Annotated in this window: 427 protein-coding genes, 5 tRNA genes, 2 pseudogenes and 1 riboswitch (1 of these 435 cut by a window edge); of the genes and pseudogenes, 297 read left to right on the forward strand and 137 right to left on the reverse strand. The window is 65.4% G+C overall.

Annotated features, from left to right (window positions below; translation table 11 throughout):
* From ACX3O0_RS00005 to pth, 3 genes are all read left to right on the forward strand, one after another.
* Positions 1–740: enolase C-terminal domain-like protein (locus ACX3O0_RS00005; RefSeq protein WP_459106324.1), on the forward strand; the 740-nt coding region annotated here is incomplete at its 5' end.
* Positions 741–945: 205 nt separating this feature from the next.
* Complete coding sequence (locus ACX3O0_RS00010; RefSeq protein ID WP_459106325.1) at positions 946–1,626, forward strand: 50S ribosomal protein L25/general stress protein Ctc; 681 nt, start codon at positions 946–948, stop codon at positions 1,624–1,626.
* 36 nt (positions 1,627–1,662) lie between these two features.
* Entirely contained in the window at positions 1,663–2,247 is a 585-nt protein-coding gene (pth, locus tag ACX3O0_RS00015) for an aminoacyl-tRNA hydrolase (RefSeq protein WP_459108419.1), read from the forward strand.
* Positions 2,248–2,442: 195 nt separating this feature from the next.
* On the opposite strand, the gene ACX3O0_RS00020 is transcribed toward pth, so the two are convergent.
* The 3 genes from ACX3O0_RS00020 to ACX3O0_RS00030 form a co-directional block, all read right to left on the reverse strand.
* A tRNA-Pro gene (locus tag ACX3O0_RS00020) sits at positions 2,443–2,516 on the reverse strand.
* Between the two features lie 34 nt (positions 2,517–2,550).
* Positions 2,551–3,510 carry a metallophosphoesterase gene (locus tag ACX3O0_RS00025; RefSeq protein ID WP_459106326.1) on the reverse strand — a complete coding sequence of 320 codons (960 nt, stop codon included), beginning with the start codon at positions 3,508–3,510 and terminating at the stop codon, positions 2,551–2,553.
* A complete protein-coding gene (locus tag ACX3O0_RS00030) occupies positions 3,507–6,050 on the reverse strand; it encodes a transglycosylase domain-containing protein (protein WP_459106327.1) in 2,544 nt (847 codons plus the stop codon). The genes ACX3O0_RS00025 and ACX3O0_RS00030 overlap by 4 nt, the downstream gene beginning before the upstream one ends.
* A 51-nt stretch (positions 6,051–6,101) precedes the next feature.
* Here ACX3O0_RS00030 and ACX3O0_RS00035 point away from each other — a divergent pair, with 51 nt between their 5' ends.
* Positions 6,102–6,263, forward strand: coding sequence for a DUF4177 domain-containing protein (locus ACX3O0_RS00035; RefSeq protein WP_459093680.1), 162 nt, complete (start codon positions 6,102–6,104; stop codon positions 6,261–6,263).
* The gene (locus tag ACX3O0_RS00040) at positions 6,263–6,733 is read left to right on the forward strand and encodes a RidA family protein (RefSeq protein WP_459106328.1); all 471 of its coding nucleotides are present in this window, start codon (positions 6,263–6,265) and stop codon (positions 6,731–6,733) included. Before ACX3O0_RS00035 ends, ACX3O0_RS00040 begins: the two co-directional genes overlap by 1 nt.
* A gap of 9 nt (positions 6,734–6,742) precedes the next feature.
* Here ACX3O0_RS00040 and acs read toward each other — a convergent pair whose 3' ends face one another.
* Positions 6,743–8,731, reverse strand: a complete 1,989-nt coding sequence (acs, locus tag ACX3O0_RS00045; protein WP_459106329.1) for an acetate--CoA ligase — start codon at positions 8,729–8,731, stop codon at positions 6,743–6,745.
* 353 nt (positions 8,732–9,084) lie between these two features.
* Here acs and ACX3O0_RS00050 point away from each other — a divergent pair, with 353 nt between their 5' ends.
* The 18 genes from ACX3O0_RS00050 (at position 9,085) to ACX3O0_RS00135 (ending at position 26,548) form a co-directional block, all read left to right on the forward strand.
* A complete protein-coding gene (locus ACX3O0_RS00050; protein ID WP_459106330.1) occupies positions 9,085–10,206 on the forward strand; it encodes a TadA family conjugal transfer-associated ATPase in 1,122 nt (373 codons plus the stop codon).
* Positions 10,203–11,138 carry a type II secretion system F family protein gene (locus tag ACX3O0_RS00055; protein ID WP_459106331.1) on the forward strand — a complete coding sequence of 312 codons (936 nt, stop codon included), beginning with the start codon at positions 10,203–10,205 and terminating at the stop codon, positions 11,136–11,138. The genes ACX3O0_RS00050 and ACX3O0_RS00055 overlap by 4 nt, the downstream gene beginning before the upstream one ends.
* A 152-nt stretch (positions 11,139–11,290) precedes the next feature.
* A complete protein-coding gene (locus ACX3O0_RS00060; protein WP_459093681.1) occupies positions 11,291–11,452 on the forward strand; it encodes a DUF4244 domain-containing protein in 162 nt (53 codons plus the stop codon).
* A complete protein-coding gene (locus ACX3O0_RS00065) occupies positions 11,430–11,798 on the forward strand; it encodes a TadE family type IV pilus minor pilin (RefSeq protein WP_459106332.1) in 369 nt (122 codons plus the stop codon). The genes ACX3O0_RS00060 and ACX3O0_RS00065 overlap by 23 nt, the downstream gene beginning before the upstream one ends.
* A complete protein-coding gene (locus ACX3O0_RS00070; RefSeq protein ID WP_459106333.1) occupies positions 11,798–12,148 on the forward strand; it encodes an Rv3654c family TadE-like protein in 351 nt (116 codons plus the stop codon). Before ACX3O0_RS00065 ends, ACX3O0_RS00070 begins: the two co-directional genes overlap by 1 nt.
* Before the next feature lie 99 nt (positions 12,149–12,247).
* Positions 12,248–15,076, forward strand: coding sequence for a type I DNA topoisomerase (gene topA, locus ACX3O0_RS00075; RefSeq protein ID WP_459106334.1), 2,829 nt, complete (start codon positions 12,248–12,250; stop codon positions 15,074–15,076).
* 2 nt (positions 15,077–15,078) lie between these two features.
* Positions 15,079–15,696, forward strand: a complete 618-nt coding sequence (gene tmk / locus ACX3O0_RS00080; protein WP_459106335.1) for a dTMP kinase — start codon at positions 15,079–15,081, stop codon at positions 15,694–15,696.
* 142 nt (positions 15,697–15,838) lie between these two features.
* Complete coding sequence (locus ACX3O0_RS00085; protein ID WP_459106336.1) at positions 15,839–17,005, forward strand: DNA polymerase III subunit delta'; 1,167 nt, start codon at positions 15,839–15,841, stop codon at positions 17,003–17,005.
* A complete protein-coding gene (locus ACX3O0_RS00090) occupies positions 17,005–18,531 on the forward strand; it encodes an alpha/beta hydrolase (protein ID WP_459106337.1) in 1,527 nt (508 codons plus the stop codon). Before ACX3O0_RS00085 ends, ACX3O0_RS00090 begins: the two co-directional genes overlap by 1 nt.
* A 54-nt stretch (positions 18,532–18,585) precedes the next feature.
* A tRNA-Thr gene (locus ACX3O0_RS00095) sits at positions 18,586–18,661 on the forward strand.
* Between the two features lie 309 nt (positions 18,662–18,970).
* Positions 18,971–19,297 carry a PadR family transcriptional regulator gene (locus ACX3O0_RS00100; RefSeq protein WP_459093669.1) on the forward strand — a complete coding sequence of 109 codons (327 nt, stop codon included), beginning with the start codon at positions 18,971–18,973 and terminating at the stop codon, positions 19,295–19,297.
* 5 nt (positions 19,298–19,302) lie between these two features.
* Positions 19,303–20,439, forward strand: a complete 1,137-nt coding sequence (locus ACX3O0_RS00105) for a hypothetical protein (protein ID WP_459106338.1) — start codon at positions 19,303–19,305, stop codon at positions 20,437–20,439.
* Between the two features lie 367 nt (positions 20,440–20,806).
* Complete coding sequence (locus ACX3O0_RS00110) at positions 20,807–22,429, forward strand: sodium-dependent transporter (protein ID WP_459106339.1); 1,623 nt, start codon at positions 20,807–20,809, stop codon at positions 22,427–22,429.
* Positions 22,426–22,560, forward strand: coding sequence for a methionine/alanine import family NSS transporter small subunit (locus ACX3O0_RS00115; protein ID WP_459106340.1), 135 nt, complete (start codon positions 22,426–22,428; stop codon positions 22,558–22,560). The genes ACX3O0_RS00110 and ACX3O0_RS00115 overlap by 4 nt, the downstream gene beginning before the upstream one ends.
* 238 nt (positions 22,561–22,798) lie before the next feature.
* Complete coding sequence (locus ACX3O0_RS00120) at positions 22,799–23,656, forward strand: hypothetical protein (RefSeq protein ID WP_459093673.1); 858 nt, start codon at positions 22,799–22,801, stop codon at positions 23,654–23,656.
* Between the two features lie 66 nt (positions 23,657–23,722).
* Entirely contained in the window at positions 23,723–24,709 is a 987-nt protein-coding gene (locus ACX3O0_RS00125) for a Gfo/Idh/MocA family protein (protein ID WP_459106341.1), read from the forward strand.
* A 32-nt stretch (positions 24,710–24,741) separates the two neighbouring features.
* Positions 24,742–25,329: an isochorismatase family protein gene (locus ACX3O0_RS00130; protein ID WP_459093675.1), complete on the forward strand. Its 588-nt coding sequence runs from the start codon at positions 24,742–24,744 to the stop codon at positions 25,327–25,329.
* Between the two features lie 4 nt (positions 25,330–25,333).
* Positions 25,334–26,548: an MFS transporter gene (locus ACX3O0_RS00135; RefSeq protein WP_459093676.1), complete on the forward strand. Its 1,215-nt coding sequence runs from the start codon at positions 25,334–25,336 to the stop codon at positions 26,546–26,548.
* Positions 26,549–26,651: 103 nt separating this feature from the next.
* Here the strand turns inward: ACX3O0_RS00135 and hpaD are convergent, their stop codons facing one another.
* The 6 genes from hpaD to focA all read right to left on the reverse strand — a co-directional run bounded on the left by hpaD (position 26,652) and on the right by focA (position 33,305).
* Entirely contained in the window at positions 26,652–27,701 is a 1,050-nt protein-coding gene (gene hpaD / locus ACX3O0_RS00140) for a 3,4-dihydroxyphenylacetate 2,3-dioxygenase (RefSeq protein WP_459106342.1), read from the reverse strand.
* Positions 27,702–27,800: 99 nt separating this feature from the next.
* Positions 27,801–29,297 carry a 5-carboxymethyl-2-hydroxymuconate semialdehyde dehydrogenase gene (gene hpaE, locus ACX3O0_RS00145; protein WP_459106343.1) on the reverse strand — a complete coding sequence of 499 codons (1,497 nt, stop codon included), beginning with the start codon at positions 29,295–29,297 and terminating at the stop codon, positions 27,801–27,803.
* Positions 29,297–30,241 carry a 4-hydroxy-tetrahydrodipicolinate synthase gene (gene dapA / locus ACX3O0_RS00150; protein ID WP_459106344.1) on the reverse strand — a complete coding sequence of 315 codons (945 nt, stop codon included), beginning with the start codon at positions 30,239–30,241 and terminating at the stop codon, positions 29,297–29,299. Before dapA ends, hpaE begins: the two co-directional genes overlap by 1 nt.
* Positions 30,238–30,909 carry a GntR family transcriptional regulator gene (locus ACX3O0_RS00155; protein ID WP_459106345.1) on the reverse strand — a complete coding sequence of 224 codons (672 nt, stop codon included), beginning with the start codon at positions 30,907–30,909 and terminating at the stop codon, positions 30,238–30,240. Before ACX3O0_RS00155 ends, dapA begins: the two co-directional genes overlap by 4 nt.
* On the reverse strand, positions 30,897–32,366 hold the full coding sequence (locus ACX3O0_RS00160) for a fumarylacetoacetate hydrolase family protein (protein WP_459106346.1): 1,470 nt from the start codon (positions 32,364–32,366) through the stop codon (positions 30,897–30,899). Before ACX3O0_RS00160 ends, ACX3O0_RS00155 begins: the two co-directional genes overlap by 13 nt.
* A gap of 69 nt (positions 32,367–32,435) precedes the next feature.
* Positions 32,436–33,305 carry a formate transporter FocA gene (gene focA, locus ACX3O0_RS00165; protein ID WP_459089867.1) on the reverse strand — a complete coding sequence of 290 codons (870 nt, stop codon included), beginning with the start codon at positions 33,303–33,305 and terminating at the stop codon, positions 32,436–32,438.
* 179 nt (positions 33,306–33,484) lie between these two features.
* On the opposite strand from focA, the gene ACX3O0_RS00170 reads away from it, so the two are divergent.
* Together ACX3O0_RS00170 and ACX3O0_RS00175 are read left to right on the forward strand one after the other, a co-directional pair.
* Positions 33,485–35,008 carry a molybdopterin-dependent oxidoreductase gene (locus tag ACX3O0_RS00170; protein WP_459106347.1) on the forward strand — a complete coding sequence of 508 codons (1,524 nt, stop codon included), beginning with the start codon at positions 33,485–33,487 and terminating at the stop codon, positions 35,006–35,008.
* 2 nt (positions 35,009–35,010) lie between these two features.
* The gene (locus ACX3O0_RS00175) at positions 35,011–35,256 is read left to right on the forward strand and encodes a hypothetical protein (RefSeq protein WP_459106348.1); all 246 of its coding nucleotides are present in this window, start codon (positions 35,011–35,013) and stop codon (positions 35,254–35,256) included.
* Positions 35,257–35,277: 21 nt separating this feature from the next.
* On the opposite strand, the gene ACX3O0_RS00180 is transcribed toward ACX3O0_RS00175, so the two are convergent.
* Positions 35,278–35,976 (reverse strand): IclR family transcriptional regulator, encoded by a 699-nt coding sequence (locus ACX3O0_RS00180; protein ID WP_459106349.1) that lies wholly within the window; start codon positions 35,974–35,976, stop codon positions 35,278–35,280.
* Positions 35,977–36,094: 118 nt separating this feature from the next.
* Here ACX3O0_RS00180 and ACX3O0_RS00185 point away from each other — a divergent pair, with 118 nt between their 5' ends.
* Both ACX3O0_RS00185 and hpaB read left to right on the forward strand, forming a co-directional pair.
* Complete coding sequence (locus tag ACX3O0_RS00185; RefSeq protein ID WP_459089875.1) at positions 36,095–36,652, forward strand: flavin reductase family protein; 558 nt, start codon at positions 36,095–36,097, stop codon at positions 36,650–36,652.
* An 81-nt stretch (positions 36,653–36,733) separates the two neighbouring features.
* A complete protein-coding gene (gene hpaB / locus ACX3O0_RS00190; RefSeq protein ID WP_459106350.1) occupies positions 36,734–38,191 on the forward strand; it encodes a 4-hydroxyphenylacetate 3-monooxygenase, oxygenase component in 1,458 nt (485 codons plus the stop codon).
* 104 nt (positions 38,192–38,295) lie between these two features.
* On the opposite strand, the gene ACX3O0_RS00195 is transcribed toward hpaB, so the two are convergent.
* The gene (locus ACX3O0_RS00195; RefSeq protein ID WP_459106351.1) at positions 38,296–39,828 is read right to left on the reverse strand and encodes a PucR family transcriptional regulator; all 1,533 of its coding nucleotides are present in this window, start codon (positions 39,826–39,828) and stop codon (positions 38,296–38,298) included.
* 107 nt (positions 39,829–39,935) lie between these two features.
* Here ACX3O0_RS00195 and gabT point away from each other — a divergent pair, with 107 nt between their 5' ends.
* The 5 genes from gabT (at position 39,936) to ACX3O0_RS00220 (ending at position 45,767) form a co-directional block, all read left to right on the forward strand.
* Positions 39,936–41,282: a 4-aminobutyrate--2-oxoglutarate transaminase gene (gabT, locus tag ACX3O0_RS00200; RefSeq protein WP_459106352.1), complete on the forward strand. Its 1,347-nt coding sequence runs from the start codon at positions 39,936–39,938 to the stop codon at positions 41,280–41,282.
* 22 nt (positions 41,283–41,304) lie between these two features.
* Positions 41,305–42,768 carry an NAD-dependent succinate-semialdehyde dehydrogenase gene (locus ACX3O0_RS00205; RefSeq protein WP_459106353.1) on the forward strand — a complete coding sequence of 488 codons (1,464 nt, stop codon included), beginning with the start codon at positions 41,305–41,307 and terminating at the stop codon, positions 42,766–42,768.
* Between the two features lie 117 nt (positions 42,769–42,885).
* A complete protein-coding gene (locus tag ACX3O0_RS00210) occupies positions 42,886–43,785 on the forward strand; it encodes an ATP-grasp domain-containing protein (RefSeq protein WP_459106354.1) in 900 nt (299 codons plus the stop codon).
* Entirely contained in the window at positions 43,782–44,942 is a 1,161-nt protein-coding gene (locus ACX3O0_RS00215; protein WP_459106355.1) for an acyl-CoA dehydrogenase family protein, read from the forward strand. The genes ACX3O0_RS00210 and ACX3O0_RS00215 overlap by 4 nt, the downstream gene beginning before the upstream one ends.
* A 30-nt stretch (positions 44,943–44,972) precedes the next feature.
* The gene (locus ACX3O0_RS00220) at positions 44,973–45,767 is read left to right on the forward strand and encodes a TrmH family RNA methyltransferase (RefSeq protein WP_459106356.1); all 795 of its coding nucleotides are present in this window, start codon (positions 44,973–44,975) and stop codon (positions 45,765–45,767) included.
* Between the two features lie 282 nt (positions 45,768–46,049).
* Here ACX3O0_RS00220 and ACX3O0_RS00225 read toward each other — a convergent pair whose 3' ends face one another.
* Positions 46,050–48,008 carry an ABC transporter ATP-binding protein gene (locus ACX3O0_RS00225; RefSeq protein ID WP_459106357.1) on the reverse strand — a complete coding sequence of 653 codons (1,959 nt, stop codon included), beginning with the start codon at positions 48,006–48,008 and terminating at the stop codon, positions 46,050–46,052.
* Positions 48,009–48,043: 35 nt separating this feature from the next.
* Positions 48,044–48,259 (reverse strand): hypothetical protein, encoded by a 216-nt coding sequence (locus tag ACX3O0_RS00230; protein WP_459089902.1) that lies wholly within the window; start codon positions 48,257–48,259, stop codon positions 48,044–48,046.
* A gap of 222 nt (positions 48,260–48,481) precedes the next feature.
* Between ACX3O0_RS00230 and ACX3O0_RS00235 the strand changes: the two genes are divergently transcribed.
* The 3 genes from ACX3O0_RS00235 to ACX3O0_RS00245 are packed head-to-tail and all read left to right on the forward strand — an operon-like array spanning position 48,482 to position 51,110.
* The gene (locus ACX3O0_RS00235) at positions 48,482–49,408 is read left to right on the forward strand and encodes an ABC transporter ATP-binding protein (protein WP_459089904.1); all 927 of its coding nucleotides are present in this window, start codon (positions 48,482–48,484) and stop codon (positions 49,406–49,408) included.
* The gene (locus ACX3O0_RS00240; protein ID WP_459106358.1) at positions 49,405–50,286 is read left to right on the forward strand and encodes an ABC transporter permease; all 882 of its coding nucleotides are present in this window, start codon (positions 49,405–49,407) and stop codon (positions 50,284–50,286) included. Before ACX3O0_RS00235 ends, ACX3O0_RS00240 begins: the two co-directional genes overlap by 4 nt.
* A 35-nt stretch (positions 50,287–50,321) precedes the next feature.
* Positions 50,322–51,110 (forward strand): ABC transporter permease, encoded by a 789-nt coding sequence (locus ACX3O0_RS00245; RefSeq protein ID WP_459108420.1) that lies wholly within the window; start codon positions 50,322–50,324, stop codon positions 51,108–51,110.
* A 3-nt stretch (positions 51,111–51,113) separates the two neighbouring features.
* Here ACX3O0_RS00245 and ACX3O0_RS00250 read toward each other — a convergent pair whose 3' ends face one another.
* On the reverse strand, positions 51,114–51,878 hold the full coding sequence (locus ACX3O0_RS00250; RefSeq protein ID WP_459106359.1) for a hypothetical protein: 765 nt from the start codon (positions 51,876–51,878) through the stop codon (positions 51,114–51,116).
* Positions 51,879–52,094: 216 nt separating this feature from the next.
* Here ACX3O0_RS00250 and ACX3O0_RS00255 point away from each other — a divergent pair, with 216 nt between their 5' ends.
* Positions 52,095–52,445, forward strand: coding sequence for a hypothetical protein (locus ACX3O0_RS00255; protein WP_459106360.1), 351 nt, complete (start codon positions 52,095–52,097; stop codon positions 52,443–52,445).
* A gap of 152 nt (positions 52,446–52,597) precedes the next feature.
* On the opposite strand, the gene ribH is transcribed toward ACX3O0_RS00255, so the two are convergent.
* The 11 genes from ribH to ACX3O0_RS00310 form a co-directional block, all read right to left on the reverse strand.
* Entirely contained in the window at positions 52,598–53,068 is a 471-nt protein-coding gene (ribH, locus tag ACX3O0_RS00260; RefSeq protein ID WP_459106361.1) for a 6,7-dimethyl-8-ribityllumazine synthase, read from the reverse strand.
* Complete coding sequence (ribA, locus tag ACX3O0_RS00265) at positions 53,065–54,351, reverse strand: GTP cyclohydrolase II (RefSeq protein WP_459089914.1); 1,287 nt, start codon at positions 54,349–54,351, stop codon at positions 53,065–53,067. The genes ribH and ribA overlap by 4 nt, the downstream gene beginning before the upstream one ends.
* Positions 54,348–54,971, reverse strand: coding sequence for a riboflavin synthase (locus ACX3O0_RS00270; RefSeq protein WP_459106362.1), 624 nt, complete (start codon positions 54,969–54,971; stop codon positions 54,348–54,350). Before ACX3O0_RS00270 ends, ribA begins: the two co-directional genes overlap by 4 nt.
* Entirely contained in the window at positions 54,971–56,089 is a 1,119-nt protein-coding gene (gene ribD, locus ACX3O0_RS00275) for a bifunctional diaminohydroxyphosphoribosylaminopyrimidine deaminase/5-amino-6-(5-phosphoribosylamino)uracil reductase RibD (RefSeq protein WP_459106363.1), read from the reverse strand. The genes ACX3O0_RS00270 and ribD overlap by 1 nt, the downstream gene beginning before the upstream one ends.
* Positions 56,090–56,179: 90 nt before the next feature.
* Positions 56,180–56,346: riboswitch (FMN riboswitch) on the reverse strand.
* Between the two features lie 116 nt (positions 56,347–56,462).
* Positions 56,463–57,239 (reverse strand): HAD family hydrolase, encoded by a 777-nt coding sequence (locus ACX3O0_RS00280; protein ID WP_459106364.1) that lies wholly within the window; start codon positions 57,237–57,239, stop codon positions 56,463–56,465.
* Positions 57,236–57,832: a GNAT family N-acetyltransferase gene (locus ACX3O0_RS00285; protein ID WP_459106365.1), complete on the reverse strand. Its 597-nt coding sequence runs from the start codon at positions 57,830–57,832 to the stop codon at positions 57,236–57,238. The genes ACX3O0_RS00280 and ACX3O0_RS00285 overlap by 4 nt, the downstream gene beginning before the upstream one ends.
* A 2-nt stretch (positions 57,833–57,834) precedes the next feature.
* Positions 57,835–58,842, reverse strand: coding sequence for a tryptophan--tRNA ligase (gene trpS, locus ACX3O0_RS00290; RefSeq protein WP_459106366.1), 1,008 nt, complete (start codon positions 58,840–58,842; stop codon positions 57,835–57,837).
* Positions 58,843–58,858: 16 nt separating this feature from the next.
* Positions 58,859–59,719, reverse strand: coding sequence for an exodeoxyribonuclease III (locus ACX3O0_RS00295; protein ID WP_459106367.1), 861 nt, complete (start codon positions 59,717–59,719; stop codon positions 58,859–58,861).
* 9 nt (positions 59,720–59,728) lie between these two features.
* A complete protein-coding gene (locus ACX3O0_RS00300) occupies positions 59,729–60,766 on the reverse strand; it encodes a YihY/virulence factor BrkB family protein (protein ID WP_459106368.1) in 1,038 nt (345 codons plus the stop codon).
* Between the two features lie 197 nt (positions 60,767–60,963).
* Positions 60,964–61,239, reverse strand: a complete 276-nt coding sequence (locus ACX3O0_RS00305) for an HPr family phosphocarrier protein (protein ID WP_459106369.1) — start codon at positions 61,237–61,239, stop codon at positions 60,964–60,966.
* 30 nt (positions 61,240–61,269) lie between these two features.
* A complete protein-coding gene (locus tag ACX3O0_RS00310; RefSeq protein WP_459106370.1) occupies positions 61,270–62,061 on the reverse strand; it encodes a DeoR/GlpR family DNA-binding transcription regulator in 792 nt (263 codons plus the stop codon).
* A 189-nt stretch (positions 62,062–62,250) separates the two neighbouring features.
* Between ACX3O0_RS00310 and ptsP the strand changes: the two genes are divergently transcribed.
* From ptsP to ACX3O0_RS00330, 4 genes are read left to right on the forward strand one after another with little or no spacing between them, the layout of a single operon-like run.
* Positions 62,251–63,900: a phosphoenolpyruvate--protein phosphotransferase gene (gene ptsP, locus ACX3O0_RS00315; RefSeq protein WP_459106371.1), complete on the forward strand. Its 1,650-nt coding sequence runs from the start codon at positions 62,251–62,253 to the stop codon at positions 63,898–63,900.
* 44 nt (positions 63,901–63,944) lie between these two features.
* Positions 63,945–65,387, forward strand: a complete 1,443-nt coding sequence (locus ACX3O0_RS00320; RefSeq protein ID WP_459089936.1) for a PTS mannitol transporter subunit IICB — start codon at positions 63,945–63,947, stop codon at positions 65,385–65,387.
* Between the two features lie 18 nt (positions 65,388–65,405).
* Positions 65,406–65,840 carry a PTS sugar transporter subunit IIA gene (locus ACX3O0_RS00325; protein ID WP_459089938.1) on the forward strand — a complete coding sequence of 145 codons (435 nt, stop codon included), beginning with the start codon at positions 65,406–65,408 and terminating at the stop codon, positions 65,838–65,840.
* Positions 65,840–66,970 (forward strand): mannitol-1-phosphate 5-dehydrogenase, encoded by a 1,131-nt coding sequence (locus tag ACX3O0_RS00330; protein WP_459106372.1) that lies wholly within the window; start codon positions 65,840–65,842, stop codon positions 66,968–66,970. The genes ACX3O0_RS00325 and ACX3O0_RS00330 overlap by 1 nt, the downstream gene beginning before the upstream one ends.
* Before the next feature lie 109 nt (positions 66,971–67,079).
* Here ACX3O0_RS00330 and ACX3O0_RS00335 read toward each other — a convergent pair whose 3' ends face one another.
* The 4 genes from ACX3O0_RS00335 to sdhC are packed head-to-tail and all read right to left on the reverse strand — an operon-like array spanning position 67,080 to position 70,527.
* The gene (locus tag ACX3O0_RS00335; protein WP_459106373.1) at positions 67,080–67,841 is read right to left on the reverse strand and encodes a succinate dehydrogenase iron-sulfur subunit; all 762 of its coding nucleotides are present in this window, start codon (positions 67,839–67,841) and stop codon (positions 67,080–67,082) included.
* On the reverse strand, positions 67,842–69,668 hold the full coding sequence (gene sdhA / locus ACX3O0_RS00340) for a succinate dehydrogenase flavoprotein subunit (protein WP_459089944.1): 1,827 nt from the start codon (positions 69,666–69,668) through the stop codon (positions 67,842–67,844).
* Positions 69,665–70,108 (reverse strand): succinate dehydrogenase hydrophobic membrane anchor subunit, encoded by a 444-nt coding sequence (locus tag ACX3O0_RS00345; protein ID WP_459089946.1) that lies wholly within the window; start codon positions 70,106–70,108, stop codon positions 69,665–69,667. The genes sdhA and ACX3O0_RS00345 overlap by 4 nt, the downstream gene beginning before the upstream one ends.
* 2 nt (positions 70,109–70,110) lie before the next feature.
* Positions 70,111–70,527 carry a succinate dehydrogenase, cytochrome b556 subunit gene (sdhC, locus tag ACX3O0_RS00350; protein ID WP_459091422.1) on the reverse strand — a complete coding sequence of 139 codons (417 nt, stop codon included), beginning with the start codon at positions 70,525–70,527 and terminating at the stop codon, positions 70,111–70,113.
* Positions 70,528–70,800: 273 nt separating this feature from the next.
* On the opposite strand from sdhC, the gene ACX3O0_RS00355 reads away from it, so the two are divergent.
* From ACX3O0_RS00355 to ACX3O0_RS00405, 11 genes are all read left to right on the forward strand, one after another.
* Positions 70,801–71,910: a mannose-1-phosphate guanylyltransferase gene (locus tag ACX3O0_RS00355; protein WP_459089948.1), complete on the forward strand. Its 1,110-nt coding sequence runs from the start codon at positions 70,801–70,803 to the stop codon at positions 71,908–71,910.
* A 5-nt stretch (positions 71,911–71,915) separates the two neighbouring features.
* Complete coding sequence (locus tag ACX3O0_RS00360; protein WP_459106374.1) at positions 71,916–72,881, forward strand: nucleoside hydrolase; 966 nt, start codon at positions 71,916–71,918, stop codon at positions 72,879–72,881.
* A 142-nt stretch (positions 72,882–73,023) separates the two neighbouring features.
* The gene (locus ACX3O0_RS00365; RefSeq protein WP_459106375.1) at positions 73,024–74,094 is read left to right on the forward strand and encodes a BMP family lipoprotein; all 1,071 of its coding nucleotides are present in this window, start codon (positions 73,024–73,026) and stop codon (positions 74,092–74,094) included.
* A gap of 95 nt (positions 74,095–74,189) precedes the next feature.
* Complete coding sequence (locus ACX3O0_RS00370) at positions 74,190–75,689, forward strand: ABC transporter ATP-binding protein (protein ID WP_459089954.1); 1,500 nt, start codon at positions 74,190–74,192, stop codon at positions 75,687–75,689.
* Positions 75,686–76,981, forward strand: a complete 1,296-nt coding sequence (locus ACX3O0_RS00375; RefSeq protein ID WP_459106376.1) for an ABC transporter permease — start codon at positions 75,686–75,688, stop codon at positions 76,979–76,981. Before ACX3O0_RS00370 ends, ACX3O0_RS00375 begins: the two co-directional genes overlap by 4 nt.
* Entirely contained in the window at positions 76,978–78,264 is a 1,287-nt protein-coding gene (locus tag ACX3O0_RS00380; protein ID WP_459106377.1) for an ABC transporter permease, read from the forward strand. The genes ACX3O0_RS00375 and ACX3O0_RS00380 overlap by 4 nt, the downstream gene beginning before the upstream one ends.
* Complete coding sequence (locus ACX3O0_RS00385) at positions 78,261–78,662, forward strand: cytidine deaminase (protein ID WP_459106378.1); 402 nt, start codon at positions 78,261–78,263, stop codon at positions 78,660–78,662. The genes ACX3O0_RS00380 and ACX3O0_RS00385 overlap by 4 nt, the downstream gene beginning before the upstream one ends.
* A 126-nt stretch (positions 78,663–78,788) precedes the next feature.
* Positions 78,789–80,087, forward strand: coding sequence for a thymidine phosphorylase (locus ACX3O0_RS00390; protein WP_459106379.1), 1,299 nt, complete (start codon positions 78,789–78,791; stop codon positions 80,085–80,087).
* A 186-nt stretch (positions 80,088–80,273) separates the two neighbouring features.
* Positions 80,274–81,386, forward strand: coding sequence for an adenosine deaminase (locus ACX3O0_RS00395; RefSeq protein ID WP_459089964.1), 1,113 nt, complete (start codon positions 80,274–80,276; stop codon positions 81,384–81,386).
* Between the two features lie 2 nt (positions 81,387–81,388).
* Complete coding sequence (locus tag ACX3O0_RS00400; RefSeq protein ID WP_459106380.1) at positions 81,389–81,835, forward strand: PTS sugar transporter subunit IIA; 447 nt, start codon at positions 81,389–81,391, stop codon at positions 81,833–81,835.
* Positions 81,832–82,104, forward strand: a complete 273-nt coding sequence (locus ACX3O0_RS00405) for a PTS sugar transporter subunit IIB (RefSeq protein WP_459089968.1) — start codon at positions 81,832–81,834, stop codon at positions 82,102–82,104. The genes ACX3O0_RS00400 and ACX3O0_RS00405 overlap by 4 nt, the downstream gene beginning before the upstream one ends.
* A gap of 165 nt (positions 82,105–82,269) precedes the next feature.
* Here ACX3O0_RS00405 and ACX3O0_RS00410 read toward each other — a convergent pair whose 3' ends face one another.
* Genes ACX3O0_RS00410 through ACX3O0_RS00420 form a run of 3 tightly spaced genes read right to left on the reverse strand, consistent with a single transcriptional unit; the run spans position 82,270 to position 85,872 of the window.
* Positions 82,270–83,340 (reverse strand): hypothetical protein, encoded by a 1,071-nt coding sequence (locus tag ACX3O0_RS00410; protein ID WP_459106381.1) that lies wholly within the window; start codon positions 83,338–83,340, stop codon positions 82,270–82,272.
* Positions 83,341–83,359: 19 nt separating this feature from the next.
* Positions 83,360–85,045: a phospho-sugar mutase gene (locus tag ACX3O0_RS00415; protein WP_459106382.1), complete on the reverse strand. Its 1,686-nt coding sequence runs from the start codon at positions 85,043–85,045 to the stop codon at positions 83,360–83,362.
* Positions 85,042–85,872, reverse strand: a complete 831-nt coding sequence (locus ACX3O0_RS00420) for a purine-nucleoside phosphorylase (RefSeq protein ID WP_459106383.1) — start codon at positions 85,870–85,872, stop codon at positions 85,042–85,044. The genes ACX3O0_RS00415 and ACX3O0_RS00420 overlap by 4 nt, the downstream gene beginning before the upstream one ends.
* Before the next feature lie 170 nt (positions 85,873–86,042).
* On the opposite strand from ACX3O0_RS00420, the gene ACX3O0_RS00425 reads away from it, so the two are divergent.
* Both ACX3O0_RS00425 and ACX3O0_RS00430 read left to right on the forward strand, forming a co-directional pair.
* Positions 86,043–87,479 (forward strand): NAD(P)H-quinone dehydrogenase, encoded by a 1,437-nt coding sequence (locus ACX3O0_RS00425; RefSeq protein ID WP_459089976.1) that lies wholly within the window; start codon positions 86,043–86,045, stop codon positions 87,477–87,479.
* Positions 87,480–87,703: 224 nt separating this feature from the next.
* Positions 87,704–88,660 (forward strand): hypothetical protein, encoded by a 957-nt coding sequence (locus tag ACX3O0_RS00430; protein ID WP_459106384.1) that lies wholly within the window; start codon positions 87,704–87,706, stop codon positions 88,658–88,660.
* 109 nt (positions 88,661–88,769) lie between these two features.
* Here ACX3O0_RS00430 and ACX3O0_RS00435 read toward each other — a convergent pair whose 3' ends face one another.
* Positions 88,770–90,524 carry an acetyl/propionyl/methylcrotonyl-CoA carboxylase subunit alpha gene (locus tag ACX3O0_RS00435; RefSeq protein ID WP_459106385.1) on the reverse strand — a complete coding sequence of 585 codons (1,755 nt, stop codon included), beginning with the start codon at positions 90,522–90,524 and terminating at the stop codon, positions 88,770–88,772.
* Positions 90,525–90,611: 87 nt separating this feature from the next.
* Positions 90,612–91,274, reverse strand: a complete 663-nt coding sequence (locus ACX3O0_RS00440; protein WP_459106386.1) for a Maf family protein — start codon at positions 91,272–91,274, stop codon at positions 90,612–90,614.
* Between the two features lie 21 nt (positions 91,275–91,295).
* Between ACX3O0_RS00440 and ACX3O0_RS00445 the strand changes: the two genes are divergently transcribed.
* The 4 genes from ACX3O0_RS00445 (at position 91,296) to ACX3O0_RS00460 (ending at position 95,703) form a co-directional block, all read left to right on the forward strand.
* The gene (locus tag ACX3O0_RS00445; RefSeq protein ID WP_459106387.1) at positions 91,296–92,531 is read left to right on the forward strand and encodes a class I SAM-dependent RNA methyltransferase; all 1,236 of its coding nucleotides are present in this window, start codon (positions 91,296–91,298) and stop codon (positions 92,529–92,531) included.
* Between the two features lie 142 nt (positions 92,532–92,673).
* The gene (locus ACX3O0_RS00450; RefSeq protein ID WP_459108421.1) at positions 92,674–93,378 is read left to right on the forward strand and encodes a response regulator transcription factor; all 705 of its coding nucleotides are present in this window, start codon (positions 92,674–92,676) and stop codon (positions 93,376–93,378) included.
* Positions 93,368–94,636 (forward strand): sensor histidine kinase, encoded by a 1,269-nt coding sequence (locus tag ACX3O0_RS00455; protein WP_459106388.1) that lies wholly within the window; start codon positions 93,368–93,370, stop codon positions 94,634–94,636. The genes ACX3O0_RS00450 and ACX3O0_RS00455 overlap by 11 nt, the downstream gene beginning before the upstream one ends.
* A complete protein-coding gene (locus ACX3O0_RS00460) occupies positions 94,633–95,703 on the forward strand; it encodes a hypothetical protein (RefSeq protein ID WP_459106389.1) in 1,071 nt (356 codons plus the stop codon). Before ACX3O0_RS00455 ends, ACX3O0_RS00460 begins: the two co-directional genes overlap by 4 nt.
* A 444-nt stretch (positions 95,704–96,147) precedes the next feature.
* Here ACX3O0_RS00460 and ACX3O0_RS00465 read toward each other — a convergent pair whose 3' ends face one another.
* Positions 96,148–96,405 (reverse strand): acyl-CoA carboxylase subunit epsilon, encoded by a 258-nt coding sequence (locus tag ACX3O0_RS00465; RefSeq protein WP_459106390.1) that lies wholly within the window; start codon positions 96,403–96,405, stop codon positions 96,148–96,150.
* Positions 96,402–98,030: an acyl-CoA carboxylase subunit beta gene (locus ACX3O0_RS00470; protein WP_459106391.1), complete on the reverse strand. Its 1,629-nt coding sequence runs from the start codon at positions 98,028–98,030 to the stop codon at positions 96,402–96,404. Before ACX3O0_RS00470 ends, ACX3O0_RS00465 begins: the two co-directional genes overlap by 4 nt.
* 171 nt (positions 98,031–98,201) lie before the next feature.
* On the opposite strand from ACX3O0_RS00470, the gene ACX3O0_RS00475 reads away from it, so the two are divergent.
* From ACX3O0_RS00475 to ACX3O0_RS00485, 3 genes are read left to right on the forward strand one after another with little or no spacing between them, the layout of a single operon-like run.
* Positions 98,202–99,098 carry a biotin--[acetyl-CoA-carboxylase] ligase gene (locus ACX3O0_RS00475; protein WP_459106392.1) on the forward strand — a complete coding sequence of 299 codons (897 nt, stop codon included), beginning with the start codon at positions 98,202–98,204 and terminating at the stop codon, positions 99,096–99,098.
* Positions 99,099–99,101: 3 nt separating this feature from the next.
* The gene (locus ACX3O0_RS00480; protein WP_459106393.1) at positions 99,102–99,650 is read left to right on the forward strand and encodes a PH domain-containing protein; all 549 of its coding nucleotides are present in this window, start codon (positions 99,102–99,104) and stop codon (positions 99,648–99,650) included.
* On the forward strand, positions 99,647–100,948 hold the full coding sequence (locus ACX3O0_RS00485) for a UDP-glucose dehydrogenase family protein (protein ID WP_459106394.1): 1,302 nt from the start codon (positions 99,647–99,649) through the stop codon (positions 100,946–100,948). Before ACX3O0_RS00480 ends, ACX3O0_RS00485 begins: the two co-directional genes overlap by 4 nt.
* Here the strand turns inward: ACX3O0_RS00485 and ACX3O0_RS00490 are convergent.
* Positions 100,847–101,524: a GtrA family protein gene (locus ACX3O0_RS00490; RefSeq protein WP_459106395.1), complete on the reverse strand. Its 678-nt coding sequence runs from the start codon at positions 101,522–101,524 to the stop codon at positions 100,847–100,849. The genes ACX3O0_RS00485 and ACX3O0_RS00490 overlap by 102 nt on opposite strands.
* A gap of 106 nt (positions 101,525–101,630) precedes the next feature.
* Between ACX3O0_RS00490 and ACX3O0_RS00495 the strand changes: the two genes are divergently transcribed.
* From ACX3O0_RS00495 to ACX3O0_RS00515, 5 genes are all read left to right on the forward strand, one after another.
* The gene (locus tag ACX3O0_RS00495; protein WP_459106396.1) at positions 101,631–102,743 is read left to right on the forward strand and encodes a 5-(carboxyamino)imidazole ribonucleotide synthase; all 1,113 of its coding nucleotides are present in this window, start codon (positions 101,631–101,633) and stop codon (positions 102,741–102,743) included.
* Positions 102,744–102,833: 90 nt separating this feature from the next.
* Complete coding sequence (locus ACX3O0_RS00500; protein ID WP_459106397.1) at positions 102,834–103,058, forward strand: AbrB/MazE/SpoVT family DNA-binding domain-containing protein; 225 nt, start codon at positions 102,834–102,836, stop codon at positions 103,056–103,058.
* Positions 103,058–103,444 (forward strand): PIN domain-containing protein, encoded by a 387-nt coding sequence (locus tag ACX3O0_RS00505; RefSeq protein ID WP_459106398.1) that lies wholly within the window; start codon positions 103,058–103,060, stop codon positions 103,442–103,444. Before ACX3O0_RS00500 ends, ACX3O0_RS00505 begins: the two co-directional genes overlap by 1 nt.
* A 59-nt stretch (positions 103,445–103,503) precedes the next feature.
* On the forward strand, positions 103,504–103,998 hold the full coding sequence (gene purE, locus ACX3O0_RS00510) for a 5-(carboxyamino)imidazole ribonucleotide mutase (protein ID WP_459090007.1): 495 nt from the start codon (positions 103,504–103,506) through the stop codon (positions 103,996–103,998).
* Positions 103,995–105,329: an LCP family protein gene (locus tag ACX3O0_RS00515; RefSeq protein ID WP_459106399.1), complete on the forward strand. Its 1,335-nt coding sequence runs from the start codon at positions 103,995–103,997 to the stop codon at positions 105,327–105,329. Before purE ends, ACX3O0_RS00515 begins: the two co-directional genes overlap by 4 nt.
* Before the next feature lie 32 nt (positions 105,330–105,361).
* Here ACX3O0_RS00515 and ACX3O0_RS00520 read toward each other — a convergent pair whose 3' ends face one another.
* From ACX3O0_RS00520 to ACX3O0_RS00535, 4 genes are read right to left on the reverse strand one after another with little or no spacing between them, the layout of a single operon-like run.
* Positions 105,362–106,519, reverse strand: a complete 1,158-nt coding sequence (locus ACX3O0_RS00520) for a glycosyltransferase family 4 protein (protein WP_459106400.1) — start codon at positions 106,517–106,519, stop codon at positions 105,362–105,364.
* Entirely contained in the window at positions 106,516–107,367 is an 852-nt protein-coding gene (rfbD, locus tag ACX3O0_RS00525; protein WP_459106401.1) for a dTDP-4-dehydrorhamnose reductase, read from the reverse strand. Before rfbD ends, ACX3O0_RS00520 begins: the two co-directional genes overlap by 4 nt.
* 2 nt (positions 107,368–107,369) lie before the next feature.
* On the reverse strand, positions 107,370–108,365 hold the full coding sequence (gene rfbB / locus ACX3O0_RS00530; RefSeq protein ID WP_459106402.1) for a dTDP-glucose 4,6-dehydratase: 996 nt from the start codon (positions 108,363–108,365) through the stop codon (positions 107,370–107,372).
* Positions 108,366–108,400: 35 nt separating this feature from the next.
* Positions 108,401–109,276, reverse strand: a complete 876-nt coding sequence (locus ACX3O0_RS00535; protein WP_459106403.1) for a glycosyltransferase family 2 protein — start codon at positions 109,274–109,276, stop codon at positions 108,401–108,403.
* A gap of 68 nt (positions 109,277–109,344) precedes the next feature.
* On the opposite strand from ACX3O0_RS00535, the gene ACX3O0_RS00540 reads away from it, so the two are divergent.
* The 5 genes from ACX3O0_RS00540 to ACX3O0_RS00560 all read left to right on the forward strand — a co-directional run bounded on the left by ACX3O0_RS00540 (position 109,345) and on the right by ACX3O0_RS00560 (position 114,776).
* Entirely contained in the window at positions 109,345–110,181 is an 837-nt protein-coding gene (locus ACX3O0_RS00540; RefSeq protein ID WP_459106404.1) for an ABC transporter permease, read from the forward strand.
* A 44-nt stretch (positions 110,182–110,225) separates the two neighbouring features.
* On the forward strand, positions 110,226–110,921 hold the full coding sequence (locus ACX3O0_RS00545; protein ID WP_459106405.1) for an ABC transporter ATP-binding protein: 696 nt from the start codon (positions 110,226–110,228) through the stop codon (positions 110,919–110,921).
* Between the two features lie 22 nt (positions 110,922–110,943).
* Positions 110,944–111,555 carry a dTDP-4-dehydrorhamnose 3,5-epimerase family protein gene (locus ACX3O0_RS00550; RefSeq protein ID WP_459106406.1) on the forward strand — a complete coding sequence of 204 codons (612 nt, stop codon included), beginning with the start codon at positions 110,944–110,946 and terminating at the stop codon, positions 111,553–111,555.
* Positions 111,555–112,415: a glucose-1-phosphate thymidylyltransferase RfbA gene (gene rfbA, locus ACX3O0_RS00555; protein WP_459106407.1), complete on the forward strand. Its 861-nt coding sequence runs from the start codon at positions 111,555–111,557 to the stop codon at positions 112,413–112,415. The genes ACX3O0_RS00550 and rfbA overlap by 1 nt, the downstream gene beginning before the upstream one ends.
* Before the next feature lie 216 nt (positions 112,416–112,631).
* Positions 112,632–114,776 (forward strand): LGFP repeat-containing protein, encoded by a 2,145-nt coding sequence (locus ACX3O0_RS00560; RefSeq protein ID WP_459106408.1) that lies wholly within the window; start codon positions 112,632–112,634, stop codon positions 114,774–114,776.
* Here ACX3O0_RS00560 and ACX3O0_RS00565 read toward each other — a convergent pair.
* Entirely contained in the window at positions 114,773–116,020 is a 1,248-nt protein-coding gene (locus ACX3O0_RS00565; RefSeq protein WP_459106409.1) for a glycosyltransferase family protein, read from the reverse strand. The genes ACX3O0_RS00560 and ACX3O0_RS00565 overlap by 4 nt on opposite strands.
* 140 nt (positions 116,021–116,160) lie before the next feature.
* On the opposite strand from ACX3O0_RS00565, the gene ACX3O0_RS00570 reads away from it, so the two are divergent.
* From ACX3O0_RS00570 to ACX3O0_RS00580, 3 genes are all read left to right on the forward strand, one after another.
* On the forward strand, positions 116,161–118,644 hold the full coding sequence (locus ACX3O0_RS00570; protein WP_459106410.1) for a glycosyltransferase: 2,484 nt from the start codon (positions 116,161–116,163) through the stop codon (positions 118,642–118,644).
* Positions 118,645–118,754: 110 nt separating this feature from the next.
* Positions 118,755–119,156 (forward strand): hypothetical protein, encoded by a 402-nt coding sequence (locus ACX3O0_RS00575; RefSeq protein WP_459106411.1) that lies wholly within the window; start codon positions 118,755–118,757, stop codon positions 119,154–119,156.
* Positions 119,153–120,706: a glycosyltransferase family 2 protein gene (locus ACX3O0_RS00580; RefSeq protein WP_459106412.1), complete on the forward strand. Its 1,554-nt coding sequence runs from the start codon at positions 119,153–119,155 to the stop codon at positions 120,704–120,706. The genes ACX3O0_RS00575 and ACX3O0_RS00580 overlap by 4 nt, the downstream gene beginning before the upstream one ends.
* A gap of 10 nt (positions 120,707–120,716) precedes the next feature.
* Here ACX3O0_RS00580 and ACX3O0_RS00585 read toward each other — a convergent pair whose 3' ends face one another.
* Complete coding sequence (locus tag ACX3O0_RS00585) at positions 120,717–121,292, reverse strand: acyltransferase (protein ID WP_459106413.1); 576 nt, start codon at positions 121,290–121,292, stop codon at positions 120,717–120,719.
* A gap of 73 nt (positions 121,293–121,365) precedes the next feature.
* Between ACX3O0_RS00585 and ACX3O0_RS00590 the strand changes: the two genes are divergently transcribed.
* The 3 genes from ACX3O0_RS00590 to ACX3O0_RS00600 all read left to right on the forward strand — a co-directional run bounded on the left by ACX3O0_RS00590 (position 121,366) and on the right by ACX3O0_RS00600 (position 123,772).
* Positions 121,366–122,340, forward strand: a complete 975-nt coding sequence (locus ACX3O0_RS00590) for a glycosyltransferase family 2 protein (RefSeq protein WP_459106414.1) — start codon at positions 121,366–121,368, stop codon at positions 122,338–122,340.
* Between the two features lie 335 nt (positions 122,341–122,675).
* Positions 122,676–123,410 (forward strand): glycosyltransferase family 2 protein, encoded by a 735-nt coding sequence (locus tag ACX3O0_RS00595; RefSeq protein WP_459106415.1) that lies wholly within the window; start codon positions 122,676–122,678, stop codon positions 123,408–123,410.
* Positions 123,407–123,772 (forward strand): DUF2304 family protein, encoded by a 366-nt coding sequence (locus tag ACX3O0_RS00600; protein WP_459106416.1) that lies wholly within the window; start codon positions 123,407–123,409, stop codon positions 123,770–123,772. The genes ACX3O0_RS00595 and ACX3O0_RS00600 overlap by 4 nt, the downstream gene beginning before the upstream one ends.
* A 10-nt stretch (positions 123,773–123,782) precedes the next feature.
* Here the strand turns inward: ACX3O0_RS00600 and ACX3O0_RS00605 are convergent, their stop codons facing one another.
* Genes ACX3O0_RS00605 through ACX3O0_RS00615 form a run of 3 tightly spaced genes read right to left on the reverse strand, consistent with a single transcriptional unit; the run spans position 123,783 to position 127,241 of the window.
* On the reverse strand, positions 123,783–125,057 hold the full coding sequence (locus ACX3O0_RS00605) for an oligosaccharide flippase family protein (RefSeq protein ID WP_459106417.1): 1,275 nt from the start codon (positions 125,055–125,057) through the stop codon (positions 123,783–123,785).
* Positions 125,058–125,094: 37 nt separating this feature from the next.
* Entirely contained in the window at positions 125,095–126,159 is a 1,065-nt protein-coding gene (locus ACX3O0_RS00610; protein ID WP_459108422.1) for a UDP-N-acetylglucosamine 2-epimerase, read from the reverse strand.
* Between the two features lie 2 nt (positions 126,160–126,161).
* Positions 126,162–127,241, reverse strand: coding sequence for a glycosyltransferase family 2 protein (locus tag ACX3O0_RS00615; protein ID WP_459106418.1), 1,080 nt, complete (start codon positions 127,239–127,241; stop codon positions 126,162–126,164).
* A 74-nt stretch (positions 127,242–127,315) separates the two neighbouring features.
* On the opposite strand from ACX3O0_RS00615, the gene ACX3O0_RS00620 reads away from it, so the two are divergent.
* On the forward strand, positions 127,316–128,824 hold the full coding sequence (locus ACX3O0_RS00620; RefSeq protein WP_459106419.1) for a DUF2142 domain-containing protein: 1,509 nt from the start codon (positions 127,316–127,318) through the stop codon (positions 128,822–128,824).
* A gap of 368 nt (positions 128,825–129,192) precedes the next feature.
* On the forward strand, positions 129,193–130,644 hold the full coding sequence (locus ACX3O0_RS00625; protein WP_459106420.1) for a DUF2142 domain-containing protein: 1,452 nt from the start codon (positions 129,193–129,195) through the stop codon (positions 130,642–130,644).
* A 35-nt stretch (positions 130,645–130,679) separates the two neighbouring features.
* On the opposite strand, the gene ACX3O0_RS00630 is transcribed toward ACX3O0_RS00625, so the two are convergent.
* Positions 130,680–131,132 (reverse strand): GtrA family protein, encoded by a 453-nt coding sequence (locus tag ACX3O0_RS00630; protein ID WP_459106421.1) that lies wholly within the window; start codon positions 131,130–131,132, stop codon positions 130,680–130,682.
* A 98-nt stretch (positions 131,133–131,230) separates the two neighbouring features.
* Between ACX3O0_RS00630 and ACX3O0_RS00635 the strand changes: the two genes are divergently transcribed.
* Both ACX3O0_RS00635 and ACX3O0_RS00640 read left to right on the forward strand, forming a co-directional pair.
* Positions 131,231–132,232 (forward strand): glycosyltransferase, encoded by a 1,002-nt coding sequence (locus ACX3O0_RS00635; protein WP_459106422.1) that lies wholly within the window; start codon positions 131,231–131,233, stop codon positions 132,230–132,232.
* On the forward strand, positions 132,232–133,200 hold the full coding sequence (locus tag ACX3O0_RS00640; protein WP_459106423.1) for an NAD-dependent epimerase/dehydratase family protein: 969 nt from the start codon (positions 132,232–132,234) through the stop codon (positions 133,198–133,200). Before ACX3O0_RS00635 ends, ACX3O0_RS00640 begins: the two co-directional genes overlap by 1 nt.
* Positions 133,201–133,213: 13 nt before the next feature.
* On the opposite strand, the gene ACX3O0_RS00645 is transcribed toward ACX3O0_RS00640, so the two are convergent.
* The 3 genes from ACX3O0_RS00645 to ACX3O0_RS00655 all read right to left on the reverse strand — a co-directional run bounded on the left by ACX3O0_RS00645 (position 133,214) and on the right by ACX3O0_RS00655 (position 137,565).
* Positions 133,214–135,085: a glycosyltransferase gene (locus ACX3O0_RS00645; protein ID WP_459106424.1), complete on the reverse strand. Its 1,872-nt coding sequence runs from the start codon at positions 135,083–135,085 to the stop codon at positions 133,214–133,216.
* A 411-nt stretch (positions 135,086–135,496) separates the two neighbouring features.
* Entirely contained in the window at positions 135,497–136,462 is a 966-nt protein-coding gene (locus ACX3O0_RS00650) for a Gfo/Idh/MocA family protein (protein ID WP_459106425.1), read from the reverse strand.
* 2 nt (positions 136,463–136,464) lie between these two features.
* Entirely contained in the window at positions 136,465–137,565 is a 1,101-nt protein-coding gene (locus tag ACX3O0_RS00655; RefSeq protein WP_459106426.1) for a DegT/DnrJ/EryC1/StrS family aminotransferase, read from the reverse strand.
* A gap of 111 nt (positions 137,566–137,676) precedes the next feature.
* Here ACX3O0_RS00655 and ACX3O0_RS00660 point away from each other — a divergent pair, with 111 nt between their 5' ends.
* Positions 137,677–138,357: an acyl-ACP--UDP-N- acetylglucosamine O-acyltransferase gene (locus ACX3O0_RS00660; RefSeq protein WP_459106427.1), complete on the forward strand. Its 681-nt coding sequence runs from the start codon at positions 137,677–137,679 to the stop codon at positions 138,355–138,357.
* 2 nt (positions 138,358–138,359) lie between these two features.
* Here ACX3O0_RS00660 and ACX3O0_RS00665 read toward each other — a convergent pair whose 3' ends face one another.
* A complete protein-coding gene (locus tag ACX3O0_RS00665; RefSeq protein WP_459106428.1) occupies positions 138,360–139,652 on the reverse strand; it encodes an O-antigen ligase family protein in 1,293 nt (430 codons plus the stop codon).
* 88 nt (positions 139,653–139,740) lie between these two features.
* On the opposite strand from ACX3O0_RS00665, the gene ACX3O0_RS00670 reads away from it, so the two are divergent.
* Genes ACX3O0_RS00670 through ACX3O0_RS00685 form a run of 4 tightly spaced genes read left to right on the forward strand, consistent with a single transcriptional unit; the run spans position 139,741 to position 142,783 of the window.
* Positions 139,741–140,721 carry a GDP-mannose 4,6-dehydratase gene (locus tag ACX3O0_RS00670; protein WP_459106429.1) on the forward strand — a complete coding sequence of 327 codons (981 nt, stop codon included), beginning with the start codon at positions 139,741–139,743 and terminating at the stop codon, positions 140,719–140,721.
* Positions 140,722–140,725: 4 nt separating this feature from the next.
* Entirely contained in the window at positions 140,726–141,685 is a 960-nt protein-coding gene (locus ACX3O0_RS00675; RefSeq protein ID WP_459106430.1) for a GDP-mannose 4,6-dehydratase, read from the forward strand.
* Between the two features lie 40 nt (positions 141,686–141,725).
* The gene (locus ACX3O0_RS00680) at positions 141,726–142,316 is read left to right on the forward strand and encodes a hypothetical protein (protein WP_459106431.1); all 591 of its coding nucleotides are present in this window, start codon (positions 141,726–141,728) and stop codon (positions 142,314–142,316) included.
* A complete protein-coding gene (locus ACX3O0_RS00685; protein WP_459106432.1) occupies positions 142,313–142,783 on the forward strand; it encodes a HEPN domain-containing protein in 471 nt (156 codons plus the stop codon). The genes ACX3O0_RS00680 and ACX3O0_RS00685 overlap by 4 nt, the downstream gene beginning before the upstream one ends.
* A 43-nt stretch (positions 142,784–142,826) precedes the next feature.
* Here ACX3O0_RS00685 and ACX3O0_RS00690 read toward each other — a convergent pair whose 3' ends face one another.
* The 4 genes from ACX3O0_RS00690 to ACX3O0_RS00705 all read right to left on the reverse strand — a co-directional run bounded on the left by ACX3O0_RS00690 (position 142,827) and on the right by ACX3O0_RS00705 (position 145,833).
* The gene (locus tag ACX3O0_RS00690; RefSeq protein WP_459090095.1) at positions 142,827–143,168 is read right to left on the reverse strand and encodes a ribbon-helix-helix protein, CopG family; all 342 of its coding nucleotides are present in this window, start codon (positions 143,166–143,168) and stop codon (positions 142,827–142,829) included.
* Positions 143,161–143,439, reverse strand: coding sequence for a hypothetical protein (locus tag ACX3O0_RS00695; RefSeq protein ID WP_459090097.1), 279 nt, complete (start codon positions 143,437–143,439; stop codon positions 143,161–143,163). The genes ACX3O0_RS00690 and ACX3O0_RS00695 overlap by 8 nt, the downstream gene beginning before the upstream one ends.
* A gap of 144 nt (positions 143,440–143,583) precedes the next feature.
* Positions 143,584–144,387, reverse strand: coding sequence for a hypothetical protein (locus tag ACX3O0_RS00700; protein ID WP_459106433.1), 804 nt, complete (start codon positions 144,385–144,387; stop codon positions 143,584–143,586).
* A 105-nt stretch (positions 144,388–144,492) separates the two neighbouring features.
* Positions 144,493–145,833, reverse strand: a complete 1,341-nt coding sequence (locus ACX3O0_RS00705) for an O-antigen ligase family protein (protein WP_459106434.1) — start codon at positions 145,831–145,833, stop codon at positions 144,493–144,495.
* 227 nt (positions 145,834–146,060) lie between these two features.
* Here ACX3O0_RS00705 and manA point away from each other — a divergent pair, with 227 nt between their 5' ends.
* Positions 146,061–147,305, forward strand: coding sequence for a mannose-6-phosphate isomerase, class I (manA, locus tag ACX3O0_RS00710; protein WP_459106435.1), 1,245 nt, complete (start codon positions 146,061–146,063; stop codon positions 147,303–147,305).
* Between the two features lie 10 nt (positions 147,306–147,315).
* Here the strand turns inward: manA and ACX3O0_RS00715 are convergent, their stop codons facing one another.
* Positions 147,316–147,798, reverse strand: coding sequence for a MarR family winged helix-turn-helix transcriptional regulator (locus ACX3O0_RS00715; RefSeq protein ID WP_459106436.1), 483 nt, complete (start codon positions 147,796–147,798; stop codon positions 147,316–147,318).
* Positions 147,799–147,919: 121 nt separating this feature from the next.
* Here ACX3O0_RS00715 and ACX3O0_RS00720 point away from each other — a divergent pair, with 121 nt between their 5' ends.
* Both ACX3O0_RS00720 and ACX3O0_RS00725 read left to right on the forward strand, forming a co-directional pair.
* Complete coding sequence (locus ACX3O0_RS00720) at positions 147,920–148,507, forward strand: NADPH-dependent FMN reductase (RefSeq protein ID WP_459090107.1); 588 nt, start codon at positions 147,920–147,922, stop codon at positions 148,505–148,507.
* A gap of 262 nt (positions 148,508–148,769) precedes the next feature.
* Positions 148,770–149,735, forward strand: a complete 966-nt coding sequence (locus ACX3O0_RS00725) for a hypothetical protein (protein WP_459106437.1) — start codon at positions 148,770–148,772, stop codon at positions 149,733–149,735.
* Between the two features lie 66 nt (positions 149,736–149,801).
* On the opposite strand, the gene ACX3O0_RS00730 is transcribed toward ACX3O0_RS00725, so the two are convergent.
* On the reverse strand, positions 149,802–150,755 hold the full coding sequence (locus ACX3O0_RS00730; protein WP_459090112.1) for a GlxA family transcriptional regulator: 954 nt from the start codon (positions 150,753–150,755) through the stop codon (positions 149,802–149,804).
* 83 nt (positions 150,756–150,838) lie between these two features.
* On the opposite strand from ACX3O0_RS00730, the gene ACX3O0_RS00735 reads away from it, so the two are divergent.
* The 4 genes from ACX3O0_RS00735 to ACX3O0_RS00750 all read left to right on the forward strand — a co-directional run bounded on the left by ACX3O0_RS00735 (position 150,839) and on the right by ACX3O0_RS00750 (position 156,119).
* A complete protein-coding gene (locus ACX3O0_RS00735) occupies positions 150,839–150,967 on the forward strand; it encodes a hypothetical protein (protein ID WP_459106438.1) in 129 nt (42 codons plus the stop codon).
* A gap of 244 nt (positions 150,968–151,211) precedes the next feature.
* Entirely contained in the window at positions 151,212–151,541 is a 330-nt protein-coding gene (locus ACX3O0_RS00740; RefSeq protein WP_459090116.1) for a WhiB family transcriptional regulator, read from the forward strand.
* A gap of 203 nt (positions 151,542–151,744) precedes the next feature.
* Positions 151,745–154,597 carry a glycosyltransferase family 2 protein gene (locus ACX3O0_RS00745; protein WP_459106439.1) on the forward strand — a complete coding sequence of 951 codons (2,853 nt, stop codon included), beginning with the start codon at positions 151,745–151,747 and terminating at the stop codon, positions 154,595–154,597.
* Positions 154,590–156,119 carry a DUF5719 family protein gene (locus ACX3O0_RS00750; RefSeq protein ID WP_459106440.1) on the forward strand — a complete coding sequence of 510 codons (1,530 nt, stop codon included), beginning with the start codon at positions 154,590–154,592 and terminating at the stop codon, positions 156,117–156,119. The genes ACX3O0_RS00745 and ACX3O0_RS00750 overlap by 8 nt, the downstream gene beginning before the upstream one ends.
* 150 nt (positions 156,120–156,269) lie before the next feature.
* On the opposite strand, the gene ACX3O0_RS00755 is transcribed toward ACX3O0_RS00750, so the two are convergent.
* Positions 156,270–156,701 carry a metallopeptidase family protein gene (locus ACX3O0_RS00755; RefSeq protein ID WP_459090122.1) on the reverse strand — a complete coding sequence of 144 codons (432 nt, stop codon included), beginning with the start codon at positions 156,699–156,701 and terminating at the stop codon, positions 156,270–156,272.
* A gap of 102 nt (positions 156,702–156,803) precedes the next feature.
* On the opposite strand from ACX3O0_RS00755, the gene ACX3O0_RS00760 reads away from it, so the two are divergent.
* The 3 genes from ACX3O0_RS00760 to ahcY all read left to right on the forward strand — a co-directional run bounded on the left by ACX3O0_RS00760 (position 156,804) and on the right by ahcY (position 160,077).
* Positions 156,804–157,025: a DUF3499 family protein gene (locus ACX3O0_RS00760; protein WP_459090124.1), complete on the forward strand. Its 222-nt coding sequence runs from the start codon at positions 156,804–156,806 to the stop codon at positions 157,023–157,025.
* 21 nt (positions 157,026–157,046) lie between these two features.
* Entirely contained in the window at positions 157,047–158,474 is a 1,428-nt protein-coding gene (locus tag ACX3O0_RS00765; RefSeq protein ID WP_459090126.1) for a phosphomannomutase/phosphoglucomutase, read from the forward strand.
* 151 nt (positions 158,475–158,625) lie between these two features.
* Positions 158,626–160,077 (forward strand): adenosylhomocysteinase, encoded by a 1,452-nt coding sequence (gene ahcY / locus ACX3O0_RS00770; RefSeq protein ID WP_459106441.1) that lies wholly within the window; start codon positions 158,626–158,628, stop codon positions 160,075–160,077.
* Positions 160,078–160,196: 119 nt separating this feature from the next.
* Here ahcY and ACX3O0_RS00775 read toward each other — a convergent pair whose 3' ends face one another.
* The 4 genes from ACX3O0_RS00775 to ACX3O0_RS00790 form a co-directional block, all read right to left on the reverse strand.
* Positions 160,197–161,120, reverse strand: coding sequence for a cytochrome b/b6 domain-containing protein (locus ACX3O0_RS00775; protein ID WP_459106442.1), 924 nt, complete (start codon positions 161,118–161,120; stop codon positions 160,197–160,199).
* A gap of 4 nt (positions 161,121–161,124) precedes the next feature.
* Complete coding sequence (locus ACX3O0_RS00780; protein ID WP_459106443.1) at positions 161,125–162,087, reverse strand: electron transfer flavoprotein subunit alpha/FixB family protein; 963 nt, start codon at positions 162,085–162,087, stop codon at positions 161,125–161,127.
* A 38-nt stretch (positions 162,088–162,125) separates the two neighbouring features.
* A complete protein-coding gene (locus tag ACX3O0_RS00785) occupies positions 162,126–162,890 on the reverse strand; it encodes an electron transfer flavoprotein subunit beta/FixA family protein (RefSeq protein ID WP_459090134.1) in 765 nt (254 codons plus the stop codon).
* 66 nt (positions 162,891–162,956) lie between these two features.
* On the reverse strand, positions 162,957–163,604 hold the full coding sequence (locus ACX3O0_RS00790) for a TetR/AcrR family transcriptional regulator (protein ID WP_459106444.1): 648 nt from the start codon (positions 163,602–163,604) through the stop codon (positions 162,957–162,959).
* 82 nt (positions 163,605–163,686) lie between these two features.
* Here ACX3O0_RS00790 and ACX3O0_RS00795 point away from each other — a divergent pair, with 82 nt between their 5' ends.
* Positions 163,687–164,832: an acyl-CoA dehydrogenase family protein gene (locus tag ACX3O0_RS00795; RefSeq protein WP_459106445.1), complete on the forward strand. Its 1,146-nt coding sequence runs from the start codon at positions 163,687–163,689 to the stop codon at positions 164,830–164,832.
* 173 nt (positions 164,833–165,005) lie between these two features.
* Here the strand turns inward: ACX3O0_RS00795 and ACX3O0_RS00800 are convergent, their stop codons facing one another.
* Positions 165,006–165,866: an RDD family protein gene (locus ACX3O0_RS00800; protein WP_459106446.1), complete on the reverse strand. Its 861-nt coding sequence runs from the start codon at positions 165,864–165,866 to the stop codon at positions 165,006–165,008.
* A 16-nt stretch (positions 165,867–165,882) separates the two neighbouring features.
* Here ACX3O0_RS00800 and ACX3O0_RS00805 point away from each other — a divergent pair, with 16 nt between their 5' ends.
* On the forward strand, positions 165,883–166,878 hold the full coding sequence (locus ACX3O0_RS00805) for a stage II sporulation protein M (RefSeq protein WP_459108423.1): 996 nt from the start codon (positions 165,883–165,885) through the stop codon (positions 166,876–166,878).
* Between the two features lie 248 nt (positions 166,879–167,126).
* On the opposite strand, the gene ACX3O0_RS00810 is transcribed toward ACX3O0_RS00805, so the two are convergent.
* From ACX3O0_RS00810 to ACX3O0_RS00830, 5 genes are read right to left on the reverse strand one after another with little or no spacing between them, the layout of a single operon-like run.
* A complete protein-coding gene (locus tag ACX3O0_RS00810) occupies positions 167,127–168,419 on the reverse strand; it encodes a DUF58 domain-containing protein (protein ID WP_459106447.1) in 1,293 nt (430 codons plus the stop codon).
* Positions 168,420–168,435: 16 nt separating this feature from the next.
* On the reverse strand, positions 168,436–169,392 hold the full coding sequence (locus tag ACX3O0_RS00815) for an AAA family ATPase (protein WP_459108424.1): 957 nt from the start codon (positions 169,390–169,392) through the stop codon (positions 168,436–168,438).
* A 34-nt stretch (positions 169,393–169,426) separates the two neighbouring features.
* The gene (locus ACX3O0_RS00820) at positions 169,427–170,635 is read right to left on the reverse strand and encodes a DUF4350 domain-containing protein (RefSeq protein WP_459106448.1); all 1,209 of its coding nucleotides are present in this window, start codon (positions 170,633–170,635) and stop codon (positions 169,427–169,429) included.
* A complete protein-coding gene (locus ACX3O0_RS00825; RefSeq protein ID WP_459106449.1) occupies positions 170,632–171,294 on the reverse strand; it encodes a DUF4129 domain-containing protein in 663 nt (220 codons plus the stop codon). Before ACX3O0_RS00825 ends, ACX3O0_RS00820 begins: the two co-directional genes overlap by 4 nt.
* On the reverse strand, positions 171,291–172,559 hold the full coding sequence (locus ACX3O0_RS00830; protein ID WP_459106450.1) for a hypothetical protein: 1,269 nt from the start codon (positions 172,557–172,559) through the stop codon (positions 171,291–171,293). Before ACX3O0_RS00830 ends, ACX3O0_RS00825 begins: the two co-directional genes overlap by 4 nt.
* A gap of 122 nt (positions 172,560–172,681) precedes the next feature.
* On the opposite strand from ACX3O0_RS00830, the gene mtrA reads away from it, so the two are divergent.
* The 7 genes from mtrA (at position 172,682) to secA (ending at position 182,087) form a co-directional block, all read left to right on the forward strand.
* Entirely contained in the window at positions 172,682–173,362 is a 681-nt protein-coding gene (gene mtrA / locus ACX3O0_RS00835; protein WP_459090150.1) for an MtrAB system response regulator MtrA, read from the forward strand.
* Positions 173,343–174,977 (forward strand): MtrAB system histidine kinase MtrB, encoded by a 1,635-nt coding sequence (gene mtrB / locus ACX3O0_RS00840; protein WP_459106451.1) that lies wholly within the window; start codon positions 173,343–173,345, stop codon positions 174,975–174,977. The genes mtrA and mtrB overlap by 20 nt, the downstream gene beginning before the upstream one ends.
* Positions 174,970–176,670 (forward strand): GerMN domain-containing protein, encoded by a 1,701-nt coding sequence (locus tag ACX3O0_RS00845; protein WP_459106452.1) that lies wholly within the window; start codon positions 174,970–174,972, stop codon positions 176,668–176,670. The genes mtrB and ACX3O0_RS00845 overlap by 8 nt, the downstream gene beginning before the upstream one ends.
* 177 nt (positions 176,671–176,847) lie before the next feature.
* A complete protein-coding gene (locus ACX3O0_RS00850; protein ID WP_459106453.1) occupies positions 176,848–177,516 on the forward strand; it encodes a ComF family protein in 669 nt (222 codons plus the stop codon).
* Between the two features lie 105 nt (positions 177,517–177,621).
* Positions 177,622–178,302 carry a ribosome hibernation-promoting factor, HPF/YfiA family gene (gene hpf, locus ACX3O0_RS00855; RefSeq protein WP_459106454.1) on the forward strand — a complete coding sequence of 227 codons (681 nt, stop codon included), beginning with the start codon at positions 177,622–177,624 and terminating at the stop codon, positions 178,300–178,302.
* Between the two features lie 52 nt (positions 178,303–178,354).
* The gene (locus ACX3O0_RS00860) at positions 178,355–179,191 is read left to right on the forward strand and encodes an HAD-IIA family hydrolase (RefSeq protein ID WP_459090160.1); all 837 of its coding nucleotides are present in this window, start codon (positions 178,355–178,357) and stop codon (positions 179,189–179,191) included.
* A gap of 64 nt (positions 179,192–179,255) precedes the next feature.
* A complete protein-coding gene (secA, locus tag ACX3O0_RS00865; protein ID WP_459106455.1) occupies positions 179,256–182,087 on the forward strand; it encodes a preprotein translocase subunit SecA in 2,832 nt (943 codons plus the stop codon).
* Between the two features lie 41 nt (positions 182,088–182,128).
* Here secA and ACX3O0_RS00870 read toward each other — a convergent pair whose 3' ends face one another.
* On the reverse strand, positions 182,129–182,599 hold the full coding sequence (locus ACX3O0_RS00870) for an Rv3235 family protein (protein WP_459090164.1): 471 nt from the start codon (positions 182,597–182,599) through the stop codon (positions 182,129–182,131).
* A gap of 176 nt (positions 182,600–182,775) precedes the next feature.
* On the opposite strand from ACX3O0_RS00870, the gene ACX3O0_RS00875 reads away from it, so the two are divergent.
* Positions 182,776–183,378, forward strand: coding sequence for a hypothetical protein (locus ACX3O0_RS00875; RefSeq protein ID WP_459106456.1), 603 nt, complete (start codon positions 182,776–182,778; stop codon positions 183,376–183,378).
* Positions 183,379–183,434: 56 nt separating this feature from the next.
* Here the strand turns inward: ACX3O0_RS00875 and ACX3O0_RS00880 are convergent, their stop codons facing one another.
* Positions 183,435–183,722, reverse strand: a complete 288-nt coding sequence (locus ACX3O0_RS00880) for a helix-turn-helix domain-containing protein (protein ID WP_459090168.1) — start codon at positions 183,720–183,722, stop codon at positions 183,435–183,437.
* A 117-nt stretch (positions 183,723–183,839) separates the two neighbouring features.
* Here ACX3O0_RS00880 and ACX3O0_RS00885 point away from each other — a divergent pair, with 117 nt between their 5' ends.
* Positions 183,840–184,493: an SAF domain-containing protein gene (locus ACX3O0_RS00885; protein WP_459106457.1), complete on the forward strand. Its 654-nt coding sequence runs from the start codon at positions 183,840–183,842 to the stop codon at positions 184,491–184,493.
* A 2-nt stretch (positions 184,494–184,495) separates the two neighbouring features.
* Entirely contained in the window at positions 184,496–185,719 is a 1,224-nt protein-coding gene (locus tag ACX3O0_RS00890; protein ID WP_459106458.1) for an AAA family ATPase, read from the forward strand.
* Positions 185,720–185,731: 12 nt separating this feature from the next.
* On the opposite strand, the gene ACX3O0_RS00895 is transcribed toward ACX3O0_RS00890, so the two are convergent.
* Both ACX3O0_RS00895 and ACX3O0_RS00900 read right to left on the reverse strand, forming a co-directional pair.
* Complete coding sequence (locus tag ACX3O0_RS00895) at positions 185,732–187,339, reverse strand: DUF5671 domain-containing protein (RefSeq protein WP_459106459.1); 1,608 nt, start codon at positions 187,337–187,339, stop codon at positions 185,732–185,734.
* Positions 187,336–187,794, reverse strand: a complete 459-nt coding sequence (locus ACX3O0_RS00900; protein WP_459090176.1) for a nuclear transport factor 2 family protein — start codon at positions 187,792–187,794, stop codon at positions 187,336–187,338. The genes ACX3O0_RS00895 and ACX3O0_RS00900 overlap by 4 nt, the downstream gene beginning before the upstream one ends.
* A gap of 78 nt (positions 187,795–187,872) precedes the next feature.
* On the opposite strand from ACX3O0_RS00900, the gene ACX3O0_RS00905 reads away from it, so the two are divergent.
* Positions 187,873–189,369 carry a sensor histidine kinase gene (locus tag ACX3O0_RS00905; RefSeq protein WP_459090178.1) on the forward strand — a complete coding sequence of 499 codons (1,497 nt, stop codon included), beginning with the start codon at positions 187,873–187,875 and terminating at the stop codon, positions 189,367–189,369.
* Between the two features lie 24 nt (positions 189,370–189,393).
* Here ACX3O0_RS00905 and ACX3O0_RS00910 read toward each other — a convergent pair whose 3' ends face one another.
* The gene (locus ACX3O0_RS00910; RefSeq protein ID WP_459090180.1) at positions 189,394–189,642 is read right to left on the reverse strand and encodes a WhiB family transcriptional regulator; all 249 of its coding nucleotides are present in this window, start codon (positions 189,640–189,642) and stop codon (positions 189,394–189,396) included.
* Between the two features lie 185 nt (positions 189,643–189,827).
* On the opposite strand from ACX3O0_RS00910, the gene ACX3O0_RS00915 reads away from it, so the two are divergent.
* Complete coding sequence (locus ACX3O0_RS00915) at positions 189,828–190,286, forward strand: hypothetical protein (RefSeq protein ID WP_459106460.1); 459 nt, start codon at positions 189,828–189,830, stop codon at positions 190,284–190,286.
* On the opposite strand, the gene bcp is transcribed toward ACX3O0_RS00915, so the two are convergent.
* Positions 190,283–190,765, reverse strand: coding sequence for a thioredoxin-dependent thiol peroxidase (bcp, locus tag ACX3O0_RS00920; protein ID WP_459090184.1), 483 nt, complete (start codon positions 190,763–190,765; stop codon positions 190,283–190,285). The genes ACX3O0_RS00915 and bcp overlap by 4 nt on opposite strands.
* An 81-nt stretch (positions 190,766–190,846) precedes the next feature.
* On the opposite strand from bcp, the gene ACX3O0_RS00925 reads away from it, so the two are divergent.
* The 8 genes from ACX3O0_RS00925 (at position 190,847) to ACX3O0_RS00960 (ending at position 199,439) form a co-directional block, all read left to right on the forward strand.
* Positions 190,847–190,922: transfer RNA gene (locus ACX3O0_RS00925), tRNA-Lys, on the forward strand.
* Positions 190,923–191,427: 505 nt separating this feature from the next.
* Positions 191,428–193,554 carry an acetate--CoA ligase family protein gene (locus ACX3O0_RS00930; protein ID WP_459106461.1) on the forward strand — a complete coding sequence of 709 codons (2,127 nt, stop codon included), beginning with the start codon at positions 191,428–191,430 and terminating at the stop codon, positions 193,552–193,554.
* Complete coding sequence (locus tag ACX3O0_RS00935; protein ID WP_459106462.1) at positions 193,544–194,356, forward strand: enoyl-CoA hydratase/isomerase family protein; 813 nt, start codon at positions 193,544–193,546, stop codon at positions 194,354–194,356. The genes ACX3O0_RS00930 and ACX3O0_RS00935 overlap by 11 nt, the downstream gene beginning before the upstream one ends.
* 4 nt (positions 194,357–194,360) lie before the next feature.
* Positions 194,361–195,281 carry an ABC transporter permease gene (locus ACX3O0_RS00940; protein ID WP_459106463.1) on the forward strand — a complete coding sequence of 307 codons (921 nt, stop codon included), beginning with the start codon at positions 194,361–194,363 and terminating at the stop codon, positions 195,279–195,281.
* The gene (locus tag ACX3O0_RS00945; RefSeq protein ID WP_459106464.1) at positions 195,278–196,174 is read left to right on the forward strand and encodes an ABC transporter permease; all 897 of its coding nucleotides are present in this window, start codon (positions 195,278–195,280) and stop codon (positions 196,172–196,174) included. The genes ACX3O0_RS00940 and ACX3O0_RS00945 overlap by 4 nt, the downstream gene beginning before the upstream one ends.
* A gap of 44 nt (positions 196,175–196,218) precedes the next feature.
* Positions 196,219–197,739: an ABC transporter substrate-binding protein gene (locus ACX3O0_RS00950; protein ID WP_459106465.1), complete on the forward strand. Its 1,521-nt coding sequence runs from the start codon at positions 196,219–196,221 to the stop codon at positions 197,737–197,739.
* Positions 197,740–198,597 (forward strand): ABC transporter ATP-binding protein, encoded by an 858-nt coding sequence (locus ACX3O0_RS00955; protein WP_459106466.1) that lies wholly within the window; start codon positions 197,740–197,742, stop codon positions 198,595–198,597. It abuts the gene before it with no gap.
* On the forward strand, positions 198,585–199,439 hold the full coding sequence (locus ACX3O0_RS00960; protein WP_459106467.1) for an ABC transporter ATP-binding protein: 855 nt from the start codon (positions 198,585–198,587) through the stop codon (positions 199,437–199,439). The genes ACX3O0_RS00955 and ACX3O0_RS00960 overlap by 13 nt, the downstream gene beginning before the upstream one ends.
* Here the strand turns inward: ACX3O0_RS00960 and ACX3O0_RS00965 are convergent, their stop codons facing one another.
* On the reverse strand, positions 199,440–200,321 hold the full coding sequence (locus tag ACX3O0_RS00965) for a LysR family transcriptional regulator (protein WP_459106468.1): 882 nt from the start codon (positions 200,319–200,321) through the stop codon (positions 199,440–199,442).
* Between ACX3O0_RS00965 and ACX3O0_RS00970 the strand changes: the two genes are divergently transcribed.
* Positions 200,311–200,634, forward strand: a complete 324-nt coding sequence (locus ACX3O0_RS00970; protein WP_459106469.1) for an enoyl-CoA hydratase-related protein — start codon at positions 200,311–200,313, stop codon at positions 200,632–200,634. The genes ACX3O0_RS00965 and ACX3O0_RS00970 overlap by 11 nt on opposite strands.
* A 194-nt stretch (positions 200,635–200,828) precedes the next feature.
* Here ACX3O0_RS00970 and ACX3O0_RS00975 read toward each other — a convergent pair.
* From ACX3O0_RS00975 to ACX3O0_RS00985, 3 genes and pseudogenes are all read right to left on the reverse strand, one after another.
* A pseudogene (locus ACX3O0_RS00975) lies at positions 200,829–201,328 on the reverse strand (acyl-CoA synthetase family protein); the annotation flags it as partial.
* A 101-nt stretch (positions 201,329–201,429) separates the two neighbouring features.
* The gene (locus tag ACX3O0_RS00980; RefSeq protein ID WP_459106470.1) at positions 201,430–202,092 is read right to left on the reverse strand and encodes an SAM-dependent methyltransferase; all 663 of its coding nucleotides are present in this window, start codon (positions 202,090–202,092) and stop codon (positions 201,430–201,432) included.
* A 5-nt stretch (positions 202,093–202,097) separates the two neighbouring features.
* Positions 202,098–203,123, reverse strand: coding sequence for an NAD(P)/FAD-dependent oxidoreductase (locus tag ACX3O0_RS00985; RefSeq protein ID WP_459106471.1), 1,026 nt, complete (start codon positions 203,121–203,123; stop codon positions 202,098–202,100).
* Between the two features lie 68 nt (positions 203,124–203,191).
* Here ACX3O0_RS00985 and ACX3O0_RS00990 point away from each other — a divergent pair, with 68 nt between their 5' ends.
* Complete coding sequence (locus ACX3O0_RS00990; protein ID WP_459106472.1) at positions 203,192–203,788, forward strand: helix-turn-helix domain-containing protein; 597 nt, start codon at positions 203,192–203,194, stop codon at positions 203,786–203,788.
* Positions 203,789–203,862: 74 nt separating this feature from the next.
* Positions 203,863–204,453, forward strand: coding sequence for a cysteine hydrolase family protein (locus tag ACX3O0_RS00995; RefSeq protein WP_459106473.1), 591 nt, complete (start codon positions 203,863–203,865; stop codon positions 204,451–204,453).
* 3 nt (positions 204,454–204,456) lie between these two features.
* Here ACX3O0_RS00995 and ACX3O0_RS01000 read toward each other — a convergent pair whose 3' ends face one another.
* A complete protein-coding gene (locus tag ACX3O0_RS01000; RefSeq protein ID WP_459106474.1) occupies positions 204,457–205,137 on the reverse strand; it encodes a hypothetical protein in 681 nt (226 codons plus the stop codon).
* Between the two features lie 153 nt (positions 205,138–205,290).
* Between ACX3O0_RS01000 and ACX3O0_RS01005 the strand changes: the two genes are divergently transcribed.
* Together ACX3O0_RS01005 and ACX3O0_RS01010 are read left to right on the forward strand one after the other, a co-directional pair.
* Positions 205,291–206,631 carry a sensor histidine kinase gene (locus ACX3O0_RS01005; protein WP_459106475.1) on the forward strand — a complete coding sequence of 447 codons (1,341 nt, stop codon included), beginning with the start codon at positions 205,291–205,293 and terminating at the stop codon, positions 206,629–206,631.
* Complete coding sequence (locus ACX3O0_RS01010) at positions 206,631–207,290, forward strand: response regulator (RefSeq protein WP_459106476.1); 660 nt, start codon at positions 206,631–206,633, stop codon at positions 207,288–207,290. The genes ACX3O0_RS01005 and ACX3O0_RS01010 overlap by 1 nt, the downstream gene beginning before the upstream one ends.
* Here the strand turns inward: ACX3O0_RS01010 and ACX3O0_RS01015 are convergent.
* Entirely contained in the window at positions 207,287–207,991 is a 705-nt protein-coding gene (locus tag ACX3O0_RS01015) for an SOS response-associated peptidase (protein WP_459106477.1), read from the reverse strand. The genes ACX3O0_RS01010 and ACX3O0_RS01015 overlap by 4 nt on opposite strands.
* Before the next feature lie 406 nt (positions 207,992–208,397).
* On the opposite strand from ACX3O0_RS01015, the gene ACX3O0_RS01020 reads away from it, so the two are divergent.
* The 4 genes from ACX3O0_RS01020 (at position 208,398) to ACX3O0_RS01035 (ending at position 213,529) form a co-directional block, all read left to right on the forward strand.
* The gene (locus ACX3O0_RS01020) at positions 208,398–209,714 is read left to right on the forward strand and encodes a quaternary amine ABC transporter ATP-binding protein (protein WP_459106478.1); all 1,317 of its coding nucleotides are present in this window, start codon (positions 208,398–208,400) and stop codon (positions 209,712–209,714) included.
* Positions 209,711–210,703, forward strand: a complete 993-nt coding sequence (locus ACX3O0_RS01025; RefSeq protein WP_459090198.1) for an ABC transporter permease — start codon at positions 209,711–209,713, stop codon at positions 210,701–210,703. Before ACX3O0_RS01020 ends, ACX3O0_RS01025 begins: the two co-directional genes overlap by 4 nt.
* Positions 210,700–211,602 (forward strand): glycine betaine ABC transporter substrate-binding protein, encoded by a 903-nt coding sequence (locus ACX3O0_RS01030; RefSeq protein ID WP_459106479.1) that lies wholly within the window; start codon positions 210,700–210,702, stop codon positions 211,600–211,602. The genes ACX3O0_RS01025 and ACX3O0_RS01030 overlap by 4 nt, the downstream gene beginning before the upstream one ends.
* Positions 211,603–211,867: 265 nt before the next feature.
* The gene (locus ACX3O0_RS01035) at positions 211,868–213,529 is read left to right on the forward strand and encodes an HNH endonuclease signature motif containing protein (RefSeq protein ID WP_459106480.1); all 1,662 of its coding nucleotides are present in this window, start codon (positions 211,868–211,870) and stop codon (positions 213,527–213,529) included.
* Positions 213,530–213,641: 112 nt separating this feature from the next.
* Here ACX3O0_RS01035 and ACX3O0_RS01040 read toward each other — a convergent pair whose 3' ends face one another.
* Positions 213,642–214,142 carry a hypothetical protein gene (locus ACX3O0_RS01040; RefSeq protein ID WP_459090206.1) on the reverse strand — a complete coding sequence of 167 codons (501 nt, stop codon included), beginning with the start codon at positions 214,140–214,142 and terminating at the stop codon, positions 213,642–213,644.
* A 394-nt stretch (positions 214,143–214,536) separates the two neighbouring features.
* Between ACX3O0_RS01040 and ACX3O0_RS01045 the strand changes: the two genes are divergently transcribed.
* Positions 214,537–215,697 carry a mechanosensitive ion channel family protein gene (locus ACX3O0_RS01045; protein ID WP_459090208.1) on the forward strand — a complete coding sequence of 387 codons (1,161 nt, stop codon included), beginning with the start codon at positions 214,537–214,539 and terminating at the stop codon, positions 215,695–215,697.
* Positions 215,698–215,712: 15 nt separating this feature from the next.
* Here ACX3O0_RS01045 and ACX3O0_RS01050 read toward each other — a convergent pair whose 3' ends face one another.
* Both ACX3O0_RS01050 and ACX3O0_RS01055 read right to left on the reverse strand, forming a co-directional pair.
* On the reverse strand, positions 215,713–216,273 hold the full coding sequence (locus tag ACX3O0_RS01050) for a hypothetical protein (RefSeq protein ID WP_459090210.1): 561 nt from the start codon (positions 216,271–216,273) through the stop codon (positions 215,713–215,715).
* Between the two features lie 2 nt (positions 216,274–216,275).
* A complete protein-coding gene (locus ACX3O0_RS01055; RefSeq protein ID WP_459090212.1) occupies positions 216,276–216,467 on the reverse strand; it encodes a hypothetical protein in 192 nt (63 codons plus the stop codon).
* Between the two features lie 147 nt (positions 216,468–216,614).
* On the opposite strand from ACX3O0_RS01055, the gene ACX3O0_RS01060 reads away from it, so the two are divergent.
* From ACX3O0_RS01060 to ilvC, 15 genes are all read left to right on the forward strand, one after another.
* On the forward strand, positions 216,615–217,184 hold the full coding sequence (locus ACX3O0_RS01060) for a TetR/AcrR family transcriptional regulator (protein ID WP_459090214.1): 570 nt from the start codon (positions 216,615–216,617) through the stop codon (positions 217,182–217,184).
* Between the two features lie 2 nt (positions 217,185–217,186).
* The gene (locus tag ACX3O0_RS01065) at positions 217,187–220,150 is read left to right on the forward strand and encodes an MMPL family transporter (protein WP_459090216.1); all 2,964 of its coding nucleotides are present in this window, start codon (positions 217,187–217,189) and stop codon (positions 220,148–220,150) included.
* A complete protein-coding gene (locus tag ACX3O0_RS01070) occupies positions 220,147–222,021 on the forward strand; it encodes a YhgE/Pip family protein (RefSeq protein ID WP_459106481.1) in 1,875 nt (624 codons plus the stop codon). Before ACX3O0_RS01065 ends, ACX3O0_RS01070 begins: the two co-directional genes overlap by 4 nt.
* 86 nt (positions 222,022–222,107) lie before the next feature.
* Entirely contained in the window at positions 222,108–223,595 is a 1,488-nt protein-coding gene (locus ACX3O0_RS01075) for an alpha,alpha-trehalose-phosphate synthase (UDP-forming) (RefSeq protein WP_459090220.1), read from the forward strand.
* The gene (gene otsB, locus ACX3O0_RS01080) at positions 223,588–224,346 is read left to right on the forward strand and encodes a trehalose-phosphatase (protein WP_459106482.1); all 759 of its coding nucleotides are present in this window, start codon (positions 223,588–223,590) and stop codon (positions 224,344–224,346) included. The genes ACX3O0_RS01075 and otsB overlap by 8 nt, the downstream gene beginning before the upstream one ends.
* A 99-nt stretch (positions 224,347–224,445) precedes the next feature.
* Positions 224,446–227,391, forward strand: coding sequence for a Na+/H+ antiporter subunit A (locus ACX3O0_RS01085; RefSeq protein WP_459090224.1), 2,946 nt, complete (start codon positions 224,446–224,448; stop codon positions 227,389–227,391).
* Positions 227,388–227,855: a Na(+)/H(+) antiporter subunit C gene (locus ACX3O0_RS01090; protein WP_459106483.1), complete on the forward strand. Its 468-nt coding sequence runs from the start codon at positions 227,388–227,390 to the stop codon at positions 227,853–227,855. The genes ACX3O0_RS01085 and ACX3O0_RS01090 overlap by 4 nt, the downstream gene beginning before the upstream one ends.
* Positions 227,852–229,411, forward strand: a complete 1,560-nt coding sequence (locus ACX3O0_RS01095; protein ID WP_459090228.1) for a Na+/H+ antiporter subunit D — start codon at positions 227,852–227,854, stop codon at positions 229,409–229,411. Before ACX3O0_RS01090 ends, ACX3O0_RS01095 begins: the two co-directional genes overlap by 4 nt.
* A complete protein-coding gene (locus tag ACX3O0_RS01100) occupies positions 229,411–229,974 on the forward strand; it encodes a Na+/H+ antiporter subunit E (protein ID WP_459106484.1) in 564 nt (187 codons plus the stop codon). The genes ACX3O0_RS01095 and ACX3O0_RS01100 overlap by 1 nt, the downstream gene beginning before the upstream one ends.
* Entirely contained in the window at positions 229,971–230,285 is a 315-nt protein-coding gene (locus ACX3O0_RS01105) for a monovalent cation/H+ antiporter complex subunit F (protein ID WP_459090232.1), read from the forward strand. Before ACX3O0_RS01100 ends, ACX3O0_RS01105 begins: the two co-directional genes overlap by 4 nt.
* Complete coding sequence (gene mnhG, locus ACX3O0_RS01110; RefSeq protein WP_459090234.1) at positions 230,282–230,650, forward strand: monovalent cation/H(+) antiporter subunit G; 369 nt, start codon at positions 230,282–230,284, stop codon at positions 230,648–230,650. The genes ACX3O0_RS01105 and mnhG overlap by 4 nt, the downstream gene beginning before the upstream one ends.
* A 186-nt stretch (positions 230,651–230,836) precedes the next feature.
* A complete protein-coding gene (ilvD, locus tag ACX3O0_RS01115; RefSeq protein WP_459108425.1) occupies positions 230,837–232,516 on the forward strand; it encodes a dihydroxy-acid dehydratase in 1,680 nt (559 codons plus the stop codon).
* A gap of 60 nt (positions 232,517–232,576) precedes the next feature.
* Positions 232,577–234,379: an acetolactate synthase large subunit gene (locus ACX3O0_RS01120; RefSeq protein WP_459106485.1), complete on the forward strand. Its 1,803-nt coding sequence runs from the start codon at positions 232,577–232,579 to the stop codon at positions 234,377–234,379.
* Positions 234,380–234,383: 4 nt separating this feature from the next.
* Positions 234,384–234,890 (forward strand): acetolactate synthase small subunit, encoded by a 507-nt coding sequence (ilvN, locus tag ACX3O0_RS01125; protein ID WP_459090238.1) that lies wholly within the window; start codon positions 234,384–234,386, stop codon positions 234,888–234,890.
* A gap of 66 nt (positions 234,891–234,956) precedes the next feature.
* Positions 234,957–235,982, forward strand: coding sequence for a ketol-acid reductoisomerase (gene ilvC / locus ACX3O0_RS01130; protein WP_459106486.1), 1,026 nt, complete (start codon positions 234,957–234,959; stop codon positions 235,980–235,982).
* 215 nt (positions 235,983–236,197) lie between these two features.
* On the opposite strand, the gene ACX3O0_RS01135 is transcribed toward ilvC, so the two are convergent.
* Positions 236,198–236,467: a DUF1905 domain-containing protein gene (locus ACX3O0_RS01135; protein ID WP_459106487.1), complete on the reverse strand. Its 270-nt coding sequence runs from the start codon at positions 236,465–236,467 to the stop codon at positions 236,198–236,200.
* Between the two features lie 157 nt (positions 236,468–236,624).
* On the opposite strand from ACX3O0_RS01135, the gene ACX3O0_RS01140 reads away from it, so the two are divergent.
* Positions 236,625–237,029, forward strand: coding sequence for a hypothetical protein (locus tag ACX3O0_RS01140; RefSeq protein ID WP_459090244.1), 405 nt, complete (start codon positions 236,625–236,627; stop codon positions 237,027–237,029).
* Positions 237,026–237,373, forward strand: coding sequence for a hypothetical protein (locus ACX3O0_RS01145; protein ID WP_459106488.1), 348 nt, complete (start codon positions 237,026–237,028; stop codon positions 237,371–237,373). Before ACX3O0_RS01140 ends, ACX3O0_RS01145 begins: the two co-directional genes overlap by 4 nt.
* A gap of 11 nt (positions 237,374–237,384) precedes the next feature.
* Here the strand turns inward: ACX3O0_RS01145 and ACX3O0_RS01150 are convergent, their stop codons facing one another.
* From ACX3O0_RS01150 to ACX3O0_RS01165, 4 genes are all read right to left on the reverse strand, one after another.
* Complete coding sequence (locus ACX3O0_RS01150; RefSeq protein WP_459106489.1) at positions 237,385–238,365, reverse strand: hypothetical protein; 981 nt, start codon at positions 238,363–238,365, stop codon at positions 237,385–237,387.
* Between the two features lie 129 nt (positions 238,366–238,494).
* Entirely contained in the window at positions 238,495–239,382 is an 888-nt protein-coding gene (locus ACX3O0_RS01155) for a DUF72 domain-containing protein (RefSeq protein WP_459106490.1), read from the reverse strand.
* Between the two features lie 39 nt (positions 239,383–239,421).
* Positions 239,422–240,318: an LLM class flavin-dependent oxidoreductase gene (locus ACX3O0_RS01160; RefSeq protein ID WP_459106491.1), complete on the reverse strand. Its 897-nt coding sequence runs from the start codon at positions 240,316–240,318 to the stop codon at positions 239,422–239,424.
* 18 nt (positions 240,319–240,336) lie between these two features.
* The gene (locus tag ACX3O0_RS01165; RefSeq protein ID WP_459106492.1) at positions 240,337–242,532 is read right to left on the reverse strand and encodes an LLM class flavin-dependent oxidoreductase; all 2,196 of its coding nucleotides are present in this window, start codon (positions 242,530–242,532) and stop codon (positions 240,337–240,339) included.
* A gap of 166 nt (positions 242,533–242,698) precedes the next feature.
* Between ACX3O0_RS01165 and serA the strand changes: the two genes are divergently transcribed.
* Entirely contained in the window at positions 242,699–244,288 is a 1,590-nt protein-coding gene (gene serA, locus ACX3O0_RS01170) for a phosphoglycerate dehydrogenase (RefSeq protein ID WP_459106493.1), read from the forward strand.
* A 57-nt stretch (positions 244,289–244,345) separates the two neighbouring features.
* On the opposite strand, the gene ACX3O0_RS01175 is transcribed toward serA, so the two are convergent.
* A complete protein-coding gene (locus ACX3O0_RS01175; RefSeq protein ID WP_459090258.1) occupies positions 244,346–244,615 on the reverse strand; it encodes a DUF6458 family protein in 270 nt (89 codons plus the stop codon).
* A gap of 180 nt (positions 244,616–244,795) precedes the next feature.
* Here ACX3O0_RS01175 and ACX3O0_RS01180 point away from each other — a divergent pair, with 180 nt between their 5' ends.
* The 8 genes from ACX3O0_RS01180 (at position 244,796) to ACX3O0_RS01215 (ending at position 251,959) form a co-directional block, all read left to right on the forward strand.
* A complete protein-coding gene (locus ACX3O0_RS01180; RefSeq protein ID WP_459090260.1) occupies positions 244,796–245,848 on the forward strand; it encodes a 3-isopropylmalate dehydrogenase in 1,053 nt (350 codons plus the stop codon).
* 29 nt (positions 245,849–245,877) lie between these two features.
* Positions 245,878–246,984 carry a branched-chain amino acid aminotransferase gene (locus ACX3O0_RS01185; RefSeq protein WP_459106494.1) on the forward strand — a complete coding sequence of 369 codons (1,107 nt, stop codon included), beginning with the start codon at positions 245,878–245,880 and terminating at the stop codon, positions 246,982–246,984.
* Between the two features lie 64 nt (positions 246,985–247,048).
* Positions 247,049–247,819 (forward strand): fumarylacetoacetate hydrolase family protein, encoded by a 771-nt coding sequence (locus tag ACX3O0_RS01190; protein WP_459106495.1) that lies wholly within the window; start codon positions 247,049–247,051, stop codon positions 247,817–247,819.
* A gap of 158 nt (positions 247,820–247,977) precedes the next feature.
* Positions 247,978–248,316, forward strand: coding sequence for a PadR family transcriptional regulator (locus ACX3O0_RS01195; protein WP_459106496.1), 339 nt, complete (start codon positions 247,978–247,980; stop codon positions 248,314–248,316).
* Complete coding sequence (locus ACX3O0_RS01200; RefSeq protein ID WP_459106497.1) at positions 248,309–249,304, forward strand: HAAS signaling domain-containing protein; 996 nt, start codon at positions 248,309–248,311, stop codon at positions 249,302–249,304. Before ACX3O0_RS01195 ends, ACX3O0_RS01200 begins: the two co-directional genes overlap by 8 nt.
* A 30-nt stretch (positions 249,305–249,334) precedes the next feature.
* On the forward strand, positions 249,335–250,810 hold the full coding sequence (gltX, locus tag ACX3O0_RS01205) for a glutamate--tRNA ligase (protein WP_459106498.1): 1,476 nt from the start codon (positions 249,335–249,337) through the stop codon (positions 250,808–250,810).
* A gap of 9 nt (positions 250,811–250,819) precedes the next feature.
* Positions 250,820–251,821: an NAD(P)/FAD-dependent oxidoreductase gene (locus ACX3O0_RS01210; protein WP_459106499.1), complete on the forward strand. Its 1,002-nt coding sequence runs from the start codon at positions 250,820–250,822 to the stop codon at positions 251,819–251,821.
* Between the two features lie 66 nt (positions 251,822–251,887).
* A tRNA-Gln gene (locus ACX3O0_RS01215) sits at positions 251,888–251,959 on the forward strand.
* A gap of 122 nt (positions 251,960–252,081) precedes the next feature.
* On the opposite strand, the gene ACX3O0_RS01220 is transcribed toward ACX3O0_RS01215, so the two are convergent.
* The gene (locus ACX3O0_RS01220; protein WP_459106500.1) at positions 252,082–253,161 is read right to left on the reverse strand and encodes a tyrosine-type recombinase/integrase; all 1,080 of its coding nucleotides are present in this window, start codon (positions 253,159–253,161) and stop codon (positions 252,082–252,084) included.
* A gap of 613 nt (positions 253,162–253,774) precedes the next feature.
* On the opposite strand from ACX3O0_RS01220, the pseudogene ACX3O0_RS01225 reads away from it, so the two are divergent.
* From ACX3O0_RS01225 to ACX3O0_RS01265, 9 genes and pseudogenes are all read left to right on the forward strand, one after another.
* A pseudogene (locus tag ACX3O0_RS01225) lies at positions 253,775–253,930 on the forward strand (DUF933 domain-containing protein); the annotation flags it as partial.
* Positions 253,931–254,143: 213 nt separating this feature from the next.
* On the forward strand, positions 254,144–255,055 hold the full coding sequence (locus ACX3O0_RS01230; protein ID WP_459106501.1) for a hypothetical protein: 912 nt from the start codon (positions 254,144–254,146) through the stop codon (positions 255,053–255,055).
* Between the two features lie 365 nt (positions 255,056–255,420).
* Positions 255,421–255,882 (forward strand): DUF1643 domain-containing protein, encoded by a 462-nt coding sequence (locus ACX3O0_RS01235; RefSeq protein ID WP_459106502.1) that lies wholly within the window; start codon positions 255,421–255,423, stop codon positions 255,880–255,882.
* 269 nt (positions 255,883–256,151) lie between these two features.
* Positions 256,152–257,603 carry a DUF2971 domain-containing protein gene (locus ACX3O0_RS01240; RefSeq protein WP_459106503.1) on the forward strand — a complete coding sequence of 484 codons (1,452 nt, stop codon included), beginning with the start codon at positions 256,152–256,154 and terminating at the stop codon, positions 257,601–257,603.
* A gap of 72 nt (positions 257,604–257,675) precedes the next feature.
* A complete protein-coding gene (locus ACX3O0_RS01245; RefSeq protein WP_459106504.1) occupies positions 257,676–258,035 on the forward strand; it encodes a zinc ribbon domain-containing protein YjdM in 360 nt (119 codons plus the stop codon).
* A 48-nt stretch (positions 258,036–258,083) separates the two neighbouring features.
* Positions 258,084–258,863: an NYN domain-containing protein gene (locus ACX3O0_RS01250; RefSeq protein ID WP_459106505.1), complete on the forward strand. Its 780-nt coding sequence runs from the start codon at positions 258,084–258,086 to the stop codon at positions 258,861–258,863.
* Between the two features lie 337 nt (positions 258,864–259,200).
* Positions 259,201–259,431: a hypothetical protein gene (locus ACX3O0_RS01255; protein ID WP_459106506.1), complete on the forward strand. Its 231-nt coding sequence runs from the start codon at positions 259,201–259,203 to the stop codon at positions 259,429–259,431.
* A 241-nt stretch (positions 259,432–259,672) separates the two neighbouring features.
* Positions 259,673–259,948 (forward strand): type II toxin-antitoxin system prevent-host-death family antitoxin, encoded by a 276-nt coding sequence (locus ACX3O0_RS01260; RefSeq protein WP_459106507.1) that lies wholly within the window; start codon positions 259,673–259,675, stop codon positions 259,946–259,948.
* Positions 259,949–259,976: 28 nt separating this feature from the next.
* Entirely contained in the window at positions 259,977–260,669 is a 693-nt protein-coding gene (locus tag ACX3O0_RS01265) for a hypothetical protein (protein ID WP_459106508.1), read from the forward strand.
* A 490-nt stretch (positions 260,670–261,159) separates the two neighbouring features.
* Here the strand turns inward: ACX3O0_RS01265 and ACX3O0_RS01270 are convergent, their stop codons facing one another.
* Entirely contained in the window at positions 261,160–261,366 is a 207-nt protein-coding gene (locus ACX3O0_RS01270; RefSeq protein ID WP_459106509.1) for a hypothetical protein, read from the reverse strand.
* Positions 261,367–261,764: 398 nt separating this feature from the next.
* Here ACX3O0_RS01270 and ACX3O0_RS01275 point away from each other — a divergent pair, with 398 nt between their 5' ends.
* Entirely contained in the window at positions 261,765–261,935 is a 171-nt protein-coding gene (locus ACX3O0_RS01275) for a hypothetical protein (protein WP_459106510.1), read from the forward strand.
* A gap of 355 nt (positions 261,936–262,290) precedes the next feature.
* Here ACX3O0_RS01275 and ACX3O0_RS01280 read toward each other — a convergent pair whose 3' ends face one another.
* Positions 262,291–262,839: an HAD domain-containing protein gene (locus ACX3O0_RS01280; protein ID WP_459106511.1), complete on the reverse strand. Its 549-nt coding sequence runs from the start codon at positions 262,837–262,839 to the stop codon at positions 262,291–262,293.
* A 25-nt stretch (positions 262,840–262,864) separates the two neighbouring features.
* Entirely contained in the window at positions 262,865–263,335 is a 471-nt protein-coding gene (locus ACX3O0_RS01285) for a hypothetical protein (RefSeq protein ID WP_459106512.1), read from the reverse strand.
* A gap of 1,225 nt (positions 263,336–264,560) precedes the next feature.
* On the opposite strand from ACX3O0_RS01285, the gene ACX3O0_RS01290 reads away from it, so the two are divergent.
* On the forward strand, positions 264,561–264,758 hold the full coding sequence (locus tag ACX3O0_RS01290; RefSeq protein ID WP_459108426.1) for a helix-turn-helix domain-containing protein: 198 nt from the start codon (positions 264,561–264,563) through the stop codon (positions 264,756–264,758).
* 43 nt (positions 264,759–264,801) lie between these two features.
* On the opposite strand, the gene ACX3O0_RS01295 is transcribed toward ACX3O0_RS01290, so the two are convergent.
* Complete coding sequence (locus ACX3O0_RS01295; protein WP_459106513.1) at positions 264,802–265,140, reverse strand: helix-turn-helix transcriptional regulator; 339 nt, start codon at positions 265,138–265,140, stop codon at positions 264,802–264,804.
* A gap of 265 nt (positions 265,141–265,405) precedes the next feature.
* Here ACX3O0_RS01295 and ACX3O0_RS01300 point away from each other — a divergent pair, with 265 nt between their 5' ends.
* The 3 genes from ACX3O0_RS01300 to ACX3O0_RS01310 all read left to right on the forward strand — a co-directional run bounded on the left by ACX3O0_RS01300 (position 265,406) and on the right by ACX3O0_RS01310 (position 269,610).
* A complete protein-coding gene (locus tag ACX3O0_RS01300; RefSeq protein WP_459106514.1) occupies positions 265,406–265,738 on the forward strand; it encodes a hypothetical protein in 333 nt (110 codons plus the stop codon).
* 318 nt (positions 265,739–266,056) lie between these two features.
* Complete coding sequence (locus tag ACX3O0_RS01305) at positions 266,057–267,979, forward strand: DUF4365 domain-containing protein (RefSeq protein ID WP_459106515.1); 1,923 nt, start codon at positions 266,057–266,059, stop codon at positions 267,977–267,979.
* 191 nt (positions 267,980–268,170) lie between these two features.
* Entirely contained in the window at positions 268,171–269,610 is a 1,440-nt protein-coding gene (locus ACX3O0_RS01310; protein ID WP_459106516.1) for a competence protein CoiA family protein, read from the forward strand.
* 69 nt (positions 269,611–269,679) lie between these two features.
* On the opposite strand, the gene ACX3O0_RS01315 is transcribed toward ACX3O0_RS01310, so the two are convergent.
* On the reverse strand, positions 269,680–271,044 hold the full coding sequence (locus ACX3O0_RS01315) for a hypothetical protein (protein ID WP_459106517.1): 1,365 nt from the start codon (positions 271,042–271,044) through the stop codon (positions 269,680–269,682).
* A gap of 1,214 nt (positions 271,045–272,258) precedes the next feature.
* Between ACX3O0_RS01315 and ACX3O0_RS01320 the strand changes: the two genes are divergently transcribed.
* On the forward strand, positions 272,259–275,336 hold the full coding sequence (locus tag ACX3O0_RS01320) for a hypothetical protein (RefSeq protein ID WP_459106518.1): 3,078 nt from the start codon (positions 272,259–272,261) through the stop codon (positions 275,334–275,336).
* A gap of 574 nt (positions 275,337–275,910) precedes the next feature.
* Complete coding sequence (locus ACX3O0_RS01325) at positions 275,911–276,564, forward strand: hypothetical protein (protein WP_459106519.1); 654 nt, start codon at positions 275,911–275,913, stop codon at positions 276,562–276,564.
* A 767-nt stretch (positions 276,565–277,331) separates the two neighbouring features.
* On the opposite strand, the gene ACX3O0_RS01330 is transcribed toward ACX3O0_RS01325, so the two are convergent.
* Positions 277,332–278,765 (reverse strand): ApeA N-terminal domain 1-containing protein, encoded by a 1,434-nt coding sequence (locus ACX3O0_RS01330; protein ID WP_459106520.1) that lies wholly within the window; start codon positions 278,763–278,765, stop codon positions 277,332–277,334.
* Between the two features lie 292 nt (positions 278,766–279,057).
* Complete coding sequence (locus tag ACX3O0_RS01335; protein ID WP_459106521.1) at positions 279,058–279,321, reverse strand: hypothetical protein; 264 nt, start codon at positions 279,319–279,321, stop codon at positions 279,058–279,060.
* Positions 279,322–279,475: 154 nt separating this feature from the next.
* Here ACX3O0_RS01335 and ACX3O0_RS01340 point away from each other — a divergent pair, with 154 nt between their 5' ends.
* The 4 genes from ACX3O0_RS01340 (at position 279,476) to ACX3O0_RS01355 (ending at position 286,576) form a co-directional block, all read left to right on the forward strand.
* Positions 279,476–284,242: a DEAD/DEAH box helicase gene (locus tag ACX3O0_RS01340; RefSeq protein WP_459106522.1), complete on the forward strand. Its 4,767-nt coding sequence runs from the start codon at positions 279,476–279,478 to the stop codon at positions 284,240–284,242.
* Between the two features lie 172 nt (positions 284,243–284,414).
* Complete coding sequence (locus ACX3O0_RS01345; protein WP_459106523.1) at positions 284,415–284,996, forward strand: hypothetical protein; 582 nt, start codon at positions 284,415–284,417, stop codon at positions 284,994–284,996.
* 67 nt (positions 284,997–285,063) lie between these two features.
* Positions 285,064–285,681, forward strand: a complete 618-nt coding sequence (locus ACX3O0_RS01350; RefSeq protein WP_459108427.1) for an AbiV family abortive infection protein — start codon at positions 285,064–285,066, stop codon at positions 285,679–285,681.
* 106 nt (positions 285,682–285,787) lie between these two features.
* Complete coding sequence (locus ACX3O0_RS01355) at positions 285,788–286,576, forward strand: hypothetical protein (protein ID WP_459106524.1); 789 nt, start codon at positions 285,788–285,790, stop codon at positions 286,574–286,576.
* 255 nt (positions 286,577–286,831) lie between these two features.
* On the opposite strand, the gene ACX3O0_RS01360 is transcribed toward ACX3O0_RS01355, so the two are convergent.
* Entirely contained in the window at positions 286,832–287,134 is a 303-nt protein-coding gene (locus ACX3O0_RS01360) for a putative immunity protein (RefSeq protein WP_459106525.1), read from the reverse strand.
* Between the two features lie 195 nt (positions 287,135–287,329).
* Positions 287,330–287,875, reverse strand: coding sequence for a hypothetical protein (locus tag ACX3O0_RS01365; RefSeq protein WP_459106526.1), 546 nt, complete (start codon positions 287,873–287,875; stop codon positions 287,330–287,332).
* A 381-nt stretch (positions 287,876–288,256) separates the two neighbouring features.
* On the opposite strand from ACX3O0_RS01365, the gene ACX3O0_RS01370 reads away from it, so the two are divergent.
* The 3 genes from ACX3O0_RS01370 to ACX3O0_RS01380 all read left to right on the forward strand — a co-directional run bounded on the left by ACX3O0_RS01370 (position 288,257) and on the right by ACX3O0_RS01380 (position 292,298).
* Positions 288,257–290,830, forward strand: a complete 2,574-nt coding sequence (locus tag ACX3O0_RS01370; protein ID WP_459106527.1) for a DEAD/DEAH box helicase — start codon at positions 288,257–288,259, stop codon at positions 290,828–290,830.
* 368 nt (positions 290,831–291,198) lie between these two features.
* Entirely contained in the window at positions 291,199–291,657 is a 459-nt protein-coding gene (locus ACX3O0_RS01375) for a MarR family winged helix-turn-helix transcriptional regulator (RefSeq protein ID WP_459106528.1), read from the forward strand.
* Positions 291,654–292,298: a hypothetical protein gene (locus ACX3O0_RS01380; protein WP_459106529.1), complete on the forward strand. Its 645-nt coding sequence runs from the start codon at positions 291,654–291,656 to the stop codon at positions 292,296–292,298. Before ACX3O0_RS01375 ends, ACX3O0_RS01380 begins: the two co-directional genes overlap by 4 nt.
* 13 nt (positions 292,299–292,311) lie before the next feature.
* Here ACX3O0_RS01380 and ACX3O0_RS01385 read toward each other — a convergent pair whose 3' ends face one another.
* Positions 292,312–293,310 carry an ABC transporter substrate-binding protein gene (locus tag ACX3O0_RS01385; RefSeq protein ID WP_459106530.1) on the reverse strand — a complete coding sequence of 333 codons (999 nt, stop codon included), beginning with the start codon at positions 293,308–293,310 and terminating at the stop codon, positions 292,312–292,314.
* A gap of 115 nt (positions 293,311–293,425) precedes the next feature.
* Here ACX3O0_RS01385 and ACX3O0_RS01390 point away from each other — a divergent pair, with 115 nt between their 5' ends.
* Genes ACX3O0_RS01390 through ACX3O0_RS01400 form a run of 3 tightly spaced genes read left to right on the forward strand, consistent with a single transcriptional unit; the run spans position 293,426 to position 296,342 of the window.
* The gene (locus ACX3O0_RS01390; protein WP_459106531.1) at positions 293,426–294,448 is read left to right on the forward strand and encodes a FecCD family ABC transporter permease; all 1,023 of its coding nucleotides are present in this window, start codon (positions 293,426–293,428) and stop codon (positions 294,446–294,448) included.
* A complete protein-coding gene (locus ACX3O0_RS01395; RefSeq protein ID WP_459106532.1) occupies positions 294,445–295,527 on the forward strand; it encodes a FecCD family ABC transporter permease in 1,083 nt (360 codons plus the stop codon). Before ACX3O0_RS01390 ends, ACX3O0_RS01395 begins: the two co-directional genes overlap by 4 nt.
* A complete protein-coding gene (locus ACX3O0_RS01400; protein ID WP_459106533.1) occupies positions 295,524–296,342 on the forward strand; it encodes an ABC transporter ATP-binding protein in 819 nt (272 codons plus the stop codon). The genes ACX3O0_RS01395 and ACX3O0_RS01400 overlap by 4 nt, the downstream gene beginning before the upstream one ends.
* A gap of 6 nt (positions 296,343–296,348) precedes the next feature.
* On the opposite strand, the gene ACX3O0_RS01405 is transcribed toward ACX3O0_RS01400, so the two are convergent.
* A complete protein-coding gene (locus ACX3O0_RS01405) occupies positions 296,349–296,984 on the reverse strand; it encodes an MBL fold metallo-hydrolase (RefSeq protein WP_459106534.1) in 636 nt (211 codons plus the stop codon).
* 59 nt (positions 296,985–297,043) lie between these two features.
* Here ACX3O0_RS01405 and ACX3O0_RS01410 point away from each other — a divergent pair, with 59 nt between their 5' ends.
* Entirely contained in the window at positions 297,044–299,167 is a 2,124-nt protein-coding gene (locus tag ACX3O0_RS01410; RefSeq protein ID WP_459106535.1) for a copper-translocating P-type ATPase, read from the forward strand.
* A 128-nt stretch (positions 299,168–299,295) separates the two neighbouring features.
* Here the strand turns inward: ACX3O0_RS01410 and ACX3O0_RS01415 are convergent, their stop codons facing one another.
* A complete protein-coding gene (locus ACX3O0_RS01415) occupies positions 299,296–299,934 on the reverse strand; it encodes a TetR/AcrR family transcriptional regulator (protein WP_459106536.1) in 639 nt (212 codons plus the stop codon).
* A gap of 102 nt (positions 299,935–300,036) precedes the next feature.
* Here ACX3O0_RS01415 and ACX3O0_RS01420 point away from each other — a divergent pair, with 102 nt between their 5' ends.
* From ACX3O0_RS01420 to ACX3O0_RS01435, 4 genes are all read left to right on the forward strand, one after another.
* Positions 300,037–300,600, forward strand: coding sequence for a dihydrofolate reductase family protein (locus ACX3O0_RS01420; RefSeq protein WP_459106537.1), 564 nt, complete (start codon positions 300,037–300,039; stop codon positions 300,598–300,600).
* A gap of 55 nt (positions 300,601–300,655) precedes the next feature.
* A complete protein-coding gene (locus ACX3O0_RS01425) occupies positions 300,656–301,573 on the forward strand; it encodes a YegS/Rv2252/BmrU family lipid kinase (RefSeq protein ID WP_459106538.1) in 918 nt (305 codons plus the stop codon).
* A gap of 56 nt (positions 301,574–301,629) precedes the next feature.
* Positions 301,630–301,702 (forward strand) — tRNA-Glu (locus ACX3O0_RS01430).
* Between the two features lie 85 nt (positions 301,703–301,787).
* Positions 301,788–302,741 (forward strand): hypothetical protein, encoded by a 954-nt coding sequence (locus tag ACX3O0_RS01435; protein ID WP_459106539.1) that lies wholly within the window; start codon positions 301,788–301,790, stop codon positions 302,739–302,741.
* Here ACX3O0_RS01435 and ACX3O0_RS01440 read toward each other — a convergent pair.
* Positions 302,738–303,793 (reverse strand): FUSC family protein, encoded by a 1,056-nt coding sequence (locus tag ACX3O0_RS01440; RefSeq protein WP_459106540.1) that lies wholly within the window; start codon positions 303,791–303,793, stop codon positions 302,738–302,740. The two genes, ACX3O0_RS01435 and ACX3O0_RS01440, sit on opposite strands and share 4 nt — an antisense overlap.
* 206 nt (positions 303,794–303,999) lie before the next feature.
* Between ACX3O0_RS01440 and ACX3O0_RS01445 the strand changes: the two genes are divergently transcribed.
* A complete protein-coding gene (locus ACX3O0_RS01445) occupies positions 304,000–304,992 on the forward strand; it encodes a TerC family protein (RefSeq protein WP_459090304.1) in 993 nt (330 codons plus the stop codon).
* 5 nt (positions 304,993–304,997) lie between these two features.
* Here the strand turns inward: ACX3O0_RS01445 and ACX3O0_RS01450 are convergent, their stop codons facing one another.
* A complete protein-coding gene (locus tag ACX3O0_RS01450; RefSeq protein WP_459106541.1) occupies positions 304,998–306,086 on the reverse strand; it encodes a Glu/Leu/Phe/Val dehydrogenase family protein in 1,089 nt (362 codons plus the stop codon).
* 172 nt (positions 306,087–306,258) lie between these two features.
* Here ACX3O0_RS01450 and ACX3O0_RS01455 point away from each other — a divergent pair, with 172 nt between their 5' ends.
* The 29 genes from ACX3O0_RS01455 (at position 306,259) to ACX3O0_RS01595 (ending at position 342,789) form a co-directional block, all read left to right on the forward strand.
* Complete coding sequence (locus ACX3O0_RS01455; RefSeq protein ID WP_459106542.1) at positions 306,259–307,113, forward strand: PP2C family protein-serine/threonine phosphatase; 855 nt, start codon at positions 306,259–306,261, stop codon at positions 307,111–307,113.
* Positions 307,114–308,328, forward strand: coding sequence for an FHA domain-containing protein (locus tag ACX3O0_RS01460; RefSeq protein ID WP_459106543.1), 1,215 nt, complete (start codon positions 307,114–307,116; stop codon positions 308,326–308,328). It abuts the gene before it with no gap.
* Complete coding sequence (locus ACX3O0_RS01465; protein WP_459106544.1) at positions 308,328–309,923, forward strand: serine/threonine-protein kinase; 1,596 nt, start codon at positions 308,328–308,330, stop codon at positions 309,921–309,923. Before ACX3O0_RS01460 ends, ACX3O0_RS01465 begins: the two co-directional genes overlap by 1 nt.
* Positions 309,920–310,627, forward strand: coding sequence for a hypothetical protein (locus ACX3O0_RS01470; protein WP_459106545.1), 708 nt, complete (start codon positions 309,920–309,922; stop codon positions 310,625–310,627). The genes ACX3O0_RS01465 and ACX3O0_RS01470 overlap by 4 nt, the downstream gene beginning before the upstream one ends.
* Before the next feature lie 141 nt (positions 310,628–310,768).
* Positions 310,769–316,330, forward strand: coding sequence for an Ig-like domain-containing protein (locus ACX3O0_RS01475; protein WP_459106546.1), 5,562 nt, complete (start codon positions 310,769–310,771; stop codon positions 316,328–316,330).
* 12 nt (positions 316,331–316,342) lie between these two features.
* Positions 316,343–317,311 (forward strand): AAA family ATPase, encoded by a 969-nt coding sequence (locus ACX3O0_RS01480; protein WP_459090319.1) that lies wholly within the window; start codon positions 316,343–316,345, stop codon positions 317,309–317,311.
* A gap of 6 nt (positions 317,312–317,317) precedes the next feature.
* The gene (locus ACX3O0_RS01485; RefSeq protein WP_459090321.1) at positions 317,318–318,604 is read left to right on the forward strand and encodes a DUF58 domain-containing protein; all 1,287 of its coding nucleotides are present in this window, start codon (positions 317,318–317,320) and stop codon (positions 318,602–318,604) included.
* On the forward strand, positions 318,601–320,970 hold the full coding sequence (locus ACX3O0_RS01490; RefSeq protein WP_459106547.1) for a transglutaminase family protein: 2,370 nt from the start codon (positions 318,601–318,603) through the stop codon (positions 320,968–320,970). The genes ACX3O0_RS01485 and ACX3O0_RS01490 overlap by 4 nt, the downstream gene beginning before the upstream one ends.
* Positions 320,942–325,426, forward strand: coding sequence for an FtsK/SpoIIIE domain-containing protein (locus ACX3O0_RS01495; protein WP_459106548.1), 4,485 nt, complete (start codon positions 320,942–320,944; stop codon positions 325,424–325,426). Before ACX3O0_RS01490 ends, ACX3O0_RS01495 begins: the two co-directional genes overlap by 29 nt.
* Before the next feature lie 87 nt (positions 325,427–325,513).
* Complete coding sequence (locus ACX3O0_RS01500) at positions 325,514–325,804, forward strand: type VII secretion target (RefSeq protein ID WP_459090327.1); 291 nt, start codon at positions 325,514–325,516, stop codon at positions 325,802–325,804.
* Positions 325,804–327,054 (forward strand): hypothetical protein, encoded by a 1,251-nt coding sequence (locus tag ACX3O0_RS01505; RefSeq protein ID WP_459106549.1) that lies wholly within the window; start codon positions 325,804–325,806, stop codon positions 327,052–327,054. The genes ACX3O0_RS01500 and ACX3O0_RS01505 overlap by 1 nt, the downstream gene beginning before the upstream one ends.
* A gap of 101 nt (positions 327,055–327,155) precedes the next feature.
* Complete coding sequence (locus ACX3O0_RS01510; protein WP_459106550.1) at positions 327,156–328,037, forward strand: hypothetical protein; 882 nt, start codon at positions 327,156–327,158, stop codon at positions 328,035–328,037.
* Between the two features lie 19 nt (positions 328,038–328,056).
* Entirely contained in the window at positions 328,057–328,656 is a 600-nt protein-coding gene (locus tag ACX3O0_RS01515; protein ID WP_459106551.1) for a hypothetical protein, read from the forward strand.
* The gene (locus tag ACX3O0_RS01520; protein WP_459090335.1) at positions 328,653–329,225 is read left to right on the forward strand and encodes a hypothetical protein; all 573 of its coding nucleotides are present in this window, start codon (positions 328,653–328,655) and stop codon (positions 329,223–329,225) included. Before ACX3O0_RS01515 ends, ACX3O0_RS01520 begins: the two co-directional genes overlap by 4 nt.
* Positions 329,226–329,334: 109 nt before the next feature.
* Positions 329,335–329,631: a WXG100 family type VII secretion target gene (locus ACX3O0_RS01525; RefSeq protein WP_459090337.1), complete on the forward strand. Its 297-nt coding sequence runs from the start codon at positions 329,335–329,337 to the stop codon at positions 329,629–329,631.
* Between the two features lie 72 nt (positions 329,632–329,703).
* Positions 329,704–330,006, forward strand: a complete 303-nt coding sequence (locus ACX3O0_RS01530; RefSeq protein WP_459090339.1) for a hypothetical protein — start codon at positions 329,704–329,706, stop codon at positions 330,004–330,006.
* Positions 329,996–331,582 (forward strand): hypothetical protein, encoded by a 1,587-nt coding sequence (locus ACX3O0_RS01535; RefSeq protein WP_459106552.1) that lies wholly within the window; start codon positions 329,996–329,998, stop codon positions 331,580–331,582. The genes ACX3O0_RS01530 and ACX3O0_RS01535 overlap by 11 nt, the downstream gene beginning before the upstream one ends.
* Positions 331,583–331,584: 2 nt before the next feature.
* Positions 331,585–332,079, forward strand: coding sequence for a hypothetical protein (locus ACX3O0_RS01540; protein WP_459106553.1), 495 nt, complete (start codon positions 331,585–331,587; stop codon positions 332,077–332,079).
* The gene (locus ACX3O0_RS01545; protein ID WP_459106554.1) at positions 332,069–332,740 is read left to right on the forward strand and encodes a hypothetical protein; all 672 of its coding nucleotides are present in this window, start codon (positions 332,069–332,071) and stop codon (positions 332,738–332,740) included. The genes ACX3O0_RS01540 and ACX3O0_RS01545 overlap by 11 nt, the downstream gene beginning before the upstream one ends.
* On the forward strand, positions 332,727–333,386 hold the full coding sequence (locus ACX3O0_RS01550; protein ID WP_459106555.1) for an FHA domain-containing protein: 660 nt from the start codon (positions 332,727–332,729) through the stop codon (positions 333,384–333,386). The genes ACX3O0_RS01545 and ACX3O0_RS01550 overlap by 14 nt, the downstream gene beginning before the upstream one ends.
* 164 nt (positions 333,387–333,550) lie before the next feature.
* Complete coding sequence (locus ACX3O0_RS01555) at positions 333,551–333,811, forward strand: hypothetical protein (RefSeq protein ID WP_459090347.1); 261 nt, start codon at positions 333,551–333,553, stop codon at positions 333,809–333,811.
* Between the two features lie 47 nt (positions 333,812–333,858).
* Entirely contained in the window at positions 333,859–335,364 is a 1,506-nt protein-coding gene (gene leuC, locus ACX3O0_RS01560; protein ID WP_459106556.1) for a 3-isopropylmalate dehydratase large subunit, read from the forward strand.
* Positions 335,364–335,960 (forward strand): 3-isopropylmalate dehydratase small subunit, encoded by a 597-nt coding sequence (gene leuD, locus ACX3O0_RS01565; RefSeq protein WP_459090351.1) that lies wholly within the window; start codon positions 335,364–335,366, stop codon positions 335,958–335,960. The genes leuC and leuD overlap by 1 nt, the downstream gene beginning before the upstream one ends.
* 12 nt (positions 335,961–335,972) lie before the next feature.
* Positions 335,973–337,343: a UDP-N-acetylglucosamine 1-carboxyvinyltransferase gene (gene murA, locus ACX3O0_RS01570; RefSeq protein ID WP_459106557.1), complete on the forward strand. Its 1,371-nt coding sequence runs from the start codon at positions 335,973–335,975 to the stop codon at positions 337,341–337,343.
* Between the two features lie 5 nt (positions 337,344–337,348).
* On the forward strand, positions 337,349–338,128 hold the full coding sequence (locus tag ACX3O0_RS01575) for a lysophospholipid acyltransferase family protein (RefSeq protein ID WP_459106558.1): 780 nt from the start codon (positions 337,349–337,351) through the stop codon (positions 338,126–338,128).
* Complete coding sequence (locus ACX3O0_RS01580) at positions 338,128–339,165, forward strand: NAD(P)H-dependent glycerol-3-phosphate dehydrogenase (protein ID WP_459108428.1); 1,038 nt, start codon at positions 338,128–338,130, stop codon at positions 339,163–339,165. The genes ACX3O0_RS01575 and ACX3O0_RS01580 overlap by 1 nt, the downstream gene beginning before the upstream one ends.
* A gap of 97 nt (positions 339,166–339,262) precedes the next feature.
* Positions 339,263–340,000, forward strand: coding sequence for an alpha/beta fold hydrolase (locus ACX3O0_RS01585; protein WP_459106559.1), 738 nt, complete (start codon positions 339,263–339,265; stop codon positions 339,998–340,000).
* On the forward strand, positions 339,997–341,565 hold the full coding sequence (locus ACX3O0_RS01590) for a Mur ligase family protein (RefSeq protein ID WP_459106560.1): 1,569 nt from the start codon (positions 339,997–339,999) through the stop codon (positions 341,563–341,565). Before ACX3O0_RS01585 ends, ACX3O0_RS01590 begins: the two co-directional genes overlap by 4 nt.
* Before the next feature lie 81 nt (positions 341,566–341,646).
* Positions 341,647–342,789, forward strand: coding sequence for a D-alanine--D-alanine ligase family protein (locus tag ACX3O0_RS01595; RefSeq protein ID WP_459106561.1), 1,143 nt, complete (start codon positions 341,647–341,649; stop codon positions 342,787–342,789).
* Between the two features lie 154 nt (positions 342,790–342,943).
* On the opposite strand, the gene ACX3O0_RS01600 is transcribed toward ACX3O0_RS01595, so the two are convergent.
* The gene (locus ACX3O0_RS01600) at positions 342,944–343,429 is read right to left on the reverse strand and encodes a DUF3515 domain-containing protein (protein ID WP_459106562.1); all 486 of its coding nucleotides are present in this window, start codon (positions 343,427–343,429) and stop codon (positions 342,944–342,946) included.
* Between the two features lie 23 nt (positions 343,430–343,452).
* Between ACX3O0_RS01600 and thiL the strand changes: the two genes are divergently transcribed.
* Positions 343,453–344,421 carry a thiamine-phosphate kinase gene (thiL, locus tag ACX3O0_RS01605; protein ID WP_459106563.1) on the forward strand — a complete coding sequence of 323 codons (969 nt, stop codon included), beginning with the start codon at positions 343,453–343,455 and terminating at the stop codon, positions 344,419–344,421.
* A gap of 142 nt (positions 344,422–344,563) precedes the next feature.
* On the opposite strand, the gene rsmD is transcribed toward thiL, so the two are convergent.
* The gene (gene rsmD, locus ACX3O0_RS01610) at positions 344,564–345,136 is read right to left on the reverse strand and encodes a 16S rRNA (guanine(966)-N(2))-methyltransferase RsmD (protein WP_459106564.1); all 573 of its coding nucleotides are present in this window, start codon (positions 345,134–345,136) and stop codon (positions 344,564–344,566) included.
* Positions 345,137–345,308: 172 nt separating this feature from the next.
* Between rsmD and ACX3O0_RS01615 the strand changes: the two genes are divergently transcribed.
* Positions 345,309–347,489, forward strand: a complete 2,181-nt coding sequence (locus tag ACX3O0_RS01615) for an ATP-dependent DNA helicase RecG (protein WP_459106565.1) — start codon at positions 345,309–345,311, stop codon at positions 347,487–347,489.
* Between the two features lie 128 nt (positions 347,490–347,617).
* A complete protein-coding gene (gene coaD, locus ACX3O0_RS01620; RefSeq protein WP_459090371.1) occupies positions 347,618–348,100 on the forward strand; it encodes a pantetheine-phosphate adenylyltransferase in 483 nt (160 codons plus the stop codon).
* Between the two features lie 11 nt (positions 348,101–348,111).
* Here the strand turns inward: coaD and ACX3O0_RS01625 are convergent, their stop codons facing one another.
* Together ACX3O0_RS01625 and ACX3O0_RS01630 are read right to left on the reverse strand one after the other, a co-directional pair.
* The gene (locus ACX3O0_RS01625; RefSeq protein WP_459106566.1) at positions 348,112–348,696 is read right to left on the reverse strand and encodes a TetR/AcrR family transcriptional regulator; all 585 of its coding nucleotides are present in this window, start codon (positions 348,694–348,696) and stop codon (positions 348,112–348,114) included.
* The gene (locus tag ACX3O0_RS01630) at positions 348,689–349,555 is read right to left on the reverse strand and encodes an alpha/beta fold hydrolase (RefSeq protein ID WP_459106567.1); all 867 of its coding nucleotides are present in this window, start codon (positions 349,553–349,555) and stop codon (positions 348,689–348,691) included. The genes ACX3O0_RS01625 and ACX3O0_RS01630 overlap by 8 nt, the downstream gene beginning before the upstream one ends.
* A 141-nt stretch (positions 349,556–349,696) precedes the next feature.
* Between ACX3O0_RS01630 and ACX3O0_RS01635 the strand changes: the two genes are divergently transcribed.
* The 13 genes from ACX3O0_RS01635 (at position 349,697) to ACX3O0_RS01695 (ending at position 362,539) form a co-directional block, all read left to right on the forward strand.
* Positions 349,697–350,488 carry a coenzyme F420-0:L-glutamate ligase gene (locus ACX3O0_RS01635; protein ID WP_459106568.1) on the forward strand — a complete coding sequence of 264 codons (792 nt, stop codon included), beginning with the start codon at positions 349,697–349,699 and terminating at the stop codon, positions 350,486–350,488.
* A gap of 26 nt (positions 350,489–350,514) precedes the next feature.
* Complete coding sequence (locus ACX3O0_RS01640; RefSeq protein WP_459090379.1) at positions 350,515–351,501, forward strand: AAA family ATPase; 987 nt, start codon at positions 350,515–350,517, stop codon at positions 351,499–351,501.
* Between the two features lie 7 nt (positions 351,502–351,508).
* Positions 351,509–352,795, forward strand: coding sequence for a DUF58 domain-containing protein (locus tag ACX3O0_RS01645; RefSeq protein ID WP_459106569.1), 1,287 nt, complete (start codon positions 351,509–351,511; stop codon positions 352,793–352,795).
* On the forward strand, positions 352,785–355,046 hold the full coding sequence (locus tag ACX3O0_RS01650) for a transglutaminase family protein (protein WP_459106570.1): 2,262 nt from the start codon (positions 352,785–352,787) through the stop codon (positions 355,044–355,046). Before ACX3O0_RS01645 ends, ACX3O0_RS01650 begins: the two co-directional genes overlap by 11 nt.
* Positions 355,047–355,602: 556 nt before the next feature.
* Positions 355,603–355,989: a hypothetical protein gene (locus ACX3O0_RS01655; protein ID WP_459106571.1), complete on the forward strand. Its 387-nt coding sequence runs from the start codon at positions 355,603–355,605 to the stop codon at positions 355,987–355,989.
* Between the two features lie 276 nt (positions 355,990–356,265).
* Entirely contained in the window at positions 356,266–356,562 is a 297-nt protein-coding gene (locus tag ACX3O0_RS01660; protein ID WP_459106572.1) for a hypothetical protein, read from the forward strand.
* A gap of 161 nt (positions 356,563–356,723) precedes the next feature.
* Complete coding sequence (locus tag ACX3O0_RS01665) at positions 356,724–357,062, forward strand: hypothetical protein (protein ID WP_459106573.1); 339 nt, start codon at positions 356,724–356,726, stop codon at positions 357,060–357,062.
* 63 nt (positions 357,063–357,125) lie between these two features.
* Positions 357,126–357,422 carry a hypothetical protein gene (locus tag ACX3O0_RS01670; RefSeq protein WP_459106574.1) on the forward strand — a complete coding sequence of 99 codons (297 nt, stop codon included), beginning with the start codon at positions 357,126–357,128 and terminating at the stop codon, positions 357,420–357,422.
* A 73-nt stretch (positions 357,423–357,495) separates the two neighbouring features.
* The gene (locus ACX3O0_RS01675) at positions 357,496–358,449 is read left to right on the forward strand and encodes a siderophore-interacting protein (protein WP_459106575.1); all 954 of its coding nucleotides are present in this window, start codon (positions 357,496–357,498) and stop codon (positions 358,447–358,449) included.
* Positions 358,450–358,474: 25 nt separating this feature from the next.
* Positions 358,475–359,515 (forward strand): FecCD family ABC transporter permease, encoded by a 1,041-nt coding sequence (locus ACX3O0_RS01680; protein WP_459106576.1) that lies wholly within the window; start codon positions 358,475–358,477, stop codon positions 359,513–359,515.
* Complete coding sequence (locus tag ACX3O0_RS01685) at positions 359,512–360,549, forward strand: FecCD family ABC transporter permease (protein ID WP_459106577.1); 1,038 nt, start codon at positions 359,512–359,514, stop codon at positions 360,547–360,549. Before ACX3O0_RS01680 ends, ACX3O0_RS01685 begins: the two co-directional genes overlap by 4 nt.
* The gene (locus ACX3O0_RS01690; RefSeq protein WP_459106578.1) at positions 360,546–361,364 is read left to right on the forward strand and encodes an ABC transporter ATP-binding protein; all 819 of its coding nucleotides are present in this window, start codon (positions 360,546–360,548) and stop codon (positions 361,362–361,364) included. Before ACX3O0_RS01685 ends, ACX3O0_RS01690 begins: the two co-directional genes overlap by 4 nt.
* Positions 361,365–361,525: 161 nt before the next feature.
* Positions 361,526–362,539, forward strand: coding sequence for an iron-siderophore ABC transporter substrate-binding protein (locus ACX3O0_RS01695; protein WP_459106579.1), 1,014 nt, complete (start codon positions 361,526–361,528; stop codon positions 362,537–362,539).
* Between the two features lie 29 nt (positions 362,540–362,568).
* On the opposite strand, the gene ACX3O0_RS01700 is transcribed toward ACX3O0_RS01695, so the two are convergent.
* From ACX3O0_RS01700 to ACX3O0_RS01710, 3 genes are read right to left on the reverse strand one after another with little or no spacing between them, the layout of a single operon-like run.
* The gene (locus tag ACX3O0_RS01700) at positions 362,569–363,351 is read right to left on the reverse strand and encodes an ABC transporter ATP-binding protein (protein ID WP_459106580.1); all 783 of its coding nucleotides are present in this window, start codon (positions 363,349–363,351) and stop codon (positions 362,569–362,571) included.
* Positions 363,348–364,337, reverse strand: coding sequence for a putative F420-0 ABC transporter permease subunit (locus tag ACX3O0_RS01705; protein WP_459108429.1), 990 nt, complete (start codon positions 364,335–364,337; stop codon positions 363,348–363,350). Before ACX3O0_RS01705 ends, ACX3O0_RS01700 begins: the two co-directional genes overlap by 4 nt.
* A gap of 19 nt (positions 364,338–364,356) precedes the next feature.
* Positions 364,357–365,316, reverse strand: coding sequence for a putative F420-0 ABC transporter substrate-binding protein (locus ACX3O0_RS01710; protein ID WP_459106581.1), 960 nt, complete (start codon positions 365,314–365,316; stop codon positions 364,357–364,359).
* 193 nt (positions 365,317–365,509) lie between these two features.
* Here ACX3O0_RS01710 and ACX3O0_RS01715 point away from each other — a divergent pair, with 193 nt between their 5' ends.
* The 4 genes from ACX3O0_RS01715 (at position 365,510) to mutM (ending at position 368,042) form a co-directional block, all read left to right on the forward strand.
* Positions 365,510–366,115 (forward strand): YceD family protein, encoded by a 606-nt coding sequence (locus ACX3O0_RS01715; RefSeq protein WP_459106582.1) that lies wholly within the window; start codon positions 365,510–365,512, stop codon positions 366,113–366,115.
* Positions 366,116–366,117: 2 nt separating this feature from the next.
* On the forward strand, positions 366,118–366,321 hold the full coding sequence (gene rpmF, locus ACX3O0_RS01720; RefSeq protein ID WP_459106583.1) for a 50S ribosomal protein L32: 204 nt from the start codon (positions 366,118–366,120) through the stop codon (positions 366,319–366,321).
* A 116-nt stretch (positions 366,322–366,437) separates the two neighbouring features.
* A complete protein-coding gene (gene rnc, locus ACX3O0_RS01725) occupies positions 366,438–367,088 on the forward strand; it encodes a ribonuclease III (protein WP_459108430.1) in 651 nt (216 codons plus the stop codon).
* Positions 367,089–368,042, forward strand: a complete 954-nt coding sequence (gene mutM / locus ACX3O0_RS01730) for a bifunctional DNA-formamidopyrimidine glycosylase/DNA-(apurinic or apyrimidinic site) lyase (protein WP_459106584.1) — start codon at positions 367,089–367,091, stop codon at positions 368,040–368,042.
* A gap of 100 nt (positions 368,043–368,142) precedes the next feature.
* On the opposite strand, the gene ACX3O0_RS01735 is transcribed toward mutM, so the two are convergent.
* Positions 368,143–369,186: a GNAT family N-acetyltransferase gene (locus tag ACX3O0_RS01735; protein WP_459090404.1), complete on the reverse strand. Its 1,044-nt coding sequence runs from the start codon at positions 369,184–369,186 to the stop codon at positions 368,143–368,145.
* Positions 369,187–369,364: 178 nt separating this feature from the next.
* Between ACX3O0_RS01735 and ACX3O0_RS01740 the strand changes: the two genes are divergently transcribed.
* Together ACX3O0_RS01740 and ACX3O0_RS01745 are read left to right on the forward strand one after the other, a co-directional pair.
* Positions 369,365–373,072 (forward strand): AAA family ATPase, encoded by a 3,708-nt coding sequence (locus ACX3O0_RS01740; RefSeq protein WP_459108431.1) that lies wholly within the window; start codon positions 369,365–369,367, stop codon positions 373,070–373,072.
* A 46-nt stretch (positions 373,073–373,118) separates the two neighbouring features.
* A complete protein-coding gene (locus ACX3O0_RS01745) occupies positions 373,119–374,351 on the forward strand; it encodes an MFS transporter (RefSeq protein WP_459090406.1) in 1,233 nt (410 codons plus the stop codon).
* On the opposite strand, the gene ACX3O0_RS01750 is transcribed toward ACX3O0_RS01745, so the two are convergent.
* The 3 genes from ACX3O0_RS01750 to ACX3O0_RS01760 are packed head-to-tail and all read right to left on the reverse strand — an operon-like array spanning position 374,348 to position 377,569.
* Positions 374,348–374,911 carry a histidine phosphatase family protein gene (locus tag ACX3O0_RS01750; protein ID WP_459106585.1) on the reverse strand — a complete coding sequence of 188 codons (564 nt, stop codon included), beginning with the start codon at positions 374,909–374,911 and terminating at the stop codon, positions 374,348–374,350. The two genes, ACX3O0_RS01745 and ACX3O0_RS01750, sit on opposite strands and share 4 nt — an antisense overlap.
* 19 nt (positions 374,912–374,930) lie before the next feature.
* Positions 374,931–376,595, reverse strand: coding sequence for an alpha-amylase family protein (locus ACX3O0_RS01755; protein WP_459106586.1), 1,665 nt, complete (start codon positions 376,593–376,595; stop codon positions 374,931–374,933).
* Complete coding sequence (locus ACX3O0_RS01760; protein ID WP_459106587.1) at positions 376,592–377,569, reverse strand: TIGR03885 family FMN-dependent LLM class oxidoreductase; 978 nt, start codon at positions 377,567–377,569, stop codon at positions 376,592–376,594. The genes ACX3O0_RS01755 and ACX3O0_RS01760 overlap by 4 nt, the downstream gene beginning before the upstream one ends.
* 128 nt (positions 377,570–377,697) lie before the next feature.
* On the opposite strand from ACX3O0_RS01760, the gene ftsY reads away from it, so the two are divergent.
* The gene (gene ftsY / locus ACX3O0_RS01765) at positions 377,698–378,576 is read left to right on the forward strand and encodes a signal recognition particle-docking protein FtsY (protein WP_459106588.1); all 879 of its coding nucleotides are present in this window, start codon (positions 377,698–377,700) and stop codon (positions 378,574–378,576) included.
* Between the two features lie 100 nt (positions 378,577–378,676).
* Here ftsY and ACX3O0_RS01770 read toward each other — a convergent pair whose 3' ends face one another.
* Both ACX3O0_RS01770 and ACX3O0_RS01775 read right to left on the reverse strand, forming a co-directional pair.
* A complete protein-coding gene (locus ACX3O0_RS01770; RefSeq protein WP_459106589.1) occupies positions 378,677–379,198 on the reverse strand; it encodes a gamma carbonic anhydrase family protein in 522 nt (173 codons plus the stop codon).
* Positions 379,199–379,226: 28 nt separating this feature from the next.
* On the reverse strand, positions 379,227–380,108 hold the full coding sequence (locus ACX3O0_RS01775) for an LLM class flavin-dependent oxidoreductase (protein ID WP_459106590.1): 882 nt from the start codon (positions 380,106–380,108) through the stop codon (positions 379,227–379,229).
* A 78-nt stretch (positions 380,109–380,186) separates the two neighbouring features.
* Here ACX3O0_RS01775 and ffh point away from each other — a divergent pair, with 78 nt between their 5' ends.
* The 20 genes from ffh (at position 380,187) to ACX3O0_RS01875 (ending at position 396,079) form a co-directional block, all read left to right on the forward strand.
* Positions 380,187–381,746, forward strand: coding sequence for a signal recognition particle protein (gene ffh, locus ACX3O0_RS01780; protein WP_459106591.1), 1,560 nt, complete (start codon positions 380,187–380,189; stop codon positions 381,744–381,746).
* Between the two features lie 195 nt (positions 381,747–381,941).
* A complete protein-coding gene (locus ACX3O0_RS01785; protein ID WP_459106592.1) occupies positions 381,942–382,793 on the forward strand; it encodes a hypothetical protein in 852 nt (283 codons plus the stop codon).
* Positions 382,794–382,845: 52 nt separating this feature from the next.
* Entirely contained in the window at positions 382,846–383,691 is an 846-nt protein-coding gene (locus ACX3O0_RS01790; RefSeq protein WP_459106593.1) for an LLM class F420-dependent oxidoreductase, read from the forward strand.
* Positions 383,692–383,773: 82 nt separating this feature from the next.
* Positions 383,774–384,703 carry a DMT family transporter gene (locus ACX3O0_RS01795; RefSeq protein ID WP_459106594.1) on the forward strand — a complete coding sequence of 310 codons (930 nt, stop codon included), beginning with the start codon at positions 383,774–383,776 and terminating at the stop codon, positions 384,701–384,703.
* A 169-nt stretch (positions 384,704–384,872) separates the two neighbouring features.
* Complete coding sequence (gene rpsP / locus ACX3O0_RS01800) at positions 384,873–385,373, forward strand: 30S ribosomal protein S16 (RefSeq protein WP_459106595.1); 501 nt, start codon at positions 384,873–384,875, stop codon at positions 385,371–385,373.
* Between the two features lie 3 nt (positions 385,374–385,376).
* Entirely contained in the window at positions 385,377–385,613 is a 237-nt protein-coding gene (locus tag ACX3O0_RS01805; protein WP_459090430.1) for an RNA-binding protein, read from the forward strand.
* Between the two features lie 7 nt (positions 385,614–385,620).
* Positions 385,621–386,214, forward strand: a complete 594-nt coding sequence (gene rimM, locus ACX3O0_RS01810; RefSeq protein WP_459106596.1) for a ribosome maturation factor RimM — start codon at positions 385,621–385,623, stop codon at positions 386,212–386,214.
* 104 nt (positions 386,215–386,318) lie between these two features.
* Positions 386,319–387,020 (forward strand): tRNA (guanosine(37)-N1)-methyltransferase TrmD, encoded by a 702-nt coding sequence (trmD, locus tag ACX3O0_RS01815; protein ID WP_459106597.1) that lies wholly within the window; start codon positions 386,319–386,321, stop codon positions 387,018–387,020.
* Between the two features lie 358 nt (positions 387,021–387,378).
* Entirely contained in the window at positions 387,379–387,540 is a 162-nt protein-coding gene (locus ACX3O0_RS01820; RefSeq protein ID WP_459106598.1) for a hypothetical protein, read from the forward strand.
* On the forward strand, positions 387,537–387,842 hold the full coding sequence (locus tag ACX3O0_RS01825) for a hypothetical protein (RefSeq protein WP_459090438.1): 306 nt from the start codon (positions 387,537–387,539) through the stop codon (positions 387,840–387,842). Before ACX3O0_RS01820 ends, ACX3O0_RS01825 begins: the two co-directional genes overlap by 4 nt.
* A gap of 40 nt (positions 387,843–387,882) precedes the next feature.
* On the forward strand, positions 387,883–388,368 hold the full coding sequence (locus tag ACX3O0_RS01830) for an MFS transporter (RefSeq protein ID WP_459106599.1): 486 nt from the start codon (positions 387,883–387,885) through the stop codon (positions 388,366–388,368).
* 180 nt (positions 388,369–388,548) lie between these two features.
* Positions 388,549–388,890 carry a 50S ribosomal protein L19 gene (rplS, locus tag ACX3O0_RS01835; RefSeq protein ID WP_459106600.1) on the forward strand — a complete coding sequence of 114 codons (342 nt, stop codon included), beginning with the start codon at positions 388,549–388,551 and terminating at the stop codon, positions 388,888–388,890.
* A gap of 88 nt (positions 388,891–388,978) precedes the next feature.
* Positions 388,979–389,722: a signal peptidase I gene (gene lepB, locus ACX3O0_RS01840; RefSeq protein ID WP_459090444.1), complete on the forward strand. Its 744-nt coding sequence runs from the start codon at positions 388,979–388,981 to the stop codon at positions 389,720–389,722.
* Positions 389,723–390,397 (forward strand): ribonuclease HII, encoded by a 675-nt coding sequence (locus ACX3O0_RS01845; protein WP_459106601.1) that lies wholly within the window; start codon positions 389,723–389,725, stop codon positions 390,395–390,397.
* Positions 390,398–390,449: 52 nt separating this feature from the next.
* Positions 390,450–390,773 (forward strand): DUF2469 family protein, encoded by a 324-nt coding sequence (locus tag ACX3O0_RS01850; RefSeq protein WP_459090448.1) that lies wholly within the window; start codon positions 390,450–390,452, stop codon positions 390,771–390,773.
* A 118-nt stretch (positions 390,774–390,891) separates the two neighbouring features.
* Positions 390,892–391,248, forward strand: coding sequence for a YraN family protein (locus tag ACX3O0_RS01855; protein ID WP_459090450.1), 357 nt, complete (start codon positions 390,892–390,894; stop codon positions 391,246–391,248).
* Positions 391,248–392,780 carry a YifB family Mg chelatase-like AAA ATPase gene (locus tag ACX3O0_RS01860; RefSeq protein WP_459106602.1) on the forward strand — a complete coding sequence of 511 codons (1,533 nt, stop codon included), beginning with the start codon at positions 391,248–391,250 and terminating at the stop codon, positions 392,778–392,780. The genes ACX3O0_RS01855 and ACX3O0_RS01860 overlap by 1 nt, the downstream gene beginning before the upstream one ends.
* Before the next feature lie 71 nt (positions 392,781–392,851).
* A complete protein-coding gene (dprA, locus tag ACX3O0_RS01865) occupies positions 392,852–394,075 on the forward strand; it encodes a DNA-processing protein DprA (RefSeq protein ID WP_459106603.1) in 1,224 nt (407 codons plus the stop codon).
* Between the two features lie 36 nt (positions 394,076–394,111).
* Positions 394,112–395,041, forward strand: coding sequence for a phosphodiesterase (locus tag ACX3O0_RS01870; protein ID WP_459106604.1), 930 nt, complete (start codon positions 394,112–394,114; stop codon positions 395,039–395,041).
* A gap of 138 nt (positions 395,042–395,179) precedes the next feature.
* Positions 395,180–396,079: a tyrosine recombinase XerC gene (locus tag ACX3O0_RS01875; protein ID WP_459106605.1), complete on the forward strand. Its 900-nt coding sequence runs from the start codon at positions 395,180–395,182 to the stop codon at positions 396,077–396,079.
* 45 nt (positions 396,080–396,124) lie between these two features.
* Here ACX3O0_RS01875 and ACX3O0_RS01880 read toward each other — a convergent pair whose 3' ends face one another.
* Both ACX3O0_RS01880 and ACX3O0_RS01885 read right to left on the reverse strand, forming a co-directional pair.
* The gene (locus ACX3O0_RS01880) at positions 396,125–396,748 is read right to left on the reverse strand and encodes a response regulator (protein ID WP_459106606.1); all 624 of its coding nucleotides are present in this window, start codon (positions 396,746–396,748) and stop codon (positions 396,125–396,127) included.
* Complete coding sequence (locus ACX3O0_RS01885; protein ID WP_459090462.1) at positions 396,745–397,953, reverse strand: sensor histidine kinase; 1,209 nt, start codon at positions 397,951–397,953, stop codon at positions 396,745–396,747. The genes ACX3O0_RS01880 and ACX3O0_RS01885 overlap by 4 nt, the downstream gene beginning before the upstream one ends.
* Positions 397,954–398,161: 208 nt before the next feature.
* On the opposite strand from ACX3O0_RS01885, the gene ACX3O0_RS01890 reads away from it, so the two are divergent.
* Positions 398,162–400,261 carry an MMPL family transporter gene (locus ACX3O0_RS01890; protein WP_459108432.1) on the forward strand — a complete coding sequence of 700 codons (2,100 nt, stop codon included), beginning with the start codon at positions 398,162–398,164 and terminating at the stop codon, positions 400,259–400,261.
* Between the two features lie 27 nt (positions 400,262–400,288).
* Here ACX3O0_RS01890 and ACX3O0_RS01895 read toward each other — a convergent pair whose 3' ends face one another.
* A complete protein-coding gene (locus ACX3O0_RS01895) occupies positions 400,289–400,837 on the reverse strand; it encodes a M23 family metallopeptidase (RefSeq protein ID WP_459106607.1) in 549 nt (182 codons plus the stop codon).
* Between the two features lie 321 nt (positions 400,838–401,158).
* Between ACX3O0_RS01895 and rpsB the strand changes: the two genes are divergently transcribed.
* The 10 genes from rpsB to ACX3O0_RS01945 all read left to right on the forward strand — a co-directional run bounded on the left by rpsB (position 401,159) and on the right by ACX3O0_RS01945 (position 408,727).
* Entirely contained in the window at positions 401,159–402,259 is a 1,101-nt protein-coding gene (rpsB, locus tag ACX3O0_RS01900; protein WP_459106608.1) for a 30S ribosomal protein S2, read from the forward strand.
* Positions 402,260–402,268: 9 nt separating this feature from the next.
* Positions 402,269–403,096: a translation elongation factor Ts gene (gene tsf / locus ACX3O0_RS01905; RefSeq protein WP_459106609.1), complete on the forward strand. Its 828-nt coding sequence runs from the start codon at positions 402,269–402,271 to the stop codon at positions 403,094–403,096.
* Between the two features lie 97 nt (positions 403,097–403,193).
* A complete protein-coding gene (gene pyrH, locus ACX3O0_RS01910) occupies positions 403,194–403,910 on the forward strand; it encodes a UMP kinase (protein WP_459090470.1) in 717 nt (238 codons plus the stop codon).
* Between the two features lie 24 nt (positions 403,911–403,934).
* Positions 403,935–404,795, forward strand: coding sequence for an EamA family transporter (locus ACX3O0_RS01915; RefSeq protein ID WP_459106610.1), 861 nt, complete (start codon positions 403,935–403,937; stop codon positions 404,793–404,795).
* Positions 404,796–404,830: 35 nt separating this feature from the next.
* Complete coding sequence (gene frr, locus ACX3O0_RS01920; protein WP_459106611.1) at positions 404,831–405,385, forward strand: ribosome recycling factor; 555 nt, start codon at positions 404,831–404,833, stop codon at positions 405,383–405,385.
* Positions 405,386–406,372, forward strand: coding sequence for a phosphatidate cytidylyltransferase (locus ACX3O0_RS01925; protein ID WP_459090476.1), 987 nt, complete (start codon positions 405,386–405,388; stop codon positions 406,370–406,372).
* A gap of 14 nt (positions 406,373–406,386) precedes the next feature.
* Entirely contained in the window at positions 406,387–406,932 is a 546-nt protein-coding gene (locus tag ACX3O0_RS01930) for a DivIVA domain-containing protein (protein WP_459090478.1), read from the forward strand.
* Positions 406,933–407,031: 99 nt separating this feature from the next.
* The gene (locus tag ACX3O0_RS01935; protein WP_459090480.1) at positions 407,032–407,634 is read left to right on the forward strand and encodes an aggregation-promoting factor C-terminal-like domain-containing protein; all 603 of its coding nucleotides are present in this window, start codon (positions 407,032–407,034) and stop codon (positions 407,632–407,634) included.
* Between the two features lie 36 nt (positions 407,635–407,670).
* Positions 407,671–407,979 (forward strand): hypothetical protein, encoded by a 309-nt coding sequence (locus ACX3O0_RS01940; protein ID WP_459090482.1) that lies wholly within the window; start codon positions 407,671–407,673, stop codon positions 407,977–407,979.
* A gap of 7 nt (positions 407,980–407,986) precedes the next feature.
* A complete protein-coding gene (locus tag ACX3O0_RS01945) occupies positions 407,987–408,727 on the forward strand; it encodes an alpha/beta hydrolase (protein ID WP_459106612.1) in 741 nt (246 codons plus the stop codon).
* Here ACX3O0_RS01945 and ACX3O0_RS01950 read toward each other — a convergent pair.
* Positions 408,724–409,764 carry an AI-2E family transporter gene (locus ACX3O0_RS01950; RefSeq protein ID WP_459090486.1) on the reverse strand — a complete coding sequence of 347 codons (1,041 nt, stop codon included), beginning with the start codon at positions 409,762–409,764 and terminating at the stop codon, positions 408,724–408,726. The two genes, ACX3O0_RS01945 and ACX3O0_RS01950, sit on opposite strands and share 4 nt — an antisense overlap.
* A gap of 80 nt (positions 409,765–409,844) precedes the next feature.
* Positions 409,845–411,905: a hypothetical protein gene (locus ACX3O0_RS01955; protein ID WP_459106613.1), complete on the reverse strand. Its 2,061-nt coding sequence runs from the start codon at positions 411,903–411,905 to the stop codon at positions 409,845–409,847.
* A gap of 321 nt (positions 411,906–412,226) precedes the next feature.
* Here ACX3O0_RS01955 and ACX3O0_RS01960 point away from each other — a divergent pair, with 321 nt between their 5' ends.
* Positions 412,227–414,095 (forward strand): hypothetical protein, encoded by a 1,869-nt coding sequence (locus ACX3O0_RS01960; RefSeq protein WP_459106614.1) that lies wholly within the window; start codon positions 412,227–412,229, stop codon positions 414,093–414,095.
* Entirely contained in the window at positions 414,095–415,039 is a 945-nt protein-coding gene (locus ACX3O0_RS01965; RefSeq protein ID WP_459106615.1) for a tetratricopeptide repeat protein, read from the forward strand. Before ACX3O0_RS01960 ends, ACX3O0_RS01965 begins: the two co-directional genes overlap by 1 nt.
* Positions 415,040–415,057: 18 nt before the next feature.
* On the opposite strand, the gene glgB is transcribed toward ACX3O0_RS01965, so the two are convergent.
* Together glgB and ACX3O0_RS01975 are read right to left on the reverse strand one after the other, a co-directional pair.
* Positions 415,058–417,232, reverse strand: coding sequence for a 1,4-alpha-glucan branching protein GlgB (glgB, locus tag ACX3O0_RS01970; RefSeq protein ID WP_459090492.1), 2,175 nt, complete (start codon positions 417,230–417,232; stop codon positions 415,058–415,060).
* A complete protein-coding gene (locus ACX3O0_RS01975) occupies positions 417,232–419,238 on the reverse strand; it encodes an alpha-1,4-glucan--maltose-1-phosphate maltosyltransferase (protein WP_459106616.1) in 2,007 nt (668 codons plus the stop codon). The genes glgB and ACX3O0_RS01975 overlap by 1 nt, the downstream gene beginning before the upstream one ends.
* Positions 419,239–419,654: 416 nt before the next feature.
* On the opposite strand from ACX3O0_RS01975, the gene ACX3O0_RS01980 reads away from it, so the two are divergent.
* The 5 genes from ACX3O0_RS01980 to ACX3O0_RS02000 all read left to right on the forward strand — a co-directional run bounded on the left by ACX3O0_RS01980 (position 419,655) and on the right by ACX3O0_RS02000 (position 423,400).
* Entirely contained in the window at positions 419,655–420,206 is a 552-nt protein-coding gene (locus ACX3O0_RS01980) for an alternate-type signal peptide domain-containing protein (protein ID WP_459090496.1), read from the forward strand.
* Positions 420,207–420,307: 101 nt separating this feature from the next.
* A complete protein-coding gene (locus ACX3O0_RS01985; protein WP_459106617.1) occupies positions 420,308–420,868 on the forward strand; it encodes a TasA family protein in 561 nt (186 codons plus the stop codon).
* A gap of 5 nt (positions 420,869–420,873) precedes the next feature.
* Complete coding sequence (locus tag ACX3O0_RS01990; protein WP_459106618.1) at positions 420,874–421,824, forward strand: hypothetical protein; 951 nt, start codon at positions 420,874–420,876, stop codon at positions 421,822–421,824.
* Positions 421,821–422,651, forward strand: coding sequence for a hypothetical protein (locus ACX3O0_RS01995; RefSeq protein WP_459090502.1), 831 nt, complete (start codon positions 421,821–421,823; stop codon positions 422,649–422,651). The genes ACX3O0_RS01990 and ACX3O0_RS01995 overlap by 4 nt, the downstream gene beginning before the upstream one ends.
* A complete protein-coding gene (locus tag ACX3O0_RS02000; RefSeq protein ID WP_459108433.1) occupies positions 422,648–423,400 on the forward strand; it encodes a signal peptidase I in 753 nt (250 codons plus the stop codon). The genes ACX3O0_RS01995 and ACX3O0_RS02000 overlap by 4 nt, the downstream gene beginning before the upstream one ends.
* Here the strand turns inward: ACX3O0_RS02000 and ybaK are convergent.
* A complete protein-coding gene (gene ybaK, locus ACX3O0_RS02005; RefSeq protein WP_459106619.1) occupies positions 423,368–423,844 on the reverse strand; it encodes a Cys-tRNA(Pro) deacylase in 477 nt (158 codons plus the stop codon). The genes ACX3O0_RS02000 and ybaK overlap by 33 nt on opposite strands.
* A gap of 2 nt (positions 423,845–423,846) precedes the next feature.
* Complete coding sequence (gene glgX / locus ACX3O0_RS02010; protein ID WP_459106620.1) at positions 423,847–425,886, reverse strand: glycogen debranching protein GlgX; 2,040 nt, start codon at positions 425,884–425,886, stop codon at positions 423,847–423,849.
* A gap of 66 nt (positions 425,887–425,952) precedes the next feature.
* On the opposite strand from glgX, the gene ACX3O0_RS02015 reads away from it, so the two are divergent.
* Positions 425,953–427,161 carry a cysteine desulfurase family protein gene (locus tag ACX3O0_RS02015; RefSeq protein WP_459106621.1) on the forward strand — a complete coding sequence of 403 codons (1,209 nt, stop codon included), beginning with the start codon at positions 425,953–425,955 and terminating at the stop codon, positions 427,159–427,161.
* On the opposite strand, the gene ACX3O0_RS02020 is transcribed toward ACX3O0_RS02015, so the two are convergent.
* The 4 genes from ACX3O0_RS02020 to ACX3O0_RS02035 form a co-directional block, all read right to left on the reverse strand.
* A complete protein-coding gene (locus tag ACX3O0_RS02020; protein WP_459106622.1) occupies positions 427,134–427,664 on the reverse strand; it encodes a methyltransferase family protein in 531 nt (176 codons plus the stop codon). The two genes, ACX3O0_RS02015 and ACX3O0_RS02020, sit on opposite strands and share 28 nt — an antisense overlap.
* Positions 427,661–428,794, reverse strand: a complete 1,134-nt coding sequence (locus tag ACX3O0_RS02025; protein ID WP_459106623.1) for a flavin-containing monooxygenase — start codon at positions 428,792–428,794, stop codon at positions 427,661–427,663. The genes ACX3O0_RS02020 and ACX3O0_RS02025 overlap by 4 nt, the downstream gene beginning before the upstream one ends.
* The gene (locus ACX3O0_RS02030; protein WP_459106624.1) at positions 428,791–429,105 is read right to left on the reverse strand and encodes a hypothetical protein; all 315 of its coding nucleotides are present in this window, start codon (positions 429,103–429,105) and stop codon (positions 428,791–428,793) included. The genes ACX3O0_RS02025 and ACX3O0_RS02030 overlap by 4 nt, the downstream gene beginning before the upstream one ends.
* Positions 429,106–429,201: 96 nt before the next feature.
* The gene (locus tag ACX3O0_RS02035) at positions 429,202–430,824 is read right to left on the reverse strand and encodes a helix-turn-helix transcriptional regulator (RefSeq protein ID WP_459106625.1); all 1,623 of its coding nucleotides are present in this window, start codon (positions 430,822–430,824) and stop codon (positions 429,202–429,204) included.
* A gap of 222 nt (positions 430,825–431,046) precedes the next feature.
* Between ACX3O0_RS02035 and ACX3O0_RS02040 the strand changes: the two genes are divergently transcribed.
* The 14 genes from ACX3O0_RS02040 to ACX3O0_RS02105 all read left to right on the forward strand — a co-directional run bounded on the left by ACX3O0_RS02040 (position 431,047) and on the right by ACX3O0_RS02105 (position 445,447).
* On the forward strand, positions 431,047–431,391 hold the full coding sequence (locus ACX3O0_RS02040; RefSeq protein WP_459106626.1) for an ArsR/SmtB family transcription factor: 345 nt from the start codon (positions 431,047–431,049) through the stop codon (positions 431,389–431,391).
* The gene (locus ACX3O0_RS02045; protein ID WP_459090521.1) at positions 431,391–431,621 is read left to right on the forward strand and encodes a hypothetical protein; all 231 of its coding nucleotides are present in this window, start codon (positions 431,391–431,393) and stop codon (positions 431,619–431,621) included. Before ACX3O0_RS02040 ends, ACX3O0_RS02045 begins: the two co-directional genes overlap by 1 nt.
* Positions 431,622–431,672: 51 nt before the next feature.
* Complete coding sequence (gene mnmA / locus ACX3O0_RS02050) at positions 431,673–432,782, forward strand: tRNA 2-thiouridine(34) synthase MnmA (RefSeq protein ID WP_459106627.1); 1,110 nt, start codon at positions 431,673–431,675, stop codon at positions 432,780–432,782.
* A complete protein-coding gene (locus tag ACX3O0_RS02055; RefSeq protein WP_459106628.1) occupies positions 432,779–433,195 on the forward strand; it encodes an ankyrin repeat domain-containing protein in 417 nt (138 codons plus the stop codon). Before mnmA ends, ACX3O0_RS02055 begins: the two co-directional genes overlap by 4 nt.
* Positions 433,196–433,245: 50 nt before the next feature.
* Complete coding sequence (gene ligA / locus ACX3O0_RS02060; RefSeq protein ID WP_459106629.1) at positions 433,246–435,471, forward strand: NAD-dependent DNA ligase LigA; 2,226 nt, start codon at positions 433,246–433,248, stop codon at positions 435,469–435,471.
* A gap of 133 nt (positions 435,472–435,604) precedes the next feature.
* Entirely contained in the window at positions 435,605–437,008 is a 1,404-nt protein-coding gene (locus ACX3O0_RS02065) for an alpha/beta hydrolase (protein WP_459090529.1), read from the forward strand.
* Positions 437,009–437,083: 75 nt separating this feature from the next.
* Positions 437,084–437,383 (forward strand): Asp-tRNA(Asn)/Glu-tRNA(Gln) amidotransferase subunit GatC, encoded by a 300-nt coding sequence (gene gatC, locus ACX3O0_RS02070; protein ID WP_459090531.1) that lies wholly within the window; start codon positions 437,084–437,086, stop codon positions 437,381–437,383.
* A complete protein-coding gene (gene gatA, locus ACX3O0_RS02075; protein ID WP_459106630.1) occupies positions 437,383–438,924 on the forward strand; it encodes an Asp-tRNA(Asn)/Glu-tRNA(Gln) amidotransferase subunit GatA in 1,542 nt (513 codons plus the stop codon). The genes gatC and gatA overlap by 1 nt, the downstream gene beginning before the upstream one ends.
* Positions 438,924–440,444 carry an Asp-tRNA(Asn)/Glu-tRNA(Gln) amidotransferase subunit GatB gene (gene gatB / locus ACX3O0_RS02080; RefSeq protein ID WP_459106631.1) on the forward strand — a complete coding sequence of 507 codons (1,521 nt, stop codon included), beginning with the start codon at positions 438,924–438,926 and terminating at the stop codon, positions 440,442–440,444. Before gatA ends, gatB begins: the two co-directional genes overlap by 1 nt.
* A 287-nt stretch (positions 440,445–440,731) precedes the next feature.
* Positions 440,732–441,520, forward strand: coding sequence for an ABC transporter ATP-binding protein (locus ACX3O0_RS02085; RefSeq protein ID WP_459090537.1), 789 nt, complete (start codon positions 440,732–440,734; stop codon positions 441,518–441,520).
* Positions 441,513–442,205 (forward strand): ABC transporter ATP-binding protein, encoded by a 693-nt coding sequence (locus ACX3O0_RS02090; RefSeq protein WP_459090539.1) that lies wholly within the window; start codon positions 441,513–441,515, stop codon positions 442,203–442,205. Before ACX3O0_RS02085 ends, ACX3O0_RS02090 begins: the two co-directional genes overlap by 8 nt.
* Before the next feature lie 39 nt (positions 442,206–442,244).
* Positions 442,245–443,483 carry an ABC transporter substrate-binding protein gene (locus ACX3O0_RS02095; RefSeq protein ID WP_459106632.1) on the forward strand — a complete coding sequence of 413 codons (1,239 nt, stop codon included), beginning with the start codon at positions 442,245–442,247 and terminating at the stop codon, positions 443,481–443,483.
* Between the two features lie 69 nt (positions 443,484–443,552).
* Positions 443,553–444,422 (forward strand): branched-chain amino acid ABC transporter permease, encoded by an 870-nt coding sequence (locus ACX3O0_RS02100; RefSeq protein WP_459090543.1) that lies wholly within the window; start codon positions 443,553–443,555, stop codon positions 444,420–444,422.
* Complete coding sequence (locus ACX3O0_RS02105; RefSeq protein WP_459106633.1) at positions 444,419–445,447, forward strand: branched-chain amino acid ABC transporter permease; 1,029 nt, start codon at positions 444,419–444,421, stop codon at positions 445,445–445,447. Before ACX3O0_RS02100 ends, ACX3O0_RS02105 begins: the two co-directional genes overlap by 4 nt.
* A gap of 74 nt (positions 445,448–445,521) precedes the next feature.
* On the opposite strand, the gene ACX3O0_RS02110 is transcribed toward ACX3O0_RS02105, so the two are convergent.
* Positions 445,522–446,301, reverse strand: a complete 780-nt coding sequence (locus ACX3O0_RS02110) for an alpha/beta fold hydrolase (protein ID WP_459106634.1) — start codon at positions 446,299–446,301, stop codon at positions 445,522–445,524.
* Complete coding sequence (locus ACX3O0_RS02115; protein ID WP_459106635.1) at positions 446,298–447,668, reverse strand: MFS transporter; 1,371 nt, start codon at positions 447,666–447,668, stop codon at positions 446,298–446,300. Before ACX3O0_RS02115 ends, ACX3O0_RS02110 begins: the two co-directional genes overlap by 4 nt.
* Before the next feature lie 63 nt (positions 447,669–447,731).
* Between ACX3O0_RS02115 and ACX3O0_RS02120 the strand changes: the two genes are divergently transcribed.
* A complete protein-coding gene (locus tag ACX3O0_RS02120; RefSeq protein WP_459106636.1) occupies positions 447,732–448,343 on the forward strand; it encodes a flavodoxin family protein in 612 nt (203 codons plus the stop codon).
* Positions 448,344–448,347: 4 nt separating this feature from the next.
* Here ACX3O0_RS02120 and ACX3O0_RS02125 read toward each other — a convergent pair whose 3' ends face one another.
* Complete coding sequence (locus ACX3O0_RS02125) at positions 448,348–448,899, reverse strand: dihydrofolate reductase family protein (RefSeq protein WP_459090553.1); 552 nt, start codon at positions 448,897–448,899, stop codon at positions 448,348–448,350.
* Between the two features lie 433 nt (positions 448,900–449,332).
* Between ACX3O0_RS02125 and ACX3O0_RS02130 the strand changes: the two genes are divergently transcribed.
* On the forward strand, positions 449,333–449,545 hold the full coding sequence (locus ACX3O0_RS02130; RefSeq protein WP_459106637.1) for a hypothetical protein: 213 nt from the start codon (positions 449,333–449,335) through the stop codon (positions 449,543–449,545).
* Positions 449,545–450,327, forward strand: a complete 783-nt coding sequence (locus ACX3O0_RS02135; RefSeq protein WP_459106638.1) for a putative protein N(5)-glutamine methyltransferase — start codon at positions 449,545–449,547, stop codon at positions 450,325–450,327. The genes ACX3O0_RS02130 and ACX3O0_RS02135 overlap by 1 nt, the downstream gene beginning before the upstream one ends.
* Here ACX3O0_RS02135 and ACX3O0_RS02140 read toward each other — a convergent pair.
* A complete protein-coding gene (locus ACX3O0_RS02140; RefSeq protein WP_459090559.1) occupies positions 450,270–451,598 on the reverse strand; it encodes a YibE/F family protein in 1,329 nt (442 codons plus the stop codon). The genes ACX3O0_RS02135 and ACX3O0_RS02140 overlap by 58 nt on opposite strands.
* 126 nt (positions 451,599–451,724) lie before the next feature.
* The gene (locus tag ACX3O0_RS02145; protein WP_459090561.1) at positions 451,725–452,702 is read right to left on the reverse strand and encodes an NYN domain-containing protein; all 978 of its coding nucleotides are present in this window, start codon (positions 452,700–452,702) and stop codon (positions 451,725–451,727) included.
* Between the two features lie 154 nt (positions 452,703–452,856).
* On the opposite strand from ACX3O0_RS02145, the gene ACX3O0_RS02150 reads away from it, so the two are divergent.
* The gene (locus ACX3O0_RS02150; protein WP_459090563.1) at positions 452,857–453,141 is read left to right on the forward strand and encodes a Fe-S cluster assembly protein HesB; all 285 of its coding nucleotides are present in this window, start codon (positions 452,857–452,859) and stop codon (positions 453,139–453,141) included.
* A gap of 101 nt (positions 453,142–453,242) precedes the next feature.
* Here ACX3O0_RS02150 and ACX3O0_RS02155 read toward each other — a convergent pair whose 3' ends face one another.
* Positions 453,243–453,524, reverse strand: coding sequence for a hypothetical protein (locus ACX3O0_RS02155; protein ID WP_459106639.1), 282 nt, complete (start codon positions 453,522–453,524; stop codon positions 453,243–453,245).
* A gap of 97 nt (positions 453,525–453,621) precedes the next feature.
* Here ACX3O0_RS02155 and ACX3O0_RS02160 point away from each other — a divergent pair, with 97 nt between their 5' ends.
* The 3 genes in view from ACX3O0_RS02160 to ACX3O0_RS02170 are tightly spaced (at most 9 nt apart) and all read left to right on the forward strand, a layout consistent with a single transcriptional unit that may run on beyond the window.
* Positions 453,622–453,876 (forward strand): hypothetical protein, encoded by a 255-nt coding sequence (locus tag ACX3O0_RS02160; RefSeq protein WP_459106640.1) that lies wholly within the window; start codon positions 453,622–453,624, stop codon positions 453,874–453,876.
* A gap of 2 nt (positions 453,877–453,878) precedes the next feature.
* A complete protein-coding gene (locus ACX3O0_RS02165) occupies positions 453,879–454,364 on the forward strand; it encodes a 2'-5' RNA ligase family protein (protein WP_459106641.1) in 486 nt (161 codons plus the stop codon).
* 9 nt (positions 454,365–454,373) lie between these two features.
* Positions 454,374–454,981, forward strand: the 5' portion of a protein-coding gene (locus tag ACX3O0_RS02170) for an alanine racemase (RefSeq protein WP_459106642.1). It continues 466 nt past the right edge of the window; the window shows 608 of its 1,074 coding nt (coding positions 1–608); it begins with the start codon at positions 454,374–454,376; its stop codon lies beyond the right edge, outside the window.

Here is a 454,981-nt window from a genome sequence, read left to right on the forward strand (position 1 = left end):
TCGAGGCCAATGAGGGTGTCCGGTATGACCATGAGCCGGCGCAGCGGGGTGCGTTCCCGGCCGAGGAGGACTGGGACACCCGGTCCTACCTGCGGCATGTGCCGACGGTGTTCGAGGCGGTCCGGGGCGAGTTCGGTCCGGAGCTGCCGTTGCTGCACGACGGGCATCACCGGATGACGCCGATCCAGGCGGCCCAGTTGGGCAAGTCGTTGGAACCGTATGACTTGTTCTGGTTGGAGGATTGCACCCCGGCGGAGAACCCGGAAGCGCTGCGGCTGGTGCGTCAGCACACCACGACCCCGTTGGCGATCGGGGAGATCTTCAACACGGTGTGGGATTATCAGCAGATCATCCGGGAACAGCTCATCGACTACGTGAGAAGTGCGGTGACCCACACGGGTGGGATCAGTCACCTGAAGAAGGTGCTGGAGTATGCGGCCCAGTACCAGATCAAGTCCGGCATGCACGGGCCGACCGATATCTCCCCGGTCGGCATGGCAGCCGCCATGCACCTGGGCCTGGCAATCCACAACTTCGGCATCCAGGAATACATGAAGCACGGGGCCAAAACGGATGCCGTGTTCGAGCAGTCCTACACCTGGAATGACGGCATGCTCCACCCCGGCAACCAGCCCGGCATCGGTGTCGAACTGAACCAGGACGAGGCCGGCAAGTACCCGTACGAGACCGCGTACCTGCCCTACAACAGGCTTGCGGACGGCACCGTCCACGACTGGTGACGGGGCGCAGGCCGGGTATCCCAGACTCCTGTAGACTGACTCACTGAACTTCGGCGAGGGATGGCTGTGCTGCAAAGCGCGGGCATCCGTAATCGACGCGGTGAGTTGGGCTTCGGTCTTTCCTCACGCTGCAGATCAGTTGACCTGCCGGGCGTTCGAGTTGAAAACACGTAACCGGGCCGAGCGCCCGACAAGGAGAAATATCATGTCCGCACAGACAGACAAAGAGCGCTTCGACGCTTCCATCCGCGCCGCCCAGAAGGTAGACCCGGGCAACCACATCACCGCCGAGGTACGCGACGCCTTCGGCAAGGGCGCGGCCCGCAAGCTGCGCGCCCTCGGCAAGATCCCGGCCGTGCTCTACGGCCACGGCACCGAGCCCCAGCACCTGACCCTCCCGGGCCACGCCATCATGCTCCTGCTGCGCAAGGCGAACGCCATGATCGACCTCGACATCGCAGGCAAGTCGCAGCTCGCCCTGGTCAAGGACGTGCAGAAGGACCCCGTGCGCCAGATCATCGAGCACATCGACCTGGTCGTCATCCGCAAGGGTGAAAAGGTGCAGGTCGAGGTCCCCATTCACATCGTCGGAGAAGCCGCGCCGGGCACCATGCTCGAGCAGGAAGCCCACACCCTCCTGGTCGAGGCCCCGGCCATCGCCATCCCCGAGCGCATCGACGCCAGCGTCGAGGGCCTCGAGGCCATCTCGCACGTCTACGCCAACCAGCTCGAGCTGCCGGAGAACGTCACGCTGATCGCTGACGGCGAGACGCTGATCGTCTCCGTTGTGGTTCCGATCGTTGTTGAAGAGCCGACCGAGACCACCGAGGTTGCCGAGGGCGCGCCGGCCGGCGAAGAGGCTGCAGCAGAAGAGTCAGCAGAGTAGTTCAGAGCCATCGGCCTATTCAGGAAGTCAGCTCCGCTGGACACCAATCAGTGGCTGGTAGTCGGGCTCGGTAACCCCGGGCCCGACTACGCGAGCAATCGGCACAACGTCGGCCATATGGTGCTGGCGGAGCTGGCTGACCGGGCCGGCTCCACGTTTCGAAGCCAGAAGACCAACGCGATGGTCGCCGAGGGCCGCACCGGCCTCACCGGTCCGCGCCTGGTGCTGGCCAAGCCGAACAGCTACATGAACCTGTCCGGTGGGCCCGTTGCCGCGCTGGTGCGGTTCTACAAGGTCGACCCCAGCCGCCTGATCGTGGTGCACGACGAACTGGACATCCCGTTCGACAGCGTCAAGCTGAAGCAGGGTGGCGGGCACGGCGGCCACAACGGGGTGCGAGACATCGCATCAGCTCTGGGAACCGGCGACTTCATCAGGGTGCGCGTCGGCATCGGCCGCCCGCCCGGACGCCAGCCTGCCGCGGACTACGTGCTGCGCGACTTCAGTTCGGCCGAGCGCAGTGCGTTGCCGAACCTGCTGACGGATGCCGCGGATGCCGTCGAGCTGGTCGCGAGCGAAGGCCTGACTGCTGCGCAGTTGCGGTTTCACACCTCGGCGTAGTCGGACAACTTGAAGAAGTAACGCGATTGCTTCGCAACCGCTGCCGTTGGGGGATTTGTCCCCACGCCACGGCCGTCACACCGCTTCGCGGCGCGCCGGAACCGGGCGCGTGGGCCCACCTGCTCGCAGGTACACCTCTTTTACACCCCGACAAATGAGAGAGGGCCGCCCTGGGGGGCGGCCCTCTCTCATTTGTCGGGGTAACAGGATTTGAACCTGCGACCTCTTCGTCCCGAACGAAGCGCGCTACCAAGCTGCGCCATACCCCGGTTGGTTACGCCGACATCCGTCAGCGAAGCCTCATCAAGAATAGCCGATATCGTCGCCCGTTAATGTCAGCAGCACAGCCTCCGGCTTGCAGGCGAAACGGACCGGAGCGTAGATGGATGTCCCGAGCCCCGCAGACACATTCAGGTAGGCCGCACGCATGGCATGCTTCCACAGGCTCAGGCCGCTCGCCTGGCTGCGTGGAAGATCGCAATTGGTGACCAGCGCGCCATACCCGGGAACGCAGACCTGACCGCCGTGCGTGTGACCGGCGACGATGAGCTCCGCACCATGGGTGACGAAAGAATTGAGCACGCGTCGATAGGGGGCGTGGGTCACGCCGATGCTGGTGACTTCCCGCCCAGGCCCCGAAACCTCGTTCTCCGAGTTCTCGCGCAACTCATCCAGGAGGCCGGGGAGACTGTCCAGCCGGTCACGGCCGATGTGCGGGTCGTCGACACCGAAGAACTCGAGCGGGGACCCCGCGACCTCCATCGTGACGGCCGCGTTGTTCAGGCTGTGCCAGCCGAGCGAGTCGAAGAAAGCCTCCAGTCGAGGCGTGTCGAGGCGACTCGGGTCTGCACGGCGACCGGACGGACCGGAGAAGTAGGCGAGCGGGTTCTTCGGCGATGGACCGTGGTAGTCGTTCGATCCGTTGACGTAGACACCGGGGATGCCGCGGAACGGTTCCAGCGCGTACTCGACGCCGTCGACCCCCTCGACATGCCCGAGGTTGTCTCCCGTGTTCACGATCAGGTCCGGTTCGAGCGCCCGAAGGCTCCTCACCCAGTCCTGCTTACGCAGCTGCCACGGGGCCATGTGCAGGTCGGTCACGTGCAGCACCCTGATCGGGCGTGCACCCGGCTCCAGGATGGGAACAACCTCCCGGCGCACCGTGAACCGGTTCCGCTCCACGAGCGTTCCCCACGCGAGCGTGCCCAGTCCAACGGCCGCGACGGCAGCTGTCGCTACGCTCGCGGCCGATGGCCTGGTCAAGTGCAGAGCCCGGGTGCCGGCTCGTCACCCTCTTTGTCGCTGTACACGGTCAGGGTGACCGGCTGGGTCCCAGTCATCGCGGTTCCAGCCGCTGGGTTGCTGGAAGCAACCCGGCACAGCTGAAGCGGATCCTCCGTCTTGACGTAGGCGAAGCTGATGGCGCCGGACGTCTGGGAGGCAACCGTCGCCTCCGCATCCGCCTGCTTCTGGCCGACGACATCCGGCATTGTCTGGGTCAGCGAACCGTCGCTGAGGTAATAGGTGACGACGGAGCCCTGGGAAATCCGGGCGCCGGCCCCGGGGCTGCTGCTCGCCACCTTCCCGGCAGCGATCGAAGACGGCCCGGTGCCACCGTTCTGCGGCGTGAAGCCGAGACCCTCAAGGAGGGCGATGACCTGCGCCTCGCTCTGCCCGGTGACATCCGGCACGGTCGACAGCTGCCCGCTGAGGAGCTCCGACGGAGGCGCTGGGAAGTCGCCGCCGCCGTAGACGCCGTTGAGGCCGCCCATGATCGCCCTGAACAGCGAGTAGCGGAGGTCGTTGGCTCTCGAGCTACCGACCTGGATGCGGGCGAGATCCTGCTTTCCAACCACATTGCCGACCCACACAGCGAGGGCTATGTTGGTGGACGCGCCGGCCATCCAGGTGTGGACGGCATCGTTGGTCGTTCCGGTCTTGCCGATGACCTTGACGTTGTCGCTCGGGTTGGCCCGCGCGCCGGTGCCGCCACCGGTCATCACACCGCGCAGGGCGTAGGCGACACCGCTGGCGACCTCAGGCGTGAGCGCTTGGGTGCAATCGGAGGTCTGGCCCGGCAGCTCTTCCCCATCGGCTGAGACGATGCGGTCAACGGCGATCGGCTTGCAGTACACGCCGCCACCGGCCACTGTTGCAAACGCCGCAGCCAGCGAGAGAGGAGCGATCTCGTTGGTGCCCAGGATGGCCGCGGGGTTGGCCGCGAGCTCGTTGCCGTCCGCGCGGTGGACACCCATCGACAGTGCGGTGTCCCGGATGGCGCAGAGGTCGAGCTTGTGCGCCATGGCGACGAACGCGCTGTTGATGGATGCGCGGGTGGCCGCCATCACGGACGTGGAGGCGCCGCCGCCCTGGCCACCGAAGTTGCCTGGCTTCCAGTTGCCGACGGATGGCGCGCACGGGGCGGTGAACGTCGCCTGGTTGTAGGTCTTGACGCGAGCGTCGACGGTCTCGTTCAGGCCGTGGTTCTGCTTCAGCCACTCGGCGAGGGTGAAGATCTTGTACGTCGACCCCACCTGGAATCCGGACGATCCGCCGTAGGGCTTGTCCGTGTTGTAGTTGACCGTCGTGGTCGCCGGGTTCTCGTCCGGGGTCGGGTCGAAGACCTTGTTCTGGGCCATCGCCAGGATGCGACCGGTACCCGGCTGCACAGCGGATGCTGCAGCACCCAGGTTGAATCGCGTTTCACCGGCCGGGGCCTGGGCCAGCAGCTGGGCTTCGGCATTCGCCTGCTGGTCGACGTTCAGGGTGGTGTAGATCTGGTACCCACCGGTCTTGTAGTTCGCCTTGCGTTCTTCTGCGGTAGAGCCCAGCGACGTCAGCTCGGGCACCAGGTGCTCCACATAGTCGCAGAAGTAGGTGCCGATGGTGGCGTACAGGCATCCGCCGCGTGGCGGGCTGGGAACAACCTCGAGTGGTGTCGCGATCGCCTCATCGAAGGTGGCCTGATCGATGAAGTCCCAGTTGAGCATCCGCGTCAGGATGTCATCGCGACGGTCCTGGTTGGCCTCATAGTTCTCGGGGTTGTTCAGGCTGTGGTAGGTCGGCGTCTGCACGATGGCGATCAGGCTGGCAGCCTGCGGAAGAGTCAGGTCCTTGGCGTCAACCGAGAAGAATTCGTTGGCAGCGGCCTGGATGCCGTAGGTGTTGCTGCCAAACCCGGCGATGTTGAGGTAGCCGAGCATGATGTCGTTCTTGGAGTAGCGCTTCTCCAGGCCGATGGCCATCTTCATCTCCCGCAACTTACGGTCGATGGTCTGCTCTTCGGCCTTATCCCGTGCCTCGGCACGCGCGGCCTCGGTCGGCTCCTCCAGGGACCTCATGATGAGGATGTTCTTGACCAGCTGCATGGTGAGGGTGGACGCACCACTCTCGATGTCGCTCGCCACAACGTTGCTCAGCGCGGCGCGGATGGTCGACGAAAGGTTCACCCCGCCGTGCTCGTAGAACTTGCGGTCCTCCGCGGCCAGGACGGCCATCTTGACGTTCTCGTTGATGTCCTCCCAGCCGATCACCTCACGGTTCTGGTGGTAGGCCTCAGCGATCTGGACCGGTTCACCGGCGTTGTTGACGCCGTAGATGGTGTTCTTCTGGGCCTGTTCGTCCAGGGTGAGGTAGTCGGGGAGGCTATTGAAGATGCCGACGGAGCTCTGGGCGGTGAGACCGGTGACGGCGATCGCGGGAGTGACCATCGCGGTGACCAGGACTCCGGCGAGAACACTCAAACCGAGGAGGCCGGCCAGGGCGCCGAGGGCGCCGGAAGGCGACGTTTTTTGGGCAGACATAGACTCTAGGGTAATGGGTCGAAACCCTGATCAAGCTGAATGGATGCCGTGATGCCACACTGGGAATATCTGACCACACCGCTCATCGTTCACAACACTTCTGCAATCCTCAACAACTGGGGTGCCGAGGGGTGGGAGCTGGTGCAGGTCGTCACCGGTCCGGAAGGCGGGCTGGTGGCTTACTTGAAACGCCAAATTACGGAGGATTCCTGATGTCCACGATCGAAGAACGCCTTATCGAACTCGGGATGCCTCTTCCGCAGGTGACGAAGCCGGTTGCCGCCTACGTACCCGCCGTGATCACGGGGAACCTGGTGTACACCTCCGGTCAGCTGCCCATGGTGGACGGCGCTATGGCCGTAACCGGCAAGGTCGGTGACGGTGATGGATTGGTCTCTGCGGAGACCGCGAAGGGGCTCGCCCGCACGTGCGCGCTCAACGCGCTCGCCGCCGCAGCGTCGGCCATCGGCTCCCTCGACCGGGTCACCCGCGTGGTGAAGGTTGTCGGTTTCGTCGCATCCGACCCGTCATTCACCGGCCAGCCGGCCGTGGTCAACGGGGCGTCAGAGTTCCTCGGCGAGGTGTTCGGCGACATTGGCGCCCACGCCCGAAGTGCTGTCGGCGTCGCCTCCCTGCCGCTGGACACCGCGGTCGAGGTGGAGCTGATCCTCGAGTTCGCGTAACGCCCTTCGCTACTCCCTGCGCACCCCACCGGTCAGCTTGTCGGTGATGAGCTGCATCACCGAGGTGTCGGCCAGCGTGGTGGTGTCTCCGACCGTTCGCCCCTCGGCGACATCGCGCAACAGCCGGCGCATGATCTTGCCCGAGCGGGTCTTCGGCAACTCCGTCACCACATAGACGTGCCGCGGGCGGGCGATGGCGCCGATCTGCTCGGCCACGTGGGCCCGCAGGATGCCGTTCGCCTCGTCGGGCGTCTGCGCATCCTCCTGGTCTGACCGCAGGATCACGAACGCCACAACGGCCTGCCCGGTGGTCTCATCCGCTGCCCCCACCACTGCCGCCTCGGCGACGATCGGATGCGAGACCAGCGCAGACTCGATCTCTGCGGTCGACAGCCGGTGGCCGGACACGTTCATCACATCGTCGACCCGCCCGAGCAGCCAGATGTCGCCGTCTTCGTCGAGCCGCGCACCGTCGCCGGCGAAGTACATCCGCCGGTTCGTGGTTCCCGGAACGTCGAACTTCTCCCAATAGGTTTCGATGAAGCGCTCCGGATCGCCCCAGATGCCGCGCAGCATCGACGGCCACGGCTCGGTGACAACCAGCAGGCCGCCGTTGCCGTTGCCGACATGTTCGCCGCTCTCGCTGAGCACGTCGATCGAAATGCCGGGGATCGGTTCCTGGGCAGACCCCGGCTTCAGGGTCGTGACACCGGGCAGAGCGGACACCATGATCGCGCCAGTCTCGGTCTGCCACCAGGTGTCGACGATCGGGGCCTTGCCGGCGCCGATCACGTCGCGGTACCAGACCCAGGCCTCCGGGTTGATGGGCTCACCGACCGAACCCAGCACCCTGATGCTGCTGAGGTCGAAGCCGTCCGGAACCTGGCGCCCCACCTTCATGAACGAGCGGATGGCGGTGGGCGCCGTGTAGAAGATGCTCACCTTGTACTTCTCGATCAGTTCCCACCAGCGACCTGGGTGCGGCGCATCCGGTGTTCCCTCGTAAAGCACCTGGGTCGCACCGTTCGCCAGCGGTCCGTACACGACGTAGCTGTGGCCGGTCACCCAGCCGACGTCGGCCGTGCACCAGAACACGTCGTTCTCGGCGTCGAGGTCGAACACCTGCTTGTGCGTGAACGCGCACTGGGTGAGGTATCCGCCACTGGTGTGCAGGATTCCCTTCGGACGCCCGGTGGTGCCGGAGGTGTAGAGGATGTAGAGCGGATGCTCGGCGGGGAACGCCTCAGCCTCGTGCTCGGCATCCGCCGCCTCCATTTGCTCGTGCCACCACAGGTCGCGGCCCTCCACCCAATCGATGTCGTTGCCCCCGCGCTTGACCACCAGCACGTTCTCGACGGAGTCGGTGCCCTCCTTCTCGAGTGCGGCATCGACGGTCGGCTTGAGGGCTGAGATCCTGCCCTTCCTCCAGCCGCCGTCAGCGGTGATGATCAGCTTGGCGCTGGCGTCGTGCACTCGGGAGCTGATGCTGTCCGCACTGAATCCGCCGAAGATGACCGAGTGCACTGCGCCGATACGCGCGACCGCGAGCATGGCGACGACGGCTTCGGGAATCATCGGCAGGTAGATGGCGACACGATCGCCCGAGCGGATGCCGAGGGCCAGCAACACGTTCGCGGCGCGTTTCACCTCCGCGGTCAGGTCGGCGTAGGTGAGGGTGCGCGTGTCGCCGTTCTCGCCCTCCCAGTGGAAGGCCACCCGGTCGCCGTGTCCGGCGATGACATGCCGGTCGAGGCAGTTGTACGCCACATTCAGCTCGCCATCGGCGAACCATCTGGCGAACGGTGCCTGGGTCCAGTCGAGGGCCTGGGTGAAGTCCTTGTGCCAGTGGAGCAGTTCGCGGGCTTGCTCTGCCCAGAACTCCTGGGGGTTGGCGGTCGCCTTCGCGTACAGCTGCTCCGTGGCTTCCGCAGTGGCGGCGAACTCGGGGCTCGGCGGGAACCTCCTGCTCTCGTGCTGAAGACTGTCAATGGTGTTCATCGTTCGTGAAGCTCCTTTGCAACAGGGTGTCGTACATGACTGCCGCCAGCCGTTTTCGAGACTATCGGATTGTGCTTTCTTTCCTATTGCGTCCGCGGCCTGCTGGGGTACACTTAGCGAACCGAATGAGAATTCGGTTGGTGGCGCCACGTGATTCCCCCCAATCCGGCGCTACTGTGGCGGCGCCGGTTCCCCCCAACAGGCGCCGCCCCTCTTTCTTTAACGCGCGCTTCCTCGCTCGATGCCGGACCGCTTCGTGACTCTCACCCTCCCCAGCCTGTTGAACGCAGGGTTCCTGACGTCACCGCGACGACCACGGCGTTGTCGAGCGGGGCGCCCATAGCCTCCGTTGGGTGTCCGATTATTCCCCCAACCCACCTCATCCGTCAGTCCAGTCACACTGGCAACAGCAGCCACCATCTGCCACGGACCAGCCTCGGTTCGTTGCCCGTCCACCTGGCTCCGAGGCATCAGAATGGGGTACAAGCAGCGATTCCGGGGTACGGCTGGGACGCTCGGGGGAAACTCTCAGCGAGTTCGGGCCGCTAGGTCGGCTGGTGGCCGACCCGCTGGTGACGGATGTCTTCGTGAACGGCCACGACGAGGTCTGGTTCGACCGTGGTGGCGGGCTGGAATCCGAGCACTTTCCCGAGCTTGACGAGCGCCACCTCCGGGAGCTCGCGGTGCGGCTGATCGCCCAGGGCGGCCGTCACATCGACGAAACCAGTCCCTGCGTCGACGTGCGGCTGCACGACGGCATCCGGGTGCATGCGGTGCTGCCGCCGATCTCCCCGCGGGGCACCCTTCTCTCCATCCGACTGCCCAGGGTCGGGCACCTCTCCCTCGGCGACCTCGATGCCGCACAGTTCTTCGCAGTGGTCCCGCCTGCCACCGTCTCCCGGCTGGTCGAGCGCCGGGCCAACGTGCTGATCAGTGGTGCGGGCGGCAGCGGCAAGACCACCCTGCTCTCCGCCATCCTGTCGAGCGCACCCAGCACGGACCGGATCGTGGCCATCGAAGACGTGGCCGAACTGCGCGTCGCGCATCCGCAGTTTGTCTCCCTCGAAGCGCGCCAGGCAAACCTCGAAGGAGCCGGCGAGGTCGGCTTGCAGCGTTTGGTTCGCGAGGCGTTGCGGATGCGCCCGGACCGCCTGGTGCTGGGGGAGTGCCGGGGCGCCGAGATCAGGGAGCTGCTGGCGGCGTTGAACACCGGCCACGATGGTGGCGCGGGAACGCTGCACGCCAACTCGCTGGCGGATGTTCCTGCGCGCCTCGAAGCGCTGGGCGCGCTCGCCGAGATGAGCCCGACCGCGGTGGCCCGCCAGACCGTCAGCGCGATCGACGCCGTGCTGCACCTGCGACGCGACCACGGCGTTCGGCGCCTGGTGGAGGTCGGCTCGTTCGTGCTCGACGCGAACGGCCGCCTCCAGGTGCGCCCAGCCGAGCCGGGGCATCCGCTCGATGACCAGCCATGAACCGGAGGAGGGCCGACGCGTCGGTGGAGCAGGAGAATGTTGCCTCGCTGGTGCAGCGCCTGGCCGTGCTGCTCGCCGCCGGTGTTCCGCCGCCCTCCGCCTGGGGTTACCTGCTGCCGGAGAACGGTGAGTCCGACTGGTTGCGACTGAACGAGGTGGTTCGCCGGATCCGGTCCCACGGGGCGGCGGATGAGGCGATCCTGGCGGCGGTGGGCGACCTGCCGGAGTCGGCCGGCTGGCGAGGCCTGGCTGCCGCCTGGCGGGTGGCATCCGAAGCCGGTGCACCGCTGGCGCCGACCCTGGCGGAACTGGCCGGCTCATTGAGGGACCTCGCGGAAACCGACCGGGAGGTGCAGGTGGCCCTCGCCGCGCCGGTCGCGACCGCCCGGATGGTGATGGCCCTCCCCGTGGTCGGGGTGTTGTTCGGGCTCGCCCTCGGATTCGACACGCTCGGCACGCTGTTCGGCACTCCAGCCGGGCTGGTGTGCCTGATGCTCGGCGCCGGCCTCATGCTCATCGCCCGGTTCTGGAATCGGCGGTTGGTGCGCTCCGCCGCACCGACCGTTCAGAGCCCCGGGCTCGCCCTCGACCTGGTCGCGATCGCCGTCAGCGGCGGGGCGTCAACCGATCGGGCGATCCAGGCGGCCACGAGCGCATGCCGAGGTAGTTCGATCCCCATCGGGCACGACCAGGCTGCCATCGACAGCGTGCTGCAGCTCTCCCGTCGGGCAGGAGTGCCGGCGGCGGCGCTGCTGAGATCGGAGGCAGAGGAAGCCCGCCGCCGTGCCCGCAGCGACGGTGCGCGTCGAGCGGCAACGCTGTCGGTGACCCTGATGCTGCCGCTCGGCCTGTGCATCCTCCCGGCCTTCATGCTGCTGGGCGTGGCACCGCTGCTGATCGCCGTCATCTCGTCCACAGTCGCAGGTTTCTGACCGACTCCACCGATGAGCGCCAGGCAGGCCAGGCAGTAGTCGGCGCCGCAAAGACTCAGTGGGACGGGCGCGATCGCGACCGGTACACCACAACGGGAAGACACATCGTGCGACGACTATTAAGAGGACTCCGAACCGTCATCACCGAGCGGATGCGCGCAGCAGGCGAGAGGGGCGCGGCCACGGCGGAGTACGCCATCGTGATCATGGCTGCTGTCGGCTTCGCCGGGCTGCTCGTCGTCATCATGCGCAGCGACGAGGTGCGGGCCGTGCTCACCGACCTGATCCAGCGTGCGCTCACGTTCGCCGGGTAGGCGCTGCCGACTGCGTGGTGAGCGGGGAGCGGTCACCGCCGAGTTCGCGACGGCGATGCCGGCGGTGATCCTGGTGCTCGCGTTCTGCCTGGCCGGTGGGCAGCTCGCGAACCAGCAGCTCCGCCTGCAGGACGCCGCATCGACCGCCGCGCGCGTGGCCTCCCGTGGTGAACCGGCGAGCACGGTCGACGCGAGGGCGCGGCAATTGGTGCCGCGGGCATCCGTCAACCGCAGCGACCGGAACGGCCTGGTCTGCGTGACTGTTGCGCTGCCTGCAGCGCTTCCCGGTCTCGCCTCGGCGGTGACGCTGACGGCATCCGCCTGCGCCCTGGCGGAGGCCGGCTGATGCGGTCGCTTCGGGATGAGTCCGGCGCCGGTTCGATTCTCGTCGTCGCGATTCTCGCCGCCGTGCTCGGACTGAGCGCGCTGTCGGTACCCCTCTATTCAGTGCTGGCGGTCAAAGGGGTCGCCAGTGGGGCAGCGGATGCCGCGGCGCTCGCCGCAGCGGACGTCGCCATCGGCCTCGCGCCCGGCGTTCCCTGCGTCGCCGCCGCGCGAATCGCCGAGGCGAACGGCACGGTTCTCTCGGCCTGCCAGCCGGACGGATTGGTGGTGACCGTGCGCGTGGAAGCGGTCGTGCTCGGCTTCACCGTGGGGGCAACTGCGACGGCCGGCCCGGCAGCCGAAGGGCCCTGACTCTGGGAGCTTGCGCAAACTCGATTAACAGTGCATGCGGTTTGAGTGTGTATGGTTTCGAAGGGCAACCCCCAATCAACGTAATTCTCAAGGAGTCCGGTGTCAGGCACGAAGAAGCTGGTCATTGTCGAGTCGCCGGCCAAGGCGAAGACAATCGCCCAGTACCTGGGTGACGGGTACGAGGTACTCGCCTCGGTCGGCCACATCCGTGACCTCATCGAGCCGAAGAACCTGCCGCCCGAGCTGAAGAAGGGGTCGCTGGGAAAGTTCTCCATCGACGTCGAGAACGATTTCCAGCCCTACTACGTGGTGTCCGACCAGAAGAAGAAAACCGTCGCCGACCTGAAGCGCGCGCTCAAGGATGCCGACGAGCTCTACCTCGCAACTGATGAGGACCGCGAGGGGGAGGCCATCGCCTGGCACCTGCTCGAGGTGCTGAAGCCGAAGGTCCCGGTCAAGCGGATGGTGTTCCACGAGATCACGCAGGAGGCGATCCAGCGGGCGCAGGAAAGCCCGCGCGACCTCGACACCGCGCTGGTCGACGCGCAGGAGACCCGGCGCATCCTGGACCGCCTCTACGGTTTCGAGGTTTCGCCGGTGCTGTGGCGCAAGGTCGGACCAGGGCTGTCAGCCGGTCGGGTGCAATCGGCGGCGACCCGCCTCATCGTGGACCGCGAACGCGAGCGGCTCGCCTTCGTCACCGCCAGCTACTGGGACCTGACGGCGACCCTCGCCCCAGGCGACAGCACCACGACCTTCGACGCGCGCCTCAGCAAGATCGACGGCAAGCGCATCGCCTCCGGACGGGACTTCGACGATAAGGGCGCGCTGAAGTCGGATGCCCGTGCCCTCGACGAGCAGTCGGCCCAGACGCTCGCAACGGCGCTGCGCGAGCAGAGCACCACCATCGTGGTCTCCTCGGTGGAATCGAAGCCGTACACCCGGCGTCCGGCCGCACCGTTCAGCACCTCCACCCTGCAGCAGGAGGCGGCGCGCAAACTGCGCTTCTCCGCTCGCCAGACCATGAGCGTCGCCCAGGGATTGTACGAAAACGGCTACATCACCTACATGCGAACCGACTCGCTGAACCTGTCGCAGCAGGCGATCAACGCGGCTCGCGCGCAGGCTGCCGCCCTCTACGGCCCTGAGAACGTGCCGGACAAGCCCCGCGTCTACGCCAGCAAGAGCAAGAACGCGCAGGAGGCGCACGAGGCGATCCGCCCATCCGGTGACACCTTCCGCACCCCGTCCGAGCTGCAGAGCGTGCTCCGCGGCAACGACTTCAAGCTGTACGAGCTGATCTGGAAGCGCACCGTCGCCTCCCAGATGGCCGACGCCAAGGGCTCAACAGCATCCGTCGGCATCACCGCAACGGTGGCGTCCGGCACGATCGCCGATTTCGTGGCGACCGGCACCGTCATCACCTTCCGCGGCTTCCTGCAGGCGTACGAGGAGGGCACGGACGAAGAGCGCAACAAGGATGACGCGAAGGAGGCCAAGCTTCCGCCGCTGACCGAGGGCCAGTCGCTCACGGCCGTCGAGGTGGAGGCGAAGGGGCACGAGACCAGCCCGCCGCCGCGCTACACCGAGGCGAGCCTGGTCAAGACGCTGGAAGAGCTCGGCATCGGGCGCCCGTCGACGTATGCGGCGATCATCTCCACCATCATCGACCGCGGGTATGTGACGCCGCGCGGTCAGGCGCTGGTACCCAACTGGATCGCGTTCTCGGTCATCCGCCTGCTTGAGCAGTACTTCGGCGACCTGGTCGAATACGCCTTCACGGCGGCGATGGAGGACGACCTCGACCACATCGCCGGCGGCAGGCAGAACCGGGTGGAGTGGCTGAACGGCTTCTACTTCGGCAACGACACCCACCGGGGTCTGCGCACCGTGATCGACAACCTGGGCGAGATCGACGCGAAGCAGATCAACTCCATTGTGATCACCGACGACATCACCCTGCGCATCGGCAAGTATGGGCCATACCTTGAGGTGGCGGACGCGGACGCGGCGGCGGATGCGACGCCACGGCGCGTCAACCTGCCGCAAGACCTGGCACCGGACGAGCTGACCGCCCAGAAGGCGCAGGAACTGATCGACGCACCCGTGGTCGACGACCGCATCGTCGGCGTCAACCCGGCCAACGGCAAGAGCATTGTCGCCAAGGACGGTCGCTTCGGCCCCTACGTGACCGAGCTCGATCCTGAGCCCGTGGCCGAAGCAGCTCCGGTCCCTGAGCTCGTCGACGGGTCCGAAGTCGACCCGGCCACCGGCGAACTCATCGAGAAGCCGAAGAAGAAGGCGGCCGCCAAGAAGTCGACGGCGCCCAAGCCGCGCACGGCATCCATCTTCAAGTCGATGGACCTGGCCACCATCGACCTCGACACGGCGCTCAGGTTGCTCGACCTCCCGCGCGTGGTCGGAGCCGACCCGGAGACCGGCGAGGAGATCACCGCGCAGAACGGCCGCTACGGTCCGTACCTCAAGAAGGGCACCGACACCCGGTCTCTGACCGAGGAAGACCAGATCTTCGACATCGACCTGGCCGGTGCGGTGGAGCTGTTCGCACAGCCGAAGTATGGCGCCCGAAAGGCCTCCAGCGCCCTTAAGGAATTCGATGCCGACCCGGAGAGCGGCAAGCCGATCAGGATCAAGGACGGCCGCTTCGGCGCCTATGTGACGGATGGCGTGACCAACGCCACCATCCCGCGCGGGGAAACCATCGAAGAGATCGACTTCGAGCGGGCCGTGCAACTGCTGGCGGACAAGCGAGCGAAGGGTCCGGCTAAGAAGCCCGCGGCCAAGAAGAAGGCACCAGCGAAGAAGAAGGCACCAGCCAAGAAGCCGGCGGCGAAGAAGGCACCTGCAAAGAAAGCGCCGGCAAAGAAGACGGGCATCCCGAAATCCATCGAAGGGGACTCGGAGTAGCCGTGACCGGCCTCTTCATCACCTTCGAGGGCGGCGACGGGTCAGGTAAGACCACTCAGGCGCGTTTCCTCGCCGACTGGCTTCAGGCATCCGGTCACACCGTCATGCACACCCGGGAGCCGGGCGGCACCGAGCTCGGGGTCGAGCTGCGGGAGATCGTGCTGCACCGCCGCGGCGACATCACCCCGCGGGCCGAAGCCCTCATCTATGCGGCAGACCGCGCGCACCACATCGCGACCAAGGTGAGGCCGGCGATCGAGCGGGGTGAGGTGGTGATCCAGGATCGCTATCTCGACTCATCCGTCGCCTACCAGGGTGGCGGGCGGGTGCTCGACGGTACCGAAATCCGTGACCTGTCGCTGTGGGCCACCGAAGGATTCATGCCGGCGCTGACCATCCTGCTCGACCTGGACGAGTCGGCAGGCCGCGACCGGATGCAACGCCGCACCAAATACGACCGCCTCGAGGCTGAGGAGGCAGACTTCCACGCCCGCGTGCGCGCCGGCTACCTCGAACTGGCTGCCGCCGAGCCGGAACGGTTCCTCGTGCTGAACGCCACCGACAGCATGGAGTCGATCGCGGCGGCAATCCGCGCTCGAGTGGAGCCCCTTCTCTCCTGATGTCCCTGCAGCGACTCGTCGCCTGAAGTGCCCGTTCCGGAGAATAGTGTCCGTTCCGCCGGGCACTATTCTCCGGAACGGGCACTTTCGCGACTGGGGAGAGCGGTGCGGACGGGTCGCAGGTGACCTTTAGGCTTACAGCATGTCTGTGTGGGATGAACTGACCGGCCAGGCCGAGGCGATCTCGGTCTTCCGTGCCGCGGCCGAGTCGACGGCCATCGGTGCACCGGTCGGGGAATCGGCGATGACCCACTCCTGGCTGATCACCGGCCCTCCCGGCTCCGGCCGCTCCAACCTCGCCTATGTGTTCGCGACAGCGCTACTCAGTCCGGGAACACCGGACGGCGACGAGGCGACCCGGCGTCAGGTGGCCGCTCGCACGCATCCGGATCTCGCGGTGCTCAGTACAGAAGGCGTCATCATCAAGATGGAAGACGTCAAGCGAATCGTCGCCAGCTCGCAGTTCTCGCCGTCCGTCAGCCGCTACCGCGTGATGATCGTCGAAGACGCCGACCGCATGGTGGAGCGCACCTCGAATGTGCTGCTGAAGGCGTTGGAGGAGCCGCCTCCGCGCACAGTGTGGATCCTGTGCGCGCCGAGCGAGGCCGACCTGCTGCCGACCATCCGCTCCCGGGTGCGCACCGTTCGCCTGCGTGTTCCGTCGATCGCTGATGTCGCGGAGTTGATCGTGGCGCGCGACGGCGTCGATCTTGAGACGGCGACCAGGGCGGCACGTGAGGCGCAGAGCCACATCGGCATGGCGCGCAGACTGGCCACCAACGATGACGCCCGCCGCAGGAGGCACCAGACGCTGGAAACCGCGCTGGGCATCCGCACGGTATCGGATGCCGTGATGGCGGCGGCGACGCTGCTCGAGCTGGCGGGGGAGGACGGCAAGGCGATCACCGCCGAACTGGACGCCCAGGAACGCGAGAGCGCCCTGCGATCGCTCGGCGTCGAGCCGGGTGGAACGATTCCGCCCAGGCTGCGCGGGCAGCTGAAAGACCTCGAAGAGGACCAGAAGCGCCGGGCCACCCGCAGCCTGCGGGACGGCATCGACCGGATCATGGTCGACCTGCTGTCCCTCTACCGCGACATCCTGCTCATCCAGCTGGGTGCTGACATCGAGCCGGTCAACCTGGCCATCCTCCCCAAGCTCCGTGACGCTGCCGCACATTCTTCGGCCACGCAGACGCTGGCCACCATGGACGCCATCGTCACGGCCCGCCGGCGGATCGAGGGCAATGTGTCCCCAGTGCTGTCGCTGGAGGCAACCCTCATTTCGGCTACCAGACGGGGCGCCGCTTAGTGGCGCTGCGTCGTTCCGGGGTCGTCGCCGCAGTTCTCGCCGTCGCCGTCGTGCTGAGCGGATGCGTGCCCTGGCTCGGCCAGTCGAAGCCGATGACGTCGACCCCGACCGGGGAGAAAGTGTCGGCAGAGCTGCAGCCGTTCTACGACCAGGTGCTGAAGTGGTCAGCCTGCGAGGACGGCTTCCAATGTGCGACGGCGGATGCCCCGCTCGACTGGAGCGATCCTTCCCGCGAGAGCATCGAGCTCGCCCTGATCCGCAGTGTGGCCACCGGGGACCGGCTCGGCTCGCTGCTGATCAACCCGGGTGGGCCGGGAGCATCCGGTTTCGAATTCGTGCGGGACAGCCTGGACTTCGCCGTGTCGGCGAGGCTGCAGTCCCGTTACGACATTGTCGGCTTCGACCCTCGCGGGGTGAACAGGTCATCCCCGGTTGACTGCTACGACGAACCGGATGAGCTGACCGCGTTCCTCTACGAGTTGTCGCCGGAGGAGGTGGGTTCCGAGGCCTGGATCGACGACATCGAGCAGTCCTCCGCCGAGTTCGGTGAAGCGTGCCTGGAGCACACCGGCGAGCTTCTCGGTTTCGTTGACACGGTGAGCGCTGCCCACGACCTCGACCTCTTGCGGGCGATCCTCGGTGACACCGACCTCAACTACCTCGGCTACTCGTATGGGACGCTGCTCGGTGCGACCTACGCCGACCTCTACCCGGAGAACACCGGCAGGCTGGTGCTGGACGGCGCTGTGGACCCGGCGACGACGGACTTCGAGGTCACGGCGACTCAGGCCCAAGGTTTCGAGAGCGCGCTGCGTGCCTACCTGGCCGACTGCATGACCGGTACTGCGTGCCCATTCCGTGGGTCGGTCGATCAGGCGATGCTGGACATCCGCGCCCTGTTCGAGAGCCTGGATGCCAGTCCGTTGCGGGCTGCGGACGGCCGCCAGCTGGGTAGCGGCGCCATGTTCAACGCGCTGATCCTGCCGCTCTACAGTTCGACGACCTGGTCGTACCTCACCGACCTGTTCAACGAGGTGATGGCGGGCCGGGCCGATTTCGCGTTCCAGCTGGCCGACTCGTACTACGGCCGGAACGACGACGGCACGTTCGCCGACAATTCGACGGAGGCGTTCATCGCCGTCAACTGTCTGGACTACGTCTCGACCAGCACGCGGGAAACCCTGCACGCGGAGGCGGCCGAGCTTGCCAGGCTTGCCCCGGTGCTCGGGCCGCAGATGTCGTACGGTGGAACGTCGTGCAGCGAGTGGCCGTTCGAGGCGACGCGCCTGCGGGTGCCGATTGCGGCATCCGGTTCTGCGCCGATCGTCGTGGTCGGTACCACCAATGACCCGGCGACGCCGTACAAGTGGGCGCAGGCTCTCGCCGGCCAGCTGGAGAACGGCTACCTCGTGACCTACAACGGGGAAGGGCATACCGCTTACAACAAGTCGAACGCCTGCGTGAATGATGCCGTCGACGGCTACTTCATCGACGGGCGGGTTCCCGAGACCGACCCGCTCTGCTGAAGCCAGATCATCCGGTAAGCTTTCTTGCTGTGCCATCGGCGAAAGCCGCCAGCCGCCGCCTTAGCTCAGTTGGTAGAGCATCTCACTCGTAATGAGAAGGTCGTCAGTTCGATTCTGACAGGCGGCTCCAGGAGAAACCCCACCATTACTAGGATCGAGGCTTGCCTCCACTCCCCACCTTCGTCGCCAAAGCGGGGTTCGCCAGATTCGTATTCCGAGCACCGGGGCCGGTCCTTGGGGTTGCTCACTGAGCGAGCAAGCCGAGAACGCGCCTGAGGAGGTGCTCACCACAATCGGCCGACGTTCCGCAAGCCGATTCTCGTGAGGGACGTCGCGGTCAAGCAGGTGGGGGACCCGCTCTGTCACCCCTTAGCCTGCCGCCATTCAGCCCCTCCTAGTGGGGGCAGACCAGCTATCTCGATATAGCTAGATTTGACCCATGGAACCATTGTCGCGAGTCACGCCAGCCACCATTGATGTTCTGAAGGTTCTCAGCGAGTCGGACGTCGCGTGCTGGGGCCTGCAAGTGATCAAGCTGAGCGGCAGGCCGGCTGGCAGCGTCTATCCGATCCTCGAACGGCTGGAGTCCTCCGGCTGGGTGACTTCGAGTTGGGAGACGGATGATGCCCGCTCGGGGCCACGCCGGCGGTACTACGAGCTAACTGAGGGCGGCGTTACGGCGGCCGCCCAGGCCATTGAGGGCTTCGCCCGCAAATCGATGAACGCCAGCCTGCGGCCTTCGTCCGCGTCGGTGGCGACAGCATGAAAAGCATGAGCCAGCTGGTCGTGGGGCTTGCGGCTTCGCTGCTCCCGCGTGCCGCCCGCGATCGCTACCGGGAGCAGTGGCTCGGGGAGCTTCGGGACGCGTCCGAGGCCGGAGTTCGGGCATCCGATGTCGCGATCGGTTCACTGGCCTTCGCCGTGACTCTGGAGCGGCCGCTGCCGTCGCTGAGCCGGATGCCTGATGCGAAGGTTCGCAGTCGGGCCCGACTTGCTGCTGGAGTGGCCCTCGGCGCGGCGCTCCTCGCGCTCACGCGATACGCCGACATCGTGACTGCCGCGATCTGGAACCCAAATCCGGGCGTCAACTTCGTCATATTCACGATGTCGTCGCTGCTCGACGCCTTCGCGGTGCTCGGCCCCATCTTCGCCGTGGCGTTGGTCACGGTCACCCTCGGAGTCTCAGCGCGAATCCGAGGCGCGGTCTGGCTCCTTGCTCTCGCGGGATACTCGCACGTCGCGCAGACTCAGATCGACAATTACTTCTACATCGACGGCGACATGCTCCTGAGTCGTGGCACGGTGAGCTACTTAGTGGCGATCGCTGTGATCTCGATGGCCGTCGTGCTGTTGCGCACCGAATTTCGTTCACTCAAACGGCCGTCGGCGCTGCTCCCTCGTCATCGCCGCATTATCTTCTCAGCCCTCGCCGGTGGGGCCCTGCTCCTCATCGCGACTGTGTGCGTGGTGGATTCGATCGTCGCCTGGGCCGGGCGCACCCCGTTGGTCTTCGGCGGAAACGCGAACGGCGCCGTCTACCAGGAGTGGTTGGCGCACAAAGCTCTCGGAGAAGCCACCGTCTCTGCTGTCTTCGCCGTCTGGGCCGTCCTCTGCGGAGTGGTGGCCGTCGTTGTGATTGCCGCAGGACTGTCCCGTCGATCCACCGTCAGTGGTCATGTCGTGGGGTTCGTCGTCGCAGTCGCCCTCATCGGGATGAGCTATGCCTCAGTCGTGGATTTTCTTCGACTGATGACCTGGACAGTGGAGATGACCGTCCCAACTGAACTAGTGATGCTCCTGGGGCGCTGGGTCTTGGTGCTAGTAGTACTAGTCAGCGTGGGCAACCTTCGCTTCCCAAGGCACATCGCTGTGGCCACGACCGGGGACATCGTGGATGGACATCGATAACGAGATCGACCGCGTGCTCTTCGTTTTCCGGCAAGGGCAGAGATCCGCATTCCGATCTCGATCAAATTAGCAAACAGCAGCCGCTCGACGGCACCTGCCTTGGTTGCATCCGAGGTCAGTTTGCCGTCGTCCCCGTGCCGTCCCCGCAGAACCGAAACGCGTGCACTTAGTGCCGCAATCGGCAGTGGGTGCAACGCATGCAATCAGTGAAATGCACCCCTTGTCCGGGTCAGACGCACTCGTAATGAGAAGGTCGTCAGTTCGATTCTGACAGGCGGCTCCACCGTTATTCTCAAACCCTAGTGTGCTGTCACGGCGGGACCTCCGTTCCCTCCCGGCTTCTGTCATGTGGGGGTAGTGTCGCGGCATGGCGACCGCAACGACACAGACTCGCAAGCGTGAGGCTTTCGGCTCTCGGAACGTGTTCATCCTCTCGGCCATCGGCTCCGCAGTCGGCCTCGGCAACATCTGGCGCTTTCCATACGTGGCGTATGAGGGCGGCGGCGGCGCCTTCCTCATTCCGTACCTGTGTGCCCTGTTGACTGCCGGCATCCCGTTGCTCTTCTTCGACTATGCGATCGGGCACCGTTTTCGCGGGTCGGCACCGCTCGCGTTCCGACGGATGCACCGGGCGGCCGAGCCGCTCGGGTGGTGGCAGGTGCTCATCTGCGTCGCCATCGCGGCGTACTACGCCGTCATCATCGCGTGGGCCGCAATGTACACATGGTTCTCGGCACAGCTCACCTGGGGCAAGGGCAACGAGGAGGACTTCTTCTTCACCGACTTCCTGCAGATGGGGGATGTCGCAGACGGGGGTTTATCGACGACGTTCGTCCCACAGGTGGGCATCCCACTGCTGGTCGTTTGGCTCGTGGTCATCGTGATCATGGCTCTCGGAGTCAGGCGCGGGATCGGCCGCGCGAACTTGGTGCTGATGCCGCTGCTGACGGTGATGTTCGCCATCCTCGTGGTGCAGTCGCTGTTCCTGCCCGGGGCGATGGAGGGGTTGGGCGCCTTCTTCACCCCCGACTGGGAGGCCCTCGCCAACCCCGGCGTGTGGGCATCCGCCTACGGGCACATCTTCTTCTCGCTGTCGGTCGCGTTCGGCATCATGGTGACCTACGCCTCGTACCTCAAACGCAAGACCGACCTCACCGGCTCCGGCCTGGTCGTCGCCTTCGCGAACTCCGGGTTCGAGATCCTCGCAGGTATCGGCGTCTTCGCGGCGCTCGGTTTCATGGCGCAGGCGCAGGGAACGGATGTGGCGGGAGTCGCGACATCCGGTATCGGCCTTGCGTTCATCGCCTTCCCGACCATCGTCTCGCAGGCGACGGGTGGCACGATCATCGGGGTTCTGTTCTTCGGCGCGCTGGTCTTCGCCGGCGTCACATCGCTCATTTCGATCCTCGAGGTGATCGTTGCCGCGCTGCAAGACAAGCTCGGCTGGACACGTATCCGCACGACCCTCACCGTGTCCATCCCGCTGGCCATCGTGTCGATGGCGTTGTTCTCGACTACCACGGCACTGGCGGTGCTCGACACGACGGACGCCTTCGTCAACGCGTTCGGCATCATGGCAGTGGCGTTTGTCGCGGTCATCGTGGTCGCTTGGCTGCTGGGTAAACTGCCGACGCTGCAGGCGCACCTGAACGAACGCTCGAGCTTCCGCATCAGCCTGGTGTGGAAGGTGCTCATCGCGGGGCTGGCGCCGGTCGTGCTCGGCTACCTGTTCGTCAGCGAACTCATCGCGAAGATTTCCGACCCGTACGGCGGTTACCCGACGTGGTTCCTCGCCGTTTTCGGCTGGGGCATGGTGGTCGCCCTCGTCGTCCTTGCGCTCCTTCTCTCGCTCCTGCCGTGGAGCGGGCGTTCGCGCGCCAGGGATGACCCAGAGTACGACGAGTTCCTCACTGAGGAGCACTACGATCCGGATCCGGAGACCGACACCGTGCGCGTGGTCGCTCCGACGAAGAGTGGAGAACGCTCATGACACCGACAGCCCTCGTCATGATGATCATCGCCATGGCTACTGTGTGGGGCGGATTGGTCGCCGCCGTCGTCAATCTCGCGCGCCATCCTGAGGTAGCAGAGACGGAGCCGGCCCCGCCTATCGAGCTCTAGGCGACTTCGTCGCGCCCGCGCGCGCACTGTCAGGTAAAGGGTACAAACGCGATTTTGGGGGACAAAACGATCGTTCTGTCCCCCCGAGATTTCTGGGAATTGCCTGCGAAACACCCCCAATACAGGTGGCAATCGGGGTCCAGTGCCCCGAGATTGCTTGATGTGCCCGGTCGGGGTACCTATTCTTGACCTAACATCGTTTTCGGGGTACATAACGAGTTTCTTTACGGGGGATCAGATGAAGCGTTCAGCGCTACTCGTCGCGCTTTTCACAGCGGTGATCACCCTCGTCCTCCCCTTTGTCGGCGGCAGCGGTCCGTCCCTGGTCGAGGAAACCCCGGCCTATGCGGCACAGGTTGCCGGCCCGATGTTCGCCACGGATGCCAGCGCAGCGGCACAGATTGCGACCACAACACTCGAGACCGGTGCCAGCGAGACACCACAGACCGCTGCGGAGCGCGAGGCCATGCTGGCCACCGACTCCGAGCACCTGGCCCAGAAGCCGGTTCCCAAGCCCATCCCGAAGCCGGTCCTCAACAAGAGCGACCGGGCGAGCGGTACCGCCGCACGACGCGCTGCTGCTGAGGCTGCCGGGTTCACCTGTCCCGGCAACATCGGCGGCTCGACCGCTGGAGCGCCCGGTGTCTCTGCCGGTGGCGGGATGATCACCGGAACCACCTCAGGCGACCTGGCCTCGTTCGCCAGCCAGTACAACGCCATCCGCGTGGCCAACTGCCTGCAGCCGGTGCCGATGTCGAACATCCGCTACGACTCCTGCCTTGAGGCCCGCCTTATCTGGATGGCCGAAGATCCGAGCACCGACCCGTCCAGCGCGTGGGGCCACATCGGCTCTTCCCGCAGCGACGGAGTGCCCAGCGTCGGCTGCGACGGCAACCTGGCCGGCGGCTCGGGCGACAGTGGCGCGAGTGCGGCCAGCAAGTGGTGGAACTCGACGTCACACCGCAACTCCCTGTACAAGCCGTCCTACGCCGGTGCCACCTCCGGGGTCTGCATCTATTTCGCGATGACCCACGGTGGCGTGCCGAACGAGGCATACAGCTTCAGCCGCGCCGCGGCCCGCTGGGGTGGCTGCTAGCTCCTCATCGGCTAGATACCATTCCTAGAGGAAGCCTCCCGTGCGGGACGCTTCAGAGGGGAACGGATGTCGTCGGCACTTCGCTGGGGGATTCTCGGCACTGGTGGCATCGCCCACCTGCAGACTCGGGACCTGGTTGACAACGGGTTCACGGTGACGGCCGTCGGATCGCGCTCGAAGGCGTCCGCTGACGCGTTCGCTGCAGAATTCGGAATCCCGACCGCTCACGCGAGCTACGAGGCGCTGGTCGCCGATCCCGAGGTTGACGTCGTCTACGTGTCGACGCCGCACCCCTTCCACGCGCCGGGCGCGAAGCTCGCGCTGGAAGCAGAAAAGCACGTGCTGCTGGAGAAGCCGTTCACGGTGAACGCCGCAGAAGCCAGGGAGGTGGTCGCCCTCGCTGCCGACCGCGGCCTGGTGGTGCTCGAAGCCATGTGGACGCGGTTCCTCCCGCGGTCGGAACGGGTGCGTCAGCTGCTCGCGGATGGGGCGATCGGCGAGCCGCGTGCCCTCATCGCCGACCACAATCAGTTGCTGTCCACCGACCCGGAGAACCGGATCAACAGCCTCACCCTCGCCGGGGGAGCGTTGCTCGACCTGGGGATCTACCCGGTCTCCTTCGCCCACGAACTCTTCGGGGTGCCCACCCAGGTTGCTGCGATCGCCGAGCTGTCTGCCACCGGTGTCGACCGGCAGACGTCGATCATCCTCGGCTTCGAGGGTGGCCGGCAGGCGGTGCTGCACACGGCGCTCGACACCCCGGGTCCCAACACGGCGATGATCATCGGCACGGCCGGTCGCATCCAGTTCGACGCGGTCTGGTACACGCCGACCGCGATCACCGTGTTCGATCGCAGCGGCACTGTCGTGGAGCGGATCGAACCGAGCGAAGCCAGCCGCGGCATGCAGTACCAGGCCTGGGAGCTGGAACGCCTGGTTGCCGCCGGGGAGATCAGCGGGAGCATCCTGCCACCGGCTGAATCCATCAGCATTATGGAGACGCTCGACGAGGTGCGGCGCCAGATTGGGCTGGTCTACGCGGCCGATGCCTGACACGTCTTGGCGCAAGAAAGTAGAATTAGGCCATGACTCGCGCCCTGTTCATCATTGACGTGCAGAACGACTTCACCGAGGGCGGGGCCCTTGGGGTAACCGGTGGTGCTGCGGTGGCCGCCGGCATCAGTGAGCTCCTGCACACGTTCCCCGACCGCTACGACCACGTTTTCGCCTCCCGCGACTGGCACAACGCCAATGGCGACAACGGTGGACACTTCGCGACGGATGCTCCGCCAGACTTCGTGACGACCTGGCCGGTTCACTGCGTGGCTGAGACACCGGGTGCCGAGTACCACCCGGCACTCGACACCCAGCCGGTCGGTGTGCACGTGAAGAAGGGCCAGGGGGTTCCGGCGTACTCCATCTTCGAGGGCACTACGGAGGATGGTGCGACGGTGGCCGACAAGCTGGATGAGCTCGGCGTGCTCGACATCGATGTCGTCGGTATTGCCACCGACTACTGCGTGCGGGCATCCGCGCTGAACGCCGTCGAGCATGGCCGGCGCGTTCGCGTGCTCACCGACCTGGTGGCCGGGGTAGCCCCGGAGTCGAGCGATGCCGCGCTGATCGAGCTCGGTCACGCCGGCGTCGAACTCGTGAGCTCTGCTGCGAAGTGACTCTATGAGTGCACGGCGGGTGAACCGCCGCGGTGTCGCCCTGCTGGCATCCGCCCACGTCTTCGACGACTTCTATCAGGGGGTCGTTCCTGCCCTGCTCCCGTTCCTGGTGGCCGAGCGGCACTACAGTTATGCGGCGGTCGCTGGCCTGGTGCTCGCTGCGAACGTGCTGTCGTCGGTGGTGCAGCCTGCGTTCGGCTGGTGGGGCGACCGGCGGCCGCGCCGCTGGCTGATCCCCGCCGGGATGCTCACCGCGGCGATCGGCGTCGGCCTGGTCGCCTTCACTGTCGAGTACTGGATGACATGGCTGGTGATCGCATTGTCCGGGGTGGGAATCGCCGCGTTCCACCCGGAGGCGGCCAGGGCTGCCAGGCAGGCCTCAGGCAACAGCAACCGGGCGATGAGCGTGTTCGCGCTGGGAGGCAACGTCGGGTTCGCCCTCGGGTCGCTGGTGGCCACCCCGCTCCTGCTGATCACCGGACTCAGCGGCAGCGTGCTGCTCGTCATCCCGGCCGCCCTCATGGCGACGCTGCTGGTCATCCGGCTGCGCACCGTTCTCGATGGCAAGAAGGGCTCGCAAAAGCGCCCCGCGCATCCGCCAGGGACGGATGACTGGCCGGCCTTCCTGAAGCTGACGGCGGTCGTCGTGGTCCGCTCGATCGTATTCTTCGGCACGATCTCGTTCGTCGCCCTGTACTTCATCAACGACTTCGGCACCTCCGAGGTGGTTGGTGGCGTGGCGCTGACGGTGTTCCTGTTCGCCGGCGCGGTGGGAACCGTTATCGGCGGCTGGACGGCCGACCGGCTGGGGCGACTGGTCAGCATCCGCCTGGGATTCGCACTCGCCATTCCGGCGATGGTCGGCCTCGCCCTCGCGCAGGATTGGGTGGTCGCGCTGATCTTCGTCGCCATCTGCGGCGTCACGATCTTCATGCCGTTTGCCGTGTTCGTCATCCTCGGGCAGGACTACCTGCCGAACCGCATCGGCATCGCGAGCGGCGTGACAGTGGGCATGGCGGTGACGGTCGGCGGACTATTCAGCCCGCTTCTCGGCTGGATCGCGGATGCCACGGACCTGCGCCTCACGTACGCGATCCTCGCCGGACTCACGGTCGTGGCGTTCGCACTGGCGTTCCTGCTGCGCGAGCCGGCGGTGCCGCGGCACCCGCGGCCGGCCGGCGACGCCACGGCGGAGGCCGGCGACGAGGGCGCGCTGTAGCCTCCGCACCAACCGCGAGCCGGTTTGTTGACCCCGAGGCGGGTTAATGCGCCCGGCGGTCAACAAACCGGCTCGCGGTTGGGATGGAGTCGACCTGCAGGGGTTACAGCTGGTTGCCGAGCTTGTACTCGGGCATCGCTTCGCCGGCACGTGTGTAGGAAAAGCCGTCGGCGCCGATGGTGACGTCCGCCTCCTTCTCCTCCTCGCGGTGCACCAGTGCTTTCGGCTGACCGTCCAGCCCGAGAACGGTGGAGGCCTCCGAGTACCAGCTGGGCACGACCGGGTTTCCCCACCAGTCGCGGCGCTGGTTGTCATGGACATCCCAAGTGAGGGTCGGGTTGTCGGGGTCGCCGGTGTAGTAATCATGCGTGTAGATCTCGATGCGGTGGCCGTCGGGGTCGCGCAGGTAGAGGTAGAACGCGTTGGACACCCCGTGGCGACCCGGTCCGCGCTCGATGCGGTCAGACATCCGCAGTGCGCCCAGGTGGTCGCAGATGTGCAGGATCTGGTGGCGCTCGTGGGTGGCGAAGGCGATGTGGTGCATTCGCGGTCCGTCGCCGCCGGTCAAGGCGACGTCGTGCACGGTGGCCTTGCGGTACATCCAGGACGCGAAGACGGTGCCGTCCTCGTCCTGGATGTCTTCAGACACCTTGAAGCCGAGTGCTTCGTAGTAGTCGCTGGCGACGCGGATGTCCGGGGTCACCACGTTGAAGTGGTCCAGTCGCGAGATGGCGCCGGCACCGTGCACGTCATAGCGCCGGGTGAAGCGTTCGACGTGGTCGGAGTCGTAGAAGAACTCGATCGGGAAGCCGAGTGGGTCCTCGACGCGCACCGCTTCACCGACCCCGCGGGTTGCCCCGGCCGCCCGGTGCTCGACCGGGCATCCGAGGTTCTCGAAGTAGGCGGCTGCCACCTTGACTTCGTCCTGCGAACGCACCCGGTAGGCGAGCGCCGCCAGCGCGGGCACCGGGCCCGTGCGCAGGATCAGCGAGTGGTGCAGGTACTCCTCGAAGGCGCGCAGGTAGATCGCGTTCTCGTCCTCGTGCGTGACCACCAGGCCGAGCACGTCGACGTAGAAGTGGCGCGATGCGGCCAGGTCGCTGACGATCAGCTCGGCGTAGGCGGAGCGGATGATGTCGGGGGCGTTACTCATGTGCGAATCCTTGCTCTGAAAGTGCCCGTTCCGGAGAGATGTGCCTGTTCTGCCGGGTGCATCTCTCCGGAACGGGCACTATTGCGCAGGGCGGCTGGGTCATGCGGGTGCTCCGAATCGAGGGGTGTGCACTTCGCCGAGCGTGATGTGCACGGCCTGCTGTTCTGTGTAGAAGTCGATCGAACGGTAGCCGCCCTCGTGGCCGAGCCCGCTGGCCTTGACGCCGCCGAACGGGGTACGGAGGTCCCGCACGTTGTGCGAGTTCAGCCACACCATGCCGGCCTCCACCGAGTGGGCGAAGTTGTGCGCCCGGGTGAGGTCGCTGGTCCACAGGTAGGCCGCCAGCCCGTACTTGACCCCGTTCGCAAGCTCAAGCGCTTCCTCGTCGGTGTCGAACGGGGTGATGGCGACGACTGGCCCGAAGATCTCCTCCTGGAAGATGCGCGCATCCGGCTTCACGTCGGCGAACACGGTGGGGGAGACGTAGTTGCCGTCCGGAAGGTGCTCCGGCCGCCCGCCGCCGGCGAGCAGCCGTCCCTCGCCCTTGCCGATTTCGACGTAGCTCATCACCTTGTCGTAGTGCTCCGGGTGCACGAGCGCGCCTACCTCGGTTTTCGGGTCGTGCGGGTCGCCGACGACGATGTTCTTCGCGCGCGCGGCGTAACGCTCGCAGAACTCGTCGTAGATCTCTCGTTCAACCAGGATCCTGCTTCCTGCCGTGCAACGCTCGCCGTTGAGCGAGAAGACGCCGAACAGGGTCGAGTCGATGGCGGCGTCCAGGTCGGCATCTGCCCAGACGACAGCCGGGGACTTGCCGCCCAACTCCATCGACAGGCCCTTCAGCATCGGCGCAGCATTGGCGAAGATCAGCTGGCCGGTTGTCGTCTCGCCGGTGAACGAAATCAGGCGGACATCCGGATGCTTCACCAGCGCGTCGCCTGCCTCCTCACCCAGTCCGTTGACCAGGTTGAATACCCCGTCGGGTACGCCGGCCGCGCGGAAGATCTCCGCCCACAGGCTTGCCGAGAGTGGGGTGAACTCGGCCGGCTTCAGCACCACGGTGCAGCCGGAGGCGAGGGCCGGGGCGAGCTTCCAGCTCTCCAGCATGAACGGGGTGTTCCACGGGGTGATCAGCCCGGCGACGCCGACCGGCTTGCGGTTGACGTAGTTCACCTGGCGGCCGGGAACCTGGTAGGTGTCGTCGGCCTGGGCGACGATGAGGTCGGCGAAGAAGCGGAAGTTCTCCGCCGCCCGCTGCGCCTGCCCGCGCGCCTGGGTGATCGGCAGACCGGTGTCGAAGCTCTCCAGTTCGGCGAGCTTCGCGTCTTCGGCCTCGACGGCATCCGCGATCTTGTTGAGAACGCGTGCGCGGGCCCGGGGGAGCATCCGCGGCCACGGGCCGTTGTCGAACGCGTCTTTCGCTGCTGCGACGGCGCGGTCGATATCCTCAGCCTGGCCCGCAGCCGCCTTCACATAGACCTGGTTCGACACCGGGTCGAGCACGTCGAAGGTGCTGCCCGACACGCTGTCGACGAACTCGCCGCCGATGAAGTGCAGGATCTTCTTCGGCAGGTTCGCCGGGATGTGATGAGTCATTACTTGCCTCCAACCATGAAGCCGTCGACGGGGGAGAGGTACTGCTGGCCCGCCGTCATGAGGGTCTTGATCTTGTCGATGCCGGCATCCGTCGGCGTGATCAGGGGTGGGCGCACAAAACCGGACTCGATGAGCCCGAGCTGTTCGAGCACCCACTTGCCGGGCGCCGGATTGGTCTCCACGAAGAGCAGGTCGACCAGCGGGTGCAGGCCGTAATGGATTTCGCGGGCCTTCGGGACATCGCCGGCGACCCACGCCTCGTACATCTGGGCGTGTGCGACCGGGGCGATGTTGGAGGTGGCGCTGATGTAGCCGACGCCGCCGAGGGCGAGCAGCGGCAGGCAGAGCAGTTCGATGCCGCTCCAGACCAGCAGGTCCGGGCCGCACAGGTGCATGACCCGGGAGAAGTGCTCGAAGTCCTTCGTGGTCTCCTTGATGCCGACCACGTTGTCGACGTCGTGGAACAGGCGGGCGACCGTCTCAGGCGCGATGTCGACGGCGGTGCGGGACGGCACGTTGTAGATGATGATCGGCAGGTCGGGGAACTCGTCGGCGACCGTCTTGTACCAGACGTACAGCGCCTCCTGGGTGGGACGGGCGTAGTACGGGGTGATGATGAGCGCGGCATCCGCCCCAGCGTCGCGGGCGATGCTGGTCAGCTCGAGGGTCTCGGCAAGCTTTGAGGTGCCGGTCCCCGGCACGAACGGCACTCGGTCGTCGATGACGCGGGCGGCCAGCTTGATGGCGGATGCCCGCTCCTCGATCGACTGCGCGCTCGGCTCCCCGGTTGAGCCGCCGATCGAGATGCCGTGGGCGCCGGATGCGATCTGCCAGTTGATGAGATTTTCCAGGCTTTTCAGGTCCGGTTCCCCGTTCGCGTGGAACGGCGACATGACCGGGGCGATCGAGCCGGTGATCTGCCTGGGGTCGCTGCGGAACTTCATGCGGTTTCCTTCCGGTCGTGCTGGTGGTCGAGGAACGCGTCGAGCGTTGCCAAGCGGTGGTTTCGGGCGGCGAGCTCGATGTCGAGCGGCTCTGCTCCACGCTCGATCAGGTCGAGCAGGTGCGTGTGCTCATCGACCGAGCCCTGCGCCCGGCCGGGGACGAAGCTGAACGTCGACTCGCGCAGTGCGCGAAGCCGCGCCCAGCCGCGATGGACAAGCTCGAGCACGTGCGCATTCGGGCAGTGCTCGAACAGCACGCCGTGGAAGTCCAGGTTGAGCCGGGTGAACGTGACCGGATCGAAGTGTCCCAGGCTGTCCAGCATCCGCTTGTTGATGGCGCGGGCACGGGCGATGTCGTCCGCGGTCATGAACGGTGCTGACGTCGCGGTGGCATAACCCTCGACCAGGCTGAGCGTCTGCATGGTGGTGCGATACTCGTCCGGGTCGAGCATGGCGACCTGGGCACCCACGTTGCGCTCGAAGGTGACGAGGCCCTCGGCCTCGAGCATCCGCACCGCCTCGCGCACCGGGACGACGCTCACGCCGAGCTCGTCGGCCAGCCGGTTCAGCACCAGCCGGTAGCCCGGACTGAACGTTCCGTCGCTGATGCGTTGCTTGATCGACTGATAAGCCAGCTGCGATTTGCCAGGTGCTGTCACTGCAGCCATTGCTGGTACCGCGCTTTCCAGTCGGCGTTCATCGGGTACAGGCCGTCCACCCCTTCGCCCGCGGCGACCATCTCGGCGATGAAGGTTTCCTGGCGTTCCTGCTCGATGGCATCCGTCACCAGCTCCTCGATGATGGCCGGGGGGATGACCAGCACCCCGTCGGCGTCGCCGACAATCACGTCGCCGGGCTGCACCGCTGCGCCGCCACAGGCGATCGTCAGGCCGGTGTCCCACGGAACGTGCTTGCGGCCGAGCACCGCGGGGTGCGGGCCGGCGTGATAGGTGGGGATGTCGAGTTCGCTCACAGCAACCAGGTCGCGCACGCCCCCGTCGGTGACGATGCCGGCTGCTCCGTTCACCTGCGCGCGGAGGGCGAGGATGTCGCCGACGGTTCCCGTGCCGCGCTCGCCGCGGGCCTCGACCACCAGCACGTCGTCGGGTCCCAGGGCGTCGAACGCGCGCTTCTGGGCGTTGTAGCCGCCGCCGTGCTCGGTGAACAGGTCTTCGCGATTCGGGATGAAGCGGAGGGTCTGGGCGATGCCGACCAGCCGTTTCTCGGGTTTCGTTGAGGTGAGGCCATCGATGCTGACGTTGTTGAGTCCGCGCTTGCGGAGCTGCGAGCTGAGCGTTGCGGTGCCGACCGAGTTGATGCGCGCCTTGAGTTCGGGGGTGAGGAGGGCCTCGCTCAACCCGCGGAGGGTGGCACCCCACGCTTCGGCCCGCTGCGTGTCATCGGCTTTCGGCTGCGCGCTGAACGCGCCGAGGGATTCCGTGCCCTGGGTGGCGGTGGTGACGAGGCGCCCGGTGGTGTGACCGCTGCCGTCCACCTCGACCTCGACGACGTCGCCCGGCTGCATCACGGATGCCCCCGTCGGGGTTCCGGTCAGGATGACGTCTCCCTGCTCCAGCGTGATCAGTTGCGAGAGGTCGGCGACGAGCAGGCCGAAGGGGAAGAGCAGCGTCGACGAGCTGTCCTCCTGCACCAGCTCACCGTTCAGCCAGGTGCGGATGCGTAGTGCGGCTGGGTCGACATCCGCCGCCTTGATCAGAGCCGGCCCGATCGGGGTGAACCCGTCGCCGCCCTTCGATCGCAGGTTGGAGCCTTTGTCGGCGTAGCGCAGGTCGTAGACGCCACAGTCGTTGGAGGCGGTGACGTGGGAGACGGATGCCCACCCTTCCTCCGGCGTGACGCGACGGGTCGTCCGGCCGATGACCAGGGCGATCTCGCCTTCGAAGGCCAGCAACTCGCATCCGGCCGGTCGCTCGATAGTGCCGCCGGAGGCGCTGAGGGAGGTGGCGGGCTTCAGGAAGTAGCCCGGCTGTTCCGGCGTGCGCCCGCGTTCGGCCGCGCGGCTCGGGTAGTTGAGGTGAACGGCGATCACCTTGCCCGGGCGGGTCGCCAGCAGGCTGCCAGCCGTTCCAAGGGGGTGCGTCGAACCGTCGTCGCTCTGCGTCATCGTCATAGTGTACGAAATCGTATATCATCCTGGGGGCAGTGTCGAGCGTTCTACCCAGCCCCGTTCTCGCTAGTCGGTCAGCTGGTGCTTCTCGCCGAGCCGGAAGATGAGCCAGTAGTAGGCGCCGATCATGATGCCGCCGCCGATGATGTTGCCGAGAGTCACCGGCAGCAGGTTTCCGGCGAAGAACTGGCCCCAGGTGAGAAGCGCATAATCGGCCTGGGCTGCGCCGACCTCTGCCCAGTACTCGGGGCCGGCCAGGTCCTTGATGAGGATGCCGAACGGGACCATGAACATATTGGCGACCGAGTGCTCGAACCCGGCGGCGACGAAGAGCGCGATCGGGCCGGTGACGGCCAGCACCTTGTCGGTGATGGTGCGACCGGCGAAGGCCACCCAGACGGCGAGGCAGACCAGGAGGTTACACGCGATTCCGAGAAAGAAAGCCTCCATGAACGGATGCTCCAGCTTGGTCAATGAGGTGTCGAGAATCACCTTCCCCCATCGTCCACCCGCCTGATGCCAGGTGCCGCCGAACCAGCACAGCGCCAGGATCGTTGCGGCACCGAAGAAGTTGCCGATGTACACGATGCCCCAGTGCATGAATAGCCGAGGCCAGGTGATGAGGCCCGAAGCGCGCGCCACCAGCGTCATCGATGTGGAGGTGAACAGTTCCGCACCGGTGAGGACGACGAGGGCCAGGCCCACCGAGAAGGCAAGGCCACCGATCACCCGCCCCATGCCGTAACCGAGCGCGTCAGAGGTGCCGATTTGGCTCGTGGTGAAGAACACGAAACCAAGGGCGATGTAACCTCCGCCCGACAGGGACAGCATGAATGCCCGGTACGGATGATTGAGGGCCTTGTGTGCCAGGGCGTTCTCGGCAACAGCGGCCATTTCGGCCGGCGAGAACATCACCGGGCTATCAGGTCCAGGCATCTGCTACCCCCTCTGACGACGCGTCATGGACGCCAGTCGATGGGAAGTCTATGCGGCGGGCACCGCGGAGCAAAGGGTGTGCTTCGAAAGGTGCCTGCCGCCTGCCAAACGACTCGGCTGATTGGTAGCCTGACCGTACGAGCACCGCAAGGCAGGGCAGTCGAAGGAGCGAGTAGAACATGAATAGCAATCCCGATTTCCCGTTCTGGCTGCAGGCCACGCACCTGATCAACTTCGTGCTCATCGGCATGCTGCTGCGCTCCGGTTGGGAGATCCTGTCGTCGCTGCCCCGACTGTGGTGGAGCAATGACAGCGCCCCCGGCAAGGAGTGGCTGCGTTTCACCAGGCGGAAGCTGCCGAAGGAGGAGGGTGTCTACACCTCCCTGATGGACGAGAAGTCGCTCTCGCCACTCATCTCGCTCCCCGGCCGCGAGAACGTCGGGCTCGGGCGACACTGGCACGGTCTGTCAGTGATGCTGTGGGTGCTCAACGGCCTCGTCTACGTGATTCTGCTCTTCGCCACCGGACTCTGGCAGCGAATCATCCCGACCTCGTGGGAAGTGATCCCCGAGGCCTGGGAGTCCTTCGTCATCTATGCCGGCTTCGGCGTCCCGTCGATTGAGCACTTCCAGCCCTACGACGCACTGCAGATGCTCGGCTACACCTTTGTCATCTTCATCCTCGCGCCGTTCATGATGCTCACCGGCGTCGCCATGTCGCCGGCCATTCGCTCCCGCTACCCGTGGTACGTGAAGTTCTGGGGTGGGCACCAGGGTGCGCGGTCGCTGCACTTCATCGCGATGGTGATGATGGCCGGGTTCATCGTCATGCACGTGTGCCTGGTGTTCCTCGTGCACCGCGAGAACAACGTCGTCCACATGGTCTTCGGCGACGTCGACACCGCCCGCTACGCCCAGGCTCTCGTTATCATGATCGCCACCATCGTCGCGGTGATCGTGTTCTGGATCGCCCTGAGCTACTGGACTCTGGCCGACCGGCCGCGTGCGCACAACTTCCTGGTGAGGCTCACCGAGATCGGTCGGAAGGTCTTCCTCAACTGGATGCGTCCGCGAAGCGCAGAGCAGGGCGCGTATACGGAGAAAGACATCTCCGAGTTCCACTGGACCAACGGGCTGCCTCCGACCGTGGACGAGTCTCCCGAGTGGATCGCCTCTCGCGACAGCAACTGGGAGGGCTACACCATCACGATCGGCGACGACCTCAGCGGGAAGTCCATGGTGCTCACGCTCGATGACATCCGCAAGCTGCCGCAACGTTCGTACATCGCGACCCACACCTGCATGCAGGGTTGGTCGGCGACCTCGCGCTGGTCAGGGGTGCGGTTGACCGACCTGCTCGAATTGCTCGGCCCCAGGCCGGAGGGCGCCAACTATGTGCTCGTCGAGTCGTACGGCCTGGCGCAGAAGATGATCGACAACCGTCCGCGCGAACCGTTCTATTCCGTGTACGACCTGGAGACTGCCGCTGAAGATGACACGATTCTGGCAATCGAGCGCAACGGTGAGCCGCTCGACCTGCACCTCGGTGCTCCGGCGCGGATGAGGGTCGAGTCGAACCACGGGTACAAGATGGTCAAGTGGGTGCAGTCGATCCGCTGGGTCGCCGACTATGCCGAGTATGGCGATGGGCGAGGCGGAACCCGCGAGGACTCCGCACTGCAGGCCCTGAATGGAAGGATTTGACCATGAACGACCACATTGCTTCCACCAGCCTGCGTGTCTCGGGAGTGCGCACCCAGGAGGACGTCAACCTGGCGCTCCAGTCCCTTTACGACGTGTTCGCCGACCTGGGCCTCGGCGCGGCGGCATTCGAGGTAACCGAATCCGAGACTGCCGACCTCTTCGTCAAGCACCTGGACAGTGTGACGGTCGACGTGGATGCGATCGACGCTGCCCTGGCGAGCGCTGGAGACTTCCGCGTCGTCCGCTGAGCCCAGTCACAGATCCCGGGATCACAGTTCCCGGGCGATAGCGGCGGCCGCGGTGGTGAGCCGTGCGGAAATCTGCTCCACCGAGAGCTCAGTCGCGACGTAGACCACTGCCACCGACGCCGGCGGATGCCCGGCAAGCGTGAGCGGGACCGCGACCGACTGCAACCCGGCGATGACCTCATCGTGACTGGTGGCGTAACCGTGCGTCGCAGCATCCGCCGCCTCCCGGCGCTTGGGCTCACCGGGTGAGACCGCCCGCCACTGTGCTTCGCTGAGTGCGGACTGGATCGCGATGCCTGGGGCTCCGACGGCGAGCGGATGCCGCGTCCCGGGCCTCTGCGCGACCGCGGCGTGCGCGTGGCGCGGCTCGACGCTGACCAGGGTGACCACCTCGTGCCGGTCGAGCAGCGACATGAAGGTCGTCATCCCGAGTTCGTTCGCGGCCGCGGTCAGTTCTGGCAGGGCGGCGGCCTGCAGGTCGCGGGAGACTCCACGGGCGAGCGCCGCCATCCGTGGGCCCAGCGAAAGAGCGCCGGATGCGTCGCGCACGACGACTCCGTGATCCTCGAGCGTGCGCAGGATCCGGTAGGCGATCGAGCGGTGGACTCCGAGCGCCCCGGCCACTTCGGCGATGGTCATCGGCGCGGTGGACTCGGCGAGAATCTCCAGCACGCGGATGCCGCGGGACAGCGTCTGGGAGTGCGGGGTTTCCTGGGTCATCGCCGTCGGCACCTTGTCATCATCGGTCTGAATGAGTTATCGTTCTTATAGAGAACGTTGTGTTCGATTATAGAACACAGTCGGCTAGTGCCGCACAAAGACCCACGAGGGATCGACGATGATTGCCACCGCACCACAGACCGGCGGGTTCAAGCCGGAGTCCAAGCTGTACCGCTCTCAGCAACACCTGTTCCGCGGAAGCCTCGGACGGTTCGCCACCGGCGTCGCGGTCGTCACCTTCGACACTTCGACGAGCTCAGCACAAGTGGGGCGCGGCAGGCACGGCATCACGGTCAACTCCTTCACGTCCGTCTCCATGGATCCGCCGCTCGTATTGGTGAGCATCGCGCACACAACGAACGCCCACGACCAACTGGAGGGGCGACCGTTCACGGTGAACGTCCTCGGCGCCGAGCAGGAGGCAATCGCCAGCCACTTCGCCGGCAAGCCGGGGGCCGAGCCACTGTGGGTCGAGGGCGACACGGCGCCTCGGTTGAGCGGAGTGCTCTCCTACTTCCAGTGCACGCCCTGGGCGACCTACCCCGGCGGCGACCACACGCTGTTCCTCGGCGAAGTGCAGGACTTCGACTACCGCGCAGGCGACGCCCTCGGCTTCGTCAACGGACGCTTCACCACCATCCCCGAATACCTGCTGGGCCACGAGGCCCTGCTGTAACAGTGCCGGCCGTTGCCTCGCCGGGGCTCGGCTGGTTTCGACAAGCTCAACCCGCCTAACCAAGACGAAGGAGTCACCCACATGGGAGCACGTACCGGACAGCAGTACCTCGACAAGCTGAACTCGATGCGACCGCATCTGACCATCGATGGTGAGGTGGTCAGCGAGAATGTCGCCGAGCATCCGGCATTCAAGAATGTCGCGCGCACCTACGCGAAGCTGTTCGACCTGCAGCACGACCCGCAGTACGCGGATGCCCTCACCTACGATTCGCCCTCGACCGGCGACAAGGTCGGCGTCTCGTTCCTCATCCCGAAGACCATTGAAGACCTCGAACACCGCCGCGCCGGCATCAAGGTGTGGGCGGAGTACACCAACGGTTTCCTCGGACGCACCGGCGACTACATGAACAGCTCGCTGACCGCGCTCGCCGCCGCCGAGAAGTGGTTCTCGCAGGCCGGACCTGAGTACGGCGAACGCATCCGCAACTACTACGAGTTCGCCCGCGAGAACGACCTGCTGGCCACCCACACGCTGATCCCGCCGCAGGTGAACCGCTCGGTTTCGGGCAGTGAGCAGCTGGGCGGCCAGCTCTCCGCCCGCATCGTGGAGGAGCGCGAAGACGGGATCGTCATCAGCGGTGCGCGGATGCTCGCCACGGTCGCGCCGATCGCCGACGAGTTGCTGGTGTTCCCGTCGACGGTGCTGCGCGGCACCCCGGAGGACGCCCCATACTCCTACGCCTTCGCCATCCAGAACGACGCCCCCGGCCTGCGCTACCTGTGCCGCACCTCGCTGCACAACGGCGGCAGCCACTTCGACGAGCCGCTGGCGAGCCGCTTCGAGGAGATGGACGCTGTCGTCGTCTTCGACAACGTCTTCATCCCCAACGAGCGGATCTTCCTGCTCGGGCATCCGGAACTCTGCAACGCGTTCTACACCGAGACGGGCGCCGGCGCGCTGATGACCCAGCAGGTGGTCACCCGCACCATCGCCAAGAGCGAGTTCTTCCTGGGCCTCGCCACCGAGATCGCCGACTCGATCGGCATCGACGGTTTCCAGCACATCCAGGAGGACGTGGCCGAGCTCATTGTCGACGTCGAGATCGGGCGCGCGCTCATGCGGGCGGCCGAAGCGGATGCCGAACTCAACCAGTGGGGGATGATGACCCCGAAGTGGTCTACCCTGAACGCGGCGCGCAACTGGTATCCGAAGGTGGCCCAGCGCTTCCCGCAGATCATCCGCAAGTTCTGTGCCAGCGGGCTGATGGCGCTGCCCGGCGAGGCGGACATCGCCAGCGAGGCGATCGGCGACATCGAGCTGTACCTGCAGGGCAAGTCGCTGACCGGGCCGGAGCGGATCAAGCTGTTCAAGCTCGCCTACGACGCCTCGATTTCCGGGTTCTCAAGCAGGCAGGCGCTGTACGAGTACTTCTTCTTCGGCGACCCGGTGCGCATGGCCGGCGCGATGGTGAAGGGCTATGACACGGAGCCGTTCCAGCAGCGCATCCGCGACTTCCTGGCGCGCGAAGGGGCGTAATCGCGGCGACTCCTCGACGATGACGGAGTTTGTCGTCGATGACCCTGTTTCAAACACCGTCATCGAAGACGAACTCCGTCATCGTTCGGGAAGAGCCGCCCGGTTCAGCGAGCGGTACCGCCCAGGCTCCAGGAGCCCGCCGAAGGGCCGCCCACCTGCTTCAGCGCCACCCACAGGTCTGAACGCAACTGTGGGTCGTGCAGCGACCGGCTGAGCAGGTCTTCGGCTGTCGCCAGCCGGTTGCGGAGGGTGTTCCGGTGGATGCCGAGGCTGTCCGCGGCCGGACCGACGTGGCCGTTGTGGCTGAGGAAGGCGCGGAGGCCGTCGAGCAGCTCCGTGGCATCCGCCCGCGTCAGCACCGTGTCGAGCAGGCTTTCGGCGAACGCAGACAGGGTGCCCGGGTCGACCAGGCTGTCGATGCCGGCCCGGGCGAGCTCGGTCCACACCACCACCGGGCGAACAGCGGATGCCGCGGCCAGCGCGTTGCGGGAACCGTCGTCGCTCTGGGCGAGCGCCGCCAGAGGGCGCGCCGGGCCGACGCCGACCTCCAGCCCGTTCAGCAGCCGCAGCGCGGCCTCCACGTACTCGTCCCCGGCCTGGATGATCGCGATCAGCTGGTCGGTGTCCGACCCCGGTTCCGTGCGGGCGGCGAGCGGATGCCCGAGCTCGGCTGAGTCGCGTTCGAGCAGGGTGAGGGCGCGATCCAGCGCACTGCTCGACCCGCGCGCACGCAGCACTCGCGCACGGGACCTGGGCAGCGTTGCGCTCTGCGCCGTACCGGCCAGAAGTGATCGGGCAGCTTCCGTGTCGGACTGCAGTGCCAGCGACAGCGCGCCCGCCCGGATGCGACGGTCGGCGTCGAGCTCGGCACGCGCTCTCGCCCGGTCCAGGCTGAGCAGGGCGACGGCGGTGGTGACGGCCGCGCGCTGCGCGCCTGCCGCCGTCGAGTCGGTTTCGACCGCCAGGTACGCCTCTGCCTGGCTCCCGACCCCCACGGGCAGCACCACAACCCGGGAGTCGCGCCCGATGTCGACGGCGGCGCCACGGACGCCGACTGCGTTCATCCTGGCGATGTGCGGGAGTGCGCGCTCCAGCAGGCCGGCTGCCGGCCATCCGGCGATCGTGGTTCCGTCTGGTGTACACAGCACCGCGTCGCCGCCGACGATCCTGGCGAGCGTCGCCACCAGTTCGGCCGGCCCTCCGATGGCGGCCCCGGTGAGCTCCTGCTGGTGCTGCAGCGCCTGGCGGTCAGTTTCCCGTTCGGAGGCCCACAGCAGGTCGGCGACCGCGCGACTCACGGCGATGAAGGGCACCGGCCGTGGCACGCTGAAGAGGTTGAGCGATAGCTCGGTGGCTGCTTTGCGAAGCCCGCCCGGAACATCCGGGTGGCTGAGTCCCACCCCGAATCCGAGCGCCACGACGCCGGCATCGAGCAGTTGCCCGACGAATCGTCGCCACTGGGCGGCGTCACGCGCGACCAGGCCGGTGGTGAGAAGGATCTCGCCCCCCTCGAGGAACGGGGATGGGTCGTCCAGCTCGCTGGTGGCGACCCAGCGCGCCTGCGCATCCGGTCGCGGGAGGGCGACGGCATCGAGCGACAACGCGGGGATGGCGATGATCTCGGCGACAGACGGCATATGGCATCGTTGCACAAATTCGGGACTACTGCAGGGCAAAGATGATAGCGACCGGGGCGGATGCGCGGACTAGCCTGAGATCAGGACTTACCGATTAGGAGTGCAACATGCAGGCTGCGACCATCACTGGTGGACCGAAACTCGACCAGGTCAGGACGGCGGGCGCCATCGTGCCCGGCCCGAACTCGCAGGAGTGGGCCGCCCGCAAGAGCCAGGCCGTCTCATCCGCTGTCGGCACCACCATGCCCGTCTACACCGCTGCGGCCGGTGGCGGCGTGTTGGTCGACGTCGACGGCAACTCGTTCATCGACCTGGGCTCCGGCATCGCCGTCACCACCATCGGCAACGCGGCGCCCGCCGTTGTCGAGGCGGTCAAGGCGCAGGTCGAGGCGTTCACCCACACCTGCTTCATGGTCACCCCGTACAGCTCGTATGTGGAGGTTGCCGAACTGCTCAACCGCATCACGCCGGGTGACTTCGAGAAGCGCTCCGCCCTGTTCAACAGCGGAGCGGAGGGCGTCGAGAATGCGGTCAAGATCGCCCGCGCGTACACCGGCAGGCAGGCGGTCGTCGCGTTCGACCACGCCTACCACGGCCGGACCAACCTGACCATGGCTCTCACCGCGAAGAACGTGCCGTACAAGAGTGGATTCGGCCCGTTCGCTTCCGAGGTGTACCGGGCGCCGATGTCGTACCCGTTCCGGGACGGCCTGACCGGTGCCGAGGCTGCCGCCCGCGCCATCGACCAGATGGAGAAGCAGGTCGGCGTCGAGAACCTGGCCGCGATCATCATCGAGCCGATCCAGGGCGAGGGCGGGTTCATCGTTCCGGCCGAGGGATTCCTGCCCACGTTGGTCGACTGGGCTCGCGCCAACGGCGTGGTGTTCATCGCCGATGAGGTGCAGTCCGGATTCGCCCGCACCGGCGCGCTGTTCGCCTCCGAGCACGAGGGCATCGTCCCCGACCTGATTGTGACAGCGAAAGGCATCGCCGGCGGACTCCCGCTGGCCGCCGTCACCGGCCGCGCCGAGATCATGGACGCCCCGATGCCCGGCGGCCTCGGCGGAACCTACGGCGGCAACCCGATTGCCTGCGTCGCCGCCCTCGCCAGCTACCAGACCATCGAGGATGAGGGCCTCGTCGCCCGCGCCGCCCAGCTCGGTGACGTGCTGCTCGACCGGCTGCGTGGCATCCAGTCGACGGATGCCCGCATCGGCGACGTGCGCGGACGCGGCGCCATGGTCGCCATCGAGCTGGTCAAGCCGGGCACCACCGAGCCGGATGCCGCCCTCGCCAAGGAGGTCGCCGCCTATGCCCACCGCAACGGCGTCATCCTGCTGACCTGCGGAACGTACGGCAACGTCATCCGCCTGCTTCCGCCGCTCGCCATCGGCGACGCGCTGCTCGACGAGGGCCTGCAGGTGCTCGCCGACGGCCTCGCCAGCGTCTCTTAACCCTCAAGGAATGAGTATCACCATGACTGAATCAGAACTGCTCGCATCCGTTCCCGACCAGCTGTTCATCGGCGGGCAGTGGCGTGCGTCGACCTCGGGCAAGACGCTCGATGTGAAGGACCCGTCCACCGGCAAGACGATCAAGCAGATCGCGGATGCCACGCCGGACGACGCGCGCGCGGCCATGGACGCCGCAGCGAACGCCCAGGACGCCTGGGCCGCTACCCCGGCGCGCGAGCGAGGCGAACTGCTGCGCCGGGCTTTCGACCTCATGCGGGAGCGCAAGGACGAGTTCGCGCTGCTGATGACACTGGAGATGGGCAAGCCGCTGGCGGAGTCGCAGGGCGAGGTCACCTACGGCAGCGAGTTCCTGCGCTGGTTCAGTGAGGAGGCGCCGCGTATCGCCGGACGCTACGGCTCCAACCCGGAGGGCACCGGGCGGATGATCGTGTCGCAGCGCCCGGTCGGACCCTGCTACCTCATCACCCCGTGGAACTTCCCGCTGGCGATGGCCACCCGCAAGATCGCGCCGGCGCTCGCGGCCGGGTGCACCGTGATCGTCAAGCCGGCGGCGCTGACCCCGCTGACCACCCTTCACTTCGTCAAGCTGCTGGAAGAGGTCGGGCTGCCCGCCGGTGTCGTCAACGTGCTGACAACATCGTCCTCTGGTGCGGTCTCCGAGCCGGTGCTCACCGACCCGCGCCTGCGCAAGCTGAGCTTCACCGGCTCGACCCCGGTCGGGGTGGCACTGCTCAAGCAGGCGGCCGACGGCGTGCTGCGCACCTCGATGGAGTTGGGCGGCAACGCCCCGTTCATCGTGTTCGACGATGCCGACCTCGACAAGGCGGTGGACGGCGCGATGATGGCCAAGTTCCGCAACATCGGGCAGGCCTGCACGGCCGCCAACCGGTTCATCGTTCACGAGTCCGTCGCCGAGGAGTTCGCCGCCAGGGTCACCGAGCGGGTGAACGGTTTCACGGTCGGGCGCGGGACCGAGGACGGCGTCACCATCGGGCCGCTGATCGACGACCGCGCGGTGGCCAAAGCATCCGCTCTCGTGCAGGATGCCGTGTCTCGCGGAGCATCCGTTCTCACCGGTGGCAACGCGATCGACCGCGACGGCACCTTCTTCGAGCCGACCGTGGTGACCGGTGTTGTTGCTGGCAGCGACATCCTGCGCGAGGAGATCTTCGGGCCGGTGCTGTCGATCACGACGTTCAGTGACGAGGCGGAGGCGGTGCGGATGGCCAACGACACCGAGTACGGCCTGGTCGGCTACGTCTTCACTGAGGACCTGGCTCGTGGCCAGCGCCTGATCGATTCGCTCGACACGGGCATGATGGGGTTGAACGTCGGGGTGCTCTCCAACGCCGCCGCACCGTTCGGCGGGGTCAAGCAGTCCGGCCTCGGCCGTGAGGGCGGGCTCGAGGGCATCCACGAGTACCTCTCCACCAAGTACACGCTGACGCCCGACCCGTTCAAGTAGCCCTGCGTGCATCCGCCCCGCGCTACGCCGGTCGACCTGCTGGGCAAGTTCTCTCACCTCGGCACCGGCAGTCACACCACCTCCTGAATAATGAGCGCAAGAGTGGAGGTGACGCCGATGCGCGTGGCGGTGTTGACCTGTCAGGGGCTTCCGCGGTTCGTCACGTGGGAGGTCCCGGATGTAGACGCCCTCTTCACCGACGACCGGATGCTCGTGGCCGCGCTCCAGGAGCACGGCGTGGTGGCAGAGCAGGTGGTCTGGAGCGCGCCGGGCGTTGACTGGGACTCGTACGATGTCGCGCTGATCCGCAGCACCTGGGACTACATCGACGAGCGAGGGTCGTTCTTGTCGGTGCTGGCGGCCATTGAGTCGTCGTCGTGCCTGCTCTTCAACGCAGTGGATGCTGTCCGCTGGAACAGCGACAAGTCGTACCTCTTCGACCTGGAGGCGTGGGGCATTCCCATCGTTCCCACCGTTAGGGCGTCGACGTTCCTGGATGATCCGGCCGGCTGGAGCAGCGTGGTCATCAAACCGACCGTGGGCACCGGCGCATCCGACGTATTCCGACTGGTGGCGGATGAGGTCGGCGCGGCGCTCGAGCGGCTGTCCGGGAACCGCGATGACTACCTGGTGCAGCCGATGGTGGAGTCCGTGGTGACCGAAGGGGAGTGGTCCTTCATCTTCATTGCCGGTGAGTTCAGTCACGCGCTACTCAAGAAACCTGCAGCGGATGATTATCGCACGCAGGGAATCTACGGTGGCAGCATCCGCCTGGAGACTCCCGCGACCGGCGACCTTGCCGAGGCCGAAGCCATCCTCGGCGCCCTGCCGTACGACCTGCTGTACGCCCGGCTGGACCTGGTGCGCGTCGACGGCCGGCTCGCCGTGATGGAACTGGAACTGATCGAACCGATCCTCTACTTCGACCACGCCCCAGGTCGGGTTGACCGCCTGGCCGCCGCCACCGTCAAGGCGTGGAAGGATGCACGTGACTCACCCACCAAGGAGAACAGATGAACACCGTCGACCGCGTTTTCGACCTGGAAGGACTGCTGTCCGCTGAGGAGAGGGAGTGGCAGCAGCGCGCCCGCGATTTCGCGATGCGTCGCATCCAGCCGACCATCGATGAGGACTTCGAGAACAAGCACTTCCGTCGCGAACTGGTAGCTGAGCTGGGCGAGCTGGGCCTCCTGGGGATGCACATCAATGGCTACGGATGCGCCGGCGCCGGTGCCGTGAGCTACGGTCTGGTGTGTGCAGAGCTCGAGGCTGTCGACAGCGGCTGGAGAACGTTCGTCTCGGTGCAGGGTTCGCTGGCAATGTCGGCGATCTCGAAGTTCGGGTCAGAGGAGCAGAAGCAGCAGTGGCTGCCGCGGATGGCAGCGGGGGAGCTGATCGGATGCTTCGCCCTCACCGAACCGCAGGGTGGCAGCGACCCGGCATCCATGACCACCCAGGCGGTTCGTGACGGCGACGGGTGGGTGATCAACGGCACCAAGCGCTGGATCGGATTGGCCAGCATCGCGGATGTCGCGGTGGTCTGGGCGAGGACGGAAGACGGCATCCGCGGTTTCCTGGTCCCCACTGATCGTGCCGGCTGCACCGCGACCGAGATCACCAACAAGCTGTCGATGCGTGCCTCGATCCAGTGCGACGTGACGTTCGACGACGTGCGGGTGTCGGAGTCGGAGCGGCTGCCCGACGCCATCGGCCTGTCCGCCCCACTCGGGTGTCTCACCGAGGCCCGCTATGGCATCATCTGGGGCGTGATGGGGGCGGCGCGATCGTGTCTGGACGCGGCCCTGGAGCGGTCGACGAGCCGCAACGTCTTCGGCAAGCCCATCGGCTCGAAGCAACTCATTCAGGGCAAGCTAGCCGACATGTTCGTCGAATACGAGAAGGGCATCCTGCTGGCGCTCCACATCGGGCGGTTGAAGGAGCGGGGAGCGCTCACCCCCGAGCAGGTGAGCGTGGGCAAGCTGAACAATGTGCGCGAGGCGATAGCCATTGCCAGCGCCGCCCGCGGCATCCTGGGCGGCGACGGAGTGACCTCCGAGTTCCCGGTGATGCGGCACCTGGCCAACCTCGAGTCGGTGCGAACCTACGAGGGGACGGATGAGGTGCACGCCCTGGTGCTGGGCCGTGCCCTGACCGGAATCGCAGCCTTCGCCTGACGACATCGGCTGACGGTGCAGAATTGACGGATGCCCGTCACCCTGATCAGCGACCTGAGCGATCCGCGGCTGACCGATTTCGCGCACGCGACCGACGTGCTCCTCAAGAATGGTCGCGGCGTGCACGGTGTGTACATCGCCGAGTCCGCGCTGGTGCTGGAGCGGGCGCTCCGGGCGGGCCACCGGCCGCGGGCGGTGCTCGCCCTGGGCGGCACGGTCGCTGAGGCTGTCGCGCTGGTCGGCGATGACGTGCCCGTGTTCTCCGGGCCGGGAGAACTGCTCGCCGAGCTGACCGGCTACATCCTGCACCGGGGACTGATCGCCGCCATGGATCGCCCGCCGCTGGCGAGCCCCGAGCAACTGCTGGCGAATGCCCGGCGCGTCGTCATCCTGGAGAATGTGGTCGACCCGACCAATGTCGGCGCCATCTTCCGTTCGGTTGCTGCCATCGGCGCGGATGCGGTTCTCGTCACGCCGCGCTGCTCGGACCCGTTCTATCGGCGGGCGATCCGGGTCAGCATGGGCACGGTGCTGCAGGTGCCGTGGACGCGGGTCGGGGACTGGGCATCCGCTCGGGAGCTGCTGACAGCATCCGGGTTCCACATTGCCGCGCTCGCACTGACGGACGACGCGGTGAACCTGCGCACGTTCGCGGCGGATGCCCCCGAGCGGGTTGCCCTGGTGCTCGGCACCGAGGGCGAAGGCTTGACTTCCGACGCAATCGCCAGCGCGGACACCATCGTGCAGATCCCGATGCGACACGGTATCGACAGCCTCAACGTCGCCGCCGCGGCCGCCGTGGCGATGTTCGCCCTCGCCCGATAGCCCAACCACGAGCCGGTTTGTTGACCGGCGCGTCCTTCGGGGCGCGGCGTGGTCAACAAACCAACTCACGGTTGCGGTATTACAGGCAGAGCACCACGGCGGGTGTTAGACGAGCAGCGTCATCGTCGTGACTATGGCGGCGGGCCCTGCCTCCTTCCGACGATGACGGCCCTTGTCAACAATGACGCTGTTTCGAACAGGCTCATCGTCGACAAGGCCCGTCATCGTTGAGGCTGGCGAGCGGCGAGGGTGCGAGTTCTGGCCCGGGCCCGCCCTGCAGCTTTAGACGAGCAGCTGGTGCTTCGCGAGCTTCTTGTAGAGCGGGGTGGATACGACCAGCTCCGAGTGCGTGCCCACGCCGACGACGCGTCCGTGCTCGAGCACGATGATCTGGTCGGAGTCGACCACGGTCGACAGCCGGTGCGCGATCACGATCAGCGTGCGGTCCTGCGCGACGGCGTCGATCGCCTCGCGCAACAGTTGCTCATTCAGCCCGTCGAGCGACGAGGTCGACTCGTCCAGCAGCAGGATGGGCGGGGCGGTGAGCAGCGTGCGGGCGATGGCCAGCCGCTGGCGCTCGCCGCCGGACAGCATGACACCGTCTTCACCGACCTCGGCGAGCAGGCCGCGCTCGTCACGCTCCAGCACCGATATGAGGTTGACCGAGCGCAGCACGTCGACGCACTGCTCGTCGGTGGCGTCCGGGCTGCCGAGCGTGAGGTTGTCGCGGATGGTGCCGGCCAGCACCGGCGCATCCTGCTCCACGTAGCCGATTTGGGAGCGCAGTTCGGTGCGATCGAGACCGCGGATGTCCACACCGGCCAGGCGCACAACGCCCGCCGTCGGGTCGTAGAACCGTTCGATCAGGGCCAGGATGGTCGACTTGCCGGCGCCGGATGGCCCGACCAGGGCCACCCGCTGGCCGCGAGGGACGGAGAACGAGACACCGCGGAGGACAGTGCGGTCGCGCACGTCGTCCAGCGCAGCGACCGGATCAGGGACCGAGTCGACAACGGCGACCGATCCTGGGCCCACGCTGCCGGTTACGGACGATTCGCCAGAATCGGACGTCCGTGCAGTGGGGATCGGCGTCAGCTCGCCGGATTCTTCGAGCTCCGCCAGCACCTTCTCGGCCTCGGTCTTGTGGGCGCTCTCCGGGTACCGGAACTCCACGTTCTCGAAGGTGATCGCGTCGGTTGTCTCAACGGACGGCGAAGGGGTGACCGCAGCATCCGCTTCGTCCTCGCTCGGGATGTCGATGATCTCCTGGATGCGGCCGAGCGCCCCGAGCGCCTGATTCACCGAGGTGATGGCGCCGAAGGCCTGGCCGAGCGGCATGATCATCATGAACAGGAACAGGATGAACGCGACCAGGGAGGCGATGTCGATCGCCCCGCTGGCGACGCGGAAGCCGCCCACGCCGAGCACGGTGAGGAACGACACCTGCATGGAGATCCCGGCGACCGGCACGACGAGCGCCGAGATTTTCGCGACCCGGATGCCCATGCTCCAGGCGCCGCGCGCCTCCTCGTCGATCGTGGCCGTCTCCCGCTCGGTCGCCCCGGCGGCGCGCACCGTGCGGATGGCGCTCACCGCCCGCTCCACCGCCGCAGCCAGGTCGCCGACCTTCTTCTGCTGGCGTTGGCTGGCCACCCGGATCTTGCCGGATAGACTCACCACGACGACCACCGATAGCGCGATCACGAGCAGGGTGAGTCCGAGCAGCACCGGGTCGATGATGAGCATGGCGATGAGTGAGCCGACGAAGAGCAGCACACCGCCGACGGCGTCGACGAGGCCCTGGGTCATGACGGCGTAGAGCAGGGTGGTGTCCGACCCGACCCGGGAGACCAGGTCGCCGGTGCGCCGGGTGTCGAATTCGGAGATCGGCAGGCGGAGCATCCGCGCCACCAGGCGGCGGCGGGCCGAGAGCACGACGCTGGTGCCGGTGCGCTGCAGCAGGTAATGCTGGAAGCCGCTGAGCAGGCCGGCCGCGACGACCAGTCCGATGAGCACCCACAACAGGTCGCCGAGCAACTGCCCCTTTTCCACCCGCGCGATGACCTGGCTGACCAGCAGCGGCTGGGCGAGGGACGCTGCGGCGCCGAGAACGCTGAGCACGATCACCCAGAACAGCACCTTCTTGTGCTCCAGCAAGTAGGGGAGGAGTTGGCTGAACCTCGCGCGCGGGCCTTCGTCTGCCTTAGTGCCGCGGCGGGGTTTGCGGGTTTCGGTGCTCATCTTGTCCTTCGTGGGCCTTGTGGTTTCGGGCACTGTCAGTGCCGGCCGTACTTCTTGTGCACTGCCTGCTTGCTGACGTCGAGCGCCATGGCGATGAATTTCCAGGATGCGTTCGCGTTGCGTGCCCTGCGAACCGCGAGCGTTTCCAGCTGGTCGAGTTCTCGACGCAGTTTCCGGATGGCGGTCAGCGCCTTGATCGGGTCGTCCGACCCGGCCTCGCCAGCGAGGGTGCGGATGATCGTGGAGTCCATGCTGTCAACGCTAGTTGACGCATCCGACGCCGTCAACTTTGGTTGACGCTACTTGAAGAAGACCGTGTAGATGAAGCCGACGAACAGTGCGACCGAGGCGGCGACCATGACCCATCCGACAAATGTGACCGCTCCGCGAGCTCCGTTGTGCTTGACCATGCCCAAAGTCTAGCCAGCGCCGCGGATGCGCAGTGTCAGTAGCCGGGTCTACGCTTGTCACTTGTGCCAGAACCAGTGATCACCGCCAGCAACCTCGTCAAGAAGTACAAAGACTTCGCCGCCGTCGACGGGATCTCGTTCGAGGTTGCACCCGGTGAATCCTTCGGCCTTCTCGGCCCGAACGGCGCCGGAAAATCGACAACAATGCGGATGGTCGGGGCGGTGTCCACCCGCACGGCCGGGGAGCTCAGCATTCTCGGGCTGGACCCGAACGAGTTCGGGCCGGAGATCCGCTCCCAGCTCGGGGTTGTACCGCAGCAGGACAATCTGGACACCGAGTTGCGAGTGCGGGAGAACCTCATCGTCTACGGCCGCTACTTCGGCCTGCCGCACAGCTTCCTCCGCGCGAAGGCGGACGAGCTGCTCGAATTCGCCCAGCTCAGCGACAAGGCGAAAGCCCGGGTCGAAGACCTCTCCGGCGGTATGAAGCGCCGGCTGACGATCGCCCGCGCGCTCATCAACGAACCACGCATCCTGCTGCTGGACGAGCCGACGACCGGGCTCGATCCACAGGCCAGGCACATCCTCTGGGACCGCCTGTTCCGGCTGAAGGAGCAGGGCACCACCCTCGTGCTGACCACCCACTACATGGATGAGGCCGAGCAACTCTGCGACCGCCTGATCGTGGTCGACAAGGGCCGAATCATGGCCGAGGGAACACCGGCATCACTCATTAGGGAGCACTCCTCGCGCGAGGTTCTCGAGGTGCGCTTCGGGTCCGACCGCAACGCCGGGGCAGCCGAGCAATTGGCAGGCATCGGCGACCGCCTCGAGGTGCTGCCCGATCGCATCCTGATCTACAGCGCGAACGGCGAGGCGGAGTTGGCACGCATCACCGAACTGGGGCTGCACCCGATCACCTCGCTGGTGCGTCGGTCCAGCCTGGAAGACGTCTTCCTGCGCCTCACCGGACGGACCCTGATCGAATGAGCGCCGCAAGCGGATCGAGCAAGCCAACCGGATCGAGCAGCTTAAGCGGGTCGAGCTCGTCGAGACCAGCCGAGCTCGTCGAGGCGGCGCCCGGCACCAAACCCCGCCGCTTCGGCGCCTGGTACGTCGCCGAGCACCGCTTCCGCAACATGCGTGCGTACACGCAGACGATCGTCGCCACGAGTATCGGCAACCCGCTGCTCTACCTCTACGCGCTCGGCGTTGGCCTCGCCACCCTGGTCGACCCGGGGCTCGGCACGGGCGAGGTCAGCTACCTCACGTTTGTCGCCCCCGCCCTGCTGGCGAGCGCCGCCGTGACGGTCGCCACCGAGGAGTTCACCTACCCGGTGATGCTCGGCTTCAAGTGGAACCCGGTGTTCTTCGGCATGAATGCCGCCCCGATCGCACCCCGCCAGATCATCGACGGCATCGTCATCTCGGTGACGGTGCGCATGGTGGTGACGATGGTCATCTTCTACGCGTTCATGCTGCTGTTCGGCGCGGTGCCGAGCACGCTGGGCGTTGTCACCATCCTGACGGCGACGCTCACCGGTCTCGGTGCCGGCGCGCTGATCATGGCCTACGCCACCACGATCGTGGAGGACAAGGGCCAGTTCGCCATGCTCATGCGCTTCGTCGTGCTGCCGATGACCCTGTTCTCCGGCACCTTCTTCCCGCTCGAGGCGCTGCCCGTCTACCTGCACTGGATCGGCTGGATCTCTCCGCTGTGGCACGGCGCTGAGCTGTCCCGTTTCTTCGCCTACGGCATGGCGGAGCCGATTTGGCTGACCGTGATCCACATCGGTTACCTGACCGCACTGTTCGTCTGGGGCTGGGTTGCCGCCCGCCGCATCACCGCGAGGAGGCTGAACAAGTGACCGTCACCGAACAGCCCAGAATCCTGCCGAAGCGGATGCTGCTGCTCCCGTCGCTCTACGCCGGCAACGCCCGCTCGGTCATGCACCGCGGCTGGACGGCCACCGCGCAGAGCAACTGGCTGGTGATGCTGTCCGGGTTCTTCGAGCCGATCTTCTACCTGCTGGCCATGGGTATCGGGCTGGGTTCGCTGGTCGGCGCCGTACAGTCGCCGTCCGGGCAAGACATCCCTTATGCGGCATATATCGCTCCCGCTCTTCTGGCGGTAGCGGCGATGAACGGGGCCATCTACGACTCCACCTGGAATGTCTTCTTCAAGATGAACTTCGCGAAACTGTATGAGGGCATGCTGGCGACCTCGCTCGGTCCGTTCGATGTGGCCCTGGGGGAGATCATGCTGGCGCTCGCCCGCGGAGTGCTCTACGCATCCGGATTCCTGGTCGTCATGCAACTTCTCGGACTGAACCTGGCGTGGACGGCCATCCTGGCGCTTCCGGCCGTGCTGCTGATCGCATTCGGGTTCGCCAGTTTCGGCATGGGGATCACCAGCTACATGAAGACGTTCCAGCAGATGGACTGGATCACCTTCGTCATGCTGCCGATGTTCCTGTTCTCGGCAACGTTCTACCCGCTCAGCGTCTACCCGGAGTGGCTGCAGTGGGTGGTGCAGGCGATGCCCCTCTGGCACGGTGTCGAGCTGATTCGCGGGCTGACCACCGGTGTGCTCGCCTGGGGGATGCTCTGGCATGTGCTCTACTACGCTGTGATGGTGCTGGTCGGGCTGACGTTGACCACTCGTCGGCTGAAGGCGCTGTTCCTCGACTGAGTTTTACTGTGCTGGCGGGATTCCGGCTGAGCACTCCGTCGCATCCGACTGCTCGTCGTAGCCGATCTCGGGTGCGGCCATTTCCTCGCCGAGCGGGGTCTTCTGGATGACGCAGTTACTGAACGTCACGTCGGTCGTCTCCCCGAAGATCATGCTCGAGACGCCATAGCGGTACCCGTTCCAGAACAGTCCCTGTGCATCCTCCGATTCGAAGTCGTAGCGGATGCCGAGCACCAGGAAACCGTCGCCCTCGCCGACCAGATGCTGGTCCACCAGGCACGGCCCCAGTTCTCCGGCCGGGTCTTCTGGCGTCACGAACGGACCAGCGGATGCCGCAATCGCGGCCGCGCCCAGCTCACCCCTCGGCGCGGTGACCAGCGAGGTGGGCAACTCGGCGGGCCAAGCCGTGTTGCCGGTTGCCTCGGCAGTCACGTCGATGCGAACGAGACCCCACGAGTCTGCGTCCAGCTTGTCGTCGGTCACGAAGTCCGGGCCGCAGGCATCCGTCAACGCGGTTCGCAGCTCGGCCGCGGTCGGACTGGAGGCCTCGAGTGATCGGTGCACGTCCAGCGTGATGGCGAGTTCGGCGCCGTTGGGGGCGGTGGCGACGGCGTCGATCGACAGTACGATGTCGTCGGCTGGCGGCGCGGTGGGGGAGGGCGCCTCGGTGACGCTGACCCCTGGCGACGGGTCGGTCGGTAATGTCGATGAGCATCCGGCCGTCAGCGCGGCCACGGCGGCGATCATCAGGACGGCTGCTCGTTTCATCAGTCTTCCCCTCAGACGTGTCGTTGGCAGGATCCTCACGTCCCACGCTACGCCCTCATCGGGGTGATGCAACCGCGGGGCGGCAGCCAACGCTGACGCTGTTTGTCGACGATGCGCCCGTTCCTAACCGGGTCATCGTCGACAAACAGCGTCACCGTTGCCCTCGTGGTGTGGAAGGCTCGGTGTGCTCTAAGCTCGCGCGCCTAGGGTCGAGTCATGGCAAACATCATCGAGAACATCGCAGATCGCGTCACGTCGTCGTTGGGCGCGAAGGTCAACTTCGGAGAGAAGGTCAGGCTGGAGCAGGGTGAAACACTGCCCGTATCCGTGGTCTGGTTCGGCTTTGGCGGAGGCAGTTCGGAAGCCGGGGAGGGCGAGAACGCTTCCGCCCCGGCGGGCAGCGGCGGCGGGGGAGGGGGCGCCAGCATTCCGCTCGGCGTCTACGTCGGGTCGACGCTTGGACCGCGCTTCGTGCCGAACCTGATCCCGTTGCTGGCCGTGTCGATCCCGCTCGTGGCGGCCACCGGCAAGGCGCTGTCAATCGTCATCCGCGCCCTGAAGAAGTAACTCCCAAGCTAGGGTCGTCCCCGACCGACCACGAGCCCGTTTGTTGACCACCTTGCGCCCTGAGGCGGGTCGTGATCAACAAACGGGCTCGCGGTTGGAGCACAGTGTCGTGGAGCACAGTGCCGTTGGAGCACAGTGTGACGCCGGACGCGTCAGGCGCGCAGCGACTTCAGCAGCACCGCGGTCGCCAGGGCAGCGGATGCCGCCTCGGCACCCTTGTCCTCCTTCGACCCGGGCAGCCCGGCACGGTCGATGCCCTGCTGCTCGTCGTCGAGGGTGAGCACACCGAACCCGACCGGCTTGCCGGTGTCCAGTGCGACCCGGGTGAGGCCATCCGTCGCGGCATTCGACACGAAGTCGAAGTGTGGGGTGCCGCCGCGGATGATGACGCCGAGGGCGACCACGGCATCCGCCCCGTTCTCCAGCGCCGCCTTGCAGACCAGCGGCAACTCGAAACTGCCAGGCACCCGCACCTCGGTGATCGAGGCACCGGATGCCTCCAGCACTCGCCGAGCCCCCGCGATGAGGCCGTCGGTGATGGCCTCGTGCCAGTGGCCGGCGACGATGGTCACGTTCAACCCCGTGCCGTCAACCTGGAACTCGGGCGAACCTTCACCGCTCACAGTGCCTGCTCCTTCTGGGTCTGGCGCTCCGCCTGCATCAGGAGTTCGGCATCCGGGAGCATGTGCCCCATCCGGTCGCGCTTGGTCTCAAGGTAGGCCTCGTTGAACGAGCCGACGCCGACCAGAATCGGCACCTGCTCGAGTACGGTGACGCCGCGGTCGGTGAGCTGCTGCACCTTGTCGGGGTTGTTGGTGATCACGCGAACGGATGCCAGGCCGAGGTCTTCGAGGATGGCCACCGCGGCACCGTACTCGCGACCGTCAGCCGGGAAACCGAGCGCGATGTTGGCGTCCAGGGTGTCGAAGCCGTCCTCCTGAAGCCGGTACGCGCGCAGCTTGTTGACCAGGCCGATGCCGCGGCCCTCGTGCCCGCGCATGTAGATGACGACGCCGCCCTCTTCCTGGATCATCTCCAGTGCCGCATCCAGCTGGGGCCCGCACTCGCATTTCAGCGAGCCGAACACCTCCCCGGTGAGGCACTCGGAGTGGACCCGCACCAGCGCCCCTGCACCCGGCGTGCCGGAGATGATGGCGACGTGGTCGGCGCCGGTCAGCCGGTCGCGGTAGGCACGCATCCGCAGTTTGCCGTGCGTGGTGGGAACCGTGGTCTCCACCTCGAAGATCACCCGGGAGGTTTCCGGGATGGCGACCACCTGCGGCACGTCGGTGTCGCAGTGCACGGTCTGCAGGTACTCGATGAGTGACGCGATGGTGATCACGGCGACGCCGTCGCGCTCGCCGAGCTTGATCAGTTCGGGCAGGCGCATCATCTCACCGGCGTCCTCGACGATCTCCGAGATGGCGCCAACCGGCACCAGGCCGGCCAGCTTCAGCAGGTCGACCGTCGCCTCGGTGTGGCCGTCGCGCGCCCGCACTCCACCGTCGACCGCGCGCAGCGGCATGATGTGCCCGGGGCGGTTTAGCGAGGACGGCGTCGAGTCGACGTCGGCCAGCACCCGCAGCGTGTGGGCGCGATCGGCGGCACTGATGCCGGTGCTGATGCGGTCGGCGGCGTCCACCGAGATCGTGTAGTTGGTGCCGCGCGGGTCTTCGTTGTTCAGGACCATGACCGGCAGTTCGAGCCGGTCGGCGATGGCGTTGGTCATCGGCGCGCAGATGAAGCCGGATGAGTTGCGCACCATCCAGGCCAGCCACTCCTGGCTGGCCAACTGGGCTGAGATGACGACGTCGCCCTCATTCTCGCGGCCCTCATCGTCGACGACGATGATGGGCTTGCCTGCGCGCAGTTCCTCGAGCGCGGTGGGGATGTCAGCGAGGCTCATTGCTCGCTCCTTTCAGTGGTGGTGCGTGTGTTTGGGAAGTGCAGCATCCGCTCGACGTGGCGGGCGACGATGTCGGTCTCGATGTTGACCAGTTCGCCTACCTGGCGGGCGCCGAGGGTGGTGGCGGTGAGGGTTTCGGGGATCAGCGAGACCTCGAACCAGTCGTCGCCGACCGCGCTGACCGTGAGGGAGATACCGTCGATCGCGATCGATCCCTTGCTGGCGACCAGCGGTGCCAGCTCGGCGGCGAGCGAGAACCGCAGCACGCGCCAGGCGTCGCCATCCGTCACGCTGAGAAGCTCGCTGGTTCCGTCGATGTGGCCCTGCACGATGTGTCCCCCGAGGCGGTCGCCGACCTGCGCGGCGCGCTCCAGGTTGACGCGGGTGCCTGCAGTGGGCGCCTTCAGCGTGCTCATGGCGATCGTCTGGGCCATGACATCCGCCGTGAACCAGTCGTCGCCCTGCTCGACCACCGTGAGGCAGACGCCGCTGACCGAGATGGAGTCGCCGTGCTTCGCGTCGGACACCGCGAGCGGGCCGCGAACGGTGATGCGGGCGGCGTCCTCGGTGGGCTGCCAGGCGAGCACCTCGCCGACCTCTTCGATGATTCCGGTGAACACTAGTTGGCTCCTTCTATTCCTGCGGGTTGAGTAGTCCGCGAAGCGGGCGTAGATCCCCTGAGTAGGTCGCTTTGCGACCGTATCGAAGGGTCGAAACCTGGCCGGGCAACGATCAGCACGTCGTCGCCGACCCGCTCGATGTCGCGGATGCTGAGACGGCGGGTGTCCGCGATGGTGCCGACACCGATGTCGCCGACTGCGAGGCGGTTGCCGCCGATCAGCGCGGGCGCCAGGTACACCAGGTACTCGTCGACGAGTCCCGCCGTGATGAACGCGCTGGCCAGCGTCGGACCGCCCTCCACGAAGGCGTGACGGATGCCGCGGTCGAACAGCGAGCACAGAACCTCGTCGAGGTCACGGCTGTGCGCCTGGATGAGGGGCTGCGGGTGGAGGTGCAGCTTTGCTCCGCTGGGCACCGGCGTCAGGCCGATCACGACGGGGATCGGCTGGTGCTCGAGAAGCTCTCCGGCATCCCCGCGGGCGGTCAGCGACGGGTCGTCGGCCAGAACGGTGCCGCTGCCGACGATGATCGCATCCGCTGCCGCGCGTTGTTCGTGAACGCGCTGGCGGGCGGCGGTGCCGGTGATCCACTGGCTGGAACCGTCGGATGCTGCTGCGCGCCCATCGAGGCTGGCCGCCCACTTGAGGGTGACGAATGGGCGCCGGAGCCGGGTTGCGGTCAGCCAGCGGTGGAGGAACTCTTCGACCTCCTCGAGCAGCACTCCGCCGGTGACCTCGGCGCCGGCCTGGCGCAGGCGGTCGGCGCCCCCGCCGGAAAGTGGACCTGGATCCGTTGCGCCATAGAAGACGCGGGCAATGCCGGCGTCGATGAGCGCCTGGCTGCACGGGCCGGTGTGCCCGGTGTGGTTGCAGGGTTCCAGCGTGACGACTGCTGTCGCGCCGCGGGCCTGCGCCGGGGTGAGCTTGCTGAGGGCGTCGACTTCGGCGTGGACGGTGCCGACTCCGCGGTGCCAGCCCTCGGCGAGCATCCGCCCGTCAGGGCTCAGGATGACGCAGCCGACCCGGGGGTTCAGGCCGAACGCTGGGCCGTGCCCGGCGAGGGATAACGCATGACGCATCGCGGTGGCGATGGTGGTGTCGTCGCCTGGGGCTGTCATCCGGTTCCCTTCTCTCGATCTCGAGATGGGCTCCGGGAGTGCGCCACAATGCCGTGGCCAGGTTCGCCGCCGTGAAACGCCGCCGAACCTGTGTGCTTCCTTCCATCCGGACTGAGAGACCCGCGCCTGTTCGACACTGCAATCTCATAACCGTCGGTGCCGGAATTCCACCGGCTCAACCGGGGCACTGATCGCTCAGCACCACGGGTCGCGGACTATAACCGCCGGTTCGGATTTTCACCGACCCCGGAGCACATTCTTCTTTCAGTGTATGACAACGCGGTGCCCAGCGGTTTATTCCCGACCTTCGGGCTGATTGAGCTTGTCGAAATCGGCCTAGAGTAACTCGAGGTCTCTCGACGAGCTCGACCAGCTAAAGAGCCAGCAACTGCGGCAGCTCGGCGAGCGAGCGGATGACCAGCACGCCGGCCGCCTGCGCCTCGGCGACCTCGCCCGGGTCGGGCACCACGACACCGCGGTCGAGCCAGACACCGGTGAGGCCCGCGTCAACCGCGCCACGGGCATCCGTCTGCAGCCGGTCGCCGATGTAGGCCGCGTTCTGTGGTTCGACGCCGAACAGTTCGCAGGCGTGCTGGAAGATGCGCGCATCCGGCTTCGGAACCCCGACGACACCGGATGCGACCACGTGACGCATTCGGTGGCTGAGCGCCAGCCGGTCCAGTTTCGGTGTCTGGTAGTTCAGTTCGGCGTTGGTGATTATGCCGAACTGCACTCCGGTGATGATCGACTCCAACTCATCGAGGCAGGGGAGGGCGTCGTCGTGCAGCACCCACGACTGGTCGTAGTGACCGAGGTAGTCGGCGTACCAGGCATCCGCCGCACCGTCGTCCAGTTCGATCCCGTGGTGGCGAAGGAACTCCTGCACCCGCACCCGGCGTTGCTGCTGCAGGTCGAGTTCGCCGTGCAGGTAGCGGCTGTAGTGCACCTCCTCCAGGTGATGCCAGCGACGCACCTCGTCCGCGTCATCCGCCGCCGCCAGCACACCGCCCCACGCGTGCCGCTTCGTGGTCACGCCCAGCGCGACCGCCCGCTGGTGGTCGAACAGGGTGTCGTCGAGGTCGAACAGCACCACAGACACTGAAGGAGAAGCGGATGCTTGCGCGGCGTTCTGCTGGGAAACAGTCGTCACGGGTTCGATTCTCCTTCGTTTTCGCTGCGCGGCGAGGGGAGTGGCCAGCCCGGCTTGACGCTGCGGTCGTCGGAGGCGCGCAGCAGCCCGTGCCAGGACTCCGGATGCGACCCGTCGCGTGCCGGCAGCACCGCAGGCCGGACACCGGCGAACGTGAACCCGAGCTTTCGGGCGACGATGGCGGATGCCGCGTTCCCGGCCACGCACTCCCAGCTGACCTCAGGGGCGAACCCGGTATCGAACGCCCAGTCGAGCACCGCGCGAACTGCTTCCGGCATGAACCCGTGGCCGCGGTGGGACGAGCCCAGCCAGAAGCCGATGTCGAACCGGCCGAGCTTCGTGCGCAGCCCGATGACGCCGAGCAGGTCACCGCTGCCGGAGCGCACCGCCCACGTCAGTTCCTCGCCGGAGGACCAGCCGCGCGGTACATGCTCGATGATGAAGTAGCGGGCGTCAGCCAGCTTGTACGGCCACGGGATGGTCAGGTACTTCTCGAACTCCGGGTCCTGGCAGTACTCGAAGATCGCCTGGGCGTCACCGACGTGTAACTCATCAAGACGGAGCCGACCGGTGGTGAGCGTGAACGGTTCCACGATCAGGCCTTCGGCAGGAAACCGACGCGGTCGTAGACCCGCGCCAGGGTCGTCTCCGCGATCTCGTTCGCACGTTCGGCGTTGACGGCAAGCATCCGGTCGAGTTCGGCCGGGTCGTCAAGCAGTTCTCGGGTGCGTTCCCGGATCGGTCCGAACGTGCCGACGACGGCATCCGCCACCGCACCCTTCAGGTCGCCGTAGCCGCGACCGGCGAACTCGTCCTCCAACGCCGGCACTTCGCGCTCAGTGAAAGCGGAGAGGATGGTGAGCAGGTTGGACACGCCCGGCTTCTGGTCGCGGTCGAAACGCACCTCGCGGTCGTCATCGGTTACAGCGGACTTGATCTTTTTCGCCGTCTTCGCCGGATCGTCCATCAGCCAGACCACGCCGGAATCGGAGGACGCCGACTTGCTCATCTTCGCCGTCGGGCTCTGCAGGTCGTAGATGCGCGCGGTCTCCGCCATGATCACCGGCTTCGGCACGACCAGCGTCTCGCCGAAACGCGAGTTGAACCGGTTCGCCAGGTCGCGGGTCAGCTCGACGTGCTGCTTCTGGTCGTCGCCGACCGGCACAACGTCGGTGTCATACAGCAGGATGTCGGCTGCCATCAGCGTCGGGTAGGCGAACAGGCCGACCGTGGTGGCGTCCGCCCCGTGGCGGCTCGACTTGTCCTTGAACTGGGTCATGCGGCTGGCCTCGCCGAAGCCGGTCAGCGTGTTCAGCACCCACGCCAGTTGGGCGTGAGCCGGCACATGCGACTGCACGAACAGGGTGGATGCCGACGGGTCGATCCCGGCAGCGATGTACTGGGCGGCGGTACCCCGGGTCTGCCGGCGCAGCTCAGCGGGATCCTGCGCGACCGTGATCGCGTGCAGGTCGACCACGCAGAACACCGCGTCACTGGTGGCCTGCATCCTCTTCCACTGGAGGAGAGCCCCGATGTAGTTGCCGATCTGGAGCGAATCGGCGGACGGCTGCATGCCGGAGAACAAGCGGGGTTTGGAGGTCATACGGCAATTCTTTCAGTTACAACAGGTAATCGACGACAACGGGAGTGTGGTCCGACCAGCGCTGGTCGTGGGCGGCGGCCCGGTCGACGGCGTAGCCCGTGACGGTGGCCGCGAGTGCCGGTGTCGCCATCTGGTAGTCGATCCGCCATCCGGTGTCGTTGTCGAAGGCCTGCCCGCGCCAGCTCCACCAGGTGTACGGCCCGTCGACCTCTCCGGCCTGGGCGCGCCCGATGTCGATCCAGCCGAGGCCCTTGCCGACGGAACCGTCGGCACCTTCGACGTCTTCGCCCAGGGGGCCGAAGAACCGGTCGAAGTACGCGCGCTCCTCGGGGAGGAAGCCGGCCCGCTTGACGTTGCCCTTCCAGTTGCGAATGTCGAGCTTGGTGTGTCCGACGTTGAGGTCGCCGAGCACGACAGCATGGTCGCTGTGTGCCGCGAGCTCCGGCAGTCGCGCGGTCATCGCATCCAGGAACTTGTACTTCTCGACCTGCTTCGGGGTGTCGGCGACGCCGGAGTGCACGTAGGTGCTCACGACCGTGATCACCTTGTCGCCCACCTCGTAGTCGGCCTCCAGCCAGCGCCCGGCGCTGTCGAAGTCCGGGTCTCCCAGGTCGACGCGGTGGATGGAGGCCCCGCCCCCGTGGGCCCCAGCCCTGCTGGCCAGTGCCACGCCGGCACGCCCCTTGGCGGTTGCCGGGTCGTGCAGGATGTCCCACTCCGGTCCGAGCAGGTTTTCCAGGTCTTCGGTCGACGCCCGCACCTCCTGGATCGCCAGGATGTCGACGTCGCGGCCGTCGAGCCAGGCGCCCATTCCCTTGCGGTAGGCGGCTCTGATTCCGTTCGTGTTGATGGTGGCGATGCGCAGGGGGGTGGTCATTCAGCCAGCCTACCGACGACCTCCGTCATGCTTCCGCCGCATCATCACGCGACGCCACCAGGGCAGCGACCGCCTCAGTTTCTCTTCGGCTTCCACCTTCCTGGCCTCTCGTTCCTGAGCGCGTTCCTGTGCTTCCTTGCGCCGTTCTTCGGCGACTTTCGGGTCGGGGATGATCCCGGCATCCGTCATCCCGACCGCGATCCAGGATGCCGCCAGCAGGATCACCTGGCAGATCAGGTTGAACCAGATCAGCAGGCCGATGATGAGGGCGAAGGATGCCAGCAGCGGGTTGCGGGACGCGCCACCCAGCAGCGCCGACCCGAGCACTTTGAGCACGCCGAGCCCGGCAGCCCCCAATAGCGCCCCGGCAGCGAGGCGGCGCCACGGGATGGACAGGCCGGAGAGCAGGCGGTACAGGGCGGCAAGCGCCACCGTGTCGAGCAGGAACATCAGAATGAGGCCGACGGCCCGGCCGGCGACAACTGCGAACAACGACTTCTCACCGATGCCGAGAAGGTCGAGCATTCCGGTCACCGCCTGCGTGCTGAACACCAGCAATGCCGATGAGATCAACAAAGCCGCACCGAAACCGATGCCGAGTCCCACGTCTTTCAGCTTCAGCAGGAGGAAGTTCAGCATCTCGCCTGGCAGCCCGAACAGGGTGCGGATGGCGTCACGGGCGGATGCCAGCCAGCCCAGCGCAGTGAACAGCAGGCCTCCGAGCGCGATCGCCCCGGTCCAGCTCAGCACGATCCCGGTCTGCAGGTCGTCCGGGTCGACGATGCCCTCGCCGCTGCCGGTGTCGATCAGCCCAGGGACGGACTCGTTCAGCACCCGAAAGAACGCCTGACGGATGTCGGGGTTCGCGTCGACCAGCAGTCCGGCGACAGAGAACCCCACCCAGAGTGCGGCGAACACGGCGAAGATCGCCTGGAAGGAGAGCCCGCCGGCGAGCAGCGGCCCGCGGCTCTCGGTGTAGTGCAGGAAGACCCGCACCGGCCGGAACCCTTGCGCCCAGGCGATGAGCTTCTGCAGCTTCTGCTTCATCCTTCGAGACTAATCAGGCTGCGCCGGGCCGTGTCTGACCTGGCGCTTCACGCATCCGCCGCCATCCGTCAACAGGATGGATTCGGGAACGCGCCCTCCAGACATCCGTTTCCATGGGATGTCGGCCATTTCATCCTGTTGACGGAGGTAGGAACGGGTTTCTCAGTGCGGTGGGAGCGAGCGGCCTGAGAGCGAGTTCAGTCGGCGTCGAGTTCGGATGCGATCAGTTCGGCCAGTTCGTCGGCCTGCGCTTCCGCGTCATCGCCGGACACCGTGAGGGTGAGCTCATCGCCGGCGTTCACGCCCATCGCGAGCAGCATGAGCACGCTCGCGGCGTTCGCCCTCTTGCCGGTCGCCGCCTCCAGGGTGACGGCATGGCCGCTGTCGGCTGCCGCTTTGGCGATCGTGGCGGCCGGCCGGGCGTGCAGCCCGACGGCCGAGCCGAAGGTGACGCTGCGCTGAACTTCGGTCATTTGTGTTGCCTCCCTGGAGTTGTGACCATGCTACGGGGCGACCTTCGCTGCCGACGGTTGCCCGGCCAGTACGACGTCCGGCCCCGCCGCCTCGACCTCGGTGATGAGGTCTCGGTTGACCGCAGCATCCGTGATGATCGTGTCGATGGCGGCCAGCGGGGCGATGCGTCCGAACTCTTCGCGCCCGAACTTGCTGTGGTCGGCCAGCACGATGCTGCGCCTGGCCGCCTTGATCATGGCCGACTTGACTGCGGCTTCGGCGATGTTGTGCGTGGTCAGCCCGCGCTCCGGTGTGATGCCGTTGACGCTGAGGAACGCCACGTCGACGCTGACCATGCTCACCATCTGGTGCGTCCAGGTGCCGACGGCCGCCCGAGACGACGACCGCACGGTGCCGCCGAGCACGTGCAGTTCGATGTTCTCCCGGTCGGCGAGTGCGATGGCGACGGCGATGGAGTGGGTGACGACGGTGAGCTGGCGGTCGAGGGGGAGGAGCTCGGCGAGCTTGATGGTGGTGGTTCCGGCGTCGATGATGATGGAGCCGCCGTCCGGCAGCTCTTCCAGTGCGGCAGTGGCGATGGCCATCTTCTCGTCGGCCAGGATCTCGTTGCGGTCGCTCACCGCCCGCGTGATGGTGATGCGCTCCACCGGGATGGCGCCGCCGTGTGCACGACGAACCAGCCCGCGGCGTTCGAGTGAGGTCAGGTCGCGGCGGATGGTCTCTGGAGTGACTTCGAGCAGTTCAGCCAGCTCGCGAACATCCACTCTCCCGTTGCTTCGTGCCTGTTCGAGGATGGCCTGGTGCCGCTCGGGTGCGTACATTCTGACTCCGCTGTCGGGGTGGTTGCTAGCTCTGATTGTGGCGGACCACGGTCAAACCATCATAAACAAATGTCTGCTTGATTAGTTTTATCTCCGAATTTGTTTGTTTGTCAACGAGTTTCAGGTTATTGTCATGGGCAAAGCTCCATGGTCGGATCATCGCTCATGGGCCGGATAAGGGAGTCACCCATGCGGGAACTGCACGGAATCGGAGTGGGACGCTCGGTCGCGTTCGGCCCCGTCTTGCGGATGCCCGACCCGCTGACCGAACCGGCCGAAACACCGCGAACGGCGGATGCCGACACCGAGCGTTCCGCGGTCACCGCCGCCCTCGCATCCGTCGCCGCCGAATTGAACGAACGCGGCCGGCAAGCCGGGGAAGAAGCGCAGGGAGTGCTCGAAGCGCAGGCGATGATGGCGCAGGACCCGGGCCTCATCGACGATGTGAACGCCCGTATCGAGGCGGGAAGCACTGGAGAGCGAGCAGTCTTCGACGCGTTCGCCGGCTTCCAGGAGATGCTCACCGCCATGGGCGGCTACATGGCCGAGCGGGCAGCCGACCTCGGCGACGTCTCCCAGCGGATCATCGCCACCCTGCGCGGGGTTCCCGCACCCGGCGTCCCCACCTCCGACCAGCCGTTCGTGCTGGTGGCGCACGACCTCGCCCCAGCCGACACTGCCCTTCTCGACCTTGCCAAAGTTGTCGCGCTCGTCACCCGCGACGGCGGACCGACCTCCCACACGGCGATCCTGGCCAGGGCGAAGGCGATCACCGCCGTGGTCGGGGTGGTGGATGCGGACGACCTCACCGATGGAACGCTGGTACTGGTCGATGCGGCCTCCGGAATCGTGACGGTATCGCCCGACGCAAGCCAGATCGCTGCGGCCGAAACCCGCACCGCCGAACTGCAGGCGATCAAGGCCGCACCGATCACCGATGGTGCGCTGGCCGACGGCGAGAAGATTCCGTTGCTGGCCAACCTCGGCTCGCCCAAGGACGCTGCGACCGCCGTCGAACTGGGAGCGGAGGGCGTCGGCCTGTTCCGCACCGAGTTCCTCTTCCTCGACGCGAAGACCGCGCCCACTGTCGAGCAGCAACTGGCCGACTACACCGCAGTGCTGGATGCCTTCCCCGGCAAGAAGGTCGTGGTGCGCTGCCTCGATGCGGGCGCAGACAAGCCGCTCAGCTTCCTGAACGACGCCGACGAGGAGAACCCGGCGCTCGGCCTCCGTGGGCTCAGGGCACTACGGGCGAACGAGCAGATCCTGCGTGACCAGCTCACCGCCCTGGCCCAGGCGCAGGAGGCGACCCAGGCGGAACTCTGGGTGATGGCCCCGATGGTCGCCGACGTGGAGGAGACCGAGTACTTCGTCGCGCTGGCGAAAGAGCTGGGCATCCGCGTCGCCGGGGTGATGGCCGAGATCCCGTCGCTCGCCCTGATGGCCGACCAGGTGGCATCCGCCTCAGACTTCGTCAGCATCGGCACCAACGACCTCACCCAGTACACGATGGCGGCCGACCGGATGCTCGGCACGGTGGCCTCGTACCAGGACCCGTGGCATCCGGCCGTCCTTCGACTGGTCAAGATGCTGGGGGACGCCGGCAAGGCATCCGGAACCCCCGTCGGCGTCTGCGGTGAAGCGGCCGCGGACCCGCTGCTGGCCGTCGTGCTGGTCGGGCTCGGCGCGACCTCCCTCTCGATGACCCCGGCCGCGCTCGCCGACGTCCGGGCCGAACTCTCCCGGCACACCCGGGTCGAGGCTGAGGCGCTCGCCGCAGCAGTACTCACCGCACCGACCGCGGCGGCAGCACGGGCCACCGCGGCGACGTCCCCCTGATCGCACCACCCATCCATCAAAATCCCGAAGAAAAGGAAACCGTCATGACAACGGAGTCACAGCCCCGCACCCGCGGTGGCGCACGTGTTGGTGTGCAGAGATTCGGCACCTTCCTCAGCGGCATGATCATGCCGAACATCGCCGCGTTCATCGCCTGGGGCCTCATCACCGCGCTGTTCATCCCGACCGGGTGGACGCCGAACGAGACCCTGGCGAGCCTCGTCGGCCCGATGATCACCTACCTGCTGCCGCTGCTCATCGCGAACACGGCGGGGCGGATGATCTACGACACCAGAGGAGGCGTCGTCGCCACCATCGCCACCATGGGCGTCATCGTGGGAACCGAGATTCCGATGTTCCTCGGGGCCATGATCATGGGACCGCTCGCGGCGTGGCTGATGAAGCAGACCGACAAGCTGTGGACGGGCAAGATCAAGCCCGGCTTCGAGATGCTGGTCGACAACTTCTCCGCCGGCATCCTGGGCGCGATCCTCGCCGTACTCGGCTTCTTCGGCTTCGGGCCGGTCATCCAGGGGCTGAGCAACGCCCTGGAGGCGGCAGTCGACTGGCTGGTGTCGCTGTCGCTCCTGCCGCTGCTGTCGATCTTCGTCGAGCCGGGCAAGATCCTGTTCCTCAACAACGCGATCAACCACGGCGTCTTCACCCCGATCGGAACACAGCAGGCCACCGAGACCGGCAAGTCGATCCTGTTCCTGGTCGAGGCGAACCCCGGTCCGGGTCTTGGTCTGCTGCTCGCGTTCGCTTTCTTCGGAATCGGGATGGCCAGGGCAAGCGCGCCAGGTGCGATCATCATCCAGTTCCTGGGTGGTATCCACGAGATCTACTTCCCTTACGTGCTGATGAAGCCGATCCTGGTGCTGTCCGTCATCGCCGGTGGCATGACCGGTGTCGCGACCAACGCCCTGTTCCAGAGCGGCCTGCGAGCGCCCGCCTCGCCGGGGAGCATCTTCGCGGTGCTGATCCAGACGGCCAACGACAGTTTCCTGGGAGTCATCCTCTCGGTGATCCTGTCGGCTGCGGTGTCCTTCATCATCGCCGCGATCATCCTCCGCGCCAGCCGCAAGAAGGACCTGGCCGCCGGTGGCGGCGACCTGTCCGCGGCGGTCGCGCAGACCGAGGCGAACAAGGGCAAGAGCTCCGCGGTGCTCGGCAACCTTGCCGGGACCGCAACGGAGGCGAGGATCCAGAAAGTGGTCTTCGCCTGCGACGCCGGCATGGGTTCCAGCGCAATGGGAGCATCCGTCTTGCGTAACAAGTTGAAGAAGGCTGGAATTGAGGGAGTGGCGGTCATTAACCAATCGATCGCCAACCTGGACGAGAGCGCGGACCTGGTCATCACCCACCAGGACCTCACCGACCGGGCGAAGGGCCAGGCCGGCGGAGCAGTGCATGTGTCGGTCGACAACTTCATGAACAGTCCGAAGTACGACGAAGTGGTCGAACTGCTCAGGCAGCAAGGCAACTAGCGAACGAGGGAGTTCCCCATGGGACAAGTACTGCAGCTGAGCCAGATCCGCACCGAGGGCGAGGCCACGACCAAGCTGGAGGCCATGCGCGAAGCGCACGACATCCTGGTCGGGGCCGGGGCGGTCACCGCCGCCTACCTGCCCGCGATGCTGGAGCGCGAGGCATCGGTATCGACGTACATGGGGAACTTCCTCGCCATCCCGCACGGCACCAACGAGTCGAAGGAGGCCATCCTCAAATCGGCGCTCTCGTTCGTGCGGTACGGCCAGCCGATCGACTGGGACGGCAACCCGGTGCACTTCGTGGTCGGCATCGCCGGCGTCGAGAACCAGCACCTGGACATCCTGTCGAAGATCGCCATTGTGTTCTCCGATGAGGACGAGGTGGATGCCCTGTTGAAGGCGTCCAGCGGCGAGGAGATCCTCGACATCCTGGGCGAGGTCAACGCCTGATGAAGGCCGTCCACTTCGGCGCAGGCAACATCGGTCGCGGCTTCGTCGGCCTGCTGCTGCATGAGGCCGGCTACGAGGTGGTGTTCGCTGATGTGAACGCCGAGTTGATCGACGCGCTCGACTCCGCCGATTCTTATGTCGTACACGAGGTGGGGGAGGGGGCTCGCGACCACACCGTCACCGGCTTCCGCGCGATCAACTCTGCGACAAAAACGAAGGAGATCGTCGCCGAAATCGCGACGGCGGATGTCGTCACCACCGCTGTCGGGCCGAACATCCTTCGTTTTGTCGCGCCGCTGATTGCTGAGGCGCTGGCGAAAAGGGCGGATGCTGCGCCGCCGCTGGCCGTGATGGCCTGCGAGAACGCGATCAACGCCACCGACCTGTTGCGCGACGAGGTCTCGAAGGTCGACCCTTTAGTGTTGGGCCGGGCCGTCTTCGCCAACACCGCCGTCGATCGCATCGTTCCGGCGCAAACCGGGGCTGGGCTCGACGTCACCGTCGAGACGTATTACGAGTGGGCGATCGACCGCGCGCCGTTCCGCGGCAACGAGCCGGCCATCCCCGGAGCGACCTACGTCGACGACCTCGAGCCGTACATCGAACGGAAGCTGTTCACGGTGAACACCGGGCACGCCACGATCGCCTATTTCGGGTTCCTGGCCGGCGCATCCGCCATCTCCGATGCCCTCGCGAACTCGTCGGTCGCGGATGCCGTCCGCTCGGTTCTCGACGAGACGAAGACCCTGCTGGTGGCCAAGCACGGCTTGGACGCGGATGCCCAGCAGCAGTACATCGAGAAGATCCTGGTGCGGTTCGCCAACCCGCACCTGCCGGACACGGTCGATCGGGTCGGGCGGCAGCCGCTGCGAAAGCTGGGGCGCAACGAGCGGTTCGTCGGGCCGGCGGCCGAACTGGCCGAGCGTGGCGTGACACCGACCGCGTTGCTGGCCGCGATCGGCGCTGCCCTGCAATTCGACGTGCCGGAAGACGAACAAAGCATCGAGCTGAAGCAGCTGCTCGCCGGCACGACCTCGGAGGAGTTCGTCATGCAGGTGTGCGGCATCGAGTCCGGGCATCCGCTCTTCGACCCCCTGCTGGCGACGGTAGCTGCCGCCCGCGCCGCCTGACCCGACCGCTCTGACCCGGCACGATGACGGTGTTTGTCGACGATGACGGTGGTTCGAGCATCCGCATCGTCGACAAACACCGTCATCGTTGACGCCGCAGTGAGAGCGGCTACGCCTTCCCGCGGATGATCGCCTGCTTCACTTCGGCGATCGCCTGGGTGATCTGGATGCCACGGGGGCACGCCTCGGTGCAGTTGAAGGTGGTGCGGCAGCGCCACACGCCTTCCTTGTCGTTGAGGATGTCGAGGCGGGTCTCCGCCCCCTCATCGCGCGAGTCGAAGATGAAGCGGTGCGCGTTGACGATGGCGGCCGGGCCGAAGTACTGGCCGTCCGTCCAGAACACCGGGCAGCTGGAGGTGCACGCTGCGCACAGGATGCACTTGGTGGTGTCGTCGAAGCGGGCGCGCTCAGCCACCGACTGGGTGCGCTCCTTGCCCTTCTCCACCTTCGAGTTCGTGATCAGGAAGGGCTGAACCTCTTTGAAGGAGTCGAAGAACGGCTCCATGTCGACGATGAGATCCTTCTCCAGCGGCAGGCCTTTGAGCGCCTCGATGTAGATCGGCTTGGAGATGTCGAGGTCCTTGATCAGCGTCTTGCAGGCCAGCCGGTTGCGGCCGTTGATGCGCATCGCATCCGACCCGCAGATCCCGTGGGCGCACGACCGACGGAACGTGAGCGAGCCATCCTGTTCCCACTTGATCTTGTGCAGCGCGTCGAGCACGCGATCGCTCGCGTACATCTGCACGTCGAAGTCCTGCCAGCGCGGTTCCGCATCCACTTCAGGGTCGAACCGGCGGATGATCAGGGTCACCGTGAACGACTGGATCGGCGCCTCGGGTGCCGGGGCTGCTTCGAGGGTTGCCGTGGACATCTAGTACTTCCTTTCCATAGGCTGGTAGCGGGTGATGGTCACCGGTTTCCAGTCCAGCCGAATGTGGTCTGCCGCGGTGGACGAGTGCGGGTCGCCTGCCAGGTAGGCCATGGTGTGCTTCATGTACGTCTCGTCGTCGCGGTCCGGGTAGTCGTCGCGCTGGTGCCCGCCGCGGCTCTCCTTGCGGTTCAGTGCGGAGTAGACGACGACTTCGGCCAGGTCGAGCAGGAAGCCGAGCTCGATCGCCTCGAGCAGGTCGGTGTTGAACCGCTTGCCCTTGTCCTGCACGGCGATCTGCGTGTACCGGGTGCGAAGGTCGCGGATGACTTCGGTCACCTCGGTGAGGGTCTCCTCCGTGCGGAACACCTGGGCGTTGCGGTCCATGTAGTCCTGCAGTTCCTTGCGGATGGCTGCAATGCTCTCGGTTCCGGTGGAGTCGCGCAGCATGGAGATGAGGCTGCGGATCTCGGCGGTGGGGTCCTCAGGAAGCGGCGCGAAGTCGGCATCCTTCACGTATGCGACCGCGTTGTTGCCCGCGCGCTTGCCGAACACGTTGATGTCGAGCAGCGAGTTGGTTCCGAGACGGTTGGACCCGTGCACCGAGACGCAGGCGCACTCGCCGGCGGCGTAGAGGCCGGGGACAACGGTGGTGTTGTCGCTCAGCACTTCGGCGTTCACGGTGGTCGGAATGCCGCCCATCGCGTAGTGCGCGGTCGGCATGACCGGCACCGGTTCGACGACCGGGTCGACACCGAGATAGGTGCGGGCGAACTCGGTGATGTCGGGCAGCTTGGTCTCGAGCACTTCGGCTCCGAGGTGGGTGCAGTCCAGGAACACGTAGTCCTTGTGCGGTCCGCCCCCGCGACCCTCGGCGACCTCTTTCACCATGCAGCGCGAGACGATGTCACGCGGGGCGAGGTCCTTGATGGTTGGCGCGTAGCGCTCCATGAAGCGCTCACCGTTGGCGTTGCGCAGGATGGCTCCTTCACCGCGGGCGCCCTCGGTGAGCAGGATGCCGAGCCCGGCCAGGCCGGTCGGGTGGAACTGGAAGAACTCCATGTCTTCCAGCGGCAGGCCCTTGCGCCAGATGATGCCGACGCCGTCACCGGTGAGGGTGTGGGCGTTGGATGTCGTCTTGAAGATCTTGCCGAAACCACCGGTCGCGAAGATGACAGCCTTACCGCGGAAGACGTGCAGGTCGCCGGTGGCGAGTTCGTAGGCGACCACTCCGGCGGGCTTCCGCACGCCATCGACCTCGGACATGATCAGGTCGAGCACGTAGAACTCGTTGAAGAAGTTGATGCCGTGCTTGACGCAGTTCTGGTACAGGGTCTGCAGGATCATGTGACCGGTGCGGTCGGCCGCGTAGCAGGAGCGACGAACGGCACTCTTGCCGTGGTCGCGGGTGTGACCGCCGAAGCGGCGCTGGTCGATCTTGCCTTCCGGCGTGCGGTTGAACGGCAGGCCCATGTTCTCGAGGTCGATGACCGCGTCGATGGCTTCCCTCGCCAGGATCTCGGCGGCATCCTGGTCGACCAGGTAGTCGCCGCCCTTGACGGTGTCGAAGGTGTGCCACTCCCAGTTGTCTTCCTCGACGTTGGCCAGGGCCGCAGCCATGCCGCCCTGCGCCGCGCCGGTGTGCGAGCGGGTCGGGTACAGCTTGGAGATGACCGCGGTGCTGACGTGCGGGCCGGCTTCGATGGCCGCACGCATGCCGGCGCCTCCGGCTCCGACGATCACCACATCGTGCTGGTGATAGTGGACTCCGTCAACGATCGTCGCCTCGGTTTCGGCCGGAACAGCATCCGCGAACAGGGAGCCGCTCAATTGATGTCCCCACAGAAGCTCGGCAGCAAGTGTGTCGCTTCGGTGACAGGGCAGGCTTCAAAGGTGTAGATCACGAGGGTTCCCAAAACGAGTAGTACGACGGTGGATGCGATGAGCGCACCCTTGAGCACGCGGTGCAGTAACGGGCCACGCGCGTAGTCGTTGATGAGTGTGCGCATGCCGTTGGCACCGTGGATGAGGGCGAGCCAAAGCAGCAGGGTGTCCCAGACGATCCAGAACGGGTCGGCCCACTTGCCGGCGACGAACGCGAAGTCGATCGCGCTGACGCCTTCACCGGCGACCAGGTTGACGAACAGGTGGCCGAAGATCAGCACGACCAGCACGACGCCGCTGGCGCGCATGTAGATCCAGCCCCACTTCTCCCAGTTGACGCCGCGACCGCGACCGCCACGATCCCGCGGAAATTCGATTGCACTCATGACTAACCCCCGAACACGTGCATGAGGTGGCGCGGCACGAACGCGGCCAGCAGGACGATCCAGAGCACGATGACGCTCCAGAACAACGGCTTGTGCAGCTTGGTGCCGAGGCTCCAGAAGTCGATCAGGATGATGCGCAGGCCATTGAGCGCGTGGAATCCGATGGCGGCGACCAGCGCGATCTCACCGAGGCCCATGATCGGGGTCTGGTAGGTGCCGATGACCGCGTTGTAGGCATCCGGGCTCACCCGGAGCAGCGCGGTGTCGAGGATGTGCACCAGGAGGAAGAAGAAGATGGCCACACCGGTGATGCGGTGAAGCACCCAGGACCACATTCCTTCGCGACCCCGGTACAGGGTCCCTGCCGGTGCTTTCAGTCTTGCACGCGGTCTTTTGCCATCTGGTCGGGCTTCGGCCAGGGCTCCCGCCGTAGTATCTGGCACGAGCAACCCTCCTTGCGGATGAATCAGCCCCTGCACGCGGGGCGAGCGAATGTACTTGTCTGGAACCCTCCCAGTCTATTCCCGGTTTCGCCGCTGTTTCCCCACCGCCCCTCGCCTGCGGGTTTCTCCAGCCACGCCCATAGTTCCCGTTCCGGAGGATAGTGCCTGTTCCGCGGGGCACATTCCTCCGGAACGGGAACTATCCTGACGGTCGCTGGCGAATCGCTCGGGCAAGCTACCGTTGGGGGCATGGATGCACTCGATCGGTTCTACTCCGTCATTCCCGCGGGCGGCATCGGCTCCCGGCTCTGGCCGCTGTCCCGGGCGGATGCGCCCAAGTTCCTCCACGACCTGACCGGCACCGGCAAGACCCTCCTGCGCGGAACGTGGGAGCGGCTCGAACCGATCAGCGGTGCCGAGCGCATCATGGTCGTCACCGGTCGCGCCCACCGTGCGGCGGTGGAGGAGCAACTGCCCGGCCTGCTCGACCACAATGTCGTGCTCGAGAGCGAGCCGAAGGATTCGTCCGCGGCGATCGGACTGGCCGCGGCCATCCTGAACCATCGTGAACCGGGCGTGATCATCGGCTCCTTCGCTGCCGACCATGTGATCACGGATGTTCGTGGTTTCCGCCGCGCGATCGTGGAGGCGGTTGCTGCCGCCGATGCCGGCTACATCGCGACGATCGGTATCACCCCGACGGAGCCTGCGATCGGTTTCGGGTACATCCACTGCGGCGATCGGCTGACCATCGATGGCGCGCCATCCGCTTTCGCTGTCGACACTTTCGTTGAGAAGCCGGACTTCGAGGTGGCCGAGCGGTACCTGGCCGAGGGCGACTACCTGTGGAACGGCGGCATGTTCATTTCCCGGGCGGATGTTCTGCTCACCCAGTTGGGGGAGTCGCGCCCCGAACTGCTGGAGGGCCTGGACGAGCTGGCCCGCGACTGGGACACTCCGCGCCGCGGGGCGACCGTCGACCGGGTGTGGCCGAAGCTGGAGAAGATCGCCATCGACTACACGGTCGCCGAGCCCGCCGCGAAAGCCGGCCGCCTCGCGGTCATCCCCGGGGACTTCGACTGGGACGATGTCGGGGATTTCGCCTCCATCGGCAAGCTGCATTCGGGCGGTCGGTCGTCGAACCTGGCGATCCTGGGCGACAACGCCCGCGTGCTGGCGGATGCGTCGAGCGGCGTGGTGGTGAGCCAGAGCGGGCGGTTGATCTCGCTGATCGGCGTCACCGACATCGTCGTGGTGGATACACCAGATGCCCTGCTGGTGACGACGACAGCCAACGCCCAGCGGGTGAAGGCCGTCGTCGACGCGCTCAAGTTCTCCGGCCGCGGCGACGTTCTATAGTGGCGATGACCTCCCGCATCCCGCTCATCATCGACACCGACACCGCCCAGGACGACTGTGTCGCCCTGCTGGTCGGCCTCCTCGACCCGCTCGCCGACCTGCGGGCGATCACCATGGTCGCCGGCAATGTCGGCTTCGACCGGCAGTTGAAGAACGCCTACCTCACCCTGAACGCGGCGGGCCGCCTCGGCGATGTGCCGATCCACCTGGGCTGCCGACGCCCGCTGGTGCGTGAGTGGGTGTCCGCCGAGAACGTGCACGGCGATGGTGCCGGCGGCCTGGAGATGGACTTCGATGGTCTGCTCCCCGAACAGCAGCACGGGGTGGATGCCCTCATCGAGCTGGCAGCGGAGTCGCCGGGCGAGCTGACCATCGTCTGCATCGGTCCGCTCACCAACATCGCGATGGCGACCGTCAAGGACCCGGAGTTCGTCAGCAACGTGAAGGCCCTCTACATCATGGGCGGGTCGAACAACGGGCGGGGCAATATCACCGCCGCCGCCGAGTACAACTTCTATGTGGATCCGGAAGCTGCCGAGACGGTGTTCAAGGCGGGGTTCGACGTGACGGTGGTCCCGTGGGACCGCCTGACCCTGCGCGACGCCGTCTTCTCCCGGGAGCAGCTGGACGAGGTTGGGCGGATCGGCACCGGGCTCTCCGACTTCTTCGTGCGGGTCGTCGGATCGACGCTCGCGTTCGACGAGAGCGTGGGGATCGCCGGGTCCACGCATCCGGACTCCCTGACGGCCGCCGTGCTGCTGCATCCGGAACTGGTCACCGGTGACGCCCAGTACGCGGTGGCGATCGAAACCGCATCTGAGCTGACCCGCGGCTACTCCGCGATGTCGTGGGGTGTTCACGGGCTGCCGGGGAATGCCAGGGTGATCGAGTCCATCGACTCGGATGCCTTTTTCCGGTATGTGATTTCGCTGCTGGAGCGGCACGTCGTTCCGCAGCGTCGATTCCACTGAACCGGCATGCTCAAATGAGCGCATCCCAGCTTGGTAACGTCTCGGTTACCGTCACCGGATTCGCTCAGCCCGTCGGTAACAATAGGTAATCTGATTCACATCCGCCCTGGTATGGCCGGGGCTTGCATCTGGAGGAAATCTAGTGAACGTAATCACTCGCAAGCGCGGGCTTGCCGGGATGGCCGTCATCGGCGCCGCCGGTATGCTCCTGGCTGGTTGTGCAGCCGCCCCTGACGACACCGAAGCCCCGGTCGACGAAGTCGACTACCTGGCTTGCGCCGTTTCCGACGAGGGCAGCTGGAACGACAAGAGCTTCAACGAGGCAGCCTATGAAGGCCTGCTCAAGGCGGAGTCCGAGCTGGGCGTGCAGGTCAGCGACGCTGAGTCCCACTCGATCGAAGACTTCGAGCCGAACCTCGCCGCCATGGTCGCTGAAGGCTGTGACGTCACCTTCGCGGTCGGCTTCAACCTGGTCGGCCCGGTCAACGCAGCAGCCGCAACCAACCCCGAAATGAACTTCGTCACCATTGACGGATGGTCGGAAGGCAACGCCAACCTCAAGCCGATCGAGTACGCGACGCAGGAGTCCAGCTACCTCGCCGGCTACCTCGCAGCCGCCTACAGCACCTCGAAGGTCGTCGGCACCTACGGCGGAATGAACATCCCCGGTGTCACCCCGTTCATGGACGGCTTCTACTACGGCGCCAAGGCGTACGAGGCTGAGACCGGCACTCCGGTGACCGTGCTCGGCTGGGACCCGGCCACTCCGGACGTCGGTGACTTCGTCGGCAACTTCGAAGACACCGGTGTCGCGAAGAGCATCAGCGCAGGCCAGATCGAGAAGGGTGCAGACGTGATCTTCCCGGTCGCCGGCAGCCTCTTCAGCGCCACCTCCGAGGCGATCAACGAGTCCGGCAAGGACATCGTCTTCATCGGTGTCGACAAGGACATCGCGCTGACCAGCCCGGAGTACGCAGACCAGGTCCTGACCTCGGTTGAGAAGAAGATGACGGATGCCGTCTTCGACGTCATCAACGAAGCGATCGAGACCGGCGAGTTCAACGGTGAGGCCTACCTCGGCACGCTGGAGAACAACGGAACCGGCCTGTCCGAGTTCTACGACTTCGACAGCAAGATCGGCGCTGAGGTCAAGACCAAGCTCGATGAGCTGAAGGCCGGCATCATCGATGGCAGCATCGACCCGATGGCGTAACCAGAAGCACTAGCTGGACCTGAGTCGCCGGGGCGGAATCCCGCCCCGGCGGCTTGTTTCATTCAATGACGAACTGCTGGCAGAATCGGGGCACCATGAAACTCGAATTGCGTGGCATCACCAAGCGCTTCGGCGCCTTGGTGGCCAACGATCAAATAGACCTCACCATCGAACCCGGAGAAATCCACTGTCTCCTCGGTGAAAACGGAGCCGGCAAGTCAACGCTGATGAACGTGCTCTACGGCCTCTACCACGCAGAAGAGGGCGAAATCCTGGTGGACGACGAGCCCGTCGTCTTCCACGGTCCTGGCGACGCCATGGCCGCCGGTATCGGCATGGTGCACCAGCACTTCATGCTGATCCCCGTCTTCACGGTTGCCGAGAATGTCATGCTCGGGCACGAGCCCACCAAGGGCGCCGGTGTGCTCGACCTGGCAGCGGCGCGTGACCTGGTCGGCAAGATCTCGGCACGCTTCGGATTCGACATCGACCCGGATGCCCTGATTGAAGACCTGCCCGTCGGTGCCCAGCAGCGGGTTGAGATCATCAAGTCGCTGGCCCGTGACGCGAAGGTGCTCGTGCTGGATGAGCCGACCGCCGTGCTGACGCCGCAGGAGACCGACGAGCTCATGGTCATCATGCGCCAGCTCGCCGACGCCGGCACGTCCATCGTCTTCATCACCCACAAGCTGCGCGAGGTGCGCGAGGTTGCGGACCGCATCACGGTCATCCGCCTCGGCAAGGTGGTCGGCACGGCTGACCCGAGCGCATCGACCACCGAACTCGCATCCCTCATGGTCGGTCGCGAGGTCGACCTGACGGTCGACAAGGACGCACCGAAGCTCGGCGCTGAGTCGTTCGTCGTCAAGAACCTGACCATCGTCGACAAGAAGGGCACACCCCTTCTCGATGACATCTCCTTCTCGATCCGGGCGGGAGAAGTGCTGGCCATCGCCGGTGTGCAGGGCAACGGCCAGACGGAATTGACCGAGGCCATCCTGGGACTGCGCCACGGCGTCAAAGGCTCGGTGATGCTCGACGGAGAAGAGCTGCTCGGTGACTCGGTGCGCAGCATCCTCGACGCCGGTGTCGGCTTCGTTCCGGAAGACCGCCAGAAAGACGGCCTCGTCGGAGAATTCACGGTCTCCGAGAACCTCATGCTCGACCGCAGCCACGGGGAGCCGTTCGCCAGGTACGCGAACCTGCGTCTCGGGTTCCGCGAAGATTTCGCAGGCAAGGCGATTGACGAATTCGACATCCGCACTCAAGGTTCTGACACCCTGGCCGGCCGCCTGTCAGGCGGAAACCAGCAGAAGGTCGTGCTGGCGCGGGAGCTCTCCCGGGAGCTGCGGTTGCTCGTCGCCTCGCAACCGACCCGTGGTTTGGATGTCGGGTCGATCGAGTTCGTCCACGAACGGATTATCAAGACTCGAGACTCCGGACTCCCGGTGCTCATCGTCTCCACCGAGCTCGACGAAGTCGTCGGCCTCGCTGACCGGATCGCTGTCATGTACCGCGGTCGCATAATCGGCATCGTCGGGGCTGACACGCCTCGGGCGAAGCTCGGCGAAATGATGGCGGGGATCGCAGCATGACCGAACAACTCATTCCCCCGGTCGCCGAAGAGGAACCGGCCAAGATCGCCCAGAAGTCGACCATGAACCAGGTGCTCCGCGAGATCATGGGCGGCGGAATCGTTCGCACCCTGCTCGCGATCCTGTGCGGCTTCATCGTCGGCGCGATCCTGATCGCCGCCACCAGCGAGGATGTCTCGCGGGTATCCGGATACTTTTTCTCGCGCCCGATGGACACCTTCTCCGCCGCCTGGGGTGCGATCACCGACGGCTACGGCGCGCTGTTCCGCGGTTCGATCTACAACGCCAACGCGAACAACTTCGCCACCGCGATCCGGCCGCTCACCGAGACGCTCCGCCTCGGGGCGCCGTTGATCGCATCCGGACTGGGCATCGCGCTGAGCTTCCGCGTCGGACTGTTCAACATCGGTGGCCAGGGACAACTCCTGATGGGTGTCGTGTTCGCGGGCTTCGTGAGCTTCGCCTGGCCGATGCCGCCCGTGCTGCACCTCGTGGTGGCGATCGTCTTCGGAATCCTCGGCGCAGCACTCTGGGGCAGTATCGTCGGCCTCCTGAAGGCGACCTCCGGCGCGCACGAGGTCATCGTGACCATCATGCTCAACTACGTCGCGGTCAACCTGGTGACCTGGCTCATGCGGTCCGGCATTCTCCATGACCCGGCCGCCGCGGGCAACCCGCAGTCGATCGCACCACTGGAGACGGCGCAACTGCCCCGCCTGCTCGGCGACGGCTTCGCCCTGCACGCCGGATTCCTGCTCGTCGTCGCCGCAACCATCCTTTATTGGTGGCTCATGGAGCGATCGACGATCGGCTTCCGGTTCCGCGCGGTCGGCATGAACCCGAATGCCGCGAAGACCGCCGGCATGAACGTGCCGAAGATCTACATCATCGCCATGGCATCCAGCGCCGCATTCGTCGGTGTCGCCGGAGTCAACCAGGTACTGGGACGGGCGAGCGGGGTCACCCCCAGCATCGACGCCGGTATCGGGTTCGATGGCATCACGGTCGCGCTCCTGGGAGCCGGCGGCGCTGTCGGCATCTTCTTCGCCGGGCTGCTGTTCGGCGCCATGAAAGCGGGCAGCCCGTCGATGCAGATCGCGGATGTCTCCCCAGAGGTTCTCCTCGTCGTGCAGGGTGTCATCGTGCTCTTCATCGCGGCGCCGCCACTGGTGAAGGCGATCTTCCGATTGCCGAAACCGGTGCACGACGGCCCCCTCAGTCAAGGCTGGCGGCGTCTCACGAGCAAGGACCGCATCACTGCCTACGCAAGCAAAGAAGAGGCAAGCAAATGACGACAGCGACTGCACCCGCCCCGGCCGCCGCCTCCACCGAGACAATGCTGCTGGCGCCCCGCAGCTGGAAGGCCCCGATCTCACTCGCGGTCTTCGCCGTACTCGCTCTCGTCGCATTCGGATTCGCTGGCGAGTCACAACAGGTGACGTTCACCTGGACGGCCAGTGGTGACGACGTCGTCATCCCCAACTGGGTCGAGGATGCCAAGCGCATCGGCATCGTGCTCGGTCTCGTCATGCTGGTCATGAGCGGCCTCTCCGCCTGGTGGACCTGGAATCGCCGGGCGACGCCGATCTGGTTCATCATCGTGTTCGGTGTCTTCTTCATCACGACTCTGCTCGCGTCAGTGGGTGCTGGTGGGCGAGTCCCGGTCATCTACCTGGCGACCGGAGCGCTCGCGCTGGCCGTGCCCGTCGTGCTTGGAGCCCTCGCCGGGGTCATGGGCGAACGGGTCGGGGTCGTCAATATCGCGATCGAAGGCCAACTGCTCATGGGAGCCTTCGCGGCGGCCGTCATCGGAACGGTGACCGGCAGCCTGCTGCTCGGTATCGCATCCGCCATGATCGCCGGAGCGCTGGTCGCCATGGTCCTGGCCTCGTTCTCCATCAAGTACCTGGTCGACCAGATCATCGTCGGTGTCGTGCTGAACGTGCTGGTCGCCGGCATCACCAGCTTTTTCTACTCGGCGGTGCTTGCCGGCAACGCGCGGGAGACGAACTTCCCGGGCACGCTTCCGTTCATCCCGATCCCCGGACTGTCGGACATCCCGCTGATCGGGCCGATCTTCCTCGACCACCGCATCACCACGTACCTGATGTTCATCCTGGTGCCGGTGATCGGGTTCCTGATGTACAAGACGCGGTGGGGCCTTCGCCTGCGGGCCGTCGGCGAGCATCCGCTGGCCGCGGACACCGTGGGCATCAACGTGAACCGCACCCGGTTCTGGGTGATGACGCTCGGTGGCCTGGTCGCCGGGCTCGGCGGCGCCGCGCTCAGCATCGGGTCGGTCGGACCGTTCATCCGCGACATGAGCGCCGGGCAGGGGTACATCGCCCTCGCCTGCGTCATCCTCGGCCGGTGGAACCCCTGGTACGCCTCCGCTGCAGCGCTGCTGTTCGGGTTCTCCCGGATCTTCCAGATCTGGGCCGGGCAGTCCGGCTCCGGCATCCCGTCGGACTTCATCGCCATGATCCCGTACGTGGTCACCCTGATCGCCGTCGCCGGCTTCGTCGGCAAGTCGATCGGCCCGGCCGCCGTCGGCAAGCCTTACGTGAAGTCATGACCATCGACTGGGATGGCCTCCGGGAGGTCGCGAACGCCGCGATGCGGAAGGCGTACGTGCCGTACTCGAACTTCCCGGTGGGGGCAGCGGCCATTGTGGACGACGGTCGCATCGTGAGCGGATGCAACGTGGAGAACGCCTCATACGGTGTCGGCCTGTGCGCGGAGTGCTCGCTCACTTCCGATCTGTTCATGAGCGGAGGCGGCAAGCTGGTCGCGTTCACCTGCGTCGACGGCAACGGGAACGTGCTCATGCCGTGCGGCCGATGCCGGCAGCTGCTCTACGAGCACTCCGCCGACGGAATGCTGCTCGAGACGGTGTCCGGCATCCGCACCATCGACCAGGTGCTGCCGGATGCGTTCGGTCCCCGCCAGCTGGACGACTACGCCACCAGCTGACCCTCCCCGGCACCCACCGCAATTGAGGGCTCTTATGTGCCATCCGCAGTGAATGAGGGAGTTTTTCACGCGGATGAGCGTGTTTCTCCTCCCTGAACGCTGCACCGAATCTGACAGGCTGGAATCATGAGCACTATCGAACCGTTCGACGTCGTCGACCTCATCCACGTCAAGCGCGATCGCGGCGCCCTCTCCACGGAGCAGGTGAACTGGCTGGTGGATGCCTACACCCGCGGCTATGTCGGCGACGAGCAGATGGCCGCGATGGCGATGGCGATCTTCATCAACGGGATGGAGCGCCGGGAGATCCGCGACCTCACGCTGGCGATGATCGCCAGTGGCGAGACGATGAACTTCGATTCGCTGTCGAAGCCAACCACCGACAAGCACTCGACCGGCGGTGTCGGCGACAAGATCACGCTCCCGCTCGCGCCACTCGTCGCATCCTTCGGCGTCGCTGTTCCGCAACTGTCCGGACGCGGCCTCGGCCACACCGGCGGCACGCTCGACAAACTGGAGAGCATCCCCGGCTGGCGCGCCGACCTCAGCAATGAGGAGTTCTTCGCCCAGCTGGAGAGTGTCGGCTCGGTCATCTGCGCCGCCGGCGCCGGCCTCGCCCCGGCCGACAAGAAGCTGTACGCCCTCCGCGACATCACCGGAACGGTCAACTCGATTCCGCTGATCGCCTCGTCGATCATGAGCAAGAAGATCGCTGAGGGCACCGCCTCCCTGGTGCTCGACGTGAAGTTCGGCTCCGGCGCGTTCCTGCAGGACCCGGCGCTGAGCCGCGAGCTGGCCGAGACCATGGTGGCGCTGGGCAAGGATGCCGGGGTCGCCACGATCGCGCTGCTCACCAACATGCACGTGCCGCTGGGTAACGCGATCGGCAACGCCAACGAGGTGCGGGAGTCGGTCGAGGTGCTGGCCGGTGGCGGACCGGCGGATGTCGTGGAACTCACCGTCGCCCTCGCGCGCGAGATGCTCGCCCTGGCGGGCCAGCCCGAAGCCGACGTCGAGGCCGCGCTGAAGGATGGCCGGGCGATGGACACCTGGAACGCGATGATCCGCGCGCAGGGCGGCGACCCGACGGCCGAGCTGCCGATTGCCCGCGAGACGCATGTGGTCACGGCCTCCCGCTCAGGTGTGCTCGTCGCCCAGGAGGCCCTGCCGTTCGGGATCGCCGCCTGGCGCCTGGGTGCCGGCCGCGCCCGCAAGCAGGACCCGGTGCAGCACGCCGCCGGCATCGACCTGCACGCCAAGCCGGGCGACACCGTGACCGAGGGGCATCCACTGTTCACCCTGTCGGCGGATGAGCCGGCCCGCTTCGAGCGTGCCTTGGAGGCACTCGAGGGTGCGTACCGCATCGGGGACGCCGGTGACCAGGTGGAGGACGGCGGCCCGCTGATCGCCGGCCGCGTCGACTAGCCGCACTCGTCCTGAGGGGCTCACCGCAGCATCCGCCCCCTGCTGCCGCAACCACGAGCCTGTTTGTTGACCACGAGCCGTCTCGAGGGCTGTCGCCGTCAACGAACGGGCTCGTGGTCGGCTGCGACGCGGAGCTGGAGCGTTATCACAGGGGCGCCGGAGCATCCGAACCGGTAGATTTGAGGCATGAACACTGCCCCCGAGGTCTTCCTGCTCCAGGGCGGTGGCGTGAACATCAGCGCCCTGCCTAAAGTGTCCCTGCACGATCACCTCGACGGCGGGCTGCGTCCGCAGACCATCATCGAGCTGGCGGATGAGGTCGGTCTCGACCTCCCGGCGGCCGACCCGACCTCCCTGGCCGAGTGGTTCTCCACCAGCGCCGACTCCGGCTCGCTGGTCGAGTACCTGAAGACATTCGACGTCACCACCGGCGTCATGCAGACCACGGACGGGTTGGCGCGCGTCGCCCGGGAGTTCGTCGAAGACCTGCACGCGGACGGCGTGATCTACGGCGAGATCCGCTGGGCGCCCGAGCAGCACCTGACCCGCGGCCTGACCCTCGACCAGGCTGTCGAAGCGGTGCAGGAGGGCCTCGAAGCCGGCGTCGAAGAGGTGCAGCACGCCGGCGGTCGCATCCGCGTCGGCCAGTTGGTGAGCGCCATGCGCCACGCCGACCGCGGGCTGGAGATCGCCGAGCTTGCGGTGCGCCATCGCAACAACGGCGTCGTCGGGTTCGACATCGCAGGAGCGGAGGCCGGCTTCCCGGCCGGGCGGATGCGTGACGCTTTCGACTACCTGGCGACGCACTTCCTGCCGGTGACCGTGCATGCCGGCGAGGCGGACGGGATCGACAGCATCCGCGGCGCCCTTTTCGACGGCCGCGCCCTCAGGCTCGGCCATGGCGTTCGCATTGCCGAAGACGTCGAAATGGACGACGAGGACGGCGAGAACACCTACGTCACGCTCGGACCGGTCGCTGAGTGGGTGAAGGATCGCGGGATCGCTCTCGAGCTGAGCCCGTCGTCTAACCTGCAGACCAACGCCTGGGGCACCGAGCTTGCCGATCATCCGTTCGACCTGCTGTACCAGCTCGGGTTCCGCGTGACCGTGAATACGGACAACCGGCTGATGAGCAACACCTCGCTCAGCCGCGAACTGTCGCTGCTCAGCGACACGTTCGGCTACGACGTCAGCGACCTCGAGGTGTTCCAGTTGAACGCGGCCGAGGCGGCGTTCCTCCCCCTGGAGGACCGCGAGGAGCTGGCCGAAGCGATCAGCGCCGGATTCGAGCAGGCCTGAGGATGGTGCTGCCACCGCTCACCGAAGCCGGAGTCGTGCTGAACGCCGAAGCCGAGGACTGGCGCGCCGCCGTGCGCGTGGCCGGTCACGCCCTGGCCGCGATGGGCTCGGCGCGCGACGGCTACGCCGAGGAGATGATCCGGATGATCGACGAGCACGGTCCGTACGTGGTTATCGCCCCCGGGCTCGCCTTCGCACACGCGCGCCCCGGCCCGGACGTGCTCGCCGACGGGCTGGCCGTCGTGACGCTGAAGGATCCGGTGCCGTTCGGGCATCCGCACAATGACCCGGTTCGCGTGGTGCTGGGGCTCGCCATCCTGCGGGTCGAGACCCACCTGGCATCCGTCGCCGCCATCGCCAACATTTTCAACGATTCGGATGCTGTCAATGCCATCGCCGCGGCGACCACCGCCGACGAGGTGCTGGAGATCATGGGTACCGGCCGGTGAAGATCGTCGCGATCTGCGGGGCCGGGATCGGCAGTTCGGCGATCCTGAAGGTCAACGCGGAGCGCGTGCTGCGACGGCTCGGGATCGACGCGGAGGTGGTTGCGGCAGACGTGGGCACGGTGGTCTCCGTTGCGGACGACGCCCAGGTCATCCTCACGTCGGCCGAGTTCGTGGAGGCGATCGGCAAGACCTATGCGGAAGTGATCGTCGTCGACAACTTCTTCGACACCGACGAGCTCCAGCGGAAACTGCACCGGGCGCTCGGCTGAACCTGCCTCCGCGTAATTCGCGGTCGCTGGCGAGTCTGTTGCCAGCCACGAGTCGGTTCATTCTGCGGGTACTCCGCTCCGGCAACCCACAACTCGGCCCGACTCGGCGACCCGAACTGGTGCCCGAAACTGAAGGAGATCCCGGTTCCAGGGCTGCTTTCCGCGTCAACCGGTCAGCGGCGCGCCGATCTCCCTCGTTTTCGGTGCACGCCACCCGCCGAACACGAGCGCGCCGCTGACCACGGCGAGTGCAGCCCCGGCCGTGCTGAACGCGAACATGAAATACGCGACCGCCACGCCGATCGCCACGACGACGCTGATGCCGACCAGCGCGGGTCCGCGGTACGGCAGCAGCACGCCGGCCATCGTTCCCGCCCAGACGGCGACGAACGCGGGAATGGCGAGGAACAGCCCGCCACTCAGGTCGACACCGGTGGCCCAGGCGAAGCTGGTGACGGCAACACCGAGCCCGCTGATGACCAGCCCGATCTTCGGTCCTGCCCGGCCGGGAGCCCACTTCTGGCCCAGCGCCGCCATCAGCGGCACGGCGGCCAGGTTGCCGCCGGCGGCCATGATCCCCATCGCCTGGGTGGCGGCATCCGTTCCCGCGAGCATGATGCCGGCCACCAGACCGTACCCCAGGGACAACACAGTCATCGCGAAGGCGACCATTGCGAGCGGACGAACACCCCGGCCGGCGGATGCTCGGGTCCGGGTCGCCGGCGCCAGCGTGCGCCCTCGCAGCCCGATCACGAGCATCAGCGCAACACCGACGACGACCGCCGCCGGTGCCGACAGCAGCAGCGGGATCACGAACGGCACGCTGAGCAGACCAATCGCCACACCCATCAACACGCGCGGAATCGGGCGCATCCGCAGCCTGGATGCGACGGCAACGCCGACGGATGCTCCGAGCAGCACGATCGCGCAGGCCGCGGCCGGGATGAACAGCTCGCCGAGCGGGGAGCGGGGTGCACCGGCATCCGCTTCACCGAAGCCGACCGACCAGGAGACCAAGGTGAGCGTGGCGGATGCCATGCCGAGCACGAACGGCGGGATCACCACCAGGCGCGTGCGTGCGCTGAGGAAGAGGAACGCCAGGCTGAGACCCAACGCCGTCGGGGCGATGCCCAGGATGGCTGCGGACCCGAACCCGAAGAGTGGAGCGAGGAAGGCGTAGGCGCCGGCGATGACCGTGATTCCTGCCAAGGCAAGCGAAACTCGGGTGTTCTTCACCCCCGCACTCTAGCGGCGACTAGGCGATCAGGGCCCGCATCCCTGCCTCGAGGTCGGCGACCAGCGCCGTCGCAGCGGCCACCCGCTCGGGTGCCGTGCCATCCGTCGACGATGCGTCGATGTAGATCTTCAGCTTCGGCTCTGTGCCACTCGGGCGCACGATGATGCGCGATCCGCCGGCGAGCCAGATGCGCAGGATGTCGGCGGCAGGGAATGGTCCGAAGCCTCCGGAGAAGTCGTCCATCCGGCTGACTATCGCGCTGCCGATGGTGGCCGGTGGTACCGCCCGCAGAGCGCTCATCACCCGGGTGATCTCGCCCAGGTCGGTCACGCGGATCGAGATCTGCGACGACGCATACGCGCCGAAGGTTGCGGCGAAGTCGAGCAGGTGCTCGTCGAGGGTGCGACCGGATGCCTTCAGCTCGGCCATGAGGCCCAGGAAGTCGAGCGCGGCGGAGATGCCGTCCTTGTCGCGCACCTTGTCCGGGTCGACGAGGTACCCGAGCGCCTCCTCATAGCCGTAGGCGAGGCCGCCGGCGCGGGATATCCACTTGAAGCCAGTGAGGGTGTCGACGTAGTCCAGGTTGAACTTGCGGGCGATCTCCCGGAGTGCCGGCGAGCTGACCACGGATGCGGCGAGCGTGCCTTCTGTGCCGGCCGCCCGCATCCGCATGGCAGCTCGCCAGCCGAGCAGTGAGCCGACCTCGTTGCCGCTGAGTCGTCGCCAGGCCCCGTTGTCGGTGCCGTCCGCGCTCGGGCCGTTCGTTGTGGGCACCGCGACGGCCAGCCGGTCGGCATCCGGGTCGTTGGCGATGATCAGCTCTGCGCCGACGCTGGTCGCGGTGGCGAAGGCCAGGTCGAGGGCGCCGGGCTCCTCCGGGTTGGGGAACGCGACGGTGGGGAAGGTGGCATCCGGCTGGTCCTGCTCGGCCACAACAGTCGGCTCGCCGAAGCCGGCGTCCGCGAACACGCGCCTGGCGGTCTCAGAACCGACGCCGTGCATGGCCGTGTAGACGAAGTTCAGGGGAACGGTCGGGGGAGTGCCGAGTAATACGGTGCGGCGCACATACTCGTCGACCACCTCGTCATCCGCTGCTTCATAGTCGGTGGAGCGCGGCAGGTCGAGCACGATGGATGTGCCGGCGACGGCGCGAATCTGCTCCTCGATGTGGGCGTCGGCGGGGGAGACGATCTGCGCGCCCTGGTCGGCGCCGCCGAGGTAGACCTTGTAGCCGTTGTCGTTCGGCGGGTTGTGCGACGCCGTCACCATGACGCCGGCACTCACGTCGAAATGGCGCACCGCGAAGGCGAGAACCGGTGTCGGCAGCAGACGGGGGAGCAGGATGGCGCGCACCCCGGCGCCGGCCATGAGCTCCGCCGTGTCGGTCGCGAAGATGCGGGAGTTCTTGCGCCCGTCGTAGCCGATGACGACGGATGGGGTCTTTTCGCGGGCGAGCAGGTAGGCGGCGAACCCGGCGGCCGCCTGCGCGACCAGCACGCGGTTCATCCCGTTCGGCCCGGCCTGGATCGGGCCGCGGAGCCCGGCCGTGCCGAACGTGAGCCGGGACCCGAAGCGGCGGCGCAGTTCGGTGATGGCGCCTTCGCTGCCGGTTTCGGCATCCGCTATCAGGGCGCCCAACTCGGTGCGGGTCTCATCGTCTGGATCCTGCGCGAGCCACGCCTTCGCGGCGTCGACGGGGGTCACAGCGCAGCCACGATTCGGGCGAGCAGCGCGCTGATCACCGGCTCGGCCGACCGGCCGGCCTCGATGACCTCGTCGTGGCTGAGCGGGGTGCTCTGGATGCCGGCGGCCAGGTTGGTGACCAGCGACAGCCCGAGGATTTCCATGCCGGACTGCCGGGCGGCGATCGCCTCGAGCGCCGTCGACATTCCCAGGAGGTGGCCGCCCATCGCCTGGGCCATCCTGACCTCGGCCGGGGTCTCGTAGTGCGGGCCCCGGTTTTGCACGTAGACGCCCTCGTCGAGGTCGGGGTCGACGCTGTGGGCGATGGCGCGGAGGCGCTGCGAGTACAGGTCGGTGAGGTCGATGAAGGTGGCGCCCTCCAGCGGGGAGTCAGCCGTCAGGTTGATGTGGTCGCCGATCAGCACGGGAGTGCCGGGGGTCCAGTGCTCCTTGATGCCGCCTGCGCCGTTCGTAAGGATCATCGTCGTCGCGCCGGTCGCCGCCGCGGTGCGCACGCTGTGCACGACCCGGCGCACGCCGTGGCCCTCGTAGTAGTGGGTGCGGGCGCCGATGACGAGGGCACGCTTGCCGCTCGGGAGCAGAATGGACCGCAGCGAGCCGACGTGCCCCTCCAGCGCCGGCCTGCTGAAGCCGGTGATCTCGGTCGCCGGGATGGTCGCGGTGGTCTCGCCGATCAGGTCGGCCGCTTTCGCCCATCCGCTGCCGAGGGTGAGCGCGATGTCGTGCCGGGCGACGCCGGTCTTCTCGGCAATCTCGGCTGCGGCGGTGGCGGCGACCTCGAACGGGTCGGTCGCGAGCTCGTCCAAGATGTGTGGCTGGGTAGGCATCCGTCCACTCTAATTGCCACGGGGTGGTGCCGAAAATGAAGGACATCCGCGCATTGGAGCGCTAATCCGCTCCACAACGGCCGTCTGCGGGGCAGATCTCCTTCATTTTGTGCACGGCGGATGCCTGCGGCGGGTTCGGCAGGCATCCGCGGCTGGGAGAGAATAGGGCAATGGCCAACGAATTCGAGCGCAAGCAGAGCATCGCGATCCTCGGAGGAGGACCCGGCGGGTATGAGGCGGCACTCGCCGGCGCCCAACTCGGCGCCGAGGTCACCCTGGTCGAGCGGGTCGGGGTCGGCGGCTCGGCCGTGCTGACCGATGTCGTACCGTCCAAGACGCTGATCGCCACCGCTGAGGCGGCGAACGCGATCGGCGAGGCGAGCGACCTGGGCGTGCAGATTTTCGCGCGCGGCGGTGATGGCCAGCCGGTTCGCCCGGGCATCGCCGTCAACCTGCACGCCGTCAACCAGCGACTGCTGCGGCTGGCGCGGCAGCAATCCGAAGACATGAAGTCGCAGTTGACCCGTGCCGGCGTGCGCATCGTGCAGGGCGAGGGGCGCCTGGACGGCCCCAACTGCGTCATCGTCGCCAACGGCAAGGGCAAGAACGCGACCGACTTCGACCGCATCGAGGCGGACACACTGGTCATCTCGGTCGGGTCGAGCCCGCGCATCCTGGACTCCGCCATCCCCGACGGCGAGCGCATCCTCACCTGGACCCAGCTCTACACCCTCGAGTCGATTCCGGAGCACCTGATCGTGGTCGGTTCCGGCGTGACCGGGGCGGAGTTCGCATCCGCCTACAACGCGCTCGGCTCCAAGGTGACGCTCATCTCCAGCCGCGACCAGGTGCTGCCGGGCGAGGACGAGGATGCTGCCCGCGTCATCGAGGACGTCTTCACCCGCAACGGCATGAACGTGATGAACAAGTCGCGTGCCAGCAGCATCGTGCGCGACGGCGACACAGTCGTCGCGACGCTGACGGATGGCCGAGTTGTCGAGGGCAGCCACTGCCTGATGGCCGTCGGCTCCGTGCCCAACACCGCAGGCATCGGGCTGGAGGATGCCGGGGTGCAGTTGACGGATTCCGGCCACATCCGGGTCAACCGGGTGGCGCGCACCAGCCTGCCCTCCGTGTACGCGGCCGGCGACTGCTCCGACTTCCTGCCGCTGGCATCCGTCGCCTCCATGCAGGGGCGCACCGCGGTGTACCACGCGATGGGCGACGCGGTGAACCCGACCGAGCTGCGCAACGTGACGTCGAACATTTTCACCCAGCCGGAGATCGCGACCGTCGGCTGGACCCAGAAGCAGATCGAGTTGGGCGAGGTGCGCGGCGACGTGTACAAGTTGCCGCTGGCACAGAACCCGCGCGCCAAAATGATGGGGATCAAGGACGGTTTCGTGAAACTGTTCGCGAGCTCAGGGTCCGGGGCGGTGATCGGCGGCGTGATCGTGGCGCCGAAGGCATCCGAGCTGATCCTGCCGATCTCGATCGCGATCGAGCACCGGCTGACCGTCGACGATGTCGCGCAGGCGTTCGCCGTGTACCCGTCCCTCTCCGGCAGCATCACGGACGCCGCCCGCGCCCTGCACCAGGCCCCGTAGCCCGTCCCGCCGGCCGGGGTCGCCCGCCCGCGCGCCACCCTCCTAACGATGACGGTGTTTGTCGATGATGCGCCCGTTCGATGGAGGGTCATCGTCGACAACTAGTGTCATCGTTTGCTGTGTTGGTACGGCCTCCGCTCCTCCACACCGCCCAGCAGCGCGGGAGTGTCCTCCAAGGTCGACTGCGATCGATTGGTGACTGAATCATCACTAACCATGTCAGGATGCTCAACTACATCAGCGAGGAATGGCGCGACGGACTTGTACTGGCAAGAGAACAGGTGAAGCTGGGCGCGCGAAGTGACTTCTATTCGCGAGTGCAGAAGGGTGATCTCGTTGCGGTGGCGCGGGGTGCGTACGTAACCCAGGAGGCGTGGGCGCAACTCGGTTCAGATTCCCGCTATCGCGCCCGAGTGAAGGCGACTGCTGCGCTATCGCGCCGTCGGCTGGTGTTCTCGCATCACTCCGCCGCAGCATTGTGGCGTCTGCCCATTGTTGGTCACTGGCCCAACCAAGTCCACGTCATTGTGGGGCGGTCCGGAGGAGGGCGGTCGAGCGCGATGGTCGCACGTCACACAGTCGGGATTCCTGCCGACCTTGAAACGATTGACGGGTTGACGGTTACGACGCTTGCGAGAACGGTGGTGGACTGCGCGAAGGTGTTGACATTCGGTCCCGCCGTGGCAATGGCGGATGCTGCGCTTCGCAGAACGGGGCATCCAATCGATGGCCCGCCGCCGACCAAGCTTGTATCAAGCGACCTCGTTCGCGAGGCATCCGTGCTGGCCCTCCGCCAGTCCTCGGCGAAAATCGCGAGAGTGATCGAGTTCGCAAATGGCGCAGCCGATCGACCGGGCGAGTCGTTGAGTCGGGTGAGCATGTTCCGGGCGGGCATCACGATGCCTCGTCTCCAGGTCGAGCTCTTCGGGGCGAGCGGGCGTCGCTATGTTGTCGACTTCTGGTGGCCCCAGTTCGGTGTCATTGGTGAGTTCGACGGCAAGGACAAATACCGCAATCCGGTGTTTCTTCGGGGGCGCACCCCGGAGCAGGCACTTCTTGACGAAAAGGATCGCGAGGACGACTTGCGCGCCGCGGGCCACGCGATGGTCAGGTGGGGGTGGACTGTCGCACGGTCACCTCAACTGCTGGTGAGCAAGCTCACCCGAGCAGGGGTGCACTGAGATGGGTCGTCAACGATGACGGGCTTTGTCGACGATGACGTGCAATCTAACAGGGTCATCATCGACGAAGGACGTCATCGTCGGGTGTCGAGGGGCGCGAGCCGCCGGACTAGACGATGTTGAGCAGCAGGTGCCCGGATGACACGGTCGCGCCGACGGTGGCGTTCACTCCCGAGATGGTCCCGTCTTTGTGCGCGGTCAGGGGTTGCTCCATCTTCATGGCCTCCAACACCAGCACGAGGTCTCCCTTGACGACCTTGTCACCCTCGGCGACCGCGAACTTGACGACGGTCGCCTGCATGGGCGCCTTCACCGAGTCGCCGGTCGCGGTGACGATGGCCCCGCCGCCGGCGCGACGGCGCGGGGGAGCGGTCAGCGCCCCGCCGCCGCTCGGCGCGGAGCCCAGCGACTCCGGCAGGCCGACTTCGATGCGCTTGCCGTCCACCTCGATGACGACGGTGCGCCGCGCCTGTGCCGGCGCCGCGTCTTCCAGCGACCCGCTCCACGGTTCGATCTGGTTGTCGAATTCGGTTTCGATCCAGCGCGTGTAGATGCTGAATGGCGATGAGGTGAAGGCGGGGTCGCGCACGATGGCGCGGTGGAACGGCAGCACTGTCGGGAGTCCCGCCACCTCGAATTCGTCGAGCGCGCGCCGGGAGCGTTCGAGCGCATCCTCGCGGTTGTGCCCGGTGACGATCAGCTTGGCCAGCAGTGAGTCGAACGCGCCGCTGATGACGTCGCCGGTGGTGACGCCGCTGTCGACGCGTACGCCGGGGCCGCCGGGCTTGCGCAGCACGTGCACGGGGCCCGGCGACGGCATGAAGTTTCGGCCCGGGTCTTCCCCGTTGATGCGGAACTCGAACGAGTGCCCACGCGGCGCCGGGTCGTCGTAGTCGAGCGCGCCGCCCTCGGCGATGCGGAACTGTTCCCGCACCAGGTCGATGCCGGTGATCTCTTCGGAGACCGGATGTTCCACCTGCAGTCGCGTGTTCACCTCGAGGAACGAGACGGTTCCGTCGGCGGCGACGAGGAACTCGCAGGTGCCTGCACCCACATAGCCGACCTCGCGGAGGATGGCCTTCGATGAGCTGTACAGCAGGGCGTTCTGCTCGTCGCTGAGGAATGGTGCCGGCGCTTCTTCGACCAGTTTCTGGTGGCGGCGCTGCAGCGAGCAGTCGCGGGTGGAGATGACGACGACGTTGCCGTACTGGTCGGCGAGGCACTGCGTTTCGACGTGCCGGGGCTTGTCCAGGTACTTCTCGACGAAGCACTCGCCGCGTCCGAACGCGGTGATCGCCTCACGGGTGGCCGACTCGAACAGTTCGGGGACCTCTTCGCGGGTGCGGGCGACTTTGAGCCCGCGTCCGCCGCCGCCGAAGGCTGCTTTGATGGCGACCGGCAGGCCGTGGGTGTCGACGAAGTCGAGTACTTCTGCGGCATCCGCCACCGGGTTGAGGGTGCCCGGCGCGAGTGGGGCGCCGACTTTCTCGGCGATGTGCCGGGCGGAGACCTTGTCGCCGAGTTGCTCGATGGCGCTGGGGGAGGGGCCGACCCAGATCAGTCCGGCGTCGATGACGGCCTGGGCGAACTGGGCGTTCTCGGCGAGGAATCCGTAGCCGGGGTGCACCGCATCCGCTCCCGACCGCCTGGCGATGGAGAGGATCTTGTCGATGACCAGGTACGTTTCGGCGCTGGTGGTGCCTTCGAGTGCGTACGCCTCGTCGGCGAGTTTGACGTGCCGGGCGTCCCGGTCCTGGTCGGCGTAGACGGCGACGGTGGCGATGCCGCTGTCTTTCGCTGCCCGGTTGATTCGGACCGCAATCTCTCCACGGTTGGCGATCAGAAGTTTCGAGATACGGGGCATAGTTGTTTAGCCTATTCCGGTTCTGACCCCGCTATTTGGCGAAAGCCCACAAATTTGACGGATGCCTTCGTGGGGATGTCGACAACTTCAGCGGTTCCAGAGTTCGTGCCAGCCCACCCCGAACCCGTCCCGCAGCAGGCTGCGCAGTGTCGGTATGGAGAGTCCGATGACGGTGCTCGGGTTGCCGTCGATGCGGCGGATGAACGCCTGCCCGCGGCTGTCGACGGTGAATGCGCCCGCCACCGACAGCGGCTCCCCGGTGCCGATGTAGGCGTCGATTTCGGCGGCCGTGACGTCGGCCGCGAACTCGACGCTGGCATCCTCGACCGCGCCGATCCCGGCGCAGGCTATGCCGGAGTGCACGCTGCCGGCCCGGTGGTCGATGACCCAGTGCCCGGAGTGCAGCACCCCGGTTCGCCCGACCATCCGCTGCCAGCGCTCCCGCGCGACGGCTGCCGTGTGAGGCTTCCCGTACACGGTTCCGTCGAGCTCGAACGCCGAGTCGCCGCCCAGGATGAACCCGTCGATAGCTGAACCGTCGACCAGTTGCCCGACGACGGCTTCGGCTTTCAGCCGGGCAAGTTCGTACACGGTTTCGGATGCTGTCAGCGGCCTCCCAAGGCCAGCGGCCAGCGAGGCGACTGCCGCCTCTTCGTCCACCCCGGGGCTGATCAGCCCGGCCGGTTCGACGCCCGCCGCGCGCAGTGTCGCCAGCCGTGCCGGTGAGGTGGAGGCCAGGTAGAGGCGCACGCGGGCTCCTATGCTCTAGGGATGGGCGAATGGCAGGGCAGGCAGCTGGAAATCGACGTTACCAACGTAGCTCACGGCGGTATCGCGGTCGGGCGGCACGAGGGCCGGGTGGTGTTCGTCAGCGACGCTATCCCCGGCGAGCGGGTGGTGGCCCGCGTGAGCGACGACTCGAAGGCGAAGTTCTGGCGGGCTGAGACGGTGAGCGTGGTGACCCCGTCTGAGCACCGCCAGGAGCACGTCTGGTCGGCGGCATCCGTCGACCGTGACCCGGATGAGCGTGCGGGCGGCGCCGAGTTCGGGCACATCCGCCTGGATCACCAGCGGGAGTTGAAGCGTCAGGTGCTGGCGGATGCCCTGCAGCGCATGGCCGGAATCGAGAGTCAGGTCGTGGTCGAGCCGATCCCCGGGAACGAGGACGGCACCGGCTGGCGCACCCGCCTGCGCCTGCACGTCGCGGAGGACGGCACCCTCGGCCCGTACGCGGTCCGCTCGCACCGGGTCATCCAGGTGGCGGATGTCCCGCTGGCCACGCCCGAGGTGGCCGCGATCACTCCGCTCGACGAGAAGTTCCCCGGTTCGACCCACGTCGACGTGATTGCCCCGTCGGTGGGCAACGCCTTCGTGCTCGCCGGCGGTGAGAAGACGAAGCAGAAGCGCCACGCCATCACCGAGCAGGTCGGCGACAGGATGTTCCGGCTCGACGTGCACGGTTTCTGGCAGGTGCACCGGTCGGCGGCCCAGACCCTGACCACGGCGGTGCAGGATGCGATCGACCCCGACCTCTTCGACGCCCGGGCGGCGAACCAGGACCTTTACGGCGGGGTCGGCCTGCTGGCCGCCGCCGTCGGCGACCGCTTCGGCAGGCAGACGAGGATCACCACGGTGGAGAGCGACTCTCTGGCCACCGATCACGCCGCCGAGAACCTGGCCGAGTGGCTGGGCGCATCCGGTGTGACGTCCCGCGTCGACCGCTACCTGAACCAGTTGGCGAAGGCGCGCACCAGCCTGGCCGGTGCCACGGTGGTGCTCGACCCGCCGCGTTCGGGAGCGGGCAGGGCGGTCGTCGATTCTCTGGCGTCGCTCTCGCCGTCACAGCTGGTCTACGTCGCCTGCGACCCGGTCGCGCTGGCCCGCGACCTGGGCCTGCTGCAGGAGCGCGGCTACGAACTGACCCGGCTGCGGGCGTTCGACTTGTTCCCGCACACTCACCACGTCGAGGCGGTTGCGACACTGGTGAAGACGGATGCCACGAGGTGAGCGATCGGGTCGCATGGCCTCCCGAAATGGCGAGACTGCGCAGGTCGGCTCGGCGTCTCTTCCCCGTATCGCTGAGCCCACCCGATAGCATGTGTTCAGTAGTTGCTGGTCTTCCAGCTAGCTGGGGGAGACGGGAATGACGATGAGCCAAAGCGAGAGTCCGTCTATGAACCTCGGCCGGTCGACTCGACAGGTACGGGTTTCTGTGGTGGACGACCATGAATCGGTGAGACTGGGCCTGAAGGCCGCCTGCGATGAGGCCGGTTTCGACTTCATCCTGGCTGCAGCATCCGTTGACGACTTCGTCGCCGGCCTGAACGGCCGCGAGAACGATGTGGTCGTACTCGATCTGTCCCTCGGCGACGGTTCCACCGTCACGGAGAACGTGAAGCGTGTGCAGGCCACAGGCTCAGCCGTGCTGGTGCACAGCATCGCAGACCGGGTCGCGCTGGTGCGTGAGGCCCTGGCTGCCGGTGCCGCCGGTGTGATCCCGAAGTCGTCGGCGACGCAGATCGTGATGAGCGCCGTCGAGTCCGTTGCCCGCGGCGACGTGCTGAACAACCTCGAGTGGGCTACCGCGATCGATGCCGACCGTGACTTCGCGAAGGCGCAATTGGGCCGTCGTGAGCGTGAGATCCTGCACCTCTACGCCTCAGGCCTCCCGCTCAAGCTTGCTGCGGAGCAACTGGGCATCGGCTACTCGACCGCGCGGGAGTATCTCGACCGGATCCGCGCCAAGTACATCGAGGTCGGCCGCCCGGCACCCACCAAGGTCGACCTGCTCAGGCGCGCAGTCGAGGACGGGATTCTTCCGGGGCTCGACTCCGACGGCGTTGATGTCCGTTAGGGCTGCCGCGAAACCCGTCGCGCGCCAGCCCCGCCCTGCCCGCAGGCCGATCAGCCGTGCGCTGATCGAGATTGTCGCCTCCCGCTCGGTCGCCTTCTTCGGCCTCGCGTTCGGTGCGCAGACGATTCCGGTGGCGCTCGACCAGTGGAAGTACGCGAACGACATCTGGTTCCTGACAATAGGGGTTGCCCTGTTCGGCGGCCTGGTGCTGGCGGTGATCGCGTCGATTGTCAAGCGCTGGGTGCGTGCCGCGAACGCGTTCGTGCTGGTGGTGTTCCTCATTGCCCTGATCACCTGGCCGATCGGGCTGGAGGGGGAACAGTGGACGAGCCCCGACCGGCCGTGGTTGTGGTTCCTCGTCACGGTGGCCACCGCCGCCGCAGCGATCGCCCTGCCGGTGTGGGTGGCCACCTTCTACCTGTTGCTCGCCCCGTTGCTGTACGGCATCATCCGCTCTAGTTCGTCCGGCGGCAGCGTGCACCCGGCGCTGGTCAGCCTTGACGTCATCTATGCCGTCATCCTGGGCGGTGCCGTGCTGATCATCGTGACGATGCTGCGCGGTGCGGCGGCGGCGGTGGATGCCGCCCAGGCGACGGCGCTGAGCCGCTACGTTGACGCCGTGCGGGAGCACGCGACCGAGGTCGAGCGCGTTCAGGTGGACGCGATCGTGCACGACAGCGTGCTGACGACCCTGTTGTCTGCCGGCAAGGCGGATAGCGTCGAGTCGAGGGCGATGGCTGGGCGAATGGCGACGGATGCGATCGGTCACCTGCAGAGGGAGACGTCGACTTCGACGGTCGACGCGGTCGATGTGGGCGTGCAGGCATTGGCAGACCGCATCGGCCTGGCCGCGTCGACGCTGAGCGCGATCATCGACGTGCGCACCTCCACCATCGGGGAGAGCGCCATCCCGGCGTCGGCTGCCGAAGCGCTCTACTCGGCAAGCCTGCAGGCGATGGTGAACAGCCTGCAGCATGCCGGCGATGCGCCCGGCGTCACCCATTGGGTGCTGGTGACCAGCCAGGCGGATGGTGGCGTTCTCATCGAGGTGGGCGACACCGGGCGCGGATTCTCTTTGGAGGAGATTCCGGTGGAGCGGCTTGGACTGCGAGTGTCCATCATCGACCGGGTGTCGAACGCCGGGGGTTCGGTCGAAGTCGACTCCGTCCCGGGTGAGGGCACCGCGATCCGGCTCTTGTGGCCGGCGCCGGTGCCCCGCCGCATCCGCCCCTCCACGCTCGTGGGTGATGCCTCATGATCACCGTCCCGCGGTACATGATCGTGGCGTTGGCCGCGGTGTTCTCGGTCTACCACCTGCTGCTCGGTACCCTCTCCATCAACGCAGGCTCGTCGCCGGCCCTGTACCTGGTGGCCATGGTGCTCTACGCCGGGGCGACCGTGCTCAGCCTGCTGCCAACCAGGCGCCGTCGGATGCAGCTGTGGCTTGCGGCGTTCAACCTTGCGATCGCGGTGGCTGCGCCCATCCTGGTGACCAGTCAGCTGTTGGTGGCCGGCGCCGACTATGTTCCGGGTTCCGACCGGTCGACCTGGTACGTGGCCGCGGTGGGCACCCTGATGGTGATCACCTCGGCGAGGCGGCGTCACTGGTTCGCCTGGGCCGGGGTCGCGGCTCTCGTGGTGCAGACGGCGCTGTGGGCCGGACCGGGCGCCCTGGCGTCGCTCGGGGTCGTGGGCAGCGTGCTCTGGGTCGGGGTGTCGCATGCGCTGTCGCGGTCCCTCGACAAGGCTGGGCGCGACGCCCGCACCTACGCCCTCGCGGAGCGCGAGGCCGCCGAGTGGCGGGCAGCACAGGAGGCGCACCTCTTCGAGCGCCAGTTCCGCCTGGAGCAGACGAGCCGCATGGCGCTCCCGATGCTGAGGCACATCGTGGACGTTGGCGGCGAATTGACGTCCGGCCAACGTCAGGAGTGCCTGTACCTGGAGGGTGGGATTCGCGACGAGATCCGCGGTCGCAAGCTGCTCAACGACCGCGTGCGCGAGCAGGTGATGGTCGCCCGCCGACGCGGCAAGGTGGTGAACCTTCTCGATGAGGGCGGTGTCGACGACCTGCGGGAGGACGAGCTCGAGCGCGTTCACAATGAGCTGGCCAAGGCGATCCGCGATACGACGGCCAACCTGATCATCGCCCGCACGGTTCCGGAGGGGTCGGATGTCGCGGTCACGGTGGTCGGGCTGAGCGCCACTGGCGAGGGTGAGGCCCGCGCCCTCGGTTCTGAGGCCGCTGAGGACGACGAGGATCGCGTCGACCTATGGCTGGAGATTCCCCGCGAAGTGCGGAAGGCCGCGTCGCCGGTGGAGCACTAGCTTCTCTGTGGGTTGAGTGGGCCCGCCAGGGCCGTAGTTCCCCTGAGTAGGTCGCGCAGCGACCGAATCGAAGGGTCGAAACCTGGTGCCGGTTAAATGCGAGAGGGCCGGATACCCCTACCCGGCCCAATCGCTAAACCCCGAGTCAGGGCGATAACCCGAATACCGCCCTGACTCGCCCCCAATTCGTTAGCTCGCTTACCCTAGTCAGCTAACGATTGGCGGGTGTACCTCTATGAGAAACACCTAGCAACATCAATACTGCATGGTTGGACCGTATCGCAAAAGTCGTCACTTCGGGGGACGGTCGGGGGACAAATCTACTGAACACTCCCGGAAAACAGGAGGAAAACGGCGGAGTCGCCGCGTAGATGGGGACAATTCGGGGTACATCCTGCGTGGAAGCGGTCGTTTTCGCAGGAGTTTTGCGAAAATCCCTTGTTTTTAGAGATCCTGGCGGTTCCAGGCGCCCGGTCCGGGCACAATCTCGCGTCTGAGCTGGCGTTGCGACAGGGACCAGGCGCTGCGCGCAGCCGGCTCTGCGGACATCCGCTGCCCTTCGCCTTCTTCGGCCAGCGCGCTCAGCACTGCCGTGACTGCCGCGATTTCGGTTGGCGTCGGGTTGCCGGCCAGCACCCGGAATTGCGGGGCCGGCTCAACGCCGTCAGCGGGAGAGGCGTCGGTCACAGCGTTGTCGGTCACAGTGGGATGTTCCCGTGCTTCTTGGGCGGCATCGCCTCGCGCTTCGTCTTCAGCGCCCGCAGCGCCTTCACCACGGCGACGCGGGTGGCGGCCGGCTCGATGACGCCGTCCAGCTCGCCGCGCTCGGCTGCGAGGAATGGGCTGGCAACGTTGTAGGTGTACTCGTTGGCCAGGCGGGTGCGCACGGCCGCGACATCCTCACCGTTCGCCTCAGCGGCCTTGATCTCACCGCGGTACAGGATGTTGACGGCGCCCTGGCCGCCCATGACGGCGATCTCCGCGGTCGGCCAGGCGTAGTTGAGGTCGGCACCCAGCTGCTTGGATCCCATCACGATGTACGCGCCGCCGTAGGCCTTGCGGGTGATGACGGTGACCAGCGGGACGGTGGCCTCCGAGTAGGCATACAGCAGTTTCGCCCCGCGGCGGATGACGCCGGTCCACTCCTGGTCGGTGCCGGGAAGGTAACCGGGAACGTCCACCAGCGTCAGGATGGGGATGCTGAAGGCGTCGCAGAAGCGCACGAACCGGGAGGCCTTCTCGCCGGCCTCGATGTTCAGCGTGCCGGCCATGGCGTTCGGCTGGTTGGCGACGATGCCCACCGAGCGGCCCTCGACCCGGCCGAAGCCGACGACGATGTTGGGGGCGAACAGCGGCTGCGTCTCCAGGAAGTCACCCGCATCGACGATGTGCTCGATGATCGTCTTCACGTCGTACGGCTGGTTCGGGCTGTCCGGGATGACCGTGTTCAGCTTGCGGTCCTCGTCGGTGATCTCCAGCTCGACGTCGCTCTCATAGACGGGAAGCTCGGCGAGGTTGTTGTCCGGGAGGAACGACAGCAGGGCGCGGGCGTAGTCGAGCGCGTCGTCCTCATCGCTGGCAAGGTAGTGGGCGACACCGGACTTCTGGTTGTGGGTGAGCGCGCCGCCCAGTTCTTCCATGCCGACGTCTTCCCCGGTGACCGTCTTGATGACATCCGGTCCGGTGACGAACATCTGGCTGGTCTTGTCGACCATGATGACGAAGTCGGTGAGGGCGGGGGAGTAGACCGCGCCGCCGGCGGCCGGACCCATGATGATGGAGATCTGCGGGATGACACCGGATGCCATGGTGTTGCGACGGAAGATCTCGCCGTACTTGCCGAGCGCGACAACGCCCTCCTGGATGCGCGCGCCGCCGGAGTCGAGCATGCCGATGATGGGAACGCCGGTCTTGAGCGCGAGGTCCATCACCTTGATGATCTTCTCGCCGGCGACCTCGCCGAGGGAGCCGCCGAAGATGGTGAAGTCCTGCGCGTAGACGCAGACCTGGCGGCCGTGGATGGTGCCGGTGCCGGTGACGACGGCGTCGCCGTACGGCCGGGACTTCTCCATGCCGAACGCGTGCGTGCGGTGTCGCACATACTCGTCGAGTTCGACGAAGGAGCCGTGGTCGAGCAGCAGTTCGATGCGCTCGCGGGCGGTCTTCTTGCCCTTGGAGTGCTGCTTGTCGATCGCCTTCTCGCCGCTGGCCGTCACCGCCTCGTGGTAGCGGACCTTCAGGTCGGCGAGCTTCCCCGCGGTCGTGTACAGGTCGGGCGTGCCTTCGTTGGCATTCTGGGGTGTCGTCTCGGCAGTCACGTCGTTCACTTTACCGTCCGTCCCCGCGCAGCCTTTGGTGCTTCCCTACAAATCGCGGTCCCGCGCTTGTCTTTCACTTCTCACGATGACGCCGTTTGTCGGCGATGACGCAACTTGTATCGGCGTCATCGACGACAAATGGCGTCATCGTTCGGCTGAAGCACTCCGTAGTCTGGTGGGATGCAGCTTCCCCTCAGTCAGGCCTTCGCCGCCCGCCTCGAGTTCCTTGACGAGTGCGGCTCGACCAACACCGAGTTGATGAGCAGGGCAGCGGATGCCTGGCCAGACTTCTCGGTGGTCGCGACCGGTAGCCAGACGGCTGGGCGGGGCAGGCTCGACCGGGTCTGGGTTGCCCCTCCCGGGCAGACGCTGGCGGTGTCGGTGTTGCTGCGTCCGTCGTTCTCGTTGGAGAGTTACGGCTGGCTCCCGCTGATCGCCGGCCTCGCGATGGCCCGTGCGGTGACTGCCGCGCTCCCTGAGGTAACACCGCTTCCCGAGCTCGTTGAAGGGGGCGCCACCGCGTTGAGATCCGGAACTTCGGGGTCCGGTGGCGGTGGGAAGCCTGAAGTTCCGGATCTCAGCGAGGTGAGCAGGCCGGGGGGAGGAGCAGGGGTCACCATCAAGTGGCCCAACGACGTGCAGATCGACGGGCTGAAGGTGAGCGGGCTGCTCGCCGAGCTGCTCCCCGCCGCTGGCGGGGTCGTAATCGGCGCCGGCCTCAACCTGACGATCCCCGCGGAGAGCCTGCCGACGCCGAACTCCACCTCTCTCGCCCTGCACGGCGGCGACACCGACGTCGACCGGGTGCTCGCGGCCTACCTGCGTGAGCTGAAGCACCTGTACCGAGACTTCGCCGAGCACGGGGGCGATGCCGAGGCCAGCGGCATCCGCCACCTGGTGCAGCAGCAATGCAGCACCGTCGGGCAGCAGGTGCGCGTCGAGCTTCCCGGCGGCGAGACCCGATACGGCACGGCCACCGGCATCGACGAGCTGGGCCGCTTGATCTACACCGACCGGGCGGATGCCTCGGTTCAGACTGTCGCCGCCGGCGACGTAACCCATCTGAGGTATGAATGACTCATGCCATCCGAGTTCGCTGAGCCTGGGGCGGACGCCGAGCGGGTTGTCGCCCGGCTCCGACCCCATGCTCGCGCACTGTTCTGGCCCTCGCTCCTGCTGATCCTCGGCATCGGGGCACTCGCCTATTTCACCGGCTCCTTCCCGGAAGACTGGCAGAACCAGGCCCTCGTGGCCGGCGGCAGCGCCCTGCTGCTGCTCATCTGGATCGTGCCGCTGTTCCGCTGGCTCGGCCGGCGCTACGTGATCACCACTCGCCGGCTGATCATGCGCTCTGGCACGTTCACCCGCACCAGGCAGGAACTGCTGCACAGCCGCGGCTACGACATCACGGTGCGGAAGGGCGCGCTGCAGTCGATGTTCGGCAGCGGTGACGTGCTCATCAACACCGGTCTCGACCACCCGGTCGAGCTGCGCGACGTGCCCACCGCCGACCTGGTGCAGAGCACCCTTCACGACCTCATGGAGCGAAGCATGAACCCGATCGCGGCCAGGCGCCAGGCCGAACTGTCGAACCCGGTCGATGAGACGACCAGGTGGGGTACCCGATGAAGATTTCGGTAATCGGATGCGGCTACCTTGGCGCGGTGCACGCGGCTGCCCTGGCCGACCTCGGCCACGAGGTGGTCGGCGTCGATGTGGACGAGTCGAAGGTGGCATTGCTGGCGTCCGGGCATCCGCCGTTCTATGAGCCGGGGCTTGCCGACCTGTTGACGAAGACGGTTGCTTCCGGGCGGCTGTCGTTCACCACCGATGTGTCGCGCGTTCGTGGTGCGACGGTGCATTTCATCGCAGTGGGGACACCGCAGCTGGAGGACAGCAACGCGGCCGACCTGAGGTTCGTGGACGCGGCGGTCGCCGAGATCATCCCGTTCCTGGCGCCCGGCGACGTGGTGGCGGGCAAGTCGACCGTTCCGGTGGGGACCGCTGAGCGGCTGGTCGGATCCGTCGAGGCGACCGGCGCGCGCCTGGCCTGGAACCCGGAGTTCCTGCGCGAGGGCTTCGCCGTGCAGGACACGATCGCCCCCGACCGGCTGGTCTACGGCGTGCAACCAGGCGACGAGGCATCCGTCGCCGCCCTCGATGAGGTGTACGCGGTCGCGCTGGCGAACGGCACGCCGCGAATCGTCACCAATTTCGCGACCGCCGAGCTGGTGAAGGTGTCGGCGAACGCGTTCCTGGCGACGAAGATCTCGTTCATCAACGCGATGGCGGAGGTGGCGGAGGCGACGGGTGCGGATGTCACGCAGCTGGCGGATGCGATCGGTCACGACCCGAGGATCGGCCGGCGCTTCCTGAACGCCGGGCTGGGCTTCGGCGGGGGGTGCCTTCCGAAGGACATTCGCGGGTTCATGGCCCGTGCGGAGGAGCTCGGCGTCGACCAGGCGCTCAGTTTCCTCCGCGAGGTCGACGGCATCAACCTGCGCCGCCGCGGCCGCACCGTCGATCTGACCACTGAGGAGCTGGGCGGGGAGGTCTCCGGCAAGCGCATCGCTGTGCTGGGGCTGGCGTTCAAGCCGGACTCCGACGACGTGCGCGACTCGCCAGCGCTGGATGTCGCGGTGCGGCTATCCGAGCTGGGGGCGGATGTTGTCGCAACCGACCCGCAGGCGGTCGAGACGGCACGCGCGCGGTTCCCCGAGTTGACCTACGCCGCCAGTGCCGAGGAGGCGGCCGCGGGGGCGGATGCCGTGCTGCTGCTCACCGAGTGGAAGCAGTACCGCGAGCTGGACCCGGAGACGTTCGGCTCAGTGGTGGGGTCGCGCGTCATCGTCGACGGGCGCAACTGCCTGGATCCGGTGCGCTGGCGCGCCGCCGGCTGGCGCTACCGAGCCCTCGGAAGGCCTTAGCCCCGCATTAAGCGGGTTGAGCTTGTCGAAACCAGCCGAGCTCGTCGAGGCACTTCCGCGCGCCGAGCCCCTTAAGCCAGACGGGCGAGCGAAGCGAGGCCTGGCCTGAGCCTGTCGGAGAGTCGAGACCAGCCGAGCTTGCCGAGGCGCATCCGCCGGTTCCCGAAACACCCAAACCCGGTACCCCCAGAACCGGAAAGCCGTCCCCAGCGCCAGCCCGACCACGTTGCTCGACACGTTGTCGGCCAGCAGCGATTCGTACCCGAGTACGTAGTGCGACATCCACAGGCAGAACAGCCCGATGAGCATCCCGCCGAAGCTGACCAGGAAGAACTCCGCGCCCTCCCGTGCCAGGTGCCCGCGGCGTTCGCGGGCGAAGGTCCAGTGCCGGTTGCCCATCCAGTTGGCGACGATGGCGAGCGAGGTGGAGATGACTTTGGCCACGACCGGGCCTTCGTGCAGGGCTTCCGGGGAAAGCACGGTGACCCGCAGCAGGTTGAACACGCTCACGTCGATGACCAGCCCGATGAGTCCCACGAGCCCGAACCGGGTCAGCTGGGTGAGCAGTGTGCGCAATACGGCTCCTGAGGGATGAGCGAAGATAGGGGGAGCGGTTTGCAGTCTAACCGCACACCGCCTGCGGTCCCTGAGATCGCACCGAGAGCGAATTCCGGAGCAAACCATGTCACTGACTGTTGGTGTTATCGGTGGTGGACAGCTGGCCCGCATGATGATCCCGGCCGCCGTGAACCTGGGCGTGGACATCCGCGTGCTCGCCGAAAATGAAGGAAGTCCCGCCGATCTGGCCGCTTCTGCGGTCGGTGACTACCAGAATCTGGAGAATGTCCTTCGTTTTGCGCGCACCGTGGATGTGGTGACGTTCGACCACGAGCACGTTCCGCAGGAAGTTCTGCGCGAGCTGGTGGCTGACGGCATCGCCGTTCACCCCGGTCCGGATGCGCTGATGTTCGCGCAGGACAAGTTGTTGATGCGGCAGCGGCTCACCGAGTTGGGGCTTCCGGTTCCGGTGTGGGCGAAGGTCGAGAACGTCGAACAACTGGATGCCTTCCTCGCCGAGAATGGCGGCCGCGCCGTGGTGAAGACACCGCGTGGTGGCTATGACGGTAAGGGCGTGCGCGTCATCCGTTCTGGCGCTGAGGTCGCCGACTGGTTCGGCGACGGCGCGCTGCTGGCCGAGGAGCTGGTCGATTTCCGCCGCGAGCTTGCCCAGTCGATCGCCCGCAGCCCGTCAGGCGAGCTGGTGGCCTGGCCAGTGGTGGAGAGCATCCAGCGCGATGGGGTCTGCGCCGAGGTGATCGCGCCTGCGCCGAAGTCGGCCGGCAAGCTGGCTGACGTGGCCGAGCAGATCGCGCGCACCATCGCCGAGGGCCTTGGCGTCACCGGCGTGCTCGCCGTCGAGCTGTTCGAGACGACGGATGACCGGCTGCTCGTGAACGAGCTGGCGATGCGTCCGCACAACACCGGTCACTGGAGCATCGACGGCTCGACGACCAGCCAGTTCGAACAGCATCTGCGGGCGGTGCTCGACCTGCCGCTGGGGGCGACCGGATGCCGTGACCGCTGGTCGGTGATGGTGAACATCCTGGGTGGGCCGACAGGCAAGTCGCTGCACGAGCGCTACGCGGCGGCGCTCGCCGACCGCCCGACGGCGAAGATCCACAACTATCAGAAGGAGTCGCGGCCGGGCCGCAAGGTCGGCCACGTGACGGTCGGCGGCGACGACCTGGACGCGGTCGCCTACGACGCGCGAGCGGCGGCAGCCCACTTCGAGTAGCGCGCGACGAAGCTGTGGAGGCCGTCGAAGGGCCTTTCCACCGCGGCCGCGCAAGTCATACTCCTCGGTATGACTGCTATTCTTGACCGTATGAACCACCTTGTCGGAGCAAAAGGGCAAGTCGTCATCCCTAAGGAAATCCGCGACGCCCTCGGGATCAAACCCGGCCAGGAGGTCGTATTCGAGCGGCGCGGTGACGAGGTAGTGCTACGTTCGGCGCCTCGCGCGCCGCTGTTCGCGCGCTTCGCAAACAACGCCTTAGCGGACGCCCTCCTTCGCGAGCGCAGCGCCGACCAGTCGTTCGAGAACCACTGATGGTCGTGCTCGACTCCTGGGCGGTTATGCGGCTGCTCGAGGGCACCGAACCGGCTGCGAGTAGGGTGCAACAGCAAGTCGAGGCAGGCACAGCAGTCATGAGTTGGATCAACCTCGGTGAGGTGTTCTCCGTGCTTCGACGTGCGGTCGGTGAGAACGAAGCTCTGGATGCTGTGCGAGACATCGAATCGGCTGTCGCAGTGCTGCTTCCTGATCGGGCGACTGTGCTGGAGGCCGGACGCATCAAGTCAGAACACCGAATGGCATACGCGGAATCGTTTGCCGCAGCGACGGCGGTGCGGCAGAAGGCACCGTTGTGGACAGGGGACCCGGAATTGCTGGTGCCCGACGCCCCATGGAACCCGTACGATCCTTCGCACGAGTAGAGAGCCCGGACGCGTGTTGCACAGCCTGCCCTTAACCGCAGGCCGCTACTATCGTTCCCATGCCCGAACCGATCGTCGCCATCGTCATGGGGTCTGACTCCGACTGGTCTGTCATGAAGGATGCCGCCGACGTGCTGACCGAGTTCGGGGTGGCCCATGAGGTCGAGGTCGTCTCCGCGCACCGCACCCCTGAGCGGATGATCGAGTTCGGCAAGCAGGCGGCAGGTCGCGGTTTGAAAACGATCATCGCTGGAGCCGGGGGCGCCGCCCACCTGCCCGGCATGCTGGCATCCGTCACCACGCTTCCAGTGATCGGGGTTCCGGTTCCGCTGTCGAGGCTGGACGGCCTCGACTCGCTGCTGTCGATCGTGCAGATGCCGGCCGGTGTGCCGGTCGCCACCGTGTCGATCGGTGGCGCCAAGAATGCGGGACTGTTGGCGATCCGGATGCTCGGAGCATCCGACCCCGCACTGGCCGAGCGGCTCGGGGCTTACGCCGACGAGTTGAAGTCGATGGTCGCGGACAAGAACGCGGCCCTCCAGCGCAGCCGGTGAGCGCGTCCAGCCCCATCCGCTACCCCGACCTGCGGTCGAGGCAGTCGATGACGACCCGTGCCTGGTGGTTGGTCGTGCTGAACTTCGTGCTGCCGGGTTCGGCGCAGCTGCTGGCGGGTAGCCGCAGGCTGGGCCGGTTCGGTGTGGTGATGACGTTCATCATGTGGGTGCTGGTCGCGGCGGCGGCCGCGGTGTACTTCCTGAATAAGTCGTTCATCATGTCGCTGGCGACGAACGTGTGGGCCCTGCTGGCCGCGGAGATCGTGCTGGTCGTCTACGCCGCGCTCTGGCTGGTGCTCACCCTGGACACCCTGCGGCTGGTGCGGCTGGTGAAGACCGGGCCGGCGGCGAGGCCGTTCATCGCGGTGCTGGCGATCGTCGGGCTGGTGGCGTCCGCGGGGACGGCGGCCTATGGGGCGAATGTGGCGGAGATCGCCCGCTCCACCATCAAGTCGGTGTTCGACAGTGGCGAGTACGAGGAGCCGGTCGACGGCCGCTACAACATCCTGCTGCTGGGTGGCGATGCCGGGCCCGACCGCATGGGTCTGCGCCCCGACAGCATTTCGGTCGCCAGTGTGCATGCCGAGACCGGCGCGACGACGATCATCGGCCTGCCCCGCAACTTCGAGCACGCCGTCTTCTCGGAGGGTTCGCCGCTGTACCAGGAGTTCCCGAACGGCTACGACTGTGGCGATGAGTGCCTGATCAGCTACCTGTACACCGAGGGCATGAACCACCCCGACCTGTATCCGGATGCCGAGGCCAACGGCAGCAACCCGGGCATCGAGGCCATGCGCGACGCGGTCGAGGGTGTCACCGGGTTGCAGTTGCAGTATTACGTCCTGATCGACATGCAGGGCTTCTCCGACCTCATCGACGCCTTGGGCGGTGTCTCTATCGACGTGCCGGAGCGCACCCCGATCGGCCCGGTCACCGCCCCGACGCCGTACGGCTATGTCGAGGCGGGCCCGCAGCACCTGGATGGCCCGACGGCGCTCTGGTATGCGCGTTCCCGTTTCGAGAGCAGTGACTACGAGCGGATGCTGCGACAGCGGCAGGTGCAGGCGGCCATCCTGGAGCAGTTCGAGCCGGCGAACGTGCTGACGCGCTTCCAGGCGGTGGCGGATGCCGGTGCCCAGGTCGTGAAGACGGACATACCTCAGGTGATGCTGGGTTTGTTCACCGACCTGGCCACCAAGTCGCGCGCACTGCCGCTGGCCACACTGGAGATCATCCCGCCCGACTTCGACACCCTGAACCCCGACTACGAGTTCATCCACGCCCGAATCCAGGAGTCCCTGGTCGTTCCGGAGGCGACTCCCGCGGGTTGAGTAGGCCCGCCAGGGCCGTATCGAAACCGGGCCTACAAATCCGCGTGCAGCTGCCACACTTTCTGCGCCGAGTCCTGCCAGCTGAACGCTCCCGCACGGTCGAGCCCCTGGAAGCGCAGCCGTTCGGCGAGTTTCGCATCGCCGACGACGGATGCGATGGCCGCGGCCAACCGGCCCGGATAGCCTTCTGCGTCTTCGCGCTCAACGCGTAGTCCTGCGCCGGCCGCGACTTCCACGACTGCCGGCGCGTCCGAGTGGACCACCGGTGTGCCGAAGCTGAACGCTTCGATGACGGGCAGCCCGAATCCTTCCGCCAGGCTGGGGAACGCGAACACGGTTGCCCGGTCGATGGCGACGGCCAGGTCGGCGTCGGCCAGGAACCCGAGGGTGCGCACGCGGTCCTCGGCGAGCCCGGCTTCTGCAGCGAGGCTTACGACGTCGAGCTCGCCCCACCCTTCGGGTCCGACGATGATCAGCGGCAGGTCGACGGAGTCGGCGTGGGCGAGGGAGCGGATGAGCGGCTCGAGCCCTTTGCGCGGTTCCAGGGTGCCGACGCTCAGAATGTAGCGCTCGGGCAGCCCGAGCCGTGCGGCCCGCACGTCGGGGTCCACCGGCAACGTGAGTTTGGAACTCACGGCGCCGCCGATCACGCGGATGCGATCACCGAAGTCCATGATTTCGTTGAGCTTGCCGGCGACAGCATGCGTGGGCACGACGACAGCGTCCGCGAACCGGTGGGCACGCTTGGCCATCGACTTCTGCCACCAGACGTCGGAGCGATTGAGGGTTTCCGGGTGCGTCCACGGGACCACGTCGTGGATGGTCACCACCGTCTGCGTTCCGACCTCGTTGAGCCGGTCATGCCGGCGCATGGGCGCGAGCAGGCTGGGTGCGTGAACCATGCCCTTGCCCGACATGCTGGTTCCAGGGATGCCAACGATGCCGAGCTGCCACAGGAGCGACAATTCGCTGCGACGCACCGGAAGTACCGCAAGGTCGGCAATGCCGGGGAGCAGCGTCCGCAGTCTGTCCTGATCTTCAGCGGTGGATGCCGCGACGAGGCCGACGACGTCGCATCCGTCTGGTGCTGTGTCAATGAGAGCCCGGGTGAGTTCTTCGGTGTAGCGCCCGATCCCGCCGGGTACCGGGGCGACGATCTGGTCGACGACGACGCGCAGGGTGGTTGTCATGGCTGTCCCAGTACTCCCTGCTGTGCGGCTGCGACGAGTGCTTCCCGCCAGTCTCGCATCGGAGCGAGGCCGACCGCTTCCCAGGCGTCGTGCCCGAGCACGGAGTATGACGGTCGTGGTGCCGGGCGAACGAACCCGGAGCTGTCGGTTGGCTTGACGCGGTCGGCGTCGAGCCCGACGGCAGTGAAGATCGCTTGCGCGAAGTCGTACCAACTGCCCTGGCCGGAGTTCGTGCCGTGGTAGATGCCGGCGGGCGCTTCGCCGTCGAGTAGCGCCACGACCTGATGGGCGAGGTCGAGCGTCCAGGTGGGCTGCCCGACCTGGTCGGAGACGACGGTCAGTTCGTCGCGTTCGGAGGCCAACCGGAGCATGGTCTTGGCGAAGTTCGGCCCGTGCTGGCCGTAGAGCCAGGCGGTGCGGATGACGTGGGTGCGTCCCGGGTTCAGCTGCTGGGCGAGCCGCTCGCCTTCCGCCTTGGTGCGGCCGTAGGCGGATACTGGGCCTAGCGGCGAGTTCTCCGCATAGGGCGTGGTCGCCATCCCGTCGAAGACGTAGTCGGTCGAGAGCTGAACGAGCGTCGCACCGTTCTCTGCAGCCGCTGTCGCGAGGTTGCCCGCACCGGTGGCGTTCACCGCATAGGCGAGGTCTTCGAGCTCTTCAGCGTCGTCGACCTTGGTGTAGGCGGCCGCGTTGATGATCACGTTGTGGCCGGCGGATGCTGTGCGCACCGCCTGGAGGTCGGTCACGTCGAGTTCGGCCCGGCTGAGCGCGGTGACATCACGCCCGGCGAGCACGGACTGCAGGTCGTGGCCGAGCATCCCGTTGGCGCCGGTGATGAGGTAACGCATTCCTATTGGCCTTGCGCCTGGTAGCGCGCCTCCGTGGCATCCTTCTGCGGTGCCCACCAGTTCTCGTTGTCGCGGTACCAGTCGATGGTGGCGGCGAGGCCGGCGTTGAAGTCGGCGAATTGGGGAGCCCAGCCGAGTTCGGTGCGCAGCTTGGTGGAGTCGATGGCGTAGCGCAGGTCGTGGCCGGGGCGGTCGACGACGTGGTCGTAGGCGTCGGCGGGCTGTCCGAGCTGGGTCAGGATGAGCTCGACGACGTCTCTGTTGTTCTCCTCGCCGTCGGCGCCGATCAGGTAGGTCTCGCCGATGCGGCCCTTCTGAAGGATGGTGAGTACCGCGGAGGAGTGGTCGTCGGCGTGGATCCAGTCGCGCACGTTCAGGCCGGCGCCGTACAGTTTGGGGCGCTCGCCGCGGAGCACGTTGGTGATTTGCCGGGGGATGAACTTCTCGACGTGCTGGTATGGGCCGTAGTTGTTGGAGCAGTTCGAGATGGTGGCCTGCACGCCGAACGAACGAACCCACGCGCGCACCAGCAGGTCGCTGCCTGCCTTGGTGGAGGAATACGGGCTGGACGGGTTGTAGGCGGTGTCCTCCGTGAACCGCTCCGGGTCGTCCAATTCGAGGTCGCCGTAGACCTCGTCGGTGGAGATGTGGTGAAAGCGGATGCCGTGCTTGCGCGCCGCTTCAAGGAGGGTGAACGTTCCCACGATGTTCGAGTCGAGGAACGGGCGCGGGTCGTCGAGCGAGTTGTCGTTGTGGCTTTCGGCTGCGTAGTGCACGACAGCGTCGTGCCGTGCGAACAGGTCATCGACCAGGGGAGCGTCGCAGATGTCGCCCTTGATGAACTCGAACCGGTCATCCGGCAGCCCCTGAAGTGACTCCAGGTTGCCGGCGTAGCTCAACTTGTCGAGCACGGTGACCGTGTGGTCGGTCTCGGCCAGGACGTAGTGAACGAAGTTCGAACCGATGAATCCGGCTCCGCCGGTAACAAGGATTTTCATGGGGGAGGTGCCTCCTTGGCAAAGTCCTCTTGATTCTAGCCGCGCCGAACTCGGCGCCTGATGAGGGCGGATCGCAGCCGTAGGCCGACAGTGAGCGCGGTGCGCACGGGCCACAGCCACCACCCGGAGTACTTCTTGTTAAGGAACTTCCGCGCACTCTCGTGATGGGCGGTGATCATGGCGCTGGAGTCGGACGCCGTGGAGTGCGCGCCAGTGTGGGTGACAATGGCCGACGGTTCGTACACGTTGCGGTACCCCAGCTTGCCGAGCCGGTAGCCGAGGTCGACGTCTTCGAAGTACATGAAGAACTCCGTGTCGAATCCGCCAACCCCTTCGAATGCCTTGCGGCGCACGAGCACGCATGCACCGGAGAGCCAGCCGGCATCGCGTCGAACCGGCGCGGCTGTCGTGTCGTTGCGGTAGGCACGGCTCCATGGGTTGCCGATCCAGAGGTTGGCAAAGAGTGCGTGCCCCACTCCGTTTCGCAGCGACGGGACGGCACGAGCAGATGGGTAGACGTCGCCTTCTGCGGTAAGCGTCGCAGGACCGACGGCTCCGATGTGGTCGTCTTCCTCACCTACCGCGATGAGCTTGTCGAGAGCGCCGGGGCTGAGAACGAGGTCGGGGTTGGCGATCAGCACCCATTCGACGCTTCGGGGGAGCGACTCTACGGCGGCATTCATTGCTGCGCCGTAACCCACGTTGCTGGTCATCGCCAAATGGTTCGCGCCGTGCGCCTGGACGAGCGCCGAGACATCCGCCCCCTTGTTGTCGGCAACAACCACGGCAATCGGCTGCCTGCTGGCCGTGTTCAGGGAGTCGAGGAACGGCGGCAGAACATCCGAGGAACCGTAGCTGACCGTCACTACTGCGGCGCGAGGCTGCGATGAGTGAGGAGCGGAGGTGGCCATATCCTGCCCAAGTTTAGTTCTACGCTAGATTGTTCCGTGGCCCAAGCGTGCCCTACAAGCGAGGTTTGATGAACTATCTGAAGGAAGTACTGGCTTCCCGTGAGCTTCTCATCAACCTCACAATGCGTGAGATTAAGGGCAAGTACAAGCGAACCATTTTTGGGCAGTTGTGGTCGTTGGCAAACCCGCTGGCGCTCATGCTCATCTATACATTCGTTTTTTCGCTGATTTTCCGCATCCAGCCCGAGCCAGGCGACCCGAGCGGCCTTGACGTGTTTGCCCTGTGGTTGCTGTGCGGCCTGCTGCCCTACACCTTCTTGGCAAATGTGATCAATCAGGGGCTTGGCTCGCTCGTTGCCAATGCTGGGCTGATTCAAAAGGTCGCGTTCAGTCGCGTCGTTCTTCCGCTGTCTCAGGTGGCGTCGGCCGCATATAACTGGGTTTTCGAAATGGCAGTGCTCGTCGTTGCCCTGAGCATTGTCGGCGCATTCGTGCTCCCGTGGCTGCCACTCATGATCGTAGCTATGGTTCTGCTGGCACTCTTCGGTGCGGGCCTTGCCCTCATGCTGGCGATCGCCAACGTGTACTTCCGCGATACTCAGTATTTCTTGTCGATTATTCTGCAGCTGTGGATGTATCTCACTCCCATCATCTACCCAATGAGCCTGGTGAAAGATGCTTCGAGCGATGTTGGTGGCATCCTCGGCAGCCCGATCACGATCGCCGGCATTTACGACACGAACCCGATGGTCCATTTCGTCACGCTGTTCCGCAACCTGTTGTACGACAATCGTTGGCCGGAAGCCTCCGAGTGGCTGATCTGCGCCGCCTGGGCCTTGGTGTCGTTGGCGATAGGCGTCCTCGTGTTCAGACGCAATGAGAAGAAACTGGCTGAGGCACTATGAGTGAGGTCGCAGTACAGATCGATCATGTCAGCAAGAGTTTTCGCATGTATCACGAGCGCAACCAGACGATCAAGTCAGCCATCATGCGGGGTCGCACCTCCGTGCATGAGGACTTCTGGGCGCTTCGGGATGTCACCTTCGATGTGCCGGTCGGGTCCACATTCGGCCTGATTGGGAGCAACGGCTCAGGAAAGTCGACGCTTCTGAAGTGCCTCGCGAACATCTACTACCCGAACAAGGGTTCCATCAACCACTTCGGCAAAATCGCGGCGATGCTCGAAGTAGGCTCTGGCTTCCACCACGAGCTTTCCGGTCGAGAGAACATCTTTCTCAATGGATCGATCCTCGGGATGTCGAAGAAGGAAATCACCCATAAGTTCGATGAGATCGTCGACTTTTCCGGCGTCGAGCAGTTTATCGACCAGCCGGTCAAGAACTATTCCTCCGGCATGTATGTGCGCCTCGGCTTCGCCATCGCAATCAACGTCGACCCCGACATCCTCGTTGTCGATGAAGTGTTAGCGGTCGGTGACGCAGAATTCCAGCAGAAGTGCTTCCAGAAGTTCGCAGACTTCAAGAAGGAAGGCAAGACAGTTATCCTCGTGAGTCACTCGATGCCGTCCGTCCGATCGATGTGCGACCACGCTGCATGGCTGAACAAGGGGGAATTGAAGGCGGTCGGAGAGGCGGAACCGACGATCAAGGCGTACCTCGATTCCTTGGCTGGCCCGACCGGCTAACACCCCGGGTAGGATCGTCGTCGTGCAGATTCGCGAACTTTCAGTCCCGGACGCCTATGAGATCAACCCGCTTCAGCGTGCTGATGATCGTGGTGTCTTCCTTGAGTGGTACCGCCATGACCTCATGGAAAAGGCCGTCGGCCATTCCCTGACCCTGCGACAGGGGAACACTTCAGTCTCGAAGCGCGGTGTGGTGCGCGGCATCCACTTTGCCGATCTTCCGCCCAGCCAGGCCAAGTACGTCACCGCCATCCATGGTGCTGTCCTCGATTTCGTGATCGACATCAGGGTGGGATCGCCCACGTTCGGGCAATGGGATTCCGTGCTGCTGGATGATGTGGATCGTCGCGCAATCTATCTGGGGGAGGGCCTCGGCCACGCGTTCGTCGCCTTGACGGACGACGCAACGGTCAGCTACCTCGTCAGTGATACTTACAGCCCGACTCGCGAGCACGGTATCAATCCGCTCGACCCCGACGTGGCATTGGCATTTCCTGCTGAAGTTGGCGAGCTTCTACTGTCGCCCAAGGACACTGAGGCTCCGACGTTGGCGGACGCTGCAGCACGAGGCTTGCTGCCGACGTGGGATGACGCGCGAGTCTTCTACGACTCCCTGAATGCGGGGCAGATGTAATGCGCGGCATCATTCTGGCTGGTGGTTCGGGAACGAGGCTGTGGCCGATAACGCGTGGCATTTCCAAGCAGCTCATGCCCATCTACGACAAGCCGATGATCTACTACCCACTGTCGACGCTCATGATGGCGGGCATAAGGGAGATCCTGATCATCACGACCCCCGAGTACAACGGGCAATTCCAGGCACTGTTAGGTGATGGAAGCGATTTGGGCATCCGACTTGAGTATGCGATCCAACCATCCCCCGATGGCTTGGCCCAGGCGTTCATTATCGGTGAGCAGTTCATCGGCGACGAGAGCGTCGCGCTGGTGCTCGGAGACAATATCTTCCACGGCGCGGGCCTCGGCCGGTCTCTTCGTGAGAACGAGGAAGTCGAAGGCGGTTTGATTTTCGCGTACCACGTGTCGAATCCGACCGCGTATGGCGTCGTGGAGTTCGATGAGCACATGATCGCGAAGTCGATCGAAGAGAAGCCTGCCAACCCGAAGAGCAATTACGCCGTGCCCGGACTGTACTTCTATGACAACAACGTGATCGAGATCGCCAAGACCATCGAGCCAAGCGCCCGGGGGGAGCTGGAAATCTCCACGGTGAACGAGAGGTATCTGGATGCAGGCAAGCTGCAGGTGCAGGTTCTGGATCGCGGAGTCGCCTGGCTGGACACCGGCACGTTCGAGTCAATGATGCAGGCGTCTGAGTATGTGCGTGTCATCGAGGACCGCCAGGGATTCAAGGTGGGTTGCATTGAGGAGATTGCCTGGCGCGCAGGCTGGATCGACGACTCCCGCCTCGCGCGGTTGGCTGAGCCACTTGCCAAGAGTGGCTACGGTCGTTATTTACAAGCTTTGCTCGGCTAGCTCCCGAACCGCGGCGCACCGCTTCGGTCTGTTCGAATGTAAGTACCCTCCGTTACAGTTAAGCGGCGCGCGGTGCGTGGGATTCATGGGGTGGATGGAATGGCGATTTTCGGGATCGATAGGATCATGCGTCGAGCGCGACGAGGCGTGGTCTGGGTCGCTGCTCTCGCGATCGTTGTGTCGGGGCTAGTTGTCGTGGGCCCGCAACCGTCGGCAGTGGCAGCAAACGGCGCCGACTTCAATCCCAACCACATCATTAGCGACGCGGACTTTTACAACGGCAACGCTATGACTGAAGCTGAGATCCAGGCTTTCCTCGCGGCAAAGGGAAGCGGCCTCGCAACTTACCGTAGCGACGTGACGAGCCGGCCGGCGAGGCCCTCCGTCGATATTCCTGGGCTTGTCTACTGCGAAGCATTCCAAGGCGGCACATCGCTTCTAGCTTCCACGATCGTCTTCCGCGCGCAGAAGGCTTGCAACGTTTCGGCGAAGGTTCTTCTTGTCACGATGCAGAAGGAGCAGGGGCTGATTCTTAAGTCGAGCTTCGGTAACGAGGTTTTGGCGGCGATGGGGTATGGCTGCCCAGACACTGCAGCGTGCAATGAGACCCACTACGGTCTCGGAAATCAGCTCTACATGGCGTCGCTTCAGTTCCGGTTCTACCAGCAGCGCTTTAACAACTTCCGTTATCAGGTCGGCAGCGAGTATGTGGCGTATTCGACCGACCCTGCGTGCGGTGGGTCAACATTGAACATTCAGAGCTGGGCCACGGCCGCTCTGTATAACTACACGCCGTACCAGCCCAACGCGGCGGCTATTGCGGCGTATCCCGGCACCGCTCCATGTGGATCGTACGGCAACCGAAACTTCTGGTTCTTCTACACCGACTGGTTCGGCCCGATCGGATTCTCTGGAACCATCAAGATCGACGAAGCGTACGCGCGGTGGGGCGGAGCTGCAGGCGCGCTTGGTGCCGCTGTAGGCGAGCCAGCCAGTATCGCGGCAAACGGCGGGGGGTTGGTTCAGGCTTACGAGAACGGAGCGATCGCCTGGTCGCAATCGCGTGGGGCCTTCCCCGTAATGGGAGAGATTAGGGCGTATTTCGGGAGTGAGGGTGGAATAGGCGGCAGGTTCGGCTGGCCAGCAACGGACCCTAACTCGGTGGCAGTACACGGCGGCGGTGTTGTCCAGGGCTTTGCAGGCGGCGCGATCACTTCCACAGCGGAGAATGGGACTCATTCGTTGACCGGTGCAATGCGCACCTACTTCAGCACCACGGGTGGTCTGGCCGGAGTTCTCGGCTGGCCAAGCGGGGAGCAGACTTGCGGGGCGGGATACTGCACGCAGAGCTTCACTGGCGGAACGACGTATCTTCGGGGTTCGGTGGGGAGGTATCTCACACCGGCAGTCCATGACAGCTACAGCGCAAACGGTGGTCCCACGGGACACTTGGGCTTTCCTCTTACTGACCCAATTCAGTTTTCTTCCAATGGTGGCGGAATAGTTCAAGCGTTCGAAGCTGGTGCAATCGCCGGGCCGAGCGATGGTGCCGCATGGCCGCTTACGGGAAATCTTCGCGCCTCCTACAACGCAGCAGGTGGCACCACAGGCGCTCTCGGCTGGCCAGTAGGCGAGGGAAGTTGTGCTGCTGACGGTGAATGCAGCCAACCGTTCCAGGCGGGTATGGCGTACTGGTCGCAGACTCGAGGTAGCGCCTACACCGCAGGTACGATCGCAAAGGCATATGAATCTCTAGGGGGACCAAGCGGCTCCCTCGGCTGGCCGACGACTGGGATAATCGGCTTTGCGGCCAATGGCGGCGGACAAGTCCAAGGATTCACGAATGGCGCGTTGGCTTCGAGTTTGGCTGGGGCACATGTGGTGACCGGGGATATTCGGGCCTACTACAACGCGATCGGTGGCACAGCGGGAGTGCTCGGATGGCCGAAGGCTTCTCAAGCATGCGGAGATGGGCTGTGCTCACAAGTGTTCCAAAATGGCCAGGTGTTCTGGTCCGCGACCAAGGGTGGCGCATACAGTGTCGGCGAAATCGCTTCGGCCTATGTATCGCAAGGCGGACCTGGCAGCTCAATCGGGTGGCCGGTTACAGGCATTATTGCGTTCTCGGCGAATGGCGGGGGAACCGTCCAGGGGTTCGAGAACGCCGCTTTCGCCTCTAGCGCGGCCGGTACCTTCGCGTTGAGCGGCGGCGTACGCGAATTCTACAACTCAGTGGGAGGTACGATCGGCGCTCTTGGGTGGCCAACCGGCATAATGAGCTGTGTCGCAGACCTGTGCACCCAGACCTTTCAAAACGGCACTATCGAGCACTCGGCAGCGAGCGGCGGCCGTATTCTCTAACGTCGCCGTACTCCACGTGCAAGGCGCTCCTGAGCGAGTCGAACCTTGTGCGAAATCCGTGAGATCTTCTGGGCGAGTTTGAAACTTGGTGAAGCTTCGATCCTTCGCAGCCTGTCCTTTATTTTCCGAGACTCCCCTTCGATGCCCTCGACTTTCTGCTCGTTCCACGCAGCTATCCTCACGAAACTTCCGATACTGGACTGTGCGTGTAAGTGACCTTGTATTTGACTTTCAGAAAGCGCGTAGGTTGGTGAGCCGATCTCACTGGCTCTTCGCAATAGGCTTGGCATGACCGTAGACATAGTGAGCGACGAGGCAAAAAGCTCGTGCAGTGCATCGGCTTCGAAGCAAGCTCGCTCGTACCCGTGGACGATCTCATCAACGATCAGATCAACCGGTTTGCTGCTGAAGCTTCTCCCCGAAAAATTGAACTTACGCGCTTGTGAGAAGTTGGCTTGGTCGAGCCATCCTGGGCCACCAAACTTGTCGTAGCAATACACGGGGATTCTGGCCGCAATTGCGTACTGCACTGTTTTCCCGATCGTAACGACTGCGTCAGCTTGCGAAAGCATCTCGGGGGAGATGCGTTCGGGACGTGCCAACTTTGAGGCTTCCAGACCAATCATGTGAAGTTCGACACCGTAGTTATCGCGAAGTTGTCCTGCAGCCGCAACGATCTCTTCGGGGATGTGGTTGGACACGAACATGAGGCGCCTGAACCCGCGCACCTTCGGGCCGGACGCTAAAAAGTCGTCGGGTGCAGGATTACCGAAAACTGCAAGACGTCGGTGGTCAATCTCGTCCAAAATCCCAGAAGCCTGTTGGATCTCTAGGATCTCTTCGGCGTTGAAGGTGAGGAGGGTGCCGATGGATCTGACGACTGCCGTCGAAAATGGAAATTCGAGGGAGTGCGCGCCCGACATTTGGTTGAAGAAAACTAGCTCTGGTGGATTCCTCAGCACACTTTCAGGTATCAATTGGTGCTGGAGCCAAGAAAGCGTAGGTGGCGTGGCATCCAAATGTGCTTTCAACTGGGGATCATCAGCCTGAAAGAGTTTGGTACGCGGAAGCGCAGCGAATTCTCTGGCCCACATTTCGTTAAATCCGTTTGTTGCCACAGTGACGGCGTAACCTTCGCGCGAGAAGTATTGGGCGACTTCGTATGCCACGGTCTCTGAGCCGGCAATGTTGTATAGGAAGCCTTGCGTGATCAGCGCGTGCTTCCGGCGTCCGAGGTCGGTCATGGGCCCCTAGTTGGTCGTAGCGGTTCCAGCAATCCTACTGATCAGTAGATCACCGCCCGTATCCCCATTCTCGGGGACATGCGCTCAACTCTCGATTGGTAGACTTGGTCAGTTGTTTATAGCAAAAGGTTAGGGGCCAGATGAGACGTCGCAACGGTGTTGTATCGGTCGTTCTGGTCAATTTCCGTGGCGCCACTGACACAATCGAGTGTGTGAGGGAGCTACAGAAGCTCGATTGGCCCGCTGACCTGATCGAAATCATTGTCGTTGAAAACGGATCCGGCGATGACAGCATTGAGCGGCTGAGTTCACTTGGAAATGCGATTACCCTTGTGCCTTCGAAGTCGAACCTGGGTTTTGCAGGGGGCTGCAACCTCGGTGTGAGCAAATCGAGCGGCGAATTTGTTGCATTCCTAAACAACGATGCACGTCCCGACCCAGCGTGGATTTCCACCGCGATGGATACGTTTGCCACTAGTCGATCCATCGGTGCGGTAGCAAGCAAGGTCTTGGACTGGGAGGGCGTGCGCGCCGATTTCGTCGACGCGTCGCTGACTTGGTACGGGATGGGGTACAAGGCCCACACCGGAGAGGTCGACCGAGGGCAATGGGATGTCGAACGGGATGTACTTTTCGGCACCGGCGCAGCCATGTTTGTTCGTGCAGAACTATTCGACGAACTTTCGGGTTTTGACGAGAAGTACTTCATGTTCTACGAGGATGTCGACTTCGGGTGGCGGTTGAACCTTCTCGGACATCGATTCAGGTTTCAGCCCGCGTCGGTGGCGTACCACAAGCACCATGCCTCGATGGAAAAGTTCGACGACCACCACGAGTTGTTCCTCCTGGAGCGAAACGCACTCTACACATTGTTCAAGAACCTGGATGACAGGTCTCTTAGCGAACAATTCGCACCGGCGTTACTCTTGGCGGCTCGCCGAGCCGTCGCGAGAGGTGGCCTCGATTCCAGTGACCTCGACATACGCAAGGCAAATGATGCAAAATCAGCGGATGTTTCGTTCGGGGCTCTCGCTGGACTGTTTGCCATCGATGAAGTCGTCGAAAACCTTCCCAAGTTGGCGATTGACCGTGAAAGAATCCAGTCGTCTCGGCAGCGCACGGACCGGGAACTTCGGAAGCTGTTCGGAAATACAGATGAACCCGCGTTTCCAATCGAGTCTTATCTCTCCGGCTATGAGAAAATTGTCTCTCATACCCGTGCGCTCAGTGAGAGTGGACAAAATCGCGTTGTCGTGATCACCGGTGACCCGTTGGGTGAAAAGATGGCTGGCCCTGCCATTCGTGCTTGGAACATGGCAATTGAGCTGTCCAAGGAAAACGAGGTGCGCCTGATCAGCACCGCTAAGAGTGTGCCAACAGACAATAACTTCACTGTTCACACAGTCTCGCCATACAACCCACGCGCCATGCGAGCACATGAACAATGGGCCGACGTCATAATCCTTCAGGGATATGCCCTAACGCAATTCCCTGTTCTTGAAAACACGAAGAAGATTCTCGTCATCGACCTGTACGACCCGATGCATCTCGAGCAGTTGGAGCAGGCTCGAAGTCGCAACATGGCCGACTGGGAGAAGCGGGTTTCCGATGCGAATGACACATTGAACCACCAGTTGGCCCTGGGTGACTTTTTCGTCTGCGCAAGCGAGAGGCAGAAGCATTTTTGGCATGGCCAGTTGGCTTCCGTCGGCCGAGTTAACCCGCACACGTATTCGGCGGACAGCAACTTGTCGAACCTTTTGGCGATTGCGCCATTTGGGATCCCATCGGAGCCACCAATCAAAACCCGAGCCGCTCTGCGAGGAGTTATCCCGGGGATATCGGAAAAAGACAAGATCATCATCTGGGCCGGTGGTCTTTACGATTGGTTTGACCCAGAAACGCTTATTCGCGCTGTCGCCAAGGTAAGTGCAACTCGGCATGACCTTCGGTTGTTCTTCATGGGAACAAAGCATCCAAATCCTGCTGTTCCGGAAATGGCTGCCGTCGGAAACGCGCGTCGGCTCGCGGACGAACTGGGCATTACCAACGTGTCGGTGTTCTTCAACGACTCATGGGTTGAATACGCGGATCGCCAAAATTATTTGTTGGAAGCCGACGCAGGAGTTTCAACGCACTTTGATCACGTAGAAACTACATATTCGTTTCGCACCAGGATACTGGACTACCTATGGGCTGGATTGCCAATCATCACAACCGAGGGTGACTCGTTCGCTGACCTCGTTGAGAAGCGTGACCTAGGCGCGGTGGTACATGAGCGTGATGTCGACGCTCTTGCCAAGGCGATAGAGTCCGTTCTCTATAGTGTGGCGGGCGCAAGCGAGTTCCGAGAGCGGGTCGGTGAGGCTAGTCGTGATTTCTATTGGGCGAAAGCTCTGGATCCCCTTGTCGAGTTCTGCCGCGCTCCTGCACATGCTGCGGATCGAATCCCGATGGAAGCCAGCCGACGCGACGTCTTTGCTCAGAGCAAGCCTCGTAAGCGAGCACAAAGCGGGCTGCTGCGTGACCTTCAGAGAGCGGCTTACTATCTTCGCCACGGCGGGCTCGGTGCGGTATTAGAACGCTACGCTGCCCGCCGCCGTCGTCACCAGGGCGTGCGTTAGGCACTGCCCTACGGGCGGCAGCCTCAAAAAGTGGCAGCTCACAATCTTCTCCCTGCGGAGATGCCTACAATGGCGTCGATCAACACACGAACAATTAGGAGTGCTAAATCTTGTCGCAAGGAGATGTCGCCGACGAGGTTGATGAGTCATGGGCGGTAATTGCCTGGGTCCCAACCGACAATTCTGACCGAGATGAACTGGTTGCGAAGGTGAAGCAACTCCAGACTCTTGCGTTGCTAGAGCGGGAAAGAATATTTGGGTTGTCTGCGCAACTGGCCACTGCGGAAACTGAGTTGAATGCCATGAAGACAACGCCAATAGGTGAGGCGTTTCGTCGCATCGACAAGCTTGAGGACCAACGAGAGCAACTTCTGCATAAGCTCCGGCTCGGAAAATTTGGCGAAGAAACCGATGACGAAGTGGCTGCGTTAAAGGCGTCCGCTACCTGGCGAGCAGGTCGATTAATTCTTGCGCCGGCGATATTCCTCAAGTCAAAGACCCGTCAAAGGTGAGCCAGCCGCTGTTCTCGGTGGTGACGCCGGTCTACCGTACGCCTATTCGCTATCTCAAAAAGATGATCCGCTCTGTGGTTCGCCAAGGGTGGCCGTTTTGGGAACTCATTCTTGTTGATGACTGTTCCGAGGACGAGATCTTGTCGCGTTTTCTTGCTAATGCTTCGCAAAAGGAGCCAAGGATCCGGGTAATCACCCGGACAACTAACGGCGGAATCTCGTCGGCATCGAACGATGGGATCGCGGCGGCAACAGGCAACTTTATCGCCCTCTTGGATCATGACGACCTCCTCCTCCCCGGAGCTCTCAGAACAGTGGCAGAGGCCATTGAGGCTGATCCTGAGATTGACTATCTGTATACAGATGAGGAAAAGGTTGACGAATTCGGTTATCGGTTTGAAACCTTCCGCAAGCCAATGTGGTCTCCTGAAAGATTTCGCGGCCAAATGTACACCGGTCATCTTTCGGTGCTTCGCACAGAACTCGTTCGGCAGGTAGGGGGATTCCGTTCTGAATACGACGGATCACAGGACCACGATTTAGTCCTGCGGGTGTCGGAGAAGGCGCGGGTGATCCACCATGTACCAGAAGTGCTATACCTCTGGAGGGCCCATGGAGGTTCCACCGCTTCGACGGCGGGTGCCAAGCCTTATGCATGGGATGCTGGCGTGCGTGCTGTGAACGCGCACTTGGCACGAATCGGCAGTTCGGCGTCTGCGGACAAGGGCCCTGTACCAGGGACGTACGCCATTTCTCGTCCGTTGGATAAAGACGCCACCATTAGCGTGGTTATACCAACCAAGGGTTCCTCTGGTGTGGTGTTCGGTACGGCCAGGGCGTTTGTTGTGGAAGCGATTCGGTCTGTGCTCGCGATGAGCAGCCATGAACGGATTGAGTTCGTTGTAGTTCACGACACGGACACGCCCGCTAACGTGCTTGACGAACTAAGCGCAGTGGCAGGCGACAAATTAGTCCTCGTGCCCTATGACCGTCCGTTCAATTTCAGCGAGAAGTGTAACGCTGGCTTCATCGCCAGCCAGGGCGAGTACGTGGTGATGATGAATGATGACGTCCAGGCGATCTCCGAGCGACCGATTGAAAACCTGGTAGCGCCATTGTCGGACCACTCGGTAGGGATGACCGGCGCCTACCTTTTCTTTGAAGATGGCACTCTCCAACATGCAGGTCACCGTTATGCGGATCGCGGATACTTGCACGCCTATATGCTTAGCGCGCGCCGAGGAGACCCCGGGCCGTTTTCGGTTCTCCACGTCGATAGGGAGGTGTCAGGGCTTACCGCCGCGTTCATCGGAATGCGACGCCAGGTCTTCGCGGAAGTCGGTGGCTTCAACGAGGGCCTACCGGGAAATTTCAACGATGTCGACCTGAGCATGAAGGTCAAATCTTGCGGCTACCGGCTCGTATGGTTAAACGGCGTGCAGTTGTATCACTTCGAGTCGAAGACCAGGGAGGGGAAGGTTCGCACCTGGGAAGTCGAGGCCGTGCGAGCCCGATGGGGAGTCCCTGAGCGGGACCCTTACATAAGCTGACTACTCTTCGCTACTGGGCTCGCTCCGGAGCTGGATCCTGAGTGAGCTGCCGCAACAAGCGGGCCGGTATCCCTCCATGCAGCGAATGGGCCGGCACATCGCGGGTGACGACCGAGCCAGCCGCAACGATACTACCGCGCCCTATATTTACACCCGGCAGCAGTATCGCACCAGCCCCGATCCAGGCGCCATCTTCGACAGTAATCGGACCGGTGCGCAATATACCTGCCCTAAAGTCTGCCGGTCCTATTTCATGCGTGCTCGTGATAAATCGGGTTCCCGGCCCTATGGCAGCCCGCCCGATCTTCACCAGGTCGTTGCCATCGAAGATGACCCCTTCGTTAACGAAAGCGCCGAACGATATTTCAATAAGTCTCGAGCCAAAAACACACCCTCGCAGGATGCGAGCACCTCGCACGTCCAACCCGGCTCGCCACAGCAGATGAGCTCGTCGCTCCTTCGGTACGATTGCGGACGCGAGGATTCCATTCACCAAAATGTCGTGCCATGTGCGACGCATGTAGCGCATGTTTCTGGTGGCAACACGGCGTATCCGGCCATTGTTTGAGGTGACAACGCTGCTCATGATGAAAGAGCCTATTACGCCAGTAGGCTTGTGACGTGCCGAAAATGGGTTGTGTAGAAAACTTTGGTTCAGAGTGAAGTTCTCCGTCGCACTCTGCACCCACAATGGCGCCAAATATCTAGGTCACCAACTTCGCAGCATCCTTTCTCAGACGAAATTGCCATCCGAAGTGATCGTCTCAGATGACGCGTCAAGTGACGAGACGATTGAGATCGTGAATCGCATTTGGGAGGAGTTTCGCGATTCGGCACCCAGACTAGTGCTCTTACAAAACTCGACCCCGCTCGGTGTGACGAAGAACTTTGAGCAAGCGGTCACCGCATGCAGCAGTGAGATCATCGCATTATGCGACCAAGACGATATCTGGGGTCCGTCAAGAATGGAGAGCGTTATAGCTAAGTTCGCGGCAAACCCTCACCTGAAACTAGTGTTCTCAGATGCTCGTCTCGTGGATGAGACGGGGGAGCCGCTCGGGTTGTCATTGTTCGACGCACTCGAAATAAATGTCAAGGATCTCCGGGCGATTCGCTCGGGGAAGGCATTCTCGACTCTGCTCCGCAGGAACCTCGTGACAGGTGCAACAACAGCATTTAGGCAGGAGTTGCTATCGGACGCAGTGCCGTTCGACCCGCTCTGGTTGCACGACGAATGGCTGGCAATGATCGCCTCCGCAACAGGGGAGATCGATTGGATGCCCGAACAGCAGATCGACTATCGCCAGCATGATTCGAACCAGATCGGCGCGTCAGCTCCCACTTTCTGGTACAAGGTGGGCCGCATCCTCGAACCTCGAGAAGACCGCAATAGAGTCCTTGCTGAGCGCGCTACCGCACTTCTGGACAGGATGGTGGATTTGAACCTTGGGGATCGGATTGTCAGCCTGGTTGCGCAGAAATACGCGCACGAGTCATTGCGGGCTAACCTCCCTGAGAATCGATTGATGCGTATCGGCAGAGTACTGAGGGAAGCAACGACCGGGAACTACGAGCGATTTTCGAGCAGGGCACGGCTGGACATACTTCGCGACCTTCTCCAGCCTGCCCGCTAGATGCTAGTTCCAGCTATTTACTGCGCGCACTCATTGGTCCCTGGCGCTGGTTTCCGCCCACTACGCCACTGGCAATTGAGCCAGGGGAAGGCGGTTCTGAGTCTGGCGGCGGGCCGTCTCTTTTCTATGGGGCCGTTGAAAAACACTCACATCGCTTGGCGCGAAGAGTGGCTGCCCGGTAGCGCGCTCCGCAAGAACCCGCGGAGCAACATGCGGCACTAGTGCGCTGACCCTGTAGACACGAGCAGCATGGTTGCACCCGGGCCGCCCTACAGCTGCTCGCCCGCGCGGCTTGCGTCCGCAATTCCCAAAGCTCTGATTGATACGATTGCGGAATGCCCCCTGCCTCCCTTCGCACCCTCGTGGTGATGCCGGCGTTCAACGAAGAGGCGTCGGTTGGGGACATCGTGCGCGAAGTGCAGGAGAAGGCTCCGGGAGTCACCGTTCTCGTTGTCGACGACGGATCGCTGGATGGGACTACAAGAATCGCGAGGAGCGCCGGCGCCAAAGTCGCGACGCTCCCTTTCAACCTCGGAGTCGGGGGAGCGATGCGCGTGGGATTCCGCTATGCCCTGGAGAACGGATTCGACAACGTCATCCAGATCGATGCCGATGGCCAACATGACCCGGAGGGAGTAGCCCGCCTGCTGGAGGGCCTCGAGTCCGCCGATTTGGTGCTGGGCGCACGCTTCGCAGGAGAAGGCGACTACACGGTGCGGGGCCCGCGCCAATGGGCGATGAGCGTCCTGGCGGCCGTATTGAGTCGCACGTCCCGAACCAAGCTGACCGATACCACTTCAGGGTTCCGTGCATCCGGCCCTCGCGCAGTGTCGCTGTTCGCCGAGCACTACCCGGCCGAGTACCTCGGTGACACCATTGAAGCGCTGGTCATCGCCTCCCGATCTGGCTTGGTGATTCGCCAGATCCCAGTTGCCATGCGCACGCGGACGGGGGGAGTGCCGTCTCACAACCCCCTCAAAGCGGCAATATATTTGGGTCGCGTTGTCCTCGCACTCGTTTTCGCATTCATCCGGCCACCTTCGAGCTACCGGGCAAGGGAAACATCGTGAGCCTGACGAGCTACATATTCGGAATTGCAGCAGCCGTACTGGTTCTGATCGTTGTCATCGAGCTGCTCAGACGCGGTCGTCTTCGGGAGCGTCACGCCATCTGGTGGCTTGTCGCCGGTGTGTTCGCCTTGGTGGCTGGTGTATTCCCGGAGACCCTGACCTGGGCGGCGTCGCTTGTCGGCATCGTGGTGCCCATCAATCTCGTGTTCTTTGTAAGCGTCGCCCTCCTCTTTCTGGTGTGCCTGCAGCACAGTGCAGAACTGACGAGACTAGAGAGTAAGACGCGCATCCTGGCCGAGCGGGTGGCGATCATCGAGCTTGAGCTGCGCGATTACAAGATACGCCAACCCGAAAAGCCGTAGCCGTCGAGGGTCAACCGATCTGGGGTGGCATGCGCTCTGCCACCCGTTGGTCATGTCGAACTGCATACAGGTGGATTCCGTACAGCGAAAACAGGGCGACTATTCCGAGGGATCCGTTGAGGATGATCATCGCCGTGACATCGGGCAGCAACGCGACGGAGCCCACCCACTGGACAACTGCGGCCAGAAGCATGAGGGTCAGGCCCGCCTTGGACGCGAAGGAGGTAATGCGCACCAGTACCGCCTGAGTCATCGCCCACGGCAACCACATCAGCGCCAGAGCAGGCAAGAACCCGACTGTCAGCTCATAGCCCGGTCCGAACAGGATTGCCACGATCAGCTCGCCGGCGAGGAGCAGCGTCAGGAAGATCACCAGCCCGCCAGCGAAGGTCACTGCGAGGGTCAGATTGACTCCTAGCTTCGTCAAGGCGTGGTTTCCGCGACTGCTCACGAACCGCGGAAGCAAGTAGAGCGACAGGGTGGCAGGCAGAATTAGGGTTGTCTTGACCAGAACTGCAGCCGCGGCGAACGAACCGGCGACCAGTTCCGACGCACCTGTGCGGACCAAAATTACGTCGACATTCGTGAGCCAGGCGAAAGCGATCGTCAGCAGCAGAACCACCGTGCTGCTCACCGAGAACGGTCTTCGTTGCGGCGTGATCGTTAATCTTCGTGCGTGATACGTCGACCCGATGGTGCCGAGGATGACGGTGATCAAGAACACGACGAGGATACCGATCGCGTCATAGCCGAGCGCGAGGGCGACGAGAGCGAGTGCAAGTTGAGCTAACTGAGCGCCCGTAGACCACCAGACAACGGAGCGCGAGTCGCCGGTGCCTTGCAAAAGGCCGAGGGACCGAGAGAACAGGAAATACGGTGTGACCGTGGCCGCAGTGAGGATTAGCGCGACCACATTCGACTCGATTGATGATGCCAGCCATGGCGAAGCCAGCAAGACGCCGACCGTGCATGCTCCGCCGAGCACGAGCGCCTCAACCATGGAGCTATCGAGCCATCGCCGCCGTGAAGGGGGGTCGAACGGTTTGGTAAGAGACTCGGCCATGGCGACGGCGACCGAGTTCCGCAACGCGGAGCTACCAATCGACGCGATATTGATGAGCGCGAGAAACGCGGCGAGCAGTCCAAACGACTCCGGGCCGAGCCCGCGCGTCGCCACTACCTGGAAACCGGCGGACGCGATGATGCCCAGACCGCTGGCAAGGCCGATCTCGAAGAGCGCCTTGCCATGCTGGGAGAACAAGCCGGTCCGAATCGGTGCGGTCATGACGTCTACCTGTCCGCGTCGACCCGCGAGGTCGACGTCATTTCGCGAATCCGCGGCTGACCAAGTCTTCTACGATGATGTCGGCCGGCGAATGCTCTGGTCTGGCAGGCGACCGACGGTACTGCCCGTAGTTTGCCAGGAAGTCCGAGAGGCGGTCGCTGCGCCACTCGGATAACAAGATATTCTCACCAAGGCCCTCGCGCTGCTCTGTTGCTTTGCGATGAATCAGGGTGGGTGTTCCAAGAAGGGCCGACTCTGCCTGGATTCCTCCGGAGTCGGTGACAATGAACTCCGCTCCCCGGAGGGTGGAAATGAATTGCTCATGGTTCTGCTTGTTTTGAATTTGGATCTTGTTCTTGTCCGCCTTTGGTAGCACATCCGCCAGGACCTCCTTGGCGAAAGCGTCGACGAAGAACTTGACCGGATGCGGGCTCTGGACTGCAATCGTGGCGAGGGTCTCTTCAACCAGCGCGCGGTTGGAAAGGAACTCGAACCGGTGCAGCAGGGAGACGCCATAGGGGCTCTCAGAGTCCGAGGAGTCGTCGACCTGGTCGAGCACCGCATCGATTGCCGTATTGCCGTGGGTGAAGACGACGTTCTTCCTGGAGGTGAGGTTGGCGGTCGCCTCCTCAGATGGTGTGTAGTGCACGTCGGCGAGCTTTCCGACGATCCGACGATCGAGTTCTTCCGGGAAGGGGTGGCGCCAATTACCCGAGCGGAGCCCCGCCTCCACATGGGCGCATTCGACTTTCAGGCGACGGGCGATCCATGCGCCGACGACGCTTGTCATCGTGTCGCCGTGCACAACGATTACCGTATTACTCGGCAATGTCTTTCGAAGCGTGGACCTGTTCTTCCGCAACCAGGACGCGATTCGCAACAGCCAGCGAATGGCGTCGCTCGAGCTGCGCAGCGGTTCACCGTCCACCCCGTCTACGATGACGCGCGATGGCTTGTTTAGCCCAAGCTCGGGGATGATCTTCATAAGGGCATGCGTGTGCTGGTTCGTCGTCCAGCTCTCGTACGCGATGCCCCGCGCCTCCAGCCGACGCGCGACCGGCGCGAGCTTGATGGCCTCTGCCGTGGTGCCGTAGATGAACACGATCAATTCGCGAGTTCCTCCTTCTGCCCATCTCGCCGGGCAAATGATTTCCGATGAACTACCAGCCCGCGTACCAATCCGGTCCAAAACGCGACGCCGAATGGGACCACAAAGCAGAGATATGACAAGCATGCCCGCGGGGGACACCGCCGGGCGGCCGCGACGATAGCCGGTGCAACGAGGGCTGCAACCCCCACCGCAGCCACAACCCAAAACCCTGCCCATTGACCGGCGGCAGCCAGCGCTATAAGTGCGATTAGGAAGATGGGAGGAAGAATGCCCAGTAGCAACAGCACGACGTTTCTGGCCGCACTGGTGCCCGCGTAGCTATCGACGAACATGGTGCCGCGTCCACGCGCATGCGCGAGGAACTTCCGGAACGTTGTGCGCGGACGGTAGGTGGCGAAAAAGCTCGGCTCCAGCCGGATCGGCGAGTGGGCGGCAACAAATCGAAGGAGCTTCGTGTCATCCGACGTGAAGCGGGCATTCGTGTCCGGCCACGACACCTCGTAGGCGCGTCTGAAGAGGTCCTTCTGCACGAGGAAACAGCCAGTCCCCTTGGGAACCATGTCGAAGTTTTCGCTGGTGATCAGCGTCGTGCGGGGGTTGGCCAGATAGCTTCCCCAGAAGAGGTGCGTGGGAACCTCCCAGAAGCGGCCAACCAAAGGTGCGCTCGGGTCAGTGGCGACATGACCGTTCCAAGCCTCCCGGGTCGGATCCGTCGCCTGAGCCGCCTCGACGAACTCCAGAGCATCCTCCCGAAGGATCAGTCGCGAGTTCAAGATCAGCAGTTGCTCGAAATTTGCCTTTTTGAGCCCCTCCCAGACGGCAAGGAAGACTCCCTGGTTTCGTTGTTCGACGATGCGAATCGGGTATGGGAAGGATTTCTGAAGCGACGAGAGGACAGCGACGGTGTCATCTGTGGAGCCATCGTCTACGACCACAACCTCAGCGGTCCAGGAGGTGCGCTGGAGTGCCTTAGCGAGCGAGTCGAGAGTGGTGGGCAGCCACTCGGCCGAATTGTAGGCAGGGATCACCACGGATAGCGAGAAAGTGTCGCCATTTTTCTCGAGAGAACTCAAATCACTCCTACATCGCGGCCCCGTAGGTGGTGCCTTGTCAATGGTAGACGCTTAGTGATGGAAGAATGGGCCGGATGAGACGAGCAAGAAGCTGGTGGGCGAGTGGTAACACCAGATTCCGCCGCATAATTGTCGCGGCGCTGGTACCTGCCATGTTCCTGACCGCATTTGTCGCCTGGGCATTCTCTTCGCCGGTGGGCTCCAGCCCCGACGACGAATATCATATGGCCAGCATTTGGTGTGCTGGCGGACTTGACGACCTGTGCCTAGCTGGCGACACGGAGTCCGAACGGAGGGTCCCCGCCGTCCTGCTGAGGTCTTCGGGCTGTTATGCGTTCGATTCGACCGCGAGCGCATCGTGCCATCGGCAGCCCATCGAAGAAATGATCAATAGTGATCGAGGCAACTTCGTAGGTAGCTACCCTCCTGTTTTCTATTCAACGATGAACATATTTGCCAGTTCCGACGTGGAGCTTTCCGTGCTGCTCATGCGAACGTTTAATGCACTGGTCTTTGTTGGCTTAGTGAGTGCACTTTTCTTCATGCTTCCGGGGAGCCGAAGGGGCCCGCTGTTGTGGGGATCAGTTGCGACGCTTGTGCCCCTGGGTATGTTCATTATTCCGAGTGTCAACCCAAGCAGCTGGGCCGTGCTTTCGGGCACCACACTGTGGGTTTCCCTCGTCGCGTATTTCTTGGCCCCGACACTGCAAAGCCGTGTAATTTTTGGTGCCATTGCACTGCTCGTTACGGTGATGGGCGCAGGTGCACGAAGTGATTCGGCGGTGTACTCAGGGATCGCCATCGTAGTCTCGGTCGTTCTCACATTCGAGCGGACAAAGCGTTACCTGAAGCTAGCCATCATGCCGGCCCTACTCACGCTTGTCGCTCTGGCGTTCTTTTTCGTTTCAGGACAGAGTTCTGTGATCGACCCCGGCACTTCCGGAACTAAATCGACGCCCGCTGCCACATTGGGGCTCGCTTGGGCGAACCTAACGCAACTCCCTGCCTTGTGGACAGGTGCAATGGGCACGACCGGCCTAGGCTGGCTTGACACCGCTATGCCGGCAACTGTCTGGGCATCAACGGTCGCCGTCTTCTTCGGACTAGCTTTCTGGGGAGTTCAGAAAATGGACGCGCGTAAGGCAATTGTGACGGGCATCGTCTTCGCCAGCCTCGTCATTATTCCGCTTTACATACTCGTCAAAGACGGCGTCATGGTCGGAAATGGCGTTCAGCCAAGGTACATCTACCCGTTGCTCATCATGATCGCTGGGCTAGCCTTGCTTGGTTTGAGGCGCAACGACCTTCAGCTGTCTCGTGTGCAACTCTCCGCTGTAACGATCATGCTGACCGTTGCCAATTCTCTTGCGCTGCATACGAACATTCGTAGATATGTGACCGGGACCGACGTTCCGGGACCCAACCTCGATGCTGATGTCGAGTGGTGGTGGGGGATGCCGGTGTCACCAATGGCAGTGTGGTTCATCGGGTCGGTAGCGTTCGGGCTTGCCATGTTTGGTGTTTATCGCTATGTGCGTCACTCCTCGCAACCTGTTCCGTTGAGTTCCGCAACGCTCTCCTGAGAGCTGGATCAACCGCGCCTTGCCTGCTCGCCCGCGGCGGAGCGAGAACTTCTTATCGCGCGGAGCATCCCGATCTTGGCACATGGCCGTCTGGTTCGGTGGCTTGTTGGGTTCGCAGGCGCGATTTTCGGAGGGCACCTCTACGCCGTCTCTCTAGCGTGACGCGCGGAGGTCGCCATCGAAAGGTGCACGAAGTAATAGGCGCCGCCAGATTTTGGCCCCCATTGTGGGACTCCGGGAATTGAGTATGGTGAGTCTAATTTAGTTCTGGTCGTCAACTCGGGCGGTCTCTTATTCGCTGGATCAAGTTCATGAGAACTCATCGCGCTCGGGTCGCCGGCGTCCTCACTCTGGTCACCGTGCCGAGCATGCTCCTCGTTGCCCTATTGGGCTGGGCGAGCGCGTCCCCGATTGGCGCAAGTCCCGATGACGATTACCACATGGCCAGCATCTGGTGCGGTGGTGGAACGGACGACCTGTGCATTGACGGGTTGGCCGCGGGCGAGATGCTAGTTCCGAAGGTCCTCATCACCAGCTCTTCGTGCTTCGCATTCGATCCGGAAAAGAGCGGACTCTGTCTCGAGCCGTCCTCAAGCGAGCTGGTGAACACAGCACGAGGCAACTTCCTGGGAGCATACCCACCGGTGTATTACGCAGCGATGAGTGTTTTTTCGGGTAATGACGTCGTCTCGTCAATATTGCTGATGCGTTCGTTCAACGCCTTGCTCTTCGTTGCTGTGGTTACCCTCCTTTTCTACCTGATGCCGGTGCACCACCGCGGTGTACTCTCCTGGGGACTCGCAATCACGATGGTTCCACTCGGAATGTTCCTCATCCCAAGCGTCAATCCGAGTAGCTGGGCGGTGCTTTCCGCCGCGACCTTGTGGCTCTCACTCGTGTCTTATTTCAACGCAACGGAGCGAAGGAAACGGTTGGCGTTCGCAGGTATCGCCGTTATAGCGACCGTCGCGGGTGCCGGGGCAAGGGCCGATTCAGCGGTGTATGCCGGGATCGCCATAGTAGTGGCGGTCGTTCTGACGATTGACCGCAGTCGACGGTATGCAATGTTGGCGATCCTGCCAATTACGCTGGCAGTGATTGCAGGGGCCTTCTTCCTAACCTCCGGTCAGAGTTCCATCCTTGCCTCAGAAGGCGCGGCCGATGAGGCGGCAGATTCTACGCGGGTTCTTTTGGCGAACCTCATACTCCTGCCCCAGCTGTGGGCTGGGGCTTTGGGGACCGTCGGTCTGGGATGGCTTGATACGGCGATGCCCGGGATCGTGTGGGTCTCCACGCTGGCGGTTTTCTTCTCGCTGGTCTTCTGGGGACTACAGCACGCGTTCGCGAAAAAAACAGTGGCACTCAGTGTGGTGTTCGCCAGTCTCGTGATCGTTCCCCTTTACATACTTGTGAAGGACCAGGTCGTGGTGGGGACAGGCGTGCAGCCTCGGTACGTGTACCCACTTCTGATCATGCTCGCAGGCGTTGCGCTGTGGACACGCCGAGGCGCCGTATTCGCCCTCTCGAAAGTGCAGAGTGTATCCATGGCAGCCCTGCTCACAGTGGCGAACTCAGTAGCGCTGCACACAAACCTGCGTCGGTACGTGACCGGCGTTGACGCACCCGGACTGAACCTCAACGCCGGTATCGAATGGTGGTGGGAGAACTCGTTGCCCCCTATGACAGTGTGGATTATTAGCTCAATAGCATTCGGGTTCGCGATGGTGGCCCTTTCCTTGCACTTGGCGCGGGAATCAACGTTGGGCTCCGCAGCCTTGGTGCAGAGACAGGACGCCGATTTGGTGACCTTGGCGAGCTAGAGCGCTATTTCAGCTCCTCGGCTTTCCGGTCGCAATTACAAGCGGTCTTCGGTGGGATCGGCCGAAGTGGCAGCCTCTGGACGCCTGCGAAACGAATAATTCTTGTGGCCCAGGAAGCTGAGCAGGGTGGTGACGACCAGGATGATTGCCTGTGCCAGCAGCGGCGAAAGTCCAGCAATCTCTACCAGCAATGGCAACGCCAGCGCGTTTGCAGCTATGGCAGCCAGGTAAACGCTGATGAATCGAATGAGATCGCCGAACACCCGCCCCTTGACCACGAAAACGAAGCGCCGGTAGAGGATGAACGCGAACGTGATCGCGAAAGCGTAAGACAGTGCCAGGCTGATCAGGTAGCCCAAGAATATCTCGGCGAATACCCACCGGGTCAACGCCGCAAATACCAGATATCCGACCACGGTGTTGGTGGCACCGACGATAAGGAAACGGATCCGCTGGTCGCCAAGAAACCTCGACACCATGCGTCCCATCAACACTCCAAAGGGGTAGTACGGCGATAGTTTCGCTGACCTCAACTCGATAGTCTAGTCACGCGAGAACTGCTCGTTGCCCGACGAAGAAAGCCCAGATGCACACAGACGCCGCACAACAGCCGCATCACGTTTCCGTCGTGATTCCGGTCTATAAGGGGGAACTAACGCTCCGCAATCTTGCCTCGGAGCTCTCGCAACTCACTGACACGGTTACGTCCGTCGGCGGCGCCAAGTGGCGTGTGGCAGAAGTCCTGTTGGTATTCGACAACGGCCCAGACGGTTCTGCGGAAGTGATTCGTGAGTTGGCGCGCCAGTACGATTTCGTTCGTCCAGTGTGGTTAAGTCGAAACTTCGGGCAGCATTCGGCCACCCTGGCGGGGATGGCCTCGAGCGGGTCGGAGTGGATCGCGACCCTGGATGAGGATGGACAGCACGACCCAGTCGATATCGGATTGCTCATAGACTCGGCGCTCCGAAACTATTCGCCAGTTGTCTATGCCAAGCCGACCAACCCGCCCCCCCATGGTCCACTCAGAAATGGTGCGTCGCGAGCAGCGAAGGCGCTCACGTCGCGTCTGGCTTCTGGCCAGGCCACAAGAGATTTTCAGAGTTTCCGGCTGATCCTCGGCGAAGTGGGGAGGAGCGTCGCCGCCTATGCCGGATCCGGAGTGTATCTGGATGTTGCGCTGAGTTGGGTGGCCTCGCGCACAGCAACCGCTGACGTCACGTTTCGCGACGAGGGCCAACGTGTTTCTGGCTACTCCGCGAGAACGCTGCTCAGTCATTTTTGGAGGCTGGTTCTGTCTAGCGGCACCCGCGCTTTGCGGGTCGTGACAGTTATGGGTGTGGTTTTTGCTGGCGTTGGTGTCATCCTCGCAATCGTCTTTGTCGTGCAACGCCTGGTGGGCGTCGACTTGCCCGCTGGTTGGACCTCGACAATGACCGTGCTGCTTCTCGCGTCCGGCGCGGTGCTGTTCTCCCTGGGGATGGTCGCCGAATATCTGGGGATGGCGGTCAATATGGCAATGGGTAAACCGCCGTACCTGATCGCAAGCGATCCGGGTGACGGCCCCCTAGGGCGCAGCAGACGGCGCTGATGACGGCAGTCAGCTGGGTGATCGGGTCGGGCGGATTGCTGGGCTCGGGAATCACCCGCAGTCTCCGTGCGGCAGGCGCGCCAATTTTCGACGGCCCCCGCACAAACTGGGGCTCCCAATCAACAACGGCGCAACTCAGTCAGGGACTGACGGAGTTCGTCGGCGCCGCGGCGGGAAACCAGTGGCAGATCTTCTGGTGCGCTGGGGTCGGCGTGACCGGTTCCAGTGCGGACGAGTTCCGTGAAGAGGTGGCAACGTTCGATTCGTTTCTAACGTCCGTCAGGGCACTTCCAGCCGAAGTGCTGCAGCGGGGCGTCCTATTCGTGGCTTCGTCGGCAGGCGGGGTATACGGGGGGTCGCGTGGTGCTCCATTCCACGAGTTCTCTCAGGCACGTCCGCTCGGACATTACGGGACCGCAAAGCTGGCGATTGAGGAGGCGGCACGGGTCTCCTCAGAGTCGATCGGTCTTCGCTGTCTGGTCGGTCGGATCTCGAACCTTTATGGACCGGGTCAGAGCCTGGCCAAACCGCAGGGCTTGATCTCTCACCTTTGCCTGGCAAGCTTGACCCGGAGGCCGCTCTCGGTGTTTGTCCCGCTGGATACGCTGCGCGATTACCATTTCGTGGATGACTGCGCTGATTTGATTATCGCGAGTTGCGAGCACCTACGACAAACGACAGTCGCGACTTTTCATGTCAAGGTCATGGCTTCTGGCCGTTCAATCAACATTGGCGGACTAATCAGCCAGTTCAGGCAAGTGGTTGGGAAGAGGCCCGAAATCATAATGGGCTCGTCGCCTCAATCGTCTCTGCAGAGCACGGACCTCCGTTTGCAGTCGCGTTACTGGCCAGATCTCGACCACCGTCCGATCACCACCCTGGCCGACGGGATTGCCCGGACGCTGCAGGATGTTCGCAGTTCCTTCTTAAGCCCGCCCGGTGGTCGGCAGGTCGGCGACCGCAAATAGGTGCCCGCTAGGCCTAGCTCGCCTGTTCCGAGGACCACGCCTCGCCGCGATGCTCGTCCCGGTGCAGGGCAAGTCTCAGGATGCCTGCGCAAGTCTGTAGCGTGCCCCTGCTGAGGAAAAGGCTTGTGGGCGAGGTATGCACGCCTTCGGGCGCCGGGGTCCGGGCGAGTTGCAGCCCTTGCTGCTCAGCGACCAGCACAAGCTCATCCAGCCACAAGGGACCGTTCTCTCGCGAGACCGAAGCAAACCTTCGACCCCAGGTGCCGTCCACCACGAAGGTTGTGTGGCCCGAGGCGCCGTGGGATCGCAGCAATGCTTCGCGGAGGAATTGCGTGAAGCGAGTGTGACTGGCGCTCCTCCACTCCTGTGCGGCCGACGTTTCGGCGTCTTGGGCCGATCCGATCGCCACGACCACGTCGGGCTGATCCACCTGTGCAAGATCGGGTATGTCGTCAGGTGCGCCCGCAGCGACCACAAGCTTCCGACCAGTGCTCGCAAGCACACCGGTCCGAAGCGCTTCCCCAAGGCCGGGTTGTGACGGCAGGACAACGAACCTGCAGTCGCCCGACCATCCTGCAGCCAGTTCTTCCAACACTCCGGGGGCGGTGTCCGTTGCACCGGTTGGGACCACGATGATAGCGTCATCCGCGGTCAGCCGGTGCGCCCAACGAGTGCCCGACGCCTCAATCGCAGTTTTTTCGCCGTGGGACGCGATGATGACGCTGAGCCCGGAGGGGCTGACGGCCGACAGCGTTGCGGGGAGTGGTCGATCGCGCAGGCGGCGTCGTTCTTTGGCTCGCACCTCACAAGGCAGCGTCGTGAGTGACCAGGTCAGGGCGCCCAAGGCGACGGCGGCTAGCAGGCCAAGGGCAGCGGACAGCTCGGAGTAGTAGTACAGCATGGGCATGACTAGGACTGGAGGAACAACGCCCAGAACGAGGGTGGGAAGGCTGATGGCAACAACGATGCCCAGCGGCCGTCGCAGGTGTGGATGCCGAATGAAGGTGAGGGCGAAGCCTGCCACAATCAGAGCGGTCATGGCGCCGAAGTGTTTGATCAGGAAGATGCCCTTGAGCACATACAGCTTCAGAGCACCGATTGGGTCCGCAAAGACTTCCTCGAGATAGAGGTCCTGGAGAATCGCGTCGTACTCTTCACTCGCTACCAAAACATCAGGGTCGACCTCGCGGGCCTTCTCCCAGCCGAATTCATCCGACCAAGTGACGTCGAATCTCGATTCCACCCCGGTGAGCGGTTGGGGGTACGACAGGCCCAAGTAAAGCGAGTGCCAAACGGTGTGGCCGTCCGGCACCTGCTCCACTGACTGCCCTGTCGCCTCGACCCGGGCCGCGTTCACCAGTCCCATCACACCGCTCTGAACAGCCAGCGCAACGACGATGGTCAGGATGCTGGCGGCGGCGGCCGCGGCCCACCGCCACCGTCCGTTGACGTGGATCCACCACAGGACGCCGACCGCTAGCGCTACGCCCATCCCAGACAGGGAGCGGGTGAGGTTCCCGACACCTGCGATCACGCCGATCAAGAGAGTCGCGGCTATCAGCACTCGGGTTCTCAGGCGATAAGTGCTCAGTAAGACGATCAGAGAAAGGGAAAGAAAGGCGAGCGAAGCGGCAATCCCGTAAAGGGCATATACGCGGAGAGTGCTGACGGAATCGGCCAGGCCGTACTCCGTTCCCAACAGCACGGTCCCGTGGTTTAGCAACCACACGATTGGCGGAACCAACAAGAGGGCTATTCCTGCTCGCGCCCGCTTGAAAAGTCGGGCCACGGCGGTCGGAAGCCATAGCAATGGCAGGGCCACTAAGAGAGCCTGGGCCAGCTCGAGCCCTGGGTAGGGCGAAGCCGACTTGGTGACGTGGCCCATGACGCTAGCAATTAGATAGGCGCCAGGGTCATCGTCCCAGGTTGCCGACGTCAGTGGTCCAGGGGCTGGCCGCTGCACCCCGTAAGAGCCTGAACCCGTCGGCTTGATCAGGAGAGTCCCGGTGTCCTGGTAGGTCTCATACGTCGCCCTCAGCTCGGCGTCACGCGCAGGATGCCAAGAAAGCTCCGGCATACTGACAACCGCTGCGAATGATGTCGCGCTGAGGAGAAAGCCCACGATGAGAAGCAGGAGGCTGGTCGACCGCGGCCAAAGTCTGTTCACTGACTGCGCTGCTGACTCTGGTTTCATCAGGTGTCCATCCGATTCGGATCACTCACAATCCCGGACAGGACAATTGAGCTAGAGCTTGCATGAACCAACATCATGCCTCAGATTCGTGCATATCCGGAATTACACTCCAGGAGGTCGTTTGGCGACCACCACATCGATCACGCGGTGCGAAGGCAAGATGCTCGCTCTCTCTGCCGCCGCATCCACCGTGCCGTCGATGACGTCGAGGAAGTGGTCGAACTGTGTAGTCAGCGGTTCCTGGCTGGTCACCATCTCGGGAATCTCGATAACGGTCTGCTGCTTGTATCCGCGACCCTCCCCATCCGCCGAGTTCTCTGAAATGTGGTGGTAAACGGTGACATCGCGACGCAGTAGGTCGAGCTCAATCAAACGGTCATCTTGATAGATCGACAACTGCCTGATCTTTCGCTGGCCGACTCGGCTGGCGGAAACCTGGGCTATTGCGCCACCAGAAAACTCGAGCACGGTCTCAGCGACATCCTCGGCATCCGGTTCTGAATCGGGATGAAAGAAACCAAGACGAGCGTCTATGTGCTGAGGCTCGGCGTTCATCAACGTGATGGCGAGGTCGATGTCATGCACCAACAGGTCCCAAGCGACACCGGTGCGAATGCGGGAGGCATAAGGGGAGTGCCTCGAAGCGGTGATATGGAAGGGCGAATCGAGCATGGTGCGAGCCGTCAAGATTGCCGGGTTGTAGCGCTCGAGTAAACCGCACATGAATGGCAGGTCCAGAGCGTCCGCTGCCGCAAGAATCTCTTCGGTTCGCAGCAGGCTGTCCGCCACCGGCTTTTCAACGAGCAACGGCGTCTGCTCACCAATAACCTGCATCGCCAAGGGATAGTGAGCCTCGGTCGCTGCGGCAATAACGACGCCGTCAATGTCACCGAGTGGAGGAATTTCTGGAGCCCAGGTCGCACCGAACCTCTCGGCGATCGGCCGCCCCACAGATTCGCGAGGATCGACCAGCACAGCCAGTGACGCGCGGGTCGACTGGCTGATTACGCGTGCATGATGGCTTCCCATGGTGCCCGCGCCCACGAGGGCAATGTGCTTGAGCGCCATGGCTACTTGGTCACCAGCGAGGCAACCGTGTCGATGATGACCGCAATGTCGTCATCCGACAGCCAGTGGTGAACTGGGAGCGACACTGCCTGTTGCGCCACCCTGGCGGCGACCGGTGTTTCACTGAGTATCACTCGCGGGTTGTCGCGGTAGGCGTCATAGTCGCCGATGAGTTTCGGGTAGTAAATTCCTGCCCCGACTCCAGCCTCGTGCAGCTTCGCAACGAACTCGTCTCGCCCGAGCGCGGCGTCTTCCGTGACCCGGATGGTGTATTGGTGCCAAACGTGGCTGCGACCCTCGAACTCGCGCGGCGCAACGATCCCGGGAACACCCGCAAGCCCTGCTGACAGCCGGGATGCATTCGCCTTGCGCGAGGCGACAATCGCGTCGTACCTCTCCAGCTGGGGGATGCCAACGGCGGCCTGAAGGTCGGTCAGTCGGTAGTTGTGTCCGGCAACCTCGTACACATAGCGTTCGCGCATCCCCTGGTTGCGAAGCACGCGCAAACGATCGGCGATAACGTCGTCGTTTGTGGTAATCATCCCGCCCTCACCTGTTGTCAGATTTTTGGTGGCGTAGAACGAGAAGGTGCCGACTCCGAAAGTCCCGGCTGCTTCACCGTTGTAGGTGGCCAGGTGCGATTGTGCAGCATCTTCAAGAATTCGCAGCCCGCGCTCGTCTGCCAGCTTCACCAAGGGGGCCATGTCAGCCATCTGCCCGTAGAGATGCACGGGAGCCAGTACTTTGGTTCGGTCGGTGACCCGCTGCTCCACCGAGACGGGATCGATATTGAAGTCGTCTTCGCGGATATCGGCGAAGGTCACCGTTGCGCCGGCTTCCAATATCGCGTTGACCGTGGCGACAAAGGTGAATGGGGTCGTGAGCACCTCGTCACCGGGATCCAAATCCATGACTTCGAGCGCCGCGACCAGGGCAGTCGTGCCGTTATTGACCGCGACAGCGTGCTTCACGCCCGTCATCTCGGCGAAGCGGTCTTCGAAACGCTTCACCATCGGCCCTTGCGCGATGGAGCCGGATCGAAGAACCTGAAGAACCAGCTCCTCCTCCTCGGCGCCGAAACGAACGGAAGTGATAGGAATCATGAGACCTCACGAGGGAGAATGGTTGGGGCAGAAAAACGTGCACCTATAACCTACCGTGGGAGAGCCGCGGCACGCGTGGGTGCCGGAATCGCAGCGAACGAGGGGCAATCCGTGTCGAACACCATCCACCCGACAGCCATCATCTCGGGTGATGTGACGCTCGGTGCAGGCAACACCGTGGGTCCACTCGTTGTCATCACTGGTCCGGTCACTATCGGCGATGACAATTGGATTGGAGCCGGAGTGGTGATAGGGGCGCCTCCGGAGGTGCGGTCGGTCGAGCATCCGCGCGACACCGCCCAGCCAGCAGGGAATGGGGTGGTTATCGGAGACCGGAATGTCATCCGCGAATACGCCCAGATTCACCAGGGATGGAAGGGACAGACCCAGCTTGGCGACGACTTGTTCGTCATGAACCAGGTGTATATAGCTCATGACTGTCACCTCGCGAACGGGGTGACTCTCGCGTCCAGCGTGCTCTTGGCAGGGCATGTGAACTTAGGGGAGGGCGCCAACCTGGGACTTGGTACTGCGGTGCACCAACGGGTACGAATTGGTGCTGGAACCATGATCGGGATGGGCGCGGTGGTGACCCGAGACATTTTGCCCTTCGCCAAGGCATACGGAAACCCGGCTCGTGTTCACGGCATCAACCGCATCGGCATGGAGCGCGGCGGAATCCCAACCGACGCCATCGATCAGGTGGATGCCGCTTTCGCCGAGGGAAACGCCGATCTCGCACTGCTCGCGGCGAACCCTGCACTTGCCGCGCATTTCACGGGTTGGCTGTAACTCTAGAGAGGGTCCGGCTCCAGCGGGGGGCGGAATGCCGTTCGCCAACTCAGGTTCTGTGATGCCTTCACGCAGCAGATCACGAAGGTGAGCCAGCCGAACTCGATCAGGATGCTGCTCTCGGCCAGCGACACCGTGACCAGGGCAGCAAGAACAATAGCTGGCCAGGTGAAAATCACACTGCGCTGCCGCACCGCGAGAAGCCAGGAGCGCACGAAGGCCAGCCCGATCAACAGTACGAACGCGGCGACTCCGATGATGCCCAGCTGCAACCAGACATCCAGGAACGCGTTCACCGCGGATGTGCTCGGCCGAGCGGGACTTGGACCCAACAGCGAGAACGGCGGAATGTCGGTGTTCCACTGGCCGACCCATCCCCATCCCTCCACAGAGTGGAGAGGCACCAGCGACCAGATCTGCTGCCATAGGCGCAAACGGAAATTCAGTTCGCCCCCCGCGTTGAGGGCGTCAACGATGGGGCTACGCAGAACCCATACAGCCAGTACGCTCACCGCGGCGGCTCCCAGCGCCACAAACTGCCACACCCGCCGACGAGCCTGGGGCAGTCGGCGAATTCCGTACAGCACCAGCATGGCGGCCGCAGCCACCGCGGCGGTGCCCCAGGCGATCGGCGATTTTGTGAGAGCCAGAGTGATCATGGCCAGCGAGATCGAGCCGATCGCCAGCGGAGCAGTTACCGACCGGGTGCGCCACTCGATCGCGAAGCTGATCCCTGCCACGACGGTGAGGAGCCCCAACTCATTGCGGTTGCCGAGCAGGCCCGAAATGGGGCCGCCCTCGTCCAGGTTGCCGGCGATTCCCAGAAAACGAATGGGGGTGTCCACGAGGAGTCCGGAGAAGACCTCGAGCACGATGGAGGCAACCAGGAGGAAGCGCAACACGTCGCCGAAACTCCGGATGATCTGGATCGTGTCCCGCACCAGCGCGACGTACAACCCCAGCCCGGTGAAGCCGACCAAATACGCGACGCCACCGACAGTCGCCCACTGGTATTGGCTCCAGAAGACGGATGCCCCGGCCCAGCCGACGAAGAGCAGCAGCGAAATCGGCACCAGGCCGGTCCAATCGATGGAACTGCGCCTCGCGAAGAGAGAACCCGAGCACAGCGCGATCAGGGCTCCCAGCATTCCGATCAGCCCGGCCCAGCCGATCGTGTTGTGCAGCGCCCAGGCGAACACTCCGAGACCGATCGCGGCAGTCGACAACGCAGAGGCCAGACGTGCCGAACCGAAGAACGCCAGCAGTGCGGCTTGAACGGGAGTGGGGCTCGACATGGTGCGATCAAAGCTACCGTCTGGGCGGTGCGTTTGTCGGCAATAGAGTGGGAGCGCATCCGCCGCACCCGACGTCAGGAACTCGACAATGAAACGCGCCCTCATCACCGGCATCACCGGTCAGGACGGCCTGTACCTGGGCGAACTGCTCACAGCCAAGGGCTACCAGGTGTTCGGCCTGGTGCGGGGGCAGAACAACCCCAAACTGGAGTTGGTTCGCAAAGCGCTTCCCCACGCCACCCTCCTGTTCGGTGACCTCACGGACCTTTCCAGCCTCATCCGCGCCGTCAGCATCGCCCGGCCGGACGAGGTCTACAACCTGGGCGCCGTCTCCTTCGTCGCCTACTCGTGGGAGAACGCCGCACTCACCACGGACGTGACGGCCAAGGGCGCGCTCAACATGCTTGAAGCCATCCGTCTGTATGAAGGCCCCAATAGCGGCACAGTGCGGTTCTACCAGGCGTCCAGCTCCGAGATGTTCGGCAAGGCGCAAGAGACGCCGCAACGAGAAACCACCCTGCTCTGGCCAAGGTCACCGTACGGAGTCGCCAAGGCGTTCGCCCACCACATGACCATCAACTATCGCGAGTCGTACGGGATGCACGCATCATCCGGGATGCTCTTCAACCATGAGTCCCCCCGGCGGGGCCCTGAGTTCGTCACCCGCAAGGTGTCACAGGCGGTCGCCCGCATCGCCCACGGAAAACAGGCAACCATCACGCTGGGCAACCTCGACGCCAGCCGCGACTGGGGATACGCCGGCGACTACGTCGAGGCGATGTGGCTGATGCTGCAGCAGGACGAAGCCGACGACTACGTCATCGCCACCGGAATCACCCACACGTTGCGAACCCTGCTCGACCTTGCCTTCGCCCGGATCGGGATCGACGACTGGAGCGGTCACGTCGACCAGGACGAACGCTACATGCGGCCGGCCGAAGTCGACGTGCTGATTGGCGACGCGGGCAAAGCCAAACGGCAGCTGGGCTGGGAACCGACGGTCCACTTCGCAGAACTGGTTCACATGATGGTGGATGCCGACCTCGCCACCGAAGCCAAGGCGACCTGAGCGGATGCCCACCGCGCTGATCACCGGCACTGCGCTCATCACTGGCATCACGGGCCAGGACGGCCGGTATCTGAGCCGCGACCTGGTCGAGCGCGGCTACCAGGTGCACGGCATTGTGCGGCCCGGCAGCGAAGCCACCATCGACGGCGTCGAGTTGCACGCCTGCGACGTGCGCGACTCCGTTCGCCTCCGCGGACTGGTACTCGACCTGCGCCCGGGTGAGGTGTACAGCCTGGCCGGGCAGACATCCGTCGCCGCCTCCTGGACCGACCCGGTGGAAACCCTGGCCAGCACCGGAACCCCCGTCGCGGTGCTGCTGGATGCCGCCTGGCAGTTGCAGGATTCCGGCTTGAGCCCACGGGTTGTTCAGGCGTCCAGCGCCGAGATCTTCGGCAACGCCGCCGACAGCCCGCAGAACGAGTCGACGCCGATCGCACCGGTGTCGCCTTATGGGGCGGCGAAGGCGCTCGGCCACTTCCTCGTTGGCAGCTACCGGGCGCGCGGGTTGCACGCGTCGTCCGTCATCCTCTACAACCACGAATCGCCCCTGCGACCGGCCAGTTTCGTGACGCGGAAAATCACCCAAGGCGTCGCCCGCATCGCCCGGGGGCTCGATGAAACGCTCACCCTCGGCACCCTCGACGTTCGCCGGGACTGGGGATGGGCCCCCGACTACGTGGAAGCGATTCGGCTCGCCGCAGCGCACGACTTCGCTGACGACTACGTCATCGGCACCGGGGTATCGCACACCGTGCGCGAGTTCGTGCAGGAGGCATTCGCCGCCGCCGGAATTGCCGACTGGGAGCGACACATGCGGCTCGACCCCGCCTTCGCCCGGCCAGCCGACCCGACACTCCAGGTGGCCGACAGCAGCAAGGCCCGCCGCGTACTCGGATGGGAACCCACCGTCGGCTTCAGCGACGTGGTGCAGCGGATGGTCGAGGCCGACCTGGCGCTGTTGTAAGCATTTCAATTCACATAAGATGATGATATCGTCACGTTATATGAAGACCCCGGCCCCGACACTATCTCCGTTACTACGCTCCAACGCCCAGGGCGACCTGCTCGCGGTGTTGTTCCTCAACCCGGAAGATGAGTTCAGCCTGTCCGACCTTGTGCGTCGGGTTGGAGCGCTGCCGGCAACCGTGCACCGTGAGGTCCAGCGGCTTGTCGATTCCGGCATCCTGACTGATCGCATGGTTGGGCGGTCCCGAATGGTGCGGGTGAACGCAGCGCATCTCCTCCACGAGCCACTGCGTGAGCTGCTTTTGCTCACGTACGGCCCAAAGGTCTACCTGGAGGCAGCGGTCGCCGCCCTTTCGGACGTTGAGCAGGCATACGTCTACGGGTCGTGGGCCGCGCGGTACCGCGGTGAAAGCGGTCCAGCCCCTCGCGACGTCGATGTGTTGATCGTCGGTACGACACCCAGGGACGCCTTGAACTCAATGGCACGCGAGGCCGAACTCGCCCTCCACAGGGAAGTCAACGTGACTCGTATCTCGCCTGAAGAATGGCAGCAAGCAGAAACGCCATTGGTCGCTACCCTCAAGTCCAGACCCCTTGTGACCATCGAGCAGAGGACCAATGACGCGTGATCGCACGTTGGGAGCAAGGCCGTGCAGACATCGATGAACTGCTGGCGCGCCAGAGCCTGGACCGGGTGACCGCGAGCCGAGAGCTGGCAGACGCAATGCTGGGGCAAGCGGAACTCCACCTCGACTCAGCGAGGCTGCTCAGTACCACGGATGCGCCCGGCTCGTTCCAGCTCGCTTACGACGCGGCGAGAAAATCGCTCGCGGCGATCCTGGCAAACCAGGGGCTTCGTGCAAAAGGTGCCGGCGCTCACGCAACGTTGTATCAGGCGGCTCGTGCTCAGCTTCATCCTCCGCTCGGCCCGGCTATCGACTCCTTCGACTGGATGCGGCGGTTGCGAAACACCACTGAGTACCCCGACCTGGACAAACCGATTGCCAATGCCGCTGACGTTGAAGAGGCCATTCCGGCAGCACAGAAAATTGTCGAGACCGCCCGCAGGGTGCTCGATCAAATGCCGGTCTACTAGCGAACGCCGAGGCCGCCGTCGTGTCAGCCCGACGTATACGCCGCTATGCGCCGATCTTGTTCTTTTGGAGAAGGAGATGGATGCCCTCGCGGACAAGATCACTGCGACTGCGACCGGTTTGCTTCCGAAGTTCCTCGAGCGCATCGAACTCTGCGGGCATGATGCGCCCTCGCACTTCCGGAGAGGCGCCCGTGGCCTGCCCGACGCGAGGCCTACCGCGGCGCATTGCACGCTTGACGGCAGCTTCGCTTCCGTAAGCCTCCACAAGGAAAGATCGCCCCGCTGCGGCGGCAGCTTCCCCGCGTAGCGGCGATCCCGACCCGACGAGAGGGGTCTCTTGGTCGGTCAATCGGGCAGCGTACTGCTCGTAGCTCTCGTTAGTCATCTGAATGCTCCTCTCGGTAGCGCTTGAGCTTCGGTCCCAGGGCCATCACATGGAAGACCACAGCCTCTCGGCCGTCGTCGAATTGTTCCACTAGGACCTCCAGCTCCCGGGAAGTCTGACCGTGCTCCGGTCCGATATAGAGCACTACTCGGCCGCCGCGAAAACCCGAATCTTCAATAGTGTCGACGAAGGTGGCGTTGGCAATCGCGTAGACCACGTCCGACTTGGGAATGCCCCGCTTTAGTGCTGAGTCTTCCCACTTGGGTGGCATGGATTCATCATAGCAAGGCCCGCTGCAATAATGTAGTTACAAATTGTAGCTGAATAAGATTGTCTGGTTCATTAGGCTGTCGCGAAGGCAGAGCATCCGCCCGTCAAAGCCAGCCGCGTATCGAAGCCAGACTGGGTTAACCGGTCAATGACATTCGCCCATAAATCCCAGGTAACACACCGCGACGTGGGTGCGGGCAGGCTCCTTCACCACTTGGATGCGGCGAGTTTCATCCGTCACTTGAAGCTTCTCGTGCCCCGGGGTCGCGACAACGAAGCCGGCACCTCCTTGCTTTTGCATGTTTTGAATATCGCGAAGTGTTGCCTCACACACATTGAGCAGTTGGTAGTCACGCTGCAAATGAATTGGTAAATCCGTCGACAGATCAGAACGTACACACGCGAACTGGTATTCAGAGACCACCGCGTCGATGCATTCATGCCATGGCTGATCGATGTAACAGGCTTTGATGCCGGAGTAGTCGACGTCAACCTTGCCCGTGGGCTCCCACACGAACTCGAATGTGGCCTCTGAGTCAACTTTCGTCCAGTGACTTGCGAATCCGAACGACGGCGAACTCGGCAAATCCCGATCTGCGGCAACGGAGTGGGACTGTACAAACATGAACCCAGCGGCCATGAACCCGACCACGATTAGCCATGGCCAAATGCGGTGGCGCCAGGTCGCCCAACTCGTCCCTTTGGACCACATGAATATTGCGGCGGCAACAGAAACTAACCCACCAGTGGACCAACGCCAGTCGAAATACTGTGCTGTCCCGAGCGCCAACGCGGTTATCACCTGAACGATCGTTGAGGTCGCACCCACTGCTACGAACGCGGCGGCAGCGGAGGTCCAGCCCGCGAGAGAGCGTTCGCTACTCTGCGTCACCACCTCTGTGTCAGAAGCCGGCTTAGGCGACTCTTGGGCCTCATCGATCTCGCCCATACCACTCCACCCTCCGACGTTTTGGTCGCGATTGTAGTGCTGAGGATAGCTCGATGGAAACAAAAGGACCGAGACGGCTTTTCGGCCGCCTCGGTCCTTCTTCACTCAATATCCGGCAGTCTTGCGATCCTTTCCGGAATGAGCCTGCCGCGTCTTCACCGCGACGATCACCAGCAGGAACATCCCGTACTCCACCAGCAGCCGGGACTCCGCGACGCTCTGCACGAGCAACGCAACCATGAGCAGCAGGGGGAGGAGCGACAACGCCGTGAACCCAGGACGTGCCGGCACCCCGCGAACGCCGGGAGCGGCATCCGCCGGCACCATGCCAGGCAGCTCGTGTGGCCGTTCCGTCGCCAGGATCCAGGAGCGCACCAGCGCCGTCAGCACCAGCGCACCGAAAACGACCAGGCCCAGGGTGCCCAACTGCAGCCAGACATCCAGCCACGCGTTGTGGGCGTGCAACTGCACGACGCCGGCGCGGGTCACCAGGTCGTCGAACGGTTCAGCCCACGGGGTCCAGAAACTGACCCAGCCCCACCCGGCCACCGGGCGCTGAACGGCCAGCCCGATCACCTTCTCCCAGATCTCGGTGCGACCGGTCAGGTCAGAGTCCTTACCGACCAGCGCCAGCATCCGGTCGGAGAACAAGGCGACGGATGTCACGACACCGGCCACCACGACCAGCATCCCCGTGTAGACCAGCGCCCTCCTGCCGGTTCGGCGGATCAGCCAGACCGCCGCCAGCACGAACGCCAGAACAGCCAGCGCGACGTAGATGGTGGGGGAGCGGGTGAGGGCGATGGTGGCGACCGCCACCAACAACCAGAACCAGCCGGCGAGCCTGCGCCTGGTGGTGGCCAGCTGGATCCCGAACACGATCACGCCGAGCAGCGCCACGAAGGCGAGCAGGCTCGAGTTGCCGACAATGCCCTGGATCTTGCCGCCCTCCAGCAGCACGTCGCGCGACCAGTAGAGCAGCAGGGGGAGCTTGCCGTCCGGGTAGTTCGTCCAGAACGGCAGCAGCGGCTCGCGCACGAACAGCGACACGACCAGCTCGAAAACGATCGACAGCCCCAGGATGATGCGGAGGGCGTTGCCGAGCGCGCGCAGCAACTCTGCCCAGCTGAACAGCACGGCGGCGGCAACAGCGGTGACCACGGTCATCCAGGTGGTGAGCACGCCGAGCGCCGACGAGCCCGGGTAGAACGACCAGGCCAGCGACACCGTTGCCAGGGCGAGGAAGGCCAGCAGTGGGATCGGCAGCGAGCCGACCGACCAACTGCCCCGATGGCGCACCAGCAGCGCGATCGACGTGCCGGTCAGCGCGAAGGCGATCACGCCGAACCCGTACCAGCTGATCGAGTAACGCCAGGCGTCCCCAGCCAGCAGCGTGAAGGCCGCCAGCGTCACGAAACCGGTGCGGAACGCGGGCCTGTCGAGCATGGGACGAGCTTAGCGGCGGGGTGCTTGCCGAAAATGAAGGAGATCTTCCTCCGGGAAAGCGTTTCGGCGCGCAAACGGACGTTCGCGGGTGGATCTCCTTCGTTTTCGCGGGCACCGGATGCGCCCGGCCCGTCTACTCCCCACGGGCCGCGGTGCTTGATACCGTGTTCAGACCCCCGTCACCCCCACTGCCCGCCTCGTCGGAGCTGCGACCTGAGGAGCTCCGGATGTTCGTTGGCATCGAGAACACCCCCCGCGACTACGCGTGGGGTTCCGCGACCGCCATCTCCGGGCTGCTCGGCACCACCCCCTCCGGCGGGCCGGAAGCGGAGCTGTGGCTCGGATCACACGCCGGCTCCCCGGCGCGCATCATCGACCCGGCGCAGGTCGGCGGAGCCCGCGACCTGGTCGAGTGGATAGCCGCCGCGCCGTCGGACGCCCTCGGATCGCATCCGCGGCTGCCGTTCCTGCTGAAAGTGCTGGCGGCGGCGTCCCCGCTGTCGTTGCAGGCGCATCCGACCGCCGAGCAGGCCCAGGACGGCTTCGCCCGCGAGAACGCCCTCGGCGTGCGGCTGGACGCCCCCGAGCGCAACTACAAGGACCCGTACCCGAAACCCGAGATCATCTGCGCGGTCAGCGAGCGGTTCGAAGCGCTGTGCGGGTTCCGGCCGCTCCAGCAGACGGTACAGCTGCTGCACGCGCTCGGGTTGTCCGACCTGGCCGCTCGGATCGAGGCGGAACCGCTCGCCGACGTTTTCGAGTGGCTGGTCACCCGTGGCGACGGTGTCGCCGCGCTCGTCGACCGGGTCTCGGCGCTCGCCGACTCTGGTGCTGCTGGCGTTCCGGCTGTGACGAAAACGAAGGAGTTTGTCGCTGAAACGACCGCCGCTGGCGCGGAAACGGCCGAATCGGCACGAAACTCCTTCATTTTGGAAGCGGCAGTCGAGGCGGCGCTGGGCACGGTGCGGATGCTCGCGGCCGAGTACCCGGGCGACCCGGGCATCGTCGTGTCGCTGCTGCTCAACCGGGTCACCCTGCGCCGGGGGGAGGCGCTGTACCTGCCGGCCGGTAACATCCACGCCTACCTGAGCGGGCTGGGCATCGAGCTGATGACCGCGTCCGACAACGTGCTGCGCGGCGGGCTCACCACCAAGCATGTCGACATCGACGAGCTGCTCAACGTGCTCGACTTCACTCCGACCGAGGTGCCATACCTGCGGCCGCTGGTGTCGGACGGCGCGGCGCTGTACCGTCCGGCGGGGCCGGGATTCAAGCTGCTCCATGTGACCGGTGCGACCAGGCAGGCCATCGCCGGCCCGACCATCGTGCTGTGCACGGCCGGGGCGCTCACGGTCACCGGGAAATCGTCGTCGATCTCGTTGGCCCGCGGGGACGCGGTCTACGTCACCCCGGACGAGGCGGAACTGGCTTTCGCGGGGGATGGCGAGGCGTTCCTTGCGACGACCGCGTAGCATCCGCCGCCTAATCGCCTGCGAGGGTCTCGCAGATCGGCGGGTCGATCGCCTTCAGCACCTTCTCGGATGCGCGCGCCAGCACGGCCAACTCGTCGGGGCCGAGTACGTCGAAGAACAGCGACCGGATCGTCTCGTTGTGGTTGCGCATGGCGCCCAGCGCTGCGCGGCGCCCGTCGGGGGTGATGCCAATCCAGGTGCCGCGGAGGTCGTCCTCGCACTCGCGGCGCTCGAGCAGGCCGCGCGACTCCATGCGGGTCACCTGGTGCGAGATGCGGCTCTTCTCCCAGCCGATGACCTCGGCAAGGTCACGGCTGCGCAGCTGGTTCTGGGGTGACGTGAAGATGGCGAGCAGGATCTCGTAGTCGGGACCGGAGATTCCGGCATCCGCCTGCAATTGGTTCTCGAGGGCGCGGTCGAGCTGGCGGCGCATCGTGTAGAACGTGCGCCAGACCTGCCATTCTTCGGCAGTCACTTCTGAAACTGCGGACATGCTGACCATCATAGCAAGTAGTTGACATGTCACCAAGGAGTGATTTATGGTGATGTGTCACCAAAAAACGGTGACGTGTCACCGAAACCGGTGACTTCAGGAACTTCACGAAAGGTACGTCTTGTCAGACCTCAAGATTGGCATCATCGTCGGCAGCACCCGCCCGGGCCGTAACGGCATCCAGGTCGGCAACTGGGTCAAGGACAATGCGACCGCGGAAGGCGTCGAGTTCGAACTCGTCGACCTGCAGGACTTCAAGCTCCCCATGCTCGAAGAGCCGTTCCCCGCCGGCGCCGGCAACTACCTCGGCGACGAAGCGAACGCCTGGGCCACCAAGGTCGCCGAATTCGACGGATTCATCTTCGTCACCGCCGAGTACAACCACTCGGTTCCGGCCGCGCTGAAGAACGCGCTCGACTACGTCAACGCCGAGTGGAACAACAAGGCTGCCGCAATCGTCAGCTACGGATCGATGGGCGGCGTCCGCGCGGGCGAGCACCTGCGCCAGATCTTCGGCGAACTGCAGCTTGCCGACGTGCGCACCCACGTCATGTTCTCGCTGTTCACCGACTTCACCTACGGCGAGAATGGTGAAGCCACCTTCACCCCCGCAGGCATGAAGGTCGGAGAGCTCGAAGGCCAGATCTCGCAGCTCACCGCCTGGGCTCGGGCCCTGCAGCCCCTGCGTGCCGAGGCTCTCGCCGCGTAATACCGCTTTCTCATTCGTCGTGCCCCGTCTCGTGCGGGGCACGACTGCGTTAACGCCGGCTGCGTTGGTGTGCCGGCGGGTAGCCGAAAACGAAGGAGATTCGTCCGCTCCGGGGCCGTTCCAGCGTGAAAGCGGCGCGTTCGGCGAGGAACTCCTTCATTTTCGGGAGCGGATGCTCGTCCACAGGCGACCCGTTCCGGGCGTATCCCACAGATTCGCCGAACGTCGGCTGGGGTCGCCCGGCGTAGCCGAGCGTGGGGGCATGGACAGCATCGCCTACGCCATCCGCCGCCACGGTCTCTTCCTGCGCCGCCGGGACCTGCTGCGCCTCGGGTACGTCGACCGTCACATCCGCCACGAACTGGGGCAGCGTCGCATTTTCCGCGTGCGGCATGGCTGGTATTCGGTGCCGGATGCACCAGCGCCTGCCGTGCTGGCGGTCAGGGTCGGCGGGCGTTTGACCGGGGTGTCCGCGCTGGAGAGTTACGGATTGCGGGTGCCGAGGCGGCCGGCGCTGCATGTCGCGGTGCCGGTCGGCGCGTGCCGTCTACGCAAACCCGTCGACCGCTACCGGCGGCTCGACCGCCGTGACCCGGTGCGCGTGCACTGGGTCGACCGACGCGTATCCAGGGAATCGAGCTGGCGGGTGAGCGTCGCCGACGCACTGTTGGTGATACTTGCCGAGGAGAGCCGGGAGATCGCGGTTGCCTGCGCGAGCGCCGTCATGCACCGCGGGTTGCTCACACCCGTGCAGCTCGCCGCCGTGTTCGAGCGCGCCCCAGCACGGGTGGCGGGCTGGCAATGCCAGGTGAGCGACCGCGACGAGTCTCACGGCGAGACCTTTGCACGCCTGTGGATGACGGATGCCGGCATCCGCTTCCTGCAACAGGTCGAGGCGGATGGCGCCCGGCACGACTTCCGGGTGGGTGAGCACACCTACATCGAGATCGACGGTGGGCAGCACGACCCGGAGTGGACCGGCGACGGCGCGAGTTCCTGGGACAGTGACTTCGACCGCGACACGACGGTGACGATCGCCGGCGGCGCGACGCACCGGTTCAACTACCGGCAGCTCTACACCGACTGGCCGCGCGTTCTGGAGGCAATCAAGCGTGCCGAAGCGGATGATGCGGTGCTCTCGGCGTATCGTCGGCGGCATCCGTACCGCCCGCGCGTGCACCGAAAACGAAGGAGATCCCCGGCGATAACCGCTGATCCGGCGCCGTAGCGGCACGAAGACGCCGAATCTCCTTCGTTTTCGGTCAGGCGGGCGGATGCTCGGGCGACGGATGCGTCAGCTGGCGACTCGCGCGCCGAACGCACGCCGGTACGCGGTCGGCGTCGTCTGCAGCACCTTGAGGAAGTGGTGCCGCATCACCGCCGCCGTGCCGAACCCGGCCTCGGAGGCGATCTCCTCGAGGCTGCGACTGGTCTTCTCCAGCGCCTGCTGCGCCCGGAGGATCCGCTGCCGGTTCAGCCACGCCGCCGGGGTCGTCCCGGTGTCGGCCCGGAACCGGCGCGCGAACGTGCGCGGCGACATGAGAGCGCGCCGGGCGAGCTGGTCGACGGTGAGGTCCTGGTCGAGGTTCTCGACCATCCAGTCGGTGACGCGAGCCAGGGAGTCGATCGAGCACTCGGTGATCGGGTTCTCGATGTACTGCGACTGGCCGCCGTCCCGCTGTGGCGGCACGACCATCCGCCTGGCGATGACGTTGGCGGCGGATGCGCCCAGCTCTTTGCGCACCACGTGCAGTGCGGCGTCGATCCCGGCCGCGGTGCCGGCACCCGTGACCACGTGGCGATCTTCGACGAAGAGCACGTCCGGGTCCACGGTCGTCTCGGGGAACTTGGTCGCGAGCTCATCGGTGTGCATCCAGTGAGTGGTGCTGCGGCGACCGGCGAGCACGCCGGCGTAGCCGAGGGCGAACGCGCCGGTGCAGACGCTGAGGATCCACGCCCCGCGGCGTTCGGCGTCGCGGATGACCTGCAGGTAGGCCTCGTCGATGGGGCCGGTGCCGTGGGCGGGAACCGCGATCAGGTCGGCATCCGCTGCGGCCGTCAGGTCGTTGTCGACGTTGATGCTGAAGCCGAGGGAGGTGGGGATGGCGCCGGGCACGGCCGCGCTGATGGTGAAGTCGAATGCGGGGCCGCCGCTGGCGGTGCGGTCGATTCCGAACACCTCGCAGATCACCCCGAATTCGAAGGGGGTGAGTCCGGGGATGGCGAGTAGGGCGATCTTCTTGAGCATTGTGGCGTCCTTGGCAGTAATGAACCGAATTGTGACAATCCTGCCACTAGTGGCTCTTTCTCGCAATACATAGATTAACTGCCATGGAACTGATCATTGTGTTAGTGGTCGCGGCCGCTGTGCCGACGATCGTGGAACTACGACGGGACGGCCTGCACCGTCTCACGCGCCAAGACGACTGGCGCGGCCTCGGCAGCCGCCACTTCGGATAACCCAAAAATGAAGGAGATCGAGGCGCTTGGGCGGCGTGTCGGGCACGATGGGCCGCTCAGCCGCCCGATCTCCTTCATTTTGGTGAACCTTGGCCGGAGAGCGACACGCCGGTGGGCGAGTCGTAACCTTCTATGCGGAGTTGAGGCTTTACGATTTACGACTTGACTCGGAGGAACTACAACGATGTAATTATCCCTAAGCGATACGGGCAAGTCGTTCGCAAGCGTGAGGGGAGATTGTGCTATGGCGCTCAATGAGCACCGGAGTGGAGTCCCAGACGACTGGTTCGTCGACCCCGTCAGGCTAGGCGTACCGGGGGTACGCCGCGTAGTCAACGTCGACGACGATGACGCCGCACTCGCCTGGCAGTCCGACTCGCTGTGCGCACAAACCGACCCGGAAGCATTCTTCCCCGAAAAGGGCGGGTCGACGCGCGATGCCAAGAAGATCTGCGCATCGTGCGAGGTGCGGGTGCAGTGCCTCGAGTACGCACTCGCCAACGACGAGCGCTTCGGCATCTGGGGCGGGCTCTCCGAGCGCGAACGCCGCAAACTCCGCAAGAAGGCCGTCTAATCCGAACGGATGCCGGAGCATCCGCCCTCGTTTCGCCGCGTCGAAAACGAATGCGTCGAAAACGAAGGAGATCCGTCGCCGATCGCGCTGTTCTGGCGTGATCATGCAGACACGGGCGTAATCTCCTTCATTTTCGGTGACCCGGGCTGAGCTCGCCGCGTGTCTGAGAAGCGGGCGGGCCGCAGCCCCGTAGGCTCGAACAAATGCGTCAGGTTGTCACGGTGGTACTCGTCGCCCGAAACGGGGCCGAATACCTCGACCGCACAATCGCCGCACTGAAGGCGCAGACCAGGCAACCGGATGTCTTCATCGCCGTCAGCGCGCGGTCATCCGATAACGGCGCAGACCAGCTTGCGGCCGCCCAGCCCGCCCAGCTGGTGAGTGCGCCGGCGAAGTCGAGCTTCGGCGACGCGATCGCCCTCGGGATGCACGGCGTTCCGCACCCGGACTCCGACAACGAGTGGCTGTGGTTCCTGGCGCACGACAACGCACCGGAACCGCGCGCCCTGCAGCAGCTGCTGGCCGCCGTCGAGATCGCGCCATCCGTCGGCATCGCCGGGCCCAAGCTGATGCGCTGGGACAAACCGGACACCATCGCCGAGTTCGGCGAGTCGATGACCAGGCTCGGCGCGTCCATGCCAATGGTGGAGAACGAACTCGACCAGGCCCAGCACGACGTCTCGGACGACGTGCTCGGGGTGGCCGCGCAGGGCATGCTGGTGCGCCGGTCGCTGTGGTCGAAACTCGGCGGCTTCGACCCCGGGCTGCCCACCGTTGATTCCGGCCTCGACTTTTCGATCCGCGCCAGGCTGGCCGGGTTCCGCGTCGTGCTGGTTCCCGGTGCGCGCGTCGCATCCGCAGGCGGGCCGGAACTGTTCGGCCGCAAAAGCGTGTCGGCGGCGAAACGCACCGCAGCCATCCGTTCGGCCCAGCTGCACCGCCGACTGGTCTACGCGCCGGGGGCCGCCATGGCTGTGCATTGGCTCTCGCTGGTTCCGCTGGCCGTGCTGCGGTCGCTTGGCGCCCTGCTCGCGAAGCGCCCCGGCGCCATCGCCGGGGAGTTCTCCGCCGCATTCCGGGCCGCCTTCGACGGGGCCGTCGCGGGCGCCCGCCGCAACCTGCACCGCACCCGAACCCTCGGCTGGGGCGCCATCGCGCCGCTCCGCCTGCCGTGGTCGGACGTGCGTGAACGTCGCGCCCAGGCGCGCGAAGAGCAGACCGTCAGCACCGGCCACACCACCGAGCCGAAGATCAGCTTCATCAGCGGGGGCGGCCTCGCAGTCGTCGCGGTCGCTGCGGTTGCCGGCCTCATCGCCTTCGGCCCGCTGCTCGGAGCCAGTGCAGTCAGCGGCGGCGGCCTGCTGCCACTGGACGCGGACATCCGCTCGCTCTGGTCGAAGGTGGGGGTCGGATGGCGCGAGATCGGCACGGGCTTCCTGGGTGCCGCAGACCCGCTCACGACCGTACTGGCTGTTCTCGGCAGCCTCACCTTCTGGGCGCCGTCGCTGAGCATCGTCATCCTCTACTTCGCGGCCCTGCCGCTGGCTGCCACGGGCGCCTGGTTCGCCGCCAGGCGGCTGAGCGTGCGCGGCTGGATCCCGGCAATTGCCGCCGTGCTCTGGGCAGTCGCGCCACCGTTCCTCTCGTCGTTGTCGTCGGGCCAGCTGGGGTCGGCGATCGCCCACATCCTGTTGCCGTGGCTCGCACTGGCGCTGATCAACGCGTCGCGGTCCTGGCCGGCCGCGGCGGCTGCGGCGCTCCTGATGGCCGCGGTGACGGCATCCGCCCCGGTTCTCGCACCGGTGATCGTGCTCGCCTGGCTGGCGTGGATGGTGGTGCAGCCACGCGGGCTGCACCGACTCATCCTGATCCCGTTGCCGGCCGCAGCCCTGTTCGCGCCGCTGGTGATCGAGCAGTTCCGCCGCGGCAACCTGCTCGCCCTGCTGGCCGACCCCGGCGTCCCCGCAGACGGCGGAGGGGCATCCGCCTGGCAGCTCGCGTTGGCCAGCACCGACGGCGGGCTCAGCGGCTGGGTGCACCTGCTCGACCAGCTCTCCCTGCCGGTCGTCGCCGCGCCATACGTTGTCGCCGCGCTCCTGGCCGTCCCCGTTGTGCTCGCCCTGATGGCGCTGTTCCTGCCCGGAACCCGGCGCGCGGTGCCCGGGCTGGTGCTCGCGCTGCTCGGATTCCTGGTGGCCGTCGCATCCTCGCGCCTCGAGCTCAGCTCCGTCGGCGCGGACACCACGGCGGTGTGGACCGGCTCCGGCCTCAGCCTGTTCTGGCTCGGACTGCTCTGCTGCGTGATCGCGGCGCTGGACGCGCTCGGCCCGGCGTCCCTCACTCTCGGCACCGTCGCGGTCGCGACCACCGTGCTCCTGGCCGCGCCCCTGCTGATCGCCGGGTATGTCGGTGCGGCGGCGATCGCGCCGAGCTCGAATCGCATCGTGCCTGCTGTCGTCGCGGCCGAGTCGGTGACCAACCCGCAGATCGGCACGCTCATGCTGAAACCGGCGAGCTCGGACACGGGGGAGGACGACCGGATCTCGGCGACCCTGCACCGCGGCCTCGGCACCACCCTCGATGACCAGTCCACGATCGCCGCCACCGACCAGCAATTGGGTGAAGTGGATGACCGGCTCGCCACCCTCGCCGGAAACCTCGCCTCGCGCAGCGGGTACGACCCCACTGCGGACCTGGAAGACCTGTACATCGGGTTCGTCGTGCTCGAGGACGACGACCGCGGCGACAAGTCCCAGGCCGCCGTGCACAAACGCATCACCGTCGCCCTCGACGGCAACGACCGGGTCAGCAGCGTCGGCGAGACCGCCAGCGGACTGCTCTGGCGGGTCGCGACTCCACCGGAAACCGTCCCGGAAGCGCAGCCGGGCAACACCGACACCCCGTTCGGCGTGATCGTGCTCACCGTGCAGGGCGTCATCGTGTTCCTCACCCTCCTCCTCGCCGTGCCGACCGCCCGCCGCAAGCGCCGGGTGCGGGCCAGCGCCAACAGCCTGGAAGGCCCGGCCACGACCTTCGATGAGGAAGACAATGCCTGACCTCCACGACGACGAGCCGGTGCTGGAGGAGACCCAGCCCCAGATCCCAACAGCGCAGGTGCCACCAGCGGATGCTGCTCCCCGGGGAGCCCGCGCACGCGTCATCCTCGTCGTCGGAGCACGCGCCGTCACTGGGCTCATCGGCATCGCAGCCACCGCCGCGACCGTCCTGGCGGCGACCCTGCTGCCACTGCCGGCTCACCAGGCGACCCCGCCAGCGGCATCCGTCATCCCTGTCGCAGCCCCACAGCAGCGGGTCTGCGCCGGACCGATGCTGCGCCTGGGCGACGACCAGGGCGGAAGCGCCACCGTCGCATCCGCCGTCGGCACGCCCAGCGTTCGGCACCTCGCCACCAACGGCACCGTCGAGACGAGCAGCATTGGGCAGACGAGCGAGCCGTCCGGGCGCTCTGCCACGGTGCTCACGCTCGCGCCGGCGCAGGACAACCCCGATCTCCAGCCGCTGCTCGCCGGCAGCCAGTTGCAGACTGTGGACTCGGCCGGCCTGGCCGGGCTGGTCGCCGCGGAGTGCGTCGAAGCGCGGGCCGAGACCTGGTTGGTCGGCGGCTCCAGCGACACCGGACGCACCTCTCTGCTCACCCTCGCCAACCCGGGCGCGGTCGCCGCCACCGTGAGCATCAGCATCTACTCGGAAGACGGCCTGGTCGAAGCGCCGGGAACCGAAGGCATCGTCGTGCAGCCGAACAGCGAGACCAGCTTCTCGCTCGCCGGGTTCGCGCCGGGACTCGTGTCACCGGTCGTGCGGGTCACCAGCGTCGGCGGAACCGTCGTCGCCCACCTGCAGCAGTCGACCGTGCGCATCCTCGAGCCGGGCGGCGTGGACATGGTCGGGCCAGCGGCCGCGCCATCCACTGACGTGGTCATTCCGGGGATGGTCATCGTCGGCCATGAGGCGCTCGACGCGAAGGTCGGCGCCCCCGACTATCACGACATCACGCCGGTGCTGAGGCTGTTCGTGCCAGGCGACGAGGCGGCATCCGCCACCATCGCTGTAACGCCGGAAGGCGGCGGCGACACCATCAGCGTCGACTTCGACCTGCTGCCCGGCAAGGTCAGCGAGTTCCCGTTCGAGCACTTCGAAGACGGCGGATACACGGTGAGCGTCACCTCCGACGTGCCGCTGGTTGCCGGCGCCCGCGCGTCGACGGTGGGCGAATCCGGGCTGAGCGACTTCGTCTGGCTCGAATCGGCCGAACTCATGCGCGAGCAGGCGCTGGTGAACATCGGGTCTGGAGCTGACGCGGCGCTGCACCTCGCCAACCCTTCGACGACGGATGCCGAAGTCGCCATCGCGGTGGACGGCGCCGCCGGGGAAACCACCACCGTGACGGTGCCGGCCGAAGGTGCGATCGCGGTGCCAGTGGACCCGGGCACGGCCTACCGGCTGAGTGGCTTCACGCAGCTCCGGGTCGCCGTCAGCTACACCGGAGACGGGCTGCTCGCAGGCTTCACGGTCTCGCCGACCGGACCGGCTGCCGAGCGGATCACCGTCTACCCGTAGCGACGGACGCACCAGCACCCGCACCGCTGTTCGGTCGCGCCGAAAACGAAGGAGATACGTCCTTCAGCTGCCAAATCGTCGCCGAATCGGCCGCTACCGGCAGAATCTCCTTCGTTTTGTACTCATGCGGAGCGGTCGCGGCCCGGGCGACTAGAAGTGGCGGAAGCGCTCCGGGGCAAGCTCCCACGGGTCTTTGCCGAGCAGCTCGGCGACCGCACGGAACACGCAACTCTCGATCATCATCCGGCGGTGCAGTTCGTCGCGGCGGTGCAGGCGCGCCATCCGCTCGATCGGCAGGCGGAACAGGATGATCCGGCGCTGCGGCGGGATCACCAGCCAGCGATCCACCACACCCGTGGTGGTCGGGTCCGGCGGCAGCGCGGCAACCTCGAAGCGAACCCCGGCCAGCTCGTTCGGCCAGAGGTCCTTCAGGTAGCCGGCTGTCGATGCGACCGTCTGGTCGAAGACATCCGTTCGCGTGCGGAGCATCGGCAGGTGCGGGCCGGTGACGGCAGCACGGATGCCGCGGCCGTGGCGGTCACGCCAACCGGGCCGCGTCGACGCGCGTGCAGTTCGAGCCATGCACCCAGTCTACGAGTCCCGGGGCAACGCTCCACGAGTCTCGGGAGGCACGCCCGCCGCCCTACCCCGCCCCGAGCCCGCCGACCCCTAAGCTGAACCCATATGGACGGTCGACCCTGTAGCAAAGTCGCCTGCGTCGCCGACGCGGTGACCACGCTCACCTACGTGTACGCGGATTCGATGGCCGTTCTCGGCCCGCTCAGCCAGAAGGCGGAGCCGCACAGCTACGACCTGTGCGTTCGCCACTCCGAGCGACTGTCGGCGCCGCAAGGGTGGCAGGTCATCCGCCATGTCATGCTCGGCGGCGTGCCCGCCGAAGCCTAGCCACGGCATAGGCTCGATGGCATGAGCGCCACAAGTAATCCGCACGATCTGTCCGCCTTCGTCAAGACGTACGACGTGCGCGGCCTGGTGGGAAGCCAACTGACGGATGAGGTGGTCACCGCCCTGGGCGCCGCTTTCGTTGACGAAGTGCAGGCATCCGGAACCGACGTGGTGATCGGCCACGACATGCGCGACTCGTCGCCCGGATTCGCGTCGGCGTTCGCCGGGGGAGTGCGGGCCAGGGGCGGCAACGTCGTCTCGATCGGGCTGTGCTCCACCGATGAGAACTACTTCGCCTCCGGGCACCTGGACGCGCCGGCCGCCATGTTCACCGCCAGCCACAACCCGGCCACCTACAACGGCATCAAGTTCAGCCGCGCCGGCGCCCGCGGGATCAGCGCGGACACCGGGCTGACCGCCATCCGGGAGCGGGCCGAGAAGTACCTCGCCGAGGGGATCACGCCGGCGGCGACACCCGGCTCGGCGCGTGAGCTTGACGTGCTCGCCGACTACGCCGCGTACCTGCGCGAGTTGGTCGACCTGTCCGGCATCCGCCCGCTTCGCGTGGTCGTGGACGCCGGCAACGGGATGGGCGGTCTCACCGTGCCCGCCGTCCTGGGCACCGCGGCCGGGCTGCCGGCGCTGCCGATCGAGGTGATTCCGCTGTACTTCGAGCTCGACGGAACCTTCCCCAACCACGAGGCGAACCCGCTCGAGCCGGCCAACCTGGTCGACCTGCAGGCGGCCGTGCTCGCCGAGGGTGCCGACCTCGGACTTGCCTTCGACGGCGACGCCGACCGCTGCTTCGTGATCGACGAACTCGGCCAGCCGGTCACCCCGTCCGCTGTCGCCGCGGTGGTGGCGGTGCGGGAGATCGCCCGGGCGCGCGCCCGGGGCGAGGAGGGCGAGCTCTGCGTCATCCACAACCTGATCACGTCCCGTTTCGTCGCCGAGGCGATCGAGGAGGCAGGGGCGATCCCGGTGCGCACCAAGGTCGGGCACTCGCTGATCAAGGACGAGATGGCCGCAACCGGCGCGGTGTTCGGCGGGGAGCACTCGGCGCACTACTACTTCCGCGACTTCTGGGGTGCAGACAACGGCATGCTCGCCGCGATGCACCTGCTGGCCGAGCTGGGTGGGCAGCAGCATCCGCTGTCACAGTTCGCGGAGCGCTTCAACCCGTACTTCCAGAGCGGCGAGATCAACTCGACGGTGACGGATGTCGCGGCCGCCTACGCGAGGATCGTCACCGAGTTCGCGTCGAAGGGCGAGTTCGACGAGCTGGACGGGCTGACCGTGAGCAGCACGAACACCTCCCCGGAAGACTTCTGGTGGTTCAACGTGCGTCCGTCCAACACCGAGCCGCTGCTGCGCCTCAACGTGGAGGCCGGCAACCAGGCGCAGCTGGAGAGCATCCGCGACTCGGTGCTGGAGCTCATCCGCCAGTAGCCCGGCGCGCATCCGCCCGGCGCGGAGTCTGGCTCGACGCGTCGAAAACGAAGGAGATGCGGCCGCGGATGGGCCGTTCTGCGCCGAAACGTGCGCTCAGGAGCGGATCTCCTTCATTTTCGGTGGCCCGGTCGGGTGCCAGAATGGGGAGATGCTCTCCACGAAACTTCCGTACAAAGTCGCCGACCTGACGCTCGCCGAAGCGGGCCGCCACCAGCTGCGCCTCGCCGAGAACGAGATGCCCGGGCTGATGGCGCTCCGCGACGAGTTCGGCGCCAGCAAGCCGCTCGCCGGCGCGCGCATCGCCGGCAGCCTGCACATGACCGTGCAGACGGCGGTGCTGATCGAGACGCTCACCGCCCTCGGCGCACAGGTGCGCTGGGCGAGCTGCAACATCTTCTCCACCCAGGACGAAGCCGCAGCCGCCGTCGCGGTGGGGCCGAACGGCACGCCGGAGAACCCGCAAGGCGTGCCGGTCTTCGCCTGGAAGGGCGAGACCCTCGAGGAGTACTGGTGGTGCACCAGCCAGATCTTCGACTGGAGCGCCGAAGGCCACACCGGCCCGAACATGATCCTCGATGACGGCGGCGACGCGACGATCCTGGTGCACAAGGGTCGCGAGTTCGAGTTGGCCGGCACGGTTCCGGATGCCACGGCCACCGACAGCCACGAATGGACCGTCATCCTGAACACCATCCGCGCGTCGCTGGCCGAGTCGCCCGATCGCTGGACGCGCATCGCCGAGGGCGTGATGGGTGTCACCGAAGAGACCACGACCGGCGTGCACCGCCTCTACGAGCTGTCGAAGGCCGGGGAACTGCAGTTCGCCGCCATCAATGTGAACGACTCGGTGACCAAGTCGAAATTCGACAACAAGTACGGCATCCGCCACTCACTGCCCGATGGTCTCAACCGGGCCACCGATGTTCTGATCGGCGGCAAGGTCGCGTTCGTCTGCGGCTACGGTGACGTCGGCAAGGGTGCCGCCGAGGCGTTGAAGGGCCAGGGCGCCCGCGTCATCGTCAGCGAGGTCGACCCGATCTGCGCGCTGCAGGCCGCGATGGACGGTTTCCAGGTGACCACCCTCGAATCCGTCATCGATCAGGTCGACATCCTGGTCACCGGAACCGGCAACGAGAACGTCGTCACCGTCGACAACCTGCTGGGGATGAAGCACCTCGCCATTGTGGCCAACGTCGGCCACTTCGACAACGAGATCGACATGGCAGGGCTCGCCCGCGTCGAGGGCGCCGAGCGGGTGGAGATCAAGCCGCAGGTGCACGAGTGGCGGCTGCCGCACGGCCGCAGCATCCTGGTGCTCAGCGAGGGACGCCTGATGAACCTCGGCAACGCCACCGGGCATCCGTCCTTCGTGATGAGCAACTCGTTCACCAACCAGGTGCTCGCCCAGATCGAGTTGTTCGCCCACGCCGAGAACTACCCCATCGATGTGCACGTGCTGCCGAAGCATCTCGACGAGAAGGTCGCGCGGCTGCACCTGGACGCCCTCGGCGTGAAGCTGACGACGCTGACGGATGCGCAGGCCGCCTACCTGGGGCTGAGCCCGGCCGGCCCGTACAAGCCCGACCACTATCGCTACTGAGGCCGGCCGCCGTGTCGATGGGGCCGCGCCTTCACCGCGCGGCCCTTTTCAGTGCCGCGCGGTAGTTTTTTCGGGCGCGTTTCACTGAAAAGACCGCGCGACGGCGGAAGCGACAGCTACTAGCGCGTCACCGAACCCATGAGCGAAGCGACCGGGCGGAGGAACAGCGGACGCGCCGCGAACCAGGCGACGACGATCACGACGAGCGACGCCGCGAAGATCCAGAATCCGGCCCAGCTGCCCTCGTCGCTGCTCATCGCGTACATGTGGTTGAGGTTGCGCAGCGCCCCGGTGGCGAGCACCAGCGTGACGTGCACGATGATGAACAGCACGAAGTAGAGCATCACCGGGAAGTGGATCGCCCTGGCCACCTCGATCGGGTACGCCTTGTTCAGGCGCGTTGCCTTCGCCGGCCATGCCCCAGACATCCGGATGCCCGTAATGATCGCCAGCGGAGCCGCAATGAAGACCGTGGCGAAGTAGGTGAGCAACTGAAGGCTGTTGTAGTTGACCCAGCCATCTTCGACCGGCCAGCTCAGCGACACGTATTGCAGGGTCGCCGACAGGGCGTTCGGGAAGACGTCCCAACTGACGGGGACCAGTCGCATCCACTGGCCGGTGGCGAACAGCAGGATGTAGAAGATGAGTCCGTTGAGCACCCACAGCACGTCCAGCGACTGGTGGAACCACAGGTCGAGGCTGATCTTCTTCGGCGCACCCTTGGTGCGGATCAGGCCCGTGTTGTTGCGGGTCCAGTACGCGGGCGGGCGCTGCGTGGTGCGCACCTGCCAGCCCGACTTGATGATCAGCACGATCAGCAGCACGTTCAGGAAGTGCTGCCAGCCCAGCCAGGCCGGGAAGCCGACCGGTGCGCCATCGGGCAGTTCGCTCTCGCCCGGGTAGTCGGTCAGGAACGACTGCACGTCGGGGAGGCCGCGCAGCCACTGCGCGAGCAGCACGGCGACGACCAGCAGCACCAGGGCTGTCGGGATGATCCAGACCAGCGGGAACCAGCGTTTGGACGTGAGGGAAGTGGATGCCATGGCGCTAGTTGGAGCGGGCCTTGATCGCGTCGATCAGCTGCGGCACGACGGTGAACACGTCGCCCACGATGCCGAAGTCGGCGATGTCGAAGATGGGGGCATCCGCGTCCTTGTTGATGGCGACGATGGTCTTCGCCGTCTGCATCCCGGCCCGGTGCTGGATGGCGCCGGAGATCCCGAGGGCGATGTACAGCTGCGGCGACACCGTGATGCCGGTCTGCCCGACCTGGTAGGTCTGCGGCACGTAGCCTGCGTCGACCGCAGCGCGGGAAGCGCCGATCGCCGCCCCGAGCACGTCAGCCAGCTGCTCGACCAACTCGAACGCTTCACCGGATCCGAGCCCGCGACCGCCGGAGACGACCCTGGTCGCCCCACGCAGTTCAGGACGGCTCGACACCTCGGTGGCAGGGTTCACCTCGTCGATGACGGCGGATGCGCTGCCGTCAACCACGAGCGGCACGTTGGTGACGGTTCCGGATGCCGGCTCCGCCTTGCCTTCGATCGCGCCCTGGCGGATGGTGACGATCGCGAGCCCGCCCTCGACGGCCGCGTCGACCGAGTATGCGCCGCCGAAGACCGAGTGGGTGGCGACGACGCGCTCGCCGTCCAGGCGAACGTCGACGGCGTCGACCAGCAGGGCGCCGCCGGTGCGCACGGCGAGCCTGGCTGCGGCGTCGCGCCCGTCAGGAGAGTTGTTCAGCAGCACAGCGGATGGCTGCAGCGCCTCCACAGCGGACGCCAGCGCGTCCACCTCCGGCGTCACCAGCAGTTCGCCGGCCTGGTCGGACTCGGCGAGGTAAACCTCGGCGGCGCCGAGCGCGCCGAGCTGGGCACCGAGGCCGGAGCCCGGCTTCGCGGTCAGCACGGCGACCGGCTCGCCCAGGCGGGAAGCGGCGGCCAGCAGGCCGGCCGCGGTGTTCGCGATCTGGCCATCAGAGACCTCGATCATTACCAAAACTTTCGACATTGTCGTCTTCCTTTACGTACGTGTCAGTCGCTGCTGGATCAGATGAGGCGCTCGGCAGCGAGGAACTCTGCCAGCTCGGTTGCGGCGTTGCCGTCGTCGACGACCTTCTTGCCTGCCGCGCGGGCCGGACGCTCGGTCGCCGACACGATGACGGAGCGGGCCTCCGGCGTCTCAACGCCGAGGTCGGCGAGGCTGAGCACGGTGACGGGCTTTTTCTTGGCGGTCATGATGCCCTTGAAATTGGGAAAGCGCGGCTCGGCCGCGATCTCCGTGATCGAGATAACGGCCGGCAGCCCGGCGTGCGCGGTGAGGGTTCCGGAGTCGGTCGACCGCACGCCGCTGACCGAGGTTTCGGTCAGCTCCACCGAGTTCAGGTGCGTCAGCTGGGCGACGCCGAGCCGTTCGGCCAGCATCGCCGGAACGACCCCGCCCCGACCATCCGTCGACTCATTGCCGGCGACCACCAGGTCGAACCCGGTGTCCTTCAGGGCCGCAGCCAGCACCTGCGAGGTGCGGACGGCGTCGGAGCCCGCAAGAGAGTCGTCAACGATGTGGATCGCGGAGTCCGCGCCCATCGACAAGCCCTTGCGCAGGGTGCTGGTGGCATCCGCCGGCCCCATCGCCATCAGCACGACCTCGGTGCCCTTGTTCGAGTCCTTGTAGCTGAGCGCGATCTCGAGCGAACGCTCGTTGATCTCGTCGATGATGCGCTCGCTCGCGTCGCGGTCGAGCAGCCCGGACGCGTCGAGCTTGCGCTCACCTCCGGTGTCTGGGACCTGCTTCACCAATGCGATGATCTTCATGCGTCTCGACTCCTTGATCGTTTCTGTGGATGGTCGGCGGGAAATTGGTCACTCATAGCTTGCCCTCTATTGCCTGTCTTGGCGGGCGGATGCCGAGACGCCCGCCTCGATGAGATTGCCGAGAGCGCGATACGCGGCCGGATGCTCGAGGCCGGTCGACTGCTCGATGTCGCCACGGTGCACGGCCTCCATGATCTGCGCGGCCACCGTGCCGAGGAAAGTCGCGTCGGCGTGGCTCGTCTGCGGCACCGCCTCGAGAACGAGGTCCTGCACGCGCTGCGACGCGGCATCCATGTTGGCCCGGTAGATGTCGCGGGTGGGGGCGAAGGCGTCGAGGTCGGCGAAGTATTGCGGGGAGGCCGACGCGAACTCGTCGGAGATGGCCTTGAGGTAGGAGCCGATCCGACCACCGTGCTGATCGGTACGCTGCTGGTCGGCATCCGTCAGCCGCTCTTCGATGCGGGCGGTGGCGCGGCGAAAGAATGCGCGCGCGACGGCGACGAAGATCTGCTCCTTGCTGTCGGCCACCGAGTACAGCGTCGACTTGGAGCGCTTCAGCTCGCGGGCGACATCCTCGATGCTGAAGCCGAGGAAGCCCTCCCGGATGAAGAGGTCGATCAGTTCCTCGATGAGCTCGTCACGGCGAACGGATGCCCGGTCGCGGCGCTGCTGGGTCGGTACGTTCCGCAACGGGGTGCCCAGCGCCTGTGCCATACTCAGCACAGTACCAGAATCCCGCCGTGAGTACCGCTTGAAGTACTCAGTCTCTTGGGAATACAGCCGCAAAGGAGCGCCGATGCCCGCCTCACGCCTCATGCCCTCGCAGGAAGCCCAAGACCTGGTCGACCTGGCCCGCGAGATCGCGACCAAGGAACTTGCGCCCCGCGCACCGGAGGCGGAGCGCGATGAGATGTTCCCGCGGGACGTCATGCGGATGCTCGGCCAGGCCGGGTTGATGAGCCTGCCGTACCCGGAAGAGTTCGGCGGGGGAGACCAACCCGCGGAGGTCTACCTGCAAGTCTTCGAAGAGCTGGCCACGGAGTGGGCCAGCGTCGGCGTCGGTGTCTCCGTGCACGCCCTCTCCTGCTTCCCGCTGGTCAACTTCGGCACTGATGAGCAGAAGGCGCGGTGGCTGCCAGGCATGCTGGGCGGCGACAGCCTCGGGGCGTACTGCCTGTCCGAGCCGCACGCCGGCTCGGACCCGGCTGCCATGCGCACCCGCGCTGTGCGCTCCGGCGACGGCTACGTGATCACCGGCGCCAAGGCCTGGACGACCCACGGGGGAAATGCCGACTACTACACGCTGCTGGCTCGCACCTCCGACGATGGCGGCCGTGGCATCAGCTGCTTCCTGGTGCCCGGCGATGCTGAGGGGCTGACCGCCGCCATTCCGGAGCACAAGATGGGCCTGACCGGATCGCCCACCGCGACGATGAACTTCGACGGCGTGTACATCGACGCCGACCGGCGCATCGGCGAGGAGGGCCAGGGCCTTCCGATGGCGCTCGCCGCCCTCGACACCGGGCGGCTCGGCATTGCGGCGGTCGCCACCGGGCTGGCGCAGGGGGCACTCGACCTCGCCGTCGGATACGCGAACGAGCGCGAGGCGTTCGGCAAGCCGATCATCCAGCATGAGGGCCTCGGCTTCCTGCTGGCGGACATGGCGGCGGATGTCGCCTCAGCCCGCGCCACCTACCTGGCTGCGGCCAGGCTCAAGGATGCCGGGCGACCGTTCGGGCAGGCATCCGCCATCGCGAAACTGGTAGCCACGGACAACGCCATGAGCGTGACGACCAACGCGGTGCAGGTGCTCGGGGGAGCCGGCTACACGCGGGACTTCCCGGCCGAGCGGTACATGCGGGAGGCGAAGGTCATGCAGATCTTCGAGGGGACCAACCAGATCCAGCGGCTGGTCATCGCGCGGCACCTCACCCGGCGGTAGGCGCGTGGAGCGCGGTAGGTGGCGCGTGGTATCCACTCACAGACGCCGCGCGCACGGATCAGAGGGTCGCTTGGCGATCTGCATAGGCGTGCCTCCGATTGGTGCGCGCCGCGACGTAAAGCGGGCCGAGCGCTTAGGCGGGCCGAGCGCTTAGTCGAGCCTGCCGAGACACGCTACCGGTCGGGGAACCCGTGCGGCAGCCCGTCGAGCGCCGGGCCCAGCCGGTCGAGGTGCTGGCGCTCCAGGTGCAGCGCGGTGTACTCGCGCTCGCGGCGCAGCGCGGCAACCGCCGCCAGGAACAACTCCGGGTCAACCGTCGGCACCGGGAACACGTAGCGCGCCGTCTCGTTCGCGAGGTCGCGGCTGATCCGAGACCGGGAGGTCGGGGAGTGCCCGCTCGCCTGCCTCAGGAACTGGGCGATCCTCCGTGCCAGGCCCGATGGCATCCGCGCGACGTCCGCCGTCTTCGACCACTCAATCAGCTCCAGCGGCACCCCGAAAACCGGCGGCACCACCTGGGGGACACGCTCGTTCTGGCTGTAGGTACCGGCCAGGAAGTCGCCGAGCCGTTTCGCCCGCGTGTTGAGCAGGCCGACCAGCGCGGCGATCCCGCCCAGCGACATGAACACCTCGATGATGCCGGTCAGGGCGCGGATGAAGGCATGCCGGAACCCGATCGCCCCGCCGTCGTCGCGCACCACCCGTGCGCCGACCGCCAGCTTGCCGAGTGAGCGCCCCTGCGTCAGCAGCTCGACGGTCATCGGAACGATCACGATGCAGAAGACCAGGGCGCCGATGGTGACGGCCGACTGGGTCGCCTCGTCCAGGAATGCGCCGCCCAGCGGAGACAGCACCAGCAACACGATTGCGAAGTAGGCGACCAGGTAGGTGAGCAGGTCGATAGCGGCGCCCGCGGCCCGCAGCACGAAGCCGACCGGTCGCAGGTCGAGGGCGACCGCCTCACCGGTGATCAGCTCATCGGAGGCATCGAATTGCACCCGGGCAACAGGGGCAAGCGGGGATGCGGCGGCCATGCCAGTATCTAAGCAGATGGATCTCGACGCCTATTCCGCCGCCCACCGCGATGAGTGGGACGAGCTTGCCCGCCTGGGAGCGAAACGTCGCTTCACCGGGCAGGAAGCGGATGCCCTGATCGAGCATTACCAGGCCGGCGCCACCCAGCTGTCCGCCATCAAGACCACGGCGGGGCAGTCGGTACAGGGGGAGCGCCTCTCCGTCTGGCTGTCACGGGCGAGGCTGCGCTTCACCGGCGCCAGCATCAACGTGCTGAGCCAGCTGCCGCGCTTCTTCGGTGCGCAGTTGCCGGCAGCCCTGTACCGCATCCGCTGGATGTCGCTGGCGGTCGCCCTGTCCTGTGCCCTGGTCGCGGTGCTCTATGCGGTGTGGGCGCTGCAGACACCGGGGGTGCTGGCCAACTTCGGTACCGAGGAGTTCCAGCGCCAATTCGCGGAGGACGACTTCGTCGACTACTACTCCGAACATCCGCCCGCCTCGTTCACCGGCCTGGTGTGGACCAACAACGCGTTCCTGGCCGCCCAATGCGTCGCGTTCGGCATCGTCGGCGTGTACGCGCCGTACCTGCTGTTCATGAACGCGCAGCAGCTGGGGCTGACCGCGGCTCTCATGGCGGCCAACGACCGCCTCGACATTTTCTTTCTCTACATCGCCCCGCACGGCCAGCTGGAGCTGTACTCGATCTTCGTCGCCGGCGCGGCCGGGCTGCGCATCTTCTGGGCGTGGGTGGCGCCCGGTGTGCGCACGCGTGGGCAGGCATTGGCCGAGGACGCCCGTGCGCTGATGACCGTCGCGGTGGGGCTCGCGCTTGCGCTGCTCGTGTCCGGGCTGATCGAGGGCTACGTGACCCGGCTCGACTGGCCGTGGCCGGTCAAGATCGGCATCGGCACGGTGGCGCTCGCCGCGTTCCTCGCGTACCAGTGGATCCTCGGGCGCCGGGCGACCCTCGCCGGCGAGACCGGCGACCTGGCTGCGTTCGAGGCCGGCGCGCACCGTCTCGTCGCCGGCTGACCCGCCCGCCCGGCATCCGCCCTCAGCTCGCGCCGTCGCGCCGAAAATGAAGGAGAAACGTCCCTTGTGGCGCGTTTCGTCGCCGAAACGGCATTTCTCGCGCGCATCTCCTTCGTTTTCGATGTGCCCGGTGAGGGCGCGACGATGACGCTGTTTCTCTTCGATGCGCCTGTTTGAAAGGGGCGCATCGACGAGAAAGGGCGTCATCGTCGCGGTGGGTGGGCGAGGCGGCAGCGCGGCGTCGCGGGCTACAGGCGCCCGGCGGCCTTCAGCGCGATGTAGCGGTCGGCGACCGCGGGCGGGAGGTCCAGGGGCGCGCCGGTCACGACATCCGCACCCAGCTGGCGGATGGCGGCAGACACCCGGGCGGTGTCGAGCATGGCCCGCTCGGCCGCGGCGGCGCGGTAGACGGCGTTGCGGTCCGAGCGGTCGCCGGTCGCGGCGATCACGGTCGGGTCGGTGACGGATGCGACGAGCACGGTGTGCTTGCGCGTCAGCTGGGGGAGGGCGGCCAGCAAACCGCGGGATGCGCCTGGCGTGCTGATCGAGGTGAGCAGCACCACCAGCGAGTGCTGGTTGGTGACCGATCGCACCAGCGACGGGACGACGCTCCAGTCCATCTCGATCAACTCGGGGTCGATCGGCGCCATCACGTTGACCATGCGGGAGAGCAGGTCGGCACCGGTCGCCCCCTGCACGCGCCCGCGCACCCGGCGGTCGTAGACGACGAGGTCGACCCGGTCGCCGGCGCGGGAGGCGAGGGCGGCCAGCAGCAGGGACGACTCGAACGCGGTGTCGAGCCTGGTCTCGTTCTCGATGCGGGCGGCCGCGGTGCGTCCGCTGTCGATCACGATGACGACGCGGCGATCGCGCTCCGGGCGCCAGGTGCGCACCACGACATCCTGACGCCGCGCGGTCGCCCGCCAGTCGATCGAGCGAACGTCGTCGCCGCGCACGTACTCGCGCAGCGAGTCGAACTCTGTGCCCTGCCCGCGAATCATCACGCTGGTGCGCCCGTCCAGTTCCCGCAGCCTGGCCAGCCGCGACGGCAGGTGCTTGCGGGAGTTGAAGGCAGGCAGCACGCGGATGGCTCCCGGCAGGTCGATGGTCGCCTGACGCGCGAGCAGGCGCAGCGGCCCGAATGAGCGGATGGTGACCTGCGCAGCCCGGCGCTCCCCGCGTCGAAACGGCGTCAGCTGCGTGACCACGGCACGGCGCTCGCCCACCGGAACGGCGATGCGTGCCCGGGTGGGTGACGCGCCCGCCGAGGGCTCCCAGCCGTCCCGCACCATCCCGCGAACAGTCCGGCGGCCCGTGTTTGTCAGGTAGAGCGTCGCGGCGGTCGTCTCGCCCAGGCGGACCCGATCGCCCACCTCCCGCGCCAGCAGCACCTGCCGCGGCGAGCCGGCGAGGGCCAGGTCGATGACGCTGACCACGAGCACGACGCCCAGCCAGCCGAGCAGGGCGAGCGGGTCGTCGAAGTAGGCGATCGGCACGATGCCGAGCGCCAGGAGGGCGACGAACCAGCCGGACAGTGCCATCAGAGAAGGGTCACGGTTAGATCGGCACCTGCACCTGCTGCAGCACCGAGCGCAGGATGCTGTCGGGGGAGACCCCCTCCAGTTCCGCCTCGGGCCGCAGCTGGATGCGGTGGCGCCAGACCGGCAGCGCCATCGCCTGCACGTGGTCAGGGGTGATCGCGTCCAGGCCGCTGAGCCACGCCCAGGCCTTCGCCGCGGCGAGCAGTGCGGTGGTTCCGCGGGGGCTGACGCCGAGTTTCACCGACGGGGACTGCCTGGTTCCGCGGGCCAAGTCGACGATGTAGGCGAGAACATCCGGGCTGGACCGAACGGATGCGACGGCGGCCTGCGCAGCGGCGAGCCGCCCCGCGTCGAGCACCGCGGTGACCCCGGCGGCGGCCAGGTCACGCGGGTTGAAGCCGGCGGCACTGCGAGCGAGCACCTCGACTTCGTTGTCGCGGTCCGGCACCTCCAGCACGAGCTTCATCAGGAACCGGTCGAGCTGCGCCTCCGGCAGCGTGTAGGTGCCCTCATACTCGATCGGGTTCATGGTGGCCGCGACCATGAACGGCGCCGGCAGCGGCCGGGTGAGCCCGTCGACGCTGACCTGCCGCTCCTCCATCGCCTCCAGCAGTGCGGACTGGGTCTTCGGTGGGGTGCGGTTGATCTCATCCGCCAGAAGGATGTTGGTGAACACCGGCCCGGCACGGAAGTCGAACTCGCCGGTCTTCGACTCGTAGACCAGCGACCCGGTCACGTCGCCCGGCATGAGGTCGGGCGTGAACTGGATGCGCTTCGTGTCGAGCTGCAGCGTGCGGCTGAGCGTGCGCACCAGCAGCGTCTTGGCGACGCCTGGTACGCCCTCCAGCAGCACGTGGCCGCCGGCCAGCAGCGAGATGATCAGGCCGGTGACGGCGCCGTCCTGCCCGACGACCGCCTTGCCGACTTCGCTGCGCACCCGCGAGAACATGGCGCGCAGCTCTGCCGCGTCCATGGCGACGGGTGAGGGTTGCTCTAGTGTCATGCGTTCATTCTCCCGGGTTGGTCGGTGCGGGTGCGGCACCACCGCTGGCGTGGTGGGTGGCGGTCTTCTCGAGCATCAGCAGGTCGTCGGACAGCTGGATCAGGTCGCGGTCGGTCGCCGGATCGGCCTCCAGCAGAAGCCAGCGCACCTCGTGCAGGTTCCGCCCGGTGACGGATGCCGTGACGGCAGCCACCTCGGCGACGCTCGCCGTGCGCGGCAGCCCGCACGTGGTGGCGAGGCGCGACACCGTCCCGACGCGGAGGGCGTCCAGCGCGCGCAGGCGGGCGGATGCCTTCTGGTACAGCCGGGCGCGGCCGTCCATGGTCTCGTTGGATGGCACGGTCACCGGCAGGTGCTCGACGACCAGCGGCCCCATCCGCCTGCCCTTCCAGACGCCGGCCGCGATGACGACCAGGAACAGCAGGGCCAGCACGGCGCTCAGCCAGGCCGGCGTCAGGTCGGCGATGGTCGCTGTACTCCCGGCGACGTCGGCGAGCGTTGGTTGGTACCAGACGAGTGTCGGATTCTCGCCCAACAGGTTGATGGCAAGCGCGGCGTTGCCGAGTTCGGCCACGTGCTCATTACTGAGGGCAGCGGATGCTCCGAGCACCGTCACCGTGCGCCCGTCGCCTTCGAATTGCAGCAGGGAGTAGACGTCGTCCCCGCTGCCCAGGCACGACTCGGCGTGCTCGAACTCTGGCGTGTCGACGGAACCGATCACGCGGTAGCCGCTTCCGTCGCCCAACACGCTGCCGGCGCGCTCGACCGCGGGCACGTCGCAGTCCGCGGCCAAGGTGCCCTCGACGGCTCCGGCTGCGCCGATCTCGGGGGTGACCTCGCGCAATTGCTGGAAGGCCGGCTCCACCAGCACCGTGTGGCCGGCCTGCGTGCTGAGGTCGTGCAGTTGCTCCGGTTCGAGATAGCCGCCGGCGTCGTGAAGCAGCAGGGTGGCACCCGCCCCCGCGAGCGCGTCGCTGGCCTCGCGCTCCGTTGCGACGATCTCGACGCTCACTCCCTGGTCGCGGAGCACCTCGACGACGGCCATCGCGCCGCCGGGCGCGGGGTTGGTCGCCGACAGGAACACTCCGTCCGGCACCGTTGCGCCGCGAACGGTCAGGACCACGGCGGCAACCAGAACGGCGAGCACGGCGGCGATGGACCAGAATGCCGTGCGCTTCAGCGACGACCGCACGGTGGGGGTGACGATGGTCATCCGGTCGCCGCCGGAAGGGGAACGCGCGCGGACCGCAGCTGGCGTTCGAGAGCGGCGACTGCGCGGTACTCCGCCTCAGAGCCGGGCTTCCCCAGGTAGCGGACCCGGTCGAACGTGTCAGCCGCAGCGGCCAGGTCGGCGGCGAGAGAGGGGAAGGCGGCACCCGCCCTGGTGGCGAAACCGTGGGCGGTGGTGCCCGGCGTGGTCGCCAGGATGGTGCGTTCGGCGAGCCCGCGCGCGATCGCCCGGTACGCCTCCTCGATGGCCAGCGCCCAGTCGCCGGCGGATGCCGCGGCATCCGCTGCCCGTCGCATCGCCTCGGCACTGCGGTCGTCATCGGTGCCGAACAGGGAGCCGCTGACCGCGCTGCGCCGGTTCAGCGCCGGCATGCCGAAAATGAGGAACGCCGCGACCAGCGCGGCGACGATGATCACGACGACGATCGCCAGCAGCAGCCCCGCTGGCGCTCCGCTGGCGCCGTCCAGCAGTGACCCCAGCCAGTCAAGGAAGGCGGATGACAGCTGGTCGAACCAGGTCGGCTTCGCAGCCTCGTAGCGGGGCTCGCTCAGCTCGTCGAGAATCCAATTACGCGCCTCATCGGCGTTCGGGTCGACCGGAACATCAGCCGGCGCCTTCCCAGACAGGGTCCCGGGGATCATGTCCAGGGGGAGTCGCTCTGCGGCGGGATCGGCTGCGAAGACGGACTTGCCGCCGGGTGGCCCATCAGGTAAGGGTCGGCGGGGTTCTGCCCGGCGCTGCGCTCTTCCACGAAGCGGGCCAGGTCGAGGTCGAGACCCTCCTTACGCATCCGCAGGTCGATGTAGATCAGCCCGGTCGCTGCCGACTGCACCACCAGCACGATCGACGACAACACCAGGATGACCAGGATCGACAGCAGGTAGAGCGCACCCAGGATGATGACCGTGACCGGGCCCATGGTGCCGTTCGGGTCGATGAGGAAGACCGCCATCGGCGCGAGCAACTGGATCGGCACCGTGACCACCTGCATGGCAACGCTGAGGATGGTGGCCACCAGCAACTGGATGCCGAAGGTGCGCCAGAAGTAGCCACCGACCAGCGACCAGGACCGCGCGATGGCGTCCCTCAGGCCGGGCCGCTCGCCCATCAGCACGCTGGGCACCAGGGAGACCTTGGTGCCAATCCATACCGCGGCGGCCAGAAGCGCACCGCCACCGAAGATGCCGACCACGACCGCGAGGGCGACGCCGACGGTGCCGAGCGCCGCCAGCAGCACGATGAGCAGCACCAGCACGGCGATCGCGACCAGTAGTGCGGCGGTGAGAAGGAACATCCACCCCACCAATGCGCCCAGACGGCCACGGGCGCGTGCCCAGAGCTGCTTCAGCTTCAGCTTCTCGCCGAGGGTGGCTCGCTGGATCTCCAGCATCAGGATGCCCTGCACGAGGGCAGCCGCGACGAGCGACAGCACACCGGGGATGAGGGTGGACAACCCGATGATCGCGAGCGCGCCGGCGCCCACCTCATCCACATCCGTCGTCGAGGCGGTGACCACGCGGGACAGCGCCGCGAAGGTCACCAGGCCGGTGATCACCAGGGTGAGCAGCATGATCGCCGACTGGATGGCCAGCGCGAAGCCGAACGTCGGGCGAGGGTTGCGCCGCAAGACCTGGAAGGAGGCGCCCAGGATGACACCGAGGGTGAGCGGTCGCAGTGGGATGAGCCCTGGCTTCGGCGGGGCAGTCCAGCCGGCGGCCGGTGCCTGACCGTAGACCGGCTGTGCGGGCTGTGGCTGTGCGTATGTCGGAGCGGCAGGCTGGGCGGCGGGAGGCCCGTACGGGCTGCTGGAAGCGGGTGTCGGCGCGACCGGTGGGACGAACGCCCCCTCCGGTGAACCGGGTGTTTCGGTGAATACCGGTGGTTTCCAGTCCTGCTCGTCGCTCACGCGCACCCCTTCGCCGCGTTCGTGCGGGCAACGAACGTCAGTCGTATGCTTTCACACTCGGCTACTCTTGTGCCAAAGCACCTCCGGGCCCGAATCGGGGGTGCAGGACCGAAGACGGGACGATGAACGCGCGCATTCTGGTTGTTGACGACGACACCGCCCTTGCCGAGATGATCGGCATCGTGCTTCGCACGGAGGGGTTCGAACCGTCCTTCTGCGCTGACGGCAGCGAAGCCCTGGCTGCATTCCAGCAATCGAAGCCCGACCTGGTACTGCTCGACCTGATGCTGCCGGGCAAGAACGGCATCGAGGTGTGCGCCGAGATCCGCGCCGAATCCGGTGTCCCCATCATCATGCTGACCGCCAAATCCGATACAGCGGATGTCGTGCGCGGCCTGGAGAGCGGAGCAGACGATTACGTCGTCAAGCCGTTCAATCCCAAGGAACTGGTGGCACGCATCCGCACCCGCCTGCGTCCCACCCCCGAAGTCTCGACCGACGTGCTCACCATCGGCGACCTCATCCTCGACGTGCCGGGGCACGAGGTACGGCGAGGTGAGCAGAAGATCAACCTGACACCGCTCGAATTCGAGCTGCTGCTGGCGCTCGCCCTCAAGCCGCAGCAGGTGTTCACGCGCGAGATGCTGCTCGAGCAGGTGTGGGGCTACCACTACAAGGCCGACACCCGGCTGGTGAACGTGCACGTGCAGCGGCTTCGGGCGAAAGTGGAGGAAGACCCCGACAACCCCACCATCGTGATGACCGTGCGCGGGGTCGGTTATCGTGCAGGCGCAGGCAGTTAGGTTCTCGCCCACCCTGCTCGGTGTGCGCTGGAGCCGGTTCCTTCGTGGAGCCAGTCGCATCTGGCGCACTTCGCTGCAGTTTCGCACCGTCGCGATCGCCGTGGTGCTCTCCGGCCTCGCCGTCACCGTGATCGGCGGCTACATGTCGGTGGTCATCGGCGACAACCTGTTCAGCTCCCGTCGCGAGACGGTGGAGACCGAGCACGTGCGTGCGACGCTCGTCGCCCAGGAGCTTTTCACCACGGCGCTCACGGTGGAGGACCCGGGCCAGGTCGACCTGGAGCAGCTCGCGTTCGCTGTGCAGGGAAGCATTCTGTCGACCACGGCGAGCCCGGGCACCACCGGGTACACGATCCTCCGCACGCCGGGACAGACCACCACGAGGTCGATGACCACCACCCAGACCCAGGATTTCCCGCGCCAGGTGCTGACACCCGAACTGCGCGATGCCGTCGCCGAAGGAGGCGACCGCGTCCACCTGCAATCGGTGACGCTGCCGTCTGGCGCGCCGGGGCTGGTCGCCGGTTCGGTGGTCGAGGTGCCGACGGCCGGGCAGTACGAGCTCTACCTCGTCTACGACCTGAGCGAGTCGAACGCCACCCTCGGGTTCGTGCAGCAGACGCTCGCCATCGGGTTGCTGTCGCTGGTGCTGCTGATCGGTGCCGTCACCTACTACGTGGTGCGCCTGGTGGTCGCACCCGTTCGGCTGGCGGCAGAAACCAGTGAGCGCCTCGCGGCCGGCCAGCTGGAGCAACGCATCCCGGTTCGCGGCGAAGACGTCCTGGCGATCCTCGCGCGGTCGTTCAACGGGATGGCCGACAGCCTGCAGCAGAAGATCACCCGGCTGGCGGAGCTTTCGAGGGTGCAGCAACGATTCGTTTCGGATGTCTCGCACGAGCTGAGAACACCCCTCACCACCATCCGGCTGGCCGGTGATGTGCTCTACGACCAACGCGCAGACTTCAGCCCCACCACGGCGCGCACCGCCGAACTCCTGCACACCCAGGTGCAGCGTTTCGAGGTGCTGCTGGCCGACCTGCTCGAGATCAGCCGCTACGACGCCGGCGCTGTCGAGCTCGAGCTGGAGCCGACCAGCGTCGTCGGGCTGGTCGAAGACGCCGTCGAGGGCATGCGCTTGCTGGCGAGCGAGCGCGGCTCCGACCTGAGACTGGTGGCCCCCGGTGGGTACTTCGAGGCGGACGTCGACCCACGTCGCATCCGTCGCATCCTGCGCAACCTGCTCGGCAACGCCATCGAGCATGGTGAGGGCAATCCGATCGTGGTGACCGTCGACAGCAACCAGACGGCTGTCGCGATCACCGTGCGCGACTACGGGATCGGGATGAGCGAGGCGCAGGTCAGCCGGGTGTTCGACCGCTTCTGGCGTGCCGACCCGTCGCGCCAGCGAACCATCGGCGGCACCGGGCTGGGGCTGGCGATCGCCCTGGAGGACGCCGCGCTGCACGACGGCACCCTCGAGGTGTGGTCCGAGCCTGCGAACGGAACCTGCTTCCGGCTGACCCTGCCCAGGCAGCCTGGGGTGCTCATCCTCTCCTCGCCGCTCGACCTGCCGCCGAGTGACGGCGCACCACTCCCGGAGGCCGGCGATGACTAGCGCGAAACTGAACAGGCGGATGCGACGGCTCGGCCTGATGGCCGGCCTCACCTTGGCAGCCATGGCACTCTCATCCTGCGTGACCATCCCGACCGATGGGCCTGTGCTGACCGGGCGGGAGGTCACCGAGCAGGAGCTCGCAGCCTCGGAGGTGGTCCCGGAGGGGCCTGTCGCCGGGGCCGACCAGGAGATGATCCTCGGCGGCTTCATCGACGCGCACAGCGGCTCGGGCAATTACGACATCGCCCGCCAGTTCCTCAGCTCTGAGCTCGCCGAGGAGTGGGAGCCGCGGGAAAGCGTGCTCATCCGCACCGGCAACACCGACATCGAGCGGCTGGCCGAGAACACGATGGAGTACAACATCGTGGTCTCCGCGGTGGTCGATCGCGACGGCATGTACACCGCCTACGCGTCGGCCCCCCAGGCGCTGGTGTTCGAGTTCGTGCAGGAAGACGGGGAGTGGCGCATCAGCGCCGCGCCGAACGGCATCGTCCTCCGCTCCGCAACCTTCACTGAGCTGTTCAAGAAGCACACCCTCTACTTCCTCGACCCGACCAGGCAGACCCTGGTGCCCGACCTCCGCTGGTTCCCGGCCGGTACCGCGGCCACCCGCATCGTCACCGCCCTGCTGAACGGACCGCCGCCCTGGCTGCAGGGCGCGGTGGGGACCGCGTTCCCCGACGGCACCCAGTTGAGTTCACCCAGGCGCGTCGCCGTCGAGGCGGAGGTGGCGTCCATCGACCTCACCGAGGAGGCGCTCGCGGCGAACGAGGCGCAGCGCCAGCTCATGCGGGTGCAGCTGGAGGCGAGCCTCGGCCAGGTGGCCAGCATCACCAGCCTGGAGCTCAGCGTCGGCGGAACCCCGCTGACCATCCCGCCGCTCGGCCCATCAGCCCCGCAACTGCGCCCCCAGGTGGACAGCCGGATGCTGGTGCTCCGGGAGGACGAATTCGGTTACCTGGCCAACAACCGGGTCACCGAGATCGACGGGCTGAGCCAGAAGGTCGTCGCCACGAACCCGACCGAGGTCACGCTCGATGCCAGCGGAACGGTGGCGGCGACGCTGGGGGCCGGCGGTGTCTACATGGTGCGCACCACCGCGGAGGACCCGCTGCTGGTCGACCCCCGTCCCGGGCTGATCGCGCCCACGCTCGACGGCTACGGCTACATCTGGACCGTGCAGCGGTCGGCGCCGGGCAGCATCCGCGTCACCGACCTGGACGGCAACCAATTCGAGGTGAAGACGACCCTGCCCGCGGATGGCGAGATCGTCTCGCTCGAGGTGGCGCGGGACGGCACGCGCATTGCGGCGCTGCTGGCGACGAACGCCGGAACGCGTCTCGTGGTGGCGTCCATCATCCGTGACCAGAACCAGGACTTCGTGCCGGTCTCGCTGGGCAGCGAACCGCGGGTCGACCTGATCGTCGACAGCGGGACCGCGATCGACGCCACCTGGATGGACGAGCTGACGGTCGCGACCCTCTCCAGCGTGGGCGGGGTGATGGAGGTCACCGGGCTGCAGGTGGGCGGCAAGCACACCGACCTCGGCAACCCGGGGGCGGCCGTCGCGATTGTCGGTGGCAACAGCGAGGCGAGCCTGCGGGTGCTCAGCGCCGCCGGCGTCGTCTCGGTGCGGCGGGGCAGCGGCTGGCAGAGCAGCGCGGAGGTCGCCCTCATCGCCACCCAGCGCTGACCCGTACCGAAAACGAAGGAGAATCGCGCCCCGCGTGCGCGTTTATCGCCGAACGAGGCGCTTTTCGGGCCGAACTCCTTCATTTTCGACAGCCCTCCCCAGCGGGACGGAACGCGAGCTGTGCTCCGAGCTGACGCGCGGCTGCCGTGGGCGTGCGGTTGCGGCGAGCATGGTCGGATGCTTGCATCCGCAGTGCGCGACGCCCTCCTGGACGCGTGGGCAGTCCTCATGCCCATCGATTGCGCCGGGTGCGCGGGCCCTGACCGTGCGCTCTGTGCCGGCTGCCGCATCCGCCTCGCTCCCGACCCGGCGTGGCACCGGCTGCCAGACGGCACGCCGGTGGTCAGCGCACTCGACTATTCCGGTACCGTGCGGCAGGTCATCCTGGCCCTGAAAGAACAGGGCAGAACGGATGTCGCCGGCGCACTGGCCGCACCGTTGAGGTCTGCGCTCCATGCCGCAGCGGCGCTCGCCGAGGTGCCGTCGCCAGAACTCGCGCTGGTTCCACCCTCGCGCTCGTCGTTCCGTCGCCGAGGCTACGACCCGGTGGCGTTGCTCGTGCGGAAGGCCGGCTTTGCGTCCTCCGCCGTCCTCCGCCCCTCTCGCAGCACGCTGCAGCAGAAGTCCCTGAATCTCGAATCACGGTCTGTCAACCTGGCGGGGTCGCTGTATGCCGTGTCCGCGCTGGGTGGCCGCACCTTCATCCTGGTCGACGATGTCATGACCACCGGTGCAACCCTCAGCGAGGCGTCGCGGGCGATCCGCGAGGCCGGCGGACAGGTCGTTTGTGCGGCAACACTGGCTCACACCGCACGCCTCTTTCCCCGTCATCCCTCATCTTCGTGACCAACTAGTGACTTCCACAGGGTGGCGGTCTACGGTAGGCAAAAGAGGCGCGCACAACGCCCAAGTTCCGCGGGCGGCGCGTCGCAAGGGAACTGGGAGGACGCCATGGAAATTTCCATCAACGGACGCAATGTAGGTATCACTGATCGATTCCGTGATTATGCGACGGAGAAGTCCGAGAAGATCGCCCATCTGGCAGAGAAGGCCCAGGCTTTCCAGATCCGGGTCAGCCGCCACAACGAGAAGAACGGCACCGCGGGGGACGACCGGGTGGAGTTGACCCTGGTTGGGCCCGGACCGCTCGTTCGGGCGGAGTCCACCGGCTCAGACAAGTACGTCGCCTTCGACCTGGCACTCGACAAACTCATCCAGCGGGTTCGTCGGATGAAGGACCGCCAGAAAGTCCATCGCGGGCAGCATCGGCCGACGTCGCTGCACGAGGCGAGCTCCGGTGGGTTCGGTGTCGTCGATATCACCCCTGCTGCACCCGAGTTGATGGAGAAGGTGCGCACAGGGTCGATTCCGATCCAGAACGCCGAACCGGAGGAAGAGCCGTGGAGCCCGGTCGTCATCCGCAAGAAGGTCTTCGCGGCCCAGCCGATGACGGTCGACGACGCCCTGTACCGGATGGAGTTGGTCGGCCACGACTTCTACCTGTTCATTGACGCCGAAACCGACCGCCCGAGCGTGGTCTACCGGCGCAAGGGCTGGGACTACGGTGTCATCGGCCTCGACACCGACACCGAGCTGGCGAATGTCGCCTCCGGAGGAGGCAAGCGGCGTTAGTTCACCGAACGGAGAGGTCGGCGGGGAGACCGAAGGGTCTCCCCGCCGTGTCATGACCATGCATCAGGTACAGAAAGCACAGAGCACACTTCCAGTCATCCTTTGTGATATCGAAGGCACCCTGTACGGCGGCGACGGCACCGTGCCTGGAGCGGTCGAGGCAATCGCAGAGCTGCGAGCTATCGGATGCCCGCTTCGCTTCCTGTCGAACATCGACTCGCGGACAGAGGGCGATGTGCTCGGCCGATTGCGGGCTCGCGGATTCGACATTCGGGACGGTGAACTCTTCCTGCCAACGACGGCAGCCAGGGAGTACTTCGCCAGGCGACCGGGAGCCGCCGTGCTGACTGTGGCCACTGAGGCAGTGCGGGGCGAGTTCCTGCCCATTCAGGATGGGCAGGAGGTGACACACGTGCTGGTGGGCGATTGCCGGGACGTGCTGAATTACCCGATGCTTGACGAGGCTTTCCGCGCCCTGGAGGCCGGCGCAGTCCTGCTGGCATTGCAAAAAGGCCGATACCTGATCGCTGAGGATGGCCCGCACCTCGACACCGGCGCGATCGTGGCCGCACTCGAGTACGCGAGCGGGCAGTCTGCCCTCGTGCTGGGCAAGCCGTCCCCTGAGTTCGGGGAACTGGCCGTGGCCTCTTTCGGGCACTCTTCTGGAGAGCTGCCGGTCGACGCCATCTGGGTAGTCGGGGACGACGCGACCTCGGATATTGCGCTGGGACAGAGGATGGGGGCAACAACCGTGCAGGTGCGAACCGGTAAGTTCGCCGGTCAGGCCACCGAGCGCGTCTTCCACCCGGCGAGCCACCAGCTCGACTCAATTACTGACCTGCCTGCGCTCGTCCGGACCCATCGCGCAGCTAGGATTGCTACGGTTTAGCTGGTGCCTTAACGGCCCGTACGCCATCTCGAGGCGTGGACCCGAAACAAATTGGAGTTAATCGGTGGCCAATGTTCTAGAGCGAGTCCTTCGTGTCGGCGAGGGTCGCACCCTCCGCAGGCTGCAGCGCTATGCCGCAGCCGTGAACCAACTCGAAGACGACTTCACCGAACTGACCGACGACGAGCTCCGCAACGAGACCGTGGAGCTGCGCGAACGCTACTCGAACGGCGAGTCGCTCGACGACTTGCTGCCCGAAGCGTTTGCCGCCGTGCGCGAGGCCGCCAAGCGCACCCTCGGCATGCGCCACTTCGACGTGCAGCTGATGGGTGGGGCAGCCCTCCACCTCGGCAACATCGCCGAGATGAAGACCGGTGAAGGTAAGACCCTGGTCGCAACCCTTGCCGCCTACCTGAACGCGATCACTTCCCGCGGTGTTCACGTCATCACCGTCAACGACTACCTGGCCAGCTACCAGTCAGAACTGATGGGCCGCATCTTCCGCGCCCTCGGCATGACCACCGGATGCATCGTCTCCGGCCAGACCCCCGCCGACCGCCGCGAGCAGTACGCCGCCGACATCACCTACGGCACCAACAATGAGTTCGGCTTCGACTACCTGCGCGACAACATGGCCTGGCAGGCCAGCGACATGGTGCAGCGCGGCCACCACTTCGCCATCGTCGACGAGGTCGACTCCATCCTCATCGACGAGGCCCGCACGCCGCTCATCATCTCCGGCCCATCCTCAGGGGAGGCCAACCGTTGGTTCGCCGAGTTCGCGAACCTGGCGAAGCGACTGGTTCCGGATGTCGACTACGAAGTTGACGAGAAGAAGCGCACCGTCGGCGTGCTGGAGCCCGGCATCGAGAAGGTTGAAGACTACCTCGGCATCGACAACCTGTACGAGTCGGCCAACACGCCACTGATCTCGTTCCTCAACAACTCGATCAAGGCATCCGCCCTGTTCAAGAAGGACAAGGACTACGTCGTCATGAACGGCGAAGTGCTGATCGTCGACGAGCACACCGGCCGCATCCTGATGGGCCGCCGCTACAACGAGGGCATCCACCAGGCGATCGAGGCCAAGGAGGGTGTCGCGGTCAAGGCAGAGAACCAGACCCTCGCCACCGTGACCCTGCAGAACTACTTCCGCCTCTACAAGAAGCTCTCCGGCATGACCGGTACGGCCGAGACCGAGGCTGCCGAGTTCATGAGCACCTACAAGATCGGGGTCGTGCAGATCCCGACCAACAAGCCGATGGTTCGCATGGACAAGTCGGACCTCGTGTACAAGAACGAGGAGGCCAAGTTCGGCCAGGTCGTCGAAGACATCGTGAAGCGCCACGAGAAGGGCCAGCCGGTTCTCGTCGGAACCACATCGGTGGAGAAGAGCGAGTACCTGTCTCGCCTGCTCGCCAAGCGCGGAGTGCGCCACGAAGTGCTGAACGCGAAGAACCACGCCCGTGAGGCCGCGATCGTCGCCCAGGCCGGGCGTCTCGGCTCCGTCACCGTCGCCACCAACATGGCCGGCCGTGGAACCGACATCATGCTCGGTGGAAACGCCGAGTTCCTCGCCGTCTCCGAGCTCAACCGGCAGGGCCTCAGCCCGGCCGAAACGCCGGAGGAGTACGAGAAGGAGTGGGACCCGGTATTCGAGCGCGTCTCGGCCGAGGTCAAGAAGGAGGCAGACAAGGTCATTGAGGTCGGTGGCCTCTACGTGCTCGGCACCGAGCGCCACGAGTCCCGCCGCATCGACAACCAGCTGCGTGGCCGGTCCGGACGTCAGGGCGACCCCGGCGAGAGCCGCTTCTACCTGTCGCTGACGGATGACCTGATGCGCCTGTTCAACTCCGGCGCAGCCGAAGCACTGATGGGTCGTAGCAACGTTCCGGACGACCTGGCCATCGAGTCGAAGGTGGTGAGCCGTGCCATCCGCAGCGCCCAGTCGCAGGTGGAGTCTCGCAACGCGGAGATCCGCAAGAACGTGCTCAAGTACGACGACGTCCTGAACCGCCAGCGCGAGGCGATCTACGGTGACCGCCGTCACATCCTCGAGGGTGATGACCTGCAGGACCGCGTGCAGAAGTTCCTCGACGACGTGCTGAACGAGCTCATGGACGAGCACACCGCCGAGGGCCACGCCGACGACTGGGACCTGGACGCCCTCTGGACCGAGCTGCGCACCCTGTACCCGGTGTCCATCTCCATCGACGAGGTGCTTAGCGAGGCCGGATCGCGCGGTCGGGTGACCCGCGACTTCCTGGGCAACGAGATCCTCTCCGACGCGAAGGTCGCCTACCAGAAGCGCACCGACACGCTAGGCGAGCCGGCCATGCGCGAACTGGAACGCCGCGTCGTCCTCTCGGTGATCGACCGCCGCTGGCGCGACCACCTCTACGAGATGGACTACCTGAAGGACGGCATCGGCCTTCGTGCGATGGCACAGCGCGACCCGCTGGTCGAGTACCAGCGCGAGGGTTTCGTGATGTACCAGACCATGATGGGCCAGATCCGCGAGGAGACCATCGGGTTCATGTTCAACCTGGAGGTCGAGGTCACGCAGGGCGGAACCACCGCCGCGGCCCCGATCGTCGCCGCGAAGGGGCTGACCGGTAACACCACGCCGGCAACCAAGCTCAGCTACTCGGCTCCGGCAGAAGCCGGTGGTGTCGAGGTGCGCAACCAGCGCGGACAACTCGACCAGGCGTCAACCGCGAAGGCGCAGAAGGCAGCGGATGCCGTCAGCCCGGCCTTCAGCACCCAGCAGGGCAAGACGGCGCAGGCCGAGCAGCCGGCAGCGCGTGGCGCGTTCGGGCAGAACACCGGTGGTGGGGCAGCCGCCCCGATCAACCGGGCCGAGCGTCGTGCGCAGGAGAAGCGCGCCAAGAAGTAGGTGTTCGGTGGAGCCGGCCGACTGCAGGGTATCGAGGGAAGTTACAGCACGTTGATGGCGGTCGCGCGCCAGCGGCTGTCGAGGCCCTCGAGGCGAATCGCCACCGCGCGGGTCCTCGCTCGCCCGCGGACAATGACCACGGCTTCGACGATCCCGTCCTTCGGCTCGCTGAAGACAGTCGAGCCGATAGCGAAATTCGGTCGGGCCACCGGCTGATTGCGTGCCCGCCTGGCCCGCGCCGACAGGACGACACGCTTGAGAAGGTGCCGATACACCTCATCACTCACCCAGCGCGAGATTTGCTCCAGTTCGCGGGCGCCCGCGAGGATCTCAATGACGCACCGGGTGAGGTTCTCCAGCAGCGGGGTCGGGTCGGGAAGCGTCGAGGTCGTGGTCGGCTGCCGCCCGAAGAACTCGTCCGACTGAAACGGGGCGTGGATGACCTTGCTGGGGAGGCTGGTTGCCCGGCTGCTGAGCGTAACGGTGGCAGTGGCGGTCGACGCAGCGCTCATCAGGTCACTTTCCAGTAGAGAGGAAGCGGGCCGGGCGCGGATGGCGTCTACCCCCGAATGGGGGCGGTCCGACTCGGATGTGACTCAACCAGTGTTTCGAGGAATAGTCCACGCCCCCATTTCGGGGCTGTGGATAACCTCGCCCCGGTGTCGCACCCGCTCGATACGTTCACTGCATGCGATGGGACAACCTGTTTGACGACCTGGAGAGCCAACTCGAGCATGAGTTGACTGCGGAAGACATCGACCTGCGGGCAGAGGAAGAGCGGCTGCGGCTGGGGAGGATGTCCATCCGCGACCGGCTGGCGGCGCTGCACGGTGCCGAATCTGCGGGGGAGGACTGCACCATCCGCCTGCTGCTTGCCGACGGACAGCCGATCGTGGTGCATCCGGTCGCTCTCGGCAAGGACTGGCTCTCCGCCGACCTGCTCGACGATTCCTCGAGCCGTCGGCAATGCATCATTCCGCTCGCCGGGGTCAGCGGGATTGTGCTGCGACCGGAGCAGGTGGCCGGCAGCCTCACCTCGACGGACGGCGGATCTGGTCCTCGCGAACTCTCGGCGCGCTTGAGCCTCGCGTTCGTGTTGCGCGACCTGTGCCGGCGGCGCCAGGCCCTCGACCTCGAACTGCTCACCGGCACCATTCACGGAACCATCGACCGGGTCGGCAGGGACCACGTCGACCTGGCGCTGCACGAGAGGGGCGCGCCGAGGCGGGAGTCCGAGGTGAAGCAGCACCGCATCGTGCCGCTCGCGCAACTGCGGCTGGTCCGGCTCTGAGCTCGCCAGCGGCTGTCCCTTCGGCGAGCTCAGGGAGCGGGGTTCGCTCAGGATGGTCAGCCGCGGGAGAACTCGGTCACATTGCCGAAGTCGGACTGGTTCCACAGGCTCATGCGCCGCGACTCCTCGTACATCGCCTGGATGTACGTCTCGAGCACCATCCGCTCGACACGCCAATGTCCGCCGGCACCGATCTTGATCGCCGGGAGCTCACCAGAACGCACCAGGGCATACGCCTGGCCGGCCGAGATGTTGAGGATCTCCGCGGTGTCCGCCAGCGTCAGGAAACGCCCCAGCGCCCCAACACCCGCGAGGTCTGCGCCCTCGGTGCCGTTCTCATCCATGCCTCTATTGTGCGCGAGCGCGCCCATCCAGTGCCGGGCTGTGGATAACTTTCCCGCGCAGCGCGAACGACCGTAACCATTAACCGACACGGCAGACACGACCGATGGAGACGACGGATGACACCCAAAGCCGAACAACGCGAACGAACGCCGCGCTCGTTCTGGTTCGATCCCCGCTTCGCGATCGGCATCGTGTTGGTCGTGGCTTCCGTTGCCGGCGTACTCGTGGTCGTCGCATCCGCGGACCAGACGACCACCGTCTACGCCGCCCGCGCCGTGCTCAGTGTCGGCGACCGCATCGGCGCGGATGACCTGGTCGAGCAGAGCGTCCGGCTGGGCACGGTCACCGGCAAGTACCTGGACGCGGATGCGATCCCGTCCGACGGGCTGATCGTCACCCGCACCATCGCCGAGGGCGAACTGGTGCCGTCGTCGGCGGTGGGCAGCACGGCCGGGCAGCGGCTGGCATCCGTCGTCATCGCCGTGACCACCCAGTTGCCGCGATCCGTCGATGCGGGTTCCGTGGTCGACGTCTGGGCGGCTCGGGAAGGCGACTCCGGGCTGTTCGGCCCGCCATCCGTTCTCGTCCCGTCGGCCACCGTGGTGCAGGTGATCGAGTCGGACAGCATCATCGCCGGCTCCGCCGCCGTCAGCGTCGAACTGCTGGTGCCTCGCAATCGCACCGCACGGATGCTCGAGGCATTGGCCAATGCAGATGCGCTCTCGCTGGTGCCGGTGAACCTCCCGATGACCGCGTCGGCGAAGGGCTGACGATGAGCGCGCTCGCGATTGCCGTCCCCGTTGCGGTCGAAGATCGGGTCAACGCCGAGCTGGTCAGGCACGGACATGAGGTGGTTGCCCGCTGCGACAGTGCCGACGAGCTGGCATCCGTTCTCGCGCTGTCCGGTGCGGAGCGCGCACTGGTCGCGGCCGAGCCCCGCTACCTCACCGATCGGCTGATGGTGGAGGCGGATGCGCAGGGCATCCGCCTGGTCGCGCTCGCCGAGGGCGACGAGGGGTCGCGGTTCGCGGCGGCACTGGGGCTGCAGGAGGTGGTGCTGGCCGAGGCGGGATGGGACGCCGTGGAGGAGGCCCTGCGCGGCGACGGGTTGCACTCCGCGCCGCCTCTGCTCGACATGGTGGGCCAGGTCATCGTCGTCTGGGGCCCGGCCGGGTCGCCCGGGCGGACCACCATTGCTGTCAACCTGGCGGCTGAACTCGCTGCTGCCGGGCACACCGTTGCGCTCGCCGATGTCGACACCCACAGCGGGTCGGTCGCCCCGACCCTCGGGCTTCTCGATGAGGCGCCCGGGTTCGCCGCTGCCTGTCGCCTGGCCGGGGCCGGCGGCCTCGACCTGCAGCAATTGGAGCGGATCGGGCAGCGCTACCTGTCCGCCCACGGCAGTTTCTGGGTGCTCACCGGGATCGGGCGTCCGAGCCGGTGGCCGGAACTGTCGGCCGGGCGGGTGGGAGCGACCTTGCGCGAGTGCCGCAACTGGGTGGACTACACGGTGGTCGACACCGGCTTCAGCCTGGAGAACGACGAGGAGATCTCCAGCGACCTGCACGCCCCGCGCCGCAACGCGGCAACCATCGCGGCACTGCGAGAAGCAGATCACGTCGTCGCGGTGGGAGCGGCCGACCCAGTCGGGCTCTCCCGATTCCTCCGCGCGCACGTCGACCTGGTGGAGGCGGTCGTCACCGACCGGGTCACCGTCGTGATGAACAAGGTGCGCACCGGAGCGATCGGCCCGAGCCCGGCAGCCCAGGTGAGCAGCTCGCTGGAACGCTTCGGCGGTATCACCTCGCCGGTGATGGTTCCCCACGACCAGGTTGCGCTCGACGCTGCCATCCTGAGCGGCAAGACCCTACTCGACACCGCCGCGAAGAGCCCGGCTCGGGTGGCGATCGGAGAGCTGGTCACCGCACGGATCCTCCCACCGCCGGTGGCGGCACCACGACGCAACTGGCTGGGTCGTCTGGTCAAGGCCGGCTGAGCATCCCCAGGTTCAACCCTCCAGGGGCACAACCTCCAGTTTGTCGCCAGCACCGATCACGACGAGCACCCGGCGTGCACTGACGCCCTCCAGTGCAGCCGCCAGCTGATCCGTGCCCACGGTGCTGACCGCAGCATCCGCCCGCACCCACAAGGTGACGGAGGCGCCGATGGTGTCGTCGATCCAGCGCCGAAGCGGCTCAGGGTCCGACCCGGTCACCAGGATCACCTGGCGGATGGCGGAAGCTGCAGGGCCGATCGGTTCAGCGTTCCGTTGCGCGCGCCTCCAGACGGCGAAGTGGTACCCCGCTACCAGCAGCGTCGCGGCGAGCAACCCGACGGGCGCGCGCACCCGGTCGAGAACGCTCTCGCCACTGACGTCGGCGAGGCCGAGCTCGAACAGCCGGAACGCGATCAGGATCAGGGTGATGAGGGCGACCAGCGCGCTGACGCCGAAAACGGCCACCAGGTACACCCGCCGACCGGTCGTCGTGCGCTGGTCGTCCTGGGAGAGCGGCTTCCAGAACAGCCACCAGGCCGGACCGCCGACAACCAGCGCGCTCACGCCGCCGAGCAGGAGTGCGCGCAGCCCTTCCTCGGCGAGGGGCGTGCCGATCGCCGCCAGGAGCGAGTTCACGATCACGCCGACACCGGATGCTGCGGCAGCCAGCGAAACACCGGAGGCTACCAGCGTGGTCGCCTGGCGTACCGGTGCGACGTGGCGCGCGACAATGCCGCGGTGGTAGTGCCACACCAGTGCGCCGATCAGCGCGGCGGAGACAGCGAACCCGAGCGGGTCAATGCGTTCGAGAACCGGATCGGAAGGGTCGAACGCGAGGCGCAGCGCGACGTATAGCGTGACCGCGACGCCGGTCAGGAACAAGGCCGTCGCCCCGAAACCGGTGACCACGACCAGAACCACCTGCGCGAACCCGGTGCTCAGCCCCCGCACACCGCCGCGGAACCAATGCCACCACCAGATGAGGCCGCCGCCGAGCGCCCAGACCAGTGACTGCAGTACCGGTTGCCACCAGGGGCCGCCGATGACCACGGAGTCTCCCAGCGCATCCGTCGCCGCCGTCAGCAGGTCAGCGAACGCGGTGACCGCCGCGCCGACCCCGACGGCCAGCCCGTAGAACGAGCCGACGACCAGTGTCACCCCGTCGAGGCGCGTGGGTCCCTTGCCCGGATGCCGCAGCATCCAGCGATGCCAGAACCAGACGCCCGCCCAGACCAGACCCGTGGCGAACTCGCTCGCGAGCCACCGGCCGCCTGCCACCGCAGCGCCAGCGGAGAGCAGGGCGCTCGCCGACACGATCAACGCGACGGTCGAGGCGAACGCCAGGTACAACGCCCAGGCGACGGATGCGCGGTCCCGCTCGTCGGCAAGTCCGCGCCACACCAGCCACCACAGTCCCGCTGCCAGCGGCCCGGCGATGAGCGTGAAGGCGAGGGACTGGGCGAGCCCGGAGGAGTCGTCAATCAGTTCATTTTCGAGGTCAAGCAGCCGTCCGATGAGCCCGCTCAGGCCGATCGCCGCGGTAACCACCATGACGAACAGGAGGGTGTACGTGATCACCCGGCGCACGGTCTGCACGCCGCCGCCCGCAGCCGTGCTCACGAGGCATCCGCTTTCGGGCAGACCGTGAACTCCCACGGGGCGCTCGAAATCAGCCAGTCGTCGCCGGAGTGCTCCAGCTGGAACGCTTCCTCATATTCGTAGCCGGATCCGCCGAACGGGCCACCGCTGTAGCCGGACGCGACCAGCACCGTGACGGTGGCCGTCTCGCCGCGCTCGCGGGTCTCGACCAGGGTCAGGCGGAGGTCGGTCGCCTTGGGCCCGAAATCAACGCAGTCTTCAGCTGGCGCCGGCGCCAACAACTCGCGGGCGGCTTCGAAGTCACCGTCGATCACCGCGGCGGCATACTCCTGCACGGCGCGTTCCGGTGTACCCGGGTCGTGCAGTTCCGGCGTTCCGCGGGTGAACACCACCACCACGGCGACCACTACGAGCACGGCGATGACGGCCAGGACTCCGAGCAGCGTTCGGTCGGGTTTCGGTGCAGATGCGTCCATGGCTACAGCCTGTCGTAGTGGCCCCGGCGACGCCATCCTCAATGTGCGCGCGCCCAGCCGCCCCCGTAGGCTGTTCGGGTGTCCACCCTCTCCGAACTCGTCACCGCCCAGGGCCGCTCCAGTGACGCGGACATCGAGTGGCTCCACCTGCTGATCGGCGACTGGCAGTTGCTCGCCGACCTGGCCTTCGCCGACATCGTGCTGTGGGTGCCCACCGTCGATGGCAGCTTCGTCGCGGTCGCCCACGCCCGGCCATCCAGCTCCGCCACCCTCTTCTACCGGGACTTCGTCGGCCAGCCGATCAAGCCGGAATGGAAGAAGCAGGTGACGGATGCGTACGAGTCCTCCCAGATCGTCGACTCCGCGGCCCCGGACTGGTACGAGGAGACCCCGACCCGGGTGCGCGCGGTGCCGGTGCTGCGCAGACTGTCCGCCAGCGGAGCCCAGACCACGAAGCATCCGATCGCGGTCATCACCCGGCACACCAACCTCAGTGAAGCGCGCATGCCCAGCCGGCAGGAACTCACGTTCAACGAGTGCGCCAACGAACTGTTCCGGATGATCGCGGACGGCGACTTCCCGGACCTCGGGGCACCCACCGGTCCGCGTCGGGGCGCGCCACGGGCATCCGATGGCCTGATTCGCCTGGACGTCGACGGGTATGTCACCTTCGCGAGCCCGAACGGGCTGTCGGCGTTCAACCGCATGGGGTTCTCGGGGGAGCTGGAGAGCGAATCGCTGGCCGAAGTGACGACGTCGCTGCTCACCGGCAAGCTCGTGGTCGACGAATCACTGCCGCTGGTGGTGACCGGGCGGGCGCCGTGGCGCACCGACATCGAGTCGAAGGGCGTTACCGTCTCACTGCGGGCGATCCCGATCCGGGACCAGGGGGAGCGCGTCGGCGCGATCGTGCTCTGCCGCGACGTCACCGAGCTGCGGCACCAGGAGCAGGAGCTGATCACCAAGGATGCAACTATCCGGGAGATCCACCACCGGGTGAAGAACAACCTGCAGACGGTCGCGTCGCTGCTGCGGATCCAGGCGCGCAGGTCGCACTCGGATGAGGCGCGCGAGTCACTCAACCAGGCGATGCGACGGGTCGCCGCCATCGCGGTGGTGCACGACACGCTCAGCGAGGGGCTCAGCCAGAACGTCGATTTCGATGCCGTGTTCGAGCGAGTGCTGCTGCTGATCGCCGAGGTGGCGTCCACGCACAACACGAAGGCGCATCCGACCTTCACCGGCAGTTTCGGCAAGCTGCCGAGCGCCTATGCGACCCCGCTGTCCCTGGCGCTCACCGAGCTGGTGACCAACGCCGTCGAGCACGGGCTGGCCGGACGCGAGGGGAACGTTGAGATCGCCGCGGCGCGAACGGATGAGACCCTCACGGTTCAGGTGCGGGACAACGGCAGCGGCTTGCCGGAGGGCAAAGTGGGTTCAGGGCTCGGAACCCAGATCGTGCGCACGCTCATCCAGGGGGAGCTCGGGGGAACCATCGACTGGCACACGCTGGTCGGCAGTGGCACCGAGGTGACGATCTCGATTCCGCTGAACTGGCTCACCAAGAAGGACTAGCGCGCCAAGCGGATGCTGGAATGCTTAGGAGGCGCGGCGTGCGCGAGCTGCGCGACGCTTCAGGGCGCGGCGCTCGTCTTCGCTGAGGCCACCCCAGACACCGGAGTCCTGGTTGGTGTCGAGTGCGTACTGCAGGCACATCTCACTGACGGTGCAGCGACCGCAGACAGTCTTGGCCTTCTCGATCTGGTCCACTGCCGGACCAGTGTTCCCGACCGGGAAGAAGAGTTCGGGGTCGGCTGTAAGGCAAGCTGCTTGGTCGCGCCAATCCATGCTGTGGATGCTCCTTTGGTAAACGTGCGGGAAACGATTCTCCACGCACAGGGGTACAGAAAATTCCGGGAAGGAAAAGAAGAGGTTTTCTGGGATTTGCCCACAGCCTTGTAGGCGCTAAATCAACCTCCAATAGACTCTCATATCGGTTGTAGCAAATCAACGGTTTTGTATGGGATCTCACTGTGAATGACAAAACGCCCCCCACTGGGGTGCCGCTCAACGGAGCATCCGCGCCCCGGAAACGTCCCCCTCAGCTCGTCATTCTGCTGATCCTGTTGTTCATCGAGTTGTTGCTCGTTGGGGCTGCTGTCGTTTACCTCGTGGTCGAGTTGCTGATCGATACGCCGCAGTCGCTGCCGTCGGCGATCGCCATTCTTGTGCTCGCGGTGCTGGCCGCGATCTGGCTCGCAACGATCATCCGCCACACCATGCTTGGCCGGTCCTGGACGCGCGGGGCGACCGTGGTGTGGCAGGTGCTTCAGGCTTCGATCGGCGTGGGCAGCATGCAGGGGCTCTTCCCCCGGCCGGACCTCGGCTGGCCGCTGATCATCCTGTCGCTAGTCGTGCTGGTGCTGCTGTTCACCAAGCCGGTGCTGGCCGCCACCGCCTCCGACGATACCGACGCTGAAGACCAGCGCTAGGCGTCGAGGCCGAGCTTCTTGCGCAGCATGGCGACGTGACCCGTCGCCTTCACGTTGTAGAGAGCGAGCTCGAGCGTGCCATCCTCGCTGACCACGAAGGTCGACCGGCGGGTGCCGTCGATGAGCCTGCCGTACATCGACTTGGGGCCGTAGGTGCCGTACGCGTGATGAACGTCGAGGCTCGGGTCGCTGAGCAGCGGGAAGTTGAGGTTCTCGTTCTGCTGGAATTTCTTAAGAGCTGGCAGTTCATCCTTGGACAGTCCGAGCACCTGGTAGCCGGCGGATGCCAGTGAGTTCAGGTTGTCGCGGAAGTCGCAGGCCTCGGTGGTGCAGCCGGGAGTGCTTGCGGCGGGGTAGAAGTAGACGATGACTTTCTTGCCGGCGTAGTCGGAGAGCGATACCTGATTGCCGTCCTGGTCGCTGAGCGTGAAGGTGGGCGCAGGCTGGCCCTTCTCGAGTACGGTTTCGGCGTTGGCCATGTAGGGCTCCCTTGTGATTCGGACGGGTCTCCCTTCATGCTAATCTTGTTCACCGGTCCGCGATTTCGTGCGATCGGCCAAGCACCTCTAGCTCAATTGGCAGAGCAACTGACTCTTAATCAGTGGGTTCCGGGTTCAAGTCCCGGGGGGTGTACCAGTTACAGGGCCTGAGCCCCGTAGTTACATACTGCTACGGGGCGCAGGTGTTTTCACACATACGTTCTACGACGGTCAAGTCGTCAGAAATTCATCAGAAACCCCGCAGGCCCCGGTTGCTTCGGAGTGCTTCCCCATTCGCTTCCGGGTGGTGCCGGGAAATCCGTCCCTACATACGAGGTATGAACGAGCCCCGCCGCTACCGCGGGACTGACGGCGACTACCTCCTGCACCCATCACGCGGAGGAGCTCATCGAGCGTGAACGGTAGGCAGCGACCTCTCAACTGAGGACGTGGTGAAGTTCGCGCTCAAGCCCGGCACCTGAGGTGATCGCGCCTCGACGTTTCGCCCCGTTCCGCCGCTGGCCTCCTAGGCGCCAAACATGCACCGAATCGCATTTATATGTCGAAATAATCCGCTTTATTGAGAGGTTGAGCCAGCTTATGCTTGCCGTCAACGAGCAAGGCACCGTCGCCCTCGCACAGAACCGTTGGGAGACAACGACTTGGATCGCCATTTACTTGAGCCACTCTTCAACGCGCGGCATGTAGTCATCCTGGGGTTCTCCCGGGATCGCGCAAAGCTCAGTTTCGAGTTCCTGAGCACGCTGAGAGACTCCGGCTATGCTGGCGAAATTTCCCTGTTGGGTCGCGAGAATGGTGAGTTCGAAGGACTGCGCATCTACGCCTCGCCCGAGGAGCTCCCCGATGGCATCGACGTGGCCCTCAACCTGCTCAGCCCCGCCCAAACCGTTTTGACGCTTCCGCGCGTCGCACGCCGGGGTGTGCCGTTCGCGGTCGTCTTCACGTCTGGGTTCGCGGAGCAGGGTGCCGAGCAGGCCGATGCCCAGCAGCTCCTCGTTGAGGAGTGCAATCAGCACGGCATGCGCATCGTCGGGCCGAACTGCATGGGGATCTACAACCTCCACACCGGTCTCAACCTCACCTCGGTCGTCGAAATCCCCCGAGGTGTTGTCGGGATGGTGTCGCAGAGCGGCAACATCGCCTTCTCGCTGTGGGATCAGGCTCCGACTCTCGACATCGGATTCTCGAAGTTCGTGGGACTGGGCAACCAGGCCGACATCCCAATGCACGAGTACATCGACTATCTCGGCACGGACGACGAAACAGAAGTCATCATCCTGTACATCGAAGGGTTGAAGGAGGGTCACGGCCAGAAGTTCCTCGAAACCTGCGCTCGGGTGAGTCGGGTCAAACCGATAGTGGCGATCAAGGGCGGTCGAGGCGAAGCCGGAGGTCGGGCTGCTGAATCGCACACGGCCTCACTCTCCTCGCCTGACAGGGTATTCTCGACCCTCCTGCTTGAGGCCGGGGTGATCCAGGTGGATCACATCGAGCACGCCCTGCCAGTCGCGCAGACTCTCGTGCTCTCCCCGCCCATGAACGGCGACGACGTCGCGATCGTGGGTTCGGGAGGAGGGCACTCGACGGCGATTACAGACGAGGTGGAAGCGGTCGGGCTGGAGGTCCCAGAGTTCTCCGAAGCGGTGCAGAGCAAGCTGAGAGACCAGCTTCCCGCCTGGGCGCCCGTGCGCAACCCCGTCGACATGACCGGCGCCTTCACAAGCAACCCTGACCTCTTCGCGGAACTGACGCAGATGGTTGTGTCCCTCGATCCGCACTTCTCTGGTGCGATCAACTACGGACTTTTTGGAAGACCATCCAGCGAAAGTCATCCGGGAAGCAAGAAAAAAGACGTCGAAGGAGCTCGCCTGCTTGGTGCACTACAGAGAGAAATCGGCCGGCCCATGGTCTTCTACACGCCATACGCCAACCGCAAGAGCGACGTCCTCACGGAACTCCGCAAGTCAGGAATCCCCTGCTTCTCAACGGTCGAGCTGGCCGCGGTCGCGCTGAAGGCCCTGCGTGGGCGAGCGGTATGGCTCGCGTCTGACGGCGAGCCGCGCGAAGACTTCCGGGCAAGGCCCCCGGCGGTGTCGGCGATGGACCTCCACCTCGGAACGGAAAGTGGCGCATCTGAGCTGCTGTCTGGGTTCGGTGTGGCGTTCCCGAAGTCCGCGGTGGTGAAAATCCCCGGGGAAGTGGGAGAAGCCGCTGCGCTGCTCGGATTCCCTGTTGTGGTGAAGGGCATCGCCCCCGAAATCGCACACAAGAGCGAGTTGGGTTTGGTTCACCTCGGCATCGGCGATGTCGCCACCGCTGAGAATGCTGCAACCCGGATGTCGCACTCCGGGGTAGCGCTCGACGGGTTCCTTATCGCGAAAGACTACGGGCGAACTCGTGAAATGCTTGTGGGCGTCAGGCGTGACGCCATGCTTGGCGCTGTGGCGCTCCTCGGGTTCGGTGGCGTCTTCGCCGAAGCGGTGGATGACGTCGCGGTCTGCCTGCTTCCCGCGACCGAGGCAAGGGTGCGGACTGCTCTCGGCAGACTGTCATCGCGGGCAATGTGGTCTGCTTTCCGCCACTACGATCCAGTGGACCTGCAGGATCTCGTCAAGACGATCAACGCCCTCCACGGCGCGTTGGAATCTCGAGATGACATCGAGTCGATCGAGTGCAATCCCGTGCTCATTGTCGACGGCAAGACGATCGCAGTGGACGCGGCGATCGAACTCATGGACATCTCGGAGGAGACCGACAATGCTGCCTGACTGCGAGCTCAAGGATGAGATCCTATACATCACATTCAACCGGCCTGAAAAGCTGAACGCGTTCACGCATGAGACGTATGACTTCATTCGCGATCGTGTCACGGAGGCCAGTGACGATCCGGCTGTGCGTGCCATCGTGCTCAGAGGTCAGGGCCGGGCTTTCTCGGCGGGATTCGATCTCAGCGTCGAGGCCGGTGACAAGAGCCTGCAGGCGCAGCGGAACTCGCTGCGATCCACCAACTCCGCTCGCTGGGCGATCTGGAACTGCCGAAAGCCTGTCATCGCCGCCATTCACGGCTACTGCCTGGGCGGAGTCTTCGAGATGGTGCTGCCAGCCGACTTCACAATCGCGACCGAGGACTGCCTGCTCGGCGAGCCTGAGATCACCTTCAACGCAGGACCAGCCTTCATGATGGTGCCGTGGATGATGAATCACAAGCAGGCGAAGGATGTGCTCCTGACCGGCCGAAAAATTGCAGCCGCCGAAGCCCTGCGCATCGGCCTGGTGACCACGGTGGTGCCGAACGGGGAGCTGGATGCGGAAGTTGAACGACTGACCACCGTCATCCGAAAGCTGCCGGATGCAGCGATTACGATGAACAAGCTCGGCATCAACCGTGCCTACGAGGCGCAGGGCATGGCAGCGCACATGGAGGCCTGGGTCGACTCGGTCGTGCTCCTGCAGTCTTTCGAGGATCCGGAAACGCACGAGTTCCTTGAAACAATTCGCACCAGCGGAGCTTCCGCGGGGATTCGTCAGCGCGAGGTCCGCCTCGGCGGCGCGGCAAACGGAGAGAACTGACCCGATGCTACGTCTGATCGGCAAACATCTACTCTTAGGGGTGTTTGTAGTGTGGGCCGCCCTTTCAGCCACATTCGCTCTTGTGCGACTCAGCGGCGACCCCGTCGCGCAGATCCTGTCGAACGATGCGACCCAGGCGCAACGGGATGCGCTGCGCGAGCAGCTGGGGTTGAACAAGCCGGTCATGGCGCAGTACTTCGATTACCTGCTCGGGGTCGTCCAGGGCGACTTCGGTCGATCGTACTTCGAGACAGATTCGGTGCTCCAGATCATCTGGAGGCACTTCGAAAACACCGCAGTGCTGGCAACTGCGGCGCTCGTTATCGTTATCGTCACCGCGATTCCTCTTGGCGTCATCGCAGCCGTTAGGCGCGGAGGCGTTGTCGACCGCGGCCTCCAAATTCTTGCGGTAATGACGGCGTCGATGCCAACGTTCTGGGTTGGGCTGCTGCTCATCCAGCTCTTCGCTGTCCAATTGGGACTGTTCCCCACGTACGGAACCAAGGGTGACCTGAGTCTCGTTTTGCCCGCGACTACGTTGGCCACAGCCGCGTTTCCGAGTCTGGCGCGGCTGACCCGCTCGTCAATGCTCGACGTCCTGCAATCTCCATATGTTCGAACGGCACGCGCGAAGGGCATGCCAGAGCATCGTGTCGTGACCCGCACAATCGTGCGGAACGGGATCACACCCGTCATCTCGCTACTCGGTCTCGAGATCGGAACACTGTTCGGCGGTGCCGTGCTCACTGAGGCGGTGTTCTCATGGCCGGGTCTTGGATGGCTGGCGCTTCGATCGATCGAGCGGCGCGACTTTCCCATTGTGCAGGGCATCGTGGTCTACGTCGCGCTTATCTTCGTGGTGGTCACGATCCTCGTCGAAATCGCCGTGCGCGTGACCAATCCAAAACTGAGGACGCTGTCGTGAGTCTTGCACCCCGTACAGAGACGTTCGAGGCTGTCCTCCTTCCCAGGAAGGGCGCCGTCGGGCAGGTTGGACAGAGGCTCGCGCTGATTGTCGGGCTCGTGGTCCTCGCGCTGATCGTGATTGCGGCAGTGTTCGGACCCAGCCTCGTTCCGTCGGAAGCTTCGGAACTTGGATTGCGCGATCGGCTCCTGGAACCCGGCACCATGGGGAGCCAGATGTTCCACATCTTCGGAACGGACAGTCTCGGTCGCGACGTGCTCGGGTTGCTCATCCTTGGCGCGCGGCCAGCGCTTCTCATCTCTCTGGCTGCCGTGGGCATCGCCGCCGTTGTTGGCCTGCTCCTCGGGGTAGTCACCGGTTACGTGGGAGGCCGGGTGGGCGATTTGCTGATCTTCATCACCAACACGCAGCTCGCATTTCCGTTCTTCCTGATGGCAATAACAATCGTGGGAATCTTTCGGCCCAGCGTGCCGCTCGTCGTCGCCGTGATCGCTCTCGGCACCTGGGTTCCGTTTGCCCGCGTCACGTACACAGAGACTCTCCAGGTGCGTGAGATGGAGTTTATTGAGGCCGTCAAAGTCATGAGAGGTGGGGTGTTCCGCATCGTCGCTCGGCACATCTTCCCGAACGTGATGCCGAGCGTCATCGTGTTGGCAACACTCGCTTTCGGGACGGCCATCATCACCGAAAGCTCCCTCAGTTTCGTGGGCCTTGGTGCCCCCACTGAATTCCCCACCTGGGGTCGGATCCTCAGCGAGGGACGGGACTACGTCGCTACCGCCTGGTGGTTGACGACACTGCCTGGGGTGGCGATCTTCGTGCTCGTGCTCTCAGTCAATGTGGTCGGAGAGTCCCTTCGCGAACGGCTTGATCCGAAGCTTCGGCGAGGATGACCACTTGTCCGCCACCCCAAGAACCAAACAATGAAAGGTACTTCATGCATCTCCGCAAAGTCGCAGCAGTGACAGCCGTACTCGCGCTGACCCTGACTGCATGCTCTTCGAGCGACACCCCATCAGAACCAGCAAGCGGCGAGATCACGATTGGTGTCAGTTCCGGCATCAGCATTCTCGATCCTTCCACCAGCGCGAACAGCACAGACCTTACGATCTTCGAGCAGGTTTACGACACCCTGCTTACTGCAGACCCGGAGACCGGTGAGCTGCTTCCCAGCCTCGCGCTCGGTTACGAGCTGGTCGAGCCGACGGTCTGGGAATTCGCGTTGCGGGAAGGTGTCGTGTTCCAGGATGGGTCGCCATTCACGGCACATGACGTCAAGTACTCGATCGAACGCATCCAAGACCCAGAGCTGAACTCCACCCATGCCAGCTCAGTCGCGCTCATCACCGAGGTCATCATCGTAGACGACTTCACCGTGCAGATTCGTACCGCCGAGCCGGACCCCGTGCTGCCCCGCCACATGCAGTCTTCCGGAGGCTCGGGCCGCGTCTTCATCGTTCCTCAGGAGTATTTCGAGACCCGTACGCAGGATGAAATCTCGGACCAACCCATTGGCTCCGGCGCCTACAAGGTCGAGGAGTGGAAGAAGGGCGAGTCGATCACGCTAGTCCGGAACGAGGACTACTGGGGAGAAGCGGCAGAGGTCGAAAAGGCCACCTTCCAGTTCATCCCCGAGAACTCGACCCGTGTGAACGCGCTGCTCAACGGCGATGTCGATGTCATCGATAACGTCCCAGTTGCCGACATGGATCGGGTCGGCTCGAATGACGGCACCCAGGCGGTACGCGCGGATGGTGGCCTCGTGCACATGATCGCGCTCGATTCGCGAACCGCACCGTTCAACGACATCGAGGCGCGCAAGGCGTTCGCACACTCATTCGATCTCGATGAGATTCTCGACTCGCTTCTGGGCGACGCCGCGACGCGACTCGCGTTGCCCATCGCACCGACTGTCGAGCAGTACAACGACTCGCTGGACCCATATACCTACGACCGGGATGAGGCCGAAAAGATGCTTGCAGGGCAGACGATCAGTCTGGACACCCTGACGTCGAACGGGCGATACCTCGCGGATGCCGACATTTATGCCGCCATCAACGCCCAGATCAGCGAGGTCGGCTTCAATGTCACTCCGCAGAGCATGGAGTGGGGTTCGCTGATCGGCAAGATGGTCAGCGGTGAGGGCGGACCGTTCTTCATCATCGCGATGGACTACGGAGAGGGCGACGCATCGAAGTTCGACAGCGGCGTGCGCCCGCTTCAGTCCATCGTGCTTGACGATACCTATGAGGCTATGTTCCAGGAGTCACGCTCCGAGACGGACCCGGCGGCACGCACGGCACTGTGGAATGAAATCCAGCAGTACGTGTACGACCAGTACCTCATTGCTGGCGCCTGGCAGACGGATGCACTCTTCGGGGCATCGAGTTCGATCGATTGGGTACCCACCAACGGGTCGACCATCGACCTTTCGGACATCAAGTTGGCGACCGACTAAATGAACGCATCCAGCCCCGCTGCGGGGCCGGCACTCCGTGTCCGGGACTTGAACGTCGTGTTCAAGTCCCGGCACGGGGCGGTCCACGCGGTTGACCAGGTCACGTTCGACGTCGGAGTGAATGAAATTTTCGCCGTCGTCGGGGAGTCTGGTTCAGGCAAGTCGACCATTGTGAATGCCATAACCGGGCTGTTGCCCCAGAAGGCTGAAGTATCGGGGACTGTTTCGCTTGGAAGCACAGAAATTCTTTCTCTGAAGCCCGGGCAGCGCCGCCTGCTTTCAGGAGAGCGCATCGCACTCGTAAGCCAGGACGCACTCGCTGCACTCAACCCAAGCACCACCGTCGGATTCCAGATTGCCGAGACCTTGATGGTGCGCCGCCGCCAATCCCGTCGCGCCGCATTCGCGAGGGCCGAGGAATTGCTCGACCTGGTCGGGGTTTCCAGACCAAAGGAGGGGTTGCGGGCATACCCGCACCAGTTCTCCGGAGGGATGCGGCAGCGTGCGCTCATCGCCGTCGCCTTGTCCCTCGAGCCGGAGCTTCTCGTCGCAGATGAGCCGACGACTGCTCTTGACGTCACCGTTAAGACCCAGATCCTCGATCTCTTGCTCTCTCTCCGCGCCCAGCTGGGAATGTCGGTGCTCCTGGTGACCCATGACATGGGAGTGGTAGCCCGCGTTGCGGATCGAATGCTGTTGATGGGTGACGGCAACATGTTGGAAATGGGTGACGTCGACTCGGTGTTCCACAACCCGACACATCGGAAGACCGTCGAACTGCTGTCCGCTGTCCCGGTGATGCCGCAGGGCTCGTACGGCACGCACACAGAAGGAAATGAGCGATCGTGGCCGAACTGATCCCGCAGGATGACGGAGTGGTGCTTGAGGCGGAGTACCTGACGAGAGATTTCCGAGTTTCCCAACCGTGGCCCAAACGGCCGAAAACCTTCACCGCGGTTGATGGTGTCAGTCTTCTTCTCCGCCGCGGAAAAACGCTTGGAATCGTTGGCGAATCCGGGTGCGGCAAGTCGACTTTGTCGAGGATGCTCGCCGGAACGCTGGCGCACACATCGGGTCGCATCCTCATCGACGGGCAAGACATCGGGGTCGCGCCGCGGCGCTCCCGTGCCGCCGCCCTTCGCAGAGTGCAGATGATCTTTCAATCGCCGTACACGTCGCTCAACCCGAGAATTTCGATCGCGCGAGCTGTCGCGGAACCCCTTACCGTTCGGGGTTTTCGGGTTCCGGCTTCGGTATTGAAAACACGCCTTGCCGAGGTGCTCGACCACGTGGGGCTGACAGCGAAACAGGCTAGCCGATTTCCCCATGAGCTGTCGGGCGGACAGCTGCAGCGTGCTGGCATCGCACGCGCACTGATTGCCAAGCCCGCGATCGTCATTTGTGACGAGCCGACCTCGGCATTGGACGTGTCAATCCAGTCACAGATTCTCGACCTCCTCACAGAACTGCAGCGAGAGACCCAGGTGTCGTACGTCTTCGTGTCGCACGACCTGGCAGTCGTCGCCTCGCTCGCCCACGACATCGCGGTGATGAGGGGCGGGTCCGTTGTCGAGTATGGAGCGACGGAGGCGATCGTTCGCACGCCGCAGGAGGAGTACACAAAACTGCTGTTGTCGAACGTGCTCCAACCAGACCCGACTGTCTATCGCGGACTGAAGTCCCAGGTTGTCGCGCACTGACTAGGTGGTGAGGTCCTCACGGACGATCTGCTGCAACTTGCGGATGCTTGTCACTGTTCCTTCGTCGGACGAGCGCCGATACGCCCAGAAGAGGGTGCGGTCAGGTGGGGGCTCGGCGAGCAGGAATGCGGGGAAGCCTTCCGCAGCCAGTCCACGCGCCACGGACTCAGGGACGACACTCCATCGCTGCGGCGTACTCAGGAACGTCGACAGCATGTGTGCCGAGTCGACGTCTGCGATATAGACGCCGGCGGGCCAGTGACGTGCATGCCAGGACTGCCATTGGCCGAACCATCCGATGTACACCTGATCCATCGGGTCCAGATCCGTGACCGAGATCGGGGTCGACTTGTCGGGTTGCAGCAACGTGTCATTCGTCTTGCCGCGAACAACCCGGAACCCCTCCGAAAGGAGTGGCTCCGACACGATGTCTCGAGCCAGGGTCGGGAAGCCCACCACAGTGAGATCGATTTGGCGCTCGCGGAGGTGCTCGATGTCTAATCGCCCAATCCGAAGCTTGAGGCGAAACAGCGAATGGTCAGCAACCCGCTGCAGCGACCCGCGAAGATTATAGGCGGCAACGCTCGGCGGTACTCCTACCTTGAGCGTTTCTACCTCCGTTGAAACCCCGGACATTCGCTCATCAAGCTCTACCCACTCATGCGCCAGTGATTCAAAACGCCTGCCGGCGACTGTGAGTTCAACTCGGCGGACGCCCCGCGAACGTTCGACGAGTCGGACCCCTAGCTCCTCTTCGAGGGCATCGAGTCTGTGACTCACGGCCGAAGGAGACACATACAGCGCCAGCGCGGCCCCCGCCAGGCTCGACGTGTCGACTATGGCCAAGAACGTCTCAATAACTGTCTTGTCCATGCCGCCCATTATCCATGTCGATCCCTTCAGGGTGATGATCGTGAGTGATTTCGGGTCGCTGCCCGTGGCATCCGTCCAGCGGGTACCTATGCTCCAGCAACTTACCGACGAGAATCGGCAGTGCGATCAAATGCGCGACTTCGCGGCGCTCCCCGTTGTGAAGATCGCGATGATTGAGGGGTACTGCTTCGGTGCAGGTGCCAGCCTCGCCAGCACGTGCGACGTGCGGTGTGCCGTCGAGAATGCTACCTTCCGGATGCCCGGGCTGGATGTGAGGCTTGCGATTGGGTCGGCCGCGATGGCTCGGCTCGGCTCGGCGTGAGGGAGCCAGACGTGCGCGATCGTCGCTCGAATTCCATTGAGGCTACAGCTGCCGGACACGAGCTATATGGCAGGGCGAGAGCAGCAACCGCCGCGGCGGAAGATATCGCGCTGCGCCAGCTCGGCGTGGCCGAGCGCCAGCAACTACTGTCGCTCCTCCGCAAGATAGCTTTCGACAGCGAGCCTGGGCAGTAATCACCCTCCGTACTGCATCCTCAATTCATACTTGCGAATCTTGCCGCTTGCGGTGCGGGGAAGCTCGTGAACGACAACTACTCGCTTGGGAATCTTGTACTTCGCAGCGCGCTGCTGGAGATGGTTGGCAATCTTGCTGTCACGCACGCCAATGACTGCTGCGGACTCAATGGCAGGCAGCTCGATAATGATGTGTTCGACCTCGGCCGGGTGGAGGTTTTCGCCACCCGAGATGATCATGTCTTTCTGCCGGTCAGAGATGTACAGGAAGCCCGCGTCGTCGAGGTAGCTGATGTCGCCGGACCGGAACCAGCCGTCGTGAGTGAAAGACTCTGCCGTAGCATCCGGTCGATTCCATTAGGAGCTGACGACATTGGGCCGGCAATCTGGATCTCGCCAGCTTCACCTACCGGGCTCACGGAGCCGTTCTCGTCAGCGATTCGAACGTCCGTAAAAAAGTGTGGAAGTCCTGCAGACCCGGGCTTGTCGCGGCTGCGCGCCGGTGCAGGCTTGTCGCTCAGTGTATTCCCGTCCCACCGCCTGCCCGCCCGAAGACGGATCCTCAGGTGCGCTGCTCGGTGAGCCTGCACGGGGTTTCGATTCAACGCTCTCGCCGCACCCGAAGCACGGTGTCGCTCAGCGTCACCGTCGTCCCGTCTCGCCAGGTGACCGGCCTGTCGACGAGCGCGTTGGTCTCGACGACCCAGCCATCCGGCAGCTGGAGCGACTCGAGAACCTCATCGGGTGTGGGTAGGGGCGGGGCGTCGTGGTCGTGTTCCGCATGGCTCGACCCGGGCGGAAACGCCCCGTGCCCGACGACGAGCAGCCGTCCACCGGGTGCGACGGCGGATGCTGCGCGCCGCAGGATCTCCTCGCGCGGCAACTCGACGGGGGAGTGCAGGAACGCGGCTGTCACGAGGTCGAACTCCGACGACGGATGCCACGTGGCCAGGTCGGCCTGCACCCAGTCGAGGCGTTCGGCCAGGCCTTCCTGTGCGCCCTTCGCCGCTCCGACAGCAAGGGCGGTCTCCGAGATGTCGATTGCGGTGACGGTCCAGCCCTGGGCTGCGAGCCACAGCGCGTCTCCGCCTTCGCCCGCCCCGAGTTCCAGGGCGGTGCCGGGCGTCAGGCCGGTCACCTCGCGTTCGACCGCTTCGTTGACTCGACCGCTCCAGACGTGTCCGGTCTCGTCGCGGTTGGTGACGTAGCGTGCCTCCCAGAACTCGGTCGGGTCGGTAATCGTTTCGTCTTTCGAGTGAGTCATAGTGCTCAGTTTCCCTTCGCGTAGCCGAGGGTGGCGGATGTTGCGGCGACCCGCCCCGACGCCGCGGCGACTTCATCCGCAATCAGCTCGCTGTTGATGGCGAGGGCGGCGGCCGCGCCGGAGCCCGCCGCGACCGGGACCAGCGCTGCCGGGTTGGCGGCGTTGCCGATCGCCCAGACGCCCTCGACGCTCGTCTTGCCGAACTCGTCGACGGCGGTCCACGAGCCGAAGTGCGTTTCGGTGCGTGCTGCCCCCAGCTGCCTGAGCGGTTCGTCCAGCGCGATGGGTGTTGGCTCAGCGAACACCACGTCGAGCGGTGCGACCGTGCCGTCTGCGAGGCCCAGCCCGGTCAGCGTGCCGCCATCCGTGATGACGTGCGTGACGGCACGATCCTCCAGCAGCATTCCCCGTTCTTCGAGCACGAGTCTGTCGGCATCCGGTATGGGCCCTGCAAGTGCGGTGAACACAGTGATGTCGTCGGAGTAGGACCGGAGCATGTGCGCCTTGTGCAGCCCCATCACGGAGCCTGCGAGCACGCCGATCGCGCGACCGGTCGCCTCGTGGCCGTCGCAGTACGGGCACGCCACGACTCCGCGACCCCACTGCTCGGCGAGGCCTCGGATGTCGGGCAATTGGTCACGGGTTCCGGTCGCCACGATCAGCCGGCGTGCGCTGGCGCGGGCGCCGCTGTCGGTCACGACCTCGAAGCCGCCGGCGGTCGCACGAGTCTCGACGACGCGGGCATTCTCGATCACCCCGTCGACGGCTCGGACCTCGCGGTGACCGTCAGCCACCAGGTCCAGCGGTGAGTAGCCGTCGCGGCTCAGCACACCGTGCATGTGGGGCGCGAACCGGTTGCGTGGCTCCTGCGCGTCGAGCACGAGGACGCGCCGACGGGCGCGAGCGAGGATGAGGGCCGCACTGAGCCCGGCACTGCCACCACCGATGATGATGACGTCCCAGGGCTCGTCAGATATCGGGTGGGCGGGGCCGGGGGCGGATGCTGCGGAAGGGTGCCTGTCGTTCGTCATGCCATCATCGTGCCGAGCTGGTACCGTTGTGGCAACTATCCATGCCGAATCAGCAACAACGGAGCCACATGCCGAACGACTCTCTCGCCCTCATCGGCCCCCGCCTGAAGAGCTGGCGGGAGAAGCGCAGCATGACTCTCGCTGAGCTCTCGAGGACCACCGGAATTTCATCGAGCACGCTGTCTCGCCTGGAGGCGGGCAAGCGTGCACCCAACCTCGAACTCGTGGTGCCGATAGCGCGAGCGCTGAGGCTCGAACTCGACGACATCGTGCCGCGCGCGGCCCCCGACCCGCGAGTGTCGCGCACGAAGAAGCGCATCGGCGAGATCCAGTACGAGACGCTCTCGCCTGAGACGAGCCCAGTGCAGACCTACAAAGTCACATTGCCCGCGAACCCGGCCGGGGTCGCCGCGGTTCCCGACCCGAAGGTTCACGACGGCCACGAGTGGCTGTACGTGCTATCCGGACGCCTACGGCTCGTGATCGGTGCCCAGGAGGTGACGTTGGGGCCCGGCGAGGCCGCCGAGTTCGATACCCGGATTCCGCATTGGCTGTCCGCGACCGGCACCGGACCCGTCGAAATGTTGTCCATCTTCAGCAAGGAGGGCAAACGCATCCACCTGCGTGCCCGCCCCACAACGAATTCCGGGACCGAGATGAGCTGATCCTTGGCGGGAATTCAACCCAGGCTGGCAGCAGTGTTGCTGCAGACGGCATCCGCTTGGCGTTGAATCGGAACATGACCACCATTGCCGACTCCGCCGTGCTCATCCTCATTGACGTGCAGGACGCCTTCGACGATCCGTATTGGGGGCCGACCAGCAACCCAGCGTGCGAGGACAACATTGCGGCGCTCGTCGACGCCTGGCATGAGCGCGGCGGGACCATCGTGGTAGTCCGCCATGACAGTGTCTCGCCGGAGTCGCCACTTCACCCCAGCCATCCGGGCAACCAGCTGAAGCCCGTCGCCGCCAACGCGAGCGCCGAATTGCTGGTGGTGAAGAGTGTCAACTCGGCGTTCCTCGGCGAGCCGAACCTCGGTGACTGGCTGAAGGCGAACGAGGCAACGCAGTTGGTGCTGTGCGGCATCCAGACCAATATGTGCGTCGAAACGACGGCGAGGATGGGCGGCAACCTGGGCTACGAGGTGATCGTTCCGCTGGATGCTACGCGCACCTTCGACCTGGAAGGCACGGCCGGGCCGGATGGCGCCAAGCCCAGCGCAACCGCCGACGAGCTGATGCGGGTCACTGCAATCAATCTCGCCGGCGGCGGCTTCGCGACAGTGACGACGACGGGTGCCCTGCTGCGCGACCTCCGGGTCAGCTAGAGACTAGGCCGGCTGGGCGGTCTGAGCATTGCGAGCCGCGCCCGCGGTTGTGGCCGGCAGTTCCGCGCTGAATCGGGCGATAGCGAGGGCTGTGAGTACGAGGCCCAGCGAAGCAACCCCGATCCCCATACCCTCGCCAAGCTTGTTGATGAACTCGCTGACGATGAAGATGCCGATCCCGATCACCCAGGCGATCAGCGGCAGCCAGCTCTGGAAGCTCCGCATGCGCAGGCCGATCCCGCTGCCTATAAGGACCGGACCAAACAGCAGTGCGGGCAGGGTCGGCAGAATGCCGAGGAACGCAATCCCGGGATCTGCGCTGAGCGCGATTAGGGCGGATTCACGGCTGACACCCTCGGAAGTCAGCTGCAGCATCACCAGTGAGAATCCGGCCCGGCCCGCCGCGAGCCACACCCCGGCGATACCGAGCATCACGCCACCCGTCTTGATAAGTCTGGCGCCCCGACCTGTCAGTGGAACTCGTGCAAGGGAGATTGCTGAGACAACGAAGAAGATCGCAGCGACAGCGAGGAGTGCCGTTGACGTGGATTGCAGACCGGGTGATGCGGCAACGGCATCAAGCCGCGCTTCCATGCTCGTGCCCATATCGGGTGAGATCGATTGGGCGGTCGTCCAGGCGATGCCGGCGATGCCGAACAGGATAGGTAGGGAACGGTTGGTCATGATGCCTCCACAGTTGACGTTGGTGAGGCAATCCTTCGCGCCTCCGGCCCGCCGGGGAATGGAATCAGCTGCCGTTCACCCTGCAGTCGGCGCCCCACGAATGCGGGTGCACGCTGCACCCTGACTGGAGCTGATCGGTGGCAGAGTGAAGCCATGGCGTTGGAAGACGGAATGACGGTGTTGACTGTCGTCGCCTGGTTGGCGTCGGGGCTGGCCGCTGTCTGCCTCGTGCCGGGCAACGGCGCCGCGCGCTTCCTGCTGGTCGCCAGCATCCTGTTCGGCCTATCCCGCAGCTCCCCGCTTCTGCTTGCCGGGATGGAAGGCGCCCCGTTCGCACTGCTGCGTACGTTCGCCGTGATGGCTTTCCTCTCTTCTCTCGTTGCGATCGTCGCCACCCTGGTGCGCTACCCCGACGGCCAACCGGACGCACGCTGGCATGTCTACGCGGTACAGGCGCTGGCCGTTGTGGCCGTGACGGCTCCGCTCGCGCAGCTCATTGGTTCGCCGATCCTGAGCATCGGAGACGAACCGGCTCAGTCCAACCCGATTGCGGTGGGCGGGCTGGTCGCCATGGGCAACGTCGGTGAGGCGCTGGAAAGCACCGAGCCGCTCTGGATCGTCTTCGGCGTTGTCGTTCTCGCATTGCGCTGGTGGCGTGGTGATGCGGAGCGCCGCTCTCAGCTGCGATGGCCGCTGCGCAGCATCCTCCTGTTGGCCATCCTGCTGGTCGCCATAGCGGTCGGCTCGCTGCTGCAACTCACCGGGGTGCCGGATGCTGTCATCATCCCGGTCTTTTTCACCGCCTTGTCGCTGTTCCCGGTCGCACTGCTGGTCGGCATCACCCAGCGTGTTCGGGCACTGGAGCGACGACTGGTCGATTCCCGCGCCCGACTGGTGCAAGCCGAAGATGTGGCTCGGCGCACCCTGGAACGCGATATCCACGACGGGGTGCAGCAGCAGTTGGTTGCCATCCTGTCACTCACCGAACTCGCACATATCCAGCTCGGCCATGATCCAGTAAAGGCATCCGAGACCATTACGGAGGTCGGCGGACAGGCCCGCACGGCTATCGGCGACCTTCGAGAGCTGGTGAGAGGCATCCGGCCCCCGGTGCTCGCCGACTCGGGTCTCGTTGCCGCCCTGGAGAGCCGCCTGGCACGGCTTCCCGCCGATGTTCGAATCGATGCATCCGGTGTCGAGACCAGGCGGTGGGCACCCGGTGTCGAATCGGCAGCATACTTCCTGGTCAACGAGGCGGTCACGAACTCGCTCAAACACGCGGCGGGTTCCCGGATCCTCGTTCAGCTCCGCGCTGTCGCTGACGACCTGCTGGTGCAGGTGAGCGACGACGGCCCCGGCGCTGGGGCCGGCGCTGCAGCGTCCTCGGGACTGACCGGGTTGCGCGATCGAGTGGAGTCGATGGGCGGCAGGTTCATTATCGACGGGGACCCATCGGGCACCCGAGTCCAAGCGTTGTTCCCGGGGGCGGTGTGATGCGCCTCGTCATTGCGGACGACAACTTTCTCGTCCGGGAAGGGGTTCGCCGGCTCCTGGATGACGGTGCGGACGTGACGACCATCGGTTCTGCGGCTACGGCCACCCAACTGCTCGACCTGGTAGCGGACCTGTCGCCGGATGTGGTTCTCACCGACATCCGGATGCCTCCAGGCATGGCGATGGACGGCATCGAGGCGGCATTGCGAATCAGGGAGCAGCACTCCCGGGTTGGTGTTGTCGTGCTCTCCCAGCACGCGGATGCCTCCTACGCGTCTGCGTTGTTCGCCAACGGTACGGCCGGTCTGGCGTACCTGCTCAAAGAGCGCGTCGGCGACCGAGCGGAGCTCGTGCGGGCGTTGTGTGCGGTGTGCGACGGTGGTTCCGTCGTTGACCCACTCATTGTCGACGAATTGGTGAGCGCCGGCCACGCAATGCGGGGCGGCCAGCAGAACCCGCTGACCGAGCGAGAGTTCGAGGTGCTGAGAGAGATGGCCCAGGGGCACACGAACGGGGTGATCGCCCAGCGGCTCTTCATTTCTGAGTCCGCAGTGAGCAAGCACGTGGCCTCCATCTTCGCGAAACTGGGGCTCGGAGAATCGCCTGGAATCGACCGTCGCGTCAGCGCGGTTCTCACCTATGTGAAACGCTGGCGCTAGGGCTCCAGCTCCGCGACCGGCTCCACCAGTTCCGGACCGTCATTCTTCACGCTGTTCACCGCTCGGGAGACCGGGTGGTACTGCAGGTCGTGGGCCTGCTCGTGCGAGGTGCCGTCGATCAGCCGGAGCAGATCCTCACCGCTGAGGTGGTCGCCCAGCCAGTCGTCGTAGCTGTCCGGGGTGAGGAAGGCAGGCATCCGGTCGTGCACCTCACCAGGCGCGACATGGGCATCCATGGTGATGATCGCCATTGAGAGTCTCCAGCGATCCGGGTCGTCGTCGGCCTTGCTCCCGTCGCGCCACGGAAGGATGATCCCCGCCATCGCCAGGTGCGCATCCGCGTTGTTCACGAAAAAGGGCTGCTTGCCGTCCGGTCGCAGCTGCCACTCGTAGTAACCGAGCGCAGGCACGATGCAGCGGTGGGCGGCGAAACCCTGTCGGAACATGCCGTTCGTTGCGACGGTTTCGACCCGGGCATTGATGATCGGCTTTCCACCGCCGAAGGTCGGGGAACTCTGCGCCACAGCGCCCCACCGCACGGCAGCGAGTTCCCGCCGGTCGTTGTGCGAGCGGATGACCGGCACGGTGTCGGTCGGGGCGATGTTCCAGTCCGGCCGCCAGTCGCGGTAGTCGCCGCCGGCGGCGACATACTCGCGGATCAGTTCGTCCGTGCTCTGGTCGAGGGCGTAGCGTCCGCACATGCCACCACCGTACGCCGAGCATCCGACACTGCCGCCGTTCGACGAGCACAGCGACCTCGGTTGCCAGCCAGACAAATACCAAGGTAACGATAAGGCAACGGTATATCGCCCGGTATGGCAGCGATCGGCCGGGTTACGTAGCCGTCAATACGGACCTGACCCAGAAAATGAGCAGTTCACCTGTTAGGTTAGAACACGGTTTTACGACCTCTTAATCAGGACGCGACCCCGCGGAGAGCCCTAGGAACTCCGCGCGGACGTACGGTGAAGCTCTGATGGCGGCGATCCCGATGTTCGCGCCAGCCCGCACCCGTCGAGGGTGCCACGTGCAGTCACAGCCCTCCCGTCCGTGAGTGTGAGCACCCACCCAGCCTGAATTCGGTTGCGTTGGCGTGCCGGAGATCACATGACCGAAACCATTGCCGTCAAGGCAGACAAACTTTACAAAGTCTTCGGCCGACGGGCCAAAGACGCAGTGACCCAGCTTGAGGCCGGTGCCAGCAGGCAGGACGTCTCCCCCCTCGGAACCGCAGCCGTGATCGACACCTCATTCGAAGTGAAGAAGGGCGAGATCTTCGTCGTCATGGGGCTATCCGGCTCCGGAAAGTCGACACTGATCCGGATGCTGAACGGCCTTCTCGAGGTAACCTCCGGCTCCGTCACCATCGCTGGCAAGCAGGTGACGGGCGTACCGGCGAAGCAACTCCGTGACATCCGCCGTCGGGATGTCTCCATGGTGTTCCAGCATTTCGCCCTGCTTCCGCACCGCACGGTCATCGACAACGTTGCGTACGGGCTGGAGATCCAGGGCATCACTCGCCAGGAACGGCTCGAGCGCGCGCGCAAGATCATCACCCTCGTCGGACTGGAGGGCTGGGCTGACAGCCTCCCCTCAGAGCTGTCCGGCGGGATGAAGCAGCGTGTCGGCCTGGCCCGCGCGCTCGCGACCGACACCGACGTGCTGCTGATGGACGAAGCGTTCTCCGCGCTCGACCCCCTCATCCGCCGCGAAATGCAGGAGCAACTGGTCGAACTGCAGGCCGACCTCGGCAAGACCATCATCTTCATCACCCACGACCTCAACGAGGCCATGTTCCTGGGCGACCGCATCGCCGTCATGCGTGACGGCCGCATCGTGCAGATCGGCACCCCCGAGGACATCCTCACCGACCCCGCCAACGACTACGTCGCCCAGTTCGTGCAGGATGTGGATCGCGCCAGGGTGCTGACGGCTTCCAGCGCCATGGAACCGGCACGCTCCGTCGTCTCGGTGACGGCCGGGCCGCGCGCAGCACTTCGCGAGATGCGCGACCTGCAGACGTCGGCCGCGCTGGTGGTCGGTCGTGGGCGAACCCTGATCGGCGCCGTTCGCGACAAAGACGTCATGCGTCAGGTGAAGGCGGGGGAGACCGACCTGTCCGCTGTGACCGAGCCCGTGGCATCCGTCACCGGCGACGTCGCCCTCGCCGACCTCTACGAGGTGTCGGTGGAAAGCCCGCTGCCCATTGCGGTCGTCGACGAGAACAACCGGCTGATCGGGGTCATCCCCAGGGTCACCCTGCTGGCTGCCGTCGGCAACGTGTCCACCAACACCGGAGAGACGCCGGCCATCGAGCCACCACCGACCATCCCGGTCAACGTCATCAGCGAGACGCTTCGCGTCTCCGCCCTCAGCGCCGCCGCAGCTGCTGAAGATGCCCACATGAAGGGGGCATCATTGTGAGCGACGACTTCTTCCGCCTGCCGCTCGGCCAGTGGGTCAAGGTGGCCGTGGACTGGGTGACCGAGAACCTCGGGTTCCTGTTCGACTTCATCCGCAGCATCTTCAACGGCCTGTATGACGCTGCCGACTGGCTCTTCGTGACGCCGCCCTTCTGGGCCATCATCGTAGTTCTCGCCGGGCTGTCCTGGTACGTGCGAGGTTGGCGATTCGGCGTCGGCGTCGGCGTCGGACTACTCGTCATCATGTCGGTGAACCAGTGGGAGAACGCCATGGACACGCTGGCACTCACCATCGTGTCAGCCTTCATCGCCGTCGTCATCAGCATCCCGCTGGGCATCTGGGCGGCACGGTCCGACCGGGTATCGCAGGCCATCAAACCGGTGCTCGACTTCCTGCAGACTATGCCGGCGTTCGTGTACCTGATTCCTGCGATCATCCTGTTTCGCGTCGGAGTGGTACCCGGCATTGTTGCGACCATCGCTTTCTCCATGGCGCCAGGCGTCCGCCTGACCGAGCTAGGCATCCGGGGGGTCGACAAGGAGGTTGTCGAAGCCGGTCACGCCTTCGGGTCGTCGCCGCGTCGCATCCTCGCCCAGATCCAGCTTCCGCTGGCACGCCCCAGCATCATGGCCGGGGTCAACCAGGTCATCATGCTGTCGTTGTCGATGGTCGTCATCGCCAGCATGGTCGGTGCACCGGGTCTTGGTAAACCGATCATCCAGGCGCTGAGCCGAATCGATGTTGGCCTCGGATTCGAAGCGGGGCTTGCCGTCGTCATTCTCGCGATCATCCTCGACCGGCTCACCGCGAGCCTTGGTGCTGGGCGCAAGAACGCGACCCGCAACACCACCCTCAGATCTTCGACCGACGCCACGTCGGCCGAGAACGCAAAGTCCGCCACCGGGGAGGCCACTGAGTCGTCCCCGATGGACAATGCACAACCACCAATCGCCCGGGTCACAGCATCGGGTGGAAAGGAAACAGTATGAAGAAGCGCTTTATGACGACCATCGCGGTCGGAGCAGTGGCACTGCTCGGCCTGACCGCGTGCGCAGGAACCCCGGAGTCCAACGACGCCGGAAGCGGAGACTCCGGTGACCAGAAGTCACTGACCGTTGGCGTGTTCAACGGATGGCCGGAGGGCGAGGCCGCCTCATACCTGTGGAAGGCAGTGCTCGAGGAGAAGGGTTACGACGTAACCCTGGAGTATGCAGACGCAGGCCCTGTTTTCGCAGGCCTCAGCACTGGTGACTACGACGTGGCATTCGACGGATGGCTGCCGCTGACCCATGCGGACTATATGAAGGAATTCGGCGCCGACCTGGAAGACCTCGGGTCCTGGAACAATGACGCCGTGCTGACCATGGCCGTGAACGAGGACGCGCCGATCGACTCGCTCGATGAGCTGGCCGAGCACGCCGATGAGTTCGGCAACCGCATCGTCGGCATTGAGCCCGGTGCCGGACTGACCGCTGCAGTGGCCGACGGCACCATCCCGGCCTACGGTCTGGACGGCATGGAGTTCGTCACCTCGTCGACACCGGCGATGCTGGCTGAACTCAAGGCGGCGCTGGATGCCGGCGAGAACATCGCCGTCACCCTGTGGCGTCCGCACTGGGCCTACGACGAGTTCCCGATCAAGGACCTCAAGGACCCTGAGGGCACCCTCGGCGACGCGGAGGAAATCCACTCCATCGCCCGTACCGGGTTCGCGGATGACTTCCCCGAGCTGACCGGATGGATCGAGAACTGGGAGCTGGACTCCGAACTGCTGTACTCGCTGGAGAACGCGATGTACAACAGCGGTGCAGAGGCGAGCGAGTACGAGACCATCGTCGCCGACTGGATCGCCGAGAACCAGGACTACGTGGACACGCTCACCAGCTAGTCACCGTATTCAACGAGGAGGCCCGCGCCGAATGGTGCGGGCCTTCTTGCGTTTCCGGCGCGCGGCGCGCTCCCGCTGGTTGAGTCGGAGGGCGGCTTGTGCTGGTTGAGCTTGGTTCGCTGGTTGAGCTTGTCGAAACCCGCCGAGGTTCGCATCTCGTCTTCTCCTCCACAACCCGGCTACTTCCCTTTATCCACAGCAAATCTGTGGAGAAGAAGTACTCACATTCACTCGAATAAATCTTCGAATGTGAGAGAATAGTGGCATGTCCCAGTTCACCGATTCCCTCAGCAGCATCGCGGCAGCCGCCGCGATACTGCCGCGGGATTCGGCGACCCTGGCCGGCCTGCCCGAAGAGGAACTGTTGGCCATCCCGGCCCTGTTCGCGAACATCACCCGCCAACTGGAGCCCTCCCTCGCCGCCACCGCCGGGGAGATCGCCCGCCGTTCCACCTACGACTTGGGCTACCAGGGTTTGGCGCAGAAGGGTGGGTTTCGCACTCCGGAGAAACTGGTGCAGCATTTGACCGGGTCTACCTCCCGGGAGGCGGCGAAGCTGGTGCGCACCGGCGGGATCATCCACGAAGCCGAACTGATCACCGAAGCCGAACACACCGGAGAGGTATCCCCGGAGTTGACCCAACCGTGGCTGGCCCCGGTGGGCCGGGCGGTGGCCGCGGGGGTGTTGTCGATGGAGGCGGGCGAGGCGATCCGGGTCGGCCTGGGGGTCCCGACGGAGGACATCACCGCCGAGCTGCTGGCCGAAGCGGCCGCCCAACTCGTCGACCTGGCCAGTCCGTCCAGCCCGGACTTATCCGATCTGTCCGACCCGGATGCCCCGGAGCAGGCAACCGCTGATCCGTTGAATGCCGACCAGTTGCTGGATCGGGCGAGGAGCTTGCGGGATGAGTTGGATGAGGCGGGCATCGCCGACCGGGAACGCGCCCGCCACCAGGCCCGATCCTTCAAACGGTACCGGCGCGGTGATGGGGTGACCGTCTACACGATGCTGGCGGATCCGGAGAATGCCGCCTACCTCGATTCCATCTACGATTCCCTGACCTCGCCCCGCCGGGGCGGTCCCCGGATGGTCGATGCGACCGCGAAAGCCCGGGATGAGGCGATCGAGGCCGACCCGCGCAGCATCGAACAACCCTCCTTCGACGGGTTCATGGCCGTGCTGCGGATCGGGGCCGACACCGACACGAAAACCGCCACCCGCAGTGTGCTCGGCGCCCGCCGTCCCGCCGTCCGAGTCCTGGTCACCGGCACCACCCTCGACAGCGCCGCCGAACCCGCCGAACCCGCCGAACCCGCCGAACCCGCCGAGCCCGCCGAACCCGCCGAGCCCGCCGAGCCCGCCGAGCCCACCGACAACGCCGACGGCTCTGCCGACAGTTTCGGCACCGGTCACACCGCCGCTACTGCCGGATCAGGCCGTCGCGGGCATGGCCGGATCGAAGGCCAGACCACCCCGGTATCGATCGAAACGGTCGAACGGCATCTGTGTGAGTCCGGGATGGTACCGGTCAGCTTCGACCGGGACGGCCAATGCATCGATTTGGGGCGGGAACAACGCCTCTACAGTGCCCTGCAACGCATCGGACTAGCCGCCCGCGACGGCGGCTGCCGGTGGCCCGGCTGCACCAGCCCCGCCACCTGGAGTGAAGCCCACCACATCCACCACTGGAAACGCGACCACGGCACAACCGATCTGGCTGACGGAATCCTGCTCTGCCGGCACCACCACATGCTCCTGCACAACAACCACTGGGAGATCACCCGCACCGGCGGCACCTACTGGTTACACCCACCCGCCAATATCGACCCCACCCGCACCCCCCGGCTGATGCCGCACAAATCCGCCGCCCTCGCCGACCTCCAACGAGAACGACAAGAACGAAAGCCACGCAAAGCTACGGGGTAGAACTCTGCCCACACTCTGCCCACCACGCGGAACCCCGAAGGCTCGGTCGGTTTCGACGGGCTCAAGCAGCGGAGTGCAGCGCAGGCTCAACCAGCGGGGAATCCGGTAGCTACTACTCGCAGGCGTAGACGGTCACGGACAACGACCCGGCGCTGATACCAACCGTGGCGTGCGCCGGGTCGGGTGCAAGCGACATCTTCGCCTCACCCGGTGCGAAAGCGCCATTGGCGCCCACCGTCACAGTGGCGTGGAGAGTGGGCCGAGTGCAGGCATCCGCTGCGACGAAAGCCGCGAGACCGGACGCGACACGGAACGACTCCATAATGCTCACAACTGCAGAGCCCGCGACACCCTGCGGAGGGCTGGGCACGTTCTGGGCCTGCACCAGCGGATCCAGAACGGAAGCGCGCGGAGGCGGCACAGTCGTCTCAGCGTGCGGAAGCGGGCCAGGGACCTTCGGCTGAGTCTTCTCGGCCTTCTTGGCGGCACCCGGTGAGGTCACCTGTGCCGAGGACTCGGCGGGAGTCTGAGTCGTCGACGAGTCATCGACCGTTGGCGAACCTTCATCCTGCTCACTGCCCGAGTTGCTCGACGACCCGTCCGAGTCATCCACTTCCGCAGGAAGCAGCCCCGACTGTGCCGAGGGACCGAAGTGTCCGGCGAACGACGCAGCTGCGGCCGAAGACGCGGCGACCGTGTTCAAAGGCGCCGGGCCCAGAGTCAGCGCGAAGGCGCAAACCGAACCGAGAGCAAGAGTGAGAGCGGCGTCGATGGCCCCGCGAAATTTGCGTGGTGGGGCGACCGGCTGGGTGAAAACCCGCCCGATGGCTCTCCCCGAAACCTGCATTCCGACCCTCACCTCGCCGCCACTGTACGGCACTATATCGGCGACACGCCAGCGATCGGAGGCGTTCTTCGAAGATTGCTCTGATGAGCGCCCCGCGAGGCTGTGCGTTGCCTGTATGGAAGCCGTGCGTAGGCCATTGGGATCGTGTCACGATGGATCGATGCTTTCCGATCCCTGGGTCCTCTTCCTGGTCGCTCTCGGCAGTGCCCTGATCGCCGCCGTCATCCTCACCGCCGTCGCTGCGCTCAGTCTGCGACTGGCCGCTCGGCGAGCGGTCTGGGCGCGTCAACTCATCGCCCGCTCCCGCCTCCCATTCCGCCTGCTGCTGGTCTGCGTGCTGTTCTGGATCGCCTTCGCGGCGTACGCGCCGGAGTTCGGAGCACAGGATGTCATCTCGCACCTGTTCCTGATCGTCACCATTGCCCTGGGTGCCTGGTTCGCCTGTTCGCTGGCGATCTTCTTCGAAGACCTGTGGCTCCACCGGTTCCGGGTGGACGTCCCGGACAACCGGGTGGCGCGCCGGGTACGCACCCAGGTGCTGATCATTCGCCGCCTGACCGTCGTGGCGACCGTGATCATCGCCGTGGGAGCGATCCTGCTGACTTTCCCTGGCGCCAGCGCTGCCGGGGCGAGCCTCCTCGCATCCGCCGGCCTGATCAGCATCATCGCCGGCCTGGCAGCACAGTCGACCCTCGCCAACGTCTTCGCCGGAATGCAGTTGGCCTTCAGCGACGCCATCCGCGTCGATGACGTGGTCATCGTCGAGGGGGAGTGGGGCAGGATCGAAGAGATCACGCTCACCTACGTCGCCGTGCACATCTGGGACGACCGGCGGATGGTCGTGCCTTCCACATTCTTCACAACAACCCCGTTCGAGAACTGGACAAGGCGCAACTCGGAATTGCTCGGCTCGGTGGAATTCGACCTGGACTGGCGGGTGACGCCAGCCCAGATGCGCCACGAACTGCACCGCATCCTCGAATCGTCCGAACTGTGGGACCAGCGGGTCGGCGTGCTGCAGATCACGGATGCTGTCGGCGGCCAGGTGCGCGTGCGCATCCTGGTCAGCGCGCTCGACGCCGGCAAACTGTTCGACCTGCGCTGCCTCGTTCGCGAAGAGATGATCACTTGGCTGCACGAGACGAGTCCGCAGTCGATTCCACGCTCCCGCGTGCAACTGGTCGAGGCAGAGCCGGAACTGCGTCGGGCCAGGGGCGCCACGGGTTCGGCTGACGAGTCCGCGCTGTTCAGCGGTGACGAGTCCGGTCGGGGTCAGCAATTCACCGGGCCGATCGGCACGGTCCCGCCGGTCGAGCGCTGAGCTGGTCTCCTGCTGCTACACGCTGGGCGGTGTCTTCGGGGTCCGCGGCTTGGTTACCGGCTTGGTCGCGGGTGTCGTAGCCGGCTTGGTGACGGGCGTGGTGGCCGGCTTGGTCCCCGATTTCGGCGCAGACTTCGCCCGTGTCGGGGTCGGCTTGGTGACGTCACCGCTTGCGGATGCCGCATCGGCTGGCACGGTGGGTGCAGTGGCCGGCTTGGTTGCGGGCTTCGTCACGGAAGAAGTCGCGGAAGAAGTGGAAGAACTGGCCGGAGAGGTGACGGGAGTCGTGGCGGGTGCAACGGTCGACGTTGCTCCGCCGCCCATCGGCGCACTCGGAGCTGCGTCACCGGGCGAACCAGGGCCGGAGCCTGGGCCCGAGCCGTAGCCGTCGCGGCGTGAGCGCGGGGGCTCATGCTGGTCGACGTAGAGTTGCGCGGCCCTGGTGGCGACGAGGAGGTAGCGCACCAGCAGGAAGACGACCGCTGCCAGCACGGCGACGGCAACGAGGATGATGAGAGCCTCGATGATCCCGCCCATCAGGTGGGCAACACGGTGGCCCCAGTCGAAGTTGCGCATGTCTACTCCTTTATCTCGTTGCCGGTTTGGGCCTGTTTGACGACCGTGCCGACGGCGACGGCGAGCGTGCATGCCCAGCCGACCCACATCAGGATCAAGCGCCAGTCGTGCGGTCCCTGTTTGGTCGCCTTGACCACGGTCCCCGCGCCGAACAGAGCGCTGATCACGGTTCCACTGAACAGAAACTTTCTCATGAGCCCTCCTGGTTTCCGGTGGAATGTTCGTGTCAACGGTACCCGCCCGTGTGCGGTGGTGCCGAAAGCTGAGGAAGCCCTGTGAAACCGTCCCTATTCTGACCGATCGGTCAGAACCTGACCGATCGGTCAGGTATGGTGGATTCCATGTCCAGCGCCTCCGACCTCAAGACGATCGCACTCGCCGAGTTCGCCACGGCTGGATACGCCGGAACCTCCCTGGCGCGCATCGCCGAACTGGCGGGGCTCTCCAAGTCGAGCGTGCTCTACCACTACGCCTCCAAGGAGGCACTGCTCGAGGCGGCGATCGGCCCGGCAATCGACCGGATGGGCGCCATCCTCGACACCACCTCAGCGCAGCCCCTCACCGCCGAACGCCGCGGCGAGTTCATCGTCGGGTTCGTCGACTTCCTGCTCGAGCACCGCCTCGAGGTGAACCTGTTCATCAACCAGGGGCCATCGCTCGTCGATGTTCCCGTGGTCGACCGGGCCAACGCCCTCGTCATGCGCCTGGCGGAGTACTTCTCGACGGCGGTTGCCGACACGGAGGAACAGATGCGCTTCGGCATCGCCCTGGGTGGCGCGGCCTACATGCTCTGCACTATGCGCAGCCTCGAGATCACGGGGCCGCCCATCGAGGAGATCCGCGTCGCCCTCGTCACCATCATGACCGAGCTTCTGGTTCCGGTCGCAACAAAACAAGCAACCCAGGAGTAACCGTGGCCACCCTCCTCTACCGCCTCGGGCGGTTCGCCTACCGTCGTGCCTGGCTTGTCATCGGCGCCTGGATGCTCGCACTGCTCGCCATCCTCGGCGGTGGGTTCGCGCTGGGCGGCCAGATGCAGGAATCGTTCGCCATCCCCGGCACCGAGTCGCAGAGCGCGCTCGACCGACTCGAATCGGTGTTCCCGCAGGTGGCCGGTGCCAGCGCCCAGGTGGTCAGCGTCGCGCCGGCCGGCGCATCCGTCGACGATCCGGAGTATCGCGAGGCGATCGAGGAGATGGCCGCGGACATCCGCCGCATTGATGGCATCAACAGCGTGCTGACCCCCTTCGACGAGTACGCCGGAACCGCGGTCAGCGACGATGGCCGGATCGCGAAGACCCAGATCCAGTTCGATCACGGCTCAGCGGATGTCACGGACGGCCAGTTGCAGGGGCTGACCGCCACCGCCGCGATCGGTGAGAACGCAGGGCTCGACATCGAGTTCGGCGGGCAGGTGTTCCAGCAGAGCACCTTCGGCGTGACCGTCACCGAGATGATCGGCGTGCTGTTCGCCGGCGTGGTGCTGGTCATCACCTTCGGCTCGCTGATGGCGGCCGGAATGCCCCTGCTGAGCGCCCTGGTCGGTGTCGGAATCGTCATCGGCGGGATCATCGGCGTCTCCGCGTTCACGACCGTTTCCAATTCCGCGCCGCTGCTGGCGCTGATGATCGGCCTGGCCGTCGGGATCGACTACGCGCTGTTCATCCTGTCGCGGCACCGCGACCAGCTCGCGCGGGGGGAAGAGCCGGAGGAGTCCGCCGCCATGGCGGTCGGCACGGCAGGCAGTGCCGTGGTTTTCGCCGGGGTGACCGTAATCATCGCCCTTCTCGGGCTGTTGGTGGTCGGCATCCCGTTCCTCAGCATCATGGGAATCGGCGCGGCATTCGCCGTGCTGATCGCCATCGGCGTTGCCACCACGCTCCTGCCGGCGCTGCTCGGGCTCGCCGGTGCCCGACTGGCACCGAAGGAAGGCTCACGCGGGCAGCGGCGTGCGCTCGCCAACATGGACGAGGCGGGCAAGCCGTCGCTCGGCCGGCGCTGGGTGCGCGTTGTCATGAAGGTGCCGCTGCTGGCATCCGCCGCCGTGATCATCATCCTCGGCGTGCTCGCGATCCCCGCAGCGAGCCTCGACCTCAACCTGCCGGACAACGGCTCGGAGGCGGTCGATTCGACGCAGCGCAAGGCTTACGACCTCATCACCGAAGGGTTCGGGCCCGGCTACAACGGTCCATTGGTCGTCGCGATCGACATCACGCAGACGACCGACATCCTGGGCGACCTGGAGGCCATCGCGGGCGAGCTCGAAACCCTGGACAACGTCGCAGAAGTCAGTCAGGGCATCCCGGACGAAGGCCTCGACACCGCCATCATCCAGGTGGTGCCCGACAGTGTGCCCGACTCGGCCGAGACCAAGGTGCTGGTGCAGTCGATCCGCGACCTCGCCCCCGAGCTCGAAGCGGAGTACGACACGCCCGTCTCCGTCACCGGCTACACCGCGATCGGCATCGACATCTCCAAGCGGTTGACGGATGCCCTCATCCCGTTCGGCCTCATCGTGGTCGGCCTGTCGATCGTGCTGTTGATGATGGTGTTCCGGTCGGTGCTGGTGCCGGTCAAGGCGGCGCTCGGGTTCCTGCTGTCAGTGGTCGCATCCTTCGGCGTGGTCGTCGCGGTCTTCCAGTGGGGTTGGTTCGCCGAGCTCATCCACGTCGAGCAGCCGGGACCGATCCTGAGTTTCATGCCGATCATCCTGATGGCGGTGCTGTTCGGTCTGGCTATGGACTACCAGGTGTTCCTGGTGTCCGGGATGCGGGAGGAGTTCGTGCGTACCGGGAACGCCCGGTTCGCTGTCGAACGGGGCTTCACCAACGGCGCACGAGTGGTCACCGCGGCGGCGCTCATCATGTTCTTCGTCTTCTTCGCGTTCGTTCCGGAGGGTGCGGGGATGATCAAGCCGATCGCCCTCGGGCTCGCGGTCGGCATCGCGCTCGATGCCTTCCTTGTGCGGATGACGCTGGTGCCCGCCCTGATGACGCTGTTCGGCCGCGCCGCCTGGTGGATGCCGGCCTGGCTGGCCCGTCTGCTGCCGCACGCCGACGTCGAGGGTGAGAAGCTCCGCGAGCATCGGGAGGCTGTCGGCTGGGCGGATGACCAGCAGCGCGCCGTCATCAGCACGGACGACCTGGTCGTCGGGACTCCCACAATGTCAGCAGGCCCCTTCTCCGTGACGGTCGTGGCCGGTTCTCTCTTGATGCTCATCGGCGACCGCTCACGGCGACGGATGCTCGGGGCGACGCTTGCCGGACGCCTCGACCCAGTGTCCGGCCGCGCCCAGGTGGGCGGGCATCCGCTGCCATCCGAAGGCTCGCGGGTGAGGCGGATCGTGGCCATGACCGAGGTTAGCGGGGTCGCCGACGGGCTGACGGTCGGCCAACTCCTGGGCGAGCGGATGCGCGTGACCGGCGTCCGCCGACGCGGCGCGGCAAACGCTGACTCCTGGGTGCACGCCATCAATGCTGCGCTCGCCGACGTGGGTGCCGCCGTTTCCCGCATCGAGGCCGGAACGCCGATGGCGACGCTGAACGCCCTCGAGTCGGCCACCGTGCTGGTGGCGGCGGCAGTCGCGGAGGGAACACCCGTGGTTTCTATCGACCAGCCGGACGACTTCGCCGGAACCGATCAACTGATCACGGCCGCTGTGCTGCTGGCCGGCCCGCGGGTGACCATCGTCACCGGTGTACCGCATCGCCCGACGACACCGCTGATCGTCGGACGCCCCGTCATCACGATCGACGTCGATGCGGTTGAAGCCACAGCGGCAGTCGGAGACACAGCGCTCGAAGACACAGCGCTCGAAGACACAGCGCTGAGCGCCAGCGAAACCAGCAGCATCGACAGAAGGGAAGTGCTCCGATGAGCGCCCGAACAACCGCAGGCCGCCGCTGGCTGCGCCCGGCCGCCATCGGCGCGGTCATCCTGGTGCCCCTCGCCTTCGCCGGACTGTTCGTCGGTGCGATTGCGAACTCCGACGACACAGCAGGCAACATCCCGGCCGCGCTGGTCAACCAGGACGAATTGATCTACCAGACCGCCGCGGACGGCAGCGAGATTCCGATCTTCGCCGGGCGCCAATTGGTCACCGAGCTCATCGCGGACGACTCGTTCGACTGGACGATCAGCAACAGCGACGACGCAGAACAGGCGCTCATCGACGGGAAGGTGCATGCCATCCTCACCATTCCCTCCGACTTCTCGGCCTCGATCCTGTCGCTGTCAGGCGACAGCCCGAAGAAGGCCGTTCTCGGCATCAGGACTGACGACGCCCACAGCTACCTCACCGGTGTGCTGTCCGAGTCGGTGGGAACCGGCATGGCCGACGCATTCGGCACCGAGATCACCGCCCAGTACATCGGCGGCATCACTTCCGGAATGGGCGAGCTGGGCTTCGCGCTCGGGGAGGCAGCGGATGGTGCCGGCCAGCTTTCCGAGGGAGCGGCCGGCTTGAGTGGCGGCCTTTCCGAACTCGCGAACGGCGCCGCATCAGCAGGAGCCGGCGCTACCGACTTCGCCGCCGGGGTGTCGAAATACACTGGGGGAGTTGACCAACTGGCCGGCGGGCTCGGAACGCTGCGCGACGGTACGTCCGGCCTCGACCAGCTGTCAGCCGGAGTGCGCAGTTACACCTCCGGTGTCAAGCAACTGAGCGATGGAATCGCCGGCCAGGTAGTCGCGGCTACGGCTTCCATCGACGCCATCCTTTCGGCAGACCCCACGAACCAGGAGGCGCTCGACGCTCGCGCCGCGCTAGGCACCCTGGGTTTCCTTTCGGGAGAGCTGTCCACCACTGCGGCAAGCGGCCCTCCGCTGGCCCAACAGGTCAGCGGCGGCATCGACGGAGTGCAGAGTGGCATCAGCCAGAGCGCATCCGCGGCCGCTCAGCTCGCCGGTGGCTCGGCCGGCTTGCGCTCCGGCGCAGCCTCGATCGCCAGCGGTGTCGGCGGGCTGGCCATCGGTGCCGACTCGGCCGCAGCCGGAGCCGACCAGTTGGCGACCGGTGCCGGCGAACTCGCGACCGGGCTGGAAAGCGGAGCCGCGCAGGTGCCGGCCATGGACGACGGCCAGCGCGAAGCATCCGCCAAGCTGGCTGCCGACCCGGTCGGCGTGGACGTGACCCGCGACAACGAGGTGGCCGAGACGACCCAGGCGCTGGCCGCCTTCCTGGTGCCTCTCGGCCTGTGGATCGGCGCGCTGGCGATCTTCCTCATCGAACGCCGGCTGTCCGCCCGGGTGCTCGCGTCGACGGCGCGCTCCGGCCGCCTGCTGCTGGACACCCTCCGGCGCACCAGCCTGATCGCGCTCGCCCAAGCGGCGGTGCTGGTCGCGCTGCTGCACGTCGGGCTCGGCGTCGCCTGGTCGCTGCTGCCGGCGACCCTGGCCTTCGCCGCCATCACGGCCGTGGCCTTCACCGCGTTCCATCACCTGCTCGTGTCGGTGTTGGGGCGCGCCGGCCTGGTGATCTCGTTGTTCGCCATTGCCGTGCAGGTCACCGCGACCGGTGGCCTGTACCCGATCGAGCTGCTGTCGGCACCGTTCCAGTGGGTCAGCCCGCTGCTTCCGCTGACCTATGCCGTTGACGGCATGCAGGCGATCATCGCCGCCGGAGGCGTCGCGCCGGTGCTCGGGGCGGGCCTCGCGCTCGCCGCGTTCGGCACGATCAGTGCCCTCCTGGCGCTGGTCGCCATCCGTCGCGGCAGGAGGACGACAGCGATGCAGCTGGCCACCGCCTGAGCCGGCAACCAGCGCCGGCTGCGGGCACGGGTAGCCTTGAGTGAGGCCAGCGCATCGTCATCCAAGAGAACGGAAGCCCCCGCTCCATGCCAGCACGAAGTCAGAAGAAGGCCCCAGCGAGCGACGAGAAACATTCGTTCGTCGTCGTTTCCAACCGACTGCCGGTTGACCGGGTGACCGACCCTGACGGCACGTCGCGCTGGAAGCATTCGCCGGGCGGCCTGGTGACCGCGCTCGAGCCTGTGATGCGCGGCAACGACGGTGCTTGGGTCGGCTGGGCTGGGCAGGCCGGTGTCGAACTCGAAGCTTTCGACAGCGAGGGCATCCGCATCGTGCCGGTTGCGCTCAGCGAGGGCGAGATCGAGGCGTACTACGAGGGATTCTCGAACGGCACCCTGTGGCCGTTGTACCACGATGTCATCGCGCCGCCGACCTACCACCGGGAGTGGTGGGACAGCTACGTGAAGGTCAACAAGCGGTTTGCGGATGCCGCCGCGGCCGCCAGCGAGGACGGCGCGACCGTCTGGGTACAGGACTACCAACTGCAGTTGGTGCCGAAGATGCTACGGGAGGCCCGCCCAGACCTCACCATCGGGTTCTTCAATCACATCCCGTTCCCGCCGTACGGCATCTACTCGCAACTGCCCTGGCGTACCCCGATCATCGAGGGCCTGCTCGGCGCGGATGTGATAGGTTTCCAGCGCACCGCGGACGCCAACAACTTCACGCAGGCTGTTCGGCGGCTGAAGGGCTTTCCTACCAAGGGCACCCAGGTCGATGTTCCGCTGATCGACGAGTCGGTCGGAGTGCGCGCCTTCGGTCCTATTCCGGAAGGCAAGCCATTCCGGAAGGTCGTGGCCAAGCCGTTCCCGATCTCCATCGACTCGCACAGTTATGCCGAACTCGCCCGCACACCGGAGATCCAGGCGCGCGCCCGCCAGATCCGCCGCGACCTGGGTAACCCGAAAACGATCATCCTGGGCGTTGACCGCCTCGACTACACCAAGGGCATCGGACACCGGCTCAAGGCGTTCGGTGAGCTGCTGGCGGAGGAGAAACTGACCGTCGGCGAGGTCACCCTGGTGCAGGTCGCCAGCCCCAGCCGGGAACGCGTGCTCACCTACATGGAGTTGCGGGATGAGATCGAGCTCATGGTCGGCAGGATCAACGGTGATCACGCGACAATCGCCCACAATCCGATCAGCTATCACCACACGAGTTTCGGACGCGAAGAGATGGTCGCGCTCTACCTGGCGGCGGACGTCATGCTGGTCACCGCCCTCCGCGATGGCATGAACCTGGTCGCGAAGGAGTATGTCGCCAGCCGAATCGACGACGACGGTGTGCTGGTGCTCAGTGAGTTCGCGGGAGCATCCGATGAGCTGAAGCGGGCGCTGCTGGTGAACCCGCACGACATCGACGGGCTGAAGCGCAGTATCGTGCGCGCCGTCGAGATGCCGGCGGCCGACCGCAGGCAGCGGATGCGTTCCCTGCGCAAACGGGTGATGGACAACGACGTCGCCAAGTGGTCGTCCGAGTTCCTGGCGGTGCTGGGTGGCGCTCGCGGTGTCTGAGCTGACTGAAGCGATCGCCGACCTCGCCGGTACGGAGACGCTGCTGGTCGCCCTCGACTTCGATGGCACGCTGGCGCCGCTCGTCGATGATCCGGCGGATGCGCGTGCGCTCCCCGAGGCGAGGGAGGCGATCCTCGCGCTCCTGGAGGCGCCGAGAACCCGCGTCGCGTTGATCTCGGGGCGGGCAATGGCCAGCCTGGTCGAGGTTTCCGAAGCGCCGGACGGTGTGCTCCTCAGCGGCTCGCACGGTGTCGAGGTGAGGCTCGATTCTGAACCGTCACTGACGTTGACGGCGGATGAGACGGGGCGCGTCGGTCGGCTGGGGGAGGCCCTGCAGGCGGTCGCCGACAGATTCGACGGGGTGTGGGTGGAGGTTAAGCCGGCCGGTTTCGCCCTGCACACCCGCCTCGCATCCGCTGATGACGCCGTATCGGCCACCAGCCACGCCCTGGCCGCTGTCGCCAGCCTGGGGGACCTGACCACCCGGCGCGGAAGCAATGTTCTCGAGTTCTCGGTTCGATCGACGAACAAGGGTGACGCGCTCGAGCGGCTGCGCGAACATTCCGGTGCGACGGCGGTGTTCTTCGCCGGAGATGACGTGACCGACGAGGACGCTTTCGCGGTGTTGACGGGGCAGGATCTCGGGCTTAAATGCGGAACCGGCCCGACGAATGCGACCTTCAGCGTTCCGGGCCTCCCCGAAGTGGCACAGGTGCTGCAAGAGCTTGCGGACAGGCGGCGCGGCGTCTAGCCCGTAATTCCAGCCCGGGCGCGCAGGTAGAATTGGCCTACCCAGTAGCCGCTCACGTTAATTCGTACGCGCGCCGCCCGCCGAGACGACGGAGGTCACGTGCTCACCGCCCTGTCCGTCTTCGTAGCGGCCTCAGTTCTGGCGCCGGTACTCACGAAGTGGCTGGGTACCCGAGTGTTCTACCTGCTCGCACTGGTTCCTGCTTTCGGGGTCGCGCAGACGCTGGCCGGGTCGGCGGAGGTGCTGGGCGGCAATATCCTGAGCGAGTCGTACAGCTGGGTCCCGGAAATCGGGCTTTCGCTCAGCGTTCGCCTCGACGTGCTCTCCTGGGTGATGAGCCTGATCGTGCTCGGGGTGGGTGCGTTGGTGCTCATCTATTGCGCGAGGTACTTCTCGGTATCCGAGCCTGCACTCGGTCGCTTCGCCGGTATCTTCCTCGCGTTCGCGGGCGCGATGTATGGGCTGGTGATCGCGGACGACGTCTTCCTGCTGTACATCTTCTGGGAAGCAACCACGGTGTTCTCCTACCTGCTCATCGGGCACTACACCGACCGCAAGTCGAGCCGTGGTGCAGCGCTCCAGGCCCTGCTGGTGACCACGGCAGGGGCGCTCGCCATGCTGGTCGGCCTGGTCCTGCTCTCGGTGGAGGCTGGTACCACCAGCCTCACCGCCATTGTTCGTGACCCGCCCAACGGTGCGGTCGTGGCCACCGCGATCTTCCTCATCCTGGTCGGTGCGCTGTCGAAGTCCGCTCTGGTGCCATTCCACTTCTGGCTTCCCGCGGCGATGGCGGCACCGACCCCGGTCAGCGCCTACCTTCACGCCGCTGCCATGGTGAAGGCGGGTGTGTACCTTGTCGCTGCGCTCGCCCCCGGGTTTGCCGACATCCCCGGCTGGCGCGAAACCCTCGTGATTGTCGGCGTGTTCACCATGCTCGTCGGGGGCTGGCGGGCCATCCGTCAGCACGACCTGAAACTCCTCCTGGCCTATGGCACGGTCAGTCAGCTCGGGTTCCTCACCGTCATCATCGGGTTCGGGGGCCGGGACGCAGCGCTCGCCGGGATCGCCCTCATCATCGCCCACGCCTTGTTCAAGTCGGCCCTGTTCCTCATCGTCGGGATCATCGACCACCGCACCGGCACGCGCGACCTGCGCAAGCTGAGCGGGTTCGGCAGGCGCTCGCCGGCAGTGGCGACGATCACCACCATCGCCGTGATCTCGATGGTCGGCCTGCCACCCGCGTTCGGCTTTGTTGCCAAGGAGGCCGTGTTCACCGCACTGCTCCAATCGGGAACCGGCATCGGCGTCGTTGCCCTGGTCGGCGTTGCGGTCGGGTCGGTTTTCACGACCGCCTACAGCGCACGTTTTCTCTGGGGTGCCTTCTTCCGCAAGCCGGACGTCGAGCAGACGACAGTGGCGGATGACCGGCCGGGCATCCTGACATCGCCGGCGGTCCTGGCGGTGGGCGGCTTGGCGCTCGGGGTGATTTCCCCGGTGGTGGGCGGATGGCTCAGTGGATATTCCCAGGGCTTCCCGAGTGCCGCAGGCCACGAGGACTACCACCTGGCGTTGTGGCACGGGCTGGAGCCTGCGCTATTCATCTCCGCGGGCACCCTGGCGCTCGGCCTGGTCATGTTCTTCCTGCGCAGCCGGGTGCTGGCACTGCAGAACCGGGTGCCGTCACTCATCAACGCCGCGGACGGCTACTGGAAGGGCATGCGGCTCATCGATCGCACGGCCGCACGCGTCACGGCGACCACCCAGCGCGGTTCGCTGCCGTTCTACCTGGGTGTCATCCTGCTGGTGATGGTGCTCGCGGTGGGCGCGACACTCACCATCGACCAGCCGTGGCCGACCGAGTTCCTCTGGTGGGATTTCCCCGGGCAGCTCGCCATCGCCGTGCTCATGGCGGTCGCCGCAATCGCCGCGGTGCGAGCCACCAAGCGGTTCACCGCGGTCGTGCTGGTGGGAGTGACCGGCTACGGCATGGCTGCCCTGTTCGCGCTGCAGGGCGCGCCAGACCTCGCCTTCACGCAGGTGCTCGTCGAGACCGTCACCCTGGTCGCGTTCGTGCTGGTGCTGCGCCGGCTGCCGCAGCGCATCGGAGTCGCCCATCCGCGCCGCAGCCGCAGTTGGCTGCGCGTTCTCCTGGCAGTCGGAGTCGGTGTCACCATGGCGCTGGTCGCCATCATCGCGCTCGGTTCCCGCATCGCCGACCCGATCTCTCTCGACCTGGCGTCGCTGGCGTACGAGGGCGGGCACGGCAAGAACGTGGTCAATGTCACCCTGGTCGACATCCGCGGCTGGGACACCATGGGCGAACTGTCGGTCATCATCGTGGCGGCGACCGGCGTTGCGAGCCTGATCTTCCTCGACCGGCGCATCGACGACCTGCCCCGGCCGACCAAGCTGACTGGACGACAGGGGTTCCTCTCACGCCAGCGCCCGGTGACAGAACCGGCACGGCCGCGCGGCAGGCAGCTCGGGGAGAATGAGACCGAGGAGACACGACTCGCCTGGCTGCTCGCCGGGCGCACCCTCGCCCCGGAGAACCGCTCGATCCTGCTCGAAGTGACGGTCCGGTTGCTCTTCCACTCGATCATCGTGGTGTCGCTCTTCGTGCTGTTCACCGGTCACAACGCGCCGGGTGGAGGCTTCGCGGCTGGTCTGGTTGCCGGCATGGCGCTGGTCGCCCGGTACCTGGCCGGCGGGCGCTACGAACTGGGCGCCGCCGTGACCATCGACGCCGGAAAGCTGCTGGGCACCGGACTGGTTCTCGCCGTCGGCACCGCCCTTGTCCCGCTGTTCTTCGGCGCCGACGCCCTGACCTCCACCTGGATCGAAGCTGAAGTGTGGGCACTCGGCCACGTCGAATTCGTCACATCGACGATCTTCGACATCGGCGTCTACCTGATCGTCATCGGCCTCGTGCTCGACGTGCTGCGAAGCCTTGGCGGCGAAGTCGACCGCCAGCAGGAGGACGAAGACCCGAACACCCCGAATGAACGCCTCCACGACGCAGTCGGCGAGAAGGTGACCGGATGAGCGTCACCCTGCTCCTGGTCATCCTGATGGCCGTCATGTACGCCAGCGGCGTCTACCTGATGATCGAACGCAGCATGACCCGGGTGGTGCTCGGCTTCCTGCTGGTCGGCAACGCGACCAACATCCTGATCCTGATAATGGGCGGTCGGCGCGGACTGGCGCCGATCCTGGGCGGCGGAGCATCCGTCGACGAGTTCAACGACCCGCTGCCGCAGGCTTTCATCCTCACCGCGATCGTGATCACCTTCGGGGTGACCGCGTTCCTGCTGGCGCTGATCTACCGTTCATGGCGGCTGTCGCGGGCGGATGAACTCGAAGACGACCCGGAAGACCTTGCGATCGCGGAGCGCGACGCCGCAGTCGAAGAAGAGCTGCAGCATCCGGACCCGCTCGACACCGAGGTGGACCACCTGGACGAGCTGTCCGCCGCGCAGGAACTGGGAGAGACGGGGGAGGAAGAGTGACCGCCCTCATCCCGCTCGTCGTCATGCTGCCCCTGATCGGTGCGGCCGGCGCCCTCATCGCCGGCCGTCGTCAACTGCTGCAGGTGCTGGTCACGGTCGTCGCGCTTGTCGCCGTGATGGTGGTCAGCATCTTCCTGCTGATCGACGTGGATGCCACCGGACCGCTGGTCATGGAGGTCGGCGGCTGGGCGGCACCGGTCGGCATCGTGCTCGTCGTCGACCGGCTCACCGCGCTGATGCTCATCGTCTCGGCTGCTGTGCTCCTCGCGGTGCTGTTGTTCTCGGTCGGCCAGGGTATGGCGGACGGCGACAGCGAGACGCCGGTGTCGATCTACCACCCCACTTACATGGTGCTGGCCGCCGGAGTCTTCAACGCGTTCATCGCCGGGGACCTCTTCAACCTGTACATCGGGTTCGAGATCCTGCTGGTCGCCTCCTACGTGCTGATGACCATGGGAGGAACCGGTCCACGCATCCGCGCCGGCGTCACCTACATCGTGGTGAGCCTGGTGTCGTCGCTGCTGTTCCTGGCCTCGATCGCGATGATCTACGGTGCCCTCGGAACCGTCAATATCGCACAGATCTCGGTGCGGATGGCCGAGATCGACCCCAGCGTGCAGCTCACCCTGCACGTGATGCTGCTGATCGCCTTCGGCATCAAGGCGGCCGTGTTTCCGCTGTCGTTCTGGCTTCCGGACTCCTACCCGACGGCCCCGGCACCGGTCACGGCGGTCTTCGCCGGGTTGCTGACGAAGGTCGGCGTGTATGCGATCATCCGCACCGAGACGATCCTGTTCCCCGGAAACCAGCTCGGCGATGCGTTACTCATCGTCGCGTTGCTCACCATGATCGTCGGCATCCTCGGTGCCGTCGCCCAGGCCGACATCAAGAGGCTGCTCTCGTTCACCCTGGTCAGCCACATCGGGTACATGATCTTCGGGATCGCGATGGGGACAGTGGCCGGACTGAACGCCACGATTTTCTACATCGTGCATCACATCATCGTGCAGACGACCCTCTTCCTCACCGCCGGCCTGATCGAGCGCCAGAGCGGGAGCACCTCCATCAACCGGATCGGCGGGCTGCTCGCCGCGGCGCCGGTCATCGCCGTGCTGTACTTCATCCCCGCCCTGAACCTCGGCGGAATACCGCCGTTCTCCGGTTTCCTCGGCAAGCTGGCACTGTTCAACGCCGCAGCGGAGGACGCCGGCTGGCTGGTCTACACGGTCATGGGGGCCGGCGCGCTCACCTCGCTGCTCACCCTCTACGCCCTTGCCCGGGTCTGGAACATGGCGTTCTGGCGCCCGGCGGACGAGGTGGAGCAGTACGAGTCCCGCCTGCTGGAGCAACTCAGTGAAGCCCCCGGCGAGAACAGCGACATCGAGGCGAAGAGCACGCCGACGCTGATGGTGGCGGCAACAGCCGGCATGGTCGCACTGAGTGTCGCGCTGACCGTCTTCGCCGGGCCGCTCTACGGGCTCAGCTCCCGGGCAGGAGAGAACCTGAACGGGCCGAACAACTATATTGACCTCGTCTTCCCCGAGGGGGTGGAGTGATGGCGGAGAACCGGGCACGGTTGCGCAGGGTACTCCTGCACCAGATTCCCATGCTGGTGTGGCTGGTCGTGCTGTGGGGATTGCTGTGGGGATCGTTCACCTGGCTGACCCTGCTGACCGGGGTCATCATCGCGCTCCTGGTCACCCGGGTGTTCTACCTGCCGCCGGTCAGGCTGTCCGGCCGGTTCAACCCGTGGTGGGCCCTCGTCTTTGCGGCTCATTTCACCTACGACCTGTTCCGGGCATCCGTTCAGGTGGCGTGGATCGCCATCGACCCGCGGAAAATTCCGCACAGCTCCGTCGTCGCCGTGCGACTGCGGAGCAGATCAGACCTGATCATGACGTTCGTCTCGATCGCCATCTCCCTGGTGCCGGGCTCGCTCGTCGTCGAAGCTGATCGCCTCAGAGCGGTGCTGTACGTGCACGTGCTCGACACCGACACCCTGGAGGACGTCGAAGAGGCCAGGGCCAGTGTGCTCGCGGTCGAGCGGCGCATCGTCAGGGCGCTCGGTTCCCGCGAGGAGTACGACCTCATCGAGCGCGAGGAGGCGACGAAGAAATGACCGACCTGATCCTGGTCGCCGTCGGCGTGCTGCTGGCTGCCGCCGCAGGCGCATCCGTTTACCGCATCGTGCGGGGGCCTTCCATCCTCGACCGGATGATCGCATCCGACATGCTGGTGACCACGCTCATCCTGGTGCTCGGTGCCGAAATGGTCTACCACAACCACACGCGCACTATCCCGATCATGGTCGTGCTGGCCGTGACCGCCGTGTTCGCCAGCATGTCGGTGGCACGCTACGTGTCGAAGCAGGGTGGCGGGAAGCCGACCGTGCCCGTCAAGCCGGCGAAGAAGCGGAGGAAGGCGCAATGAGCCCCGACGCAATACTCGACCTGGTTGCCGCCAGCTGCCTGCTGGTGGGTGCGTTGCTGTCGGTCGCGGCTGGGATCGGGCTCATCCGCTTCCCGGACGCCCTGTCACGGATGCACGCGGCAACCAAGCCCCAGATGGTCGGCCTGATCTTCGTGTTGCTGGCGGTCGCCATCTCGGATCGCAGCTGGCTGACGGTGGCCACGCTCATTCCCGTTCTCATCTTCCAGATGCTGACCGCGCCGATCTCCGCACACATGATCGGACGCGCCGCGTACCGCGCAGGCAATGTGAACCCGGACTACCTGCTGGCCGATGAACTCGAAGAGGCCATCGACGAGGCCCAGTCCGAGCGCCCGTCGCCCTAGCCGCGCCTGCTGTTCCTGCTCCCTTCCTCGCCGCAAATGAGAGAGCTTTTCTGACATCAGCAGGTAAAGGAGGAGTTTTTTCGGTCTGGACAAGGGTTTCTCCTCCTTTTGTGCCGACGGGCGAAGCCGAGACAAGCGCATCCGGCGAATCGTTAGACTCAATGGGTGCCTACGAACGACATCGACATGAAGCCCCGCAGCCGCGTCGTCACTGACGGGATCGAAGCGACGACCTCCCGCGGGATGCTCCGTGCGGTCGGGATGGGCGATGCGGACTGGGACAAGCCGCAGATCGGCATCGCCAGCTCCTGGAATGAGATCACGCCCTGCAACCTGTCGCTCGACCGCCTCGCGCAGGCGTCGAAGGAAGGCGTGCACTCCGGCGGAGGCTATCCGCTGCAGTTCGGCACCATCTCCGTCTCGGACGGCATCTCGATGGGCCACGAGGGCATGCATTTCTCCCTGGTGTCGCGTGAGGTGATCGCCGACTCGGTCGAGGTCGTCATGCAGGCGGAGCGCCTGGACGGCTCAGTGCTGCTGGCCGGATGCGACAAGTCCCTTCCCGGAATGCTGATGGCCGCCGCCCGGCTCGACCTGGCATCCGTCTTCCTCTACGCCGGCTCGATCGCCCCAGGCTGGGTCAAGCTCAGCGACGGCACCGAGAAAGACATCACCATCATCGACTCGTTCGAGGCGGTCGGCTCGGTCAAGGCGGGCATCATGAGCGAGGCGGATGCCAAGCGCATCGAGTGCGCATTCGCACCAGGCGAAGGTGCCTGTGGAGGCATGTACACCGCCAACACCATGGCGAGCGTCGCGGAAGCCCTCGGAATGAGCCTTCCAGGCTCGGCGTCACCGGCATCCGCTGACCGTCGTCGCGACTACTACGCCCACCGCAGCGGCGAAGCCGTCGTCAATCTGCTGCGCCTCGGAATCACCGCCCGGGACATCCTGACCAGGAAGGCGTTCGAGAACGCGATCGCTGTCGCCATGGCGTTCGGCGGTTCAACCAACGTCGTGCTGCACCTGCTGGCCATTGCCAACGAAGCCGAGGTCGACCTCACGCTGGACGACTTCAACCGTATCGGCGACAAGGTTCCGCACATCGGCGACCTGAAGCCGTTCGGCGAGTACGTGATGAACGACGTCGACCGCCACGGGGGAGTGCCGGTCGTCATGAAGGCGCTGCTGGATGCCGGACTCCTGCACGGCGACGCCCTCACCGTCACCGGCAAGACGGTGGCCGAGAACCTGGCCGAACTGAACCCCGACGAACTCGACGGCACGGTCATCCGCAAACTCGACAACCCGATTCATGCCACCGGAGGCATCAGTATTCTGCACGGGTCGCTCGCGCCGGAAGGCTCCGTTGTGAAGACGGCTGGTTTCGACGCAGAGGTCTTCGAAGGGCCTGCACGCGTGTTCGAGCGCGAACGCGCCGCGATGGACGCCCTCACCGCCGGCAACATTGTCAAGGGCGACATCGTCGTCATCCGCTACGAAGGCCCCAAGGGTGGGCCCGGAATGCGGGAGATGCTGGCCATCACGGCAGCCATCAAGGGCGCGGGGCTCGGCAAAGATGTATTACTCTTGACGGACGGCAGATTCTCAGGCGGCACAACCGGACTGTGTATCGGCCACATAGCACCCGAAGCGGTGGACGCAGGTCCGATCGCCTTCGTGCGCGATGGTGATCTAATAAGGGTCGATATCGCAGCTCGCTCGCTCGACTTACTTGTCGACGCGGCAGAGCTGGAAGCTCGCCAGCTGGGCTGGGCTCCCCTTCCACCGCGCTACACCCGTGGTGTCCTCGCCAAGTACTCGAAGCTCGTGCACTCCGCCGCCAAGGGCGCCGTCACCGGGTAGCTTCGCGGCTCTCGCCTTTTCGCGCCGACTCGGTCGAAACGATCGAACTAAGGAAGATTGATGTCCACGGAATCACCGCCCGTGCCCCACGCATCCGCCCCCAAGCAGAAGGCGACGCCTGAGATCCTCACCGGCTCAGGCGCCATCCTTCGCTCCCTCGAGAAGCTCGGCATCACGGATGTCTTCGGGTTGCCGGGCGGCGCCATCATGCCGTTCTACGACGAGCTCATGTCGTCGAGCACCATTCGCCACATCCTGGTGCGGCACGAGCAGGGCGCAGGACACGCGGCCGAGGGCTACGCGTCATCCACCGGCAAGGTCGGTGTCGCGATCGCGACATCCGGCCCGGGCGCGACCAACCTGGTGACCGCGATTGCGGATGCCCACATGGACTCGGTTCCGCTCATCGTCATCACCGGACAGGTCTTCTCCACCTCGATGGGCACGGATGCGTTCCAGGAGGTCGACATCGTGGGAATCACGATGCCGATCACCAAGCACTCCTTCCTGGTGACCAGGCCGGAGGACGTCCCGAAGACGGTGGCGGCGGCGTACCAGATCGCCACGACGGGTCGCCCTGGGCCGGTGCTCATCGACGTCACCAAGGACTGCCAGCAGAACTCTGCGCCGTTCATCTGGCCGCCGAAAGTCGACCTGCCCGGGTACCGCCCGGTGGTGAAGGCCCATGGCAAGCAGATCAACGCAGCGGCGAAGATGCTGGTCGAGTCGAAGCGGCCGGTGCTCTACGTGGGCGGCGGCGTGATCAGGGCGGGCGCATCCGCTGAACTGCTGAAACTGGCCGAGGCGACCGGTGCTCCGGTGGTCACCACGCTGATGGCGCGCGGCGCATTCCCCGACTCGCACAAGCAGCACCTCGGCATGCCGGGGATGCACGGCACCGTTCCGGCGGTTCTCGCGCTGCAGGAGTCCGACCTGCTGATCTCGCTCGGCGCTCGGTTCGATGACCGGGTGACCGGCAAGCCGACAGAGTTCGCCCCCGATGCGAAGGTCGTGCACGTCGACATCGACCCGGCCGAGATCTCGAAGATCCGGATCGCCGATGTGCCCATCGTCGGGGACGCCAAAGACGTCATCATCGACCTCATCGCTGCCTTCGCCGACGTCGCGAAGGCATCCGGGCCCGACCTGACCGAGTGGTGGACCCGGCTCGACTTCCTGCGCGAGCAGTACCCGCTCGGGTACGACGAGCCGGACGACGGCCTGCTGTCGCCGCAATACGTGATCGAACGCATCGGCGCCATCACCGGACCGGAGGGCATCTACGCCGCCGGTGTCGGTCAGCACCAGATGTGGGCTGCGCAATTCATCAAGTACGAGCGGCCCAACTCCTGGCTGAACTCCGGTGGCGCCGGGACTATGGGGTACGGCGTGCCGGCCGCCATGGGTGCGAAGGTCGCCAACCCCGACCGCATCGTCTGGGCGATCGACGGCGACGGATGCTTCCAGATGACCAACCAGGAGCTCGCCACCTGCACGATCAACGAGATCCCGATCAAGGTCGCGATCATCAACAACTCCTCACTCGGCATGGTGCGTCAGTGGCAGACGCTGTTCTACAACGGCCGTCACTCCTTCACCGACCTGAACACCGGTGCCGACACCGTGATGATCCCCGACTTCGTGAAGCTGGGCGAGGCGTACGGTGCCCTCTCCATCCGCGTCACCAAGAAGGAGGAGGTCGACGCTGCGATCAAGCTCGCCAACGAGACCAACGACCGCCCGGTGGTGATCGACTTCATCGTGAGCCGAGACGCCATGGTGTGGCCGATGGTTCCCCAGGGAGTCGGCAACTCGTCCGTCCAATACGCCCGCGACAACGCCCCAGAGTGGGAAGAGGAGTAAACCCATGACGCACGTTCTGTCACTCCTCGTCGAGGACAAACCCGGTCTGCTGACCAGGGTCGCCGGACTGTTCGCGCGCCGCGGCTTCAACATCGAGTCGCTCGCCGTCGGCAAGTCGGAGGTGAAGGGCCTCTCGCGCATCACCGTGGTGGTGGATGTCGAGGAGCTCCCTCTCGAGCAGGTCACCAAGCAGCTCAACAAGCTGGTCAACGTGATCAAGATTGTCGAACTCGACCCGGCGCAGACCGTTCAGCGGGAGCACCTGCTGATCAAAGTGCGGGTGGACAACACCACCCGCAGCCAGATCCTGGAGGCGACCACGCTGTTCCGGGCTCGCATCGTCGATGTGGCGACGGATGCGCTGGTCATCGAGGTCACCGGCGACACCGCCAAGACGCAGGCACTGCTGAAGGTGCTCGAGCCTTACGGCATCAAGGAGATCGCGCAGTCCGGCCTGCTGGCCATCGGCCGCGGGTCCAAGAGCATCACCGAGCGCATCTTCAAGAATTGAACTGAAGCTGGTCGAGCTTGTCGAGACCCGCACCTGAAAACCTCACACAACCAAGGAGCACACACCATGACCGAAATCGCTTACGACAAAGACGCGGACCTGTCGATCATCCAGGGCAAGAAGGTGGCCGTCATCGGCTACGGATCGCAGGGTCACGCGCACGCACAGAACCTGCGCGACTCCGGTGTCGACGTGGTCGTCGGCCTGAAGGAAGGCTCCAAGTCGATCGAGAAGGCTGAGGAGGCCGGCTTCAAGGTGCTGCGCTCTGCCGAGGCCGCCGAGTGGGCCGACGTGATCGTCATCCTCGCCCCGGACCAGCACCAGCGTCACCTCTACGCCGACGACATCAAGCCGCACCTGGCCGATGGCAAGGCGATCCTCTTCGGCCACGGCTTCAACATCCGTTTCGGCTACATCGAGGCGCCTGAGGGCGTTGACGTGATCATGGTCGCCCCGAAGGGCCCGGGTCACACGGTTCGTCGTGAGTACGAGGCCGGCCGTGGCGTTCCCGTCATCGTCGCAGTCGAGGCGGATGCCTCGGGCAAGGCCTGGGAGCTGGCCTGGTCGTACGCGAAGGCGATCGGCGGCCTTCGTGCCGGCGGCATCAAAACCACCTTCACTGAGGAGACCGAGACCGACCTGTTCGGTGAGCAGGCTGTTCTCTGCGGCGGCACTTCGCAGCTGGTGCAGTACGGCTTCGAGACGCTGATCGAGGCCGGCTACCAGCCGCAGATCGCCTACTTCGAGGTGCTGCACGAGTTGAAGCTCATCGTTGACCTGATGTGGGAGGGCGGCATCGCCAAGCAGCGGTGGTCGGTCTCCGACACGGCCGAGTACGGCGACTACGTCTCCGGCCCGCGCGTCATCGACCCGTCGGTGAAGGAGAACATGAAGGCCGTTCTCGCCGACATCCAGTCCGGCGCGTTCGCCGACCGGTTCATCAAGGACCAGGATGCCGGCGGCCCCGAGTTCCTGGAACTCCGCGAGAAGGGCGCCCAGCACCCGATCGAGGCCACCGGCAAGGAGCTCCGCTCGCTCTTCGCCTGGAAGCAGCAGGACGAGGACTACACCGACGGTTCCGCCGCCCGCTAGGCACGTCTAAGCGGGTCGAGCTCGTCGAGACCAGTCGAGCCTGTCGAGACATCCGTAGTCCACTTTGCGAAGGGGTCGAGCCACGAGGCTCGGCCCCTTCGTCGTCTCACTCCGCCTCCGCTCATCGATGACGGTGTTTCTCTTCGATGACGCTGATCCAAACGGGCTCATCGAAGAGAAACACCGTCATCGTCGAGTGATGTCACCGCGAAACGTCAGCGGATGCGCTCGATGCGCACCTCGACCTGATCGCCGACTCCCTTGTCGAGTTTCTTTCGCAGCGCGGCGCTCACCGAGATGAAGTGGTGGCCTCGACCGGAGGGCATGAGGGCGGATGTCACGGCCACGCCGTCGACGGTGGTGTCGGCCCGCACCGACTTGCCGTGGCCGAAGAACGCCTCCGACTCCGGCACTTCGATGACAGCCCAGCTGGGCATCCACTCGGGGTTGACGATGGTGGAGGAGAAGGTGAGCGTATCCGGCATGTACACAGCGTACACATGCAGGTGGGCGCTGGAACAGCAACAGCAAGACGGTTTGTTGACGGCTCGCGGTATTGAAGTGCCGGGCGTTCAACAAACCGTCTGGCGGTTGGCGGCGTCACACCGAGGTCGGCACGTCGCGGCCCGGTAGAGTCGATGCATGAGCCGGGACCCGGATGACCCCCTGAGCTGGGGTGACGAGACCGATCCGACCCACGTCGATGCACCGCCCGCAGTTCAGCGGAATGCCGAAACGAGCCCCTCCGCATCACCGACCACCAGCTCGGCCATGCTCGTTGTCTACGGAATATTCGGCGGCGCCTACCTGCTCTACATAGTCGGCTGGATCATCGCCGTGCAGCGCGATACCTACACTCAGGGCAGCCTGCTCTCCGAGATCATGTACCAGTTCGGTGAGTTCCTGGCGATCGCATCGCCTGCGGTGTGGTTCGGCGCCGTGCTGCTGCTCAACCGTGACAGTCGCGCGGTCGCGCGGATCTCCTGGTTGCTGGCCGGCCTGCTCCTGGTCGCCCCCTGGCCGTTCATCCTGGGAGGTCTCGCATGATGCGGCAGACGGATGCCCGCGGCACCCGGCGACGCATCCTCCCGTTCGCCGTGGCCATCGTGTTCGGCCTGCTGTTCGCCTACGACCTGTTCGAGGCGATCACCAACCTGGTGGGGCTGCCGGCTCAGATCGCCGACGCCAACGATTTCGCCAGCGAAAACGGCCTGGCGACGATCGAGGTGCCATGGGTCATATTGATCGCGAACACCGTCCTTCCGATTGCCGCATTCGCGCTGGCCTGGTGGATGGGCCGCCGCCGGAGCGTCGCACATCAGGCGCTGCTCTACCTGGTGGCCCTGGCCCTCGTGGCGGCCGTCACGCTGACCCTCACCGCTCTCGTCTGAGCGCAGCAGCGCTACCGCGGCCGGACGAGCGCGAGAATCTCCTCCGAGACCAGGGTGAAGCCGGTCGTGCCGAAGAGCCGCTGGCATCCGTCCACCTCGATGGTCACGGTACCGCCGGCATGCTGCCCGTCGACGAGAGGGTGTGCGACGACAAACTCCGTTGCGGGGCGGAGGCACGCGATCAGCGGCATGACCTCGTACTCCGCGGCAGTCAGGATGATGCGTCCCTCTTCGGCGTTCAGGGTCGAGCCATTGGTGAAGGTCCCCACGACGGGCAGGCCGACCAGCTCGGAGTATTCGGGGTTCGGATCGGCGGCGTACCGGCAGAGCCGCATTCCGTCGAGTTGGCCGACGGGCGGCAACGTGAGCGGAACGGTTGCGAACTCGTCCGAGCCGGTGTCGCCCGGCTGTTTCGGAGATGTGTCGAGGCCGGGAACGTCAGCCAGCTCATCGGGTGCCACGACTCGGAGCGGCGTCCACTGGGTGCGGCAGCCGGCCTCGATTGCTGCTGCCGACTCGGTGAGGTTCTGCCGGTCGACGCTGCCGGCGGTGACTTCAAGCAGCGCGAGGGCCGCATTCACGGCCTCCGTTTTCGGCTGCCCGCATCCGTCGACCGGGTAGGTTACGTGCACGGCGCGCCCGGCAGCATCCGCGAGCCATATTTGCGGCACGATGACCATGTGTGCAGTGCACGGTCCCAGCCAGCGCGGGTCATCGGCCTGGTTCAATGCTTCGATGAGCGGGACGAGGTCGCCCTCCAGGTGGCGGGTGGCCGGGCCCGACCAGACGCCATCCTCGTCGGTGACCGTGCCGAAGTCGTCGCACAGAGCGACACTGACCGGCACGAAGTCGCTCGGGACGCGCCCGGCCGAGCCGGTCTCGCCGCAGTCGGCCTGGGGAACGATGGCGGCATCCGGGACGGTCCCTCGGATGCCCGCGCATCCGGCCAGCAGGAGCGCCACCGTCAGCATGCCGACGCTTGCCAGCAGCACGGATCGGCCACCTCATTGTGCTTTCACCAGACTCCCCTCGTCATGGCCACATTAACTAGGACGCGTGACCGGCGGAGAACGTTGGGGCCTGGCCGGATGGCCGACCGCAGCAGTACCGGCGGAGCGGCGTCACCACAGGGAGGGTTGCCCGACAGAAAGCGGAGGCTCGTTGCCGCCTGCGCCGCCAAGCCTGCCCTGGAGGGCCATGGCGTCGAAGGGCGGGCGAATACTGTTGTGCTCCGGGTTCACGAAGTAGACGAACGTGTCGCGCCCGCTTCCGTCAGTGCAGCCGGCCCCGCTGCGCCAGCCATCGACAAGCGAGGCCCACTCGTCGAGGGACGCCGCGTCGTAGCCGTTCGGGTGGTGATCCTTGCCGCTGTGCAACCGCAGGTAAGCGAAGTCGGCGGTGACCTCGCGCAACTGCGGCCAGGTGGGGGAGTTGGTGACGACCGCGGCCACGTCATAGCGGCGGAGCAGGTCGACGAACGCGGGAGTGTCGAAACTCGCGTGCCGCACCTCGAGAGCATGACGAATCGGGGTATCCGAGGCACCGGGGTCGATTGCCGCCCTGCCCTCCTGCTCGATCAGCCGCTGGGCCTGGGCGATGGAATGCGGAAGCAGTGCGAGGAAGCCTTCCACCACCTCAGGGGAGAAACCCAGCCCTGGGGGAAACTGCCAGAGCACGCTTGCCAGCTTCTCGCGAAGACCGAGCACTCCGGAGGCGAAGAAGTCGGCGACGCCCCGCGCCGGATTCCCCAGCGCCTGACCGTGCGTGATCGACTTCGGGCCCTTGACCGAGAATGCGAAGTCTGCGGGCGTCGCGTCTCGCCAGGCCAGGAAGCTACTCGGTGACCCGCCACCGTGAAATGTCGTGTTGATCTCGAGCGTGGACAGGCGCTCCGATGCGTAGCCGAGACGCCCGCGCTGTGGCAACGACTGCGGGTAGAAGTGGCCCTGCCAATGACGGTGATCCCATCCGGAGGTGCCGACTCGGCTGCGGCTCTCGTTCTCGCTCATCCTGCCAGTAGCGTAGCGAGGTTGTCGGTCGGCCTGGGTTCAGCCCCGCTCCTTCGCCACGGCCTCCCGCACGCCTGGTGCGACCTCCCGAGCGTAGAGTTCAATCGTCGCTTGGTCGTCGCTCGCGAGAATGAATCCGGAGATGCCGTAGTCGAGGGCGATCCCGGTCAGCTCGCGAACCCATTGCTCCGGTGGACCCTGCAGCAGCCCGCCGCCCGTCGGCGCGAACTTCCCGCCGATGTTGAGCAGGCGACGGATGGCGCGCGGGTCGCGACCGACGGTATCCGCCCCTTCATCGATGTGCGCGTTCATGGCGGCCAACTCGGACGGTCCGCCCTGCAGGTAGCCGAGCGATGGCAGCCAGCCGTCGCCGGCGCGGCCGGTCATGCGCAGGATGCGCGGCTTGTACGCTCCGACCCAGATCCCGATGTCGTGGGCGGGGGCAGGTCCGCGCTTGGCGCCCTTCACGGTGTAATACTCGCCTTCGAATCGCACCCCACCGGGCTGGTCGACATCCCAAATCTCGCGGATGATGCGGATGCCCTCCTCCAGCGCTTTTATCGACTCGCCGGGAGTCCTGCGCACGCCGCCCATAGCTACGATGGCATCCCAGAAACCACCGGCACCAATGCCGAGCTCGAGGCGACCGCCGCTCAGCAAGTCGAGGCTGGCTGCGCTGCGCGCCAGCAGCGCGGGGTGCCGCAACGGCAGATTGTGCACGTTGGCGCTCAGATGAATGCGTTCCGTGCGTGCGGCGATAAACGACAGCAGCGTCAAGGTGTCATGAAATCTCGGCTGGTACGGATGATCCTGGAACGTCGCCAGGTCGAGGCCGGCCCGGTCGGCCACAACCGCCAATTCCACGGCCTGCTGGGCGGGTGAATTCGTCGGGGTGATGAACACCCCGAATTGCAGGTCGTGGCCGTAGTCCGTCATATCAGATCCTCTTCATTCTTAGGCGGTGCGTCGTTCAGGTGTGTCCTGGGTGGTGGTGCCGATCGCGAAGTTGTCGCGGAAAAGGTTGCCAGGGTCGTACTCGGCCTTCAGCGACCGCAGTCGCTTCAGCGTTGCTGGCGGGAACGCGTCGCGGATGCGTTCCGGGCTCGCGCCCGTCTCGAAGCTCAGGTAAAGCCCGTCGAAGAACGGCGCGAGCCGCTGCCACTCCGTGTCCAGCCGCTGTTGACTCGAGCCGACGGCCACCACCGAGAAATTGGCCGAGCGGTGGGCGTAAGCCGTCGCATCCGGCGGGACATCGGATGCCGCGCCCCCGGTCGCGCGGATCTGGAAGAAGTGGGTGGCGCCGCTGTCGAGCAGTCGGTGGGCCGCATCCGCGAATTCGGGAGTGATGTGCTCCAGAAGGCCGGAGCGACTGACAGGCTCACCGCGACCCTGGTTGGCCTGACCCTGGGCCGGCATGAGCGCCGCACTGTACGACAGCAACTGCACCGACTGCTGGTACAGCGGTGCCACGTCGGCGAACGGCTGAAGGCGGGCGATGATGGTGTCGGGGTCGATCGAGTCGACCATTCCGTAGAAGCGGGCGATCGCGGGCTCGCCGGGGTGGGAGCCTCCCAGGATGAGGAAGCTCGTGGTGTCGCGGGGGGACGTTTCGAGCACTGCGCCCCACTTCACGAGGAAGTCTGCGGTGTCGCTCGCGTCGAACACGAACTGGGCCCAGCCGACCCCGGGCACCTCGGCGGCTTCGAACTCAAAGGCGGTGGCGACACCGAAGTTGGCGCCGGCCCCACGCATCGCCCAGAACAAGTCGGCGTTCTCCGTGTCACTGGTGCGCAGCATCCGCCCGTCGGCGAGCACCACCTCGACGGCACGCAGGTTGTCGATCGCAAGTCCGTGTGCCCGCCCGAGGAATCCGATGCCGCCAGCCGTAGCCAGCCCCCCGACACCGACCCCGCCGTAGTCGCCGGAGCTGATGGCCCACCCGAACGGTTCAAGGGCAGCGGCCGCCTCGCCCCAGGTCGCACCAGGGCCGACCCGCACTCGCCGGGTGGCGTGGTCGAGAACCTCGATGCTATTCAGCGTAGACAGGTTGATGACTATGCCGTCGTGGTTGGTCGAACGCCCGCTGATACCGTGTCCACCGCTACGGATTCCGAGCGGCAGCTGGGGGTGGTCTCGCGCGAAGGCCAGGGCATCCGCCACTTGTGCGGGGGTGGCGGGCAGCAGGACGATCCCCGGCGCTCCACCACGCATATACGTCGAGCGCACGCCCGAATAGCGGATGTCGCCCGGCTCGATGGCGGCGAGCGTACTCGGCACGGCGTCGTAGTCGATGCCAGGCACCCGCTTCGCGAGGAATGCCGCCGGACGGATCGGCCGTGAGGTCGACAGCCCGGGAATCTCCTGCTCTGCCGCATCGCGCAGGGCGGGCGCGACCTCGGTGATGAAGCGGCGGATCATGGCCGGGTCATCGCTCTTCAGCAGGAGCGTGCCCACGCCGTCCCGAGTGACGAGGGGTAGCAATTGCGCCACCCAGTCGATTGTCGAACCATCGAACGAGTCCACGTCGAGAACTCGGCGGATCTCCCGCCGGTCACGTCCGGCACCTTGTGCCTCAGTATCGATGACAATGTTGCCCGATTCGAGGGCGGCGGGGTATCGCACGAGCCAGCCTTCCGCGTCGGAGCCGACCAGCCGCAGCATCTGCTCGCCCGTTCCCTGCACCAGGATTGGCACATCGTGCGCGGGAGCCGGGCCCCGCTCGGCTCCGTCGACGCGGTAGTGCGCACCGGCATGGCGGGGCGGTCGCCGGTCGTCGACGGCCCACATTCCCCGGATGATACTGATCGCCTCAGCCACAGCATCGGCGTCGTCGGCCGTGAGTCCGAGCTCCAGCCGACCGCCGGAGAGCAGGTCGAGGCTCGCAGCGGCACGTCCGAGCACACCAGGGGAGCGCAGGGAGAGGTCCACGATCGGAAGCAGGCGGATGTTCCGGGTGCGGCCAGCGATCCAGGAGAGGGCGCTCCACGCGTCCAGGGCTACCGAGTCGTCCACCGAGACGAGGTCGTACCCGAGCGTGTCGGCGAGGATTGCGTGCCCCGTGACCTCATCCGTCGAGGACGGGTCCAGGGAGAGTCCGAAGCGAAGGGGATGGTCGTAGTTCGATCCCATCCCCGCCACCGCGCTCTCCATGTCACTGGTAGTAAGTGGCGAACGACACCCAGTATTCCGGCGGGCTTGGGCGGATGGCCGTCACATTCCCCGGTGCGTATCCGCCTGCCGTTAGAGTATGTAACTATCTGGCGCCCCAGGGTCGCGGCGCGAAGCCCTCCCGCCTGCGCAACCGAAGGAACGTTTCGTGTCGAAACCTGTCGTACTGATCGCTGAAGAACTGTCGCCGGCCACCGTAGAGGCCCTGGGACCGGACTTCGAGGTCAGGAAGGTCGACGGCACGGACCGTGCCGCGCTGCTGCGTGAACTGGGGGATGCGAGTGCTGTGCTCATCCGCTCGGCGACCCGACTCGATGAGGAGGCCATCGCGGCGGGCACGAAGCTGAAGGTGATCGCTCGCGCGGGTGTTGGGCTCGACAACGTCGACATCAAGGCAGCAACCACCGCCGGCGTCATGGTCGTGAATGCACCGACGTCGAACGTCATCTCTGCCGCCGAGCTGGCGGTCGGCCACATCCTGAGCCTGGCCCGGTTCATTCCGGAGGCGGACCAGTCGATGAAGGCGGGGGAGTGGAATCGCTCCAAGTACACCGGCATCGAGCTGTTCGAGAAGACTATCGGCATCGTCGGCCTCGGCCGCATCGGCAGCCTGGTGGCTGAGCGCCTGGCCGGATTCGGCGCCGAACTCATCGCCTACGACCCCTACGTCACCCCGACCCGTGCGCAGCAACTCGGTGTCAAGGTCGTCACCCTGGACGAGCTCGTCGAACAGTCGGATTTCATCACCATCCACATCCCGAAGACCCCGGAGACCACCGGCCTGTTCGGCGCCGAGCAATTCGCCAAGGCGAAACCGAGCCTGCGCATCGTCAACTGCAGCCGCGGCGGCATCATCGACGAAGACGCTCTCTTCCTGGCGCTCTCCACGAAACAGATCGCCGCAGCGGGCCTCGACGTGTTCGTTAGCGAGCCGCCGCGCGACTCCCCGCTGCTCGGCCTCGACAACATCGTGCTCACCCCTCACCTCGGCGCTTCGACGGACGAGGCGCAGGAGAAGGCGGGTGTCTCGGTAGCCAAGTCGGTGCGTCTCGCCCTCGACGGTGAGCTGGTTCCGGATGCCGTTAACGTCGCAGGCGGGGTCATCAACCCCCTGGTGCGTCCCGGCATCCCGCTCATGGAGAAGCTGGGCCAGATCTTCAGTGGGCTCGCCGACAGCCCCGTGACCAGCATCGACATCGAGGCCCGGGGCGAGATCGCCGAGTTCGACGTCAGCGTGCTGAAGCTGGCAGCCCTCAAGGGCATCTTCACGAACATCGTCAGCGAGAACGTTTCCTACGTGAACGCACCGCTGCTTGCCGAGCAACGGGGAATCCAGACCCGCCTGATCACGGATGGGGTGAGCGACGAATACCGGAACCTCCTGACCATCCGCGGCGGGCTTGCCGACGGCTCGGAGGTGTCCGTCTCGGGAACGCTGACCGGCACGAAGCAGATCGAGAAGGTAGTCGAGATCAACGGCTACGACGTCGAGGTGCCGATCGCCGACCACTTCGTCGTCATGGTGTACACCGACCGCCCGGGCATCGTTGCCATCTTCGGCCAGGAGTTCGGCGAAGCCGGAATCAACATCGCCGGCATGCAGATCAGCCGGCGGACAGCCGGTGGACAGGCGCTCAGCGTGCTGACTATCGACTCGCCGGCATCCGAGGAACTGCTGAACACCGTGCGAGTGGCGATCGAGGCAGACCTGGTGCGTCAGATCGAAATCAGCGAATAAGACCTTCGAACATGGCGAAGGGCCCGGCAGTCTTGCCGGGCCCTTCGTCGTCTGTTCTTAGACCAGCGGGTCAGTCGTGTTGTCAGTCGTCGAGCGGTTCTCGCGCTGGGTGACGCGTTCTCCACCCGCACTGTCAACGTGACGCACTGTCTCAGTCGAGGAACGCTTCCTCATGACGAGGACGAGCGATACCAGGAACACGACGATTCCGGCTCCCATGAGCAGGTAGCCGATGAGGTCGAGGTTTGCCCAGTCGACCTGAACGTTGATGGCGAAGGTGAGGATCGCGCCGACAACGAAGAGAAAAATTCCAGATCCGATACCCATTTTCTGTGTCCTCTCACTTGCGTTGGTAGACCTCAGTAACGGCCGGTAAGGCTGAGCCGCGCACTGCTATCTCCCCACAACGCTAGCGCGGCGACGCCGAAAACGGCGGGAAAGTGATAGCGGAACGCGGCGCGGTAGCCTTGGGGGAGCCATCCGTCCCGAGCCCCTGAGGAGCCAGAAATGCCCCGTACCATCACGCTTGCCGTCATCGCCGGGGACGGAATCGGCCCCGAGGTCACTGCGGAGGCTGTGAAAGTGCTGAACGCGGTGGTTTCGGACGATGTGGCGGTCGAAACGACGGACTTTCCGTTCAGCGCGCGGCACTTCCTGGAGACCGGAAACATCCTCGATGACGACGACCTGAACGAGCTGGCGAAGCACGACGCGATCCTCCTGGGCGCGGTCGGCGGCGACCCCCGGGATGCCCGCCTCGCCGGCGGCATCATCGAGCGCGGCCTGCTGCTGAAGCTCCGGTTCGCTTTCGACCATTACGTGAACCTGCGCCCCACCCGTCTTTACCCCTCGGTGGCGTCGCCGCTCGCCAATCCGGGCGATGTCGATTTCGTGGTCGTGCGGGAGGGAACCGAGGGGCCGTACGTCGGAAATGGCGGCAGCATCCGCCGTGGCACGCCACAGGAGGTCGCCAACGAGGTGAGCGTCAACACGGCGTTCGGCGTCGACCGTCTGGTTCGCTACGGATTCGAACTGGCCAACTCGCGGCCGGCGAAGAAACTCACCCTGGTGCACAAGACCAACGTGCTGGTGAATGCGGGCAGCCTCTGGCAGCGGACAGTGGATGCCATCAGCACCGAGTACCCGGATGTCGCCGTGGACTACCAGCACGTCGATGCCGCGACCATCCACCTGGTGGTGAATCCGTCCCGATTCGATACGATCGTCACAGACAACCTCTTCGGTGACATCCTCACCGACCTCGCCGGCGCAATCAGCGGTGGCATCGGGCTGGCGGCATCCGGAAACATCAACCCGGACGGCACATTCCCCAGCATGTTCGAGCCGGTACACGGCTCGGCACCAGACATCGCCGGCCAGCAGCTGGCAGACCCGACCGCCGCCATTCTCTCGGTGGCGCTCATGCTCAACCACCTCGGGCTGCCGGAAGCGGCGGACCGAGTGGACGCAGCCGTTGAAGCCGACCTCGCCGTCCGCGGTGATGCACGGCGCAGCACCGCCGAGATCGGCGACGCGATCGTCGCAGCACTGTCGGAGTAATCTCTACGCAAGACCAGTAAAGGACCGCCATGAAGAACCTGCTCGCCCCCACCGAACTGACCTTCGCCGTCACCAAGAACGACAACGCTCGAAGCGTTCAGGAGCGGGAGGCGATTCTGGCCAACCCGGGCTTCGGCACCAGCTTCACCGACCACATGGTCGACATCTGCTGGTCGGAGCAGGGCGGCTGGCACCGCCCCCGGGTTCAGCCTTACGGTCCGATCGCCCTCGACCCTGCGGCAGCGGTGTTGCACTATGGCCAGGAGATCTTCGAAGGAATGAAGGCCTACCGCCACCAGGACGGCTCGATCTGGACGTTCCGGCCGGAGGCGAATGCCCGCCGGATGCAGCACTCGGCTGCGCGCCTCGCGCTGCCTGAACTGCCCACCGACTACTTCATCGAGTCGCTCAAGCAGCTCATCGCGGTGGACGCCGACTGGGTGCCGTCGGCCGCGGAGACCAGCCTGTACCTGAGGCCATTCATGTTCGCCAAAGAGGCGTTCCTGGGTGTGCGACCGGCAAAGAAGGTCAACTACTACGTGATCGCCAGCCCGGCCGGCGCCTACTTCCACGGCGGTGTCGCCCCCGTTGCGATCTGGCTCTCCACCGAGTACGCCAGGGCCGGCCGCGGCGGAACCGGCGCCGCCAAGACCGGCGGCAACTACGCGTCGTCGCTGCTCGCCCAGGCGCAGGCCTCCGAGAAGGGGTGCGCCCAGGTGCTGTTCCTCGACTCCGCTGAGGGCAAATACGTCGAAGAACTGGGCGGCATGAATGTGGTGCTGGTCTACAAGGACGGCACGCTGGTCACCCCGGAGTCCGACAGCATCCTCGAGGGGATCACCCGCGACAGCATCCTGCAGTTGGCCGAAGACCGTGGACTGACGGTGGTGCGCCGCCAGGTCACCATCGACGAGTGGCGCGAAGGGGTGGCATCCGGCGACATCGTCGAAATGTTCGCCTGCGGTACCGCCGCCGTTGTCACGCCGATCGCCGTCGTCAAGGCTGAAGGTTTTGAGATCGGATCAGCGGATGCCGTGGCCGGCGAGCTGACCATGTCGCTGCGCCAGGAACTCACCGACATCCAGTACGGCCGGGTGCCCGACAGGCACGGGTGGCTGACCCGTCTGGACGCGTAGTGGAGATGCACTGTGTGGCATCCGCCCGTGCAAGCGGTTGCAACTGCGCCGGTAGACTCGAACGGTGAAAATCGCGCGCTTTGCAGTTGATGATGCCAGCCCCCGCTACGGAATTGTTGATGGTGACGAACTCGTCGTCCTGGCCGGGGACCCCATGTTCAGCGGGTACGGCACCACCGGGGAGCGCGTCGCCCTCGCTGACGCAAAGTTGCTGGCACCGGTCATCCCGCGCTCCAAGGTCGTCTGTGTCGGACTGAACTATGCAGAGCACAAGGCGGAGATGTCGATAGATGCACCGAGCGTGCCGTTGATCTTCCTCAAGCCGAACACGTCAGTGATCGGCCCGGGCGAGGCCATCCAGATTCCGCCCGTGGAGGGTCGAATCGTTCACGAGGGCGAGCTGGCCATAGTTGTCGGCAAGATCGCCAAGCGGGTGAAGGCGGCCGACTATGCCGACTACATCTTCGGCTACACGATCGCCAACGACGTTTCGGCCAGGGACCAGATGTTCGCCGACGGCCAGTGGGCCCGGGCGAAGGGCTATGACACGTTCTGCCCGCTGGGACCGGTGATCGAGACAGAGCTGGACCCGACCAACCTGAACATCCAGACCTTTGTCGACGGTGAGCCGCGCCGGCACGGCAACACGAAGGACCTGATTCACAAGATCCCCGAGCTGATCGAGTACATCTCGGACGTGTGGACCCTCCTGCCAGGCGACGTCATTCTCACCGGGACGCCGGCCGGCCTCGGCGGTTTCGTCGACGGCCAGACCGTCGACATCACCATCGACGAGATCGGTACCCTGAGCAACCCGGCGCGCAACCGCGCCTGATCGCTCCCGAACCCGCCCGTCTCGTCCCCTGAGTTCGTCGAAGGGGTCGACCTGAGTCTTCGTGCCCCATCAGGCGCTTTGCGTGGGCAACTACTCTCAATTCGCCGCGCAGAGGAAGTAGTTGCGGCTAGCGTGCGTGGCAAGGTAGCTTGTGATGCATGACAGCGGATGTCGGTGCCCAATTGCGCAAGGGAGTGGTCGAGAGTTGCGTGCTCGGCCTGCTCTCGCGTGAGCCGATGTACGGCTGGCAGCTGTCGGAAACACTCATTGCGCACGGGTTGATCGCGAGCATAGGCACGCTCTACCCGATGCTGAGCCGACTGCGTGCGCAAGGGCTGGTCAGTACTTACGAACAAGCATCGGATGCGGGACCGGTTCGCAAGTACTACCGGTTGACGGATGCCGGCCGGCAGCAGCTGAGCAACTTCCGCGAGCAGTGGGGGCCTTTCACCCGCACGGTTCACGACCTCGTCGGAAAGGACGATCCCCATGGCTAAATCGACAACCCCGCAGGTCGTCCGCAGCTACCTCAGCCAGTTGAAGGAGGCGCTCGCCGATCTACCCGCCGAGGTGCGGGACGAGATCGTGGCTGGCGTGAGAGAAGAGCTCGACGGAATGGATGCTGCAGCTGCGGCCGCCCGCATCGAAACGCTCGGCGACCCCGAGTTCATCGCTGCAGAGGCGCGTGCCGAGGCGGCTGTCGTGGTGCCGTCCGATGCGAACCAGCGTGTTGATCCCCGCGGCCGGGAACCTCGCTGGTTGCCTGTCTTGGCCGGCCTGCTGGTGGCTTTCGGCGGCATTGTGATTCCGGTCATCGGTTGGATCGTGGGCCTTGCGCTGACGTGGATGTCGAAGAGTTGGCGAGTCGGCGACAAATGGATCGCGACGCTCACACCATTCATCGCAGTTGGCGTTTTCATCGTCGTGTTCGCGCTGACCAGTGTGGCTCCCCAACCGGACGGACCATCGACCAGCGACTTCGGCAGCCCGGTGATGCCCGGCATGTTCTCGGCGCTGTGGTCGAGCACAATCCTGGTGATCCCGGTGAACGCGGTCGTCGGCATTTGGCTCCTGTGGCGTGCCAGGCGAACCTGGTCGTTTGATGTCCCGCCGCGCGAAGCCCACTCGGCGGCAACGTCCCGGCCCCATCGACCACAGGCATCCTGGTACGCGCCTGTCACGGTCTTGCTGATCATCGCTGGTGGGTTCGTCCTTCCGGTCGTCGGCTGGGTCGCCGGCGTGACCATGCTGTGGGCAGCGGATGCCTGGAGCGTCCGCGACAAATGGCTCGGCACCCTGGCTGGCCCGGTTGCGGTTCTCGTACCGGCAGGACTCGTGTTTGCGGCACGGCTGTGGCTCCCCGCGACCGGGGGAGGGTTCGACCCGTTCCTGCTCATCGTATTAAGCGGGCTGGTGCTGCCCACGGTGGCCAGCCTACTCGTGGGCATCCGCCTGCTTCGGCGCAGTAAGGCAGCAACGCAGTAGCAACGCCGCCGTGAGCCTAGAATTGCAGCAATGTCTGCTCAGTTCTCCACCGCATCCGGCGCCGATGTGCGCGTTCGTTTCGCCCCGTCTCCGACCGGCACACCGCACGTCGGGCTGATCCGCACGGTGCTCTTCAACTGGGCCTACGCCCGGCACACCGGCGGCAAGCTGATCTTCCGCATCGAGGACACGGATGCTGCGCGAGATAGCGAGGAAAGCTACCTGCAATTGCTGGAGGCGCTCCGCTGGCTGAAGATCGACTGGGACGAGGGGATCGACGTCGGCGGCCCGCACGGCCCGTACCGGCAGTCCCAGCGCAGCGACATCTATGAGGGTGTCATCGAGAAGCTGAAGGCCACCGGCCGACTGTACGAGTCCTTCGCCACGGGCGAGGAGATCGAGGCGCGCAACGTGGCGAACGGCCGCGACCCCAAACAGGGTTACGACAATTTCGAGCGGGATCTGACGGATGCCCAGAAGGCCGCGTATCGCGCGGAGGGCCGCGAACCGGCGCTGCGTCTCCGCGTTCCGGACACCGACCTCAGCTTCACCGACCTGGTTCGCGGCGACATCACCTTCCCCGCCGGCAGCTTCACCGACTTCGTGGTGGTGCGCCCGAACGGAATCCCGCTCTACACCTTCGTCAACCCGGTCGACGACGCGCTGATGGGGGTCACCCACGTGCTGCGTGGCGAGGACCTGCTGTCGAGCACCCCGCGCCAGATCGCCCTCTACACCGCCCTCATCGAGATCGGCCTGACAGAGTTCATTCCCCGTTTCGGGCACCTCCCCTACGTCATGGGCGAAGGCAACAAGAAGCTGTCCAAGCGCGATCCGGCGTCGAACCTGTTCCACCACCGCGACCGCGGCTTCATCCCGGAGGGCCTGGTCAACTACCTCGCCCTGCTCGGGTGGTCGCTGACCCACGACCGCGACGTGTTCACCATCGACGAGATGGTGGCCGCGTTCGACGTGGAGGACGTCAACCCGAACCCCGCCCGCTTCGACCAGAAGAAGGCGGAATCGATCAACGGCGACCACATCCGGATGCTCGAATCGCACGATTTCGCCGAGCGCCTGCTGCCCTACCTGACCGGTGTCGTCGACAGCGGCGAAGATCGGGTGCTGCTCGCGAAGGCGGCGCCGCTCGTCCAGGAGCGCATGCAGTTGCTGGGGGAGGCCCCCGCGCTCCTGTCCTTCCTGTTCACCGACGACGACCGTATCGAGTACGACGCGGATGCCATGCCGGGCGCCGAGGGCAGGCAGGTGCTCGACGCATCCGTTGCCGCCTTGATGGAGGTCACCGACTGGACGCACGAGGCGATCGAGGCCGCCCTGCGGGACGCGCTCATCGACGGACTCGGGTTGAAGCCGCGCATCGCGTTCGGCCCGCTGCGCACGGCCCTGTCCGGTCGCCGCATCAGCCCGCCGCTGTTCGAGTCGATGGAACTGCTCGGCAGGGACTCGACCATCGCGCGCGTGCAGCGGCTCGCGGACCACTTGTAGGGAGCCACCGTGGTGACATCGGGGCCGGTGCAGGCCGACTACGACGTCGTCATCGTCGGTGCCGGGCCGGCAGGACTCAGCGCCGCACTCAACCTGGCGCGCGCCCGCCGCCGGGTGCTGCTGCTCGACGCCAACCGCCCCCGCAACGCCGCGACCCTGGTCTCCCACGGTTTCATCACGCGTGACGGTGTGGCCCCGCACGAGTTGCGGCGCCTCGCCCGCGAAGAGCTGACCGCATATCCCGGCGCCGAATACCAGCTGGCCAGGGTGCAAACGGTGACCGCGCTCGGCACGCCCGGCGAGCACGTGTATGAGACGGATACCCACACGACCGGGTCGACCGGGCTGTTCGAGGTGGCCGCGAAGGGCATCAACGGCAAGCCCGACCGGCTGGTCACCGCCCGAACCGTGCTGGTGGCGACGGGGCTGCACGAGGAGCTCCCTGCCCTTCCGAGCATCCGCTCGTTCTATGGTCTCGGGCTGTTCAGTTGTGTTGCGTGTGATGGCTACGAGTACAGCGACCGCCCGATCGCGCTCATCGGCGAGACCTCGGATGTCGCCTGGCGCGCCCTGCTGATCTCCCAGTGGAGCCATTACCTGACCGTTTTCACCAACGGGGCGGATGCGATCACTCCAGGCCAGGAGACACTCCTCGCCGAGCGTGGGGTCACCGTGGAGCGTCGTGCGATCGATGACGTCGAGGGTGACCGCCACGGCGTGACCGGGGTGCGCCTCATAGATGGCGACGTCATCGCGATGTCCGGCGGCTTCGTGCGGCCGAAGTGGCACGCCCAACTGGAGTTCGCCGGCTCACTCGGGCTCCATACGGACGGCTGGGGACTGCTGACCGTCGACCGTGATGGCCGCACCAGCCATGCCGGCGTGTATGCCGCGGGGGACATCACGTCTCCGGGACCGCAACAGCTCATCGTCGCGGCAGGCGCCGGTGGTCGGGTCGCGGCCACCATCAACCGAGACCTGATCGGCATCCCGACGGCCCACAGCCGCTGACGTGTTCGCCCCGCCTCGTCCGGTACGGTAAAGTGGTCAATCGGTTCGGATTCCGGTTCGGACCATTGGGGTATGGTGTAATTGGCAACACGGGAGATTCTGATTCTCTTGTTCTTGGTTCGAGTCCAGGTACCCCAGCAGTTTTTGCCTCTTCCGCCCCCTACAAGGCTTGGAATTGCAGGCTTCTCCGGTTCACCCGGTGACAGATGTGATCAGGACATGTCACAGAGTCACGGAATATTCTGGTGAATACTTTGCAACTATTCCGAGATGTCCACAGGGGCGAACTGCTCGGATAGCGTGCGGACGTCTGGGGCGAGGACGCGACGCTGCGAATAGGTGTGGTTTTTGACAAGCGCCTCGCTGCTGTGGCCGGCTACCTCGGACGCGATCGTGGAACCTAAGGCGTCGTCGACAACTGAGATGAGCGTCTTCCTCAGCACGTGCGGTGTCACCCACTCGAAGTCGCTACCCTGCAGGCAGTCGCGTAAGGTTCGCCGGACGTTGTTCTGTGAGAGTGGACCTCCGCCGGAAGTGTGGAAGATCAGCCCCGCACGTCCGACGTCCGTGAGCCGGCGTCGGATGATGGAGACCGCGAACTCGGGGATGATGATGACTCTCTCGGTTGAGATTGCCTTCACATAGCCGAAGTCGTAACCTCCACCCTTGGTGTACTCGATCTTCTCTTCGACGTAGACCCGAGGCGACTCTGGGTGGTCCAAGTCGACGGTTGGTGCGGTCAAGGCGAGCACTTCGCTGATGCGGAGGGACGTGGCCAAGGCCAAGTCGATGAAGTCGAGCAGGTCATCGTGGGCTTTGGTCGTTCGTGGGCCGGAGCGCTTGGTGTCGCGGTGCACGCGGATTAGCTGCCTGATCTTCTCTACCTCTGCAGGTGAAAGCTCGACAGCGAGCTTCTTCGAGACCGGGATGATCATGCCTGAGAAGTTGAAGAGCTCGGGAGAGCAGATACCGCGCTCGGCGCCGTACGCCAAGACCCCTCTGAGGACGACACGCGCTGTGCGTGCTTCAGGCGCGTGGTCGTCGTCGATGAGGTTGCGGATGACTCGGCGCAGCATTGGGTTGTTCAGCTCGGAGATCGAGAGATCACCGATCTTCTTCCCAACAGACCCGAACACCGTTGCTTCGTAGCGCTGGACGCTCTGGACAGCGAGGGTGCGTCGCTTGAACGTGAGCCACTCAGCTGCCAAGACGGCGAACTTCGGGTCCTTGACGACACCTGGCTCTGCAGCTGTGTTGATCCGATCGACCTTCGCTTTGAGGCGCGAGATGGCGTCGGCGCCGCTCGTCCCGCTGGCGGTGATCCGAGACTCGCCTGACATGGTCCGAAGAGTGGCACTGACTTGGTATCGCTTCGTGCTCAGCAGCTTGGCCTTGCTGATCTTGCCGATCTCTCCAATGTTCGTGCGGGGGCGTCCTGCGCTCACTTGCGACCTTCCTTGCGTTCCTTCATCCACCGGACGACGTCTTCGGTCTCCCATCGTGGGTTGCGAGGACTGATCATGGCCGCGGGGAGGAACTGTCCTCGCGATCGCATCGACCGGAAAGCGCCCGGGGTGATGCGGAGATAGGACGCGACTTCAGCCGGGTTCATGAGGCTGCTGATTGATGATGCTTTGGGGTTCATAAGATATCCCTGAGGTACGACACTCGCGTGCCGCCGGTCACTTTGACCTGCACCAGGGATCTATGCGGGGTGTGTCAGGGAGGCGGTCAGAGTTGTGCACGGTGTCATATTCACAAGAATCGAAAGGTCGATAAAGCAAGGCGCGAGCTGGTGGGAATGGACCCCAGCGACTTGTCGGAGGCGATAGATGCCCTCACCGGGCCGAGGCGTCGCCTCCAGACTTCACTTGGATAAGAGTTGGCGAAGACGCATATAGACGTCCACGACTAAGTGCTGGGAATTGCTTCGCCATATCGAGGAGTCGGACCAAGGCCGATGTGATCGGCTTCCATGAACTTGTCGAGACGGGATCGATCGCCGAGGCGAAGGCCAAGGGCAAGGCGCATCGAGGTAAGCACTACGTGATGCAGGATGGCGACCTAGTGGAGTTCCGTTTTGCGGTTACCAATTCAGGTCAGAAATAGCCGGCCAAACGTCCTATAGGCAAGACCACCGTTCCGATCGCGAGAAGCCCGCGGCTAAGGCGAGTGCAGGTCGATATCGACGCGATAGCGCGCAAGACCAGAGCTAGGCAGAAGGCTGCCTGAACGACCAGGTCGTACTCTGATTGAATGTCGTTGCTGAGCGCTGACGTAACGTCTACGGACCGCCCGACATAGCGCGCCTAAAGTAATCGGATGGACACGCCTACACCACAGGATTTCCTCGACGAGTTGACAGCCCACCTCGGAACTGAATCATTGTTCGCCACGCTGGCCGACATAGACGCGGTCGCCTCGGCCGGGACAGGGAGCATCATCTTCAACCGCAGGCGGGATGCGGACGGGCGATTGTCGGAGGGGCTTCAAGCGGTTGCGCTTGCTAACACGCTGGGGATCGAAAGCCTCGATGTAGCGCGCAAGCGCTTCCCGCCGCCGAGTGAGCAGCGTGACAACCCAGCACGCATCGCCTACGTGCGCGCGTACGAGAGGGCTATGGCCCACATCAATACGTGCCGCACCTCCCTCGAAACTAACGGAGCAGCTCCGCTGACGCTAGGAATGTATGCGGGTGCAGTTGCAATGGAGCGCCTCGTCCACACGCTGTTCTCTGCTCATCTGCTCTACCAGCTTCGACTTCGTATCGAGGCAGACGCGGTCGCACGTATCGCGCTGGAACAGATTGCCTGGTCAGTGGCAGTCGCGTCGTTCGACTCACATAATGAAATTGATGCACACGAGCCGCAAAAATCGATCTCCGCTCTCAAGAGGCTTGTTCATCAGCCGGACCCCGGTCGGCTATACGGTGATTTGAGTTCAGCGGCCCATGCGGGCATCGCACAGCATCACTCTGTGTTTGATGTCTCGCGCGATGGGCGTGGTGTGATCAAGCACGGTGTTACCGACTGGGTTGGATCTGCGCGAATTGTGATGTCTCTAGCCGACCTGTGGGTCATCGCCTATGAAGCGGTTCAGCGTGCGCATCTCCGCAGTATCGTCGCCACTCTTGACGAATCTCCTTTTCGTGCTGATCCTTCGCGCCCGTTTCTAAGTGAAATGACGGAGGCGCTTAAGGAAATTGAGCGGCTCGAGAGCAATGGGGTGACCTAGTCGCGAGGCACTTGACAGAGCGATGAGCTTCGTCAGCGGGAGGCTAGTCTTCCCTGCGGGTTTCCGTGACGCTCCTGCTCCTCTCGGCCGCCGTCTCCACCTTCCGCACGTTGTGGAGGGTAGCGGAGGCAGACCCTCCGAAGCAGAGTGGCTCAAGGTCGAAGACCAATGGTTTGGATGATTAGTCACTGGTCGGGCAACTCGGTAGGCACTGTTTTTGTCAGACCTTTATCTGTGACTTAATCCGGTCGAGTTCCGCTTCGCGCTCTAACCTCTGGTGATCCGTTTGCTGTAACTGGACACTGCGGTCGAGCGTTTGACCCGATGTCGCGACATGACAAAATGATCTGGCCGGAGGAGGCTCGATGCCTGCGTTCATTTCCGCCACCGCAGACATTCGTGGCGAGTACCGCTACACGCTGACCCGCGTGTGGGACCCGGCGCTGCCGATGATTACGTTCGTGCTGCTCAACCCGAGCACCGCCGACGCGGTGCAACTCGATCCGACACTGCGACGGTGCGTCGGTTTCGCGAAACGCGAGGGGTACGGCGGCATGGTGATCCTCAACCTGTACGCGATCCGCACCAAGGACCCGAAAGTGATGATGGCCGCGACCGACCCGGTGGGACCGGATAACGATCGCGTGCTCGCCGGCGTCACCGGCACCGTCGTTGCGGGATGGGGCACGAACGCGGACCCGGCCCGCGTGGCACAGGTGCTGGCGCTGCTGCCGCGACTTCACGCGTTGGGCGTCACCAAGGATGGGCACCCCCGGCATCCCCTTTACGTGCTTGCCGATGCGCCGCTGATGGAGTGGATGCCGTAACTGCGTGAAACAGATGTCTCGCCCAATGCGGCGGCCCGAGCGAGGGTCAGCCAATCAGCCTCGACATCCCGTCGTGATGTGCGGCTGACAACCACATCGGTGCCCATGTATTCCTGTCAGCCTCGGTCAGGTCGACGTTGTCGCGACATGCTATTCGGTTGCAGAAATGTGGTCGGGTTCAGATTTGATGTGTAGTTGAGTTCCGGGCTAACGTCTAGCGTCACAGGTGTGCCGGTATCGTGTGATCAGGTCTATGGGATTGGGATAGCGTGATCAGCGATGATGGGGTTGGTGACTATCTCGAGCAAGAGCTGGCCGCCGCCCCCAGGGTATTGACGTCTGACCTCTATCACTACACCTCGTCGGACGCTGCCATTCTGGGAATTCTTGCCAATCACACTGTCCGAATGTCGCCTTTCGCGGGTACAAATGATCTTTGGGAGTCCCGCCCCCTGCGGCCGAACCTTGAAGGCGAGCTTCCCCACGATGAATCGTCTCAAGACGATGTCTTAGGTATTTGGGAGGACATCGATCGCTACATTCGGGGGCACTCAAAGGTCGCGTGCTTCACCCAAGATTGGGAATTACCGGAATCGGTAATGCAGCCGGACGCCCTCCGCGGTTGGTCCCATTTGTCGCTGTGGGCGCACTATGGGGCTAGTCACACTGGTGTGTGTCTTCGGTTCGACCGTGACAGGCTCGTGGCCGCTTTTGAGGCTGCGCAGGGGGACGCGGTCCATCAGTTCTATGGGCCGGTCCGATACCGTGGTGCGGAATTCGGAGTCGGTCCGCATGGCATTAGTATCGAGCAGGCCGCGGAGTTCGGGCTCGACGCGGTCGCGCTTCAATACGCAAACGTTCATCGCGACCGAGTCTTTTTCCGCAAACACGCGGATTGGTCCAGCGAATCCGAGTTCAGGCTGGTTCGAACGGACCTATCCACCGAGCCGCACTACATCGATATCGTCGGGGCCCTCACTGGCGTCGTGCTTGGAGATGCATTCCCGAATGACCGGGTCCCAGCCCTGCTCACGATGCTGGCCGGCTTCGACAACGTGGAAGTAATGCAGGCTAGGTTCCTCAACCGCACTCTTCAACTGTTCCCGTGGGAAACACAGGCAGAGCCTGAGCCCGCACCCAAGACGATTCCGGCGACCACCTCGACGATCCGACCGCGACGCACCGGCAATCTCACCCAAAGGTTGAGCTCGCTCGAAGAGGCGGAACGGATCGCAGACATCGACCGGGAGGTAGCGATGCAGGCTGCTGAGCCCATTCTCCGGATGTGGCATGAAGGGCTCGCGGATCGGCCTGAGGTGTTTGGGAACTGGCCGGACGTTGTCGTCAGCTCTTACCCTCGATCAAGTGCGATCCCGCCGGAGGACCGATGCAAACGGCCAGGCGTTCCGGGTGAGGTCATCGCCTACGAGGCAGGACTGATGGTGGTCGGCGAAAACCAACCGCAGTACAGCTTCACATGGGTCATGGCGATCGCACTCCAGCTCCTGCCAAACGGCGCGGGGCGAATGCACGCGTGTATTTCAGCGGAGGAGTGGAGGAGCGGAGGGAACAACCGGCAGGACCTTTATCGAGATCGACGAGACACGACTTTGGATGAAGTAATGGCAACGTCGAGCCAAGTATTGGCAAGCCTGATTGAAGCGATACCAGCTGCTCGGTCACAATTCGATGCACTTCGTCGGGATCAAATAGGAAGTTAGTCACCTGAGGGACTGTGTCGGACGCGCGTCCAAAGGTTATTCCGAAGCGGAACGTCGTCGAATTCCGCTTCAATGTCTGATGAGCTGCCTGGCTGCCCCGAGTGCCACGAGACGTTCACCTACGAGCAGGGCGCTTTGCTGGTGTGCCCCATGTGCGGCCATGAGTGGACGGCCGATTCCGGTGAGGCCGCATCCGAAGCTCCGGCCGAGATCAGGGATTCGGTTGGCAACGTGCTTGCCGATGGCGACACCGTCACAATCGCGAAGGACCTCAAAGTCAAGGGCGCCGGCGGCGGCGGTGTGAAGGTCGGCACGAAAGTGCGCGGTATCCGCCTCATCGAGGATGGCGTGGGCGACCATGACATTGACGCCACCGTTCCGGGGTTTGGACGGATGCAACTGAAGTCCAGCGTGGTGAAGAAAGTCCTCTGAGTGGCTGATTGCGGGTAACTCACTCGCAGCCCAAGTAGATGCGGCACGATGCCGGCAGTCGAACGTGGGCATAGGGACTGCCATGCTTGTTACATGGCACAGCCCAATGACCTCCTCGCTTTCCTCGTCGACGCTGACAATGTGCCGCCGTCAAAGATCGGGGCAGTGCTCGCCGAAGTGGCACGGCTCGGCACGGCATCGGTCAAGCGGGTCTATGGAGACTGGACGACGCCGAACCTGACCAGTTGGAAGGCTGCCGCGAGCGAGCACGTGATCCAGCCGATGCAGCAGTTCGCCAACACGAAGGGGAAAAACGCGACCGATAGCGCGCTCATCATCGATGCCATGGATCTCCTGTACACGGGTCGGTTCCATGGATTCTGCATCGTGTCATCTGACAGCGACTTCACCCGGCTTGCGTCTCGCATTCGAGAAGAGGGAGTCACCGTCTACGGTTTTGGGGAGCGGAAGACGCCCGAGGCATTTCGAAATGCGTGTGACCGTTTCACGTATCTGGACGTGCTCGACGAGCCGGCGTCTGAAAGCACCTCGGCAGAGACCACCCGGGTCACCCCCGCGAAGTTGCGCAGCGACACCAGGCTCGTCCATGGGTTGAGAACCAGTGTCGCCACTGCCTCAGGCGAGGAACGTTGGGCGAATCTCTCCGCCGTTGGCCAGTTGATGCGCAAGCAGCATCCCGACTTCGATTCGCGTAACTGGGGTTATGCGAAGCTCTCCGACCTCATTCGAGCAACGGAACTCTTCGTTGTGGAACCCCGACCGTCCGGCGGCCTTCAGATCCAAGACAAGAGGAAGATCAGCGAGTAAGTCGACGCGCTTGTATCGCACGTCCGGCTGCCAGCATTGAGTCGCCCGACAGCCCGGGGCACGAGCCAGTGAGTCGGGTTACGACTCGGCATCTAGAGCCGCGGCACCATGGACTAAGCACTGGGAGCGATGACATGCTCCAAGCATGGGAATTCTGCAGCGCAGGACACTTGGCGCCATGGCTGTGATCTCAGTAGCGGTCACACTTGTCGCCTGTTCGGCGCCGTCAGTTCAGAAATCCTCTAGCGGTCGGCTAATTGCCGTCTCCGGGCAGGCGAGTGACGCCCAAGAGGAGGCGCTTGCAGAGGGAACAGTTGCCTGGGGTCACGGTGAATGCATGGTGGTGGAAGTTGGAGAGACCTACCTCATCATGTTCCCGCTGGGTACGACCATTGGCGACAACGACGAGGTGACCCTTCCCAACGGTCACGTCATGAGCGCTGGCGACGAGGTGGCACTTGGGGGTGGCTTCCACTCGGCAGACACGACGAGGAGCAACCTCTCGGCGATCCCCGACGAATGCCTGACTGAAGAGGTCTTCTGGGCAAGCGGCGAGGTGGCCGAGTGATCCGTCGACCGACAGCCCGAGGCCGCTCTCATGCACATTTGCGTGGTAATCCGGTGGAGTTCCGTTTTGCGGTTACCAATTCAGGCAAGAGCTAAAAAATAGGCTTGGCTCTGGGCTTTGTGTCCTTACGGTAGAGAATCAGCCTGGGCGCTTGTCGCGTCTAGTCTCGCCAAGTCACGCGCTAGTGCACGCACCTCTATGAAACTGTGTACTTCTGTGTACTTTCGGCTACCATGGTGTCATGACTTCAGTCCAGCCCCTTAAGATCTCGTCGACCGTTGCCGCCAGGCGTGGAGTGGGTTTCATCACCACTCAAGCCCAGGAGCGACCCGTGACACTGACGAGTCACGGCAAGCCGGTCGCCGTGGTGATCTCCGCAGCGGAGCGCGATGAGCAGCGCCGACTGCTGCGTGAGGTGGAGTTGAAGGTGCTGAGCGCTGCGGCAAACCTCGTGGCTGATCGCTCTACGATGCTCTCCACGAGCGACGCGAAGGATCGTCTCTTTGCCTCCAGTTGATTCATTTCCGGATGAGCAGGCTGAGGTCGTGTTCACCGAGGAGAGTATCGACTGGCTGATCGAGAACGTCACCGCGTCTCAGCGCGAGGAAGTGTTCGACACCATCGTGGGCCTCTTTCTTGCGCCGCAGGGAAAGCATCCTCTGTCGAACCAGAGCAGGACGAACCTCGTCGGCTTCAACACCGTCGAGGCGGCGCAGCGTAAGTTCAGAATCATCTACCGAGCGACGGTGACGAACGGTGTGGGTCTCATTGAGATCATCACCATCGGCCAGCGCCGCGACGAAGAGGTGTACTCCGCGGCCGATTCGCTGGTTCGCTCTGGGAAGCTCACAGAGGCGGAGCAGACACAGATCTGGGATGCGATGACTCTCGTCGAGGAGACGAAGGCACGCATCGGGCTCGAGGACTGGGACTACACCGAGGAGCCTGCTCCCGAGGGGCTCGTGAAAGCTGCAGGTGCAGCTGGTATCGATGAGGCCTTTGCGAAGCTGCTGTCCAAGGACGAGCTTGTGGTGGCGATGGCGGCTGCGTGGGAGAGCGGCAAGCTCGACCCCGATGCCGGGATGGCTGCCGCGTTGCAGCGGATCGCAACGAGCACGAGCCCTGATCGGATCTTGGCTTTCAGACGCAAGGATCGCTGTGGCGCGATGATGCCCAAGCTTGGGAAGCCATGCATCCGCACGAAGGGTCACGCCGGCGCTCACCGGGGGAGCCGGTAGATAAGAAACGCCCACAGCCGTGATGCTGAGGCGTTCGTCTTCGTCTTAACGCAAAAGCTCCGGCTCCTCTTGGGTGCCGGGCCAGTCTTGTAACTCACCTGAGTTGGACTCGCAGAACTTCTCTCTGCTGTGCGCTGAGCGGCGGGGCGTCTGCGACAAGCTGTCGGATGCGTGCAAGGACGGAGGGTGTGAGGATACTCATGCCTCGGGCCTATGCAAGGGGGTCCCGTGAGGCGGCCAGGTCTACTTCTGATCCCCTTAGCCCCCCACTGCTTCAACCACCAGAATCATCGAGAGTTTCCGTGGGCTGCGGCACTGGGCCAGCCAGACCTCGAGATGTTTGCGGAGGAACTGGTGGCCATGATGGTGGGCCCGAAGAAGCACAGACCTATGCGGACGGACTCGTGGGACAGCCGATCGACTAGCTTGACGATCGAGCAGAATCGTAGATAGGTCTTTCCAGTACTCCGCTCGGCGAGGGCTCCGAAATCTAGGCGTCTTCTGGGTTCAACCAGGGGCGAAGCACTGCCTCCGCTGAGTCCATAGCAGCCACGAACATCGCATCCACCTGTAGCTCGCGTTCGGCGACCGAGACGAAATCGCCGAGGTCCAGATCATCGACCGGGTCGGGAGTTAATAGGGCTCGTTCATCAGCCGTGACTAGGCGGAGCGGCGGGAGTGGATCTGGCTCAGACATGGAGGGATTTTAGCCGGGGTAACCACGCTTGGAGTGGGTTATCCGCAGCCTGGAGTACTACGCGGTTCAGGTGTGCTTAGCCGGTCGGCTATCTCGTCCGTTGCTCCCTTCGCTCTACCGCGCTTGCCCACACCCATGCGGTGAACACCTCGTTTGCGTGACCTGTCCAGCGAATCTGCACGGCCTTGTCCGTCCAGGCGATCGCCTCTGCGTCCGGCTGTATGGCGTTCTCTGGGAATCGAACCCAGGCACGCACCGGGATCGGCTGTGCGGCGCGGCGAGGTGGATGGTGTTCCAAGTCGAGTTCGGCGTCGCTGAGGCTGATCGGCTTGGCTCGCACTGTGACGGCTTCTATCGCTCGGTCGATGCCATGTCTCGGATAGCGATTGTTTTGGCCCATGTCCGTCGAATCAGCGGTAGGCGTCGAGGAGGAACCAGCGATCATCCCGGTCGAGCACAACGTCGAAGACCAGAGTGTCGCCTTCAGCATCCCGACCCTGGAACCTCCATCCCGTACGGTGTGCTGGCGGGTGAGTCAACGCCTCGTGCGCAGCGGTTGTTATCTCTAACCGGGTCGGCGTATCTGTCACCAGATACAACTTTCCTTGCCAGCCGAGAGATCGGGGGACACCGGCACGGGTCAGATCGATTGCGACGGTGTCCGCAACGCGGGTCATGGTCAACTCCAATCTCGTAGGTACATTCGAAGATGTGTTCGAATTGTACGCGTGGCGGGTGCGAAACACCAAGCAACGTCAGAGGAAGTGAGCGGGGCGGTCTTCCGCAATCTTTGCGCCGGTGGCGTTGTGACGACAGCGCCGACGATGAGACGGAGGCTGAGGTAATTGCGAACGCCCGGAAGCGCGAGGCTGTCGCTGCTGCGTCTTGCTGGACCTGCAACGGCTGACTGCGGACAGGGGCTGTTCAGTTCAAATGCAGAACGACCCGCTCCGCATCCCGCTGAGAAAGGCCGATCTCTGGGTCCGGTGCGATCAGTAACGCCTCGGGGTGACTTTGCGAGAGCGAACTGTATCTGACCGCCATAGGGATCTGGTCGTCTTCTATCCACGCTGTCTTGGCGTCCGGCCACTGCGCGACCAGCTTCTCGAACGCGTGGAGCTTCCAATCTGCACTCACATACATCCCGGCAGGACGCTCCGAAACAACGAACCCACCGGAGAATCGCCCGGCGAAGAGCTCTTCCAGGCGAGAGATCCGGAACCCCCACGAGGTCAGCCACGCCAACTTGATCCCCGGCCGCAGAGCACTTTGAAGCGTGTCCAGGATCTCGCTTGAGATGAGGTTGATCGGAAGGTCTCTTCCACTGCTGCCGAGCACCGTCGGCAGGGTGTCGAAGTTTCGATCAGGTGACAACGAATTGAGCACCCCATCGAAATCGCAGACCACCAAGCCCTCGACGTGATCGACGCCCGGTCGTGGCGGGTCGACGAGGAATGGCTTGGTGAGGCTCATGCCTCCATCTTGGCCGGTGCCACCGTCACCACACGACTCCCCAGGCTTCGTCCGCTATCCGGAGCACCTCGTCCGGGTCGGCTTCGAGCATGTCGATTGGTCTGATGTCGGGGTCGCGGATGTAGGTGGTGTGCCCGACAAGCCAGTAGATGACCGATGTCTGACCCACGTCGTGGCGCTCCGCCACCTCCATGAGTTGCTTTATGACGGGTTTGATCTCATCGCCGTCGAACTGAAACTTCGGGTATCTAACGGTGCCGGCGCGATCGAGCACCAGGCCGTGGGCTGCTGAAGCCGGCGCCTCTGCGACGGTGAGGAGCCCGAACTCTCGGTCGATGTCCCGGACGAAGAGCTCCGTCTGAATAAGTGCCTGCACGATCGGCGGTCTCTCCAGAGCATCCAGTAACTCGTGGAGTGTCGCACTGTCGAGCGGCGCCAGGGCGGTGGCGGTTCGTCGCAGACGCTCCTCAAGGTCTTTCCTGTTGGCCTCAGTCATGGGGAGAGCCTAGCGACGTCTCAGGATACCCACTGGGCCGGGCGGAGACGCGGCGATGGCTTGCAGTATTGCAACACTTCTGGCTTTCAGCTCTGAAATATTTCTGGCTTGCAAGCTTGCAGTATTGCAATATTGCACCGGCAAAGTCGCTGGTCAGAAGACGCTTCCAGGGTCGGCGGCAAGTGGGATGATCCAGGTATGAACAGGATCCAGCGCCTCCGATACGACCTGCAAGGAACGCTACGCCGCAGGGTGCACCATTTGAATCGGTTGCTGTCCTACCCGCTTGCCCGCATTCGTCAAGGACACCCCGAGCGGATCGATGAGCTGCGTTGGATTGCTGGTGAGTACAGGATCCGGACAGAGGATGGGTCCGTGCTGAGGTTCACGCTCGACCGGTGGCGTGCGCCCCGACCTTTGCTGCGCCGTTGGCCGGCACTTGGGACGGAAGCGTTGGATTTTGACTACCCCAAGCCCGCGATGATGATGAACGCGGCGCAGATTCGCGTTGGGGAGCCCGCGACGTTCATCGAAACTCGTAGCTCGTATCTATCGGGCCCTGGCACTTTTACAACATCGACCGTCCTGTCCCTGGAGCTAAGGAGAACGCACTGCGCCCGGTGCGAGAAACCATTGATCCGCGGTTGCTGCTGGAGGATCCATTGAACCGCTACGACTTGATGGAACTCGCACGGGATGGCCTCGACGGAGCACGCGGCGTACTTGCCGGTCTGCTCTTTCACATCCGCCTCGGACCTGCGGAGCCTGTAGTCAACGTCATGGCCGGAATGGGCGTGCAGGGGGTCATCACGATCCGAAGTGCGGGGGAGACAGTCATCCGGATAACCGCAGATCACAATCGATGGCCAAGGGCCATGGCTCGTCGATGGCGAGGTTCCGACTCAGGCAAGTCTTCCTTTGATTGGCCAGGACGAGCCGAGATGCAGCGAGGGTTCACCTTCACCTTGGGGGAATCGGGTTGGATGGAGGGCGCCGATGGGTCTTTCGGTCAAGGTTCAACGTGGACCACCAGCGAAGTACGAGGACTGACCGTACGCCGGGTGATGTGTCCAAAATGCGAGAGACCGTTCGTTCTCCGCGGCTGGTGCCCTCGGCGGCATCGGGGAGAACCGCTCGAGTCTGCCAGAATCTGATCATGTCAGCGGAGCCGAGATCAGAGCCAACCGCTCTGTCAATTGAGATCGCAGCCAGCCTCCGAGAGTCGATGGCCCGGTACCGGGTAACTAAGGTGGCGCTGGCCGACATGACAGGGATCTCGCTCCGGCAGTTGGCGCGGCTCCTCGCCGCGGAGCGGCACATGAGCGTTGAGCAGTTTGTCGCCATCTGTCACGCGTTAGGTACAAGCGCCCCCGCGGTTCTCGCCCTGGCAGAGACCGCAGTCCGAGAGCAGCACGACAGCTAGAAGCACCCGGTGCCGCATTGACTGCGGACATGTCCGCGTCGGCTCAGAAGTTCAGGTCAACCTCTGGACCGCTTCGAGGGTGGTAGACGCGAGATGGCATGAGGGCGAGCTTCGCAGCACCGAGGCGGCGCTGAGCTACGACGTCGGACCGGTCTCCGAACAGAGGGACACCCACGGTGACTGCAAGACCCAGGGCGTTACCCAGCGACACGGCGGGGGAGCCTTTCTCCATCTCGGTGACAGTGCGGGGCGACACACCTGCGCGTTCAGCAAGCTCCGCAGCAGTCCAGTTGCGGTGATGGCGGGCGAGTCGCACCTGCTGGCCGAGGACGATCGCAGCATCGGCGGCCGCGGGGCTCAGCTCAATCTTTTGACGCCCCATGGCGCAGTCTCCTTACTTTGCGTCTATCGGCAGAATACTCGAAAAGTATTACGGTGAGACGAACCGGCATCGCACCTAATCCGCCCTCGGCGGTCGTTCCGGCCCCAAACTGCTAGGGGCGGCACACTCTCGACGGGCGCCCGGTGACTATCGGAGCGCATGGAGCGAAGTTGGCGGCGCGCGCCTGGTTGGTTCGACCCGAACGAACCAGAGCCCCGGCGGGTTGGACACTCGCCGGGGCATTCTCCGTTGTTAGATTCGAGAGATGGATCCACAGTTGGAACGGCGTGAGGACCGGATGACTTTGGAACTGCACCGGCTGGTTGTCGACAAACTCGCGATCGACCCAGGAGCGGTGCTCGCTGTGGTGCCCGAGAACCTTGCGGTGCTTCGAGCAGGGGTGCGCGGACCGGTTGCGCACGAATGGCTTGACGACTGGGAAAGGCTCACCTCTACTGGGCCCCTTGATGAACTGATCGCCGTGATGCTCGGCACCGACCAGCGATCGATCAGCATGCGCCAGGTCGGGCCTTTCAACGGTGTGCTGACCCAGGAGGAGCGGATCGAGGCGATCCGGAAAGCTGCGAAGCCCTCATAGAGCTCGTGCCCTCCCACGCTGTAGTCGCTCTCCGGCTGGTGAGAGTCGGAACGCGAGGCGGTAGTGAAGATACTGAAGGACGGTCGTGCCGGGCAGCGCCCGTCCTAGCAGGAGCGTGTCCTCGCCGCTCAGATTCGGCGAAGGCCGACAAGCGCCTTGGTGATGACCTGGATCGTGGATCTGGCCGCGAAGGAATCAGTGCCCCGTCAAATTCGCAGGCTCAGATGATGCCGGTGAAATTGCGAGAGTGAGCATTGCGGATGCCCAACCTTGCGCCGACGTCGTTTGCGGCGATTCTGTGGTCGCTAGGGTGTTGTCATGCAGCCTGAGCCTGACTTGCCGGAAAGGCCAGAGGTCCACTCCCGCTCAACGTGGTCTACTCGCGCCTTCGCCTCCGTCATGCCGCGAGAGTGGCTAATTCATTCCCTCGAAGAGGATTACGGTATCGACCGCCGGGTAGAGGTCTTTGAGAACGGGCGCACGACCGGCATCACTTTCAACGTCCAGCTAAAGTCAACCGAACAGGGAAACGGACGGCGGCCGGCCACCCCCATCAAGCGCAAGACCTTGAACTACTGGGCACAGATGTCAGACCCGACGCTTGTTGTCATCGGGCACGACCCCACTGAAACACTCTGGTACCGCTGGTCTCACCTTTTGCCCTATGACGCGGACCCATCAACCGAGACCCGACAGGTGCATTGCGAGAAAATCTTAGACGGCGACTCGGCTGGCGCCTTGGTCGAGGAGGCGCGCGCCTGGCGGCTGGCTCGCGAGCTCCCACGCCATGTCCCTGTTAGCGTGTTCTTGACAGGGACTAGACTGTATGGCGAGTCCGCAAGCCCGCTGAAGACCGCTATCGCGCAGAAGCTGTCGATGCTCCCGTCCTTTTTCCGTGTCGTACACAGCGCGCCCAGCCTTCCATACCTGCAAGTGTCGATAGAGGACACGAAAGTCATGGTTGGAGTTCGAGGAGACGCCTCTCGACAGATCACATGGGGCCTGCCCGACCCAAGGGACTACAGTGCACTGGCAGCAGATGTAGTCGCTGCGCTCGCGTTGTCCTGCGCCGCGGTCGGTGCTGAGGACTTGTGCGTCCGATTGCTTGAGCTCGCCGCTCCCGAGACCCACACGCTCATGGAAGCGAACGGTTTCGGATACGCAATGCACCTTCTGACCCGGTACGGGGCGAACAGCACGGTGCTTACCTTGATCCGCCGTACGGCGGCGGTCGAAGATCACCCAGCGCGCGATATTGCTTTGGCGGCTGTCTCGTCCGCAAATCCAACCCCTGAGCTTCAGAAGGCGACCGCTTACGCGGTTCGCGACGCCGCACGGGCTTGGGCGCACCCCGCAGAGGGGCTATACAACGCGGGCCGTGCGCTACGTGAAGCAGACTCGGAAGAATCCCTTCGACTCTACGAGGAGGCGGCTGAAGCCGATCCGCGCTACCGCACTCGCGGGTACTGGTGGCGAGAGAAGGGCTCCACCCACTGGTCGCGAGGGGAGGAGGCCGAAGCGGAGGATTGCTATCGGCGAGCAGTCGAGCTCTCGGATCCTGCTGCCCAAGCGTACCTGGCTGATGTATTGATGCGGACAGGTCGGTATCGAGAAGCGAAGGACACGCTTACGGACGCGCCAATACTCGAATCACCAGAAGACGCACAGTGGCGACTGACGCTGAACGCACTCAACCTCATCGTTGATGGGCTGGGGATTGAGAGGCAGGAGCGTACAAGCCTCACCCTGCCTGACTTCAATCCTTCGATTGAGGGCGACAGCCCAGGCGCTCTGGAGGCGGCAGCGATGGATGCCATTCACGAAGATGCCCTGAACGGCGCGGCGTATTCCGCCCTGGCGGCCGCATGGAGGGACGAAGAGAACGAAGAGAAAGACTCGCTGCTCGCCTCGATGGCCGCGGCGGTAATAGTCAACACAGACCCGTACCTTTGGATGAATCTCATGATCCATACGTTGGACGATCGAACACAGGAGCCGAAAACACGAGTTCTAATCGCACAGGACGCCATGTGGTGTGCATGGAAGAACTTCGGCCCATCGTTCACAGACACGATTTTCGACTACCCACTACTGACAGACGAGGGCCGGGCATTCATCCTCGATTTCTTCGAGACAATGCGGCCAGCGTCCTCACCAACGGAGCTACGGATTCATTCCGACGAGGGTGACTATGAGTCGGTATTCATCCCCACTGAAGCGAAGAGAGCCACGAAAAGGTAAACAAGGGCGCTTAGGACTCGAAACGCAGACGCAATGGGGCCGTCCGATCGTGCGAGCGTTGATAATTACCGCATCCTGTTGGCGTGGCCATCTGTTCGGAGCGACCTCGGAACGCGGGGTCACCGCTATTGCCAGTCTTCTTCGGCCCCGACCAGTGAGTGAATGTCATGGCTGGCCGGTAGCATCCGGACATGACCCACTCAGTCGAAGAGATCCAGCAGTTCCGACGCGGTGAGCGCAGGCACCTGTTCGCTGCATACCGGGATGGCCGGGAGGATCTTTACTTCATCGAGAACGGTACTGCGGACGCCATCCGCGATTTTACGAAGACGACACTGAGATGCGCTGTTGCGGACTGTGCTGACCCAGACCTCATCGTGATCGCCCGAAGGACGAAGCGGCAAGGGTTTGCGCACAAGACCCACGGCGCCGGCAACCACGGACCAGAGTCCGAGTTCCACATTGCTGCGAAAGGTGTCATCCAGCGCTGGGCGGCCGCCCAGGATGCCACTGTGGTCGCCAGCCTAGAACGCGACCCTGACGGGACCCGGGCGCGGCGCACCGACGTCCATGTCGAGTGGCCAGACGGCTCTCAGGTCGCGTTCGAGCCTCAGTACTCGAACGTAACGATCGACAACTGGACCGAGCGACACGACTGGTACGAGAAGAATCAAATCCCGGACGTCTGGCTGTTTGGGCATGGCGGGAGTCAGCTCAGGACCTCCGGGACCGAAGGCTTCGTGAAGCTGAACGCTGTGCAACTCGCCGCAGCCCGCACCAGGCCGATGCTCTGGATCAACCCGCAGCAGGAGCAGGTGGCGACGATCGATGTGTCGTCGATGAGGCATTGGAACGGCACTGAACCGATCCGTGGCAAGCTACTGCTGATCCCGGTCGACGAGTGCGAGCTCACCAAGGAAGGGCTCACCCATCCGGAAATCGACCGTTGCCATGCACAGCTCACCGACCTGATCCGAGAGACAGAGGAACGGCGCGCTGCTCTTGTCCGAGAGGCTGAGAAGCCAGCATCAGACGAGTTTTCCTGGGCGGAGACTGCACCCACCACTCCTGTCAACACCGCCGTGCAGCAGAACGCATGGGATAAAGCGCTGAAGGCCCACCCGAAGGCGACGACGACTACAGCGTCCCATAAGGCCCGGCACGTTTCGGAGCGGCACAATACCGGGAGCGCAGGGGCATGGTCAGACTCCGCTGAATCTCGGAACCGTGCGCACGAGGCCGGCCTCCGATGGCTCGAGACCCCTGACGGTCAGGCGATGACCAGCCGGCTCGGCAGCAGCTGGCCTGCCGGGCTTCCGATGTGGCCGGTCCTGCTCCCGTTGCCGACCCACCAATGGCAGGGGTTCATCTACGAACGGTTTGTGCTCATGTGCGAGCCCGGCGCCGTCATGGATGAGAGCGCTGTGGTCGATGCGATCCTGAGCGAATTCGCCGGCAAGGAGATCGCCGGTGGTCCACCGCTGGATCTTCGTACGGTCCGTTGGGCGGTGAAAGAGTGGCATCAGCACGCTGCCGGAGTTCTCATCAAACGGCTCGGGTGTTACGAGTTCACCAGATTCCGGGCCGACGAGACACCCCCGCTGCTGCCGCGATTTCAGCTGCGGCCGTAAGCAAGGCGGCCCCGAGACGGCCGGTCTCGGTGGAGGTGGCTGGTCGGTTCACGCGAGGTGGGGCAGTGTCTAGAACACGATCCGCAGGCGTTCCGGCAGGGTGACCTTGCCGACAGCACCACGGGGCTGGCCAGCGACGCCGGTGCCTTGTCGGTTGGGTCGGGCTGGGGTTGGTTGTGGGACTCGAAGCCCTTCGCGCTGCGCCGGAGTGCCGATCAGATGCGTGTGGTCACCCTTCCGGAACCAGAACGGGGTGGCCCCGAGCAGCGCTTGATTTCGGAGGACCGCGGTTGGGTTGAACGTGTGCCAGGGCTCGAACGGGTACTCGTTCAGCAACGACCGGGACACCCACTTGCCGGCGCCGTGCACCTCAGGCTTCAGCGCGAAGTCGCAGCGCAGCTCGAAGAACTCCTTCGACATGAGATGACGGCCGGGGAACCACTGGTCCCAGGAGACGACCCCGATCCGGGCGGCGGCTGAGTCACGGCTGGTCCCAGGGAACTCGCGGAGCACTTCCGCGATCACCTTGATGATTTCAGACCGCGGGTCACGGCCATTCTTGAGTCGATCTGGGTGAGGCGCTGCGATGAAGATGACAACGATCCCGGAGGTTTCCAGGGGCCGCTCGGAGAGCAGCTTGGCCCATCGATGGATCTTGCTCTTGAGTGTTTTGGAGGCCGAGGCTGTGACCTCAAGGACGATCCGCATTCCATCGGGGCGGATCAGTACGCCGTCGGCGCGGCGGTTGTCGTGTCCCCTCATCGGCTTTCCTAGTCCGGAGCCTGCGAGGAGGTCGACGCTAGCCAGCTTTTCGCCGAGGACCCCGGCGATGTGCAGGTGCTCCGCTGCGCGCAAGGCCAGTTCTGCTGCAAGAACGTTGTGGCGATCGTACTGCCCTCCAACGCTCCATGGATATCCGCCAGTGACCTGGATAGTCTCCGGCCACGTGAGCGTCGGAGCGATCAGACGCTTGTAGGTGTCGGTGGCGCTGGGGCGATACAGGGAGCGTCCATCGAAACCCGCCTCTCCGGTGAGCGCGGCCGGGAACGTGGCGATGTCGATGAGGCCGAGACTGAACGATGCAGCGACCATTTTGGTGGTCGGAGTATCGAGCGCATCACACCCAGTGAAGGCGGCCGCCTGCTGCGCGGTGACCGTGCGCCAGGAGTCCAGAGCGCCCCAGAAGGCGAGGCGCTCCTTCCGGCCTCGCGGGGAGGTCAATACCTCCATCGCTTCGCTCTGATCGAGGAGGAACTTGCGATTCACCCGGGTGCCGTCGATGTCGGCGCGCTGCTGCAGCGACACCCGCGTCGACCAATACGCTTGCGCTCCTGGTGCCCACAACCCGTCCCAGTACGGGTCGCGCCGCATCGCGGTGGTGGAGTATTGCGAGCCATTGCGGGTGGGAACCTTCGAAGCATGAACAGCAGGCACAGGGTGGGAGCTCGGCGATGGTCCTCGGTGGGTTGTGGCGACACGCGGTTCAGCGTTCGGCGCACAATCCTCATGCGCCGTCACAGGGGGCGGGGAGGACTCCTGAGTGCCGGTTTGAGCGGCGGCACCCTGCGCGGAAACGGCGGAGAGAAAGGGATGTGGATTAGTCATGTAACCCAGCATGCGTAGATTTGAGCCACCTCCGGCGGTTCGCATGAGCTTCGGGATATACGGGTACTTAGGAACATGGACCCAGGTTCCACAGATGCCGTAAATCCCACGAGGAGATGGGCAGGGGAGAGTTGCGTCTTCCCTACATATACAGACGTTCAACGGTGGACAATCAAGCGGCGCCAGTCTGGGGTATCACTGTCTGGCCCATCTTCCTTGGCCCCTGTCTGATCTCGCAATGGTTGGGAGCGGACCCCGCGCTCTTGCAGCGCAACACCCCGTCCTTGAGCGACAGACCCATTCGGGTGGCAGTCGGTGACGACACATACGATCTTGCGAGCAGCGTCGGGTCTGATGCGTCGAGGGCTGGCCCATCACCGCTGAGCTGTCGTCTGGTGGTACGACCAACTGTCGTTGTCGCGAACGGTCAGCCTGACCGCGCCGTCACCGTTGCTGAGCCAATGAGACGTGCCGTTGACTGGTGGCGCGCGTTGCGATTCGAGGGTGCTCTCGCGACGTGTACCGCCCCGCGACCTCGCACTAGCAACGCCTGCGAAGGTTGAGCTCCGGCCGGGCTTGGGCGGCAGTGGTCACCACCAGGGCAGGTCCGCTGTCCAGAGGGCTTCGCGCTGCGCAGCGGCACTGCACTTTTAGTAGCACCCCTCTTAGTAACACCCGTTGCCACTTGCTTATTGCGAACGATTCGAAAGGCGTGCGTGAGCGGCTACCGCCGACTCGATCGCGGCATAGGTCGGCTATCGCCGGGTGCTCCGCTCACGCTGACAGGAGTCAGAAAGGGCGCGCTCGAAGCTTCTATTCGACTGCCTGGCTTCGAAACTCCCACCTCCTCAGATATTGCGCATAGGTCTCACGGCGAGGGACCGACACCAGTCGATCCTCTACACGCCGACCACTCGCTTTGTGCGGTGGCAGAGAGGGACAAATTGTCCAACCAAGAATCAACACAGGATCACGACTCGGACGAGGCTGCTCGTGCGCGGCGACCCGATGAGGCGGTGTCGCCAGTAACGGGTGCCGCTGACGTGACTGGCGCAAGTCCGGAGCTGGACGCGGCCAATAGCGCTTCGTCTGGGCCGCTCCCGGAGCTGGCTAAGGAGGTCGACCTGCCACCGTTCGTGTCCGCCGACTACTCCGAATTCATTACTGGGTCCGGCGCGGAAAAGCTCGCTGACTCCGGCGTGGCTCCGCTGGTGGCTGCCGCCCGCGGATACAAGCGGCTCGACTCATCGAACTTCGCCCCGGAGATGCGCCTGATGGGAGTGCAGGGCGCAACCAAGCAGGGCATGCGGTTGAGACGATCGTTGAACGGTCGTGGCAACGGCATGCAAATGCCGTGGTACTCCCTGGCCGACATTCAAGAAGCCGACAAGACCGGTGAGTCGGCGATCCCGTTCACGTTCCAGGTGCGCCCCGACCGCCCAGAGAACAACGTCCATGGCAAGCCCGTGAAGTACGAGTTCATCGCCGGTAGCGGTACCCCGCTCGATGCCCACCCCACAGTTCCGGCCTCCTGGATCGACACAACACCGGTGGTGATGATCACCGAGGGCCTGCTCAAGGGAGACTCCGCTCTCACTGCCTACCTCCACAAGCACGGTGCCACCTGGGCGGAACTCAGCGACGGAAGCGAAGGTGCAAGCGAGCGCCTTCTCCAGCTTCTGAGGAACATCCCGGAAGCGGAGCGCATCCTCATCGTCTCCATCGCCGGGATCAACAACACCGCACAGAACCCGGCAGACTGGCGCCACATCAAGCTCCGGGGGCGGGAAGCATGGATCGCGTTCGACGCCGACCTCGACTCGAACATCCACGTGTGGCGAGCGGCGGCAAAGCTGTGGGAAAACCTCGAGGCACGAGAGAACGTCGACCGGGTCCGACTGCTGTCACCGAAGGTGACGGTGAGTTCTGGGATCGAAAAGGCCGGCATCGATGACTTCCTCGCCAAGGTCGGCACCTGGGACGACCTGCTCCTCCACATGACCACCGGTCTGCCCGAGGCGCCCGTCGTCCACGCTGAAGACATCCCCGGCTCCTGGCGGATCTCTAAGGACGGTCTGTCCACCGAGGAGTGCGTCCCAATCAAAGGTGGCCCGAACGGCGAAGTCACCGCCTACCACTGGAAAAAGGTGCTGAACTTCGGCGGTCGTATCGCAGTCAGCGAACAGCGCCGCCAGCCCACCGACGACGAACTGCGCACCGGAGAGTACAACGACAACGTCCGTGCCCATGAGATCGAAGACACCCAAACCGAGGTCGAGATCGCCTGGCTCAACGCCGACGGCCAGGTGGTAACAGCGACGGTCACCGGACCGGAGCGTGTGATCTTGAATGAGTTTCCCCGAGAGTGGGCCCGTAAGAGCGAGGTCAGCATCCCATCGGCAGTGTTCCACCTCCCAGAATGGCCACCAACCAACAGGGACGCTGAGAAGTGGCTGAAGGCAATGAAGAGCCACCGCGACGACGAAATCGTTAAGCGCACCCGCTGGATGCAGATGGGGTGGGTGCCAGTGCCGGGCGGCCACCCAGTGTTCCTCATCGGCGACCAGGTCGTCGGCGATGCCGCTGAGGGCGCTGCCATCGGAGGCGTCGATAACCGGGAGCTGAACGTGGCCTCGAAATACGGTGTCGGGGAGAAGATCCCAATCGGCGACTACGACGACCCGAAGTATCGGGAAAGAGTCCGGGTGGACCTCGAAGCGGTCCTCGACGCGTACGTCCGAAACAAGCCGTTCACGGAAGCCTCGACCACGGCCTTGATCCTCGGTGGGGCGCTCCGCCCGGTGGTGCCGCTGCGCCCGAAGGCAACCATCTTCCTGTGGGGGCCGAAGGGCTCCGGTAAGAGCTTCGGCGCTCAGCGGATGATGGCGTTCTGGGCACGGAACAAGAACTGCTGGATTGACCAGCTGCCAGGCTCCGCAAAGGACACCATCACCTACATGGAGCACTGTGTCGCACGCACCCCGATCTGGGTCACGGATGACATGGCGCCGTCCGAGGTGAAGGCTCAGGCTGAGGCTGAGAACGCGAAGCTCGCCGACCTGACCCGGAACATCTTCAACAACGCGGCCAAGGGCAGGATGAACGCGAACATGACATCTCGGGCCTCGAACATGCCGATCGCCCAATTCGTGATCACGGCGGAGCACACCCTCACCACCCCGTCCGTGAAGGAGCGTCTGATCCCGGCGTTCCTCGGCCCGGGCAAGCTAAACGAGTCGCGCGACCCAACGGACGAGTTGGAGCGTATCGCGTTCGAGGACGGCACCCCCGCTCGCCTGACCGCGCACCTGATCAAGTACGTCATCTACACCTCAAGCCGCATGGACGGCGGATGGGCGGCCTACATCGAAGAGATGCAGGACCGGGTCCGGAGCATCCAGAACAAGGTCCAAGTGATGATGAGAGAGCGAGGCACACCACCCGGCTCGCTGAAGCGTGTCTCCAGCCTCGCAGCGGACATCATCCTCAGCATCTCACTCCTGCACAAGCTCGCGATCACGGTCGGAGCGGACGCGAAGACCATATCGATGCTGACCGACAAAGGCCTCGTGAAAGACCTCGTCAACGGCGTCCACAACGCCCATATGGACAACCAGCAATACACTCCGGGACGCTCTACACTCCGTGCCGTCGCAGCCCTCCTGAACTCCGGTCGCGCGCACGTCATCAACGCAGCAGTCCCGTCTATCCCGCCCGTGACCGACGACCTGACAGATAACACCCTGGTCAACATGTCCCTCGGCTGGGTGAACAACACCGGCAGCGAAGGCGGTCTGAAGGCGGGTGGAATCTGCATCGGACGAGTGGTCAACTCACCCAAGTTCGGCCAGCTCATCCTGTTCTTCCCCGACGTCGCTTTCAACGCTGCGCAGGACGCGCACTCGGAGATGATCCAGCACGGTCAGCAGCAGACAGGCGCCTGGAATAGTGTCTGGGATGAAGGGCTCACGCCGGAGGGACTCACCCGGACAACGCCAAAAGGCAAAGCGCCGCTCAACACCTGGAGATTTCAGGGAATATCTGGCGTTCCGGTCGCCGTCAAGGACCTGCTGAAGCAAGGCGACGAGACCAGCGACTACCTCGAAGACGACCAGAACTGAACTGAACTGAGCTGACCGGCGGGCTTCCCACGCTTGGAAATCCACCACCTATCCACCCGTTTTCCTTCCGTTTCTACCGGCAGGTGGATTGTTCCAGCCCCGCCAATGCTGGGATGCGGGCACCTCGAAGCGCCATTTCAACCATTTCAACCAACAAAAGCACTCCTACATAGGAAGACAAGACAGTGTCACGTCAGTAGACACACACTGACTGAGTCACTAGGTAGTAGTAGAGAAGTTGGTTGAAATGGTTGAAATAGGTATTCCAATACCTTGCTTGCCTTCATTCGATAGGGATATCGGCATCCACCAGTTGGTGGAAATCTTCGATGCCGCGGTTGAAACCGGTGGAAATCCGGGGAGGAGGGAACAACGCCAGGGCCTTCATCGAGTCCTGACATCGTTGCCAGGGCCGGAAAGCTCTTTCAGGTAGACGGCGACACACTCTCGCCACGGCTCCGGTGACAGTTCAAATGTGAACATCCATGAAACCCCGACAACCTCAACATTCGGTCCGAAAGACTGGGTTCAACGCTGGGCGATCGCCCTAACCACTCCTCTCTACCCTCTGCGCATGCGAAAAGAGATCGACACGGAGATGCGCACCTTCGCCAGGAGGATGCCCGAGTACCACTCCGTCCTTATGGCTGGACTGCTCCACGACACTATTTCAACCCTTGACACCGACGACCCTTTCCGCCGCATGTACAGGGATGGTGCCGGTATTATCCGAATCTCCGGCGGAGAAGCGTTCGGCTCCTGGCACAACGCGACCGACATGATGCCGGCATCCCACGCCGACATCGGACGTGACATCTCCCTCGCACCGATGACGGAGCCGCTCTCGGACGAGTCCGTGGAGATCTTCTTTCGCGCGTCCCACTCTTGGGAGCGAACCCGCGACTACTTGGAAGTGCTGAGCCTCCGAAACAAGACTCTGGAGCTCAACCAGCATGTCTTCGAGGCCGCTGAAGACGCTATTCGGTGGGGGCTGTTGCGCCGCCAGGCTTATGCACTCGACGACGGTTTCTTCCCGTTGGCGGCTAAGACCTGGGCCAATCGCGTCACGAGGATTGTCAACGGTGAGCCGTTCGATGAAGCGAGGATGCTGCGGCTGCGCTCAGGTTCCGCAACGGCCCCTGGTACATACGAGGCGTTGACGAAGGCAGAGGATCGGGGAAGGTGTGTGCCAGTCTGGCGTGTCGGAGAGAGCTCGCCTTTAAGCTAGAGTGCTCGCCCTCACAATTGGCGGTTTTTGTTCGCCAGGTTCGCCAATGGCTGGCGCTCCAAGTCGCTGAACGATTGGTGAGTGGCGCTAACCTTCCTCCGCAAGCGTGATTGCCGCGTTGACTGCGGCTACCACTTGGGCAAACGAACCGGCAAGGCGATCTGCCGCGGCATGCATGGCGCTCCTTCCGAGAATGAGAGCCATCAGCGCTGGGTCGGCACACGCTCGCGGTGCCGCTATGCATACCGGTATCTCCGAGCTCATATCTCGGGCAATGACGGAACCGAACACGGAGTTGGCGAACGCGACGTACTTCACGGTGTGCGCTTCATAGGTTGTTGAGTCCATGGGCGAGCAGGCACAGTAGCCTGCTCCGCCGAGCGTTAGTAAGGAGCGTGTGCGAACGTCCTCAATGAGACTCCGACGGCTATCCGAGTCATCTGGGCCGAGGCGCGCCGTCACCACGATCAGATCGATGGTTCCTTCGAATAGCGCTTGCAGCGACGCCTCCGTCGATACGCGTTCGACTAGCTCGGCGGGCTCCCATACTTGGGCGAGCGCTTGGCCCACATTCCAGCGTCGGATTGGATCCATGGTCCTCAGGTAATCCAGCGCACTATCGAAAGACATATTCACCATTTCTTTGGGCTGGATTCCCGGCCTGACTAGGCCCCCAGCGGAATGTCGAAGTTATCTTGAGCATCCGACATGCTTATTAATTGCTGACCCGCGCGATACTGCGAAGATTTGCTGAGGCTCATAAGTCTCTATGAGTCGTCCGCCTCGATAGGCGGGAGCCAGCGGAGATTATCTGCAAGGACTTTCGCCGACCGGTCCAATGCCTCATTGGACAAGCCCATTTGGCTTAGGACAAGGAGGGTCAGTACCGCTCGAGTCTGGAGGTTGACGTGATCGAGCAACCGGGACCCGGCGCCATCGCGTCGGTCGATATGCGAACCCGTGTGGGCGAGCTTGTTGCGCACTGCCTTCACTCCGGCGATCCAGGTCTTGCTGCTGAACCCGGCGAGCTCGACCCTCGCAGGTGTTATTAGCGCGACAAGCTCGGTGAGACGAGTGTGTAGGGTTGGCCGATTGTTTTTCATCGCTTCACGAAGGAACTGTCGGAAGGGTCCGTTCGCTTTACCTGGAAAGGCTGCGATCAATGAGGGTAGTTGCGCCTCGAGATAGCCAACGGGAAACCTTGTCTTGGTATCTCCGAGGGCACTGTGTAGATGTTCGGCGGCGGCCATGGCGGAGGAGGTTGAGCTTTCGAGCACACCGCGCGAGGCGTGGTGGTACATGACGACCACCTGTGGGGCAGGGAACAGCTCATCAACAAGTTTCCACCAGGAAGTGAAAATATCGGCAGGTGCTGCGTGGCCGGCGGACAAGACCATCTGACTGGGTCGCAGGTGCCTCGTTTGGACGCCGTTATACGCGTCCTTCCGTATCACCGGGAGGTTAGGGCTGGAATCGTCTTGTTGGAGCCATTCTCCGAGCACGGGGGCGCCGCTCTGATACGAGAATGTTAGTAGTGCTCGCAGATCAAACACTAGAAGGTCATGGAACCGGGCGGGCGCCGGTGGCGTCGTCTCGAACACGACACGCACATCGTCGCCGGTGTGATTCATGATGGCGCCCTTGGGGAATGAGTCGTTTGTCTCCACCCTCATCGGGTATTCGATTGTCGTGAGAACCGTGTAGTCCGTTTCGAACTCATCTAAATGGAGGCCGCTAAGCGTTACGGCATCGAATTGAGGCAGCTCTTCGTAGGGCAAGCCGGATGAAACAGGGTCCTCGATGCGGGACCATTCGCGCAGGTCATGAAGTCGGTGTGCTGAGCGGCGGAACCTGACTGCTGAGTAGTCACCCAGGTGCTCGCCCCGTATGGCGTAACTGAACCGGCGAGAGTGCTTCGACGATCCATCCCGCGTTGGCTTGCTGGAGTGTTCTAAGTAGTTTTCGGCAAGGTCCCAGAGCGTGACCTTCTCTCCATTCTCTAGTTCGCCGTGGAGTGTTGGGCCTCGGCCCAGTTCAAAGACCTCCTGCCCGATCGGTGGCGATCGCACGGAAAGGAATGGGCTTCGCTTGAGGAAACGCAAGGTTCCCGGGTAAGAGAGTTCGGGGTTGTCCGCGGGCCACCAACGCCCGCGATACTTCCGTTTCGGGTCCCAGTCGGGAAGTGACTTCGGAGTCGACATGGGGATGAGTCTGCCAGAGGGGACAATTGGGGCGATCTTCTCACGTTCGACCCATGGCCCGTGTGCTTGTGCTCCATCGGTCGCTACACGGCGTTCGCCGACCTCATCGAGGTGGCGTAACACCGCAGATCTGCTCTGATCCTGACCTGACGGCTGCGCTCTCCAGCGAAGTCAGTGAGCCGTTAGACCAATGCGTCTGATTGCCCAGCCATTGCGCGGCCGGCCAGGTACCAACCCGAACCGGAGCGGGACTTGTTCCCACCGAGGGTGGACCTCCTGCCAAGGGCCATTGTCAGGCGCCGTTTACCGGACCGCTCACCCCGTGATGGGATACGAAATCCATGCGAGCGGCCATCGTCGCTGCCCGAAAGGAGCGGAAGTAGCCGACTACCTGACGGTCTTGGGAACGCTCCGCCCAGGTCACGGCGCGGTAGCCGAGCTCGCCCTCGATACAGATGAGACGGATGATTCCGTAACGCTTTTCAGTCGGACCCAGCATGATCCAAACTCCTGGCGCAGGCTCCGTCGCAGCAAGGATTGGATGCCAGACAGTCATCTGCTCCCTCCTTGATCTGGAGCAGCCGGCCTCTGCGATTTGATGTTATTCCCCGTGCGTCGTCGTGAAGTAGACGCCGGCAGCAGGTCCCCGGACATGTCGCTGATTACCGATAGCTTGGTTGAATCACTGCGCATCACCCCCGAGAGGCACCATGGCTGCGAGCATCCACGACATCCTGAGCGAGCTGCGGTCGGTCGCCTACGACGAGCATGACAAGGGCACTCGCTTTGAGCGCTTGATGCAGTCGTACCTGACGATCGAGCCGATGTACGCGGACGAGTACAGCGACGTGTGGATGTGGAAGGACTACCCGAACCGGGGGAGTCGCACCGACACCGGTATCGACCTGGTGGCCCAGACGCACAGTGGTGAGCGGGTGGCGATTCAATGCAAGTTCTACGACCCCTCCACCCAGGTCACCAAGCCCATGCTGGATTCCTTCCTGGCTGCCTCCAGCAAGAACTTGGACGGCAAACCCGAGTTCGCCGGCCGCATGGTGATCTCCACCAGCGACAACTGGGGTGGGAACGCGGAAGGCGCAGTTGAGAACCAGAACCCACCGGTCCAGCGCTTGCGCGTGCAGGATTTGGATGATTCGTCGATCGACTGGTCCCAGTTTTCGCTGAATACCCCCGGCGAGTTGACGCGGAAGCCGGCGAAGGAGCCGTTCCCACACCAGGTGAAAGCCATCTCTCGGGTCGTTGAGGGCTTCCAGTCCGCCGACCGGGGCAAGCTCATCATGGCGTGTGGCACCGGCAAGACCTTCACTTCGCTGAAGCTGGTTGAGGAGATGGTCCCCCTCGGCGGCACAGTGCTCTTCCTGGTCCCGTCGATCTCGCTGCTGGCACAGACGCTCAAGGAGTGGACTATCGAGTCCGCCGTGCCACTGCGAGCGTTCGCCGTGTGCTCGGATGTGTCGGTGGGCAAGCGCAAGAACGATGAAGACATCCCCGTCACTGATCTCGCCTACCCGGCGACCACCAACACCAGCAAGCTGATTGCGAAGTTCTCCGAGATTCCCGAAGGGTTCGGCGGGATCACCGTGGTGTTCTCCACTTATCAGTCCATCGATGTGGTTGCGCAGGCGCAGGGCAAGGGCATCCCTGAGTTCGACCTGATCGTTTGCGATGAAGCGCACCGCACCACCGGTGTAACGCTCGCGGGCGACGAGGAATCCGCGTTCGTTCGGGTGCACAACCAGGACTACGTCAAAGGCAAGAAGCGACTCTACATGACGGCGACGCCCCGCATCTACGCCGATGCGAGCCGGTCGAAAGCCGAAGAGGCTGGGGCCCTGCTCACAGACATGGACAGCCCCGAGTTTTACGGCGAAGAGTTCCACCGGCTCGGCTTCGGCGAGGCTGTTTCGATGGGGCGCCTCACCGATTACAAGGTTCTCATCCTGGCCGTTGACGAGTCCTACGTCTCCAAGCGGTTCCAGCGCCTTCTGGCCGACGATAACAACGAGCTCACTCTCGACGATGCCGCCAAGATTGTCGGCTGCTGGAACGGGCTTTCCAAGCGCTCGCTCAGCCCCGAGGAGTTCGCGCTCGATCCGGAACCGATGAAGCGCGCGGTGGCTTTCGCCCGGAACATCAACGAGTCCAAGAAGATCGCGAACCTGTTCGAGAAGGTTGTCGAGGCAGAGATTGAAGCAATCGACCGTGAGACCGACGAGACTGCCTCGGACCTGCTCGATGTTGAGGTGCACCACGTCGACGGCACCTACAACGTGCTCGACCGCAACAAAGAACTCGACTGGCTGAAACAAGACCCCGGCGCCGGCAACGCTCGAATCCTCACCAACGCCAAGGTCCTCTCGGAAGGAGTGGATGTACCCGCACTGGATGCGGTGATGTTCCTCAACCCGCGTGACTCCGTAGTCGATGTCGTCCAGTCGGTCGGCCGAGTAATGCGCAAGCTCGAAGGCAAGAAGTACGGCTACGTCATCCTGCCGATCGGCGTCCCGTCGGACATGGACCCGGCCACCGCCCTTAACGACAACAAGAAATACAAGGTTGTCTGGCAGGTCCTCCAGGCGCTCCGTGCCCACGATGAACGCTTCGATGCGATGGTCAACAAGATCGACCTCACTAAGTCCACCGAAGGCAAACTCTCGGTCATCGGCGTCGGAGGCGGAGGCAAGGGGCGGGACGACGACGAGAAGGATTACGGCTCGGTCACTCTCGACTTCCCCGCGCTGGATCAATGGCGCGACGCGATCCTCGCCAAGATCGTGCAGAAGGTCGGCGAACGCCGCTACTGGGAAAATTGGGCCAAGGACGTTGCGGGGATCGCCTCGGACCACATGACCCGCATCAAGGCCCTGGTCGAAGGCTCGGACGCCACGCTGCATGACGAGTTCGCTCGATTCCTAAAGGGACTCCAAGATAACCTCAACCCTTTCATTGCCGAACGCGACGCTATCGAGATGCTCTCCCAGCACCTCATCACCAGGCCCGTTTTCGACGCCCTGTTCGAGGGCTATGCCTTCAGCGACCACAACCCCGTCTCCCAAGTCATGCAGCGCATGATCGACGCGCTCGAAGAGCAGCACTTGGAGAAGGAGACCGAGAAGCTTGACAAGTTCTACGCCTCGGTCCGGACCCGCGCTGCCGGCATCACAGATGCGGCGGCGAAACAGCAAATCGTCAAGGAACTGTACGAGAAGTTCTTCCAAACCGCGTTCTCCGGAACCAGCGACCGCCTCGGCATCGTCTACACACCCAATGAGATCGTGGACTTCATCATCCACTCCGTCGATGACGCCCTAAAAGCTGAGTTCGGAGCAAGCCTCTCCGACCAGGGCGTCCATGTACTCGACCCCTTCACCGGAACCGGCACGTTCATCGTCCGGCTTCTCCAGTCGGGCCTGATCAAACCCGAAGACCTCGCCTACAAATACCGGTACGAACTCCATGCCAATGAGCTGGTGCTGCTGGCCTACTACGTCGCCGCGATCAACATCGAAGAGACCTACCACCACCTCACAGGCGGCGACTACTCCCCATTCGAGGGCATCGTCCTCACCGACACGTTCCAAATGAACGAAGCCGACGACGAACTCGACAAACACGGAGTCTTCCCCGAGAACAACCAACGAGCGGAAGTGCAAAAGGCCCTCGACATCCGGGTCGTGATTGGTAATCCGCCGTATTCGAAAGGACAGGAGTCCGGCAATGATAATCAGCAGAATCTGAAGTACCCGTCCCTCGATGCGAAGATCGCGGCGACATATGCGGCCCATTCAACTGCGCAGAACAAGAACAATCTCTACGACTCCTACATCCGTGCCATCCGCTGGGCATCCGACCGCATCGGCGATAGAGGCATCGTTTCCTACGTCTCCAACGGCGGATTCATCGACGGCAACACCGCAGACGGCCTCCGCAAGACCTTCGCCGCCGAGTTCAGCAGCATCTACGTCTTCAACCTCCGAGGAAACCAGCGCACCGCAGGCGAGCAATCCCGCAAGGAGGGCGGCAAAGTCTTTGGCAGCGGCAGTCGAGCAACGGTGGCGATCTACCTCCTCATCAAGAACCCCGACGACCCAGCTCTGGGTAAAGTGTTCTACCGCGATATCGGCGACTACCTCACCCGCGAGCAGAAACTTGAAGTCGTCCGCGCCGCCCGCAGCTACACCGGCATCGACTGGACGCCGATCATCCCGAACGCAGAAGGCGACTGGGTCAACCAACGCAACGCCAACTTCGAATCCTTCACGCTCCTCGCCTCCAAAGATCGCAATGAGGCTCGGAAACTCCGGTTCTTGAATGCACACTCCCGTGGAGTGGAATCTGGCAGAGACGCATGGGTCTACGGATCGTCGAAAGAGAACTTGATGTCGGGTGTCAAGCGCACAGTGGAGCGGTACAACCTCGAAGTAGAGAAGATCAGGAGCGGAGGCATAGTCGCGGATCGCGACACCGACGGGGCGGGCATCAGTTGGACTTCAACCCTCGTAAGCAGACTTGAACGCCAGCAGCCAATCACGGTAAGTCGGGACAACCTTCGCCGATCTATTTACCGCCCGTTCCAAGCTCAGTGGCTCTACTTCGGCCCTGAATTGATCCACCGTCCTGGTCAGCTCGGGGCGTTCTTCCCAGCGTCGCGTATCGAGAACTGGGGCTACTACATCACCGCGCCCGGTGCCGGTCACGCCTTCTCGCTCATGGCAGTACCGGCTATGCCTGACCTCGCATTTTGGGGGTCCGGGAGCGGGCAGTTCTTCGCTCGCTACAGGTTCGAGGCACGGGATGTCGATGGCGATCTCCTCTCGGCTCTTGACGATGACGGAACGCCCTACCGACGTGTCGACAACGTTACGGATGACATCCTTGCCGACTACCAGAGAACCTCCGGGCCCGAGGTCACGAAGGATGAGATCTTCTTTTACCTTTACGGCATCCTCCACTCGCCGGACTACCGCGAACAGTTCGCAGGCGACCTGAAGAAGATGCTGCCACGCATCCCGAAGGTCAAGGACTTCCGCACCTTCAGCGATGCCGGGCGCAAGCTGTCCGAGTTACACCTTGGTTACGAGACCGCCGAGCCGTACCCGCTCGACGAACAGCGCAGCGTCCAAGCGAGCTATCGCGTCGAGAAAATGAAATACGCCAAGGTGGGACGCTTCGCGGACAAGTCCACTGTTATATACAACAGCGGCGTTACTGTCTCAGGAATCCCCGATGAAGCGCACGAGTATATGCTCGGGTCACGCTCCGCGATCGACTGGATACTTGAGCGTTACCAGGTCAAGACGGACAAGGCGTCGGGAATCGTCAATGACCCAAACGACTGGGCGGAGGAACAGGGCAACCCCCGCTACATCCTCGACCTACTCGCCCGCATCGTGACGGTCAGTGTCGAGACGGTGAAGATCGTGAAGTCGCTGCCGCCGCTGGACTCTGTCGACTAGGAGCGAGCGCAAGCTGCTGCCATTGTCATCGTCAGCGTGAATGGACAGGCTCTCCTACGCTGCTAGCGCCAACCCTAGCTGGTGGAGAAAGTCTGCAATGTCCGTCTTCTTGTGAGTTGCTGTCACCGCTAGGCGACGACGGCCCGAATACGGTCAATGACAGGATGGCACCATGAACGAAGAGAGGCATCCCTACGACGAACTCCCCGAGGAGGAGCAAGCTACGGTTCGCGCGCGATGGGATCAAGAGGTGGCGTCGAGGCTGGCGGATCTGAACCTGGAAGCAGGGCTGATCATGGAGGGTCGGGACTGGGCTGAAGCGGACGCTGAGGGTCGGCTCGTGATCCAAAGAGCTGAAGGTCGCATGATCTCCGCTCGTGCTACAGCTTCCTGGGTGCGAACATCTCTCGAGGACGGACGGGTAGAGTCTGCCAACCGGGTCATCACGGAAGCAGCCAGCCGAATCGTCTTGTCGCACGGGGAGATCACGGACGACGTTGTGACCGAGCCGACCACCACAGGTGACAGACGCTACGACGTGTTGCTGGCCACCGTGTTCGCTTTCGCTCTGATGAAGCGTGGAGTGGAACCGCTGCCCTGGATGACTGCGCTGCCGGCACTATCCGAGGAGTGGCTTTTCGGTGGAGACGGAGGCGAGAGCCCAGCCTGGGTTCAGTACATCCGTGACCGAACCCCAGCCTGTTTCCTGAACAAAGGCATCCTGCTGCGGGAGCGGGATTTGATCGCGCCCTGACCCCTGGTCTCGGCTGGCGGTCGTGCCCCCCGCACCTCGTCGTGACCTCTAGTCTGACAACGTGACGATGCTGACACCGACGGCCGCCCGAGCATTCTGGCTTGCACTCCTGGACAACGCGGCGCGGATCACCATCGAGGCGGATGCTCTATTCCCATCACCACGCGCGCAGTCGCTGGTTGTCCTTGCGCAGGAGGAGGTGGGCAAGGCGGTCTGGGTCTACAAGTCGTTCTGGAACGCCTGGAGCGACGGTGACGAGACGCCGCGCGAAGTGCCTGAACTGCGCACACTGCGGTTCGATCACCTCGCAAAACTCATAGAAGCCTCCGACTTCTCGACCGTACTGGTCGAAGTCCCGGGCAGTCCAGTTCCAGTGGAGATTGAACTGGTGAAGGTCCACGCCCCGGAAGTGCTGGATGCCTATCTAAAGGGCCTCGCCCAGGAAGACAATGAGGCGAAGAAGAGGGGTTTCTACGTCGATCTCCGAGCGGACGGCTCGTTTACGGTGCCTCATGAGATTGACAGGCCACTCCTGAGGTTCCAGATCTGGCAAGCCGCTGACATGATCAAGTGGTTCTTCGTTGAAGACCAACTTCGAGCCAGCTTGACCGGCAGACCGATCGCCCCGACTGATGAGGTGGAGGCACTGCTCGCAGATGTCTTGGCTCGCGGCCTGGGCGATTAGGTCGGCAGGGCCGAACACACACCTGAAATTGGCTCGAAGCAGTTCCCCCAATCGGTCGATTTCGGGACATGATGCGGGGCGTATTCGCGTTGGTAGCATGCCCAACATGGCGATGACCGAAGCACAGCGCACAGCTCTGACTCAGATGCTCGACACCGCGGGCGACCTCGATCGATGGCGGCTCAGGGCCCACCGCGTGGAGGAACCCGAGCGGGGAAGCGATCTCGCGCTCGACGACGAAATTTTCCAGCGCATGGCGATCAGCCAGCTTGCGCGGCTGTCTCTCATCGCTGCGGGCGAACACCTTCGCCTCGCGCTCGATGCCATCAATGCGAAGCAGCTGTACCCCTCATCGCATTTCACTGTGCTGCGAGGGGCACTGGTCGGCGCATCTCAAGCCGTATGGATCCTGGGGCCACCCGATCGCAACTTGCGCCGGGAGCGAGGTCTAACCGTCCTCACCGAGATGTACGCCCAGATGGACAAGTACTACGGCTTCCTCGAAAGCACGCAAGTCGAGGCCGACGACCGTACGCGCCTCGACGATCAGCGGCTGTGGCTGAGTGAACGTCGTAATGACGTCGCCTCGATCAGGAACACCACGGCGACCCTCAAATTGACTGAGGTCATCGGCGCCGCAGCCGATCACGCTTTCACGGACACTACGTCTCGTGAGGCCGTCCGGCGCATGTGGCGCGAGATGAGCGCCGACGCTCACGTTCTCGGCTGGTCACTCTTCCAGCGGACAGCCTTCGGCCCGGCGGACCGCCGCACGGGCGTTGGCGAGGGGAAAGCTCCAGGAAGTCCGGAGCATGTCGCGGAGCCGTTCCTCGCCTCGTACCGACTACTGAGACTCGGGTGGTCGTTGTACGACCGCCGCTGTGAGGCACAGTAGCCACCACTCACTCCTAGGACGGATCGTGTTGCCAGAAACAATCGATTTCGGGTCGCGCGCAGCATCCGCTGTCGCGGGCACCGCAAACGCGGTCCGTATCGAAACCACCTTTCGGGAGAATCGATTTCGGTCCCTAGTTTTGGTCCCGAATCGCTGAGTCGAGCGCGCTCATGAGCTGCGCAACTCGTGAGCTACCAGACGGGGCGACCGGATATCGACGAAGTATCTCCGGCAGGGGTGGTGCCGCCCGAGCGGCTAGAACGCGAACTCCGTCGCCGTCCGTGATGCCTGTCCGCAGCTCACAACCCGCGCGGCGCAGGCGGCGGCGCGGAGAAGGTGCCCGACTTGCGATGCTTTCGCGATCGGGTGGAGGTAGGCGGCCGCCGCGGCGTCGCCACAGGCAAGTGCCGCGAGCTGGGCCGTCTCATCGGAGACGTCCTTGGCTGCGCGGTGTGACGCAAAGGCGGCCGTTCGTTGCAGGTTCGACCGTGGCGCGCCGTCGGCAAAGGTACGAGCCGCGTCGAGCGCGTCGCGAGGCCGTGAATCATCTGGGGCCACAGTTTCGAAGTCGGGAAGTAGTTCTGAGCGCAGTCGGCGGCGAACCGGACGACCGCTCGCAGCTCGTCCATCGTCAGATCAAAGTCCTCGGCTCCCATGTCCTCATTATCCCGCGACTTGTAGGAATCCTCAGTCGTCCGAGACTGACCGGTTACGGCCAGAGGGTACGACGGCGGGGAGGGGGGCTCCACTGCGTCAGACGAATAGCTGCGACACGAGAGCTGTTGCGGCCGAATCTGCCCCCGCGGAGGCTGCCGAGGTAAGCACCCCTCGCAGCGTTGGCAATAACCGCTTGATGACGGTCGGATCGGGATGCGGCTTCGCGCTCTCTTCAAGCACACCGACCGCCGATTCTCGCGCAACGACGGCTTCGTCCTCGTCGACGCCGTCCGTCTGTTCGATAATGGCGAGAGCTCGCCCGACTGCATCCGCAAGACCCTGATACGCCTCGGTCACAGGGACCTGCTGTGTGATGCTGCTGCCCTCAAGCGCCACGTTCATGTGGCTTCCGTGGATGATGATCGTGTGCCCAGATCCGGGCGGTGCCCGCGATCGGTGGGGAGCGGTCTTGCTGAACTTTACGGTAATGTGCGCCATCTCCGATGGCATACCAGGCGCATCCGCGACGTTGACTTCGTGAGCCCAGACGACCGCTTCTCCGCCGCGGGGGTCACTCCAAGAAAGCTGGTCACCCTCGTAGACCGGTGTGTCCACGTTGAATCCGACAGTCTTCGTCTGCACTAGCCCCTGCACCTCGACTACAAACCGACCAGGTTGTTCAGGCCCCGGCGTGATCTTTACCATCTTCGTACCGAACGTTGCACCGAACTCTTCGATGAAGGTTGTGCCACCCAACATGCTTCTTCCGTTCTCTGGAGCCACCTGCCCCGGTACGAGCCCAACATACGGTCAACCCCCGAAGCTTCCGCAGCTTTGAAGACTCTCGACTCGAAATCGATTGTTCGCGGTGCGGCGCTTGTCAAGAGTTAGCCTGGGCGACGTTTAACGACAGCAGCGTCATTCATCGCACGATCACGGTGATACTGCGAGCGGGTACGCCAGACTATGACGAACGCCCACGCTTGATCGAGCGGATGCAGCGGGCGTGAGAGGAGCACAACGGTGGCATTCGTCGGCAAGGCCAGAAAGGCTGTTCAGCAGTTCGACACTCCTGAGGAGATGTACCTGAGCTCGACGATGCCGCGCACCGGCAAGGCGGCGAAGGGTTTGTGGGTGCATCAGGGTGATGTGATCCGGTCATACGCCGAAAAGCACACGGAGACCGCTGACCTCGCGCTCGAGCTCCCGACGGGTACCGGGAAGACATTGCCAGGTCTGCTGATCGGGGAGTGGGTGCGCCGAAAGGGTGAGGGCCCGGTCCTGTACGCAACGCCCACGACACAGCTGGCGAAGCAAGTGGCGAAAACAGCGAAGCGGGAGGGCATCCCTGTTGCTTTACTTATCGGAAAACACGACGACTGGGATCCGGCCGACGAGATGGCAGTCGAGGCCGGAGAGATGATCGGTCTCACCACCTACAGCTCCATATTCAACACTCGTCCGTACGTCCCTTTCCCCCGACTCCTCATTTTTGATGACGCACACGCGGGCGAGCAGTTCGTGGGTCACAAGCACGGTGTCGACATCCGCCGATCCCGGGACGAGACCGCGTATCTTTCGGTACTTGCGGCGCTGAAGCCGTTTCTGTCCGGGCTGCAATTTCAGCGGCTGGAAGGTAACCCGGACCCCGGCTCGCACCATGCAGTGCGCCTCATCGTCCCCGCCGTCGACCGGGAAGCGTTGGCTGTGCTGGATTCGACACTGGCGAAGCTCAGAAAGCCACACAAATACGACCACGCGATGATTCGTGCGGGTATCGACGCGAGTCTCGTCTACCTGTCGTACAGCGGAATTCAGATCCGTCCGATGATCCCTCCCACATCTGAGAATAGGGTCTTCGCGCAGGCGAGGCAGCGCATCTACCTGTCGGCGACCCTAGGTTCCGGTGGTGAGCTGGAGCGCGCCTTCGGGCGAACGTCGATCGTCCGAATGCCGTTGAAGTCGAAGACGGCGCCACGGTCGGGGCGCCGTCTGTTCGTTTTCCCCGACCTCGTTGCCGGAGGTGACAGCCTTGCCCTCACGAAGCGGATCGTGGCGCTGACCGATAAGGCGCTGGTACTCAGCCAGGACACGGTCGAACGTGCGGAGGATGCGGCCGCCCAGCTCGCCGGTAAAGGCGTCCCAGTGCTAGGGAGGGAGGTGCTGGAGTCGGAGGGGCTCCAGGCGTTCGCGAAAGCGATGACCGGTGTGCTCGGCCTCGCGAATCGGTATGACGGGATGGACCTTCCCGATGACGCGTGCCGAATCGTGGTACTGGACGGCAAGCCGGACGCTGTGGGGTTGCAGGAGAGATTCCTGAGTGAGCGCGCGGAGGCGAACTCTGCGCTCTTGGAGCGGATCCGCACCCGGATCGTGCAAGGGGCAGGTCGCAGCACGCGGGGACCGAATGACTTCGCTGTTGTTGTCATCAGGGGTGCGGATCTCACGAAATACTTCGCACGGCCGGAAAACATCGCGGCTCTGGAGCCGGAGCTGCAAGCGGAGGTCCAGTTCGGCTGGGAGAACAGCCGCGGCGTCAGCGCGGATGACGTCGTTGAGAACGTCGAAACGTTCCTAGAGCACGACGAGGACTGGCGCACGGGTGGCGAAGAGAAGGTCGCCGAGTTCCTCGAGGATGCGAAAAAGGTCGAGCCCGCGGCTGCCGAGCCTCTGGGTAAGGCGGCGCCGCTGGAGGTGGAGGCGTGGCAACTCGCGTATGCCGGCGACTGGGTCGCGGCGAGCGAGAAGCTGCAGGAGGCAGTCACGCAGGTTGGCCCGGAAGCCACGCGCGGATACCGAGGCATGCTGCTGTACATCGCCGGCGTGTGGATGAACCTAGGCGCGAAGGATGAGACGCAACGCGCTAAGGCACGTGAGCTGATCAGGGAGGCGGGAATGGCCGCAAAACGCGGGACCTGGTTGCGCGAGATGATGCCGCTGCCTGGCGCGCCCGAGGTCGACCTGGCACCGATGGACGTGGTCGCTGTGAACAAGATCGTGGCGCGGCTGCGCGGCAAGCTAAAGACGGGTGCGCTCAGGACCGAGCTCGTGGAGATGCAGGCAGCGCTCGCGCAGGACGAAGCGAAACGGTACGAGCGGGGTCTCACCGTCCTCGGTTCGTTCCTTGGCGCCTCCGCCGAAAAGCCGAAAGGCCAGGCGCGTGCGGACTCTGCATGGGAGTGGGGAACCGCAATGTGGATGACGATCGAAGCGAAGTCGGAAGAACACGACGACGGACTGCTACCCGTCAAGGACGTCCGGCAGGCGAACACGCAGATGGACCAGCTCGCCGCCGACCGAGAGATGGACAGCGCGCCCGCCAGCAGTCCCATAATCCTTCTCTCGGACAAGCTCACGGTCGATCCCCAGCACGCACCAATTGCCAACCGGAACGTCTACCTGAGCTCGCCCGCTACCGTCAGCGAAATCGCGGGCGATGTTGCTGCCGTTTGGGCGGATCTCCTGTCCACCGCAACCGGGAAGCTGTCAGAGGTAGATCAGAAAAAGCATGTCCGCGCAGTGCTCACCGAAAACGGGTGTCTGCCGAGCCAGGTTATCGACCGACTCACACAGAGCCGGATCCGTCCAGGCGATTGAGCACCCGAATCTCAATGACCGAAATCGACCGATACCGGTCAGTTCGAGCAACTTCAGTAGAGTGAGTGAGATTCGTGTAACAACCCGTGACCGCAACTTCGCGCCATGCAGATCAATCGGACACGGTTATGGAGACGCGAGAACAGATCGTCCGGCTCTTCGAAAGCCGGCGGAATACTTTGGTGTATTAAGTGCGATCCCGCGCGTTACCCGAGGCGAAATCGCCGTACTTATTGGTGTCGCCGGAGATTCTCTTGTTCTTGGTTCGAGTCCAGGTACCCCAGCAAGTGAAGGCCCGAGAGATCGGGTCTTTTTTCTCGCCCGCATCAAACTCGTGAATATAGGTAATGATGTACTACCATCATTAGATGGAACCTCGCGTGCTCGATCAGTTGCTGGCGGTGACAGCTCTCCTTCAGGAGGACCTTGCCCGGTTTTTCGAGGGAACACCGCTGACGACCGCCCGCACCCACCTGCTGTGGGAACTCCAGCGCTTGGGCCCGTCCACCCAACAGTCGCTGGCGGTGGCCCTTCAGGTGAGCCCCCGCAACATCACCGGCCTCGTTGACGCGCTCGAAGCATCCGCCTACGTGGTCAGGGGTGACCATCCGACCGACCGCCGGGCGACCGTCGTGTCGCTCACGGAATTGGGCGAGCGCACCATGGCGAAGATGGCCGAAGACCACCGGATCCTCTCGCACGACCTGGTCGTCGGCCTCAATCACGGTGACGTCGATCAGTTGGAACGCAGCCTCGACGTGGTTATCGGTCGTCTCAAGGAGCTGATGGCGACCGATCAGGCGAACTCGGAACTGGGGGCGTCATGACCGTGACGACCGCCAGGCAGCGCCGAACGCCGTGGCAGAAGGTCGTCTATGTCGGCCGTCGTGCGATCAGCATGGAGATCGGCGTCTGGCTGAGCCTTTACCGGTTCATCTTCCGCCGACCGAACGTGCCGGCCGGTGCGAAGGGGTTCACCTACCACCGCCCGCTCATGTCGATCATGATCATCTTCATCGTCCTGTCGGCCGTCGAGATCCCGATCATCGACCTGATCGTGCACCAATGGCTGTTCGTGCGCATCCCGTTCCTCATTCTGGGAATCTGGGGGCTCACCTTCATGGTGGGTTTCCTCCTCGGCTACCTCACCCGACCGCACGCTGTCGGGCCAGACGGCATCCGGGTGCGCAATGGCGCGGAGGTCGACATCCCGATCTCCTGGGACGACGTCTATTCGGTGGAGCCGGACAAGCAGGTGGTCGAGTCGGCCAAGGAGCCGAAGGTGACGTCGGGCGAGGGGGGCGACACCCTGCACCTGCGGATTCAGAATGAGACCAACATCCTGATCACGCTTGAGCGTCCGACCGCCATCCGCCTCCCGCACGGTCCGGAGACCGTGCGGGAGATCAGGCTGTTCGCTGATGAGCCGAAGCAATTCATGGATGAGGTGCGCCGGCACATCGGCTGAGTCGTATTGCCGACTATGGCAGCTGCGGGTCCACCCCGAAGTGCTCAGCCAGCTGGGTGATCACCGACTGGGCTCCCTGGATGCTCACGGATGCCAGGAAGGTGCCGTCATCGACGTTCAGCAGGTCTCCCTGAAGCCGGTCCCACAACGGATTGGACTCGAAAAGCTCCTGCTGCGCCCGTGACGCATCCCCTTCTGCGCCATCCGGCGTGAACGCGCTGACCATGACCAGCCCGGCGTCCCCCTCGAGGATCTGCTCTGCCGACAACGGAACGAAGATCGACTCCGTGGTGTCCGGACCGTCGACTGGGCGGGGAATGCCCATGTCGGCCATGATCTCGCCGATGAAGGAATCGGATGAGTACAGGCGGGCCGTGTCTTCGCCGACGAACCGGATCAGCGAGTAGGTGAGCTCCGGATCCGCGGCCAGGATGGCGGCGCCGACATCCGCCGCCCGCTTCTGGTAGGCGGCAACCAGCTCTTCTGCCTTGTCCTTTTTGCCGAGCGCCTCACCGAGGAGAACGACGTTCTCCTTCCAGGTCGGGCCAGTGCTCTCCGAGAAAACGGTGGGTGCGATCTTCGACAGCTGCGGGTAGAGGGCCTCCTGGCGCACCTTGGCGGAGATGATCAGGTCGGGCTCGAGTTCGAGGATCTTCTCGAGGTCCGGCTCGGCCATGGTGCCCACGTTGACAGCATCCTTGGTTTCGGATGCGACATCGCCGAGGTAGGGCGCGAACGGGTTCGCCGGATCCTGACGGTACTGCGCGTAGCCGACCAATTCCGCACCCAGCAGCAGCGTGGCATCCACATAGCTCGGGTCGAGAGCGACCACGCGGATCGGCTTCTCGGGGATTTCGGTCGATCCCATGGCGTGCTCGATGACAATGGGGAAGCCGTCGGCGGCGGCCACCTCGGCGACTGGCGCACTGGCCGTGCTGCACGCAGAAACTCCGAGGAGGGTGGCGAGCGCGGCGACAGCGGTAAGGGACTTCAGAAGACGTTGTGATTTCACGTGGATGCTTTCGGTGTCGAACGAGGGTGAACTTAGGTAAGCCTAAGCTACATTGCGAGCTAGACTGTAGCAGCACTTGCCGCCTCGTCCAGAACAGCTCCGTCACAGGGAACCCGTGGAAAACCAATCGCCTCGCCGCGCCATCACTGCGCCCCGGCGGCTGGTGTTACTCGCCTTGGTGGTGCTCGCCCTGGGTGTCGCGATCATCGCGAGCGTCGCTGTCGGGAGTGCGCCATCATCGCTGGCCGAACTCTGGCATGCGGTCTTCAGCCCCACGGCCACCACCATGGATGTGACCATCCGTGAACTCCGCTGGCCGCGCACGGTGCTGGGAATCGTCGTCGGCGCCTGCCTCGGACTGGCAGGCGCCATGGTGCAGGGTCACACCCGGAACCCGATCGCCGACCCCGGGCTGCTCGGCATCTTCCAGGGCGCCGCCCTCGCGGTCGTGGCGACGACTGCCCTGGCCGGCACGGTGCCCTGGATCGTCCTGGCGATCATGGCCTTCATCGGTGCACTCGTGGCCAGCATGCTGGTCTTCACCATTGCGCACCTGGCCGGCCGGGGAGCGACCGCGATCACTCTGGTGCTGGCCGGCGCAGCCGTCGCCGCTTTGTGTGCCGCCCTGGTCACCGCGATCGTGCTCTTCAACGAGGCCGCGCTGGACACCCTGCGGTTCTGGCAGGTGGGCTCACTGAGCGGCCGCAGCGGCGCGATCGACCTGGTCTGGCCGTTCGCGCTCGCCGGAGGCATGCTCGCGATTGCCAACACCTCGTCGCTGAACGTCCTCGCCCTGGGTGAGGAGACCGCGCAGTCGCTCGGGGTGTCGTTGCGCCGGTCGCGCACCGTCGGCATCGCGGCGATCACGCTGCTTGCCGGTAGCGCTGTCATGATGGCCGGCCCGATCGCCTTCGCGGGACTGATTGTTCCCCACCTCGCCCGCGCCGTGGTCGGCGGCGACTACCGGTGGCTGATCCCCACCTCCGCAGTCGCGGGCGCCGCGCTGCTGCTGGTGGCAGACACGATAGGGCGTATCGTCGCCCGCCCGGGCGAACTCCCGGCCGCGGTGATCCTCGCGGTCATCGGAGCGCCGTTCTTCGTGCTCCTCGCCCGTCGCCGGAAGCTGGTCACCCTGTGACCGCGCCGGCATCCGCGCCGATCCGATCGATCCGCGTCTGGCGCATCGGCGACGCATCGCTGCGGATGGACCCGCGGGCAGCCACCATCTGGGTCGGAACGATTGTGCTGCTCATCGCTGCCGCAGTCGTGCACCTGGCGCTCGGCGGTTCAGTCATTGAACCTTCCGCCGTGGTGGCAGCGCTGCTCGGCGACACCAGCGATGCCAGCAACTACCTGGCGGTAACCGAGTTCCGCGCACCCCGAACCGTTGCGGCTGTCATCGTCGGTGCATGCCTGGCAGCGTCGGGCGCGATCACGCAAACCGTCGCCCGCAACCCGCTCGCGAGCCCGGACATCCTCGGTGTCACCTCCGGCGCGGCGCTCGGCGCGGTCGCGGTCCTCATCGCGGCCGGCGGGGGAGCGGCCGGGCTGAGCGGCGCGGCCGCCAGCGTGGGCATGCCGACCGCAGCCTTCACCGCGGGGATGGTGAGCGGAGTTGCCGTGTACCTGCTCGCCTACCGGCGCGGGATCGACAGCTTTCGTCTGATCCTGGTCGGGCTCGGGGTGTCCGGGCTGGCGACGAGCCTCACCACCTGGCTGCTGACCCTCGGTGATGTCTCCAGCACCGCCCAGGCGCTCACCTGGATGATGGGTTCGCTCAACGGCAAGGACTGGACCTTGGTCCAGCCGATGGGTGCCGCGGCGATCACCCTGCTGCTGGCCGCCGCGTTCGCTTCCCAGCGGCTGTTCGTCACCACCCTCGGTGATGACACGGCGATCAGCCTGGGCGTGCGGCTCGGCCTGGTGCGGGTCGTCGCCCTGACCATCGCGGTGCTGCTGGCATCGCTCGCCACGGTGGTCGCCGGACCGCTGGCGTTCGTGGCCCTGGCCAGCCCCCAGATCGCCCGATTGCTCACCCGCGGAGTCGTGCCACCGGTGAACGTCGCCATGGTCGTCGGGGCGATCTTCGTGCTTGTTTCCGACATCCTCGCTGCGCGTACATTGCCGGTCGCGCTTCCCGTCGGAGTGGGAACCGCGGTCCTTGGCGCGCCGTACCTCATCTATCTGCTGATCGTCGCATCAAGGAAGGGCTCATGAACGCTGGGATCGAAGCGCGGCTGACCGCCCGGGGACTGTCGCTCGGCTACGAAGGGCGGCGGGTGGTGGAGAACCTGTCACTGCAGGTCGCGCCCGGCCAGGTAACTGCGGTGATCGGCCCCAATGGCAGTGGAAAGTCGACCCTTTTGAAGGGCTTGGGCCGGCTGTTGCCCCCGGAGGCCGGGGAAGTCCTGCTTGACGGAGTGCCGCTCCAGCGACTGTCGACACGGCACATCGCTACCCAGTTGAGCGCCCTGCCGCAGAGCCCGAACGCGCCGTCCGGGCTCACCGTCGCAGACCTGGTCTCCCGCGGCCGGCACCCCCGGCAGAAGTGGTACCAGCAGTTCTCCTCAACGGATGAACGCATCGTGCTGGACGCGCTCCGGGCTACCGGGATGACCGATCTGGCCGACACTCCGATCGACGACCTTTCCGGCGGACAACGTCAGCGTGCCTGGATTTCGATGATCCTTGCCCAGGAGACTGACATCCTGCTGCTGGATGAACCGACCACCTTCCTCGACCTGGCGCATCAGGTGGAGGTGCTCGAACTCATCCGCGGACTCAATCGTGACCGCGGCTGCACCGTGGTGATGGTGCTCCACGACATCTCGCTCGCCGCCCGGTTCTCGGATCGCATCATCGCCATGAGGGGCGGTCGAATCCTGGCCGAGGGAACGCCGGCCGAGGTGGTCACCGAGTCGTTGCTGCTGGAGGTCTTCGGCCTGCGCGCGCAAGTCATCCACGAGCCGACCGCCGGCCGGCCGCACGTCATTCCCCTCGGTGTCGAGGGCCTTTACGGTGGTGCTGCCTGAGCCCGGTTACAGGTCCAGGGACTGGTCAGGCTCAAGCGTGAAGTACTCGCCCCCGGCCTGCTCGGTGACGGCACGCAGCCGATCGTTGGACTGCTTCTGCCCGATCTTCGAGAGCCCCATCTGGTGGGTGGGGAAACACCGCTTCGGCGCCACCGCGCTCACGTAATCCATCGCTTCGGAAATCTTCAGCCAGGGTGCGCCGGCCGGAGCGGCGAGCGTGTCGACCGGCACCGGTGGAACCGTGTACGAGTCTCCGGGGTAGAAGAGAAGGTCGTCCACCAACACGCCCACGTTGTCGACCACCGGAAGCGACGGGTGAATGACGGCATGCTTCTCGCCGAAGAACCGGAGGCTGAATCCGTCTACCTCGTGGTGGTCGCCGTCGGCGACTTCGATGATGGCGAACTCGGTAGCGGCGGCGGCAACGCCCGGCGGCCCGAAGATCACCGCATCCGGGTTTCGCTCGAGGATGCGGGAGAGATGCTCCGGTGTCCAGTGGTCGGCATGCTCGTGCGTGATGACGATCGCCGCCACGTTGTCGATGCCGCTCAGCGGGGTGGTGAACGAGCCGGGGTCGATGATGACCCGTTGTTCGGCCTTCTCCAGAACCAGGCAGGCGTGCTCTTGTTTGGTGACTCGCATTCGCCCAGCTTAGGCATCAGGGGCTTGCGCTGGATACCCCCTAGGGGTATATTCTACCCATGAGCCACGACGAACACGAGCATCATGGGCCTGCCGTCGACGAGCGGGCGGTGCACGGCGTCGCGTCGAGCGACAACGCCGGCCACGACAATGCCAGCCACACACAAGCCGGCCATGAACACGCGCGGCATGCTGAGGGCCACGACCATCATGAGCACCACGACCCCGGAATGTTCCGCCGCAAGTTCTGGCTGAGCCTGGTCCTCACCATTCCCACCCTGGTGTTCTCGCACGGCCTGCAGGACATCCTGGGTCTCGACGGCCCGCGGTTCCCTGGCAGCCATTTCATCCCGGCCGTCTTCGGCATCGCACTGTTCTTCTACGGCGGAATGGTCTTCCTGAAGGGCGGGATGCAGGAACTCAAGGCCAGGCAGCCGGGCATGATGACCCTCATCTCCCTCGCCATCCTGGTCGCCTTCGGCTACAGTTTCGCGGTCACGCTCGGCCTGCCCGGCATGGACTTCTGGTGGGAACTGGCGACACTCATCACCATCATGCTGCTGGGCCACTGGATCGAGATGGCTGCCGTGATGGGGGCTCAGGATGCCCTCGGCGAGTTGGCGAAGCTTCTCCCGGACACTGCCGAGGTCATCCACGGCGAGCACACCATGACGCATCCGGTCTCCGAGTTGAAGGTCGGCGACCACGTGCTGGTGCGACCGGGCGCTGCAGTGCCAGTCGACGGGGAGGTCGCCGACGGTGACTCCGAAGTGAACGAGTCCCTGCTGACCGGGGAGTCATCGACCGTGCGCAAGAAGGTGGGAGATCAGGTCATCGCCGGCAGCATCAACGACTCCGGGGCGCTCACCGTTCGGGTGACGAAGGTGGGCGGCGACACGGCGCTCGCCGGCATCATGAAGCTGGTGGCGGATGCGCAGGCCAGCAAGTCGGGTGCCCAGCTGTTGGCGGACCGCGCTGCCGCCCTGCTCTTCTACGTGGCCGTGGCCGCCGCGGTGATCACCTGGGTCGCCTGGGCGCTCCTGCAGCCGGGAGACCCGACATTCGTTCTCGAGCGTGTGGTCACCGTGCTCGTGATCGCCTGTCCGCACGCCCTCGGCCTGGCCATCCCGTTGGTATCGCAGATCTCGACATCGCTGGGGGCGAAGCGCGGCATCCTCATCCGGAACCGGATCGCGCTGGAAGCCGCACGTGAGATCGACGTGGTGCTCTTCGACAAGACCGGAACCCTCACCGAGGGCCGCCAGGGAGTGGCTGATGTCGTCTCCGCGGGCGGGTTGTCGGCGGATGAAGTATTGGCACTGGCCGCGTCCGCCGAGGCGAACGCCGAGCATCCGATCGGCCGTGCCATTGTGGAGGCGGCCCAGGAGCGCCAACTGGTCAGTGCCGGCAGGGCGAAGGAGTTCCAGTCGCTCGCTGGTCGCGGGGTCGAGGCCGTGGTAGACGGACGCTCGGTCACCGTCGCCAGCGCACGACTCGTGAACGAGCGCGGCATCTCCATCGGAACCTCGCTGGTACACGCCACCAGGGAGCACACCGGTGCGGGCAAGACAGTGGTCTACGTGGTCGAGGGCGAAACAGTTGTCGGCATGATCGCGGTGGCCGACGTCATCCGCGCCGAATCGGCTGAGGCGGTGTCGCTGCTGAAGAGCCGCGGCATCCGCGTTGCCATGCTGACCGGGGACTCGCACGAAGTCGGCAACTGGGTGGCCGCGCAGCTGGGCATCGACGAGGTCTTCGCCGAAGTGCTTCCAGGTCAGAAGGCGGATGTTGTCGCCAGGCTTCAGGACGGCGGCACCAGGGTGGCCATGGTCGGCGACGGCGTGAATGACGCCCCAGCGCTGGCGCGTGCCGACGTGGGGATCGCCATCGGTGCCGGCACGGATGTCGCGATCGAGTCGGCCGGGGTCGTGCTGGCCTCCAGCGACCCCCGTGGCGTCGCCGATGCCATCCGGCTGTCGAAAGCCACCTATCGCAAGGAGCTGCAGAACCTGTGGTGGGCCGCCGGTTACAACATCGTGGGCCTCCCGCTCGCGGCCGGCGTTCTCGCCGGGGTCGGCTTCCTGATGCCGCCGGCGGTCGGCGCCGCGCTGATGGCCGTGTCGACGATCGTGGTGGCGCTGAACGCCCAACTGCTGCGACTCATCCGCTTCGCCCGCGACTGAGCCGACCCGTCGAAAACGAAGGAGATCCGCCCGTGAACGGCGCGTTCAGCGTCAGAACGCGACACGAATGGCCGGATCTCCTTCGTTTTCGACTGCAGGACTCACCTGGCTGAGGGAGCTCCCAAGTCTCAACCGCTGCGGGAAACGGGTAGCGCGCACCGCGCAGTAATCGTTCGGGCTGCCTGCTCGACCACCTGGTTCTTCTCGTCGTCGGTGAGTGCCCATCCGCCATGGACCAGTCTTGGCCAGAACACCACCGTGGCGATCATTCCGAGGAACTGGGCTGAGATGACGTCGGCGTCTTCCACGTCCGCAGTCCCCGCGACGTGTGCGGCATGCAGAAAGTCTGCGAGTGCCGCGAGCACCGGGAGCGTGCCGAAGTCGAAGGTCCGCTCCCGAAGTTCGGGGAAGCGGGGCGACTCTGCGATCACGATCCGCATCAGGTCGGCCATGCCTGGTCGATCGAGCAGTTCGACGTAGGCCTTTCCCAAACTGACGAGTCCTCCGAGGAAGTCTTCCGGATCGGGGGCGCTCGGCGCGCCGCCTGGCACGCTTCCCGCCGCGAGGACGGTCGCTTCGAACAACTCCGCCTTCGTGGGGAACTGCTTGAACAGCGTGGCTTTGGATACGCCGGCGTATGTGGCGATCTCGGCCAGCGATGTGCGGTCGTAGCCGTGCTCCAGGAACGGGCGGGCGGCCGCAGCGAGAATCGCCGCACGATTGTCCGCAGCGATCTGCCGGTGGTATGCGGAGAGCTTGCGCGTCATCGTTCCAGTATCCCACTGAGGTGAGCCACTTGACTCACCTCAGCTGGACGGATATCTTTCGATGTGGCGAGTCAGCGGACTCACCTCAACGAAAGGTCAAACATGTCACAGGTGATGATCCACGCGACGGTGTCGATTGACGGGTTCATGGCGGATCCTGCCGGAGAGATGGACTGGATGGACGGGTTTCCGGTGGCGCCGGAGGACGCGGAGATCGTGGGGCGGATCTGCGCCGACATTGGAGCCGTCGTCGGAGGTGCGAACAAGACCCAGACGATCGAAGACGGGGAGATCCCGTACGGCGGGTCCCTCAAGGTGCCGGTGTATCTGATGACGCATAGCGAGCAGGAGCCGGTAGAGCGCGACGGCACCACCTTCACTTTTGTGGTGGACGACGTTGAAGAGGCTGTGGAGCGTGCTCGACACGACGCCGGAGAGAAGTGGGTGAGCCTCCTGGGCGGCCGCATTGCGAGGCAGTGCCTCACCCTCGATCTCGTGGACGAGATCCAGCTGCACGTCGTGCCGGTCGTGCTCGGCGAAGGGATCCCTCTCTTCGCCGGCCTGGAGCGGCAGCTCCGCCTCGAGCGTCTTGAGACCGCAGCGTTCGCCAGCGAGGTCCATCTGCGATACCGAGTCCTACGGGATGCGCCGACGTTCGGAGATTAGCCCAACCAAATCGATCGTTTTCGGTTAACTCCCGGGTCCACGCCATAATCGGGGGATGACGACGACGAAGCCGCTGCGCATCGTCGTCGCCATTAACCCGGCCGCCTCGTTCGGCCGCGGCCGCGCGGTTGGTCCCGCCGTCGTGCAGTCGCTGCGCGGCGCGGGCCACCTGGTCACCACCCTGGTCGAACCGACCTTCCTCGAGCTGATCGAGTCGGCACGCAACGCGGTCGCCGAGCAGCCGGACGCCCTGGTCGTCGTCGGCGGTGACGGCATGGTCAACCTGGCCGCCCAGGTGCTGGCCGGAACGGAAGTGCCGTTCGGGCTGGTCCCGTCCGGAACCGGCAACGACATGGCCCGAGGGCTCGGTATCCCGATCGGCAATGCCGAGGCGGCGATCGAGGCGCTGCTCGTTTCCCTGACCCGCGCTCCGCGCCTCATCGACGTCGGACGGGTGACCGACGGTTCGGGCCAGGTGTCGCTGTTCGCCTGCGTGTTGTCGGCCGGGTTCGATGCCGTCGTCAGCGAGCGCGCCAACCTGATGCGCTGGCCGAAGGGCAGGAGCCGCTACAACCTGGCGCTGCTCCGCGAACTGGCGATGCTGCGCCTCATCCGGTACCGGCTGACCATCGACGGAACGAAGATCGAGACGGATGCCGTGCTCATCTCCGTCGCCAACAACACCTCGTTCGGTGGCGGCATGATGGTCACCCCGGACGCCCTGCTCGACGACGGCGAGTTCGATGTGCTGGTGGTGCAGCCGTTGAAGCGACTCGCGTTCCTGCGCATCTTCCCCCGGGTGTTCAAGGGCACGCACGTGACCGACCCGCGCGTCACCATCTATCGCGGGCGAAACATCCGCGTCGAGGCGGATCGGGTCATCGCATATGCCGACGGAGAGCGTGTTGGTGGTCTACCGGTCGACATCGAGGTGGTGCCGGGTGCCCTCCGCGTGCTCGCACCGCTGCGCTGACCGGTCGTTTTGGTGACGCCCGCTGGGGTGTGGCATACTCTTTGAGTTGCACTAACGGCCCCATCGTATAGTGGCCTAGTACGCCGCCCTCTCACGGCGGTAACACCGGTTCGAATCCGGTTGGGGTCACAATCGAGAAACCCGCTCAGTTGAGCGGGTTTTTTCGTTTTCCGCACGGCTTGACGATCCGCCGGGGATGAACTTGACTCATCTCATGCGGGGGTCCGGAATCGCCATGGGGCTCACCGCGGTAATTCTGGCGGTGGCTCTGAACATCAGCATGAGCGGCGTGGTTGCCGCCATGTTCGGCCAGCCGTATGGACTGCTGGTGCTGGCCGTGACCCTGGTCATCGCAGTCGTCCTGATATCGATCACCGTGTCCCGGTGCACCGGTCGGCGCAACATCCGATCGGCCATCATCGTGGCGGTGATGGCCTTTGTCGCGCTCGGGATCGCGTTCTTCGGTTTCGGTACGGTGCCCATGATCTGGGTCCAGCCCGGTTTCGAACTCGTGCACCTGCTGATCGCGGCCACTTCGGCGCTGGCCTTGGGCATATTCATCGGGCCATGGCCGCTGCGGATTGCCGGAGGTGTCGGCACTGCGCTGCTGATCGCCGGCCTCGTTTGGGTCAGCATCCCCGACCCTCAGGCAACGGGACCTTCGCAGGCAGAGCAGCAGGCGAAGAAGCAGGAAGCTGCGAACTTCGAAGCCTTCATTGAGAGCGGTGCCTTCCCCATGGTCGCTGACTTGCGGGGCGGGGCGATCGTCGGCGTCGTTGCAGATGGCGGGCCGTTTCGCACTCTTTCGGTCACCGTCGACGGTGGTGTGGTGGAGGTTGTGATCGACCGGAATCCGATCACGAGCAATGCCGAAATTACCCCGTGCTGGTACCTCGGTGCCGCCGACATGGGCCTCGACGAGACGGACACGCTCCAGGATTACGCGAGTTGGTGCGTCAAGGGTCAGGACCTGTGGCGGCTGACGGATGGCACCGGGTACGCGCGCATGGAGAACGGCAGCCTTGTCGCTGTGAGGTCTGCGATCAGCCAGAATGTCGAGGCGGCCAGCGGTGAACGCCCCGCCAACGCCGACGAGGTGCTTGACGCCTGGGAGTCGCTGCGGCCAATGACCGAGGCGGAAGTGCGCGAGCAGCTGCAGGTTCATTAGGATGCACGAACGGATGCCCAGCTCGCCCACCAGCGCCTGGTGAGTACCAGCACGGCTGCGACCGCGCATCCGATCGCCGTCTCCAGCACCCGGTCGGCCAGCAGCGGCAACACCTCGCTCGGAAGCGACAGGTTGCTGACCGTGATAGCGAGCGGGGTGATGAACAGCAACGCCACACCGTAGTGATGGGCGATGACGATCTCGGTGATGAACTGGCAGACCACGGCAATCGCGATGATGGCGATCGGCGGCAGGTTCAGCCACAGGATTCCGGCCGCGATGAACACGCCAACGGTCGTCCCGGCCGCGCGGTGCCATGCCCGCGTGAGGGAGAACGGCGCATAGGCGAGGGGCAGCACGGCTACGACGGCGACGACCGCCCAGTACGGACGCCCGATCCCTGACGCCAGCGCAATGGCGCCGGTGACCAGCCCTCCGACGACGGCGACGATGGCCGCGCGGATGACGACCTCATCCTTCAGTGCGGTGAAGGAGCGCTGCGGGCTACGAGGCAGCCCCCGGAAGTGGTGGGCGTGACGGTCCCCGGCCAGACGCCGCAGCACCCAGCCCGACATGCACACGATCCAGGCGAAAGCTGCGGAAAGCACGGCGGTCACGATCGCCGTGGGCGCTTCGCTCCAGGTGGTTGGAACGGCGGCGCACACCAGCAGGGCGAAGACCAGGAACACGGGCTGACCCGGGATCCAACCGATCACCGCTGTCGCGAACACGCCGCCAGCGATGACGACCGCAAGCGCCACGGCGGTCAGCCAGAGCGGCTGACCCAGGCTGGCCAGCGCAACGCCGGCCGCGATGCAGGTGACCAGCGCGACCGCGGCAGCCGTCACAGAGACCAGCCGCACCCGGTACGGTTCGTGGCGGCCGTAGAGGCCGGTGAACGCTCCGAACGACGCGTAGACGGCCAGGTCGATGCGGTTGAGCGCCAGCAGCACGAGCAGGGGGACGGCCAGCGCGACCGCCGCGCGCCCGGCAGCCTCCACATCGAGGGTCCTCTCGGAGCCTTTCGGCGGGGCTGCGGATGGGGGCGTCATGCTCAAAAGCCTAAAAGGCATCCGCTACCATGAGAACAGCGAAGGGGAGTATCCCTAGAGGTGCCGGTGGTTCCGGGCCTTATGCCGCAATCGTCAGTACGGGCACCATCATCGATGCCCCGGATGCGGTGGCACCAGTCCGCGGACGGTGCGGGAGAGACTTTCGGGCCTCGCCGTACCCGTCCCCACGAAATGGATTCCCCTCTGTGACTACCCTTCCTGTCTGGTTCGAGATCACGTCGCTCATCGTGCTGTCGCTGATCATCGTGTTCGACCTGATCATCGCGTACAAGCGCCCGCACATCCCTTCGGTGAAGGAGTCGAGCCTGTGGATCGGTTTCTACGTCGGCCTGGCGCTGGTCTTCGCGCTGCTGATGTTCGTGCTGGGAGACGTCGAGCAGGGCGGCCAGTTCATCGCCGGCTGGCTGACCGAGTACAGCCTCAGCATCGACAACCTGTTCGTGTTCATCATCATCATGGCCAGGTTCTCCGTGCCGAAGAAGTATCAGCAGGAAGTGCTGATGGTCGGCATCATCCTGGCGCTGCTGTTCCGCGGCATCTTCATCCTGCTGGGTGCCGCGATCATCGAGAACTACAGCTGGGTGTTCTACATTTTCGGACTTTGGCTGCTGTACACCGCGTGGAACCAGGCGTTCACCAGCCACGACGATGAGGAGGAGACCGAGAACAAGATCATCGGCTACCTCCGCCGGCACATCCGCATCACCGACGAGTACGACGAGGCGAAGGTCCGCACGACGATCGATGGCAAGAAGGTGTTCACCCCTGTGCTCATCGTCTTCATCGCCCTGGGCACCACCGACGTCGTGTTCGCACTCGACTCGATTCCGGCGATCTTCGGTATCACTCAGGACCCGTTCATCGTGTTCACCGCCAACATCTTCGCCCTGATGGGCCTGCGGCAGCTCTACTTCCTCCTGGGGGACCTGGTCGACCGCCTCGTGTACCTCAAGTTCGGCATCGCCTTCATCCTCGCCTTCATCGGCGTGAAGCTGTTCCTGCACGCGCTGCACGAGAACGAGGTGCCGTTCATCAACGGCGGCAACGCGGTCGAGTGGGCGCCGGAGATCAGCACGTGGGTGTCGCTCGGCGTGATCGTGGCAGCCATGGCGGTTGCGGTTATCGCGAGCATGATCAAGACGAAGGCGGATGCCCGCAAGTCCTCAATAGAGGAGTAGGTGAATTAGCCAGCCGCGTTGAGGCGTGCCGCGGCCAGGCGCTCCGCCGCCTCCAGGGTGGTGATCTTCTGCTTGCGCGCATCCGCAAAGATTGTCGCAACCGTGTCCCCGATCGCCTCGACCCTCGCGTTGATCGCGGACAGGTCGGCGTCCGCCTCGCTGGCCAGGGCCAGGTAGATCACACCGCCGGCGTTGACCACGAAGTCTGGTGCCCAGAGGATGCCACGGCGATTGAGTTCCGCTGCACCATCATGCTGGGCGAGCTGATTGTTGGCAGCCCCGCATACGCCGGCCACGCGCAGCTCGCTGATGACCTCCGATGTGAGCACGCCGCCCAGGCCGCAGGGGACGAAGATGTCGGCTTCGACGTGGTGTGCGTCGGCGACGTCGACCCAGGTGGCGCCGAGGGAGGCGGCGAACTCCTTCTTGGCCAGGTTCACGTCGGTGACGCTGAGGCGTGCGCCGGCCTTGGCGAGGGCGGTCGCGAGGCGCCCGCCGACCTGGCCGAGACCGGAGATGACGAGGTGGCGACCGGTGAGGTCGCGGCTGCCGTAGATGGCGTCGAGGGTGGCGAGGATGCTCGCGTACACGCCGGCAGCGGTCGCATCCGCCGGCTCGCCGACACCGCCGCGGTCGGCTGGGAGGCCGCAGACGTGGGCGGTGCGCTCGGAAACGACGGCCATCAGCTCGGCACTCGTTCCGACATCCTCAGCGGTCATGTACGCGCCGCCGAGGCTTTCGATGGCGTCGCCGAGGTCGAGCATGGCGTCGCGCTTCTGCTCATCGCTGAGCACGGTGCCGACCGGCAGGTGGATGACGGACTTCCCGCCGCCCCGGTTGAGCCCGGCGGCCGCATTCTTCAACGTCATCGCGGCGGACAGGCGCAGGGAGTCTGCGACGGCATCCGTCCAGTTGTCGTACTGCCAGACGCGGGCACCACCGAGGGCCTGGCCCAGCTTGGTGGAGTGAACCGCGACGCTCATGGTCAGTCCTGAGCGAACGCCGGTCGTGATGAGAACGCGCTCGTGGGTGAACGGAACGGTGGACAGGTCCAGGGTGTGGGCGTCCAGCGTCGTCGATGGTTGCGGGGTCATGCATTTCTCCTTGATGGGTGCCGCTTCGTGGGCAGCACAGTGGCAGAACTCTAGGGCGCAGAGGTGGTGCGCCGCTGGCCACAGCCTAGCCGGATGCGTATGCACACCGAGGCATCCGTTGCTAGGTTATGAAGCGCCCTTCTCTTGGGGATGACGGTGTATGGGGGAATCGATGAACGCTGAAACAGAGCACGAGCTGGTTCTCCCGGACGGAACCCTGCGACTCTCGTTCTCGGCGGCGTCCGACCTCGGCAAGGTTCGCAAGGTCAACGAAGACAGCTTCCTGGCAGGGGACGGCTTGTTCCTGGTCGCGGATGGCATGGGCGGGCACTCCTTCGGTGACCGCGCCAGCCAGTCGGTGGTCAGCACGTTTGCGGCCGTGGTCGCTGAAGGTGGCCAACTGACCCCGGACCGCGTAGTGCAGACGATCCATTCGTCCAACCGGGCGCTGGTGGCGATGACGGATGATGACGATGACGCAGTTTCCGGTACCACGCTGGCCGGCCTGGCACTGGTGCAGTCGCACACGGCTCTCCACTGGATGGCCTTCAACGTCGGCGACTCGCGGGTGTACAGCTGGGACGGCCGCAAACTCGAGCAGGTCACCGTCGACCATTCAGCGGTTCAGGAACTGCTCGACCTCGGGCAGATCACGGCGATCGAAGCCAGCGAGCATCCGCACCGAAACGTGGTTACCAGGGCGATCGGGGTCGGTGACATCGTCGACCCTGACATCTGGCTGCTGCCGGTGGCCGGCCGACAGGTCTTCCTGGCCTGCTCCGACGGACTCACCAAGGAGCTCGATGATGACCAGATCGCGAGCATCCTTGCCGACCGCTTCCAGCGAAACGATGGCCGCACCATCGCGGAACGCCTGGTCGAGGCGGCGCTCGCCGCGGGAGGTGCCGACAACGTGACCGTGGTGGTCGTGGACTCCGAGCTGGTGGGTACGGCGCATTCAGCGGATGAAGACACCAACGACCGGGGAATCCCGCACCACCTCGAAGAGACCAGACCCAGGAAGTAGATGGATGCCGTGAGTCAGTTCCGTTATCGTCCAGCCGGTGCTTCCGGCTGGTTGGCAGTGGCGTGGGGTTCACAGCTGCTGGTGGTGCATCCGCAGGCTGTCGATACCGGGATCGCGGTGTTTGCAGGAAGCCAGGGTGCCGACTCCGCGCCGGGTTTCCAGGTTGCGCTCGACGAGCTCACCAAGGGCGGACTATCGGCGACTCCGCCGTTCGCCTTGCTGGAGTGGTCCGGTGGCGGCAGCGAGCGGGCGGTGCGGGTGATCGTTCGCGGTGGGGTGCAGGCGGTGGTGACTGCGGGTGGGTCGACATACACGATGGACGGCACTGGGGTCTCGACCTGGACAGAACAGAACTTTCAGCAGGTAGCCGATATCGAGGTGGTCGTGGTTCCGGAACCGGCTGAGGCAGCCGACGCACGCTGGCTCCCGATCGAGCGCGGAACGGCGCTGGTTTCGCGCATCTCGTCCGTCCCCGGTGGTGCGGTCACCGCTGATGCACCGGCTGCGTCGACGTCCACGCCGGTGCCCGCGCCCGCGCCGAGCTCAGGGGCTGGCAGCCACCCGGTGACCGATTCGGTGTCCGAGACGACGATGGCCGACCTCCCGGCCGAGCTGGCGGGCGTTCCCGCCGAGCTGCATTCGGATGTTCGGCCCGCCGACGCCGGTTACGACTACCTTTTCGGCGAGACGATGTACCGCAACGTGTCGGATGCCGCTGTCCGGGAGCCGGACCTGGACGTCGAGCAGGCTCCGGCGGCTGAAGTGTCCGCAGGCGATCACGACGGCATGACCATCATGACCGGCGAGCTGAAGAAGCTCCGGGGGAGCCGCAAGGCGAGGACTGCAGTGGATGCGCCGGCCGTTGCCCCACCACCGCCGGCGCTTTTTCTCGAGTTGTCGACCGGTTCACGCGAGCCGCTCAGCCAGCCGGTGCTGGTCGGGCGGGCCCCGACGGCCAGCAAGGTGTCCGGCGGAGCGCTGCCGAGACTGGTCACCATCCCGGGCGACAAGGACATTTCCCGCAACCATGCGCAGTTCGCGGTCGAGGGCGGCACCGTGGTGGTGACCGACCTCCACTCTCGCAACGGCACGCAGGTCGTCATGCCGGGCAAGGCGCCGCAGCAGCTTCGGCAGGGTGAACCGACCGCCGTGATCGTCGGCACGGTGGTGGACCTGGGTGGCGGCGTCACGCTGACCGTGTGCGAGGAGGGCTAGTGCGCCGGCCAACCTCCGTTCCGCCCGACCTTCCCGGCTACACCTTCGTCAAGTTGCTCGGTTCTGGGGGCTTCAGCGATGTCTTCCTCTACGACCAGCACCTGCCCAAGCGGAGGGTTGCGGTGAAGGTGCTCCTCACCGAGGAACTGACCGCCGCGAATCGTGCCGCTTTCGTCGCCGAGGCGAACCTGATGGCGCAGCTTTCCGCGCATCCGTATATCGTCTCGATCTTCCACGCCGATGTCGCCAGCGACGATCGGCCATACTTCGTCATGGAGTACTGCTCCGGGCCCAGCCTGGCCGAGCGGTACAAGCGCGAGCCGATGGCGGTGGCGGATGTGCTGCGCACCGGTGTCCGCGTGGCCGGTGCCGTCGCGACGGCTCACGCCGCGGGCATCCTGCACCGTGACATCAAGCCGGCCAATGTGCTCACCAACGACTATGGGTGGCCCGCCCTCACCGACTTCGGCATTTCCTCGGCGCTGGACGACGAGTTGCCGGTGCACACCGGTACCCTCGACTCGCTGGCCGGTGACACGGGCACCACCGGCAGCGCGTCGGTGGGAATGTCGGTGCCGTGGTCGCCGCCCGAGATGTTCGAGGACGACCCGAATCCGGATGTTCGTGCCGACGTGTTCTCGCTGGCAGCGACCCTCTACACATTGCTGGCTGGTCACACACCGTTCGAGATCCGTGGTCGCTCCAACGGCACGCTCGACCTGATCGGGCGCATCGAGCGCGGGCTGGTGACCCCATTGGAACGCGAGGACGTTCCGCGGTCCCTGGCGGCGGTGCTCGCGAAGGGAATGGCGTCGAACCGCGAGGACCGTTTCGCGACGGCGGTCGAGTTCGCGCGAGCAATGCAGCGGGTCGAGCTCGAGCTGAATTACGCGCCGACCACGATCGACGTGCCGAACCTGATCGTCGACGACTCGGTGCGCGACGGCGCACCGGACGATGATGACGCCACCCGGGCGCGCGGTGTGTCGACCATCGAGGCCCAGCCGGAGGCACCGCTGGTGTCGCCTCCGCCGCCGACCGCGGTGGCGGATGCGACGCAGGTGCGTGGCGCCCAGCGAGTCGAGGCCCAGCCGTCCGCGGAGTTGTCGAGCGAAACCATTGTGCGCAAGCGGATGGTCGCGGAGCCCGTCGTCGACGTCATGCCGGAGGACGCGCCTGAGCCGCGACCATCTAAGGCCAATCGCCTGGTGCTGTGGCTGGCCGGCACGGTCGCCGTGATGATCGCCGCCGGGGTGGCAGTGAGCCTGTTGGTCACCGGGCTGCCGGGGCCGGCCGAGACGGAGCCGACGGTTCCCGGTGGTGGGGGAGCCGCCGTGGTGGAGCAGATCCCGACGCCGGTGCTGGTGTCCGCGACGTCGGATGGCGCCACCGTGACGTTCACGGTGTCCAACCCCGACGCCAACGACGGCGACTCGATGATCTGGCGTCGCACCGACCGCGGGGCCAGCGAGCCACCCCACCAGGTCACGGATGGCGTCTTCACCGCAGACGGCGCGACCGCCTGCGTCGAGGTCCACATCATCCGTTCCGGTCGCGAGTCGGCCAACCCGCTTGAGACCTGTTACCCGGCATGAATCCGCTCAAGATCGAGTTCTGCGGCGAGTGGTACGACGTCGAGCACCCGAACGACTTCCATATCGGCCGCGAGTCAGACTTGGTCATCGATGACAACCCCTACCTGCACCGTCGCTTCCTGCGCATCTACGAGGACTTCGGCATGTGGTGGCTCGGCAACGTGGGCAAGCTGTTGTCGGCGACGGTGACGGATGCCACGGGCGCTGTGCAGGCCTGGCTCGCCCCTGGTGCACGGTTGCCGATCGTGTTCCCCCAATTGCAGGTCCTGTTCAGTGCCGGGTCGACAACCTATGAGTTCACCATCCACGGCCCGCAGGAATATTTCAACACCGCGGCTGCTGCCGGGGGTGCCGGCGGCTCGACCACCATCGAGCCGATCCCGCTCACCTCATCGCAACGCCTGCTGATCGTGGCACTCGCCGAGGACGTGCTGCGGCAGACGTCCCCCGGTCGCGGGCAGATCCCGGCGTCGGCGGAGGCTGCCGAACGCCTGCACTGGTCGATGACCACGTTCAACCGCAAGCTCGACAACGTCTGCGAGAAGCTGGACAAGATCGGGGTTGCCGGGCTGCGCGGTGGACGGGGCAACCTGGCGACGAACCGGCGTCTGAGACTGGTGGAGTACGCGGTCGCCACGCGCCTTGTCAGCCGGGACGACCTCTACCTGATCGATCGCAACGACCAGGATCATCGCTCGGAGTGAACGTCGTATAACGATGGGGAGAATTACCTATGGGCGGGCTGCCGGCTTTTCGTGAGTTGCTGTTAGGTTATTTGAGGTAACCGCGGCACTGTGCTGAAGATTCCGCTCATCGCCGGGCAAGTTTCTGGGGGACATGACAAAGTGACCGCGCCTGCGTTTCGGCTGAAGAGTCGGAAGACTCTCGCCTCGGCGTTGGTTTTCGCCGTCATTGCGGGTGTCCCTCTCACCATTGCCGCACTGCATCCGGGATTCCCCGTCACCGACGTCGACTTGACGGCTCGCGACGTGTGGGTCACCAACGGCGAACAACTGCTCGGAGGCCGCCTCAACCGGCAGATCGATGAGTTGAACGGGTCTGTGGTCGCATCCAGCCCGAACTTCGACGTGCTGCAGGACGGTGACACCCTGTTCATGCACGACCCGGCCAGCGGACGCGTCGAATCAGTGAACCCGGCGTCAACGGAAGTGACCTCGGCCATCGAGGTTCCGCAAGGCGCAGAGATAGCGTACGGCGGCACCACCCTTGCCATCCTGTCGACAGCGGGTGAATTGTGGGCCATCCCCGCGGTCGGCGACCTGCAGTTCAACCACGTTTCCACTGAGCCGTTGCTCGAGATGGGCTCCGGCTCCCATGTCACGGTCACCCAGGACGGCGTGATCATCGCCGTTTCACCGGATGACAAGGCGCTGTACAAGGTCGACTCGCTGGCTGCCGTCCCGGAGAAGAAGGACTTCCCTACGGTGGGTGAGTTCCAGCTTGCCGCGGTTGGCGATCAGGCGGTCGTGCTCGACCAATCCACCAACGAGCTGCTCAACGAGGGCGGCTCCAGGTTCGTGCTCGACGAGGAGGGGCTGCGACTTCAGCAGACCGGTCCGGCGTCCGACTACGCGGTCGTAGCAACGGGCGATTCGCTGCTGAAAGTAAACCTGGGTTCCGGATCTGTTGAGGCCGTGCCCGCGGAGATTTCCCAGCCAGTGGCGGATGCCTCCCGGGTCTCGGCACCGGTGTTCCTCGAGGGCTGCGCCCACGGGGCCTGGGGCGGCGCACAGAAGTACCTGCTCAGCTGCAATGGGCAGGAGCCGTCGGTGGTCGACATCGAGCAGCCCACCCAGGGCAGCGTGCTGGAGTTCCGGGTCAACCGAACGGTGATTGCGCTCAACAACCTGGACAACGGCAATGTCTGGCTGGTCGATGAGAACATGCGGCTGGTGGAGAACTGGGAGGACGTGACCCCTCCAGAGGAGCAGGAGACGGAGGAGGAAGGCGACGAGAAGTCGGCCATCCAGTCCTTCGAAGACACCCTCGCCGAGCGCACCGATACCAACCGCGCGCCGACCGCCAACGACGACGACTACGGCATCCGGCCCGGTCGCACCACGATCCTGCCGGTACTGGAGAACGACTCAGACCCTGACGGGGACGTGCTTGTCATCTCGGCCTACGACAGCATTGCCGAGTCCACCGGAACCCTGGACCCCATCGATGGCGGCCGGGCCCTGCAGTTCACGCCGGCTCCCGGTTTCGTAGGCAGCATCTCGTTCGCCTACACGGTCGATGACGGCAGACAGGGAACTGACCAGGCGCGAGTCACCGCCCGCGTGGTGGCAGAAGGCAGCAACGAATCGCCCGTGGCATTGCGCGAGGCCGGTGTCAGTGTCGAGGCGAACCAGACCATCAGCTACAACGTTCTCACCGACTGGAAGGATCCGGACGGGGACGACATCTTCCTGATCGCAGCGTCACCGAAATCGGGCGATCTGGTCAGGTTCACCCCGGACGGGTTCGTCACCTTCTCGCACCGCACGTCGGAGCTGGGTGAGAAGGAGGTCGTCTTCACTGTGACCGACGGTCGTGGCACACCGGTGCAGGGCACGCTGGTGGTCAACGTGGAGCCGGCCGGGTCGCTGAACCCGGTGGGAACCCCTGACTTCGCCACCACTTTCGTGGACGAGGCGGTCGTCGTGGAGCCGCTGCTCAACGATGTCTCGCCGTCTGGGGCCCAGCTGTTGCTTGCTGCGATCGAGGAGCCGGGCGGAAGCGCCGTCGTCAGTGCCAACACCGACCGCGGAACCATCACGTTCAGCTCATCCGATCCGGGCATCCACTACGTCGTCTACACTCTCACCGGCGGTGCGAACACGAGCTCGGGCATCGTGCGTTTCGATGTCCGAGAGAAGCCGGCGGATGCCGAAATCCCTCCAGTGGCGGTGAAGGATACCGCCTACCTGAGAGGGGACGAACCGACCACGGTGTCGGTACTGTCCAACGACGTCAGTCCCACCGGTCGCATCCTTGCCATCCAGTCAGTGGATGTGCCGGTGGAGTTCACCAGCAAGGGCCTGGTGGTCGAGTTGCTGGAGAGCACATTGGTGCGGGTCACGTCGCCGGCCGCACTGGTCGACCAGGCACACTTCACCTACACGATCTCCGACGGGGTCAGCACGGCCTCCGCGGGTGTGAGCGTTGTGCCGGTTCCCGCGCTGACGAAGCATCAACCGCCGGTGGCACAGAACGATGCAGCAAAGGTGCGCGTCGGCGACATCATCACCCTGGACGTGCTGGACAACGACTTCCACCCGGACGACTCGTCCATGTTCCTGGACACCGAGTTGGTGACGCCGCCCTCCGACGGCCTTGCTTTCGTCAGCCAGGACCGGTTGCGCTTCCAGGCACCCAACAAACCCGGGGAGTACCGCGTCGACTACCGGGTGCTGGACCCGTTCGGTGAGACCGCCGCGGCGACCGCGGTGTTCACCGTCACCGGGCTGGATGAGGCTAACAACCGAGACCCTGAGCCGGTGCCACTCGTGGCGCGGGTGCTCGCCGGCGGAACCATCCGGGTGAACGTCCCGCTGAACGGTATCGACCCCGACGGTGACTCCACCCAACTGCTGAACTTCCCGACCAACCCGTCGCTCGGGTCGGTCGTCGAGAGTGGGCCGGACTACTTCTACTACGAGGCGTCGAGTGCGGCATCCGGCACCGACACGTTCAGCTACGAGGTCTACGACGCCTTCGGCGCCACCGGAGTGGGCGAGATCAAGATCGCCGTCATCCCGGAGCCCGACGAACTGCAGGAGCCTTCCGCGCTGCCCGACAGCGTCTCCATCCGCCCGGGACGCATGGCCCAGGTGGACCTGATGCTGAACGACTCGGACCCGCAAGGCGCACCGATCAAGGTGTCCGAGGAGCTCGTGGACGTGCCGGAGGGCATCGAGGCGAAGGTGGTCGGCCGCCAGTACCTGGTCATCGAGGCGCCGGAGACCGAGCAGTCGTTCTCGCTGCGCTATGAGCTGACCAACGACCGCGGTGGCGCCGCCATGAGTTACGTGCTCGTGCAGGTGACACCGGATGCACCGCTGTTGCCACCATCGGCGACTGACGTCCCGATCCTCACCAAGGACATCGCCGGGGAGAAGTCGATCACCGTCGACGTGTTCGACGGTTTCGCCTTCAACCCGGCCGGACCCAACGAAGACCTCGTCGTCACGGTGGAGGGCCCGAACGCGGACTCCGCACAGCTGCTCGAGAATCCGGGGGAGATCGACGTCACCCCCGGGCAGAAGCGGCAGGCGATCGCATACCGGGTGACCAACGAGTTGGACCAATTGAGCGCGATGGCGTTCATCCTCGTTCCCGCAGCCGTCGACGAGAACTTCGACGACCCTCCGCACATCGACCCGGCTTTGCCCACCCAGTACGTGAGCATGAACGAAACCAGGGAATGGGACCTCTCCGACCTCGTCATCGCCCCGTCCGGACGCGAGGTGTGGATCCCCGACGCGGCGACCGTCAGCGGAGTCCAGAGCAACGGGGACAAGATCCTCGTCGACAAGGACACCCTTCGCTTCACCCCGGTCCAGGACTACCGCGGGCCGGCCGCTATCAACTTCACGGTCACAGACGGGTCATCGAAGAACGACCCGAAGGGCATCAAGGCGAACCTGCGCCTGGACATCGTCGTGGGGGACCCAGAGTTCCGCGACACGCCTCCGGAGTTCACGACACCAAACGCGCAGATCGAGGTCGGCGAGGAGACCGTGATCGACCTGCGCAAGTCGACCGGGCACCCCAACCCGCAGATCCTGCAGGATGTGACCTACTCGAATATCACCGGCGCGAGCAATGGGCTGCAGCCGAGCCTGAACGGGTCCGAGCTCACCATGACGGTTCCCCGGAACACCCCGAAGGGCACAACCGTGGCCCTCGGCGTGACGCTGCGCTGGGATAAGTTCGAGGTTCCCGGAACGATCAATGTCACCGTCGTCGGCTCGACCCGCCCGCTGGCCGTGGCGGTCACCGATTCGCTCGAGATGAAGCGCGGTGGTGGTGATGGGGGCGGCTCCATCACGGCGCATCCGTTGACCAACGACTCGAACCCGTACCAGACGACGGGGGAGGCGCTGAAGATCGTCGACGCCCAGGTGCAGAACACGGGAGAGCCGGCGAACGTCTCATTCACCGCTGACAAAGTGAGAATCACGCCGAACGCGGCTCTCAAGAGTGGCGTCATCGAGGTGGTCTACACGGTTGAGGACGCCACGGAGGACGCCGACCGCCTGGTCAACGGCACCATTGTCCTGGTGGTCAGCGATGTACCGGACCAGGTTGCGAAGCCGACCAGGACCTCAGATATCGGTGGTGACCGGGAGGCGACCTTCCGGTTCACCGCCCCGGCCACCAATGGCAAGCCGATCAGCGCCTACGAGGTCGCGGCGAACCCGTCGAGCGGCGTCACCGTCCCGACCGACTGTCAGCCTGGTGCTGACTGCACGATTCGCGGTCTCACCAACGGGACCGCATACACGATAACCGTCCGCGCCATCAATCAGCACGGACCAGGGCCATGGTCGATCTCGAGTGACCCCGTGGTCCCGTACGGCACACCGGGGACGCCGGCGCCGACCGGCTCGGCGGACTCGCCGTGGGCAACCGCCAACATCACCTGGACCTGGCCGGATGTCGGTGCCAACGGCGGTAACGTGACGTACCACTGGACCACCAGCAGCGGCAAGAGCGGCACGGGAAGGCCGGTCGCCGACAACGGGTTGGGTGCCGGCAACTACACGGTCACCGTGTGGGCGGTGAATACCGGAGGCAAGGAGAGTGCTCGCGCCACCTCCGCGCCAGTGCGCATCCAGAACCAGACGGTGCCGCAGGCGCCGACCAACGTACGCGGTAATGCAGGCAGTGGCACCGCGCCCACCACGATCTCTTGGGCGTGGGGACAACCGGCAAACGCGGGACAGGGTGCGGCGGTCACCGACAACCTGCAGTACCGCCACCGGGTGAACAGCGGAGGCTGGTCTGGCTGGGGCACTGGTCGCACCGCCAGCACCTCTGTGGGGAACGGCGGCGGAACGTTCACCATCGACGTTCAGGCGCGAAACAATGCCGGGGAGAGCGCCATCGGCAGTGCCTCCGTGTCAGTCAATCCGAAGCCGGCCGACCCGAAGGTGAACCTCGCGCGGGGGCAGGCGGTCACCTGCCAGAGCAGTGGAACGTCAGGCTGTTACCGGTACAACATCACCCTGGAGAACTTCGGCGGTGGCGAACACACCGTTCACCTCTATTGCCTGAGCCGCATAGCAACCCACACCTTCTACGGAAACAGCCACTACCCCTCGACGCACTGCGGGTACAACGACACTTACGTGATTGTGGACGGTGTCGAGAGCAACCACGTGAATTTCAATGTTTGACGAAAGGGAACCATGCCAGTAACACAGGAGCAGGCGACGTGGTTCGCGGATGCTTTCCAGAAGTTGATCGCGAACGTCGACAAGGCGATCGTGGGCAAGGACCACGTCATCCGACTGGTGCTGACTGCCCTGATCTCTGACGGGCATGTGCTGCTCGAGGACTACCCCGGCACTGGCAAGACGGTGCTGGCGAAGGCACTGGCCAACACACTGGACGGCAGCACCTCGCGCATCCAGTTCACTCCCGACCTGCTGCCGTCGGACGTGACCGGTGTGCAGATCTTCGACCAGTCGAAGGGCCGGTTCGAGTTCCACAAGGGCCCGATCTTCGCCTCCATCGTGCTCGCCGACGAGATCAACCGCGCCAGCCCGAAGACGCAGAGCGCCCTTCTCGAGGTCATGGAGGAGGGTGTCGTCACGATCGACGGTGAGGGTCACTCGGTCGGTGCACCGTTCCTGGTGATCGCCACTCAGAACCCTGTCGAGCAGGCCGGAACCTACAAGCTGCCGGAAGCCCAGCTCGACCGCTTCCTGATCAAGACAACGCTGGGCTATCCCGACAAGAAGACCTCGGTCGCCCTGCTGATGGATTCCGGTACCCGTGCGCGCGCATCGCTGGTCTCGCCCATCATCAAGCCTGAGTCGATCGTCGCGATGGCAGCGCTGGCTGCTGAAGTGTTCGTCGACGAGTCCGTCATGCAGTACCTCAGCGACATCGTGGATGAGACACGGAAGGATCGCGACGTGGTGCTCGGCGTCAGTATGCGTGGTGCGATGGCCCTCGCACGGGCGATCAAAACCTGGGCCATCACCCAGGGACGCACCTACGCGACGCCGGATGATGTGCGCGACCTGGCCGTCCCGGTGCTCGCTCACCGCGTCATCCTGGACCCCGAGTCGGAATTCGCCGGGGTGAAGGCCGAAGACGTGGTGAGCCGCATCCTGGTGAACATCGAGCCGCCCGCGTACCGCGCCGCCTAGAAGTCAGTGACCACCACGAGCCTGCCAGCCGGCATCTCTGCGCGCCTGCAGAGAATTGCCGGTTCGGCACGACGATTCGCCACCGCCGTGGCTGCCATCGTCGTGCCCGTCGGGCAATGGGCGCGGAGGGTTGTGGGTCCCGTTGTGCGGGTCGTCACTCCACTCGGCTGGCTGGTGCTCGGAATCGGCGTGGCCGCGCTCATCCTCAGCGTGGTGTTCGGCTGGCAGGAATTCACCTACCTCGGCACGGTAACCCTGGCGGCGCTGCTGGTGAGTTGCGCGTTCCTCTTCGGCCGGGCCAGCTACGGCGTGGTGGTCGAGCTGAACCCGCGCCGAGTCGTGGTCGGTGACCGCGCGATGGGGCGAATGCTGGTGACCAACACCGGTGCCCGTGGTCTCCCCCCGACCCGCATGGAACTACCGGTCGGCAGGGGCCTGGCCGAGTTCCAGCTTCCCTCGATGAAGCCCAGGGACGAGCATGAAGAACTGTTTGCCGTGCCCACCAGCCGGCGGGCGGTCATCGTCGCCGGCCCGGCCGAATCCGTGCGCGGTGACGAGCTCGGCCTGCTGCGAAGGGCGCTGAAGTGGGCCGACGCGGTCGACCTGTTCGTGCATCCGAAGACCGTGCGCCTGGTGCCATCCGCCGCCGGGCTGGTGCGGGACCTCGAAGGCCAGGTCTCGAAGACGATCACCAACAATGACATCGCTTTCCACGCCTTGCGCCCCTATGTTCCCGGTGACGACCGGCGTTATGTGCACTGGCGCACCTCGGCTAGGATCGGCCAGCTCATGGTGCGCCAATTCCAGGAGACCCGGCGCTCCCAACTGACCATGATCCACGCGTCCCGCGGCGACCTCTACGCCTCGGACGACGAGTTCGAGCTGGCCATCTCGGTGACGGCTTCGATCGCCGCCCAGGTCATCCGCGACGGCACCCAGATGAACGTGGTCAGCGAGAGCGGACTGTGGCGCACGCAGACGGTGACCTCGATGCTTGACTCCTCCTGCCGGATCGAACCGGTCGGCCGCCTGTTCCAGACGATGCGGCACTTCGCCCGGGAGCGAACCCGCAGGCTGCCCGCACCCAGCGTGGTGATGCTCATCGCCGGCTCCGCGATGAGCACAGCAGACTTCCGCAGCATCCAGTCGTTGTTCGGGCAAGACACCAGCCAGGTCGCCTTCCAGGTGGTTCTCGGCTCGGAACCGAAGATCTCCGCGGTCGCCGGCCTGACGGTGATCACGATCGGTGACCTGAAAGACCTCTCGGCGCTGGTGAGAGGACTGAGCTCATGAGCAACGACACCGGGCAGGGCCTCAGGCGCATCAGTGGCCGCGCCTGGACAGACGTGACCGTGCTGCTGGTGCTGGCGGTCATCGGCCTGATCGGATTCCAGCCATCCTTCGGCGGGTACAGCTTCCTGGTGCCGGCGCTCGGCGGGCTGGCGCTGGGCGCTGCCACCGGCATCCTGGCGTCGCTGTTCCGTCTGAGCCTGGTGCCGACGACCCTGGCGGCCATCGTCGGGTACTTCCTCTTCGGAAGTGCGCTCGCCGTGCCGGAACAGGCCCTGTTCGGAGTGCTTCCGAGCCTGCAGTCGGTGTCGAGCCTGGCCATCGGCGCGGTGTTCGGCTGGACCGATATCGTGACGTTGCGCACTCCGATCGGAGCACCCGAATACATCACCGTGGTGCCATACGTCGCCACCTGGCTGGTCGCACTGGTTTCGACAACGCTTGCCATCCGCTGGCTGACGTCTCGTCCACGCACGGCGTGGCGGTTCGGCGTTGCCCTCATCGGACCGATCGCCATCTACCTGGTGAGCATCCTGATCGGAACGGATGACCCGTACCTCGCCGGCATCCGGGGGGTAACCTTCGCGGTGCTCGCGCTGGTCTGGCTTGGCTGGCGGAGGCCGGCCGGGGCCAGCGTCGCCAAGGCCGGGGCGAGCCGCCTGCGCAACCGGAAGCTGGCCGGAACCGCCGCCATCGTGGCCGCCGCCGTACTGCTCGGTGGGGGAGCCGGCTTCTGGCTGGCACCGCCCAAGGACGAGCGCTTCGTACTGCGCGACGAGATCGAGCCGCCGTTCGACCCGCTGCAATACCCCAGTCCGTTGAGCGGCTTCCGCCACTACACGAAACAGGTCACCGACGAGGTCCTGTTCACGGTCAGCGGGCTGCAGAACGGGGACACCATCCGCCTGGCAACGCTCGATTCGTTCAACGGCAAGCTGTGGAACGTCACCGGTCCGCAGACCAGCACGAACGGATCGGGCACCTTCAACCTGGTCGGGCGCACCATGCCGCAGCAGCGATTCATCACGCCGGATGCCCGCGAGAACGTGACCTTCACCATCGAGACCTACGCCGACGTGTGGCTTCCGAGCGTCGGATACCCCACCAACCTTGAGTTCACGGCAGGGGAGTCGGCCACGGCCTCAGACAACCTCCGGTACAATGACGCCACCGGGACGGCGGTGCTCACCTCCGGCCTCAGCGAGGGCGACAGCTACACCATCGACGCGACCGTTCAGCAGGTCGTGTCCGCCGCAGACCTGGCCAGCGTTTCAGTCGCCGCAATTGAACTCCCGCCGGTCAACGCCGCGCCAGACATCGTGACGTCGAAGGCGCAGGAGTACGCCGCCAGCGCAACGGCACCGGCGGCACAGCTGGAGGCCATCCGGATCGCGCTGGCCAGCACCGGGTTCCTGAGCCATGGCCGGGCATCCGATTCGGTCGCATCGCGGGCGGGCCACGGCGCCGACCGCATCTCTGAACTGCTGGAGCGCAACCAGATGGTCGGCGACCAGGAGCAGTACGCCTCCGCGTTCGCGTTGATGGCGCGCAGCTTCGGCTACCCGGCACGGGTCGTCATGGGCTTTGCGCCGGAAGTGGTCGAAGGCCAGTCGGTCGAGGTCACCGGAGACGATGTGACCGCGTGGGTCGAGGTCGCATTCGATGACGTCGGCTGGGTCGCCTTCAACCCCACGCCGGACGAGACCGACATCCCTCAAGACCAGACGCCCAAGCCGCAGAGTGAACCGCAACCCCAGGTCAGGCAGCCCCCGCGCGTAGATGCAGATGACGAAGACCTGCTGAGCCCCGTCGAGCTGGAGGAGACAGAAGAAGAGGATGACGGCTTCTCACTCGTCATACCCGGCTGGGTCTACGCGCTGGGCCTCAGCATCCTGATCCCGGCAGCCATCATCTTCCTGCCGATGCTCGCAGTCGGGATCGTCAAGGCTCGACGGCTGAGGCGCCGCCGCACCGCCGCAGCCGCCCACGACCAGGTGGCCGGGGCGTGGGAGGAACTGGTCGACCGTTACTCTGAGCTCGGATTCGACGTTCCGGGGAAGTCCACGCGGGTGAGGGTCGCCGACCACCTGGAGGGCCAGCTGTCAACAGAGAACCACGTCCCGTTGCATTCGATCGCGATCGTTGCGGATGAGGCGGTGTTCTCCGGTCAGGAGGTCCCGCCAGAGCAGAGCGAACAGGTGTGGAGCGAAGCGCTCGCCGCTACCCAAGCAGGTCGTGCCGAGCTCAGCAGGGTGCGCCGCATTCTCAGCCGGTACCGCATCCGCTCGGCCAGGGACTGGGCGGCGAAGCTGTCACAGAAGTCAGACGAAAGGGTGGGGCATGCGTCTCAAAGTCACTCTCGCACGTAGTTCGGGCAGCGTCGATGACATAGTCGTGACGACGGATGCTGCGGCCAGCATCTCTGACATCGCGTCGACCATTGCCAGGGTCGACCCCCGGCCGGCCGCTCAAGCGATCGATGAGGAGGCGCTGACGCTTCGTGCTTCGCTTCCCGGGCACGACGAGTGGCTGATCCTGCCCCCCGACGCGGCGATCGGCGAGGCCTGGGTGGGGTCGGGCGCCCGGGTCGAGCTGGCGGATGCCGGGATCTTCTACTCGCCGCGCGGAACCGGCCAGGGGCCGACTGTTGCCACCGTGCGTGTTGTTGCCGGGCCGGATGCGGGCAGGGAGTTCCCCTTGCAGGTTGGCTCCACCATCCTGGGGCGCGACGCCGGTTGTGACGTGGTGCTGTCCGACCCCCTGGTGTCCAAGCGCCACGTGCGCCTGGAAATCTCTGACGTCGTCGAGGTTGTCGACCTGGGGTCGGCAAACGGGTTGGTCGTCGATGGCGGCCTGGTTCCGCGCCTCGTGGTCACCGAGACGGAAACCGTACTCGTCGGGGACTCTGAGCTCGAGATCACCGTCGCTGAGACGGTGGCGTCGAACGGGCTGGTGCAGCGCGCGGGCCCGGTCATGTTCAACCGGTCGCCGCGGGTGGAGTCGCGCTATCCCGGCCGAACGTTCTCGGCGCCGGAAGTACCGTCGGAGAAGGACGACGATCCGTTCCCGTGGCTCGCCATGGTCGCACCCGTGCTGCTCGGAGTGAGCATGTGGATGATCTTCAACCGTCCAGCCGCCCTCCTGTTCGTGCTGATGTCACCGCTGATGCTCATCGGCAACTTCTTCATGAACAAGTCCAAGAACAAGCGCAATCTGAAGAAGGCGATTTCCAAGTTCGACCTGCACCTGGCGTCCCTGTCGAAGCAGCTGGCGTCTGAGGTGGTGGTGGAGCGCGAAGCCCGGCTGGCGGAGTCTCCATCGACAGCGGATGCCCTCGACCAGGCGATGCGCCGCGGCCCGCTCACCTGGACCCGGCGAGCAGAGCACTGGTCGTTCCTCAACGTGCAGTTGGGTATCGGAACGATGAAGTCCCGGAATGTGATCGACTCGGCATCCCGCGGTGACCTGCTGCCCGAGTTCCAGGAGCGCCTGGACGTGGTTATCACCGAGCACGAGAAGGTTTCCGGTGTTCCCATTGTCGACAACCTGTACGACTCGGGTGCGATCGGTGTCGCGGGTCAGGCAGCCGATACGGTCGGTGCCGTCAATGCGATCCTGGTGCAGCTGACTGCCCTGCATTCACCGGCCGAGCTGGTTGTCGCATCGTTGGTCACCCCCCAGTGGTCGCGCGAACTGGGCTGGCTGAAGTGGATGCCGCACACCTCCTCCCCGCAGAGCCCGCTGGGCGGGAGCCATCTCGCGGACAGCTCGTCGAGTGCATCCGTACTGCTGTCGGCCCTCGAAGAAGTGGTGTTGAAGCGCACGAAGGAGGCGGAGGCGCGTCGCCGCGGCGCGATGGAGCAGCGCCGCTCGGCGCTCGAGCGGGGTGCGGATGCCGGTGAGCGGGAGACTGCGGACGGCACCCAGTCACCAATTCCGGCGATCGTGGTGCTCATCTCGGACGATGTGGCCGTCGACCGGGCACGGCTGGTGCAACTGGCCGAGCGCGGTGCCGATGCGGGTGTCTACCCGATCTGGATGGCGTCGGAAGTCGAGCAACTCCCTGCGGTCTGCCGCACCTATCTGCACATCACGGCGGATGCGCCTCAGGCAACGGTGGGGCTGGTGCGCCTCGGCGAGGTGATCACCGATGTGGAGGTGGAGCTGATCGATCCCGATTCTGCACTGGCGTTCGCGCGCCGGATGGCACCGGTGGTCGATGCTGGGGCGGTCGTTGCCGACGACAGTGACCTGCCGCGCTCCATTTCGTTGGTGACAGTGCTTGGCCATGAACTGGTGGAGGCCAGCGATGCGGTGGTGGACCGGTGGCGGCAGAACGAGTCGATCCACGATCGCACTCCCGGGGCAACACCCGCCAAGCGCCGCCCGGGCAAGCTCCGCGCGGCGGTCGGCAGCGCCGGTATCGACTCCATGCACCTGGACCTTCGCACCCAGGGCCCACACGCCCTGGTCGGCGGAACGACCGGCTCCGGCAAGAGCGAGTTCCTGCAGGCCTGGGTGCTCGGAATGGCCGCGGAGTACAGCCCGGACCGGGTGACCTTCCTCTTCGTCGACTACAAGGGCGGCTCGGCCTTTGCGGACTGCGTGAGCCTGCCGCATTGCGTCGGACTGGTCACCGACCTGAGCCCTCACTTGGTTCGTCGTGCCCTGACCAGCCTGCGCGCCGAGCTGCACTTCCGGGAGCACCTGCTGGTGCGCAAGAAGGCGAAGGACCTGCTGGAGCTGGAGAAGCGAGGCGACCCGGAGAGCCCGGCGGCACTGGTGCTGGTGATCGACGAGTTCGCTGCCCTGGTGGGGGAGGTTCCGGAATTCGTCGACGGTGTCGTCGACATCGCGCAGCGCGGTCGGTCGCTCGGCATCCACCTGATCATGGCGACTCAGCGGCCGGCTGGCGTGATCAAGGACAACCTGCGCGCAAACACCAACCTGCGCGTTGCGTTGCGGATGGCCGACGAGTCTGACAGCAGCGACGTGATCGGCACGAAAGACGCCGCCCACTTCGACCCGTCAATCCCTGGCCGCGGTATCGCGAAGACCGGGCCGGGCCGCCTGCAACAGTTCCAGTCGGCATACGCGGGCGGTTGGACCTCTCGCGAGCCGGAACGCCCGAGCATCGATGTCGCCGAACTGCGCTTCGGCGGCGAGGCACCCTGGGAGGAGCCGCGCACGGAGGTTGCCCTGGAGTCGAGGGATCTCGGCCCGACCGACCAGCAGCGGTTGGTCTCCTCGATCGTGGCCGCGGCATCCGCTGCTCGGATTCCGGCTCCCCGCCGCCCGTGGCTTGACGAGATCGCGGCGGTGTACGACCTGTCGCTCCTGCGCCAACGCACCGACAGCGAGTTGGTGATCGGGGTGTCGGATGTTCCCACCAGGCAGCAGCAGCATCCGGTCTATTTCCTGCCCGATGTCGACGGTCACATCGCGATCTACGGCACGGGTGGGTCAGGTAAGAGCACCGCGCTGCGCACCCTCGCCAGCGCGGCGGCAATCACCCCGCGCGGGGGCCCGGTCGAGGTGTACGGTCTCGACTTCGGCACCGGCAGCCTGCGAATGCTCGAGGCGTTCCCCCACGTGGGCTCCATCATCGGTGGCGATGACTCCGAGCGGGTTGTTCGACTGTTCCGCTACCTGAAGACCCAACTCGAGTCGCGGGGTCCTCGCTTCGCCGCGGCCAATGCGTCGAGCATCACCGACTACCGCACATTGACCGGCTCTCCGCTGGAACGGCGCATCCTGTTGCTGATCGACGGCTTCCCATCGTTCCGTGAGGACTGGGAGGTGGCCAGTGGCCGGGCGGTCTGGTACGACGTGTTCAAGGACATCCTGAGTGATGGTCGCCAGCTCGGAATGCACGTGGCGTTCACGGCTGACCGGCCGGGTGCCGTTCCGTCGTCCGTGAGTTCCAGCATCCAGCGTCGCGTGATCCTCCGCCTGGCCGACGACACCGGATACAGCATGCTGGATGCCCCGAACGATGTTCTCAGCCCGTCGTCTCCGGCCGGACGCGCGATCGTCGACGGCCTGGAGACCCAGGTCGCTGTGCTCGGTGGTTCCCCGTCGATGACCGAGCAATCAGCGGCCGTGCAGAAGCTGGCGGAGTCGATGCTGCGGGCCGGGACAAGGCCGGTCGACCCCATCGATGCGCTGCCGAAGGAGTACGCGCACTCGACCCTGCCCGACGGGGTGGCGGACTTCCCGGTGTTGGGTGTCGGTGACGAGGAACTGGCCGCGGTCGGGTTCGATCCGCGCGGCACTTTCCTCCTGTCTGGTCCGCCGGCAAGCGGTCGCAGCAACGCATTGGAGTGGCTCGCCAGGTCGGTTGCACGCGCCGACGCGCCGGCTCGCCGCTACTATCTCGGCAACGCGCGTTCGGGGCTCGCAGGGGCGCTCGAATGGACGGGCGCCGCCACGACGATCGAACAGGTGGCCGCGCTCGCCAAGGACCTGTCCGCTGCCGTCGCCGATCCTGAGACGGAGGGCAGGATCGCCGTGTTCGTCGAGAACATCCCCGATTTCCTGCAGACCCCGGCAGATGCCGCCATCGTCGAACTGGTGAAGGCGGTGAAACGCAGCGAGCATCTTCTGGTGGCCGAGGCGGAGACAACCTCGTGGAACGCGTCGTGGCCGTTGTTCGCCGAGATCAAGAACGCCAGGCGTGGGCTTCTGCTGCAACCGGATTCGATTGAAGGTGACATCCTGCTGAAGACGCCGCTGCCTCGGGGCAGCCGCAGCGAGTTCCCGCCAGGTCGCGGCATGTACATCGCCCGCGGCAAGGTGTCGCGCGTGCAACTCCCGCTGCTGTGATCGCGTGCATGGGTAGTGCTCCCCATGGGGGTGCCGGCGCGCTGTCTACTACTGTCGTACTGGCACTGTTGAGAGGGGCACACGATCGTGGCTGAGCAGCTGATTGTCGACACTGAGTTCCTGCGCGATACGGCGGCTCACATTGCGACGGTGAAGTCGGAGTTCGAGAATGCGAACGGCAACAGCGAGGATGTGGCGACCGCGGTCGGGCACGCCGGGCTCGCCGAGCGGGTGCGTGGGTTCGCGAGCAATTGGGACCACCGGCGCAGCGAGCTGGTCGAGCAGCTCACCACCGTGCACGACAACCTGGTGAACGCGGCAGACGGCTTTGAGGCCACGGACACGGAGCTGGCTGTGGCGATTGAGGGAGACCAGTAATGCGGCCGGATGATTGGGCACCGATCGGCCACGATCACGACCCAGTGCCGGGCAACGCTTCCGTCGTCAGTTCTGCCGCCACCGACTATGCGAATGTCGCCACCGCGATTGAGGAGGCGGCGAGCAACCTTCGTGCGCTCGCCTGCCTCGACGAGTCGGTGAGTGAGGCAGTGGCGGCCATCATGGAGCAGGCGGATGAAGTCGCCGGTCGCATCGAGAGGGCACACGAACGCTACTTCGGCGTGGCGGAGGCCTTGAGCGCCTATGCAGTGCCGTTCGCTGAGGCCCAGCGATGGTCCGTCGACGCCCTCGACGCGGCGATCGCGGCGAATTCGGCTGTCGCAACAGCACAGGACACGGCGGACCTGTACCAGGCCAAGCTCCGGGAAGACGACCTGTCGCCGACGCTCGAGGCGTACTACCAGCAGAAGTTTGAAACGGCGTCGGCCAGCGTGCGCACCAACGGTGGCTCGCTTGAGCAGGCGGTCGCGCTGCTTCAGTCAGCCATCACCCACCGTGACACTGCCGCGACCACGGCCATCGGGGCCATTTCGGACGTGGAGAACAGCGGTGACCTGAACGACAGCTGGTGGGACAACACAGTCCAGTTCATCAACGAGCACAAGGACATCATCGACAGGATCGTCGAAATCGTCGGCTGGATCGCGACGGCCGCAATGGTGATCGCCCTGTTCATTCCCGGCCTGAACGCGATCGTGGGAGTGATCCTCCTCGTCGCCACCATCATCCAGGTGGCCAACGCGATCGTGCAGGGCCTGGCAGGCACGATGTCGCCGTCCGAGGCCATCTTCACTGTCGCGCTGGCCGCCCTGACGTTTGTCGGCGGGAAGGTGGCCACGACGATGGCTACCAACGCGACCCGCACCACGGTCGCGACATCGGTGCGTACCAGCTATGCCGGAAGTGGCATCGCCGGGATGACTCAGCAGCGTGCCCTGGGTCTCGTGGACACGGCAGGGGTGTTCGGTGATGTGCGCAACCTGTCACTCATGAGGCAGCTGCAGAACATCGGTACCGATTACCGGGTGATCGCACAACTCGATTCCATGGCGAATGTGCAACTTCTCTCCGGCAGCCACGCCACCGGCGCGGCCACCGCCCTGAACCGGCTGTCCGCCTATAACGCCAGTTCAACGGCCGGAGGAATCGCGATCGAGCTCGGGCAAGTGGGCGACAGGGTCGGGTCGTTGACGGGGGACTCCACCTGGAGGCTGGGCAGCAACTGGTGAGGAAATTGTGGCGAACGTTCGATCGGCGCGGGCGAACTTGGCTGGTCCTTGCGATTGCTCTGAGCGCGCTGGTTGTGCCCGCAGCTGGTTACGGGATTGTCATGTTGATTTTGTCATTGTGGCAAGGCATTGTGCGCGCGGGTGCCTGGCCGGCGGAACAGATTGCGGCGTGCTCGTCCGACATTGGATGCGCGCTGTCGGCGATTCTCACTGAGGGTGCCCCAGTGTGGCTCGGGTTCCTGTGGCTGGTGGCGATCGTGACTGTACTGGTATTCGGCGTGCGCCTGCCGCAGGTACCTGGCACTCCGAAGAGCGTCGCCAGGAAACTTGCCGCACAGAGGACCCGGGAGGGCCAGCGGATCGGCCGCGCCGTCGGGTGGGTATTGGTGGCGTCTTTATTCGGATTCATACTGGTGCTCGCCCTGGTCCCGATCGGGGCCGGCGTTGTCGCGTCGGCGACGTGGTCGAAAGAGCGGCGTGACGCATGCTCCGCCGACCCGATGTGCGTCATTTCGACGATCCCGGGGAACGCGCTGCCGGCGTGGATTGCGCTCATCTGGATCGCGATCATCGCCGCCGCTTTGGTGATCTGCTGGAAGCCGTCTCGGTGGTGGCTGCCGGATGCGGAGGCTCGCCGGCACGTCAAGGTTCGAACGTATACCTCGCCGGATTGGATCGTGAGGCATTCGCTGGTTGCTGCGCTGATTTCCGTGGGCTGCCTGTTCGGCATCTTCAAGCGCGGTAACGACGTGTACTCCCTCGACTACATTTGGGCGATCCTGGCAGCGCTCACCGTGGGAGCAGCGGCCTCGGTCTGCAAGCGCAAGTACGGCATGAGAACACCGCTCGACGTCAAGCTGTCGCTGATGCTGACGGCCAGCGCACTTTCCGGCGTTGGCGACCGGCGATGGGGCGCCCTGCAGCGCCAACTGCACCCGCGCCCGGCCAAGAAAAACACGAAGCGGGATGCCGATGACGCCTGAGCACACGGCGCAGACACGCATGTCTGTACTGCTTCCCCAGGGGTGGGTGGCGCTGCATCTCGATGACCGCGCCACGGACGAGGTGAGGCGCATTGTCACCCAGGTGATGGCATCCGTCGCCGCCGACAAGCGAGACCTGGCACGGCCACGGCTGCGTTCGATGCTGCAGAACCTGGTCGACCAGTCTCGCGAGGCGGGCGTGTGGGAGGTCTGGGTGCCCATCGCGGCAACCGCGGGTATCCACATCCCTGCGTCGATCGCTGTGGCGCCGCTCCCGCGCCAGCCGTCCGGAGCGCTGTCGGTGCAAGACACCTTGTTGTCGATGTCGGCGGCGACGACGGGCGCCCGCGCCACGACGGTGGGTGGGGCGCTGGCGGTTCGCACGGTGGCCGACCGGCCGCTGCAGCGCGATGACGCCGGCGAGGTGACCGCGCCCGCCGCGCGGATCGTGAACTACATCGTCAGCCCTACGACCGGGCGCCGGCAGTGGATCACCTTCACGGCAAGCCTGTTCGTGCCAGACACCGAAGATTCCGCCCAGATCGTCGAGGCGCTCGAGTTCCTGTTCGATGCCCTCATGGCGAGCGTGTCGTTCCCCGGCGAGGAGGCCCCAGAATGAGCGTTTTCGTGCGCTACCCGGACGACTGGATCGGCGTGCCCCCGTTTGGTGAGGGTGAGGTGTTCCAGACGGCTCCCGAATGGGCGGATGCGCTGGTTGCCGAACTCGCGGACGTCACGGCAATGCGCCTCACCGATGACGAGACCGCCGCGCTCGCCGGGTCGCTGGCGCTGGTAGGCGGGGAGGTCGAGACGCGCGGCGCCCAGAGTTGTTACGTCTACCTGGAATCCCTTCGCGGACCGATCCACATCGTCGATGGGCGGATGATCGCCCGCGGCGAAGTGGGCGACGCGCCGGTCGAAGAGGTGGCCGGCATCCGTGAGCCAGATCTCGTGCGCGAGCCGACCGTCACCGAGGTGGTCACCGATTCCGGCCTGGCCGGCGTGCTGTGCGTTCGCCACGCTCCGTTCGACGACGATGCGCGCCAGGTGATGACGCTGCGCGGCTCCTACGCCTTCGAGGTGGACGGTGGCTTCTTCCTGCTGAGCACAGCCACCACCGACCTGGCCGGTTTCGAACGGTTCCGACCGCGCTTCGCCGAGCTGGCGGCATCCGTTTCCCAGGACTGAGTGGCGCATGGGTAGTGGTACCCATGTGAGACATCCCCGCGAACCGATACTGTCTTTGTGGGGCTCGGGCCGACCGGACCCACCGACCACCTGATACTGAGGAGCAACCATGGCCAACATGAACGTGACCTATTCGGAGATGACGGATGCCGCCGGCCGCCTGATCTCGGGCAAAGACGACCTGATCACGAAGCTGACCGAGCTGCAGACGCTCGTGAACGGTCTCGTAGAAAGCGGCTTCGTCACCGATTCCGCATCGGGCGCGTTCCAGGTCTCCTACGACGCCTTCACTCAGGGAACCACCCAGGCGGTCACCGGACTGGACGGCATGAGCCAGTTCCTCACCGCGGCGGCAGACGCCCTCTCCAACGTCGACACCGAGCTCGGCAACGCCATTCGCGGCTAAGGACAACTGTGGGCCACAGGCCCGAGCCGTGGCGGGTAACCCCGCCACGGCCTTTTCAGCAAGGAGGGGGCCGTGGCCGATCTGCGTCTCGACCTGGGCCTATTGCGTGAGGTGAGCGGCAATCTTGACCTGATCGCTGCCCAATTCGGCAACGCAGGCAGGGTCGGGGATGACGTCGCGATCGCCGTCGGTTCAATCGGTTCGCTGCAGTCCCAGGTGTACTCATTCGCCGGCAATTGGGACGACACCCGACGCGGCATCCAGGCGAACCTGACGTCCCTCTCGGAATCCCTGGAGATGATCAGCCAGACCTTCGAAGACCTGGACGCCCAACTCGCCACACATGCCGAGGCATTGGCTCCGAATGTACGGTGAGGTCCTCATCCGGGTCGAGGGCGATTCGGGTGTGGTCACGGCCAGGTCGGAGGAGTTCCTTGCCACGGCTGCGGCAATCCTCTCCGCGGCCTCTGAGCTGCTGGCAGTAACGAACAGCCAGGAGACCATCAGTGTCGCCGTCGACGAGGTGCGCAGCCTTGCCGAGCAGGTCCACGACGAGATTCTGCTCGCGCATTCCCGCTACCAGACGGCCGCGCTGGTGTTGAGCGATTTCGCCCCGGCGCTCGCAAGCGCCCAGCAGCGAGCGAACACCGCCTACGACGCCTACTACCCGCAGGCAAACGCTGCACGAGAGACGTACGACGACTTCCTTTACTACGCCGGCGAGGAGGCTGGGCGCGAGACAGCGCGGCGGCAGTGGCAACTGGCGGAGAACCGGGTGGCGACCACTCGCGAGGAGTATTACGCGGCGGTGGCCGACCTGCGGAATGCTTCGGACGCTGCCGCCGAACGCATCCGTGTCGTCGTGGACCAGAGCGACCTGAACGACTCCCTCTGGGTCAACATCGTGGGTGCAGGCGACCAGATCGGCCAGTGGTTCGCTGACATCTTCGGACCGATGATCGACGTACTGCTCGAGGTGCTTGCCAGGGTGGTTCAGGTGCTTGCGCTGGTCGTTGCCGTTGTGCTGCTGCTGGCTGTGGTGCTCGTGGTCGGCCTCGACGCTCTCGCATACCTGATGACGGGTGATGAGGGATTCAAGAACGAGGCGATAGGGCTGCTGGTTGCCGCGCTCTCCCCGATGCTGTTGTCGGCCTGGTTGACCGGGCGGGAGACACCGACGGTGGAGTTGAAAGACCGGCTCGCTGCAGGAATCCGTGTGCCAGGCGGGGGTCGCGACGACCTTTTCGGTTCCGCAGTCGAGGATCAGCGTGCCATCGACAGTGCAGGCGACCCGGGTGTCCTGGGCGCGGATAGCGCAGTGATCCAGGTGACCACGGTTGTCGGCGGGGACGGCATCACCAGGTACCGCGTGCAGATTCCGAGCACGCAGCAGTGGTTCTCGGCCGGCGGAAGTGCTCCGAACGACCTGGACGGCAACCTGTGGGCCAAGTTCTATCCCGACCAGCGGTCGGAGCTGGAGAAGGCAGTGGAGTTGGCGCTTCTCGAGGCCGGCTACATTCCCGGCTCGGGTAGCGACGTGATGCTGTCCGGGTTCAGCCAGGGAGGAATCGCAGCAGCGAACCTTGCTGCCGACCCCGCATTCACCAGCCGGTTCGACGTGACCACGGTGTTCACGGTCGGTTCGCCGATCGGCGATGTCCCGATCCCCGATAGTGTCTCAGTCATGGCCATCGAGCACACGGCGGATGTCGTGCCACACCTCGATTTCTTCGCCGACAACCCGACGCGTGACAACTGGATGACCATCTCGACTACACCGGCTGACCCGAATCCTGATGCTCATGGACACAACACCGTGGACTACGCGGCATCAGCTGTCCGCGAGATAGACAGGTCCACCGACCCGCAGGTGGTTGCGTTCCGTGAGCGTCAGCAGCAGTTCTTCTACGGAACTGAGACTGTGGAACGATTCGAGGCTCGAAGGGGATGAGTGTGGTTGATCGTTCGGTGAGGCGGGCGCTTGCGGCTGGGGTGGTGCTGGCCGTGTTGGTGCCGGCTTTGGCCGGGTGTAGTGCGGGTGAGACTGACATTGAGGCGCGGTTGTCTGAGTTGCCCGGGGTGTCTGGTGCGTTCGTGTGGACGACCACCAGTGGGCTCCCGACGAACCGGGGGTATGCGATCCGGTTGTATGTGGCGCAGGAGCCGGGGGATGACTTGACCGGGCTGGTCGATGATGCGCTGCGCACGACTTGGAGTCACGCTGCGTTCAAGCCGACGAACGGTATCGATATCGAGGTGTCGGAGGGGGATCGGCCTGACGAACCGGAACGGCTTCAAACGTTGAGCAACAGCATTGAGATCGGCGAAGCCGTGACAGGGCTCTCCTGGGGCGACGGGTATGTGGGGCAGGGAACCGCCGGATTGAGTGCGACGGTCTCACGCCATGCATTGGAGATCCGGTACGGCGAGTGGTCGGATGCCGGCTGACGCGCCAGCGCTCCGCCCGGCTCTCAGGTTCAGCGGAATCTGGTCCCGCATCCCGGTGACCGACGACGCTGCCACCGCGAAAGCGGTGCGGGCTTTGGTGCGGGACCTGGTGGGTTCCGACGATGCGCGGGCCACGGAGCGGGAGCGCCTTAGGCGTGAGCTGCTCGATTCTGTCGGAGAGGCGAGGCGGTTGGGGGCAACCGAGGTGTACCTGGCCGAGCAGGTGGCCGACGGCATCCCGGTGTCGGCGATGCTGTCCGTGCACGGTGCGACTCCGCGGTTGAGTGTCGCGATCGGAACCAACGCATCCGCTGTCATGGATGCGTTTGTGGATGGCCTGCGGCGCTCCGGGAACGAGCCTTCAGTGGCCGAGCGTTTCGCGGTCGGCGAGAGTCAGGTTCTCCGCACGACTGAGACGGTGGAGACCAAGCAGGGCCAGTCGCTGGCGGTGCGATTCTGGGTGACGGTACCGTCGACGAAAACCGTGCTTCCGCTGACGTTCGCGACCCCGTTCGAGCAACTGGCCGAGCCGTTGGTCGCCCTGTTCACGGCCATCGTCAGCACACTGCAGTGGCTTCCCGCTGAGTCGAGCAACCGCGATCACTGCGATAGCATGGCACCCCTATGGCCCGGGGGAGGATACGCGAGTGAGCACGAGTGACGACAACCCGTTTCTGATCCCACCCCCGCCTCCCGGAATTGCGCCGGTGCAGCGCGCTGCCGAGGCGCAGGAGCCGGATCCGGTCGACCCCGCCAGCCTGATCACGCTTCCGCCGGGGATCGTCGATTCCGGAACCTACCGGATGCCGTCGACACGGGCCCCGAAGCCGAGCACCCTCGATGACGCGCCGGCGTTCTTCCCGGTAGGGGCGCCCGGGCTTCCGGTGCCCACCCTGGCCGAGCAGGTGGCACCGGCCCCAGAGGTGCCGACGGTCGATGACGCGACTCGCGCATCCGTCGGTCGCCGGAGCGCACCGGCGTGGCGACTCACCCTCCCAGACGGCCAGCAGGCGCTGGTGGAGAAGACGACGCTCGTCGGTCGTGACCCGGCGCACAGCCCACAGTGGCCCCAAGCGCTCCTGCTGCCCATCGCTGACACGGGCAAAACCGTCTCGAAAACGCATGCGGCGCTCGAGTTGACTGCCAGTGGGCAACTCGTCGTGCACGACCTCAACTCGACGAATGGCGTGTTCCTCGAATACGCGGGTGGCAACGGAGCCGTCGTTGAGCCTGGAACGCCCGCACTGGTCGAACACGGCGCCGAGTTGAGCTTCGGCGAGTTCACCGTGTCGGTCGAACGCAGCTGACGGAAGGCAGATCATCACCGGGCAAATTGTGGCGACAGTGGGGCAGGGCCGATGATTCGAACGGCTGCGACAGCCACATCCGCCATCGCCGTGATGGCGGTGCTGAGCGGATGCCTGGGAGGCGCTGTGAACCCATCGATCGAGGTTGGCAACGCGCACCCGGCGTGGAGGAGCAACAGGGCAAGGAGCAGGACCCTGAAGGCCCGTATGGCCACATGCTGAAGAGCCCGGACGGCTACGGACTCACCGTGTCCCGTGGCAATGACACCGATGGAACGACCATTGTGCAACTATCGGTTTTCTCGAAATGCGTCGGCAACCCGACAGATAAACCGGACACCTGGGGCAAATTCGCTGGGGCGAACGGCACCACTTTGCGCAGCTCAGCGTTCCTGTCGCGCCCCGAAGTAGACTGTTCAGATTGAGTCGCCGACGTTTCGGCTGCTTGATTCGTGGAGAAAGGCGGGCCCCCATGGGCAGGACACTGGCTGAGAAAGTTTGGGACGACCATTTGGTCGTCAAAGGTGCTGACGGCACCCCCGACCTCATCTACATCGACCTTCACCTCCTTCACGAGGTGACGAGCCCGCAAGCGTTCGACGGGCTGCGGATGGCCGGACGACCGCTGCGCCGCCCCGACCTGACGATCGCGACGGAGGACCACAACACCCCGACGCTGAACATCGACAAGCAGATCGAGGATGTCACCAGTCGCACCCAGATTGAAACCCTCCGCAAGAACTGCGCAGAGTTCGGCGTGCGACTGCACCCGCTCGGCGACGTCGAACAGGGCATCGTCCACGTGGTTGGGCCCCAGCTTGGGCTGACCATGCCAGGCATCACCGTTGTCTGCGGTGACAGCCACACCTCGACGCACGGCGCGTTCGGGGCGATGGCGTTCGGCATCGGCACCAGCGAGGTCGAGCACGTCATGGCCACGCAGACACTTCCGCTCAAGCCGTTCAAGACGATGGCGATCACCGTCGAGGGCGAGCTTCGCCCAGGGGTGACGGCCAAGGACGTCATTCTTGCGATCATCGCCAAGATCGGCACCGGCGGCGGCCAGGGTTACGTGCTCGAATACCGCGGCAGCGCCATCCGCGCCCTCTCGATGGAGGGGCGGATGACCATCTGCAACATGTCGATCGAGGCCGGTGCCCGCGCCGGCATGGTCGCTCCGGACCAGACCACCTTCGACTACCTGAAGGGCCGCCCGCACGCACCACAGGGCGCCGACTGGGATGCCGCACTCGAGTACTGGAAGACGCTTCCGACCGATGACGATGCCGTGTTCGACGCCGAGGTGTACCTCGACGCGGCCGAGCTCGAGCCATTCGTCACCTGGGGTACCAACCCCGGCCAGGGAGTGCTGCTGTCCGACTCGATCCCCGACCCGGAGAGTTTCGAAGACCCCAATGAGCGGGCATCCGCTAAACGCGCGCTCGAGTACATGGACCTGAAGCCGGGCACGCCGATGAAGGAGATCCCGGTCGACGCGGTCTTCATGGGCTCCTGCACCAACTCCCGCATCGAAGACCTGCGCGCGTTCGCCTCCATTGTCAAGGGCCAGAAGAAGGCCGACCACGTTCGTGTGATGGTCGTTCCCGGTTCAGCCCGGGTGCGGCTGGAGGCCGAAGCCGAGGGCCTCGACAAGGTGTTCATCGACTTCGGCGCAGAGTGGCGGTTCGCCGGATGCTCCATGTGCCTGGGCATGAACCCGGACCAGCTGGCACCGGGCGAGCGTTGCGCATCCACCTCCAACCGCAACTTCGAAGGCCGGCAGGGCAAGGGCGGGCGAACCCACCTGGTGTCGCCTCTCGTCGCTGCAGCGACCGCCATCCGTGGCACGCTGTCCAGCCCGTGGGACATCGCCGCCGACAACGACCTGGGTGGTGGGGGGCGACACAGTGACACGCCGAACCAGGCCACCGCAGATGCCGAAGCGGATGCTGCGGCCCAGATGGGAGCGAACGCGTAATGGACAAGATCACCACCATCACCGGTGTTGCCGTGCCGCTGAAGCGGTCGAACGTCGACACCGACCAGATCATCCCGGCCGTGTTCCTCAAGCGAGTCACCAAGACCGGCTTCGACGATGCCCTCTTCTACGCCTGGCGCCAGGACCCGGAGTTCGTTCTCAACAAGCCGGAGTTCCAGAACCCGCGCGTGCTGATCGCCGGCTCCGACTTCGGTACCGGCTCCAGCCGCGAGCACGCTGTCTGGGCGCTGCGCGACTACGGGTTCGCCGCCGTGCTCAGCCCCCGCTTCGGCGACATCTTCCGAGGCAACTCCGGCAAGCAGGGCCTGCTGGCCGCGCAGATCACCGAAGAAGACGCGCAAGCCTTCTGGGCCATCATCGAGGAGAGCCCGGGGATCGAGGCAACCGTCGACCTTCAGGCCAAGACGGCGACACTGGGCGACCTCACAGTCCCGTTCGAGATCGATGATTACACTAGGTGGCGGCTCCTCGAAGGCCTGGACGACATCGCCCTCACCCTGCGAGACGAAGCCCACATCACAGAATTCGAGAACGGCCGCGCGAGCTGGCTGCCCCTCACCCTCCCCGCTCGCTAACGACAGGCCACGATGAACTTTTCCCTGACAGAGGATGCACAGAAGGCCGGACTCCACGTCGGGCTGAGATCAGACGAGATCGTCATCAACGGCGGAACACCGCTGAACGGACGCATCACCGTCAGGGGTGCGAAGAACCTTGCAACCAAGGCGATGGTTGCAGCGCTGCTCGGCGAGACCCCGAGCCTGCTTAAAGACGTACCCGAGATCAGCGACGTGAAGGTCGTGCGCGGACTGCTCGAGGTGTACGGCGTTCGCGTCATGAGCCCGAGCGTCGGCGAACTGCGCTTCGACACCAGCCGGGTCGAGACTGCCCATTTCGCCGAGATCGACGCCCACGCCGGCGCCAGCCGCATCCCCATCCTGTTCTGCGGCCCCCTGCTTCACCGGCTCGGCGAGGCACGCATCCCCGACCTTGGCGGATGCCGCATCGGCGACCGCCCGATCGACTTCCACCTCGACGCCCTCCGCGCGTTCGGTGCCGTTGTCGACAAGAGCCATGAGGGCATCCGCCTGACCGCGCCGAACGGGCTCACCGGCGCATCCATCACGCTGCCATACCCGAGCGTCGGGGCCACGGAGCAGGTGCTGCTGACCGCCGTCAAGGCGAAGGGCACCACCGAACTCACTAACGCGGCCATCGAACCCGAGATCATGGACCTCATCGCCATCCTCCAGAAGATGGGCGCCATCATCTCGGTCGAGCCGAACCGGGTCATCCTCATCGAGGGCGTCGACCGCCTCGAGGGCTACACGCACCGCGCGCTGTTCGACCGCAACGAGGTGGCCAGCTGGGCAGCGGCCGCATTGGTGACCCACGGTGACATCTTCGTCGAAGGCGCTCGTCAGGCCGAGTTGATGACCTTCCTCAACGTCTACCGCAAGGTGGGCGGCGCGTTCGATGTGCAGGAGGACGGCATCCGCTTCTGGCACCCGGGCGGTGACCTGAAGCCGGTGACCATCGAGACGGATGTCCACCCCGGGTTCATGACGGACTGGCAGCAGCCGCTGATGGTGGCGTTGACCCAGGCGCAGGGCACCTCGATCGTCCACGAAACCGTCTACGAGAACCGTTTCGGGTTCACCGAGGCGCTGCGCGAGATGGGTGCGAACATCGTGGTGCACCCGAACGGGCTGCCTGACCACCCCCGCCGTGTCGCCCGACGCGATTTCGAGCAGGCCGCCGTCATCGTCGGGCCTACCGCGCTCCACGGTTCCGACATCCGCGTCCCCGACCTGCGCGGAGGGTTCAGCCACCTCATCGCCGCCCTCAGCGCGGACGGCCAGTCGAAGATCAGCAACGTCGGGATCATCAGCCGCGGCTACGAGCACATCATCGAGAAGCTCGCGACGCTCGGCGCCGACTTCGTCTACGAGGGGTAGACCGGGTGAAGGAAACCGACGGGGCAGTGTCGCCCCGCACGCCGCCGCAGCGGCCTGCGAAAAGCGAGAAGACGCCCATCTTCCGGCTGCTGGCGTTCCTGGTGGTGCCGTTCATGTCTGTGGTCGCCCGCTACCGCATTCAGGGCGGCGACAAGCTCCCGAAAAGCGGCGCCTTCATCCTGTCGCCCAACCACTACAGCGAGATCGACCCGCTCGTGGTCGGCGTCGTCATGTGGAAGCTGGGTCGGATGCCGCACTTCATGGCGAAGGCCTCCATCTTCAAGATCCCGGTGCTCGGGTACCTGGCGAAGATCTCCGGCCAGATCCCGGTCGAACGGTCGGGAGTCGCCAGGAACAACGACCCGCTCGCCGCAGCCACCCGCATCGCCGATCAGGGTCTCGCCGTGGTGATCTACCCGGAAGGGTCCCTCACCCGTGACCCCGACCTGTGGCCCATGCGCGGCAAGACCGGTGCCGTGCGGATGGCGCTCGAGGCGGACATCCCGTTGATCCCGCTGTCGCATTGGGGATCCCAGAAGGTGATGCCCCGCTACGGCAAGAAGATCAGCCTGTTTCCGCGCAAGACCATCGACGTCAAGATCGGCGACCCGGTCGACCTCTCCGAGTTCCGGGGGCGCCCGCTCGACTCCAGCACGCTGGCCGCGGCCACCAACAAGGTCATGGTGGCCATCACCGCGCTGACGGCCGACCTCCGCGGGGAGACACCGCCGGCAGAGCCGTGGGACCCGGCGAAGAACAACCAGAAGGAGACCGGCCGCTTTTGATTGACACCAAACCGATCAGGGTCATTACGCCCGGCGCCCGCCGGGTTGCCGTTCTGGGTTCCGGGAGCTGGGGAACCACGTTCGCGAAGATCCTGGCCGACGGTGGCTCCGACGTCGCCCTGTGGGCGCGGCGGCCCGAGGTGGCGAAAGAGATCTCGGAGAGCAAGCGGAACAGCGACTACCTGCCGGGAGTCAACCTGCCGCGAAGCCTTTGGGCCAGCCACGTGATCGACGAGGTACTCGATGGCGCCGAGATGGTGTTCATCGCCGTCCCCAGCCAGACGCTGCGCGAGAACCTGCGCACCATTCGCCAGCTGATCCCTGCCGCCTCTCCCGTCGTCAGCCTGATGAAAGGTGTCGAGAAGGGCAGCAAATTCCGGATGAGCGAGGTGATCAGCCAGGAACTGGAGATCTCCGCCGACCGGATTGCCGTGGCATCCGGCCCCAACCTGGCACTCGAGATCGCGCGGGAACAGCCCACCGCCGCCGTCGTGGCCTCCACCAGCCTGGACACGGCGACCGAAGTGGCCATCGCTGCCACCAACCCCTACTTCCGCGCATTCGTGAACACCGATGTCGTCGGCACCGAATTCGGCGGCGTGCTCAAGAACCTCATCGCGGTGGCCATCGGCATCGTCGACGGTGTCGGTTACGGCGAGAACACGAAGGCGTCGATCATCACCCGCGGGCTCGTCGAGATGACCGACTTCGCTGTCGCGTTCGGGGCGAAACCGGAAACACTGTCCGGACTGGCAGGCCTGGGCGACCTCATCGCCACCTGTGAGTCCTCGCTGTCGCGCAACAACACCGCCGGGCGGCTGCTCGGGCAGGGCTACAGCTTCTCCGAGGTCATCAAGCAGATGAACCAGACGGCGGAGGGGCTCGCATCCGTGACCCCTATTCTGGAGCTCGCACTCGAGAAAGGTGTCGTCATGCCGATCGTGTCGCAGGTCGCAGAAGTGCTGGCCGGCACCATGGACCCGCGTGACATCGCCCCCCACCTGACCACCGACTCCGACATCCCCCAGGGCGAGTAGCCCTCGCGAAAGTGCCCGTTCCGGAGGATAGTTACCGTTGCGCGGGGCACTATCCTCCGGAACGGGCACTATGCGGAGTGCACGGTACTCTAGCTAGGTGATCACGGCACTGGCGGATGGGCGGCTTCTGGCCGAGAAAACCGGGTCCATTCCACCGACGGTGGTTGCCATGCACGGCTGGGGTCGCAGCGGTCACGACTTCAGAGACATCGTCGAAGGGCTCGACTCACTCTCCATCCACCTCCCGGGTTTCGGCATCACCCCGGAGCCGTCAGAGGCCTGGGGGACCGACCGTTACGCGGACGAGGTGGCGCATGCCTTGCGCGGCATGCCTCCGGTGATCCTGCTCGGGCACTCCTTCGGCGGGCGCGTTGCCGTGCGGTTGGCCGCGCAGCATCCGCACCTGGTTCGGGGGATCGTGTTGACCGGAGTTCCGCTGCTGAGGCTCACGCCGCCACCGAAGCCTTCCCTCGGCTACCGAGCCGTGCGGTTCCTGGCGAAGATCGGCCTCATCTCCCAGGCGCGACTCGAGGCCGAGAAGCAGCGCCGTGGCTCGCCGGACTACCGTGCGGCGAGCGGCGTGATGCGCGACGTGCTGGTGAAAGTCATGCGCGAGGACTACCGCGACGACCTGGCGAAGATCACCGTCCCGGTGCGCATGGTCTGGGGGGAGCACGACACGGCTGCGCCGACGGATGCCGGGCTCGCCGCGAGCAAACTGGTTGCCACCGCGACCTTCCGCTCTGTTCCCGGGGCCGCGCACCTGCTGGAGGGCGACCTGCCCGTGGCGGTCCGCGAAGATCTGCTGAAGCTGATCGAGGAGACGAACGCGTGAACTGGATCCTGGCCATCACCGTGCTGATCGCCGCCCTTGCGGCAGTCGCCGTCTCGCTCAAGTGGCTGCGGGTCGCCCAGCGGGAGCACTACATTGCCGGCTGGGTCGGCCGCATCGCAGCACTCTGGCTCGTCCGGATGCCAGCCAACCTGATCCTCGTTCCGGTCGCCCTGGCACTGATCGCGGTCGGTGTCTGGGCGAACACCGGGGTGAACGCCCCGATCCTCACCTACTTCGGCATCCCCGCCGCCATCATTGCCGCCGGATTCTTCCCGCTCGGCCTGGACATCCGCGGCACCAGTTCGCCGATGAACTGGACGCCCCGTGCCCGGAGGCTGCTCGTCGCCTACGCGGTGCTCCTGCTCGCAGCATCCGCTCTCCTCTGGTGGCTGGTGGGCGTTGTTGGCGTCGCTCTCGTGTTGTTGGCGGCTCCGCTTCTCATGGATCTCGCCCTCATCCCGATGAACGCCCTCGAGAAGGCGCTATCCAACAAGTACCTGGTGAGCGCACGCAAGCGGCTGAACCAGGTGAAGCCCACCGTTGTCGCCATCACCGGCTCGTACGGGAAGACCTCGACCAAGGGGTATGTCGCACACCTGCTCGACGGTTCGTTCTCGGTCGTCGCCTCACCGGCCAGCTTCAACAACCTGATGGGCCTGTCGCGCGCGGTCAACGATCGGGTCATCCCTGGCACCGAGGTGTTCATCGCCGAGATGGGCGTCTACGGGCCGGGGGAGATCCGCGAGCTGAGCAAGAGCTTCCCGCCGGACGTGGCCGCCATCACCACAATCGGCGAGGCGCATCTCGCGCGGATGGGCAGCCGCGAGGTCATCGCCGCGGCCAAGGCCGAGATCACCGAGAAGGCGCGAATCGTCGTACTTCCGATCGACCAGCCCGAATTGGCCGCCCTCGCCGACAAATGCCGGGCAGAGGGCAAGACCGTGATCACCGTGTCGACCTCTCCGGGAGCCACGGCGGACGTCGTACTGGACGCCGCCTCCGGGCAGCTCACGATGAACGAGCCGGGCGGACCGGCGACGCTTCCGGTGACCGTGTCGAGCGTCGGGCACGCCGTGAACATCGCCGTCGCCGCCGGAATCGCCTTCGCGCTGAAGGTGCCGGCCGCGAGCATTGCGGGAAAGCTGGGCTCATTGCCCGGCGCACAGCACCGCGCTGAGATCCAGGAGACTGCGCAAGGCGTGATCGTCATCGACGACACCTACAACTCAAACCCGGTCGGTGCCGAGCGGGCACTCGAAGGCGCAGCCGCCCTCGCCGAAGAGCGTGGCGGGCAGCTGGTGGTCGTCACGCCCGGCATGGTGGAGCTGGGCAATATGCAGCGCCAGCGCAACGCCGAGTTCGCGGCATCCGTCACCGCGCGGGGTGGGCGCCTGCTGGCTGTCGGGCGAACCAACCGTGCGGCGCTGCGGTCCGGGGCGGAGCTTTCCGAGCATCCGGTGCTGGTGTATGACCGTCGCGACGTGGCCGTCAAGGCCGCTCTCGATCTCGCGGGCGAGCGAGGCGTTATCCTCTATGAGAACGACCTGCCTGACCACTACCCCTGATCCAGTCACCGACCGGGATGCGGATGCACCGGGCACGCAGGCAACCCAGGCCGTGGTGCGGGCCGAGTGCGATGGATGGTTATGAGCGACACCTGGGCCGTATTGTTCGGAGGACCCTCCCCGGAGCACGAGATCTCGATTCTCACCGGGCTGCAGTCTGAGCGGGTGCTGACCGCCGCGGGCGAGAGCGTGCTGCCGATCTACTGGGCGCCATCCGGCGGGTGGTACCTGGTTCCGTCGAAGAGCGAGGCGAAGGACTATCTCGAGGGCGTTCCGAAGAACTCGAAGCCGGTCGAGGTTCGCCTGGGCGACAACGCCGGCCTCTACGTGAAGAAGCGTTTCGGCGAGGACGCTCTGGAGCCGAGCGCCGTTCTGGTCTGCCTGCACGGCGGGCTCGGCGAGGGCGGAGGCGCGGCTGCCGTGTTCACCCTGCTGGGCATCCCGGCCACCGGGTCGAGCCTGTTCGCGGGTGCCGTCGGCATGGACAAGCTCGCGTTCGGCGGGCTCATGGGCACGGCAGGCATCCCGTCGCTGCCGCGTGAACTGCTGTCCCAGTTGCGCGAGCCATCGTTCGCGGGGCCGTACATCGTCAAGCCGCGATTCGGTGGATCATCGATCGGCATCGAGATCGTCGAAGACATCGACACTGCCCGTGCGCTCGGCAAGTCGAGCGTGCACCTGCGCGGTGGGGCCGTCCTGGAGCCGTACCGGCCGGAGCTGGCCGATCTTAACATCTCATTCCGCACGCATCCGTCGCTGGAGATCACCCAGCTCGAGCGTCCGCTGCGTGACGAGGCGAAGGGTGGCCTGTACTCGTACGCCGAGAAGTACCTCGCCGGTTCGGCGGGGGCGGATGCCGGGCTCACCAGTGCGCCGCGTCAGTTTCCGGCGCACGTTGAGGAGGCGGTCGCCGCGCAGGCCACGGATCTCGCGGCGCGGGTTGCCGAGGTGACCGGGCTGACCGGCGTGGTTCGCGTGGACCTGCTGCTCGATGAGGCGACCGGCGAGCTGTTCGTGAACGAGGTCAACTCGATTCCGGGGGCGATGTCGCTGTACTTGTGGGCGCCGCAGGTATCCGCCGCTGAGGTGCTGAAGGACGCTCTCATCGAGGCGCGCGACGCTCGGCCGGCATTGCCAACCGCCGGATTCGGCTCAGGTGCTGCGTTGAAGGCCGCCGGCGGTATCGCCGGCAAACTGGTCGGGCTGGACGGACCCCGGGCCTAGCTGTCCTAGCGGCCCCTCGCTGGTCGAGCCCGTCGAGCCCGTCGCTCGCGAACTCATTCTCGCCGGCATCCGCCGCCTTTCCGAACCCGATCCCACCTGCCGACCTGAGAGTTTCCGCCCTTGGTGGGGCAACAGCTCTCAGGTGGTCGCGCGGTTACTCTTCGTTCTCCCCGAAGACATCTTCGGCGGCGAGGCACTCCCTTGTCGCTGGCAGGCTGCCCACGGCGTTGCCCAGGGCGCTGAGCGCGCTGCTGCTGGCGCGGTCACCGTCGATGACGACCTCAACGGCCGGGTCGCGCCCATAGGTGATGAACTTGTAGACAGGTGCCTCGCTGCTGTCCCGCAGCCAGTCAACGTCCTTGACGGTGAAGCAGGGGAGCGCCGACGGGCCCGGAATCTCGACACCGCAACGGAGGAAGATCGCCGCCGGGTCGCCCCAGGCGCCTGTCGCCTGCGCGTTGGTTTCCCGCTGCGCGAATCCGTCGATACCGTCCGGCAGCCGGACGATGATTTCGGCGCAGTCGGGATTCGTGGCATCCGGTGCCGGCTCCAGCGGGACCATCTGCGTGCAGGCCCCGAGCAGGCTGACGGCGACTGTTGCAAGTGCGGTGATGGCCACCAGCCGGAACGGAGATCTCACCCATTCAGGCTACCGTTTGAGGCATGACCGAAAGTGACACCCTCGCCTCGCTCGGCGAATCGGCGACCCTGGGCCGCATCTTCCCGCGGCTCCCGTCGGCCGACTGGCAGTTGCTCGGTCCTGGCGATGACTCCGCGGTGGTTGCCGCGCCGGACGGTCGCTTCGTCGTCACCACCGACATGATGATCCATGGCCCGGATTTTCGCCTGGCCTGGTCGAGCCCGCACGATCTTGGGTGGAAGGCGGCGGCATCCAACCTCGCCGACATCGCCGCGATGGGGGCCGTGCCGACCGCCCTGGTGGTCGCGATCGCCGCGCCGGCCGACTCGCCGATCGGACTCCTGGAGGGCATCGCCGACGGCCTTCGTGACGGATGCACCGCGATGGCTCCCGGGTGCGGCGTCGTCGGCGGCGACCTCTCGGTGTCACCGACGCTGACCATCGCGGTGACGGCGTTCGGCGACCTCGGTGGGCGTTCGCCGGTCCTGCGCTCGGGCGCTCAGCCTGGAGACCAGGTCGCGGTGTCCGGCCCCCTCGGCGCGGCGGCGGCGGCACTGCAGTTGCTGTTCACCGAGGCGGTGGACGATTCAGGCGAACCGGATGCCCGGCGAGCCGCCGAGTTACGTGAGAGCACCGCTGCTCAACTCGCCCCTACCCCTCCCATCGGCGACGGGCTGCTGGCTGCGGTCGGGGGAGCGACCGCCATGCTCGACCTCAGCGACGGCCTGGCGATCGACACTGGTCGACTGGCTCGCGCCAGTGGTGTCGGCGTCGACTTCGAGTCGGCACTCCTGGGGTCAGAGGTTGCCTTGGCGCTCGGCGGCGGGGAGGACCATTCGCTGTTGGCGACCTTCCCGGCATCCGCCGCCCTGCCCGGCGGATTCCGCCGCATCGGCACGGTGTTCTCGGGGGAGGGCATCCGCGTTGACGGCGCCCCTGCGCCGACGTCCGGCTGGGACCCATACCGCAACTGGAACGGCGCCCAGGGCTGACCTCCATTTCGACGAGTTCAGTGAGCGAAAGGCCCGTTCCCGGCGCGATCCGCTCCTGGGTCCGGCGCACGGGCCAACCCGTCAGGTGCGGACATGCTCGTACGCGGTGCGTATGCGGGTGTGTCCGCACCTGACGGGTGAGCTACTCGGCGGTGGGGCTCAACCAGTAGAGGGTCGTGTCGCCGTAGTCCTTGCGCCGGTCGAGGGTGAGCCCGTCTGGCCAGGCGGGCACCGGCATCCGCGAGCTGCGTTCCAGTACGACGGTTGCCTCTGTTTCCAGACGCGGCACCAGTACCTCGAGGGCGTGCACCAACTCGGTGTTGCTGAGGTCGTATGGGGGGTCGAGGAAGACGATCTGCCAGGTCGACTCCGCGCCGGTGAGGAACGCGTGCACCGGCGACGAGCTGACCTCAATCGACAGGTCGCTGGAGCGGGGAGCGGCCTTCTTGATACGGGCCGCGTTCTTACGGGTGAACGGGACCGCCCCGTAACTGCGCTCCACCAGCGTGACCCGCCGAGCACCACGGCTGGCGGCCTCGAGGCCGAGCGCGCCAGACCCGGCATAGAGGTCGAGTACTCGCGCATCCTGGATCACGCCTCGCGCGTCGAGCGCGGAGAAGATCGCTTCGCGCACCCGGTCGCTGGTCGGTCGGGTGCCGTTCGGCGGCACCGCCAGCGCGAGCGAGCCCGCGAATCCCGAGATTATGCGTGTCATCGCATCCACGCTACCGCCCTCGGCGGGCCGATTATTCGGCGAGGCGGGTCAGATTGCGGGTGCCCGCCAGATTTGACCCGCACAACGGCCCGACTCGGCACAGTGAGGGCGGTCGAAGCGGCGGCAGAGCGGATGCGCGGCGAGCGTGGGTGGCCGCCGGTACGGTTGAAGCGTGGAATCGCCGCTGGACGCCAAGCTGAGCTCGACGCTCGGCGGCCGCACCGCGACGGCCATGAAGAAGCACCTCGGCCTGGAGACTATCGGCGACCTGCTCAGCCATTACCCGCGGCGGTACGCCCTGCGCGGAGAGCTGACCGCCCTCAGCGAGTTGCCGTTCGACGAGAACGTCACGATCGTGGCCGAGGTGATCGAGGTCAGCCAGCGCTCGATGCAGGCCAAGCGTGGGTCGATTTTCGAGGCGAAAATCACTGACGGCAGGGGCATGCTCACCCTCACGTTTTTCAACCAGGCGTGGCGTAAAGACGAGCTGAAGCCGGGCGTGCGCGGCATCTTCGCAGGCAAGGTCGGCGAGTACCGCGGCGCCCGCCAGTTGACCCACCCCGACTACCAATTGTTCGAGCCGGATGCCGCCACCGACGTCGAGTCGGCCCGCGCCTGGGCGGAGCAGCCGATCCCGATCTACCCGGCCACGGCATCCGTCGCGTCCTGGAAGGTGCAACAGGCGATCGGTGTGGTGCTCGACACCCTGCCGAAGCTTGACGACCCGGTTCCGGATGCCATCCGCCAGGAACGCACGCTGATGGCCTATTCGCGCGCTGTCGAACTCATTCACCGGCCGAAGAAGGAGATCGAGTGGCGCGCGGCGCGCAAGGCGTTGCGTTTCCAGGAGGCGTTCGTGCTGCAGACCGCGTTGCTCGAGCAGCGGGTGGCGTTGCGGGCGCAGGCGGCGGTGCCCCGGGTGCCGAAGCCGGGCGGTTTCCTCGAGCGGTTTGACGCCCAGCTCAAGTTCACGCTGACCGGTGACCAGGCCCGAGTCGGTGAGGAGGTTGCTGCCGATCTGGCGGCGGAGTCCCCGATGAATCGCCTCTTGCAGGGCGAGGTGGGTTCCGGCAAGACGCTGGTCGCGCTGCGCGGGATGCTCGCGGTTGCCGATTCGGGCGGCCAGTCGGCGCTTCTCGCACCCACCGAGGTGCTCGCCGGGCAGCACCTGCGGTCGATCGTGCGCACCCTGGGCCCAGATCTTGCAGCCCAATTGCATCCCTCGATCATCACCGGCCAGATGTCCACCGCCGATCGTAAGAAGGCCATGCTCGCGGCGATCTCCGGGTCGTCCCACATCGTGGTCGGCACGCACGCCCTGATGAGCGAGTCCGTCGGATTCTTCGACCTTGGCCTGGTGGTGGTCGACGAGCAGCACCGCTTCGGTGTCGAGCAACGGGAGGCACTGCGACGCAAGGGGTCGACCCCTCCGCACGTGCTGGTGCTGACCGCAACGCCCATCCCGCGCACGGTCGCCATGACGGTGTTCGGCGACTTGGACATCTCCACGATCGCCGAGCTGCCGTCAGGCCGCGTTCCGATCACATCGCACGTTGTCGCCTTGGCCGAGCATCCGGGCTGGGCGTCGCGCATCTGGGAGCGGATGGCTGAGGAGCTCGCGCAGGGCAGGCAGGCTTTCGTGGTGTGCCCGGCGATCGACAGCAACGACAAGTCCAAGGCGACGGAGGAGGAGGAGGAGGAGGCGGATGAGCTTCCTGAGCTCGTCGAAGGCGCCGCGCCCCCCGAGAACGTCACCGACACCCTGGCGCGGCTTCGCGCGCTGCCGTCGCTGGCATCCGCCCGCATCGAGGCGCTGCACGGCCGGTTGCCGAGCGAGACGAAGGATGCCCTGATGCGTGCATTCGCGGCCGGAGACATCGACGTGCTGGTCGCGACGACGGTCATCGAGGTGGGCGTGGACGTGCCGAACGCCTCGACGATGGTCATCCTGGACGCCGAACGCTTCGGCGTCTCGCAACTCCACCAGCTGCGCGGGCGAGTCGGTCGGGGATCGGTGCCTGGTCTCTGCCTGATGGTGACACGTGCCGAGCCGGAAACCCTGGCGCGAGACCGGGTGGATGCCGTCGCCTCCACCCTGGACGGCTTCGAGCTGGCGCAGAAAGATCTCGAGCTGCGGCAGGAGGGCGATGTGCTGGGCAGCACGCAGTCCGGTGGGCGTTCCTCGTTGCGGCTGCTGCGGGTGGCGAAGGACGGAAAGCTCATCACTGAGGCTCGCGAACTGGCCCAGAGAGTGCTCGACGAGGACCCGATCCTGGCCGGGCACCCCGCCCTGCGGCACGCCATCGCGCGCAGGCTCGACGACGCCACGCGCGACTTCCTGGCGAAGAACTGACCGGTCTGAACTCCGTCAACAGGACGGAAACGTGGGCGCGCCAACCCGGGTGCCCGCGCCACCGCGTGTCGCGTAATCCATCCTGTTGACGGCGGCATTCTCAGAGTCACGCCGATAAGGTGAAGAGTATGAGCAGGATCGCCGTTGTTCCCGGATCGTTCGACCCCGTCACCCTGGGGCACATCGACGTGATCGAGCGTGCCGCCGGCATGTTCGATGAACTCCACGTGCTGGTGGTGCACAACCCGGACAAGACAGCGCTGCTCCCCGTCGCCCAGCGGGTGTCGCTGCTGGAGAAGTCGATCGCCGAGGCGGGCCTGCCCGGCAACATCCGCGTCACGTCCTGGACGGTCGGCCTGCTGGTCGATTACTGCACGGATGTCGGTGCCAGCGTGTTGGTGAAGGGCGTGCGTTCCGGCGTGGATGTCGCGTACGAGACACCGATGGCGATCGTGAACCGCAACCTGGCCGGCGTGGAGACCGTCTTCCTGCTGCCGGATCCGGCCCACGCCCACGTGTCCAGCTCGCTGGTGCGCCAGGTTGCCGCGCTCGGCGGCGACGTGAGCCCGTACGTTCCGCGTGCGGTCGCTGACTTCCTCCAGAACCCCTAATCCGATAACCCCTAGCGGCCGAGGTCCTGCAGTCCGCGCACCAGCATCCGGATGAGCGCGTCGAAGCTGGCATCCGGATCCCGCGGCAGGCCGAAGCCGCCGTCCAGTTCGAGCAGCACGAATCCGTGAACGGCGGAGCGGATGGCGCGGATGGCGTCGATCGCCTGGTCGGGTGCGAAACCGTAGCCGCGCAGCGCGTTCGCGATGACCGCTACGCTTTCGCCGCCCGCTGCGATGAGTTCGGCATCCGCCGGGTCGTCCGGGTTTCCGGCGTGCTGGGTGGCCGCGTACCGTCCGGGGTGGCGCTGGGCGAAGGCGCGCACTTCGGCCGCGAGGGCGATCACCGCTTCTTCGCCGGCGCGACCGACGGTGGCGGAGCCAAGCGCCCGTGTCAGGTCGCGCACGGAGGCGACGGCGACCTCCCGCCGCAGGTCGGCCAGAGAGCTCACGTGCTTGTAGAGGCTTGGCGTTGAAACGCCGACCCAGGCGGCAACCGACGCGAGGGTCAACGCGTCGAACCGTTGAGGGCCGGCCTCATCGAGGATGGCCAGCGCCGCCTGGGTGACGGCTTCCCTGCTGAGCCCGGCCCTAGGCATCCGCTGCCGCTTCGGCCGGGTTCTGCGCGGTCGGGCGGGTCTTTGCCAGGAAGCGCAGCACGGCCGGAACGACGACGTCGGGCCGCTGCGATTGCGGGTAGTGGCCGGCATCCGCCACCAGCACCGCGTCGGCGTTGATCGCCTCGGCCCCCCAGGCCAGTTCGCCGGTGGGGGAGCGGAAGTCGGGGTCGTGGTCGCCGATCATGATCAGCGCGGGGGCGGTGACCTCGGCCAGGCGGGCTTCCACTTCGGAGTGGTTCAGCTGAACGGCCAACTGCCGCAGCGACCGCAGTCGGTCGGGCTGGGCGAAGCTGCGACGGAGGTCTTTCCGGTGCTCCTCGAGCCAGGGCGAGCGGGTGACCTTGTTGAGGCTGCCGTAGTACGCCACCCAGAACGCTGCGCCCCAGGGCCTCGCGAACATGACGCGGTAGAGGGCGCGCATCACCGCCTGCGCCAGCGCACCAGGCATCGGTTCGCGCAGGAACGGGCTGAGCAGCACGAGTCCGCTGACCGCGTCCGGGCGCTCGGCGGCCGCCCAGGCGGCGGCGGATGCGCTCAGCGAGTTGCCGAGGATGACGGCGGGTTCGCCGAGCTCCTCGATCAGGGCGAGGATGTCGCGCCCGGTGGTGGCGTCGCCATGCGTGGCGAACGTGCTGTCGCTGTCGCCGTGGCCGCGCAGGTCCATCACGGCAAGGCGGTAGCCGGCGCTCACGATTGGCGCGGCAAGGTCACGGTAGACGGAGCGCAGGTCGCCCATCCCGGGGACCGCGATGACGAGCGGCCCGGTGCCGCCCAGGGTGTACGCGAGGCGGCCATCCGCCCGCTGGAGGTAGTGCAGTTCGTCCGGGCTAATCAACATAACCAATAAGCTATGCCTATTAGCCAACCCGCGCAAGAGTTCCATCGAAAGCGAAGGAGATCAGCGCTGGAACGCGCCATTCGCTGCCCGTAGGCGCACCACGCGGACGGAACTCCTTCATTTTTGCGTCAAGATGGGCGGATGGGCGCAATGCAGGTGTGGGCGATTGACGGCATCCCCGAGATCGATGCGGGAGACGACCTCGCGCTGATCATCGGCGACCTGCTCGAGGCCGATGATCACCTGAGGGACGGCGACATCCTGGTGATCACCAGCAAGATCGTCTCCAAGGCCGAAGGGCGCCAAGTGGCCGCCGCCGACCGCGAGCAGGCGATCACCGACGAGACCGTACGCGTGGTGGCCAGCCGCGAGCATCCGGCCGGCACGACCCGCATCGTCGAGAACCGTCTCGGCCTGGTCATGGCCGCGGCGGGCGTAGACGCCAGCAACACTCCAGACGGCACGGTGCTGCTGCTCCCGATCGATCCGGATGCTTCGGCCCACCATCTCGCAGGCGCCCTCCGCAACCGCTTGGGCGTCAGGGTCGGTGTGGTGATCTCCGACACGCTCGGCCGGCCCTGGCGGCTGGGGCAGACGGATGCCGCGATCGGCGCCGCAGGCATCCGTGTCGTGGACGACCTGCGGGGGAGCACGGATGCCGCCGGCCGGCCACTCGAGGTAACGGTGACGGCGGTAGCGGACGAACTGGCCGCCGCGGCCGACCTGGTGAAGGGGAAGGCGGCCGGCCTTCCGGTGGCGATCGTTCGGGGGATGGCTGATCTCGTCGGCGAGCTTGACCTGCCAGGGGCTCGAACGCTGGTGCGGTCGGCAGATCAGGACATGTTCAGGCTGGGCAGCGACGAGTCGTATGCGCAGGGATTCAGCGATGGGAAGCGCTCCCAAAAGTCAGGATCATCTGACAGACTCACTTGAGGTAAACCAAGCATTGAGGTTCAACGTTGAACGAAACCCACCCACTGGCGGTACCCGATTTCCATAGCCTGAGTCGGGGGATCGTTCGCAGTATCGAGACCGTGATCGACGGCAAGTCGGAGGCGGTGCAGCTCGCCCTGACCGTGCTCTTCGCCGAAGGCCACCTGCTGATCGAGGACGTTCCGGGCGTCGGCAAGACGATGCTCGCCCGAGCGCTGGCCCGTTCCCTGGACTGCACGGTCAACCGCATCCAGTTCACGCCCGACCTGCTGCCGTCGGATATCACCGGCGTCTCGGTGTTCAACCAGGGCTCGCGCACTTTCGAGTTCAGCCCTGGACCGATCTTTGCGAACATCGTCATCGGCGACGAGATCAACCGCGCCAGCCCGAAGACGCAGTCCGCCCTGCTGGAGAGCATGGAGGAGAACCAGGTCACCGTCGATGGCATCACGCATCCGCTGGCGCACCCGTTCACCGTCGTTGCCACCCAGAACCCGGTCGAGATGGAGGGCACCTACCCGCTGCCGGAGGCCCAGCGCGACCGGTTCATGATCCGCATCTCCATGGGGTATCCGGATGAGGCAGCCGAGCAGGCGATGCTGCGCAGCCGCGAACTGACCAGCCCGCTGGCCAACATCTCGCCGGTCGTCTCGGCAGCGCAACTGGCCTCCATGATCGCCACCGTGCGCGGCATCTACGTGTCACCGGCCGTGGAGCGCTACGCGGTCAGCATCGCGCAGGCGACCCGCAACGACAGGGAGCTACGGCTGGGCGCGAGCCCCCGCGCGACGCTGCACCTGGTTCGCGCGTCGAAGGCGCGCGCCGCCCTCGACGGACGTGAGTTCGTGCTGCCGGACGACATTGATGACCTTGCCATTCCGGTGCTCGGTCATCGGCTGATCGCCTCCAGTCGCGGGGCCAGCAATTCGTTCAACACCGCCGACATCTCGCAGACGATCACGCGAATCGTCAGTTCCATCAACGTCCCCCTCGGCGTGTTCGACTCGGTGTGAGGTCGTCGTGTTAGCAGCTCGGGTTGGCAAGAGGGCGCGTAACACCCGCCTGACCTCGCGCGGCTGGGTGTTTCTCGCCGTCGCCTTCCTGCTCATCGTGCTGGCCTATGGGCTTCGGCGGCCTGAACTGTTGTTCATTGGCTGCTTCGTCGCTGCGATTCCGCTGCTGTCCTTGTTCCTGATCAGGCTGCAGCGTCCGAAGCTGGATGTTCGCCGCAGCTTTGCACCGCTAGTGCTGACGGCCGGCCACCCGGCCATGGTTCGGCTGCAGGTGCAGAACCTGGCTCCGCGCCCGTTCCCGGCTGCCACCTGGACGGATGCCATCGGCTGGCTTCCCAGACATGCCGCTTCGGGGCAGCTGAAGCCGCTGCGCAGCGGCTTGTTCCGGCACCGCGAACCGTTGTCGTCGACCAGCCTCAGCTACGACCTTGTACCGCCGAGGCGTGGCCAGTTCGAGATCGGACCGTTCACGATCACGATGACCGACCCGTTCGGTCTCGCCAGCGGTACGCAGGTGGCGAACCACGCCCAGACGGTCACCGTCATCCCCGAGGTGCGGGCCCTTCCGGAGTCCGGTCTTGCGATCGCCGAGGCAGAGGGGTCTGCCCGGTTGGTGCAGCACCGCTCGGTCGGCGGCGACCACGACGTCACCACTCGGGCTTACCGCACCGGTGACGCGCTGCGCCGGGTGCACTGGCGCGCATCCGCTCACCATGGCGACCTGATGGTGCGGCAGGAGGAGCAACGCAGCCACTCAGAGGCGAGCATCCTGCTCGATACCCGCAGGAGCGGTTACCGGGACGCGAACTCCCTGCACCCGCTGGCCACCGCTGAGAGTGACCGATTCGAGTGGGCGATCGGCTTCACCGCCTCCCTCGTGGTGCACCTCCAGCATTCCGGGTTCGTGGTGCACATGCATGAGTCGGCGGATGCTCAACTCGCCTCCGTCGAGAACACGACACGTTTCCTGGAGAGCCTGGCCACGGTCGCCCTGAGCCCGGTACCGGCGCCGATGGACGTCATTCTGGCGAACGGCGGCGGGCAGTCCATCCGCACCCCCGGTTCGATGTTCGCGATCATCTCCGATCCGGACCCTGAGCTGGTTGAGGCGCTCGCCCGCCGCCGCAGCAGTTATGAACTGGCGGTCGCGTTCCTGGCGATGCCGGACGACGAGTCGGTGAGCCTTCCGCTGAGCACGGCCGGTTGGACCTGTGTCGTTGTGCGGCCGGGTGACACTGCCGAGGGCGCCTGGCTCGCGGTGGTCGAGGGTGATGGAGCGCTTCGTGCCTCCTGAAGAACCGCAACTCCCGCCGGCGCACTGGAAGGTGAGCCTGGCCCTGCTGGCGTGCATCATGACGGCGACTGCGACGCTGAACGTGGTCCTGCAGGATCTCGGCTGGTGGTTCATCGCACTGCTGGCGTGCGGAATCGTGCTGGGGACATCCGCCCTGGTGAGGGTCTGGGCGACCTGGCGCTGGGTGCCACCTGTGGTGGCGGTGCTGGCGCTGTTCGGCTTCCTCACGCAGCAGTTCGCACCCCAGACCACGTTCATCGGGCTGTTCCCCACCTTTGACACGATCGAACAGTTCGGGTTGCTGATTGAACTGGCGCAGACGTCGATCATGGAGCAGACGGTTCCCGCGGAGCCGGTGCCAGGCATCCTGTTCCTGATCGCCGGAGGCATTGGTCTGATTTCGCTCGCTGCCGACCTCGTGGCGATCTCGCTTCAGCGGCGTGCCTGGGTCGGCTTGCTGATGCTGGTCGTGCTGTGGATGCCGGTGCTCACGGTGGAGCGCGACTTCGACCTGTTCTGGGTGATGGCGGCTGCCATTGCCTACCTCTACCTTCTGCGGGCGAACGCGCCGGCGCCGGATCGGCGGTTCACCCTCTCGGTGGCTGCTGGTGCGCTCGCCGTCGCGTTGGTCGCCCAGGTGGTGCTTCCGACGACAGAGCCGGTGCAGGCCGGGCCGGCGGGAACAGCCATCACCACCGGCGACAGCCCCATCGTGAACCTGGGCAACAACCTGCGACGCGATGTCGAGCGTCGTGCGCTGACCTACAGCACGGAGTCGGGGAGTGGGCAGTACCTGCGCCTGGTCAGCCTTGACCAGTTCGACGGAGACAAGTGGTTTGTCGGAGAGACCCCGTTCGAGGAGGAGAACACGCCGGACGACTTCGGGCTGCCTCCGGGACTCTCCGGGGAGGTCGAGCGCACCACGGACTCCACCCGGGTGGAGATCGTTGGTCTTGACACAATCTGGTTGCCGTTGCCGTATCCGACCGAGAGCGTGGTTGGCCTTGATCGCGGGTGGAGCTGGGACCCGGCCAGTCTCTCGCTGCGTACCCGCTTCGGGTCGAGCCGCAACCAGGAGTACCTGGTGAGGTCGCTGGTGCTGAACCCGACGCCGGAGCAGCTGCTGGAGGCCGGATCCACCGTGCCTCGTTCAGTCGCCCACCTGGCTGTCATCGAGCAGGCCGTTCCGCCGATCATCGAGGAGACGGCGAGGGCCGTGGTGGGGGACGCAGAATCCATCTACGAGAAGGCGCTCGCCCTGCAGCAGTTCCTTCGCGCCGGTGACTTCTCCTACTCCGAGGATGCTCCCGTCGAGGAAGACTACGACGGCACCGGCCTGGAGGTCATCGCAACCTTCCTGGAGGTGAAGAGCGGCTATTGCGTGCACTTCGCATCCGCCATGGCCCTCATGGCCCGCAGCCTAGGCATTCCGGCCCGGGTTGCGGTCGGGTTCCTCCCCGGAAGCAAGCTCGACGAGCGGCTGGAGGGTCGCGCGGTCTATGAGGCGACGTCGCACGACCTGCATTCCTGGCCCGAACTGTATTTCGACGGCATCGGCTGGATGCCGTTCGAGCCGACGGCGACGCGCGGCGTGATCCCCGACTATGCCGACACCACGGTCGCCGGCGTCCCGATCCCGGCGGCTGGGGCGGGAGACCCGGAACCCGCACCGACCGACCCAACGGCAGCGGATGATCCGCTCGCGCGTGATGCGGGGGACAACTCGGGCAGCGGCGCCGCTGCCGGAACGATTCCCGCAGGGCTCCTGTGGCTGATCGGGCTGAGCCTGCTCGGTGTGCTCCTGATCTTCACGCCGGCGATGATCCGGGCGATCGAGCGGCGGGCGCGCATCCGCACGATCCGCCGCGGTTTCGCTCCGGCGACGCTCGGCTGGCACGAGGTTCTGCAAAGCGCTGAGGATGCCGGCATTCCGGTTCCAAGGTCGGCAACCCCTCGCGAGAGCGGGCGGCTGCTGGCGGAGGCGATCGCGTCCGGGCGGCGCCCGGCGAAGGATCCGGATGGCGTCATCTCAGCGGCGACAGCAGCGCTGGCCCGCATCGTCACGATGATCGAGCTGGAGGGGTATGCCCGGCCCGGGAGGGGCGTGTCGGTGTCGGCCGACGATGTCGCGGTCACGGTCAACCGGCTCAGGTCAGCGCAGGACTGGTGGGCCAGGGTGCGGGCGGTGCTGCTGCCGGCCTCCCTGTGGCGCCGAGCGGTCCAGGCGGTTCGCCCGAGGGATGCCGCGTAGCAACAGCGGTTGCGTCACATGGCGCTACAGGAGCTCAGACGCGTGAGGGGAGATCAACGTGGATAACCTCCTAATCACATTGACAATGGGGTTGATCGCAGTGACCTGTGGAATCCTTGTGATTCTTTTTCACGACCGGCTTCGCCGCGTGATGACGGACCTTCTGTTTTCTATGTATGGGCGGGTTGGCACTCAAACTAGTTATCGCTTATCACCGACGGCTCTTGTGCTTGCCGGGTCGGGGTTCATCGTTATGGGTGTCATAGCAATTTCGGTCGGGCTCTTCAAGGTTTTGCTCCCGTAATCCCTGAAGGCGGGTCAGGCATCCGCCAGAAGTGGGCTCCGATGCCCCGCGTGCCAGAGAGTTCCTATCAGTGGACTGCGGTGGCGCCACAGCGCTCCCAACGGCGGTCACCTATTGTTGCGACTACTCGACTGGTATTGAGGGACAGAGATGAAACTGCGACGTTGGATCGTGTGTGCGGGGTTGGTTGCTGTCAGTCTCGCAGCTAGTGGCTGTCTGGACTTCCCCAATCAACTCGTAGGGCCCCTGTCAGTGAAGATGGACGAGGGTCAATTTTCGGTGGCAGTCTGTGAAGATATTGTGGCGTCTTCGGTGTGGGCTGATACATGGGGTGATGGAGAGGTGGTTGAGTTCTGGTCTGCAAAATCCGTAGAAGGGAGCGGCGTGCCGATCACTCGTGGAACGATCCTTTCGGCTAGCTCAATCCAGGATCTCTTTGGTGCCGTGGAGTTGTCAGAGCCCGTATTCACCAAGAACACGAGGTTGGAGGTTGCGGTTCTAAACGCGACCCCGAAGAAATCGAATTTTGTGGCTGGGTTTGATCTTCGGGGCCATCTCGATGATGGCGACCAGTGGCTACATCCCGACGGAACTTCGACAGACGAGCCGTGCAAACCAGAGTTGGTCACAGTGCCTTAAGGGGCCAGGCGGTACGACCGACGGAGGCTCCTGCGTCCTTGGGTTGCGAAACGCGAGTTGAAAATTCCTTGCATAGCGCTCCCCGCGTGGCTAGCGTTGCGAGCGTGCGGAGGCTGAGGATGAGGCCACGAGAATGCATGGAACTAAGAAATGTCGAACAGGCGAATTGGGATTGCCATAACGGCGAGTCTCGTCTCATTTGGAGCGTGGGTTGGGCTTCTTGCGTGGGCCCGGCCATTGGGCGCCGGTGGGCAGCCCCTCGTCCTTGCAGCGATCGTGTTTTTTGTCGCCTGGTTTGCGTCGATATACGTGATGCGCGCGATGCTCTGGGACCTCGCTGCGCTCGGCAGCCAGGACGAGGCAACCAGGCAACGCCTCGCTCGTCGTTTCCGGTTCTTTCTTATTGAGCGGCGCGTGGGTTTTGCTCTAATCGTTGGTTGCATGTTGATCTTGGGAACGCTTTCCCAAGGGTTTCCACAGCTCTGCTTTCTGCTGTTGGCGCTCCTATTCCTCCTCGCGCTGCTCCTCCTTGAGATCAAGAAGCCCTTGTTCGCGGCGACTGATCGTGAATGACGCACCCGGGATTACGGAGAGGAGCACAACCAGTGACTAGTGACGAACCCGACGACCCTGCCGGAAATGATGGGCGTCACGGCAGACGCGCTTCCCTCCAGTCTCCATGGTCACGAAAAGGTTGGTACACCGACGCGTACTACGCCCCTCGCGATGCAGCCTTGGACAAGAAGGTAGAGGCCGCCGGCAAAGGTTTGAACCCATACGGCTACTACGAAGACAGGCCGGGTCTTGCGATGAGCCCGGTGATGCACAACCCATACTTTTCGTTCGGTCACACTGTCGTGTTCGGTTGGGTAGGGCTGTTCCTCTTCGGGAAGCTAGACGAGACCGGCTGGCTAACCTTCGTTCTTGTGATCGGCTGCGAAGTCGTCGCAGTCTTGGCGCTGGTGATGGGCGTCCTTCGAATTCCTAGCTGGCACCGCGCCCGGAAGGTGGCCAAGGCCCATGTAGCCGCCCACGGAGGAAGTTTTCCGCCGGAACTTCGCTGGTATACCTAGTAGAACAATGGGGTTCACGGAGTCACGTGTAGGGGCAGGCTGCAACGCGACCGTAGGAGGATCATGGGCGTACGAATGATTCAGCTGACTGATGCTGCGGCGGGCACGGACGGATGGACTCTGATCCTTGCCGGGGTTGTGGTTCTTGTGATCGGTCTGCTCATGCTCCGGTACAGACGACGAGTCGTTCGTACGGTGGTCAACAGCCGAAGCAGCTGGTTGTCCGAGACACGGTTGGCGCAGCGAATCGACTCCTGGTTGCCGATTTATGCGTTTGTGCTTTCTTGCATCGCCGTTGGCTACGGCGTCGTCGTGATCGCCATTGGCATCATTCGGATAGCGGGCATTGAGGCTACCTAGTTGGTTGCTGCCTTTGCTCCTTGCTCAAATTGACGCTTCGCGGAGCTTAGGTTAGGCATGCCATACTTAGGGCATGCTTACTATGACCCAGGCGCCGGTGAAGGTCCCGCGCCCGGCGTACCGCCCGTACCGCGCATCCGTGGCCCGTCTGGTGCAGCTCACCCCGCACTTCGTGCGAGTCACCTTCACGGGTGACGACTTCGACACCTTTGGGACAGACGGCCTCGATCAGCGCCTCAAGATCGTGTTCCCGATCGAGGGCCACGGCTACAGCGACTTCGGCGCCGACGACGAGCAGACCATCGCCGACGGCAGCTGGTACGCACGCTTGCGGGCACTTCCCGACGACCGGCGCAACCCGTTCCGCACCTATACGGTCCGCGCCATCAGGCCGGAGGAGCGCGAACTCGACGTCGACATGGTCAGCCACGGCGATGGCGGCCCCGCCTCGCGCTGGCTGAACCGTGCGACCGTCGGTGATGAGGTCGTCATCGTCGGCCCGGATGCCGGCAGCATCGACTCCGCGATGGGCATCGACTGGCACCCGGGCGCAGCCACCCAGCTGCTGCTAGCCGGCGACGAGACCGCAGCGCCGGCCATCTGCGCCGTGCTCGAATCGTTGCCGCACGGCCGACGCGCCCAAGCCTTCATCGAGGTTCCGGATGCCGCCGACCGCCTCCCCATCGACCTCCCGAACGGATGCTCGGTCACCTGGCTTCACCGCGGAGACAACCCGATCGGAACCAAGCTCGACCCCGCAGTGCGCGGCTGGGTCGCCGACAACCTGGCCGTCATCCGACCGGCGCTCGCAGCATCCGCCCAACACCTGGACGACGTCGACGTCGACACCGAACTGCTCTGGGACTCACCGGCCGAGGTTACCGACGGCCACTTCTACGCCTGGTTGGCCGGCGAGGCATCCGCCATCAAACTGCTGCGCCGGTTCCTGGTCAGTGAGACCGGCATCGACCGCAAGCGCGTCGCCTTCATGGGCTATTGGCGGTTCGGTAAGGCTGAGGTCGTGTGAACCGGCACGAACTGGCGACGGGGCGGTGACCGCCACCGCCCTGCAGCAAACCCGCAAGCCCGAATCACTGCGACGTCGTCGCCTGATCGGGCTCGGGGCGGCAGCCGCGCTCCTGCTGGTGATGGTCATTCTCAGCCTCGCCCTCGGCGCGCGCGACGTCGCCGTCCCCGACGTCTGGAACGCCCTCTTCAGCCCGGATGTCGGAAACAACGACCACCTCGTCGTGCGGGACCTGCGCGTCCCGCGCACGGTGATCGGCGTGATCGTCGGGCTCGCCCTGGCGCTCGCCGGCACGATCATGCAAGGCATCACCCGTAACCCGCTCGCCGACCCCGGCCTGCTCGGCGTCAATGCCGGCGCATCCGTCTTCGTCGTGCTGGCGATCGGTGTGCTCGGCATCAGCAGCCCGTCCGCCTACGTTTGGTTCGCCTTCCTCGGCGCTGCGGCCGCCGCCAGCGTCGTCTACGGCATCGGCGCCATCGGCAGGGAGGGCGCCACCCCGGTGAAGCTCGTGTTGGCGGGCACCGCGTTGACCGCCGGGCTGACCTCCATCATCACTCTGGTGCTCATCACCGACGCGGAAACGCTCAACTCCTACCGGTTCTGGTCGGTCGGCTCGCTCGCCTCCCGCGACTTCGAACCGATTGTCGCCCTGTGGCCGTACATCGCCGTCGGCGCCGTACTCGCCTTCGCAGTGGGGCGGATGCTCAACCTCCTGTCACTCGGAGACGACCTGGCCCGTGGTCTGGGTCAGAACCTCATGCTCACCCGGGTGATCGCAGGAATCGCCGTCGTACTGCTCTGCGGCTCCGCCACCGCGCTGGCAGGCCCCATGGTGTTCGTCGGCCTCGTCGTTCCGCACATCGTGCGACCCATCACCGGGCCCGACTACCGCTGGATCCTCGCCTACTCCGCCCTGCTCGGGCCGGTGCTCCTGCTCGCCGCCGACGTGGTCGGGCGCCTGATCGTACGGCCAGCCGAATTGGAGGCCGGAATCATCATCGCCGTGATCGGCGCCCCCATCATGATCGCCCTGGTGCGACGCGTGAAGCTGGCCGGACTGTGACCGCGGTAGAGGCATCCGCCGCCCTGCAGCGATCGGGAAGCAGCGGCCGCACCCGGCTGATCACGCTCGTGCTGGCCGGTATCGCCCTCGTGCTGGTCACCGTCAGCCTGTCCGTCGGTGCCTACACGCTGCCGATCCCCGACCTGGTGCAGACCCTCATCGGCCAGGGAACCGGCAGCGACAACTTCATCATCTTCCGGCTGCGGATGCCGCGGCTCCTGATCGGCGTACTCGTCGGCTGCGCGTTCGGCATCGCCGGGGCGCTGTTCCAGACCCTTCTCCGCAACCCGCTTGCCAGCCCGGACATCATCGGCGTCAGCCAGGGCGCCAGCGTCGCGGCGGCGTTCAGCATCCTGACCCTCGGCTTCAGCGGCGCCGCGGTTTCGCTGGCCGCGTTCCTCGGCGCGATCGTCGTCGCCACCGGCATCTACCTGCTGGCCTGGCGCGGGGGAGTGACCGGCTTCCGCTTCGTGCTGATCGGCGTCGGCGTCGCCTTCATGGTGCAGGCGGTGCTCGGCTACCTGATCACCCGCGGCGATGTGCGGGAAGTGCAGCAGGCGCTGGTCTGGATGGTCGGCGGACTGGGCAGCGCTTCGTGGGTCGACATTGCGGTGATCGTGGCTGCGCTGGTCGTGCTGTTCCCGCTGGTCTGGGTGCTGTCCGCCCGGCTGCGCATCCTGCAACTCGGCGACGATGCGGCCGGCGGGTTGGGCCTGCGCCCCGAGCGTTCTCGCCTGGCCATCCTCTTCGTCGCGGTGGCACTGGTCGCCGTCGCCACCGCGTTCGTCGGGCCGCTCGCGTTCGTCGCCTTCGTTGCGGCGCCGATTGCCAGGCGGATGCTCGGAACGGGCGGCCTCGCACTGGTGCAGAGCGCCCTGGTGGGGGCGGTTCTGGTCGTGGCGGCGGACTTCGTGGCGCAGCACCTGCTGCCCGGCGACGTGCAGGTTCCGGCTGGCATCGTCACCGGGCTGGTCGGGGCGCCCTATCTCCTGTGGCTCCTGGCCACCACCAATCGCGGAGGACGCGGCGCATGACAGCAGAGAAGCAAGCCCACGATTTCGGGGCGACCGGGCTCTCGCTCGGCTACGACGGTCGCCGCATCGTCACCGACCTCGACCTGCAGATCCCGGCCGGCCGGGTGACGGTCATCGTCGGCGCGAACGCCAGTGGCAAGTCGACGACGTTGCGGGGGATGGCTCGGCTGCTGCGGCCGGAGAGCGGCGTGGTGAGCCTGGACGGTCGCGACGTCCACTCGATCCCGGCGAAGGAAGTCGCGAAAGTCGTCGGCATCCTCCCGCAGTCCCCGATCGCGCCTGAGGGCATCACGGTGGGCGACCTCGTCGGGCGTGGACGGTATCCGCACCAGGGCTGGTTCCGCCAGTGGTCGGCCGCAGACGACGTCGCCGTGACGGATGCGCTCACCGTCACCGCATCCCTCGAGCTGGTCGGGCGGCGGATGGAAGAGCTCTCCGGCGGTCAGCGGCAGCGGGTCTGGATCGCCATGGCGCTGGCCCAGGACCCGGACATCCTGTTGCTCGACGAGCCGACCACCTTCCTCGACGTGCGCCACCAGCTGGACGTGCTCGACCTCCTGGCCGGGCTGAACCGCACCAGGCAGACCACCGTCGTCATGGTGCTGCACGACCTCAACCTGGCCGCCCGCTACGCCGACGAGCTGGTGGTGATGGCGGATGGCCGCATCATCGCGAACGGGGCGCCATCCGACGTCCTCACCGCGGAGTTGCTGCAGGACGCGTTCGGGCTGGAGGCACTCATCGCGCCCGACCCGGTCTGCGGAACCCCGATGGTGGTGCCGATCGGCAAGTTCCACGCGCCTTTCGCTCAGTAGGGGATTAAGCGGGTCGAGCTTGTCGAGCGTTGTACTGAGCTTGTCGAAGTGACCAGCTGAGCATGCCGAAGCGTCCGTCGAAATCCGCGTAGCTGGTGCTCTATAGTTAGGTTAGGCAACCCTAAGCGTTGCGTTCATCTTTCCCCGATTTGGAGTCCCTTGTGAGTTTTCGCCCCCGCCTCGCCGCGCTCGCCGCTGCGACCGCCGCCCTCCTCGTTCTGAGCGGATGCGCATCCGGAACTGAAGAAGCGCCCGAGGGCTCAGGGAGCTCCGGCGTCTTCCCGGTCACCATGGAGCACGCATTCGGCGAAACCGAGATCGACAGCGAACCGCAACGCGTCGTCGCGCTGGGCTGGGGGAGCGCGGATGCCGCGATCGCCATGGGTGTAATCCCGGTCGCCATGGAGGCGCAGGCCTACGGCGGGGACGAGAACGGCGTGCAGCCGTGGACCGCTGAGGCCCTCGAGGATGCTGGCGTCGAGACGCCCATCCTCATCCCGTCGAGCAATGAGACCCCGGCCTACGAGGCGATCGCGGAAGCCGCGCCCGACCTGATCCTCGCGGTCTACTCGGGCATCACTGAGGAGCAGTACGAACTCCTCAGCGAGATCGCACCCACCGTCGCCTACCCGGACGCCGCCTGGACAACCCCGTGGCGTGACGTCGTCTCGCTGGTCGGCGAAGCGCTCGGCAAGACCACTGAAGCGCAGTCCGTGCTCGACGGCGTCGACGCCGTGCTCGCCGAGAAGGCAGCCGAGAACCCCGAACTGGCCGGCAAGTCCGTCGCCGTCGTGTGGGACGTTTCCGGCACCTTCTACGTCTACAAGCCGGCGGATTCACGGGTCAGCTTCCTGTTCGACTTGGGGCTGGTGAACGCCCCGTCGGTGGACGAACTCGCGAACGGTGAGTCACCGTTCTACTTCACGCTCAGCTACGAGGAGCTCGACAAGCTGGAGAGCGATATCGTCGTCGCGTTCGCCAACACGCAGGACGAGGCGGATGCGTTCCTCGCCCAGAATTACGCCCAGACCATCCCGGCCGTGAAGTCTGGTGCCGTCGCATCCGTCAGTGGCGTCGAACTGGTGGCCGCGGTTTCGCCGCCCACCGCCCTCTCGCTCACCTGGGGCATCGACGAGTACGTCGCGGCCTTGGCTGAGGCAGCTTCTGCGGGTTGAGTAGGCGCGAAGCGCCGTATCGAAACCAGCTAGATAGAACTGAACGCCACCATCGGCTTCCCGGTCGCGGGGTGCGGCAGCAGGTCTGCCCGCACCCCGTAGACCTCGCGAATCAGCTCGGCCGTCAGGGTCGTCTGGGTTGGCCCCGCGGCCACCACTCGTCCGCGGTGAAGCACCAGGATGTGGTCGCTGGCCGCCAGCGCGAGGTTCAGGTCGTGTAGCGCGGCGAGCACGGTGACCCCCGTGTCGGCGAGGTTGCGGAGCAGCTCGAGCGTCGCCAACCCCGCACTGATGTCCAGGTGGTTGGTCGGTTCGTCCAGCAGCAACAGCCGCGGCTGCTGGGCGAGGGCCTTCGCCAGCAGCACCCGCTGGCGCTCCCCGCCAGACAGGCTGGTGAAGTCGCGCTCGGCGAACTCCGTCACCCCGGCGACCCGTAGGGCGTCGGAGACGATCGAGCGGTCCTCCCGACTCTCCTCTTGCCACATCGCCTGGTGCGGGGTCCGTCCAAGTGCGACCACCTCGCGCGCGGTCAGCGTCAGTTCGGTGACGGCGTCCTGCTCCACGAAGCTGACCAGTCGCGCCCGTGGTTTGCGTGCCATTCCGGGCAGGTCCTGTCCGTCGAACGAGATGGCACCGGCATCCGGTTTCTCGACGGCGGCGATCGCCTTCAACAGGGTGGACTTGCCTGCACCGTTGGGTCCGATGAGGGCGGCCAGGCTGCCGGGCGGCACCGACCAGTCCACGCCGTCGATGATGAGCGTTCCGTCGATGCGCACGTCGACGCGGTCGACGCCCAGGCCGTCGGCGGTCATGCGTCAGCCCTGCGCTTCGCCAGCAGGAACGCAAAAACAGGTGCACCGATGATGGCCGTCACGATGCCGACCGGCAGCTCCCGCGGGTCGAACAGCGACCGGGCCACGGTGTCTGCCCAGATAAGGAAGATCGCCCCGACCAGCGCGACCAGGGGCAGCAGGGCCCGATGACGCGGGCCGACCAGCAGCCGGACAGCGTGCGGCAGGATCAGCCCGACGAACCCGATCGAGCCGCTGACCGACACCATCGCCCCGGTGAGCAGGGCAGTGACGGCCAACAGGCTCCACCGGACCCCTTGCACGTTCACCCCGAGGGCCGCAGCGGAAGTGTCGCCGAAAGCGAAGGCGTCGAGCGTGCGCCCGCTCAGCAGAATCGGAATCCCCGCGATGAGAATGGCCGCGAAGGTGATCGCCACGGCGGGCCAGCGCGCTCCGGCCAGCGATCCCAGCAGCCAGCTCAGTATTTCCCGGTAGGAGTCCCCGGTCACCCACCAGAAGATGACCAGGCTGGTCAGGGCGGATGCGAGCGCCGACACCGCGACACCGGCGAGCACCGTACGCGATGGGGTGATGCGCCCGAGCGAACTGGCCAGCGCGAGGGTGAGCCCCAGGGCAAGAAGCGCTCCGAGGAACGCGGCGAGCGGCAGGATGATGGCAGCACCCATCAGCAGCACCAGAACGGCCCCGAGGGACGCCCCCGACGACAGGCCGAGCAGGTACGGGTCGGCCAGCGGGTTGCGGGTCAACGCCTGCATGACCGCGCCGCTCACCGCGAGCCCGGCACCCACCGCCGCGGCGGTCAGCACTCTGGGCATCCGCAGCTCCCAGACGATGCCGTCGCGCAGTTCGCTGAGCGGTGTCGCGCCGAATCCCAGGTGATGGAGCACGGAGGCCCAGACCTCGCCCGGCGTGATGTCGGCAGGGCCGAAGGTGATGGCCAGAATGACGGATGCCACCAGCACCACCCCCAGCACGCCCGCCAGCATCGCGACCGCTGGTCTTGGTTTACCCAAGCTCAAGCTCCGCAAGTTGGTCGCTCAGGTCGACGATCGCCGGAACCGTGCGCACCCCGGCCTCGCTTGCCGCGAACGGGACGACGAGGTATCGCCCGTTGACGACCGCGTCGAGCCGTGCGGTGGCCGGGTTGGCCTGCAGGATACCGATCTTCTTGTCCGCGCTGTTCCACGCGGAGTCGACGAGCACGATCACGTCAGGGTTGGCCGCGATGACGGCCTCCCAGTTGAACGGGGCCCACGCCTGTCCAAGGTCGCCGGCGATGTTGGTGAGGCCGAGGTGGTCGAGCACGACCTGCGGCGCCCCGGTGCCGCCGCCGACGAACGGGGTGTCCGATCCGGACGAGAACCACAGGGCAGTGCGCTTGCCGGAGACCGGCTTGACCGCTTCGAGTGCTGCCCGCTGCTCGGAGACCAGCTCCGTGGCATCCGTCTCGAAGATCGACGCGACCTCGGTGATCTCGGCGAAGATGTCGTCCACCGTCAGTGCGGGGTGATCGGCGGAGAGTGACTGGCATGCAGAGGGGGAAACGTAGGTGTCAACCCCGAGCGACTGCAACTCGCTGCGCTCACTGGCGCCGTCGGCTGAGAAGTTGGATTCCCAGCCGGCGTAGACCAGGTCGGGTTCGAGGGTGAGGACGGCCTCCTCCGATGGCACCTTGTCGGAGATCACCGGGATGTCGGCCGCAGCATCCGCCCACTGCTCAGGGGTTGGGCCATCAGGGAACGCGGTGCCGACGATGCGGTCGCCGAGGCCCAGGGCCAGCAGCATCTCGGTGGTCGACGACTTGATGGTGACGACGCGCTCCGGGTTGGAGTACGTCACCTCGAGGCCGCAATTGGTGATCGCCTCCGGCATCGGGGCCGGGCGTTCGGGTGCGGCGGCTGCAGCGCATCCGCTCAGCAGCAAGGCAGTGGCGATCATCGCGGGAACGGCGAGTCGAGAGTTCATGGGGGTCCTCCGGTTGTGGGCGTGCGAGAGTTCGTGGCACAAGCGGCCACGAAACCTGCCGGCCTCAAATCGGAGGTCGAGCGCACTACGCCAGGTCAGGCGCAGTGGGTCTGCACAAATTCTAGCGACATCCGGTTCGGTACCTGACACGCCAACTGGTAGCTGCTTCAGGATGCCCGGCTAAACTTCTCGGGTGACTCACCTACGCCAGACCCCCTGGACCGTCGACGTGCGCGACATCATGCACCGGCCCGGCGAGATGCGCGAGCGCCAACTCGACATCGCGACGCCGGAACCCTTCGGCAACCCCGTCATTGGCGTACCGGAGGGCGCAAACGTCGAGATCGATCTGCGCCTCGAAGCCCTGCATGACGGCATCCTGGTCAGTGCCGAAGTGGATGCGACGGCGACCGGGGAGTGCGTTCGGTGCCTCATCGATGTCGCCCACCCGGTCGAAGTCGATATTCAGGAGCTTTTCGCGTATTCTGAGGACGAAGCTTTCGAGTATCAGGTTCAAGACGACCACGTGGATCTTGAACCCGTCATTCGGGACGCAGTGGTTTTGTCGCTGCCGTTCCAACCGGTCTGTCAAGAAGATTGCCCCGGCCTGTGCCCAGAATGTGGGGTGCGGCTTCTCGACAACCCCGGCCACGAGCATGAAGAACCCATTGATCCCCGGTGGGCGGCGCTTGCCGGACTCGAAGGCCTGACCGAGGCCACAAGCACCCCAACAGACAACGCCGCGCAGCGCGGTGCCGACATTGCCCCTGAGGCCGATGTCGAGAGAGAGAAGAGATAGTCATGGCAGTACCCAAGCGCAAGATGTCCCGCGCGAGCACCCGCATGCGCCGCGCCCAGTGGAAGGCAACCGCTCCGACGCTGGTCAAGACCATCGAGGGTGGCAAGGTCGTTTACAGCCTCCCGCACCGCGCGAAGGTTGTCGAAGACTCCGCCGGCACCCCCCTGTACATGGAGTACAAGGGCCGCAAGGTCGCCGACGTCTAAATCGCCTGGCGGTTATTTGAGCGAGGGGAGCGCCGGTGTCTGCTGAACAGCAGGATCCGGTTGTCACCGTCGAATCGGGCCGTCACGCCGCGCCGCGGCCGGGACTTGCGGACCAATTGCAGGTCGATGTCAGCCCAGAACTCCTCGAGCTTGCCCTGACGCACCGTTCTTTCGCGTACGAGCACGGTGGTATCGCCCACAACGAGCGACTCGAATTTCTCGGCGACTCGATTCTCGGCCAGGCGGTCACCGTCATGCTGTACAACGAGAATCCGACCCTCAGCGAGGGCGACCTCGCGAAGAGGCGTGCGAGCCTGGTCTCCAGTGTGGCGCTTGCGGAGGTTGCCCGGTCGATCGACCTGGGTCCGCACATCCGCCTCGGTCATGGCGAAGAGCTGACCGGCGGGCGAGACAAGTCCTCCATCCTCGCCGACACTGTTGAGGCGATCATCGGGGCCACCTACCTGAGTGCGGGGGCGGATGCGGCTACCGGCCTGGTGCTGCGGCTCATCAACCCCTTGCTGGAAGATCCGGAGCGTTTCGGCGCCGCCATGGATCCGAAGACGAGCCTGCAGGAACTGGCCGCACGCCGCGGGCGCGGTGCGCCGACGTATGTCATCACCGACAGCGGCCCAGACCACTCCAAGCGGTTTCACGCTGTCGTCGTGCTCGGCGGCAAGGAGATCGCCTCGGGCGACGGCACCAGCAAGAAGCACGCCGAGATGGCTGCCGCGCTCGACGCGTGGACGCTGCTGCAGTCCGAATAGATGCCGGAGCTACCCGAGGTCGAGGTCGTCCGCGCCGGCCTGGAGCCGGCCGTGACCGGCGCAACTGTCACCGCCGTCACGGTGCTGGACGAGCGCTCGCTGCGGCGGCATCCTGGCCCCGCGGAGGACTTCGTCGAGCGGCTGACCGGCGCAACGCTGCTCACCCCGAACCGCCGCGGCAAGTACCTGTGGCTCCCGCTCGTGGAATCGAAAACGAAGGAGATCCGTCCGGATTCGGCCGCTTCTGCATCACCTGGCGCCGTTTCGGCCGAAAGTCCTTCGATTTCGACAGCGTCCGAGGCATTGGTCGTGCACCTGGGCATGAGCGGCCAGGTGCTGCTTCGCGAGCCGGGCGCCGAAGATCGCCTGACGCGCATCCGCATCGACGTGGAGCATCCGGTTCACGGACCGCTGCGCCTGAACTTCGTCGACCAGCGCATCTTCGGTTCGATGGCCATCGATGAGCTGCGGGCGACGACGGATGCCCCGGCGCAGTCGGTCCCGAACCAGGTCTTCCACATTGCCCGCGACCCGATCGACCCGCTCTTCGACGACAAGGTATTCTTCCGGCGGCTCAGCGCCCGCAAGACAGGGGTGAAACGCGCCCTTCTCGATCAGACCCTGATCAGCGGCATCGGCAACATCTACGCCGACGAGGCACTCTGGGCGGCGCGCATCCACTACGACCAGCCGACCAATACGCTCAGCCTCCCCAAGGCGAAGCGCCTGCTCGCCGAGGTTCGGCTGGTGTTGGCGAAGGCGCTCGGTGAGGGCGGCACCAGCTTCGACACGCAATACCTGAACGTCAACGGAGAGTCCGGCTACTTCGCACACTCCCTACAGGCGTATGGCCAGCACGGCCAACCGTGTCCGCGCTGCGGGCGTCCGATCATCCGCGAAACGTTCATGAACCGTGGGTCCCATTTCTGCCCGTTCTGCCAGCGCCTGCGCTGACTCGCTTCACCCGTCAGGTAGACACACGCCTGTATCCGCAGCGCAGCCGGCTGTGTCCATAGCTGACGGATGAGCCGACGCCGCGGAGAGCACCAGGCGCTCAGAGCACCTTCTTCCAGGAGCCCTCGTAACCGACCGGCACGAATCCGATCGCCTCGTTGACGTCGAGCATGTGCCGGTTCTCCTCGGCATTCCAGGTGTAGATGGCCGGATGCCCGGGTGCGGTTTCCGACAGGAGGCGTAGGTTCGCCGCCTTGATCAGCATGCCCAGCCGGTGCCCGCGGTGCTCGCTGAGAACGAGGGTGTTGTGGTTGAACACCGGTGTCGCAGGGTCGTGGGCGCAGACCAACTCGGTGAAGCCGACCAGGGTGCCCGACTCAATGTGACGGACCGCAGTGGTCATCCAGTGCCGACCCTCCGCCGCGCGCCGGGCGTCCAGGTCGCGCACCCGTTCTTCGTCCCACTCCTCGGGCTGGTAGTCGACCTCCCCGAGCGGCGGGTCAGTGCTCATCCGCTGCTGCAGCACCGCGAGGTCGCCGAGCCGGTGCTCGGGGGTGGCACCGATCCAGCGCTCGAGGGAGTAACCCTCCGGGGCATCCAACTCCGGAAGGTTAGCGGGCAGGGGCAACCGGCTCATCCGGTCGACCTGCGCCAGGGCGTAACCGTTGGCCAGGAGGAACCGCGTGGACGGATCATTCAGCGGCACGGACCCGAAACCGGTCGGTGACTCGATGCGCTCGCCGGCCGCATCCGCGTGGTGGGCGAACGACTGAAGCACCTGCCGCTTGTCGGCCAGGGCGATCTCAAGCACCCGCTCGTACAGCGCGGTACCGATCCCGCGGCCACGGAACTCGGGCAGCACCTCTGCGTGCAGCCAGGCTGAGCGCACGTCGTCCCCGCTCTGCAACTCGTGCACCGAGCGGCCCACGATCCGTCCGTCGACCCTGGCCACGAACATCCGCTTCGGCTCATAGGGGTTGTGGTATTCGGGGAGGAGCTCTTCCGGCTTCATGGCGAGGTCGTAGTTGCCGACAGCCGCTGCCTCGACGTCATTGCGCACGCGTGCCATCTCGATGAAGTCTGCGCCTGCTGGGCCATCCAGCGTTTGTGGCGGCAGTAATTCGTCGATCTCGAAGTCGGCCATGAAAGTTCTTTCTGCTCCGGTGCGGATGCCCCGAATGGGCAGCCGATCAGGCTACAACGCGGTCGGCGGATGCCGCACCTCCATCACCCAAATCGTTACCGGAGTTGCAGTCGGGCCATTGCACGCCCTTCCGGTACCGTTGACCCGTGAGTTTCGGGCGCGACGGGAGGGCAGGCAGGTGTATCTGAAGAGCCTGACCCTCAAAGGATTCAAGTCGTTCGCGCAGTCCACCACCTTCGCCTTCGAGGAGGGCGTCACCTGCGTCGTGGGCCCGAACGGTTCCGGCAAGTCCAATGTCGTCGACGCCCTCGCCTGGGTGATGGGCGAGCAGGGCGCGAAAACCCTGCGCGGCGGCAAGATGGAAGACGTCATCTTCGCAGGCACCGCCACCAAGGGGCCGCTCGGGCGGGCCGAGGTCATCCTCACCATCGACAACTCCGACGGCGCACTGCCCATCGAGTACGCCGAGGTCACGATCAGCCGCACCCTGTTCCGCAGCGGCGGCAGCGAGTACGCGATCAACGGCGAGACCTGCCGGCTGCTGGACGTCCAGGAGTTGCTGAGCGACTCCGGCCTGGGCCGCGAGATGCATGTCATCGTCGGCCAGGGCCAGCTCGACGCCGTTCTGCATGCCAGCCCGGAGGACCGGCGCGGGTTCATCGAGGAGGCCGCCGGCATCCTGAAGCATCGCCGTCGCAAAGAGAAGACCATCCGCAAGCTGGATGCCATGCAAGCCAACCTGACCAGGTTGAGCGACCTGGCGGGGGAGATCCGTCGCCAACTGAAGCCGCTCGGGCACCAGGCCGAGATAGCCAGGGAAGCCCAGTCGATCGCGGCGATCGTGCGCGATGCTCGCGCACGCCTGCTCGCTGACGAAGTGGTAACCCTGCGCGAGTCGCTCACGCTGCACAGCAAGAGCGAGTCGGAGCGCAAGACCGAGCGCATCGTGCTGCAGGAGCAACTCGACCAGTCGAAGCTGCGGGAGCAGCGCATCGAGCAGGCGCAGGTCGGCGATGCGGTCGACCTGGCGAGGCGAACGGCGTTCGGACTCGAGTCGGTGCAGGAGCGCCTGCGCGGCCTGTACACGCTCGCCAACCAGCGGCTCGCCCTGCTCGGTTCGCAGGCGGAGACCGCCCAGGCGGCATCCGGTGTCAGCCCGCAGATGGTGACGGATGCCCGGGACGAGGCTGCCCGGCTCACCGAGACGATTGCCGAGGCGGAGACCGCCTGGCGGGCGGCGCAGGCGGTCACCGCTGAGGCGCGCGCCAACCTCGACGGGCTCGACGAGGAGATCGCCCATCAGAGTTCGCTCGTCTCCCGCCACGACCTGGAGCTGTCGAAGCTCACCGGGCAGGCCGACACCGCGGCCTCCCGCCTCGCCGCCGTTCGCGGTGAGGTGTTGCGCCAGCAGAACGCGCTGGATGCTGCACTGGCCCGCCGCCACGCCGCAGCCCAGCTGCTGTCCCAACTGGCGGCGGAATCCACCCTCGGAGACGAAGGGGAGACCGACCTGGATGCGCAGTACCAGAGCGCACAGGCGGATGTGACGGCGGCCGAAGCCGAGATCGACACCCTTCGTGAGCAGCTGCACACCCTCGAACGGGAACGTGACGCGCTGGCGGCCCGCCAGAGCGCCCTCTCGATGGCCCTCGACCAGAAGGACGGCTCGAGCGCGCTGGTCGGGGCGAAGCGTCCGGGCATCCGCGGACTGGTGGCTGAGCACGTGCAGGTGAAGCCCGGCTACGAGGCGGCCATCGCTGCCGCCCTCGGCTCGCTGGCGGATGCCGTGCTCGCCGAGAACCGCGACTCCGCGATCGACGCGCTGGCTCACGCCGCCGCCGACGACCTCGGCCGCGTCGAACTCGTGCTGGCCGATGCCGACGTTGTTACCGGAGTCAGCGGCCAGTTGGACGACGGCGCTGTCTTCGCGGTCGACGTCGTGACCGCCCCCGCGGGTGTGCTCGGTCTTCTCGGCCGGGTCGTGATCGCCGAAGATCTCGAGGCCGCCAGGCGGGTGTGGACCGGGCTGACCACCGCACGCCGCACTGCCGGGGGGCATTCGCACGAGGCGGAGGGTTCAGGCGCTTCAGTGCTCACCGTCATCACGAAATCGGGCGACGTGCTCAGCCAGTACGTCCTCCGTGGCGGCTCCGGCGCCAAGCGCTCCCGCCTCGAACTGGTCGCCGATCGGGAGGCCGCGACCGAGCGCCTCTCCGAGGTCACCTCGCTCATCGAACGCGCCCAATTCGCGCTCGCCGAGCAGCGGGGCACCCTCCAGGTGGCGAAAGACCAGAGCGTTCGCGCACTGGCCACCTTGCGCGAGTTCGACTCGCAGCTGGCTGCGCAGACCGAGAAGCTCAACCGCTCCAAGGTGCAGGTCGAGGCCGCCGATGCCGAGGCGCAGCGTCTCGAACGCGGGCTCGAGTTGGCCAACTCCTCCGTGACGGATGCTGTTGCAGCCTCCGAGCGTGCCCAGGCCGAACTGGAGACGGCGAAGGCACGCCCTCGCCCGATCCTCGACATCGCGGCGCGCGACGGTCTCGCCGCCGAACTGGATGCCGCGCGCGAGCGCGAGGTTGAGGCACGCCTGCAGGTGGAGACCGCTCGTGAACGAGTGCGTGCCCAGGAACTGCGGGCGACACAGCTCGCCCAGCAACTGGACGCCGAGCGGGCCGCGGCCGAGGAGGCAGCCCGCCGTGCCGTCATCCGTCGCCGGCAGGTGGAGGCAGCAGAACAGGTGATTTCGGCGTTGCCCGCGGTGCTCGACGCCGTCGATCGTTCCGTGGCGGAGGCAAGGCTCGAGCTTGCCGGCCGGGAAGCCGAGCGGGCGAAGCAGAACGAGGAACTGGCCGAACTTCGCCGCAACGAGAGTGTGCTTCGCGAACGGCTGCACACGATCAGCGAGAGCGTGCACGGACTCGAGATGCAGATCTACGAGAAGAAACTGCACCTCTCCACCCTGCTCGAGCGTGCGGGCGAGGAGCTCGGTCTCGTCGAAGACGTGCTGGTCGCCGAGTACGGCCCCCAGGTTCCCATTCCCGACCTGACGACCGACCTCGACGAGGACGCCCCCAGCTCTGAGCTCGTCGATGGATCCACATCCCCTCCGTCAACAGGACGGATTGAGCAACATGCCGACGAGGGCGCCTCTCGGCTCGGCGATTCGGAAAACGCTCCTGTTGACGGCGAGGTTTCCGAAGCCACGGGAATCGCGTTCGTGCGCGCCGAGCAGGAGGCCCGTCTGGCGAAGGCCGAGCGCAAGCTCGCGCAGTTGGGCCGGGTCAACCCGCTCGCGCTGGAGGAGTTCGCGGCCCTCGAGCAGCGCCACAAGTTCCTTACCGAGCAGCTCACCGACCTCACCAACACGCGGAAAGACCTGCTGACGATCATCGACGAGATCGACGAGAAGATGCAGGACATCTTCGCGAGCGCCTTCGAAGACACCAGGGCCGCGTTCAACCAGGTTTTCCCGATCCTGTTCCCGGGGGGGACCGGCAGCATCCACCTCACCGACCCCGACGACCTGCTCACCACGGGAATCGAGGTCACGGTCAAGCCCGCCGGCAAGAAGATCGAGCGCCTGTCGCTGCTCAGCGGCGGTGAGCGTTCGCTGGCCGCGGTCGCCCTGCTGATCGCCATCTTCAAGGCGCGCCCCAGCCCGTTCTACATCATGGACGAGGTCGAGGCCGCCCTCGACGACGCCAACCTGGGCCGGCTGCTGCAGATCTTCGAAGACCTCCGCCAGACCTCGCAGCTGATCATCATCACCCACCAGAAACGCACGATGGAGATAGCGGATGCCCTCTACGGCGTCTCGATGCGGCAAGACGGTGTGAGCGCGGTCGTCGGCCAGCGCGTGGCCGCCGCCGAGGAAAAAGCCGGCTAGGCCCCTCGTCTCACACAACGTCGTTCGCGGTGGGTAGAGTAACCCGGTGACCGACATCGAACGTCTTCAGCGCAAGACCGTCTGGGTGCTCAGCAGCGCGCAGATCATGGGCGGGCTGGGCATCGGTGCAACGGCATCCGTGGGCGCCCTGCTGGCCGCAGACGTCTCCGGATACGACGCCTGGTCGGGCATGGCGGCGACCATGTCGACGCTCGGCGCAGCGGTGCTCGCACTGCCCCTGGCCCGGTTCGCTGTTCGCCGGGGCCGTCGCCCGGCGCTGGGGTTCGGGTCCATGCTGGCCGGGGCATCCGCGATCCTGCTGGTGCTGGCAGCGTCCATCGGATCGTTCCCGTTGCTGCTGGTCGCCTTCGCCCTCTCCGGTGCGGGATCGGCCACCAACCTGCAGGCCCGGTTCGCCGCCACCGACCTGGCGCGACCGGCACACCGTGGCCGCGACCTGTCCCTGGTGGTCTGGTCGACGACCATCGGGTCCGTGCTCGGGCCCAACCTGATCGAACCGGGCGAGGCGATCGGCGACGTGCTCGGCCTGCCGACCCTGACCGGCCCGTTCGTGTTCACGGTTGCCGCCCAGGCGATCACCGTGTGCATCTACCTGTTCGGCCTGCGGCCCGATCCGCTGGTGGTCGCCCGTGATGCCCTCGGCACGGAAGCCCGGGAGCGGCCGCGCCTCGGGTTCGCCACCCTACGGATCAACCCGCGCGCGCGGTTCGCCGTCGGAGCGGTGGCCCTCAGCCACGCGACCATGGTCGCCGTCATGTCGATGACACCCGTTCACCTGTACGGGCACGGCGCAACTCTGGCGATAGTCGGGTTCACCATCAGCCTCCACATCGCCGGGATGTTCGGCCTGTCACCGGTCTTCGGCTGGTTGGCCGACCGCGTCGGCCGGCTTCCGGTACTGCTCGGCGGCCAGGCGATCCTGGCATCCGCTCTCGTCGTCGCCTGGCTCGGCAGTGAGTCGCACGCCCTGGTCGGGGTCAGCCTGGTGCTCCTCGGGCTCGGCTGGTCGGCGTCCACCATCGCGGCATCGACGATGCTGGTCGACTCGGTGCCCATCGGCGATCGGCCGGGCGTTCAGGGAGTGTCCGACCTGATGATGAACCTCGCCGGCGCTGCCGGTGGTGCCCTCGCGGGGCCGGTATTGACTGCTTTCGGCTACCCGGGGCTCGGATTGGCCAGCATGCTGCTGGTGGCCGCCGTTCTCCTGTGGGCGCTGCTGCGGGCATCCGCCCCCGCCGACGTCCTGATCGAAGGCTAGACCAGCGACTCGAGGTGCTCCCCGTTGACGCTGAGCACCTCCCACTGGCCATCGACCACGTCGAGCGTCGACACCGACCCGTTCAGGATGTGGTCGAACGGCCGGCCGGCGAGGGAGGCGAGGGTGTAGCGGATTATCGTGCCGTGGCAGACGATGACGACATTCCTGCCCTGGTACTCGTCCGCGATCTGCTGCAGCGCCTTGGTGCCGCGGGCGACCACCGAGTCGAGCGGCTCGAGACCCGGGTACTGCCGGTCGGGCCAGCGGGCGTCGATCTCGGCCAGGGTGAGGCCTTCGCCTTCACCGTAGGAGCGCTCGACCAACAGGCCGTAGCTGCGTCCGAGTGCGATTCCGAGCCCGTCGGCGATGATCTGGGCGGTCTCCCGCGCCCGCGCCAGGGGAGAGCTGACGATGACCTCCCAACCCGCATCAGCCAGCACGGCTACCGCATCGCGCGCCTGCTGACGACCGGTCTCGTTGAGGGGAATGTCGCTCGATCCCTGCATCTTGAGGGCGGCATTCCAGTCAGTCTGGCCGTGGCGGATGAAGGCGATAGTCATGATCTCATTGTCCCCGAAGTCAGGAGAGGCGCTTGCTGCCGGGGTCGAGCACCCGCAGCCACCGGTAGCCGTACGCGTCCAGGTCGAGCTGAACACTGCCATTCCCGCTCGTCATGCTGACCTCCTCGTCGAGCAGGTCGACGAGCCTCGTGTCGCCATTGGCGCCATCGATCGTGAGCGGCACCGACACAGCCTCCGGGGTGAAGTTGTGCAGCGCGATCATGCTGCCCAGCGGGCCGGTGACGCGGTGGGCCAGGACTCCGGCATGCGGCTGCTTCAGGATCGTCAGCTCGCCCCAGCCGATCTCGGCGGAGGCGCGGTAGCGACGGATCAGCTTCTGCACGAACTGCAGCAAGGAGTCCGGGTCGTGGCGCTGGGCGTTCGCATTGACGTGGGTGGGGGAGTAGCTGCCCTCGGTGACCGGGTTGGGGAGCAGCGAGCGCCTGGCGCTGGAGAACCCGCCGTTCTTGCCATCCGTCCACTGCATCGGGGTGCGGACCGACAGCCGCTTCCCGGCATCCAGGTTCTCTCCCATGCCCAGCTCTTCCCCGTAGAACAGCACCGGAGTGCCGGGCAGCGAGAACAGCAGGCTGTACACCATGCGGATGCGACGAGGGTCGCCATCCAGCATCGGGGGAAGGCGCCGCACGATGCCGCGACCGTAGACGCGCATCCGCTCTTCCGGGGCGAAGGCGGTGAAGACTTCTTCGCGCTCGGCGTCGCTGAGCTTGTCGAGGGTCAACTCGTCGTGATTGCGCACGAAGTTCGCCCACTGGGAGGTGCGCGCGATGGCCGGGCGCTTGGCGAGCATCCTGGCCAGCGGGCGGGCATCGTTTCGCGCCAGGGAGAGGTAGAGGCGTTGCATCGCCTCGAAGTCGAATTGCATGGTCAGCTCGTCGCCGTCACGCCCGCCGAAGTAGGCCTGCTGCTGCTTGTACGGGAGATTCACTTCGCCCAGGAGGATGGCGTCGCCTCGCCGCCTGCTGACCAGCTCGCGGAGCTCACGCAGGTAGTCGTGCGGGTCGCCGTATTCTGACGAGTCGCTGTCGTCCTCGATGAAGAACGGCACTGCATCCACCCGGAACCCGGAGAACCCGAGTTCCAGCCAGAAGCCGAGCACCTTCCCGATCTCCTCCCGTACCCGCGGGTTGGCCACGTTGAGGTCGGGCTGGTGGTGGTAGAAGCGATGCAGGTAGTACTGGCCGGTGCGTTCGTCCAGCGTCCAGACGCCGTCCTCGTCTCCCGGAAAGACCGATTCCGGAGCGTTCTTCGGCGGCTTGTCCCGCCACACGTAGAAGTCCCGGTACGGGGACGACTTGCTGGAGCGCGCTGCCTGGAACCACGGGTGCTTGTCGGAGGTGTGGTTGACGACGATGTCGGTGATCACGCGAATGCCGCGGTCGCTGGCGCTGCGGATCAGCTCCACAACGTCACCGAGGTGACCCAACCGCTTGTCGACGCTGTAGAAGTCGGTGATGTCGTAGCCGTCGTCGCGGTCCGGTGTGGGGAAGAACGGCATCAGCCAGAGGCAGGTGACCCCCAGGTCGGACAGGTAGTCCAGCCGGTGCGCGAGCCCTCCGAAGTCGCCGTGCCCGTCGCCGTTCCAGTCCATGAACGTTTCGACGTCGAGGCAGTAGACGACGGCGTTCTTCCACCACAGGTCGCTGGTGTCGGAGATTCTCATGCGTGTTCCTTCCTGGTGACCGGCAATTGGGGCAGTACGTGCTCGCCGAACGCGTCGATGAACGGGGTCTGTTCCTGGCCGACGTGGTGCAGGTAGATCTCGTCGAAGCCGAGGTCGATGGCTTCCTGCAGCCAGGCGACGTGCCTGGCGGGGTCGGATGACACGTTGACGCTGCCGTGCATCGCCTCCGGGGGGACGTGGGTTGCGGCGAGATCGAACGACTCAACCGAGTCCACGTCCCAGCAAAGCGGTGGGGAGAAGACGTTGGTGCGCCACTGGTCATGGGCGATGGCGAGCGCTTCGTCGTCGGTGGCGGCGAAGCTCAGGTGCACCTGGAGCACCAGGGGCCCGACCCCGCCGTTCGATCGGTAGGCGTCCATGACGCCGCGGAGGGCATCCGGCGCTTGCATCACGGTCGCCAGTCCATCAGCCCAACCGGCTGCCCAGCCTGCGGTTTCCGCGCTCACCGCCGCAGCGAGCAGGGAGGGCGGATGCTCGGGAAGCGTCCAAAGCCTCGCCCGGTCGACCGTGACCTCACCGTCATGACTGACCTCCTGCCCGGCCAACAGGGAGCGGATGACTGTGACGCTCTCTTCGAGGCGGGCGTTGCGGCGATCCTTCCTTGGCCAGTCGTCGCCGGTGATGTGCTCGTTGACGGCCTCGCCGCTGCCGAGCGCCACCCAGAACCGGTCCGGGTACATGCTCTCCAGGGTTGCGGCCGCCTGCGCGATGATGGCCGGGTGGTAGCGCTGGCCGGGGGCGTTGACGACGCCGAACGGGAGTGACGTCGCCTGGAGAGCTGCACCCAGCCACGCCCAGGCGAAGGCGGAGTGGCCTTGCCGTTCGCTCCACGGTGCGAAGTGATCGCTGCACATCGCGGCGGTGAAGCCGGCCTGCTCTGCTTGCTGTACGGCATCCAGTAGCGCACTCGGATGGACTTGCTCGTGTGATGCGTGGAACCCGATCACTGTCACGTGCTTTACCTGCCTTCCCGAGGGATCTCATGTCACGGTAGTCGCCATGCCTGAGGGGTGCCTTGTGGGCGTTCCCAGCCGCGCTGAACCCCCACAACGCGCCCCTCACCGGGCTTTAGGATTGGGGGATGGCCGAGAAGACGAATAGCTGGTCCCTGTCCGGGGCGCTGCGGGGGATGTTCGCGAAGAAGACCATCGACGACGAGACCTGGGAAGACCTCGAAGATGCGCTGATCAGGGCGGACTTCGGGTCGGACGTGACCGACGCTGTCATCGACGAGATGCGCCAGCAGGTGCGAAAGTACAACACCACAGACCCGACAGACCTGAAGCGGATGCTCCGGGAGAGCCTCGAAGAGCGCCTCGCCAGGCTGGACCCCACCCTCACCCTCAGCGCCAGGCCCGCTGTCGTGCTGGTTGTCGGGGTGAACGGCGTCGGGAAGACGACGACGATCGGCAAGTTTGCGAAGTTCCTCGTAGGCCACGGGCGAAGTGTCGTGGTTGGTGCAGCAGACACGTTCCGTGCGGCAGCAGTCGAGCAGCTCGCGACCTGGGCCGAGCGCGGGGGAGCGCAGATCGTGCGTCCCCAGCAGCAGGGGCAGGATCCGGCATCCGTCGCCTTCCAGACCGTCGAGAAGGCTCAGCGGGAGGGCATCGAGATCGTTTTGATCGACACTGCCGGGCGGTTGCAGACCAAGAGCGGGCTCATGGACGAGTTGTCCAAGATCCGGCGCGTGATCGAGAAGCAGGCCGAGATCGCCGAGGTGCTGCTGGTGCTGGATGCGACGACCGGACAGAACGGGCTCGCCCAGGCTGAGGCGTTCATCCAGCATGCGGGTGTGACCGGATTGGTGCTCACCAAACTCGACGGTTCAGCCAAGGGCGGCTTCGTGGTCGCCGTTCAGGAGCGCACCGGCATCCCGATCAAGCTGGTCGGCCAGGGCGAGGGCATCGGCGACCTCACCGGTTTCACGCCGCACGTGTTCGTGGCCGGGTTGCTCGACTGACCAACCCACTGAAACCGCGACGATGACGGCGTTTGTCGTCAATGAGCCCACTAGTTCCAGCGTCATCGACGACAAACACCGTCATCGTTCGCTTAGGTGACTAGTTCGCGGCGCGATGCGTCTTCGCGTAGCCGACGTAGTGGGTCGCGTTGTCCTTGACCGACTGGATCTCGTCATCCGTCAGTTCCCGGCGCACCTTGGCCGGTACCCCGGCGACCAGTGAGCGCGGCGGGACGACAGTGCCTTCGAGCACGACCGCACCGGCCGCGACCAGAGAGCCTGCCCCGATGACCGCGCCGTTGAGTACCGTCGCACTCATGCCGATCAGGCAGTCGTCTTCGACGGTGCAGCCGTGCAGCACGGCGGCGTGCCCGACGCTCACCCCTTTGCCGATGCTCGTCGGGATCCCGGAGTCGCAGTGCACGGTGACGTTGTCCTGCAGGTTGCTGCGGTCGCCGAGTGTGATGCTGTCGACGTCGCCACGGAGCACGGCGCCGTAGAAGACGCTCGACTCGTCGCCGAGCGCCACCTGCCCGATGAGAGTGGCGTTGGGTGCGACCCAGGCGGTGTCGGCAATGGCGGGGGTGTTTCCACCGAGGCGGATGATCAGCGGTGAAGTCATGCCCCCCAAGTTACCTGCTACTGCGGTGTTACTGGCTGAAGCGCGACGCCACCTCGAACAGCACTTCTTCGCGACCGGCGTACACGCCTTCGGCCCGCGGCCAGTGGGTGATGACGTCGGTGAAGCCGAGGGCGGACGCCCGCCCCACCGTGTCTTCCCAGGCGTCGACGCTCTCCAGCGAGAAGTGCGGCGACGAGTCCGGGTTCAGGTAGCGGTCGAGGGTCGACGGGGATCGCCCCTGCGCGGCAAGGGTGTCGTCCAGCCTGGTCGAGAGTTCGGCAACACTCTTCCACCACTCGTCCAGCGTCTCCGACTCGCGACCGATGGTGACCCAGCCGTCGCCCCGCTCGGCCACCAGTTTCAGCCCCTTCGGTCCATTGGCGGCGATGAGCAGCGGCATCCGAGGCGACTGGGCAGGCGTGCCGACCATCCGTGCGTCCTTCGCCGTGAACCACTCGCCGTTGAACGACACGCCTCCGCTTCCCGGCGTCTCGAACCGCAGCAACTCGTCGAGTCCGGTCACGAACTCCACAAAACGCTCGTGACGTTGCCTCACGGTGAATTCCGGCTGCCCGAGCACGAATGCATCGAACCCGGTGCCGCCGGAGCCGACACCCAGCAGCATCCGCCCGCCGGAAATGTCGTCGACCGTGGCCAGTTCCTTGGCGAACGGAACCGGATGCCTGAAATTCGGCGACGCCACGAAGGTGCCCAACCGGATCGTTGACGTGACCGTCGCGGCAGCCGTGAGCGTCGGAATCGTGGCATGCCACGGCTCGTCGGCGAGGCTCCGCCACGACAGGTGGTCGTAGGTCCAGGCATGGTCGAAGCCCAGTTGCTCCGCCTGCTGCCACTTGTGCCGGGCATCCGCCCACGTGTCCTGGGGGAGAATCACAATTCCGTGGCGCATGGCTCAACCCTATGGCCAGCCGCCGTCACCGCCCGCGGTCACCTGAGCCCCCGCCTTCCGCTTAAACTAGGGAGCACCATGGCCACATTTGGAAACCTCACCGACCGCCTCGTCGATACGTTCAAGAACCTGCGCGGCAAGGGCAAGCTGAGCCCAGCGGATGTCGATGGCACCGTTCGCGAGATCCGGCGCGCGCTCCTCGATGCCGACGTCGCACTGGATGTCGTCAAGGAGTTCACCGGCAAGGTGCGCGAGCGCGCCCTCAGCGATGAGGTGTCGAAGGCACTCAACCCTGCCCAGCAGGTGGTGCAGATCGTCAACGACGAGCTCATCCAGATTCTCGGTGGCGAGGCCAGGCGACTCAACTTCGCCAAGACCGCGCCGACCGTGATCATGCTGGCCGGCCTGCAGGGTGCCGGTAAGACCACGTTGGCCGGCAAGCTCGCCAAGTGGTTGGCAGAGCAGAACCACACGCCGCTGCTCGTTGCGGCAGACCTCCAGCGACCGAACGCGGTCACGCAGCTGCAGGTCGTCGGCGAGCAGGCCGGGGTGCAGGTGTTCGCGCCGGAGCCAGGCAACGGCGTCGGCGACCCGGTCAAGGTCGCCAAGAACGCCATCAAGTTCGCGAAGGACAAGCAGTACGACGTTGTCATCGTCGACACTGCCGGGCGCCTCGGTGTCGATGCCGAGCTGATGAAGCAGGCAGGGAACATCCGCAAGGCTGTCGACCCGGACGAGGTGCTGTTCGTCATCGACGCAATGATCGGCCAGGACGCCGTCACCACGGCCAAGGCCTTCCAGGAGGGCGTCGATTTCACCGGCGTCGTGCTGACCAAGCTCGACGGCGACACCCGCGGTGGGGCGGCGTTGTCCGTCGCATCCGTCACCGGTCGCCCCATCATCTTCGCCAGCACCGGCGAGAAGCTGGACGAATTCGAACCGTTCTACCCCGACCGGATGGCCAGCCGCATCCTCGACCTCGGTGACATCCTCACCCTGATCGAGCAAGCGCAGAAGAACTTCGACGAGGACGAGGCCAAAAAGGTTGCGGAGAAGTTCGCGACCGACACGTTCACCCTCGAGGATTTCCTGTCCCAGATGCAGCAGCTCAAGAACATGGGCTCCATCAAGAACATGCTCGGGATGCTTCCCGGCGCGAAGGGTATGCGCGAGCAGCTCGACAACTTCGACGAGTCGGAGATCACGCGTACCGAGGCGATCATCCAGTCGATGACCCTCATGGAGCGCCGCCAGCCGAAGCTGCTTAACGGATCGCGCCGACTGCGCATAGCCCGCGGTTCCGGCACATCGGTGACCGAGGTGAACGCCCTGGTCAACCGGTTCGAGCAGGCCGCGAAGATGATGAAGACGGTCGCCAAGGGTGGCATGCCACAGGTTCCAGGCATGGGGCCGATCCCCGGCGCAGGCTTCGGAGGCGGACGCGGCAAGCCGCAGAAGGCGAAGAAGAAGGGCTCCAAGTCGGGAAACCCGGCGAAGCGCGCAGCCGAGAATGCGGCGCTTGCTTCTGGCAAGCCGGCGGATGCTCCCGCCTCCGGTTCCGGGTTCGGCTTGGGCGCAGCCAAGGGCGGCCCCAGCGAGGAAGAGCTCGCCTCGCTGCAGAAGTTCCTCGGTCGCTGACGTCGCTCCGCGGGCGCGTCCCTTCCGCCGCGCGGCCCTTTCAGTGGAACGCTGCGACGGACCGCTGAAAAGGCGGTTCCGGTGCGGCACTGACAGCGGGCAAGTTGGCCGAACTCGTCAAGGTTTCCCGCTGACGCCCAACCCCCGCAAAACGTTGGGTCGCGGCATCCGCTGCCCACTGGGTACGGTCAGAACATGAAGCGTTTCGCCCTGCCCGTCGTCGCCATCCTGCTCCTGGCCGGATGCGCAGGACAAGCCAACCCCGACGACGTCCTTCCGACGTCCCCGCCGATCATCATCGAGCCGGGGGAGGGCGAATCCGCAGCGCTCGGCCTGGTCAACCTTTGGCGTGTTACCGGTGCCGAGGGCGAACGCGAAGCGACGTGGCTGCGGCTGGACGCGAACGAGTTCCAGCTGTGGCGGGACTGCGGAATGATCAACGGTTCCTGGGCGGCAACAGATTCGATCTTCCTTGGTGAGGCGTGGGGCGCGATGGGCGACTGCGCGACCGACGGCATGCCGGTCGTGGAGTGGCTGAACCAGGTGGTCGGGTTCACCGCGACGGCAGGCGGCTACGACCTTCTCGCGGCGGATGGCGGCGTCGTCGCCTCGCTCAGCATCGACGGCGCGCCCGAGCCGATCCCGACGGCGGCCGAGTTCTTCGCCGAGCCGCCGGAGGTCACCGATGAGGTGCGCGCCCAGTTCGCGGCTCCGGCGCCGCTTCCGGGCGAGTTGGAGCCTGCAACAGCGGATGCGCTCGACGGCAAGTGGGTACCGGTCGATACGACCCCGACCGACCCGCACGTCGTGTTCAATGCCGACGGCACCTGGACCGGCTCCGACGGCTGCAACGGTGGCGGCGGACGGTGGGCGGTGGACGGCGAAGGTGGGTTCCTCGCGACCTCAGGGCCGTCAACGCTGATCTTCTGCGAAGGGGCGCCCGTTCCCTCATGGGTCGCGCAGGCATCCGCTGCCGGACTGGACACCGACAACCACCTGAACCTCTTCGACGCATCTGGTACCGCGTTGGGATCGCTGACCCGCTGAACTGCCGTCGAGATGAGACTTGTGGCCCCACGCGGGCTCGTAGGCTGGGCGGATGACCACCAGCGTGACCTCGGACACGGGCGCTAACCTGCCTGCCCGACCCAGCCGCCCCATCCGCATCGGCGTGCAGTTGGCGCCCCAGCACGCCGACTACCCCAAGCTGCGTGACACCGCCGCCGAACTGGAAGACCTCGGCATCGACGTGCTCTTCAACTGGGACCACTTCTTTGCGCTGTCCGGCGACCCGGATGGCCGTCACTTCGAGTCGTGGACCATGCTGGCGGCCCTCGCCGAACAGACCAGCACAGTCCAGCTCGGCACGCTGGTGAACTGCAACAGCTACCGCAACCCCAACCTGCAAGCGGACATGGCGCGCACCATCGACCACATCAGCGCGGGCCCCGACGGGGTCGGCCGGTTCATCTTCGGCACCGGCGCCGGCTGGTTCGAGCGCGATTACGACGAATACGGCTACGAGTTCGGCACGGCCGGCAGCAGGCTGGACGCCCTCGCTCGCGACCTTCCGATCATCCGCTCCCGCTGGGAGAAGCTGAACCCGCCTCCCACCCGCCGCATCCCTGTGCTGATCGGCGGTGGTGGGGAGAAGAAGACGCTTCGCATCGTCGCCGAGCACGCCGACATCTGGCACAGCTTCTCAGATGCGCCGACCCTCAAGCGCAAGCTCGACATCCTTGCCAGGCACGGCGAGGATGTCGGCCGCGACGTGAGCGAGATCGAGATCTCCACCAAGCTGGGATCGCGGATGGCCGTGGCGGACGCCGACGAGCAGGTCGCCCTCGGGGTCAGCCTGTTCACGATCGAGTTGCGACGGCCAGAGTACGATTTTGACTCGATCAAGGGCTGGCTTTCCTGGCGCGATCAGCAGAACTCCAGGTAGCTTTCTGCCAGCCTTCGACAAGTCCGTGCCACAGGCCGTCGTTCGGTGATCCAATGTCGGTGGCTATGGATAACGTGAGACGGTGACCACCCTGAAGACCCGGCGTCCCGTCGCCAGCGCATCGACCCTCGTACTCGTCGCCATCGTGGTAACGGTGATCGCCTGGGCCAGCGCTTTCGTCGTCATCCGCGGCGTTGCCCCCTACTTCTCCGGCGGTCCGCTCGCGCTCGGCCGTCTGCTGATCGGCACGGCACTGCTCGCCCTGGTCCTGATCGGGCGCCGCTGGGTGAAGCCGACCGGCCGCGAATGGCTCCTCATCCTGGTCTTCGGGATCGCCTGGTTCGGCGTCTACAACGTGGCCCTGAACACGGCAGAGCAGACTCTGGATGCCGGTACCACGGCGATGCTGGTGAACATCGGCCCCATCCTCATCGCGCTGGGCGCCGGCCTGTTCCTCGGTGAGGGCATCCCGAAGTGGCTCGCCATCGGCGCCGGGGTCGCATTCTTCGGGGTGATTCTCATCGGACTCGGCACCGGGGCATCCGAATTCGGTGACGGCTGGGGTGTGATCTGGTGCCTGGTCGCCGCGCTGGCCTACGCCATCGGTGTCCTCTGCCAGAAGCGCGTGCTCACCAGGATGCCGGCCACACAGGTGACCTGGATGGGCTGCGTCATCGGCGCCATCGCCTGCCTCCCGTTCAGTGGCGGTCTCATCGCCGAACTCCAGGAGGCGCCGACCGCGGCGATTATCGGGGTGGTCTATCTGGGCGCAGTCCCGACGGCTCTCGCTTTCAGCACCTGGGCTTACGCCCTGTCGCGGATGCCCGCGGGCAAGCTCGGCGTCACCACTTACGTCGTCCCGGCCATCGTGGTCGCCCTCGGGTTCCTCTTCTTCCAGGAGATCCCCACCGTACTGGCCATCATCGGTGGAGTAATCTGCCTGATCGGTGTCGCCCTCAGCCGCCGCACGTCACGTGCAGCCACTCCGGCGGTGCCGGTTCAGGCGGAGTAGCCGACCCCGGTAATCACCGTCACGGTTTTTCTGGCAGAATGGACTGTTGAGTCTGCGCGGTTCGACCCTCTAATCAAACCGCACCTGATTTCCTTAGACCTTTCTGCCGAGTGTGCCCCCACGCTCACGGCTGTCAGTTCGCTCCCATATCTAGAAACACAGGAGAATTGTGGCTGTAAAAATTCGTTTGAAGCGCTTCGGCAAGATCCGCGCTCCTTACTACCGCATCGTTGTCGCCGACTCGCGCACCAAGCGCGACGGCCGTGTCATCGAAGAGATCGGCAAGTACCACCCGACCGAGGAGCCCTCGTTCATCGAGGTCAACTCCGAGCGTGCCCAGTACTGGCTGAGCGTCGGCGCACAGCCGACCGAGCAGGTTGCTGCTCTCCTCAAGCTGACCGGTGACTGGGGAACGTTCAAGGGCGAGAAGAACGCCAAGTCCACCGTCAAGACCAAAGAGCCCAAGGTTCCGTTCGTCGCCGACGAGAAGAAGAAGGCCGTGCTGAAGCCGAAGGCCGAGGCTCCGGCCAAGGAAGAGGCGAAGAAGGAAGAGCCGAAGGCTAAGGAAGCTCCCGCCGAGGAGCCCAAGGTCGAGGAGGCTCCGGCAGCTGAGGCAGCAGCCGAAGCTCCCGCCGAGGAAACCCCCGCTCCCGACGCAGACAAGGCGTAGCACGTGCTCGCACCCGCTCTGGAGCACCTGGTCAAGGGGATCGTCGATCACCCGGACGATGTGCAGGTCGTGTCAAAGAACTCTCCTCGCGGCGACGTTCTCGAGGTGCGCGTGCACCCGGAGGACCTCGGTCGTGTGATCGGTCGCGCTGGCCGCACTGCGAAGGCGCTCCGCACCCTGGTCTCGGCTCTCGCCGATGGCCGCAAGGTGCGCGTCGACGTTGTCGACACCGATTACTAGACAAGCGATGTCCAGTAAGACCCAACTCAGAGTCGGCCGCCTTACCAAGGCACATGGCCTCAAGGGTGCAATAAAGATCGAGCTGTACACGGATGACCCGGGGCGACGTTTCGTCCCGGGCGCCGTGTTCACTCTCCAGGTGCCGACCTCGTCGCCCTGGCACGGCAAGACCCTCGAGCTCGTCGAGCTGAAGTGGTACAACACGCATCCCGTGGCGTTCTTCAAGGATGTCCCGGATCGCACGACAGCCGAGTCGTTGCTGAAGGCGATCCTCTGGGTCGACCAGGATCTCGATGAGAGCCCTGACGAGGAGGATGCCTGGTTCGACCATCAGCTGGTCGGCCTGTCCGTCATCCGCGACGGCGTGAAAGTCGGGACCATCAGCCTGGTCGATCACCTTCCGGCCCAGGACCTCCTGCATGTGACGACGGATGCCGGTGAGGTGCTTGTCCCGTTCGTCAAGGCGATCGTGCCCGCAGTCGACATCAAGGCCGGCACCCTGACGGTGACGCCGCCCCCCGGCCTCTTCGAGGAGCTGCCCGATGAGCCCGACGACGAACCGAACAAGCCTGCACCCACCGAAGAGCCGCCCGCGAATTGAGGGACCTTTCGTGCCGTCTGCACGGTTTGAGGGACTTTTTTCGGCGATAGTGCCGCTTTCTCCTCCTTTCGTGTCAGCGAGTCCTCCGCGCTTAGGATCACTACGTGCGCATCGACATCGTGACGATCTTCCCGGAGTTCTTCTCCGTTCTCGACGTCTCCCTGCTGGGTAAGGCGCGCAAGAGCGGCCTGATCGACCTCGCTGTGCACGACCTCCGCGATTTCACCCACGATCGGCACCGCACCGTGGACGACACCCCCTACGGCGGCGGTGCCGGCATGGTGATGAAACCGGAGCCGTGGGGCGACGCGATCGACACCGTCCTCGATGCTGCAGTAGCGGATGCCCCGCCAACAGTCATTTTCCCGTCCCCGGCCGGCGAGGTCTTCACCCAGAAGCTCGCACGCGAGCTCGCCGAAGAATCCCACCTCGCCTTCGCTTGCGGACGTTACGAGGGGATCGACCAGCGGGTCATCGACTACACGGCGACCCGGGCATCCGTTCGCCTGATCAGCCTGGGCGACTATGTGCTCAACGGGGGAGAGGTGGCAACGATGGCGATGATCGAGGCGATCGGCCGGCTCATCCCCGGCATGGTCGGCAACCCGGAGAGCCTTGTCGAGGAGAGTCACGAAGACGGGCTGCTCGAGTACCCCAGCTACACGAAACCGGCCGAATGGCGAGGGCTCGAGGTACCGCCGGTGCTCCTGAGCGGCAACCACGCCGCCATCGCCGCGTGGCGACGGGCGCAACAGCTGGATCGCACCCGTGAGGTCAGGCCTGAACTACTGGATGGTAACGGCTAGCTAACGAACCGGTAAAGTGAGAGTCCCACAGTATATCGTCGATGGGACCCGACAGCCGACTCAGGAGTACCCGTGCCCAAGACTGTTTTGAGTATCATCGCCCTTCTTGTCACTGTATTCGTGGTGGCCCTGGGAGGAAGCCTCGCAGGCAACGCCATTGCTGGAGGAGCCTCGCAGGGCGTTGCGGATGCGACGTCCGCCACGGGATCGAGCGGGACAGACGGAGCAGAGGGCCCGGCGGGGCCTGCGGGTCCGACCGGCCCCGAGGGTGCACAAGGTGTCGACGGTTTGGCCGGGCCCCACGGGAGCGTAGGTCCGGCTGGTGCTCGCGGGGCTGTAGGGCCGAAAGGCTCCACAGGTGCTCGGGGCGACGCAGGTTCGCAGGGACCCGCGGGTTCGCCGGGTCCTGCCGGTATGCCCGGTCCTGCCGGTGCGCCTGGTGCAGATGGAGTTGACGGTGCAAATGGGGTTGACGGTGTCGATGGAGCCGATGGAGCCGATGGAGCCGATGGCGACGTGAATGTGCGGCTGGTCGAGAAGGCATCCCAAGGGTTCACCGATACGCCGAACACGGTGCTTGCTTTCAGCCCAATGTTGAGTGCCGAGAAGTGGCTCGTCGAGATTCAATGGACGCCTGACGGCGGTACCGGTGATTGTTCCCTGGTTGCACATGGAACTGTTCAGACGATCGCACCGGGCTGGACCCAGGTTGTCGACCTGACCAGCAACAATGACATCCGGTTACGGTGCCAGTCTTCATCGTCAACCTTGGGGTACTCCATCAAAGACGCACGGATGCTTGCCTTACGGGTAACCGGCTAGGCCTAGCTGTTCTCCAGCAGGCCTCGCGTACGCTTGTCCCATGTGGCTGAGGCGAGCGTTCTATTACGCAATGTTCGGCGCCTTCGTGGTGCTGCCGGTGTTCCTGCTGATCGGGCGCGGTCTGGTGCTCGCGGAGAGTGGCTGGGACTTCGCGCTGCTGCTGCTGATCAGCCCCATCCTGGGTGTCGTGATGCTGGTCGTCGCAGGATTCACGGTGGCGCGCAAGTCGGTGCGCCGCGACCGTGCACTGTCGTGGCTGGACGTCGGGCTCCACTTCGCGTGGTACCTCTCCATCATCGCCGCCGGCGTTTTCGCGCATCCGGCTGTCGCCGCGATCGTCATCATCCTGACGGTCGCCGCGTTCTGGTCGGCACTCTGGCAGTTGTTCACCGAGACTCGCCGGCGGGTGAAGTCGGCGCTGGCATCACTGGACTACACCGCCGTTCCCGCGTCACAGTTTCGGCAGACGAGCCCGAATGCGCCCGGCGCCGGCACGGTCATCCGCCTCGACCCGCCAAAGGACTGAGCATTCGGGGCCGGGCTGAACCGGCTCAACTGGCGGCGGACATCCGCTTATGGCAGAATTAGCGTTTGTGCCCGCGCACGGCTCTGCCACAGGGGAGCCAGCATTCTTTCGGCACCATCCCTTTCTTCAGCAGTACTTAGATCGTGGTCGACCAGTGGCGGCCGCAGAGAGCGAACAATCATGCACATTCTCGACGCCGTAGATGCGGCCTCACTCCGCTCGGACATCCCGGACTTCCGTGCCGGCGACAACGTGAAGGTGCACGTCAACATCGTTGAAGGTACGCGTTCACGTGTCCAGATCTTCCAGGGGGTCGTCATCGGCCGCCAGAACGAGGGCGTCCGCGAGACTTTCACGGTTCGCAAGGTCAGCTTCCAGGTGGGCGTGGAGCGCACGTTCCCGGTTCACTCCCCGGTCATCGACCACATCGAGGTCGTCACCCGCGGTGACGTTCGTCGCGCCAAGCTGTATTACCTGCGCGACCTGCGCGGCAAGAAGGCGAAGATCAAGGAAAAGCGCTAAGCGCTTTCCCCGTCCCATGCAACGCACCCGAAAGTGCGCGCTACTTCGGCTCCCCACCACGTAATATGGCGGGGAGCTCAGGGGTTAAATGACAGATGCACTGCCTGCTTCGCGCACAGCCAGCGAGGCGATTGAACGGCGCCGCAAAACGCGCGGTATCAAGCTGTTCCTCCGCGATATCGTCCTCATTTTCCTGGCCGCGATCATCATTTCGGTGGGCATCAAGACCTTCCTGATCCGCTCGTTCTACATCCCCTCCTCGTCGATGGAGAACACCCTGCAGGTGCAGGACCGCATCATCGTCAACCAGTTGATCCCCGACCTGTTCGACGTCGAGCGCGGCGACATCGTGGTGTTCAAGGATCCGGGCGGTTGGCTGAACCCGGTTCCGCAGGAAGAGCGCGCCCCGCTGGTTGAGGCGGTCGACTGGATGCTGTCGGCGATCGGCCTGAGCGCCCCGGACAGCAACGACCACCTCATCAAACGCGTCATCGGCCTTCCCGGCGACGAGGTGGCCTGCTGCAACGCTTTCGGCCAGTTGTCGGTGAACGGCGTGCCGATCGATGAGGGATACCTGAAGCTGCCGGACAAGGTGACCAAGGTGTCGAAGGACGACTTCGCGATCACCGTCCCCAAGGATTCCCTATGGGTCTTGGGCGACAACCGCTACAACTCCTGCGACTCGCGCTGCAATACCTCTGGCCCGACCGAAGGATTCGTCCCGCTCGACCACGTGGTGGGCCGGGCGTTCCTGGTCAGCTGGCCCAGCCAGAACTGGACCTGGCTCGACAACTACCCCCAGACTTTCGCTGGGGTCGACGAGGGACAGTAGATGGTTGTCTCCGACCCCACACTGGACTACGAAGCCGGCCTGCACGCGCAGGGCGCCCGTTACGTCATCGGATGTGACGAGGTCGGCCGGGGTGCGATCGCCGGCCCGGTCGGGGTGGGCATGAGCGTGGTCGAACGGGAGATGGGCGCGATCCCGAAGGGGCTTCGCGACTCGAAGATGCTCAGCGAGAAGCGCCGCGAGGAGTTGGCGCCGCTCAGCGCATCGTGGTGCCGCTTCAGTGCTGTCGGTCTCGCGTCGCCCCTGGAGGTCGACCAGCTGGGCATCTCCGCCGCCCTCGCCCTGGCGGGAAAGCGCGCCCTGACCGCGCTGCATGAGGCTGGCGCGAGCATCCGCGAAAGCATCGTACTGCTCGACGGCCACTTCGACTGGCTCAACCCCGGGCTGTCGTCCCCGCTCCCGGTGCGCACGCTCGTCAAGGCCGACCAGCAATGCGCGTCGGTCGCCGCAGCATCCGTCATCGCCAAGGTGCATCGCGACCGGCTGATGATCGAAGCGGATGCTGTCACCAGCGGGTACGGCTGGGCCGGCAACAAGGGCTACGGCAGTGCGGAGCACATGGCGGCCATCGCCGAGCTGGGCGCTACCGACTTCCACCGCCGCACCTGGCTGAAGCAGCCGGCCCTATTCGACGAGCTCGTCGCCATCGCCGACTGAGCTGCATACCCCGGCAGGGCACCATCGGAAACAGCGTAGAGTTGAACACGCTATGGATGAGGACGAGTTCGAGGATTACGACCGCGAGGTCGAGCTTGCGCTGTTCCGGGAGTACCGGGACGTCGTGGGCCAGTTCCGCTATGTCGTGGAGACGGAGCGACGGTTCTACCTGGCGAACGAGGTGGAGCTTGTCCGGCAGGACACCGAGAACGACTTCTACTTCGAGCTCACCATGAACGACGTGTGGGTCTGGGATGTCTACCGTTCCGACCGCTTCGTGAAGTCCGTGCGCGTGCTCACCTTCAAAGACGTGAACGTCGAGGAGCTGAACGCCAAGGAGCTGGAGCTCCCCAAGGAACTCGCGCTCGACGAGTAGATCGCCCTCACGCAGTCCCGCCCTCCACAGGCCTGCGCTGACACCCACCGATCACGGTTTCGCTGAACCACGCTAGGCGCCTGCGCACCTGCCGCCATCCTCGAAGTCGGAGGTGGTCATGGCTGCAAAGGATGCGCTGGGGCGGCACGGCGAAGAACTCGCCACGGCATTCCTGGTGGACGCCGGGTACACGATCCTGGACCGCAATTGGCGTTGCAGCCAGGGTGAGATCGACGTGGTCGCGTTCGACGGCTCGGAGACCGCTTTCGTCGAGGTGAAGACGCGCAGCAGCATCGCCTTCGGGCATCCGCTCGAAGCCATCACGACGCTCAAGTTGGCCAGGCTTCGTCGGCTGGCGGCCGCCTGGTGCCAGGCGCACCCGGGTAGTCACGAGCGCATCCGCATCGACGCCATCGCGGTGATCGCCCCGAGGTTAGGCAGCCCGCAGATCGAGCACCTGAAGCGGGTGTTCTGATGCCGATCGGGCGCACCACCGCTGTGGCACTTCTCGGACTCACCGGTTCGCTGGTGTCGGTGGAGGCGGACATCTCGAACCAACTGCCCAAGTTCGTGCTCATCGGCCTGCCTGATACGGCGCTTGGCGAGGCGCGTGATCGCGTGTGGGCTGCAGCCACGAACTCCGGATGCCCGTTGCCGACGCGAAAGCTGACGGTGAACCTGTCACCGGCTGCGTTGCCGAAGCAGGGCTCCGGGTTCGACCTGGCGATCGCCGTCGCCGCGCTGGTCGCTGCCGATTCGGTCAGCGCGGGGTCCGTCGAATCGGTGGTGCACCTGGGCGAACTCGGTCTCGACGGCAGGCTGCGCCCGATCAACGGAGTGCTCCCGGCGGTCCTGGCTGCGGCGCGCGCCGGCGCCACCACGGTGATGGTTCCGACCGGCAACCAGGACGAAGCCGCCCTGGTCCCAGGCATCCGCGTCATAGGTGTCGCATCACTGCGAGACGCCGCCATCTGGCACGGCGGTGAGTTCGAGCCGATCCCGGTTGACGCGATTCTTCGACCGGATGTTGCTGCTATCGAGGCCGAGACGCCAGACCTGGCAGACGTTGTCGGCAACGATGACGCCGTGCACGCGATGCTGGTCGCCGCCGCCGGTGGACACCACGTGTTCCTCCTGGGACCTCCGGGAGCAGGCAAGACCATGCTCGCGGCCAGACTGCCTGGGCTCCTGCCCGACCTGAGCACCGAATCCGCCCTCGAGGTGAGCTCGGTGCGCTCCCTCTCCGGGATGCCGGTCGGCGCCGGCCTGGTCACCAGGCCACCGCTCGAAGCACCGCACCACACCGCAACCGCCGCCGCCCTGATCGGCGGGGGCACCGGCATCATCCGCCCAGGGGCTGCCGCCCGTGCAGCCCACGGCGTGCTGTTCCTCGATGAGGCGCCGGAGTTCCACAGCAACGTGCTGGATGCCCTGCGGCAGCCACTCGAATCCGGTGTCATCAGCATCCACCGCGCCAACGCGGTCGCCCATTTTCCCGGTCAGTTCCAGCTGGTGATGGCCGCGAATCCTTGCCCGTGCGGGCAGTACGGTTCACGCGACTCCGACTGCGTGTGCCCTCCGCACGCGCGGCGGCGCTACCTGGCCAGGTTGTCCGGGCCGCTTCTCGACCGCATCGACATTCAGTTGAGGGTGTCGCGCATCACGGCAGCGCAGCTGAAGGTGGCGGATGAGCTGCCTCGCCTGTCCACGGCAGAGGCACGTTCGCGGGTCATCGGCGCCCGAGAATCCGCTGTGGGCAGGCTCGCCGGCACGCCGTGGACGCTCAACAGCCAGGTACCGGGCACCTGGCTGCGCTCGAAGCGCATGAGGCTGTCGCCCGCGACGACTGTGTCGATCGATCGGGCTCTCGAACGCGGCGGCATCACGATGCGCGGCTACGACCGCGTGCTCAAAGTGGGCTGGACGCTCGCCGACCTCGACGGCGTCACCACGCCTGGGCCCGACCAGATCGGCCGCGCCCTCTACCTGAGAAGGGCGATGTCATGACGGAGCTGAAGGGCCCTACCCACCAAGACACAGCCCACCACAACACGGCCCACCAAGAGGAAGGCGCACCGATGAGCATGTTCGGCATCAAGGAGGCGGTGGTCGCGCCACTGATCCGTGAGATTGCCGGTGAACAGCTGGAGCCATCGGAGATCGCGGAGCGCTTCGCCCGCTCAGCATGGACAGGGATCGCCGAGCCCGGGGACCGCGTTGCAGGCGTCCTCGTGTCCGCGCTCGGTGCTTCCCAGGCACTGGCGTCCGTGGTTGACCGCTGGCCGGTGACCCGGATGGTGTCGGAGGTGCGCGAAACCGGCATTGAGAGTCTGACGGAGGAGGAGGCGACGGATGCCCTGAAGCGCTGGCATCCGCGGATCACGTCTGCCACTGCACTGATCGCGCTGAAGCAGGCCGCCCGGTTCAACGTTCGACTGCTCACGCCCTCCGACCCGGCCTGGCCGGTCGGCATGGCTGACCTGGGCCTCCATGCACCGATCGCGCTCTGGTTGCGCGGGAACGTCTCGACGATGCTCACCCTGGAGCAATCCATCTCCCTGGTGGGTGCCCGGGCGGCGACCGGCTACGGGGAGCACGTCACCATGGAAGCATCCGCCAGCCTGGTCGATCGCGGGTACACGATTGTCTCCGGTGCTGCCTACGGGATCGATGGGATGGCTCATCGAGCAGCGCTCGCGAGTTCCGGGCAGACCGTCGCGTTCCTGGCCGGCGGCGTCGACCGGTTCTACCCGAGCGGGCACGACGCGCTCCTGACCCGAATCGTCGAGTCGGGGGCGGTGATCTCTGAACTGCCGTGCGGTTCGCAGCCGACGAAATGGAGGTTTCTGCAGCGAAACAGGCTCATAGCAGCTGCCAGCCAGGCCACCATCGTGATGGAAGCTGGATGGCGATCCGGGTCGCTCAACACCGCCGGGCACGCTGCTGCCCTTGGTCGGCCGCTCGGTGCGGTCCCCGGGCCGGTGACCTCGATGGCATCCGCCGGATGCCACCGCCTCATTCGCGACTTCGACGCCGTCTGCGTGACCAATGCTGCCGAAATGGCCGAACTGGCGCCGCTCGCCGGGGCCGAGGCCAACACGCTGGACGGCCTCGGCGAGGGTGCGACCTCCGAACAGGTCAGGGTGTTCGATGCCATCAGCACGCGTTCCCCGCGGACCGCCCACGACATCGCCGCCCGCTCCGGGCTGTCGGTCGCTGCCGTGCAGGCGATCCTCGGTGCCGCCTCCGTGGAGGGCGCCGTCGTGGAACGGGAGCGCGGCTGGGTGAGGAAGGCCCTGTAGTTGGTCGCGGTCGGCGGCGGGCAATACTGTTGAGCCGTGACTCAACTCGGCCAGCACCCCGCGCCCCTGCACGCCATCGCCCACATCAGCGACACCCACTTCCTCGCCGCAGGCAAAGAGCTGTACGGGTCGGTGAGAACCGAAGACCACCTGGAGCAGGCGCTCAAACAGCTGGAACGGTCAGACGTCCGCCCCGAAGCGATCGTCTTCACCGGTGACCTCGCCGACCTGGGGGAGCCGGATGCCTACCAGCGCCTCCGCGCCATCGTCGAGCCGGCCGCCGAACGCCTCGGCGCCCAGGTCATCTGGGTGATGGGCAACCACGATGAGCGCCTGCAGTACTCGCAGGAACTCTTCGACGAACCGGGCAGCGAAGCACCGCAGGACCGCGTCTACAACGTGGGCAGCCTGCGGATCATCTCGCTGGACACCAGCGTGCCCGGCTACCACCACGGTGCCCTCACCGCCGACCAACTCGACTGGCTCCGCGCCGAGCTGGCCACGCCTGCGCCGCACGGCACGTTCATCGCGGTGCACCACCCGCCGATCCCCACCCCGCTGCTCTGGGCGATGGAGATGCTCGAACTCGAAGACCAGCACGCCTTCGCCGAGGTGGTGCGGGGAACGGATGTCCGCGGCATCCTCGCCGGCCACCTCCACTACTCCACCCACAGCATGTTCGCCGGCGTGCCCGTGTCGGTCGTCTCAGCCACCTGCTACACGCTGGACCTCACCGCCGACCACCGCCTGCTCTCCGGCATCGACGCTGGCCAGGCGATCAGCATGGTTCATGTCTACGAGGACAGGGTGGTGCACTCGCTCGTCCCGCTCGGAGACAACGCTGAAGTTTCCGGCTTCTCCGCCGACTACCGCGCCCAGATCGAAGCCATGACACCCCACCAGCGGCGCGAGATGTTCTCCAGCAAGAAGAGCAGCTTCAACCTGGGCACCGAACCGGCCAGCTGAGGGTAGCAGGCCAGGGGAGCGGCCTTAGGGCATGCGCTGACATTAATCGGCCGTTACCCGCCCGGCTGGAGCGAATCCGATCCGCGCACTGCGGCGGGGGAGCAGCCTCGCGCTGAGCGCAGGTTGCACGATAGAGGCGTGAAGCTTGACCCTGCCATCGACGCGTTCTCGCGCTACCTCAGCGCCGAGCGGGGCTTCAGCCCGAACACGGTGCGGTCGTACCGCGCAGACCTGGCCAGACTCAGCGAGTTCGCCGACACCCGGGGCGTCGCAACGTCACAGGGCCTCTCGCTCGACCTCCTCCGCGACTGGCTCTGGCAGGGAACGCAGGACGGCCTCGCGAAGTCCACCCTCGCCCGCCGGTCAGCTGCCGCCAGGGCGTTCAGTGCCTGGCTGGCCAAGCAGGACGGGTCGACGGATGCGGCAGTCCGCCTGAAATCGCCCAAACCAGACCGCTCACTACCCCGGGTGCTGACCCGCCAACAGCTGGCGGACATGCTCGCCTCGCTCGAGGTGAAGGCGGGCACGGGCGACCCGAACGCGATGCGTGACCTGTGCGTCATCGAGCTGCTTTACGCATCCGCTCTACGTGTCAGCGAGCTGGTGGGGCTGGACCAGGGCAGCGTCGACCTCGGGCGCCTCACCGTCCGGGTGCTCGGCAAGGGGTCGAAGGAGCGGGTCGTCCCGTTCGGGGTTCCGGCGAAGGACGCCATCGTCGCCTACCTCGACGACGCTCGCGGGCTGCTGCTGCGCGAGCCGACACAGGCCATGTTCCTGGGCGCCCAGGGGCGGCGCCTCGGCAGCCGCACGGTCTACCGGTTGGTGTCCGGACTTCTGGATGAGATCCCCGGCGGAGGGCCGTCCGGCCCGCACGCGCTCCGCCACACCGCAGCAACGCACCTGCTGGACGGCGGCGCCGACCTGCGGGCAGTCCAGGAGATGCTCGGGCATGCCAGCCTCGGCACAACGCAGATATACACGCACGTCTCCATGGAGCGGTTGAAAGACAGCTACCGTTCGGCGCATCCGCGCGCGTGAGCCCGTCGCGTCGCTGAACGGGAGACGAGGGCCGAGCGCACAGCGCTAGGTACGGATGGACCCGGTCTCCCGCGCCCGGGCGACGGCCTGGGTTCGAGATGCCACCCCGAGCTTGGTGAAGATGTGTACCAGATGCGACTTGACGGTCGCCTCGCTGAGGAACAGCTCCCGACCGATGGCCCGGTTGGACTTCCCGTCGGCCACCAGGCCCAGAACCTCGATCTCGCGCAGCGTGAGTTCGGGCCCCTTCTTCTGCCGACGGATGCTCAAACGGTCGGCGACAGCGGGCGCCAGCGCGGTCTCGCCGGCTGACGCACCTCGCACCGCGGCAAGCAGTTCGTGTGGCGGCGCATCCTTCAACAGGTAGCCGCTCGCGCCAGCCTCGATGGCGCCCAGGATGTCGGCATCCGTGTCGTAATTGGTCAACACCAGCACGTGGGGCGACGGATGCTGCGCGCGAATCGCCTGGGTGGCGGCAACACCCGGCATTCCCCCGCCGAACTGGAGGTCCATGAGCACCAGGTCGACAGCGCCTTGCCCTGCCGACCGCACGGCTTCCTCGGCAGTGGGCACATCGGCAACCACCTCGAGGTCGGCCTCGCCGGAGAACAGTGCGCGCAGACCGGCCCGCACCACTGGGTGGTCGTCGGCGATCAGGATGCGAATCACGGTGCACCATCCGTCAGGTCGAACGCGGCGGCGATGGCCGTACCCCCACCCGGAGTGGATTCGATCGACAGCCGGCCGCCCAACCCCGCGACGCGCCCGCGAAGACCGGCCAGGCCGAACGACGACGCTTTGGTCGCTTCATTGGGATCGAAACCACTGCCATTGTCGACGATGTCCAGGCCGACCCAGTCATCGAGATAAGTGAGCGTCACCTCTGCTCGGGTCGCTCCGGAGTGCTGGGTCACGTTGGCCAGTGATGCCTGGGCGATGCGCAGCAGCGCGGTCTCCTGGCGCATCGGCAGCTCGATGAGGTCGCCACTGAGGTGGAACGACACCACCAGGTCGGCCTGTGTGGTGGCCTCCGCAAGTCGCTCCAGGGCCTGCGGGAGCCCCTGTTCTTCAAGGGCGGGTGGAGAAAGCTCCCGAACGAACTGCCGTGCCTCCGCGAGGCTCGCTGCGGCGGTTTCGCGCGCCAGGCGCACGTGCTCGACGGCCCCCGGGTCAGTCACGGTTCTCTCGGCTGCGTGGAGGAGCAGTTGGATGCTCGACAAGCCCTGGGCGACGGTGTCGTGGATTTCCCGCGCCAGCCTTTCACGCTCCTCCAGGACGCCCGTCTCCCGTTCCCGTACCGCCAGTTCGTGGCGCGTGGCCACCAGGTCGTCGATCAGGCGCTGCCGCTCCTCCGTTTCGCGGTACAGCGCGCGGTAACCGAGCCCGATGGCGATGGCGACCGCAGCGCCGATGATCGGGCCGATCACCCCGCCCACGCCCCACCCGGTGTGCGCGGCCATGGATGCGATGGTGAACGCCGTGGTGGCGGCCACCAGGGGAACCGACCACCTGATCGGGAGCAGGTGCAATTGAAGGAAGAACAGCGGAAAGACCAGGAACGCGGCATCCGATGTCAGCCAGACCAGCGCGACGACTTCTGCGGTCACCGTGGCGAGCCAGCACAACTGGACGAGTCGCGACGGCCCCGACCGCAACAGGAAAGCGCCACTGGTATAGGTGATCAGCAGCACGACCGCCATGGCGACGATCCAGGAGGCGGCCGGAAGCTCCAGCGTGACGCCTCGAACGATCACGAAGAGCGTGAGCCCGGTCACCGTCGTGTGCAGCGCAATGCGCAGGCCGAGGAAGACGGGGGCCAGCGGGGTGTTCCGCGAGAACACGACTGTGCGTTCCTGTGTGCCCGTCCGGTCCATGACGCGAGCCTAGTTCCGCCAGCGGATGCCCGGCATCCATCGAACGGACCATCACCCCCGAACCACTCCGGCGGATTCAAACTTTTGTACGACGCCGCTGGACATCCGCGTGAATACTGTCGGAATAGTGACCGCATCTGAGACTCCAACCACCGCCCGCCCACCTCGCCGTACCCGCGTGCCTCGCTGGCTGCGCGTCCTGATCCCGATGGTGCTGGCCCTGGCCTGGTTTGCGATGGCCGGCGTGGGCGGCTCGTCGTTCAGTGAGGTCAACGAGGTCGCCGACAACGACCAGGCCCAGCACCTGCCGTCGAGTGCCGAAGCGACCGAAGTGCAGGAGCTGCAGGCGGAGTTCCGCGACAGTGACGCTGTTCCGGCCGTGCTCGTCTACCAGCGCTCCACCGGATTGACGGATGCCGACAAGCGTCGCATCGAGCGTCAGGCGGAAGACCTCGGCACCATGCACGGTGTCCTGTCTGACGGTGTGTCGCCGCCGATCTTCTCGGAGGACGGCCAGGCCGCCGAACTGTTCGTGCCGATCGACACGAACATCAAGGTGGCTGACACCGTCGAGGAGGTCCGCGCCTACCTGGCCGCTGACTCCGAGCCGGGGTTGGTCGCCCTGGTCACCGGCCCAGCCGGTCTCTCTGCTGACATTGTCGACGCCTTCAGCGGAATCGATGGGCTGCTGCTGCTGGTCGCACTCGCCGCAGTGCTCGTGATCCTCATCGTCGTCTACCGTTCGCCGTTGTTGCCCCTGATCGTGCTCGGAACCAGCATGTTCGCGCTGACTGCCGCGATCTTCGTCGTCGTCGAACTGGCGAAGGCAGAGATCGTGGTGCTCAGCGGGCAGACGCAGGGCATCCTGATGATCCTGGTGATCGGTGCCGCCACCGACTACTCGCTGTTATACGTGGCGCGCTACAAGGAGGCGCTACGCGATCATGCACGGCGGTGGGACGCCACCTGGGCTGCGTTGAAGGGCTCATTCGAGCCGATCCTGGCGTCTGGTGGAACCGTCATCGCGGCCCTGCTGATCCTGCTGTTCAGCGACCTGAACTCGAACAAGGCGATGGGCCCGGTCGCTGCCATCGGCATCGGCTTCGCGGTGCTTGCTGCCCTGACGTTCCTTCCCGCTGTGCTGATGGCTGCCGGGCGGGTGGCGTTCTGGCCGTTTGCACCGGCTCCCGGCTCCGAGCATCCGGAACACACCGCCAGAAGAGGCGTGTGGGGCCGTGTCGGTCGTCTGGTCTCCCGGCGTCCGCGCGTGGTGTGGATTGCCAGCACCCTCATCCTGGTGGTCGCCTCCGTCGGGATGCTCCAGCTGAAGGCGGACGGCGTCGCGCAGAGCGAGTTCGTGCTTGGCGAGTCTCAGGCCAGGGAGGGCCAGGCGGTGCTGGGTGAGCATTTCCCCGGAGGGTCGGGTACCCCCGCGGTGATCATCGCGCCGGTGTCGGAGCTCGGTGAGGTGGTGGCGACTGTCCTCGAAACCGACGGCGTCGCATCCGTCTCAGTGCTGTCGGATGATTCGCCCAGCGGCACAGCACCGGTCACCGCCGACGGCATCCAGCCGGTCGGCCCGCCCGGAACACCGGTTCCCGAGCCTAAGACGGTCGACGGTCGGGTGATGCTGCAGGCAACACTCGATGATGCCGGCGACTCAGCGGATGCTGCGGTCACCGTGAACGCCCTGCGCGGGTCATTCCAGGAGGGCGGCTCCGCGGCCATCGTCGGCGGGGTCACCGCCGTCGCCATCGACACCAACGGGGCAGCGATCCACGACCGGAACCTGATCATCCCACTGGTGCTGGGCGCGATCCTGCTCATCCTGATGCTGCTGCTGAGGTCGGTTCTCGCTCCGGTGCTGCTGGTCGCCAGCGTCGTGCTGTCGTTCGGCGCCGCGCTCGGAGTTTCCGCGCTGGTGTTCAACGGGATCTTCGACTTCCCCGGAGCCGACCCGTCGGTGCCCATGTTCGGGTTCGTTTTCCTGGTGGCGCTCGGCATCGACTACAACATCTTCCTGATGACGCGGGTGCGGGAGGAGTCGCTGAAGCACGGCACCCGAGAGGGCATCCTGCGCGGGCTGTCCTCCACCGGGGGAGTGATCACCTCGGCCGGGCTGGTGCTGGCGGCGACGTTCGCGGCGCTCGGAGTCCTGCCGATCCTGTTCCTGGCGCAGATCTCCTTCATCGTCGCCTTCGGCGTGCTGCTCGACACCTTCCTGGTGCGTTCGCTGCTGGTCCCAGCCCTCAGCCACGACATCGGCCGCACCATCTGGTGGCCGAGCGCCCTTTCTCGCTCGAAATAGCCTGCCCTGAGTAGGTCTCAGCGCGAGTCAGCGCAGAGGCCGGGTCGGCAGCAGCACCGAGTGGGGGATCCCGCCGAGGTAGGCCAGCGGTGAGAGGTATTCCCCGTGCAGGCGAACGCCGAAGTGCAGGCAGGGCCTGGAACAGTGCCCGGGCTGCAGCACTCCGACCTGCTGGCCGCGAAGTACGGCTGCTCCAGCCACCAGTTCCGTCGTCACGGGCTCGAAGCTCGAGATCAGGCCGCCACGGTGGCGGATCGACAGCACCGGGCGGTCAACCACCACTCCGGCGAAGTGCACCACCCCGTCATCCGGTGAGAACACGCCGGCTGGGGCATCCGCCTGGGTCCCGATGTCGATACCGCGATGCCCGGCGGCGTAGGGGATGGGCGGGGCAATGTAAGGCCGCACGATCATCCGCGGCGGGCTGACCGGCCAGACCCAGGTGACGGATGCTCCCTCCGCCGCGTGAACGCTCGTCGCCGACGCGGCGGGGGAGGCCGCGAACAGTGTCGATGCGATCACTATCACCAGCGCAGCAAGCCGGGATGGACCGGTGCCTGGCGGAGGGAGCAACACCCCTCCATGGTGCCGAACGCCGACCAGGGACCGCCGGGGTTGACCCCGATAGGTGCAGTTCGTGGAAGCCACGGGGAGGGGAGGGAGCAGTGCTATGATTGACGACGCATCCCGTGTATTCGGGGTGACTACGCGTGCCCATGACGTCCTCACCGACGTGGCACTCACATCCAATCAGTCTGATCATCCGTGCCGCACGTCGAAACGGGAGTGATCTGCGGATGTGGGCCGGGCACCAGGATCAGTGGCCGACCGGCCGCGATAACAACTGAGAACGAGCACGGCGAGCCTCGGGCAGCCGTGCCAGAAAAGGAGACGGCAATGGCCGTTGTCACCATCCGCCAGCTGCTCGACAGCGGCGTTCACTTCGGACACCAGACCCGCCGCTGGAACCCGAAGATGAAGCGTTTCATCCTGACCGAGCGCAGCGGCAGCCACATCATCGACCTGCAGCAGTCGCTCGCCTACATCGACAAGACCTACGACTACGTCAAGGAGACGGTTGCCCACGGCGGCACCATCCTGTTCGTCGGCACCAAGAAGCAGGCTCAGGGCGCCATCGCCGAGCAGGCTCAGCGAGTCGGCCAGCCGTACGTGAACCAGCGCTGGCTCGGTGGCCTCCTCACGAACTTCCAGACCGTGTCGAAGCGCCTCTCGCGCATGAAGGAGCTCGAAGAGCTCGACTTCGACGACACCACCAAGGGTTTCACCAAGAAGGAACTCCTGATCAAGAAGCGTGAACTCACCAAGCTGCACAAGAGCCTGGGTGGTATCCGCAACCTGACCAAGACGCCTTCCGCGATCTGGATCGTCGATACCAAGAAGGAGCACCTCGCCATCGACGAGGCGCGCAAGCTCGGTATCCCGGTCATCGCGATCCTCGACACCAACTGCGACCCGGACGAAGTTCAGTACCCGATCCCGGGTAACGACGACGCCATCCGTTCGGTCGGCCTGCTCACCCGCATCATTGCGGATGCCGCGGCCGAGGGCCTGGTTCAGCGCCACTCGAAGACCGAGGAGGGCAACGTCTCCGCCGTCGAGCCGCTCGCCGAGTGGGAGGCCGAACTGCTCGGCCAGACCGCCGAGGCCGCGCCTGCTGCTGAGACGCCTGCTGAAGCAGCCGCCACGGCTGAGGAGCCCGCCAAGGCTGAGGAGCCCGCCAAGACCGAGGAGCCCGCCAAGGCGGAGAAGCCGGTTGGCGACACCACGCAGGAGAACGACGCGGATGCCGCTGTTGCCGAGAAGGCTGCAGAGTCGAGCGACGTCACCCCGAAGCACGAGCCGGAGTCGGACGCCGAGACCGAGGCGAAGATCGAAGCCGCCTCCACCGACGCCGAGAAGAAGCCTGCCGCCGTCAAGAAGCCGGCTGCGAAGAAGCCCGCTGCTGCCAAGGCTGACGCCGCAGCAGACAAGGAGTAAGGAACCGACATGGCAGATTTCAGCCTGGAAGACCTCAAGACCCTGCGCGAGCGCCTCGGCACTGGCATGGTCGAGACCAAGAACGCGCTCGTCGAGGCGGGCGGTGACCTGGAGAAGGCCACCGAGCTGCTGCGCCTGCGCGGTGCGAAGAGCAACGCCAAGCGCTCCGACCGGTCCACCTCTGAAGGTCTCATCACCGCTCGCGATAGCGGCAACACCGCAACCATGATCGAGCTCGCCTGCGAGACCGACTTCGTGGCCAAGAGCGACAAGTTCGTCGCCCTCGGCGAGAAGGTGCTCGACGCGGTCGTTGCTGCCGGAGCGACCTCCGTGGACGAAGCCCTGGCCGCAGCCGCAGGCGCCCAGACGGTTGCCGACCTCGTCAGCGACGAGGCCGCCATCCTCGGCGAGAAGATCGAGCTTCGCCGCGTGGCCGCCGTCTCGGGGGAGAAGTTCTCCATCTACCTGCACAAGACCAACAAGGACCTGCCAGCGCAGGTCGGCGTTGTGCTCGGCTACGCCGGTGACGATGGGGAGACCGCCCGCGGTGTCGCGCAGCACATCTCGTTCGCTGACCCGATCTACCTGACCCGCGAGGACGTTCCGGCCGAAGACGTCGACAACGAGCGTCGCATCGTCGAGGAGATCAGCCGCGGCGAGGGAAAGCCTGAGGCTGCCCTTCCGAAGATCATCGAGGGTCGTCTTGGCGCATTCTTCAAGCAGGTCGCCCTGCTCGAGCAGGAGTATGCCCGCGACAACAAGCTGGTCATCAGCAAGGTGCTCAGCGATGCCGGCCTGACTGTCAGCGGCTTCGCCCGCTTCAAGGTCGGCGCCTAGTCCTGGTGTGATGAGGGGTCCGAGACGCTGATGCGACTCGGACCCCTTTTTCATGTGCAACGCAATAATCTGTAAGAACACCATCGAGGGAGAAGACATGACGACAGGGAAAAGCAAGCGACGGGTTCTTCTCAAGCTTTCAGGAGAGTCCTTCGGTGGCGGTTCCCTTGGCGTGAATCCGGATGTCGTCAGCTCCATCGCGAAGGAGATCGCCTCGGTCGCATCCGAGGTGGAGATCGCCATCGTGGTCGGCGGAGGAAACTTCTTCCGCGGGGCCGAGCTCTCCCAGCGCGGGATGGACCGTGGCCGAGCCGACTACATGGGCATGCTGGGCACCGTGATGAACGCCCTCGCCCTGCAGGACTTCCTCGAGCAGGCCGGCGCGGCAACCCGCGTGCAGTCCGCCATCTCGATGACCCAGGTGGCCGAGCCTTACATCCCACGGCGTGCGGAGCGTCACCTGGAGAAGGGCCGGGTGGTCATCTTCGGCGCCGGTGCCGGCCTGCCCTACTTCTCCACCGACACGGTCGCTGCCCAGCGGGCGCTGGAAATTTTCGCGGATGTCGTGCTGGTCGCCAAGAACGGTGTCGACGGGGTCTACGACGACGACCCGAACAAGAACTCCGACGCCTCCAAGCTGGAGAAGGTGACCTACCAGGAGGCCCTGGTGCAGGGGTTGAAGGTGGTCGACTCGACAGCGTTCAGCCTGTGCATGGACAACGGGATGCCCATGGTGGTCTTCGGCATGACGCCGGCCGGGAACGTCGCCAAGGCCATCCGTGGTGAGAACATCGGCACGCTTGTCTCCAACTAGCCCATCCTGGGCTTCGGCTGAAGGATGACCCCGCTCGTCCTGGGCCTGATCGCCCTCGCCGCGGTGGTGCACGCCGCCTGGAATCTGGCGATCAAGAAGGCCGGCGCCACCGGTGCGATGTTCCTCTGGCTGGCGTTCCTGGTCGGTGCGATCGTGTACCTGCCGTTCGGCGTGTGGTCGCTTATCGACTCTGGTGCGAACCTGTGGCACTGGCTGGGCTTCGCGTCGGTCAGCGGCGCCCTGCAGGTCGTCTACTTCCTGCTGCTCCAGACCGGCTATCGGGCCGGTGACGTCTCGGTGGTGTATCCGCTGGCACGGGGGACCGGTCCGCTGCTCTCCGTCATCTTCGCAATGCTGCTCTTCGCCGAACGACCCAGCGCCCTCGCCCTGGCGGGCGCGGCAGTCGTCATTGCCGGGGTGATCACGGTCGGTTTCGCCGGAGGCCGTTCGCGCGCAGCCGACAATCGGGCGGGCGTCGCCTTCGGGCTGGTGATCGGGGTCATCATCGCCGTCTACACGCTCTGGGACAGCGCGGCGGTCACCATCGGCGGGATGCCGGTCGTCGGTGTCTACTGGGGGAGCGTCGTCTTCCAGTTCCTGCTCATGTCACCCCTCGGACTTCGGGAGCGCACCAGGGTGCGGGAGGTTGCGACAGGTCACTGGGCCCTGGTGCTGACCGTCGGCATCCTGGCCCCGCTCGGCTACATTCTGATCCTCCTCGCCATCCAGCTCGCCCCGGTCTCGCTGGTAGCTCCGGCGCGGGAAGTCAGCGTGGTGCTGGTCGGACTCGCCGGCTGGTTGCTCTTCCGGGAGCCGCACCCGGTGCAAAGGCTCATCGGCGCGGCGGTCGTGCTTGCCGGCGTCGCCATGCTCGCTGGCGGTTAACCAGTAAACTCGTTCTCGACGCGAAGGAGTTGTACGTGATTAGTGACGTGCTGGCGGATGCCAAAGAGAAGATGGGCAAGTCCCTCGAGGCCGCGAAAGATGACTTCGCAAACGTGCGAACCGGTCGGGCGAACCCGGCCTTGTTCCAGAAGATCCTCGTCGACTATTACGGAACTCCGACGCCGCTCGGGCAACTCGCGTCGATGACCAACCCCGAGGCACGGCAACTGCTGATCACGCCTTACGACAAGGCCGCGCTGAAAGACATCGAGAAGGCTATCGCCGGCGCTCAGCACATCGGGGCGAGCGTCGGCAACGACGGCAACACCATCCGGGCGATCCTGCCGGAGCTGACGGCCGACCGTCGCAAGGAATATGTGAAGGTGGTGAAGGCCAAGGCGGAGGACTCCCGCGTCTCGATCCGCAACATCCGCCGCCGGGCCAAGGACGACCTGGACGCACTCAAGGCTGACGTTGGCGACGACGAGGTCGCGCGCGCCGAGAAAGAACTCGAAGCAGCGACCAAGACCCACATCGACGCTGTGGACGACGCGCTGAAGAAGAAGGAAGCCGAGCTTCTCGAGGTCTAGATGACTGAACCTCGCGAGAAGTCCGCACGACGGTCCTGGTTACTGCGACGCAAATCGAAACGCGCAGAGTTCGAGGAGTTCGCGCACGCTACCGCGGAGGAGATCAAGGCGCAATTCGAGGCCACCCGCGCCCAGATCGACGCGACCAACGAGAAGATCGAGGCGCGCACCGGCCGCAACCTGATCGCCGCGATCGTGATCGGCCTGGCGCTCGGTTTCGCCATGCTGTTCAGCCTGATCGTCGTCAAAGAGCTGTTCATGCTGTTCGCCGGCGCGCTGATCGCGTTCACCGCGTTCGAGCTGGCCAGTGCCCTCCGGTTCGCCGGGCACAATGTGCCGCGCATTCCCGTCGTGATTGCGGCACTCGCCACCGTTCCGGCGGCGTTCTACCTCGGGGTGGACGGGCAGTGGCTCAGCGCCCTGTCCGGTATCGCCCTGATCACGTTGTGGCGCATCGCCGAGCAGGCCCGCCCCAGTCACCGGGTGAACGGCAAGACGCTGCTGGCGGATGTCGCGGCCGGCGCCTTCGTCTACACCTACGTGCCGTTCCTCGCCAGTTTCGCCGTGCTGCTCACGGCCCAGGAGGGCGGCGAATGGTGGACGTTGGCCTTCCTGCTCACCATCATCTCGATCGACACGGGTGCCTACGCCAGCGGCCTCCTGCTCGGCAAGCACAAGATGGCGCCCCGCATCAGCCCGAAGAAGACCTGGGAGGGTTTCGCCGGTTCCGTGGTTGTCGCGATCATCGCCGGAGTGCTGCTCGCCCTGTTCATGATCGACCAGCCGTGGTGGGTTGGGCTGATCTTCGGCATCACCATGGTGTTCACCGGCACACTGGGTGACCTCACGGAGTCGCTGATCAAACGAGATCTCGGCATCAAGGACATCAGCACCTGGTTGCCGGGCCACGGTGGTTTCCTCGACCGGCTCGACTCGATCCTGCCGAGTGCCGCGGGCGCCTATGTGCTCTTCATCCTGTTCACGTAGGGCACAATAGAGCGGTGAGCTCGACCTTTCCCAAGACCCGCAAGCGTGGCTACGACATCGATGAAGTCGAAGACTTCCTCGAGGAGGCCCGCCGTGCTTACTCGTCGACGGTTGCCGAAAACTCCGTGGTGAGCGCCGATAACATCCGGACCACCGCGTTCTCCATGCGTCGGGGCGGGTACTCGACGACTCACGTCGATGCTGCGCTGGAACGACTCGAAGACGCCTTCGCCACCCGCGAGCGGGAGCAGGCCATTCAGGCTGCGGGGGAGGACGGCTGGTATCGAGAGACGCGCGTGATCGCCCAGGAGATCGTGAACCGGCTGTCACGCCCGAAACGGCACCGCTTCGCTCGCGCCGGGTTCATGGTGAACGGGTACCGCCGCAAGGATGTCGATGCGCTGGCGGATCGTATCCTGGCCCACCTGGTCTCTGGCGCGCCGCTGGAGACGACGGATGTCCGCACAGCGGCTTTCCGACCCCAGCGCGGCGGTTACCGGGAGGCTCAGGTCGACCTTCTCCTCGACAGTGTCATCGACGTGATGCTGGCCGTTCGCTGACCTTGCCTGTTTTCTCGCAGGAAGGTGGGCTAGGGTTTTGTCACTGTGGGTAGGCATCAGACCAATGAGCCTCCTCAGGCATCGTTAGTTTTGTCGGGGGTGGGCGCCGCGGTGCGGGACGAGCGCCGTTCGTTCGTGCTGCGTACTTTCGCTTTCACCATCGCCGCCGCCGTCATGCTGGTGTTCGCCATCGCACCGACGGGCAAAGAGCCGGCGCTCGCCGAGACCGCTCACGCTGAGGCCGAAGCGGCAGCGGATGCCCGGCCCGCACAGGCTCTCGCGGTGGCGGGCGACCACAGTTCGACCATCCTCCGCGAGGGTTACTCCATCACAAAGCCGGCGCCGCCCAAACCCGTTGCACCCGTCGGTCGAAGTGCGCCGGCAGCGGGCGCCCCCGATCCCGGCACCGCGAAGGCGATCGCCTTCGACATGGTGACCGCACGTGGGTGGGGTCAGGGCGAGTACGACTGCCTGGTCGCCCTGTGGCAGAAGGAATCGGGCTGGAACGTGTACGCCCACAACAAGTCAAGCGGGGCGTACGGCATCCCGCAGTCGCTGCCTGGATCGAAGATGGCGACGGCCGGAGCCGATTGGGCGACCAACCCCGCCACCCAGATCACCTGGGGCCTCGGCTACATCCAGGGCCGCTACGGCACTCCCTGTGGCGCCTGGAGCGCCAGCCAGGCCAAGGGCTGGTACTGACCGGATCCCTCTTGCCGCCGCGGCTAAGCTCGATACATGCCCAGGTCGAATCATCCGCGTCGCAAGCGTGACGCGTTCGACCGCCACGCGGATGACGCGCCACTCGACCTCGGTCGCGCACTCTTCGGCGGGCGGCACACGGAGTCCAAGCGCGACGGCCTGTGGAACGTACAGCCGGTCGCCGCACCATCGGCCGCGAAACCGTACACCTGCCCGGGCTGCGGAACGCAGGTCGCCGTCGGAACGGCTCACGTCGTGACCTGGCGGGCGGATGGCCTGATGGGCGAATCCGACGATCTTGCCGCCCGCCGCCACTGGCACACTCACTGCTGGAAGATCTACTAGGAGCACTGTGACCACCGAAGACGCGTCGTCGAGCCCGGTCGAGATCCGGGCCGGCATCGAACTCCCGGCCATCCGGGAGAACATCGAACTGCAGACCAGTGACGGGTTGACCCTGGTCGGAGAGCTGGCGCTGCCGGAGGGCCACGAACCGGTCGCCACCATGGTGGCGCTGCATCCGCTGCCCACCGCCGGCGGGTTCATGGACTCCCACATCCTGCGGAAGGCGGCGGCCAGGCTCCCGGCCCTCGCCGATGTTGCGGTGCTCCGGTTCAACTTCCGTGGTGTGACCTCACCTCGAGGAACCTCTGACGGTTCGTTCGGTGACGGAATCGATGAGCAACACGACCTGCGCGCGGCGATGCAGCTGGTCGCCGAGCGCGGGCTGCCCAATCCGTGGTTGGTCGGCTGGTCGTTCGGTACCGAGGTCGCGCTACGCTACGGTCTGCAGCATCCGATCGTGGGCGCTGTCCTCTTATCGCCTCCGCTGCATCGGGCGACGGATGCTGATGTCGCAGCCTGGGCGGGCAGCGGCAAGCGCCTCGTGACGGTGATCCCCGAACTGGACGACTACCTGCGGCCGGAGGAGGCACGAAAGCGCTTCGCTGCCGTACCGGAGGTCGAGTTCGTCGCCGTGGACGACGGCAGGCACCTGTGGGTGGGGGAGCAGCAGACCCGCCGCGTTCTCACCGAGATCGTGGAGCGGCTGAACCCCGCAGTCCTGCCGTTGCCGACCTCCTGGCCCGCCTAAAGCTCGTTCTGCCGGGGAATGATGACCTGGCGCACGATGATCAGGATCGACGCGGCCACCGGGATGGCAACCAGGGCGCCGAGCACGCCGAGCAGCGTGCCGCCGGCCAGAGCGGCGATGACGACGAGCACGCCTGGCACTCGCACGGCGCGGTTCATGATGCGGGGGTTGATCAGGTATGCCTCGACCTGCATGTAGACGAGGTAGTAGATCGCCGCGAAGAGCACCGTCGGCCAGCCGTTGAACAGCAGCACCATGAGCACGATGATCGTCGATCCGGTCAGCGTTCCGACCAGGGGCACCAGGCCGAACAGGAACGCGATGAAGGCCAGGAGAACTGAGTACTCCGCGCCGATGATCGACAGGAAGATGAAGCTCAGCACACCGTTGATAAGGGCGAGCGAACCCTGGCCGACGACATAACGACCGACCGAAGTGGTCACCTGTTCTGAGATGTCGACGAACCTCTCCCGCTTGGAGGCCGGCACCAGCTGGTACATGCCCCGCTTCATACTGTTCAGCGACGAAGTGAAGTAGAGGGTGAGGATGAGCACGATGATCGCCCCGAAGGCCGCGGTGGCCACGCCGATTCCGGCCTGGAGCACACCGCCGCCGATGCTGAAGACGTCGAGGTTCTGCACGAACTTGTCGAACTCGGCGAACACCAGGTTGACATCCAGGAACGGGAAGACCTCCTGGATCCGCTCTTCGAGCTCCTCCTGCGACAGTTTGATGATCTCCTGCACCTGCGCGACGAGTTTCTCGACCTGTTCGACGATCACCGGGACCAATGCGAAGACCAGGCCGGTGAAGACGCCGATCACCCCGACCAGGACGGTGAGGATGGCGAGCCAGCGCGGGAAACGCTTGCTCTCCAGCCACGTGACCAGCGGGTCGAGGCCGAGAGCGAGGAACAGCGCGGCACCGATGTAGGTGAGGATCGTCGCCAGGTTGCCGACGGCTGTGCCGATACCGATCGCCACCAGCACGCCGAGGCCGCCGAAAAGGCCGAACCGGAACGCGTTCTGAATCTTCATCTGTGCCCCAATGTTCCCGTCAATGCTGTGTTCCAGTATCGATCGTGCGTTCCGGCACCGAACCTGCGCGGCTGCGCAGGCTAGGCGTCGGCTGCGCCGGTGCTGATCTTCTCGGCTTCGCTCAGGACACCGCGAAGGTTCTCGAAGTATGCGGCGACCGCCTCGCGTTCGATCCTAATTTTCGCCAGGCGTTCCTCGGCATCCGACACGAGCTTCGCGGATCGCTTTTCGGCATCCTTGACGATCGCTTTCGCCCGCTTCTCCGCATTCGAGAGCACTTCGGTTGCGGTGGCGTCGGCATCCGCACGAAGAGCCTTGGCCTCGCGTTTGGACGACGTTTCGAGGGTTTCGGCCTCCTTGCGCTTCTCGCTTGCGCGACGAATGGCCTCCGCCAGTTGGGACTGTGCCTCGTCGAGGTAGGCCTGCGTCTGGGAGACCGCCTCCTGCTGCTTGGCGAGGAACTCCTTTTCGGCCTCATCGCGCCGGGACTTCAGTTCGACGTCCAGGTCGATGCGGGACTGCTCGACCTCGCGTGCCACCGTGCTGCGGGCTTCGTCGGCCTCGAAGGCGAGCGCGGCCCGAACTGTCTCCTGCTCGTTCGCTAGTTCCGCTCGCTGCCGTTCGATGTCGGCGGCCAGAGTGGTGCGCTGTTCGTCGATGTCGTGGGCGAGGCTGGTGCGCTGTTCGTCGATGTCGTGGGCGAGGCTGGTGCGCTGCTCATCGATGTCGTGCGCGAGGCTGGCCCGCTGCTGCCCCACGTCGTGGGCCAGGCTGGCCCTCGCCTCGGAGATCTCCTTCTCGAGTTCGGCGCGGGTGGCCGCTGCTTCCGCCTCCAGCGCCTCGCGGGTGGCGGTCGTGTCCTGTTCCAGGGCGGTACGGACCTCGGCAGTCTCCTGCTCGAGCGCCGTGTGCGCCTTGGCGGTATCCTGCTCCAGCTTGGCCTGGCGCGCAGCAGACTCCTGCGCCAGTTTCGCGTGTGCAGCCGTGGTCTCCCGCTTGAGCTTCGCCCTCGCCTCGTCCATTTCCGCCTTGAGCGCTGCGCGTGCGTCGTCGGTCTCCCGCTTGAGCGCCGCGTGGGCTTCGTCCGTCTCCAGCGCCACGGCCGCCCTGGCCTCATCCGTCTCCAGCTTCAGGAACGCGCGTTCCCTGGCAGTGTCGAGCTCGAGCTTGGCGCGGGCTTCGCTGGTCTCCCGTTCGAGCGACGATCGTGTCTCGGTAACCTCCCGCTCAAGCTCCGCCTTGGTGGTTTCGACGGTGTGGGCAAGCTCGGCGCGGGTGGTCTCCACCTCGCGAGTGAGCTCGGTACGGGTGGTCTCGACCTCCCGGGCGAGGTCCGCGCGCTGCTTCTCGGCGTCTCGGATGAGGTCACCTCGCTGCTGCTCCACATCGCGGGCGAGGTCGCCGCGCTGCTGCTCGATGTCGCGCGCCAGGTCACCTCGCTGCTTCTCGTTCTCCGACTCGAACTCGGCCCTGGCCCTCTCGGTGTCCCTCGCCAGCACGGCAGCCTGCTCCCGCGCCTCGGCGACCTCCCTGCCGACGACCGCCCGCAGTTCCGACACCTCGCGATCGGCTTCGGCGCGCTGGGCGGCCACTTCACGCTTCGCTGTCGACCGCGTCTCTGCTGCTTCCGTCGCGACGGCGCCCCGGATGGCGGCCGTTTCACGCAGGGCGTCCTGGGTGGTCAGTTCCGCTTGGGCGTTCGCGCTCGCCAGCAGTTCAGCAGCCTCCTCCTGCGCCGCAGTCAGCGCAGCTTCGGCTTTCGCGGTCGCCTCGGCGACCACCTTCTCGGCGTGCGCAGCGGCCCCTTCACGCAGTGCAGTGACTTCGGCCTGCACGGTGCTGCGCAGCTTCTCCGCATCGATGTCGGCCTGGCTGATGAGCCTGGTGGACTGCTCCTCGGCGACCCGCAGGGTGTTCTCGAGTTTTGTTCCGAGGCCGCTGTAGGTCGGGCTCCCGGTCTCCTCGATCTCAGACTGCAGGTCGGCGACAGTGGCGGTCAGCCGCTTGATCTCCTTGGCGGCATCCGCCTTATCGGTGTTCGCCTTGATGACCTCGCGCCGGAGGTCCTGGACGGCGCTGTCTACTTCTTCGCGGTTGTACCCGCGCATGACGGTACTGAACGCTTCGTCGTCATTGGGCACGATGGTCTCCTCGTGAGTTGTCGGCCTGGCGAGCCCTGTGCGAGCTGGTTTCAGCCCGAGCTATCCGAGTTTAGCGTCAAGGCGCTGCCCGAACAGAAGTCGGATGCCTGCAACGGTGGGCATCCGCCGGTCGCGTTCAGGCCGCTGTTAGGCAGCTTTCAGGGTGCTCGGGTAATCTGGAGCGTCTTGTCTGTTGCCATTACGGGTCAATGAACGATCCGCACTGCATGTTCCCGCCCTCAGGCGGGTAGATGCCGCTTGCGGTCGTCCACCGCTTACCAACTATTCGACCCGGCCAGGCAACACGAGAGGAGTAACTACTTGAGGTTTGTTGCGGCCATTGTGAGCTTTGTCATCGCCTTCGGCTTGATCGGTCTTGGCATCGCCCAGCGCACGGTCTTCGCGGAGCCCGACCGCGCCACATCCGAAGTGACGGTCAAGGAAGCTGCCCCGATCACGATCATCGACGGGTCCGCCCTGAACGCGAGGGACGGTCGCCAGAAGCTCGAGATCGGCGACTCGTTCGATGACAAGGTCTTCGCGGCCTATGGGCGCAGCGGCGACCTCGTGGCATGGGCGGGCGACACGTCGTACAACCACGTCACCTACGACAGCGAAACAAGCCAGCTCACCAGCGAATTGGTGAAGGGTTCGACCGATGAGGCGATCGCGCCGGAAGGGTCAGACCTCTGGATTGGCGAGTACACCAGCGAGGGCTCCCTCGAGTTCACGGTGAACGTGCCCCAGGACGTGTCAGTCATCGTCATGACCGACGGCGTGGAGCCTGCCCCGTCCGAACTGGCGGTCACCTGGGCTGTCGACAATCGCGCCCCGTGGTCCGGTCCGTTGCTCATCGGGGGAGTGCTGTTCCTCCTCCTCGGCCTCGGGCTCTACCTGTGGGCCCTCGCGCACCTCCGCAAGACCAGGGGTCCGCGGCGTAAGTCGCCCAAGCCTCCGTCGCAACCGAAGCTGCCGAGCAAGCCCCGCTACAACTACCGCAAGGCCACCAAGGCCGTGCGAGGCAAGCCGAAGGCGATCGAGAATCCGCGCGGCAGGCGTTCCGCTGGCAGGATGACGGTCGCACTGCCGGTTGTGCTGGTCAGCGCGATCGTCCTGAGCGGATGCTCGGTGGAAGACCTGCCCGACTTCATCACCGGTCGCACAGTCGAGAACGTGCCGACTCCCAGCGCTACGGCGATGTCCACGGACGAGCTCTTGCAGACACCCGCCGTCACCGTGTCGCAGCTGGAAGGCATCGTCGAGCGCATCTCCACTGTTGCAGCCCAGGCGGATACCGACCGCGACCCCGAGCTGGCTAAGACCCGGTTCACCGGCGCTGCGTTGCAGTTGCGCGAAGCGAACTACGCGATCAGGACCGTCGACAACTCGATCGAGCCGCCGCCGGCGATTCCGGCCGGACCCGTCGAGTTGACCCTTCCGCAGCAGTCGGATGTCTGGCCGCGCACCGTGTTCACCGTCATCCAGAAGGCCGCCGAGCCTGAGGCCCCGACGGCGACCGATGCGCCAGTCGAGGAGGCGCCGGCGGAAGAGACTCCCGCCGAACCGGTGGAGCCTGCCGTCATCCCCACCGCGCTCATGCTGGTGCAGGAGACCCCGCGCGAACCGTACAAGGTCGCGTACGCGGTCGTCCTGGAAGCCAACGCCGTTCTCCCCGACCTCGCGGCTGCGACTGTCGGGGCAGTGCGCCAGGACCCGGCCAACAAGATGTTGAGGTTGCCGCCGGGGCAGTTGGCGACCGCGTATGCCGACGTCATGATGCTGGGCCCGAAGAGCGAGTACTACGAACTGTTCGACTACGAGGGTGACGCGCTGCTCCCTGGGGTTGGCGCTGAAGCCAAGGCTGCGCGGGCGGAAGCCCTGTCGACGACGACCCTCGAATATTCAACGACCGAGGGCGTTGGCCAGCCGATTGCGATGGCCTCGCTGAACTCTGGCGCCATCGTGACGGTCAGCATCTCGGAATTGGAGACGGCCAAGCCGAAGGAGGCCGGCTCCATCCTCAGCCCGGAAAAGGCGACGGCGGCTCTTTCCGGTGTCACCAAGACCACCAATGGTGTGTCGGCCACGTACGCTTATCAATTGTTGTTCTACGTCCCGCCGGCGGCCAGCAGCGACCAGATCGTCTTGCTGGGCTTCAGCGAGAACCTCGTAGCCGCAAAGGAGTTGTAGTGTCCGATATTTCTGCGTCCAACCTTCGGGGAGCGGTTGACCTCTCCTCGCTGGTCCGCCCACCGAGCACCGGCCAGCACTCCGCGGGTTCGGCTCCCGGGGCTGCGGCCGACTCTGCCGGCCCCCTGAAGGTACCGTCCCTGGTGGTCGACGCGACGGACGCGAACTTCACCGGCATCCTGGAACTGTCGAACACCGTGCCGGTGATCGTCGAGTTCTATGCGGGGGAGCCGGGAACCTCCCTTCCGAAGCTGGTCGCGCAGTTCGGCGGACGGCTGATGCTGGCGACGGTGGACGCTCAGGCGAACCCCCAGCTGCAGCAGGCATTCAACGTCACCGCGGCGCCGACGGTTGCGGCCGTCGTCGGCGGGCGTCCGGTCCCGCTTTTCCAGGGGCAGGTGCCGGATGACCAGGCGCGCCAGGTCTTCGACCAGGTGCTCGAGGTGGCGGCCCAGAACGGCGTGACCGGGACGGTGGTACCCGACGAGGCTGAACCCGCTGAGGCGAACGCGGAGCCGGTGGAGGAACCGCTGCCGCCGCTGCACCAGGAGGCTTACGACGCCATCGCCCGCGGTGACTACCCGTCGGCAATCGCCTCGTACGAGAAGGCCATCGCCCAGGACCCGCGCGATGATCTCGCCAGGGCCGGGCTGGCCCAGGTATCGCTGTTGCACCGGCTTCAGGGGGTCAGCGCGGCAGACATCCGCACCGCTGCGGGGAACGCGCCCCAGGAGCTTGCCGCCCAGCTTGCCGTGGCTGACCTGGATGTCTCCGGCGGCCACCTGGACGACGCGTTCGACCGTCTCCTCACGCTGTTCCCGACGCTGGATCCGGAGGGTAAGGATGCTGTGCGCACGCGCCTGCTCGACTACTTCCTGATCGCCGGCGCGGAAGACCCCCGCGTGGTCGCAGCCCGCCGCCGCCTGACAACCCTCCTCTACTAGCGCCGCATCTCGACCCGCTTAGGCGCGGGGCTTCAGCCAGAGAGCCGCGAGCGGTGGCAGGGTGAGCTCCGTTGACGCCGGCATGCCGTGCGACGGATGCTCGGTGGCGGTGACCACGCCGAGGTTGCCGACTCCGGAGCCGCCGTACACCGTGGCATCCGTGTTGATCACTTCGTCCCACTCGCCGGCGAACGGCAGTCCGACCCGGTAGGGGCCGACCGCGATGCCGCTGAAGTTGATGAGCACGGCGATCGGTGAGCCGTCGGCGGACCAGCGCAGGAATGCCACCACATTGTTGGTCGCGTCGCCGCGCACGAGCCAGGTGAAGCCGCTGGGGTCGCTGTCCAGGCTCCACATCGCCGACTCTGCGCGGTAGACGCGGTTCAGCTGGCCGACCAGGTGGTGGAGCCCCTGGTGCACTGGCTGGTCGAGGATCCACCAGTCGAGTCCGCGCTGCTCGCTCCACTCGGACGGTTGGCCGAATTCCTGCCCCATGAAGAGCAGTTGCTTGCCGGGGTGCGCCCACATGAACGCGAGGTACGCGCGCATGTTCGCCAGCTTCTGCCACTGGTCGCCCGGCATCTTGCCGAGCAGCGAGCCCTTGCCGTGCACGACTTCGTCGTGGCTGATCGGGTTGATGAAGTTCTCGCTGAACGCGTATTGGAAGCTGAACGTCACGTCGTGGTGGTGGTGCGAACGGTACATCGGGTCGACCTGCATGTACTGGAGGGTGTCGTGCATCCACCCCATGTTCCATTTGAGGCCGAACCCGAGCCCGCCGCTGGCGGTGGGTCCGGTGACCGCAGGGAAGCTGGTCGACTCCTCGGCGATCATCACAATGCCGGGGTTGCGCTTGTAGGCGGTGGCGTTGACCTCCTGCAGCAGGCTGATCGCCTCATAGTTCTCGTTGCCGCCGTGAATGTTGGGCAGCCACTCCTCACGCGAGTAGTCGAGGTAGAGCATGGATGCCACGGCGTCGACCCGCAGGCCGTCGAGGTGGAACTCTTCCAGCCAGTACAGGGCGTTCGCGACCAGGAAGTTGCGCACCTGCGAGTGCCCGAAGTCGAACACCAGCGTTCCCCAGTCGAGTTGCTCGCCGCGCCTGGGGTCGGTGTGTTCGTACAGCGGCTGGCCGTCGAAGTTGGCCAACGCCCACTCGTCTTTGGGGAAGTGCGCGGGAACCCAGTCCACGATCACGCCGATCCCGGCCTGGTGCAGGCGGTCGATGAGGTAGCGCAGGTCGTCCGGATGCCCGAACCGGCTGCTCGGCGCGTAGTACCCGGTCACCTGGTAGCCCCAGGACCCTCCGAACGGATGCTCGGCGAGCGGCATGAACTCGACGTGGGTGAAGGCGAGGTCGTGGAGGTAGTCGATGAGCTGATCGGCCAGTTCGCGGTAGCCGAGCCCGGGCCGCCAGGAGCCGACGTGCAGTTCGTACACGCTCATCGGCTGGTCGTGAGGGTCGACGCGTGACCGCATCCACTTGTCGTCGCCCCAGCTGTAGGAGCTGCTGCCGACAACGGATGCCGTGGCGGGCGGAACCTCGGTGTAGCGGGCCATCGGGTCGGCGCGTTGCACCCAGGCGCCGTCGGCGGTGAGCAGCTCGTACTTGTAGGCGGCGCCTGCGGCGATTCCCGGTACGAACAGCTCCCAGACGCCCACCGCGTCGAGTCGGCGCATCGGGTGGCCGACGCCGTTCCAGGAGTTGAAGTCCCCGATGACCCGGGCCGCCCCGGCGTGGGGCGCCCAGACGGCGAACGCCGTGCCGTCGACGCCGTCGACGGTGCGCAGGCGGGAGCCGAGCATCCGCCACAGTTGTTCGTGCCTGCCCTCGCCGAAGAGATACAGGTCGAGGTCGCCGACGGTCGCCGGGAACCGGTACGGGTCGTCGGACTCCCAGGACGGCCCATCGTCGTAGAGCGTTTCCAGCGTGTACGGTTGCGGCTCGCCGGCGGCCGCGCCCTGCCAGAGGCCGTCGGCCAGGTGGGCGAGCGCGACTCGGCCGCCGTCGGCCAGTTTCGCGGTGACCGCGGATGCCAGCGGGCGGACCGCGCGAATGACGTTGCCGACGCTGACCCGGTGGATGCCGAGGATGGAGTGCGGCTGGTCGTGACGCCCCTGGGCGACTGCGGCGACCACGTCATGGTCGAGCGGTGGCAGGTCGGGGGCGGGCTTGGCGGTGACCTTGGACATCAGCGCGTCCCTCGCTGACTCAAATCCACGCTGAGGATGTGCGCCGGCTCGGTGAACGGGTCAAGCCTGACGTAGTTGTCCGCTCCCCAGCTGAATTTCTCGCGGGTGATCAGGTCGGTGACCTCGACCGTCGCATCCGGTTCCAGGCCGAAACGGGTCAAGTCGAGGTGCACGGTGGTCTCGCGCACCGCGTGCGGGTCGACGTTGGCGACCACGATGACCGCGTCGCTGCGCCCGCTGCGAATGTATTTGCCGTCCAGGTGCTTGCTGTAGACGAGAATCGACGGGTCGTCGCTCCAGTGCACGTCGAGATTGCGCAGCTGGCGCAGGGCCGGATGCTCGGAGCGGATGCGGTTCAGCACTTTCAGGTACGGCGCCAGCGAGCGGCCCTCGGCCTCCGCCGCGGCGTAATCGCGGGGGCGATACTCGTACTTCTCGTTGTCGATGTTCTCCTCGGAGCCGGGCCGGGCGACATCCTCGAACAGTTCGTAGCCGGAGTACACACCCCAGGTGGGCGACGCAGTGGAGGCGATCGCCGCGCGCACCTTGTAGGCGGCCGGCCCGCCGAATTGCAGGTATTCGGTGAGGATGTCGGGGGTGTTCACGAAGAGGTTGGGGCGCAGGTAGTCGCTGGTCTCGTGGGAGAGTTCCTGCAGGTACTCCTCGAGTTCCTCCTTCGTGTTGCGCCAGGTGAAGTAGGTGTACGACTGCTGGAAGCCGACCTGGGCGAGGGCTCGCAGCATGGCCGGCCTGGTGAACGCTTCAGCCAGGAAGACGACTTGCGGATGCTCGGTGTTGACTTCGTGCAGTAGCCACTCCCAGAAGCGCAGCGGCTTCGTATGCGGATTGTCGACCCGGAAGATGTGGACGCCGAGCGAGATCCAGTGCCGGACGACGCGCAGGATTTCGGCGCTGAGCCCGTCCGGATCGTTGTCGAAGTTGAGCGGGTAGATGTCCTGGTATTTCTTCGGCGGGTTCTCGGCGTAGGCGATCGAGCCGTCGGGGAGGGTGGTGAACCATTCCGGATGCTCGGTCACCCAAGGGTGCTCGGGGGAGCACTGGAGGGCCAGGTCGATCGCCACCTCGAGCCCGGCTTTCTTCGCTGAACCCAGGAAGGAGACGAAATCCGATTCGGTGCCGAGGTCGGGGTGAATCGCGTCGTGACCTCCGGCTGCTGAGCCGATCGCCCACGGGGAGCCCGGGTCGTATGGTCCGGGGTTCAGGGAGTTGTTCGGGCCCTTGCGGAAGCTGAAGCCGATCGGGTGGACCGGCGGCAGGTAGACGACGTCGAAGCCCATGCCGGCGATCGCGGGCAGGCGGCGAGCGGCCGTGCGGAAGGTGCCGCTCGTCCAGCTGCCATCCTTCTTCTGCTTGGCGCCTTCGGAGCGGGGGAAGAACTCGTACCAGCTGCCGACCGCGGCACGGGTGCGTTCCACCCGGAGCGTGAGCGGCATGCTCAGCGTCACGAGTGAGGCGAGCGGTTTGGCGTGGAGCGCGGACACCACTCGGGTGTCGGCGGCTGCCGCGAGGCGCTCTTTGGGGCTCAGTGACTTCTTGGCGACGGCCCTGGCGGCATCCTTCAGCACTTTGCTTGCGGAGTCGCCGGCTGCGGCCCGCTTGAGGAGCGCCGCCCCCATGGTCAGCATCAATTCGGTGTCGATGCCGGCGGGCACCTTGATCTCGGCGTCGTGGAGCCAGGTGGCGTAGTCGTCAACCCAGGCCTGGACGCTCCACGACCAGCTGCCGGCGTTCTCGAGCTGCACGTCTGCCTGCCAGCGATCCGTGCCCGGGGCGACCGCGTGCATCCGGTGGATGGTCTGGCTGCCTTCAGGGTCGGTCAGCAGCAGGTCGACGCCGAGTACGTCGTGGCCTTCCTTGAAGACGGTGGCCTGGAACGGCACCACCTCGCCGGAGAAGCTCGTGGCGGGCCAGAGGTTTTCGGGCTGCCGGGGACTGAGCTGCCGGATGGGAATTCGCCCGACTTGTGCGTGAAAATCGGCTGCCATTACTCGACCGTACCCTCTTGGGGTTGAAGGAACGAGACTCTCGCAGGGAGCTCGTTCGGATGGGGGACACGGCCAGTTCTGTCTGTCCCCCTTGCTGCGGACATGGCTTGTGCCCCCACCACTGGGGGGAGGTCATCCGTTGTCCGCCCAATTCCGCTTCTGTAGGGTTTTATGCGGGGATAAACACCCGAAACCTCACCCAGGTTTCAGGCGCTCCGCTACCCACAGTTTCACTACCTAATAGTTTCACCACCCGTCGGTTTCGCCTTAACCCCGAGGCCGGCGAGAAGACAACCCGAATGTCTTAACGCGCTCCAACGGCGTGCTGTGTCTGATCGCAGTGCGTTGGGGGAATGGTGTGCGGTCAGTCGGGCCCATAACCCGACGCCCTTCGCGGTGTCGCGAAAGGAAACACCATGAACAAGCTCGTCAAGGGTTCAATCGCCGGTGCAGCCGGCATCGCGCTGCTGCTCGGTGGGGCCGGAACGCTCGCCTACTGGAACGACAGTGCGACTCTCGCCTCGGCCGGTACTGTAACAGCGGGACAGCTGGACATCTCGGTCGAGGAGGCTGGCGAGTGGACTGCGGCCTACGCTGGCGGTGCAGAAACGACTCTCAACGCGGCGGCGCTTGCTGCGTACCGGATCGTGCCCGGTGACAAGCTCGTGTACACGGAAACGCTCACCATCACCGCTGTTGGCGACAACCTCTCGTTCCAGCTTGCTGAGAATGTCACTGACACCGTCACCTCCACAATCACCGGCGCAACCGTGGCGTCGACTTTCGATGTCGAGGGCTCAGACGGAGTCGCAGTCACGGACTTCACCGACCTGGGCGCCGACACCTACACGGTTGTTGCAACGATCACGGTTGACTTCCCGTTCGATGCGAGCGGCGCCACCTCTCAAGCAGGCAGCACTCCGCTGGACCTGTCTGGCGCGATCATCACGATTACGCAGATTCCGTAACAGCACGGTTGTCGGCGGGTGCAGCTTCCTCCTTCGCGCCCGCCGACCGCCGATCCGCGCACCCTCCCCCTCCTTCCCCTCTCGCCTCAGGAGGTGACCCCATGTTCATGCCCGCACCCGCAGTACGCCATCACGCGGCTCTGATCAAGAGCATGCTCACCGTCTCAGCCGCCGCGCTGGGAGCGACGCTCATTGTCGTGGCTACCGCCGGCGGAACCTACGGGCTTTGGACGGACTCATCACCGGTCAACGCCGGTGTCGTGGAATCTGGCTCGCTCACTCTTCTGGTGAACAACGGATCTTCAACGGTGATCGACTCTTCACCGTGGGGGGCAATGTTTCCCGGGGACCGCGTGCAGCAAGCGGTGACGCTCACCAACACCGGAACGGTGCCTGCCGACGTCACGGTCGTCGCGAGTTCCACATCCGCTGCCGTGAGCGACTACCGGGTGGAGATTCTTCCAGGCGCCTGCCCCCCAGGATCGACGAACCTCGCCGCCCCCGACTCCCTCACGGTGCAGTCCGCGGTGGGCGTGTGGTCAGCCGGCCAGAGCCTTGAGGCCTGTATCGAAGTGACCCTGAAGGATGAGGCGTCAGATGCCAGCAGGGGAGCGGCGATTCCCCTGACCATTGTCTTCACCGCAACGCAGAAGGTTGCCTGATCATCATGAAGACATCCCGTTCGCGTCGCCTCAGGAAGAGCCTCGAGAACCCGTTGCGCCGAAACCTGATCCACAGCGGCGGAGTGGCGCTGCTGATCACGCTGCTGGTGGCATCCGGCGCCGGTGTCAGCTACGCATACTGGAATTCCCAGGCAACCGGGACCAGCACCGTGCAAGGCGGGCAGATTGCCGTCATCACCAATTTCGCCGGTCTCAACGCCTTTGCCTTCGATGAGGGTGTTTTCACCAGCAACGGCTCATTTACCGCGACCAACGCCACCCAAGGCACGACCCGGACCATGCCGGTCTCCTCGCAACTGAGCGCAACCGTCACCCCAGCGGCCCGGACTGCGAATCTCACTGTCGCCGTGTGGCAGAACACGACTGCCTGCACCGTGAAGCCGACCCCATCCGGTGCTACAACGGGACAATTGGGTGCCATCCCCCCGGTCTTGCTCAACCTGGGTCCGGGTGCCAGTGCGACGTTCTGTGTACGCGTCGTTGACAGTGCGCACAGCCAACTCGGCGGTGAAGACGGGTTCACCATCACCCCCACAGTGACGTCAACCATCTCGCCGAACGCCGCGAGCGGATGGTTGGCATCCGCAACACATACCGGGGTCGCAACGACCGTGCCAGCAGGGACGGGCGCCATTCTGAGTTGCGGGCTAACAACTGATGGTCGAGGTGTCATCCTCTCCTGGCCCCACACGGCCACGAACCTCTATGACGCTTATCTCGTGGACGGCACCACAGTGACCCCAATCAGGTCTCCCCTTCTCAAAGAGAACACCCCTACCCAGATGTCCATCTATGCCGACCTTGCGTGGCCGTCAGGCAATGCGAACCTGAAGATCCGGGTGAGCGACGCACAGCACCCGGGAGCCTACAAGGAGTTCCCGGTCAAGAAGACTGGTGGATCCAGCGGCAATGTGACTCTGGAATGCGCATCATGATGACCCCTCTGTGGCGTCTCATCGCACCCGGGGTCGCCCTCGGGTTGGTGCTGACCGGACTGGCGACCGCGAGCCCGGCCGCTGCCGCTCCGGGCGGTGTCGAAGTCAGCCCTGATGGGGTGAGCTACAACTCGACCTATTCCGGCGCGCTGTTTACCAGCCTCGCGAATTTGGTGCCAGGGGACAACGATGAGTCCCTGTTCTATCTGCGCAACTCCTCGACGGAGCCGGGCTTTCTACGCATAACCCTGCGCGACGTGGTCACGAGCAACTCCGATTTCGCCAACGCCCTGAATCTGGGTGTCAGCACTCCTGGGCACGTCGGGACGCCGGTGACCATTCTTGAAGCTAACCCGTGCTGGGTGCTGCTCGAGGGCCAAGTTGTTGCGCCCGGTGAAGTCGTCCGTGTGACGACGTCGCTGTCCTTGGGCGATCTGCGCGGCCAGGCAGGCCAGGGCGCGACAGCCAACGCTGCCCTGAGCGTCGCGCTCACCGGCACCGTTCAGCAACTGCCCCCGACGGAATGCGGGCGGAGCGGAACGGTGCTCCCCGTCGTGCCCCAACAACCGGCGCGGCCCTCGATGTCGGGTGTGGGCGGTTCAGGCGCAGCTGCGGAAGGAGACGCGCCTCCCACGGCTGCAGGTTCGCCGGATACGGACCTTCCCGTGCTCAACGTGCCAGAATTCCTTGGCATCGACCCCAATACCTGGCGCCTCTTCGAGGAGTACTTGGTTCTCGTGCTGATCGGAGCATCCGTTTTAGGTGGCGCTGTTTTCCTCGTGGTGCGGCGTTGGAGCAAGAAAGCCGAAGCGGAGACCCTCGTATGAGTGAGCGGCGAGCAGCCGGAGACGGCGACCAGAATAAGTCGAGGGGAATTCTCTACTATCTGGGTGTTGGTCTCAGCGCCGGGTTACTGGCATTCGTGCTACTCGTCGGGGTCATGGTTATTGTCGTCCCGGCCGTAACCGGGTCAACCCCCATGACAGTGCTGACCGGTTCCATGGAGCCGACCTACCCGCCGGGAACGCTCATCATCGTCAAGCCCATCAATGCACAAGACATCCGGATCGGCGATCCGATTACCTACCAGATCAAGTCTGGTGAGACAGCAGTGGTGACTCACCGGGTGATCTCAATCAGCCATTTGACCAACGGTGAACGAAGTTTCACAACCAAGGGCGACGCCAACGGCGCGGCAGATGCCGTGCCGGTGCAACCGGTGCAGCTGAAGGGAAAGGTCTGGTACAGCGTTCCGTGGATCGGCTATGTGAACAACCTTTTCAACGGGCAGAGCAGAGCCTTGATCATCCCCGCCATTGCAATCGCGCTGTTCATCTACGCCGGCTACATGGTCGCTAGCGGGATTGCCGCCGGCGCCAAGAAGCGTCGGTTGGCGCGCGAGCAGGAACGGGATCGCGAGTTGGCGCGGGCCGACGAGATACTGGGGCGAGCCTCGGCAAGCTCGACTGGTCTCGACGAGCTCGACCCGCTTTTCCGGGCCGCTCCGCTCGACAAGGCCGATTCGCTCCAGTTGCCTGACGCGTCAGGGCCGCGCGATCGCCGCGACCGTCGCTGAGGTGACGGCAACCAGGTCGGCCGGTGCGAGTTCAATGTCGAACCCGCGCCGGCCACCGCTCACGAACACGGAGTCGTAGAGTTCTGCCGTCTCATCGAGCACCGTCGTGTGCTGCGTCTTCTGCCCGATCGGGCTGATGCCGCCGACGACATAGCCGGTCTTCCGTTCGGCGACGGCAGGGTCCGCCATAGCGGCCTTCTTGCCGCCAGCGACCGCGGCAAGCGATTTGAGGTCGAGCATCCCGGTGACCGGAACGATTGCGACGACGAGGCGACCATCGACATCCGCCAGCAGCGTCTTGAACACGCGCTCCGGATCGAGGTTCAGCGCGGTGGCCGCCTCCAGCCCGAAGTTCGTAACGGAAGCGTCGTGCTCGTAGGCGTGCGGGGTGAAGCGGATGCCCGCAGCGCTGAGCGCGACGGTGGCCGGGGTGCCGAGTGCCATCGTTACTCGACCCGGAAGAGCTGCATCGAGGTGGGCGCGAGCGTGAGTTCGGTGCCGGGCGCGTGCGCATCCGGGCCGGTGTCGTCCAGGGCGCTGTCCCACAGCAACACGTAACCGGCGACGCCCTCGTGCTCTGGCAGGGTGACGGTCTTCTGCTCCTCGATGCCGTTCACCACCAGCAGGATGCTGTTCGGCACCTCCACCTCCGGCGTCGACGACGCGAAGTACTGCAGGGTGCGCTCCTCCGGGGAGTCCCAGTCGTCGATGGACATCGACTCACCCTCGGCGTTGTACCAGGACATCTCGGTAGCGGAAGCGGTCACTTGGCCGGTGACACCGAAACGGGACGGCCGCAGTGCCGCGTTCTCGCGGCGCAACCGCAACAGCTTCTGGGTGACTCGCCACAGGTCCCATTGCCAGTCTTCGCGCTCCCACTGCAGCCAGGTCAGCTCGTTGTCGTGGCAGTAGGCGTTGTTGTTGCCGTTCTGGCTGCGGCCGAACTCGTCCCCGGCGGTGACCATCGGCACACCCGCGGACAGCAGCAACGTCCCCAGCAGGTTGCGCATCGCCTTGCGCCGGGCGGTCACGATGTCCGGGCGGTTGGTCGGGCCCTCCACCCCGTGGTTGAAGGAGTGGTTGTCATCGGTGCCGTCCCGGTTGTTCTCGGCGTTGGCCAGGTTGTGCTTCTGGTTATAGGTCGTCAGGTCGGCGAGAGTGAAGCCGTCATGGGCGGTGATGAAGTTGACGCTGGCCAGCGGTCCGCGCTCCTGCGAGAACTTGTGGGCGGAGCCGGCCAGGCGCCTCGCCATACTGCCGATGCCCTCGGAGGCGACGCCGTGCTTTCGGGCCTTGGCGACATCCGTCAACCAGAAGTCACGCATCCGGTTGCGGTAGCCGTCGTTCCACTCCGACCAGCCGTTCGGGAAGTTGCCGACCTGCCAGCCGCCCATCCCCACGTCCCACGGCTCGGCGATGATCTTGGTGCCGGCGAGGGCAGGGTCGTCGACGATTGCCTGGAGCAGCGGATGCTCCGGCTCGAAATGAACGTCGCCGTTGCGCCCCAGCGTGGTCGCCAGGTCGAAGCGGAAGCCGTCGACCTGCACCTCGTTCGCCCAATAACGCAGCGAGTCGAGCACCAGGCGCTGGGCGGCCGGCAGCGAGAAGTTGATGGTGTTGCCGCAGCCGGTGACGTCGATGTAGTCGCCGTCCTCCATCTGCCGGTAGTACGACGCGTTGTCGATGCCGCGCAGGCTGGTGGTCGGGCCGCCAGGACCCTCCTCGGCGGTGTGGTTGAAGACGACGTCGAGAATGACCTCGATGCCGGCCTCGTGCAGCAGCTTCACCATGCCCTTGAACTCCCTCAGGACGGCTGCCGTGCCGCCGTAACGCGCGTCGCGCGAGGCGTAGCCGGTGTGCGGAGTGAAGAAGCCCAGCGTGTTGTAGCCCCAATAATTGGCAAGCCCCAGGTTCAGCAGGCGCTGCTCGCTGACGAACTGCTGCACCGGAAGCAGCTCGATCGCGGTGATGCCCAGATCCTTCAGCTCGGCGATCGCACTCTCATGGGCGAGGCCGGCATAGGTGCCGCGCAGGTGCTCCGGAACGGCCGGGTTCAGCTTGGAGATGCCGCGGGCATGAGCCTCGTAGATGACCGTTTGGTCGAGCGGGGTGTTCGGTTTCTGCGCCCCCGCCCAGTCGAACGAGTCATCCTGAACGTACGCGCGCCATCCGCCCTCCGGTGTGCGGGCGAGGCCGCGCGCATACGGGTCGAGCAGGTGGCGGGTGGGGATGAAATGGTTCGTGGGGGAGACCGGCCCGTCGGCGCGGATCGAATAACTCTGCCCCACGGTGAGGGCCGGATGCGCGGCCGTCCAGACATTGTGTTCGTCCCTGGTCATCGCGACCGTCTCGACCACCCAGTTGATGTCGTTGTCGTCGAAGAGGCACAACTCCATCGCCGTCGCGTTCGCAGACCACACGCGCAGTTGACCTCCCGCGTCGTGCACACGCACGCCCAGGTCTTGCAGCGGGTCTTCGGAGGACATCGTTCTAGAGTAATCAGTGCGCGGGCAAGCCAGATTCCGCGCGCAAACCCCCAATTTTGGAGCAGCATGGCCGTCTACCTCGATCACGCGGCGACCACCCCCATGCTTCCGGAGGCCCGGGAGGCCCTCATCAACGCGCTGGACCTGGTGGGAAACCCGTCATCCATTCACAGCCAGGGCCAGAATGCGAAGCGGATGCTCGAGGAGGCGCGCGAGAAGGTCGCCGCCTCCCTGGGCTGCGACCCTATCGAGGTGGTCTTCACCTCGGGCGGCACCGAGTCGATCAACCTTGCGTTGAAAGGCCTCTACTGGGCGCGGAACGCTGCACCCGCAGATCCCGCCGCTTCAGCGGGTCGAGCTCGTCGAGACCAGCCGAGCCTGCCGAGGCCGAGACTCCTTGTCCCGCACGGCGAGCACCACGCCACCGTCGACACCGTCGAGTGGCTGGAGCAACACGAGGGCGCCATCATCGAGTGGCTGCCGGTCGATGAAGTCGGCCGCATCCGCCTCGATGCACTCGCCGAGGCCCTGCAGTCACACGACGACATCGCCCTGCTCACCGTGATCTGGGCGAACAATGAGGTCGGTACGATCCAGCCGATGGCCGAGATCACGGCGCTCGTCGCCCAGTACGACGTTCCGGTGCACGCGGATGCCGTCGCCGCCTACGGCCACATCCCGGTGTCCTTCGCCGGATCAGGCTTGGCGGCGCTCAGCGTCTCCGCGCACAAGATCGGCGGCCCGCTCGGGATTGGCGCACTGGTGCTCTCGCGCACGGCGTCCGTCACCCCGCTGATCCACGGCGGCGGGCAGCAGCGCCAGGTACGGTCGGGAACCCAGGATGCGCCCGCTGCCATCGCGTTCGCCGCGGCCGCGCAGCATCCGTTCCCCTCGCTCGCCAGGCTTCGCGACCGCCTGATCGCCGGCGTGCAGGCTGCTGTTCCCACCGCGGTCCTGCGCGGCGACCCCGTCAACCGGCTGCCGAACAATGCGCACTTCACGTTCCCCGGTTGCCAGGGGGACTCCCTGCTGTTCCTGCTGGACGGGGCAGGAGTGTCAGTGAGCACGGGTTCAGCCTGCCAGGCCGGGGTGCCCGAGGCGTCCCATGTGCTGGTCGGGATGGGGCTGAGTGAGGCTGAAGCGCTGGGAGCATTGAGGTTCACCCTCGGCCACACCTCAACCGAAGCGGATGTTGACGCCCTGCTTGCCGCGCTGCCCGCTGCCGTTGAGCGCGCCAGCCGCGCGGGCTACGCGGACCGTGCGGTCGCCCGCTGAGGCGTGAACCACCGCTCGGCAAAACTCATTACTCTTGCGAGCGAGCCATAGCGCGGAACCCGCTCGGCGTAGTTCAGGTACTGCGGGCCGAACGCCTGAACGAGCATCCTCTCCTCGGCGAGAACCCCGCGGTGCTCGGCCAGCACCGCCAAGGCCACGGTGATGAAGACCCACGCTGAACCGCGCAGCACGCCGAATCCCAGGTGGATGAGCCACCAGCCGACGTACATGGGATGCCGACTCAACGCGTACGGTCCTGTCGTCACCAGTGTCGGCGGTCGTTCGAGGTCGAACCCGTCGACAGCGTGGCGACGCCGCTCCGACAACGCCCAGCTGATGAACGCGCATCCGGCCACCATCAGCCCTGGGCCGGCTGCCCGGCGAACTATTCGCGGGCCAGGTAGCCGGGCCGCACGGAACCGGCCGAGGCGTGCCGCCGCTACCATTCCGATCACCTGCCCTGGAGGCAGAGGCAGGTTGTGCAGGAGATTCTTCACGCTCACCGTGACACCTTCGCTGTCGATTGCTGCCGCCCGGATGTGCGCGGTGCGCGGGCGGCGATGTGGCCGGCCAGGTACCTGGCATCCCGGCCCACTCCCGGAATGGTCGCCGACACAACCGCGAACAGGAATTCCAGCCCGAGGAAGTACAAGCCCGGAACTGATTCGACGACCCCGCGGCGCTGCCGGGGTCGACCGGCCTGGTCGAAGGCCGGTAGGTCAATCCACCCGAAATCGTCTCGATAGCCGGTGCACCAGATCACATTCGCAACGTCTAGCACCTGATTCCCTTCGAGCACCGGTCTTCCGTCCTTGGCGCCGGACACTCGGGGGACCGCGCCAACCCCGGCGGCCGCAAGCTCGGCGCGCTTGGTACGGATGAGCGGTGTGGCATGTGCGGAAAACGTCGGCGCGAGCCTGCGCCCGATGGGGGTATTGAGAGTGAGCACGTGCATCCCGGCGAACCGCACAAAAGGCAGGACGAACCGTGCCGCCGCCCGGCCGTGGCGCACCGGGAGTTCGCCCCTCGGCACGCCTGAAACAGAGGTTGGATGCGTCTGGCTCACTTCCAGCGCGATCTCGGCGCCCGAGTTGCCCAGCCCGACGACAAGCACCGGCCCGGGCCGGAGTTGGCTGTTATTTCGGTACGCACTGGAGTGCAACTGATTCACTCCCTGACCGAGCAGCCCGGAAACGGTCGGCACCTGGGGTGCCTGGCAGCCGCCGGTCGCCACCACCACGTTCTCTGCTCTCCATCGACGTCCACCCGAGCTGACGACAAAACGATCATCCTCCCGCCACAGCCGATCCACGCGCACACCGGTGCAGACCGGCAGGCCGAACCGTTCGGCATACCCCTCGAGGTAGTCGGCCTGTTCATCCTTGGTCGGGAACGCGAGCCGGTCGCCGGGGAACGGCATCCCGGGGAGGCCGTCATACTTGGCCGGCGTGAACAGGCGGAGGGAATCCCAGCGGAGCCGCCAGGCGTCGCCTATGCGCTGGTGCGCGTCGAGGATGACGAAATCACGACGCTGCCGCGCGAGGTGGTAGCCGATAGCGAGCCCGGCTTGTCCGCCGCCGATAACGACGGTGTCCAGAAGTTCGTCGGATTCACGGTCCGGGTCGAAGTTCATGATGCTGCCTCCTGTTCGAGAACGTGGGACTGGGTGAATATGTCGGGGTGGAGGCCGTTCCGGTACCGGAGGAACCAGATCAGCATCAGCGCGGATGCGACGACGTAGAAGGAGTGCAAAAGCCAGATCGGGCCAACCGGAAGGCTGAACACGTACAACGAGTGCACGACATTGGCCAGGTTGGTCATCGCCAGGTAACTCAGGCTGTACGACGCCAGGTCCCTGGTGCGCGCGGCCTTGCGAAGCATGGGCAGCATGCTGACCGCGAAAATGACCGTTGAGATCGCGCCGGCGAGGATGGGGATGTTCATGCCATCGACGCTACGGAGGGTATCCGGTGTGCACGTCGGGAAGATCCCCCAAAACTGGGTAGCGCCGTGTGGGTAAAACTATGTAGCCGATAGTTGCTAGACCAGGCCGTGCTCATAGGCGTATGCCGTGGCCGCCGCCCGCGACGATAGCCCGAGCTTCGTAAACATGTTGCTGATATGCCGCGCAACGGTTTTCTCGCTGATGTACAGCTCGGCGGCGACCACACGGTTCGTTTTGCCTGCCGCCACGAGGTGCAACACCTCGAGCTCCCGCGCGGTCAGCGGGCCGGCAGAATCCGTCCGCGCCAAGGCGTTCGTTTCGGCGAGCGCTGGTGCCGCGCCGAGTTCGGCGAAAACGTCCCGTGCGGCCGCGAACTCCATCAACGCGGAATCCTCGTCGCCCAAAGCACGGCAAGCGAGTGCTGCGAGCACCCGGCAGCGTGCGGACTCGTACGGAGCATCCAGCTCCTGCCATATCCTCCACGCCCGGCGTGCCTTACTCAATGCGCCTCTCGCATCACCCTCCTTCAGGAGCACAGCGCCGTCGCCTTGGTCTGCCATGGCCTGCATCATCGGCATCGCGGCGGTGATGGCGACCTCGGCGAGCTGGTCGGCCGCCAGCCGAGCAGCGGCGACATCGCCGGCGGCAAGCTCGATCTCGACCAGACCGGGCAACAGCAGGCGCCGGGTCGCCTGATCGACAAGGTCGCCAGCCCGGCGGATGCTGGTTTGAGCCAGCAGCGTTTTCCCCTGCGCGAGCCGGAGCAGGGCAAGTCCCGGCTGCGGCTCGAACCCGCCCTGATTTGCCTGGCGGTACGACTCCTCGGCATCCTCCAGTTCACCGCGCAACCGCTGAATCTCCGCTTGCTGATACCAGGCACCGTAGACAGCGTTCCGGTCACCGCGTCGATACCGCTCCTGTGCTGCCTGCGCCGCCTCGAGAGCATCGACCCAGGCACCGTGCAGAAGGTAGAGCTCGGCGCGATGCGCCTGGCATTGACCGCTGAACATCACCATGTCCGGGCGGGCTTCGCACCAGTGGTCGAGCGCCATCGTCCACTCTTGGGCGCGACGCACGTCGAAGGCGAGGTGACAGTTCCCGATCACGGCGCAGTAGATGATGCCTGCTGGAATCGGCGAAACCTCCCCGGCAGTGACTGCGACCATCACCTCGTCGAACAGACCCAGTCCTTCGCTCAATTCGCCCAGCGCGATCTTCGCCTGGCCTTGCCCAAGTTGGGTCAGGGCGACCAAATCGGAATCGTGAAATCGTTCACCGGCAGCGAATGCCTCACCAAAGAGACGTGCCGCGCTGGCAGCGTCTCCTCCGTAGAGCGCCCCCAGGGCGGCCGGGATGAGCAGGAAGCCCTCGACGGAGCAGGGCTCCGGGTTCGACTGAAGCACCCGCTTGGCCCGCGAGAACCAGCCGGAGGCGCGCGCACCGTCACCCATGCCCATCAAGTACATACCGATCCAGCCGGCGCACCTGGCTGCGCTGGCGAAGTCGCCGTCGGCAAGAAAGGCTTCGTGGGCTCTCGTCGCCGTGTCGATTCCGACGCTTTCCTGGCCGGTGACGAGCGCAGCCGTGGAGAGGTGCTCGAGATCCTGGGGCGGCAGGCTGCCATCCTGCTCGGCTCGCGTCAACGCGCTGATCGCATCACTCCACCGATGCTCTGCAAAGGCGGTGCGGCCGCGGTCGAGGTCTGCTGACAAGGTCATGATGACTTCCGGCGGCGAGTGCCCAGTGCCGGGAAGGCGCAGGACACCCGTCAGGTACCGTCACGCTACTGCCGCACCATCAGGCGCGCAAGCGCTCCGTGCCTACTCAACGTACGGGTGGCCCGCGGCGGGTCGGCTCGCGATTTCACCTGTCGGCCAACTTGACAGACTGGGGCCTGCATGTGTTAGTTTCTTCTAACAGGTGCAGTAAAGAGGAGAATCGTGAGCAAATCAGACGCCAGGGGAGGGATTTTCTCGACCGACGACACCGCTGAACAACTCAGCGCTCGGTTGTCGGCGATCGCCAGCCCGCAGCGGATGCGCATCATTGCGATGCTGGTGGGGGAGCGGCTCCATGTGAGCGAGCTCGCCAGGCAGGTCGGGATGTCACGAGCGCTTCTCTACATGCACCTCACCAAGCTCGAGGAGGCCGGATTCGTTACCGGACATCTCGAATTGAGCGAGGACGGCAAGGCCTTGAAGTTCTTCGAGGTCGTGCCCTTCGCTCTCACCATCGACGCCACAACAATCGTCACCGCCGTACAGGCAGAAATCGGAGAAAACTAATGGACATCACCGCACTGGGCTACATCCCGTGGTTCGCCTGGATCGCAATCGTCGGCATCATCGTGGGCGGTCTCATCACCGTGGCGACGAAGTTCGCCGGCCGCAACACCGACCTGGCAAAAGCACTCGAGCAGAACGCAGCCGTCAATGAGAAGCTGATCGCCCGCCTCGACGGCATCGACTCCCGCCTCGGCTCGGTGGAGAAGACCCTCAACGACATCCCCGGATAGGCGGCGTGAAGGGTGCGGGGCGGCTCAGGGCAGGCCCGTACACTGGTACGCGTGAAAGTTCTGGCAGCGATGAGTGGCGGGGTCGACTCCGCCGTCGCTGCCGCGCGCGCTGTCGACGCCGGCCACGAGGTGGTGGGCGTTCACCTGGCCCTCAGCCGGATGCCCGGAACCCTCCGCACCGGCAGCCGCGGTTGCTGCACCATCGAAGACTCGATGGACGCCCAGCGCGCGGCCAACATCATCGGCATCCCGTATTACGTCTGGGATTTCTCCGAACGCTTCAAGCTCGATGTGGTCGACAACTTCATCGAGGAGTACACCGCCGGCCGCACCCCCAACCCGTGCATGCGCTGCAACGAGAAGATCAAGTTCGCGGCCCTGCTCGAGAAGGCCATCGACCTGGGGTTCGACGCGGTCGTGACCGGCCACTACGCCTCCATCAAGACGGATGCTGACGGCAACCGCGAGCTGCACCGCGCCGCGGACTGGGCGAAAGACCAGTCCTATGTGCTCGGTGTGCTGAACGCGGACCAGTTGGCGCACTGCATGTTCCCGCTGGCCGAAACACCGTCGAAGGCAGAGGTGCGAGCCGAAGCTGCTGAGCGCGGCTTCAGCGTCGCCAGCAAGCCGGACAGCCACGACATCTGCTTCATCCCGGACGGCGACACTCGTGGGTGGCTTGCCGAGCGGGTCGGTGCGGAGCAGGGCGAGATCCTTGACCGCAACGGTGACGTCGTCGGCAAGCACGAAGGAGCCGCCGCATTCACCATCGGTCAGCGCAAGGGACTGAACCTTGGCGTGCCGAGCCCCGACGGCCGCCCACGGTTCGTGCTGGAGGTGCGCCCGAAACAGAACACCGTCGTGGTCGGGCCACGCGAGGCGCTCGACCTCGCCGAGGTCGCTGGGATCCGCTTCAGCTGGGCCGGCCTTGCCCCGGAAGACCCGACAACGCCGTTCGAGTGCCACGTGCAGGTGCGTGCGCACAGCGACCCGGTGCCAGCCACCGCCTGGGTCAATGAGGACGCCGAGCTGGTCATTCGCCCCCAAACGCCGCTCAACGGGGTCTCAACCGGTCAGACCGCCGTGGTCTATGTGGGAACCCGCGTACTCGGCCAGTGCACGATCGACCGCACGGTGAGCGCGGTACCGGTATCGGCATGAACGACGCCCCACTCAGCGAGGACGAGCAGCGCGCATTCGTCGAGGGCGTGCTCGACCTGGCACGCGAGGGCCGCACCGAGCCGCTGCTCGAGATGATCAACGCGGGGGTGTCCGTCGACCTGGTCAACGCGCGCGGGGATACCGCGCTCATCCTCGCTGCCTACCGCGAGCATCCGCAGACCGTCGACGCGCTCCTGGCTGCCGGTGCGGACACCGGCATCATCAACAACATGGGTCAGACGGCTCTCATCGCCGCGGTCTTCCGCAACTCGGAGCCGATCGTGCGGGCACTGCTGCACGCCGGCGCCGACCCGGACATTGGCGCGCACACCGCGCATGAGGTGGCCCAGCAATTCGGGCTCCCGGAGATGCAGCGCATCCTCACCGAGCACGCGACCACGCCCCGCGACTGACCCGCTGAACGCCGCCTGCCGATGTCGCCGGCCGCGCCTACACTTGTGCCGTGGCAGAGACCTACACCGCGCCCGACCTGGATGCCGCGCACGACGAGGCCGACAAGCTGACGGCGCGCATCCTCGAACTGCGTGATGCGTACTACGAGCGCGACGAAGTGCTCGTCGACGACGCGGAATACGACCGGATGATGCACCGACTCGAAGAACTCGAGCGGCTGTTCCCGGAGCTCCAGGGCCAGGACAGCCCGACCCAGACGGTCGGCGGCAAGGCGCAGACCCTGTTCGACCCGGTTGAGCACGCGGAACGGATGCTCAGCCTCGACAACGTGTTCTCCATCGACGAGTTCACCACCTGGGCTGCGAGGGTCGAACGCGACGCCCACCGCCACGTCGACTACCTTTGCGAACTGAAAATCGACGGGCTGGCACTCAACCTGCGCTACGAGAACGGCGTTCTCCGTTCGGCGGCAACCCGCGGCGACGGCCGGGTCGGCGAAGACGTGACAGAGAACGTGCGCCTGATCCCCTCCATCCCGCGCCGGCTGGCCGGCTCCGGGCATCCGCCCCTCGTCGAGGTGCGCGGTGAGGTGTTCTTCCCGGTCGAGGCGTTCCGGGAACTCAACGCCGAACAGGCTGAGGCCGGGGAGCGCGTATTCGCCAACCCGCGGAACGCGGCATCCGGAAGCCTGCGGCAGAAGTCCGAGGGCAAGAGCGAGTCCGGGCTGAGGCTGATGACCAACCGCCTGAGCAGGTTGCGGATGCTCGTGCACGGCATCGGCGCCTGGGCCAACCCTCCCGCCGCCTCCCAATCGCAGGTGTACGAACTGCTGAGCACTTGGGGCCTGCCGACCAGCAGCCACTACCGCGTGAAGAAGACAGCAGGCGAGGTGGCCGAGTTCATCGAATACTTCGGTGAGAACCGCGGCAGCGTCGAACATGAGATCGACGGCATCGTCATCAAGGTCGACGAGTTGGCTCTGCACGACGAGCTCGGTGCGACCAGCCGGGCGCCGCGCTGGGCGATCGCCTACAAGTACCCGCCGGAGCAGGTGAACACGAAGCTGCTCGACATCGTCGTGAGCGTCGGGCGCACCGGACGGGCCACGCCCTTCGCCGTGATGGAGAAGGTGCGCGTTGCCGGTTCCGAGGTGCGCCAGGCGACGCTGCACAACCAGGACGTGGTGAAGGCGAAAGCCGTACTCATCGGCGACACGGTGGTGCTGCGCAAGGCGGGCGATGTGATTCCCGAAGTGCTCGGCCCGGTGGTGGAGCTGCGAGACGGTACCGAACGCGAGTTCGTGATGCCGGCCAATTGCCCGGAGTGCGGCACGCCCCTGCGGCCGGCGAAGGAGGGGGACATCGACCTGCGCTGCCCCAACGCGAAGACCTGCCCCGCGCAGGTTCGCGGCCGGGTGGAGCACATCGGCAGCCGGGGTGCACTCGACATCGAGGTTCTCGGGGAGGTGGCTGCTGCGGCGCTGACGCAGCCGAGCGTTCCGGAGGTTCCGCCGCTGGTCACCGAGGCGGGGCTGTTCGACCTCACCCTCGACGACCTCCTGCCGATCGAAGTCGTTGTGCGCGACAGCGAGACCGGCTTGGTGAAGGAGGTTGAAGACGGCCAGCCGAAAGTGCGAACCCCGTTCCGCCGCAACCCGACGCCCGCCGAGAAGAAGAGCGGACTGCTCGGGCCACAGCCATCATCCAGTGCGGTGAAGCTCCTGGCAGAGATCGAGAAGGCGAAGACCAAGCCGCTCTGGCGCATTCTGGTGAGCCTCAACATTCGCCACGTCGGGCCGGTGGCCGCCCGCGCACTCGCCGACTATTTCGGATCCCTGCAGGCGATTCGTGAGGCGTCCCGAGATGAACTGGCCACCGTCGATGGTGTTGGTGGCATCATCGCCGACGCGGTGATCGAGTGGTTCCAGGTCGATTGGCATCGGGAGATCGTGGAGCGGTGGGCGGATGCCGACGTCCAGTTCTCGACGCCCGGTCACGCCGGGCCGGGCGCGGCAGCGGCGGCGGGCGGTCCACTGGAGGGCGTGACCGTGGTGGCCACCGGGAGCCTGGAGGGCTTCACCCGGGAGGGCGCCCTGGAGGCGATCATCGCGGCTGGAGGCAAGGCGGCCTCGAGCGTGTCGAAGAAGACGGATTTCGTTGCGGCGGGCCCCGGCGCCGGCTCCAAGCTGGCGAAAGCCGAAGAACTCGGCGTGCGGATTATCGACGCCGCGCAGTTCGCCGTGTTGCTCGCCGAGGGGCCATCGGCGCTCGAATAGCGAAACATCCGGATCTTTGCGCCTGCGCAACTTATTGCCATGCAATTGGGCCTCTGCTATACCTACAGTAAGTAAGAACATTTCATTTGCTGATGCTCCTCCCGCATGGGGTACATAGGAAACTGTCCAATCCGTGATTGACCTCGTGGTGCTGCTGGTCGCCTCGGTCACCCTTTCAGGGGTCGCTGGGGTAGTTGCCGCGCCGGATTTCGTTCCGCCCGCCATGGCCAGCACAGCGGCAAGCACCGTGACGCAGGCGCCACAGACGGATCCCTTCAGCGCTTTCCGGGTCGACGGGAACACCACGCTGCGCGCGCAACACGAGAGACTTGACCCCACTCTCCTGCCGCAATTGGCTGGTCGCGTGCTGCTCGAACAGCTTGCGATGCTCGACCGGGCGGAACTCAGCTCGTTCATGGAGACAAGTTCCGAGTCGACGACGCAGCTGCTCCTCAACCCGCCCGCTGCCGGTCAGACCGCCCGCTGGTGGGCTTCGCTGCCGACAGCGGCACAACGCGACCTGCGGGCCGCGGCACCTGAGATTGTCGGCAACCTGCCCGGTGTGCCCATCGCCACACGAGATGCCGTCAACCGCGAGTTGCTCGAGACGACCATCGGCCAGCTCGAGGCGACGGCGGAGATGGGGATCGGCCGTGTTGCGAGCACCGAGATCGGGGCCCAGCTGAGCATGTTGCACCAGATCGAGTTGGCCATCGCGCCGGCGACTGGAACGCCGGACCGCTCGATCATCAGCCTCGACACGCAGTGGCCCGGCCGCGCCGCCATCGTCGTCGGCGACCTGGGAACCGCCGACTACGTCAGCTACCTGATCCCGGGAATGTTCTTCACCATCGAGGGGCAGGTCGTCGACTGGTCGGAGACCGCGCTGGAGTTGTACAACGAGCAGAACGCCTGGCTCGACCTGCTGGGCAGGAGCGACCCGCGGTTGCAGGACAAGACCGTCGCCACGGTTGCCTGGATGGGATACCAGACGCCGAACATCTTCACCGTCGGCTCCGAGGAGCTTGCGGATGAGGGCGCGCTGTACCTGGATTCCGCCATGGATTCGCTCTTCGACGAGCGCGGCACCGACCGGCCGTTCGTGTCGTTGCTGGCGCACTCCTATGGGTCGACCGCGGCGATGAAAGCGCTGGTGACCGGCAACTTCGAGGTCGACTCCTTCGCCGTCGTCGGCTCCCCCGGCAGCGACGCACAGTCCGTTGACGACCTTCACGTTCGCGGACGCAACGTCTTCGTCGGCGAGGCCAGCTGGGACCCGGTGGTGGGCACCGGCTACTTCGGCAACGACCCGGGTGCGCCGTCCTATGGCGCCCACCCGATGAGTGTTGCCGGCGGCGTCGACCTGATCACCGACGAGGAGCTGACCGCATCCGTCGGCCACAATGGCTACTTCGCACCGAACAGCGAGTCGCTGCGGAACATGGCGCTGATCGGTATCGACCGCGGATCGCTGGTCAGCGACGGCTCCGGCCAGGACGTGCAGCGCACCCTCACCTACTTCAATCGCCTGATCTGACGCCCGGCGCCTGCCCGTTGGGGGTGCCCGATAGAATTGGCGGGTCCCCACCAGAAGCGACCCTGCGGAGCCCCCATGTCTGAAATCACCACCGAACAGGTGGCCCACCTGGCCAATTTGGCCCGCATCGCGTTGACGGAGTCCGAGATCGCCAAGCTCACTGGCGAGCTCAGCGTCATCATCGACTCGGTGGCGCGGGTGAACGAGGTGGCGTCAGCCGATGTGCCGGCCACGTCGCATCCGATTCCGCTCAGCAATGTGTTCCGACCGGATGTTCCGGGGGAGACCCTGACGACGGCGCAGGCCTTGAGCGGCGCACCCGACCACGACGGCAGCCGGTTCCGGGTGTCGGCCATCCTGGGGGAGGAGCAGTAATGTCCGATCTGACGAGGATGTCCGCAGCCGCGCTCGCCGAGAAACTGCAGTCGGGTGACGTCTCCAGCGTTGAGGTGACGCAGGCGCACCTGGACCGCATTGCCGCAGTCGACGGTGATGTCCATGCGTTCCTGCACGTGTCATCCGCCGCTCTCGACACGGCGAAGGCGGTGGACGCCAAGCGGGCTTCCGGCGCGAAGCTGAGTCCGCTGGCCGGCGTTCCGATCGCCATCAAAGATGTCCTGTGCACCATCGACATGCCGTCGACGGCAGGGTCGCGGATGCTCGAGGGCTGGGTTCCACCGTATGACGCGACCGTGGTGCGCAAGCTGCGCGAAGCGGACCTGGTGCCGCTCGGCAAGACCAATATGGACGAGTTCGCGATGGGCTCATCGACCGAGCACTCCGCCTATGGGCCCACCCGAAACCCGTGGGACCTCGAGCGCATCCCGGGAGGCTCTGGTGGCGGTTCCGCTGCCGCCGTTGCAGCCTTCGAGGCGCCGCTCGCACTGGGCAGCGACACCGGCGGCTCGATCCGCCAGCCGGCCGCAGTCACCGGTTCGGTCGGCGTCAAGCCGACCTACGGCGGCGTATCCCGGTACGGCGCGATCGCGCTGGCCTCCTCCCTCGACCAGGTCGGCCCGGTCACCCGCACGGTTCTCGACGCCGCGCTGCTGCACGACGTCATCGGCGGCCACGACCCGCGTGACTCCACCTCGCTGCGCGACGAGTGGCCGAGCTTCGCCACTGCCGCCCGCGAGGGAGCAGCGTCCAGGTCGCTCGCCGGCCTGCGCGTCGGCGTGGTGAAGGAGCTCAACGGCGACGGCTTCCAGGCTGGCGTGCACAGCCGGTTCGCGGAATCGCTCGAGCTGATGGCATCCGCCGGCGCCGAAATCGTCGAGGTCTCCGCGCCCAGCTTCGAGTACGCCATCAACGCGTACTACCTGATCCTCCCGGCGGAGGCGTCCAGCAACCTGGCCAAGTTCGACTCCGTTCGTTTCGGCCTGCGGGTGAACCCTGAGGGTGGCGGAACGGTCGAGGATGTCATGGCGGCCACCCGCGAGGCAGGCTTCGGACCCGAGGTGAAGCGCCGCATCATCCTGGGCACCTACGCCCTGAGCGCCGGCTACTACGACGCCTACTACGGGAGCGCGCAGAAGGTGCGCACCCTCATCCAGCGCGACTTCGATGCCGCATTCCTGAAAGCGGATGTGCTGGTCAGCCCGGCCGCGCCGACCACGGCGTTCAAGCTGGGGGAGAAGCTGGAAGACCCGCTGGCGATGTACCTCAACGACATCACGACCATCCCGGCGAACCTGGCCGGCATTCCCGGAATGGGCCTGCCCATGGGCCTGGCACCCGAGGACGGGCTGCCCACCGGCATCCAGATCATGGCTCCCGCGCGCCAGGATGTGAGGCTGTACCGTGCCGGCTCCGCGTTGGAGGCGCTGCTCGAAGAGAAGTGGGGCCGCACGCTGATCAGCCAGGCGCCCGATCTCGCGTTCGGCGAAGAGTTCGCAGCAATGGAAGGTGTCGTCTGATGGCCAAGATCGATCTCATGGACTACGACAAGGCCATTGAAATGTTCGAGCCGGTGCTCGGTTTCGAGGTTCACGTCGAGTTGAACACGCAGACGAAGATGTTCTCTGATGCCCCCAACCCGGCGGCCTTCGAGAACGTGCCGCACGAGCCGAACACGACGATCACGCCCGTCGACCTCGGCCTGCCCGGCAGCCTGCCGGTGGTGAACGAGAAGGCCATCCGCTACTCGATCAGCCTCGGCCTGGCCCTTGGCTGCTCGATCGCGCCGTCGAGCCGGTTCGCGCGCAAGAACTATTTCTATCCCGACCTGGCCAAGAACTACCAGATCTCGCAATATGACGAGCCGATCGCGTTCGACGGCAACGTCGAAGTCGAGCTGCCGAACGGCCGCGTGTTCCAGATCGAGATCGAGCGCGCGCACATGGAGGAGGACGCAGGAAAGCTCACCCACGTGGGTGGCGCGACCGGTCGCATCCAGGGTGCAGAGTATTCGCTCGTCGACTACAACCGAGCCGGTGTTCCGCTGGTCGAAATCGTCACCAAGATGATCACCGGTGCTGAAGCGGATGCCCCGGACCTCGCCAAGGCCTACGTTGCCGCCATTCGTGACATCGTGCTCTCCCTCGGAATCTCGGAGGCGAAGATGGAGCGCGGCAACCTGCGCTGCGACGCCAACATCTCGCTGAGCCCGCGTGGCTCTGGCATTCTCGGAACGCGTACCGAGACGAAGAACGTGAACAGCCTGCGTTCGGTTGAGCGCGCCATCCGCTACGAGATCCAGCGCCAGGCGGCCATCCTCGCCAAGGGCGGCACGATCATCCAGGAGACCCGTCACTGGCACGAGGATACCGGGGTGACCTCCGCCGGGCGCCCGAAGAGCGACGCGGACGACTACCGTTACTTTCCCGAGCCCGACCTGCTGCCGGTCGAGCCATCCCACGAGCTGATCGAGGAGCTGCGCCTGGCGTTGCCGGAGGCTCCGTCGTTGCGCAAGCGCCGGCTGAAGGAGGCTTGGGGCTTCACTGACCTGGAGTTCCAGGATGTCGTGAACTCCGGCCTGCTGAACGAGGTCGAGGCGACGACCGCTGCCGGGGCATCCGCTCACTCCGCCCGGAAGTGGTGGACCGGTGAGATCGCCCGCGTCGCGAACGAGCGCGGGGTCGAGGCGTCATCGCTGGTGTCGCCGCTGCACGTCTCCGAGTTGGTCGCCATGGTGGAGGACGGCGAACTGACCGACCGTCTGGCCCGCCAGGTGCTGGAGGGAGTCATGGCCGGGGAGGGTTCGCCCGGCGAGGTCGTGAAGTCCCGAGGGCTCGCCGTGGTGTCCGACGACGGTGCGCTGATCGCCGCCATCGATGAGGCGCTGGCTTCGCAGCCGGACGTCCTGGCGAAGATCCGCGATGGCAAGGTGCAGGCTGCCGGTGCCGTGATCGGTGCCGTGATGAAGGCCATGAAGGGCCAGGCGGATGCTGCGCGCGTCCGCGAACTCGTGCTGGAGCGCGCCGCCGCGACCGAGTAGCCCCGCCGAACACGCCCCGTTCTCTGCACGATCTATGGCGCGGCCGCATTTGCGGCCGCGCAAGCCGGAAAACACCGCGCAGCTATGGGTGGGATGAGTTGATCGTGCGCGCCCCCGAATTGGGGACACTTGCGCTGGACGCATCAGAGGGAGTACCTTCAACACGAAACCTGAATCACTTGTCAGGTTGATATATCGCCAACCGCCTCCAATGACTGTAGGAAGGGCTTCGCCGTGCTGCTCCCCCCGAAAACCGTGGTTCACGACAGCGTTGACGGAGCGGCTTGGTGAGCGCAGCTCAGCCCGGTGTCGCAGCCGGGTCGGGCACCACGACGCTGCTGGCAGCTTCCGGGTTGACCAAGGACTTTCGCGGGTTCAAGGCCGTCAATGACGTCGACCTGGCGATCCAGGAGGGCAGCGTGCATGCGCTGGTCGGGCCGAACGGTGCCGGTAAGACCACGCTGTTCAACCTGCTGACCGGATTTCTCAAGCCGACTTCCGGAACGATCGTGTTCGACGGCAAGGACATCACCGGCCTCGACCCGGAGAACATCGCCCACCTCGGTATTGCCCGCTCATTCCAGATCACCAGCCTGTTCGACAACCTGACCGCACTCGAGCACCTCGAACTGGCGCTCTGCAGCCCCACCGGCCTCGCCTACAAGTTTTGGCGGTCCGAGCGCACCCTCGATCGCTTCCACGGCCGGGCGCTCGAGCTGCTCGACCAGGTAGGCATGGCCGATCGTGCCAACGACGAGGTCGGCCAGTTCGCCTACGGACAGAAGCGGGCGGTCGAGTTGGCTCTGGCCCTGGCGCTGGAGCCGAAACTGCTGCTGCTCGATGAGCCGACGGCCGGGATGAGCCTCGAAGACGTCGATCGCACCATCGAGCTGGTGCTCAGCATCTCGGCCGGCCGCACGATCGTCTTCGTCGATCACAACATGCACGTCGTCGGCAGCCTCGCCAACAGCGTCACGGTTCTCCAGCAGGGGCAGATCCTGGTGGAGGGCACCTACGACGAGGTCCGCAAGGACGAGAAGGTCATCACCGCTTACCTGGGGCAGGCTCATGCTTGAGATCAATTCGCTGTCGGCGTCCTACGGTGAGGCACGGGTTCTGTCCGACGTCACCATCAATGTGCAACCCGGCGAGGTGGTCACCCTGGTGGGGCGCAACGGTGCCGGCAAGACTTCGCTGCTCCGCTGCATCATGGGGTTGCATCGCGACCTGCAGGGCTCGATCACGTTCGACGGGCAGCCGATCGCCAAGCTGTCACCGAATGCCCGGGCACGCGCCGGCATCGGCTGGGTACCGGATGATCGGGGCATCTACTCGAGCCTGACCGTCGCCGAGAATCTGCTGCTTCCCCCTGTGGTGCATCCGGATGCCTGGGCGCTCGACCGCGTGTACGAAGCCTTCCCGGTGCTGGCAGACCGCCGAGCATCCATGGGCACGCAGCTGTCCGGGGGAGAGCAGCAGATGCTCGCCATCGCCCGGGTGCTGCGCATGGGCTCACGCCTGCTGCTGCTCGACGAGCCCAGCGAGGGGCTGGCGCCGGTGATCGTGCAGCGCATCGGGGAGATCATCCGCGAGGTGAAGGCCAACGGCGTCGCGATCCTCCTGGTCGAGCAGAACGTCAAGTTCGCCTCGACTGTCGCCGACCGGCATTACCTGCTCGCCCAAGGACGTGTTGTCGAACAGCTCGACAACGCTGATTTCCAGGTCAGGGAGAGCGAACTGCTCGAACACCTGGGGATGTAACGCACCGCCAATCCGCACCAAGTACAAGGGAGTATTTACATGGCAATCACGAAGACGCGAGGGCTGGCATTCGCCGCCGTCCTGACGGGCGGGGTCATGCTCGCCGGTTGTGCGGCGGGTGGTCCGCCGGCTGCCACCGAGAGTGACCTCAGTGATGGCAAGGTCGTCATCGGGCTGCTGAACGACCAGTCCGGCGTGTACAAGGACCTGTCCGGCCCGAACAGCGAGATTGCCATCCAGATGGCGATCGACGACTACCACGAGAAGTACGGCGATGAGGCCGTGGCCAAGACGGTGGAGATCACGGTCGCCGACACCCAGAACAAGCCGGATGTCGCCAACACCCAGGCGCAGCAGATGTACGACCGCAAGAGCGCCGACATCATCATGGACGTTCCGGCATCCTCAGCCGCCCTTGCTGTCGCCGAGGTCGCCAACGAGAAGAAGAAGCTGTACATCAACGTCGGTGCCGCGACCATGGAGCTCACCGGCGCAGCCTGCAACCCGTACACCTTCCACTGGGCCTACAACACCCAGATGCTGGCGAAGGGCGCATCCGGCGTTGTCGCTGACGGCGGCGAGACCTGGAGTCTGGTCTACCCCGACTACGCATTCGGGCAGGACATGGTGAAGTCGTTCGGCGCCGCGATCGAGGGTGCCGGCGGAAGCATCAACGAGGCTATCGCCACGCCGTTCCCGAACGACAACTTCGCGACGTTCATCACCAAGGCCGAATCCACCAACCCGGATGTCGTCGGCATCATGGCTGCCGGTGGCGACCTGATCAACTTCGTGAAGCAGTACAACCAGTCGGGCGCTGACGCGACCCTCGCGGTGGGCCTGATGTTCATCACCGACATCCACTCGCTGGGCGTCGAGGAGTTCGCCGGAACCACGTTCACGGATGCCTGGTACTGGGACTACGACGAGCAGAACCGTGAGTTCGCCGACCGCTTCATGGAGCTGGCAGACACCCGCCCGTCGTTCGCCCACGCGGCAAACTACTCGGCCGCGTACCAATACCTGGACGCTATCCAGCGTGCCGGTACGGATGACGCGGATGCCATCATCTCCGAGCTCGAGGGGCTGAAGGTCAACGACGTGTTCCTGCGCAACGGCGAGATCCGTGCCGGTGACCACAGCGTGGTCCACGACACCTATGTCGCCAAGGTGAAGGAGGCAGCTGACGTCAAGGAGGACTGGGACTACGAGGAGATCATCGCCACCATCCCAGCAGCCGATGCCTACCCGGCAGTGAGCGAAGCCTGCTCGCTCTAACCCGACCCTGATTGACCCTGGGAGTGGGCGACGCCAGTCGCCCACTCCCAAAACTCGGAAGAGATCTACATGGAATCGTTCATCCAGTACACGGTGCAGGGGCTCGCGGCAGGCGGGTTCTACGCGCTTGCCGCCCTCGGGCTGGCGGTGATCTTCGGCGCGCTCGGCGTGGTGAACTTCGCACACGGTGCCTTCTACATGCTGGGCGCCGTTCTGTCCGCCGTGCTGCTCAGCACCTTCGAGGTGCATTTCTGGCTTGCCCTGGTGCTGGTGCCGGTGATCATGTTCGTCGTCGGCGTGGTGGTGGAACGGCTGCTCATCCAGTGGCTGCTGAAGCTGGACATCCTGTACAACTTCCTACTGACCTTCGGCCTCGCCCTGCTGCTGGTCGACCTGGTGAAGCGCGAGTACGGCGTCTCCGGGCTGCCGTATGAGCAGGCACCGGGGCTTGAGGGCCTGATCACCCTCGGGTCGGTGACGCTTCCGACGTATCAGGTCTTCGTGTTCGTCTTCTCCGTCGTGGTGTGCATCGTCGTCTGGATGCTGCTCACCAAGACCCGCGCCGGAATGATCGTGCGTGCGGCTACCGAGGAGCCGGAACGCGCTCGGGCGCTCGGCATCAACGTCGGTCGTTGGGTCACCCCGGTGTTCGGTTTCGGCGTGGCCCTCGCCGGGCTCGCCGGCGTTCTCGCCTCACCGTTCCGGGCGATCACCGCCAGCATGGGTAACAACTTCATCATCATCCTCTTCGCGATCGTGGTGATCGGCGGGCTGGGCTCCATCCTCGGAGCCGTGGTCGCCGGGTTCCTGGTCGGCCTCGTCGAGGCTTACGGCCAGGCCTACGCCGGTACGTTCGCGCAGATCGCGATCTTCATCCTCATGGCCGGCGTCATCCTGATTCGTCCTGCCGGACTCTTCGGAAGGCAGGAAACGGTATGACCAGCGACACCCTTCCCCGCGACACCCTGGTGGCAGGCAGCATCCTGGACCCGGCCGTTCGCCGGCGTCGCACGATTCGCCGGCTGATCCTCTTGGGTGTCGGACTGTTCGCCGCCCTCGCCCTGCCGTGGTTCGTCTACCCGCCGGTCGCCATGGACATCGCTGCGTGGGCGCTGTTCGCACTCTCGGTCGACCTCCTCCTGGGCTTCACCGGACTGCTGTCGTTCGGCCACGCCGCCTTCTGGGGGAGTTCGGCCTACGTGACCGGGCTTATCGCCATCAACCTGGGGGTGCCGTTCCCGGTGGCGGTGATCGGCGGCGCACTCTTCGCGATGGTGATCGCCGTGCCGATCGGGCTCCTCTCGGTGCGCCGCGCCGGCATCTACTTCGCCATGGTCACGCTGGCATTCGCCCAGATGATCTACTTCATCGCCAACCAGTGGAAAGACGTGACCGGCGGCGAGAACGGGCTGCAGGGTGTGCCGAGCGCCTTCTTCGGGATCGAGCTGATCGAGAGCGAGTCGTTCTACTTCTACTATGTTGCGATCATCCTGATCGGCCTTGGCGCTTTCGCCGGCTGGCGCATCGTGCACTCGCCGTTCGGCCGGGTGCTGGTGTCGATTCGGGACAACCCGTCGAGGGCGCGAGCGCTGGGCTATGACGTTGAACGGTACAAGCTGATCGCGTTCGTGCTGTCAGCCGGGCTGGCGGGCATCGCCGGCGGTGTCTTCGCGATCAGCCACGGTTTCGTGTCGCTGCAGGAGCTGGATTGGACCACATCCGGCAAGGTCGTGCTGATGACCGTGATCGGCGGCATGGGCACCCTCTGGGGCGGCCCGGTCGGCGCAGCGATCATCGTGCTGCTGGAGGACTCACTGGCCAGTTCCGGTTTCGACGGCATCGGCATCATCACCGGCAGCATCTTCATCATCGTGGTGCTGTTGTTCCGCAAGGGTGTGTGGGGAACGGCCCAGTCGGTGATCGATCGCATCGGCAAGGCGATCGCGGCCCGCCGCAACCACTGACGTCTCGCTGCGAATAGGCGGGTCGAGCTTGTCGAGACCAGGCGAGCTTGTCGAGCCCCGATGTTTCGACGTGGTCAACCCGCTCGGAGGAACTCCAGCGCCGCATCGCGGAAGCCGCGGGCGGTGGGCGCATTGAAGTGTCCCCGCCCCGGAATCTCGTAAAACGACCCGAGCGGCGTCGCGTCGGCAAGCGCCCGTGACGCATTCAGGATCGGGTCCTCGCTGCCGGTGGCGAAGAGCGTCGGCTGCACGGGCGGGTTGGCCGGGTCGGGCTGCGGCCCGCCGCGCATCCCCTCCACCAACGACACCAGCGCGCTGAGGTCGTTTCCGCGGATCCCGGCCGCCATCTTCAGGTAGGTGGCGGTGAGCCGATCCTCAATAGGCGTGCCGTCCGCGATGAATGCCCGCGCCTGGTCGACTCGGAAGCGGGTGAGCGGGTCGCCATCCGGGATCCCGCCGAGAATGAGGCGACGGATGCGCCCGGGCGCGTTGACAGCGGTACGCCAGCCCACGCGCGCCCCCAGTGAATACCCGACGTAGTCGACCTCGTCGAGCATGAAGGTGTCGAGCACATGCTGCACATCGGCGACGAGCAGGTCGATCGTGTATGCGTCGGGGGAGTGCGGCTTGTCGCTCTCCCCATGCCCGCGCTGGTCGATGGCGATCACCCGGTAGCCGGCGCGCAGCAGGTCGCGCACCCACCCGCTGTTCCGCCAGTTCAGCAACCCGCTGGAGGCGAAACCGTGCACGAGCAGCGCCGGCCGGGCATCCGCATCCCCGAACTCGTACGTGGCGATGGTGACGCCGTCGACGGATGCGACGCCCTTGGCCGGTGGTGCCGGTGGCGTGATCATTCGCCCCTCATCCTCTCTGCCACCCGGGGTGCGACGACGACGGCCACCACGGCAATCAGCGCGGCGAAGGCGAAAACCCCAGGGAAGGAGAGGCCGCTGGTGGCGAGCCCGGCGAAGACGATCCCGGTCATGGAGAGGGCCAGCGCGGCGCCGAGGGAGTCGGAGATCGACAGCGCCGAACTGTTGAACCCCTGGTTCGCCTTGGTCGACATGGCGAGGGTCATCACACTGAGCCGCGGGTACATGAGCCCCATCCCTGCGCCGCCGAGGCCCCAGCCGATGATCGCGATGACCGGCGACAGCGTGAACAGGGCGGTCACGCCGGCGAGGAGGATGGATGCGAGCACGAGGCTGGCGCCGATGACGGTGCTCAGCTGGTGAGTGAGTTGCGACGTCAGGCGCCCCTGCAGCCAGGAGGCGCTCGCCCAGGTCAGCGCGCCGATGGTCAGGGCGAGTCCGGCCAGCGATGGCAGGAAGTGGTAGCGCTCGATGAGCAGGTAGGGCAGATACACCTCGGCGCCGAAGAAGGATGCACCCACCAGACCGCGCAGGAGGATCACGCTGGGTAACCGCCGGCGGGCGAGCAGCGTTCCGCGCGGCAGCAGCGGTCGCACGGCGATCAGCGCCACGACGATGCCGACGCCGACGAGCGCTCCGCCGACGGATTCCACCTCGGCCAGCAGCCCCAGGAGCAGCACGGCGCTTGCGGCGATGATAGACCAGCCAATGCGGCCGAACGACCAGGGTGCCGGCTCCGCATCCGCTTCCTGGCCGGTCAGGCCGCGCAGTGCCGGCCAGACCATGGCGGCGGCGATGGCGACCAGCCCCACCACGCCGAGGAAGACCCAGTGCCAGCTGAACAATTCGGTGACCACCCCGGCCGCGAATGGGCCGATGAGCGACGGGACGACCCACGCGGCGGCGAATCCGGCGAAGATCTGCGGATGCAGCCTGGCCGGGTAGACGCGCGCGACCACCACATAGAGTGCGACGTTGATGGCGCCGGCGCCGAGGCCCTGCACCAGGCGGCCGGCGACCAGCATGGGCATGATCGTCGCGGTTCCGGCCACCAGTAGTCCGATGACGAACAGCACGGCGGAGGTGTAGAGCGGCACGATCGGACCGGCCCGGTCGCACCAGTTGCCCGCAACCACCATGCCGATCACCCCGGTGGCGAGTGGCCCGGCGAATGCGAGCGCATACAGGCTGGCGCCATCCAGGTCGGCACTGACGACCGGCATCACGGTGGTCACGGCGAGGGACTCGAATGCGCCGAGGAAGACGAGTGCGCACGAGCCGAGCGTGATCCACAGGTACTCGCGGCTGAACAGGCCCGGTTCACGGGTGAGTGCGGGGGACAGGGCCATAGGTTCGAGCCTAGAACCTCGGGCAGGGTGTACGTTCCCTTCCGCCCGGACAACACTCGACTCATGGATATCTCGCTTTCAGCTATCGCCCTCGTCTGTACCTTGTCGCCATCGCCGACCGAATCGAGCACGGAATTGCTGGCCACTCAGCTGCTCGAGGAGTTGGCCAAGCACGGGGTCACCGGCAGCACGATCCGGGTCGTCGACCACGACGTGAAGCCCGGCGTGAAGACCGATATGGGTGACGGCGACGAGTGGCCGGGCATCCGCCAGCAGGTGCTGGATGCCGACATCCTGGTCTTCTGCACGCCCACCTGGGTCGGTCACATGTCGAGCGTCGCCCAGAGGGTGGTCGAACGTTTCGACGCCGAGCTGTCGGAGACGGATGATGCGGGCCGCCCGATCTTGTACGACAAGGTGGCGGTCACCGGGGTGGTCGGCAACGAGGACGGCGCGCACAAGATCACCGCAGACCTGATGCAGGCGCTCAACGATGTCGGGTTCACGATTCCCGCGCAGGGCGGCACCTACTGGAACGGTGAGGCGATGCACACCGTCGACTACAAGGACCTTCCGGAGACCCCGGAGAAAACAGCGGCCACGAACGCGTCGCTCGCAGCGAACGCCACCCACCTGGCCCGGGCGCTCAAGGTGTCGGCGTACCCGAAGTCTTAGCGGGTCACTCGGCTGGAATCGCGGACAGCCGGTAACGGAGTCCGACCGCTCCCGCCGGGAACGGGGTGGTGCCCTGCAGGGTGAGCGGTTCGGTGACGCCCGCGATCGGCAGCAACTGCTTTCCGGAGCCGAGCACGATCGGCATCACGGTGACCAGCAGCTCGTCGAGCAGGCCGCGGTCGGCGAACTGGGCCGCAACGTTGCCCCCGCCGACCACCCAGACGTTCTTTCCTTCGGCAGCTTCCAGCGCCTCCCGGTGTACCTCAGCCACGTCACCGGCGAAGAAACGGATGTCTGCGCCGGGCACCGCAGGCAGGCTGCGCGACGTGAGCACCAACACCGGCGTTGAACCGTAGGCCCAGGATTCGGCGCCCTCACCGATCACGTATTCGTAGGTGGTCGACCCCATGACGATCGCACCGACATCCGCCATGAATTTGTCGTAGTCCTCCTGGAAGTTGTCGAAGCCGAACTGCAGCAACCAGTCGATGTTGTCTTCGCGGTCGGCGATGAACCCGTCGATGGTGGACGCCACGTAGTACTGAACGAGTGCCATGCCGCACAGTGTGCCAGCCTCCACCGACATCTGGCGCTGGCACCGCTCGAACCGCAGGCGTACTACCCCGCAGATGAGCGCGCAGGCTCCGTTCCCTGGCGGAATGCGTCCGCTGGCGGAATGCGTCCACAGAGGAGTAGCTCCACCTCGTATTGTGGACCGAAACAGGTTCAGCAGCAGAGTTCAGCAACAGAGGAGCACGGTTGATCGAGTCCGATGCAGACGTGGGGGAGTTCGTCGCCCAGGTAACCCCGGCCGTCCGCAAACGCGATGCCGAGACCCTCATCGAGTTGATGTCCCGGGTGACCGGCCAGGAACCCCGCATGTGGGGACCGTCGATCATCGGATTCGGCCGATACCACTACAATACGCGAGCGGTCGTGAAGGCGATGCGGGTGGGGCGGGCTTCGCGCCGCGAAAAGCCGCAACCACCGTGTACCTGCCAGACGGCGTTGCCGGGTACGAGGGCCAGCTGGCCAAACTCGGCCCACACACGACCGGTTTGGTGTGCGTATACATCAAGAAGCTCGACGACATCGACCTGGCGGTGCTGGAGTCCATCATCGAGGAGTCGTACCGCACCGTGACCGCCGGAACATTCGAATACCGCGCGAGAGAGTCGCCCGGCGGGCGCCCGACCGCCTAGTGGGCGCCACTCAAACACAGGTTTCCGACGTTGCAGCTCGCCTGCGAACCGCCGGCTCGGTCTTCGCTGAAGAGGAGGCAACACTGCTCCTCGAGGCGGCGACGACCGATGAGCACCTGAACGACCTGGTGGCGAAGCGGACGTCCGGGCTGCCGCTGGAGCACCTTCTGGGCTGGGCGGAATTCTGCGGTCTGCGAATCGTCGTTGAGCCCGGCGTTTTCGTCCCCCGCCAGCGCACCGCCTACCTGGTCGAACTCGCGGCCCACCTCGCCACCGAAAACGACGTGGTGCTCGACCTGTGCTGCGGTACCGGCGCGGTCGGCGCGGCAGTGTCGGCTGCCGTGCCGGGCATCCGCCTCTACGCTGCTGACGTTGATCCAGCGGCGGTGCGGTGCGCCCGCCGCAATCTGCCGCCCGACCGGGTCTTCGAGGGCGACCTCTTCGCTGCGCTGCCGCCCGCCGTGGCCGGGACCATCGACATTCTCGTCGCCAATGCGCCCTATGTGCCGACGGATGCCATCAGCCTGATGCCGCCGGAAGCTCGCCTCCACGAGTCCCCGGTGGCGCTCGACGGGGGAGCGGACGGCCTGGACGTGCAGCGCCGGATCATTGCGGACGCCTCGCGGTGGCTGGCACCCGGCGGCGCGCTGTTGATCGAGACGAGTGAGAGGCAATCATCGCTGACGGCCGAGGCATTGGCCGCTGCCGGCTTTGCGACCGCCGTTCACCACTCAGACGATTTGGACTCCACGATCGTGATCGGCGTCGCCCCGGCCCACTGATCCGCGCCGACCGGATGGGCCACTGAGGGGGCATCGGGTGCCACGATGGCGGCTGAAGTCTGCACGGTTTTCGATCCGACAGCCTTCACAACGAGAACGGCAATGGCCGTGGTCACCGGGATCGCCAGCACCAATCCGATGGAGCCGACCAGCGTTCGCACGATCTCCTCAGCCAGCTCCCCACCGGTCACCGTTTCCACGAACGGCAGCCCCTGGAGTGAGGTGATGATCAGCAAGGGGAGGGCAGCCCCGGCGTAAGCGAACACGATCGTGTAGACGGTTGATGCGATGTGGTCACGCCCCACACGCATGGCTCCGGCGAACAGCCGGCGCGCGCTCGACTGTGGTGCGAGTTCGTGCATCTCCCACACCGCCGACGACTGCGTGATGGTCACATCGTTCAGCACACCGAGCCCCGAGATGATCAGCCCGCACAGCATGACCCCGGACAGCGAGATGTTGTCCGAGACCGTTTGCAGGTAGAAGTCGGCATCATCGTTGAGGCCGGTCAACTGTGATGATCCGGATGCCCAAGCGGCGATCAGGGCGGTGGCGACCAGCCCGAAGATGGTGCCCAGCAGGGCCGTTGAGGTGCGCGCAGAGAACCCGTGCGCGAAGTAGAGCACGGCGATCATGATGACGCTCGACCCGATCAGCGCGAGGAGGAGCGGTGGCTTCCCTTCAACCAGCCCGGGGAGGATGAAGTATGCCATGACCGCGTACGCGCCCGCCAGGCCGAGCAATGCGCGGAAGCCCCGCCACCGGGCAACGAGAATGACGACCAAGGCGTACACGCCGGCCAGGAGTGCCATGGGTACGGTGCGCACGAAGTCGATGAACAGGTGCTGGTCCTGTCCCTCCGACGCCCTGTCGCCCAGATTCAGGTAGCGCACCTGGCTGCCCTCGGAGATCGATGACTGGCTGGTCACCTCGGGAGGTATCTCCAGGCTGACCGCTGCACCACCGGCATCCGGTGCGACGTTGACGACCAGGCATTCGACGAGCGCCTCACCCGATTGCGCCTCGTAACCCGCGCACGGTTCGATTGCGGCACCTGTCACGGTGCCGGTCTGGGTGCTCAGCCCTCCGTAGGACTCGACAACCCGAACGTTGGAGCGGTCGCCGCTCGGCCACAGCAGGATCATGCCGACAATGGTGAGCAGGGTCAGCGGGCCGAGGATTGCGGTCAGCAGGAGGTTGGCGCGGCGGCGAGTCGCTGCGGTCTCGGATGTCGGCTGGTCGTCTCTGGGGCGAGCGTGACTGTGTCCCACGGTGTCCTATCTGAGGAGGCGATAGATGCGGCACCTTGAACGACGCCGACTTGGAATGCTAGCAAGACGCCGCTTGCCGCTCCCTGATGGTGATCCCGCCGTGACGATCATCCGTTGCGGCGGCCTTTAACCCTGCTTGGTCGCCTTCTCCGACGGGCGCAGGCGGATGCGTCGCATCTGGCCGTCCTCCTGCAGTTCGACTTCGTTCTTGCGCGACTTGATGAAGTCCGTGAAGGTCTTGTAGCCGAGGGCCGACTCCTGGAACGAAGGGTCCATGCGCAGCATCTGGTTCTTGACGCTGGAGCTGCCCAGCCAGTCGGCGTCGTCCTTCGCCTGCCCGAGCCTGAGGGCACGCACCAGGAGCGCAGTCGCATCCAGTTGCATCTTCTGCTTGTCCTGTTTCCGGGTCGGGCTGCCGGCCGCCGACGAGAACGTCGGCTCGGTGATGGAGCCCTTCGTCTTCGCCTTTTTCGGCTCCGCGACCTCTTCGGTCGGCTCCGGCGGGTTCTGCGTCTCCTCGTCAGTGGTGACGCCCGGCAGTGCGTCGTAGTCCGCGAACTCGTCGCAGGCGGATGCCAGGAACTTGCTGGTCGCACCGGCAACACCGATGCCAACCACGTAGCGACCAAGGCGTTTGCAGCGTTGCGCCAGCGCGATGTAGTCGGAGTCGCCGGCGACGATGACGACGTGCGTGAGGTGGTCCAGCCGGAACAGGTCTTCGACGATGTCGACGGCGAGCCTGATGTCGGCACCGTTCTTGGCCGGTCTCACGGCGGGGAACAGCTGAACCAGTTCGACGGCGCGATCCATGAGCTGGTTCTTGTAACTGGCGTTGACCTCGACCGACCAGTCCGCGTATGCGCGGCTGACGGCGATGGAGCCGAACGATGACGCAAAGTCGAGCACCGCACCGATGTCGATGGTTGCCTCGGTCAGGCGCTGCGCCAGCTCCGGGTCGGCCAGGAGCGACGCTGCTGTGATGTCCTTCAGGTTGTCGGGCCGTGCGCGACCCCGGGACCGCCCGTGCTTCTGGTCGTACCGGGAGATGACGATATTGTCGAAGTCGATGTAGACGGCGACGCGCCCTTCACTCGATTCGGGCATCCGGATCTCCTCACAACTCAGCGAACACAACTACCTCCAGTCTGCTGGCTTCCGGCGTGTTCGTGTGAGTTTCATCACAATGCGCACCTGCGGGTTGAGTCTCGGCGCCAATGCGGGAAGGGTCGGACATTCACCGGAATCGGAAGGAACACCCATGCTTACTTTGACCGAGAACGCCAGCTCATTGATCAAGAACCTCGCCGAACAGACGGCGGTCGCCGACAACGCCGGCCTCCGTATCAGCACGACAGAGGGTGACGCCGGCCTTGCCGTTGACCTCACCCCGGCCCCAGAGCCGACCGACCAGGTGGTGGAGAGCGCCGGCGCGCGCGTGTTCCTTGAGCCGGATGCCGCCGTGGTACTCGAAGACAAGGTTCTGGATGCCCAACTCGACGAGGGCGGCGCCGTCACCTTCGCGATCGGGCAGCAGGAGAACTAGCTCTAAGACCGCGAGCCGCGTCATTCTGCGGGTGTGCTCCACCGGAGAACCCGCAGGATGACCCGATTCGCGCGCGCAAGCGGCTGCACGGGCGCCGCGCCTCAGGCGGTCCAGCCGAAGACCGCCCCGCCGAGGGTGATGGCGGCGAAGTACAGCGCGAGGGCCACCACTGGCACCAGCAGCGCCAGCAGCGGGTGCGTGACCAGCAACCACACTCCGACCAGCATCAGTGCCACCCAGATGAGCCAAAGCACGATGATGCCGCCCAGCGGTACGGCCAGGCCGGACACCAGGTAGAAGTATCCGACTACCAGGTGCAGCAGCAGGCCCAGCACTCCGAGCGAAACGGTCAACCAGTCACGGTTTTCGATTGTCGAGGGCATGGGTCTCCGATCATGGTGAAGTGTCGGCGTCGGCACGAGTGTAATCCTCAGCAGGCGAATCGTGGGCCCTTGCCGCACGTGCGATAACGTCAGGCGCATGACGTTTGCTTCGGTTCTCAGACAGTGGGGCCCGCTCGCGCTCGGGTTCGCCTTGCTCATTATCGGGTTCATCATCGCGAGCCAGCCGCTCACCTTCGGCTGGTTCGGCTACCCGGATGGCGCATTCGCCCGCTTCTCGCCGACCCTCGTCGCGATGCCGACGGATGCTGCTCTCGCCCTGTCGGCGGGAATCGCACTTATCGCCGGCTGGCTGGGGTTCCGGCTCGGCAACCGGTCCGGCCGCGACAGGTAGCGATGTCCCGACTGGTTGTCGTTCTCCCCTTGTCGCCGCTCGCCGAGGGCGACAGCTTCGCGGTTAGCGAGTGGCCGTTGCACGTGACGGTGTTGCCGCCATTCCTGACGGATGCGTCGGCCTCAGAAGTGGCGGACGCCATCCGCTCGGCCGCATCCGCCCACCCGGCGATGAAGGTGGTGGCTGCCCAGGATGAGTTGTTCGGGCGGCGCCATGACATTCCGGTGACGTTGATCGCCGAAAACGAGCAGCTGACCGCCCTGCACCAGGCGCTCCGGGCGGCGGTGCGACCCTTCGCGGCGGCCCCGGATGAGCCGGCTTTCACGGGCGCAGGCTTCCGCCCGCACGTCACCGTGAAGACGCACGGCCGCGTGCACGCGGGGGACGAGTTCACGCTGACTCAGCTTGCGATCGTCGATATGGCCGTGCGCGCGTCGCCCGGGCGCGCTGTGCTGGCCACCATCGAACTTCCCATCGCCCGGGGGTAGGGTCAGCGCATGAGCGAAACCCTCACGATGGAGACCCCGTTTCTGGCAGTCGACCTCGACGTGATGGAGCGCAACCTCCAGCGGGCTGCGGATGATGCACGCCAGCGTGGGGTCGCGTTGCGTCCCCACGCGAAGACTCACAAGGTGCCGGAGATCGCGCGTCGCCAGCTGGAGCTCGGCGCGGTGGGGCTGACTCTCGCCACGGTCGGCGAGGCTGAGGTCTTCGCCGACGCCGGCTTTACGGACCTGTTCATCGCCTACCCGGTGTGGCCATCCGAAAGCCGTGCAGCGCGGCTGCGGGCCCTTGCCGAGCGGGTGTCGCTGCGGGTCGGCGTCGACTCGGTCGAGTCGGCTGAGGCACTCGGCCGGATGCTCGCCGGTTCCGGCATCCAGGCCATGGTGGAGATCGACAGCGGGCATCACCGAAGCGGCACGATGCCCGACCAGGCGGCGACGGTGGCGGTGGCTGCCGAGCGGGCCGGACTGTCGGTCGCCGGCGTCTTCACTTTTCCGGGTCACGGCTACTCGCCGACCGGCCGGGCGCAGGCTGCCCGGGATGAGGCTGACACCCTCAGCATCGCCGCCTTCATGCTGGAGCGCGCGGGCGTGGTCGCTCC

This window comes from Homoserinimonas sp. A447 (assembly GCF_054489325.1).

What these genes read in the sequence shown, in the direction of transcription:
- ACX3O0_RS00010 (WP_459106325.1), top strand. Translation starts at nt 946, where the DNA reads ATGTCCGCACAGACAGACAAAGAGCGCTTCGACGCTTCCATCCGCGCC.
- ACX3O0_RS00030 (WP_459106327.1), bottom strand. Translation starts at nt 6,050, where the DNA reads ATGTCTGCCCAAAAAACGTCGCCTTCCGGCGCCCTCGGCGCCCTGGCC.
- ACX3O0_RS00035 (WP_459093680.1), top strand. Translation starts at nt 6,102, where the DNA reads ATGCCACACTGGGAATATCTGACCACACCGCTCATCGTTCACAACACT.
- ACX3O0_RS00040 (WP_459106328.1), top strand. Translation starts at nt 6,263, where the DNA reads ATGTCCACGATCGAAGAACGCCTTATCGAACTCGGGATGCCTCTTCCG.
- acs (WP_459106329.1), bottom strand. Translation starts at nt 8,731, where the DNA reads ATGAACACCATTGACAGTCTTCAGCACGAGAGCAGGAGGTTCCCGCCG.
- ACX3O0_RS00055 (WP_459106331.1), top strand. Translation starts at nt 10,203, where the DNA reads ATGAACCGGAGGAGGGCCGACGCGTCGGTGGAGCAGGAGAATGTTGCC.
- ACX3O0_RS00060 (WP_459093681.1), top strand. Translation starts at nt 11,291, where the DNA reads ATGCGCGCAGCAGGCGAGAGGGGCGCGGCCACGGCGGAGTACGCCATC.
- ACX3O0_RS00070 (WP_459106333.1), top strand. Translation starts at nt 11,798, where the DNA reads ATGCGGTCGCTTCGGGATGAGTCCGGCGCCGGTTCGATTCTCGTCGTC.
- ACX3O0_RS00085 (WP_459106336.1), top strand. Translation starts at nt 15,839, where the DNA reads ATGTCTGTGTGGGATGAACTGACCGGCCAGGCCGAGGCGATCTCGGTC.
- ACX3O0_RS00100 (WP_459093669.1), top strand. Translation starts at nt 18,971, where the DNA reads ATGGAACCATTGTCGCGAGTCACGCCAGCCACCATTGATGTTCTGAAG.
- ACX3O0_RS00105 (WP_459106338.1), top strand. Translation starts at nt 19,303, where the DNA reads ATGAGCCAGCTGGTCGTGGGGCTTGCGGCTTCGCTGCTCCCGCGTGCC.
- ACX3O0_RS00110 (WP_459106339.1), top strand. Translation starts at nt 20,807, where the DNA reads ATGGCGACCGCAACGACACAGACTCGCAAGCGTGAGGCTTTCGGCTCT.
- ACX3O0_RS00115 (WP_459106340.1), top strand. Translation starts at nt 22,426, where the DNA reads ATGACACCGACAGCCCTCGTCATGATGATCATCGCCATGGCTACTGTG.
- ACX3O0_RS00120 (WP_459093673.1), top strand. Translation starts at nt 22,799, where the DNA reads ATGAAGCGTTCAGCGCTACTCGTCGCGCTTTTCACAGCGGTGATCACC.
- ACX3O0_RS00125 (WP_459106341.1), top strand. Translation starts at nt 23,723, where the DNA reads ATGTCGTCGGCACTTCGCTGGGGGATTCTCGGCACTGGTGGCATCGCC.
- ACX3O0_RS00130 (WP_459093675.1), top strand. Translation starts at nt 24,742, where the DNA reads ATGACTCGCGCCCTGTTCATCATTGACGTGCAGAACGACTTCACCGAG.
- ACX3O0_RS00135 (WP_459093676.1), top strand. Translation starts at nt 25,334, where the DNA reads ATGAGTGCACGGCGGGTGAACCGCCGCGGTGTCGCCCTGCTGGCATCC.
- hpaD (WP_459106342.1), bottom strand. Translation starts at nt 27,701, where the DNA reads ATGAGTAACGCCCCCGACATCATCCGCTCCGCCTACGCCGAGCTGATC.
- hpaE (WP_459106343.1), bottom strand. Translation starts at nt 29,297, where the DNA reads ATGACTCATCACATCCCGGCGAACCTGCCGAAGAAGATCCTGCACTTC.
- dapA (WP_459106344.1), bottom strand. Translation starts at nt 30,241, where the DNA reads ATGAAGTTCCGCAGCGACCCCAGGCAGATCACCGGCTCGATCGCCCCG.
- ACX3O0_RS00155 (WP_459106345.1), bottom strand. Translation starts at nt 30,909, where the DNA reads ATGGCTGCAGTGACAGCACCTGGCAAATCGCAGCTGGCTTATCAGTCG.
- ACX3O0_RS00160 (WP_459106346.1), bottom strand. Translation starts at nt 32,366, where the DNA reads ATGACGCAGAGCGACGACGGTTCGACGCACCCCCTTGGAACGGCTGGC.
- focA (WP_459089867.1), bottom strand. Translation starts at nt 33,305, where the DNA reads ATGCCTGGACCTGATAGCCCGGTGATGTTCTCGCCGGCCGAAATGGCC.
- ACX3O0_RS00170 (WP_459106347.1), top strand. Translation starts at nt 33,485, where the DNA reads ATGAATAGCAATCCCGATTTCCCGTTCTGGCTGCAGGCCACGCACCTG.
- ACX3O0_RS00175 (WP_459106348.1), top strand. Translation starts at nt 35,011, where the DNA reads ATGAACGACCACATTGCTTCCACCAGCCTGCGTGTCTCGGGAGTGCGC.
- ACX3O0_RS00180 (WP_459106349.1), bottom strand. Translation starts at nt 35,976, where the DNA reads ATGACCCAGGAAACCCCGCACTCCCAGACGCTGTCCCGCGGCATCCGC.
- ACX3O0_RS00185 (WP_459089875.1), top strand. Translation starts at nt 36,095, where the DNA reads ATGATTGCCACCGCACCACAGACCGGCGGGTTCAAGCCGGAGTCCAAG.
- hpaB (WP_459106350.1), top strand. Translation starts at nt 36,734, where the DNA reads ATGGGAGCACGTACCGGACAGCAGTACCTCGACAAGCTGAACTCGATG.
- ACX3O0_RS00195 (WP_459106351.1), bottom strand. Translation starts at nt 39,828, where the DNA reads ATGCCGTCTGTCGCCGAGATCATCGCCATCCCCGCGTTGTCGCTCGAT.
- gabT (WP_459106352.1), top strand. Translation starts at nt 39,936, where the DNA reads ATGCAGGCTGCGACCATCACTGGTGGACCGAAACTCGACCAGGTCAGG.
- ACX3O0_RS00205 (WP_459106353.1), top strand. Translation starts at nt 41,305, where the DNA reads ATGACTGAATCAGAACTGCTCGCATCCGTTCCCGACCAGCTGTTCATC.
- ACX3O0_RS00210 (WP_459106354.1), top strand. Translation starts at nt 42,886, where the DNA reads ATGCGCGTGGCGGTGTTGACCTGTCAGGGGCTTCCGCGGTTCGTCACG.
- ACX3O0_RS00215 (WP_459106355.1), top strand. Translation starts at nt 43,782, where the DNA reads ATGAACACCGTCGACCGCGTTTTCGACCTGGAAGGACTGCTGTCCGCT.
- ACX3O0_RS00220 (WP_459106356.1), top strand. Translation starts at nt 44,973, where the DNA reads ATGCCCGTCACCCTGATCAGCGACCTGAGCGATCCGCGGCTGACCGAT.
- ACX3O0_RS00225 (WP_459106357.1), bottom strand. Translation starts at nt 48,008, where the DNA reads ATGAGCACCGAAACCCGCAAACCCCGCCGCGGCACTAAGGCAGACGAA.
- ACX3O0_RS00230 (WP_459089902.1), bottom strand. Translation starts at nt 48,259, where the DNA reads ATGGACTCCACGATCATCCGCACCCTCGCTGGCGAGGCCGGGTCGGAC.
- ACX3O0_RS00240 (WP_459106358.1), top strand. Translation starts at nt 49,405, where the DNA reads ATGAGCGCCGCAAGCGGATCGAGCAAGCCAACCGGATCGAGCAGCTTA.
- ACX3O0_RS00245 (WP_459108420.1), top strand. Translation starts at nt 50,322, where the DNA reads ATGCTGCTGCTCCCGTCGCTCTACGCCGGCAACGCCCGCTCGGTCATG.
- ACX3O0_RS00250 (WP_459106359.1), bottom strand. Translation starts at nt 51,878, where the DNA reads ATGAAACGAGCAGCCGTCCTGATGATCGCCGCCGTGGCCGCGCTGACG.
- ACX3O0_RS00255 (WP_459106360.1), top strand. Translation starts at nt 52,095, where the DNA reads ATGGCAAACATCATCGAGAACATCGCAGATCGCGTCACGTCGTCGTTG.
- ribA (WP_459089914.1), bottom strand. Translation starts at nt 54,351, where the DNA reads ATGAGCCTCGCTGACATCCCCACCGCGCTCGAGGAACTGCGCGCAGGC.
- ribD (WP_459106363.1), bottom strand. Translation starts at nt 56,089, where the DNA reads ATGACAGCCCCAGGCGACGACACCACCATCGCCACCGCGATGCGTCAT.
- trpS (WP_459106366.1), bottom strand. Translation starts at nt 58,842, where the DNA reads ATGACCTCCAAACCCCGCTTGTTCTCCGGCATGCAGCCGTCCGCCGAT.
- ACX3O0_RS00295 (WP_459106367.1), bottom strand. Translation starts at nt 59,719, where the DNA reads ATGACCACCCCCCTGCGCATCGCCACCATCAACACGAACGGAATCAGA.
- ACX3O0_RS00300 (WP_459106368.1), bottom strand. Translation starts at nt 60,766, where the DNA reads ATGAAGCAGAAGCTGCAGAAGCTCATCGCCTGGGCGCAAGGGTTCCGG.
- ACX3O0_RS00305 (WP_459106369.1), bottom strand. Translation starts at nt 61,239, where the DNA reads ATGACCGAAGTTCAGCGCAGCGTCACCTTCGGCTCGGCCGTCGGGCTG.
- ACX3O0_RS00310 (WP_459106370.1), bottom strand. Translation starts at nt 62,061, where the DNA reads ATGTACGCACCCGAGCGGCACCAGGCCATCCTCGAACAGGCACGAAGC.
- ptsP (WP_459106371.1), top strand. Translation starts at nt 62,251, where the DNA reads ATGCGGGAACTGCACGGAATCGGAGTGGGACGCTCGGTCGCGTTCGGC.
- ACX3O0_RS00320 (WP_459089936.1), top strand. Translation starts at nt 63,945, where the DNA reads ATGACAACGGAGTCACAGCCCCGCACCCGCGGTGGCGCACGTGTTGGT.
- ACX3O0_RS00325 (WP_459089938.1), top strand. Translation starts at nt 65,406, where the DNA reads ATGGGACAAGTACTGCAGCTGAGCCAGATCCGCACCGAGGGCGAGGCC.
- ACX3O0_RS00330 (WP_459106372.1), top strand. Translation starts at nt 65,840, where the DNA reads ATGAAGGCCGTCCACTTCGGCGCAGGCAACATCGGTCGCGGCTTCGTC.
- ACX3O0_RS00335 (WP_459106373.1), bottom strand. Translation starts at nt 67,841, where the DNA reads ATGTCCACGGCAACCCTCGAAGCAGCCCCGGCACCCGAGGCGCCGATC.
- ACX3O0_RS00345 (WP_459089946.1), bottom strand. Translation starts at nt 70,108, where the DNA reads ATGAGTGCAATCGAATTTCCGCGGGATCGTGGCGGTCGCGGTCGCGGC.
- ACX3O0_RS00355 (WP_459089948.1), top strand. Translation starts at nt 70,801, where the DNA reads ATGGATGCACTCGATCGGTTCTACTCCGTCATTCCCGCGGGCGGCATC.
- ACX3O0_RS00360 (WP_459106374.1), top strand. Translation starts at nt 71,916, where the DNA reads ATGACCTCCCGCATCCCGCTCATCATCGACACCGACACCGCCCAGGAC.
- ACX3O0_RS00370 (WP_459089954.1), top strand. Translation starts at nt 74,190, where the DNA reads ATGAAACTCGAATTGCGTGGCATCACCAAGCGCTTCGGCGCCTTGGTG.
- ACX3O0_RS00375 (WP_459106376.1), top strand. Translation starts at nt 75,686, where the DNA reads ATGACCGAACAACTCATTCCCCCGGTCGCCGAAGAGGAACCGGCCAAG.
- ACX3O0_RS00380 (WP_459106377.1), top strand. Translation starts at nt 76,978, where the DNA reads ATGACGACAGCGACTGCACCCGCCCCGGCCGCCGCCTCCACCGAGACA.
- ACX3O0_RS00385 (WP_459106378.1), top strand. Translation starts at nt 78,261, where the DNA reads ATGACCATCGACTGGGATGGCCTCCGGGAGGTCGCGAACGCCGCGATG.
- ACX3O0_RS00390 (WP_459106379.1), top strand. Translation starts at nt 78,789, where the DNA reads ATGAGCACTATCGAACCGTTCGACGTCGTCGACCTCATCCACGTCAAG.
- ACX3O0_RS00395 (WP_459089964.1), top strand. Translation starts at nt 80,274, where the DNA reads ATGAACACTGCCCCCGAGGTCTTCCTGCTCCAGGGCGGTGGCGTGAAC.
- ACX3O0_RS00400 (WP_459106380.1), top strand. Translation starts at nt 81,389, where the DNA reads ATGGTGCTGCCACCGCTCACCGAAGCCGGAGTCGTGCTGAACGCCGAA.
- ACX3O0_RS00420 (WP_459106383.1), bottom strand. Translation starts at nt 85,872, where the DNA reads ATGCCTACCCAGCCACACATCTTGGACGAGCTCGCGACCGACCCGTTC.
- ACX3O0_RS00425 (WP_459089976.1), top strand. Translation starts at nt 86,043, where the DNA reads ATGGCCAACGAATTCGAGCGCAAGCAGAGCATCGCGATCCTCGGAGGA.
- ACX3O0_RS00430 (WP_459106384.1), top strand. Translation starts at nt 87,704, where the DNA reads ATGCTCAACTACATCAGCGAGGAATGGCGCGACGGACTTGTACTGGCA.
- ACX3O0_RS00435 (WP_459106385.1), bottom strand. Translation starts at nt 90,524, where the DNA reads ATGCCCCGTATCTCGAAACTTCTGATCGCCAACCGTGGAGAGATTGCG.
- ACX3O0_RS00445 (WP_459106387.1), top strand. Translation starts at nt 91,296, where the DNA reads ATGGGCGAATGGCAGGGCAGGCAGCTGGAAATCGACGTTACCAACGTA.
- ACX3O0_RS00450 (WP_459108421.1), top strand. Translation starts at nt 92,674, where the DNA reads ATGAGCCAAAGCGAGAGTCCGTCTATGAACCTCGGCCGGTCGACTCGA.
- ACX3O0_RS00455 (WP_459106388.1), top strand. Translation starts at nt 93,368, where the DNA reads ATGTCCGTTAGGGCTGCCGCGAAACCCGTCGCGCGCCAGCCCCGCCCT.
- ACX3O0_RS00460 (WP_459106389.1), top strand. Translation starts at nt 94,633, where the DNA reads ATGATCACCGTCCCGCGGTACATGATCGTGGCGTTGGCCGCGGTGTTC.
- ACX3O0_RS00475 (WP_459106392.1), top strand. Translation starts at nt 98,202, where the DNA reads ATGCAGCTTCCCCTCAGTCAGGCCTTCGCCGCCCGCCTCGAGTTCCTT.
- ACX3O0_RS00480 (WP_459106393.1), top strand. Translation starts at nt 99,102, where the DNA reads ATGCCATCCGAGTTCGCTGAGCCTGGGGCGGACGCCGAGCGGGTTGTC.
- ACX3O0_RS00485 (WP_459106394.1), top strand. Translation starts at nt 99,647, where the DNA reads ATGAAGATTTCGGTAATCGGATGCGGCTACCTTGGCGCGGTGCACGCG.
- ACX3O0_RS00495 (WP_459106396.1), top strand. Translation starts at nt 101,631, where the DNA reads ATGTCACTGACTGTTGGTGTTATCGGTGGTGGACAGCTGGCCCGCATG.
- ACX3O0_RS00500 (WP_459106397.1), top strand. Translation starts at nt 102,834, where the DNA reads ATGAACCACCTTGTCGGAGCAAAAGGGCAAGTCGTCATCCCTAAGGAA.
- ACX3O0_RS00505 (WP_459106398.1), top strand. Translation starts at nt 103,058, where the DNA reads ATGGTCGTGCTCGACTCCTGGGCGGTTATGCGGCTGCTCGAGGGCACC.
- purE (WP_459090007.1), top strand. Translation starts at nt 103,504, where the DNA reads ATGCCCGAACCGATCGTCGCCATCGTCATGGGGTCTGACTCCGACTGG.
- ACX3O0_RS00520 (WP_459106400.1), bottom strand. Translation starts at nt 106,519, where the DNA reads ATGACAACCACCCTGCGCGTCGTCGTCGACCAGATCGTCGCCCCGGTA.
- rfbD (WP_459106401.1), bottom strand. Translation starts at nt 107,367, where the DNA reads ATGCGTTACCTCATCACCGGCGCCAACGGGATGCTCGGCCACGACCTG.
- rfbB (WP_459106402.1), bottom strand. Translation starts at nt 108,365, where the DNA reads ATGAAAATCCTTGTTACCGGCGGAGCCGGATTCATCGGTTCGAACTTC.
- ACX3O0_RS00535 (WP_459106403.1), bottom strand. Translation starts at nt 109,276, where the DNA reads ATGGCCACCTCCGCTCCTCACTCATCGCAGCCTCGCGCCGCAGTAGTG.
- ACX3O0_RS00540 (WP_459106404.1), top strand. Translation starts at nt 109,345, where the DNA reads ATGAACTATCTGAAGGAAGTACTGGCTTCCCGTGAGCTTCTCATCAAC.
- ACX3O0_RS00545 (WP_459106405.1), top strand. Translation starts at nt 110,226, where the DNA reads ATGTATCACGAGCGCAACCAGACGATCAAGTCAGCCATCATGCGGGGT.
- rfbA (WP_459106407.1), top strand. Translation starts at nt 111,555, where the DNA reads ATGCGCGGCATCATTCTGGCTGGTGGTTCGGGAACGAGGCTGTGGCCG.
- ACX3O0_RS00565 (WP_459106409.1), bottom strand. Translation starts at nt 116,020, where the DNA reads ATGACCGACCTCGGACGCCGGAAGCACGCGCTGATCACGCAAGGCTTC.
- ACX3O0_RS00570 (WP_459106410.1), top strand. Translation starts at nt 116,161, where the DNA reads ATGAGACGTCGCAACGGTGTTGTATCGGTCGTTCTGGTCAATTTCCGT.
- ACX3O0_RS00585 (WP_459106413.1), bottom strand. Translation starts at nt 121,292, where the DNA reads ATGAGCAGCGTTGTCACCTCAAACAATGGCCGGATACGCCGTGTTGCC.
- ACX3O0_RS00595 (WP_459106415.1), top strand. Translation starts at nt 122,676, where the DNA reads ATGCCCCCTGCCTCCCTTCGCACCCTCGTGGTGATGCCGGCGTTCAAC.
- ACX3O0_RS00605 (WP_459106417.1), bottom strand. Translation starts at nt 125,057, where the DNA reads ATGACCGCACCGATTCGGACCGGCTTGTTCTCCCAGCATGGCAAGGCG.
- ACX3O0_RS00620 (WP_459106419.1), top strand. Translation starts at nt 127,316, where the DNA reads ATGAGACGAGCAAGAAGCTGGTGGGCGAGTGGTAACACCAGATTCCGC.
- ACX3O0_RS00625 (WP_459106420.1), top strand. Translation starts at nt 129,193, where the DNA reads ATGCTCCTCGTTGCCCTATTGGGCTGGGCGAGCGCGTCCCCGATTGGC.
- ACX3O0_RS00630 (WP_459106421.1), bottom strand. Translation starts at nt 131,132, where the DNA reads ATGGGACGCATGGTGTCGAGGTTTCTTGGCGACCAGCGGATCCGTTTC.
- ACX3O0_RS00635 (WP_459106422.1), top strand. Translation starts at nt 131,231, where the DNA reads ATGCACACAGACGCCGCACAACAGCCGCATCACGTTTCCGTCGTGATT.
- ACX3O0_RS00640 (WP_459106423.1), top strand. Translation starts at nt 132,232, where the DNA reads ATGACGGCAGTCAGCTGGGTGATCGGGTCGGGCGGATTGCTGGGCTCG.
- ACX3O0_RS00645 (WP_459106424.1), bottom strand. Translation starts at nt 135,085, where the DNA reads ATGGGCCACGTCACCAAGTCGGCTTCGCCCTACCCAGGGCTCGAGCTG.
- ACX3O0_RS00650 (WP_459106425.1), bottom strand. Translation starts at nt 136,462, where the DNA reads ATGGCGCTCAAGCACATTGCCCTCGTGGGCGCGGGCACCATGGGAAGC.
- ACX3O0_RS00655 (WP_459106426.1), bottom strand. Translation starts at nt 137,565, where the DNA reads ATGATTCCTATCACTTCCGTTCGTTTCGGCGCCGAGGAGGAGGAGCTG.
- ACX3O0_RS00665 (WP_459106428.1), bottom strand. Translation starts at nt 139,652, where the DNA reads ATGTCGAGCCCCACTCCCGTTCAAGCCGCACTGCTGGCGTTCTTCGGT.
- ACX3O0_RS00670 (WP_459106429.1), top strand. Translation starts at nt 139,741, where the DNA reads ATGAAACGCGCCCTCATCACCGGCATCACCGGTCAGGACGGCCTGTAC.
- ACX3O0_RS00675 (WP_459106430.1), top strand. Translation starts at nt 140,726, where the DNA reads ATGCCCACCGCGCTGATCACCGGCACTGCGCTCATCACTGGCATCACG.
- ACX3O0_RS00680 (WP_459106431.1), top strand. Translation starts at nt 141,726, where the DNA reads ATGAAGACCCCGGCCCCGACACTATCTCCGTTACTACGCTCCAACGCC.
- ACX3O0_RS00690 (WP_459090095.1), bottom strand. Translation starts at nt 143,168, where the DNA reads ATGACTAACGAGAGCTACGAGCAGTACGCTGCCCGATTGACCGACCAA.
- ACX3O0_RS00695 (WP_459090097.1), bottom strand. Translation starts at nt 143,439, where the DNA reads ATGCCACCCAAGTGGGAAGACTCAGCACTAAAGCGGGGCATTCCCAAG.
- ACX3O0_RS00700 (WP_459106433.1), bottom strand. Translation starts at nt 144,387, where the DNA reads ATGGGCGAGATCGATGAGGCCCAAGAGTCGCCTAAGCCGGCTTCTGAC.
- ACX3O0_RS00705 (WP_459106434.1), bottom strand. Translation starts at nt 145,833, where the DNA reads ATGCTCGACAGGCCCGCGTTCCGCACCGGTTTCGTGACGCTGGCGGCC.
- manA (WP_459106435.1), top strand. Translation starts at nt 146,061, where the DNA reads ATGTTCGTTGGCATCGAGAACACCCCCCGCGACTACGCGTGGGGTTCC.
- ACX3O0_RS00715 (WP_459106436.1), bottom strand. Translation starts at nt 147,798, where the DNA reads ATGTCCGCAGTTTCAGAAGTGACTGCCGAAGAATGGCAGGTCTGGCGC.
- ACX3O0_RS00725 (WP_459106437.1), top strand. Translation starts at nt 148,770, where the DNA reads ATGGACAGCATCGCCTACGCCATCCGCCGCCACGGTCTCTTCCTGCGC.
- ACX3O0_RS00730 (WP_459090112.1), bottom strand. Translation starts at nt 150,755, where the DNA reads ATGCTCAAGAAGATCGCCCTACTCGCCATCCCCGGACTCACCCCCTTC.
- ACX3O0_RS00735 (WP_459106438.1), top strand. Translation starts at nt 150,839, where the DNA reads ATGGAACTGATCATTGTGTTAGTGGTCGCGGCCGCTGTGCCGACGATC.
- ACX3O0_RS00740 (WP_459090116.1), top strand. Translation starts at nt 151,212, where the DNA reads ATGGCGCTCAATGAGCACCGGAGTGGAGTCCCAGACGACTGGTTCGTC.
- ACX3O0_RS00745 (WP_459106439.1), top strand. Translation starts at nt 151,745, where the DNA reads ATGCGTCAGGTTGTCACGGTGGTACTCGTCGCCCGAAACGGGGCCGAA.
- ACX3O0_RS00750 (WP_459106440.1), top strand. Translation starts at nt 154,590, where the DNA reads ATGCCTGACCTCCACGACGACGAGCCGGTGCTGGAGGAGACCCAGCCC.
- ACX3O0_RS00755 (WP_459090122.1), bottom strand. Translation starts at nt 156,701, where the DNA reads ATGGCTCGAACTGCACGCGCGTCGACGCGGCCCGGTTGGCGTGACCGC.
- ACX3O0_RS00760 (WP_459090124.1), top strand. Translation starts at nt 156,804, where the DNA reads ATGGACGGTCGACCCTGTAGCAAAGTCGCCTGCGTCGCCGACGCGGTG.
- ACX3O0_RS00765 (WP_459090126.1), top strand. Translation starts at nt 157,047, where the DNA reads ATGAGCGCCACAAGTAATCCGCACGATCTGTCCGCCTTCGTCAAGACG.
- ahcY (WP_459106441.1), top strand. Translation starts at nt 158,626, where the DNA reads ATGCTCTCCACGAAACTTCCGTACAAAGTCGCCGACCTGACGCTCGCC.
- ACX3O0_RS00775 (WP_459106442.1), bottom strand. Translation starts at nt 161,120, where the DNA reads ATGGCATCCACTTCCCTCACGTCCAAACGCTGGTTCCCGCTGGTCTGG.
- ACX3O0_RS00780 (WP_459106443.1), bottom strand. Translation starts at nt 162,087, where the DNA reads ATGTCGAAAGTTTTGGTAATGATCGAGGTCTCTGATGGCCAGATCGCG.
- ACX3O0_RS00785 (WP_459090134.1), bottom strand. Translation starts at nt 162,890, where the DNA reads ATGAAGATCATCGCATTGGTGAAGCAGGTCCCAGACACCGGAGGTGAG.
- ACX3O0_RS00790 (WP_459106444.1), bottom strand. Translation starts at nt 163,604, where the DNA reads ATGGCACAGGCGCTGGGCACCCCGTTGCGGAACGTACCGACCCAGCAG.
- ACX3O0_RS00795 (WP_459106445.1), top strand. Translation starts at nt 163,687, where the DNA reads ATGCCCGCCTCACGCCTCATGCCCTCGCAGGAAGCCCAAGACCTGGTC.
- ACX3O0_RS00800 (WP_459106446.1), bottom strand. Translation starts at nt 165,866, where the DNA reads ATGGCCGCCGCATCCCCGCTTGCCCCTGTTGCCCGGGTGCAATTCGAT.
- ACX3O0_RS00805 (WP_459108423.1), top strand. Translation starts at nt 165,883, where the DNA reads ATGGATCTCGACGCCTATTCCGCCGCCCACCGCGATGAGTGGGACGAG.
- ACX3O0_RS00810 (WP_459106447.1), bottom strand. Translation starts at nt 168,419, where the DNA reads ATGGCACTGTCCGGCTGGTTCGTCGCCCTCCTGGCGCTCGGCATCGTG.
- ACX3O0_RS00815 (WP_459108424.1), bottom strand. Translation starts at nt 169,392, where the DNA reads ATGGACGCGGCAGAGCTGCGCGCCATGTTCTCGCGGGTGCGCAGCGAA.
- ACX3O0_RS00820 (WP_459106448.1), bottom strand. Translation starts at nt 170,635, where the DNA reads ATGACCATCGTCACCCCCACCGTGCGGTCGTCGCTGAAGCGCACGGCA.
- ACX3O0_RS00825 (WP_459106449.1), bottom strand. Translation starts at nt 171,294, where the DNA reads ATGATCCCCGGGACCCTGTCTGGGAAGGCGCCGGCTGATGTTCCGGTC.
- mtrA (WP_459090150.1), top strand. Translation starts at nt 172,682, where the DNA reads ATGAACGCGCGCATTCTGGTTGTTGACGACGACACCGCCCTTGCCGAG.
- ACX3O0_RS00845 (WP_459106452.1), top strand. Translation starts at nt 174,970, where the DNA reads ATGACTAGCGCGAAACTGAACAGGCGGATGCGACGGCTCGGCCTGATG.
- ACX3O0_RS00850 (WP_459106453.1), top strand. Translation starts at nt 176,848, where the DNA reads ATGCTTGCATCCGCAGTGCGCGACGCCCTCCTGGACGCGTGGGCAGTC.
- hpf (WP_459106454.1), top strand. Translation starts at nt 177,622, where the DNA reads ATGGAAATTTCCATCAACGGACGCAATGTAGGTATCACTGATCGATTC.
- ACX3O0_RS00860 (WP_459090160.1), top strand. Translation starts at nt 178,355, where the DNA reads ATGACCATGCATCAGGTACAGAAAGCACAGAGCACACTTCCAGTCATC.
- ACX3O0_RS00870 (WP_459090164.1), bottom strand. Translation starts at nt 182,599, where the DNA reads ATGAGCGCTGCGTCGACCGCCACTGCCACCGTTACGCTCAGCAGCCGG.
- ACX3O0_RS00875 (WP_459106456.1), top strand. Translation starts at nt 182,776, where the DNA reads ATGCGATGGGACAACCTGTTTGACGACCTGGAGAGCCAACTCGAGCAT.
- ACX3O0_RS00880 (WP_459090168.1), bottom strand. Translation starts at nt 183,722, where the DNA reads ATGGATGAGAACGGCACCGAGGGCGCAGACCTCGCGGGTGTTGGGGCG.
- ACX3O0_RS00885 (WP_459106457.1), top strand. Translation starts at nt 183,840, where the DNA reads ATGACACCCAAAGCCGAACAACGCGAACGAACGCCGCGCTCGTTCTGG.
- ACX3O0_RS00890 (WP_459106458.1), top strand. Translation starts at nt 184,496, where the DNA reads ATGAGCGCGCTCGCGATTGCCGTCCCCGTTGCGGTCGAAGATCGGGTC.
- ACX3O0_RS00900 (WP_459090176.1), bottom strand. Translation starts at nt 187,794, where the DNA reads ATGGACGCATCTGCACCGAAACCCGACCGAACGCTGCTCGGAGTCCTG.
- ACX3O0_RS00910 (WP_459090180.1), bottom strand. Translation starts at nt 189,642, where the DNA reads ATGGATTGGCGCGACCAAGCAGCTTGCCTTACAGCCGACCCCGAACTC.
- bcp (WP_459090184.1), bottom strand. Translation starts at nt 190,765, where the DNA reads ATGGCCAACGCCGAAACCGTACTCGAGAAGGGCCAGCCTGCGCCCACC.
- ACX3O0_RS00935 (WP_459106462.1), top strand. Translation starts at nt 193,544, where the DNA reads ATGCTGCCTGACTGCGAGCTCAAGGATGAGATCCTATACATCACATTC.
- ACX3O0_RS00940 (WP_459106463.1), top strand. Translation starts at nt 194,361, where the DNA reads ATGCTACGTCTGATCGGCAAACATCTACTCTTAGGGGTGTTTGTAGTG.
- ACX3O0_RS00950 (WP_459106465.1), top strand. Translation starts at nt 196,219, where the DNA reads ATGCATCTCCGCAAAGTCGCAGCAGTGACAGCCGTACTCGCGCTGACC.
- ACX3O0_RS00955 (WP_459106466.1), top strand. Translation starts at nt 197,740, where the DNA reads ATGAACGCATCCAGCCCCGCTGCGGGGCCGGCACTCCGTGTCCGGGAC.
- ACX3O0_RS00970 (WP_459106469.1), top strand. Translation starts at nt 200,311, where the DNA reads ATGCCGCCCATTATCCATGTCGATCCCTTCAGGGTGATGATCGTGAGT.
- ACX3O0_RS00965 (WP_459106468.1), bottom strand. Translation starts at nt 200,321, where the DNA reads ATGGGCGGCATGGACAAGACAGTTATTGAGACGTTCTTGGCCATAGTC.
- ACX3O0_RS00980 (WP_459106470.1), bottom strand. Translation starts at nt 202,092, where the DNA reads ATGACTCACTCGAAAGACGAAACGATTACCGACCCGACCGAGTTCTGG.
- ACX3O0_RS00985 (WP_459106471.1), bottom strand. Translation starts at nt 203,123, where the DNA reads ATGACGAACGACAGGCACCCTTCCGCAGCATCCGCCCCCGGCCCCGCC.
- ACX3O0_RS00990 (WP_459106472.1), top strand. Translation starts at nt 203,192, where the DNA reads ATGCCGAACGACTCTCTCGCCCTCATCGGCCCCCGCCTGAAGAGCTGG.
- ACX3O0_RS00995 (WP_459106473.1), top strand. Translation starts at nt 203,863, where the DNA reads ATGACCACCATTGCCGACTCCGCCGTGCTCATCCTCATTGACGTGCAG.
- ACX3O0_RS01000 (WP_459106474.1), bottom strand. Translation starts at nt 205,137, where the DNA reads ATGACCAACCGTTCCCTACCTATCCTGTTCGGCATCGCCGGCATCGCC.
- ACX3O0_RS01005 (WP_459106475.1), top strand. Translation starts at nt 205,291, where the DNA reads ATGGCGTTGGAAGACGGAATGACGGTGTTGACTGTCGTCGCCTGGTTG.
- ACX3O0_RS01010 (WP_459106476.1), top strand. Translation starts at nt 206,631, where the DNA reads ATGCGCCTCGTCATTGCGGACGACAACTTTCTCGTCCGGGAAGGGGTT.
- ACX3O0_RS01015 (WP_459106477.1), bottom strand. Translation starts at nt 207,991, where the DNA reads ATGTGCGGACGCTACGCCCTCGACCAGAGCACGGACGAACTGATCCGC.
- ACX3O0_RS01020 (WP_459106478.1), top strand. Translation starts at nt 208,398, where the DNA reads ATGACCGAAACCATTGCCGTCAAGGCAGACAAACTTTACAAAGTCTTC.
- ACX3O0_RS01030 (WP_459106479.1), top strand. Translation starts at nt 210,700, where the DNA reads ATGAAGAAGCGCTTTATGACGACCATCGCGGTCGGAGCAGTGGCACTG.
- ACX3O0_RS01035 (WP_459106480.1), top strand. Translation starts at nt 211,868, where the DNA reads ATGTCCCAGTTCACCGATTCCCTCAGCAGCATCGCGGCAGCCGCCGCG.
- ACX3O0_RS01045 (WP_459090208.1), top strand. Translation starts at nt 214,537, where the DNA reads ATGCTTTCCGATCCCTGGGTCCTCTTCCTGGTCGCTCTCGGCAGTGCC.
- ACX3O0_RS01050 (WP_459090210.1), bottom strand. Translation starts at nt 216,273, where the DNA reads ATGCGCAACTTCGACTGGGGCCACCGTGTTGCCCACCTGATGGGCGGG.
- ACX3O0_RS01055 (WP_459090212.1), bottom strand. Translation starts at nt 216,467, where the DNA reads ATGAGAAAGTTTCTGTTCAGTGGAACCGTGATCAGCGCTCTGTTCGGC.
- ACX3O0_RS01060 (WP_459090214.1), top strand. Translation starts at nt 216,615, where the DNA reads ATGTCCAGCGCCTCCGACCTCAAGACGATCGCACTCGCCGAGTTCGCC.
- ACX3O0_RS01070 (WP_459106481.1), top strand. Translation starts at nt 220,147, where the DNA reads ATGAGCGCCCGAACAACCGCAGGCCGCCGCTGGCTGCGCCCGGCCGCC.
- ACX3O0_RS01075 (WP_459090220.1), top strand. Translation starts at nt 222,108, where the DNA reads ATGCCAGCACGAAGTCAGAAGAAGGCCCCAGCGAGCGACGAGAAACAT.
- ACX3O0_RS01090 (WP_459106483.1), top strand. Translation starts at nt 227,388, where the DNA reads ATGAGCGTCACCCTGCTCCTGGTCATCCTGATGGCCGTCATGTACGCC.
- ACX3O0_RS01100 (WP_459106484.1), top strand. Translation starts at nt 229,411, where the DNA reads ATGGCGGAGAACCGGGCACGGTTGCGCAGGGTACTCCTGCACCAGATT.
- ACX3O0_RS01105 (WP_459090232.1), top strand. Translation starts at nt 229,971, where the DNA reads ATGACCGACCTGATCCTGGTCGCCGTCGGCGTGCTGCTGGCTGCCGCC.
- mnhG (WP_459090234.1), top strand. Translation starts at nt 230,282, where the DNA reads ATGAGCCCCGACGCAATACTCGACCTGGTTGCCGCCAGCTGCCTGCTG.
- ilvD (WP_459108425.1), top strand. Translation starts at nt 230,837, where the DNA reads ATGAAGCCCCGCAGCCGCGTCGTCACTGACGGGATCGAAGCGACGACC.
- ACX3O0_RS01120 (WP_459106485.1), top strand. Translation starts at nt 232,577, where the DNA reads ATGTCCACGGAATCACCGCCCGTGCCCCACGCATCCGCCCCCAAGCAG.
- ilvN (WP_459090238.1), top strand. Translation starts at nt 234,384, where the DNA reads ATGACGCACGTTCTGTCACTCCTCGTCGAGGACAAACCCGGTCTGCTG.
- ilvC (WP_459106486.1), top strand. Translation starts at nt 234,957, where the DNA reads ATGACCGAAATCGCTTACGACAAAGACGCGGACCTGTCGATCATCCAG.
- ACX3O0_RS01135 (WP_459106487.1), bottom strand. Translation starts at nt 236,467, where the DNA reads ATGCCGGATACGCTCACCTTCTCCTCCACCATCGTCAACCCCGAGTGG.
- ACX3O0_RS01140 (WP_459090244.1), top strand. Translation starts at nt 236,625, where the DNA reads ATGAGCCGGGACCCGGATGACCCCCTGAGCTGGGGTGACGAGACCGAT.
- ACX3O0_RS01145 (WP_459106488.1), top strand. Translation starts at nt 237,026, where the DNA reads ATGATGCGGCAGACGGATGCCCGCGGCACCCGGCGACGCATCCTCCCG.
- ACX3O0_RS01155 (WP_459106490.1), bottom strand. Translation starts at nt 239,382, where the DNA reads ATGAGCGAGAACGAGAGCCGCAGCCGAGTCGGCACCTCCGGATGGGAT.
- ACX3O0_RS01160 (WP_459106491.1), bottom strand. Translation starts at nt 240,318, where the DNA reads ATGACGGACTACGGCCACGACCTGCAATTCGGGGTGTTCATCACCCCG.
- ACX3O0_RS01165 (WP_459106492.1), bottom strand. Translation starts at nt 242,532, where the DNA reads ATGGAGAGCGCGGTGGCGGGGATGGGATCGAACTACGACCATCCCCTT.
- ACX3O0_RS01175 (WP_459090258.1), bottom strand. Translation starts at nt 244,615, where the DNA reads ATGGGTATCGGATCTGGAATTTTTCTCTTCGTTGTCGGCGCGATCCTC.
- ACX3O0_RS01180 (WP_459090260.1), top strand. Translation starts at nt 244,796, where the DNA reads ATGCCCCGTACCATCACGCTTGCCGTCATCGCCGGGGACGGAATCGGC.
- ACX3O0_RS01185 (WP_459106494.1), top strand. Translation starts at nt 245,878, where the DNA reads ATGAAGAACCTGCTCGCCCCCACCGAACTGACCTTCGCCGTCACCAAG.
- ACX3O0_RS01195 (WP_459106496.1), top strand. Translation starts at nt 247,978, where the DNA reads ATGACAGCGGATGTCGGTGCCCAATTGCGCAAGGGAGTGGTCGAGAGT.
- ACX3O0_RS01200 (WP_459106497.1), top strand. Translation starts at nt 248,309, where the DNA reads ATGGCTAAATCGACAACCCCGCAGGTCGTCCGCAGCTACCTCAGCCAG.
- gltX (WP_459106498.1), top strand. Translation starts at nt 249,335, where the DNA reads ATGTCTGCTCAGTTCTCCACCGCATCCGGCGCCGATGTGCGCGTTCGT.
- ACX3O0_RS01220 (WP_459106500.1), bottom strand. Translation starts at nt 253,161, where the DNA reads ATGTCAGGCGAGTCTCGGATCACCGCCAGCGGGACGAGCGGCGCCGAC.
- ACX3O0_RS01230 (WP_459106501.1), top strand. Translation starts at nt 254,144, where the DNA reads ATGGACACGCCTACACCACAGGATTTCCTCGACGAGTTGACAGCCCAC.
- ACX3O0_RS01235 (WP_459106502.1), top strand. Translation starts at nt 255,421, where the DNA reads ATGCCTGCGTTCATTTCCGCCACCGCAGACATTCGTGGCGAGTACCGC.
- ACX3O0_RS01245 (WP_459106504.1), top strand. Translation starts at nt 257,676, where the DNA reads ATGTCTGATGAGCTGCCTGGCTGCCCCGAGTGCCACGAGACGTTCACC.
- ACX3O0_RS01250 (WP_459106505.1), top strand. Translation starts at nt 258,084, where the DNA reads ATGCCGGCAGTCGAACGTGGGCATAGGGACTGCCATGCTTGTTACATG.
- ACX3O0_RS01255 (WP_459106506.1), top strand. Translation starts at nt 259,201, where the DNA reads ATGGTGGTGGAAGTTGGAGAGACCTACCTCATCATGTTCCCGCTGGGT.
- ACX3O0_RS01260 (WP_459106507.1), top strand. Translation starts at nt 259,673, where the DNA reads ATGACTTCAGTCCAGCCCCTTAAGATCTCGTCGACCGTTGCCGCCAGG.
- ACX3O0_RS01270 (WP_459106509.1), bottom strand. Translation starts at nt 261,366, where the DNA reads ATGTCTGAGCCAGATCCACTCCCGCCGCTCCGCCTAGTCACGGCTGAT.
- ACX3O0_RS01275 (WP_459106510.1), top strand. Translation starts at nt 261,765, where the DNA reads ATGTCCGTCGAATCAGCGGTAGGCGTCGAGGAGGAACCAGCGATCATC.
- ACX3O0_RS01280 (WP_459106511.1), bottom strand. Translation starts at nt 262,839, where the DNA reads ATGAGCCTCACCAAGCCATTCCTCGTCGACCCGCCACGACCGGGCGTC.
- ACX3O0_RS01285 (WP_459106512.1), bottom strand. Translation starts at nt 263,335, where the DNA reads ATGACTGAGGCCAACAGGAAAGACCTTGAGGAGCGTCTGCGACGAACC.
- ACX3O0_RS01290 (WP_459108426.1), top strand. Translation starts at nt 264,561, where the DNA reads ATGGCCCGGTACCGGGTAACTAAGGTGGCGCTGGCCGACATGACAGGG.
- ACX3O0_RS01295 (WP_459106513.1), bottom strand. Translation starts at nt 265,140, where the DNA reads ATGGGGCGTCAAAAGATTGAGCTGAGCCCCGCGGCCGCCGATGCTGCG.
- ACX3O0_RS01300 (WP_459106514.1), top strand. Translation starts at nt 265,406, where the DNA reads ATGGATCCACAGTTGGAACGGCGTGAGGACCGGATGACTTTGGAACTG.
- ACX3O0_RS01305 (WP_459106515.1), top strand. Translation starts at nt 266,057, where the DNA reads ATGCAGCCTGAGCCTGACTTGCCGGAAAGGCCAGAGGTCCACTCCCGC.
- ACX3O0_RS01310 (WP_459106516.1), top strand. Translation starts at nt 268,171, where the DNA reads ATGACCCACTCAGTCGAAGAGATCCAGCAGTTCCGACGCGGTGAGCGC.
- ACX3O0_RS01325 (WP_459106519.1), top strand. Translation starts at nt 275,911, where the DNA reads ATGCGAAAAGAGATCGACACGGAGATGCGCACCTTCGCCAGGAGGATG.
- ACX3O0_RS01330 (WP_459106520.1), bottom strand. Translation starts at nt 278,765, where the DNA reads ATGTCGACTCCGAAGTCACTTCCCGACTGGGACCCGAAACGGAAGTAT.
- ACX3O0_RS01335 (WP_459106521.1), bottom strand. Translation starts at nt 279,321, where the DNA reads ATGACTGTCTGGCATCCAATCCTTGCTGCGACGGAGCCTGCGCCAGGA.
- ACX3O0_RS01340 (WP_459106522.1), top strand. Translation starts at nt 279,476, where the DNA reads ATGGCTGCGAGCATCCACGACATCCTGAGCGAGCTGCGGTCGGTCGCC.
- ACX3O0_RS01345 (WP_459106523.1), top strand. Translation starts at nt 284,415, where the DNA reads ATGAACGAAGAGAGGCATCCCTACGACGAACTCCCCGAGGAGGAGCAA.
- ACX3O0_RS01350 (WP_459108427.1), top strand. Translation starts at nt 285,064, where the DNA reads ATGCTGACACCGACGGCCGCCCGAGCATTCTGGCTTGCACTCCTGGAC.
- ACX3O0_RS01355 (WP_459106524.1), top strand. Translation starts at nt 285,788, where the DNA reads ATGGCGATGACCGAAGCACAGCGCACAGCTCTGACTCAGATGCTCGAC.
- ACX3O0_RS01375 (WP_459106528.1), top strand. Translation starts at nt 291,199, where the DNA reads ATGGAACCTCGCGTGCTCGATCAGTTGCTGGCGGTGACAGCTCTCCTT.
- ACX3O0_RS01380 (WP_459106529.1), top strand. Translation starts at nt 291,654, where the DNA reads ATGACCGTGACGACCGCCAGGCAGCGCCGAACGCCGTGGCAGAAGGTC.
- ACX3O0_RS01400 (WP_459106533.1), top strand. Translation starts at nt 295,524, where the DNA reads ATGAACGCTGGGATCGAAGCGCGGCTGACCGCCCGGGGACTGTCGCTC.
- ACX3O0_RS01405 (WP_459106534.1), bottom strand. Translation starts at nt 296,984, where the DNA reads ATGCGAGTCACCAAACAAGAGCACGCCTGCCTGGTTCTGGAGAAGGCC.
- ACX3O0_RS01410 (WP_459106535.1), top strand. Translation starts at nt 297,044, where the DNA reads ATGAGCCACGACGAACACGAGCATCATGGGCCTGCCGTCGACGAGCGG.
- ACX3O0_RS01415 (WP_459106536.1), bottom strand. Translation starts at nt 299,934, where the DNA reads ATGACGCGCAAGCTCTCCGCATACCACCGGCAGATCGCTGCGGACAAT.
- ACX3O0_RS01420 (WP_459106537.1), top strand. Translation starts at nt 300,037, where the DNA reads ATGTCACAGGTGATGATCCACGCGACGGTGTCGATTGACGGGTTCATG.
- ACX3O0_RS01425 (WP_459106538.1), top strand. Translation starts at nt 300,656, where the DNA reads ATGACGACGACGAAGCCGCTGCGCATCGTCGTCGCCATTAACCCGGCC.
- ACX3O0_RS01435 (WP_459106539.1), top strand. Translation starts at nt 301,788, where the DNA reads ATGCGGGGGTCCGGAATCGCCATGGGGCTCACCGCGGTAATTCTGGCG.
- ACX3O0_RS01440 (WP_459106540.1), bottom strand. Translation starts at nt 303,793, where the DNA reads ATGACGCCCCCATCCGCAGCCCCGCCGAAAGGCTCCGAGAGGACCCTC.
- ACX3O0_RS01450 (WP_459106541.1), bottom strand. Translation starts at nt 306,086, where the DNA reads ATGACCCCGCAACCATCGACGACGCTGGACGCCCACACCCTGGACCTG.
- ACX3O0_RS01455 (WP_459106542.1), top strand. Translation starts at nt 306,259, where the DNA reads ATGAACGCTGAAACAGAGCACGAGCTGGTTCTCCCGGACGGAACCCTG.
- ACX3O0_RS01460 (WP_459106543.1), top strand. Translation starts at nt 307,114, where the DNA reads ATGGATGCCGTGAGTCAGTTCCGTTATCGTCCAGCCGGTGCTTCCGGC.
- ACX3O0_RS01470 (WP_459106545.1), top strand. Translation starts at nt 309,920, where the DNA reads ATGAATCCGCTCAAGATCGAGTTCTGCGGCGAGTGGTACGACGTCGAG.
- ACX3O0_RS01480 (WP_459090319.1), top strand. Translation starts at nt 316,343, where the DNA reads ATGCCAGTAACACAGGAGCAGGCGACGTGGTTCGCGGATGCTTTCCAG.
- ACX3O0_RS01490 (WP_459106547.1), top strand. Translation starts at nt 318,601, where the DNA reads ATGAGCAACGACACCGGGCAGGGCCTCAGGCGCATCAGTGGCCGCGCC.
- ACX3O0_RS01495 (WP_459106548.1), top strand. Translation starts at nt 320,942, where the DNA reads ATGCGTCTCAAAGTCACTCTCGCACGTAGTTCGGGCAGCGTCGATGAC.
- ACX3O0_RS01505 (WP_459106549.1), top strand. Translation starts at nt 325,804, where the DNA reads ATGCGGCCGGATGATTGGGCACCGATCGGCCACGATCACGACCCAGTG.
- ACX3O0_RS01510 (WP_459106550.1), top strand. Translation starts at nt 327,156, where the DNA reads ATGTTGATTTTGTCATTGTGGCAAGGCATTGTGCGCGCGGGTGCCTGG.
- ACX3O0_RS01515 (WP_459106551.1), top strand. Translation starts at nt 328,057, where the DNA reads ATGTCTGTACTGCTTCCCCAGGGGTGGGTGGCGCTGCATCTCGATGAC.
- ACX3O0_RS01520 (WP_459090335.1), top strand. Translation starts at nt 328,653, where the DNA reads ATGAGCGTTTTCGTGCGCTACCCGGACGACTGGATCGGCGTGCCCCCG.
- ACX3O0_RS01525 (WP_459090337.1), top strand. Translation starts at nt 329,335, where the DNA reads ATGGCCAACATGAACGTGACCTATTCGGAGATGACGGATGCCGCCGGC.
- ACX3O0_RS01535 (WP_459106552.1), top strand. Translation starts at nt 329,996, where the DNA reads ATGTACGGTGAGGTCCTCATCCGGGTCGAGGGCGATTCGGGTGTGGTC.
- ACX3O0_RS01545 (WP_459106554.1), top strand. Translation starts at nt 332,069, where the DNA reads ATGCCGGCTGACGCGCCAGCGCTCCGCCCGGCTCTCAGGTTCAGCGGA.
- leuC (WP_459106556.1), top strand. Translation starts at nt 333,859, where the DNA reads ATGGGCAGGACACTGGCTGAGAAAGTTTGGGACGACCATTTGGTCGTC.
- leuD (WP_459090351.1), top strand. Translation starts at nt 335,364, where the DNA reads ATGGACAAGATCACCACCATCACCGGTGTTGCCGTGCCGCTGAAGCGG.
- murA (WP_459106557.1), top strand. Translation starts at nt 335,973, where the DNA reads ATGAACTTTTCCCTGACAGAGGATGCACAGAAGGCCGGACTCCACGTC.
- ACX3O0_RS01595 (WP_459106561.1), top strand. Translation starts at nt 341,647, where the DNA reads ATGAGCGACACCTGGGCCGTATTGTTCGGAGGACCCTCCCCGGAGCAC.
- thiL (WP_459106563.1), top strand. Translation starts at nt 343,453, where the DNA reads ATGACCGAAAGTGACACCCTCGCCTCGCTCGGCGAATCGGCGACCCTG.
- rsmD (WP_459106564.1), bottom strand. Translation starts at nt 345,136, where the DNA reads ATGACACGCATAATCTCGGGATTCGCGGGCTCGCTCGCGCTGGCGGTG.
- coaD (WP_459090371.1), top strand. Translation starts at nt 347,618, where the DNA reads ATGAGCAGGATCGCCGTTGTTCCCGGATCGTTCGACCCCGTCACCCTG.
- ACX3O0_RS01625 (WP_459106566.1), bottom strand. Translation starts at nt 348,696, where the DNA reads ATGCCTAGGGCCGGGCTCAGCAGGGAAGCCGTCACCCAGGCGGCGCTG.
- ACX3O0_RS01630 (WP_459106567.1), bottom strand. Translation starts at nt 349,555, where the DNA reads ATGTTGATTAGCCCGGACGAACTGCACTACCTCCAGCGGGCGGATGGC.
- ACX3O0_RS01635 (WP_459106568.1), top strand. Translation starts at nt 349,697, where the DNA reads ATGGGCGCAATGCAGGTGTGGGCGATTGACGGCATCCCCGAGATCGAT.
- ACX3O0_RS01670 (WP_459106574.1), top strand. Translation starts at nt 357,126, where the DNA reads ATGGGCGTACGAATGATTCAGCTGACTGATGCTGCGGCGGGCACGGAC.
- ACX3O0_RS01675 (WP_459106575.1), top strand. Translation starts at nt 357,496, where the DNA reads ATGCTTACTATGACCCAGGCGCCGGTGAAGGTCCCGCGCCCGGCGTAC.
- ACX3O0_RS01690 (WP_459106578.1), top strand. Translation starts at nt 360,546, where the DNA reads ATGACAGCAGAGAAGCAAGCCCACGATTTCGGGGCGACCGGGCTCTCG.
- ACX3O0_RS01700 (WP_459106580.1), bottom strand. Translation starts at nt 363,351, where the DNA reads ATGACCGCCGACGGCCTGGGCGTCGACCGCGTCGACGTGCGCATCGAC.
- ACX3O0_RS01705 (WP_459108429.1), bottom strand. Translation starts at nt 364,337, where the DNA reads ATGCTGGCGGGCGTGCTGGGGGTGGTGCTGGTGGCATCCGTCATTCTG.
- ACX3O0_RS01710 (WP_459106581.1), bottom strand. Translation starts at nt 365,316, where the DNA reads ATGAACTCTCGACTCGCCGTTCCCGCGATGATCGCCACTGCCTTGCTG.
- rpmF (WP_459106583.1), top strand. Translation starts at nt 366,118, where the DNA reads ATGGCAGTACCCAAGCGCAAGATGTCCCGCGCGAGCACCCGCATGCGC.
- mutM (WP_459106584.1), top strand. Translation starts at nt 367,089, where the DNA reads ATGCCGGAGCTACCCGAGGTCGAGGTCGTCCGCGCCGGCCTGGAGCCG.
- ACX3O0_RS01735 (WP_459090404.1), bottom strand. Translation starts at nt 369,186, where the DNA reads ATGGCCGACTTCGAGATCGACGAATTACTGCCGCCACAAACGCTGGAT.
- ACX3O0_RS01750 (WP_459106585.1), bottom strand. Translation starts at nt 374,911, where the DNA reads ATGACTATCGCCTTCATCCGCCACGGCCAGACTGACTGGAATGCCGCC.
- ACX3O0_RS01755 (WP_459106586.1), bottom strand. Translation starts at nt 376,595, where the DNA reads ATGAGAATCTCCGACACCAGCGACCTGTGGTGGAAGAACGCCGTCGTC.
- ftsY (WP_459106588.1), top strand. Translation starts at nt 377,698, where the DNA reads ATGGCCGAGAAGACGAATAGCTGGTCCCTGTCCGGGGCGCTGCGGGGG.
- ACX3O0_RS01770 (WP_459106589.1), bottom strand. Translation starts at nt 379,198, where the DNA reads ATGACTTCACCGCTGATCATCCGCCTCGGTGGAAACACCCCCGCCATT.
- ACX3O0_RS01775 (WP_459106590.1), bottom strand. Translation starts at nt 380,108, where the DNA reads ATGCGCCACGGAATTGTGATTCTCCCCCAGGACACGTGGGCGGATGCC.
- ffh (WP_459106591.1), top strand. Translation starts at nt 380,187, where the DNA reads ATGGCCACATTTGGAAACCTCACCGACCGCCTCGTCGATACGTTCAAG.
- ACX3O0_RS01785 (WP_459106592.1), top strand. Translation starts at nt 381,942, where the DNA reads ATGAAGCGTTTCGCCCTGCCCGTCGTCGCCATCCTGCTCCTGGCCGGA.
- ACX3O0_RS01790 (WP_459106593.1), top strand. Translation starts at nt 382,846, where the DNA reads ATGACCACCAGCGTGACCTCGGACACGGGCGCTAACCTGCCTGCCCGA.
- rimM (WP_459106596.1), top strand. Translation starts at nt 385,621, where the DNA reads ATGTCCAGTAAGACCCAACTCAGAGTCGGCCGCCTTACCAAGGCACAT.
- ACX3O0_RS01830 (WP_459106599.1), top strand. Translation starts at nt 387,883, where the DNA reads ATGTGGCTGAGGCGAGCGTTCTATTACGCAATGTTCGGCGCCTTCGTG.
- rplS (WP_459106600.1), top strand. Translation starts at nt 388,549, where the DNA reads ATGCACATTCTCGACGCCGTAGATGCGGCCTCACTCCGCTCGGACATC.
- lepB (WP_459090444.1), top strand. Translation starts at nt 388,979, where the DNA reads ATGACAGATGCACTGCCTGCTTCGCGCACAGCCAGCGAGGCGATTGAA.
- ACX3O0_RS01845 (WP_459106601.1), top strand. Translation starts at nt 389,723, where the DNA reads ATGGTTGTCTCCGACCCCACACTGGACTACGAAGCCGGCCTGCACGCG.
- ACX3O0_RS01850 (WP_459090448.1), top strand. Translation starts at nt 390,450, where the DNA reads ATGGATGAGGACGAGTTCGAGGATTACGACCGCGAGGTCGAGCTTGCG.
- ACX3O0_RS01855 (WP_459090450.1), top strand. Translation starts at nt 390,892, where the DNA reads ATGGCTGCAAAGGATGCGCTGGGGCGGCACGGCGAAGAACTCGCCACG.
- ACX3O0_RS01860 (WP_459106602.1), top strand. Translation starts at nt 391,248, where the DNA reads ATGCCGATCGGGCGCACCACCGCTGTGGCACTTCTCGGACTCACCGGT.
- dprA (WP_459106603.1), top strand. Translation starts at nt 392,852, where the DNA reads ATGAGCATGTTCGGCATCAAGGAGGCGGTGGTCGCGCCACTGATCCGT.
- ACX3O0_RS01885 (WP_459090462.1), bottom strand. Translation starts at nt 397,953, where the DNA reads ATGGACCGGACGGGCACACAGGAACGCACAGTCGTGTTCTCGCGGAAC.
- ACX3O0_RS01890 (WP_459108432.1), top strand. Translation starts at nt 398,162, where the DNA reads ATGGTGCTGGCCCTGGCCTGGTTTGCGATGGCCGGCGTGGGCGGCTCG.
- rpsB (WP_459106608.1), top strand. Translation starts at nt 401,159, where the DNA reads ATGGCCGTTGTCACCATCCGCCAGCTGCTCGACAGCGGCGTTCACTTC.
- tsf (WP_459106609.1), top strand. Translation starts at nt 402,269, where the DNA reads ATGGCAGATTTCAGCCTGGAAGACCTCAAGACCCTGCGCGAGCGCCTC.
- pyrH (WP_459090470.1), top strand. Translation starts at nt 403,194, where the DNA reads ATGACGACAGGGAAAAGCAAGCGACGGGTTCTTCTCAAGCTTTCAGGA.
- ACX3O0_RS01915 (WP_459106610.1), top strand. Translation starts at nt 403,935, where the DNA reads ATGACCCCGCTCGTCCTGGGCCTGATCGCCCTCGCCGCGGTGGTGCAC.
- ACX3O0_RS01925 (WP_459090476.1), top strand. Translation starts at nt 405,386, where the DNA reads ATGACTGAACCTCGCGAGAAGTCCGCACGACGGTCCTGGTTACTGCGA.
- ACX3O0_RS01940 (WP_459090482.1), top strand. Translation starts at nt 407,671, where the DNA reads ATGCCCAGGTCGAATCATCCGCGTCGCAAGCGTGACGCGTTCGACCGC.
- ACX3O0_RS01950 (WP_459090486.1), bottom strand. Translation starts at nt 409,764, where the DNA reads ATGAAGATTCAGAACGCGTTCCGGTTCGGCCTTTTCGGCGGCCTCGGC.
- glgB (WP_459090492.1), bottom strand. Translation starts at nt 417,232, where the DNA reads ATGTCCAAGGTCACCGCCAAGCCCGCCCCCGACCTGCCACCGCTCGAC.
- ACX3O0_RS01975 (WP_459106616.1), bottom strand. Translation starts at nt 419,238, where the DNA reads ATGGCAGCCGATTTTCACGCACAAGTCGGGCGAATTCCCATCCGGCAG.
- ACX3O0_RS01980 (WP_459090496.1), top strand. Translation starts at nt 419,655, where the DNA reads ATGAACAAGCTCGTCAAGGGTTCAATCGCCGGTGCAGCCGGCATCGCG.
- ACX3O0_RS01985 (WP_459106617.1), top strand. Translation starts at nt 420,308, where the DNA reads ATGTTCATGCCCGCACCCGCAGTACGCCATCACGCGGCTCTGATCAAG.
- ACX3O0_RS01990 (WP_459106618.1), top strand. Translation starts at nt 420,874, where the DNA reads ATGAAGACATCCCGTTCGCGTCGCCTCAGGAAGAGCCTCGAGAACCCG.
- ACX3O0_RS01995 (WP_459090502.1), top strand. Translation starts at nt 421,821, where the DNA reads ATGATGACCCCTCTGTGGCGTCTCATCGCACCCGGGGTCGCCCTCGGG.
- ACX3O0_RS02000 (WP_459108433.1), top strand. Translation starts at nt 422,648, where the DNA reads ATGAGTGAGCGGCGAGCAGCCGGAGACGGCGACCAGAATAAGTCGAGG.
- ybaK (WP_459106619.1), bottom strand. Translation starts at nt 423,844, where the DNA reads ATGGCACTCGGCACCCCGGCCACCGTCGCGCTCAGCGCTGCGGGCATC.
- glgX (WP_459106620.1), bottom strand. Translation starts at nt 425,886, where the DNA reads ATGTCCTCCGAAGACCCGCTGCAAGACCTGGGCGTGCGTGTGCACGAC.
- ACX3O0_RS02015 (WP_459106621.1), top strand. Translation starts at nt 425,953, where the DNA reads ATGGCCGTCTACCTCGATCACGCGGCGACCACCCCCATGCTTCCGGAG.
- ACX3O0_RS02025 (WP_459106623.1), bottom strand. Translation starts at nt 428,794, where the DNA reads ATGAACTTCGACCCGGACCGTGAATCCGACGAACTTCTGGACACCGTC.
- ACX3O0_RS02030 (WP_459106624.1), bottom strand. Translation starts at nt 429,105, where the DNA reads ATGAACATCCCCATCCTCGCCGGCGCGATCTCAACGGTCATTTTCGCG.
- ACX3O0_RS02035 (WP_459106625.1), bottom strand. Translation starts at nt 430,824, where the DNA reads ATGACCTTGTCAGCAGACCTCGACCGCGGCCGCACCGCCTTTGCAGAG.
- ACX3O0_RS02045 (WP_459090521.1), top strand. Translation starts at nt 431,391, where the DNA reads ATGGACATCACCGCACTGGGCTACATCCCGTGGTTCGCCTGGATCGCA.
- ACX3O0_RS02055 (WP_459106628.1), top strand. Translation starts at nt 432,779, where the DNA reads ATGAACGACGCCCCACTCAGCGAGGACGAGCAGCGCGCATTCGTCGAG.
- gatC (WP_459090531.1), top strand. Translation starts at nt 437,084, where the DNA reads ATGTCTGAAATCACCACCGAACAGGTGGCCCACCTGGCCAATTTGGCC.
- gatA (WP_459106630.1), top strand. Translation starts at nt 437,383, where the DNA reads ATGTCCGATCTGACGAGGATGTCCGCAGCCGCGCTCGCCGAGAAACTG.
- gatB (WP_459106631.1), top strand. Translation starts at nt 438,924, where the DNA reads ATGGCCAAGATCGATCTCATGGACTACGACAAGGCCATTGAAATGTTC.
- ACX3O0_RS02090 (WP_459090539.1), top strand. Translation starts at nt 441,513, where the DNA reads ATGCTTGAGATCAATTCGCTGTCGGCGTCCTACGGTGAGGCACGGGTT.
- ACX3O0_RS02095 (WP_459106632.1), top strand. Translation starts at nt 442,245, where the DNA reads ATGGCAATCACGAAGACGCGAGGGCTGGCATTCGCCGCCGTCCTGACG.
- ACX3O0_RS02100 (WP_459090543.1), top strand. Translation starts at nt 443,553, where the DNA reads ATGGAATCGTTCATCCAGTACACGGTGCAGGGGCTCGCGGCAGGCGGG.
- ACX3O0_RS02105 (WP_459106633.1), top strand. Translation starts at nt 444,419, where the DNA reads ATGACCAGCGACACCCTTCCCCGCGACACCCTGGTGGCAGGCAGCATC.
- ACX3O0_RS02110 (WP_459106634.1), bottom strand. Translation starts at nt 446,301, where the DNA reads ATGATCACGCCACCGGCACCACCGGCCAAGGGCGTCGCATCCGTCGAC.
- ACX3O0_RS02115 (WP_459106635.1), bottom strand. Translation starts at nt 447,668, where the DNA reads ATGGCCCTGTCCCCCGCACTCACCCGTGAACCGGGCCTGTTCAGCCGC.
- ACX3O0_RS02120 (WP_459106636.1), top strand. Translation starts at nt 447,732, where the DNA reads ATGGATATCTCGCTTTCAGCTATCGCCCTCGTCTGTACCTTGTCGCCA.
- ACX3O0_RS02125 (WP_459090553.1), bottom strand. Translation starts at nt 448,899, where the DNA reads ATGGCACTCGTTCAGTACTACGTGGCGTCCACCATCGACGGGTTCATC.
- ACX3O0_RS02145 (WP_459090561.1), bottom strand. Translation starts at nt 452,702, where the DNA reads ATGCCCGAATCGAGTGAAGGGCGCGTCGCCGTCTACATCGACTTCGAC.
- ACX3O0_RS02150 (WP_459090563.1), top strand. Translation starts at nt 452,857, where the DNA reads ATGCTTACTTTGACCGAGAACGCCAGCTCATTGATCAAGAACCTCGCC.
- ACX3O0_RS02155 (WP_459106639.1), bottom strand. Translation starts at nt 453,524, where the DNA reads ATGCCCTCGACAATCGAAAACCGTGACTGGTTGACCGTTTCGCTCGGA.
- ACX3O0_RS02160 (WP_459106640.1), top strand. Translation starts at nt 453,622, where the DNA reads ATGACGTTTGCTTCGGTTCTCAGACAGTGGGGCCCGCTCGCGCTCGGG.
- ACX3O0_RS02165 (WP_459106641.1), top strand. Translation starts at nt 453,879, where the DNA reads ATGTCCCGACTGGTTGTCGTTCTCCCCTTGTCGCCGCTCGCCGAGGGC.